This window comes from Serratia ureilytica (genome assembly GCF_017309605.1).
GTDB lineage: Bacteria > Pseudomonadota > Gammaproteobacteria > Enterobacterales > Enterobacteriaceae > Serratia > Serratia ureilytica.
Genome location: NZ_CP071320.1, coordinates 457,179 through 916,340 on the forward strand (window position 1 = coordinate 457,179; position 459,162 = coordinate 916,340).

Consider the following 459,162-nt stretch of genomic DNA (forward strand, 5'->3'; position numbering starts at 1 on the left):
ACGTTTGGCTGGAGGCGTTGCCGCTGACCGGCAACGGCAAATTGGACAAGCGCGCCCTGCCGGTGCCGCAGGTCGACGCCTGTGCGCGCGAGGCCTATGCGCCGCCGCAGGGCGAGGCAGAAAATCTGTTGGCGGCTATCTGGCATGAGCTGTTGGGCGTAGAACGGATTGGCCGTTACGACCACTTCTTCGAACTGGGCGGGCATTCGCTGATGGCGGTGCGCCTGGCGAACCGCGTGCAACAGGCCGGATGGCAGCTGCCGTTGCAGGCGCTGTTCGCCAGTCCGGTGTTGCACGTGTTGGCCCAGGCGCTGCAGGTTGCGCCGACGCAGGAATCGATCCCGATGCTGCCGGTGGCGCGCGATGGGGAATTGCCGCTGTCGTTTGCTCAGCAGCGTCTGTGGTTCCTGACCCAGTTGGAGGGGATGAGCGAAACCTACCATATCCCGCTGGCGTTGCGGCTGCGCGGTCGGTTGGACCGGCAGGCGTTGCAACAGGGGCTGGACGCGCTCTATGCGCGCCACGAATCGCTGCGCAGCCGGTTCATCACCCGGGAAGATCGGCCACAGGTACAGATTTTGCCGGCAAACGGGTTACCGCTTGCGTTCCACGATCTGCGACGTCACCCCGCGCAGGCTGAAACGCTGTGTCGTCAGGCGGCCACTCAATCGTTCGATTTGACGCAGGGGCCGCTGGTGCGCGCCGCGCTGCTCCGCCTGGCGGATGAGGAGCATCTGTTCCTGCTCACCTGCCATCACATCGTCTCCGACGGCTGGTCTACCGGCATACTGCTGCGCGAATTGGGCGCGCTGTACGGCGCTTTCCGTCGAGGCGAGGCCGATCCGCTGCCGCCGCCGACCTTGCAATACCCGGATTACGCAGCCTGGCAGCGTCGCTACCTGACGCCGGAACGGCTGGCGGCGCAGGCGCAATACTGGCGTGAAACGCTGAGCGATGCGCCGGCGCTGCTGACGTTGCCGACCGACCGGCCGCGTCCGACGGTACAGTCTTTCAGCGGCGCAGAAGTGCCGATCGCGATCGACGCCGAGCTGACGCAGGCGCTGCGTCAATTCAGCCGACAGCATGGCGGTACGCTGTTTATGACGGTGCTGGCGGCCTGGAGCCTGGTGCTGGCGCGCATGGCCGGACAGCAGGAGCTGGTGATCGGCACGCCGGAGGCCAACCGCGGCCGGCTGGAAACCGAATCGCTGGTCGGTTTCTTCGTCAGCACGCTGGCGCTGCGCATCGATCTTCGCGACGATCCGGATCTGCCGACGCTGCTCGAACGGGTCCGCCACACGGTGCTGGCGGCGCAGGAAAACCGCGATCTGCCGTTCGAGCAGGTGGTGGAGCTGGTCAACCCGCCGCGCCATCTGGGCTATACCCCGCTGTTCCAGGTGATGCTGGCCTGGCAGGACGGCTCGGTGCGCGATATTCCGCTGCCTGGGCTGCAGGCCGAATTGGCCGGGCTGGAATACAGCGCGGCGAAGTTCGATCTGACGCTCGATCTGGCCGATACCGGCGAAGGCATCAGCGGCACGCTGAATTTCGCCACGGCGTTGTTCGATCGCGCCACCGCCGAGCGTTACGGCGTTTACCTGGTACAGGCGCTGCGGGCGATGACGCTGAATAACCCGCGATCGGTATCCCATATCGATTTGCTGCCGCTCGCCGAACGGGAGCATCTGCTGCATGGCTGGAACCGCACCGAGCGTGATTACCCGCTGGATCAGACGCTGGCGGCGCTGTTCGAGCGGCAGGTGCGCCGCACGCCGGATGCCATCGCGCTGGTGAGCGGGGCGGAAAGCCTGAGCTACGCCCGGTTGAACGCCCGCGCCAACCGGCTGGCACACGCGCTGATAGCGCGCGGCGTCGGCCCGGACAGCCGGGTGGCGGTGTGCGCCGAACGCGGCCTGAACATGGTGACGGCGCTGTTCGGCATCCTCAAGGCCGGCGGCGCCTATGTGCCGTTGGATCCGGCCTATCCGGGCGAGCGCCTGCAGTACATCCTGCAGGACGCCGACCCGGTGCTGCTGCTGGCGGACGCCGCCGGCCGGGCGGCGCTGGGCGAACCCGCGACGCCGCAGCTGGCGCTGGAGGCCGCGTTGCCGGAGACGCTGAGTGCCGAGAACCCGGCGCCGCGCGCGCAGGCGTCGCACCTGGCGTACGTGATTTACACCTCGGGCTCGACCGGTAAACCGAAGGGCGCGATGAACGAACACTGCGGGGTGGTCAACCGGCTGGTGTGGATGCAGGAGGCCTACGGCCTGACGGCGGCGGACACGGTGCTGCAAAAAACGCCGTTCGGCTTCGACGTCTCGGTGTGGGAGTTCTTCTGGCCGCTGATGGTCGGCGCGCGCCTGGTGATGGCGAAGCCGGAAGGGCACAAGGATCCGGACTACCTGAGCCGCGCTATCGAAGAGTACGGCGTCACCACGCTGCACTTCGTGCCGTCGATGCTGCAAAGCTTCCTGGCAGATGAGCAGGCGGCGACGCGCTGTGGCAACGTGGTGCGGGTGATGTGCAGCGGGGAAGCGCTGCCGGCGGCGCTGGTGGCGGAGTTTTACCGCCGGCTGCCGCAGGCGGAGTTGCATAACCTGTATGGGCCGACGGAGGCGGCGGTGGACGTCACCGCCTGGCACTGTTCGCGGGAGGCGGACCGGGTGTCGGTGCCGATCGGTCGGCCGATCGCCAACACGCGCATCTATCTGCTGGACGAGCACGGGCAGCCGGTGCCGCTGGGGGCGGTGGGCGAGCTGTATATCGGCGGGGTGCAGGTGGCGCGGGGCTACCTGAATCGGCCCGACTTGACGGCGGAGCGTTTCCTGAGCGATCCGTTCGCGCCGGGCGGGCGCATGTACCGCACCGGCGACGTAGCGCGCTATCTGGCGAACGGTGACATCGAGTACCTGGGGCGCAATGACCAGCAGGTGAAAATCCGCGGCTTCCGCATCGAATGCGGCGAGATAGAAGCGACGCTGGCGACGCACCCGGCGGTGCGGGAAGCGGTGGTGGATGCGCGCGCGGTGGGCGACGACAAACGGCTGGTGGCGTGGGTGGTGCCGGCGGCGGACGTGGCGGAAGAGACGCTGGCGGGCGCGCTGCGGCAGCATGTGAGCGCGGCGCTGCCGGACTACATGGTGCCGTCGGCCTGGGTGGTGGTGGCGGCGTTGCCGCTGTCGCCGAACGGCAAGTTGGACCGGCGGGCGCTGCCGGAGCCGCAGGGGATGCAGAGCCAGGCGGCGTACGAAGCGCCGCAGGGTGAGCGCGAAACGCTGCTGGCGGAGATCTGGCGCGAGTTGCTGAACGTGGAGCGGGTTGGCCGCCACGATAACTTCTTCGAACTGGGCGGCCACTCGCTGCTGGCGGTGAAGTTGATGGCTCAACTGCGGCGTGCCGGTTTGGCGGCGAACGTGCAGACGCTGTTCTCAACGCCGACGCTGGCGGCGCTGGCGCAGGCGGTGAGCGCGCAAGGGGAAATCGACATACCGGAAAACCGCATCTTGCCGGGTTGCGCCGCCATTACGCCGGAGATGTTGCCGCTGGCGACGCTGAGCCAGCCGGAGATCGACGCGGTGGTGGCGCAGGTGCCGGGCGGCGTGGCTAACGTACAGGACATCTACGCTTTGTCGCCGCTGCAGGAGGGGATTTTGTTCCACCATCTGCTGGCGGAGCAGGGCGATCCGTACCAGCTGTCCGCGGTGTTGCGTTTCGACAGCCGCGCGCGCCTGGATGCCTGGCTGGCGGCGATGCAGCAGGTGATCGATCGCCATGACATTCTGCGCACCGCGTTCATCACGCAGGGCGTGTCTTCGCCGGTGCAGGTGGTGTGGCGCAAGGCCGAACTGGCACTGAGCGAGCGGCGTTTCGATCTGGCCGACGGCCCGGTTTGGCAACAGTTGGCGGCCGGTTTTGATCCGCTGCATCAGCGACAGGATCTGACCCGTGCGCCGCTGCTCAACTTTACCGTCGCGCAAGAGGAGGATGGCCGGTGGTGCGCCTTGCAGCAGTGGCACCATCTGATTGGCGATCACTCCACGCTGGCCTTTATGGAGCAAGAGGTCAGCGAAATCCTCGCCGGTCGCGGCGCACGGCTTGGCGCCGCCCAGCCGTTCCGCAATGCGGTGGCGCAGGCGCGCCTGACGCTCAGCGAAGCAGAGCATGAACGTTTCTTCCGCGACATGTTGGCGGATATCAGCGAGCCGGTCCTGCCGTTCGGTTTGAGTGATGTGCATGGCGAGGGACGGCAGATCGTCAGCCGCTACCAGGCGCTTTCTTCGGCCTTGAACCTGCGGCTGCGGCGGCAGGCGCGGCGGTTGGGCGTCAGCCTGGCCAGTTTGTGCCATCTGGCCTGGGCGCAGGTGCTGGCGCGCGTCAGCGGGCGAGACGCGGTCGTATTCGGCACCGTATTGCTGGGGCGCCTGCAGGGCGCTGAAGGCGCGGAACGGGCATTGGGGCTGTTTATCAACACGCTGCCGCTGCGCCTGGACATCGATCGGCGCGGCGCGGAGGCGGCGGCAAGGGAGGCGCATGTGCGGTTGAGCGGGCTGCTGGCTCATGAACATGCGCCACTGGCCTTGGCGCAGCGCTGCAGCGGCGTCAGCCCTGGAGCGCCGCTGTTCAGCGCCCTGCTCAACTATCGCCACAACAACGGCGAGGCCGTGGCGCTGCCCGAAGGCGTCAGCCTGCTGAGCGCCGAAGAGCGCACCAACTATCCGTTCGTCTTGTCGGTGGAGGACGGCGGCGATTCGCTGGGCATTACGGCGCAGGTAACCGAGGCGATCGATGCGCAGCGCGTATGTGACTATATGGTGCAGGCGCTGGACTCACTGGCGCAAGCACTGGAGCAGGCGCCGGATACGCCGGTGTGTTCACTGGCGGTGGTGCCGGAAGCGGAACGCGAGCTGCTGCTGCATGGCTGGAACCGCACCGAGCGTGACTACCCGCTGGATCAGACGCTGGCGGCGCTGTTCGAGCGGCAGGTGCGCCGCACGCCGGATGCCATCGCGCTGGTGAGCGGGGCGGAAAGCCTGAGCTACGCCCGGTTGAACGCCCGCGCCAACCGGCTGGCACACGCGCTGATTGCGCGCGGCGTGGGCCCGGACAGCCGGGTGGCGGTGTGCGCCGAACGCGGCCTGAACATGGTGACGGCGCTGTTCGGCATCCTCAAGGCCGGCGGCGCCTATGTGCCGTTGGATCCGGCCTATCCGGGCGAGCGCCTGCAGTACATCCTGCAGGATGCCGACCCGGTGCTGCTGCTGGCGGACGCCGCCGGCCGGGCGGCGCTGGGCGAACCCGCGACGCCGCAGCTGGCGCTGGAGGCCGCGTTGCCGGAGACGCTGAGTGCCGAGAACCCGGCGCCGCGCGCGCAGGCGTCGCACCTGGCGTACGTGATTTACACCTCGGGCTCGACCGGTAAACCGAAGGGCGCGATGAACGAACACCGCGGGGTGGTCAACCGGCTGGTGTGGATGCAGGAGGCCTACGGCCTGACGGCGGCGGACACGGTGCTGCAAAAAACGCCGTTCGGCTTCGACGTCTCGGTGTGGGAGTTCTTCTGGCCGCTGATGGTCGGCGCGCGCCTGGTGATGGCGAAGCCGGAAGGGCACAAGGATCCGGACTACCTGAGCCGCGCTATCGAACAGTACGGCGTCACCACGCTGCACTTCGTGCCGTCGATGTTGCAAAGCTTCCTGGCAGATGAGCAGGCGGCGACGCGCTGTGGCAACGTGGTGCGGGTGATGTGCAGCGGGGAAGCGCTGCCGGCGGCGCTGGTGGCGGAGTTTTACCGCCGGCTGCCGCAGGCGGAGTTGCATAACCTGTATGGGCCGACGGAGGCGGCGGTGGACGTCACCGCCTGGCACTGTTCGCGGGAGGCGGACCGGGTGTCGGTGCCGATCGGTCGGCCGATCGCCAACACGCGCATCTATCTGCTGGACGAGCACGGGCAGCCGGTGCCGCTGGGGGCGGTGGGCGAGCTGTATATCGGCGGGGTGCAGGTGGCGCGGGGCTACCTGAATCGGCCCGACTTGACGGCGGAGCGTTTCCTGAGCTATCCGTTCGCGCCGGGCGGGCGCATGTACCGCACCGGCGACGTAGCGCGCTATCTGGCGAACGGTGACATCGAGTACCTGGGGCGCAATGACCAGCAGGTGAAAATCCGCGGCTTCCGCATCGAATGCGGCGAGATAGAAGCGACGCTGGCGACGCACCCGGCGGTGCGGGAAGCGGTGGTGGATGCGCGCGCGGTGGGCGACGACAAACGGCTGGTGGCGTGGGTGGTGCCGGCGGTGGACGTGGCGGAAGAGACGCTGGCGGGCGCGCTGCGGCAGCATGTGAGCGCGGTGCTGCCGGACTACATGGTGCCGTCGGCCTGGGTGGTGGTGGCGGCGTTGCCGCTGTCGCCGAACGGCAAGTTGGACCGGCGGGCGCTGCCGGAGCCGCAGGGGATACAGAGCCAGGCGGCGTACGAAGCGCCGCAGGGTGAGCGCGAAACGCTGCTGGCGGAGATCTGGCGCGAGTTGCTGAACGTGGAGCAGGTTGGCCGCCACGACAACTTCTTCGAACTGGGCGGCCACTCGCTGATGGCGGTACGTCTGACCAACCGTCTGCAACAGATGGAATGGCAGCTGCCGTTGCAGACCCTGTTCGCCAATCCGACGCTGCACGTAGTGGCGCAGCAACTGCAAAGGACGAGTGAAGCGCTGCCGCCGATCGAAGCTCTGCCGCGCGACGCCGCATTGCCGCTGTCGTTTGCTCAGCAGCGCTTGTGGTTCCTGACCCAGTTGGAGGGAATGAGTGAAACTTACCATATCCCGCTGGCGCTGAGCCTGCGCGGCGAGCTGGATCTGCCTGCCTGGCGGCAGAGTCTGGATGCGCTCTATGCCCGTCACGAAGCGTTGCGCAGCCGGTTTATCACCGTCGAGGGGCAGCCGCAGACGCACATTCTGCCGGCAGACGCGCTGCCGTTGACAGTTCACGATCTGCGTGGGCAGCAGGATGCCCAAAGCCGAGCGCGGCAACTGGCGCAGCACCTGGCGGAGGCGCCTTTCGAGCTGAGTTCCGGTCCGCTGGTGCGCGCCGCGCTGCTCCGCCTGGCGGATGAGGAGCATCTGTTCCTGCTCACCTGCCATCACATCGTCTCCGACGGCTGGTCGACCGGCATACTGCTGCGCGAATTTGGCGTGCTGTACGGCGCTTTCCGTCGCGGCGAGGCCGATCCGCTGCCGCCGCCGACCTTGCAATACCCGGATTACGCCGCCTGGCAGCGTCGCTACCTGACGCCGGAACGGCTGGCGGCGCAGGCGCAATACTGGCGTGAAACGCTGAGCGATGCGCCGGCGCTGCTGACGTTGCCGACCGACCGGCCGCGCCCGACGGTGCAGTCTTTCAGCGGCGCAGAAGTGCCGATCGCGATCGACGCCGAGTTGACGCAGGCGCTGCGTCAATTCAGCCGACAGCATGGCGGCACGCTGTTTATGACGGTGCTGGCGGCCTGGAGCCTGGTGCTGGCGCGCATGGCCGGACAGCAGGAGCTGGTGATCGGCACGCCGGAGGCCAACCGCGGCCGGCTGGAAACCGAATCGCTGGTCGGTTTCTTCGTCAGCACGCTGGCGCTGCGCATCGATCTTCGCGACGATCCGGATCTGCCGACGCTGCTCGAACGGATCCGCCACACAGTGCTGGCGGCGCAGGAAAACCGCGATCTGCCGTTCGAGCAGGTGGTGGAGCTGGTTAACCCGCCGCGCCATCTGGGCTATACCCCCCTGTTCCAGGTGATGCTGGCCTGGCAGGACGGCTCGGTGCGCAATATTCCGCTGCCTGGACTGCAGGCCGAGAGCGCCGAGTTGGGCTACCGGATCGCCAAGTATGATTTGACGCTCGATCTGGCCGATAACGGCGAAGGCATCAGCGGCACGCTGAACTTCGCCACGGCGTTGTTCGATCGCGCCACCGCCGAGCGTTACGGCGCCTATCTGGTGCAGGTGCTGCGGGCGATGGCGACAAACGCTTCGCAGTCTGCTTCGCATATCGACCTGCTGCCGGCCGCTGAGCGCGAACTGCTGTTGTATGGCTGGAACCGAACCGCGGAAGCTTATCCGGCGCAGAACCCTGTTCACGCCCAGTTTGAACAGTGGGCGCGGCGTACGCCGGATGCCATCGCGTTGGTAAACGAGGCGGACAGCCTTAGCTACGCGCAATTGAACGCCCGCGCTAACCAACTGGCGCACCAACTTATCGGACAGGGCGTACGCCCCGGCGACCGCGTGGCCACGTCGCTCGAACGCAGTTTCTCTCTGGTCATTGCCCAGTTGGCGATCCTCAAGGCGGGCGCCGCTTATGTGCCGCTCGATCCGCACCTGCCTGTTGCGCGGCAGGCGTGGATCATCGGCGACAGCGGAACGACGTTGATCCTGTGCGATCGCGATCTCGATCGCGAGATAGCCGGCGAGATCGAATGTCTGCGTATCGATCGTCTGCGGCAGGATCCGACCCACGATCCGGCGGTGGCTCGCGCCGGCGACGCACCGGCTTACATCATGTATACCTCGGGCTCGACCGGCACGCCTAAAGGCGTGATGGTGACGCATCAAGGCATCCTCCGACTGGCGATTAACAATCGGTTTGCGGCGTTCGAACGCGGCGATCGCTTTGCTTTCGCCGCTAATCCGGCATTCGACGCCAGCACGTTGGAAATGTGGGGCGCGTTGCTCAATGGCGCCAGTCTGGCGATCATTGCGCCGGAGGTGTTGACGGATGCCGATGCGTTGGCGGCAGCGCTGGTGCGGCAAGAGATTAACGTCTTGTTCCTGACCACGTCGTTGTTTAACCAATATGTCCATAGCATCGCCGCGACGTTGGCGCAGCTGAAATATCTGATCAGCGGCGGTGAAGCCGCGGATCCGCACGCCTTTGCTCGTATGCTGAAAGAGGCGGGGCCGGTGCGTCTGGTCAATGCTTATGGGCCGACGGAAGGCACCGTTATCGCCACTGCGGCGATAGTTGAACAAGTGGGGCCATGGCAACGCCTGCCGATCGGCCGGCCGATCGGCAATACGCACATCTATCTGCTGGATGAGCATTTGCAGCCGGTGCCGCTCGGGGCCACCGGTGAGCTCTATATCGGCGGTGCCGGCGTGGCATTGGGTTATCTCAATCGCGCCGAACTGACGGCAGAACGGTTCCTGGCGGATCCCTTCAATCCCGGAGACCGGATCTATCGTACCGGCGACCTGGCGCGCTACCTGCCGGACGGCAATATCGACTACCAAGGCCGTAACGATCGGCAGGTGAAAATTCGAGGCTTCCGCATCGAATGCGGTGAAATCGAGGCGCGAGTGGCTGGTCATCCGGCGGTGCGCGAAGCGGTGGTGGATGTCCTCGGCGAAGCGAACAATAAACGGCTGGTGGCGTGGGTGGTGCCGGAGGCTGAAGCGGACCGTCAGACGTTGGCGGTGACGCTGCGGCAGTATCTGGCGGGCATGTTGCCGGAGTTTATGCTGCCGACGGCCTGGGTTGCGCTGGATACGCTGCCGCTGACGCCGAATGGCAAGTTGGATCGGCGCGCGCTGCCTGAGCCGCAAGAGGACGCCTACGTGCGTGAGGTTTACGCCGAACCGGAAGGCGAGCTGGAAACGCTGCTGGCGGGGATCTGGCGCGAGTTGCTGGGCATTGAGCGTGTAGGACGTCACGATAACTTCTTCGAACTGGGTGGCCATTCGTTGCTGGCGGTCAAACTGATGGCGCAGCTGCGCCGTGTGGGGTTGAGCGCCGGGGTACAAACGCTGTTCACCGCGCCGACGCTGTCGACGTTGGCGCAGACATTGGTCACGCAGCAAGAGGTGAGCGTGCCGGCCAACGGTATCCAACCGGGTTGCGCTTCCATTACGCCGGAGATGTTGCCGCTGGCGGCGCTGAGCCAGCCGGAGATCGACGCGGTGGTGGCGCAGGTGCCGGGCGGTGTGGCCAACGTACAGGACATCTACGCTTTGTCGCCGCTGCAGGAGGGGATTTTGTTCCACCATCTGCTGGCGGAGCAGGGCGATCCGTACCAGCTGTCCGCGGTGCTGCGTTTCGACAGCCGTGCGCGTCTGGATGCCTGGCTGGCGGCGATGCAGCAGGTGATCGACCGCCATGACATTCTGCGCACCGCGTTCATCACCCAGGGCGTGTCTTCGCCGGTGCAGGTGGTGTGGCGCAAGGCCGAGTTGTCGCTGCAAGAACTGCGGCTCGATCCGGCGCAGGGCGATATCGGTTCGCGGCTGACGGCGTTGTTTGATCCGCGCCGCGTACGGCCAGACCTGACGCGCGCGCCGTTACTGAGCTTTGTCGCTGCACGGGAAGAGGAGGGCAGTTGGTGTGTGCTCCAGCAGTGGCATCACCTGATCGGCGACCACTCGACCCTGGCGGTGATGCAGGAGGAAATCAATCTGATCCTGGCCGGACGCGGAGACGAATTGGCCAAGGCGCCGCCGTTCCGCAACGCGGTGGCGCAGGCGCGGCTCGGCGTCAGCAACGCTGAACACGAGCAGTTCTTCCGCACTCTGCTGGCGGATATCGATGAACCGTCGCTGCCGTTCGGCCTGAGCGATGTGCATGGCGAAGGGCGAGATATCTCGACGGCGCACCTGGCATTGCCGCATGCGCTCAATCAGCAGCTGCGGCGGCAGGCGCGACGGATGGGCGTCAGCCTGGCCAGTCTGTGCCATCTGGCCTGGGCGCAGGTGCTGGCGCGCGCCACCGGCCGCGATGAGGTGGTGTTCGGCACCGTGTTGCTGGGCCGCATGCAGGCCGGAGACGGGGCGGAACGGGCGCTCGGACTGTTTATCAACACCTTGCCGCTGCGGCTAGATGTCAATGAGGTTGGCGCAGAATCGGCGGCGTTGCAGGCGCATATCCGGCTGAGCGGACTGCTGGCCCATGAGCATGCGCCGCTGGCCTTGGCGCAGCGCTGCAGCGGCGTCGCCGCGGGCACGCCGCTGTTCAGCGCCCTACTGAACTATCGGCATAACAGCGGCGAGGAGACTGCCTTGCCGGCCGGCGTGACGCTGTTGGATAGCCAGGAACGCACCAACTATCCGTTCGTGTTGTCGGTCGAGGACGGCGGCGATTCGTTGGGCCTGACGGCGCAGGTCAGACAGCCGATTGAAGCGCAGCGCGTGTGCGGTTACATGGCGCAGGCGTTGAGCGCCTTGGCGCAGGCGCTGGAAGAGGCGCCGCAGACACCGATCTGCGAACTGGACGTGATGCCGGATGAGGAGTATGCGCTGCAGCTGTGCAGCTGGAATCATACGACGGAACCTTACCCGGCGGATACCTGCGTGCACGAACTGTTTGAACAACAGGCGCAGTTGACGCCACAGGCCGTCGCCGTGATCCAGGGGGCGCGGCAGCTCAGTTACGCGCAGTTGAATGCGCGCGCTAACCGGTTGGCGCACCGGCTGATTGAGCGCGGCGTACAACCGGGCGATCGGGTCGCGGTGCGGCTGACGCGCAGCATCGAACTGGTTTGCGCCCAACTGGCGATCGTCAAGGCCGGTGCGGCGTATGTGCCCCTCGATCCGCAACTGCCGACCGCGCGTCAGGCGTGGATCGTCAATGACAGCGGCGCGTGTCTGATGCTGGCAGAGACCGCCGGCAATGAGGGCATTCCGCAGCTGCCGGTCGAGGATTGCGAAGGCAATGACGGTAATCCGGCGTTGCGATTGTCGAGCGGCACGACGGCCTACATCATGTATACCTCCGGTTCGACCGGTACGCCGAAAGGGGTCATGACGCCGCACCAGGGCATTACTCGTTTGGTGCGCAACAATCGCTACGCCGCCTTTGACGCTGAAGACCGCGTTGCCTTTGCCGCCAACCCGGCGTTTGACGCCAGCACGATGGAGGTGTGGGCGGCCCTGCTGAACGGCGGTGCGCTGGTGGTGATAGCGCCGGAGGTCATGATGGAAGCCGAACGTCTGGCGGCCGAACTGCAGCGTCATCGCATCACCACGCTGTTCTTGACCACCGCGTTGTTCAATCAGTATGTGCACAGCATCAGCGGCGCGCTGGCGCAGCTGAAATATCTGATCAGCGGGGGGGAGAAAGAGGATCCGGGCGCTTATGCGCGGTTGCTGCAAGAACAAGGGCCGGTGCAACTGATCCATGCCTATGGGCCGACGGAGACCACGACCTTTGCGACCACGGCGCGTATCGAGCGGGCCGAAGGGGAGGCGCGTTTGCCGATTGGTAAACCGATCGGCAATACCCGCGCGTACTTGTTGGACGCCCGTGGGCGCCCGGTGCCGATGGGGGCGATAGGAGAACTGCACATCGGCGGCGTGGGGGTGGCGTTGGGATACCTGAACCGGCCGGAACTGACGGCGCAGCGTTTCCTGAGCGATCCGTTCAACCCGGTCGGCGGCGGCCGCATGTATCGTACCGGCGATCTGGCGCGTTATCTGCCGGACGGCTGTCTTGAATACCAAGGGCGGTGCGACCAGCAGGTCAAGTTGCGCGGGTTCCGCATCGAACCGGGCGAGATCGAGGTGCAGCTGGCAGCGAGCCCGTGGGTGCGGGAAGCGGTGGTGCAGGTTTGTTCGACGGAGCACCACCCGCGTCTGGTCGCCTGGATCGTACCGGCGGCCGAGGGGGAACGCAGCGCGCTGCAAGGGCAGTTGCGGGCCTATTTGAGCGAACGGTTGCCGGAGTACATGGTGCCGTCGGCTTATGTCTGGCTGGATGCGCTGCCGTTGACCGCCAACGGTAAGTTGGATCGGCGCGCCTTGCCGGAGCCGGAGTGTGCGGCAGTCGGCGCTCGGGAGTATGCGGCGCCTCAGGGTGAGACCGAAACGACGCTGGCGCGGGCATGGTGCGAGCTGCTCGAGATTGGCCAGATAGGACGCCACGACAATTTCTTCGAGCTCGGCGGCCATTCACTGCTGGCGGTGCGTCTCTCCAGCCAACTGCGTCAGCAAGGCATCACCTTGCCGGTACAGGCGATCTTCAACCATCCGATCTTGGCCGAATTGGCCGAACGGATCGATCGTCGCACCGCCGAGGCTCCGCTGTGCAAAGCGGTGCCGGCTCGCAGCAGCGGCAGCCGACCGCCGCTGTTCTTCGTCCCGACCGGCTTTGGCGATCACTCTTATGTATTTGAATTGGCCAAGGAGATCGATGAAAGCTTCCCGGTCTACGCTGTGCCGTGGCCGGCGGTGGAGGAGAAGCCGGCGACCATGAGCGACATGGCCGCCAGCGCCGTGGCGTTGATTCGCGAAGTGCAGCCGCAGGGGCCCTACCATCTGGCGGGGTACTCTTCCGGCGGGGTGTTGGCCTATGCCATCGCCGAGCAACTGCAATCGAGCGGGGAAGCGGTCGCTTTCCTGGGGCTGATTGACACGTTGCGGCCGGTGGAGGCGATGCACAGCCCGGTCCAGCTGTTGCTGAACTGGGTGGAATCCACGCAGGAGAGGCCGGATCCGCAGTTCTGTCAGCAGTTGGCCGAGCTGCCGCTACCGGAGGCGATAGCGGCCGTGCAACGCGCCGGGATCAAGACTCAGCGTGCGGAAGTGGCCGACGAGGCGGCCCTCTGGCAACAGCGACACCATTACGCCAAGCTGGTGGAGGCGACTCAGGTGCAGCCTGCATCGCTCAAGATCCATCTGTTCAAGGCGAAGCAGGAGCAGGTTTCCGCCAATTCGCAGAACGAGCAGTTCCAGGTGTACTGGCAGAAGATCAAGCAGGCGGGATATTGCCGCGAAGACGCTTCCGCGCTGGGATGGGATAGGCTGTTGCCGCCGGCGACCGTCCGCGTCAGCCAGGTCAACGGCGACCATGTGTCGATGATGGAGCATCCGGTTCACCGGCGTGAGCTGGGCCAGCACTTCAATCTGGCGTTGCGCGATCTCGGACAGGCGTAAGTCGGCGGGATAGACGATCAGAAAGCCCTCGCAAGAGGGCTTTTTTTATCCGGTGACAACGCCCCGATGGCGCCGATGAACCTTTGTTTACCCGTTGGCGGCTTTGACGAGTTCCACCACCAACGGTGAAAGCTCGCCGCGCAGCGCGGCGCGTTCCGACTGGAACAGCGTGGCGGCGTAAAAACGCCGGCCCGGCAGTTCGATGGCGCGTACGTCGCCTTTGGTGTCGTGGCCGCTGATGATCAGCGGGAAACGCTGCAGATCGGCGACGAAGTCCGGATTCACGCCGAAGTTGCAGTGGTAGCCTTCATGGGCGTTCAGGCTGCCGTAGGCCTGCGCGACGCGGGTGTCAGGCTGAAAAACGATGTCGCCGGTTTTTTCCACCAGCGAGCAGCTCAATGGGGCGATCACCAGCCGGCCACCGCTGTCGGTTTCCGCATGACCGGCGTCGTGCCAGCCCATCACATTGCGGGCGTATTCGACGATGGCGTATTGAAAACCGCCGCAGGAGCCGAGGAACGGCACGTCGTTTTCCCGCGCATGACGGATCGCCATAAAGGCGCCGTCGTCGTGACGATACGGGCTGCCCGGCACCACCCAGATGGCGTCGAAATCTTGCAGCGCGTCGGGGGAGGTCAGGGTTTCGGTCGGGAGCCACTGGGGCTGAACGTCGATGTCGAGGTGGGCGGCGGTGAGCTGGAGTGCCACGGGGATAGCCTGGTGGGCCACGGCTTGCGGGTTGTAATCACCGACCAGAGCAATGCGGACTTGAGCTTTCATCATTTCCTTTCCTGTGCGGGTAAAAAAGGAGATTACAGGAAAGCGGGAGCCCGAGCCGCAGATTTTTTAAACGCGGCGCACAAAAAAGCCCGGCGTTGGCCGGGCTGGAAATAAGGGGGTCAGTACAGCGAGGGCGCGCCAGCCGGTCGGGTTTTGAAACGGCGGTGCAGCCACATGTATTGCTCCGGCGCCCGCATGATCTCTTTCTCGATCACTTTGTTCATGTAAGCCGCGGCCGCCTGTTCGTCGCTGAGCGGATAGTCTTCCAGAGCCGGTTGGATCAGCAGGTCGTAGCCGCGGCCGCCCTCGCGGCGGATCAGCACCACCGGCACCAGCGCCGGGTTGGCCATGCGCGCCAGCATGAAGGTGCCGCTGGTGGTGGCAGCCTTATCGACGGCGAACAGCGGCGCGAATACGCTGCCGCGCGGGCCGTAGTCCTGATCCGGCGCGAACCACACCGCCTCGCCGCGCTTGAGCGCATGCACCATGCCGCGCAAATCCTTGCGATCGATCATCGCCTTGTTGGAACGCATGCGGCCTTTGGTCTGCGCCCATTCCATCGCCTTGTTGTTATGCGGACGGTACATCGCCATCATCGGCTGACACAGGCCCATCGCCCGGCCGCCCAGCTCCAGCGACATAAAATGCACGCCGATCACCAGCACGCCGCGATCGTCGCGCTGCGCCATTTTGAGGTGGTTGATGCCGGAGACGTTGAACCAGCGCTTGACGCGTTTATCTGACCAGAACCAGGCCATGCCGGTTTCCAGCAGGCCCATGCCGAGGGATTCGAAATTGCCCACCACTTTGCGCTCGCGCTGCGCTTCGTCCATCTCGGGGAAGCACAGCTCGAGGTTGCGACGGGTGATAGTGACGCGGCGCTTGAGAAAACGCATCGAGGTGCGTCCCATCCACACCCCCAGACGGTAGAGCAGCGGATAGGGGAGCTGTACCAGCAGGAACAGCAGAGCGAGGCCGAACCAGGTTAGCCAGTAGCGCGGGTGCAGCAAGGCCAGTTGAAATGCTTTGGCTGATTTCATAGAAACTCGTTTTATACGTTAAAAGGGGCAGCAAGCTGTAACGCATAAAGGTTCCACTCGATAGCGATACGACTGCTCAGACACCCGGGTACGGCCAGGGTTTAGTCGGAATTCCATAATTGACTAAACATTTACATTCGAAGGGCGGTTTGCGCTGCTATCAGGCTTCGGAGGGATAGCTGTTGGCCAGCGGAGGCGGCTCTAGGAATGCTTATGCTAACACAGGGTACGGGGTGTGGCGGAAGAGGGGCATGCGAATATTCTCATTCGCGTTGCCCCTGAGTTGAGGATTGGCGCGTTTTACAGGCTGGGAATGATAATCGCGGCGAAGATCGCGGCGATCACCAGCCATTTCAGCAGGTAGTAACCGCGGCGGTTGCGCGCTTTCAGGCGTTGGCCGGCATCGCGCACCGCGTTGACGTATTTGAAGATGCGGTTGATGCCGCCGGTGCGGTCCTGATCGTCGTTCGGCGAACTGGCCGCCGACATCAGCGTAGCGCCGACCCAGTGGTTGACTGCCTGCGCCCAGCGCCATTTCATCGGCCGCTCGACGTCGCAAAACAGAATGATGCGCGTCTGATCGGTGGCGTTCTGCGCCCAGTGCACGTAGGTCTCGTCGAAGATCACCGCCTCGCCGTCGCGCCAGCTGTGCTGCTCGCCGTCTACTTCGATGAAGCAGCGATCGTCGTTGGGCGTCATCAGCCCCAGGTGATAGCGCACCGAGCCGGCGTAAGGATCGCGGTGTTTACCCAGGTGGCTGCCGGGCGGCAGCTCGGCGAACATCGCCGCCTTGACCGACGGGATGCGGTTGAGCAGCTCGACGGTTTTTGGACACAGCGTCTGCGCCGAAGGGTGACTGTCGCTGTACCATTTCAGATAGAAACGTTTCCAGCCGCGTTTGAAGAAGGTGTTGAAGCCGGCATCGTTATGCGACTGCGCCTTTTTGATATGATCCTGCAGGCGCACCGCTTCTTCGCGGATCGTCTGCCAGTTGTCGGTCAGCGTCTGCAGCTCCGGGAAGCCTTTTTCGTCGAAATAGGGCTGTTTGGCGGGCAAACGGGAGAAACCGGTCATAAACATGTTGATCGGCCCCATAAACGTGGAGTGATCGAACAGCTGACGGGTAAGCTTTTGTTTCTCTTTGCCGCGGGAGTGTGCGTAGAGGAAGCTGATGATAAAAATGCCGATAATGATCGCGGCAACCATAGAATCCATCCCTGTTAGTGCTTGTTAAAAATTCGTACAAATTATAGTTTTGTGACAGGAAAAATTTAACTTTTTCGTGCGCTTTCCCCGCTCATGCTGCTTAGTGGCATAAAAAATCAATAAAACTGTTTGTAATAAAATTTTATATCGATTTTTTTGGTTTTAGTCCTATTCTTAAATCGTTCAAGGGGCGTTTCATGCCATCTTGTTTCATGACGAATGGCACGTATCTGAGAAAAGAGGGACTTATGAAGAAATCAATCATTGCCTTGTCTGCACTGCTGCTCGCTTCCCCGGTGTTCGCTGCTGAAACCGCGACCAACACCGCCGCTCACGCCAGCAACGAGGTTGTCGCTGAGGCGCATAAAGGGGCGGATACCGCCAAAGAAAAGCTGCACCAGTCTCAGGACAAGGGTGAAGAGCTGAAGCTGAAAGCCAAGCACGCCGCCGAAGGCAAGAGCGATAGCGTTGGCAGTAAAGTGAGCGAAGGCTCGCAAAAAGCCTGGCACTCCACCAAACAGGGTACGGAGAAGGCTTGGGACAAGACCAAGCAAGGGGCGGAAAGCCTCAAAAACAAAGCGACCGAGTAAGGTCTCCGCTTTTTACCCCAAGGGCCGCGTTGCGGCCTTTTTTATTGCCTGCAAACCGGGCGTGCCCCAAAGAAAAAGGCGCTTATCAAATGAGATAAAGCGCCTTTTCAACACGTTAACTGACTAGTATCAGTTCATGCCGTATTTTTTCAGCTTCTTGCGCAGCGTGCCGCGGTTGATGCCCATCATCAGGGCTGCGCGGGTTTGGTTGCCACGGGTGTATTGCATCACCATGTCCAACAGTGGCTGTTCAACTTCAGCCAGTACCAGCTCATACAGGTCATTTACGTCTTGACCGTTCAGTTGAGCAAAATAGTTCTTCAGTGCTTGTTTAACCGAGTCACGCAGAGGCTTTTGAGTCACCTGATCTTGTGAGTTAACGGTAGAAACGGTCAGTACGTCAGAATTTACGCGTTGTTCGAACATAGTTCTGTCAGCTCTTTTTTTACGCTAAGATTTTCGAAATATGCCTCCAACGCCTCCAGCTGTTCGCTGGCATCCTCTATGGCGTTGAATGTGCGCCGAAACTGGTCATTCGGAGCGTGTTCCTGGAGATACCAGGACACGTGCTTACGAGCAATCCGGAATCCCTTGCCTTGGCCATAGAAGCCGTGCAATTCCCGAATGTGCCCAATCAACAAGCGCTTCACCTCGCCAAGCGGCATCGGCGGCAGCAACTCCCCAGTGTCCAGATAATGCTGGATTTCCCGGAAGATCCAGGGTCTCCCCTGAGCAGCGCGGCCTATCATCAGGGCATCGGCCCCGGTGTAGTCGAGCACTGCTCTGGCTTTATGCGGGTCAGTAATATCCCCATTCGCGATAATCGGAATGGAAACACTCTGCTTAACTGCCCGAATGCTGTCGTATTCCGCGTTGCCGTTAAACAGACAGGCGCGGGTTCGGCCGTGAATCGTCAGGGCCTGAATACCACAGTCTTCGGCCAGTTGGGCAATCTCTACACAGTTACGGTGCTCTGGCGCCCAGCCGGTGCGAATCTTCAGCGTTACCGGCACATCCACCGCGTCGACCACCGCGTGGAGGATCCGTTTAACCAGATCCGGGTACTGCAACAAAGCGGACCCGGCAAGCTTCCGGTTCACTTTTTTGGCCGGGCATCCCATGTTGATGTCGATGATCTGCGCGCCGCTGGCCACGTTGATACGCGCGGCGGCGGCCATATCATCAGGATCGCATCCGGCAATTTGCACGGAGCGGATCCCAGGTTCATCGCTATGCACCATACGCAGACGCGACTTATCCGTCCGCCACACCTCCGGGTTGGAGGAGAGCATTTCGGATACAGCCATCCCAGCACCCATTGCATGACAGAGGGTTCTGAACGGGCGATCTGTAATACCGGCCATCGGGGCCGCAATCAGGCAATTAGTAAGCTGGTGGTGTCCAATGCGCATAGACAAAGAGTGACCATACTGTGTCCGCAAGGGCGCGTATATTACGCATTTTTGCGTCGAGATGAAAGGCCAAACTTTAACCAATTGGCCCGATATTAGGACGGAAAATACGCTACGCGGCGATTCATAAAAATATTATATATATTTTACAATAAGTTGACGAAAAGTGCTTATTTTGTGTGCGGCAAAATATTCGCCTTTGCGCAGGATATTATCTGCATTCGCCCGCTATTTTTGCCGGGATAGCCTGCCTGGAAGGCGCATTCTCAGGGCGATCCGTCGTTGAGCGGCGAAAAATTGCATAAAATTTTGTGCCGCCCGAAGGCCGATCGCCGGACAAAAAAAATCCACCGGCGCAGGGCCGGTGGACGAGAGGGGCACTATACCGTGACGCTTACTTGCGGCGGCCGGTAATGCGGCACCACTCTTCGCGCTCGGCGACCGGGTCGAGCGTGAACTTCTCTGCGTAGGCTTCCGCTACGCTGCTCGCCTGGCTGGCCAGCACGCCGGACAGCCCCAGATGGCCACCGGCCTTCGGCAGACAGCCGATCAGCGGCGCCAGCTCGCGCAGCGGGCCGGCGAGGATGTTGGCGACCACCACGTCCGCCAGCAGGTCGGCAGGCTGGTCTTTCGGCAGATACAGCTCCAGACGCTCTGAAACGCCGTTACGCTGCGCGTTGTCGCGGCTGGCCTGAATGGCCTGGGGATCGATGTCGATGCCGATAGCGCGCGCCGCACCCAGCTTCAGCGCGGCGATCGCCAGGATGCCGGAGCCGCAACCGAAGTCGATAACGGTTTTGCCGGCCAGATCGAGGCCGTCCAGCCACTGCAGGCACAGCGCGGTGGTCGGGTGGGTGCCGGTGCCGAACGCCAGGCCCGGATCGAGCATCACGTTGACCGCGTCGGGATCGGGCACGTCACGCCAGCTCGGGCAGATCCACAAGCGCTCGCCGAAGCGCATCGGGTGGAAGTTGTCCATCCACTCGCGCTCCCAGTCCTTGTCTTCCAGCTGTTCTATCTTGTGGCGGAAACCGGCGCCCAGCAGCGGGTGCTGTTCCAGCATCGCCACCACCTCGGCCATATCGGTTTCGGCGTCGTACAGGCCGATCACATCGGTGTCGCCCCACAGCAGGGTTTCACCCGGCAAGGGTTCGAACACCGGATTGTCGTGGGTGTCCTGGAAGGTCACCGACACGGCGCCGCTTTCCACCAGCGCGTCGCTCAGGTCTTCCGCCTGGCTGCCGGTGGTGTTCAGTTTGAGTTGGATCCAAGGCATAGCAATTCTCTTCAAGAGGGTAATGATGACGCCGCCCGGCGCTTTTCGCCGACGACGTTACCGAGATAAAACGCCAACAGGCTGAGCAACAGCGAAGGCACGATAGGGTGCAGCCCCGCCGGTTGCAGGTTGAAGCTGGCCAATAGCGTATAGCATACCGCACCCGACACCATTGAGCTAAGCGCTCCCTGTGCATTGGCGCGTTCCCAATACAGGCCCAGCACCAGCGGCCACAGGAAGACCGCCTCCAGCCCGCCGAAAGCCAGCAGATTGAGCCAGATGATCATCTCAGGCGGCCGCCAGGCCGCCAGCAGCACCAGCAGACCGAGGATCAGCGTGGTCAGGCTGGAGAAGCGCTTGATCAATCGCTCGTTGTGGATCTGCTGCGGCCGCACGCCCAGGTAGAGATCCTTGATGATGGTGGCGGAGGATTGCAGCAGTTGGGCGTTGATGGTCGACATGATCGCCGCCATCGGCGCCGCCAAAAAGATCCCGGCGGCGTACGGCGGCAGCACGGTGATCATCAGCGTTGGGATCACCTGATCGGGGATCTTGAGATCGGGCAATACCGCGCGGCCGAGCGCGCCGGCCAGGTGCATGCCGAACATCAGCACCGCCACCACTACGGTGCCGAGCAGAATGCCGCGATGCACCGCCTTGCTGTCCTTGTAGGAGATGCAGCGCACGGCGGTGTGGGGCAGGCCGATCACCCCAAAGCACACCAGGATCCAGAATGACGCCATAAACGGCAGGCTGAGGATCTGATCGCCGCCCTGCGGCGACACCAGCGCCGGATCGATCTGCTGCAGTTTGCTTACTGCGCTGTCCAGTCCGCCGGCGGCATGGATCACTGCCACCAGCAGCAGCACGGTGCCAAGCAGCATCACCAGCCCCTGCATGGCGTCGTTCAACACGCTGGCGCGGAAGCCGCCGAAGGCAGTGTACAGCGCGATGCTGATGCCGAAGATCAGCAGGCCGGTGTCATAAGGAATGCCGGCGGCGGTCTCCAACAGGCGGGCGCCGCCGATGAACTGCACCGTCATGGCGCCGAGGAACGCCACCAGCAGGCTGAGGCTGGCCAGCCACACCAACAGGCGGCTTTGGTAGCGGCCATACAGCATGTCATTGAGGGTAATGGCGTTGTAGCGCCGCGCCAGGATGGCGAATTTCTTGCCCAGCACGCCGAGCGACAGCCACACCGCCGGCAGTTGGATCATCGCCAGCAGTACCCAGCCCAGGCCGTATTTGTAGGCGGCGCCGGGCCCGCCGATAAACGAACTGGCGCTGATGTAGGTGGCGGTCAGGGTCATCGCCAGCACAAAGCCGCCCATCGAGCGGTTGCCGAGGAAGTATTCGCTGAGGAAATTTCCGTTCTGACGGCGGCGATAGGCATACACCGACAGGCCGAACACCAGCAACAGGTAGGCGACCAGCGGCAGGATCACTTCAGTTTGCATCGCTGTCCTCCAGCGAAATGTCGCGGAACACCGTGCGCACCATCAGCCAGCACAGGCCGATGAACAGCAGCGGCACCAGCAGGCAGGCCATTTCGAACCAGTGCGGCAGACCGGTGACGCCGATGGCGCTGTCCGGCAGGTAGGCCGCCAGCCCCCAGGCCAGCAGGTAGAGCAGCGTCAGCCCCAGCGCCCAGCGCGCTTCGCGGTGCGCCTGAATAAAGCGTTTGTCCATCCGTGTCTCCCATAGGTTTACGGTGATGGATTCATCAAAGGTAGGGAATTTTACGGCATGACGGCGTTTTGCCAAGCCGTTACTGGCGTCAGCGCCAAAGAAAAAGGCCGGTGATTAACCGGCCTTTCGTCAGACGATGCTGCGTGCCTGCTTAGGTTTCCTGCAGACCCAGCTTCTTCTCCAGATAGTGGATGTTGGTGCCACCGTGCTGGAAGTTTTCGTCGTTCATGATCTTCTGCTGCAGCTCAACGTTGGTTTTGATGCCGTCGATGATCAGTTCAGCCAGGGCGTTTTTCATGCGGGCAATCGCCACGTCACGGTTTTCGCCGTAGGTGATCAGTTTGCCGATCATGGAGTCATAGTACGGCGGTACGGTATAACCGGCGTAGATATGAGATTCCCAACGCACGCCGAAACCGCCTGGCGCGTGGAAGCGGGTGATCTTGCCCGGGCTCGGCAGGAAGGTGTTCGGATCTTCGGCGTTGATACGGCATTCTACCGCATGGCCGTGGATCTTCACTTCTTCCTGTTTGATCGACAGCGGCTGACCAGCAGCGATGCGCAGCTGCTCTTTGATCAGGTCCACGCCGGTGATCATTTCGGTAACCGGGTGCTCTACCTGAATACGGGTGTTCATTTCGATGAAATAGAACTCGCCGTTTTCATACAGGAACTCGAAGGTGCCCGCACCGCGATAGCCGATTTCCACACAGGCTTTCGAGCAGCGCTCGCCGATATAGCGGCGCATTTCGCTGGTGATGCCCGGCGCCGGCGCTTCTTCGACCACTTTCTGGTGGCGACGCTGCATGGAGCAGTCGCGCTCGGCCAGATAGATGGCGTTGCCCTGGCCGTCGGCCAATACCTGAATCTCGATGTGACGCGGATTCTCCAGGTATTTTTCCATGTACACCATGTCGTTGTTGAAAGCCGCTTTGGCTTCCGCTTTCGTCATGTTGATGGACTGCTCAAGGTCTTTGTCGCTGCGCACGACGCGCATGCCGCGGCCGCCGCCGCCGCCGGAGGCCTTGATGATCACCGGATAACCGATGCGCTTGGCGAAGGCACGGTTTTTATCCATGTCATCGGTCAGCGGGCCGTCGGAGCCCGGTACGCAGGGCACGCCGGCTTTTTTCATGGCGTTGATCGCGGAAACCTTGTCGCCCATCAGGCGGATGGTTTCGGCTTTCGGGCCGATAAAGATGAAACCGGAGCGTTCAACCTGCTCGGCGAAGTCGGCGTTCTCGGACAGGAAGCCGTAGCCCGGGTGGATCGCCACTGCGCCGGTGATTTCCGCCGCCGAGATGATGGCCGGGATGTTCAGATAGCTTTTTACCGATGGCGCAGGACCGATGCAGACGGTCTCGTCGGCCAGCAGAACGTGTTTCAGATCGCGGTCGGCCGCGGAGTGAACCGCAACGGTCTTGATGCCCAGTTCTTTACAGGCACGCAGGATGCGAAGCGCGATCTCGCCGCGGTTGGCGATAACAATTTTATCAAGCATGGGGGCGCCTCGTTATTCGATGACGACCAGCGGCTCGTCATATTCGACCGGCTGGCCGTTTTCCACCAGGATGGCTTTCACGACGCCGGACTTGTCCGCTTCGATCTGGTTCATCATTTTCATGGCTTCAACGATGCACAGGGTATCGCCGGCGTTCACTTTCTGGCCCACTTCCACGAAGGCTTTCGCGTCCGGGCTTGGGGTGCGGTAGAAGGTGCCTACCATTGGGGAACGAACGACGTGGCCACTCACGGCCGCCGGTGCTGCAGGGGTTTCTGCCGCAGGCGCGGTGGCAACGGCGTTAGCCAGGGCTGGCTGCTGCTGTGCCGGCATCGCGTAGGCCTGCTGCATGACGGGATAAGCCTGCGCCGGTGCGGCACGGCTGATGCGAACCGATTCTTCGCCTTCAGAGATTTCCAGTTCAGAAATGCCTGATTCTTCAACCAGTTCGATCAGTTTCTTGATTTTACGAATATCCATGAGTGTGATTCCGTACTCTTTTTGTGGAGCAATTAGTGGGTTTTCGACAGACGGTTAACCGCTGCCTGTAAAGCGAAAGCGTAGCCATCCGCGCCGAGGCCGCAAATCACGCCTACCGCTACGTCTGAGAGATAAGAGTGATGGCGGAAAGGTTCGCGGGCGTGCACGTTGGACAGGTGGATCTCGATGAACGGGATCTGCACCGCCAGCAACGCATCGCGCAGCGCCACGCTGGTATGCGTGAACGCCGCCGGATTTATCAGAATGAAATCGGTATTGCCGCGCGCCTGATGGATGCGATCGATCAGCTGATGCTCGGCGTTGGACTGCAGATGGCTCAGGGTAATATCCAATGCGGATGCCTGGTTTTCCAATCCGTTAACAATCTCTGTCAGCGTCGTGCTGCCGTACTTCTCCGGCTCACGCGTCCCCAGCAGATTGAGATTGGGGCCGTTCAGAAGCAAAATGTGAAACTTATCCGCCATTGTGCTGGTATCTCCGGCAATAAAACCATCATCGTAGAAAATAACCCGATGTTACCGATTTGTCACCTGTTAAGGGGCAAATTCACCCTGAGAACAGAAACAAGGTCGGGCATTATAACGATATCGTAGCAATTCGCAGCTAAATACTGGTCTTATCAGCGAAGATATTCAACCCCAAATCGACGAACTCGGGGAGCCGTGACAGGAATATGAGCGCTGGAACACAAAAAAAGTTCCCGCCGGCGGCGCGCGTTTTTCAGCGGCAATCCCACGCGCCGCCGCGCGATTCAGCGCCACCAGGCGCGGAATTTCTTGTAACGCAGGCCTAACAGCGCCACCGCCAACAGCGCGTAAATGAACGGCTGGGGTGAAAACGTTTTGACCGACCACAGATAGTGGATGGGCGCGAGGATCGCCGCCAGATAGACGAAGTTGTGCAACGTTTGCCATTTGGCGCCCAGTTTGCGCATCGCCCACAGCGTCGAGGTGGCCGCCAGCGCCAGCAGGATCAACCAGGTGAGGATGCCGAGCGTCAGATACGGGCGGTTCACCAGCTCGCTGCCCAGCAGGCCGAGATTGCTCAGCCCCAGTTCCAGCGTAGAGTAGCTTATCAGGTGCAACGTGCCCCAGGCAAAGCACCACAGCCCGACCAGGCGGCGGCAGCGGATTAGCAGCGGCTGCCGGGCGTAGCGCGCCAGCGGGGCGATAGCCAGCGTGGCCAGCAGCAGTTTCAGCGTCATTCTGCCGGTAAAATGCTGAATGTCCTTGGACGGATCGGCGCTGAACCAGCCCTGATCCACCGCCAACACCAGCCAGAGAAAGGGCAAAAACGCCACCAGATGCAGGGCGGCTTTCAGCCATTTGATATGAACAGGCGTCAGGCGCACTTAGAAATTCTCCCGCAGGTCCATGCCGTGATACAGCGACGCCACCTGATCGGCATAGCCGTTAAACAGCAGAGTCGGTTGGCGTTTGACGTCGAGTATGCCGCCGGCGCCGATGAAACGCTCGGTGGCCTGCGACCAGCGCGGATGATCGACGTGCGGATTCACGTTGGCGTAAAAACCGTACTCGTTCGGCGCAGATTGGTTCCAGGTGGTCGGCGGCTGATCGCGCACCAAACGGATATGCACGATCGACTTGATGCCTTTGAAGCCGTATTTCCACGGCGTAATCAACCGCAGCGGCGCGCCGTTTTGCGGCGGCAGGGTTTTGCCGTACACGCCGACGGTCAGCAGCGCCAGCGGATGCATCGCCTCGTCCAGCCGCAGCCCTTCGACGTAGGGATATTTCAGGCCGCCGCCGATAAAGCGATCTTTCTGGCCGGGCATCTGTTCCGGATCGTACAGCGTCTGGAAGGCCACGTAGCGCGCGTTGCCGTTCGGCTCGGCCAGCTTGAGAAGCTTGCCCAGCTCGAAACCGATCCACGGCACCACCATCGACCAGGCCTCGACGCAGCGCATGCGATAAATGCGCTGCTCCAGCGGGAAACGCTTCATCAGATCGTCGATATCCAGCGTTATCGGCTTCGCCACTTCGCCGTCGATGCGCACTTTCCAGCCTTCGGTCTTCAGCCCGCCGGCGTTGGCGGCCGGATCGGCCTTGTCGAGGCCGAACTCATAGAAGTTGTTGTAGCCGGTGACCTTGTCTTCCGGCGTCATCGCCAGCTGCGCCTGCCAGGCGGCCGGTTTGCTGAATTCCAGCGCTTTGCCCGGCGGCGCCTTGGGACGATCGTTGCCTTTGAACCACGACAGCAGGTCCGCCTGTGCGCCGGTAGGCAGCGCCAGCGTGGCGGCGGTGATGCCGAGCGCCTGCAGCACTTTGCGCCGCTGGTGGAATACGCTCTCCGGCGTGACGTCGGCCTCGGTCAATTTGGGGTGTTTGTTCATGCTTATGTTCTCTGCGACTGATGCCCGCCGCCCGCGAGCGGTTAACGGGGCTCCATGAAATAAGCATGGCGCTAAAGCCGGCCGGAAGCGAGGGGACGCGGGAAAATATGAAATTTCGCAGACGCCGGTGAGCCCCCCGTCGCCGGGGGGAGTCCGTCAGCGGATTTTCACCAGAGTGCGGCCGGTGATTTGGTTGTTCAGCAGCGCGGCGGCGGTGGCCGGCGCCTGTTCGAGGGTGATTTCGTGCGTGGCCTGCTGATAGAAACTGTCCGGCAGGATGCCGGCCAGCCGTTCCCAGGCGGTTTGGCGGCGATGCAGCGGCGTATGCACCGAATCCACCCCTTGCAGGCGCACATTGCGCAGAATGAACGGCATCACGGTGGTCGGCAACTGATAACCGCCGGCCAGGCCGCAGGCGGCGACGGTGCCGTTATAGTTCATCTGCGCCAGCACCCGGGCCAGCAGTTTGTCGCCGACGGTGTCCACCGCGCCGGCCCACAGCTGTTTCTCCAGCGGACGCGGCGTGTCGATATAGCCATCGCGCGACATCACCTCTTTGGCGCCGAGCGCTTTCAGGTAGTCGGTATTGCTGTCGCGGCCGCTGATGGCGGTCACCCGGTACCCCAGCGCCGCCAGCAGGGCGATGGCGGTGCTGCCCACGCCGCCGCTGGCGCCGGTAACCAGGATATCGCCGTCGTCCGGGTGTACCCCGCCTTCCTCCAGCGCCATCACGCACAGCATGGCGGTAAAGCCGGCGGTGCCGATGATCATCGCCTTGCGCTCATCCAGGCCGTTCGGCAGCGGCACCAGCCACTCGCCGGAGACGCGAGCCTGCTCGGCCAGGCCGCCCCAGTGGTGTTCACCCACGCCCCAGCCGGTGAGCACCACGCTTTGCCCCTCTTTAAAGCGAGCGTCACCGCTGTGGCGCACGGTGCCGGCGAAGTCGATGCCCGGCACCATCGGGAAATGACGCACGATCTTGCCTTTCCCGGTGATCGCCAGCGCATCCTTGTAGTTCAGGCTGGACCAGTTGATGTCGACGGTAACATCGCCTTCCGGCAACCGATCGCTGCCGATATCTTTGATATGAGCCAGAGTTTGGTCGTCTTGTTGTTCCAATAACAGTGCACGCATGTCACTCTTCCTCTCGTTTACACTTTTCTATCAATGGCTGAATCACATTTATTTGACTATATGCATAATAAGCGGCCCAAGTCCTGATAAAGGACAAAAACGGCGCTTGCAGGTTTAATTCCTCAGCAAGGCTTGTTAGGGTTGGACGGCCCCTTTTAGCTAAAGGGTGAACACTCACTTAACCATAGCGGACAAGGCACAGGGATGCGATTTACCACCAAACTCTCTGCATTGATCACTCTGTTGGTCGCGCTGGCGATGTTTTTGATGCTGATGGGATGCTCATACAGCTTCTTTTACGTTACCCAGGATCGCCAGGAGCGTCGCTTTGATTCGCTGGTCACGTCTCTCGATCAAGCCATGTTGCGCGAGTCGCCGCGCGATCAGGAGAAATGGTTGCCGATTGTCATGCGCCCGCTCGGCATTGTGTCGATCCGCGTAGAGGCCGGCGCCAGCAAGCTCCTCGACTATAAATTGCCGACGGCGAAAAAAGAGCCCTGGGATGCGCTGAACGGCTATCGTCAGGTCTCGCGCCCGCTGTTGCAGCACCCGGGCAGTACGCTGCAAATCACCTACCTCGATCCCTTCGCCAGCGATGTGCGCACGTTGCAATCCACGGCCGCCGTCACGCTGTCGATCGTCGTTATGGTGGTGATTTTGCTGTTCAGCCTGCGCTGGCTGCGTGAACAGGCCGACGGCGAGGATCGTCTGGAGCGCCGCGCGCGGCGCATTCTGAACGGCGAGCGCGAAAACGTCATGCAGGGCGACGTGCGCGAATGGCCGGCCAACGTCAGCGGGGCGCTCGACCGCCTGCTGGCCGATCTGGCGGAAGCCCGGGAGGAGCGCAGCCGGGTCGATACGCTGATCCGCGCCTTCGCCGCGCAGGACGCCAAAACCGGGCTGAACAATCGCCTGTTCTTCGATAACCAATTGACCACTCAGCTGGAAGAGGAAGGCTCGCACGGCATCGTGATGATGGTGCGGCTGCCCGATTTCGAGACCCTGCGCGACACGCACGGCAGCGTAGCGGTGCAGGAGCTGATGTATTCGCTGGTCAATCTGCTGTCTACCTTCGTGATGCGCTATCCGTCGGCGCTGCTGGCGCGCTATTTTCACAGCGATTTTACCGTCTTGCTGCCGCATCGCACGCTGAAGGAGGCCGACGGCATCGCCTCACAGCTGGTCAACGCCATCGATGCCTTGCCTTCCACGGCGATGATCGACCGTGAGGCTTTCCTGCACATCGGCATCGTGGCGTACCGCAGCGGCCAGACCACGGAGCAGGTGATCGATTACGCGGAGCAGGCGACGCGGCACGCTACGCTGCAGGGCGAAAACGGTTGGTACGTGTACGACAGCCAGGTGCCGGAAAAGGGGCGCGGCAGCGTCAAGTGGCGCACGCTGCTGGAACAGGTGCTGGCGCGCGGCGGCCCGCGGCTGTATCAGAAACCGGCGGTGACCGTGGAAGGCGAGGTGCACCACCGTGAGATCATGAGCCGAATTTATGACGGCGCCCAGGAATTGCTGCCGGCGGAATATATGCCGCTGGTGGAGCAATTGGGGTTGGCGGAGAGTTACGATCGCCAACAGGTGAGCCGCATCATCCCGTTGCTGGCGCAGTGGCCTGAAGAAACGCTGGCGTTCCCGCTGTGCGTGGACTCGATTTTGCAGCGCTCTTTCCAACGCTGGCTGCGGGATACGCTGTTGCAGTGCGAAAAAAGTCAGCGTCGACGAATTCTGATTGAACTTGCGGAGGCAGATGTGTGTCAACATATCGACCGTTTGCGTCCGGTGCTGAGGTTGCTGTCAGGGCTGGGTTGCCGCCTGGCGGTGTCCAAAGCGGGGTTAACCGTGGTCAGCACGTCCTATATCAAGTCGTTGCAGGTGGAGATCGTCAAGCTCCACCCGGGGTTGGTGCGGAGTATCGATAAGCGGGACGAAAACCAACTGTTCGTGCAGAGTCTGACCGGCGCCTGCGCGGGCACGCGCGCTCAGGTGTTCGCTGCCAGCGTACGTACGCGCAACGAATGGCAGACGCTGAAAGAGCGTGGGATCCATGGCGGGCAGGGCGACTTTTTCGCGTCGCCGGAACCGATCGACATGGGGCGTAAAAAATATTCACGTCGTTATCGTGTTTAAGCTGATTGACGGACAAAAATTGACGTAGAATGAGGACCGGATCCATCTGGGCCTCGTTACCGTCTTTTTGGGGTTTTTTCCAAACTGCCTGCGACAACAACGCCTATTTGAGATAGGCTCTTGTCTGCCTTTATCTGGTTGACGTTGGTAGGTGCTTACCACCGGCGGCAATCAGGGAATATGTTAGATTTTATGAGCTGTGTTACGCCGTTTCGTGCGTTGACAGGGTGGTAAACTGAGCCTTTGTTCAGGGAATTCAGGCCTCATCCAATTTCCGTGCATTCGAGCAGAAACAATACAGACTATTTTTCACCGAAGTAGAACGTTTTTGCGCCTTGTCGCTGCTTCGTGTGGTTGGTAAAGTAGGCGGATTTTATTTTCCGCCCCCAGCTTGCAGGATTATCCTTTCGTTATGTTTAAGAAATTTCGTGGCATGTTTTCCAACGACTTGTCCATCGACTTGGGTACCGCCAATACCCTGATTTATGTTAAAGGGCAAGGCATCGTACTGAATGAACCTTCGGTGGTTGCCATTCGCCAGGATCGTGCCGGCTCCCCAAAGAGCGTAGCGGCCGTCGGTCATGACGCCAAACAGATGCTGGGCCGCACCCCCGGCAACATCGCGGCTATTCGCCCGATGAAAGACGGCGTGATCGCCGACTTCTTCGTGACCGAAAAAATGCTGCAGCACTTTATCAAACAGGTTCACAGCAACAGCTTTATGCGCCCAAGCCCGCGCGTGCTGGTCTGTGTGCCGGTCGGCGCAACCCAGGTTGAACGCCGCGCTATCCGCGAGTCTGCCCAAGGGGCCGGCGCGCGTGAAGTGTTCCTGATTGAAGAGCCGATGGCGGCGGCGATCGGTGCAGGCTTGCCGGTTTCCGAAGCGACCGGCTCCATGGTGGTGGATATCGGTGGTGGTACCACTGAAGTGGCGGTGATCTCGCTGAACGGCGTGGTGTACTCCTCTTCCGTGCGCATCGGCGGTGACCGTTTCGATGAAGCCATCATCAATTATGTGCGCCGCAACTATGGCTCGCTGATCGGCGAAGCCACCGCAGAGCGCATCAAGCACGAAATCGGTTCTGCCTATCCGGGCGACGAAGTGCGCGAAATCGAAGTGCGCGGCCGTAACCTGGCTGAAGGCGTACCGCGCGGCTTTACCCTGAACTCCAATGAAATCCTCGAAGCCCTGCAAGAGCCGCTGACCGGCATCGTCAGCGCGGTGATGGTTGCGCTGGAGCAGTGCCCGCCAGAATTGGCCTCCGACATTTCCGAACGCGGCATGGTCTTGACCGGCGGCGGCGCGTTGCTGCGCAACCTCGATCGCCTGCTGATGGAAGAAACCGGCATCCCGGTCGTGGTGGCGGAAGATCCGCTGACCTGCGTGGCGCGCGGCGGCGGCAAGGCGTTGGAAATGATCGACATGCACGGCGGCGATTTGTTCAGCGAAGAATAGTCAGCCCCTGGAAGGAGGAATCGTATCGGATGAATGCGCACAGCGAAAATCGGGTACGGTTCCTCTTTCTGTTGTCGAGGAACTCGCATAATTTATGAAGCCGATTTTTAGCAGGGGGCCTTCCCTGCAACTGCGACTTTTTTTGGCGGTGATCGCGGCCATTGGCCTGATCGTTGCCGACAGCCGGCTCGGCACGTTCGTGAAGATACGTAACTACATGGACACCGCAGTCAGCCCTTTCTATTTTCTGGCCAACGGGCCGCGTAAAGTTTTGGACAGCGTGTCGGAAACGCTGGCCACCCGCCAACAGCTGGAGCTGGAAAACCGAGCTCTGCGGCAGGAACTGCTGCTGAAAAACAGCGATATTCTTCTTCTTGGCCAATTCAAGCAGGAAAACGCCCGCTTGCGCGAGCTGCTGGGTTCCCCGCTGCGCCAGGACGAACACAAGATGGTCACCCAGGTGATCTCCACCGGTTCCGATCCGTACAGCGACCAGGTCGTTATCGACAAAGGGTCGGACAACGGCGTCTATGAAGGCCAGCCGGTGATCAGTGACAAGGGCGTAGTTGGCCAGGTCGTGGCGGTGGCGAAGGTGACCAGCCGCGTGCTGCTGATCTGCGATGCCTCGCACGCGTTGCCGATTCAGGTGCTGCGCAACGATATTCGGGTGATCGCCGCAGGCAGCGGCTGCGCCGACGATCTGCAGCTGGAACACCTGCCGAACAATACCGATATCCGCGTTGGCGACGTGCTGGTGACCTCCGGCCTCGGCGGCCGTTTCCCGGAAGGGTATCCGGTGGCGGTAGTCTCTTCGGTCAAGGTCGACAATCAACGCGCTTACACTGTGATTCAGGCACGGCCGACCGCCGGTCTGCAGCGCTTGCGCTACCTGCTGCTGCTGTGGGGCGCCGATCGCAACGGCGACATGCCGTTGCCGCCGGACGAAGTTCACCGCGTGGCCAATGAGCGCCTGATGCAGATGATGCCGCAGGTGTTGCCGCCTGCCGGTTCGGTCGGGCCGCAGCTGCCGGCGCCGGCCACCGGCGTGGCGCCGCAAACCGTCGCTCCGGCGTCTGCCCAGCCTCCAGCCCAGCCTGCCGCGGCGGGAGTGGTGCAATGAACAGTTACCGCAGCCACGGGCGCTGGATCATCTGGCTGTCGTTCCTGGTGGCGTTGGTGCTGCAAATCATGCCGTGGCCGGAACAGATCTACATGTTCCGGCCTTCGTGGCTGGTGCTGATCCTCATTTACTGGGTGATGGCCTTGCCGCACCGCGTCAACGTCGGCACCGGTTTCGTGCTGGGGTTGATCATGGATCTGATCCTCGGCTCCACGCTGGGCGTGCGCGCGCTGGCGCTGGGCATCATCGCCTACCTGGTGGCGTTCAAATTCCAACTGTTCCGCAATATGGCGCTGTGGCAACAGGCGCTGATCGTCGTGCTGCTGTCGCTGTCGATGGACGTGGTGGTGTTCTGGGTTGAGTTTTTAGTGATCAACGTCTCTTTCCGCCCAGAGGTGTTCTGGAGTAGTGTGGTAAACGGCATTTTGTGGCCGTGGTTATTCCTGTTGATGCGCAAAATCCGCCGTCAGTTCGCCGTACAGTAAGGGTATCTCAATGACTTCGCTTTATCTGGCCTCCGGCTCCCCACGTCGACGTGAACTGCTGACCCTGCTGGGCGTATCGTTCGACATCCTGTTGACGCATACCGAAGAGCAGCGCCGGGAAGGCGAAGCCGCAGAAGCCTATGTGCGCCGCCTGGCGCAGGACAAGGCCAAAGCGGGCGTGGCGCTGGCGCAGGAAGATCGGCCGGTGCTGGGCGCCGACACCATCGTGGTGCTCAACGGCCGGGTGCTGGAGAAGCCGCGCGACGAAGCCCATGCGGCACAGATGCTGGCGGCCCTGTCGGGCAAACAGCATCAGGTGATGACGGCGGTGGCGATCGCCGATCGCCAAGACGTGCGTTGCCAGCTGGTGGTGACCGACGTGACGTTCCGCAGCCTGTCGCAACAGGATATCCGCGACTATATTGCTACGGGCGAACCGATGGATAAAGCGGGCGCCTACGGCATTCAAGGAAAGGGTGGTTGTTTCGTCAGAACGATAACCGGGAGTTATCACGCGGTGGTCGGTCTGCCACTGGTCGAAACACATGAGCTGCTCAGTAATTTTGTCGCATTACGTGATGTAAGAACCGGTTGATGGGCGCTGCCATTATCGACCGGCTCTGAGGAGAAGGCATGACAGCTGAGCTACTGGTTAATATCACACCGTCTGAAACGCGGGTCGCCTATATCGATGGCGGCATTCTGCAAGAGATTCATATCGAACGCGAATCCAAACGCGGCATCGTCGGCAATATCTATAAAGGGCGCGTCAGCCGCGTCCTGCCGGGGATGCAGGCGGCGTTCGTCGACATCGGCCTGGACAAGGCCGCCTTCCTGCACGCCTCCGACATCATGCCGCATACCGAATGCGTCGCCGGCGACGAGCGGAAAAACTTCCACGTGCGCGACATCGCCGAGCTGGTGCGCCAGGGGCAAGACCTGATGGTGCAGGTGGTGAAAGATCCGCTCGGCACCAAGGGTGCGCGTCTGACTACCGACATTACGCTGCCTTCGCGCTATCTGGTCTTCATGCCGGGCGCGGCGCACGTCGGCGTGTCGCAGCGCATTGAAAGCGAAGCCGAGCGCGAACGCCTGAAGTCCATCGTTGCGCCGCACTGCGACGAGCTGGGCGGTTTTATCATCCGCACCGCGGCGGAGGGCATCGGCGAGGAGGAGCTGGCGCAGGACGCTGCGTTCCTCAAACGCCTGTGGACCAAGGTGATGGAGCGCAAGAAGCGCAACCAGACCAAATACAAGCTGTACGGCGAGCTGGCGCTGGCGCAGCGCATCCTGCGCGACTTCGCCGGCGCGGCGCTGGATCGCATTCGCGTCGATTCGCGGTTGACGCACGATCTGCTGGTGGAGTTTACCGGCGAGTATATCCCGGACATCACCCGCAAGCTGGAGCTGTATACCGGCAGCCAACCGATTTTCGATCTGTACGATGTGGAAAACGAGATCCAGCGCGCGCTGGAGCGCAAGGTGGAGCTGAAGTCCGGCGGTTATCTGATCATCGATCAGACCGAGGCGATGACCACCGTCGACATCAACACCGGCGCCTTCGTCGGCCACCGCAACCTCGATGAAACCATCTTCAATACCAACATCGAGGCGACGCAAGCCATTGCCCGCCAGCTGCGGCTGCGCAACCTGGGCGGCATCATCATTATCGACTTCATCGATATGAACAACGAAGAGCATCGCCGCCGGGTGCTGCACTCGCTGGAGCAGGCGTTGAGTAAAGATCGGGTAAAAACCACGATCAACGGCTTCTCTCAGCTAGGCTTAGTTGAAATGACGCGTAAACGAACGCGTGAAAGCATTGAACATGTGCTCTGTCACGATTGTCCTACTTGCAATGGGCGCGGCACCGTGAAAACGGTGGAAACCGTGTGCTACGAGATCCTGCGCGAAATTGTGCGCGTGCATCACGCCTACGATTCCGATCGCTTCCTGGTGTACGCCTCCGCGGCGGTCGGCGAAGCGCTGAAGAGCGAAGAGTCGCACGCGCTGGCCGAAGTGGAGATTTTCGTCGGCAAACAGGTGAAGGTGCAGATCGAACCGTTGTACAGCCAGGAGCAGTTCGACGTCGTCATGATGTAGCCCGCCCGACATCGGTAGGGGCCCGGCACGCCGGGCCCGTCAGTGCATAGATATTCCCGTTGCCAGGCAGCGGAGCAAGGAGAACTGCGTGAGGCGACTGCCTGGGATTCTGTTAGCAACAGGCGCCACCCTAATTGTGATTGTGGCGCTGCTGATCAGCTGGCTGCGCCTGATGCTGCCGAAGCTGAACGACTACCGCCCGCAACTGCTGGCGCAGGTGGAGAAGCTGTCCGGCGTGCCCGTGCGGATGGATTTCGTGCAGGGCAGCTGGGAAACGTTCGGCCCGCAGCTTGAAATGCGCAACCTGAGCGCTACGCTGCCCAAAAGCGATGTGCATATCGAGCGCGTGACGCTGGCGTTGGACGTGTGGCAGTCGCTGCTGCACTGGCGCTGGCAGTTCCGCGATCTGACCTTCTACCAATTCCGCCTCGACTTGAACGCCACGCTGGGCGGCGACCAGCAGGGCGAAGGCCTTGAGCCGGGCAAGATCAGCGATCTGATGCTGCGCCAGCTCGATCATTTCGATTTGCGCGACAGCCGTATCTCGTTCCTGACGCCCGCCGGCGCGCGCGCCGAATTTGACATTCCCCAGCTGACCTGGCTCAACGGCCGCGATCGCCACCGCGCCGAGGGGCAGATCAGTCTGTCTACGCTGAACGGCCAACACGGCGTGGTGCAGCTGCGCATGGACCTGCGCGATAATCAGGGCCTGCTGGATACCGGCACGGTCTACCTGCAGGCCGATAACATCGACATGAAACCCTGGTTTACCCGCTGGCTGCGCGCCAACACCGGGCTGGAAAGCGCCGACTTCAGCCTGGCGGCCTGGCTGCAGGTGCAGAACGGCCAGATCGCCGGCGGCAATGCGTTGCTCAAGCAGGGGGCGGCCAACTGGGACACCGGCGCCGCGCAGCACCGGCTGGACGTGGATAATCTGGCGCTGTCGCTGCGCCGCCAGGGCACCGGTTGGCAGCTCGACGTGCCGCAACTGCGTTTGAGCACCGACGGCCAGGCCTGGCCGCAGGGCGGGCTTTCCGCGCTGTGGCTGCCGGAAAACACCGAATTCATGGGGCCGGCGCAGAATGAAGAACTGCGTGTGCGCGCGACTGATATTCAGCTGGAGCGTCTGTCGGCGCTGTTGCCGACCTTCTCGTTCCTCAGCCCGGACGTGCTCGACCGCTGGAACGATCTGCAGCCGCAGGGGCAATTGGAAGCGCTGGCGCTGGACATTCCGCTCAAGCAGCCGGAAAAGAGCCGTTTCCAGGCGCTGTGGCGCGATGTCAGCTGGCAGCGTTGGGAACTGCTGCCGGGCGTTAACCACTTCTCCGGGGCGTTGAGCGGCGGGGTGGAGAACGGCCGCCTGACGCTGGGGCTTACCGACAGCACCCTGCCTTACGGCGACATGTTCCGAGCGCCGCTTGAAGTCAGCCGCGCGCGTGGCGCGCTGACCTGGCGTTACAACGATCAGGGCTGGGAACTGGCGAGCCAGGGGCTGGACGTCAAGGCGAAGTCGCTGTGGGTCAACGGCGATTTCCGTTATCAGCAGCCGGCCAAGGGCGATCCGTGGCTGAACATCCTGGCGGGCATCCGCCTGTATGACGGCGCCGACGCCTGGCGCTATTTCCCGGAACCGTTGATGGGCAAGCATCTGGTGGACTACCTGAGCGGCGCCATTCAGGGCGGCCAGGTGGATAACGCCACGCTGATTTATTCCGGCGATCCGCAGCACTTCCCGTATCGCAAAAACGAAGGGCAGTTCGAAGTCTTCGTACCGCTGCGCCATGCCACCTTCCAGTTCCAACCGGGCTGGCCGGCGCTGACCGATTTGGCGATCGATCTCGATTTCGCCAACGAGGGGCTGTGGATGCATGCGCCGCAAACCCGGTTGGGCAAGGTGGCGGGTAAAAATATCAGCGCGGTGATCCCGGATTACCTGAAAGAGCGATTGCTGATCGACGCCGAAGTCGCAGGCGCGGGCAGCGATGTGCATGACTACTTTATGCAGACGCCGTTGCACGATTCGCTGGGGGCGGCACTGGAGCAGCTGCAAATTGGCGGCGATGTCAGTGGGCGCTTACATCTGGATATCCCGCTGGACGGCGAGCAGGTCAAAGCCACCGGTGAAGTGGCGCTGAACAATAATTCGTTGCTGATAAAACCGCTGGAAAGCGAGCTGCAGAAGCTCAGCGGCAAATTCCGTTTCAACAACGGCAATCTGGAGAGCGACACCCTGTCGGCCAACTGGTTCGGGCAACCGGTGGCGGTCAACTTCACTACGCAGGAAGGCGAGCGTGACTACAAGGTCAACGTTGGTCTGAAAGGAGACTGGCAGCCGGGCAAGTTCCCCGGCCTGCCGAAAGAGGCCGCCGATGCGCTCAGCGGCAGCGCGCCCTGGCAGAGCCAGGTGGCCATCACGCTGCCGCACCAAGGTTCGGCCAGCTACGATATCGGTCTCGACGCGGATTTGAAGAAAGTGAGCAGTCACTTACCTTCGCCGCTGGACAAGGCGCCAGGAGAGGCGCTGCCGGTGAACGTCAAGGTCAAAGGCGGTTTGAACGGCTTCATGTTGACCGGTAGCGCGGGCAAACAGAACCGTTTCAACAGTGAATGGAACTTCGATAAAAAACAGGTGAATCTGGCGCGCGCCGCCTGGCAAACCAACGGGGGCGGCACGCCGCCGCTGCCGGCCGGCAAGTCGATGACGCTGAATCTGCCGGCGTTGGACGGTGAGCAGTGGCTGGCGCTGCTCGCGCCGGCGCTGAAACAGGGCGGCGGCAGCGGCCAGGTGGGCGGTTTCAGCTTCCCCACCACCGTGGCGCTGACCACGCCGCAGTTGCTGTTGGGCGGCCAGGCCTGGCATAAGCTGACGCTGTCGGCCGAGAAACAGCTTGGCGCTACCCTCGTGAGCGCCAAGAGCGACGAAGTGGACGGCAGCCTGCGGGTGGCCGATCGCGGGCCGTGGCGCGCCGATATCAATTATCTGTATTACAACCCGCAGTTCGCAGAGACGAAAAGCGCGGCGGGCACGCCGCCGCCGTCGACCGAAAAAGTTTCCTTCCGCGACTGGCCTTCGCTGATGTTGCGCTGCAAGTCGTGCTGGGTACTGGGGCAGAACCTCGGCAAGGTCGAGGCGGATCTGACTAATCGGGGCGATACTCTGACGCTGGATCACGGCCTGGTCGATACCGGCCAAGGGCGCATGACCGCCACCGGCCTGTGGAAACAAAACGCGCAGGAAGAGCGCAGCTCGCTGAAAGGCAAGCTGCTCGGCGGCAAGATTGATGAAACCGCCGCCTTCTTTGGCATCACCATTCCGCTCAAGGGAGCGCCTTACGACGTGGATTTCGATCTGTACTGGCATGGCACGCCGTGGCAGCCGCGGGTCGATACGCTGAGCGGCGCGTTGCAGGTCAAAATGGGCAAGGGCGAGATCGACAGCATGGGCGGCGGCCGCGCCGGTCAGCTGCTGCGGCTGGTCAGCTTCGACGCTTTGCTGCGCAAGCTGCAGTTCGACTTCAGCGATACCTTCGGCAAAGGCTTCTACTTTGATTCCATCCGCAGTACCGCCTGGCTGAAAGATGGCATAATGCATACTGATAATCTATTGATCGATGGCTTGGCGGCGGATATTGCTATGAGCGGCCAGATCGATTTGGCGCGCCGCCGCATCGATATGGAAGCGGTGGTGGCGCCGGCGATTTCAGCGACCGTCGGCGTGGCCACGGCGTTTGTCGTTAACCCGATCGTCGGCGCGGCGGTGTTCGCCGCCTCGCAGGTGCTGGGGCCGCTGTGGAGCAAGATTTCGCTGATTCGCTACCATATCGGCGGCGATCTCGACCAGCCGAAGATCAATGAGGTACAGCGTAAGTCAAAGGAGGATAAGGCGTCATGAGGAATGCTAACGTTGCGTTGTTGCAGTTGTGCAGTGGCGATCAGGTGCGCGATAACCTGGCCCAGATTGAACAGCAGATTAAGCAGCTCAATGCCGGGGTAAAACTGGTCATGACGCCGGAGAACGCGCTGCTGTTCGCCAACTCCGCAGCCTACCGCCAACAGGCGGAAAAACAGGGCGATGGCCCGCTGCAGAATGCGGTGCGCGAACTGGCGCGCCGCTATGGCGTGTGGTTGCTGGTGGGCTCGATGCCGCTCGTCAGCCGTGAGAACCCGGAGCTTATCACCACCAGCAGCCTGTTGTTCGACGAGCAGGGCGAGATCCGCGCCCGCTACGACAAGCTGCACATGTTCGATGTGGACATCAACGACGCGCACGGCCATTACCGCGAGTCGGATACCTACCAGCATGGGCAGCACCTGACGGTGGTGGATACGCCGGTCGGGCGTTTGGGCATGACCATATGCTACGATCTGCGCTTCCCCGCGCTGTTCCAGGCGCTGCGGGCGCAGGGCGCCGAACTGATTTCGGTGCCGGCGGCCTTTACGCGGGTAACCGGCGAGGCGCATTGGGAAATCCTGCTGCGCGCCCGAGCGATCGAGAACCAGTGCATGATCCTGGCGCCGGCGCAGGTGGGGCGCCACGGGCCGACCCGTCGCACCTGGGGCCACACGCTGGCCGTCGACGGCTGGGGCAAGGTACTGGCCGAGAACCCGGACGCCGTGGCGGCACTGAAGGTGCGCGTGGACGCCGCAAGCCTGAAAAATATTCGTGCGCAGATGCCGGTGCTGCAGCACAACCGATTCCAGACGTCGCTGACGGCGCCGTCTGACAAGTTATCCTCCAATCAAGAGTGAAACCATTATGAGTCTGACGTTTGTCAGTGAGCAGTTACTCGCTACCAACAAGCTGAGTCATCAAGACCTGTACTCGGTACTGGGTCAACTGGCAGAACGCCGTATCGACTACGCCGATCTCTATTTTCAGTCCAGCTATCACGAAGCCTGGGTGATCGAGGACGGCATCATCAAGGATGGCTCTTACAATATCGACCAGGGCGTCGGCGTGCGCGCCGTCAGCGGTGAGAAGACCGGGTTCGCCTATGCCGATCAGATCACTCTGAATGCGCTGCAGCAGAGCGCCCAGGCGGCGCGCAGCATCGTGCGCGAGCAGGGCGACGGGCGGGCGCATACCCTGGGCGAAATCGGTTATCGAGCGCTGTACCCGCTGCTCGATCCGCTGCAAAGCCTGCCGCGCGAAGAGAAAATCGCCCTGTTGCACCGCGTCGACAAGGTGGCGCGCGCCGCCGATGCGCGGGTGCAGGAAGTGAACGCCAGCATCACCGGCGTTTACGAGCAGGTGTTGGTGGCCGCCACCGACGGCACGCTGGCGGCGGACGTTCGTCCGCTGGTGCGCCTTTCCGTCAGCGTGCTGGTGGAGCAGGACGGCAAGCGTGAGCGCGGCTCCAGCGGCGGCGGCGGCCGTTTCGGCTATGACTACTTCCTGGAAACCGTCGACGGCGACGTGCGCGCCGACGCTTACGCTAAAGAAGCGGTGCGCATGGCGCTGGTCAACCTCGGCGCGGTAGCGGCGCCGGCCGGCAATATGCCGGTGGTGTTGGGTGCCGGCTGGCCGGGCGTGCTGCTGCACGAAGCGGTGGGCCATGGCCTGGAAGGCGACTTCAACCGGCGCGGCACCTCGGTGTTCAGCGGCCATATGGGCGAGCGGGTGGCGTCTGAGCTGTGTACCGTGGTGGACGACGGCACCCTGCAAGGGCGCCGCGGTTCGCTGGCGATCGACGACGAAGGCGTGCCGGGCCAGTACAACGTGCTGATCGAAAACGGCGTGCTGAAAGGCTACATGCAGGACAAGCTCAACGCGCGCCTGATGGGCGTCGCGCCGACCGGCAACGGCCGCCGCGAGTCCTACGCGCATCTGCCGATGCCGCGCATGACCAATACCTACATGCTGGCGGGTAAATCGACGCCGGAAGAGATCATCGCCAGCGTTGAGTACGGCCTGTACGCGCCGAACTTTGGCGGCGGCCAGGTGGATATCACCTCCGGCAAGTTCGTGTTCTCCACCACCGAAGCCTATCTGATCGAGAAGGGCCGCATCACTAAACCGGTGAAGGGGGCGACGCTGATCGGCTCCGGCATCGAGGCTATGCAGCAGATCTCGATGGTCGGCAACGATCTGGCGCTCGATAAAGGCGTGGGCGTGTGCGGCAAAGAAGGCCAGAGCGTGCCGGTGGGCGTCGGCCAACCGACGCTGAAACTGGACACGCTCACCGTCGGCGGCACGGCGTAATTTTTCCTCCAGGGGCCACGCGTTGGCCCCTCAATCATGCTCCATTTTGCGGCCTTTCTCGCATTCGTAACGCTAAGCGCGGCAGGACGCCGTAGCCTGCACGATATAATGGAATAAAATTGACGTGGCGAAAAAACAGAGCAATACGATGATGACGCGTCTGGCTATACCCGCCCGGCGTTGGCTGCTGGCGCTGGGCGTCCTGTCCCTGACGGGCTGCGCCCGCTCCGATGCGCTGTGGGGCGTGGTCGATAAGCTTTGCATGGCCAATTATCAGCAAAAGCGCGATCCGGCGCCCTGTGAGCAGATTTATATGCCGCAGGGGAAGGCCCAGGGCTTTAGCGTGCTGCAAAATCCGCGTTACCCCTATCATTTTATTCTGGTTCCGACGGCGCCGCTCTCCGGCATCGAAAGCCCGCAGCTGTTGGCCGGGGAACGGACGGACTATTTTGGCTATGCCTGGCTGATGCGTTATCGGCTGGCCGCCGAATATGGCGGGCCGGTGCCGGATGATATGTTGGGCATGGCGATCAACTCCGCATACGGCCGCAGCCAAAACCAATTGCATATTCACCTGACCTGTCTGCGTGAGGACGTGCGGCGTCAATTGCAGGCGGAACGTCCCTACATACAGGAACAATGGCGGCCCTTGCCGGATAAGCTGTTGCGCCACACCTACTACGCGCGCCGCGTGATGCAGCCAACCGCGATGGGCGTTTACCCGATTAAGGATCTGGCGGATTATTTCCATCTGTCGCCGCCGCAGATGGCGGAATATGGCGTGGCGTTAGTGCCCACTACGTTTGGCGGCCAACGGGGGTTTATTTTGCTGGCCTCGAAGCGCGGCTGGGACGTCGGCAACCGCGCTTCGGTAGAATCGCTGCTGGATAAAGAGTGCGCGATTTTGCCGCGTTAATTTTGCGACATAAAATGACGCAGGTGGGAGCGGCGAAGCATCGCTCTCACCTCGTTGTCCCTACCTGAACCGCGCATCCCGCGCAAACAGAAAAGCGGCTTCCCGCTGGCGAGCATCGGCTTGTGCCTGATCCCCCTGATAGCGCAAGATCATGATCAGCGTGGCGTAGACGTTGGCGTCGATGCGGTGCTGCAGATAGGCATTGGCCCACTGCCGATAGCCGGTCAACAGGGCATCATCGCGCGTTTGGTTATAGACCAGCAGCGCGTGAGATTGCTCGTCGAAGGTTTTGCGCTCCCGGTAGATCCAGGCGGCCGGCGGCGGCATCTGCTCGATGCTGTCGATGTTGGCCAGCATAGTGCGCTCCGACTGAGTGAGCGCCATGCGCCCTTGCCAGGCGAAGGCCGCCATCACCAGCACGCCGAGCGCCGCAAGCGCCACCGGCAGGCTCAGGGCTTTGGCGAACGGCAGCGGGCGGGGCTCGCCGGTTTGGCCGTCCAGCAGCGCCAGCAGCAGCAGAAACGCCAGCCAGTGCGGCGCAGACAGATAGAAAGGGTATTCCAGCTGAGTGTGTATCAGCATCGGCAGCAGCACCAGGAACAGGCCGACGCGCGCACCGTTCTGCTGTTCTCGATCCCGTTGCCAGGCGCTTTTCAGCAGCCGTACGCCGGCGGCAAGGACGATAGCGATACCCGCCAGCGCCGTCAGGCCGCCCTCGACCCACCACAGCAGGATTTCATTGTGCGGATGCCCGGCGACTTCCAGCACTTCTCTCCAGGGCATTGTCTGCAGGCGGAAGTGCGCGAAGCTGTATTCAAAGCCGCCGTAGCCCCAGCCCAGCAGCGGCTTGGCCAGGATCATGGCGCCGACGTCGTGCAGCATGGTCAGGCGCGCGCTGTTGGAAAGCTCCCGTCCGATCAGGCCAGCGCGGCCATCCAGACCAAAACCGGTGAACAGCACCGTCAGACCGATCGCGGCGCCCAGCAGCAGCGCGCCGCCGGCCCAGCGGCTTGCGGCCGGGCGTTGGCGGGCAAAGCGCCACAGCAGCAGCGCCGCCGCCAATGCGGCCCCCAACCAGGCGGCGCGCGACTGGATCAGCACCAGCAGGGCGGAGAAAGCGGCCAGCAGCGCGAGCAGCGGGATTTGCCGCCGTGTCGGCGCAGAGAAGGGAGCCAGCAGCAGCCAGAGCGCCAAAGCCAGCCCGGTGGCGATAAAGCTGCCCAGCACGTTCGGCTGCTGAAAGACGCCGTAGACCCGGCCGCCGTTAGGGGATACCCAGGCCAGCGCGGGGGCGAACAGCTGTAAAGCCGCCAACAACGCCTGAATGCCGACGGCAAACAACAGGCCGAACAGCAGCAGCTCGCGCTGCCGTGCGGTGACGCGCAGCTGCAGGCAGGCGACATAGAACAACCAACCGCCGAGCAAACCGGCGCAGCGCCACAGGGCGTCTTCGCGCCATTCGGGGCGGGTATACAGCAACGGCAGCGCCAGCACGGCGATGCCGAGCAGCAACAGGCGCGCGGTGGGCGTGAGCGAAAGGTGGATGCGACCCAGGCAAACGGTAAACGTCACGATCAGCGTAGTGAGCGCCATGACGCCCCAGGCCAGAATGTTTTGCGGCAGCGCCAGACCGTCGCCGCCCATGTTGGGATGATAGACCGGCAGGACCGCCGCCATCCAGATCAGCAGCAGGGGCAGCACGGCGATGGTCGCTGCGTTAGCGGGAGATTTATCGGCCATGGTTAACCTGCCAAGGCCTGATAGCGTTTATTAAATGCATGCTTTGATTATTCCCTATCCTTTATCCTGGTGTTGAAATGCGTGTAATGTTGAAATCGAAAATGTCTCACGGGAAATTTAAACCGTCTTTATGGTAAAGCGATAAATAATGTTTGCCCTGAGAATGCGCGAGGCTGTTTGCCCAAAGAAAGGTTAAGTCGTATTTTTCACTCGCAAAAGGCATTTTTGTTGTTTGCAAAAACAGACGCGCTATTTTCTCAAATCTATTGTGATTCAGTCAATTTTTAATCTTAATGTTGTTTTTATTAATTAAAATCAATTGGTTGTTTGTGGTTCTTGCGTGTGTGGATATCGTGGGGTATCCCGGCAACGGCCTAGATTGGCAGGCAGTGTGAAGAATAAAAGAGGTATCTGCTTGTTTAATTGATGCCGTCAATGGCGGCGTGAGGGCGGAGATTTACTTCATCGTTTTCCATTGCTGATTTTTAAATTCAATGTGATTTTCATGGTTTTAATTTTATTAAGATTCTTCCTGCCTTTATCTGTTTTTTTAAATTTTCATGAAATAATTTATTATTAGGATTGTTCTGCTGCATTGGAAATAAAAGCGGTTATGACTTGAGCCTCCCCGTTGCCGCGGCAGAATACAGACTAACGCGCCTGCCCAAGCGCGTTAATCTCGTCTCTTGTGCGCTTACTCCACGTCGCCGATCCGCTCCAGCGCATCCACCACCAGATCCCAGAATTTATCCTGATCCAGTTTGACCGCGACCTGGGTGTGGCAGTCCGGCGGCGGCGGCGCGCGGAAGTCCGCGACCGTCATGCCCAACGTCAGGGTGCCGGTCAGCTCGATATCCACCGGCACTTTGCGCACCGACATAACGCTCGGATCGATCACATAGGCCACTGCGCAAGGATCGTGCACCGGCGGGGCGCTGAAGCCCTGCGCCTGCTGATACATATGGCCAAAGAATGCCAGCAGTTCGCCGACGAAGGCGGCCGGCCGGGTGCCGAGGGCGGCGATGCGTTCGCAGACTGCCGGCGTGGCCAGCGCCTGGTGGGTGAGATCCAGCCCGACCATGGTCAGCGGCCATTTTTCATTGAACACGATGTGCGCCGCCTCGGGATCGATTTTGATATTGAACTCCGCCACCGCGCTCCAGTTGCCCACATGATAGCCGCCGCCCATCAGCACCACTTCCTTGACCCGCTCGGCAATGCGCGGCTCTTTACGCACCGCCATGGCGATATTGGTCAGGCCGCCGGTCGGCACCAGCGTCACGCTGCCGGGCGGGTGGGCCATCACGGTATCGATGATCAGATCCACCGCGTGGCGCGAGTCCAGCTGCAGGTGAGGCTCCGGCAGCACCGGGCCATCGAGGCCGGAGTCGCCGTGAATGTCGGGTGCCACTTCGATATTGCGCACCAGCGGGCGCGGGCAGCCGGCGGCGAAGGGCACGCCGGTGATATTGGCGATGCGCGCCACCGCGAGGGCGTTGCGCGTCACTTTGTCCAGCGTTTGGTTACCCACCACGGTGGTGACCGCCAGCAGGTCGATCTGCGGATTGCCCCAGGCCAGCAGCAGGGCGATGGCGTCGTCATGCCCCGGGTCACAGTCCAGTATGATTTTTTTCATGGTTATTCCTGATGCAGGGAGAGGTGCCCGCAGCATAACGCAGCGCAGCGGCGTGGGATAATGCCGATGATGCTTTTGTTAACGGCATCAAAGCCTTGCCATTATTACGATGTAATGAAACGTAAATCCTCATCGCCGGGCTTTACCCTGGAGTTTACTCCAGGGTTTACAGTGAGCTTCAGCGTGAATGCACAGAGGAGAGGCGGGATGAGCTTACTGAAAAGGTTGTTGGGGCAAGGCGGTATTAACGGCGGTCATCGGCGCGCGGGCCACGGCGGTGGCCACCATGGCAACCGCTATAGCCAGCATGGCGAACAGGGGCCGCAGTGCCCGGAATGCCGGGCCGTGAATAAGCCGGGCGCGCGTTATTGTCACCGCTGCGGCCAGCCGTTTGCTGCGGTGAGCGCCACCTGCGGACAGTGCGCCGCGCCGTTGCCGCCGGGCAGCCGCTTTTGTCCGCAGTGCGGCGGCGGTGTGCCGTGAATCGGGGCGGCTGGACGGTCGCGCTGCTGCTCGGCGCCATGGCGCTGTGGACGTTGCTGGCCTGGGGCGTATCCGGCCTGCTGACCTGGCTGCCGACGTTGGCGGAGGCGGCCGGAAACGCAACGTTGCCGGTGAACGGTGCGCTGAGCCTGGTGCCGCAGACGGTGTTGGACACTTGGCTGCCGTGGCTGAAACAGCTGGGCAGCGGGCTGGCGAGCTATTTTCCTCTGCTGCTGGCCTGGGCGGGCTACGCCGTCTGGCTGCTGTGGGGCATCGGCATGTTGGCGCTGATGCTGCTGGCCGCGCTGGCGCGCCGCTATTTAAGCGCTGCTCAGCGATAACCCTGATAGACCGCCGCTACGCGTTCGAAATAGTCGGTTAAATAGTTGATGCACACCTGTACCTTCAGCGGCAGTTTGTCCTTCTCGGTATAGAGCGCGTAGATCGGCCGCGGATCCGAATGGTAGCTTTTGAACAGGATCTCGATCTCGCCGCGTTTGATCTCTTCGATCACCCACATCAGCGGGGCGTAGGCGATGCCGGCGCCGTTTTTCAGCCAACGGATCATGGTGGAGGAGTCGTTGGTGACGAAGCGCCCCTGCGGGGAAATGCGCGTGGTGATGCCTTCCGGCGACATCAGTTCGAATTCGCTGTCGGGCCGCACGCTGTACTCCAGCCAGGAAAAGTTGACCATGTCGCTCGGCTTCTGCGGCGTGCCGTGCTGGCTCAGGTAGCTTTTGGCGGCGCACACCACCATCGGCATCTGCCCCAGGCGGCGCGAGAACAGACTCGAGTCTTGCAGCGCGCCGGTGCGGATCACCAGATCCAGACCGTCGGTGATCAGATCCGGCGCCGGTATACCGGTCACCAGGTTGACCGTCAGACCCGGGTACTCTTTCATCATCTCGGCGGTCATGTTCGCCAGCACGTTTTGCGCCATGGTGGACGAGCTGCCGATGCGCAGCGTGCCGGCGGGCGTATTGTTAAACGCGTACAGCTGCTCATGCACTTCGCTGACTTCCTGCAGCATGCGTCGGCAGCCCTGATAGTAAATCTTGCCGGCCTCGGTCAGGCCGATGCTGCGCGTGCTGCGGTTCAACAGCTTGACCTGCAGCTCATTTTCCAGTTTCGAGACGGTTTGGCTGATCGATGAAACGCTCATGTCGAGTTGGCGCGCGGCCGCGGTAAACGACCCGAACTCAACCACTTTGGCGAATACCGACATGCGTTTTAATCTTTCCATTATTCACTCTGGCTTAAAAGTGATTTAGATCACAGATTGTTGATGCCTTGATAGTAAGCAGGCTAATATAACGTGGTCGGGTGAATAGACCTCACCAACGTGCGAGAGCGAGCGGCGACGTCATCCTGCCGCTCCTCCGGCACCCTCGCAATCCCTGTCGTGGATGTCTGCCCCAAAGTTTAACCTTTTTTCGGGTTCGTGACCTGGACAAGCTGCCTGGTCAAGATTTGTGGCGCGCGCACGCTAAAATGTAAAGAGAATGTGAATGGCGAGACCTGTCTTTCCCCGGCGCAGTGAACAATAAGGAAAAAGTGATGAGTTTGCTTCCGGTTATGGTCATCTTCGGACTGTCGTTTCCGCCGGTGTTTTTCGAGCTGCTGGTGTCGCTGGCGCTGTTTTTTCTCTTGCGCCGCCTGCTGCAGCCGACGGGGATTTACGATTTTGTCTGGCATCCGGCGCTGTTTAATACCGCGCTGTATTGCTGCTTGTTTTATCTGATTTCGTGTCTTTTTGTTTGAGGTCGCTGTGAAAAATTTTTCGATAAAAATAACCCGAATCGCGATCACTTTGATTCTTGTGCTGCTGGGCATTGCCGCGGTATTCAAGGCCTGGGTGTTCTACACCGAGTCGCCGTGGACGCGTGACGCCAAGTTCACCGCCGACGTGGTGGCGATCGCGCCGGACGTCAGCGGCCTGCTGACCGACGTGCCGGTAGTGGACAACCAACTGGTCAAGAAAGGCCAGGTGCTGTTCGTGGTCGATCGGCCGCGTTATGAGCAGGCCTTGGCGGAAGCCGGCGCCGACGTCGCCTACTATCAGACGCTGGCGGCGGAAAAACGGCGTGAGGCCGGCCGCCGCGTGAAGTTGGGCGTGCAGGCGATGTCGCAGGAAGAGATTGACCAGTCGAACAACTCGCTGCAGACCGTGCAGCACCAGCTGGCGAAGGCCATTGCGGCTCGCGAGCTGGCGCAGTTGGATCTGGAGCGCACCACGGTACGCGCCCCGGCCGATGGCTGGATCACCAACCTCAACGTACACGCCGGTGAATACATCACCCGCGGGTCGGTCGCGGTGGCGCTGGTGAAGAAAGATTCCTTCTACATCCTGGCGTACCTGGAAGAGACCAAGCTGAACGGCCTGAATAAGGGCGATCGCGCGGAGATTACCCCGCTCGGCAGCAACCGCATCATGCATGGCACCGTCGATAGCGTGGCGGCGGCGGTGAACAACAGCAGCAGCACGGTGAACAACAAAGGGTTGGCCTCGATCGACAGCAACCTGGAGTGGGTGCGCCTGGCGCAGCGCGTGCCGGTGAAGATCCTGCTGGACGCCAAGGACCAACAGCATCCGTACCCGGCCGGCACCACCGCCACCGTGGTGATCGTCGGCAAGAACGATCGCAATGCCGACAGCGGCTCGCCTTTCGTGCGCCTGATGCACCGGCTGCGTGAGTTCGGCTAATGAGCAGCCCAACCTTTATCCGGCTGAGATTTGCCTTCAAACTCAGCTTCGCGATTGTGTTTGCGCTGTTCGTCGGCTTCCATCTCAATCTGGAAACCCCGCGCTGGTCGGCGATGACCGCCGCCATCGTCGCCGCCGGCCCGGCCTTTGCCGCCGGCGGTGAACCCTTCTCCGGCGCCATTCGCCATCGCGGCTGGCTGCGCATCATCGGCACCTTTATCGGCTGCTTCGTCGGCCTGCTCATCATCATCACCACCGCCCGCGCGCCGGTAGTGATGCTGATGCTGTGCTGCATGTGGGCTGGTTTCTGCACCTGGCTCTCTTCGCTTATCAAGGTGGAGAACTCCTACGCCTGGGGGCTGGCCGGCTATACCGCGCTGATCATCATCGTGACGGTCGCCACCAGCGAGGCCCACCTGCTGGAAGCGCCGCAGTTCGCCATCGAGCGTTGCAGCGAGATCGTGCTGGGGATCGTCAGCGCCGTGTTGGCCGATCTGCTGTTTTCGCCGCGTTCGATCAAGCAGGACATCGATCGAGCGGTGGATAAGCTGCTGGTGGATCAATACCGCCTGATGCAGATGTGCATCAGCCATGCCGATAAAGAGGACATCGACCGCGCCTGGAGCAATCTGGTGAAGAGCACCACGGCGCTGGACGGCATGCGCAACAACCTGATGATGGAATCCTCGCGCTGGCAGAAGGTCAACCGACGGGTGAAAGCGCTGCATACCCTGTCGCTGACGCTGATCACCCAGGCCTGTGAAACCTATCTGATCTTGTTGAATCACCCGCAGGCGCTGAAAGAAAGTTTGCGGGAACAGCTGATGGTTCCGGCGGAGACCCCGCAGGAGATCCACAAACGCATGAAGCTGTTGCGTCAGGTGCTGACCACGCATCGCTCCGAGGAAACGCTGCCGACCATCACCGGCTGGGTCGGCGCGGCGACGCGCTACCTGCTGCTGTCGAAAGGCGTGCACACCAACTGCAGCATCAGCGCGGTGGAAGAGGGCGTATTGAGCAATGAAACCGTGGTCAAGCCGACCTCGGCGGAAGGGCATCACGCGATGATCAACGGCCTGCGCACCTTTGTGGCGACGGCCTTCGGCTGCCTGCTGTGGCTGTGGACCGGCTGGACGTCCGGCAGCGGTTTTATGGTGATCATTGCGGTGATCACCTCGCTGGCGATGCGCACCCCGGCGCCGCGCATGGTGGCGATGGATTTCGTGCTGGGCATGCTGGCGGCAATCCCGGTCGGTTCTCTGTTCTTCATGGTGATCCTGCCGGCGACCCAGCAGAGCATTTTGCTGCTGTGTCTCAGCCTCGGCCTGCTGGCGTTTTTCATCGGCATCGAGGTGCAGAAGCGGCGGCTCGGTTCGCTGGGGCTGTTGGCGGGGACCATCAACATTCTGGTGCTGAGCAACCCGATGGAGTTCAACGTGACCCAGTTTCTTGACGGGGCGCTGGGCCAGTTCCTCGGCAGCTGCGTCGGGCTGATGGTGCTGCTGCTGATCCGCGATAATTCGCGCGAACGCACCGGCCGCACGTTGCTCAACCAGTTCGTCAGCAGCGCGGTGTCGGCGCTGACCACCAAGGCGGCGCGCCGTCGGCAAAACCACCTGCCCGCGCTGTATCAGCAGCTTAATCAGCTGCTGATGATGTTCCCGAACGACATCGCCAAGTATCGTCTGGCGCTGAACCTGATCATCGCCCACCAGCGCATGCAGCGAGCGGAAATTCCGGCCAGCGAAGAGCTGTCGGCCTTCCACCGCCAGATCCGCAGCACCGCCGATCGGGTGGTCTCCGCCAAGAACGACGTCAAGCGCGCCTACTACTACGATCGCTTGCTGGGCGAAATGAACGAGTACCAACAGAAGCTGGTCGACAATCAGGCGCCGCTCAGCGTCACCGGGCCGGTGAAACGCCTGGCCGACATGCTGCACCGCTATCGCCACGCCTTGATCGATTGATGCGTTCCCTCCTGTTGCGCCGCGCTGTGCGGCGCCTTCCCTGACTATACTGTAAGCAGTCGTTGTTCGGCGGGCCGTCTCAGAGCAGGCGGCTCGTTTTCAGAGAGACTCCGAGTGCCAGAACGGCTGGAAAGTGGCATCATTGACATGAATGGATGAAACCCTCACCGCCGCGAAAACGCAACGTGTCGGTCATCTTAGTTTCATCCAGCTCGACTATATACCTAACTAGCCTGGGGGAGCTGCGGCGCCTCCGGCGGCATAATTTCAGGGAATGTCATGAACAAGCGGATTCTGTTGGCGATTGTCATCGCCGTGGTCATCGCCGTCTTCAGCGCGTTGCGCGGCAACGAGCACCGTGCGATCGGCGGCAATGCGGCGGTGGTGCAAGCGCCTGCGGGGCAGCAACAGAGCATCGATCGGCTCACGCAGCAGCAAACGGTGGTGAGTTACCTACAGCAGCATCAGCGGCTGCCGGATTATTACATCACCAAGAAGCAGGCGCGCGAGCAGGGCTGGGACCCGCGTTCAGGCAACCTCTGTTCGGTATTGCCGGGCAAGGCGATTGGCGGCGATCGATTTTCTAACCGTGAAGGGCAACTGCCGAGCGCCGGCGGCCGGGTCTGGCGTGAAGCGGACATCAATTACCAGTGTGGCCGGCGCGGCGCCGATCGCCTGCTGTATTCGAGCGACGGTCTGATCTTCGTCTCGCGTGACCATTACAAAAACTTCATTCGTGTGGAGTGAGTTTGATGGCAAAAGTAGAGTTTGATTTTGAGCAGATCCAGGATGTGCCGGCCTTCTACCGCGATTTCGCGCATAAGTTTGCGCTGGACGAGGGGTTTGGCGCCAACCTCGACGCGCTGTGGGACGTGGTGACCGGCGATATCGGTCTGCCGGTGGAAATCGAGTTCACCCACCTCAATGCCCGCAGTAAACGTCGTTTTGGCGCGATCATTCTGCTGTTTGAAGAAGCGGAAGAAGAGCTGGAAGGCAGCCTGCGTTTCAATATCCGCGAAAGCAGCGGCGAACCGGCGCATCACCGGGGATGAAACGGGTTCATCCCGGGATGGCGGCGGCGCTTAGTCAGCCGCTTCGGCCAGCTCGCGCAGGTATTGGAAGATCTGGCGGTAAGCCTTAGGCGGCTTGTTGGCGGCCTTCTCTTTCTGCGCATTGCGCACCAGTGAACGCAGCTGTTGACGATCGGCGGCCGGATACAGATCCAGAATCGACGGAATGACGTCATCGCCTTCTTCCACCAGGCGGTCGCGCAGCGCTTCCAGCTTATGGAACAGCGAAACCTGTTGGTTGTGGCGGTTTTTCAGCTTGTCGAGCGCGGTCTGGATCGGCTCGATATCGCGGGCGCGCAGCATCTTGCCGATCAGCTGCAGCTGACGGCGACGGCCTTCTTTCTTGATCTTCTGCGCCAGCTCGATGGCGGCGCGCAAATCTTCGTCCAACGGAATGCGATCCAGCGCGTTTTTGCCCAGATCGACCATTTCGGCCCCCAGGTCTTTCAGCGCTTCGGCATCACGTTTAATTTCACTTTTACTGACCCAGATAATCTCGTCATCGTCCTCGTTTTCATTCTCCGGGACATCGTCGAGCCAGTCTTCAGGCTGTTTGTTCATGGTAGGCTCCGTTAAAAAGAGGCTAATCCTAACAGGTTGCCGGCTTTATGCGAAATTCAACGCGGTTCCTGTTAGACTCAACGGCAGAGATCTCAGGATTTTTGCGCGCCGCCCCGCGTGCACAACTACGCCGCTCCGGCACTTTTCTCAACGATTTTCTGATTAATTATGGCAGATTGATGAAAGTAGTCACTCAAGTTGCAGAACAGCGCAAGGCGCTGGAACAGGCCGTTTCTCAGGCTCTGGAGCTGGCACGCGCCGGTTCCGACGCGGCGGAAGTCGCGGTCACCAAATCGACCGGCATCAGCGTCAGCACCCGCTTCGGCGAGGTGGAAAACGTCGAGTTCAACAGCGATGGCGCGCTGGGCATCACCGTGTATCACCGTCAGCGTAAAGGCAGCGCCTCTTCCACCGATCTCAGCCCGGATGCCATCGCCCGCACCGTACAGGCGGCGCTGGACATCGCGCGTTACACCTCTGAAGATCCCTGCGCCGGCCCGGCGGAGAAAGATTTGTTGGCGTTTGAGGCGCCGGATCTCGATCTGTTCCACCCGACCGAGCTGGACGCCGAGCGCGGCATCGAGCTGGCGGCGCGCGCCGAGCAGGCTTCGCTGGCGGCGGACAAACGCATTACCAACACCGAAGGCGGCAGCTTCAACAGCCACTACGGCATCAAGGTGTTCGGCAACAGCCACGGCATGCTGCAAAGCTACTGTTCCAGCCGTCACTCGCTGTCCAGCTGCGTCATTGCGGAGCAGGACGGTGACATGGAGCGGGATTACGCTTACACCATCGGCCGTGCGATGGGCGATCTGCACAGCCCCGAGTGGGTGGGGCAGGAGTGCGCCCGCCGCACGCTGGCGCGTCTCGCGCCGCGTAAACTGTCGACCATGAAGGCGCCGGTGCTGTTCGCCTCCGAAGTGGCCACCGGGCTGTTCGGCCATCTGGTGGGGGCCATCAGCGGCAGCAGCGTCTACCGCAAATCCACTTTCCTGCTGGACGCGCTCGGCAAGCAGATCCTGCCGTCGTGGCTGACCGTCGAGGAACACCCGCATCTGCTGAAAGGGCTGGCGTCAACGCCGTTCGACAGCGAGGGCGTGCGCACCCAACGGCGCGATATCGTCAAGGATGGCGTGCTGCAAACCTGGCTGATGACCAGCTACTCGGCGCGCAAGCTGGGCCTGCACAGCACCGGCCATGCCGGCGGCATCCATAACTGGCGCATTGCCGGGCAGGGCGCAGACTTCGCCGGCATGCTGAAACAGCTTGGCACCGGCCTGGTGGTCACCGAATTGATGGGCCAGGGCGTCAGCGGCGTCACCGGCGATTATTCTCGCGGCGCCGCCGGTTTTTGGGTGGAAAATGGCGAGATCCAGTACCCGGTCAGCGAGATCACCATCGCCGGCAACCTGAAAGACATGCTGCGCAACATCGTCAGCGTCGGCAGCGATATCGAAACCCGCAGCAATATCCAGTGCGGTTCGGTGCTGCTGCCGGAAATGAAGATCGCCGGCCAGTGATCCTCTGTGCGGTCGGCGCCCGCCGGCCGCGCGTTATCCCGTCTCAACCTTGCTTACAAATCTCCGGTTTCGATTTTGCCCGGCCTTGCCTATGGTAGCGGTGGGTTAACTAAAACAATAACTGGAAGGTGAGCAAACATGCAGAATACCCTGAAAGCGCTGGCGGCGTTGACGCTGCTGGCGGCCAGTTCGCTGGCGGCCGCCGCCGATCTGGGCGACGATATGGACACCCTGGCGGAAAACTACAAAACGGTGCTGAATACCGACTCCGCCGCCACCCTCAAACAGAGCCTGCAGAACATGCGCGCCGCCGCGCAGGATGCCAAGCAGGGTACTCCGCCGAAACTGGAGAGCAAAGCCGCCGACAGCCCGGAGATGAAAGATTTCCGCAGCGGGTTGGATACCCTGATCGGCCAGATCGATCAGGCGCTGGCGCTGGCCAATCAGGGCAAAGTCGCCGAAGCCAAGCAGCTGGCGCAGGGCTTCAAGCAAACCCGCGACGCCAACCACAAGAAATTCCGCTAACCCGTCAACCGTCGCGCCCGTCTTCCGTCAGATAGGAGGAGGGCGCCTGCCCCAGCACGCGGCGAAACATGGTTGAAAACGCCGCGCTGCTGTCATATCCCATCTCCATGGCCACCTGCGTCACGCTGCGCCCTTCGGCCAGCAGCGCCAACGCCAGCACCACGCAGGCGCGCTGACGCCATTGCGAAAAAGGCAGGCCGGTCTGCGCGCGAAAGAAGCGGCTGAAGGTGCGAATGCTCATGTACAGACGAGGGGCCCATTGCTGCGCGGAGTCGTGGGCGTCGGGGTGCTGCAAAAAGGCGCGGCACAGCTCGCCCAGCCGAGGATCGGCGGGCAGCGGGATGTGCAACGGCAAGGGTTGCAGCCGGGCCAGCTCGTGCAGCAGCAGCGTCGCCAGCGCCCCGTCGCGTCCCTCCCGCTCATACTCCAGCGGCATGTCCACCGCCGCCATCAACAGTTGGCGCATCAGCGGGGTGACGCTAACCACCTGGCAAACCTGAGGCTGTTCGGCGGGCAACGCGCCCGGTTCGAGGTACAGACTGCGGGTAGTGACGCCGACCATTCTCACCGCGTGCGGCATCTGCGGCGGCAGCCACACCGCGTGCTGCGGCGGGACGATCCAATTGCCTTGCTGCGTGAAAACGTGCATGACGCCGGTGGCGCCGTACAGCAACTGCGCGCGCCGGTGGCTGTGCATCGGCAGCAAATGCCCCGGCGGATAATCGGTGCCGATGGCGATTACCGCGCGCGCTACGTGGTCGATGTCATCAATGCGGACGTTGCGCATGTGTCCTCTTTGGCGGCAGGTTGGCCGAAACGCAATGATAGTTGGCCTTTCATATAAAGCAAGCCAGCGGCGGTCGCCCTACTATCGGGGCAGAAAAATAACGCTTGTCCGGGGCGCCGTTATTTTATCGGCCATAAAGCCCGCGCAAGTTTTCACACCGGGGTGAGAAGAAGGTTTTCGTTCTCGCAATACAAGAAGTTAATAAGGAATAAATCGTCATTTTATTCCAACACCTGAAGCAATAGTTCTTAGCGCAGTTCAATGACTATAAGGTGATATTTCATGTATAAGTTCGGTGTGATTGGCGGCGGAGCCGCCGGCATCTCTTTTGCGTATAACTTTATAAAAAATAAGTCGGTTAATCATTGCAAAAGGCCGCTTTCCCTGACGGTGTTCGACAAGCAGGGCTTCAAGGGCGGTATGGCATACAGCAGCGATTTTGACAGCCATATATTAAATATGACGCCAGAAAATATGTCGGCGGATATTTTCGACGACGCGCACTTCGTTGATTGGATCGCCATGCATTTCCCGCAGTTTTGCCAGGATCGTTATCCGCCGCGTTGGCTGTATCGGGAATATCTCGATTTTATTCGCGACATGACGATGTATATGGCGGCGGACAGCAACGTGGCGCTGAATTTCGTGACCGCCGAAGTGAATGCCATTGCGCCGCACGAGGCAGGCTATCGGCTGACCACCGCCTGCGGCTCCGCCGAACAGATGAACGCGCTGGTGTTGTGTTCGGGGCATAACCCGCCGGAATGTCTCTATCCGGTGGACGGGGTGATCGCTTATCAGGCCCACCGGGATCTGCCGCCGATCAACCCTTACTCAACCATCGGCGTGATCGGCTGCAGCCTGACGGCGATCGACGCCATCGTTGAACTGATGGAGCGCCTGGGGGCCACCGATATCTGCGCCCTGTCGCGTTCGGGCCTGTTCCCCAGCGTGCAACCGGCGTTGATGCGTCCGCCGCCGGAGGCGTTTGTTGAGGGGCTGCGGCGCTTTGTCGCCGGTAACGATTTTATTGATGCGCATCAGCTGGTGCATGCGGTCAACGCCGCGCTGGCGCGTCACTATCCGGGGCCGGAACGATTGACGGTGCTCTCGGCGCTGGGGGAAAGGCGCGATTGCTACCGCGATCTGGCGGACAGCCTCGACCGGGCGCGCTTTGCCCGTGAGCACATCTGCAGCTACCTGGCGGCGATCCATCCGACGGTGTGCGCCGCCTGGGTCAAAATGGATGCCAACAACCGGCAGATCTTCATGCGCTTTTACAACTCCTCCTGGATGCGCAATCGGCACGCCATGCCGATCAAGAACGCCTACAAGATCGTGGCGGCGTTGGAGAGCCAACGCCTGCGCGCCTGCGGTGGCCTGGCGGATATCAGCAAGGGGGCGGACGGATTTATCCTTCGTTGCCATGAGACGCGGGTGCATGCGCAGTATCTGTTCAACTGCACCACGCCTTCTTATCAACTGCCGCCCAACCGCCTGAGCCATCAACTGCTGCAAGACGGGGTGGTGCAGGAGAACCTGTTCGGCGGCGTGAAGTGCAACCCGCACACGCTGAAAATCGCCGATCGCCGCGGCCGCGAGCAGCATCTCTACTCGCTCGGCGCGCCCGCCAAGGGCGACCTTTTTTACACCTCGGCGATGGAATCCATCACGCGAGATATCAGCAAAATCGTGTTTAACAACCCTATTTTCAACGCAAAGAAGGCTGAAGCATGAAAAACGTAGCGCTCTTTGTCGGCAACGACATTTTCTCCTGGCTGGTATGTCAGGATCTGATCGCCGCCCTGAAAGGCGAGTGTGCTTTTACGGTGTATTTCCCCCTGGCGAAAAGCGGCGGCCGCGCCCAGGAGCCGGCGGTTCGCCGCCTGGGGCTGTATGAGCGCGAGGTGCTGAACGATTTCGTGTTCCCGTTCGTTGGCCGCAACGCCGCCGCCTGTGAGGGCGCCTATCAGCCGCCGGCACTGTTCCTGGCCGCCGCCGGGGTCAAAGCGCATCGCGTTCTCGACATCAATGACGCCGCGTTTATCAGCAGCCTGGGTCATATGGACGGGGTGATTTCTTTGCGCTGTTATCAGAAATTTTCCGCCGACTATGTGCGCGCCTTCAGCCGGCGCGGCAAGCTGCTGTGGAACCTGCATCCGGGTGACTTGCCGCGCTATCGCGGGGTGATGACGCTGTTCCGCGCGATGATGAACGGTGACAAGGACTGTGCGGTGACGCTGCATGAAATGGACGAACATTGGGATGCCGGCCCGGTGCTCGCCCGCCTGCCCGCCGAGCTGCGCCACGACCTGTCGTTCCTGGAAAACATGATGTTGCTGGGCGTGCAGAGCGGCACCTTCCTGGCGCGCCAGCTGATGCGGGCGGAACGGAGCGAAGCGATAGCGGCGGAAAAGCAGGGCGATTCGCGCTATTGGGGCTTCCCGGATGCGCAGACGCTGGCGCAGGCGGAACAGGCGGGCATTGAGCTGGTGGATCACGACGCCGTGCGCGAGCAGTATCTGGGGCTGTTTGTCGGCGATCGTTTCCACCCGCTGGCGGGGCAGTTCTGCGCCGGGTTCGACGACTTCGTGCGGGCGCACGGCCATGATTGAAATGTTAATCGTTCTGGGTGCCGGTTTTCTGACCGGCATCACCACCATTCTGTTCGGCTTCGGCGGCGGCTTTGTGGTGGTGCCTTTCGTTTACCATTTGATCTCCGCCTCAGGCGAGCAGCCCGGCCAGGCGATGCATATTGCGGTGGCGACCTCGACGGCGGTGATGATCCTCAACGCAGGGTACGCCACCCTGACCAACTGGCGCAGCGGCAACCTGCTGCGGGAAACCATCGTGCCGCTGATCTTTTTCATCGGCATCGGCGCGGCGCTGGGCGCGTTTGCCTCCTCGCTGCTGGCGGACGGCGTGATCCGCGTGTTGTTCGTGGCCTATATGGCGGTGACCATCGCCGACTGTCTGTTCCGCCGGGGGTTCCTGACCAAACCGGCGCGCGCTGAACTTTCCCCTGCCACGCTGTGGGGCGGCGGGCCGCTGATCGGCGGCATCGCCACACTGCTGGGGGTGGGCGGCAGCGTGATGACCGTGCCGCTGCTGCGCCGCCATGGCTATGACATGAAGTATTGCGTCAGCGCCGCCAACCCGCTGTCGATCCCGGTGGCGGTGATCGGGGCGCTGATGTATATCGTGTTGGGGTGGCGCGAGATGAGCGGGCCGCAGTATCTGGGCTACGTCAATCTGAACATTCTGGGGCTGCTGGTGGTGGCGGGGATTGCGGGGATCGTGTTTGCCAGGCGCTGTTTGCCGAAGGTGAGCGATGCGCTGCATGCCAAAATCTATGTGCTGCTGCTGATCGCCGTGCTGATCGCTATCTGCCTCTGAAACAGAAAGGGCGGCCGGATGCCGCCCTGAGAACCGCTTAACGGTGGTATTCGCCCGCCGCTTCCGGCTGGTACAGCAATTCCAGCACTTCAATCCGCGCTTCTTCACCGTTCGGCAATTGCCAGGAGATCTGCTTGCCGACGTGCATGCCGAGCAGCGCTGCGCCCAGCGGCGCCATCACCGACAGCTGATCGTGGCTGTCTTTCAGCGAGGCCGGGTAAACCAGCGTGCGCACGTGCTCTTCATCGGTGTGCAGATCGCGAAAACGCACGCGGCTGTTCATGGTCACCACGTTGGCCGGCATTTTCTCCGGTGGCAGGATTTCCGCGCGATCCAACTCGTCGTTCAGCGCGGCGGCGACGTCGGTGTTGGCAAAGGCCGGTTGTTCCAATAGCGCATCCAGGCGTTCCGCATCCAGCTCATTAATAGTAATGATGGGTTTGGTCATTCCACTCTCCAGTCAAATCAAAGGGCGCCAGTCTGTGCACCCATAAATTCGGAAAAACAACACAAAGCAACACCCCCGCGCCAGAGGAGCGGGGGTGTGGGTAATGTCGATTTGTCCCATTGATAGTAGGCGGTTGGGGCGAGAAAAGAAAGAGATCCCGATCACGAAGGCTTTTATCGTCAATCGAGGCAAAAAAAACCGTTAGCCGGGTTATGTAATTGTTATCTCATTTACTTTTTCGCCTTAACGCCGTTTTGCGAAATGGATCTCCGCGCGTCATTCGATTTCCACTTCGAACTGGAAAAAACCGGTCTCCACAGAAAATCTTACCGGGGGTAGGGTAAAGACATCACAGAAAGCGGGTTATTCAGGTGATGCGCTTTACGGCTTACTGATTAATGTGGGATCTAGGGGTACTGAAAAGTGAATGATGGATCTGCTTCGATAAAAGAAATTGAACAATCCGATATCAGCGAAGCCGGTGAGATCACCGCTCGGGTGCTGGCGGATATTACCGCGATGCTGAATGCTGAGAATATTTATACCAATGCGGTGCAGCAACAGATGCTGGAATCGCATATTCGCGCCATGGTGCTGCGCTCAATAACCGGTGAGCCGTTGCCGGAGGTGGATAAATCACTGTTCGACGAAATTTCCGCCGAGTCCATGCAAATGGCGGAGCGCGTGGTGGATCAGTTTGGCACATTGCCTATCGAAGAAGCCTATTTGCTTTCAGTGCACTTCGAAGTGGCGAAAGATAATAACGCATAGCGGTTAACGCATCGATTTCAATCAGGAGAATATACCATGGGTCAAATTACCGTAGTGATCGGCGATCGTTTGGGAAAAGGGCAAAAAGTCGGCCAGGGCGTTGAAAACGCAGGCGGAAAAGCGGTGGTTATCCCCGGCGTGGCGGCGGATATGAAGCTGGGCGACGTCATGAAAGCGGAAAACGCGCAGCTGGGCATCTCTTTTTGCGGCAGCGGCGGTGCCGGCGCGATTACCGCGCAAACCAAATACGGCTACAAAGCCAAATACGGCATGCGTTCGGTGGAAGAGGGCGTGACGGCAATTAACGAAGGCTGCAACGTGCTGGGGTTCGGCTTTATGGATAAAGAAGAGCTGGGCCAGAAACTGGTGGAAGCCTACGTCAAAAAACATGGCAACCCATAATGAAAGAGCAATATACCACATCGGTAAAGGTGGAGGGTAAAGGCGACAGCAAAGCGAAAGCTTTTGCTTCCGCCTTGGCTAATGTGCAGGGCGCGGTATTAAAGTCCACCAACAATATTCTGCTGCGCATCGAGCCGCAGGACGTCAGCGTGGTGAAAGCGGAAGAGAAAATAACAAAAGAGAAATTTCTTTTCTTCTTTTTGCCGCGTGAAAGAAAGAGCTATGCCGTTTCTCTGGAAATAACCGTGAACGTAACCATTATCAATACCGAGAAGGTTGTCTTCGTCACGAAATAAAAACGTTAGCATAAATGAAAGGGTATACTGATGTTTTTAATCATCTTATTTAAATCGATTATTATCGGTGGGCTGGTGGGGGTCGGCGTAGGGGCCGGCGCCGCACGCATGTTCCACGCGCCGACAACACAGGGCATGGGGGCGTTTCGCACCCTGGGCGAGCTGAACTCCTGCGAGGGCGATCCGGCTTCCCACTTCTCATTCGGTCTGGGCTTCTTCTTCAACGCCTGGGCGTCTTCCGTGGCGGCGGGCTCCTTCACGCAGGACGTCGATCACCGCATCATCCCGCACTGGGGCGCGGCGGCCCTGATGGTCAAGAACCGCAATCTGGCGCAAACGCTGCACGATCCGAAAAAAATGGCCATCGCCTGCGGCATCATCGGCATGCTGGTGGTGGCTTTCCTCAATACCACCGCTTCCGCCGTGCCTGCCGCGCTGCAGGTCACCGCGATCAAGGTGCTGGTGCCGGCGGCCAACCTGCTGGTGAACACCGTGATGCCGGTGATCTTCTGGCTGGCGGCGATCGACGCCGGGCGCCGTTCCGGCTTCTGGGGCACCATTTTCGGCGGCCTGGCGCAGCTGATCATGGGCAACGCCGTACCGGGCCTGGTGCTGGGCATTCTGATCGGCAAAGGCGTGGAAGAGAGCGGCTGGAACAAAATCACCAAGATCATGATGGCGGTGATCGTGCTGCTGTTCGTGCTGAGCGGCTTCTTCCGCGGCTTCGACATGAAAGTTCTCGAGTCCTTCAGCCTCGGCGTGCCGGGCTGGCTGGAGGCCATTCACAACACCCTGAGCGGTAAATAAGGAGCGGGATGATGGAAGAGCAAACCCAAAAAGGCTTCTGGTACGCCGACTGGTCATTCCCGATTTTTGTTGGCCTGCTGTCCTCCGGCGTGTTCGCCGGGACGCACATGTACTACCTGTACGGCATCGGCGCCTTTAACGAAGTGGCCTTCGTCTCCATGCTGCGGGCGGGGATGGATACCGGCGTGTACGGCGCGGTGGCGGCGTTCGGCGCCAGCTTCCTGTTCGCGCGCATCATCGAAGGTTCGCTGGTGGGCATCCTCGACATCGGCGGCGCGATCCAGACCGGCGTCGGGCTGGGCGTACCGGCGCTGCTTTTGGGGGCCGGCATCGTGTTCCCGGTCGCCAACTTCGCCGCTTCGCTGGCCACCGGCCTGATCATCGGCCTGGCGATCGGTTATGTGATCATTCTGGCGCGCAAATTCACCATCAATCAGAGCAACTCCACCTACGGGGCTGACGTGATGATGGGCGCGGGCAACTCCTCGGGCCGCTTCCTCGGGCCGTTGATCATCCTGTCGGCGATGACCGCCTCGATCCCGATCGGCATCGGTTCGCTGCTCGGCGCGCTGCTGTTCTATATCTGGGGCAAACCGATCACCGGCGGAGCGATCCTCGGCGCGATGATCCTGGGGGCGATCTTCCCGGTAGCCATTTCTTAAGAGGCCTGCGCCGGGCGCCGCCCGAGGCTGCGGCGGCGCCCGGGCTAACAGGAGCAATGCGGTATGTATGACTTAGTAATCAGAGGCGCCAGACTGGCGGACGATACGCTGATCGATCTGGCGGTGAAAGACGGCAAAATAGCCTCGGTGGGGCGATTGGCGGCGGACGTCAGCGCCGTTCGCCAGCTGGATCTGGCGGGCAACTGCCGCCTGAGCGCCGGTTGGATCGATGCGCACGTGCACTGCTATCCCGAATCGCCGATCTACCATGACGAGCCGGATCGGGTCGGCGTCGCCAGCGGCGTCACCAGCGTGGTCGATGCCGGCAGCGCCGGTGCCGACGATATCGACGCCTTTTATCAGCTGACGCGCAGCGCCAAAACCAACGTTTTCGCCTTCCTCAATATCTCGCGCATCGGCCTGCTGCGGCAGAACGAGCTGGCGGAGTTGACGGACATCGACAAGCGCGAGGCCGGCCAGGCCATCGCCAACCACCCCGGCTTTATCATCGGCATCAAGGCGCGCATGAGCAGCAGCGTGGTGGGCAAGAACGGCACCCGGCCGCTGGTGTTGGCCAAAGAGATCCAGCAGGAAAACCGCCAGTTGCCGCTGATGGTGCATATCGGCAACAACCCGCCGGATCTGGACGACATCGCCGATCTGCTGACCCGTGGCGACATCATCACCCACTGCTACAACGGCAAACCGAACCGCATTCTGACGCCGGCGGGCACACTGCGCGAGTCTATCCAGCGCGCGCTGCGGCGCGGCGTATTGCTCGACGTAGGGCACGGCACCGCCAGCTTCAGCTTCGAGGTGGCGCGCCAGGCGATCAAACTGGGCATTTTGCCGCACACCATCAGCTCCGATATTTACTGCCGCAACCGCATGAACGGGCCGGTGCACAGCCTGGCGACGGTGATGTCCAAATTCTTCAGCGTCGGCCTGACGCTGCCGCAGGTGATCGCCTGCGTGACGGAGAACGCCGCGTCGGCGCTGCAGCTGAGCGGCAAAGGGCGGCTGGAGCCGGGCTATGACGCCGATTTCACGCTGTTTGAGCTGCGCCGCGAACCGCAGGTCTTCGCCGACGCCGAAGGGCAAACCGCCGAGGGCGAACGGCTGCTGGTGCCGCTGGCTGCGGTGGTGGCCGGGGAAATCCTATTAACCGAACAAGGGGAGGCAAGCCATGTCTTCGATTTATGAAAAATACGGTTTGAAGCAGGTGATCAACACCTCCGGCCGCATGACCATTCTCGGCGTTTCCACGCCGCGCCAGGATGTGATCGACGCCGTTGATTACGGCCTGAACCACTATTTCGAAATCAAGGATCTGGTCAACAAGACCGGCGCCTACATCGCCGATCTGCTCAACGTGGAGGATGCGGTGATCGTCTCCTGCGCCTCGGCGGGCATCGCCCAGTCGGTGGCGGCGGTGATCGTTAAAGATAACGCCAATCTGCTGGTGAACCTGCATTCGGCGCCGATCGCCGTGCCGCGCGAGATCGTGCTGCCGCGCGGTCACAACGTCAACTTCGGCGCGCCGGTGGACACCATGGTGGCGCTGGGCGGCGGCAAGGTGGTGGAGGCGGGGTACGCCAACGAATGTTCGCCGGAGCAGATTGAAGCCTGCATCACGCCGCAGACTGCGGCGATCCTGTACGTCAAATCGCACCACTGCGTGCAGAAAAGCATCCTGTCCGTCGAACAGGCAGCGGTGGTGGCGCGCAAGCATAACCTGCCGCTGATCGTCGACGCCGCGGCGGAAGAAGATTTGATGTGTTACTACCAGATGGGGGCCGATCTGGTGATTTACAGCGGCGCCAAAGCCATCGAGGGGCCGACCAGCGGTCTCGTGATCGGCAAGAAACAGTACGTCGAGTGGGTGAAGTTGCAATCCGGCGGCATCGGCCGGGCGATGAAGGTCGGCAAAGAGGGCATCCTCGGCCTGACCCAGGCGATTGAAAGCTATCTGACGCTTGAGAAAACCACCGGGCAACAGATGGTGGAGCGGATGACGCCGTTCCTCGACAGCCTCAACACCCTGACCGGCGTCAGCGCCAGGACCGTCTGGGACAGCGCCGGCCGCGATATCGCCCGCGCCGAGATCGCCTTTGACGAAGCGGTGCTGGGGCGGTCGACTTATGACATCGTCCAGGCGCTGAAAACCGGCGATATCGCCATCTACTTCCGCGGCTACAAGGCCAACGAGGGCAAGATTGAGGTCGACGTGCGCAGCGTCGACGAGCGGCAACTGATGACCGTCTTTACCTGTATCAAAAATCTGTTTACGGAGAAACAAGCATGAAGCTGCAGCCTAACTACTATCGCGACCGCGTCTGCCTGAACGTGCTGGCCGGCTCCAAAGCCAACGCGCAGGACATCTACGCCGCGGCGGAAGGCCATGTGCTGGTGGGCGTGCTCTCCAAGAACTACCCGGACGTCGACAGCGCGGTGACCGACATGCTGCGCTATGCGCGCCTGATCGAAAACGCGCTCTCGGTCGGCCTGGGCGCCGGCGATCCGAAGCAGTCGGCGATGGTCAGCCTGATCGCTCAGCAGGTGCAGCCGCAGCACGTTAACCAGGTGTTCACCGGCGTCGGCGCCAGCCGCGCGCTGCTGGGCCAGAACGACAGCGTGGTCAACGGCCTGGTGTCGCCGACCGGCCGCGTCGGTTGGGTGAAGATCTCTACCGGCCCATTGAGCGCCGCGGCGCCGGATGGCATCGTGCCGGTGGAAACCGCCATCGCCCTGCTGAAAGACATGGGCGGCAGCTCCATCAAGTATTTCCCGATGGGCGGCCTGAAGTGCAAGGACGAGTACCAGTACGTAGCCAAGGCCTGCGCCGAGCATGACTTCATGCTGGAGCCGACCGGCGGTATCGATCTGGAGAACTTTGAGCCGATCGTCGAGATCGCGCTGGCGGCCGGCGTGAAACGCGTGATCCCGCATATCTACAGCTCGATCATCGACGCCGCCAGCGGCGATACGCGTCCGCAGGACGTGGAAGCCCTGCTGGCGATGACCAAAAAGCTGGTGGGCTGAACGCACAATGGGATGAGGTAAACGCTGGGAGGCGAAGGTTTTCCCGTGGCGCGGCATGCCGCGCCGTTACCTATATTGAGGACTACTATGCGAAACTGGCAGGCTCCAACCCGACGCACCGCGTTGTTTATAGCGCTGCTGGCCGTGACCGGCCCGGCGCTGCATGCTGAGGATGCAATGAACTCCACGTCATCTCATTTTGCCTATATCGGCACCTACAATCCCAACGGCGAAGGCGTTTACCGAGTGCGGGTCGATCCGGCCAGCGGCGCGTTGAGCCAGGTTACGCTGGTCAGCAACGTGCCGAATCCGGCGCAGCTGACGCTGGGCGTCGGCGGCAAGACGCTGTATGTCGCCAGCGAAGTGGCCGATTTCAACGGCGGCAAGCACGGCGGCATCACCGCCTACCGGATCAATCCGGCCGATGGCGCACTGACGCAGCTCAACCAGGTGGATTCGCAGGGGGCGGGGCCGGTGTATCTCACCTCGACGCCGGACGGGCGGCATCTGCTGGTGGCGAACTACGTCAGCGGCAGCGTGGCGGTCTTCCCGATTGAAGCGGACGGCAGTCTGGGCGCCGCCAGCTCGGTGCAGCAGCAACAGGGCCCGGCGGGCGCGGCCAAACCGGCGGCGGCGGTGAACGGCAGCTTCGCCATCAGCGATCACAACGGCCCGCATGCCCATATGATCGCCAGCGATCCGAGCGGCAAGTTCGTGTTCTCCACCGATCTGGGGTTGGATCGCATCTACCAATGGCGCTTTGACGCCGCGAGCGGCCGGCTGATGCCGAACGATCCGCCGTGGATCGCCGCCTCTTCCGCCGGCGCGGGGCCGCGTCACTTTGTGTTCCATCCGGACGGCGAAACCGTGCTGCTGGTGAACGAAGAGGCCTCGACGTTGACCAGCTACCGTTTTGATCGCCAAAAAGGTACTCTGAAACAACTGCATGCGGTTTCCGCGCTGCCCGCCGACTATCAGGGCACCAGCTTCGCTTCGGGGCTGGCGCTCAGCAAGAACGGCGACACGCTGTACGTCGCCAACCGGCTGCATAACAGCATTGCCCAGTTCAGCGTGGGCGCTGGCGGTGAGTTGAAACCGGTAGCGGAAACCTGGACGCGCGGCGATTATCCGCGTTCGCTGGCGCTGAGCCCGGATGGCCGCTATCTGTATGCGTTGAACCAGCGCAGCGATAACGTCACCCGCTTCAGCGTCAACCCGACGGACGGCAAACTCAGCTTTGTGGGCGGCTATCTGCCGATCGGCAGCCCCTCGCAAATGGCGTTCCTGCCGCCGCCGAAGTAACCCGTGGCCCGCCCGGTTCACCGGGCGGGCCGCCTGATTGACGGACACAGAATGGTGCGATTTCCTTATCCGCGTTTGGCTTACTTGTTCGATGCTTTGCAAACCGAGACTTTGCCGCAGGATGAGCTGGCGAAGCGTTTCGCCGTGTCTACCCGCACGGTGCGGGCGGATATCACCGCGCTGAACGAGATCCTGGACAAATACGGCGCGCGCTTCGTGCATAGCCGCGGGGCCGGCTATCGTTTGCAGGTCGATAATGCTGCGCTGTTCAGCGCCCTGCAGCATCAGGAGCGCCGCAAACACGCCACCCCGCGCAGCGCGCAGGAGCGGGTGCATTATCTGCTGGTGCGTTTTTTGACCTCAGCCTTCTCCCTCAAACTGGAAGATCTGGCTGACGAGTGGTTCGTCAGCCGCGGCACGCTGCAAAACGACATGGCTGAGGTGAGAGAGCGTCTGGCGCACTATCAATTGACGATCGAAACCAAGCCGCGTTACGGCATGAAGCTGTTCGGCGCGGAGATGGCGATCCGCGCCTGCCTGACCGACCTGCTGTTCCAGCTGCAGCTGGCCGACGCCGAGAACCCGCTGCTCAACAACGAGATCCTGCTGCAGCCGCAGGTGGCGGCGTTCGCCGGCTTGCTGCACCCGCTGCTGTCGCAATATGCCATTCGTCTGACCGACGAGGGCGAGCAGTACCTGATTTTCTACTGCGCGGTGGCGCTGCGGCGCATCAACGATGGCTATCCGCTGTCGGACTTCGAGGTGGAGGACGGCGACGAGGCGGTGCGCCAGGTGTCGACCCGCCTGGCGGCGGAGCTGCGTGCGGCCTCCGGCAAAGAGATCTCGATGGCCGAAGAGGCCTATCTGCGGGTCAATATCGCCGCGCGCCGCGTGCAAGACGTGCAGCCGACCGAAATCAACGCCGACGATGAAGAAGCGCTGGTGGACTACATCCTGTCCTACATCAACGCACACTATAACTACAACCTGCAGGGCGACGAGCAGCTGCGGGCCGATCTGCTTACCCATATCAAGACCATGATTACGCGGGTGAAATACCAGATCAACATCCCCAATCCGCTGTTGGCCAACATCAAGCAGCACTATCCGATGGCTTACGACGTGACGCTGGCGGCGGTCTCCAGCTGGGGCAAGTACACGCCTTATACGCTGAGCGAGAACGAAATCGGTTATCTGGTGCTGCACATCGGCGTGGGGCTGGAGCGACATTACAACATCGGTTATGAACGCCACCCGCAGGTGATGCTGGTGTGCGACACCGGCAACTCGACGGTGCGGATGATCCAGGCGCAGATTGCGCGCAAGTATCCGCAGCTGGTGATGACGCGCATCGTCTCGCTGCGCGATTACGAGATGCTCGCGCACATCGACGAAGACTTCGTGATTTCCAACGCCCGCATCGGCGAAAAGAACAAGCCGGTAGTGGTGATGTCGCCGTTCCCGACCGATTATCAGCTGGAGCAACTGGGCAAACTGGTGCTGGTGGATCGCACCCGACCGTACATGCTGGAGAAGTTCTTCGACGCCGAGCATTTCATGGTGCTCAACGAGCCGCTGACGCAGGCGGAACTGTTCAGCCGGGTGTGCGGCCAGCTGGAGCGGGAAGGGTACGTCGGCGCGGACTTTTATCCGTCGGTGGTCGAACGCGAGGCGATCGTCTCCACGCTGCTGGGCGAAGGCATCGCGCTGCCGCACTCGCTGGGGCTGCTGGCGAAAAAGACCGTGGTGGTGACGCTGCTGGCGCCGCAGGGCGTCGCCTGGGGCGAGGGCGAGGTCGCGCACGTGATTTTCCTGCTGGCGATCAGCAAGAGCGACTATGAAGAGGCGATGGCGATCTATGAGCTGTTCGTCACCTTCGTGCGTGAACGCTCAATGAGCCGCCTGCTGGGCAGCGACAGCTTCGACAGTTTTAAGGCGGTGGCGCTGGACTGCCTGAGCCGGAGTTGAGGGGGATTAATCCGCTTCCGGCAGGAACAGGGCTGGAGGCAGATTGAAGCGTTTGGCCAGCGCCATAATGTGCGGAATGGTCAGCGATCTTTTGCCGTTCAGGATTTGGTTGACCAACGACTTTTTGCCGATCTCATGTTCAAAATCACTTTGGCTGAGTTGGTGCTGTTCCATCAATACGCGAAGCGCGGCCACCCCCTGCGGGAGTTGGGCGATACGCTGGTTGAATGCGGTAAATTCGGCGCTGTTGTCTTCATATTCGGCGATTTTTTTTGCCAACATGTCAATCAGCGGATGGCGTTCATCGTTTTCCAGCAGATATTCCACCAATTCGAGCGCTTCTCGGTAGTCTTGCTGAGCGTGGCTGCCCTGCAATAAGGGTACGGCGCGCAGTAGCGCATCGGCCGCCTTAATGGCATCTGTAATCATGACGAACTCCTTCGATAGTGCTGCATCAGCTTGTCGTATTCGGCGTGGCTAACGATATGCTTTATGAAGACTTTCTGTGTCTCGAAGCTGGCAAAGAACAAGATCCGCAGGTGGTTGCCGCCGACGTCAATGACCCACCATTTCTCTTTGTACTTCATACGATCGAGCGAAGGAAAAAGCGCTTTTAACTCGTCCGGCGTGCGGAACTCGCCCCGTCGCAACGCTTTATAAATGGCCTCGAGAGCAGTGGCTTCATTGGGATATTGCTTCGTTGCGTTATTGAACGGTTCCCTGGAAATGATATGCATCGTTCCTTCGATTCCTACCCGGTGAACATTATAGCGACTGCCGGTGAAGTTCACAAATTGTAAACTTTCTGTTGTCCCGCAAGCAAAGCGTGGGGAAACATCCGCCTGTTGTCTGTTTTTGCGTTACACACTATTGCGATTACCGTGGTGGGGGTAAATCCATGACGTGAATTTACAGGCGGTTACGGCTGATTCTGGAAGCGGATTCGCAAAATGAGAAACGGGAGGGCTACACTATGGGAGGGGCGGAGGCAACACATGCGCCGAGGCGACGCATGGGAAGAGTCTCAGCGACTAATCTTCATCAAACCCGGAGTTGAACAGCTCGACCACCGCCGCCAGCGCGTTGACTTCATCGGGGCCGGTCGCTTCGACTTCGATGTGCCGACCCTGGGCGGAGTCCAGCATCAGCAGCGCGATGACGCTGCTGGCTTCGGCTTCGGTGCCGCTTTCGTTGCGCAGCATCACTTCGGCGTCGAAGCTTTGCACCAGTTCGAACAGTTTCATCGCCGGGCGCGCGTGCATGCCCAGCTTGTTTTTGATTTCAACCGTCTGTTTGACCGTCATTGTTTACGCTTTTCCAGCGTGCGATGGCGCGACTGCACGTTCTTGCCGCGCGAGCGGAAGTAATCGGCCAGCTGTTCCGCCACGTACACCGAGCGGTGTTTACCGCCGGTACAGCCGATGGCGACCGTCAGGTAGCTGCGGTTGTTGGTTTCCAGCATCGGCAGCCATTGTTCCAGGTAGCTGCGGGTCTGGTAGATGAAGTTGTGCACTTCGGTATGGCGATCGAGGAACGACGCGACCGGCTTGTCCAAACCGGTCATCGGCCGCAGCTTCGGATCCCAGTGCGGGTTCGGCAGGAAGCGCACGTCGAACACGTAGTCGGCGTCGATCGGAATGCCGTGCTTGAAGCCGAAGGATTCGAACACCATGGTCAGCTCACGCTCACGCTTGCCCAGCAGGCGGGTGCGCAGCATTTCGGCCAGTTCGTGCACCGACATTTCCGAGGTATCGATAATCAGGTCAGCCCGCGAGCGCAGCGGTTCGAGCAGATCGCTCTCTTCGTCGATGGCGCTTTCCAGCGACAGGTTTTTGCTGGAGAGCGGGTGCAGGCGGCGGGTGTCGCTGTAACGGCGGATCAGCGTGTTGCGATCGGCGTCGAGGAACAGCAACTGCGGCGAGAAGCTGTCCGGCAGCTGAGTCATCGCGTATTCGAACACTTCCGGCGATTCCGGCATGTTGCGCACGTCGATGCTGACCGCCGCGGAGATATTGCGTTCCGCCAGCGTATTGGCGAGCTGCGGCAGCAGAACCACCGGCAGGTTGTCAACGCAGTAAAAACCCATGTCTTCCAGCGCCCGCAAGGCGACGGATTTTCCGGAACCGGAACGGCCGCTGACAATCATCAGCACCATGTTGCAACTCCCCTGGCATCGCGGCGGCGTTCATCGCCACCGTTAAACTTTGTTATTCCGGCCGTAGCCGGATCCATCATCGTAAAACAGTATCGTTATCCGGGCTGGAAGTCACGCCGGCCGGGCATCACTCGGTGATGATTTGGTAAAGTTCTTCGTCGCTCTGCGCGGCGCGCAGGCGGCGGCATACGGTTTTGTCTGCCAGGCGTTTGGCGACCAGCGACAGCGTATGCAAATGGGTTTTGCACTGATCGGCAGGCACCAGCAGCGCAAACAGCAGATCGACCGGCTGATTGTCGATAGCGTCGAAAGCGATGGGTTGGTCGAGACGGATAAACACGCCAACGGCCCGCAGTGTGTCCTCTTCCAGTTTGCCGTGGGGAATGGCGATACCGTTGCCGATACCGGTGCTGCCCATGCGCTCCCGGGTGAGAACCGCGTCAAACACCACCTGCGAAGGCAGATTGAGCTGTTTGGCGGCCAGTTCGCTGATAATTTCCAAAGCCCGCTTCTTGCTGGTGCAGTGTACCGAGCTTTTGGTGCACTCGATGTTTAACACCGAGCTTAATTGCATATATTCGTTGTTCATCTCATCTTCACTTAAAACCGCGCCGCCGGGCGAACCCGGCAAGGCGGTTTTTCGTCGGTTTTGACCCTGATTACCGTTCGGCGCGTCACCCATGCGGGTCACGCGCCGAAGGGAGAGGCGGCGACGGATGCCGCCTCACGGAATGGGTCAGGGTGTCAGTGTTGCTTCAATTTGTCTTTATGTTTGTTCAATTGACGTGCCAATTTGTCGATCAGCGTATCAATTGCGGCATACATATTCTCGTCTTCCGAGGTGGCGTGCAACTCGCCTCCATTCACGTGCACCGTTGCTTCCGCAATTTGCTGCACTTTTTCCACACTTAATACAACATACACCTGATTGATGCGATCAAAATACTGTTCGAGTTTGGCGAACTTGTTGTTCACGAACTCGCGCAACGGATCGGTGATTTCGATGTGGTGTCCGGTAATGTTGAGCTGCATAGTGTCTTCCTTCTCAATAGAGGTCAAACCAACTGTTTGCGCTGGTTCGACGGCGGGATGGACAAAGACTCTCGGTACTTGGCGACGGTGCGCCGGGCCACGATGATCCCCTGATCGGCGAGCAGGGTGGCCAGCTTGCTGTCGCTGAGTGGTTTGGCGGGGTTTTCCGCCGCAATCAATTTCTTCACCAACGCGCGGATCGCCGTCGAGGAGGCTTCGCCGCCGCTGTCGGTATTCACGTGGCTGGAGAAGAAATATTTCAATTCGAAAATGCCGCGCGGGCTGTGCAGAAACTTCTGCGTGGTGACGCGCGAGATCGTCGATTCATGCATCTCCACGGCCTGGGCGATATCCGCCAGCACCATGGGTTTCATAAACTCTTCGCCTTGCTCGAAGAACGCCTGCTGCTGGCTGACGATGCAGCGGGTGACCTTCAGCAACGTCTCGTTGCGGCTCTCCAGGCTTTTAATCAGCCACTTGGCTTCCTGCAGGTTGCTGCGGATGAACTGGCCGTCGGCTTCGCTGCGGGCGCTGTTGCCCAGCGCGGCGTACTGCTGATTGATCTTCAAACGCGGCACGCTGTCGCCGTTGAGCTCGACCGTCCATTTGTTCTGCGTTTTGCGCACCAGCACGTCCGGAATGACGTATTCCGATTCGCCGGTATTGATCGACTGCCCTGGGCGCGGATCGAGCGACTGAATCAGCAGCATCGCTTCTTTCAGTGTATCTTCTTTTAGCCGGGTTGATCGCATCAGGCTGCGAAAGTCGTGGTTGGCCAACAGATCCAGATGCTCGCTGATGATCAGCCGCGCTTCGGCCAGATAAGGCGTATCTTTGGCGTATTGGGAGAGCTGCACCAGCAGGCAATCGCGCAGATCGCGCGCGGCGACGCCGATCGGATCAAAACGCTGCACGCGCTTCAGCACCGCCTCGACTTCCTCGAGGGTCACGTTCTCGTCGCCCAGGCTTTCCAGAATGTCTTCCAGCGGGACGGTGAGATAGCCGGTGTCGTCCACCGCGTCGACGATGGAAGTGGCGATGGCGGCGTCGGTATCGGAAAACGGCGTCAGATCCACCTGCCACATCAGATAATCCTGCAGCGTTTGGGTGGTCTCGCCCTGATAGACCGGCAGCTCGTCGTCGCTGTAGTCGGTGCCGGTGCCGGACGGCGTGCCCGCGGTATAGATTTCATCCCAGGTGGCGTCCAGAGGCAGCTCTTCCGGCATGTCTTTCTGCTCCAAGGCCTCGCGGGTATCGAGCCCCTCGGTCTCCTGGGTTTCTTTGGCGTCGATTTCGTCGTGCAGATCGGTCTGTTCAAGCAGCGGATTGCTCTCCAGCGCCAGCTGGATCTCTTGCTGAAGCTCAAGCGTGGACAACTGCAGCAGGCGGATCGCCTGCTGGAGCTGAGGTGTCATGGCCAGCTGTTGGCTGAGCCTGAGTTGCAAACCTTGCTTCATAGTTTTCTGTCTACTTCCGTTAACGGTGTCGTCCCGCAGGACGCGCCGGCGCTTAGAGGCGGAACTCTTCGCCCAGATAAACGCGTTTAACCTGCTCGTCGGCCAGAATAGCATCCGGCGTGCCGTGGGCAATCAGTTTGCCCTGGCTGACGATGTAGGCGCGTTCACACACGTCCAGCGTCTCGCGCACGTTGTGGTCGGTGATCAGCACGCCCAGGCCGCTGTCACGCAGGTGCTCGATGATTTTCTTGATATCGATAACGGAAATCGGATCCACCCCGGCGAAGGGTTCGTCCAGCAGAATGAATTTCGGGTTGGCCGCCAGCGCGCGGGCGATTTCGACGCGGCGGCGTTCACCGCCGGACAGCGCCTGGCCGAGGCTGTCGCGCAGATGGGAGATATGGAACTCTTCCATCAGCTCTTTGGCGCGGTCTTCGCGCTGTTCGCTGGTGAGATCGGGACGGATCTCCAACACCGCCATCAGGTTGTCGTACACGCTCAGGCGGCGGAAGATCGACGCTTCCTGCGGCAGGTAACCGATGCCGCGGCGCGCACGGGCGTGCAGCGGCAACAGGCTGATGTCTTCCTCGTCGATCACGATGCGCCCGGCGTCGCGCGGCACGATGCCGACCACCATGTAGAAGGTGGTGGTTTTACCGGCGCCGTTCGGGCCGAGCAGGCCGACGATCTCGCCGGATTTCACTTTCAGGCTGACGTCTTCGACAACTTTACGGCCCTTGTAGGCTTTCGCCAGGTTTTCTGCGATGAGTGTTGCCATAAGTGATTAGTTACTCTTTTTTTGCCCGTTTTTGTCTTGCAACTGCGACGGTACCAGAACCGTTGTCACGCGTTTGCCTTTGTCGCTAAACGCCTGCATTTGCTGCTGTTGCACCAGATAGGTGATGCGATCGCCTTTCACGTTGCTGTCGAGCTGCTCCAGATAGGCGTTGCCCGTCAGGGTCACCAGCTGGGTCGCCACGTCGTAACGCACTTTCTGCGCGTGGCCTTTGACCGGCTTGCCGCTGTCCTGCATCTGGTAGAAGGTTACCGGGTTGCCGAACGCTTCAATATAGGTCTTATTCTGATCTCCGCCCGGACGGGTGACCACCACCTTGTCAGCGCGGATATCGATGGTGCCCTGTTTGATCACCACGTTGTCAGTAAAGGTGCTGACGTTGCTTTGCATATCCAACGACTGCTTGAGCGAGTCGATGCTGACCGGCTGGCTGGAGTCGGATTTCAGCGCCAGAGCAGGGGCGCTGGCGGCCAAAACTAAGCTGCCGATCAACAGATTACGGAGTTGGTTTTTGGTTCTGGATTTCATAGTTGGTCTTAACCTTATCAATCAGCTCAGCGGTTTTGGTCCGCAGGTTCCCACGCATTTTCATGCCGTTAGAGGTAAAATTGGTCCCGTAAAGCGTGACTTCGTCATCGGAGGTGACGTCCTGGGTGACCAGGTTTACCTGAGCGTTGTCCGTCTTAATTTTTTCCAGCTGCGAGGTGGTGGTCAGGCTGTTTACCTCGACGTGGCCATACAGATACAGCATCCGGTCCTTCGTCAGTTTGGCGCGATCGGCGCGAACTGACCAGGTGGCCACCGCATTCTCGTCGAACAGCGTCATCACCGGCTGGGTGAACCAGCTCAGCTCGCCGGCGGTGTAATACTTCGCGTCTTCCGCCACCAGCTTATAATTCAGTTTACCGGCCGGATTGTACACCACGGTGACCGTGTGCTGGCTCTGGTAGGTCGGATCCTGATCGTTAGCCGGGCCAGGAGCCGTATCGTCGCTGAAGTCCGTCATGTTCCAGCCGATCAGCGCCAGAACGATCACCGTCAACAGGATGGTGATCCAAAGTTTGGTTTTACTCATATCGACAGCCCTTTGGCGTCCTCCAGCTTATTTTGAGCCAAAAGAATGATGTCGCACAGTTCGCGCACCGCGCCGCGGCCGCCGGCAATGCGGGTGACGTAGTGGGCTCGCGGCGTCAGCAGCGGATGAGCGTCTGCGACCGCGACCGCCAGGCCCACCTGCGCCATCACCGGCCAGTCGATCAGGTCATCGCCGATATAGGCGACCTGATCCGCCGTTAACGACAGTTTATCCAACAGTTCGCGGAAGGCCAAAAGCTTATCGGATTGCCCCTGATACAGATGGGTGATGCCGAGCGTTTGCGCGCGGTCTTCCAGCAGCTTGGCGGAGCGACCGGTAATGATCGCCACCTCGATGTCGGAGGTTTTCAGACAGCGGATGCCGTAACCGTCGCGCACGTTGAACGCCTTCAATTCTTCACCGTTGTTGCCCATGAAGATCAGGCCGTCCGACAGTACGCCGTCAACATCGCAAATCAACAGGCGGATGTTCCCGGCACGCGCCATAACCTCTTGTTCTACCGGCCCGTAGCAGGTTTCTACCATACCCATTCCGTTCTATTCCTTAATTAAACGACGCCGGCGCGCAGCATGTCATGCATATGTACCACACCCAGCAACTGGTCGCCATCGGCAACCAGCAGCGCGGTGATGTGGCGTTGCTGCATCAGATTCAGCGCATCGACCGCCAGGAGGTTGGGACGCACCCGCACGCCGCCCGGCGTCATGACATCGGCGATCTTGGCTTCGTGCAGGTTGATGCCCATATCGAACACCCGGCGCAGGTCGCCATCGGTAAAGATGCCGGCGATTTTCATCAGATCGTCGCAGATCACCGTCAGACCCAGATTTTTGCGGGTGATTTCCAGCAGCGCGTCGCGCAATGAGGCGTCGGCGCTGACGTGGGGCATTTCGTCGCCGCTGTGCATGATATCGCTAACCCGCAGCAGCAGCTTGCGGCCGAGTGCGCCGCCCGGATGCGACAGCGCGAAATCTTCCGGCGTGAAACCGCGCGCCTTCAGCAGCGCGACGGCCAGCGCATCGCCCATCACCAGCGTGGCGGTGGTGCTGGTGGTCGGTGCCAGCCCCAGCGGGCAGGCCTCCTGCGGCACCTTGATGCACAGGTGGATGTCCGCCGCCTTGCCCATCGAACTTTCCGGATTGTTGGTCATGCAGATGAGGGTGATCCGCTGCCGTTTCAACACCGGGATCAGCGCCAGGATCTCGCTGGACTCACCGGAGTTGGAGATGGCGAGTACGATATCCTGCGGAGTGACCATGCCCAAATCGCCATGGCTGGCTTCCGCCGGGTGCACGAAGAATGAGGGGGTGCCGGTGCTGGCGAAGGTCGCGGCGATCTTGCAGCCGATATGGCCGGATTTGCCCATGCCCATCACCACCACTTTGCCGCCGCAGGCGGCGATCGTTTCGCAGGCGCGGGTGAAGTCTGCGTTGATGTAGCTGTCGAGCTGAGCCAGCCCGTCACGCTCTATCTGAAGCACTTCTTTGCCGGCCTGTTGAAAATCGAAGCCCGGTTGCAACTCAATGTTCGACATACTCATTCCCGTCGGTTTAGCCGAAAGTACTGAAAGGGTTAAAGAACAGCACCGCAAGATACGCAATAAAGCCGCATAATAACAGCGCGCCGGCCAGGTGGCCGATGCGGTGTTTGCGGCCGATGCACAGCACGCTCAGCAGCACGCTGGCCGCCAGCATCACCCAGTAATCGCGCTGGAAGGCGGCGGCGTCCACGCTGCCCGGCGACAGCAGGGCGGGGACGCCCAGCACGATCACCGTGTTGAAAATATTGGAGCCGATGATATTGCCAATCGCCATATCATCTTCGCCCTTTAATGCTCCGGCGATGGACGTGGCCAGCTCGGGCAGGCTGGTGCCGATGGCGATAATGGTCAAGCCGACCACCAGTTCGCTCAGGCCGAAATAGTGCGCGATCACCGTCGCGTTATCGACCACCATTCTGGAAGAGAGCGGCAGAATGATAAACGCCAGCACCAGCCACAGCACCGCTACGGTATTACTGCTGTCCTGCGGCAGTTCGGCGATCTGCTCCATGGTCAGGCTGTCGCTGCCCTCGCGCTGCGCCAGCCGGGCGATTTTCAGCATCAGCAGGATGAAACCGGCGGCGGCGGTCAGCAGCAGCACGCCGTCCAGCCTGCTTAGGGTGCCGTCCATCAACACGAAACCGCACAATACTGTGACCGCTAACATCAGCGGCAGTTCGCGCCGCAGTATTTCCGATCGTGCAGCCAGCGGGTGAATCAGCGCTGCGACGCCCAGGATCAATAAAATGTTGGTGATGTTGGAACCTAATACGTTGCCAACGGCCATATCTATCTGCCCGTTCAGCGCGGCGGTGGTGGACACGATCAGCTCCGGCAGTGAAGTGCCGATGCCGACGATGGTCATGCCGATGATCAACGGCGGCACGCCAAGCGAACGGGAAATCACGGCAGCACCATAAACTAAGCGGTCTGCACCATACACCAGTAGAAATAAACCAACGATTAATAATGCTATTGCGAGAAACATGCAGGGTCCTTTGTCGGGTATTATCCCGGTTCGTTGGTTAAAGCCGTCAATGCGGCGGTATTGCTTGCCCTCCGGTGCGTGCGCTTGAACGCAGCACCGGTTTTTCCCGGCTAATTGTTGAACACTTTCGTTTTTTTTCGTTATGGCGCCAATTTTGACCGGGTGGCGCGGAAAAGTAAAACCAATGGCATCATTGGTTGCGAAATGGCAGTAAGTTTTTGTAAAGATGAGACGGATTGCGCCCATTGCTTTAACATCACGGGTAGATTCTGCAAAAGATGAGTCGTAAAGGGTCCATTAACATGCTCCAAAAGGCAGATAATTTGGTCGAAGTGCGCGACATGAGCTTCTCGCGCGGCGACCGGCGGATATTTGAAGACATCAACCTGACGGTGCCTCGCGGTAAGATCACGGCGATCATGGGGCCGTCGGGCATCGGCAAAACCACGCTGCTGCGTCTGATCGGCGGTCAGCTGACGCCGGACCGCGGGGAGATTTGGTTTGACGGCGACAACATTCCCGCATTGTCCCGCCGTCAGTTGTACGACGCACGCAAAAAGATGAGCATGCTGTTCCAGTCGGGCGCGCTGTTCACCGATTTGACCGTATTCGAAAACGTGGCCTACCCGTTGCGTGAGCACAGCAACCTACCTGAGCCCCTGCTGCGCAGCACGGTGCTGATGAAGCTGGAAGCGGTCGGGCTGCGCGGTGCGGCGCAGCTGATGCCCAATGAACTCTCCGGCGGCATGGCGCGCCGGGCGGCGTTGGCGCGCGCGATCGCGCTGGACCCGGAGATGATCATGTTCGACGAACCTTTCGTCGGCCAGGATCCGATCACCATGGGGGTGCTGGTCAAGCTGATCGACGAGCTGAACCATGCGCTGGGCATTACCTGCATCGTGGTGTCGCACGACGTGCCGGAGGTGCTGAGCATCGCCGACTACGCCTATATCGTGGCCGATCACCGGGTGATTGCCGAAGGCACCACGCAGCAATTGCAGAACAATCCTGATGCGCGCGTGCGCCAGTTCCTGGATGGTATAGCGGATGGACCGGTGCCGTTCCGCTATCCGGCCGGGGATTATCAGACTGAACTGCTAGGCTTAGGGAGTAAATAAGCTCATGTTATTAAGAGCGTTAGCGTCTCTGGGGCGCAGTGGCATCAACACCAGCGCCAGCTTCGGCCGCGCCGGGTTGATGCTGTTCAACGCATTGATTGGCCGGCCGGAACCCGGCAAGCAGTGGCCGCTGTTGTTGAAACAGCTTTACAGCGTCGGCGTGCAGTCGCTGCTGATCATCATGGTTTCCGGGCTGTTTATCGGCATGGTGCTGGGCCTGCAGGGGTATATCGTGCTTACCACCTACAGCGCTGAAGCCAGCCTCGGCATGATGGTGGCGCTGTCGCTGCTGCGCGAGCTGGGGCCGGTGGTGACGGCGCTGCTGTTCGCCGGCCGCGCCGGTTCCGCGCTCACGGCGGAAATCGGCCTGATGAAGGCGACGGAACAGATCTCCAGCCTGGAAATGATGGCGGTCGATCCGCTGCGGCGCATCGTGGCGCCGCGTTTCTGGGCGGGGATGATCAGCATGCCGCTGCTGACCATCATCTTCGTGGCGATCGGCATTTGGGGCGGCTCGGTGGTCGGCGTGGATTGGAAAGGCATCGACAGCGGCTTCTTCTGGTCGGCGATGCAAGGCGCCGTAGAGTGGAAAAAAGATCTGCTCAACTGCCTGATCAAGAGCGTGGTGTTCGCCATTACCGTAACCTGGATTGCCATTTTCAACGGGTATGACGCCGTGCCTACCTCTGAAGGGATTAGCCGGGCGACGACGCGTACCGTGGTGCATTCGTCACTGGCGGTGTTGGGATTGGATTTCGTGCTGACCGCACTGATGTTTGGGAATTGATTCGATGCAAACGAAGAAGAGTGAAATCTGGGTTGGGGCATTCATGCTGATCGCGCTGTGCGCCATCGTGTTTATCTGCCTGCAGGTGGCGAACCTTAAATCGATCGGCAGCGAGCCGACCTACCGCGTTTACGCGACGTTCGACAATATCGGCGGCCTGAAACCGCGTTCGCCGGTGAAGATCGGCGGCGTGGTGATCGGCCGCGTGGCCGACATCGAACTCGATCCGAAAACCTACACGCCGCGCGTGGCGCTCGATATCCAGAAAAAGTACGACGAAATCCCGGATACCAGTTCGCTGGCGATCCGCACCTCCGGCCTGCTGGGCGAGCAATATCTGGCGCTTAACGTGGGCTTCGAAGATCCTGATATGGGCACCACCATTCTGAAAGACGGCGGCACCATTCAGGACACTAAATCAGCCATGGTTCTGGAAGATCTGATCGGCCAGTTCCTGTATAAAAGCGGCGGTCAGGACAGCGCCAAACCGGGAGACGCGGCCGCTGAGCCCGCTGCCGGCGCTGCACCGCAACCCGCTGTTCCAAATCATTAAGAGAGGATACCTGCATGTTTAAACGTTTACTGATGGTGGCTCTGCTGGTGGTTGCGCCGCTGGCGAGCGCAGCCGACCAAACCAATCCTTACAGCATGATGCAAGACGCGGCGCAGAAGACCTTCAGCCGTTTGAAGAACGAACAGCCGAAGATCAAGCAGGACCCGAACTACCTGCGCTCCATCGTGCATCAGGAACTGATGCCGTTCGTGCAGGTGAAATACGCCGGCGCGCTGGTGCTGGGCCGTTACTACAAAGATGCGACGCCTGCGCAGCGCGAAGCTTACTTCACCGCTTTCCAGGCTTACCTGGAGCAGGCTTACGGCCAGGCGCTGGCGATGTACCACGGCCAGACTTACCAGATCGCGCCTGAACAGCCGCTGGGCAACGCCGACATCGTGGCCATTCGCGTCACCATCATCGACAACGGCGGCCGCCCGCCGGTGCGTCTGGATTTCCAATGGCGCAAGAACAGCAAAACCGGCTACTGGCAGGCGTATGACATGATCGCCGAAGGCGTCAGCATGATCACCACCAAGCAAAACGAGTGGGCGTCTACGCTGCGTACTCAGGGCATCGACGGCCTGACCAAACAGCTGCAGGCCGCTGCCGCGCAGCCCATCTCGCTGGACAAGAAAAACTGATGTCGGCAGCGCTCAGCTTCGAATCAGAGCAGCAGACGCTGATCCTGCGCGGTGAACTGGACCGTGAAACGCTGCTGCCGTTGTGGCGGCAGCGCGACGCGCTGATGGCGGATAAAACCGCGATCGACGTGGCGCAACTGCAGCGCGTGGACTCCTCCGGGCTGGCGCTGTTGCTGCATCTGCAGGAAGAGCAGCGCCAACGTGGCGTCGCGCTAAAAATTTTCGGCGTCACCGAGCGTCTGAAAACGCTGATCGCGCTCTATAACCTGCAGGCGATAATGCCTGTCGATACCGCCGGTTAGCGGCGTTTTACACCGCCTTTGCGTGGTTAAACGATACAAAGCCCCTGTTATGCAGGGGCTTTTTCTTTAGTTTAAGAAAACATCGTATTCCACTAAGATACTAGGCTGTTTATGATCCTTTAGCGGCAGAACTGGATACTATGGAAACCAACGAGATTAAAGACGTGCTGATGCAGGCATTGGCACTGGATGAAGCGCACGTGACGGGCGACGGCAGCCATTTTCAAGCGATCGTGGTCGGCGAACTGTTCGCCGGCATGAGCCGCGTCAAAAAACAGCAGACGGTTTACGCACCGCTGATGGAATACATTGCGGACAACCGCATTCATGCCTTGTCTATCAAGGCGTACACCCCTGAAGAGTGGCAGCGAGACCGCAAACTCAACGGATTTTAAGGCTGTTTGCCCTGCCGGGCGGGCAGCTTCAGATTAGATAACAGAGAGTAGTCAGATGGATAAATTTCGTGTGCAGGGTCGGACCCGCCTGAGCGGTGAAGTGTCTATTTCCGGGGCCAAAAACGCCGCCCTGCCGATCCTGTTCGCCGCCCTGTTGGCGGAAGAGCCGGTCGAGCTGCAGAATGTCCCCAAGCTGAAGGACATCGACACCACCATTAAACTGCTCAGCCAGTTGGGCACCAAGATTGAGCGCAACGGTTCGGTCTTCGTGGACGCCAGCGGCGTGAACGAGTTTTGCGCGCCTTACGATCTGGTGAAAACCATGCGCGCTTCCATCTGGGCGCTGGGGCCGCTGGTGGCACGTTTCGGCCGCGGCCAGGTTTCCCTGCCGGGCGGCTGCGCGATCGGCGCGCGTCCGGTCGATCTGCACATCACCGGCCTGGAGCAGTTGGGGGCCGAGATCAAGCTGGAAGAAGGTTACGTCAAGGCGTCCGTCGATGGCCGTCTGAAAGGCGCGCACATCGTGATGGACAAGGTGAGCGTGGGCGCGACCGTGACCATCATGAGCGCCGCGACCCTGGCGACCGGCACGACCGTTATCGAGAACGCCGCGCGTGAGCCGGAAATTGTCGATACCGCCAACTTCCTCAATACGCTGGGCGCGAAGATCAGCGGCGCAGGCAGCGACAAGATCACCATCGAGGGCGTCGAGCGTCTGGGCGGCGGCGTGTATCGCGTGCTGCCTGACCGTATCGAGACCGGTACCTTCCTGATCGCCGCCGCGGTTTCCGGCGGCAAAGTGATGTGCCGCAACACCCGTCCGGATACGCTGGATGCGGTGCTGGCCAAACTGCGTGAAGCCGGTGCCGATATCGAAGTGGGCGAAGACTGGATCAGCCTGGACATGCACGGCAAGCGCCCGAAAGCGGTCACCGTGCGCACCGCGCCGCACCCGGGCTTCCCGACCGACATGCAGGCCCAGTTCAGCCTGTTGAACCTGGTGGCGGAAGGCACCGGCGTTATCACCGAGACCATCTTCGAAAACCGCTTCATGCACGTGCCGGAATTGATCCGCATGGGGGCGCACGCGGAAATCGAGAGCAACACCGTGATCTGCCATGGCGTTGAACAGCTGTCCGGCGCTCAGGTGATGGCGACCGATCTGCGCGCTTCCGCCAGCCTGGTGATCGCCGGCTGCATCGCCGACGGCGTGACCGTCGTCGATCGCATCTACCATATTGATCGCGGCTATGAGCGTATTGAAGACAAGCTGCGCGCGCTGGGTGCGAACATCGAGCGCGTGAAAGGCGAGTAAGGCATTAGCGCCGGCGCGGCTGCGTCGGCAGGATGAAAATCAAAGGGCCGGCTATCAATGCCGGCCCTTTTTTAATTGCTGTCTTCCGGGAATTCACCCACCGTCATTTTCAACGTAATGCGCTTGCCGTCACGCAGCACGATAACCGGTATCTCGGTGCCCGGTCTGATCTCCGCCACCTGATCCATGGTCTCCAGCACGGACACCGCCGGTTTGTTATCCACGTTGATGATGATGTCGTTGATCTGGAAGCCGGCGTTGCTCGCCGGGCCGTTTGGCGTAATCTCGGTCACGATGATGCCTTGAAGGCGATCGATGCCGGAATTGGACGAGCGCAGCGGAATGATCTCTTTGCCCTGAATGCCGAAATAGCCGCGGATGACGCGGCCGTCGCGGATCAGCTTGTCCATGATTTTGGTGGCCAGTTCGATCGGAATGGCGAAGCCGAGGCCCTCCGGCGTTTCGCCGTCGGTAATTTTGTCATAGGTCAGGGTGTTGATGCCGATCAGCTCGCCCAGCGAGTTGACCAGCGCGCCGCCGGAGTTGCCGCGGTTGATGGAGGCGTCGGTCTGCAGGAACGTCTGTCGGCCGGTGGTGCTCATACTGATGCGGCCGGTGGCGCTGAGGATGCCCTGTGTGACGGTCTGCCCCAGGTTATAGGGGTTGCCGATCGCCAGCACCACGTCGCCGACGTGGGCAACGCGATTTTTATTGGTCGGGATCACCGGCAAATTGCCGGGATCGATCTTCAGCACCGCCAAATCGGTCAGGCCGTCCGAGCCGACCAACAGCGCTTCGTAGCGGCGGCCATCCTGCAACACCACGGTGATCTGCTGAGCGTCTTTGATCACGTGGCGGTTGGTGATGATATAGCCGCGTTCATTCATGATCACGCCGGAACCGAGCGACAGCACGTTGGCGGCGCCGTTCAGGTTGCGGTTGTAAATGTTCACCACGGCGGGCGCGGCGCGGCGCACCGCTTTGTTGTAGCTCACTGGCGTTTCGTCGCTGGTGCTCTCAGGTTTGTCTGCAAACAGGCCGTTGGAAGAACGCAGCATGGGCAGTGCGGCCAACAGCAGGCCGGCAACGATGAGACCGATAACGACAGAACGCAAGAGCTTAGCAAACATGGAGTTTTCGTGGTGTGATGAACGATGTTCGGAGGATAGCATGAGTTAACCGGGCGCAGTATGTCACCGAGCCCGGTTTTTGCACAAATTAACGCAGCAGCAGATAAATGGTTTCGTTGCCGCGCACGATATTGAGCGCCATCACCGGTGGCTTGGCCTCCAACACTTTACGCAGCGTGGTGATGTTGTCCACGCGCTGACGGTTGACGCCGATGATCACGTCGCCTTTCTGCAGGCCGATCTGCGCCGCCGTTGACCCTTTATCCACGTTCTCCACCTTCACGCCCTTGTCGCCGCTCGGCAACGCGCCATTGCTGAGGGAAACACCCTGCAGCGCCGGCGACAGCGTTTCGGCGTTGGTCGAGGCGCTCTCGCTGTTGTCCAGCGTGACCGAGACTTCCTGCGGTTTGCCATCGCGCAGCAGGCCCACCTTGAGGGTTTTGCCCGGCGCGGTGGTGCCGACTTTGGCGCGCAGTTCGGCGAAGCTGCTCACCGGTTTACCGTCGACGGAGACCAGGATATCCCCGGCCTTGATGCCCGCCTTGGCGGCGGCGGATTTCGGCAGCACTTCGCTGACGAAGGCGCCGCGCTGCGCGTCGGTGTTGAAGGCTTTGGCCATATCCGGGGTCATTTCGCTGCCTTTGATGCCCAGCAGGCCGCGTTTCACTTCGCCGAATTCAATCAGCTGCTGGCTCAGGTTCTGCGCCATATTGCTCGGAATGGCGAAACCGATGCCGACGTTGCCGCCGCTCGGCGCCAGAATGGCGGTATTGATGCCGATCAGCTCGCCGTTCAGGTTAACCAGCGCGCCGCCGGAGTTGCCGCGGTTGATGGAGGCGTCGGTCTGAATGAAGTTTTCCAGCCCTTCCAGATTCAGGCCGGAGCGGCCCAGCGCCGAGATAATGCCGGAAGTGGCGGTTTGGCCCAGGCCAAACGGGTTGCCGACCGCGACGGCAAAGTCGCCGACGCGCAGCTGATCGGAGTCGGCCATCTTGATGGCGGTCAGGTTTTTGGTGTCGCTGAGCTGCAGCAGGGCGATGTCGGATTGCTCATCGCGGCCGACCAGCTTGGCGTCCAGCTCGCGACCGTCGTTCAACTGCACGCGGATTTTATCGGCGTTGTTGATGACGTGGTTGTTGGTCAGCACATAGCCTTTGGCGGCGTCGATGATCACGCCGGAACCCAGCCCTTCAAACGGACGGGAGCTTTGCTGCTGGCCGGGGAAGTTAGGGCCGAAGAAGCGTCTGAACTCTTCCGGCAGTTGTTGACGCTGCACCTGAGTGCCGGCGACATGCACGCTCACTACGGCGGGCAAGACTTTTTCCAGCATCGGCGCCAGGCTCGGCAGCGGCTGCCCCTGAACGGCGACGGGCAGGGCCGCGTTGGCCACCGGTACGGAGCTGAGCGTCAGGCCGAGGCTCATTGCCAATGCACTAAGAATTAACGACTTTTTCTTCATTGATGATAACTCTCTCAATACCTGCCGATGAAAATTTGATGATAAGGCAATCACCTTGTCATAGTGAAGGGTAAGACCGTGAATTTGCGTGCAAAGTTCAGTAAAGGTAATACGAGGGAAGGTCAAGACGGTAAACGGAGGAAGCCCGCGGGTGGCCCCGCGGGCGAAGGGGGTCAGTCGCGGCGCGCGCTTTGCCCGCGCAGCAGGCCGGAGGCGCCTTCCGAATAGTCGCGCGGCATTTCCACCGGCGCTTGATCGTTGTCTGCTTCCGCTTCGGTCAGGCGATAGCGGAACGGATTTTCCTGCATCGGCAGATCCGGCAGCAGGTTGTTCGAGCTTTTCGCCATGTGCTGATACAGCTGACGATAATCGCGCGCCATGTTGTCCAGCAGCTCGGCGCTGCGGGCAAAGTGGCCGACCAGCTCCTGACGGTACTCTTCCAGCTCGGTTTTGCTCTTGTCCAGCTCGTTCTGCAGGACTTGTTGTTGACGTAATTTACGGTTGCCAAAACGCATCGCCACCGCACCAATCACGATACCGACGACCAAACCAATCAGCGCATACTCCCAGGTCATGATGACTCCTATTTTGACTTCGTTGTTCCGCAGGGATTTTTCACTTAATAATATCCACTATAACCGTTAACCTTGTCCGAGTGGAATCCTGATGCGCTTCCACCTAATTTTTACAGGGTTTTCAGCGGCGCCCGCAGCGGGCATTTGTGGCGATAACGGTGCGAATCGGCATCAACTTGCCGCCAACGTTGGCTAAATAATTTCTAAGCGTTCTTAGGGAACATCGAACAGATGCAGGCACTATCACCGTTATCTCGCTACCAGCAGGCGCTGGATGCGGGGGAATATCAGGCCGATGAGGTTCAACGCCGGGCCGTCACTCAACTGGATCGCATTTATCAGGCTCTGTTGCAAAAGCCGGCGGCGAGCGCGCCTGCCGGCGGGCTGCGCGGTAAGCTCAGCCGCTTGCTGGGCAAGGGCGGCGACACGGCGCCGCAGCGCCCGGTGCAGGGGCTGTATATGTGGGGCGGCGTCGGGCGCGGCAAAACCTGGTTGATGGATATGTTCTTCCACAGTTTGCCGGGCGATCGCAAAATGCGTCTGCACTTTCACCGCTTCATGCTGCGGGTGCATGAAGAACTGACCGAGTTGCAGGGGCGGGAAAACCCGCTGGAAATCGTCGCCGACGGCTTTAAGGCCGAGACCGACGTGCTGTGTTTCGACGAATTCTTCGTGTCCGACATCACCGACGCCATGCTGCTGGCCACGCTGCTGCAGGCGCTGTTCGCGCGCGGCATTACGCTGGTGGCCACGTCGAACATCCCGCCGGACGATCTGTACCGCAACGGTCTGCAGCGGGCGCGTTTCCTGCCGGCCATCGATCTGATCAACGAGTACTGCGACGTGATGAACGTCGACGCCGGCATCGACTATCGTCTGCGTACCCTGACCCAGGCGCACCTCTACCTGACGCCGCTGAGCGACCAGACGCGCGAGACGCTGGATCGGATGTTCGTCAAGCTGGCGGGCAAGGCGGGGGAGGACGCGCCGGTGCTGCAGATCAACCATCGGCCGCTGCAGGCTATCCGTTCGGTGGACGGCGTGCTGGCGGTGGATTTCCACACGCTGTGCGAAGAGGCGCGCAGCCAACTGGACTACATCGCACTGTCGCGGCTGTATCACAGCGTGATCCTGTATAATGTGCGGGTGATGGGGCCGCTGAAAGAGAATACCGCGCGCCGTTTCCTGGCGTTGGTGGACGAATTCTACGAGCGGCACATCAAGCTGGTGATCGGCGCCGAAGCGTCGATGTTCGAGATCTATCAGGGGGTGCAGCTGAAATTTGAATTCCAGCGCTGCCTGTCGCGCCTGCAGGAAATGCAGAGCGAAGAGTACCTCAAGCTGCCGCATTTGCCCTGAGTCTGCCGGGCTTGCCGCCGCCGTATCGCCGGTTGTCCGCCGCCGGCGATAAATTTATTTTCCATTCAAAAACCGTTCGATCTTTGTGAGCGACTTCTCTATAATCTTGCGACCCCACGTTACAACAAAGTTTTTTTTCCCAAAAACTTTATAGTGCCGGCAATGGCTATTCGAAGGGGTAGGTTTGCTGGACTTGTATGGTCGTGTGAGCCTCAACTGTTTTCGAGCGTTTGGGTGTTCACCAACGTGTAACTAATTATTGGGTAAGCTTTCTAATGAAAACTTTTACAGCTAAACCAGAAACCGTAAAACGCGACTGGTACGTTGTTGATGCAGATGGTAAAACTTTAGGCCGTCTCGCTACTGAACTGGCTCGTCGCCTGCGCGGCAAGCATAAAGCGGAATACACCCCGCACGTGGATACCGGTGATTACATCATCGTTCTGAACGCTGACAAAGTTGCTGTAACCGGCAACAAGCGTACAGACAAAGTGTACTACCACCACACCGGCCACATCGGTGGTATCAAGCAAGCGACCTTTGAAGAGATGATTGCCCGCCGTCCTGAGCGCGTGATTGAAATCGCGGTTAAAGGCATGCTGCCAAAGGGCCCGCTGGGTCGTGCTATGTTCCGTAAACTGAAAGTTTACGCGGGCACCGAGCACAATCACGCGGCACAGCAACCGCAAGTTCTGGACATTTAATCGGGATTAATGGCAATGGCTGAAAATCAATACTACGGCACTGGTCGCCGCAAAAGCTCCGCCGCTCGCGTCTTCATCAAGCCGGGCAACGGTAACATCGTTATCAACCAGCGCAGCCTGGAACAGTACTTCGGTCGCGAAACTGCCCGCATGGTAGTTCGTCAGCCGCTGGAACTGGTCGACATGGTTGGCAAACTGGATCTGTACATCACCGTTAAAGGTGGTGGTATCTCCGGTCAAGCTGGCGCCATCCGTCACGGTATCACCCGTGCACTGATGGAGTACGATGAGACTCTGCGTTCTGAACTGCGTAAAGCTGGCTTCGTCACCCGTGACGCTCGTCAGGTTGAACGTAAGAAAGTCGGTCTGCGTAAAGCACGTCGTCGTCCGCAGTTCTCCAAGCGTTAATTTCCGCTGCTTCGGCAGTGCGATTTACGCAAAAAACCCGGTGCTTCACCGGGTTTTTTTATGCCTGAAATCCGCCGTCCCCGACTAAAATCTGTGGTATATCAGACAATTCAACATGAATTCGCCGCAGCGCCCCCACAAAACAAGCAAAATCTGGTAAACTATCACCCACTTTTGCGCCTGTTCGCCGTGCAGTTGACCTCCTGGGCCGGTTTTTTATGGGTTCGGGTCGCGCTGCGTGCTGCCGGCCTGCGGCAAGATTATTCAGGATAGCAGCCTGTCAGTTGGCTATTCGCAGTATTTTCTAGATAACTTGGAGGTTTTCATGGCTGTCGCTGCCAACAAACGTTCGGTAATGACGCTGTTCTCTGGCCCGACCGACATTTTTAGCCATCAAGTACGCATCGTACTGGCGGAGAAAGGTGTCAGCGTCGAGATCGAGCAGGTCGAAATGGATAACCTGCCGCAAGATCTGATTGACCTCAACCCTTACCAGACGGTGCCTACGCTGGTCGATCGCGAACTGACCCTGTATGAATCCCGCATCATCATGGAATACCTGGATGAGCGCTTCCCGCACCCGCCGTTGATGCCGGTTTACCCGGTTGCCCGTGGTGAGAGCCGTCTGATGATGCTGCGCATCGAGAAGAACTGGTACTCGCTGATGGACAAGATCGAGAAGAGCAGCGGTCAGGAAGCAGAATCCGCCCGCCGCCAACTGCGTGAAGAGCTGCTGGCGATCGCGCCTATTTTCGGCCAGGCGCCGTATTTCATGAGCGAAGAGTTCAGCCTGGTGGATTGCTACCTGGCACCGCTGTTGTGGCGTCTGCCGCAGCTGGGCATCGAGTTGAGCGGCGCCGGCTCCAAAGAGCTGAAAGGCTACATGACCCGCGTCTTCGAACGCGACGCTTTCCTGGCTTCCCTGACCGAAGCCGAGCGTGAAATGCGCCTGCAAACCCGGGGCTAAGCGCGATGGACATGTCTCAGATGACGCCGCGTCGCCCGTATCTGCTGCGGGCGTTCTATGACTGGCTGCTGGATAACCAGCTGACGCCGCACCTGGTGGTCGACGTGACTCGCCCTGATGTTCAGGTGCCGATGGAGTTCGCGCGCGATGGCCAGATCGTGTTGAATATCGCGCCGCGCGCGGTAGGCAACCTGGCGTTGGGCAACGAAGACGTGCAGTTCAACGCGCGCTTCGGCGGCGTGCCGCGCCAGGTTTCGGTGCCGATGGCCGCCGTGCTGGCGATTTATGCGCGTGAGAACGGCGCCGGCACGATGTTTGAACCGGAAGCCGCCTACGACGAAAGCGAAGGCGTGTTCGAAGGTTTGGACAATGAGACGATCCCTTCGGAAACGTTGATGTCGGTGATCGACGGCGATCGCCCGGATACCGCGGAAGATGACGGCTCGGACGACGAACCGCCGCAGCCGCCGCGCGGTGGCCGCCCGGCGCTGCGCGTGGTAAAATAAGCCCGCGTGAACAAACGAAAAAGCACCCCGTGGGGTGCTTTTTTTTGCCCGGACGAAGCGGATCAGCCTTTCAAGGCGGCAATGCAGGCATCGCGCGGCGCGCTGAGATCGCCTACGCGCACGGTGGACAGCGCGCGGGCCGCGCGCTCACGGAAGCTGGTGATGGCGGTGTCGCCTTGCACTTCCGGCGGCGCGGTGCAGATGTCATTGAGCGGCAGATCGTTGCCTTTGTTGAGCGCCTGCAATACCGCCGCCGGGTTGTAGATCAGGGCGGCGGAGAGGGCAGATTTAATGCCGGCGGTAAATCCGGCATTGCCGCCGCCGGCCAGCTTGGGTGCCAGGGCAATCCAGTTGTCGTCCCCCAACCGGATACTGTTTTCCACGGCGCTGAACTGCCCGGCCTTGCCCAACTGCGCCACGACCGGCCGTGCGCCGCGCGCTTCGATATTGTAACCGACCTCCTGCGAATCCAGCGCCAGGGCTGAGGCGCTGAAACTGACGGCCAGCAGTGCGCCGGCCAACAGGGAAATGGAGCATTTCATGTTCGCTATCCTTATCTCGGTGTCAGGCGCAGCCGCGCCCTGCAATGGTGCTAACTCAATACTATAGCGCGTTGAGGCAGTGAGTAGGGGGGAGGTTGTTACAAAGCGTGGCCGGTTAAAACAAAGGCCCGGCAATGTGCCGGGCCTTTGGCGGTACGGAAGGTTTACACTTCCAGGTAGTTCATGATGCCGTCTGCCGCTTTGCGGCCTTCGGCGATCGCCGTCACCACCAGGTCGGAGCCGCGGACCGCGTCGCCACCGGCGAAGATTTTCGGGTTGCTGGTCTGGAATGCGTTGTCGCTGCCTTCCGGCGCCACGATGCGGCCCTGTTTATCGAGCTGCACGTCGTGCGCCGCCAGCCAGTCCATGCGGTGTGGGCGGAAGCCGAACGCCATCACCACCGCGTCGGCGTCGATCACGTGCTCGGAACCCGGCACCTGCTCCGCCGCCTGGCGGCCGTTGGCATCCGGCGCACCCAACTGAGTGCGCACCATTTTCACCCCGGCCACGCGGCCGGCGCTGTTCAGTTCGATGCTCAGCGGCTGCAGGTTGAACTGGAAGTCCACCCCTTCTTCCCGGGCGTTCTTCACTTCGCGCTTGGAGCCCGGCATGTTGGCCTCGTCGCGGCGGTAGGCGCAGGTGACCTGCGTCGCGCCCTGACGCACCGAGGTGCGCACGCAGTCCATGGCGGTATCGCCGCCGCCCAGCACCACCACCCGTTTGCCTTCCATGCTGACATAAGGCTCGTGCTGCTCGGTTTCATACCCCATCAGCTGCTTGGTGTTGGCGATCAGGAACGGCAGCGCGTCGTACACGCCCTGCGCATCCTCATTCTCCAGCCCGCCACGCATCGATTGATAGGTGCCGACGCCGAGGAACACCGCATCGTACTCGCTCAGCAAAGTCTCCATGCTGACGTCTTTGCCCACTTCGGTATTCAGCTGGAACTCGATGCCCATCTCGCTGAAGATGCCGCGGCGTTTGACCATCACTTCCTTTTCCAGCTTGAAGGCCGGGATGCCGAAGGTCAGCAGACCGCCGATCTCAGGATGACGATCATACACCACCGCTTTGACGCCGTTGCGGGTCAGCACGTCAGCGCAGGCCAACCCGGCGGGGCCGGCACCGACGATCGCCACGCGCTTGCCGGTCGGCTGCACGTGCGACATGTCCGGCTTCCAGCCCATTTCGATGGCCTTATCGCTGATGTAACGCTCGATATTGCCGATGGTGACTGCGCCGAACTCGTCGTTCAGGGTGCAAGACCCTTCGCACAGGCGATCCTGCGGGCATACGCGGCCGCACACCTCCGGCAGGCTGTTGGTCTGATGCGCCAGGTCCGCCGCTTCCATGATGCGGCCTTCGTTGGCCAGCTTCAGCCAGTTCGGGATGTAGTTGTGCACCGGGCACTTCCACTCGCAATACGGGTTGCCGCAGGACAGACAGCGGTCCGCCTGGGCTTTGGCCTGGGTTTCCGAAAACGGTTCGTAGATCTCGACGAACTCGATTTTGCGGATCTTCAGCGGTTTCTTAGGCGGATCAACACGCTGCAGGTCGATAAATTGATAAACGTTCTGGCTCATTAATGACCTACCTCTTACTGCGCCTGCACCCGCAGCTCGGCTGCGGAACGGCTACGGTGACCCAACAGCGCTTTGACATCGCTGGACTTCGGTTTGACCAGGGCGAACTTCGGCGCCCACTCCGGCCAGTTGGCCAGGATCTCTTCCGCGCGGGAAGAGCCGGTCGCCTGCACGTGTTCGGTGATCAGGCCGCGCAGATGCTCCTCATGGATCGCCAACTGATCGACATCCAGCACTTCCACCAGCTCCGGGTTCACGCGCTTGCGGAACTCGCCGTCTTCGTCCAGCACGTAGGCGAAGCCGCCGGTCATGCCGGCGCCGAAGTTGATGCCGGTTTTACCCAGCACGCAGACGATGCCGCCGGTCATGTATTCGCAGCCGTTGTCGCCGATGCCTTCCACCACGGTGATGGCGCCGGAGTTGCGCACCGCGAAACGCTCGCCCGCGCGGCCGGCGGCGAACAGCTTGCCGCCGGTGGCGCCGTACAGGCAGGTGTTGCCGACGATGCTGGCTTCATGGCTGCGGAAGGCGGAGCCGATCGGCGGACGCACCGCGATGCTGCCGCCGGCCATGCCTTTGCCGACATAGTCGTTGGCGTCGCCGGTCAGGGTCAGCTCGACGCCGCCGGCGTTCCAGACGCCGAAGCTCTGCCCGGCGGTGCCGGAGAAGTGCGCCTTGATCGGATCGGCCGCCATGCCCTGATCGCCGTGCACGTTGGCGATAGCGCCGGACAGCATGGCGCCCACGGAGCGGTCGGTGTTGCGAATGTCGAAGTAGAAGGTTTTACCCTGTTTCGCTTCGATATGCGGCTGCGCCTGCGCCAGCAGCTCTTTGTTCAGCAGGCCCTTGTCGAACGCCGGGTTGCTGCTTTCGGTGCAGTACACCGCTTTGCCCGGATGCGGCGTGGCGGTTTTCAGCAGCGGCGACAGATCCAGCTTGTTCTGCTTGGCGGAGATGCCGTCCAGCTCGGTCAGGAACTCGGTGCGGCCGATCAGATCCACCAACTGGCTCACGCCCAGTTGCGCCATGATCTCGCGGGTTTCACGCGCGATAAACTGGAAGTAATTCGTCACGCGTTCCGGCAGGCCGTGGTAGTGATCGCGGCGCAGCTTGTCGTCCTGAGTCGCGACGCCGGTCGCGCAGTTGTTGAGGTGGCAGATGCGCAGGTATTTGCAGCCCAGCGCCACCATTGGCCCGGTGCCGAAGCCGAAGCTTTCCGCGCCCAGGATCGCCGCTTTGACGATGTCCACGCCGGTTTTCAGGCCGCCGTCCACCTGCAGGCGGATCTTGTGGCGCAGACCGTTGGCCACCAGCGCCTGCTGGGTTTCCACCAGGCCCAGTTCCCATGGGCAGCCGGCATATTTCACCGAGGACAGCGGGCTGGCGCCGGTGCCGCCGTCGTAACCGGCGATGGTGATCAGATCGGCATAGGCTTTCGCCACGCCGGTGGCGATGGTGCCGACGCCCGGCTCGGACACCAGTTTCACCGAGATCACCGCCTTCGGGTTGACCTGCTTCAGATCGAAGATCAGCTGCGCCAGATCTTCGATCGAGTAGATGTCGTGGTGTGGCGGCGGGGAGATCAGCGTCACGCCCGGCACCGAGTAACGCAGTCTGGCGATGTACGGGGTGACTTTGTCGCCCGGCAGCTGGCCGCCTTCGCCCGGCTTGGCGCCTTGCGCCACCTTAATCTGGATCACGTCGGCGTTCACCAGGTAGGCCGGTGTTACGCCGAAGCGGCCGGAGGCCACCTGTTTGATGCGCGACACCTTGTTGGTGCGGTAGCGCGCCGGATCTTCGCCGCCTTCGCCGGAGTTGGAGAAGCCGCCGAGGCCGTTCATGGCGATCGCCAGTGATTCGTGCGCTTCCGGGCTCAGCGCGCCGATCGACATCGCCGCCGTGTCGAAGCGTTTGAACAGCGATTCCGCCGGTTCGACCTGATCGACCGGGATCGGTTCGCCTTTCGGCGTGATGGCCAGCAGATCGCGTAGCATGGCGACCGGCCGCTCGTTCACCAGCTTGGCGTAAGCCTGATAGTCGCTGTACTCGCCGCTGTGTACCGCTTTTTGCAGCGAGTTCACCACGTCCGGGTTGTAGGCGTGGTATTCGCCGCCGTGCACGAATTTCAGCAGGCCGCCTTGCTCCAGCGGTTTGCGTTTCAGCCAGGCGCGCTTGGAAAGGTTCTGCAGATCCTGCTGGAAATCGCTGAAGCTGGCGCCGCCAATGCGGCTGACCACGCCCTGGAAGCACAGATCCGCCAGATCGCGGTGCAGGCCGACCGCTTCGAACAGCTTGGAGCAGCGGTAAGAGGCGATGGTCGAAATGCCCATCTTGGACATGATCTTGTACAGGCCTTTGTTGATGCCGTTGCGGTAGTTCAGCATCACGTCGCGGTATTTCTTGTCGATCGCCTGGCTGTCCACCAGCTTGGCCAGGGTTTCATAGGCCAGATACGGATAGATGGCGGTCGCGCCGAAGCCGAGCAGTACGGCGAAGTGGTGCGGATCGCGGGCGCTGGCGGTTTCAACGATCAGGTTGGCGTCGCAGCGCAGGCTTTTTTCCACCAGGCGGGTTTGCACGGCGCCGACTGCCATCGGAGCAGGCACCGGCAGGCGGCCGGGCGCGATGGCGCGGTCGGACAGCACCAACAGCACCGCACCTTCACGCACCTTGCGTTCCGCTTCGTCGCACAGGGCGCGAATGGTCTGCTCCAGATCCTGCTGCTGCGGATCGAAGGTCAGATCGAGCGTCTCGGCGCGATAGTATTCGCCTTCCAGCGTGGTGAGCTGTTTGAAATCGGAGTACAGCAGGATCGGCGATTTGAAGCTCAGGCGGTGCGCCTGGCCTTCGGCTTCGCAGAACACGTTCATTTCGCGGCCGATGCTGGTGGCCAGCGACATGACGTGCGCTTCACGCAGCGGATCGATCGGCGGATTGGTGACCTGCGCGAACTGCTGGCGGAAATAGTCGTAAACGATGCGCGGCCGGCTGGAGAGCACGGCGAACGGGGTATCGTCGCCCATCGAACCGGTGGCCTCCTGGCCAATTTCGCCCAGCACGCGGATCACCTGATCCAGCTCTTCACTGCTGTAGCCGAACTGTTTCTGATAGGTTTCGAGCTGCGCGTCGTCGAGCTCGCGGCTGCCGACCTGATCGTCCGGCAGATCTTCGAACGGCACCAGGCGTTTGACGTTTTTCTCCATCCACTCTTTATACGGGTGGCGGCTTTTCAGATCGTTGTCGGTTTCCGCCGAGTGCAGGATGCGGCCGCTGCGGGTGTCGATCACCATCAGCTCGCCGGGGCCGACGCGGCCTTTTTCCACCACTTCATCCGGCTGGTAATCCCAGATGCCGACTTCGGAGGCGCAGGTGATCAGCTTGTCTTTGGTGATCACGTAGCGCGCCGGGCGCAGGCCGTTGCGATCGAGGTTACAGGCGGCGTAGCGGCCGTCGGACATCACGATGCCGGCCGGGCCGTCCCACGGCTCCATGTGCATCGAGTTGAAGTCGAAGAAGGCGCGCAGATCGCCGTCCATGTCCGGGTTGTTCTGCCAGGCCGGCGGCACCAGCAGGCGCATGGCGCGGATGAGATCCATCCCGCCCGCCAGCAGCAGCTCCAGCATGTTGTCCAGCGAACTGGAGTCGGAGCCGGTTTCGTTGACGAACGGCGCGGCGGCCTGGAGATCCGGGATCAGCGGCGTTTGGAATTTATAGGTACGGGCGCGTGCCCACTGGCGGTTGCCGGTGATGGTGTTGATTTCGCCGTTGTGCGCCAGGTAGCGGAACGGCTGCGCCAGCGGCCAGCGCGGCACGGTGTTGGTGGAGAAGCGCTGGTGGAACAGGCAAATGGCCGACTCCAGGCGCAGGTCCGCCAGATCGAGATAGAAGCGCGGCAGATCCGCAGGCATGCACAGGCCTTTATAGATCGTCACCAGGTTAGAGAAGCTGCAGACGTAGAAACTGTCGTCCTGCACGCGTTTCTCTATGCGGCGACGCGCCACGAACAGGCGGCGTTCCATATCACGCGGGCGCCAGCCGGCCGGGGCGTTAACGAAGATTTGCTCGATGCGCGGCAGGGAGGAGAGGGCGATTTCACCCAGCACGTCCGGGTTGGTCGGCACTTCGCGCCAGCCGACGATCGACAGCGTTTCGTTTTGCAGCTCTTCTTCCACGATGCGGCGGCTGAGGCGCGCTTCCTCTTCATTCTGGCTGAGGAACATCATGCCGACGGCGTAGTTCTTGGCCAAACGCCAGCCGCGCTCTTCCGCCACCATGCGGAAGAAACGATCGGGTTTTTGCAGCAACAGGCCGCAGCCGTCGCCGGTCTTGCCGTCGGCGAGGATCGCGCCGCGGTGCTGCATGCGGGCCAGCGCGTGAATGGCGGTGCGCACCACCTTGTGGCTAGGTTCGCCTTCTATGTGGGCGATCAGGCCGAAACCACAGTTGTCCCTCTCTTGGGATTTATCGTACAACATATCGTGAACCTCCCCAGGCTCTGCGTGACTCTCACAACCTACTGCGAGGGGGCTTCCCAATTTCAGGCAGAAGTCCAATCAGCAAGTTAACCCCGCCAATCTGCTTTTCCGCCCTCCATCAATGGCCTCTCGTGACGGTCTCACAAGTGGTATAGGACTTGTTTTAAGAGGGAGTCTTCAATTACTGCATAAATATGACGAGACGTTTGCCCGTCCAGAAAGCTTCCAGCGGACTTCCAACTTAGCGAGAAAGAATTCGCAGGTCAAATGTGGGCTTAAGATAGATTCTTATCGAATTACTGATGTTTATTTATTTGATAAATAAGTAATTTAATGCATTTTTGCACTATCGTGGGGCAACGCCGATCCCTGCAGAAGTGTGAGCTGTCTCACTATAGTGCAACCTCTTAATCTCTGCACCATGCTAGTGCGGGGGGTAATGCCAGAATTTTATTCTATAAGATATTGCTTAGCTGATGTTTATGACTATTTTTCACCGTGTTGTCATATTGCCGTTAACGGTTGCGTGACGATTAGAATAATTCATCAGAATTAGAGTGAATTGATTTGCGTTTATGATGAATAGTTATGCCTGATGGCGCCTTGCGGGGAAAGCGTTGATCTCTGTCATCGCGGGAAAAACCGTTTCTTATTAGCATCGCGGCTTTGAACACAGAGAACCACCAAGATTATGCAGTTGCCGCAATTAGTCAATATGTTTGGCGCGGATCTCCAGCGCCGCTATGGCGAAAAGATCCATAAACTCACGCTGCACGGCGGATTCAGCTGCCCTAACCGCGACGGCACGTTGGGGCGCGGCGGCTGTACGTTCTGCAATGTCGCCTCGTTCGCCGATGAAGCGATGCAGCGGCAGAGCATTGCCGAACAGCTGGCGCAGCAGGCCGCGCGGGCCGATCGGGCGCGGCGCTATCTGGCCTATTTCCAGGCCTATACCAGCACCTATGCGGAGGTTGAACGGCTGGAGACGATGTATCGGCAGGCGTTGGCGCAGAGCGCCATGGTCGGCCTGTGCGTCGGCACCCGGCCGGACTGCGTGCCGACCGCCGCGCTGGATCTGCTGACGGGATACCGCGAGCAAGGCTATGAAGTGTGGCTGGAGCTGGGGTTGCAGACGGCGCACGATAAAACGCTGAAGCGTATTAACCGCGGCCATGATTTTCGCTGTTATCAGCAGACTGCGCGACTGGCCCGGCAGCGCGGGCTGAAGGTGTGCTGCCATCTGATCGTCGGGCTGCCGGGGGAAACTCAGCGCGATCATCTGCTCACGCTGCAGCGGGTGACGGAGACCGGCGTGGATGGCATCAAACTGCATCCGCTGCACGTCGTCACCGACAGTACCCTGGCGCGGGCGTGGCATGCCGGGCGGTTGCCCGAACTGGCGTTGGAGGACTACGCCGCCAACGCCGGGGAGATGATCCGCCATACGCCGGGCGGGGTGGTGTACCACCGTCTTTCCGCCAGCGCCCGTCGGCCGACGCTGCTGGCGCCGCTGTGGTGCGAAAACCGCTGGAGCGGCATGCAGGCGGTCGGTGCTTATCTGCAGCAATACGGCGGGCAGGGCAGCGCGCTGGATGAAAAGCGGCGCTACCGCCCTGGAATGCCGCTCTGAAGTGCAATCTTTGCCACACTTCGGCGTTTGCCGCCTTATCTCATCGCGGTTTTACGGTATGATTCAAAAGATTGTGTCTGATGGGAGCCGCTATGAAGCAAATCCGGGTGTTGGCCCAGTACTACGTTGATTTAATGGTGAAACTGGGGTTGGTGCGCTTCTCGCTGCTGCTGGCCTCGGCGCTGGTGGTGCTGGCGATGGTGGTGCAGATGGCGGTGACCATGCTGCTGCGCGGCGAAGTGGAAAGCATCGACGTGGTGCGTTCAATCTTCTTCGGTCTGTTGATCACCCCGTGGGCGGTCTACTTTCTCTCGGTGGTAGTGGAACAGCTGGAAGAGTCGCGCCAACGGCTGGCGCGGCTGGTGGACAAGCTGGAAGAGATGCGCCACCGCGATCTGGAGCTTAATCAGCAGCTCAAAGACAATATCAGCCAGCTGAATCAGGAGATCGCCGACCGTATCAAAGCGGAAGAAGAGCGCCTGCAGGTAATGGAAAAGCTGACGGAAGAGATGGAGCAGCGCGAGCAGGCGCAGATTGAGCTGGGCCAGCAATCGGCGCTGCTGCGTTCTTTCCTCGATGCCTCGCCGGATTTGGTCTACTACCGCAACGAAGACAAAGAGTTTTCCGGCTGTAACCGCGCGATGGAACTGCTGACCGGCAAGAGCGAGAAACAGCTGATCGGCCTGACGCCGTTCGACGTCTACGGCCAGGAGATCGCCGAAAAGGTCATTGAGACCGACGAGAAGGTGTTCCGCCACAACGTTTCGCTGACCTACGAACAGTGGCTGGTGTATCCCGACGGCCGCAAGGCCTGTTTCGAGCTGCGCAAGGTCCCGTTTTACGACCGGGTGGGCAAACGCCACGGGCTGATGGGCTTCGGCCGCGATATTACCGAGCGTAAGCGCTACCAGGACGCGCTGGAGAACGCCAGCAGGGAGAAGACCACCTTTATCTCCACGATCAGCCACGAGCTGCGTACGCCGCTTAACGGCATCGTCGGCCTGAGCCGCATTTTGCTTGATACCGAGCTGAACGACGAGCAGCTGAAATACCTGAAGACCATTCACGTCAGCGCCATCACCCTCGGCAATATCTTCAACGACATTATCGAAATGGACAAGCTCGAGCGGCGCAAGGTGCAGCTCGACAACCAGCCGGTGGACTTCACCGGATTCCTGGCGGATCTGGAGAATCTCTCGGGCCTGCTGGCGCAGCCGAAAGGGCTGCAGTTCATCATGGAGCCGCAGACGCCGCTGCCGCAGCAGATCGTGACCGACGGCACGCGCCTGCGGCAGATCTTGTGGAACCTGATCGGCAACGCGGTGAAATTTACCCAGCAGGGGCAAATTGTGGTGCGCGTGCGGCGCGAGGCGCAGGAGAAGCTGGTGTTCGAAGTGGAAGACTCGGGCATGGGCATCCCGCAGGACGAGCAGGACAAGATCTTCGCCATGTATTATCAGGTGAAAGATCAGCGCGGCGGCCGTCCGGCCACCGGCACCGGCATCGGGCTGGCGGTCTCCAAACGGCTGGCGCAGAGCATGGGCGGCGACATTACCGTGCGCAGCGAACAAGGGCACGGTTCTTGCTTCACTTTGACCATCAAGGCGCCGGCGGTGCAGGAAGCCGTCAGCGCGGCGCCGGAGGAAGAGGAGCTGCCGTTGCCGGCGCTGCACATCCTGCTGGTGGAAGATATCGAACTGAACGTGATCGTGGCGCGCTCGGTGCTGGAGAAGCTGGGCAACAGCGTCGAGGTGGCGATGAACGGCCACGACGCGCTGGCGATGTTCGATCCGGACGAGTTCGATCTGGTGCTGCTGGACATCCAACTGCCGGACATGACCGGGTTGGATATCGCCCGGGCGCTGCGCGAGCGTTACGCCGGACAGGCGCTGCCGCCGTTGGTGGCCCTGACCGCCAACGTGCTGAAAGACAAAAAAGAGTATCTCGAGGCGGGCATGGACGATGTGCTGAGCAAGCCGCTGTCGGTGCCGGCGCTGACCAAGGTCATCAAACACTATTGGGATCATCAACCTTCTCACACTTCTAAGAAAACGGAGCACAAGGCGATGCAGATTAATGAGTCGTTACTCGATACCGCGATGCTGGAGCAGTACATGGACCTGGTTGGCCCGCAGTTGATCCATCAAAGTCTGGAGATGTTCGAACAGATGATGCCGGGTTATCTGGCGGTGCTGGATTCCAATATGACGGCGCGCGATCAGAAAGGCATCACCGAGGAAGGGCACAAGATCAAGGGCGCCGCCGGTTCGGTCGGCCTGCGTCACCTGCAGCAGTTGGCGCAACAGATTCAAACGCCGACGCTGCCGGCCTGGTGGGATAACGTGCAGGACTGGGTAGATGAGCTGAAGCAAGAGTGGCGCAACGACGTGCAGGTACTGCGGGCTTGGGTAGAGAACGCTGAAAAAAAATGACCCCGACGTGAGCCGGGGTGCGCGAATATTGCGCCAACACCAGGGAAATTGTGAACCTGCGTATTGGTTTCAGTGTTCTGGTCGAGCAGGTTGTAGCGAATTCCTAAACATCATACAGCCAACAACATAGCAAATGTAAGCGCTCTTGTTAGAAGATTCATTAAAATGTGTGATGTAGATTAGTGTTTGTCAACTCCGAGCACGAACCAGTTGACAGCAGCGACAGGAGGAAGAGTGATGAAAAAGGTGGGTGTAGTCCTCAGCGGCAGCGGCGTTTATGACGGTACGGAGATCCACGAAGCGGTGCTGACGCTGCTGGCGCTGGACCGTGCCGGCGCGCAGGCGGTGTGTTTTGCGCCTGATAAACCGCAACGCCATGTTATTAATCACTTATCTGGTGAGGAGATGGCGGAATCGCGCAACGTCCTGATTGAATCGGCGCGCATTGCCCGCGGCGCAGTGCAGCCGTTGGCGCTGGCCGAGGCCGCGCAGCTGGATGCGCTGATTGTGCCCGGCGGCTTTGGCGCCGCCAAGAATCTCAGCAATTTCGCCGAGGCCGGCGCGGAATGTTGGGTCGATGAAACGTTGGCGCGTCTGACGCGCGAGATGCATAAGGCCAACAAACCAATTGGCCTGATGTGCATCGCACCGGCGCTGTTGCCGAAGCTGCTCGATCAACAAGCGCGGCTGACCATTGGCAACGATCCCGACCTGGGAGAAGTGATTGACGCCATGGGCGGCGAGCCGGTGATTTGCCCGGTGGACGACATCGTGGTGGACAGCGAGCACAAGATCGTGACCACGCCAGCCTATATGCTGGCGCCGTCGATCGCGCAGGCGGCCGTCGGCATCGATAAACTGGTGGCGCGGGTGCTGGAACTGGCTGAATGAGCAAATCGGTCGGCGGATGGCGGCGGCTGCGTCCGTGGTATTGGCTGAAACGCGGCGTCATCGCGATTATCGGCCTGTGGGTGTTGGGCATTGTGGCCTTCGCCTTCCTGCCGGTGCCGTTTTCCGCCGTGATGGTGGAGCGGCAGATCAGCGCCTGGCTGAGCGGCGACTTCGGCTACGTCGCTCATTCGGACTGGGTGTCGATGGACGACATTTCGCCGCAGATGGCGCTGGCGGTGATGGCGGCGGAAGATCAGAAGTTTCCAGACCATTGGGGCTTCGATGTGGCGGCCATTGAAAAGGCGCTCAGTCACAACGAGAAGCGCCCGACGCGCATTCGCGGCGCGTCCACGCTGTCGCAGCAGACCGCCAAGAACCTGTTTCTTTGGGATGGCCGCAGCTGGCTGCGCAAAGGGTTGGAGGCCGGGCTGACGTCGGGCATCGAGCTGGTGTGGACCAAGCGGCGTATTCTGACGGTGTATCTGAACATCGTGGAGTTCGGCGACGGGGTGTTCGGCGTGGAAGAGGCTTCACAGCGCTTTTTCCATAAGCCGGCCAAGCGCCTGACCGCGGCCGAAGCGGCGCTGCTGGCGGCGGTATTGCCGAATCCGCACCGCTTCAGGGCCGATGCGCCGTCCGGTTATGTGGCGCAGCGACAGCAGTGGATTATGCGCCAGATGCGCCAGTTGGGTGGGGAAGGTTTCCTGAAAGAGAACAAGCTGGATTAACCAAGCGATACCCTGCTTTCGGGCAAGGTATCCCTCTCTTCGGTGGCTAATGCCGCATCAGGGCTTTTCGCTGATAAATGCAGTTAAATCCGCGTGCATCTTTTTAAGCGATAGTTCATCCACGTACGGCATATGCCCGGTGTCATACCAATAGAAACGGATATTGTCGCGTAATTTGGGCGACACGGGCAGATGGCTCATCTCATATTTGGCGACGAAGTAAGGGGTGGCCAGGTCGTAAACCCCGCCAATCACCATCACTCTCATTGTCGGAGTCATTTTCATCACTCGCGACAGGTTCGGCAACACGTTAAATGATCTGTCCCGGCTGTTGCTGGACATGTTCCAGTCATAGACCTCATTGGAAAATGCGCGATAGTTTTGGTCGGCGCTAAAATGCAGCGTTTTGCCAAGATAATCGTGGAATTGCGCGACGTAGGCGGAAGTAATTGCACTGACGTTGGGATCGTAGTTGGACGTTTCAGCGATATTATCCAGCGACGACCCACGATAGCGGGTATCGATTCTGCCAATGGTCTCGTCTTGGCTGCGCAACAGTTGCTTGGCGAAGACCGGTCCACTCAGGCGCAAATTGGCATTGAGCCAATAATCGGCCGGAATGCCGGTAAATTGGTAAAGCTGCTCGGCGAGCGTTTGGCGATCTTTTTCAGGCAGATTGGCACCTTGCAGTAAGGCTGGGGCATAAGTCCCCAGCGCAAACTGCTCGGCCTGGTCTAACAGGGTTTTCAGGCTCTGGTGTTTGCCCGGCAGCCGCTGGTGGTACCATGCGCTGGCTGCGTAGGTTGGGAGCGCCAGATAGTAAGGTTGATCGACGCCGGGGTTTTGATTGGGATCGTCGACGTTATTGTCGTAGTTCAGAAACTGCGACATCAGGATAATACCGTTAAGATCGATATTCTGATTTTTTAGCGTCTCGGCCAATACCACCGAGCGGGTAGTGCCGTAGCTTTCACCCAATAAATATTTAGGTGAGTTCCAGCGTTGGTAATGCGTTAAAAACTGAACGATAAATTGAGAAAAAGCCTGAGCATCACCGTTGACGCCATAGACGTTGCTGGCACTCTGTGCTTTTTGCTGCGCTCTCTCCGGCTGGCTGGCGGCACTGCTGGAAAAGCGGCTGTAACCCGTTCCGGGGGCATCGATAAACACCAGATCGCTGACGTTGAGCAGACTGTATTGGTTATCGGTGAGTTGGTAAGGCGCCAGCTGTGTTTTCTCTGGCTGAGTAGCGATAACCCGTTTAGGCCCCAGCGCCCCCATATGCAGCCACAGCGAGGCGGAGCCCGGCCCGCCGTTGTAGATAAAGGTAATCGGCCTGCTTTCGTTCTTATTCTCATTCTTTTTGAAATACGCAACATAGAACATGCCGGTCACGGGATCTTCCGGATCCTCTTTACTCAATTCCAGCACCCCGGTTTGCGCCTGATAATTGATTTTTACCTGGTCGACCGTGATCGCGCCTTGAGTAGCAACGGTTTGACCGGTCATCGGGGGCGGGGCATGTTCGGCGCGGGGCGTATCCTGAGTGGGATTGGCGGCGGAAACTCCGGCGGTGAATAAAGAAACGGCAGTGAGAAAACCGATTAAAATTCTGTCCATTTGAATTTTATCCGTAATGAAGTGAGAGATTACTTTAAACGCGGCTCATTAAACCAGGGTAAAACAGCGGGAAGCGTACAGAAAATCGGCAAGGGGAAGCCCCCTTGCCTGAAGGATCATTTCACATAGGTAAAGGCGGTGGTGACGTGCTTCACGCCGCTGACCTGGCTGGCGATCTGCGCCGCCGACTGTCCTTCCTGCTGAGTGACCAGGCCCAGCAAGAACACTTCGCCGTTTTCGGTGGTGACTTTCACGTTGGACGATTTCACCGTATCGCTGGTCAACAGCTGCGAACGCACTTTGGTGGTGATCCAGGTGTCGGAGGACGCGGTGCTCAGGCTGACAGGCGTGCCCTGGCGAATTTCGTTATACACTTCGGTCGTGCCTTCCACGCCCATGGCGATCTGCTTGGCGCGCGCGGTGAGATCGGCGTTAGGCGACTGGCCGGTCAACAGCACCTTGCCCTGATAGGCGGTGGCGACCACCCGGGCCTCTTTCTTCAACTGCTGGTCTTTGCTCAGGGCGCTTTCTACCCTGGCTTCCAGCGTGCCGTCATCCACCTGGGTCCCTACGCTGCGCGGGTCGGTGGCGGTTTTGGTGGCGACGGCCGCACTGCCGACGACGACGCCGGCGATACAGCCTTGCAACAGCAGGGCGCTGGACAGCACTGCAAATGTGGCTTTTAGCTTCATCTCAGTTCCTTAATCGTCCTGGTGGGGGAATAACGTATTGTCTATCAGGTCGCACAGGCAGTTTACGGTCAGCATATGCATTTCCTGAATGCGCGAACTGCGGTGCGACGGGATGCGGATCTCGACATCCTGTTGGCCGAGCAACCCGGCCAGCTCGCCGCCGTCGTAGCCGGTGAGCGCGACGATGGTCATATCGCGCGTGACGGCCGCTTCGACCGCTTTCACAATATCACGGCTGTTGCCGCGGGTGGAAATCGCCAGCAGCACGTCGCCGGTGTGCCCGAGCGCGCGCACCTGCTTGGCGTACACTTCGTCGTGCAGGCGATCGTTGCTGATCGCGGTCAGCACCACGTTGTCGGCGTTGAGGGCGATGGCCGGCAGGCTGGGGCGCTCGGTTTCAAAACGGTTGATCATGCTGGCGGCGAAGTGCTGTGCGTTGGCCGCCGAGGTGCCGTTGCCGCAGCACAGGATTTTGTTGCCGTTGAGTAAGGATTGAACCAGCGTCATCGCAGCGCGGGAAATGGCGTCAGGCAACGCTTCCGCCGCCGCGATCTGGGTTTGGATGCTTTCGGTAAAACAGACTTTAATTCTATCCAGCACGTTGTATTAATCCACTAAGTCAAAGGGCCGGTCTGCGCCGCAAAACCCCAATTAATCCGCATTGAAGGCGTTGGGTATCCATTCTAACTGGCTACCGGTAATGGCCAAAACATCAAAACGGCAAGATGATGTGTCAAAACTGGCGCCGCGCCCCGCCAGCCAGACGGCGGCGGCGTGCAGCAACCGCTGTTGTTTGCGAGAGGTAACGCTGGCGGCCGCGCCGCCGAAGGCGTCGTTGCGGCGGTAGCGCACTTCGACGAACACCCAGGTGGCGCCGTCGCGCATGATGAGGTCGAGCTCACCGCCGCGCACCGCGACGTTGGCGGCGCAGAAGGTGAGCCCGGCGCGTTCCAGATGACGGCGGGCCAGTAACTCATAGCCCGCCCCGGCGGCGCGTGGGTTCAAGAGACCGGCACGACCGTACCCTGACGATATTGCAGCCAAGGCAGCTTGCGGTTGATCACGCAGTTCGGCGACGCGCTCAGCGTGCCGGTGGTGCCGGAAACCTGGAAGCCCGGCAGCTGGCGCATTTCAGCAAAGTGGTTGGCCAATGTCCAGGCATCCATCCCCATCGCATACAGGCGCACCAGCGAGTAATCGTTGCGGAAACGCGCGCTGGCCTGCTGCAACAGCTGAGGGTTTGAGCCCGCCAGCAGAGGAATATCGCTGAACTGCAGACCTTCCATTTCCAGACGGAAGTCCGGGCCGGCGCCGGCCTGGTAGCTGCGCGAGCTGGCGTACATCGCCGGTTTGCCGCGCGAGCTGGTGGCCATGTCGATCATCGGTTTGATCAGCGTCAGCTGGGACTGGGTAGCGACGATATACACCGCGTCGACGCTGCCGCCGGTAGCGGCGGGCACGTCGCTCGGCGGCGCCGGAATGGTCAGCCCGGCGATGGTCACGCTCTGCGGCGCCGGGGCGCTCGACATCGGCGTGCCGGTCATGCGGATGCCGCCGCTGTTCACCATCTGGCGCAGTTCACCGGCGGAGCCGATGTCCTGACGCAGCACGGTTTGTCCACCTTGCTTCTGCCATTCCTGGTTAAAGGCCTTGGCGACGCGATCGCCGAAGGCGCCGCGCGGCACCAGCAGCAGCGGTTGATGCTTCTGTTGTTCCCAGATGTGGCGGGCGGCGTCGCGCGCTTCATCTTCCGGCGACAGGGCGAAGTAACAGATGTTCAGATTGTCCTTCGGCGTTTCGGGCTGGTTGAGCGCCAGCACGTTCAGCGTGGTGGTGCTGGCGGACAGCTGATCGACGTTCTCTTTCAGCAGCGGCCCGACCACCAGAGTGGCGCCATCCTGCTGCGCCTGGCTCAGCAAGGCGGCCAGCGGCTGGCTGGTGGTGTCGTACACTTTGACCTGCGCATTAGCGGCCTGCAGCGGCGTTATCGGCGCGCTGGACGGCGTAGCGGGTTGCGCGGCGGTCACGGCCGGCTGGCTCTCTTGCGCCGAAGGGCTGACCGCGCCGTTGGCGTTGATGTCACCGGCAGCGGCCTGATCGGCCGGCGCCGTTTGGGCCGGCGCGCCGACCGGTTGCGCGGCTTGAGGCTGCGGCGCCGGCAGGGAACCGCCGTTTTTCGCCGCTTCGAACCCTTGCTGGATGGCGTCGGCGAACACTTTCGCCTGGCCGTTCAACGGCAGCAGCAGGGCGATTTTCGAGGTGGAGGCCTGGGTGAAGTTCAGCACCTGATTCAGGCGAGCCGGCAGCGTTTTGGCCGCCGGGTTCTTCGGATAACGGTTCTGCCAGTCTTTGATGCCGGCCTTCAGCAGATCGGGATCCTGCTTGTTGTCCTGATAGACGCGCAGCAGATCCAGCCAGCCTTGCAGCACGTTCTCGTCGGCGTTGATCACCAGGCTGTTCATCTCCTGCGGCGTCAGCTGCAGCAGGGCCTGCCAGGTTTGATCCAGATTGTCCTGGTGCGCCTTGCCGGTCAGCAACGGCTCCTGAGCGATATAGGCGCGGATCAGCGGCAGCGATGCTTTGCCCTGGTTGGCGGCGATCTGCGCCTGGTAGTAACGCACCTTCTGATTCGGCGACAGCGTACCGCTGTCCAGGTGGCCCAGCGTACTGCGGGCGCTGACGTAGCTCTTGTTGGCGATCTGCAGTTCGGCGGTCAGCAACTGGCGTTCGGTCTGCTGTGCGCCGCTGAGGTTTTTCGGCAGCTGATTCAACTGGTCGCCGGCCTGCGGCAGTTTTCCTTCACGCAGCAAGGCGCGAATAGCAAGTAATTGCCAGTCAGCCTTGTTATCATCGCTGCTTTGCTGCAACTGCTGCAGGTAGTAATCGGAGCTGGCGCTTGCTTCGTCCTGTATATTGGCGGGCGGCGTTTGCGGGGCCCGACTCGGACAGCCTGCCAGGAAAAGGGCGGCCGCGATGACTGCGGTAAGTCGGACAGGCTTGGAACGCCCTGCTTTGGTACGAACGAATGTTGAGGAAAGCATACTGTATCCAGTGATGTTTTTTTCAAGATGCTCAATATTAAATCGGCAACCCGGATGAAACAATGAATCAACACCAACAATCAGTCATTTCTGCATCAACGCTGTATGTGGTACCCACCCCAATCGGCAATCTGGGCGATATTACCCACCGCGCGTTAGAGGTACTGAAAAGCGTTGATCTGATCGCGGCGGAAGACACGCGCCATACCGGATTGCTGCTGCAACACTTCGCGATCAACGCGCGTCTGTTCGCGCTGCACGACCACAACGAACAGCAAAAGGCCGATCAGCTGCTGGCGAAACTGCAGGAAGGCCAGAGCATCGCGCTGGTTTCCGACGCCGGCACGCCGCTGATCAACGATCCCGGTTATCACCTGGTGCGCCGCTGCCGCGAGGCCGGCATTCGCGTGGTGCCGCTGCCGGGCGCCTGCGCCGCCACTACCGCGCTGTGCGCCGCGGGCGTCGCTTCCGACCGTTTCTGCTACGAAGGTTTTCTGCCGGCGAAAACCAAGGGGCGCAAGGATACGCTGATGGCGCTGGCGGAGGAACCGCGCACGCTGATTTTCTACGAATCCACTCACCGCCTGTTGGAAAGTCTGCAGGACATGGTCACCGTTTGGGGCCCGCAGCGTTATGTCGTGCTGGCGCGTGAGCTGACCAAAACCTGGGAATCCATCCACGGCGCGCCGGTGGGTGAGCTGCTGGCGTGGGTGCAGGAAGATGAAGTGCGCCGCCGCGGCGAAATGGTGCTGATCGTCGAAGGCCACAAGACGCAGGAGGATGCGCTGCCGCTTGAGGCGCTGCGCACGCTGGCGCTGCTGCAAAAAGAGTTGCCGTTGAAAAAGGCGGCGGCGCTGGCGGCGGAAATCCACGGCGTGAAGAAAAATGCGCTGTATAAGTACGCGCTGGAGCAACAACAGCCGTAAAGCGGTTGACCTGCCGCCGCCGCGACGCTACTATCCGCGCCGGAGTTGACCAGACAGTCGCCGCTTCATTGCCGTCCTCTTCGGGGAGACAGATGGAGGGGAGGAAAGTCCGGGCTCCATAGGGCAGGGTGCCAGGTAACGCCTGGGAGGCGCAAGCCTACGACTAGTGCAACAGAGAGCAAACCGCCGATGGCCCGCGCAAGCGGGATCAGGTAAGGGTGAAAGGGTGCGGTAAGAGCGCACCGCGCGGCTGGCAACAGTTCGTGGCACGGTAAACTCCACCCGGAGCAAGGCCAAATAGGGGTTCACATGGTACGGCCCGTACTGAACCCGGGTAGGCTGCTTGAGCCAGTGAGCGATTGCTGGCCTAGAGGAATGACTGTCCACGACAGAACCCGGCTTACCGGTCAACTCCCTCGACAAAAGAAAACCCCGCGCAACGTCAGTTGCGCGGGGTTTTTCGTTTTCCGGCCGGCTTACACCGGCAGATCAATCAGCAGCGCGCGCAGCGGCGTCTCGGCGCGGATCGTCAGGCGATTCTCCTCGCGCACGAAGGCGCCGTCGCCGCAGGTCAGGCGTTGTTCCTCGTGGCGCTCGCCGGTGGCGGCGATGGTGCCGTGTATCGACTGCAGATAAGCGCGCGGCCCGTTAATCGTCAGCGTTTGTTCTTCGCCCGGCTGCAGATCGAGATGATGGATCCAGACCTGTTGACGCAGCTGCAGGCTGCCCTGCGCGCCGTCCGGCGAAGCCAACAGCAGGCTGCCCGCCGCCGGCAGCGCCAGGCGCTGCACCCGTTCGTTGCTGCGTTCCGGGCAGGCGTCCAGCCACAGCTGCAGGCGGGTGAGCGGCGTATCACTGCTGACGTTCTGCTCGCTGTAGCTCAGGCCCGGGTGGGTGGCCAACAGCAACGCTTCGCCGGCTTTAACGCGCGTGGTGTTGCCGTCGCTGTCGCGGTATTCCGCCTCGCCCTGCAGGATCAGGTTCAGGATATCCACGTTGGGATAGGTGCGCGGCTGGAACGACGCGCCCGGCGCCAGCACCTCCTGATTCAGCACCCGCAGCGACGCGTAGCCCATCAGTTTGGGATCGAAGTAGTGACCAAAGGAAAAGGTGTAGCGAGCCTGCAGCCAACCAAAGTCAGCTTGCCCGCATTGTTGTGCTGTTCTGCATGTAATCATGGCAATCGGCTCTCTAAATTCATTATCCAAATGGTAAGCATCTGGACGTCGGATTGTTAGCCAGTTAATCTGGTCGGCATATTCAAATTTCCTGACAGAGGGATGCGATGGCCAGAGATCGGGCGCTCACGCTTGAGGCACTAAGGGTGATGGATGCAATCGACCGGCGCGGCAGCTTCGCCGCGGCCGCCGACGAATTGGGCCGGGTGCCGTCGGCACTCAGCTACACCATGCAAAAATTGGAAGAAGAATTGGACGTGGTGCTGTTCGACCGTTCGGGCCACCGCACCAAGTTCACCAACGTGGGGCGCATGTTGCTGGAACGCGGTCGGGTGCTGCTGGAGGCGGCCGATAAGCTGACCACCGACGCCGAAGCGTTGGCGCGCGGTTGGGAAACTCACCTGACTATCGTCAGTGAAGCGCTGTCGCCGCCGAGTCTGCTGTTCCCGCTGGTCGACAAGCTGGCGCTGAAGGCCAACACCCAGGTGTCCATTTTCACCGAGGTGCTGGCGGGCGCCTGGGAGCGGCTGGAGCAGGGGCGCGCTGACATCGTGATCGCGCCGGACATGCATTTCCGCGCGTCGTCGGAGATCAACACCCGCAAACTGTATAAGGTGATGAGCGTTTATGTCGCCGCGCCGGATCACCCGATCCACCTGGAGCCGGAGCCGCTTTCCGAAGTGACCCGCGTGAAGTACCGCGGCATTGCGGTGGCCGACACCGCCCGTGAGCGCCCGGTATTGACCGTACAGCTGCTGGACAAGCAACAGCGCCTGACGGTGAGCACCATTGAAGACAAACGCCTGGCGCTGCTGGCCGGGTTGGGGGTGGCGACCATGCCGTACCCGATGGTGGAGAAAGATATCGAAGCCGGGCGGCTGCGCGTGGTCGGGCCGGAATACAGCCGCGAAGCCGACATCATCATGGCCTGGCGGCGCGACAGCATGGGGGAGGCGAAAGCCTGGTTCCTGCGTGAGATTCCGCGCCTGTTCGCGCAGCGTTAACGTCGGTTGGATGAGATCCCCTTGCCGGGCGGCAAGGGGATTTTTTTCGCCTTAACCGAAGCGCTGGTCGCGGCCGTGTGGCTCGTCCAGATCCTGCGCCGGCCCGATGGAAATGATGCCGTGCGGGTTGATGGTGGCGTGGCTGCGATAGTAGTGGTTGCGAATGTGCGGCAGGCTGACCGTCTCGGCGATGCCCGGCATCTGGTAGATGTCGCGCAGGAAGCCGTACAGATTGAGGTAGTCGCTGATGCGGTGTTTGTCGCACTTGAAGTGGGTGACGTACACCGGATCGAAACGCACCAGCGTGGTCCACAGACGCAGGTCGGCTTCGGTCAGCCGATCGCCGGTCAGGTAACGATGCTGCCCCAGGATCTGCTCCAGGCGTTCCAGCGCGTTGAATACCCCGTTGACCGCTTCGTCATAGGCTTCCTGGCTGGTGGCAAAACCGGCCTTGTACACGCCGTTGTTCACTTGATCGTAAATCCAACCGTTAAGCTCATCGATCTTGCCGCGCAGCGCGGTCGGGTAGTAGTCGCCTGCCCGAGCGCCGACGCCGTCAAACGCGCTGTTGAACATGCGGATGATGTCGGCGGACTCGTTGCTGACGATGGTTTGCCGCTGTTTATCCCACAGCACCGGTACGGTCACGCGCCCGCTGTAGTGCGGATCGGCCCGCAGGTAGATCTGGTACAGGAAGTCGGCGTGATACAGCGGATCGCCGGTGGTTTCAGGAAAATCCTGGCCGAAGGTCCAGCCGTTTTCCAGCATCAGCGGGTGCACCACCGAGACCGGAATGATCTGCTCCAGCCCTTTCAGTTTGCGCATCAGCAGCGTGCGATGCGCCCAGGGGCAGGCGAGAGAAACATAAAGGTGATAACGGCCCGCTTCGGCCTGGAAGCCGCCCACGCCGTGTTCGCCCGGCTGACCGTCGGCGGTCACCCAATTGCGAAACTGAGCGGTTGAACGTTTGAAACGGCCGCCGGTAGATTTGGTGTCATACCAGATGTCTTGCCAAACGCCATCGACGAGTTGTCCCATGGGAATCTCCTTGGTGTCCGAGTTAAAAAACGACAAGGCCCGGCATGCCGGGCCCTGAATGACAGTTTAGATTACCATTTCTTGTTCAGAAGACGGTCGATGCTGAAGCCGCCCGGGCCTGCGACCGCCAACACGATGAAGCCGCCGGCGATGGTCAGGTTTTTCATGAACATCAGCTGGTTTACTTCGTTCGCAAAATCAGTGTGGAACAGCAGCGCGGTCAGGATGGTGAAACCGGCGGTGAACAGCGCCACGGTGCGGGTCAGGAAACCGAACAGGATCGCCAGACCGCCGCCAAATTCCAGCAGGATGGTCAGCGGCAGCAAGAAGCCAGGCACGCCCATCGATTGCATGTACTGTTGGGTACCGGCGTAGGCGTCACCCATTTTGCCGTAGCCTGCCACGATAAACAGGATTGGCATCAGAATACGAGCAACCAACAAACCTGTATCTTCTAATTTTTTCATCATCTACTCCAAAGTGTTTTTGTATGCCTGTTCGGCGGAAGCCATGTCAACGAGCGGTATATCAGGACATTCGCCCTGTCCGGCTCGTATCGTATTGATGGAGTGAATGTTAAGCGGGAAGTGCTCAGGTTGTTAGCAAGTAAAACTGTCGTAATTTTTCAAAAAATCTGAATCTTTAGCGTGCTAATAAAATGCCGCCGATCAGCAGGTTGCCCGGCCCCGGGGTTGGACGCGTTGTATCAAGGGAGAAAATGCGGGCAGAGCAACAGGAGGTTTGAAGGAAAGACCAAGCGGCTTACTTGGCGGAAAACGTCTTTTTAAACAGACGGATAGCGCTCCAGGCGCCGAAAGCGCGACGCGACCAGCGGATCATCTTGCTGGGATGGCGGATGCCGTACAGCGCCATGACGCTGGAACCGAGCACCAGATAGCGGCGCAGGCCAAACACCGTTTGCCAGCCGCGGTCGATGCGTTCGGTCTTTTCCAGCCACAGGGACTTGTTTTCGGCCAGATCCAGACGCTGTTGCTGGATCTGCCGAATCAGCCTCTCTTTTTTCCATTCCAGATAGCGGCGGCGGCTCATGGCTCTCGCTCCAGTTCGGCGCGATCGAGCTCCAGTTGCTTGCGCGTGGCGCCCAGCAGCGTGGTGCGACGGGCCTTGACCAGCGTCCAGATGGTGCCGACTACGGCGAGGAACAGCAGCACGCCGGTTGTCGCGCCCAGCGCCACCAGCCGATAGACCGGATCGATGGCCCAGAAGATCAGGATCAGCAGGCTCATCAAACCGAAGGCGGTGAACAGCAGCGTCATGCCGGCCATGATCAGCAGCTGAATGAGGTTGGCTTTCTCCTCTTCCAGCTCGACTACCGCCAGCCGGACACGGGTTTCCACCATGCCGACCAGGATCGTGATGATGCGCTGACCGATATCCAGGACCCCTTTAGCGGGGCCCTGCGCGCGCACTTGCGGTTGTTCAGCCATGATTAACGACGCGCGAGCAGCACGCCCAACACCACGCCGACCGCCGCGCCGATACCGATGCCGGTCCACGGGTTGTCGCGCACATAGTCGTCGGCCTGGCCGGCGATCTGTTTGGTTTGCGAAGCCAGCTTGTCACCGGCGTCGCTCAGGCGAGCGCGAGTCTCTTTCAGCGCGCCTTCCGCCTTCGATCGCAGCTTCTCCAGCTCGGCTTTCGGCTTGTCGGTGGAGGAGTTCAGCACTTCCTCCAGCGTATCGGCTAAGGACTTCAGTTCAGCGCGTAAGTTTTCTGCATTTGAATCATGTGCCATGTGATTATTCCTTAACGTTTATTTCGACAGACTTTTAACATAGCGGATTTTTTCGCCGGAGCAAAGGGGTGATGACCAGCAGATAACACCAGACATCAATTCCATATGCTTAAGAAATCCCGTGTGATGGGGCTTCTCATCGATAAATCCGCTGGTGTAAAAAAATTATTCCGCCTGGGCGCGTTTCAATTCAGCCTGCGCTTCGGCCAGCTTTTGCTGCTTCTTGGCGACCTTGTCCAGCTTGCCGGTTTGTTGCGCTTCTTTCAGCTCTTCCCGGCGCTCGTCCACCTTGCGCTGTTTCTCTGCGATATTTTTCTGGCGTTCGGCCTGCAGGCCGGCTTCGGTGCAGTGGGTCTGCACTTCGCTCAGCGCTTTTTTCAGCCCATCCACGCGGTGGGTGTTGCCGTGCTGAGTCGCGTAGTCGATTTGCTGCTGGATATTTTGCGCTTTGGCGGCGCAGCCGCCCTCAGCGGCCGAGGACAGCGTCGGCAGCGCGCAGAGTGGCAGCAGCAGTAACAGTGAGTGGCGAAATTTCATTTCTCAGTTCCTTTTCATGGGATGCCTGAACAGGCATCCGCTTTCCTGACTGCCGGAGGCGGCAGCGCGAGAGGAGGGCGTTCATCGCCGGCTGAAGTTATCCTTCAGCATAGCCATGAAACCGGCGCGCCCCCAAAGAATCAGCCGAAATTCGGCGCGACTGATTGTTTTTTGAGCTAAATGATGCGAATGAAAATGAAGATAACGGCAATGAAAGGAATCCCCTTCATTTGAAGGGGATTATCCCAGATTGAGTGGGGAGCGCGCAAATTCGCGCACCCAGTGCGTTGGCACGGGAGATTCGCTCAGCGCGATGTGGTAACCGGGAGGCAGGATGGTTTGCAGCGCTTCACGCGCCAGCAACTGCTGCTCCGGCGAATCCAGACGAATAACCAAGCCATCGCCTTCCGGCGTGATGCTTTTGATGCGGATACCGCGCTCATCCAGGCGCTGGTAGACATAAAAACCGTCGGGCAGCGACAGCCCTTGCTGGCTGGCGCGAATGCGCAGCTCGCTCTCGGTGCGCACCATGCAGGGCACCAACAGCGTCGCCAGCGCCAGCAGGGCGAGCGCGATCATCAGGACGTATTGCCAGCGCGGGCGCTTTGCTGTCACGCCCCTTTCCCCGGGTTCTGGCCGCTGGCGCGTTTCTTGCGCCACAGCACGATCAGCGAGCCGACCAGGCCGACCACCAGCAACACCAGCGGCAACATCATCAGGCAGAACATCAGCTGGTCTTCATACTTGCGGAATACCGGGGTTTTTCCGAGGGCGAAGCCCAGCGTCGTCAGGATCAAGACCCACAGCAGGCCGCTCATCCAGTTGAAGAACTGGAAGCGTGCGTTGCTCAGGCCGGACAGGCCGGCGATGGTTGGCAGCAGGGTGCGCACGAAGGCCAGGAAGCGGCCGACCAACAGGGCGGAAAGGCCGTGGCGGTGGAACAGGTTATGCGCACGCTGATGGTAGTGGGCCGGCAGATGCGAAAGCCAGCCTTGCACCGTTCGCGTATTGCCGAGCCATCGGCCCTGTATGTAACTGACCCAGCACCCCAGGCTGGCGGCGACGGTCAGGATAACGATGGTCAATGGGAAGCCCATGGTGCCTTTGGCGATCAGCACGCCGACCAGGATCAGCAGGCTGTCGCCCGGCAGAAAAGCGGCCGGCAGCAGGCCGTTTTCCAAAAACAGGATCATGAACAGCAGGATGTAGAGGGTCCACACCAACGAAGGGTTCGCCAGCGTCTCAAAATCCTGCTGCCATAAGGCATGTATCAGTTCTTTAATGATGTCCATCCGGTGTTCCTAAAACGTCATTGTTTATTTTTATCTCAGCGGCGGAGCGGGCGTGGGCTGAAAGCGCGCGGCGATCCTGAATGCTGATAACGATGAAACGGCGTTGCTTTAAGGTTTCTAAGCGGTGCGACACCGGTCATAGGTGGTAAGTCAGCGTGCCACGGTACTGCATGTTGCTTTCTTTCCAGCCGGCCTGCCGACTTTGTTGCCTGGAGGCGTCCAGCATCCAGTCGACCTGGGCAAGCCGGTTGGGGGCCGGGGTGTCCTGGCGGGGGAAACGAATTCGGTAGCCCGGCTCTGCGGCCAGGGTATAGACCGGCGCCGGCAGGGAGGACGCGAGCAGCGAACCGGGGAAAGAGTACGCTCTGGGCAGCAGCAGCGGCAACTTGCCGGGCGCTTTGCGGCGCGCTTCGGCCGGCGCCCGATACACATGATCATAGGGGGAAAGCGCCGGCTCCGCCAGCAGCGGCAGGCTGCTCAGCGCGCTGGGGGTGGGCTTGGATGACGCCACGCATAGCTGTTGGCCGGAGACCGAACCGGTCCAGCAGAAAAGAGCAATCAGCATGGCAAACAACCAGCGCATTTATTCGCGTCCCGCCCCCGCAGCAATGGGTAAAAAAGTGGGCTAACTCTACCAAAATAGCACGATTGGCAACAGGGAAATCTACGTTGCCGACGGTGAAATAGTACACGGCAAACGGCGGTTCCGGCATCGATTCAGCGGATTTTACATTACCTGACATAAGCCGACGGTTTTTGACCGCCGTGGCTATTTCGGCTCGTGGCTCACGCCGTCCAAGTGCACCACCGGGTTCTCGGCGAACAGATAGCGGTCGGCGTTGTATTCGAAGTCGTCGCTGGTGGCGTTGAACAGCATCTGCTTGGTGTTCTCCAGGTGCTGCCACATCGCCAGTTTGGCGGCGTAAGGATCTTTGCGCATCAGCGCCTTGAGGATCTGATCGTGATCGTCGCACCAGCTGGCGATCGAGCGTTCGTCGATATGCTCGTGCAGTTTCTTCCAGTAAGGGTTGTTGACCCGCTGCACCCACATTTTTTCCACGATGGTGGCCATGGCGGTGTTCTGGGTGGCCAGCGCCACCTGCACGTGGAACTTCAGATCCCACTGCGAGTCGCGGAAACGGTCTTCTTTGCGGGCGTGCTCCTGGATCTCCATCAGTTGCACGATATCCTGCTTGGTCACCTGGGTGGCGGCGAATTCGGCGATGTTGCTTTCTATCAGCTGGCGCGCCTGCAGCAGCTCAAACGGGCCGGCGGTGGCGAACTCGATGCTGTCGCCCGGCACCACCAGGTGCTTTTGCTGGTTGGACACCACGTGGATCCCGGATCCCTTGCGCACGTCCACATAGCCTTCCACTTCCAGCATGATGATCGCCTCGCGCACCACGGTGCGGCTGACATTCATCTCTTCGGCGATGTATCGCTCGGCCGGCAGCTTGTCGCCTACCGGGTAACGGCCGCTTTCGATGCGTTGCTTCAGCTCGGCGGCCAGTTGCTGATACAGGCGTCTGGTTTCAGTGAATTCCATAGTGAATGCTCTATACGGTGCGGTGGGAAGGGGCGCGTGGCCATCGGACTTGTTATACCACTTATTCGGCACCGCTGCCAGAGGAGCAAGGGGCCCGGCGCAGCGGCCGGGCGGGGGATCAGCTGCGCGCCGGGGTGGGCTGCAGCGCGGCCGGCTGCGGTTCGGCGGCCGGGCGGTTTTGCAGCACCGTCCAGATGACGATGGCGCCGAGAATGTCGAAGACTGACAGCGCGGCGAACAGCGGGCTGAAGCCGAGGGTGTCTGCCAGGGCGCCGACCACCAGGGCGAACAGCGTGCTGGCGGTCCAGGCCGCCATGCCGGTCAGCCCGTTGGCGGTCGCCACCTCATTGCGGCCGAACACGTCGGAAGAGAGGGTGATCAACGCGCCGGACAGCGCCTGATGGGCGAAGCCGCCGACGCACAGCAGTGCGATAGCCGCGTAAGGGCTGGTGAACAGGCCGATCATGCCGGGGCCGATCATCAACACCGCACCCATCGTCACCACCAGCTTGCGCGAGACGATCAGGTTGACCTTGAAATACTTCTGGAACAGCGGCGGCAGATAACCGCCGACGATGCAGCCGAGATCGGCGAACAGCATCGGCATCCAGGCGAACATGGCGATCTCTTTCAGGTTAAAACCGTAGGCCTTGAACATGAACAGCGGAATCCAGGCGTTGAAGGTGCCCCACGCCGGCTCCGCCAGAAAGCGCGGCAGCGCGATGCCCCAGAACTGGCGGTTGCGCACGATCTGCCAGGCGGACATCTTTTTGGCGTTAGAGGTCTGGTGCTGCGCTTCCTGGCCTTCGAGGATGTAACGGCGTTCTTCCTGGCTCAGTTTCTTCTGATCTTTCGGGTGTTTGTAGAACAGCAGCCAGCAGATAGCCCAGATCAGGCTCAGCACGCCGGTGATGATGAACGCCATCTCCCAGCTGTGCGCGACGATGGCCCATACCACCAGCGGCGGGGCGATCATGCCGCCGATCGACGAGCCCACGTTGAAATAGCCGACGGCGATCGAACGCTCTTTGGCCGGAAACCATTCGCTGCTGGCCTTCAGCCCGGCGGGGATCATCGCCGCTTCCGCCATGCCGACCGCGCCGCGCGCCAACGCCAGCCCGCCCCAACTGTTGGCCAACGCGGTGCCCATGCAGAACAGTGCCCACAGAATGGCGAACATGGCGTAGCCGACCTTGGTGCCCAGCACGTCCAGCACGTAGCCCGCCACCGGTTGCATCACGGTGTAGCACGCGGAGTAGGCGGCGACGATATAGGAATACTGTTGGGTGGTGATGTGCAGCGTATCTTCCAGCGTCGGCGCCGCCACGGCGATGGCGTTGCGGGTCAGATAACCCAGCACGGTGCCGATGGTCACCAGTCCGATCATGTACCAGCGTAACCCTTTAATTTTACGCATCCGAAGTGTCTCCCCGTTTGAAGGTGTGGCCGTCGATGCGGCTGGCGAGACAATAACTTGTCATACAGGTTTAAAAGTTGAGTGATATCACAAAAGGAATTATTCGCCTGAGTGATACTGTGGCCGGTGAAACAGGGCATTTTTGCCGGTAAATTGAGCGAAAAAGGGCGTGGAGAGAGGATGAACGGCAGACATCGGGAAAAATTTGCTGGACGCTAGTAAAAATTGGTGTGATAACTTTTGTGATTCGAACCCCGTGCCGCACGGCAAGTAAGGAGCCCGAGATGGCGACGTTTTTGAGCGAAGATTTCCTGCTGGACAGCGAATTTGCCCGGCGCTTGTATCACGACTACGCGGCGCAGCAGCCGATTTTCGATTACCACTGCCATTTGCCGCCGCAGCAGATCGCGGAGAATACCCGCTTCAGCAACCTGTACGATATCTGGCTGCGGGGCGATCACTACAAATGGCGGGCGATGCGCACCAACGGCGTGGCGGAGCGGTTATGCACCGGCGATGCGGGCGATCGCGAGAAATTCGACGCCTGGGCCGCCACGGTGCCGCACACCATCGGCAACCCGCTCTATCACTGGACGCATCTGGAGCTGCGCCGCCCGTTCGGCATCACGGATATGCTGTTGTCGCCGGCCACGGCGGATGAAATCTGGCAGCGCGGCAATGCGCTGTTGGCGCAGGATGCGTTTCGCGCGCGCGGCATCATGCAGCAAATGAACGTGAAAATGGTCGGCACCACCGACGATCCGATCGACGATCTGCGTCATCATCGGGCGATCGCCGACGATCGCAGTTTCGCTATCAAAGTGCTGCCGAGCTGGCGGCCGGACAAGGCTTTCACCATCGATGCGCCCGGCTTCAACGACTATCTGCGGCAGTTGGAGGCGGCGGCGGACACCGCTATCGGCCGCTTTAGCGCGCTGTGCGACGCCCTGTACAAGCGCATGGATCACTTTGCCGCCCACGGCTGCAAGGTGGCCGATCATGCGCTGGACGTGGTGGTGTTCGGCGAGGCCGATGAAGCGGCGCTGGATGCGATCCTGCTGCGCCGCCTGAACGGCGAGCTGCCGACGCCGGAACAGAGCGCCCAGTTCAAAAGCGCGGTGCTGCTGTTTTTGGCCGGCGAATACCGGCGTCGCGGCTGGGTGCAGCAGTATCACATCGGCGCGCTGCGCAATAACAACAGCCGCATGTTGGCCGCCGTCGGGCCGGATATCGGCTTCGACTCGATCAACGACCGGCCGCTGGCGGAACCGCTGTCGCGGCTGCTGGATGCTCAGGCGCGGCAGGGCGGTCTGCCGAAAACCATTCTCTATTGCCTCAATCCGCGCGATAACGAAGTGATCGGCACCATGATCGGCAATTTTCAGGGGGAAGGCACGCCGGGCAAGATGCAGTTCGGCTCCGGCTGGTGGTTCAACGATCAGAAGGACGGCATGCAGCGCCAAATGACGCAGCTGGCCCAGCTCGGGCTGCTGAGCCGCTTCGTCGGCATGCTGACCGACAGCCGCAGCTTCTTGTCTTATACGCGCCATGAATACTTCCGCCGCATCCTTTGCCAGATGCTCGGCCGCTGGGTGGCGGACGGCGAAGCGCCGGCGGATATCGCGCTGCTGGGCGAGATGGTGAAAAACATCTGTTTCGACAACGCCAAAAACTATTTCGCCATTGAACTGGCGTAGCCGTTATCCGGGACCGGTTTATGCAAAGTACGATAAAGATTCACGAGCAGGATAACGTGGCGGTGGCGCTGCGCGATCTGGCTGCCGGAGAGCGCGTTGAGCTGGAAGGCGCGGTCGTCAAACTGGCGCAGCCGGTGGCGCGCGGGCACAAGTTTGCACTCGGCCCGATCGCCGAGGGTGAAGACATCATCAAATATGGCCAGCCGATCGGCCATGCGCTCGCGGCCATTGCGCCTGGGGAGCATATTCATTCGCAAAACGTCAAAACCAACCTGAGCGATCTGGACAGCTACCGTTACCAGCCGCAGTTCCCGACGCTGCCGCCGCAGGCGGCGGATCGCGAGGTGCAGCTGTACCGCCGGGCCAACGGCGAAGTGGGGATCCGCAACGAGCTGTGGATCGTGCCGACCGTCGGCTGCGTCAACGGTATCGCTCGCCAGATCCAGCAGCGCTTTTTGCAGCAAACACAGGCGGACGGGATCGACGGCGTGCATCTGTTCAGCCACCCGTTCGGCTGCTCGCAGCTGGGGCAGGATCATGCCAACACCCGCATCATGCTGCAGAACATGGCGCGCCATCCCAACGCCGGCGCGGTGCTGGTGATCGGGCTGGGGTGCGAGAACAATCAGGTGGATGCCTTTCGCGCCACGCTGGGGATAGGGGACGAGCGGCGGTTGCGCTTTATGGTGTGCCAACAGCAGGACGATGAAGTGGAGGCCGGGCTGGCGCTGTTGCACGAGCTGTATCGGGAGATGCGCCACGATCGCCGCGAGCCGGGCCGCCTGAGCGAGCTGAAGTTCGGCCTGGAATGCGGCGGTTCGGACGGGCTGTCGGGCATTACCGCCAACCCGCTGCTGGGGCGCTTTTCCGACTATGCGATCGCCAACGGCGGCACCACGGTGCTGACCGAAGTGCCGGAGATGTTCGGCGCCGAGCGCATTCTGATGAGCCGCTGCCGCGATGGAGAAACCTTCGACAAAACCGTCGACATGATCAACGATTTCAAACGCTATTTCATCGCCCATCAGCAGCCGATTTATGAGAATCCGTCGCCGGGCAACAAGGCCGGCGGCATCACCACGCTGGAGGAGAAGTCGCTTGGCTGCACCCAAAAGGCGGGGCTAAGCCAGGTAGTGGACGTGCTGAAATACGGCGAGCGGCTGCGCGTGCCGGGGCTGAATCTGCTCAGCGCGCCGGGCAACGACGCGGTGGCGACCAGCGCGCTGGCCGGCGCCGGCTGTCATATGGTGCTGTTCAGCACCGGGCGCGGTACGCCGTACGGCGGCTTTGTGCCGACGGTGAAGCTGGCGACCAACAGCGAGCTGGCGGCGAAGAAACCGCACTGGATCGATTTTGACGCCGGCAGCCTGGTTCACGGCGTGGCGATGGAGACGCTGCTCAGCCGCTTCATCGATCTGATTGTCGAGATTGCCAACGGGCGTCCGGCGCGTAATGAAACCAACGACTTTCGCGAGCTGGCGATCTTTAAAAGCGGGGTGACGCTGTAAAGCTGACAAAAAAGGCGCTCGAGGGAGCGCCTTTTTATGAAGCAACGCGCGATTAACGCACCTTCAGCGGGTCTTCGTTCGCCAGCCGCTGGTCTTCCGCCTGGCAGGCGGCGGCGGTGAACAGCACGTCGGTGGAGGAGTTGAGGGCGGTTTCCGCCGAATCCTGCAGTACGCCGATGATAAAGCCGACCGCCACCACCTGCATCGCCACGTCATTCGGAATGCCGAACATGTTGCACGCCAGCGGGATCAGCAGCAGCGAGCCGCCGGCCACGCCGGAGGCGCCGCAGGCGCACAGGGCGGCCACCACGCTCAGCAGCAGGGCGGTCGGGACGTCCACCGCGATGCCCAGCGTGTTTACCGCCGCCAGCGTCAGCACGGTGATGGTGATCGCCGCGCCGGCCATGTTGATGGTGGCGCCCAGCGGGATGGAAACCGAGTAGGTGTCCTCATTCAGGTTCAGCTTTTTGCACAGCTCCATGTTCACCGGGATGTTGGCGGCGGAGCTGCGGGTGAAGAAGGCGGTCACGCCGCTCTCGCGCAGGCAGGCGAACACCAGCGGATACGGGTTGCGGCGGATCTTCCAGTACACGATCAGCGGGTTGAGCACCAGCGCTACCAGCAGCATGCAGCCGATTAACACCATCAGCAGTTGCGCATAGCCCCACAGCGCGCCGAAGCCGGTTTCCGCCAGCGTGGAGGCCACCAGGCCGAAGATGCCGAGCGGCGCACAGCGGATCACCGCGCGCACCACCAGCGTGACCGCATGGGACATGTCGTTGATCAGCCCCTTGGTGGTTTCGGAAGCGTGGCGCAGCGCCAGCCCCAGCCCGACGGCCCACGCCAGAATGCCGATGTAGTTGGCGTTAATCAGCGCATGGAACGGGTTGGCCACCACGCTCATCAACAGGCCCTTCATCACGTCCACGATGCCGCCTGGCGGGGTGATGTCGGTTGCGCCGGTGGTCAGCGCCAGCGTGGAAGGGAAGATAAAGCTGACGACGACCGCCACCAGCGCCGCAGCGAAGGTGCCCAGCAGGTAGAGGAACAGGATGGGGCGAATGTTGGTTTTCTGCCCCTGTTTATGGTTGGCGATCGAGGCCATCACCAGTATCAGCACCAGCAGTGGCGCTACCGCCTTCAGCGCGCCGACGAACAGGGTGCCGAGCAGGCCGACGGCCGCCGCGGCCGCCGGCGAAACCAGCGCCACCAGAATGCCGGCCACCAGGCCGACCATGATTTGTTTAACCAGGCTGCCCTGAGTCATCCTTTGTAGTAGTTTTTGCATAGTGCTTCTCTTCCTGATGTTATCTGGCCGCCGCGGCGGGAACGACGCCGGGCAGCTTTATATGATTCTGTAACTAAGTGTGTTTGCCGAATCAGTATTCAGTAATCGAATGATGTTGGAAAGAGGCGAGGGTGAAATTCTGAGCGCGGATCAACACTTGATAACATACTGGTTACATTTGTGTGATCGTAATAACGTTTGGCGTTTTGGGGGAATTGCCAAACAATCGCGGGGCGACTAGCGCCCCGGATAACAGATTATGGTTATTTCTTCGCCAGGCGATCGTTGCGGCGATTGACCCAGGCGTTGATCAGCAAGGTGAGCGTCAGGATGCCCGCCACCACGCCGAGCGAGATACCGATCGGGATGTGGAAGAAGTCGATTATCAGCATCTTGATACCGATAAACACCAGGATCACCGACAGGCCGTATTTCAGCATCGAGAAACGTTCCGCCACGTTGGCCAGCAGGAAGTACATGGCGCGCAGGCCCATGATGGCGAACAGGTTAGAGGTCAGCACGATGAACGGGTCGGTGGTCACGGCGAAAATCGCCGGGATGCTGTCCACCGCGAAAATCACGTCGCTCAGTTCCACCAGGATCAGCACCAGCACCAGCGGGGTGGCGAACAGGATGCCGTTGCGGCGCACGAAGAAACGCTCGCCTTCCAGGCTGTCGGTCATGCGCAGGCGGCTGCGCAGCCATTTCACCAGCGGCTTGTCGCCGATTGCCGAGTCGTCTTCCTTCGCCAACGCCATCTTGATACCGGTGAACAGCAGGAAAGCGCCGAACAGGTACAGCAGCCACTGGAACTGGCTGACCAGCCAACTGCCGGCGAAGATCATGATGGTACGCAGCACGATCGCCCCCAACACGCCGTAGATCAGCACCCGCCGCTGCAGGTTGGCCGGCACGGCGAAGTAGCTGAACAGCATCAGCCAGACGAACACGTTATCCACCGCCAGCGCTTTTTCGATCAGGTAGCCGGTCAGGAAGGCCAGCGCCTGGGTATCGGCGACGGCGCGCCCGGCGGTTTCATTCAGGTAGTACCAGAAACCGAAATTAAACAGCAGAGAGAGGCTGACCCACACCAGCGACCAACTGGCGGCCTGCTTCATAGTCATGGTGTGCGCGCCTTTACGGCCCTGCAACAGGAGATCGATTGCGAGCATCACGACTATGACGGCGGCGAAGCTGCCCCACAACCACGGTGTGCCAACGGAATTCATCATCAGAGGTATCCTTCAAAAACAAAAACGGCCAACGTCGGAAGACGCCAGCCGCTCTGTGAACGCTGCAAGCAAACCTCGCCTTCCGGCAAGGTCTCACTTACAACGTTGATGAAGGTGGTTACACCTTTGACATCAGGTTGCCCGGTAACCGGATGCTTGCGCATCGTAATGACGATTAACCGGCAATGAAGTTACTCCCCTTTGCAGAGCAGAAAGTAATGCAAAATGTGTCGGCGGTCAACGTGAATCGCGTTAGCCGGCCAACGCTTTTTGCGCGCCCAGGCTGACGACGAATCCCTGCAGCAGCAGGCGGCTGAACGGCGTGTCGCTAACCTGTTGTTGTTGTTGCTGATAGCGGGCCTGCTGCTCGGGATGCAGCTCGCCGAGCCACTGCAGATACTGGCTCATCACCGCGCCGTTGAATTCCGGGTGGAACTGGGTGGTCAGGGCATGATCGCCATAGCGCAGGATCTGGTGCGCGTCCTGCTGCGAACGCGCCAGCGTCTGCGCGCCGGCGGGCGGCGTCAGCACGCTCTGCGAGTGGATCAGGTTGGCTTTGAAGCGCGGCGGCAGCAGGGTGAGCCGCCGGTCTTCGGCCGCGGCGGGCAGCAGTTCGATCTCCAGCGTGCCCACCTCCATGCCCTGCGGGTGGTAACCCACTTCGCCACCGAGCGCGTAGGCCAACAGCTGGTGGCCGTAGCAGACGCCGAACAGCGGCAGTTTGATCGCCATCGCCTGGCGCAGCCACTCGGCCGCCGCCTCGCTCCACGGCAGCTGTTCGGTCACCATCGCCGGCGAGCCGGTGATGACCACGCCGCAATAGGCGGCCGGCGGCAACGGCCGCTTGCCGGCAGGCAAGTGTACGATGTGCGCGCGTTCGGCGTCGATATTGCCCTGTTGCAGGAACATGCCATCAAAGTTGGCCAATTCCTGACGAATGGCCTGCGGCGCGTCGCCGGTTTGCATCACGAGCAGCGGTTTCATCTCATTCTCCGTCGGCGGGGAAGACGACGCCGGTCTGGCGGCGGATATCGGTCAGCAGGCGGGCGACGATCAGCGAATTCTCCAGCCCCGGATATTCCACCCGGTGATTTTCCACCAGCTCGGCGAAGGCCAGCGCTTCATACAACATGGTGTTGATGTGCTGCGGCTGGCTCAGATCCTGGCGGTTGCCGCCGCGCGGCGTCAGCGCCACGCCCTGGCACTCGGAAATCTTGTCGATAATCAGCGTGCCTTCCTCTCCCTGGATCTCGCTGGGGATCTCCGAGTCGCTGACCTTGGAATGGGAAAGCGTGACGTCGAAATCGCCGTAGTTCAGGCAGACGGTGCCGTGTGCGTCCACGCCGGTCTCCAGCAGCGTGGCGCTGGCGAGCACCGACTGCGGCGCGCCGAACAGCGCCACCGCGCTGGCCAGGCAGTAGTAGCCGATATCCATGATGGAGCCGTTGGAGAACTGCGGGTTAAACGTGTTGGGGTTCTCGCCGGCCAGGTAGCGCGGGTAGCGCGAAGAGTATTGGCAGTAGTTGATGAAGGCTTTGCGCAGCCGGCCGACTTTCGGCAATGCCTGCTGCAGCGCCAGAAAATTCGGCAGATAGGCGCTTTTGAACGCTTCGAACAGCACCACCTGATTTTCCCGCGCGCAGGCCGCCAGCTGTTCCGCTTCGCGCTGGTTGGAGGCCAGCGGTTTTTCGCAGATCACGTGCTTTTTATGGCGCAGGAACAGCAGCGATTGCGGGCAGTGCAGGGAATTGGGGCTGGCGATATACACCGCGTCTATGGCGTCGGACTGGGCCATCGCCTCGAGAGAGTCGAAAAACTGCGTGACCTGATAGTTGGCGCCAAACGCCTGCGCCTGTTCCAGCGAGCGTGAATACACGGCGCTCAGCTTGAGTTTGCCGCTTTCATGGGCGGCATCAATAAAACGTTCCGTAATCCAGTTGGTGCCGACGACGGCAAAGCGAATCATGGCGAGCTCCGGTCCAAGCTTAAAACCGCAGATTATCACGCCCTCATTCGCTATGCATACAGCTCGCCGAACAGCGAAAGGTGCGTCAGATACAGCCGGGTATCGAACTCCAACTGGTGGTAATCCGGTTCCATATGGCAACACAGGCTGTAGAACGCCTTGTTGTGATCTTTCTCTTTCAGGTGAGCCAGCTCATGCACCACGATCATGCGCAGGAACGGTTCGGGCGCGACCTTGAACACCGTCGCCACGCGAATTTCCGCCTTGGCTTTCAGCTTTCCGCCCTGCACGCGGGAGATGGCGGTGTGCAGGCCCAGCGCGTGCTTCATGACGTGGATCTTGCTGTCGTAGGCCACCTTGCTCAGCGGCTGGGCGTTGCGCAGATACTGGTTTTTCAGATCGACGGTAAACTGATACAGCGACTTGTCGGTGGTGCAGTCGTGTACCTGCGGATAGCGCTGCAGCAGCACGTCTCCCAGCCTGTTCTGGTGGATCAGTTGCTGCACCTGGCTTTGCAGATGCGTTGGGTAGCCTTGCAGGTAGGTCAATTCAGACATTCTTGTTCCGTATCAACGGCCATTCAGCCGGTCATTCTATGCTGTTTTTTCGCTCAAATCCTGACATACGCAATTTATCCGAAAAAACATTTTACTGACGGGCGTTTTTAGGGGATAAACAGCCCAAATTTTATCAGTCAGGAGGGGCAATGAGCCAACTCGATCTGGGAACACAGCAACTTGAGCTGGAGCGTTATCCCCAACAGGAAGAATCCACCCAACTGCAGGCGTGGGAAGCGGCGGACGAATATCTGCTGCAACAGCTTGAAAACGTAGATATCGGTGGCCGCCCGGTGCTGATTTTCAACGATAACTTCGGCACCCTGGCCTGTGCGCTGCACGCGCATCGTCCTTACAGCGTCAGCGACTCGTACATGAGCCAGCTGGCGACGCGTCACAACCTCAAGCTCAACGGTCTGGATCCTGAGCAGGTCACACTGTTGGACAGCCTGGCCGAGCTGCCGGCGGCGCCGGCGGTGGTGCTGATTCGCGTGCCGAAAGCGCTGGCGCTGCTGGAACAGCAGCTGCGCGCGCTGCGCCACGTCGTGACCGAAGACACGCTGATCGTCGCCGGTGCCAAAGCGCGCGACGTGCACACCTCGACGATGCAGCTGTTTGAAAAAGTGCTGGGCCCAACGCGCACCAGCCTGGCGTGGAAGAAGGCGCGCCTGATCTTCTGCCAGGCGGCGGACATCGTCCCGCCGGCGGCGGCGGAAACCACCAACTGGACGCTGGACGGCACCGATTGGCTGATCCACAACCACGCCAACGTCTTCTCGCGCGGCAGCCTGGATATTGGCGCGCGCCTGTTCCTGGAGCATCTGCCGCGCGGCCTGAACGGCCATATCGTCGATCTGGGCTGCGGCAACGGCGTGATTGGCCTGACGGCGCTGGCGCAGAATCCGGACGCGCAGGTGACTTTCGTCGATGAATCCTACATGGCGGTGGCCTCCAGCGAGCTGAACGTGGAGCACAACCTGCCACAAGAGTTGGACCGCTGCCAGTTTGAGGTGAACAACGCGCTGGCGGGCATCGAGCGCGAAAGCGTGCAGGCGGTGCTGTGCAACCCGCCGTTCCACCAGCAACACGCCATTACCGATCACACCGCCTGGCAGATGTTCTGCGACGCCAAGCGCTGCCTGCAAGTGGGCGGCGAACTGCGCATCGTCGGCAACCGTCACCTCGACTACCATCAGAAGCTCAAACGTCTGTTCGGCAACTGCACGCTGGTGGCCTCGAACAAGAAGTTCGTGATCTTGAGAGCGGTGAAATCCGGCGCGCGTCGCTGAGCGTGAATAACAAGGGGCGCGATACGCCCCTCAGGCTGTAGACAAAGGGGGGAAAAAGCGTGGTTTTTCCCCCTTTGTGGTTATCAGCGGAAAATCAATAAATTGATTTTCCTTGTTTTCTATTCGCTGCTCTCTGCCACCCCGGCATAGGGATGAGGTTTGTCATCAATATCAGGGGCGCGATGCGCCCCTTTTTTACAGCGCCATCGCCAGCCGCGTGCCCTGATCGATCGCGCGGCGGGCGTCCAGCTCGGCGGCCACGTCGGCGCCGCCGATCAGATGCACGGTTTTCCCCATCGCCAGCAGCGGCTGCTGCAGTTCGCGGCGCGGTTCCTGCCCGGCGCAAATGACCACCGTGTCCACCGGCAGGCAGCTGTCTTGCTCGGCGCGGGTGATGTGCAGCCCTTCGTCGTCGATCAGCCGATAGCTGACGCTATTGAGCATCTTCACGCCGCGCATCGCCAGGCTGGCGCGGTGGATCCAACCGGTGGTTTTCCCCAGGCCTTCGCCCACCTTGCTGGTTTTGCGCTGCAACAGGTAGATCTGCCGGGCGGCGCGTGGTGCCTGCGGGCCTTGCGCCGCCAGCCCGCCGCGCTGTTCAAGGCGGCCGTCGATGCCCCATTCGCGGTTGAATTCCGCCTGATCCAGGCTGCTGGAGACGCCGTGCTGGCTAAGGTACTCGGCGGTGTCGAAGCCGATGCCGCCGGCGCCGATGATCGCCACCCGCTGGCCGACCGGTTTTTTATCGCGCAGCACATCCAGATAGCTCAGCACCTTGGCGTGCCCGATGCCGGGAATATCCGGGGTGCGCGGCACGATGCCGCAGGCGAGGATCACCTCATCGAATTCGCTTAAATCCGCCGCCTCGACTTTGGCGCCCAGTTTGACCGTCACTTCACGCAGCGCCAGCTGACGGCGGAAGTAACGCAGGGTTTCATGGAATTCTTCCTTGCCGGGGATTTGCTTGGCGATGTTGAACTGGCCGCCGATCTGCTCGGCGGCGTCGAACAGCGTTACCTGATGACCACGGCTGGCGGCGGTGGTGGCAAACGCCAGCCCGGCGGGGCCGGCACCGACCACCGCCAGTTTTTTCGGCTTTTCCGCCATCGTCAGCGGCATTTCGGTTTCACGGCAGGCGCGCGGGTTGACCAGACAGGAAGTCAGCTTGCCTTCAAAGATCTGGTCGAGGCAGGCCTGGTTGCAACCGATGCAGGTATTGATCTCGTCGGCGCGCCCCTCGGCGGCTTTCTGCACAAAGGCGGCGTCGGCGAGGAACGGACGCGCCATCGACACCATGTCGGCGCAGCCGTCCGCCAGCACCTGCTCGGCCACCGCCGGATCGTTGATGCGGTTGGTGGTGATCAGCGGGATGCTGACCTTGCCCATCAGCTTGCGGGTCACCCAGCTGAATCCGGCGCGCGGTACCATGGTGGCGATGGTCGGGATGCGCGCTTCGTGCCAGCCGATGCCGGTATTGATGATCGTGGCGCCTGCCTGTTCGACCGCCAGCGCCAGCTGCTCGATCTCCTGCCAGCTGGAGCCGTCTTCCACCAGATCGAGCATCGACAGCCGGTAGATCAGAATGAATTCCGGGCCCACGGCCTGGCGTACTGCCCTGACGGTTTCGACGGCGAAGCGCATGCGGTTGGTGAAGCTGCCGCCCCATTGGTCGTCGCGCTGATTGGTGCGCGTCGTCAAGAATTGGTTGATCAGATAACCCTCGGATCCCATCACCTCAACGCCGTCATAGCCGGCCTGCTGCGCCAGCGCCGCGCAGCGGGCGAAGTCGGCGATAGTCTGCTCGATCTCCGCTGCGCTGAGCGCGCTCGGCGTAAACGGGTTGATCGGCGCCTGCAGCGCGGAAGGGGCCACCAGCTTGGGTTGATAGCTGTAGCGGCCGGTGTGCAGGATCTGCAGCGCAATTTTGCCGCCCGCCCGGTGGACGGCTTCAGTCACCGGGCGGTGGTGAGGCAATTGCTCCTCGCTGTTGAGGATCGAACCGCCGCGAAACACCACGCCCTGTTCGTTCGGGGCAATACCGCCGGTGACGATCAGCGCCACGCCAGCGGCGGCGCGCTCGGCATAGAACGCGGCCAGGCGCTGCGGGCCGTCGGGCAGCTCTTCCAGGCCGGTATGCATCGATCCCATCAGCACCCGGTTTTTCAGGGTGGTGAAGCCGAGATCCAGCGGCGCCAGCAGGTGAGGGTAATTGCTCATTGCACTCTCCATCGTTCATCCCCCGCCTCTTTCAACCTGCAGCGTTGTTGCCTGCGTTCGCTCGCCCCAGTCACTTACTTGAGTAAGCTCCTGGGAACGCCCGAACTTGCCGCCTAGCTGCAGGTTGAAAGCGATTGGGGATGAGCATCTGTTATTATTATGTGAATACAAGTGGTCGGATGAGATAAATCTAGCCGTTGTCGCGCCGCTTGGGAATCTGCGTTGCGCCGAATGTGATAGATGTCATGAATCTCAGACTCTGTTTGCATAACGAACAAAAGATCGGTTAGCCTTTACGCGTTGTAAATTCCTTCTCTCTGCGGAGCCATTACCGAAAATGAACACCCACACCTGTTGATATCGTGTCCCACGCTGTGCGCTCTCGCGCCCTGTGGGGATGTTTTGATCTCATTCAGGAGTGCTTATGGCTCATTCAGCGCAGTCCCCTTATTTCGTTTTACATCAACTGACCTGCCAATTTGCTGACGGCGAAACGCTGTTCGGCCCGCTGGATCTTGCTTTCGACCGGCAGCGCTGCGGCCTGGTAGGGCGCAACGGCGTCGGCAAAACCCAGCTGCTGCGCCTGATCGCCGGGCTGGATCAACCGGGCAACGGGCACGTCGAATCTCATGCCGCAGTAGCTTACGTTGCACAGCAACCGGAGATCGCCGCGGACACCACGCTGGCCCAGCTGTTGGGCTATGGCGAGGCGTTCGCCGCGCTGGCGCGTCTCGAGCAGGGGCGGCCGCTGGCGGACGATATCGATCGTCTGGAAGGGCGATGGGATCTCCACGATCGCCTGCAAAACGCCTTCGCCGCTGCCGGGCTGCCGGCCTTCGATCCGTTGCGATCCGCCGGTTCGCTGAGCGGTGGCGAGCGGATGCGCGCGGCGCTGTGCGGCGCCTTGCTCGGCGAGGCGGATTTTCTGCTGCTGGACGAACCGACCAACCACCTCGACAGCGTCGGGCGCGCCTGGCTGTATCAGCAGCTGGATCAGTGGCGGGGCGGGTTGCTGATCGCCAGCCATGACCGGCAGCTGCTGGCGCGCATGGAGCGCATCGTCGAACTGACGCCCGGCGCGCTGCGCAGCTACGGCGGCAACTATGATGACTACCGGCGCCAGCGCGATACAGAGCAGCAGGCGGCGCGCGCCGATCTGGAGCATGCGCGCGAGGAGCGCCGCCGCACCCGCGCCCGCCAACAGAAAGAGCACGACATGAGCCAGCGGCGCTCGGCGCAAACGCTGCGCGTCGTCGATACGCTGAATATCGCCTCTTTCGAGCGGGTGGCCTACAAGTCGGCGGCGAAAGAGAGCCTCGGCACGCTGCGCAAACAGCATCAGGATCGGCGCGACAGCCTCGATGCGGCGGTGCGCGAAGCCTACCAGCGGGTGGAAGAGGAACAGCCGGTGTTGCTGGCGCTGCCGGGCAGCGAAGTGAACGCGAACAAGCAGGTGCTGGTGCTCGAGCGGCTGCAGCTGCCGTTCGTCAGCGCGCCGCCGCTGGATCTGCGTATCGACGGCCCGATGCGCGTGGCGTTGACCGGCCCCAACGGCTGCGGCAAATCCACTTTGCTGAAGACTATTCTCGGCCGGCTGGCGGCGCTTTCCGGCCATTGTCATTGTCCGCTGTCGACCGCCTACCTCGATCAAACCCTGTCGCAGCTCGACCCGGGCCTGTCGGTGATGGAGCATCTGGGGCTACAGGATTCGCCGTTGGCGGAAGGCGCGTTGCGCACCCGGCTGGCGCAGCTGCAGCTTGGCGCGGATCGCATCGCGTTGCCGCTGGGCTCGCTGAGCGGCGGTGAAAGGCTCAAGGCGGCGTTGGCCTGCGCGCTGTGGCGGCGACAACCTGCGCAGCTGCTGTTGCTCGACGAGCCGACCAACCACCTGGATCTGGCGTCGTCGTTGGCGATCGAAACCGCGCTGGCGGATTTCCCCGGCGCGATGATGGTGGTGTCGCACGACGAAGACTTCCTGCAGGCGCTGCGGCCGACGCACCGCCTGCACCGACAGGCGGATGGATGGCGGCTTCAGGCCTGGTAATGCGCGAAGGCGGCCCTAGGGGGCCGCCTTTTTCATCTCGGGCGTGTTGATGCAGGCCAGCAGCTGGGTGAAGGCGGCGGCCATCTGCTCTTCCGGCACGCAGGCAAAACCCATCAGCAGGCCGCGCCGCCGATTGGGCAGCATGTAGTAGCGCGACAGCGGCCGCACCAGCACCCCTTGCGCGCCGGCGGCGGCGGCGATCGCCACGTCGTCGGCCTCGTCCGGCAGGTTGAGGATCAGGTGCAATCCGGCGTTGCTGTTGAACTCGCTGAGCGCCTGTTTGCCGAGGTGCCGTTCGATCAAGCCGGTCAGGAAGGCGCGCCGCCGGGCGTACAGCAGCCGCATGCGGCGGATATGCGCGGTGTAGTGCCCCGCCTGGATGAACTCCGCCAGCGCGCTCTGGATCAGCAGGTGCCCGCCGCGGTACAGCTCGGCGTGGGCGGTTTTCAGCGCCTGCACCAGTGGCGGCGGCAACACCACATAGCCGAGGCGCAGCGCCGGGTAGAGTGTTTTGCTGAAGGTGCCGATGTAAATCACCGGCGCGTCGGCTTCCAGCCCTTGCAGCGCCGGGATCGGTTGGCCGGAAAAGCGGAATTCGCTGTCGTAGTCGTCCTCGACGATCCAACCGCCGGCGTTGCGCGTCAGCGCCAGCAGCCGTTGGCGGCGCGCCAGGCTCATCACCGAGCCGAGCGGATACTGGTGCGACGGGGTGACGAAGATCAGCCGCGGCGGGTTGGTCGGCTGCTCCGGCGGCACCAGCCCGGCTTCGTCCACCGCCAGCGGGCAGATGTTCAGCGCATTGATGCGCAGGATATTGCGGATCCCCCAATAGCCCGGCTCTTCGATCCAGGCGTCATCCCCCGGATTGCACAACATGCGCGTCACCAGATCGATCGCCTGATGGATGCCCTCGGTGATCAGGATCTGTTCCGGCGAACAGCGCACCGAGCGCGCCACCCGTAAATACTCCACCAACGCATGCTGCAGCTCCGGGCTGCCGCCCTGATTGCTGTAGGTCAGCCGCTGCGGCGTCGGGCGGCGGCTGAGGCGCGCCTGGATCTTGCTGAACAGCTGATGGGGAAAGGCGTTGACGTCAGGCACGCCGGGAATGAACGCCCCCCACTGTTTGGGGCTGGCGCTGGCGTGGTGCAGCAGCGTGGCGCCGCGCTCCGACAGTTCGACGCGCCGCGGTTGCCCGCTGCCGTCCGCCGGGGCGCCGCCGGTGGAGAGGCAGCTGTCCGGCACCGTGTCGGCGACGAAGGTGCCGCTGCCGGCGCGCGCCGACACGTAGCCTTCCGCCAGCAGTTGTTCATAAACGGTTAACACGGTGTTGCGGGACAGGCTGAGCTCCTGCGCCAGATCGCGTGAGGCGGGCAGGCGGCTGGAGGGCGGCAGGCTGCCGTCGAGAATGCTGGTGCGGATCGCGTTGTAAAGCCGCTTGTGCAGCTTGTCATCGGGCTGTTCGCCGAGGCGCTGCAGCAACAGATCACCACTCAATGAGCGCAATTGGATCCCTCAATTATTCGTAACTGGCACTCGATTATAGGGCCACATCCTGTGTAAATAAACGGCATTGTTTCACGAATGTGAACGAAACGTGTAACTGGCACCGACCGGAGAGAACAGCATGAAAAACGCAGAATTGAACCAACGCCGTCAGGACGCCACCCCGCGCGGAGTGGGCGTGATGTGTGGTTTTTACGCCGAGCGCGCAGAGAACGCCACGCTGTGGGATGTGGAAGGCAAAGAAGTGATCGACTTTGCTTCGGGGATCGCCGTGCTGAACACCGGGCACCGTCACCCGAAGGTGATCGCCGCAATTGAAAAGCAGCTGCAGGCCTTCACCCACACCGCCTATCAGATCGTTCCTTACGAAAGCTATGTTTCTTTGGCGGAGCGCATCAACCAGCGCGCGCCGATCGCCGGTCCGTGTAAAACCGCTTTCTTCACCACCGGCGCGGAAGCGGTGGAAAACGCGGTGAAGATCGCCCGCGCTTACACCGGCCGTCCGGGCTTGATCACCTTCGGCGGCGGCTTCCACGGCCGCACCTATATGACCATGGCGCTGACCGGCAAAGTGGCGCCTTACAAACTGGGCTTTGGCCCATTCCCCGGCTCGGTGTTCCACGGCCAGTACCCGAACGCGCTGTACGGCGTGACCACCGAAGACGCGATGAACAGCCTGGATCGCCTGTTTAAAGCGGATATCGATCCCAAGCAGGTGGCGGCCATTGTGCTGGAGCCGGTGCAGGGCGAGGGCGGTTTCAACGTGGCGCCGGCCGATTTCATGCAGGCGCTGCGCGCGCTGTGCGACCAGCACGGCATCCTGCTGATCGCCGACGAAGTGCAGACCGGCTTCGCCCGTACCGGCAAGCTGTTCGCCATGGAGCACTACAGCGTTAAGCCCGATTTGATCACTATGGCGAAAAGCCTGGCGGGCGGCATGCCGCTGTCGGCGGTGGCGGGCCGCACCGAGGTGATGGACGCGCCGGCGCCGGGCGGGCTGGGCGGCACCTATGCCGGTAACCCGCTGGCGGTGGCCGCCGCGCACGCGGTGCTGGACGTGATCGACGAAGAGCAGCTGTGCCAGCGCGCTCAGCGCTTGGGGCAGCATCTGGTGGAAGTGCTCCAGCAGGCGCGCAAAACCAGCCCGGCGATCGCCGATGTGCGCGCGCAGGGATCGATGGTGGCGGTGGAGTTCAACGATCCGGTTACCGGCAAGCCTTCGGCGGAGATCACCCGTCAGGTGCAGCAGAAGGCGATGGAGGAAGGGCTGCTGCTGCTGAGCTGCGGCGTGAACGGCAACGTGATCCGCTTCCTCTACCCGCTGACCATCCCGGACGATCAGTTCACCAAGGCGATGGGCATTCTGTCCCGCGCGCTGGCCCACTAAGGAGCGATCGGCATGAAATTGAATAATCCCGAGCTGTTGCGCAGCCAGTGTCTGATCAACGGCGAGTGGTGCGATGCCCTGAGCGGCAAACGTGAAGCAGTGATCAACCCGGCCACCGGCGTCGAACTGGCCAGCATTCCGCTGGTCAGCGAAGAGGAAACCCAGCAGGCGATCGCGGCGGCGCAGCGGGCGCAAAACGACTGGAAACAGCTGACCGCCAAGCAGCGTTCCGCGCTGCTGTTGGCCTGGGCCGACAAAGTGTTGGCCGCGCAGGAAGATCTGGCGCAGCTGATGACCGCCGAGCAGGGCAAATCGCTGGCGGAAGCGCGCGGCGAAGTAGCCTACGCCGCGTCGTTCATCACCTGGTTCGCCGAAGAGGCCAAGCGGGTGGACGGCGCGGTATTGCAGGCGCCGCAGGCTTCGCAGCGCCTGGTGGTGGTGAAGCAGCCGATCGGCGTGTGCGCGGCCATCACCCCGTGGAATTTCCCGGCGGCGATGATCACCCGCAAGGTGGCGCCGGCGCTGGCGGCCGGTTGCGCCATCATCGTCAAACCGGCCGAGCAAACGCCGCTGACCGCGCTGGCGCTGGCCAAGCTGGCACAGGACGCTGGCATTCCCGCCGGCGTGTTGCAAGTGGTGACCGGCGAAGCGGCGCAGGTGGGCAAGGTGCTGTGCGACAGCCCGGTGGTGCGCAAACTGAGCTTTACCGGCTCGACCGAGGTCGGCCGCATCCTGATGGCGCAGTGCGCGCCGAGCATCAAGAAACTGTCGCTGGAGCTGGGCGGTAACGCGCCGGTCATCGTGTTTGACGACGCCAATCTGGACGCGGCGGTGGCGGGCATCATGGCCTCCAAATTCCGCAACAGCGGCCAGACCTGCGTGTGCGCCAACCGTATCTACGTGCAGGACGGCATCTACGAGCGGCTGGCGGAGAAACTGGTGGCGGCGGTCGAGCAGTTGAAAGTGGGAGACGGCAGCCACGAAGGCACCACCCAGGGGCCGTTGATCGACAGCGATGCGGTAGCGAAGGTGCAGAGCCATATCGACGACGCGCTGATCAAAGGGGCGCAGATCGCCACCGGCGGCCAGCCGCACGCGCTCGGCGGCACCTTCTTCCAGCCGACGGTGGTGACCGGCGTGACGCAGAAGATGCGCTTCGCCAAAGAAGAGACCTTCGGGCCGGTGGCGCCGCTGTTCCGCTTCCATGACGAGGCGGAAGCCATCGCCATGGCCAACGACACCGAATTCGGCCTGGCCGCCTACCTGTTCACGCAGAACGCCGCGCGCCAGTGGCGCGTGCCGGAAGCGCTGGAGTACGGCATGGTCGGCATCAACACCGGGCTGATTTCCAACGAAGTGGCGCCGTTCGGCGGCGTGAAACAGTCAGGGCTCGGGCGTGAAGGATCGCGCTACGGGATAGAAGAATATCTGGAGCTGAAATACCTGTGTATCGATGTGAGCCGTTGAGCGTCAGGACGTTAACCCATCCCGGCGGCCAGCGTCGCCGGGCGATAAAGGATGATGCATGTCTGATAATATCTCTGTTTCTCCGGCGCTTGCCGCCGGGGTGCGAGCACCTGCACCCGCCAAATCGTTAAGTTTCCTCGAAGGGGTGGCGATGATCGTCGGCACCAACATCGGCGCCGGGGTGCTCTCCATCGCCTACGCCTCCAGCAAGGCCGGCTTTCTGCCGCTGCTGTTCTGGCTGGTGCTGGTGGGAAGCCTGACCACCATCACCATGCTGTACGTTGCCGAATCCACGCTGCGCACCCGCGCGCATCTGCAGCTGAGCGGGCTGGCGAAGCGCTACGTCGGCGGCCTGGGCGCCTGGCTGATGTTCGCTTCGGTGTGCGTCAACAGCGTTGGGGCGCTCACCGCCTATATGACCGGCAGCGGCAAGCTGCTGCAATCGCTGTTCGGCATCTCGCCGGCGCTGGGCAGCCTGCTGTTCTTCGTGCCCGCCGCCGGCGTGCTGTACCTCGGTTTGAAAGCGATTGGCCGTGGCGAGAAGTTCATCAGCATCGGCATGGTGGTAATGTTGACCGCGCTGGTGGCGGCGACGCTGCTGAAAGACACCACCCAGATGCGCAACCTGCTGGACGGCGACTGGCGCTATATGGTGCCGGTGTTCAACGTGGTGGTGTTCTGCTTCTCGGCGCAGTACATCGTGCCGGAAATGGCGCGCGGCTTTGCCGACAAACCGGAGCAACTGCCGAAGGCGATCATCGTCGGCATGGTGGTGACGTTCATTTTGCTGGCGGCGGTGCCGATGTCGGTGATTGCGCTCAGCGGGCTGAATGATATCTCCGACGTGGCCACCATTTCCTGGGGCCAGGCGCTGGGGCAGTGGGCGTTCTTCTCCGCCAACATCTTTGCGCTGTGCGCGATGCTGACCTCGTACTGGGGATTGGGCGGCAGCTTCCTGACCAATATTTTCGACAAGTTCCGGCTGGGCAACGACGAGCTGCCGCTGCGCCGCTTCGGCGTGCTGCTGCTGGTGGTGGTGCCGCCGTTCGCGCTGGCCTACAGCGGGCTGGTGTCGTTCGTCAACGCGCTCTACTTCGCCGGGGTGTTCAGCGGGGTGATCCTGTCGATCATGCCGATGCTGATCCTGCGCGGCGCGCGCAAACACGGCGACCAAACCCCGCGCTGGCAGTGCAACTGGATCACGCATCCGCTGCTGCAGATCAGCATTGTGTTGCTGTACCTGGCCAGCGCGGTGTACGCCATCGCTTCATTGTTAGGCTATCTGCCCTCTGGATGGTGATTTGCCTTCCCTCAAGCAGTGATGTTGTTTCTCGGCATTGAGAACGGCGGCGTCGTGGCCGCCGATTTTTTTCTCACGCGCGCCGCTTTTCCGACAACGCCAGCCAGGCCTGCACCGACGGGCGCTGCCACTGCTTGTGCGCATAGTGGCGCACGCGCTCCGGCACCGGATCGCCGTGCATCACCAGCCGGTTGAGCATCAGCGCCAGATCGGTGTCGGCGATGCACCACTCCCTGAACAGATTGTCCTGCCCGTGGCTCAGCAGCTTTTCCACGGCGGCGATCAGCTTGCGCGCGGCCTCCTGCGCGGCTTCGGACAGCGGCGGGAACTTGCCGTTGTTGAACACCACCTCGGTCGAGCGCTCGGCGCGGATCGGCAGCAGATCGCTGCGCAGCCAGGCCTGGATCTCGCGCGCCTTGGCGCGCAGCTTCACGTCGCGCGGGTATACGGCGTGGGCCGGGTGGATGTCTTCCAGGTATTCGGCGATCGCCGAAGACTCCGAGAGCTGGAACTCGCCGATCGCCAGCGTCGGCACCCGGCGGGTGAGCGACAGCGCCGCGTAGGCCGCCTCTTTGTTCTCTTCTTTCGCCAGGTCCACCGGCTTCACGGTGAACGGAATGCCTTTTTCCGTCAGCACGACAAAGGCGGACATGGCGTACGGGCTGAAAAATTCACTGTCGGTGTAAAGTTCGATGATCGGTTGAGACATCGGCGGTTCCTCGGGGTTAAGGGGGGAACATTCATCATTGTTGAGGGGAGGCTAAAAATCAATCTGTTAGCCTAAAAGTTCTTTTATGACGCGGCGGACGGCGGCGCTGGCGCGACGTGATATATTTGTTGCCAACACGTGAATTGAGCCGTATCGGGTAACATGAAGACGCAGTGGATAGAACGGGTAAGAGTGGGAGTTGCGCGCCTGTGGCCGCACCCGCTGGCGGTGGGCAAGCGAGAGATGCTGATTTCCAGCGTTGGCGCCGGTTTGGGGCTGATGCTCGCCGGCTGGATCAGCCACTTTATTTTGGGCGAGGTGAACCTGTGGTTTATCGCGCCGATGGGCGCTTCGGCGGTGCTGCTGTTCGGCGTGCCGAACAGCCCGCTGGCGCAGCCTTGGTCGATCGTCGGCGGCAATGCGCTGGCGGCGACGGTGGGCGTGAGCGCCGGTCTGCTGATCCCCGATCCGGGCCTGGCCTGCGGCGTTGCGGCGGCGGTGGCCATCGGCCTGATGTTCAAGCTGCGCTGCCTGCACCCACCCGGCGGCGCGGTGGCGCTGACCGCCATCCTCGGCGGCCCCGGCATTCATCAGATGGGCTACCACTTCGTGTTGTACCCGGTGCTGCTGAACTCGGTGCTGCTGGCGGCGCTGGCCATTCTGTTCAATAACCTGGCCGGGCGGCGCTACCCGCACGCGCTGGCGCCGGCGGAGGCCAAGCCGACCAATCTGCCGATCGATGCCGTTGCCATCACCCGCGCCGATCTGCACGAGGCGCTGATGGAGGGAGATCTGTTCGATATCAACGAGGACGATCTGCAGGAGATCCTGCTGCGCGCCGAGCAGCTGGCGCATCAGCGGCAAAGCAAGGCCGCCTGATCAGCCCAGCGTTTTGCGGTAAAACACCACCCGTTCCGTTTCGGCAAAGCCCAGCGCCGCATGCAGGCGTTGGGAGTCCAGATTGGCGATGTCGGTATCCGACGCCAGCTCGCTGCACCCCTGTTGCTTGGCCCACTCCTGCACCTGCGCGATCAGGCGTGCGGCCCAGCCATGGCGGCGGGCGCGCTCGACGGTATAAATCCCTTCCAAAAATGCCACCGGCGACGATTCGCAGCCGTTGACGTAATCGTAGCGCAGCGCGACCTCGGCAAAGCCAACGAAAGCGCCGTCCAGCCCCCGCGCCATAAACGCGGTGTGGTGCGGCGAAGCCAATATTTCGCGCATCTCCGCGCGGTGATCTTCAGGCGAGCTGGACGGCCACAGCGCCGAGCGCAGCGCCAGCCAGGCGTCGAGGTTGTCGTGGTCGCAGATGACGATCATGCCGGGTCCTTATGAGTCGGAATAAATCAGGAATGCCGAGAGGAAAGTGTGGCACGGCAGCGGGAAACAAAAAAGCCATTATGCCGAGGGGCGCCCTTCATTAGGATGAAAGGGGTGTTGATATTTTAAGCGAAGTTAGTATAGGGTACGGCCAGGGCGCTGATAAGGGATTGTTATGGATGCGAAAGCCGTAGCTCAAGGAATTCTTGAGGGAATAGAGTCTTTACCAAGGGGCATTGCCTATAGTGCTCGTAGGACATGGCAGGGAGCAGGGCTCGGCGGTCGAGAGCTTAAGCGCCGCAATGAAATCGAAACGGAACGGTTCATCAAGGTCGTTCGTGCCGGCTATGGTATCGAAGCCCCGCTACGTGAGCTGATAGCGGTGATTATCCGTGACTGCTATCAGCGGATGGATCTGCAAACACAAACCGTGCTAAGCCAAAAATTAAACCATGTAGAGGGTTATCTTACAGGACGTATGGGGACGCAGTTCATTCTGGTTCAGCAAATCACACACCATATTTTGAAAAAGGTTATCGGCAGCATACTTTTCAAATGGGTATTCAAAGGTGTCACCATTGCTGGGCTAAACATCATTCTTTTACAAGGAATTATTGAACAGGCCTCCGTTTCTTCGCGTCGTTTGCGGGAACAATATCCCTCAACGTACCATAAGCTCACGCCACGAAATTTGGACATGATCTACTTTCTGGCGGAGGAGTATCTTGAACCCTTTGTTGCCTATACCAGCAAATCGAAAATGTTCTGTGAAGGTGTGAATCATGAGCTATCTAAAGTCTTGGGGCAGTAAGCTCGGTAAAGGATTGTCGCACCTTGTGGAAGCGATTTTGGGCGGGATATTTTCTGTCGCTGCGTTTGGCTCACTGTTCTGGTTCGACGAATGGTGGCAACGAATTCTGAGCGCGGCAATATTCCTGTTGCTGGTGTTTGTCACTATTGCTTTGTGTAGCCTTGTGAGAGGCGAGCGATAGCGGATAGATCAATCAAAAGCCAGCGGTTGGATTTTAACTAATGGTTAAGTGATGATGACTTCCTATCGTTAAGTAATAAAATCAATGAACTGGCTAAAATCCTTTCTTGTGAAGTTCGTTAAATTTGTTGGCCGACAAACTGCTGACTTGGCTGAGTCCATAGTCATTGGCCTGTTCTCTATAGCGGCATTTGTTGCCTTGTTCTGGTTTGATGAGTGGTGGAAATCTATCGCTGCGGCTGTCGCGATCTTCTTTGCCGGCTTCCTGGTAAGTCTGTCTATAGGCTGGTTAAGAGGGGAAAGATAGCTGAGAGTGTTGGCATACTGCCGCCATTTTGCCGCCACTGTGAGCAAGAAATAAAAAAGCCACTTCAAGAAAAGTGGCTTTTTTATATGATTTTAAAGCTAAAATTTGGTGGCCCCTGTTGGGTTTGAACCAACGACCAAGCGATTATGAGTCGCCTGCTCTAACCACTGAGCTAAGGGGCCAAGCCGCGAGATTATAGGGAATCCTTAAGCGGCGGTCTACTGTTACCCGCCCGTATGTTGCTTTTCTGCACAGTTCTAGCCTGTTGTAATTGCTGGCGGATTTTGCGATAACCGCAGTAAATCCCTGCAATGGACTCACGATACTCATGGAACTTCTGGCGCCTGGCCTGCGGGTGGTGTTTTGCGGCATCAACCCCGGCCTTTCTTCCGCCCATCAGGGCTACCCTTTCGCCAACGGCAGCAACCGCTTCTGGAAGGTGATCCATCAGGCCGGCTTTACCGAGAGCCAGTTGGCGCCGGAGCAGTGGCAGCAGCTGAAGGATAACGGCTGCGGCATTACCGCGCTGGTGGCGCGCCCGACGGTGGCGGCCAGCGAGCTGTCGCGTGACGAGTTGCGCAGCGGCGGTGAGGCGCTGCAAGAGAAGATCCTGCGCTACCAGCCGCGCGCGCTGGCGATTTTAGGCAAGCAGGCGTTCACCACCGCCTTCGGGGTGAAAAACGCGCCCTGGGGCAAGCAGGCGATGATGCTGGGGCAAACCGAGGTGTGGGTATTGCCCAACCCCAGCGGATTGAACCGCGCCACGCTGGAGCAGCTTACCGCCAGCTATCGCGAGCTGTTCCTGGCGCTGCAATGACATAAGGGAGTATGCGATGACATCGATAATGAAAGGCTGTGTGATGGCGCTGTTATTGGTGACCGGCGCTGCACAGGCGGGGCATTCGCCACAGGAAGCGCGCAACAAGCAGAACGTGCTGGAGTTTTATCGGCAGGGGCTGAACAACAAGGATTTTGCGGCGGCGCGGCCGTTTTTGGGGGAACAGTACAAGCAGCATAACCCCAACGCCAAAGACGGCGTGGCGGGTTTTCGTCAATTTGTCGAGCTGCTGAAAACGCGTTACCCCAACTCGCACAGTGAGGTAAAACAGGCGTTCGTCGACGGTGACTATGTGATTTTGCATGTGGAAGTCAGCGGGCGCGAGGCCGGCAAGACAGCGGCGATCGTCGATATCTTCCGTCTCGACGGCGCCGGAAAAATCGTTGAGCACTGGGACGTGACGCAGCCGGTGCCGGAGAAGACCGCCAGCGGCAACAGCATGTTCTGAGGCATAAAAAAACCCCGGCAGGCCGGGGTTTTTGTTTTGAGTGCAACCGCCGGACTTAGTCGTCCAGGAAGCTGCGCAGCACTTCGGAGCGGCTTGGGTGACGCAGCTTGCGCAGCGCCTTGGCTTCGATCTGACGAATACGCTCACGGGTAACGTCAAACTGCTTGCCAACCTCTTCCAGCGTGTGGTCGGTGTTCATGTCGATGCCGAAACGCATGCGCAGCACTTTCGCTTCGCGCGCGGTCAGGCCGGCCAGCACGTCGTGGGTGGCGGAACGCAGGCTTTCCGAGGTCGCGGAATCCAGCGGCAGCTCGAGGGTGGTATCCTCGATGAAGTCGCCCAGATGCGAATCTTCGTCGTCGCCGATCGGCGTTTCCATCGAGATTGGCTCTTTGGCGATCTTCAGCACTTTGCGGATCTTGTCTTCCGGCATCAGCATGCGCTCGGCCAGCTCTTCCGGCGTCGGCTCGCGGCCCATCTCTTGCAGCATCTGGCGCGAAATACGGTTGAGCTTGTTGATGGTCTCAATCATATGCACCGGGATACGGATGGTGCGCGCCTGGTCGGCGATGGAGCGGGTGATAGCCTGACGGATCCACCAGGTGGCGTACGTCGAGAACTTGTAGCCGCGGCGGTATTCGAACTTGTCTACCGCTTTCATCAGGCCGATGTTGCCTTCCTGGATCAGATCCAGGAACTGCAGGCCGCGGTTGGTGTATTTCTTGGCGATGGAAATAACCAGACGCAGGTTGGCCTCAACCATCTCTTTCTTCGCGCGGCGAGCTTTCGCTTCACCGATCGACATGCGACGGTTGATGTCTTTGACCTGCTCGATGGTCAGGCCGGTTTCTTCTTCGATCTGACGCAGTTTCTGCAGGCTGCGCTGCACGTCTTCAGCCACGTCTTTCAGCTTTTCCGACCATGGCTTGGCCATCGCCAGTGCGGCTTCGAACCAGGAGTCGCTGGTTTCGTTGCCGGCGAACAGGGTGACGAAGTTTTTCTTCGGCATTTTGCACTGTTCAACGCACAGCTTCATGATGATGCGTTCCTGGGTGCGAACGCGATCCATCATGGTGCGCATGCTGTTGACCAGGAAGTCGAACTGTTTCGGCACCAGGCGGAACTGCTTGAACACTTCAGACAGCTTCAGGATCTCGTCCGCGGCGCTGGCGTGGCTGCGGCCGTTCTTTTTGATCACCAGACGCGTCGCTTCATACTGATCGCGCAGTTCGGCGAACTTCTGACGCGCCAGCTCAGGATCGATGCTGTTGTCGTCTTCGGTGTCGTCGTCTTCGGCATCCTCATCTTCTTCGTCGTCGTCTTGCTCTTCGCTCGACAGTTCGGAACCGATGTGGGTCGCGGTTGGGGCGATGTCCTCTTCCGCGTTAGGATCGACGAAGCCGGTGATCAGATCGGACAGGCGCGCTTCGCCCGCTTCGACGCGATCGTACTGCTCAAGCAGATAGGTAATGGCTTCCGGGTATTCGGCAACCGAGCACTGCACCTGGTTGATGCCGTCTTCGATGCGCTTGGCGATGTCGATTTCGCCTTCGCGCGTCAGCAGTTCGACGGTACCCATTTCGCGCATGTACATGCGCACCGGGTCGGTGGTGCGGCCGATTTCGGATTCCACGCTGGACAGAACCTGTGCGGCGGCTTCTTCCGCATCTTCGTCCGTGCTGTTCGAGTTTTCGGCGAGCAGCAGGTCATCGGCGTCCGGTGCTTCTTCCATCACCTGGATGCCCATGTCGTTAATCATCTGGATGATGTCTTCGATCTGATCGGAGTCGACGATATCTTCCGGCAGATGGTCATTGACCTCAGCATAGGTCAGATAGCCTTGCTCCTTACCACGGGTGACAAGTAGCTTCAGCTGTGACTGCGGGTTTTGCTCCATAAGACGGTATCCACACTTCAGAGTATTTAGGTTGGTGTCGGTCGGCGAAACCGCCAACAATAGCATTTGGGGCGTTTTCGTTATCGCCGCGGCCCACTATGGCGGCACTGTGCAGGGCTCTGCCCTCGCAATTATCGGCACTTAAGCCGTTTGGTATTCAGTTTTTCTTCGCTAAAACCTGGTTGAGGGAACGGACTTCTTCACGTTCCTCCGGGCTCAGGCCGCGCGTTCTGGCCTGCGCGATCAGCGTTTCCAGCCGTTGCTCGAGCACCGAGTCGTACAGGCTGGCCAACGTATCCAAAAAGGTCTGTTCGACCATGTCCTCAACGATCATATGGTTCCAGGTCGCCAAGGTTTCAAGCTGCTGGCTGAATTTGTTGTCGCGATACAGCTCCAGCAATTGCCCGGTTGTCAGGCCCGGCTGCGCCAAACAGGTCTGCACCAGTTCGACGAACAGCGGCAATCCCGCCTGTTTGGTCTGCTCCAACCCTTCCAGCGAAGGGATAAGTGTAGCCAACTGCGGATTTTGCACCAGTAACCCTATCAGTATACGCATGGTTGTGCGTTTTAGCTGGGGCGCCTGATAAGGATTCGCATTTTCAGCCTGCTTGGGCATCAGCTTGTCGAGCTGGCTGTCGTCCAGCAGCCCCAGCTTGTTGCCGAGCTCCTGACGCAGGTACAAGCGCAACGTTTCGCCCGGCACCTGAGTAATCAGCGGCAGCGCCAGCGTGCTCAGCTTGGCGCGCCCGTCCGGGCTGCTCAAATCCACCTGCGGCAGCAGGCTTTCGAACAGGAAAGTGGACAGCGGCTGCGCCTGCTCCATTCGCTGCTCGAAGGCTTCTTTGCCTTCCTTGCGCACCAGGGTGTCCGGGTCTTCGCCATCGGGCAAAAACATGAACCGCAGCTGGCGCCCGTCGTTCAGGTACGGCAGCGCGGTTTCCAGCGCCCGCCAGGCCGCTTCGCGGCCGGCGCGGTCGCCGTCGTAACAGCAGACGACGTTGTCGGTGGCGCGGAACAGCAGCTGAATGTGTTCAGCCGTCGTCGAGGTTCCGAGCGAGGCGACGGCATAATCGATGCCGAATTGCGCCAACGCCACCACGTCCATATACCCTTCCACCACCAGCAGCCGCTGCAGGGTAGGGTGATTCTGCTGTGCTTCATACAGGCCGTACAGCTGGCGGCCCTTATGGAAAACTTCGGTTTCCGGCGAGTTCAGGTACTTGGGCATGCCGTCGCCCAGCACGCGGCCGCCGAAGGCGATGACGCGCCCGCGCTTGTCGCGGATGGGGAACATCACCCGTTCGCGGAAACGGTCGTACGAACGCCCCTGATCGTTAGTCACCAGCATGCCGGCATCGTTCAATGCGCGGCGCGAGTCGGCGTCGCGGCCGAAACGCTTCAGGGCGTTGTCCCATCCCGCCGGCGCGAAGCCGATGGCGAAATGGCGAATAACGTCGTCACTTAATCCGCGCTGCTGCAAATAGCTGCGCGCCGGCGCCCCGGAGGACTGCTGCAGTGACTGTTGATAGAACGCGCTGAGCTGTTCCATCAGTTGGTATAGGCTCTGGCGCTGATGGCGTTCGATCTGGGTCGGCCCGGTGCCCGCTTCGTAAGGCACTTCCAACCCGTGCATGGTCGCCAGCTCTTCGATGGTTTCGACAAACTCGAGTCGGTCGTAATTCATCAAAAAGTCGACGGCGTTGCCGTGCGCACCACATCCAAAACAGTGATAAAACTGCTTTTCGCCATTAACGGTAAATGAAGGCGTCTTTTCGTGGTGGAACGGACAGCACGCGTGGTAGTTCTTGCCTTGCTTCTTGAGCTTCACGCGGGCGTCGATCAAATCGACGATGTCGGTGCGAGCCAGCAAGTCATTGATAAATACGCGCGGAATTCGTCCAGCCATAAGCCCTTACTTCATTAGCCTATAAACGAGAACAAGCCGCGCATTCCTTTCGGAAAGCACGGCCTTCGTATGCAACTACTCGGTCTGCGCGATTTTGAAAATCAGAAATTCACGCGGTGGGGTTGCCCCCGAAGAATTAATACAGACGAGTGCGGCGTGCGTTTTCGCGAGCCAGTTTCTTCGCGTGACGTTTCACAGCAGAAGCTTTAGCGCGTTTACGTTCGGTAGTTGGTTTTTCATAAAACTCACGACGACGAACTTCAGCTAAAACACCTGCTTTTTCGCAAGAGCGTTTGAAACGACGCAGAGCAACGTCAAATGGCTCGTTTTCACGTACTTTAATTACCGGCATGTGCCTCTCACCTCAATAAAATTCGGTTTGTTGCTGGCCAAGCGCCAGCCTTTTCAAAATGGTGCGGAATTTTACTCCAATGGATGCTGCTTTGTAAAGCATCACCGCAAATTGAAACCCGCGTCGCTCTGCCGCAACGTGCGCAATTTTGCACCGGGCGCTGATTATAGACTAATCAGAAAAAAATGCTCGTGTTTAATCGCTCGGGCATTTTCTGGATGAATCATCGACATAGGCGCAAGCCGGTGACAAGATGCGCCGCATCGGCGGTAAATGCGGCGGAATGTGGTAGACTGGCGGCCGCACGTGAATGATGGGAAATGTAATGCGAGTACTGGGTATAGAAACGTCCTGCGATGAAACCGGAATTGCAGTGTATGACGATCAAACCGGTTTGTTGGCCAACCAATTATACAGCCAGGTGAAGCTGCACGCCGACTACGGCGGCGTGGTGCCGGAACTGGCCTCCCGCGATCACGTGCGCAAAACCGTGCCGCTGATTCAGGCGGCGCTGAAAGAGGCCAACCTGACCCCGGCCGATATCGACGGCGTGGCTTATACCGCCGGGCCGGGCCTGGTAGGCGCGCTGCTGGTCGGCGCTACCGTCGGGCGCGCGCTGGCGTTCGCCTGGAACGTGCCGGCGGTGCCGGTGCACCACATGGAAGGCCACCTGCTGGCGCCGATGCTGGAAGATAACCCGCCGGCGTTCCCGTTCGTCGCGCTGCTGGTCTCCGGCGGCCACACTCAGCTGATCAGCGTCACCGGCATCGGTGAATATGAACTGCTGGGCGAGTCGATCGACGATGCCGCCGGCGAAGCGTTCGACAAAACCGCCAAGCTGCTCGGCCTGGATTATCCCGGCGGGCCGATGCTGTCGAAGATGGCGCAGCAGGGTACGGCGGGGCGTTTCACCTTCCCGCGGCCGATGACCGATCGTCCGGGGCTGGACTTTAGCTTCTCCGGCCTGAAAACCTTCGCCGCCAACACCATCCGCTCCAACGGCAACGACGATCAGACGCGTGCCGACATCGCCCGCGCCTTCGAGGATGCGGTGGTGGATACGCTGGCGATCAAATGCAAACGCGCGCTGGAGCAAACCGGCTTCAAACGCCTGGTGATGGCCGGCGGCGTGAGCGCTAACCGTACGCTGCGCGCCAAACTGGCGGAGATGATGCAGAAACGCGGCGGGGAAGTGTTCTATGCCCGCCCGGAATTTTGCACCGACAACGGCGCGATGATCGCCTATGCCGGCATGGTGCGGCTGAAGAGCGGCGCCAACCCGGAGCTGAGCGTGTCGGTGCGGCCGCGCTGGCCGCTGGCGGAACTGCCTGCGGTATAAAACAAAGGGCCGGATTATCCGGCCCTTACGTTATTCGTCTTTCGGCTGGTCGCCGTTATCCTCATCCGCGTCGTTTTTCTTCTTGCGGAACTTGCCCCAAATCTTGCCTTCCTGGCCGCGCCACAGGCGCTGAATATTGTCGTGATGCCGCATCAGGATCAGGCAGGAGAGCATCGCCACCGGGAAGGTGAACTGCGGTTTGAACCACCAGACGTAGAACGGGGCGATCAGCGCGCTGACGATGGCGCCGAGCGAAGAGTAGCCGCTGAGCAACACCGTCAGCAGCCAGGTGCCGGTCATCAGGCCGGTCAGATCCCAGCCGATAGGCGCGATGGCGCCAAACGCCGTCGCCACGCCTTTACCGCCGCGGAAGTGGAAGAACACCGGATAGATGTGCCCAAGACAGGCGGCGATCGCCGTCAGGCCCAGATACAGCGGCGGCACATTGAGTTTGTAGGCCAGCCAGACCGGCAACATCCCTTTCAGAATATCGAACACCAGCACCGCCGCCGCCGCCAGCCGGCCGCCGATGCGCAGGACGTTGGTCGCCCCGGGGTTTCCTGAGCCATGTTCACGCGGGTCCGGCAGCCTGGCGATCCGGCAAACCAGGATCGCGCTCGAAATCGAGCCGCACAGATACGCGAAGATAATCATGCCAAGCGCGGTAGCACTCATAACGCGGTTCCGTTTAATAATGGTCGTTTTACTCGCAACATCTATGGATAATACGCACATTCCGCTGGAAGTGGTATCCGGCAAGGCCAAAAACAGAGAATGACGTGATGGATATCGTATTTATTGAAGAGCTTACCGTAATTACCACCATTGGCGTTTATGAGTGGGAACAGGGCATTCGTCAGAAGCTGGTGTTCGATATCGAAATGGGCTGGGATAACCGGCCGGCCGCCGCCAGCGACGACGTAAATGACTGTCTGAGCTATGCCGACGTCAGCGATGCCGTGATCCAACACGTGGAGTCGAACCGGTTCGCGCTGGTGGAGCGCGTGGCGGAGGAAATATCTGAAATTTTGCTCCAGCGCTTCAATTCCCCCTGGGTCCGTATTAAGGTCAGCAAACCGGGCGCTGTAGCACATGCCAATCGGGTCGGCGTGATCATTGAGCGCGGCACCCGTCCCGCATGATTTTATGTCATCTGCTTGCAACGAAAGACCGTTAACCTGGTCTTAATCCTGAGAATTGTTTTAGCGGCATTGTCTTTAAGCATTGCCGCTTTTTTATGTGATAGCCGTTATTTTATGGGGTGAGCGAAGCACATGGCAGACATGCATTCACTGTTTATTGCGTTTGTTCTTGGGGTTGTCGAGGGATTAACCGAATTTTTGCCGGTGTCTTCCACCGGGCATATGATCATCGTCGGCGAGTGGCTGGGCTTTACCGGCGACAAAGCCAAAACCTTTGAAGTCATTATCCAGCTGGGGTCGATCCTGGCCGTCGTCGTGATGTTCTGGCGCCGGTTGTTCGGTCTGATCGGCATCCATTTCGGCGGCAAGCCGGTGGAGCACGAAGGCAAAACCAGCGGCCAGCTGAAGCTGGGGCACATCCTGCTGGCGATGATCCCGGCGGTGGTGCTGGGGCTGGCCTTCCATGATTTCATCAAGTCGCTGTTTGCGCCGAAAAACGTGATGTACGCGTTGGTGGTCGGCGGCCTGCTGCTGCTGGCGGCGGAATGGCTGAAGCCGAAGAAGCCTAGCGCGGAAGGGTTGGATGACATCACTTACCGTCAGGCGTTCATGATCGGTTGCTTCCAGTGTCTGGCGCTGTGGCCGGGCTTCTCCCGTTCGGGTTCCACTATCGCCGGCGGCATGCTGGTGGGCGTGAACCGCTATGCGGCGTCCGAGTTCTCCTTCATTCTGGCTGTGCCGATGATGATTGGCGCCAGCGGCCTGGATCTGTATAAGAGCCTGCACTTCCTGACCTGGGGCGACCTGCCGATGTTCGCCGTCGGTTTCGTCACCGCCTTCGTGGTGGCGCTGGTTGCGATCAAGACCTTCCTGTCGCTGATCAAACGCATCTCGTTCGTGCCGTTCGCTATCTACCGCTTTATCGTGGCGGCCGTGGTTTACATGGTGTTCCTGTAAGCCTTCACGCCAAGAAAAAACCCCGCTCCGCGGGGTTTTTTTATGCCTGATCGTTGATGATGGTTTGGGTGAGCTTCCACTCGGCCAGCGCCTGCTGGCGGCGGCGTTTGAGCTCGTCGCGGATCGCGGTGCCCTGCAGCCCGCTGGCCACCACCTCTTTAATCGATACCGCGTTCGCCACCTGATACGCCTGGCGCAGATAGTCGCCCTGTGGATAGGGATTCTCCTCAAAGCCGGTACGGCCGCGCGCGTCCGCCTCGCTGGTCAGGATCATCTGCTCCAGCCGGTGCGGCTTGCGCCAGACGTCGATGGCGTCGAACAGCTTCAATAGGGTCTCCGGCCGCAGCTTGTTCACGGTGTGGATCAGATCATGGTACTCGGCCACCAGCTTGCTCAGATCGCGCACCGGGTTGGGCACCCGCAGCCGCTGGCACAGCGCCTCAACCAGCCGCACACCGGCCGGGCCGTGGCCGTGGTGATGCGGCCAGAACTCTTTTGGCGTCAATCCCTTGCCGAGGTCATGGCACAGGGTGGCGAAGCGCACGTCCACCTCCGGCGTGAGGCGGGCGGCGATCGCTAACGCCATCAGCGTGTGCACGCCGGTGTCGATCTCCGGGTGCCACTTGGCGGGAGCCGGCACGCCGAACAGCGCGTCGATTTCCGGGAACAGCACCGCCAGCGCATCGCAGTCGCGCAGCACCTGAAAATAGACCTGCGGGCTCTGGCTTTGCAGCGCCTTTTCCGTTTCTTTCCAGACGCGTTCGGCGGTCAGCGCGGCCAGTTCACCGCTGTGCGCCATCCGGCGCATCAGGCCGAGCGTTTCGTCGGCGATGCGAAAACCCAGGTGGGCGAAGCGGGCGGTGAAGCGCGCCACGCGCAGTACGCGCAGCGGATCTTCGCCGAAGGCGTCGGAAACGTGGCGCAGCACGCGCGCCTGCAGATCGGCCACGCCGCCGTAAGGATCAATCAGCTCCCCCTCGGCGGAACGGGCGATGGCGTTGATGGTCAGATCGCGCCGCAGCAGATCCTCCTCCAGCGTGACGTCCGGCGCGGCATAGCAGGTAAAACCGGTGTATCCCTGGCCGGATTTGCGCTCGGTGCGCGCCAGCGCGTACTCCTCGTGGGTGTCGGGATTGAGGAATACCGGAAAGTCTTTGCCGACCTGCTGGTAGCCCAATGCCAGCAGCTCGGCCGGCGTGGCGCCCACCACCACCCAATCATGATCGACCACCGGAATGTCGAGCAGGCTGTCGCGAACGGCGCCGCCGACCAGATAAATCTGCACTGTTGACTCCTGAATATCGTGTAAGGCTCTGTCTATCAGATTACATGAATTGGCCGCGGGATGTCGGCGCCAATGAAAAGGGCGCCCGCAGGCGCCCATACTCAAACTGAACGATACTGAGATCAGTTCATCCAGCGATTGTTGTTCTTGCGGCGCGGGATCAGGTGCGGCAACAGCAGGCCCAGCAGCAAGCCGACGCCGGCGACGCCGCCGCCGTACATGAACCACTGCAGAATAATGGTGCGCTGTTTGTCGTCGAGCTGCAGGTTAACGGCGTTAACCTTCTTCTGCGCGACCACCAGCTGGTTTTTCAGATCCTGGTTTTCCTTCTGCAGGCTGCTGATGGTGCTGTCGCTGCCCGCGACTTTTTCCTGCATTTCCGCCGTGCGCTGGTTCCAGGTGTTATCGATGTTGGCCAGCTTGTCGGTCAGGGTTTTCACCTGCTGTTCCAGCTCGGGCACGCGGGTGCGCAGGCTCGGCGTCTGGCTGAGCTGATCGAGTGGGATCCAGGTGGTGCGGCCTTTCGGATCGCGGATCTGGCCGTAGTTGGTGCTGTCGTTGACGCTCAGCAGGGTGACTTCTTCACCGGCGTTCAGAGTGCCGACAATACGGTACTGATTACCTGGGCCGCTATGGACGTAAGTGCTTAACTCATCGGAGATATAGCGTTTATCTTCGGCATGTGCGCCCCAAGTGATGCTGAAGCTCAGCGCGGCAAGGCAAATCAGGCGTAATTTCTGCATTAGTTCATCGTTTCTTGGTGAATTTATGGAACGATAGTAGAGCGTTCAGTCTGACGACGCAACGCCAAAACCGGAATGAGAACTATCTTACTGTGGCTGATTCTGTGAGTTGCGCGGCGTTTTATAACGTAACAGGTTTTTTCTACAGTTAGCAGGGTTAAGGCGCCGGGAATCGCGGTAAGATAACGGCAACTGTGCGTCATTGGGCAGTATGCGGCGGCCGAACGCGCCGCGCTGAAACAGACGTGAATGCATAACTTATTGGTGTTAAAGAATTATGACCGTTGAAATTGAACTGAAATTCATCGCCGCGCCGCAAGCGGTGGCCGCTCTGCCGCAATGGCTTGCCGCCTGGCCGCATCAGCATTCCGCGCCGCAAAAACTGACCAACATTTACTTCGAAACGGCCGATAACTTCCTGCGCAATCACGACATGGGGCTGCGCATTCGCGGTTTCGACGATCGTTATGAGATGACCATCAAAACCGCCGGTAAAGTGGTGGCCGGCCTGCACCAACGTCCGGAATACAACGTCGCTATCGCCGAGCCGCAGCTGGCGCTGGCGCAGTTTCCTGCCGACATCTGGCCACAGGATTGTGATATCGCGGCGCTGCAGCAGGCGTTGCAGCCGCTGTTCCGTACCGACTTTGCGCGTGAAAAGTGGGTGGTCACTTACGGCCAAAGCGAGATCGAGATTGGTTTGGATCAGGGAGAGGTGCGCGCCGGTGACCTCAGCGAAGCCCTCAGCGAGATCGAACTGGAGCTGCTGAAAGGCAACACCGCCGATCTGCTGGCATTGGCCGGCGAGCTGGCGGCCCATGGCGGGCTGCGTCAGGGCAGCCTGAGCAAGGCGGCGCGCGGCTACCACCTGGCGCAGGGCAATCCGCCGCGCGAGGTGCGCCCGCTGCGGGTGCTGAAGCCGGCGGCGAAGGCGACCGTGGAGCAGGGGATGATCGCCGCCTTCGAGCTGGCGCTCAACCATTGGCAGTACCATGAGGAGCTGTGGCTGCGCGGCGATGCGCAGGCGCGCGGGGCGGTCCTCGAAGCGGTCGGCACCATCCGCCAGGCGCTGGTGATCTTCGGCGGCCTGGTGCCGCGCAAGGCCAGCGCCGATCTGCGCGCCCGCCTGACCGAGCTCGAACCGCTGTTGGCGGACAAAGCCGCGCAACCGGAAAGCCTGTGCTACAGCGCGGCCTATCTGCAATGTAAGTTGGCGCTCACATCATGGCTGGTGCGCGGCGCCTGGCGGCCGTTTATCGACGCCAAAGGGCAGGCCAAACTGGACGGTTCTTTCAAACGCTTCAGCGACATCATGCTGGGGCGCAGCGGCGCGGAGCTGAAAGAAGCCTTCAGCCGTACGCTGAACGAAGATGAATATCAGGAACAATTGCCGCGCCTGACGCGTCAGATTTCGGCGCTGGTCCTGCTGTCGGGTGCTTACCCCGACGAGCAGACCGGGCCTTATATCGACGCCTGGCGCGAGCTGCAGGCGGCGCTGAGCGAGCGCCGCCAGGGCTGGTATGAAGCCAGCCGCAAACAGGCCTTATCGCATGCGCCATTCTGGTTAAACGGCGCGCTTCGTTAATCCAGCCGGCCCGCCAGCCGTGGGCCGCAGAACGGGTCATACACTATGTCGCCACTTTCAGCCGCGTTACAGGCTCAGGCACAGCAGGTTGTGCAGCGTTTTCAGGAAGTTCACGGCGCGGACTGCGCCTTTAGCGAGCAAGAGCAGTGGGTGCTGGCGTCGAGCGACTTCGTCAGCGACGCGCTGCTCGCCCAGCCGGCCTGGCTGGCGACGCTGCGCGAACAGCCGCCGGCGCCTGGCGAGTGGCAACACTACGCCGCCTGGTTGCAGGACGAGCTGGAAGAGGTGCGCGACGAAGCGCAACTGATGCGCACGCTGCGTCTGTTTCGCCGCGAAACGCTGGTGCGCATCGCCTGGGCGCAGGCGCAGGGGCTGTGTTCGACCGAAGAAACGTTGCTGCAGCTGAGCGGGCTGGCGGAGACGCTGATCGTCAGCGCGCGCGACTGGCTGTACCAAACCTGTTGCCGCGAGTGGGGCACGCCGTGCAATGCCGACGGCGAACCGCAGCCGCTGCTGGTCCTCGGCATGGGCAAGCTGGGCGGCGGCGAACTGAACTTCTCGTCGGACATCGATCTGATCTTCGCTTACCCGGAAAATGGTCAAACCCAGGGCGGGCGGCGCGAGCTGGATAACGCCCAGTTCTTCACCCGTCTCGGCCAGCGGCTGATCAAGGCGCTGGATCAACAGACCATCGATGGCTTCGTCTATCGCGTGGACATGCGGCTGCGGCCGTTCGGCGACAGCGGCCCGTTGGTGATGAGCTTTGCGGCGCTGGAGGATTACTACCAGGAACAGGGGCGCGACTGGGAGCGCTATGCGATGGTGAAGGCGCGCCTGATGGGCGGGGCGGAAGACGCCTACAGCCAGGAGCTGCGTAAAACGCTGCGGCCGTTCGTGTTCCGTCGTTACATTGATTTCAGCGTCATTCAGTCTCTGCGCAACATGAAGGGCATGATCGCCCGTGAAGTGCGGCGGCGCGGCCTGAAGGACAACATCAAGCTGGGCGCCGGCGGCATTCGCGAAATCGAATTCATCACCCAGGTATTCCAGCTGATCCGCGGCGGCCGTGAACCGGCGCTGCAGGGGCGTTCGCTGCTGCCGACGCTGCAGGCGGTGGGCGAGCTGGGGCTGCTGGAAAGCAAGCAGGTGCGGGCGCTGAGCGCCGCCTACCTGTTCCTGCGGCGGCTGGAGAACCTGCTGCAGGCGATCGGCGATCAGCAAACCCAGACGCTGCCGCAGGAGGCGCTCGATCAGGCGCGGTTGGCCTACGGCATGGGATTGGCGGATTGGCCGGCGCTGATGGCGGCGCTGGACGTGCACATGCAGGCGGTGCGCGCGGTGTTCGACGACCTGATCGGTGACGATAGCCCGGATGTCGGCGAAGATCCCGATTACCAGCACTATCACAGTCTGTGGCAGGACGCGCTGGAGGAGAACGAGCTGGCGCCGCTGACGCCGCACCTGGACGAAGAGGCGCGTCGACAGATGCTGCGCACCATCGCCGATTTTCGTCACGACGTCGACAAGCGCACCATCGGCCCGCGCGGCCGCGACGTGCTCGATCAGCTGATGCCGCGCCTGCTGGCGGAGGTATGCCCGCGCCAGGACGCACCGACCGCGCTGGTGCGGCTGGCGCAGCTGCTGCTGAGCATCGTCACCCGCACTACCTATCTCGAGTTGCTGGTGGAGTACCATGCGGCGCTCAGCCATCTGATCCGCCTGTGCGCCGCGTCGCCGATGGTCGCCAACCAGCTGTCGCGTTACCCGCTGCTGCTGGACGAGCTGCTGGATCCGGCCACGCTGTATCAGCCGGTGGCGCTGGACGCCTACCGCAGCGAGCTGCGGCAGTATCTGCTGCGGGTGCCGGAAGACGACGAAGAGCAAAAGCTGGAGGCGCTGCGTCAGTTCAAACAGGCTCAGCAGCTGCGCATCGCCGCTGCGGATATCGCCGGCGCGCTGCCGGTGATGAAAGTGAGCGATCACCTGACTTATCTGGCTGAGGCGATCATCGACGCGGTGGTGCAACAGGCCTGGAGCGACATGGTGGCGCGCTATGGCCAGCCCACCCATTTGCAGGAGCGGGAGGGGCGCGGCTTTGCGGTGATCGGCTATGGCAAACTGGGCGGCTGGGAGCTGGGGTACAGTTCCGATCTCGATCTGGTGTTCCTGTTGGATTGCCCGCCGGAGGTGATGACCGACGGCGATCGCTGCATCGACGGCCGCCAGTTCTACCTGCGGCTGGCGCAGCGGGTGATGCATCTGTTCAGCACCCGCACGTCCTCGGGCATTCTGTATGAGGTGGACGCGCGCCTGCGGCCTTCCGGCGCCGCGGGGATGCTGGTCAGCACCGTCGAGGCGTTCGCCGACTACCAGCAAAACGAAGCCTGGACCTGGGAGCATCAGGCTCTGGTGCGCGCGCGCATCGTGCACGGCGATCCGGCGCTGCATCAGCAGTTCGACGCGATCCGGCGCGAGATCCTGTGCAAAACGCGCGATGCGCAGACCCTGAAGCGCGAAGTGCGCGAGATGCGCGAAAAGATGCGCAACCATCTCGGCAACAAGCAGCGCGATCTGTTTGATATCAAGGCCGATGAGGGCGGCATTACCGACATCGAATTTATCGCCCAATATCTGGTCTTACGCTATGCGCCGGGTGAACCGCGCCTGACGCGTTGGTCGGACAACGTGCGCATCTTCGAGCTGATGGCCAATTACGACATTATGCCGGAAGAGGAGGCGCGCGCGCTGACCCAGGCCTATGTCACCATGCGCGACGAGATCCACCACCTGGCGCTGCAGGAACATTCCGGCAAGGTCGGCAGCGGGCTGTTTGCCGCCGAGCGCGAGCAGGTGCGCGCCAGCTGGGTCAAATGGCTGGATTAATACCTTTTTGCGGGTATTCCGGCGGTCTGTGGTAATATCTGCGCCACTAAAATTTTGTTCTTTTTTGGAGTTATCGGATGAAAGTTACGCTGCCTGATTTTCGCCGCGCCGGTGTGCTGGTGGTCGGTGACGTCATGTTGGATCGCTATTGGTATGGGCCGACCAGCCGCATTTCACCGGAAGCCCCGGTGCCGGTGGTCAAGGTCGATACCATCGAAGAGCGTCCCGGCGGCGCGGCTAACGTGGCGATGAACATCGCTTCGCTGGGCGCCACTTCCCGTCTGGTGGGCCTGACCGGCATCGACGATGCGGCGCGGGCGCTGAGCGCCAAGCTGAATGAAGTCAACGTGCGCTGCGACTTCGTCTCGGTGCCGACCCATCCGACCATTACCAAGCTGCGCGTGCTGTCGCGCAACCAGCAACTGATCCGTCTCGACTTCGAAGAAGGCTTCTCCAACGTTGATCCGCAGCCGATGCTGGAGCGCATTCAGCAGGCGCTGCCGCAGATCGGCGCGCTGGTGCTGTCCGATTACGCCAAGGGCGCGCTCAGCCAGGTGCAGGGCATGATCCAACTGGCGCGCGCCGCCAAGGTGCCGGTGCTGATCGATCCGAAAGGATCCGATTTCGAGCGCTATCGCGGCGCGACGCTGCTGACGCCGAACCTGTCCGAGTTCGAAGCGGTGGTGGGCCACTGTAAGGATGAAGCGGAACTGGTGGAACGCGGCATGAAGCTGGTAGCGGATTTCGAGCTGTCGGCGCTGCTGGTTACCCGTTCCGAACACGGCATGACGCTGCTACAGCCGGGCGTTGAGCCGCTGCACTTGCCGACCCAGGCGCAGGAAGTGTTCGATGTGACCGGCGCCGGCGACACCGTGATCGGCGTGCTGGCCGCCTCGCTGGCCGCCGGCAACTCGCTGGAAGAGTCCTGTTTCCTGGCCAATGCCGCCGCCGGCGTGGTGGTGGGCAAGCTCGGTACCTCCACCGTGTCGCCGATCGAACTGGAGAACGCGGTGCGCGGCCGCGCCGAGACCGGTTTTGGCGTGATGACCGAAGCGCAGTTGAAACAGGCCGTCGCGCAGGCGCGTCAGCGCGGCGAAAAAGTGGTGATGACCAACGGCATCTTCGACATTCTGCATGCCGGCCACGTCTCTTATCTGGCCAATGCTCGCAAGCTGGGCGATCGCCTGATCGTGGCGGTGAACAGCGATGCGTCGACCAAACGCCTGAAAGGGGAAAAACGCCCGGTCAACGCGCTGGAGAACCGCATGATTGTGCTGGGCGCGCTGGAAGCGGTGGATTGGGTGGTGCCGTTCGAGGAGGACACGCCGCAGCGCTTGATCGCCGACATCTTGCCGGATCTGCTGGTGAAAGGCGGCGATTACAAGCCGGAAGAGATTGCCGGCAGTGCGGAAGTGTGGGCCAACGGCGGCGATGTCAAAGTGCTGAACTTTGAAGACGGCCTGTCGACCACCAACATCATCAAAGCGATCAAAGACGGGCGCGGCTAACGCCGGGCGACGTAAAGAACAAGGGCGCGCGGTGCGCGCCCTTGGCGGGAATTATTCGTCTTCCTGTTTGGCGGCCGGCGCCGCGCTCAGCTTGCTTTCCAGCTCGGCCATGCGCTGTTCCAACAGCGCCAGCTTTTCGCGGGTGCGCAACAGCACCTGAGTCTGCACGTCGAACTCTTCGCGGTTAACCAAATCCAGGCGGGTCAACTGCGACTGCAGCACCTGACGGATTTTTTTCTCAACGTCTTCCCCGAATTCACGAACGCCTTTAGGCATGGACTCATGAACCTGGCGTGCGATTTGTTCGATTTTTTTCGGGTCAATCATGGCGTATCCCTTTCAGAGTTTAATAGCTGCCGCTTAGTGTAATGCGAGTTGCCCGCCGGATAAACACCATTAAGCGCATTCGCCGCGCGTGGCCGAATTGTGCTTTTGCCAATTGCCCTGTCTATCCATTAGCGTTATAGTCATCTTGCTTATTCTCAGGGCGGGGTGAAAGTCCCCACCGGCGGTAAATCACCTTCTACGGTGAAAGCCCGCGAGCGCTCAGCCAGCCTGTAAAGGCCGGTTAGAGGTCAGCAGATCCGGTGTAATTCCGGGGCCGACGGTTATAGTCCGGATGGGAGAGAGTAACGGTATCTGCCGGGCATGCGCCCGCTTGCGTTATTTTTTTAGCTATTGCTAGCTACTCCTCAAGATCGCCCTGGTTCTGGTAATCCATAATTTTTAATGAGGTTTTTTACCATGAATCAGACGCTACTTTCAGACTTCGGCACGCCGACAGAACGCGTTGAACGCGCGATCGACGCACTGCGCAACGGGCGCGGCGTGATGGTGCTCGATGATGAAAACCGTGAAAACGAAGGTGACATGATCTTCGCCGCGGAGACCATGACCGTTGAGCAGATGGCGCTGACCATTCGCCACGGCAGCGGCATTGTGTGCCTGTGCATCACCGAAGAACGCCGTCAGCAGCTTGAGCTGCCGATGATGGTGACCAACAACTCCAGCCAGTTCCAGACCGCCTTCACCGTGACCATCGAAGCGGCGCAGGGCGTAACCACCGGGGTTTCCGCTTCCGATCGCCTGACCACCATCCGTGCGGCGGTGGCAGACAGCGCCAAGCCGAGCGACCTGAACCGTCCGGGCCACGTGTTCCCGCTGCGCGCGCAGCCGGGCGGCGTGCTGAGCCGTCGCGGCCACACCGAAGCGACCATCGATCTGGTCTCCATGGCCGGTTTCAAACCTGCCGGCGTGCTGTGTGAACTGACCAACGACGATGGCAGCATGGCGCATGCGCCGGAAGTGATCGCCTTCGCCAAACAGCACGACATGGTGGTGCTGACCATCGAAGATCTGGTGGCCTACCGCCAGGCGCACGAGAAAAAAGCCAGCTGATAGCCGGCCGCTTTCAACGATAAAAAAGCCGCGTAATGCGGCTTTTTTGTATCTACCGTTCTGACAGGCGTTCGCTGATGCGGCTGGCGTAATTCATCACGTGGAAGGTGTAGTTCTCCTCAACCGTACCCTGGAACAGATGTGCCCAGGGGCCGATGGCGTAGATGCCGAGATCTTCCCCGCCGTGCGTCTCGCTTTTCAGCGGCACCAGCGCCGGCTGAATAAAGTCGGGCGCGGTGGTTTGCTCCATGGTCAATGCCGGGCGCTCGGTCAGCGGGATCGCGCCGCCGGGGCCGTTGGCGAAACCGAGGGTGGTGTAGGGCTTGCCGTCGCTGCCCAGCCGAGGTTTACCGTCGACGCCGACGGAAATGCCGAGGATAGGATTGCCGCGCTTGGCATAGCCGGCGATGGTCAGCGTGTGGCTGTGATCGCCGGTCACGATCACCAGCGTTTCGTCCAGGTTGACCTTGCCGACAATGGTTTTCACCGCCTCGTTCAGGGCGACCGCGTCGCTTAGCGTGCGGTAGGCGTTGCCGTTATGGCTGCCGTGATCGACGCGCCCGCCTTCCACCAGCAACAGATAGCCTTCGGGATTCCTGGCCAAAATATCGATGGCCTTGCCGGTCATTTCCGCCAGCGAAGGCTCTCCCGCCGCGTCTTGCCGCCGGTCATGCTCGAAGTTCATGTGCGACGGCTCGAACAGGGCCAGCAAATGGTCGACGTTGCCCGGTTCGATTTTGTCGAACTGGGCCTGATTCCAGACGTATTGTCCGCGCTCGCCGTAGCGTTGCAGCCAGGCCTGCGTCAGGTCACGGCCGTCCCTTCTGGCGCCTTTCTTGCCGGGATATTCAGGATCGCTCACGCTGTCGGGCAGGAAGTTGGCGCGCCCGCCGCCCATCGCCACGTTCAGGCCGTTGCCGTATTTCATTTCCACCAGCTGGCGCGCGATGTCGCGGCAGCCTGCGGTCAGGGCATCCGCCGGCATTTTGGCGTCAGACTCCCAGTCGCGGTTGGCGATATGGGCATAGGTGGCGCCCGGCGTGGCGTGGGTAATGGTCGCGGTCGTCACGGCGCCGGTGGACATGCCGAGCGTTGCGGCCATCTCCCACAGCGTGGTGACGGCCTTGGTTTGCTGATCCTCGCAGTTGTTGAGGGCGGCCGTATGGTTGAGACCCATCAGATCGTTGATGGTTTTGACGCCGGTGGTCATCGCCACCGCGCTGGGCGCGGAGTCGGTGATTTGGGCGTCGGCGGAATAGGTTTTGGCTGCCGCCAGATAGGGGAAGGCTTCCCAGGCCAGCACGTTGGATTCGCCGTCCACGCCGCGCTGCTGTCCTTCAAAAATACGGGCGGCGGTCACGGTGGAAAACCCCATGCCGTCACCGACCACCAGAATGACGTTTTTAGCGCGGTTGGTGTTTGGGGTCTGTTTCAGTCGCTGTTGCAGCTGAGCTTGCGCCTGAAGGAAGTAAGGGTCTTCGCGCTGCGTCAGCGGCGCGTTGTCCGTCGCTTTGGCGGCTGCCGCCCCGGTGGCTAACAAGGACATGGAAAGCGCCAGGCGGGTTGCCAGTGTGAGTCTGAACATGAATTCCTCCTTGGTGAGACGTGATTCCCGTAGCGCCGACGGGCTGCCAACACCCTGTCGACGGCAGGAGGAGTGTATCGATTGTGTTAACAAAAAATACATAAATTGTTCACAATTTAGATCTGTGTGGCAGTAATGCCATGGTATTCATGATTTTTATTAATCATTTGAAAATCATTCATTTTTTAACTTTTTGTTTGCCGGTGCATTTTTGCGATTTTTAATTCAAATTTATTGAATATCTTCATCACGGTTATCCGGCTGTGTTGCTGCGGCAAAGCGCGTAATGTAACGCCATAGCACAATTTGAACTAAGGATCGCTCTATGAACACCTCTCGTATGCCGGCACTGTTTCTTGGCCACGGTAGCCCGATGAACGTGCTGGAAGACAACCGCTACACCCAGGCATGGCGTGCGTTGGGTGAGTCATTGCCGCGTCCGAAGGCGATCGTGGCGGTTTCTGCGCATTGGTATACCCGCGGCACTGCGGTCACCGCGATGGAAAAACCCAAAACCATTCACGACTTCGGCGGGTTCCCGCAGGCGCTGTTTGATACCCGCTACCCTGCGCCGGGTTCCCCCGCGCTGGCTGCGCAGCTGCAGCACATTCTGGCGCCGGTGCCGGTAACGGCGGATCTCGGCGAGTGGGGGTTGGATCACGGCACCTGGGGCGTATTGATCAAGATGTATCCCAATGCCGATATCCCGGTGGTGCAGCTCAGCGTCGACGGCACTCAGCCGGCGGCTTACCACTATGAGCTGGGCCGCAAACTCGCGGCGCTGCGGGATGAGGGCGTGATGATCGTCGCCAGCGGCAACGTGGTACACAACCTGCGCATGGTGAAATGGCAGGGCGATACCAGCGCCTATCCGTGGGCGGAGTCTTTCAATAACTTTGTCCGGGATAACCTGCGTTATCGGGGCGATAACCACCCGCTGGTGGATTTCATGCGCCATGAGGGCGCGGCGCTGTCGAACCCGACGCCGGAACACTATCTGCCATTGCTGTATGTGCTCGGCGGCTGGGATGGAAAAGAGGCCATCAGCGTGCCGATCGACGGTATCGAAATGGGAGCGCTGAGCATGCTGTCGGTGCAGGTGGGCTAAAGAAAAACGCCAGTCAGAGACTGGCGTTTTTGCCTTCAGCGGGGCGATCAGCCGAGGATTGTGTGCGGATAGAAGCGCGACAGATCCTGCGTGATCAGTTCGCGATCTTCGCGCAGGCCGATGCCGCAGGGTTGATCGTTCACCAGCCAGCTGCCGATCAGCGTGTAGCTGTCTTCGAACTTCGGCAGCGGATGGAACTGCTGCACGATCATGCCTTCTTCACCGTACGGCCCATCGACGCGCGCCACTTCCTGACCGTTTTCGACGATCTGGATATTGGCGCCTTCGCGTGAGAACAGCGGTTTGGTGACGTAATGATCCATCGGCGGATGATCGTCTTGCGCGAAATAAGCCGGCAGCAGGTTAGGGTGATTCGGGAACATTTCCCACAGCAGCGGCAGCAGCGCCTTGTTGGAGATGATGCTTTTCCAGGCCGGCTCCAGCCAGCGCACGCCGGCGTCTTCCAGCTTGGTGGAGAACATCTCGCGCAGCATGAATTCCCACGGATAGAGCTTGAACAGGTTGCCGATCACCTGATCCTGCAGATCGGTGAACTGGCCTTTCTCGCCGAGGCCGATCTCTTCCATGAACAGGAACTCGGTCGGCAGACCGGCTTCCTGCGCGCAGTCCTGCAGGTATTGCACCGTGCCGCGATCTTCTTCGCTGTCCTGGCAGCAGGCCAGGTGCAACAGGCCGAAGCCGTGATGCGCTTTCAGCTCGGCGAAACGCTCGATCAGTTTCTCCTGCAGGCTGTTGTACTGATCCGATTCCGGATCCAGCTTGCCGGCGTTGATCTGGTCTTCCAGCCACAGCCATTGGAAGAAGGCCGCTTCATACAGTGAGGTGGGCGTATCGGCGTTGTTCTCCAGCAGCTTCGGCGGATTGACGCCGTCGTAGGCCAGATCGAGACGCGAATACAGCGACGGCTGGTTGGTGCGCCAGGAGCTGCGCACGAATTCCCAGGTGTGTTTCGGGATGCAGAACTTGGCCATCAGCTCGTCGCTGGCGACCACTTTCTCCACCACCTGCAGGCACATCTGATGCAGCTCGGCGGTGGCATTTTCGATCTCTTCAATCTGCGCCAGCGTGAACTGGTAATAGGCGTCTTCACACCAGTACGGCTCGCCGTACATGGTGTGGAAACGGAAGCCGAACTCGGTCGCTTTTTCGCGCCAGTCCGGGCGCTCGGTAATGGCAATACGTTTCATGCATCAACTGCCCATGCTGCGAGAGCCGGAGTTGGAGGTGGCGCTGCTGCGCTGCATGCTGGTCTGCTTGGCCACGGTCTCGCCGAAACCGCCGCGGGTCACGGTGTTGGTGACCGCAGGCTTCGGCGCCATGGCGGTTTTCGGCACCGTCATGGTGCGACCGCCGGCGGTGGCCGGGCCGTAGCTCTTGCCGCTGGCGTCGACAAACTTGCCGTTCGCCGGGCTGGCGGCGTTCTTGGAGGTGAACAGCGGCTGCTGCGCGAAACCGGAACCGCCCATCAGGCGGCCCATCATGTAGCCCGCCATCAGCGGCATCCAGAAGCTGCCGCTGCTTTGCGATTCCGCCGCCATGCCGGCCTGCGCCGGAGCCGGCGCCTGGGTGCACTGCGCTTCGCCGAACTCGGCGACGCAGTCTTCGCGGGTGGCGTATTTCGGCGCGGTTTTCGCCGCTTCTTTCAGGGCGTTGTTGTAGGCGGTGGTGCACTGCTCGCTCATCGAAGGGTTGGCGCGCGAACAGTCATCGGCATTCTGATACAGGGAGACCGTTTCATCGCTCTTCTCGCAGCCGGCCAGCATAAAGACGGCGCTGATCGCCAAGGCCACGGGCGCGACACGGTAGCTGCGCCAGGATTTGCGGAACGTCTCTTGGTTGATGTTTTTTGTCCGTTTCATCGTTATCAATCCCATCATGCGGGCTGTTTTCGCCCTTTCCCAGTAGTGGCGCTAAGGATAGGGGAAACATGGTCAAAATTAAAGCTGAAACGCCCGCAGAATCCACTCTTTACGCAGTTATACGTTGGGGTGTGCGCCAGTTCGCTTTCGCGGCGAAAAAACGCGCATTGGCGTTTCATCATGAAACGTTATCGCTATGATGATGTTCCATAATGGAACAAAAATCGCGTGGCTCGCCAGGCGGGCGGCAGGCGCTCATAGTCGAAGCACAACAACAAGCCGGCGGCGAAGTCGGCGCGTCATCACCTGATATCTGAACGTTACCATCGCCAACTCCCTACAAGGATCCGGTTATGTTGAGAATCATCCAGTCACCAGGCAAATACATTCAGGGCGCCAATGCGCTGGCCGCCGTCGGCGAATACGCCAAATCCCTCGCCGACCATTATTTCGTGATCGCCGACGACTTCGTGATGCAGTTGGCGGGCGACACCCTGATGGGCAGCCTGCAGCAGCACGGCGTGAAACATCATGCGGCCCGCTTCAACGGCGAGTGCTGCCGTAAAGAGATAGACCGGCTTGGCCGCGAGCTGCAGACCCACGGCTGCCGCGGGGTGATCGGCGTCGGCGGCGGCAAGACGCTCGACACCGCCAAGGCCGTCGCCCACTACCAACGGCTGCCGGTGGTGCTCATTCCCACCATCGCCTCCACCGATGCGCCGACCAGCGCGCTGTCGGTTATCTACACCGAACAGGGCGAATTCGCCGAATACCTGATCTACCCGCGCAACCCGGACATGGTAGTGATGGACAGCGCCATCATCGCCAAAGCGCCGGTACGCCTGCTGGTAGCCGGCATGGGCGACGCGCTCTCCACCTATTTCGAAGCGCAGGCCTGCTTCGACGCTCAGGCCACCAGCATGGCCGGCGGCAAATCGACGCTGGCGGCGCTCAGTCTGGCGCGGCTGTGTTACGACACGCTGCTGGCCGAAGGGGTGAAGGCCAAGCTGGCGGTCGAGGCCGGCGTGGTGACGGAAGCGGTGGAACGCATCATTGAGGCCAATACGTATCTGAGCGGCATCGGCTTCGAGAGCAGCGGGCTGGCGGCGGCGCACGCCATTCACAACGGTTTCACCGTGCTGGAGGAGTGTCACCACCTCTATCACGGCGAAAAAGTGGCGTTCGGCACCCTGGCGCAGCTGGTGCTGCAGAACAGCCCGATGGCGCAGATTGAAACCGTGCTGGCGTTTTGTCATGGCATCGGCCTGCCGATCACGCTGGCGCAGATGGGCGTTACCGGCGACGCGGCGACGAAGACGATGGCGGTGGCCGAGGCCAGCTGCGCCGCCGGCGAAACCATTCACAACATGCCGTTCAAGGTCACCCCTGCTGGCGTGCAGGCGGCGATCCTGACGGCGGATCGGCTCGGCGCCGCCTGGCTGCTGCGTCATTGATACCGTTGGGGCGCGGTGCGCCGCGCCCCTGGCTTACAGAGGAAACCATCGTGAAAAAACTGATTAATCAGGTCGAGTCGGTGTTGGAAGAGCAGTTGCAGGGGCTGGCAGAGGCTCATCCCGAGTTGCTGGTGCATGCGGATCCGGCGTTCGTCACCCGCGCCGACGCGCCGGTAGCGGGCAAAGTGGCAATTCTGTCCGGCGGCGGCAGCGGCCACGAGCCGATGCACTGCGGTTTCGTCGGTGAAGGGATGCTCGACGGCGCCTGTCCGGGCGAGATTTTCACCTCGCCGACGCCGGATAAAATGTACGAGTGCGGTCAGGCGATCGACGGCGGCGCCGGGGTGCTGCTGCTGATCAAGAACTACACCGGCGACGTGCTCAACTTCGAAACCGCCACCGAGCTGCTGCACGACAGCGGCGTCGCGGTGGCGACGGTGCTGGTGGATGACGACGTGGCGGTCAAGGACAGCCTGTTCACCGCCGGGCGGCGCGGGGTGGCCAACACCGTGCTGATGGAGAAATTGCTGGGCGCCGCCGCGGCGCGCGGTGACGATCTGGACAGCGTGGTGACGCTGGGGCATCGCATCAACAACCACGGGCATTCGATCGGTATCGCGCTGGGCGCCTGTACCGTCCCCGCCGCCGGCAAACCCTCGTTCACCCTGGCGGAGAACGAGATGGAGTTCGGCGTCGGCATTCACGGCGAGCCGGGCATTGCGCGCCGTCCGTTCACCACGCTCAACGCGGCGGTGGATGACATGTTCCATACGCTGATCGACCACGGCCACTATCAGCGCACGATCCGCGTCTGGGATCGCCAACAGGGTGAGTGGCGCGACGAGATGCAGACCAAGCAGCCGCTGACGCGCGGCGATCGGGTGATCGCGTTGGTCAACAACCTGGGCGCCACGCCGCTGTCCGAGCTGTACGGCGTGTACCATCGGCTGGCGGAGCGCTGCGCCGAGGCGGGCATCATCATCGAACGCAACCTGGTGGGCGCGTATTGCACTTCGCTCGATATGCAGGGCGTGTCCATCACGTTGTTGAACGTGGACGACGAACTGTTGTCCTTGTGGGATGCGCCGGTGAAAACGCCTGCGCTGCGTTGGGGTTGCTGAGGAGGAATTATGGCGTTGACCAAACCACAGGTCGTCGATTGGCTGATGCGTTGCGGCGAAGTGTTCAGCCGAGAGCGCGATTTTCTTACCCAACTGGACACCGAGATCGGCGATGCCGACCACGGCCTGAACATGAATCGCGGTTTCAATAAGGTGGTGGAAAAGCTGCCGTCGGTGGCGGACAAGGATATCGGCTTTATCCTGAAAAACACCGGCATGACGCTGCTGTCGAGCGTAGGCGGCGCCAGCGGTCCGCTGTTCGGCACCTTCTTCATCCGCGCGGCGCAGGCGGCGAACGCCAAGCAAAGCCTGGATCTGGCGGAGCTGCATCAAATGATGCAGGAAGGGGTGGAAGGCGTGGTGATGCGCGGCAAGGCGGAGCCGGGCGACAAGACCATGTGCGATGCCTGGTGGCCGGTGGTGGAAAGCCTCGGCCAGTCCGCGCAGCAGAACCTGAGCGTGGCGGAGGCGCTGCAGCGCGCCGCCGACAGCGCCGAGCGGGCGGTGGAGAGCACCATCACCATGCAGGCGCGCAAGGGGCGGGCCAGTTACCTGGGCGAGCGCAGCATCGGCCACCAGGATCCCGGCGCCACTTCGGTGATGCTGATGATGAAAACGCTGGCCGAGGTCGCCGGCAGTTAGCAGGAGGCGAGATGATTAATATCGTGGTGGTGTCGCACAGCGCGTTGCTGGCGCGCGGCGTTGAGCAACTGGCGCGGCAGATGATGCGCGGCGACGGCTGCAAGTTGGCGCTGGCGGCGGGCGTGGATGACGAGGAGCACCCGATCGGTACCGACGCGGTCAACGTCATGGAGGCGATCGAAGCGGTCGCCGACGGCGATGGCATTCTGGTGCTGATGGATCTGGGCAGCGCGCTGCTCAGTGCCGAAACCGCGCTCGATCTGCTGGATCCGGAGTTGGCCGCCAAGGTGCGGCTGTGCGCCGCGCCGCTGATCGAAGGCACGCTGGCGGCGGTGGTGGCCGCCAACTCCGGCGCTTCGCTGGAGCAGGTGGTGGCGGAGGCGCAGGGGGCGCTGCAGGCCAAGCAGGCGCAGCTGAGCGAGGCTTCACCTACGGCGAAGCGCGCGGCCTTGCCGCTGGCGCAGGGCAAAAGCGCAACCTGGACGGTGCAGAACCCGCACGGACTGCACGCGCGCCCGGCGGCGCGGCTGGTCGAAGCGCTGGCGCCGTTCAAGGCCGAGCTGGTGCTGGAAAAACAGGGGCAGTGCGTCGATCCGCGCAGCCTCAATCAGCTGGCGCTGCTGCAGGTGCGCCACGGCGACACCATCCGTTTGATCGCCGACGGCGCGCAGGCGGACGAGGCGCTGGCGGCGTTCAAAACGCTGGCGGAGCAGCATTTTGGCGAGACGGTCTCCGAGCGGCAGCAGCCCTCGCTGCACGGCATTCCGGTGGCGGAAAGCGTCACCAGCGGGCCGGTGTTCCAGGCCCGCAGTGTCTGGCCGTCAGCCGCCGAGCGCCGGATCGGCGCGGACGAGGTGTTGGGCGAACAGCAACGCCTGCGGGAGGCGCTGCAGCACACGTTGAGCGATCTCAACCGGCTGGCGGAGCGCACCGGCACGCTGATCGGCAAGCCGCAGGCGGCTATCTTCGGCGCCCACAGCATGCTGCTGGACGATCCGGATCTGCAGCAGGCGGCTTACACCCGCATTGCGCAGCAGTTGTGCAGCGCCGAGCAGGCCTGGCGGCAGGTGCTGGAGGCGATCGCCGAAGAGTACCGCGAGTTGGATGACGACTACATGCGGGCGCGCGAACTGGACGTGCGCGACATGCTGCGCCGCACGCTGTGCCACCTGCAGGGGCAGCCGCTGCCGACCATTGCGCTCGCAGAGCCGTCAATACTGGTGATGGATGAGCTGATGCCCTCAGAGGTAGTGATGCTGGATCGCCGACTGGTGCTCGGCATCTGCCTGAGCGGCGGCAATGCCCTCTCGCACAGCGCCATTCTGGCGAAGGCGATGGGCATTCCGATGGTGGTCGGCATGCAGGATTGCCTGAGCAAAACCCGCAGCGGCCAGAAGGCGATGCTGGACGCCGCGCGTGGGGTGTTGCAGCTCAGCCACTAGGCGCGCAGCTTGAACTGGCGGATGTCGATCCCGTGTTGTTTGATCTTCCGCCACAGCGTGGTGCGGCCGATGCCCAGCAACTGCGCCATTTCCGTCAGTTGGCCGCGGCTGACGGTCGCCGCCCGCAGGATCGCCTGGCGCTCCATGTCCGTCAGCGTCAACAGCGGCGCGCCGGGCTGCGGATCGCTTTCCAGCAGCGACGGTTGGCCGAGCAGGTGCGCCGGCAGGTCCGCCAGCTGGATGTGGTGGCCGTGGCAAATCATTGCCGCGCGCTCCACCACCCCTTTCAGTTCCAAATCGTTGCCCGGCCACAGATAGAGCGCCAGCTGAGCCATCACCTCGTCATCCACCCGGAAGCGACACTGAAAATGTTGCTCCAGCGTGCGCAGATGGTGTTTGACCAGCAGCGGAATATCGCTCAGCCGCTGACGCAGCGGCGGGATTTGGATCTCGAACGCCTGCAGGCTGTAAAACAGCTGGCGGCGGAAGCGGTTTTGCTGCACCAGCAGCGGCAGGTCGGCGGCGCTGCCGGCGATCACCCGCACATCGACCGGGATCACCCGGCTGGAATTGAGGCGGATCACCACGCCGGTTTTCAGCACCTGCAGCAGCGCCGACTGCATCTCCGCCGGCAGGTATTCGATCTGTTCCAGGTACAGCGTGCCGCCGTTAGCCAATTCGAATTTACTGAGCTGGCCCGCCTCTTCTTCGCTGGCGTCGCTGCCCAGCAGCTCACGCAGCCCCTGCGCCTGCGGCAGCAGTTGGCAGTTGAGGGCGATATACGGCCCGGCGGCGCGTTCGCCGGCGTTGTGGATAGCCTGGCTGAGCAGCTCTTTGCCGACGCCTTCTTCTCCGCGCAACAGGATCGGATGCTGGCCTTTGGCCGCCTGCTGCCCGTAACGGATCAGTCGCCGCATTTCCAGCGAGGCGGAAGGCATCTGTTCGAAGCTGTGGCTGACGCGCCCCAGCTGGCTGCTGACATACTGGCGCAGCCGTTCGAGCGGGTGCAGCAGGGCGATGAAACTGCAGCGATCGCCGTCGAAAATCGGCTTGAGCGTCAGCAAGGCGGCGATAAACTGCCGCTGGCTTTCGAAGGTGACTTCGACGTGTTGCAGCGGTTGGCGATCGGCGATGGCGCGCTTGAGCAGCGCGGGCAGCGTCAACAGCTGCGCCAACGGCTTGCCCTGGCTCTGCTGTTCGTCCAGCTTCAACAGGCCGGCGGCGCGCTGGTTGATGTATTGCAGGTAGCCGCGGTGATCCCAGGCCATGACGCCGTCGTCCACGCCGTCCAGCAGGCCGTAAAGCTGATTCAGATGGCGGTTGGATTCCGCCAGCAGGCCGTCGGCGTTCAGCGAGTTGCCGATTTCGCGGGCGATGGCCAGCGTCAGCGACAGATCGCCGGCGGCGCAGTCGGCCAGCAGACAGCCCAGCGCGATCGAGCCGCGCTGGCGGCCGCTGTTGTCGTAGACCGGCGTGGCGCAGAACGACCAGCCGTGCAGCGCTCGGCGCACGTGTTCTTCACCGCTCACCCGCACCGGGTGGCCTTCCGCCGCCGCCAGCGCCGGGGCATTGGTGCCTATCAGCCCTTCGGCCCAGTAAGCGCCGGGGGCGAACCCCAGTTGCTGCAGATGTTCCCAGGTTTGGGCGTCGCCGCAGCGCCACAGCATGCAGCCGCTCTCGTCGAGGATCATCAGCAGGCAACGCCGCGGCTCCATGTATTCACAGGCGTCTTCCAGCGCCGCCTGGCCGAGCGTCAGCAGATCGTTCTTGCGGCGGCAAATCGATTCGAAGGTGGCGCCCTGCGCACGGTGCGGCGCTTGCCAGACATCGGGCTGCATCAGGCTGCGGCAACGCAGCCAGGAGGCGTACACCGCCGGCGTCGGGCGCAGCGGCGGCGGCAGTTCGCCGTCGTTAATCAGTTGCTGCCAACGTGAATCGTTGTCCATCGAACCTCATCCAACTGCGAAAACGAGAGTGACGATGATATCACCTGGCGCAGCGGCGGCTGTGAGGCGGCGGGCAGAAGCGGGGAAAATCGGGACAAAAAAAACGGGGCGCGGCGCAGGCCGGACCCCGTGTTTGTCAGCGTGCGGACATCAGTTGCGGAATGGGTTGCCGCTGTGGCGAGCCGGTTGGCTGGTGGTAACGGCCGGCGCGGATGCGCGAGTGGCCGCCGGTGCCGGCGCCGCAGTCTGTTGCATCGGCGCATTGTCCTGATAACCGTCCGCATAGGCGTCCTGCGCGCGGTTTTGCGGTGCGACGGCGTCAGGCGCGGTCGATACCGGCTTGCCCAACGCGCCGTTCAGCAGCAGCAGATCGTTCTGGTTCAGCGTGCCGAGCGCCGACTTGATGTTCAGCTGGTTGATCAAATAGGTATAACGCGCGTCGGACAGCTGACGTTTGGCGTTATACAGCGTGGTGGTGGCGTCCAGCACATCGACGATGGTGCGGGTACCGACCTGATAACCGGCTTCCATCGCGTCCAGGGAGCTCTGTGCGGAGATCACCGCCTGTTTGTAGGCGTTGATGCTGCTGATCGAAGCGTTAACGTTGTTGAACGATGAACGCACGGTCTGCACCACGCTGCGGTGAGCGCTTTCCAGCTGCTCGCTGGCGCCGACGAAGCCGTACTGCGCTTGTTTAACCTGCGAGTTGGTCGCGCCGCCGCTGTACAGCGGCAGGTTGAAGCTGATGCCCACTTTATTTTGGCCCGCATCGGAGTCGCTGTAGCGTGCGGCATTCGCGCCGCCGGTGTTTGAGCCGTTATATTTGGTATTGCTGATGCCGGTTGACGCGCTGACGTCAATCGTCGGCATATAGCCGGTTTGGGCTGCGCGGATCTGTTCGCGCGCCAGATCCTGGCTCAGGCGGGCGGACAGCAGGCTCAGGTTGCGCGCTTCAGCTTCTTTCAGCAGGTTGTTCACCGCTTCCGGGCGCTGGGTGCTGAAGCGATCGGTATTCAGCGAGGCCAGCTCAGGGTAGAAGCTGCCGGTGACCTGACGCAGCGTTTCCAGCGCGTTGTCCAGATCGTTGCGGGCGGAGACTTCCGCCGCCAGCACGGTGTCATAGTTCGAGCGGGCGTTCTGCACGTCGGTGATCGCCACCAGGCCCACGTTGAAGCGCTGAGTGGTTTGATCCAGCGTGCGGTACACCGCGTCTTTCTGCGCCTGGGTGTACGACAGCGTGTCGATCGCCTTCAGCACGTTAAAGTAGGCGGTGGCGGTGTTGAGAATCAGCGACTGCTCTGCGGTCTGGAAGGTGACGTCGGAGATGCCGGCGCTCTTTTCCTGCAGCGTCAGCTGGCGCCATTTCGACATGTCGAAGAGGGTCTGCGTCAACGCCAGCGAACCGCTGGTGACGTTGCTGTTAACGCCATTGCTGTCACGATAACCGTTGGTGTAATCGTAACCTGCGGTTAAACCGAGCTGCGGCAGCAGCGGGCTGCGCGCTTCATTGATCTTTTCGAATGCGGCGTCGCGGTCAGCAGCACTTTTGCGCAGATCCGGGTTACTTTCCCTGGCCTGTTTGTAGACCTGCAGCAGGTTCTCTGCCTGGCTCATTGCACTGAAGCCGCCCAGGCTCAGTCCGATAAGAAGGGGGAGCAGTTTCTTCATTTGCATTCCTTGTTGTGCAGCAATATTGCTATGTTAGCGCTGACGATAGACGAAATAGTTGCCGATTCTAGCAGAGTCTGCGGTACGCATCAGGTGGCTGAATGTGCCATCTCACGTAACTTTTACCTTTCAGACCGCCCATTTACCTTGGCGTACTGCCCGGGCCGACTGCAGCTGATATTATGGCTGACAATCAGGATTGTTTCCCGCTATTACCCGCGAGCGCACAAACGCGCCGCGTCCGGCGGCGAAAAACAGCCTAACATAAAGCGGCGGCGGTGAGACCCGCTGTTTCTGTCATCAAAACCGTTTATTTTATCGGCATACTCACGCAGGAGAATTCGCGCATGAACCGTTCGCAGCCGTCACCCGTCACCTTCGATAAAAAAGATGTAGAAATTATTGCACGCGAGACGCTGTACCGTGGTTTTTTTTCACTCAATTTATACCGGTTTCGCCATCGCTTGTTCAATGGCGAAATGAGTCCTGAAATCACGCGTGAAATTTTCGAGCGCGGCCATGCGGCGGTGCTGCTGCCCTACGACCCGGTGCGCGATGAAGTGGTGCTGATTGAACAACTGCGCATCGCCGCGGTCGATACCAGTAATTCGCCCTGGCTGCTGGAAATGGTGGCGGGTATGATCGAAACCGGCGAAAGCGTCGAAGACGTGTGCCGCCGCGAAGCGCAGGAAGAAGCCGGCGTGGTGGTCGGGCGCTGCAAGCCGGTGCTGAGCTATCTGGCCAGCCCCGGCGGCACCAGCGAACGCTTGTCGATCATGGTCGGCGAGGTGGATGCCGGCACCGCCGAAGGCATCCACGGCCTGGCGGAAGAGCATGAAGATATTCGCGTCCATGTGGTCAGCCGTGAGCAGGCTTACCGCTGGGTGGAAGAAGGCGCGATCGATAACGCCGCATCAGTGATTGCATTGCAATGGCTGGCGTTGCACCATGAATCGTTGAGAAAAGAGTGGGCCAACTAATGAAACAGCGCTATACCCCTGATTTCCCCGAAATGATGAGATTGTGCGAAACCAACTTCGCGCAATTGCGCCGCTTGCTGCCGCGCAACGACGAAGCGGGCGAAACGGTGACTTATCAGGTGAACGGCGCTAGCTATCGTTTGACCATTGTTGAGTCCACGCGTTACACGTCGCTGGTGGAGATCGAGCAGATCTTTCCGGCGGTCAGCTACTGGAGCCTGCCCGCGATGACGGTGCGGTTATACCATGACGCCATGGTTGCGGAAGTGTGTTCCAGTCAGCAGATCTACCGCTTTAAAGCGCGTTATGATTATCCTAATAAAAAGTTGCATCAACGCGACGAAAAGCATCAAATTAACCAGTTTCTTGCTGATTGGCTGCGCTACTGTTTGGCGCATGGAGCGATGGCGGTTCCGGTTTGTTAGACAGACTGAAATAACAAAGGACACCATTTGGAAAGCCTGTTTAAACTGCCCGTGGCGAGTGGGGCCGCGGTCAGGATTCTACAAATAACAGATACCCACCTTTTTGCCGGCGAACACGAGACGTTGCTCGGCATCAATACCTATCGCAGCTATCACGCGGTGCTGAACGCCATTCAGGCGCAGCGCCGCGATGTCGATTTGATCGTCGCCACGGGAGATTTGGCGCAGGATCATTCGCAGGAGGCGTACCGCCACTTCGCCGCCGGAATCGCGCAACTGCCGGCCCCGTGCGTGTGGCTGCCGGGCAACCACGATTTCCAACCGGCGATGGTCGACGCGTTGGCCGCCGCCGGCATCGCCCCTTCCAAGCAGGTGCTGCTGGGCGATAACTGGCAGGTGCTGATGTTGGACAGTCAGGTGTTCGGCGTACCGCACGGCGAGCTGAGCGAATACCAGCTCGAGTGGATGGAGCGCTGCCTGCAGGCGCACCCCGAGCGTTACACGCTGTTGCTGCTGCACCACCATCCGCTGCCTTCCGGCTGCACCTGGCTCGATCAGCACAGCCTGCGCAACCCGCATATGCTGGGCGCGATCCTGTTGCGCTACCCGAAGGTGAATACCGTGGTGTGCGGTCATATTCACCAGGATCTGGATCTGGAATGGCAGGGCCGGCGTCTGTTGGCGACGCCGTCCACCTGCGTGCAATTCAAGCCGCACTGCACTAACTTTACCATCGACGACGTCTCCCCCGGCTGGCGTTACCTCGATCTGCTGCCGGACGGCCGCGTCGAGACGCAGGTGTTCCGCCTGGAAAACGACGATTTCCGCCCCGATATGGACTCGGATGGATACTGATGCCTTCGACACTGCTCTACCTGCACGGTTTCAACAGCTCGCCGCAGTCGGCCAAGGCGGTGGCCTTCAAGGCCTGGCTGGCCGAACACCATCCCGCTATCGAGATGCTGGTGCCGCAGCTGCCGGCCTTTCCGGCGGAGGCCGCCGAAATGCTGGAAAATCTGGTGCTGGAACGCGCCGGACAAACGCTCGGATTGGTGGGGTCCTCGCTGGGCGGCTATTACGCCACCTGGCTGTCGCAGTGTTTTTCGCTGCCGGCGGTGGTGGTCAACCCGGCGGTCAAGCCGTTTGAGCTGCTGGTCGACTATCTCGGCGCCAACGAGAACCCCTACACCGGCCAGCAATATGTGTTAGAGTCTCGTCACGTTTACGATCTGAAAGTGATGCAGATCGATCCTTTGGAGTCGCCGGATTTAATCTGGCTGCTGCAGCAAACGGGCGATGAAATTCTCGATTACGGCCAGGCAGTGGCGTATTACACCGCGTGTCGGCAAACGGTGGAGTCGGGTGGAAACCACGCCTTCGTCGGTTTCGAGCACTACTTCCCCCAGATTGTGGATTTTTTAGGGCTAAACGCGGTCTGACGGACCGTTCCGGCACCTCCCTTTAACCACGAAAAAATAATCAACGATGACTCAATCCAGCTATAACGCTGATGCCATTGAAGTACTCAGCGGTCTAGAACCAGTGCGCCGTCGTCCCGGCATGTATACCGACACGACGCGCCCAAACCACCTCGGCCAAGAGGTGATCGATAACAGCGTCGACGAAGCGTTGGCCGGACACGCCAAGCGTATCGACGTGATCCTGCACGCCGATCAGTCGCTGGAAGTGATCGACGACGGCCGCGGCATGCCGGTGGACATCCACCCGGAAGAGGGCGTGCCGGCGGTTGAGTTGATCCTGTGCCGACTGCACGCCGGCGGTAAATTCTCGAATAAAAACTACCAGTTCTCCGGCGGCCTGCACGGCGTGGGGATCTCGGTGGTCAACGCCCTGTCGAAGCGGGTAGAAGTCAACGTGCGCCGCGACGGCAACGTCTACGGCATCGCCTTCGAAAACGGCGACAAAGTGCAAGATCTGACGGTGACCGGCACCTGCGGCAAACGCAACACCGGCACCAGCGTGCACTTCTGGCCGGACGAACAGTTCTTCGACAGCCCGCGTTTCTCGGTATCGCGCCTCACTCACCTGCTGAAAGCCAAAGCGGTGCTGTGCCCCGGCGTTGAGATCTATTTCATCGACAAGGTGAACAACACCGAGCAGCGCTGGTGCTACCAGGACGGCCTGACCGACTATCTGATGGAAGCGGTTAACGGCCTGATCACCCTGCCGGAAGCGCCGTTCGTCGGCAATTTCGCCGGTGATACCGAAGCGGTGGACTGGGCGCTGCTGTGGCTGCCGGAAGGCGGCGAGCTGCTGACCGAAAGCTACGTCAACCTGATCCCGACCATGCAGGGTGGCACCCATGTCAACGGCCTGCGTCAGGGGCTGCTGGACGCGATGCGCGAGTTCTGCGAATTCCGCAACATCCTGCCGCGCGGCGTGAAGCTGTCGGCGGAGGATATTTGGGATCGCTGCGCTTACGTGCTGTCGGTGAAGATGCAGGATCCGCAGTTCGCCGGGCAGACCAAAGAGCGTCTCTCTTCGCGTCAGTGCGCGGCCTTCGTTTCCGGCGTGGTGAAAGATGCCTTCAGCCTGTGGCTGAACCAGAACGTTCAGGCGGCGGAACAGCTGGCCGAGCTGGCGATTTCCAGCGCCCAACGCCGTCTGCGTGCCGCCAAGAAAGTGGTGCGCAAGAAGCTGACCAGCGGGCCGGCGCTGCCGGGCAAGCTGGCGGACTGCACCTCGCAGGATCTGGCCATGACCGAACTGTTCCTGGTGGAAGGGGACTCGGCGGGCGGATCGGCCAAGCAGGCGCGCGATCGCGAATATCAGGCGATCATGCCGCTGAAGGGCAAGATCCTGAATACCTGGGAAGTCTCCTCGGACGAAGTGCTGGCCTCGCAGGAAGTGCATGACATTTCCGTGGCGATCGGCATCGATCCGGACAGCGAAGATCTCAGCCAGTTGCGCTACGGCAAAATCTGCATCCTGGCGGATGCGGACTCCGACGGCCTGCACATCGCTACGCTGCTGTGCGCGCTGTTCGTGCGCCACTTCCGTTCGCTGGTGAAAGGCGGGCACGTTTATGTGGCCATGCCGCCGCTGTACCGCATCGATCTCGGTAAAGAAGTGTTCTACGCGCTGGATGAAGAAGAGAAGGCCGGCGTGCTGGAACAGCTGAAGCGCAAGAAAGGCAAGCCGAACGTCCAGCGCTTTAAAGGGCTGGGCGAGATGAACCCGCTGCAGCTGCGCGAAACCACCCTCGATCCGAACACCCGCCGTCTGGTGCAATTGACGGTCGCGGAAGATGATGTCGATCAGACGCTGGCGGTGATGGACATGCTGTTGGCCAAGAAGCGTTCGGAAGATCGCCGCAACTGGCTGCAAGACAAGGGCGACATGGCCGAATTGGCGGTCTGAGCCTGACCCTGGCCCGGTGAAACGCCGGGCCGGCTTTCCCGCAGGGCGTTCATGCGGCGCCCGATAACCTGGGCCGGAATGCATGAAGATCACGCTCGAAGAATTGCTGGCGTTCACTTCGGTGGTCGACAGCGGTTCCATCACCGCCGCCGCCGATCGGCTCGGCCAGACGACTTCCGGCATCAGCCGCGCGCTCAGCCGCCTGGAGAATAAGCTCGATACCACCCTGATGCGCCGCACTACGCGTCGCCTGGAGCTGACCGAAGAGGGGCAAAGCTTCCTGAGCCATGCGCGTACGATCATCAACTCGGTGGAAAATGCCGAAGAACAAATGGCGGTGCGCCGGCAGATGCCGGCCGGGCGACTGCGGATCAATGCGGCTGCGCCTTTTATGGAGCACGTCATCGTGCCGCTGGTGGCGGGGTTCAGGGAACGTTATCCGCAAATTTCGCTCGAGCTGAACACCGACAATCTGATTATCGATCTGCTGGAAAAACGCACGGATATCGCCATTCGCATCGGCGCGTTGCGCGATTCGACCATTCATGCGCGCGCGCTGGGCGCCAGCCGGTTGCGCATCCTCGCCAGCCCGGCTTATCTGCAGCAGCACGGCACGCCGCAGAGCGTGGAGGCGTTGCACCGGCATTGTCTGCTCGGTTTTACCCAGCCGGAATCGCTGAACCAGTGGCCGTTGCGCTATCGCCAGGCGCCGCATTTCACCATCACGCCGACGATCTCGGCGTCCAGCGGTGAAACGCTGCGGCAATTGGCGCTGCGGGGCGAGGGGATCGTACAGCTGGCAGACTTTATGACCCGACGCGATCGGGAAGCGGGCAGGTTGGTGACGTTGCTGGAGCAGGAGACGCTGGACGTGCGCCAGCCGATTAATGCGGTGTATTACCGCAATACGCAATTGGCGGCGCGCATCACCTGTTTTCTTGACTACGTCAGCGCGCACATCGACGCGCAAACGTTATAAGGCGGAGCTTACAGGGCGTTTTCCAGGATGTAGATCTCGGTGTCCAGCACGCTGTCTTTGAGGGTGTCGCGGTGTTTGAGCATATGCTCAATGGCCAGATGTTTTTCCAGATGCGCCATGCTTTCCCATTTCTCCAGCATGAACACCGAATCCGGCGACCGCTTCTGCCACGGCGCCTGGGTATTGCTGTCGACCATCGGCGTGTATTCGCCGCAACCCTCTTCCGCCAGCACCAGCGGCACCAGCTTTTCAATGGCTTGCAGTACGGTGGCGCGGTGGCCGGGTTTCACTTTGATTTCTGCGATTACGGTGATCATGCTTACCTCGTTGATGAGTATGTTCTGCGTCAGTTAAGCAAAAATTTTCGCCAGATGCTCGCGATAACGTGCGATGTCCGCTTCGATATCCGGTTGTTTTATCACGTCATTGCAGATAAAGGTCGGCAGCGCTTCCATTCCCAGGAACTGGTTGGCCTTGTGGAAGTGCAGGTAAACGCCGTCGACGCCGACGCCGTGGAAGAACTGATCGGGATCGGTGAAGGCCTCCAGCGGGGCGTTCCAGGTCAGGCTCAGCAGGTATTTTTTGCCCTGGATCAGGCCGCCGGAGCCATATTTTTTGCTTTCGTCAGAACGAGAGCGGCCGTCGCTGGCATACAGGCTGCCGTGACCGGCGGTGAACACTTCATCGATGTATTTTTTCAGGATCCAGGGTTCGCCCATCCACCAGCCCGGCATCTGGTAGATGACCGCGTCGGCCCACAGGTATTTCTTTACCTCTGCTTCGATGTCATAACCGTCGTCGACCACGGTGACCTGCACATCGTGCTGCAGATCGCGCAGGAAGCTTTCCGCCACGTCGCTCAGGGTTTGGTTGAGTTCGCCGTTGGAATGGCCGAATTGTTTTTTAGCGTTGATAATCAGGATATTGCTCATCTTTCGCGGCTCCCGTCAGAGTTAAGATATGGCATGCTTCCCGCCGAAAAGGCGGAAACCAGCTCGCTGGCGACGAGTGTAATCGTTAGGCGGGCAAGTAAAAATGCGATCCAGCGCACAACAGTGTTGACTGCCAGTCAATAAACGGGCCGCCAGGCAGCGAAATTTTGCATAAACCGCATCGCGCAACCGGCCGCCGCCGGCGATCCTTGCGCCAACTGTGACAGCCACCCTGCAGATGGGTTACTATCGCGGGCAGAATCGACAAGCGATGCCTTTTGTCGTCCAAGGGATTGCCAAGCCACGGTCTGAGGATAATTGAGTAATGAGTGATCTGACTCATGACGGTGTAGAGCGTTTACCGCTGCACACATTCACTGAAAACGCCTATCTGAACTATTCCATGTACGTCATCATGGATCGGGCGTTGCCGTACATTGGCGACGGTTTGAAGCCGGTACAACGCCGCATCATCTACGCCATGTCTGAACTGGGGCTGACCAACAGCGCCAAATTCAAGAAGTCCGCCCGCACCGTGGGCGACGTGTTGGGTAAATATCACCCGCACGGCGACAGCGCGTGTTATGAAGCCATGGTGCTGATGGCGCAGCCGTTCTCGTATCGCTATCCGCTGGTGGACGGCCAGGGGAACTGGGGTGCGCCGGACGATCCCAAGTCGTTCGCGGCGATGCGTTATACCGAATCGCGCCTGTCCAAATACGCCGAGGTCTTGCTGGCCGAGCTGGGCCAGGGCACGGTCGACTGGATCCCGAACTTTGACGGCACGCTGCAAGAGCCGAAGATGCTGCCGGCGCGCCTGCCGAACATCCTGCTGAACGGCACCACCGGCATCGCGGTCGGCATGGCGACCGACATTCCGCCGCACAACGTGCGCGAAGTCGCCGCCGCCGCGGTGGCGCTGCTCGACAAGCCGGGCGCCTCGCTCGATGACCTGCTCGAGTTCGTACAGGGGCCGGACTTCCCGACCGAAGCCGAGATCATCACCCCGCGCGATGAAATTCGCAAAATTTACCAGAGCGGCCGCGGCTCGGTGCGCATGCGCGCCGTGTGGAAGAAAGAGGATGGCAGCGCGGTGATCACCGCCTTGCCGCATCAGGTTTCCGGCGCCAAGGTGCTGGAGCAGATAGCCAGCCAGATGCGCGCCAAGAAGCTGCCGATGGTCGAAGACCTGCGCGACGAATCCGATCACGAGAACCCGACGCGTCTGGTGATCGTGCCACGTTCCAACCGCATCGATCTGGAGCAGGTGATGAATCACCTGTTCGCCACCACCGATCTGGAGCGCAGCTACCGCATCAACATGAACATGATCGGTCTGGACAACCGCCCGCAGGTGAAAGGGCTGGTGGAGATCCTCACCGAATGGCTGGCCTACCGTCGCGATACGGTGCGTCGCCGCCTGAACTACCGCCTCGAGAAGGTGCTCAAGCGCCTGCATATCCTCGAAGGCTTGCTGGTGGCGTTCCTCAACATCGACGAGGTGATCCACATCATCCGCAGCGAGGATGAGCCGAAGCCGGTGCTGATGCAGCGTTTCGGCATCTCCGATACTCAGGCGGAAGCGATCCTCGAGCTGAAACTGCGTCACCTGGCCAAGCTGGAAGAGGTCAAGATCCGCGGCGAGCAGGACGAACTGGCGAAAGAGCGCGATCAGCTGCAGGCGCTGCTGGCGTCCGAACGCAAGCTGAATACGCTGATTAAGAAAGAGATCCAGGCCGATGCGCAGACCTACGGCGACGATCGCCGTTCGCCGCTGACCGAGCGCGCGGAAGCCAAGGCGATGAGCGAGCACGACTTCGTGCCGTCCGAACCGGTGACCATCGTGCTGTCGGAAATGGGCTGGGTGCGCAGCGCCAAGGGCCATGACATCGATCCGACCGGGTTGAGCTACAAGGCTGGCGACAGCTTCCGCGGCGCGGCGCGCGGCAAGAGCAATCAGCCGGTGGTGTTTATCGACTCTACCGGGCGCAGCTATGCGCTCGATCCGATGACGCTGCCTTCGGCGCGCGGGCAGGGCGAGCCGCTGACCGGCAAGCTGACGCCGCCGCCGGGCGCCACCATCGAGCAGGTGCTGATGGCGGCCGACGATCAGAAGCTGCTGATGGCGTCTGACGCCGGTTACGGTTTCGTCTGCACCTTTAACGATCTGGTGGCGCGCAACCGCGCCGGCAAGGTGATGATCACGCTGCCGGACAACGCCAGAGCGCTGCCGCCGATGGAAATTCACGGCGCAGACGATATGCTGCTGTCGATCACCGCCGCCGGGCGCATGCTGATGTTCCCGGTCGCCGATCTGCCGCAGCTGTCGAAGGGCAAGGGCAACAAGATCGTCTCCATTCCGGCGGCGCAGGCCGCCGCCGGTGAAGACAAGCTGGCCTGGCTGTTCGTGCTGCCGCCGCAGGCGTCCGTCACGCTGCACGTCGGCAAACGCAAGCTGACGCTGCGCCCGGAAGATCTGCAGAAGTTCCGTGCGGAACGCGGCCGCAAGGGCACCCAACTGCCGCGCGGCCTGCAGCGCATCGATCGCGTCGAAGTGGATGCGCCGGTGCGGGCGTCGGGTGGCGACAGCGAAGAGTAAGCGTTGGCACCAGCGTTAACGGGCGGTCGCAGCATGCTGTGGCCGCCTTATTTATTTTTGCTGGCGTTTATTTTCCAAATAGTTAACATTTCTGCGCATAAAATTATTGTGCGTACTGCCGCCTGGCGGGAAAATAGCGAGAAATGCAGGCGACATAGGCGTGCTTTCCGCCTGGTCGGCAAATAATGAGTAAAGGAATCTGCGCAGCGAAGTAAACTGCGTTGGCAGTGTGCTAATGAGGTTGTTATGTTATTGATTTTGCGTGCCGTTCTCGCCACTCTTTTCTGTATTCTGGTGTGTATTTTCGGTTCGGTTTATTGCTTGTTCAGTCCGCGTAATCCTCGCCATGTGGCGACCTTCGGCCATCTTTTCGGCCGTCTGTCGACGCTGTTCGGCATCAAGGTTGAAACCCGCGTGCCGGCCGATGCGGCCAACAACGGCAACTGCATCTATATCGCCAACCACCAAAATAACTACGACATGGTGACGGCCTCTAATATCGTGCAGCCGCGCACCGTGACGGTCGGTAAAAAAAGTCTGGTGTGGATCCCGTTTTTCGGCCCGCTGTATTGGCTGACCGGTAATCTGCTGATAGATCGTGATAATCGCGCCAAGGCGCACGGTACCATCGCCCAAGTGGCGGAGCAGTTCAAGAAGAAAGACATTTCGATCTGGATGTTCCCGGAAGGGACCCGCAGCCGCGGCCGTGGGCTGATGCCGTTTAAAACCGGCGCGTTCCACGCGGCCATCGCCGCCGGCGTGCCGATTGTGCCTATCTGCGTATCCACCACCAGCGGTAATATAAATCTTAATCGCTGGAATAACGGCCATGTGATCGTCGAGATGTTGGCGCCGGTGGATACCAGCAAATACGGCAAAGAAAACGTGCGCGAGCTGGCGGCCCATTGCCGCGAGCTGATGGAGGCGAAAATCGCCGAATTGGACGCCGAAGTCGCCCAGCGCAACGCCGCCAAAAAATAAGAGTCTACCGGCTTCAAAGAAGAGTTCTTTAATTGGCGTTCAGCGCCGTTAACGCCTGAGCGCCTGCTAATCTTGATTGGCGGGCGTTTGGGTTTTGCACACGGTTTAGTTATTGCTTTTCATGGAGAAAATATGTCACTCAGTCGACGTCAGTTTTTACAGGCATCGGGCCTGGCGCTGTGCGCGGGCGCCGTGCCGCTGAGGGCTGAGGCGAGCGGAACGCAGACCCCATTACCCATTCCCCCGCTGCTGGAGTCTCGCCGCGGTCAGCCGCTGTTCCTGACCTTGCAGCGCGCCCACTGGGCGTTTATGGATAACCGCAAAGCGGCGGTGTGGGGCATCAACGGCATGTACCTGGGGCCGACGGTGCGGGTTTACAGCGGCGACGACGTCAAACTGATCTACAGCAACCGCCTGCAGGAGCCGGTGGCGATGACCATCAGCGGTCTGCAGGTGCCGGGCACGCTGATGGGCGGCGCGCCGCGCATGATGTCGCCCAACGTCGACTGGTCGCCGGTGCTGCCCATTCGTCAGGCGGCGGCTACCTGCTGGTACCACGCCAACACGCCAAACCGCATGGCGCCGCATGTGTATAACGGGCTGGCCGGATTGTGGCTGGTGGAGGATGCCGTCAGCAAAGCGCTGCCGCTGCCCAACCACTACGGCGTCGACGATTTCCCGCTGATCATTCAGGACAAACGCTTCGATAACTTCGGCACGCCGCAATACGATGCGCCGTCGCAGGGCGGCTTCGTCGGCGATACGCTGTTGGTCAACGGCGTGCAAAACCCGTATGTCGACGTGTCGCGCGGCTGGGTGCGTTTGCGTTTGCTCAACGCCTCCAACGCGCGGCGTTATACCCTGCAGCTCAGCGACGGGCGGCCGTTCAACGTGATCGCCAGCGATCAGGGCTTCCTGCCTGCGCCGGTTGCGGTGCAGCAGCTGTCGTTGGCGCCGGGCGAGCGCCGGGAAGTGCTGATCGACATGTCGAAGGGCGACGAGGTGACCATCACCGCCGGTGAAGCGGCGGGCATCATGGATCGCCTGCGCGGCCTGTTCGAGCCGTCGAGCATTCTGGTGTCCACCCAGGTGCTGACGCTGCGCCCGACCGGCCTGCTGCCGCTGGTGACCGACAACCTGCCGATGCGCCTGCTGGCGGATCAGCTGTTGGACGGCAGCGCCAGCCGCACCCGCGATTTCCGCCTGGGCGACGGCGGCGTCGGCATCAACGGCGCAATTTGGGACATGAACCGCATCGACGTACAGGCGCAGCAAGGCACCTGGGAACGCTGGAACATTCATGCGGATACGCCGCAGTCGTTCCATATTCAGGGCGTGCAGTTCCTGATTAAACGCGTCAACGGCGCGCAGCCGATGGCGGAAGATCGCGGCTGGAAGGATACCGTCTGGGTCGATGGCGACGTCGAGCTGCTGGTGTATTTCAACCAATCCACCTCCGAACACTTCCCGTTCCTGTATTACAGCCAGACGCTGGAGATGGCCGATCGCGGCACCGCCGGCCAGCTGATGGTGCAGCCGACGATGTAACCCGCTCTGCGGGCCGCTTAGGGCGCCCGCAGCATCGCCAAAAAAGCCTGCACCACCGGCGTGACGCTGTCGGTACGGTATACCGCATACAGATCCGCCGGGGGCGCCTGCTGCAGCGAGCAAAACCGCACGCCGGGCCACGGGATGCGGCCGTAGCTGTCCGGCAGCAGCGTAATGCCGCAGCCTTCCGCCACCAGCGCCAGCAGGGTTTGCGGTTCATTGACCTGATAAGCGACGTCCGGCAAAAATCCCTGCTGCAGACACAGATTGTGCAGATACAGCCCCAGGCTGGCCTCATGCGGCGGCAGCACGATGAAGCTGTTGTTTTGCAGCGCCGCCAGCGGGATATTCTCCTGCTGCGCCAGCGGATGATCGAGCGGCAGCACCACGGCGATGCTTTCGCGCGCCAACCGTTGGCAGGTCAACCCCGGCAGCGTCTGTTGCTGCGCCTCTCGCCAGACCCCGATATCGATATGCCGCTTTTGCAGCGCGGTGATTTGCTGGCTGGGCGTCAGCTCATTCAACGACCAGGTAGCGCCGACGCTCTGCTCGCTGAATCGCCGCAGCGCCGCGATCAGCCCGCCCCAGGCCGAGGTGCCGACCATGCCGACCACCATGTGGCCGCCTTCGCCGCGCCCCATTTGTTGCACCTGATGCAGCGCGCTGTCGGCCTGATCCAGCAGCCGCTCGACGTTGCGCAGCAGCGTGCGGCCAGCCGGCGTCAGCGTCATGGAGCGGGTGGTGCGTTTGAACAGTACCACGCCGAGCTGGCTCTCCAGTTCCTTGATGTGCTTGCTGAGCGGCGGCTGTGACATATTCAACCGCCGCGCCGCCTGAGTGAAATTCATCTCTTCCGCCACCACGCGGAAATAGTGCAGTAGGCGGAAGTTAATCCGACCGGGATCGGGCAGGGCATGGGGCGGGTTCATCCGGGGTATCGCCTCCTGTGACGCAGCTCAACTTATAGATAAATGGAATAAATCGGCCGCCAAGAATGTATTGGTCTCGGCCGCGCCTCGCTCTCTACTATGGGGCTTATTGTCCCCCGCTTAAAGAGAGAATACGATGTTTAATCAAGAAGATGCTTTTATCTGCGCCGATGTTGTCCGCGCACGTCTGCCGGGTTTTCAGCCGAAAGCGGCCTTGATTCTCGGCTCTGGGCTCGGCGCTCTGGCGGAGGTGATGACTGAAACCGTCACCCTCGATTACGCGGCGCTGCCGGGCTTCCCGGTGAGCGGCGTCGCCGGCCACGCCGGGCAACTGGTCGCCGGCAAGCTGGAGGGCGTGCCGGTCGTGTGCATGAAAGGGCGCGGCCACTTCTATGAAGGGCGCGGCATGCAGGTGATGACCACCGCAGTGCGCACCTTCAAACTGCTGGGCTGCGAATTCCTGTTGGCGACCAACGCCGCCGGTTCGCTGCGCCGCTCGGTAGCGCCGGGCAGCCTGGTGGCCATTACCGATCATATCAATTTCATGCCGGAATCGCCGCTGGTCGGTGCCAACGACGAGCGCTTCGGGCCGCGCTTCTTCAGCCTGGCGAACGCCTACGATCGCGATCTGCGCGCCCAACTGGCGGCGGTGGCCGAAAGCGCGGGCATCCCGCTGGCGGAAGGGGTGTTCGCCGCTTACACCGGGCCGAACTTCGAAACGCCGGCGGAGATCCGCATGATGCAGACCCTTGGCTGCGACGTCGTGGGCATGTCGATCGTGCCGGAAGTCCTGACGGCGCGCCACTGCGGCCTCAAGGTGCTGGTGGTGTCCGCGATGACCAACTACGCCGAAGGGCTGTCGGATACGCCTCTTTCTCACGAACAAACGCTCAGCTGCGCGGCGCTGGCGGCGGACGATTTCATGCGTCTGATCCGCGAGCTGTTCAAAACGCTGTGACACCGTAAGCAAACCGGCGGCGGGCTGCTGGGGGCCCGCCGCACCAATCATCGTTGAAAGCATAATAACAAGGTGATGGCGATGGCGATAAAAACACGATTGAAGGTGATGATTTTCCTGCAGTTCTTTATCTGGGGTGCCTGGCTGGTGACGCTGGGCTCCTATATGATCAACACGCTGCATTTCAGCGGCATGCAGGTGGGAATGGTTTACAGCGCCAAGGGGATCGCGGCGCTGATCATGCCGGGCCTGGCGGGCATCATCGCCGACCGTTGGATGAGGGCCAACTACCTGTATGCGCTTTGCCACCTGCTCGGGGCGTTGGCGCTGTACTGTGCGGCGCAGGTTGAGCAACCGATGCTGATGTTCTGGGTGATGCTGTTCAACGCCATGGTCTATATGCCGACCATCGCGCTCTCCAACGCCATTTCCTATTTTTGCCTGGAGAAGCACGGCTTTGACACGGTAAAGGACTTTCCGCCGGTGCGGGTGTACGGCACCGTGGGATTCATTCTGGCAATGTGGCTGGTCGGTTTCAGCCAAATCGAGCTCAGTAATCTGCAGCTGTATCTGGCTTCTGCGGCGTCGCTGCTGCTGTCCGCCTATTCGCTGACGCTGCCGCGCTGCCCGACCAACCGCGCGGCCGAGTCGAAGCGCTGGGTGAGCGTGCTGGGGCTGGATGCGCTGGTGCTGTTTCGCCAGCGGCGCATGGCGCTGTTTTTCCTGTTCGCCATGTTGCTCGGCGCGGCGCTGCAGATAACCAACACATTCGGCAACCCGTTCCTGCACGATCTGTCGCTCAATCCGCTATATCAGGACAGCCTCAGCGTCCGGTATCCGGCGGTGCTGCTGTCGCTTTCGCAGATCTCTGAAGTGTTCTTTATCCTCACCATTCCCTTTTTCCTGCGCCGTTACGGCATCAAGCAGGTGATGCTGATCAGCATGGCGGCCTGGACGCTGCGTTTTCTGTTCCTGGCCTACGGCACGCCGGTCGGTTTTGGTTTCGTGCTGCTGCTGTTGTCGATGATCGTTTACGGTTGCGCGTTCGACTTCTTTAATATTTCCGGCGCCATTTTCGTCGAGAAGGAGGCCGATCACCGCATCCGCGCCAGCGCGCAGGGGCTGTTCATGACCATGGTCAACGGTCTGGGCGCCTATGTGGGGGCACTCGCCAGCGGCGAAGTGGTGGATTTCTTCAGCCGTGACGGCGTGAAAGACTGGCAGAGCATCTGGCTGGTGTTTGCGCTGTATACGCTGGTGCTGGGGATTGTGTTCGCGTTGAGCTTCAACTATCGCCACTCGCCGCAGGAGAGTGCGGCGGCGGCGCAGTAAGGCTGAGGGCGCTGGATGGCGGCGCCCTGAAACGTCAGGCCTGCGGGAAGCGTTGTTGCAGTTGATGCCGGTCCGGCGGATTGGCGGCGCCGAGGCTGGCCACCACGCAGGCGGCGACCCGGTTGGCCAGATCGACCGCCCGCGGCAGCGGCCAGCCGGCGGACAGCCCCGCCAGCAAACCGGCGCAGTGGGCATCGCCCGCGCCGATGGTATCGATGACGTCCACCGGATAGGCGGGAACGTGCAGCGGCGGCGTGCGGCCGTCACAGATCCAGGCGCCGTCGCGATCCAGGCGGCAGATCAGCGTCAGGTTACGGGCGGCGGCATAGCGCTGCGCGGCATCCACGGCGTCGCCGGCGCCGCACAGCGCGGCCACTTCGTCGCGGTTGAGCGTCAGCAGGGTGTGGCTGTCGCTGAGCATGGCGAAGAAATCTTCGCTGAGCTGGGCGATGCGCGGGCCGGGATCGATCAGACGCGGTTGGTCGAACGGCATGCGCGTCAGCCACTCGCGCAGCGCTTCGCCGTTTTCGCCCGCCAGCTCGTAGCCGCTGGCGTAGATCAGGGTGTGTTCCGTCAGCGGCAGCGTGGCCAGCTGCGCTTTATTCCATTGGCTTTCGCAACCGGAAACCGTGATGAAGGTGCGTTCGCCGTTCGGCTCCACCAGCGCCAGGCACCAGCCATTGTCCATCTGGCCGTGGCGCAACAGCACCTCCAGCCCCAGTTCGCCCATGGCGGCTTCGATCGCCGCGCCCCATTCGCCGTTGCCGACCGGCATACCGTTGATCACCGGCACTTCAAGGCGCGTCAGCGCGCGCGCCACGTTGAACGCGCAACCGCCGATTTGCCGCGCCTGCGGCTGGGCTTCGATATCTTCGCCGCTGGTCGGCAGGCGCGGCAGCGTCATCACCAGATCGCCGACCGCGCCCCCTATCACCAGGACAGGCGTTACAGCTTCCCATTCATTCATTGATGTTCTCTGCGTTGGGTCAGGTACAGACCGTAAGCGATCAGACTAACCGCAAACGACACAAACAGCCCCAGACTGGAGTCGGCAAACAAGCCTTTAGCCAGCGGGCCGTCGATAAAACCGGTTTTGGTGACCAGCAGGCCGCACAGGGCGCCGAGGAACCAGCAGAACAGCGGGGCTTTGCGCACGCCGCGGTTCTGGCCATGCAGGCCGTACAAAGCGTTGCCATCATACCCGTGGTGGCGGCGCAGGCACAGGTAATCGAGCAGGAAAATCGCCTCCCAGGCCGCCAGGAACACCCCGCAGAACACCAGGAAGGAGATGAACGGCCCCATAAAATCGCCGGAGATGAACAGCACATACAGGGCGATACCCAGCACCACCACGGCGTCGATCGATACCGCCAACCACTGTTTGACCTGCACGCCGATGGTCAGCAGGTTAAGGCTGGCGGAATACAGGCTGAGCACCGCGATGGTGACGATGCCGGCGGTGGCGGCCAGCAGATAAGGGATCGCCATCCAGGCGGGCAGCACTGAGCCTATCAGCGCGATGGGATTGGCGGCGTTGGCCAGATCGGGCAGCTGCACGGAAAGCAGAATGCCGGCCAGCATCAGCAGCATCAGCGGCAAACAGGCGCCGCCCATCACCGCGGCGAAAATGCTTTTGCTCGACGAATTCGGGCTTTGATAGCGGCTGTAATCGGCGCCGGCGATCGCCCAACTGATGCCGGTACCGGCGGCGATCACCGAGACCGCCGGCAGGAAGCCGGTCAGCCAGCTGCCGGAAGGCAGCGCCAGCACCTGGCTCCACTCGGTGTTGAACAGGATATAGAGCACCACGATCAGCGTCATGGTGCCGAAGATGCGGCTGAACCAGCTTTGCATCCAGACTACGGTATTCTGCCCCAGCAGGCTGACGACGATAGTGAGCCCGGCGAACAGCAACAGGCTGAGCGCGGTCAGCAGATGGCTGGCCCCCAGCCCGAAGGCCTCGAACAGCGCCGCCAGCGTCAGGGTGCCGGTGATCACGTTGACCGCTTCCCAGCCCATCAGATTGATCCAACTGAACAGGGTAGGCGCCACGTTGCCCTTCAGCCCGAAAATCACTCGCGACAGCGTCAGCGTAGAGGTGCGCCCGCGCTTGCCGGCGAAGCTGGTGAGGCCAACCAGCACGAAGCTGGCGACGCCGAACAAGGCGGCGAGCACCGATTGCAGGAAGGATAAGCCGAAGCCGACGATGATGGCGCCATACACCACGCCGAGAATGCCGATATTGGCTGCCGACCAGATCCAAAACAGCTCGATGGGCCGCCCGGTCTGTTCCGCATCCGGCACCCGGTCGATACCGGTGCTCTCTACCTTCCATGCTTCATTGCGATTGATATCGGTCATAGCAATTGTTCCCTGTTGCGCAGGGCCTTGAGGGCCGCCGCAGTTAACTGAAAAGCGATTTTGTTGGCGCTGCGGCCGCCGCCTCGGATGAGGCTTGCCGACCGCACGGCGCCAATGAGTGTAGACAAAGAGTGGGTCTGCAGCGGAGTTTGGAAGAGAGAGAACGTTTTTATTTGCAGGCATCAGTCCGTTTCACCCGGCGCAAGGGGGATCGCGCGAGGGGATGATGAGCCGTGAGCAAGCTATCCATTAGCACCGTTGCTTATTATTTGTCATTTGTAGTGGCGTCTTGGGCAACGTGACCCATCGGGTACGGCGAGAAGCAGGCAATTCATCCCAAAGGGTCGCCCATCCGCTTCAGCGAACGGGATGCGGACAGTGTATGCCCGCTGCCTGACCATCAGGTGCGTCCTGTCTGGTCGGCAGCGGATTTTTAGTTGTTTTAAAGGTGGATCCCTAGTGTTGGTGCTATTGATGTTTCAACATCAATAAGCACAGATTACGCGCGATCTAGATCCAATGAAAGTCCATTGAATAAAAATTGTGATGTCCCTCTGAAAACATTAGCAATATTTTAGTTATGGTGAGAGGCTTTATCGCCGGATCGGCGATAGGAGAAAGCGAAGTTTGGGCATAGGGCGGAACAAGAGGGCGGGCGAATGACGGATTTTATGGCCTGGCTGCGTGAACATCTGGCGCAGGGGGCGGCGGCGCCGCGCTATATTCAGCTGGCGACGGCGATAGAAACCGCGATCAGGCAGCAGGTGCTGGCGGCGGAGGCATTTCTGCCGCCGGAGCGACACATGGCGGAAGGTTTGGCGCTGTCGCGCGTCACCGTCAGCAAGGCGATGAAACTGCTGGAGGAGAAGGGGCTGATTTCGCGGCAGCAGGGCGTTGGCACCCGCGTGGCGATGCGTATCGGCTATTCCCTCGATAAGGACAGCGGTTTTACCGCTCAGGCGCTGCGTCACGGCAGCAGCGTCAGCAACCGATGGCTGCTGCGCGCACGGGTCGGCGCGCCGGCCAAGGCCGCGGCGGCGCTGGGGATCGCGGAAGGGGATGAGGTGGTCAAACTGCGGCGTTTACGCTTGCTGAACGGCAGCCCGGTCTCGCTGGAAACCACCTATATTCCGCTGCGCTTCCTGCCTGAACCGGCGCAGCTGGAGCATTCGCTGTATGCGTTATGGCAATCGCGCGGCATCGTGCCTGAAGATAAACACTTTTTGTTGAAGGCGGTGTCCTGCAGCGGCGAGGTCGCCGAGCTGCTCAACGTACCGTGCGGCGCGCCGTTGTTGCACATCATCCAAACCAGCCGCAACGCCCGGGGCGAGGCGCTGGAGTTCAGCGATATCTTGTGCCGCAGCGACGTTTATGAATTCGAGGTGAATGGTTAGCGAAATAACCATGCTCTTTTTGCCACTAGTGCGTATAATCGCCGCCCGGCGATTAATTAACCTGTAAAAAGAGCAGCAGAATGAGCACCACCAGCCTGATCCAACCCGATCGTGAACTGTTTTCTTATAAGCCTTATTGGGCGGAATGTTATGGCACCGCGCCGTTTTTACCGATGTCGCGAGCAGAGATGGATCAACTGGGCTGGGACAGCTGCGACGTGATCATCATCAGCGGCGACGCCTATGTCGATCACCCGAGCTTCGGCATGGCGATCATCGGCCGCATGCTGGAAGCGCAGGGCTTCCGCGTCGGCATCATCGCGCAGCCGGATTGGAGCAACAAAGAAGACTTCATGCGGTTGGGGAAACCGAATCTGTTCTTCGGCATCACCGCCGGCAACATGGATTCGATGATCAACCGCTATACCGCCGATCGCAAACTGCGCCACGACGACGCCTACACCGCCGGCAACGTCGGTGGCAAGCGCCCGGATCGCGCCACCCTGGTTTACAGCCAGCGCTGCAAAGAAGCCTATAAAGACGTGCCGATCGTGCTGGGCGGCATTGAAGCCAGCCTGCGTCGCATCGCCCACTACGACTATTGGTCGGATACCGTGCGCCGCTCGGTGCTGGTGGACTCCAAAGCCGACATGCTGATCTACGGCAACGGCGAACGCCCGCTGGTGGAAGTGGCGCACCGTCTGGCCGCCGGCGAGAAGATCGGCGATATCCACGATATTCGCAATACCGCGGTGATGCGTAAAGAAGCGCTGCCGGGCTGGAGCGGCGTGGATTCCACCCGCCTCGACAAGCCGGGCCGCATCGAACCTATCCCGAACCCGTACGGCGAGGATCTGCTGTGCGCCGACGGCGCCAAACCGAAGGAGCCGGAAGCCAAGCCTGTCACGGTGCGCGCCGCCAAACCGAAGCCGTGGGAGAAGACCTACGTGCTGCTGCCGTCCTTCGAGAAAGTGAAGGGCGACAAGGTGCTGTATGCGCACACCTCGCGCATTTTGCACCATGAAACCAACCCCGGCTGCGCCCGCGCGCTGATGCAAAAACACGGCGATCGCTACGTGTGGATCAACCCGCCGGCGATCCCGCTGACCACGCCGGAGATGGACAGCGTCTTCGCCCTGCCTTACCAGCGCGTGCCGCACCCGTCCTACGGTCAGGAACGCATTCCTGCCTACGACATGATCCGCTTCTCGGTGAACATCATGCGCGGTTGCTACGGCGGCTGTTCGTTCTGTTCGATCACCGAGCACGAAGGGCGCATCATCCAGAGCCGTTCGGAAGATTCGATCGTTCGCGAAATCGAAGAGATCCGCGACAAAGTGCCGGGCTTTACCGGCGTGATCTCCGATCTGGGTGGCCCGACCGCCAACATGTACATGCTGCGCTGCACCAACCCGCGCGCCGAGCAGACCTGCCGCCGCGCCTCGTGCGTGTATCCGGAGATCTGCACTTATATGGATACCAACCACGAGCCGACCATCAAGCTTTACCGCCGCGCGCGTTCGCTGGAGGGCATCAAGAAGATCCTGATCGCCTCCGGGGTACGTTACGATCTGGCGGTGGAAGATCCGCGCTATATCAAGGAACTGGCGACCCACCACGTCGGCGGCTACCTGAAGATCGCGCCGGAGCACACCGAAGAAGGCCCGCTGTCGAAAATGATGAAACCGGGCATGGGCAGCTACGATCGCTTCAAACAGCTGTTTGATCACTATTCGAAGCAGGCGGGCAAAGAGCAGTACCTGATCCCGTACTTCATCTCTTCGCACCCGGGCACCCGCGATGAAGATATGGTGAACCTGGCGCTGTGGCTGAAGAAGAACCGTTTCCGCCTCGATCAGGTGCAGAACTTCTATCCTTCGCCGATGGCCAACTCCACCACCATGTATTACAGCGGCAAAAACCCGCTGAGCAAGGTGGGGTACAAGAGTGAAGACGTGGTGGTGCCGCGCGGCGAGCGCCAGCGTCGCCTGCATAAGGCGCTGCTGCGTTACCACGATCCGGCCAACTGGGCGCTGATCCGCACCGCGCTGGAAGAGATGGGGCTGAAGCACCTGATCGGCAGCCGCCGCGAGTGTCTGGTACCGGCGCCGAGCATCGACGAGCAGCGCGAAGCGAAACGGCTGCAGCGCCACACCCGACCGGCGTTGACCAAGCATACCGACATCAATCGGCAGCGCACGCCGTCCAACCGGCCGCCGCGCAAACCGATTCGCAAGGCCAAGCCGTAACGACGAGGCCCGCGCGCAAACAAAAAGGAGAACCCTCGGGTTCTCCTTTTTACTTTGGCTAATTACAACCGTTCGTAAGCGGCTTCCACTTTCATCAAATGGCGCGGCGCCTGCGGGGCGGGATGGTATTTGCGCACGTGCCAGTTAAAGGCTTCCGGCGACAGGTTGTTAATCATCGCGATCGCCTGCTGGCGGTTGCTGGAGAAGGTGCGCAGCAGCGCCCCGGTACCGTTGACGTAGGCGATGATGGTGGCGTAGCGCAGCGTGACGGGATTGGCGATCCCTTTAAGCTGTTGTTTTTGCAAGGTGGCCAGATAGGCGGCGCCGAGATCGATATTGGTGTCGGGATCCCGCAGGTCATCGTCGTCCGGGCAGCCGCGTTTGCCTTTGTAGCGGTAGGCGTCGCAGCCGGCGGTATCGGCTTTCAGCTGCATCAGACCGATCGCATTGGATCTGCTCACTGCGGAAGGGTTGAAGCCGGACTCCACCTGGATCATGGCGGTGATCAGCTTGGCGTCCACGCCGTATTCGCTGGCGGCGTCTTGAATGGCGCTATCGAAGGCGTGGCGATCGTAGCTGACGCGCTGTTTCTTGCCGGCGCAACCCGCCAGCACCAGCATGATGCAAAGCATGCCCAGCCGTGACCCGTGTGAGAAAGAGAATTTCATGGTGCTCCGTGCTTGTCTGTTTTTTTAACGGCGTTAACCGGTGGCCGGAGCCTCCGGCGTCGTCATCATAACGTCAGGCGGCGCAAAGGAGCAATGTGCGGGAAGGAAAAGCCCCCTCCGGCGGGAGAGGGCTTGAGGGGGTTACAGGGTATCCGGATCCGGCCCCAGGCGGTTGCCGACGTCCAGCTTGGCGATCTCGCCCAGTTCGTCCTTATCGAGTTTGAAATCAAACACCTCGAAGTTTTCGCGGATGCGCGACGGCGTGACCGATTTCGGGATCACGATAAGGCCGCTGTCCAGGTGCCAGCGCACCACGATCTGCGCCGGAGTCTTCTCGTATTTCTCGGCCAGCGCCTTGATCAGCGGCTGGTCGAATACCCCTTCACCACCCTGCGCCAGCGGGCTCCAGGATTCGGTGGCGATATGGTGCGTGGCGTTCCAGGCGCGCAGCTGGCGCTGTTGCAGCAACGGGTGCAGCTCGATCTGGTTGACGACCGGCGCCACGTTGGTTTCATCCAACAGACGCTGCAGGTGCGGCGTATGGAAGTTGCACACGCCGATGCTTTTCACCAGACCTTGTTCGCGCAGTTTGATCAGTTCGCGCCAGGCGGAGACGTATTGATCCTGCTGCGGGCGCGGCCAGTGGATCAGATACAGATCCACGTAGTCCAGCTTGAGCTTTTCCAGACTGGTTTCCAGCGCCGCCAGCGGATCGCCCTGATCGTCGTTCCACAGTTTGGTGGTGATGAACAGGTCGCTGCGCGGCAGCGCGCTGGACTGCAGCGCGGCGCCGACGCCTTCCTCGTTCTTGTAGATCGCGGCGGTGTCGATGGAGCGGTAACCGATCTCCAGCGCTTTGCTGACCGCGTGGGTGGTCTCTTCAATACTCGCCTGCCAAACGCCGAGACCCAACTGCGGCATCAGATTACCATCGTGGAGTTTGATGATGGGTTGTTGCGTTGTCATGCGCATCTCCTTGTGTACGGATTGCGGCGCCTGCGGCACCGAAACGGCTATAGATAAATTCTAGTTGGCAAAATGGGCGGTTGCCGGGTTTGCCAGCCTAATTTCAGCGGTGGCGGGAGGGCGATTTTCTCCCCGCTCTCCCTGCGAATGAGCGGTAAGACGAAGGGTACGAAACGAGCGGCGGCGCGCTGAGGCGCCCGACTGCGCCCGGCGATCGGCCGGGCGCAGGATGCGGCGAAAAATGGCTGGCGGAGACTAAAGCCTAGCAAAAAATCGCCGTTTTGCGATTAACGCGCCGCTTCATAAATGCGGCGGCTGACGTCCAGGGTGATGTCCTGATGCTCGCCCAGGGCGGTCATGCCGTGCTGCTGCAGCTTGTCGAGCAGCGCGGGAATGCTGCTGCCGTCGAGCTGATAATCCGCCATGCGGGTCGGCACGCCCATCTGCTCGAAGAAGGCGCGGGTGGCGGCGATCGCGTCGTCGATTCGGCTGTCTTCGCTGCCTTCGCGCAGGCCCCAGACGCGTTCAGCGTACTGCAGCAGCTTTTCGCGTTTCTGCGCTTTCTTCTCGTGCAGCAGCGCCGGCAGCACGATGGCCAGCGTTTGCGCGTGGTCGAGGTCGTGCATGGCGGTCAGCTCATGACCCAGCATGTGGGTCGCCCAGTCCTGCGGCACGCCGGCGCCGATCAGGCCGTTCAGCGCCATGGTGGCGCTCCACATCACGTTGGCGCGCACCGCATAGTTCTCCGGCTCGGCCAGCGCGCGCGGGCCGTCTTCCAGCAGGGTCAACAGCAGGCCTTCGGCGAAGCGATCCTGCACCTTGGCGTCGACCGGGTAGGTCAGATACTGTTCCAGGGTGTGTACGAAGGCGTCGACCACGCCGTTGGCTACCTGGCGCGGCGGCAGCGAGTAGGTCACCACCGGATCCAGCACGGCGAAGCGCGGCTGCACCAGCGGTGAGAAGAAGTGCTGCTTGTCGCCGCTGCTCTTCCGGGTGATCACCGCGCCGCTGTTGGATTCTGAACCGGTGGCCGGCAGCGTCAGCACGCAGCCCATCGGCACCGCGTCAGTGATGTGGCTGCCGACGGTCTGCAGAATATGCCAGGCATCGCTGTCGGCCGTATAACGGGCCGCGGCGGCGATGAACTTGGTGCCGTCAACCACCGAACCGCCGCCGACCGCCAGCAGGAAATCGATGTTTTCCGCTTTCACCACCTCGACCGCTTTTATCAGGGTTTCGTAGGTCGGGTTAGGTTCGATGCCGGAGAATTCCCGCACGTCGCGGCCGGCCAGCGCGCTATACACCTGGTCGAGCACGCCGTTTTTCTTCACGCTGCCGCCACCGTAGGTGATCAGAATGCGCGCGTCCGCCGGGATCTGGCCGGCCATTTCGGCGATTTGCTGCTTGCCGAACAGGATTTTGGTTGGGGTATGCAGAATGAAGTTTTGCATGGTTGATTTCTCTCTTTCTGTCAGGCGGGCGCCAAAGCGGCGCAAAGGTTTCTGGCCCGTATTGTCAGCAACCTGGCGGTAACGCACAATGCACATTCCTGTTTGGTTCTTGCCTATTTCTACAGCTGACTGTAGAAATAGAGAGTTTTAAATTATGATTTATGCCGAATCGTTCTGACTGTAAGAGGGTGTTTCCGTGATTGAAATCGATGCGCTGCGCAGCCGCATGGCGCGCCAGGCGATGGCTATCGCCACCGGCAACGGCTATACGCCGTCACCGGTGCCGCGGGTGAAGATCCTGTATGTCGATCGCCACTGCCCGCGCCAGCCGGTGATGTACGAACCGGGGATCGTCATCATCTTTCAGGGGCACAAGGTCGGCTATTGCGGCAACAAGGTGTTCCAGTACGATCCGCGCAACTACCTGCTGATGACGGTGCCGCTGCCGTTCGAGTGCGAAACCTTCGCCAGCCCGGAGCTGCCGCTGGTTGGATTGGCGGTCAATATCGATACCCAAATGCTGCAGGACTTGCTGATCGACATCGGCGACGACGACTACCTGATGCAGCCGCGCGCGGAGAGCAACGGCGTAAACCTGGCCGAGCTGACGGAAGAGCTGTTGTGCGCCACCGAACGCCTGCTGGACGTGATGGCCAAGCCGCTCGACGCTCGGGTGTTGGGGCCGCAGATTGTGCGCGAGATCCTCTACTACGTGCTGCGCGGCGCCTGCGGCGCGTCGCTGCAGGAGCTGGTCAACCGTCATACCCATTTCAGTCAGATCGCCAAGGCGCTGCGGCGCATAGAAAATCAGTATGCCGAGAGTCTCAACGTCGAGCAGTTGGCCGGTGAGGTCAACATGAGCGTGTCGGCGTTTCACCATAACTTCAAGGCGGTGACCAACACCTCGCCGCTGCAGTACGTGAAGTCGTACCGGCTGCACAAGGCGCGTTTGCTGATGGTGCATGACGGCCTGAAGGCCAGTACCGCGGCGATCCGCGTTGGCTACGAGAGCGCGTCGCAGTTCAGCCGTGAATTCAAACGCCTGTTTGGCGTCACGCCGGGGGATGAAGTCGCCCGGCTGCGCGACGCCAATCCGCTGATGCTGGAGGGGTGAGCCGCCGCCGGGCGGCGGGCTATGGGGTTAGCACGATCTTGCCGAACGGGCCGCGATCGAGGTGATCCAACGCCTGCGGCAGTTGATCGAGCCGGTATACCTGGTCGATCACCGGCTGCAGATTGACGGCGTCCACGGCGCGCACCAGATCTTCCAGCGCGCGGCGGTGGCCGACGCCGATGCCCTGGATCTCCGCCGATTTCAGCAGCAGCAGGCCGGCGGGGGCGGAGATCTCGGCGCCCGCCAGCACGCCGATCACTGAGATGCGGCCGCCCACCGCCACAGCGTGCACCGAGTTGCCCAAATTCGGGCCGCCGACGGTATCGATCACATGGTCGATGCCGCGATCCTGCGTCAGCGCATAAATCGCCTCCACCCAATCGCCGTCCAGCCGGTTGATGCCATGATTGGCGCCCAATGCCAGGGCTCGCGCCAGCTTTTCATCGCTGCCGGAGGTGACATAGACCTCCGCGCCGTGGGCTTTGGCGATCTGCAGCGCGAACAGCGCCACGCCGCCGGTGCCTTGCACCAGCACCGTCTCGCCGGCATGCAGTTTGCCCTGTTCCACCAGCGCGAACCAGGCGGTCAGCCCGGCGCAAGGCAGGGTGCTGGCCTGCACGTCGTCCAGCGACGCCGGCGCCGCCACCAACCAGTCTTCATGCAAAATCACGTATTCCGCCAGCACGCCCTGATAGAAGCCGCCAAGGGTGTGGTAAGGCACCTGGCGCGCATTGCCGTACGGTTTTTGCCGGCCGTCGATCCAGCCGGGGCTGAAGGTAGAAATGACCCGGGCGCCGGGTTGGAAACGGCTGACGCCGGGCCCGACGGCGTCGACCTCGCCGGCCATGTCCGAGGCGGGGGTGAACGACTGCGGCAGCGTCAGCCCCATGCCGCTTTCAATCATCATTTTGTCGCGGTAGTTGAGCGCTACCGCCTTCACTTTCACTCTGATCTCGCGCGGCCCCGGCTGCGGGATCGCGTCGGTGGTCAGCTGCAGGTGTTCACGCCCCAGGGCGTCCATCGTCCAGCGTTGCATCGTGTCGGTCATGATGTTCTCCAAAGTCTGCGATTAACGACCTGTCGATAATATCGTTGATGAAGGTTCGCCAGTGGCGATAAGATTTCCGCAGATTGTTTCTTTTAGAGCGACAAACCATGAGCGATCGATTGAGCGGTATTTCGGTATTCGTCACCGCCGTGGAGGCGGGCAGTTTTGCGTTGGCGGCCAGTCGGCTGCACCTGTCGCGCTCGGCGGTGGGGAAAACGATCGCCCGGCTGGAACAGCGGCTGGGCGTGCGGCTGTTTCATCGCACCACCCGCAGCCAGAGCCTGACCGACGACGGCGCGTTGTTCTATGAGCGTTGCCTGCGGGCGCTGGAGGAGATCCGCGGCGCGGAAACGCTGCTGGAGTCGGGCAAGCGGCAGGTCAGTGGCCGGCTGCGGGTATCGATGCCGGTGTTGTTTGGCCGCATGTGCATCGCGCCGCTGCTGACCGGGCTGACGCGTGAGCATCCCGGCCTGGAGCTGGAGCTGTCGTTCAGCGATCGGGTGGTGGATCTGATTGAGGACGGTTTCGATATGGCGATCCGCAACGGCACGCTGGCCAACAGCAATGGGCTGGTGGCGCGGCGCATCGGCGATCACCGCATGACGCTGTGCGCCTCGCCGGCCTATCTGCAGCGGTGCGGCGAACCGCACAGCATTGAGCAACTGGCTCAGCACGAGGCGGTGACCTATATGCGCGCCGGCGCGCGGCGCAGCTGGCGGGTGCTGGACGAGAACGGCGAGCCGCAGGAAGTGATGCCGAATAACCGATTGCAGATGGACGATTTGCAGGCGATTGCGGATGCGGCGACGGCCGGGTTCGGCATCGCCTGGCTGCCGTGTTGGCTGGTGCGTGAGCAGCTGTTGAGCGGGGCGCTGGTGCGCCTGCTGCGCGATCGGCCCGGCGCCGCCTTTGAAGCGCATGCGGTGTGGCCGCACACGCCTCACCTGCCGCTGAAGGTGCGGCTGGCGGTGGATACGCTGGTGAGCAAGTTGCCGCCTCGCCTGGCGTTGGTCGAGAAAGCGCTGTAGCGCGCCGGGATCAGGAAGAGGAGGCGCGTTTTTTACGCCAGACCACCAGCATGGCGCCGAGCAGGCCGACGAACAGCAGCAGCAGCGGCAGCAGCATCAGGCCGGTCATCACCTGGCTTTCGTGGCGTTTCACCAGCGGAATTTGGCTGAAAGCGTAGCCGAGGCCGACCAGCGCGCAGACCCAGATCGCTGCGCTCAGCCAGTTGAAAACCTGGAAGCGCGAGCTGTTGAGCCCGGAAATGCCGGCCATGGTCGGCAGCAGCGTGCGCACGAAGCCGAGGAAGCGGCCGATCAGCAGCGCCGTCAGCCCGTGGCGGTTGAACAGGTTATGCGCGCGCTGATGGTATTGCGCCGGCAGTTGCAGCAGCCAGCCTTTCACCAGGCTGGTGTGGCCCAGCCAGCGGCCCTGGATATAGCTCAGCCAGCAGCCGAGACCGGCGGCGGCGGTCAGAATCAACAGGGTGGGGGCAAAGCCCATCACGCCTTTGGCGATCAGCGCGCCCGACAGCAACAGCAGGCTATCACCGGGGAGGAAGGAGGCGGGCAGCAGTCCGTTTTCCAAAAACAAGGTGGTGAAAAGTACGGCGTAAACCACCCAAATCACGCTGGGATCGGCGAGGGCGATGAAGTCCTGCTGCCAAAGCGCATGAATAATCTCTCGTAATACATCCATTTTATGTCCTGTTGCATGCCGGTTGCGCCCGGGGTCACGTTCTCCAGGATGCGGCGGTTACCGTATCTGACAGTTACCCGGTTAGTGTACCGCTAATAGCTTAAGCCGACATTAAACGAGACGAAGAAAATTACCGGAATCCGCCTTAGCGCACGCCGTTGAGGCGATCGAAGCCGGCCGCCAGATCGGCGATCAGGTCTTCGACGTTCTCCAGACCGATATGCAACCGCACCAGCGTGCCGGAAAAATCGACGCCGCCCGCCGGGCGGATCGCTTCCAGTTCTTCCGGCTGATTGGCCAGGATCAGCGACTCGAAGCCGCCCCAGGAGTAGGCCATGCTGAAGTGGCTGAAGTTGTCCAGGTAAGCGGCCAGCTGCGCCTCATCCAGCCGCTCTTTCAGCACGAAGGAGAACAGCCCGTTGCAGCCGCTGAAGTCGCGGCGATAGAACGCGTGGCCTTTGCAACTGGGCAGGGCCGGGTGATTGACCGTCGCCACCTCCGGCCGTTCGGCCAGCCAGTTGGCGACCTCAATGCTGCTGCGTTCGTGCTGCTTCAGGCGCACGCTCAGGGTACGCAGGCCGCGGCTCGCCATGTAGGCGGTGTCGGCATCCACCATCTGCCCCATCAGATAGGAGTACTCGCGCAGTTGATCCCAACAGCGCGCGTTGGCGACGGCGGTGCCGAGCATGTAATCGGAATGGCCGATCAGGTATTTGGTGCCGGCCTGAATGGAGATATCGATGTCGAAATCCAACGCCTTGAACAGCACGCCCGCCGCCCAGGTATTGTCGATCATGATCACCACCTCCGGCGCCACGGCGCGAATGGCCTGCACCATCGCCGGAATGTCCTGCACTTCCAGGGTGATGGAGCCGGGGGATTCCAGGAACACCACGCGGGTGTTGGGTTGGATCAACGTGGCGATATCGGCGCCGATCAGCGGATCGAAATAAGTGGTGCTGACGTTCATGCGGCCGAGGATATGGGTGCAGAAATCCTGGGTCGGTTCGTACGCCGAACCAGTGACAAGCAAGTGATCGCCGGCGCCGACGAACGACAGGATCGCATTGGCCACCGCCGCCGCGCCGCAGGGGTACAGCACGCAGCCGGCGCCGCCCTCCAGCTCCACCATCGCATCCTGCAGGGCGAAGTGGGTCAGGGTGCCGCGTCGGCCGTAAAACAGCTCGCCGTGGGCGCGTTGCGCGGTGGCGTGTTTTTTGGCAGCGACGGAGTCGAAGACCAAAGAAGAGGCGCGTTGCGTGACGGGATTGACGGAGCCCTGGGTGTAACGCTGGCTGCGGCCGGCGCCGATCAGCGTGGTTTCGATATGTTTTGACGTCATGGTACCTGGCTCACCTCTGGTTGCTCTGCACGTGCCCGTTTGCGATAGCCCTTACGTTAACATGAGTTAATATAGCCATCCAGACGTTTTAACTTCCAGATATAGAAACGGCTATAATTGTCTGTCGGGCGCGCATTTCTCGCCTCATCCTTCTGCCGTGGTGCGAGAGAGAAGCCCATTCATCGGTCAAGACGCCGTTCGGCAGCGCGGCGTTGTTGCGTCGTTGTGGGAGAAAAGTAACGAAATAACCCTATAAAAGGGGCAGTTGGCGGTGAACGGACGCAGATTGGCGCTTTATGCCGGGGCTGGCTAAAATTTTCTCGTTTATTTGGTAAATAATAATGAGAACTACTATCAATCCCCGGTTGGTTTGATATGATCGCACGCTGAATTATTCCTTAATTTTGATCGGTAATGGGTGGAGGCACAGCGTGAAAACGGCTGGCAAGAATTTAAATCAAGGATCGTTCGGCCAGGGCCGGGCGCAGTGGGGCAAGGCCTTCGGCCGCAGCCTGATGGCTTCTATGGTGCTGGTCGTGGGGCTGGCCGGCAGCGCGCAGGCCGCGCCGGCGAGCAATCCGGCCGTTGCCGAAAGCGTTGCGCCGACCACCGCGCCTGCACCTGCGGCAGCCGCCGCGCCGGAGAGCATCACGCCGGTGAATCCGGCGCCAACGATCCAGCCACCGGAAACCCGCGGCATGGACCTGTCCGTTTGGGGCATGTACCAGCACGCCGACGCGGTGGTGAAAGCGGTAATGATCGGCCTGGTGCTGGCCTCGATCGTGACCTGGACCATTCTGTTCTCCAAAGGCAGCGAACTGCTGCGCGCCAAGCGCCGTCTGCGCCGCGAGCAGTTGGCGCTGGCCGAAGCGCGCTCGCTGGATGAAGCCTCCGAGCTGGCGCAAAACTTCGCCCCGGAGAGCGTCAGCGCGGTATTGCTGAACGATGCGCAAAACGAGCTGGAGCTGTCTGCGGAATCCAACGACAACAATGGCATCAAAGAGCGCACCGGCTTCCGCCTCGAGCGCCGCGTGGCGGCCTACAGCCGCAACATGGGCCGCGGCAACGGCTTCCTCGCCACCATCGGCGCCATCTCGCCGTTCGTCGGCCTGTTCGGCACCGTGTGGGGCATCATGAACAGCTTCATCGGCATTGCCCATTCGCAGACCACCAACCTGGCGGTTGTGGCGCCGGGCATCGCGGAAGCGCTGCTGGCGACCGCGCTGGGCCTGGTGGCGGCGATCCCTGCCGTCGTTATCTACAACATCTTCGCCCGCGTCATCAGCGGCCATCGCGCCCAGGTGGGCGACGTGGCGGCGCAGGTCATGCTGCTGCAGGGCCGCGATCTGGATCTGGCCGCGACGGCGGAAGCCAAGCGCTCACAGCACGCGCACCAACTGCGGGCGGGGTGAGTTATGGCGATGCGCTTAAATGAAGATCTGGACGACAGCGGCGAACTGCATGAAATCAACGTGACGCCGTTTATCGACGTCATGTTGGTGCTGTTGATCATCTTTATGGTGGCCGCGCCGCTGGCAACGGTAGATATCCGCGTCGATCTGCCGGCTTCTTCCGCCAAGCCGCAGCCGCGGCCGGAAAAACCGGTGTTCCTGTCGGTGAAGGCCGACAAGCAGCTCTACGTCGGCGATCAGCCGGTGAATGCCGATCAGCTGACTTCGGTGCTGGATCAACGTACCCAGGCTAACAAAGAAACCACCATCTTCTTCCAGGCGGACAAGAGCGTGGACTATGAAACGCTGATGAGCGTGATGGACACCCTGCGTAAAGCCGGCTACCTGAAAGTGGGGCTGGTGGGCATGGAGGGCGCCGCCAAGTAGCGGCAGCAAAACGATAAAGGGCGCTCAGGCGCCCTTTTTTATTGATTCTGAGATATCACTCCCCGGCTAACAAAGCCCGGGAACCGGCATGACGCCAGTGGATACGGCCCGGCAGATAAAGCGCGCTCTGTTCCAGCGGCCGTTCGTCGATAAGCGAGGTGACTTGGTCGAAGCTATGTTGCGCCAGTGCCAGGCAGTCTTGCGCGACCGTGTCTATCTTCAGCGTCATGCAGTCGAACAGGTAGTGATCGTCGAAGCTGCACAGGTGAATATCGCTCTCCATCAGCTGATGCTGAGTCAGATAACGCAATACGCCTTCCAGCAGGCCGCAGGCGGCGGTAAACAGCGCTTTAGGCGGACGCCCCAGCTGTGCGCACAGCTGAGCAAACATCTCGTAACCTGAGCTGGGGTGATAGTTGCCGTTGATGATCCATTCCGGTTTGCATGTGATGCCGGCGCGCTCCAGGCCAAGCTGGAAGCCGGCGAGGCGATCGCGGGTCGGCGAAATGCGCGGTTGCCCGCCGAGAAAATAGATCTCATCCGGATGTTGGCGCGCGACCTTTTCCACCAGGTCGGCAGTCGAATTGACCGAATCGGTGATCACCAGCGGCAGTTCGGAGCCGGCGATCAGACGGTCCATCTGCACCACCGGCAGCCCGGCGTTGATCTTCTGGTATTCCGCGTCGTTCAACTGGCTGGAGGCGACGATCAAGCCATCCACCTGCCGCTGCACCAGACTGTTCACCGCCATCATCTCCTGCGCCGGGTTTTCATCGGTGCAGGCGATCAGCAGCTGCAGACCGGCTTCGCGGCACAGCGTTTCCAGCTCGCGCGAAATCACCGCAAAGCCGTAGTTGGTCATCTCCGGCACCACCAGCCCCAGCGTGTGGCTGCGGTTGGAGCGCAAAGAGCGGGCGTGGATGCTGGGCTGATAATGGTGTTCGTGCGCCAGCGCCAGAACGCGATCGCGGGTGTCGTCGGACACCCGATATTCCTTGCTGCGGCCGTTCAGCACCAGGCTGGCGGTCGATTTCGACACCCCGGCCAGCGTGGCGATGTCACTGATGGTAATGCGTTTATTTTTTTTCACTGACGCCATCTGAAGTCATCGGAGGATGCGTCATTCTAGCATGCATGGCGTCAGCGGCCAGTATTCCAACGCCAGCGGCGCGCTCCCGCACAGCCGCAGTTGCGGCTCACCAGCCGGGAAGTAGCGCGCGCTCATCACCGCCTCGCCGCGGTTGATGAAAATTTCCACGCTGGAACGATCGAACAGCAGTTGCAGATGCGTGACCGAGCCGCGCCAGTAACGGTGCTCCGGCCGGCCGTCGGTCAGGGAAGTGCGCGTCAGCTGCAGCCTTTCGCCGTCCCAGTTCAGCGTCATCGCGTCGCCAAAGGTTGCGCTGAACGCGCCCTGCGGCGTCATTTGCAACTCCGCGGCCCCCAGCGCATAGGCGGGGGCGTCATCGGCGCGGCCTTGCCAGCCTGCTCGCTCACCGCGCAGCTGTTGCAGCTCGCGCGCCGGGCGCTGGTGGAGGCGGCCATGCCGCAGCGACAGCTCGCGCGGGCAGGTCATGGTGTGGATCCAGCCGTAACGGCGCGTCGGATGGGCTTCTTCATCTTGATCGGGCACGCCCATCCAGCCGAACAGCAGGCGGCGGCCATCTTCCGCCAGCGTCGTCTGCGGCGCGTAGAACTCGAAGCCGGCGTCCAGCTCGCGGAATTCGCCGTGGCTGAAGGCCGCCTGCCGGTAATCCAGCTTGCCGAGCAGATAGCCGGCCTGATAACGGTTGAGATAGCGTTCCGGCTGCGGCGCCAGCCCCTGCGGGCAGCAGATCAACACATCGGCGCCGTCCAGCGTGAACAGATCCGGGCACTCCCACATGTAGCCGAATTCCTCTAAGCCGTTCAGACCGGAACCGGCGATCTCGCCCAGCGATTGCCAGTCACGCAGATTGCTGGAACGAAACAGCAGCACCTTACCGCGATCCTGCAAGTCACGCGCGCCGAGCACCATGTACCAGTCATTTTGATGACGCCACACTTTCGGATCGCGTACGTGACCGCTGTAGCCCTCCGGCAGCGGCAGCACCGGCCCGAGCTTGCGGTATTCGCCCCGTTCGCTTTCCTGAGCCAGGCATTGGTAAGCGGTGCGTGAGCCGTCTGGGAATTTCACGTTGCCGGTGTAGATCAGCGTGATTTTGTCTTCCGCCGCCACCGCCGAGCCGGAGTAACAGCCGTGGCTGTCGTAACAGGCGCTGGGCGCCAGGGCGATTGGCTGGTGCTCCCAACGCAGCAAATCGGCCGACTGCCAGTGTCCCCAGCATTTGTTGCGATGATCGCAACCCAGCGGATTCCACTGATAAAACAGATGATAAACGCCGTTGTGCTGGATAAAGCCGTTGGGATCGTTCAGCAGGCCAACGCTGGGCGCCAGATGCCAGGCCGGGCGGTGCGGATCGCGCAGCGCGAGCGGCTGGCCGTTCATGACCGCCCGCATTGCCTGTTTGATTAAGCTGAGTTCTTCCATCATTGCGCGTCCGTTTTGTATTTCAGCAGCAGAGAGAGGACAAAGGCGCTGCCAAACGCGATCGCCAGACCGATGATATAGCTGACCAGAGAACTGGCCTGCACGATCGCCATGCCGGGGATCGCCGTCAGCCCGACCGCGTTCATGCCGACATGGTTGGCCACCACCCAGGCCCCGCCGAGCGCGCCGCCCGCCAGCGCCGCCAGAAACGGTTTCACGAAGCGCAGATTGATGCCGAACAGCGCCGCCTCGGTGATGCCGAGCATGGCGGAAAAGGCCGAAGGCACCGCAATGGCTTTGATTTTGGCGTCGCGGGTTTTGAAATAGACCGCCAGGCAGGCGCCGCCCTGAGCGATGTTGGCCATCGACCAGATCGGCAGCAGGAAGTTGACGCCGATAGTGGGGTTGCCGAGCAGCCCGGCCTCTACCGCGTGGAAACTGTGGTGGATGCCGGTGATGACGATAGCGGAATAGAGGCCGCCGAACAGCAGCCCGGCGAACCACCCCGCATGAGCGATCAGCGTGCTGAGCACGAAGGAGATGCCGTCGCCCAGCGCACGGCCGGCGGGGCCGATAAACAGCAGGGCGACAAAGCCTGAGATCACCACCGTCAGGAACGGCGTCAGGATCAGATCGAGCGCGTTGGGGATCACCTTACGCAGACGTTTTTCCAACAGGCTCATGAACCACACCGTCAGCAGCACCGGAAATACCGTGCCCTGGTAGCCGATCATGGCGATGTCCAGACCGAAGAAATTCATGGTGTGGAACCCGCCGGCGACGCCCCAGGCATTGGTCAGCGCCGGATGCGTCAAAATGCCGCCGAGCGTGGCGCCCAGATAGGGATTGCCGCCGAATTCGCGTGCGGCGGTGAAACCGATCAGAATCGGCAGGATAATGAACGCCGCCGAGCTGAACATATCCAGCATGATGAACAGCGCGCTGTTGGCATCGGCCCAGCCGTAGGTTTTCACCATGCCGAGCAGCCCCATCAACAGGCCGGAAGCGACGATCGCCGGGATGATTGGCACGAAGATGTTCGACAGCAGGCGCGCGATGCGCTGCAGCGGGTTGAGCTTTTTCGCCGCGATATCGGCGGCTTCGGCCTTGCTGGATTCGCTGACGCCCGCCGCCTTGATGAATTCCGCATGCACCTTGTTGACCAGTCCGGTGCCGAAGATCACCTGGATCTGACCGGCGTTGCTGAAGCAGCCTTTAACGCCGTCCAGTTTGCCGATGGCCTCTTTGTCCACCTTGCTGTCGTCCACCAGCACCAGGCGCAGGCGCGTGGCGCAGTGGGCGGCGCTGGCGATGTTCTCTTTACCGCCGAGCAGCGGCAACAGCGCGTTGGCGGTTGCGGTAATGTCCATGTTGTCCCCTTGCTAAATAAAAATACCGCCGCGCAGTTTGCGGCGCAGCGCCGTGAATCGATGTCAGAAGAAATACTTGAATCTGGCGCGCATGCCGTAACGCTGGTCGTTGTCGCCGTTGGCGATCTTGTTGTCGGCGTTGGCTTCCAGCAGCGACACATAGGCGCCTAAATACAGGTTGAAATTCTTCATATTCATAATGTTAGGTATCTGATACGACGCGTGAACGGTGTGGATGTCGTAGTTGCCCGGTTCGCTGAGCGGGTTGTGGATATCGGCGGCGATCCCGGCGGTATTGAACTCTTTGATATTGTTATGGGCATAGATATAACCCAGTTCGAAGCGTCGCCACAGCACGTTGACGCCGGCGGTGAAGTCTTGCTCGCCTGAGGCATCCAGATAGGCGGTGCTCAGGTTGGCCACCACGCCGTTATCCGGGTTGGCGGCGCTGTTGTTCCAACTCATCGTCATGCCGTAGCCGTTGCGCTTGGATTGGTCGACGAAGCGGCCCTGGCTGTCCTGATAGCCGTAAGCGTTATTCACCACGTTGCTTTCCATCGCCGCCGCGATGCTGAGGGCGTCTTTCTTCCAGGCGATCACCGGGCGCAAATAGGCGACGTTTTTCTTATTTTCCAGCGCATTGCCGTGGTAGCTGTTGTCCTGGAACAGCGAGGTGCCGTCTTCCACCAGCGTGTTCAGTTCGAAATAGACATCCCCGGCGTATTTGCTCAGCATCAGGTTGCCGCCGCTGCTGCTGCGACCGCGGCCTTCTTTCATCATGTAGATATAGCCGAAGCCGTCGGCGTACAGGTCGTTGGCGGTATTGCCGGAGTATTGAATGAAGGTGTCCTGATTCAGCGGGAACATGTCGTAGGCTTCGAAGCGGCCGATTTTGGTTTGCCAGTTCTTTTCATTGCCGAAGAAGAAAGCGGCGTCGTCCAGGTTCATTTTGCCGCTCATGTCCGCCAGCGGCTGGACGCTGAAGCCGGAGAAGTTGCCGTCCGGATTGCGGCGGTAGCCGTCCAGCCCGACCAGAATGCGGCCATTGATGTCCCAGCGCTCTTTGTTGCCGGGTTTCCAGTCCTTGTGGTCGCTGCCTTTCAGCGACGTCAGCTGGCCGCTGCGGCTGGCGCCGTCCAGATTGAACTCCACGTCGCCGTACAGTTTCAGATCGTTGAAACCGTTCAGTTTCAGCGCGCTGGTCGGAGAGGATTGCGTTTCAAGCGCGGCGGCGCGCTGCACGACCTGCGCGGTTTGCCTTTCGGTGCTGGCGGTGCGCTGTTCCAGCTGTTGCGCCCGGCGTTCCGCCGCCGTGGCGCGGGTTTCAGCCTGAGCGGCGCGCTGTTCCGCCTGCGCCAGACGTTGTTCCAGCGCGTTAAGACGCGCCTCGATACTGCCGTCGCCGGAGGCTGCAGCGGCAGAAGTGGAGAGGAAAAGCCCTGTTGTTATCGCCAAATAGCTGAGTTTTTTCGTCATCGTCTATCATCCGGGAAGGGTTGTTATTATTTTTTGCTAAATTGCTAAACCGGTTTTTCATGGCGAAAGATAACGATCGAGAAGCGGACTGGCAATCAAGTTTGCTAACCCGATTCAGCTATTGTGATCGAGTGCGCAAATCGTGGGGTTAAAAGACCACGGCGCCCAGGGGATCGCCGTGGATGCAGGGGATCAGCGCAGAAAAGCGGCGAGCTCTTCGGCGCGCGGCAGGGCGGTCATGGCGCCTTTGGCGGTGGTGGCCAGCGCGCCGCAGGCCTGAGCCTGAGCGATAATCGCCGGCCATTGCGCTTCTTGCGGCAAAGCGTGAAGGCGCGCCAGGGCCGCTAACAGCCCGGCGACAAACGCGTCGCCGGCGCCGGTGGTATCGACCGGCACGACAGGCGCCGCGCGGAAATGACGCAGCCGTTGGCCGTCATGCACGTAGACGCCGTCGCCGCCCAGCGTGACCAGCAACAGGCGCAACGGGTAGGTTTGCATCATCCAGCGGATGCCGTTCTCCACATCGTCAAGATGGCTGATGAAAACCAGCTCTTCGCGCGACAGTTTCACCACGTCCGCCAGCAGCAACGCCTTTTGCAGGCAGGGGCGCAGCGCTTCCGGTTGGCGCCAGATCTCTTCGCGGATATTGGGATCGAAACTGACCCGCCCGCCGGCCGCCCGAATGTTTTCCATTGCCGTAAAGGCCGCGCTGCGGCTGGGCTCCTGCGACAGCGCGATGGAGCAGAGATGCAGCCACTCGCCGCGTTGGAAGGCCGGCAGATCGTCAGGCTGTAAAAACAGATCGGCACTGGGCTGTACCATGAACGTGAATGAGCGTTCACCGTGCTGATCGAGATCCACCACTACCGTGGAGGTGTGGTGTTCGGGATCCGAAAGCATATGGTCAATATCCACCCCTTCTTCGCTCAGCACCTGCTGCAGAAAGGCGCCGAAGCTGTCTTGCCCCACTCGGCCGATAAAGGCGCTGTCGCCGCCCAAGCGGGCGACGCCCACCGCCACGTTAGCCGGCGCGCCGCCGGGGCATTTAAGATAACTGTTTGAATTTTCTGGCACCAAATCGACCACTGCGTCGCCCAGCACCCATACGCGATTCGCCATGCTTAATCCCTGTTTCTACCGATGTCTGATGGGTTGCTAAAATAGAAGAACCGGTTTAGCAAAGCAATGAAATAATGCGTCAGGCGTTTGGGGAGTGAGGAAGATCAAAAAATAGGGCGGGTCAGGCGCAGGAAATACCGCCCGCGATGCGAGCGGGCGGTATGGATGAGCGAAGCGCCTGTAGTGGGCGCTGGGGGTCAGAATGCGACGGAACCCTGCACGAAGAAGGTGCGCGGTTCACCGACGTACTTGCCGAAGTTATTGTCGTTGGAGCGGGTAAAGTAGCGCTGATCGAACAGGTTTTTCACTCCGGCCCCCAGCGTCAGGTTCGATAGCTGCGGCCCGAAATTATATTCCCCGCGCATGTTCCACACCATGTAACCGGCGATATTGCCGAACTGACCATCGGCGCTTTCCTGCGTGACGTACTCCGGCCCGGTGCCCGGCGAATGCTGTTTGGACTGCGCGTAACCGTCCAGATTCCATACCCAGCTGCCGGTGGCGTAACGCGTACCGACGGTATAGACCTGGCGCGAGTAGAACGGCAGATCTTTACCGGCGAAGTCGCCCTTGTCGGTGCTGGCCTTGGTGTAGGTATAGCTGGTGTAGACGCTGGCGCCGTCGAGCGCGCGGTTCAGCTCGCTGAGATCGTAGCTGAGCGCCAACTCGATGCCTTTGTGCTTGGTGGCGCCCATGTTGGTCCAGCCCACATCGTTGCTGATGTATTGCAGCTGATTATCGAAGTCGATATAGAACAGCGTGGCTTCGGCCTTGACCACGGTGTCGTCGTAGCGGGTGCCGAACTCATAGGTATGCGCTTTTTCCGCCGTCAGCCCCGGCGCCGGCTGGTTGCCGTTGCCGCCTTTGGTCAGTTGGAAATACTGCATGCTGCCGAACGAGGTGTTGGCGTTGGCGAACAGTTTCCAGGCGTCAGACAGGTGGTACATCACGTTCAATGACGGCAGCGGCTCGCTGTAGCTTTTCTCGCGGCTGATGTTGTTGAACGAATCGTCCACGTGGGTGCGAATGCTTTCATAACGCAGGCCCGGCGTGACCGTCCAGTTGCCGACGTTAATGGTGTCGTCGATATAGAACGCGTTGGCTGCGGTGCCGCCAGAGGTGTGCTGGTAATAGTCCGGGGTCTCCGGCGTCGAGCCGATATTCGCCGGGTTATACCAGGCCGAACGCGACGCCTTTTCATCCATGGTTTCATTCAGGTAGCGGTAACCGAGGGTGATCTCGTGCGCCATATCCCAGAAACGGAAGACCTGCGAGTAACTTGGTTCGATCGCCCAGGTTGAATAGTGGCGCGGATAGGAGACCATGCGCCGCTGGCCCGCGTTTTTGCCGGTGCCTTCCGATTCGATGTTGCTGCCGCGGTAGCTGTCGGTGAAGTAGGTCAACACTTCGAACTGTTTGTCGTCTTCCTGATGTTTGTACTTGAACGACATATCCTTGCGGCGGCCTTCGAACTGGTCCCACGGCCGCGTGGACTGGAACGGGTTCTGCGCGTATTGCGCGCTGCTCAGCCCGCCCGGCATGCCGGCTTTGGCGTCGTAGTAGTGGAAATTGGCCAACAGTTCGTCGCGATCGGTAAACGCATAACGCGTTTTCAGCATGAAATCGTCGATGTCGGTGTTGTCGTTGTTGTCGCGGTAGCCCTGGCCGTGCAGGCCGGAATAGAGCAGTTCGGCGCCGAGACCGTTGTCTGCGGTGCCGCCCACGGAGGCGCTGGTCAGGGTCTTCAGGCCGCCGTGGCTGGCGCCCTGGGTTTGTACGCTGGCGGTGCCGCCAAACGTTTTGGGAATGTCTCGGGTAACGAAGTTGATCACGCCGCCGACGTTCTGCGGCCCGTAGCGCACCGCGCCGCCGCCGCGCACCACGTCAACCGATTGCAGGTTGCCGATCGACAGCGGCGCCATCGACAGCTGTGGCTGGCCGTAAGGCGCGACGGCCAACGGAACGCCGTCCATCAGAATGGTGGATCGCGGAGAAAGGCGTGAGGTCAGGCCGCGCACGCCGACGTTGAGCGAAATGTCGCTGCCGCCGGTGCCGTTGCTGTCGCGCACCTGCACGCCGGGCACACCGCGCAGGCTGTCGGCGATGGTTTGGTCGCCTTGCTCATGCATCTGCTGCTGAGTGACGATGGATCGCGCGCCCGGATGGTTGAGCAGCACCGAACTGGTATCAGGGTTGTCCAGCCAGTTGCCGACGACGGTTACCGTATCGGCATCGTTTTGAGATGAGTTATCAGCAGCAAGGATGGGGAAAGCAACGGCGATAGAGGTCGCCAGCAGGGAGAGGCGAAAAAGAATTGACATAATAATGCCTTAGAAGTTTCAGACCCGGATGTGTTTTTTTAGAAACGACAATCTTAATGATAATTATTGGCAAGTAAATAGAATTGTTATGGAATAGTTAAGCGGGTAACTACATGAAGGATGCCGGTAGCAGGGCCCGGTTGGCGGGCCCTGGCGGGGATTATTGCGGCGTAAGCCAGAAGACCCCGCTGTAATCCAGCGCGGTGAATTTCTGGTGCACGCTTTCGATATCCGCTTGCGGATCAATATCTTTAAACAGCGCCGGGTGCAGGAATTTGGCGATCGCCTCGACCGCGATAAAGTTGAGCGGCGTGTCGTAAAATTGATGATAAATCGCCATCACGCGTTTTTCTTTCACCGCTTTCAACACGTTAATGCCGGTGCGATCCAGCAGATGCGCCAGTTTCTTTTGGCTGGTGGCCATATCGGTGGTGTAGCCCAGCGGCACGGCCAGCGTACCGCGATGGCCACGGCTCCAGTCGGCGCCGGTCAGCAGATAGAAATCCGGATTGCTGGCGATCACCTGTTCGACGTTCACTTCACCGCCCATGTCTGAAAACAGTTTGCTGCCGATATTGTCGCCGCCGGCGGTATCGATAAACTGCCCGAAGCTGCCTTTGCCGAAGGTATTGCAGCACTGCTCGCCTTTGATGCCGGCGCTGCGTTCGATGAAGACGCTGGGGCGCTGCTCCGGTTTCAGCGTGGCGACGCGCTGGCGCACCAGCTCGAGGCGTTGCTGATAGAAACGGATAAAGGCGTCGGCGTTGGGCTGCTCGTCAAACACTTTGCCCAACAGCGCCATGCTGGCGACGGTGTTGGTCAGCGGCTGCTGGCGGAAATCGATGATCAGCACCGGGATGCCGACTTTTTCCAGCTGGGTCAGTACGCCGCTGTCCTTCAATTTGCTCAGCAGACCGATGTCGAAAATGATCAGGTCCGGTTGGCGCACCACCGCGCTCTCCACGCTGAAGTCACTGGTGTAGGGGTTGTCGAAGGTGGGGATTTGCATGACCTGCGGGAATTTTTTCGCATAGGCCTCAACCAGATCCGGCGCTTTGACCTTCAGCGAGTTGTCCCAGGCGATGATGTTTTTCAGCGGCTCCTGCGGATGCAGAATATTCAGCGCCAACAGCGCGCGGGCGTCGGCCAGGATAACGCGCTTGGCCGGTTGCGGCAGCGTAACCTGACGGCCGGCGACATCGGTAACGACGATCGGCGCGGCTTGAGCGGCGCCGGCCAACAGCAAAACGCAGGCGGCCAGCCAGCGGCCGGCTTTGGCGATAAGAACAGCGGACATGGAGATCCTTGAGTAATCGGCTAGGAACGAGAACGCAATGATAAGCGATATCCTTTCGCTTTTTGAACCTCTTCGCTGTCGATAGGCTACTCCTGGCCCATCAGCGGGTCGCTGACGCTGTGTTCGCCATCCTCCAGTCGGCCCGCCAGGCGGCGCCGCCAGCCTCCGGCGCTGTGCAGCGCAAGATCATACCAACCGCCGCTAGCGCGGGCGTCAAACGTTTGGCGGTGGCTGCCGCCCGCAGGCAGCGTGATGGGCCACGGGCCTTGTTGCGAGTAAGGGCAGCGGTCGAGAGTGACCGTCACCGTTTCGGCACCTGGGTTATCCAACTGCAGCAGCAGGCTGCGGCCCGTCGGGCGCAAACGCACTTCCGGCTGCGGCCGGCTCAGCGCGCCGCGCATTTCACGATGAAAACCGTTGGGGCCGAGCAGCCACAGATGGTACTCGTCCTCCGTCTGCCAGTCGTCGCTGACCGCCTTGCCGGCCTCGACGGTATAGCGGCGCGGGATATGCGTCAGATCTCGCCGGTCGTAGACGTGAAACACCGCTCCCTGCTCGCCGGTGTTGAACAGGTTCAGCGTCACGCGGCGCTGCTCGGTCGCGACGCTGGCCTCGACGTGCAGCTGGTAGGGCAGAGCGCGGGAAGGGCGCGCCAGGCGGCGTTGGTGGGGTAAACGCTGGTGGGCGGGCGGCGGCAGCGGCACCTGCGGCAGCTGTTCCTGACGCTGGCGCAGGCCGTCGGCGGCGTGGCGGCTGGTGGCGGGCAGGCTCGGCAATGCTTCGCCGTTAGGATCGACAAAGTTGAACGCCGAAGTGAGATCGCCGCACACCGCGCGGCGCCAGGCGCTGATGTTGGGTTCATGCACCTGAAAGCGCTTTTCCAAAAATTGCAGCACCGAGGTGTGATCGAAAATCTGTGAATTGACCCAGCCGCCGCGGCTCCAGGGCGACAGCACCAGCATCGGGACCCGCGGGCCGGGGCCGTAGATGCGGCCGTCCGGCGGCGGTTGATCCTGCGAGCCGGGCGGCGCCACGTGCTGGAAGATCTCGGTGTCGAACGGTACGGTCGATTTACCGGCGAAGCTGCCGTCTTCGCGCAGCGACGGCGCGGAAGGCGAAGGCATATGGTCAAAAAAGCCGTCGTTTTCGTCGTAGTTGACCAGCAGGACGGTTTTACTCCACACCTCCGGGTTGTCGGTCAGCGCGTTGAGGATCTCTTGGGTGAACCAGCCGCCCTGCACCGGGCTGGAGGGATCGGGATGTTCCGAATAGGCCGCCGGCGCGATGATCCAACTGACCTGCGGCAGTTTGCCCTGCTGCACGTCGGCGCGGAATCCGGCCAGCATGGCGTCCAGGTCGTTGCCGTCGGCGGCCGGCAGGGTGTTGCCGTTGCCTTTGTAGAGCGGTGCGGCCTCGTTGAGCGCATCGCTATAAGGCACGAAAGCGTTGAAGTCTTTCGACGGCCGCGCCGGGTTGCCCACTTGAATGCTGGCGGCGCGGTATTGGCGAAAACCCGCCAGCGGGTTGTCGGTAAAGTTGTCCGGCAGGAATTGGTACACCTTCCAACTGACGCCGCTCGCCTCCAGCCGTTCCGGATAGGTGGTCCACCGGTAGCCGATCTCTGCCGGGCCGGGGCTGTCCCATTCGTTGACCACTACCGCCACGTCGGCGGCGGACGGGCCGTTGGTGCCGGTCCAGTGGAACAGCCGATTGGTGTTGGTGCCGGCGTGGATGGAGCAGTGATAGGCATCGCACAGGGTGAAGGCGTTGGCCAGCGCGAACTGGAACGGCAGCTCCTGCTGGCGGTAGTAGCCCATCGAGGCCGGCGTTTTGTAGGTGGGCCAGGCGCTCATACGGCCGTGATCCCAGGCGGCTTGCTCATCCACCCACGAGTGCGGCGTGCCGGTGACGCGCTGGGCGTTGCCGCGTTTGCTGTCCAGATGGTAGGGCAGCACCAGCCGTTCGGCGCCTTGTTGCTGCCAGACCAGGCGATCGCCGGGCAGTGGAATGGTAAATCGATCGCTGAAGCCGCGCACGCCCGGCAAGGTGCCGAAGTAGTGATCGAAAGAGCGGTTCTCCTGCATCAGGATCACCACGTGTTCGACGTCGCGCAGGGTGCCGGTGCGGTTATTGGCGGGAATGGCCAGCGCTTTGCGAATCGAGGCGGGCAACAGCGAGAACGCCGATCCGATGGCGGCAGCCCGCAGGATGTCTCTGCGAGAAAGGTCAGGCATGCGTCGTTAATCTCCGTCAGTGTGCTTTGAAGATAGCCGCTGACGACGATAATGGCGAAAAATAACAGGGAGATGAAAGCGAGAGAAACAATGCTCCCTGGCGGGAGCATTGGGGGATGAGGCTTACTGTCTGATCAGGCGGCCGAGCGTCGGCGCCGTTTCGAAATCGCTGCGGAAGGGGTTGATGTCCAGGCCGCCGCGGCGGGTGTAACGCGCGAACACGCTGAGTTTTTCCGGGCGGCAGCTCTGCTTGATGTCGTTGAAAATGCGCTCGACGCACTGCTCGTGGAATTCGTTGTGCTGGCGGAAGGAGATCAGGTAGCGCAGCAGGCTTTCGCGATCGATTTTGCGGCCTTCATAGTGGATCACCACGCTGCCCCAGTCCGGCTGGTTGGTGACCAGGCAGTTGGATTTCAGCAGATTGGAAGACAGCGTCTCCGCTACGTGCTCCCCTTGATCGGCCGCGCCGCTCAGGTATTCCGGTTTGAAGGCGAAGTCGTCGACCGCGATATCCAGATCGTCGATGTTGATGCCCGGCAGACGATCGATCTGCGCCGGATAACCTTCCAGACCCGGATAGAGCTTGACGGTGACCTGGCCATTGGCCGCCTGCGACAGATCCTTCTGCATGGCGGCGCTCACCTGTTCCACGCTGTCGAAGCGCGTTTGGTTGAAGCTGTTGAGATACAGCTTGAACGATTTGGATTCGATCAGGTTGGAAGAGGAGTGCGGGAAGGTAAATTCGCCGATGCCCACCACCGGTTTGCCCTTGCCGTTGAGCCACGACAACTCGAAGGCGGTCCACAGATCAAAGCCGCTGAACGGCAGCTGCCGTTCGTCCACGCCGATCAGATCGCGGCCGCGTGCGCGCGGCAAGGCTTCGAGCAATGCGGGAGCATATTGGTCCGGATAATCGGAGTTCGCGCCAAGATGGGTGATCTTATCTTGCTTTTGGATATGCATATTCATTGCCCTTTGCTTGTTCGGTATTGATGTAGCGGTTAAACAGACTGCGGGTGGCGTAAATCGGCCCGACGCCCAGCAGGGCGTAAACCACCTTGATCAGGAACTGAGACAGGATCATGGTTTTGATGATGTCCCAGCTCAGCACGTTGTAGAACGCCAGCGTACAGAACACCACGCTGTCGATGGCCGATGCGATTACGGTGCTGGTGATCACGCGCACGAACAGGTAGCGGGAGTTGGTCAACTCTTTGATCTTGCAAAGCAGATAGGAGTTGACGTTCTCGGAGATCAGATAGGCCGCCGAAGAGGCCACCAGCACCGCCATGATGCTGTGCACGATGCCGTTGTAGGTCTCGCTGTACTCCCACTGTGGAATGCTCGGCACCAGCGTCGTCACCCAGACGCCGAGAACGAAGGTCAGGTTGGCGATGAACGAGATGATGATGGTGCGTCTGGCCAGCCGCAACCCATAGAACTCGTTGAGAATGTCCACCAGAATGAACGTGAGCGGATAGATGAAGATCGCCGGCGGCGTGATGAGATTCAGCACCGGAATTTGGATCGGCTTGACGCCGCACAGCGTCGAGAAGATATAAATCACGCTGAGCGCCACGGTAATAATCAGGTAGGCGTACCAGGAACGTTCATGGCGATCGCTGAGCTCATAGGCGGTTTTTTGTTGATTGTCGCCGTAGAGTTTACGGTACAGCGCCTGCAGCTCGTGCCGGCTCAGATCTTCCGATATTTCGCTGTCGGCCAGCTCATTGAGCCCCATGGTAATGGTTTTGCCGGTGGCCAATACCATGACATTGGCCGCGATGGTGCCATGTCGGGTGAAGCCCAACAGCTTGAACTTCTGATTCGGTTCCATTTATAACCTTTCTCCAACGATATAACCCAGGAATTGCACCGTCTCCTGAAGGCGTTTGTCCATGCTTTCGCTGTCTTTGTCGTCAACCACAAAGAAGCCGCTTTTTCCCGAGTGATACAGCAAAGGTGAATCGCAAATCAGTACCGGCGGACGTTTGATGATAATGACTTCGCCCGGAATGAATGACCCTTTAATTTCGGTCTCTATTTTCATTGCCAACATGTTCGACTCATCGCCGAAGAAATAAGTCAAAGGAAACTCGGTGACCAGCTGCCCGATCTTGCGCTGCGAGACGGCCAGATAGCGCGACTGCGGGATCACCGGAATGGCGGAAGGGTTCTTGTTGCCTTCGGTGGACAACGTTTCGTTGAGCAGCTCCAGTTTTTCCAGATCGTAGTCTTCGATCTCTTCACAGGAGACACCGAAAAAATCTGAAATCCGATTAACGGTGGATTGCTGAACGTTGTTCACTCTTCCATCAAGAATTTTGTATAGGGTAGTGCGCGTCAGGCCGCTGCGGTTGGAAAAGGAAGCCTTGGTTTCACCGCGGGTACGCATTAGATATTCAATATTTTTAATGATGTTGATTTTGCGCTGTGCGTTGGGGGTTTTCATAGGCTGTCCTTACAAACATTACGCTGGCTTCACTATATCTTACGCGTTGGCGTTGTCCAGATAAAAAGGCGCAGGGAATAGGATAACAGACTGATTATTTTCGTTAATTATTGCTTTCTGTCAGCGGCTTGGCGAGGGGTGGGCGACGTGGATGCGGAAGGCGGGTTGGGGAAATGATAAAGCTGTGCAAATCAATTGATTAGCTTTTGCTTATGGAAAAGTGAACACAAAAGCCAATTTTATGTTCACTTTTATGTTGACCAAAGGCGATTTCATGGGCTACTGTTCATGCAAGCTGAAGTTTTTCTTTACGATCAAAACACTGAAGCTAACGACTTTTATAATAAAAAGCTCAGAGGGGGATGTTCCCGCACTCTGAGCATAATGGATAGCTTGCTACCGACACCAGGGACCCTCATCACCACGGCCGTTTGTCTGCGCGATCGGCCTATTCCTTTGCGCTGAACTCCGCACTTTGCGAGCAATAAAACACTCCCCCGTCATCGGAGGAGTGCGTTAACGCCTGTGCGAAAATCAGAGCGACTTCTGCGAGGCCAGGGGTTTTTGCGCCCGACTGAAGGCCAGCTTGAGCACCCAATACAGCAGGCTGGCGGCCACCAGTGAGTTGATGGTCGGTACGCCCCATTCGGTCGCCAGGCCAACGGCGCCGCCGGCGATGCTGGCGACGATCGCCGCCCAGCCGATGGTTGGGGTTTCGTTCGGCAACTGGCCCGTACGGCGGCTCTCGTCCAGGATTTTGCGGTGGCTGCGCAGCAGGTAATAGTCCACCAGCATGATGCCGATAATGGGCGGGAAGACCACGCCAAGCACCGTCAGGAAGTCGACGAAGCGGTCGAGAATACCCAGCACCGACAGCGTGGTGCCCAGAATACCGATCGCCAACGTGGTGTAGGTGTACTTCAGCTTTTTGCCGGTGATGCCTTCCACCGCGTTGACGATGCCCAGCGAAGAGGAGTACAGGTTGAGATCGTTGACGCGCAGGGTGGAAAACACCACCACCAGCAAACCGGCGCCGCCGGCCGCTTGCGACATGATGGTGACCACATCCGCGGTGCCCAGGGTTTTGGCGATCAGGATAGCCAGGCCATTAACCACGAACTCGCCGGCGACGATGGTGAAGATCGTAACGCCGAGCACGTGTTTGCCGTTTTTGGAGTAACGGGTCAGATCGGGCGTCATCAGGCTGGCCACGATGGCGCCGCCGACGACGATGGTGATGCCGGCGCTGATGGTCAATGGTTCACCCGGCGGCGCCAGCTGGATGATCTCCTGCAGGTTATGGCCGGAAAGCGCGGTCACTGAAATATAGGCCACCAGCATAATGAACATCGGCACCGCGATACGGGCGGCGATGCGCAACGCCTTGAAGCCGAATGCCACCAGGATGGTCAACAGCGTGCCCGAGAGCCCGGCGGCCAGGCCAAAGCCCAGCTTATTGCCGAGCGCGAAATCGAGCGACTTGGCGAAAATGGCGTTTTGAATGCCGAACCAACCCAGCAGGCTGACGGCCACGACCACGCCGATCAGCACCGAGCCCAGGCGGCCAAAGCCGCACCAGCGCGCCAGCAGGCTGCCGGAAATCCCTTCGCGCATGCCCGCCATCCCAAGCCCATAGGTCACCACGCCGAAGATCAGGCTGCCGACGAAAATGGCGGTGAAGGCGTCAATCAGCGTCATGGAGTTGCCGAGCACGGCGCCGAGCATGAACTGGTCCAACGCGGTCAGCATGCCCATATGCACGATGGCCACGCTTAAAAACGAGACTCTTTTATCCTGCGGCACCCGGGTGAGCGGATAATCTTCGATCTTTATCACGGTGAGATCTTCCTTGCGGTTCAAATAAACTGAATGCCCTTGGTTATCAGGCGATCGGGAATGTAGTTATCCAGGTTGGCGTATTTGCAATACTCCTCAAACTGTTGCTGAGTATGCACGTTGGCCTTCTGGTAAATATTATAAATGCGGTTTTCGATGGTCTTATTGCTGACGTTATAGATTTTGGCGATCTCTTTCACCGTAAATCGCTGCAGCATAAGGAAAATGACATCGAGCTCGGCGCGGGTGAACAGCTCGTTGTTAACTTCGGTGGTCAAGATGCTGGGTTTTTGCTGATTGATGTATTTCAGCGGCGACAGGCTGTTCATCGGCTTGGCGTTCCAGATCACGCCGATCACCTGTTTGTCATCGTTGTAGACCGGCAGCTTTTCGCTGATAAACGGCGTCAGGCTGTCTTTGCCATACCAGTAGTGCGTCTCGATGACCGTGACCCGATCGCGCGCCGCTTCGGTCATCTTGTCATGCTCGATAAAGTCGGCGGCGGAATCGGCCCAGTCGGCGGGGAATTCGTGGTCATATTTTCCCGCGACGTCGAAATTCAGCGGCGTATTGGTATAGAGATAAGCGGCGCGGTTCATATAGAGGTGGCGGGACAGCTGGTCTTTGATGCCCCAGGGCTCGCTCAGGTGCTCCATCATGGTAATGAGGCCCTTGAAATAAGATTCATTATTTTTATGCGATGAACCCATACCCACCTCTGCGCCGCTCAGGCCGCGTTACAGGCTTTTAGCCAGGTAATGGCGGGTATGGCGATGCGCATAGTCACCCAGCTCGCCATAGACTCGGTAGCCCAGTTTTTCGTAGAAGCCTCTGGCCTGGAAATCGAAGGTATCGACGTAGGCCATATGGCAACCGCGCTTGCGGGCTTCTTCTTCGGCTAGCTGCATCAGTTGGCGACCGTAACCGCTTTTGCGGCATTGATCGCCGACCCAAAGATACTGTACTTCCAGGCCGCCCCACCAGGTACGTGCGACCAGACCGCCGACGATCTGCTGGTTGTCGTCGGTGACGGTCAGGAACAGCGGGTGAATGTCTACGGGCTGGGTTTTATGGTTGTGCGCCCAGAGGCTGTCGATAACGAACTCTTCATCCTGCGGGTTGGGTTTGTCGGTGATATTAATATTCATTTTTAATATAATTCCCTGATTTAATTATTCAAATCTGAACTAGACGCTTTCGCCCCAACCGCTTCTATTATCACTTTTATTAATGTATTTCAAGGGTGGTTTTCACCCTTTTCCGCCGTGCAGGCGGGCGCTTATAGTAAGCATCACAGGGTGAAGAAAATAGCGAAACAGGCAGTATTAAAACGCTGAAATGCCCTGCCAACACCATCTTTTCCTACTTGCGCCTCACCAGGGCCCCACCGGGAAAACTGCAGTACTGTACGGCTCCACCGGATAGAGCAAGCTAACTTGCCGACGGGGGAGCCACTTTGTTTTTGCGCATCCGTTCCGCGATGACTGCGCGCTGTCTCAGATATTAAACGCTCTTCTTATCAGAAGATATGAGCCGCCGATGAAAATGCGGTCGATACCCTCCTTTAGTCTTCATATGCCACGCTGCTCAGTGCCGGCTCGATGGCGGCACCCAGCATGGCGCCGTGTCCCAAGCCGGGCCACTCCCGATAGCCGACGGTAAGACCGTCGAGCTTTGCCAGGCGTTCCGCCAGCATTTGCGCCGCGTTCGCCGGCAGTGCAGGGCTCTTCACGCCGGGCGGGGCCGCGCGCTCGCGCTCCGCCAGACCCACCCACAACTGCAGCCTTGCCGCCGGCGTCGGATGCCGTTCTGCCCACTGCTGCGCCTCTTGCAGGATCATGCCGTTGCCCCACCACAGCGAGGGTTCCACGGCGATATAATGCTGGAAGGCGGCGGGATGGGCGAATAACGTATGCAGAACGAAGAGCCCGCCGTAGGAATGGCCCCATAGCGTTTGCCGCTGCTGATCGACCGCCAGTTTGGCGGCGATCGCCGGTTTGATCCGCGTTTCAATCAATTGCAGGAAGGCCTCCGCGCCCCCGCCCGCCTGCGGCGGTTTCTTCATGCCCGTCGGCAGAGGCAGCGTATAGTCGTAGGCGCGGCCGGCGGCATCGATGCGCAGATCGTTGTCATAGCCGATCATCACCAGCACCGGTGGCCGCTTCGCCGTCGCCAATCTGGCCAGTAAGCTGGCGTTCAGCTCCATCAGCACCGCATTGCCGTCGAGGAAATAAATCGTCGGATAGCCGTCAGGCGCAGGCGCCCGACGCGGCTGGGCGATACGGACGCGGTAACGCCGTTGACCATCGGCGGAGGTGAAGCGCAGATCGCTGAAGCGGTAATCCGCAGAGTCGCTATCGGCGACGGTCACGCCGATCCTGCGTTCCAGATCGGGCCTGGCCTGCACGGCCCCCGGCAACCAAAAGCCGATGGCGAGCGCCAGAAGCGTGCAGATAAAATGCCGGTGAGACAATAACATGCGGGTCAGCGTCCTCGAAAAAAGCCGATATTAGCATCGGTACGCGCCCAGTAAAAACCTCTCCTTCGGGCGGGTATTTCAGTGGCGAAGTGCGGCCGGGGTCAGGCGGTGGCTGCCTGATGCTTCGCAGGGTTAATAGCAACTCATTGTTATTATTGGCAAGTCAGGAATAAGAAGGGTTACGATTAATTAGAAATGATTATGTTTTTTTGAGGGGGTAATCTGCTGATGGGTGCAAGAACACTCAATCATCAATGGGTGTTAGCGAAAAAAAAGCCCTATAAAATAGGGCAAAGACACACAACAACACCAGGGAAACTTTCCGGTATCTTATATTATAGCTTCCTATACATATAGAACATTTTATTATAAATATGTAAACGATTCTTATTAATGTTCTAATGCCATTGTTTTTCAAGGGGTTATGTCGCCCAAGGGGGAACGTTCCCGATGGCGGTGCAAGCCACTCCGCAGTGGATAAAGCGCAGGTGGCGGGGCGGTGCCGGCCCGCCGCCCCACAGTGAGATGCCGGCGGGCGGCCTGCGAAAACGCCGGCCGGTATCTCCTGTTTGATGGATGCGCAGGGGAATTGCGCCGCCTTTTGTTGATGATAATCAGTGCTGTTGCAGCGTCAGCATCTTGCCAAGCAAAACATCGGTCGGTGGCAGAATATCCGTATCCAGCCCGGCCGAGGGGGTAAAGGTCAGCTCACCGAAAATGATTTGGCCCTGAGAGATGTAGAAATCAACGCGCACGAACTCGAAGGGTGCTGACAAACGAGCGGCATACTCAAACAGCTCATCGTATCCCTCCGGTTTCACGAAGGCGTCTATCTCCTCCTGGCTCAACGCCAGGCAGTCCTCGCTATAGCAAAGGAACTTGAAATCTTTGTCGAAGAAGTAATATTTCGGCGTCCCGGTATCCCTGCCGACGCACAGCAAGGTGCAGTAAGGCACGCCGCGAAAACAATAAATTTTGTAGTCTTCAGGCCCGTGACCATTGGCCGATTCGATATACTTTTCTCCAATGATCTTTTTTTGTATCCCTTTGTAGTTGAGTTCTACATAGGTTTTCCAGTAATCGTCTTTCATCCAGCCATCGATCAGCTGGGAGGCGCTTTTAATGTTCAACGATTGTTTATTCTGGCAAATTAAATTATATCCTGAGCCGTGATTTCCCTTGATGACAAATTTCTCAGGCAGCGTTTCCCATGGGATCTCCTGTACCGAATCACAGGCAAAGTACAGCTCATTAAGGATCTCTTCACATCCTTTTGCCTTGATGTACTCTCTAACCGCATATTTATCTGCGCATTGAGTGACTAAGGCATTTTTACTGTAGTCATTCAACTTAAGGTGATTGATTTTTTCATTCCAGGTCGATGGCGCCTGCAAGTTCAGCGGTTTGCCAAATGCTCTTTTGTAGATCAATCTGGCCTTGAATTCGGGGGCCAATACGGCCAACTGATTCATAATGAACTTGTTTATTTGTCTTTTCATATCCGTAATTCCATCAAAGCATAGTGACAATGATTAAGACGTTCTTGTATTTAAAACGCGGGTGGCGCACCTTCACTGCGCCATTGAATGGCTGTCGGCGTTGTTCCCAAATCAAATGGCTGGTGGTCTAACGCCCGATTAAGAATGCGGGCCGAACGCCACGCCATCAGGCTCAGCTGAGGATCGGCAATGCCGTGATTATGCATACTGGCGTTCATCGCAAATAAGCAGTTCTCCGCCGGGCCTTCCCACTCAAAGGTAAAGTCCGGGGCTATGCGGTACTCGCCGTCCGCCGTGGTCAACAGTCGGTGGGCCAGAGGCGCAAGGAACTCAGGCGTCGCCGATTGATAACCGGTAGCAAAGATCACCACGTCCGCCTTGAAGGTTTCCTCGCCGTGATCGAGATGATGACGCGTTTCGAGTTGGTAGGCGTTATCCAGCGTGTGTTTTACGGCCGTCAGCGAACGGCTGGGCAGCAGGCGCACCCATAATTTCTCGCGCAGTACGTCGAAGCGGTGGTACATGGCGCGATAGATGGCCAGCAGCGACTCGCTGGTGATGCCGTCTGAGGTCATCTTTTGTTCGGCCAGCATATGCCGCTTGGCCGCGCTGTCCAGTGAGTAGAAACTCTCGACGTAATCTGGCGTGAAATATTCATTGGCAAAGGCCGCCTCATCAAGCGCGTTGTAATTGTTGCGTCGCGATATCCAGTCGAGTTGTTCCGGCTGGCCCCATTCCCCTTTAAAAATATTCAGGAACAGATCGGCGCCGCTCTGGCCGCCGCCGACGATCGCCACGCGTTTGCCTGCCAGATTAGGGTTGCGCAGCATCATTTCGCTGGCGTGGAAACAGCGATCGTTTTGCGCCGTCACGCAATCCGGTAACTTTATTTTCTTGCCAATACCGATGCTTACGTGTCTGGCGTGGAAGACCTCCCGTGAGGTGGTCACCACGAACTGGCGTTGCCGATCGTCAAACTCGACTCGCTGAACGTCTTGACTGAACGCCAACGATCCCATCCCGCTTGCGGCCCAGGTGAGGTAATCGGCGAACTCTTCACGCGATGCGGTACGCTGTTCGGTCGTCAGGAAACGGTAGAATTTTCGGTTTTTTACCAGATAGTTGAGAAAGCTGTAGGGATTGGTTGGGGCAACCGCGCTCACCAAATCCTTTAAAAAGTTGGTTTGCATGTTGCAGTCAGCCAAAATCATGCCCGGGTGCCAGGAGAAATGAGGTTTGCGCTCAAGGAATTGCCCCGTAAATCCCTCGATTTCGCTCCCTAAGGCCGCCAGGCTAAGATTCGACGGGCCAAGGCCAATACCGATGATATCGAAACGCTGATTCATTAATAAGCTCCAGTATAATGAGAATAATACCCAGAAATACGGCTGCAAAGGGGTTGGCTTATAGCAACCAGGCTGCCTTTTTCTTATAAGTAAACGACATGAATTAAAAATAATTAAAAGATATGCGGGTTAAAAATGCGTCATTTTTAAATACCCGTTTAGAATTCGGTAGCACATCAGGTAAAGGCTACGGGTGTATTTCTTTCCATGAAAGTCCCTGCGAAAGCTTGCGTATGTGTTTAATTAATATTCTTAAGCAATAATCTTAGAAACCGCGTTCATCATTCCATGTAAACGACACTCCGCAAAGAGGATAAGCCGCATGGGATTGGCATCGACTATTGACTGTTAACGTGTATACGCCGTTCTGCGTTCGGCTTGTGTTTCTTGAATCAGGTATTCGCTGCTTAGAATAGCGTTAAAAGGGATTCTGGGAAGGTGAAATAACATGATATTAGGCGTTGAGCGCTTTTTGAAAAGATGAAATTAAAGTGAAATTATGAAATCAGGCCGTTTTGATGGTATTTTTATCATTATATTCAATGTGTTATTATCTTTTGGATGCGAGAGCTATTGCGTCTGGGCGGCATGGGGTATCCGCTTTCACATCGGCCAATGCGCCCAGTTTTGTTGTTTGCGGGCCTGTGCAGCGGGAAATTATCCCTATATGCATTAATTTCAATGAGTGAATGTTCATGTTATATACAGAGGCGCCTGTTGACGTTGGAAAAGCGCCAATTAAAAACCGATTGGCCGACAGTTGGACGTTTAGGTTCGTTTAGGTTCAGCGACGGCGTGACGTGCAAGGATATCCGTGTGCCGCCGGAACTTACCTGAATGTAGCCGCCATGATATCAACCCGGTTTGAATTGTTTTGGCGTTTCTCTTTTATAATTCCTTTGCCGCTGATGATGATTCTCATTACCTGAGCGTTCACGTTATCGACACGTTAAACGCCATGGGAATGGGGTAAAGTATGGCGCTCGTGTGGGCAAGAGAATCGATGTTGGCGCTGCGACAAACGGATTGCCGCAGCAATAATTTACTCGTGGATAAATTTAACGTCAGTTGGCGTACCTATCTGGACGCTTACGCCGTTGCCATATAATTCGCCGGTATCCAGATCGCGTTGTAATACGGTAACGTTATTACTAAACACATTGGCGACTAGCAAAAACTTTCCGCTTTTATCGAAGGCGAAAGCGCGCGGTTCGATTCCGCCGGAAAGCGTGCGGCCAATCAGCGTGAGTTTGCCATTCTTCGGGTTAATTTTATAACCCACGATTTCGTTGGTTTTTTGGCGATTGCTCGCATAGAGGTATTTTCCGTCAGGGGAAAACGCCAGCCCGCCGCCGCCCTTTGCATCCGCGCGGGCGCTTTCCGTCAGCGCTAATGTCTGGATGTTCTCCAACCGATCGTTATTAATCTGGTAGGCAAAAATATTCGCCGACATTTCGCTGATCACGTAGGCGAATCTGCCATTTGCGGAAAAGATCATATGTCGCGGGCCGGTGCCCGGCGGAAACGACAAATCGTAATCCGGCGCGAGCCTGAACGGCGCGGCCTTATTTGCCGCGTCGTAGAAGAAGGCATGAATGATGTCGCCGCCTAAATCGGCGGCGTACATCATGCGCCCGTCGGGGGTGAAGTTGACGGAGTGAATATGGGCGCTGGCTTGCCGCTCGGCAACGGCCTCTGAGCCCTTGGTGAAGGGAAAGCGCTGCAGCACCTCGCCGAGTTCACCGTTCTGGAGAATGGGGGCCACGATGACGCTGGCATGCCCGGGGGCGTTGGAGTAATTGGCGGCCAATAAGTAGCGCCCGTCTGGACTGATGGCGGCATGCGTCGGCTCTTGTCCCTGCGAGTCGATGCCGCTGATGCGTTGCGGGTCGCCGCCTTTGCCGAGCCTGAGCGTGCTGATTTGGCCTTGCTGAGTTTCATTGGTGGTATAGGCAAATTGGCGATTTTTGCTCAGAACTATCCAGGAAGGGCTGTCCATTTTTATGCGATTCAATGGCAGCAGGCTGCCGTCTTCGTTGAGCGCCAACCGATACATCCCCTGGCTGGGATAAACGGGCGGCTGAACCCGATCGCCGTCTCTTTCCCCTGTCCAGGTGCCAATCAAAACGATTTGCGCGGTGCTGCCCGGCTGCGGCTGCGGGGGAGCGGCCTGGGTGATCCAGGCCGGCAATAATAAAGACAGAAAGGAAAACTTGGCGATGCTGGGGAACGTTGCGTTTTTCATGGTCGGGCTCCTGGCGTGATTGACTGTGTTTTGTGACCGAGGCGAACGGTGTACAGGGTTTATCGTCGTAGCGAGGCACCGCCCAGAATGAACAGGCAGACATAACCAAAATAGTGCAAAACGCCGGCGGGGCCTATTTTTAGCACATCATTGGCGTATGGCATCAGAGCCTTGCGCGCCGGCAGACAAGCTCCCTGCGGCCGCCAGCGTAGGGAGCTTTAATTGGCATGAATCACGCGCCGCGGCGTTTGCGCACCCGCCACGCGATGGCGGCCAGTAGCGCCAGCGCGCCGCCGCCCAACCCCGGTGCCATATAGGGCTGCATCTCGGCCAGCAACGGCGCCGGGCCCCCTCGTCTGAGGATCGCAACGTCTTCGGCGGTGACGTGCGCCGCGGGGTTGCCGTAATGTTGCAAGACATAGTTGCCGATCGCCGCAATCTGTTGGTCGTTCAAGGGATTGACATAGGATTGCGGGCCGAAATTCGGCATCAGGATATGTTGATCCCCGACGCGGCGCTCGACGCCGAACAAAATGGCCGAGATCAGATTGGAGGGATTGCGCGAGCCCGTCGCCGTGTTGTTGAACAGCGATGGATAGGCCTGGTTTTGACTGCCGCTGCCGTCGGGTTGGTGGCAGCTGGCGCAGTTGCCGCTGAACAAGGCGGCGCCGTCAATCACCGTCTCGTTGGCGGTCGGCGGATGCGCGCCGCGCAGCTCGGGTTCAACGTTGAACGGCTTGCCAAAGCTGTCTGCCGGCCGCGTATCGCGTCGATCTCTGATCGGCGGACTGTTTTTCAGGTAAGCGGCAATCGCGGCCAGATCGTCGTCCGACAAATATTGCAGGCTGTTTTCTATCGCTTCCGCCATGCCCCCCGCCGCCTGGTTTTTTCCCGCCGCGCGCCCGGTTTTCAAATACTGGATTAGCTCAACCTGGCTCCATCCGCCAATGCCGCTGATCGGGTCGGAAGTAATATTGGGCGCATACCAACTGCCGACCATGGCGCCGGAAAGCGGTTGCCCGCTGTATTCAGCCAGTAACACGTTGCGCGGCGTATGGCAGGTATCGCAGTGTCCAGGGCCGTTGACCAGGTAGGCGCCGCGGTTCCATTGCGCATCTTCGCTGCTGTCGGCGCTGAAATGCCCCTCTTCCAGAAACAAACTGTTCCAGGCCGGCATGATAAAGCGCAGGTTAAAGGGGAAGGGCAGTTCGGTTCGCCTGTTGTGCTGAACGACGGGGGCGACGCCGTTCATAAAGTAGGCGTACAGCGCGTGAATGTCCTCGTCGTTCAATTTGACGTATGACGTATAAGGCATTGCCGGGTACAGCGGGGTGCCGTCCGCGCGAATGCCTTCACGCACGGCGCGGGCGAATTGCGCTTCGCTGTAGCGGCCAATGCCGGTTTCCTTGTCGGGGGTGATGTTGGTGGTGTAAATCACGCCTACCGGCGTGGCGATGCTGTAACCGCCGGCAAATCGCTCGCCGCCTCCCGTTTGGGTGTGGCAGGCCTGGCAGTCCGCCGCCACCGCGAGCCGCTCGCCTTTTTCAATCAGCTCGGCGCTGAAATACGGTCCTTCGTCGGCGGCGAACGCCGAGCCGCCGCCCGCCGCGAGGAGCAGCGCCAGCCAGGCTATCCTTGCAGGTTTTCTCATGATTTCACCGCCAGTTTGCGGGCAATGTCGTCCGCCGCTTTAAGGCCCAGGGCCGCCATCGTCAGCGTGCTGTTCACCACGCTGGCTGAAGGGATGGCGCCACCGCCGGGCAGCCACAGGTTCGGATGATCGTGCGCACGGCAATCGCCGTTCACCACGGAATTTTTCTCATCGTTGCCCATGATGGTGCCGCCCATAATGTGATTATTGGCATTCAGGCTGGTGGTGATGCTGAATTCATCGGCATCAAACAATTGGCCAATATGCTTGAGCTGCCGGTGCGCCGCTTCAGCCCCTTTTCGCACATAGTCCCCCACGTCATAGTAAATGTCGGGGCAAGGCAAACCGTGGGCGTCTTTGCGCGTTGCGCTCAACGTCAGACGGTTATTGGGATCGGGCAGCGGTTCCAGACTGATGGACAAATCGACGCCGTACGCCGCGCGGCGGCGGATCTCGTCATCCAGCGCTTTCCCCACCAGGCCCTGCGCCAGGGCCTGACGCGTAGCCGGCAAAACGCGGTTGATGTTATTGAGGATCATCTTGTTGGCTGAGTAATGCTTGCGGAAATCCCCATCGCGCGGGCCGACCAAACAGCTGCTCTGCGCCGGGCCGCGTCCTGGCCACAGCGGCTCTTTCGCCAGGAAGGTGCAGTGAAAGCCGGAGTGATCCATCATATTGCGGCCAACCTGATCGGAGCTGTTGGCGATCCCATTCGGGTTTTGCGCATTGGCGGCCATCAACAGCAGGCGCGGGGTTTCGATGCCATTGCATGCCAGGACGAACGCGCTGGCTCTGGCTTTGTGCGACCGCTTTTGGTTGTCCAGCCAATGCACGGCGGTAACCTGATTTTGTCCATCGGTATCGATTTTGTACGCCACCGCTTCCGCCAGCACGAGCGCTCCTTTCATTTCGGCGCGTTCGATGTGATGGATGCCGTTATACATGGCGCCAATCGGGCAGATAGGTTGGCAGTTATTGTTGCCGCAGCAGGTGGGCCGCCCCTGCCATGGTCGCGTGCTGCGCCCTTGGGGGATCGGTACGGAGCGGTAACCGTGCAGGTTGACCACTTCGGCGAAGCGCGTATCTCCGTGGGCCCAGGGCACCATATCCATGGGATAAGGCTTGCTGCGCGCTGAAGGCGATTGTTTGGCCGGATCGTTTGGGCCGGCGACGCCAATCGCCTCCTCCGCGCGGCAGTAGTAGGGCTCGAGATCGTCATAGGCGATGGGCCAGTCGCGGCCAACCCCGTACAGCGTTTTCATTTTGAAATCGTTTGGCAGATGGCGCCAGCAGGAGGCCGCCCAGTGCCAGGTTGTGCCGCCCACGGTGCGTAAATAGCCCTGCTTAAAGCTGTCCGCGCTTGGGCCACTTAACGCGACATAATCGTTTGGCGGAAAATAGAGCGGCGCGGTGGCGTAGGCTGATTGCGGGTACAAGCCTTGAAAATCGGAGCCCGCACGGTTATCAAACGGCATATTGCGCCAGTTTTCGACGGCCTGCGCGCGATCGATACGCAGGCCCGCCTCCAATACCAGCACGGAATAGCCTTGGCCGGCCAACTGGTCCGCCATCATGCCGCCGACGATCCCCGAGCCGACGATGACAATATCGGCCGAGGCATCGCCATCAGCCGTGAATACCGGTTTTTTCATGATTCAGCTCTCAGAGGGCAGTAAGGCGTTAACCTCAGGTGGGGCGACGGTCCACCAAAGCGGGCCGTTGCCGCAATAGGTGGGCACAATCAAGGCGTCTTTAACCGGGCGATACATCAGGGCATCTTTATAAGCGATGAGACTGGCGTTTGCCCCCTGGCCCACGGTACCGGTATACCAGGCGGTGACGATGGCCGAGACCAATGCCGAGAGCCCCAGTTGGCCGGCGATTTGCTGAAGTTGCCGGGCGCTTTGTCCGGCCTTCACGCGTGCGCTTAATCGCTCAACCTGTGATGAGAATTGCGGGTTTGCGAGGCTCAACGCAGTGAAAATACGAGCCGAAAGGCCAGGGTCAATATCCTGACGTTCTGTCAATTGCAGGGAGAGCGCGAAGAAACGGGCAAAAAGCAGGGGGTTTTGCGCGGCGGTATGCTGTTCCGCCAGCGTGAGGAATGGGGCGCCGGCCAATGCGGTGGCGACAAGCGTTGACGCCAGGCCGAGCAAGACATTTCTGCGGCTGACGCCCTTGCCATGTTGATCCGGCTGTTCGCCATTGTCTGATAAACCATATTCCATATGTTTTTTCTCAACGGGTGTTTAATGCCAGAGCCAAAAAAGGCCAAAATATCAGTGGGTGAGCAGGCTAAATTAAGCGTTCTATTACGGTGATATGACGATCTTCACCGATGTGATGTTTTAAGAACGCCTGTCGGTAAATTAGCAGCGGCAACGGACGGTATTTATCAAAAAATCACAAGGTGAGTGCCGACCGCATTTTTGGTTTATTTTTAATAACGGCAGGGGATTATGTGATGGGGCTCTGTTTAATTGATTGTTATTTAATGTTTTTATCGGTTTGTGGCTGTGGGTTTTTATCAGGCGCAGAATGAAAACATTAATGGTATCCCGTGTTTGCGTATTAATTCAAATGACGGCGAAAATAAGGAGGGTTGGGTTATGGCGCAAATGGAAATAATACAGTGCCGTAAACACAGGGCAGGGGGCGAGCATCAATTAAGACTGCGAATATAAAGGCCGAGATTTAGGTTAAAGAGATAGGAACAGGAGCACTTCTGCTCGGTATTCAAGGTCTCAGCGCTGGCGCCGCGTTGAACAGCGCTTTAGAGCTGGCCCGTAGGGTGAGGCCCTTGGCCGAATAATCGAACGCAGTTCGATGGAGAGTCCGTACCCCAGAAAGCGAAAAACCCAGCCATAGGCTGGGTTCTCTAAATATGGTGCCAGGACTCGGACAACCGGCGCTGGCGCCGCGTTGAACAGCGCTTTAGCGCTGGCCCGTAGGGTGAGGCCCTTGGCCGAATAATCGAACGCAGTTCGATGGAGAGTCCTGTCCCTGCAAAGCAAAAACCCAGCCATAGGCTGGGTTCTCTGAATAGGGCGACCGGACTCGGACAACCGGCGCTGGCGCCGCGTTGAACAGCGCTTTAGCGCTGGCCCGCAGGGTGAGGCCTTTGGCCGAATAATCGAACGCAGTTCGATGGAGAGTCCGTATCTCAGAAAGCGAAAAACCCGCCATAGGCGGGTTCTTCTAAATATGGTGCCCGGACTCGGAATCGAACCAAGGACACGGGGATTTTCAATCCCCTGCTCTACCGACTGAGCTATCCGGGCAACGGGGCGCATTAAACCGTATTGGCCGGATGGCGTCAATCGCTTTCTGTCACAAAGCCGATCGGTTGCTCTATTTTCAGGCAGCGAACCCGAGGCGCTAGAGCCTGTGGCGATATCGGCACCCAATAAATATGCATAAAAAACGTGTATTTATACCACTTTATCAATGTTGTTTTTCATGTTTATTGTTAAGTAACAATAAGTTATGCTTGCGTTAACGCAAGCTCAACCCAGATGATTCTCGCTTGAACCTCGTAACGAATCATGCAATCATTGCGCAAATTTTAGCACTCTCCGTTCCCTGACGGTGTTCCCGCTTCTTATAAGTCAGAGGGTTATTGGCATGACTGGTTTTGTCGCTCAAGCGCTGTCGCGCACCAGACCTCTGACGCCGCCACCGTTCCGTCTTTGCTTGCTCCGAACGCCATCCGTCCGAATACGCCTGCCGATCATGCGGTAAGGCCGCCTGATGCTCGCTGTTAGGCATGCGTAAAGCCAGCGCTGCGGCCCTGATTTTACTGATGCCTGTCGGACGCTGCCAAGACCAGTTCCCCCGATAGCTGCCTGATGGTCCCCGATCATGAGGCGGTCACGCACGCCGCTTATGCTGCCGTGCCCGGGTATCGCTTTTACCGGGATAACCGCGTTATCTCATTACCGTGCCGGTGGCACACCCTCATCCTTCACCGTTTGAGAGTCAGCATGATGAAAGAATTGAAAATCGCAACCAGCGCCAGCCTGGTCGCCACCATTGAGACGCTGCGCCAGATCGTGCGCGTAGAGCAGACGGACTACACCGACGTGGCGGCAGTGGTGGTGTCGGTCGCCGACGTGGATGCCGGCATTCTGGCGCGCTTGCAGGCGACGGGGTTCGATATTCCGACCTTCGTGGCGGTGGAAGGGGACGAGCATCTTTCCCCGGATTATCTGCCGTTTGTCAGCGGGGTCTTTGCGCTGCTGGCCGGCGCCAGCAAGCCATTCTACATGGCGCAGCTGGAGGCCGCTGCCGACGCCTACGAGCAGGCGCTGCTGCCGCCGTTCTTCAAAACGCTGAAGACCTACGTCGAGATGGAGAATTCGACCTTTGCGTGTCCAGGACATCAGGGCGGCGAGTTCTTCCGCAAGCACCCGGCCGGCCGGCAGTTTTTCGATTTCTACGGTGAAACCCTTTTCCGTTCCGACATGTGCAACGCCGACGTTAAGCTGGGCGATCTGCTGATCCACGAAGGCTCGGCCAAGGATGCGCAAAAGCATGCGGCGCGGGTGTTCAACGCTGATAAAACCTACTTCGTGCTCAACGGCACCTCGGCGGCCAACAAGGTGGTGACCAACGCGCTGCTGACCCGTGGCGATCTGGTGCTGTTCGATCGCAACAACCACAAATCCAATCACCACGGGGCGCTGATCCAGGCCGGCGCCACGCCGGTGTATCTGGAAACCGCCCGCAACCCGTTCGGCTTTATCGGCGGCATCGATGCGCGCTGCTTCGATGAGCGCTACCTGCGCGAGCAGATCCGCGAGGTGGCGCCGGAGAAGGCCACGGCGGCGCGGCCGTTCCGGCTGGCGATCATTCAGCTTGGCACCTACGACGGCACGATTTACAACGCTCGCCAGGTGATCGACACCATCGGCCACCTGTGCGATTACATCCTGTTCGACTCCGCCTGGGTGGGCTACGAAGGTTTTATCCCGATGCTGAAAGAGTGTTCGCCGTTGCTGCTGGAGCTGGACGAACACGATCCGGGCATTTTCGTCACCCAGTCGGTGCATAAACAGCAGGCGGGGTTCTCGCAGACGTCGCAGATCCATAAGAAAGACGACCATATCAAAGGGCAAAAGCGCCACTGCAACCATAAGCATCTGAACAACGCATTCATGCTGCATGCGTCGACCAGCCCGTTCTATCCGCTGTTCGCCGCGCTGGACGTCAACGCCAAGATGCACGCCGGCCCCGCCGGGCGCCGCATGTGGATGGACTGCGTCAAGCTGGGCATCGAGACGCGCAAACAGCTGCTCACGCGCTGCTCGCAGCTGAAGCCGTTTATTCCGCTGCAGGTGGCGGGCAAGGACTGGCAGGATTACGATACCGATCTGATCGCCAACGACGCGCGCTTCTTCACCTTCGTACCGGGGGAGACGTGGCACGGCTTCGAAGGTTACGCCCAGGATCAGTATTTGGTCGATCCGTGCAAGCTGCTGCTGACCACGCCGGGGATTGACGCCGCGACCGGCCAATACACCGAGTTCGGCGTGCCGGCCACCATTCTGGCCAACTTCCTGCGCGAGAACGGCATCGTGCCGGAGAAGTGCGATCTCAACTCGATCCTGTTCCTGCTGACCCCGGCGGAGAACCCGGCCAAGATGGAACAGCTGGTGGAGATGCTGGCGCAGTTCGAACGCTATGTCGAAGAGGATGCGCCGCTGAGCGTGGTGCTGCCGACGGTGTACCGCAAGAACGAGCAGCGTTACCGCGGCTACAGCATTCGCCGGCTGTGCCAGGAGATGCACGATCTGTACGTCAGCTTTGACGTTAAGCAGCTGCAAAAGGAGATGTTCCGTCAGGATCATTTCCCGCCGGTGGTGATGAACCCGCAGGACGCCAACGTGGAGTTTATCCGCGACAACGTCGAGCTGGTGCCGATCGGCCAGGCGGAAGGGCGCATCGCGGCGGAAGGGGCCCTGCCGTATCCGCCGGGCGTGCTGTGCGTGGTGCCGGGCGAAGTGTGGGGCGGCGCGGTGCAGCGCTACTTCCTGGCGCTCGAGGAGGGCATCAACCGCCTGCCGGGCTTCTCGCCGGAGCTGCAGGGGGTCTACATCGAGAAAAAAGATCACGGCTGGAAGCGCATCTTCGGCTATATGATCAAGCCATGAAAAAAGGGCCGGTTCGCACCGGCCCTTCTTCTATCCACGCGGGAAGCGCTACTTTCTGCGGTAGCTCTTCTGCGCGGTATTCACTTTCACCAGATAGCGGCGCGACTCGGCTGCCGGGTGCTTGGTGGTCAGCGTTTGGTACACGTCGCCCGGCTGCATGCCGTTGATGATGCCCACCGCGCGCGTTCTGTCGCTGGAGAACACCCGCAGCACGCTGCCGGCGCCGCCGTTGTAAGCGGTGATCACCGCATAGCGGCGCGAGGTCGGGTTCTGAATGCCGCCCAGGTAGTTGTTCTGCAGGATCGCCAGGTAGGCGGTGCCGGTATCGATGTTGTTCTCCGGATCGAACAGGTAGCTGCGGCTCGGGGTGCCCCATTTACCGCGCATCTGGAACACATCCTTACCGGCGGTGTGCTGCACCACCTGCATCAGGCCCAGCGCGTCCGAACCGCTCACCGCATACGGGTTGAAGCTCGATTCGGTCTGCATGATAGCCAGGATCAGCGACTCGTCCACGCCATATTTTTCCGACGCCTTGCGCACCATCGGCAGATATTTATGCGCACGTTTGTCCAGGTGGTTCGGCACCAGTTGGATGGTGACCGAGTAGATGACGTGCAGGCCGGAGGTGCGTTTTTGCAGCTTGGTCTGCAGCAGGTAATCGGCGAAGTGCGCCGCGCGCCATTCCCAGCGGATCGGCGCCCCTTTGTTATCCAGCACCTGGCCGTACAGGAACGGCTCTTTGCTGATCTGGATATCGTTGGCGTCGGAATAGAGGTCGATCGAACCCGGATCGTCACCCATCAGCAGCGTGCTGATGATCGCCTGGCGCAGGTGCGCGGCCGGATCGGTGGTGGCGATGGTCTCGACGGTGATGGCGCCGGTGTCGAAGTTGATGTGGCTGCGGGTTTGGTATTGGTCGGTGTACTTGACGTAGTCTTTCGGCCCGGCGATCAGAACTTCGTTCAGACCCCAGATGTTCTCGATGTTGTGGGCGAATTGGCCCATCAGAATGTCGAAGCCGTTGGTGTCTTTGATCCAGGCTTCGTTGATTTCTTCACTTTTTTTGCCGGAACAGGAGATCAGCAAAGGCGCTATTACGAGCAAAGCTAAAATTTTCTTCATCTTAAAGCCGTTTGGAAGAAGTATAAGAGGATTGAAGCGGGCCAGCGCCTGGCCCCAACAGCGTTATTCGCTCGGCGGCGTATAGCCTTCGATGTGCACGTCGTGCCCTTCGAACAGGAATTTGATCATTTCCTCTTCCAGCAGTTTGCGGTCATCCACGTTCATCATGTTCAGCTTCTTCTCGTTGATCAGCATGGTCTGCTTCTTCATCCACTCGCCCCAGGCTTCCTTGGAGATCTCGTTGTAGATGCGTTTGCCGACGTCGCCGGGATAAAGCTGGAAGTCCTGGCCTTCGGCGTCGCGTTGAAGGAAAGTACAAAAAATGGTGCGGCTCATGCTAATTCCTCATCGATGGCGCTATCGCCATATAAGTTTTGTTGGATCGGGGGCTGCTTCGCCAGCTGTTGCAACAGGCGGTCCACCGGCGCTGCCAGCCCGACCGACGGCGGCTGCGCTAAGTTATACCAGAGACCCGCGCCCTCATCCATGCCGCTGCCCGCCGCGTCGAGCGACAGCCACATCGGCACGATATCGAGATGGAAATGGCTGAACGTGTGGCGAAACGCGGTCAGCTGTTCCAGGCGCTTGCCTTTCAGACCGCGCTGCTGCAGCCAGAGTTCCAAATCCACGCGCGCGCTGAACTGCGGGAAGCAGAACAGGCCGCCCCACAGGCCTACCGCCGGGCGCTGCTCCAGCCACACGCGGTCGCCGTGTTGCAGCAATAAGAAGTAGGCGGTTTTTTCCGGCAGGGTCTGCTTGGGCTTCTTGCCGGGGTAGTTGGCCCAGCTGTGGTTGGCGTAAGACAGGCAGCCGACGTTGAGCGGGCAGAGCTCACACTTGGGCTTGGAGCGGGTGCAGACCATGGCGCCCAGATCCATCATCGCCTGGTTGAACTGGCCGACGCCCTGGGCCGGGGTGACTTCTTCGCTGATTTTCCACAGCCGGTTTTCGACCTCTTTTTTGCCCGGCCAGCCTTCCACCGCGTAGCAGCGAGCCAGCACGCGCTTCACGTTGCCGTCGAGGATCGGATAGTGTTGGCCCAGCGCCAACGACAGCACCGCGCCGGCGGTGGAACGGCCGACGCCCGGTAAATCGGCGATTTCTGCGAAGGTTGTCGGGAACTCGCCGCCGTGCTGTGCGACAATGGTCTGCGCCGCTTTGTGCAGGTTACGGGCGCGGGCGTAATAGCCGAGGCCGGTCCACAGATGCAGCACTTCGTCCAGCGGGGCCTCCGCCAGCGCGCGCACGTTGGGAAAACGGGCCATAAAGCGCTGAAAATAAGGAATGACGGTGGCAACCTGGGTCTGTTGCAACATCACTTCGGAGAGCCATACTTGATAGGCGGTTTTCTCCAGCTGCCATGGCAGGGTTTTGCGGCCGTAGCGCTGGTACCAGTCAAGCACCACCTGTGCGAATTGTTGTGCTTGCATCATGAAGAGTCGTTATCCGGCAGAAAATGAAGCGAGATTGCAGCATAGAGTCATGATGCTGTAAACCGGAACTTTCCGACGCCGCACGGCGGGTACAGAAGATGAACACTTGCTAAACCAATGTATCTTTGCATAATGCGCGTTTCCCTAATTGGCAGCCAAACAGACAGAAAGCACTATGATTAATGACGTCATCTCCCCGGAATTTGATGAGAACGGCCGCGCGATGCGCCGTATCCGCAGTTTTGTCCGCCGCCAGGGGCGGCTGACCAAAGGCCAGCAGCACGCGCTGGAGAACTATTGGCCGGTGATGGGCGTGGAGTATCAGGCTGACGCTGTCGATCTCGCCGCGCTGTTCGGCCGCGAAGCGCCGACGGTGCTGGAGATCGGTTTTGGCATGGGCGCCTCGCTGGTGACCATGGCGGGCAACAACCCGCAGCAGAACTTTTTAGGGATCGAAGTACACTCGCCGGGTGTGGGCGCCTGCCTGGCCGACGCCCATGAGGCGAAGCTGAGCAACCTGCGCGTAATGTGCCACGATGCGGTTGAAGTGCTGGAAAACATGATCCCGGACGGCTCGCTGGACATGGTGCAGCTGTTCTTCCCCGATCCGTGGCACAAGGCGCGCCACAACAAGCGCCGCATCGTGCAAACGCCGTTTGTCGAACTGGTGCTGCGCAAGCTGAAGACCGGCGGCGTCTTCCACATGGCCACCGATTGGCAACCTTATGCGGAACATATGTTAGAGGTTATGAACGGGGTCGCAGGCTACCGTAATCTTTCCAGCGATAATGATTATGTGCCGCGTCCGGATTCGCGCCCACTGACGAAATTTGAATTACGCGGCCAGCGCCTGGGACATGGCGTTTGGGACTTGATGTTTGAGAGGAAAGAATAATGGCTAAGAACCGCAGTCGTCGTTTACGTAAAAAGTTGCACATTGAAGAATTTCAGGAGTTGGGTTTCTCCGTAGCCTGGCGCTTCGCCGAAGGCACGTCGGTGGAAGATATCGACAGCACGCTGGATACCTTCATCGATGAAGTGATCGAGCCGAACGGTCTGGCGTTTGACGGCAGCGGCTACCTGCAGTGGGAAGGTCTGATCTGCCTGCAGAAGATCGGCCACTGCACCGACGAGCAGCGCGAGCTGGTGAAAAACTGGCTGGAAGCGCGCAAACTGACCGACGTTAAGGTCAGCGATCTGTTCGATATCTGGTGGGATTGATCGCGCTTGCCCGATGAGCGCGGCTTCGCGCCGCGCCGTTTTATTGATCTAAGGTGCCTTAACGGCGCCTTTGTTTTGCCCGGAGTGTGACCGAGGTGGTAACAACATTGGATAACGCGTTGCTGGAAGAGATCCTGCAACAGGTGCGCCCGCTGATTGGCCAGGGAAAAGTGGCCGACTACATCCCGGCGTTGGCGGAAGTGCCCGCCGATCGGCTGGCGATCGCCGTGTGTACGGTGGATGGCGAACTGTTCCAGGCCGGCGACGCCGCGGAGCGCTTCTCCATCCAGTCGATCTCCAAAGTGCTGAGCCTGACGCTGGCGCTGACGCGCTATCAGGAGCATGAGATCTGGCGGCGCGTCGGCAAAGAGCCTTCCGGCCTGCCGTTCAATTCGCTGCTGCAGCTGGAGATGGAGCAGGGCAAACCGCGCAATCCGTTTATCAACCCCGGCGCGCTGGTGGTGTGCGACATGCTGCAAACCCGGCTCAGCGCCCCCAAACAGCGCATGCTGGAGGTAGTGCGTCAGTTGGCCGGTGAAGACGACCTGGCCTATGATCTGCGGGTGGCGCGCTCCGAGTTCGAACACTCCGATCGCAATGCGGCCATCGCCTATCTGATGAAATCGTTCGGCAACTTCGAAAACGACGTCATCACCGTGCTGCAAACCTATTTCCACTATTGCGCGCTGCGTATGAGCTGCGTGGAACTGGCGCGCAGCTTCGTCTATCTGGCCAATCACGGCCGCGATCTCAGCGGCGAGGCGGTGATCAGCCCGCTGCAGGCGCGGCAGATCAACGCCCTGATGATGACCAGCGGCATGTACGACGGCGCCGGCGAATTCGCCTATCGGGTGGGGATGCCGGGCAAGTCCGGCGTGGGCGGCGGCATCGTGGCCATTGTGCCGGGCGAGCTGTCGATCGTCGTCTGGTCGCCGGAGCTGGATGCTTCCGGCAACTCGCTGGCGGGAACTGCGGCGCTGGAACTGTTGTCTCAACGTATCGGTCGTTCGATTTTTTAATCCCAATCTGGATGGGAGTCAGGAGAAGCTATGTTGAAGAAAACCGGGTTAGCCTTACTGCTGCTGGCGGCGACTGCCGCGCAGGCCCACGCCGAGTACCAATGCAGCGTTAAACCCCAGGACGATGTGATCATCAGCCCGCAGAGCGTGCAGGTGAAAGGCGCCAGCGGCGACCTGCAAATTTCGCCGGATGGTGACGTGATCCGCAACGGTCAGGCGCTGAGCCTGAGCGACAGCCAGCGGCAGAAAGCCTTCAGTTACCAGAGCGCGCTGCGCAAGCAGCTGCCGTGGATCGACGACGGCGCGCAGAAACACCTGGAGAAAGCCCGCGCAGCGCTGGATAAAGTGATCGTTAAAGAGCTGGGCAGCAACAGTAACGTGCGCAACCGGCTGACCACCCTGAATGGCCAACTGAAACAGCAGATGAACCGCATCATCGAGCACCGCAGCGACGGCCTGACCTTCCACCACAAGGCGATCGACCAGGTGGAGCAGGACGGCCGCAACATCGTGCAGCAGAGCATGGGCGGCGTGCTGCAGGACAGCCTGAACGAGATGGGCGTCAAACAGGCCGCCAACAGCGGCGGCAACCCGCTGCAGGCGATCATGGGCAATTTGGGCGGCTTGCAGAAGGCGATCCAGAACGAATGGAACAACCAGGAACAGGACTTCCAGAACTTCGGTCATGACGTGTGCAACCGCGTCACCGCACTGGAAACCCAGCGCAAGGATCTGCTTAACGCGTTGAAGTGATTTAAGAATCTTCTTGGTAGACCGTTTTTTGACCTTCTGAAGCTTATCTGACAGACTGATCAAACTACGTACAGATTTATGGATGTTTACGGAGGACGCTATGAGCCATACACGTTACGAAACCGATGTTGTTGCCTGGGCAAATGAACAGGCCGCTCTTTTGCGCTCCGGAAAATTGTCTGAGATCGATATTGAAAAGATCGCCGAGGAGATTGAGGACGTGGGGAAGAGCGAGCAAAGGGAACTTGCTAGCCGGATGACGGTGCTGATTGCACATTTGCTTAAATGGAAATATCAGCCGGCCAGGCGCGGAACCAGCTGGGAAAGAACGATTAAAGCGCAGCGCAAAGAGGTGCTTTACAGCTTGAAAGAGTCGCCCAGCCTAAAAGGTAAACTGAGCGATGCCGATTGGCTGGATGTCGTCTGGTCGAAGGCCGTTGCGCTCGCCACGGCCGAAACCGGGCTGGATGTGTATCCGGAAAACGGCATCTGGGAAACTCAGCAGATTCTGTCTCAGACGTTTTACCCGGATTAACACCAATAAAAAAGCGCTGATCATTCAGCGCTTTTTTTTTACTCGTCGTCCGCCAGGAACAGTTCCAGCAGCGAGTTGAGGAACAGTTTGCCCTTCTCGGTGATCTGCCAGTGCTCCGCGGTTTCTTCCAGATAGCCTTTGGCCAGCGCTTCGTCCAGCTGCGGGCGAATGATGCTTTCTGCCAGCCCGGTGTAGTTGGCGAAGTCGGCGCGCGGCGCGGCTTCCAGCAAGCGGAAGCGGTTCATGAAGAATTCGAACGGCCGATCCGCCGCCACCACCTCATGCTGCTTGTCCATGTAGTCGCCGCGCATAAAGCCGCGCGGGTGCTTGGTCTTGGCGGTACGCAGGATGCGTCCGTCGCTGAAGGTCACCTTGCCGTGCGCGCCGCAGCCGATCCCCAGATAGTCGCCGAAGCGCCAGTAGTTGAGATTGTGCTGGCATTGGTAGCCCGGCTTGGCGTAGGCCGAGGTTTCATACTGCTGATAGCCGGCGGCGCTCAGCAACTGGTGGCCGCGCTCGAAGATGTCCCACAGCGCATCGTCGTCCGGCAAAACCGGCGGGCGCGAGCTGAACAGGGTGTTCGGCTCGATGGTCAGCTGATACCACGACAGGTGCGGCGGATTGAGGGCGATAGCCTGGCGCAGATCGTCCAGCGCCTCTTCCAGCGACTGATCCGGGAGGCCGTGCATCAGATCGAGGTTGAAGCTGCGCAGGCCGAGGCCGGTCGCCAGCGTCGCCGCGCGTTTGGCTTCTTCCGGGCCGTGGATGCGCCCCAGACGGTTCAGCTTCTCGGCGCTGAAGCTTTGCACCCCGATGGAGATGCGGTTGACGCCGGCGCGCTGGTAGCCGCTGAAGCGATCGGCCTCCACGGTGCCGGGATTGGCTTCCATGGTGATTTCGGCGTCGTCGGCGACGCGAATGCGCGCCCGCACGCCGTCCAGCAAGGCTTGCATCGCCTCGGCGCTCAGCAGGCTGGGGGTGCCGCCGCCGATAAAGATAGTGCTGATTTCCCGGCCGCCGGCCAGCGGCAGGTCGGCATCCAGATCCGCCAACAGATGATCGACATACTCCTGATGCGGCACGTCACCCTTCAGCGCATGGGAGTTGAAGTCGCAGTACGGGCATTTCTGCACGCACCACGGGATGTGGATGTAGAGACTCAGCGGGGGCAGCTTAAGCATTGCGCATGGCTTCCAACATCAGCTTCAGCGCCTTGCCGCGGTGCGAAATCGCCCGCTTCTCGTCGCGGCTCAGCTCGGCGGCGGTGCGGCCCAGCTCCGGCACGTAAAAGATAGGATCGTAACCGAAACCGCCTTCACCGGCGGCCTGTTCGGTGATTTCACCGGCCCAGCTGCCGTGAAACACCAGCGGCGTCGGATCTTGCGCATGGCGCAGATAGACCAGCACGCAGTGAAATTGCGCGCCGCGCCGGCCCGGCGCCACGTCTTTCATCGCCGCCAGCAGCTTGTCGAGGTTCTGCCGATCGTCGGCGTCTTCACCGGCGTAGCGCGCGGAGTAGATGCCCGGCGCGCCGCCCAGCGCATCTACCGCCAGACCGGAGTCGTCGGCGATCGCCGGCAGGCCGGTAACCTGTGCCGCATGGCGCGCTTTCAGAATGGCGTTTTCGATAAACGTCAGGCCGGTCTCTTCGGCGGACTCCACGCCCAGATCGGTTTGCGCGACCACGTCCAGGCCGAAATCGGCCAACAGGTCGGCGAGTTCGCGCACTTTGCCCGGGTTACCGGTGGCAAGAACGACTTTTTGCATAATGACTACCTTGAAAATTATTCGATGAGCGCCGCGACCACGGCGGGGATCTGTTGCGGATTCACGATGCGTAACTGTTTATGCCGCCCCAGTTCGCCTTTCTCGATGGTGACGTTGCTTTTCGCCACTTTGAACTGCTTGGCGATAAACTTGATCAAATGGGCGTTGGCTTGGCCGTCGACCGGCGGGGCGGTGATGGCGACTTTCAGCTCGTCGCCATGCAAGCCGATAATTTGGTCGCGGCTGGCTTTCGGCTGAATATATAGCCTGATCGCCAGCCCGTCCAGCACGGGAGTGACTGCACTCACAGCAGGAACCAGATCTCGCCGAACACATCCATGCCCAGGTAGTTGATCAGATAGAGGATCAGGATCACTACCATGGCGGAAAAATCGATGCCGCCCATCGCCGGGATGATGCGACGGATCGGCGCCATCAACGGTTCGGTCAGTTGGTACATCACGTAGTCGATCGGGCTGCGGCCCTGGCTTACCCAGCTCATCAGCGCACGAATGATCATCACCCAGAAGATCAGGTAGCCGGCGGACTTGACCAGCGAGATCAGGCCGAACAGCAGGTTATACGGGCTGAGCGACAGCGCGTGGCTTTGTATCAGCAGCAGCAGCGGGTACTTGATGGTCATCAGCAGGAACGCCAGCAGCAGCGAAGCGCTGTCGATAGGCCCAAGCGCAGGGATGATGCGGCGCAGCGGGCCGACCACCGGTTGGGTGATCTTCACCACAAACTGCGAGAACGGATTGTAAAAATCGGTGCGCGTCCATTGCATCCAAATGCGCAGCAACAGCACCATCACGTATAGATCAATAACGGTCTTGACCAGGAAAGTCAGCGTTAGCATGAAGTGGTCCTTCTCCTTAACTCGGGGTTATTTAAAATAATTTTTCCATTTCTTGCGCACGGGAAACGGCGGCCTGCATCGCTTGCGCCACGGTTTCCGGCAGTTGGCGTTCGTTGAACACCCGCAGCGCTTCGGCGGTGGTGCCGCCTTTGGAGGTCACCTGCTCGCGCAGCGTGCCCAGCGGCGTATCCGGGTTGGCTTCAACCAGCGCGGCGGCACCGGAAGCGGCCTGCTGCACCAGATCGCGCGCGGTCTGGCTGTCGAAGCCCATGCGTTCGGCTTCTTTTTGCATCGCTTCCATAAACAGGAAGAAATAAGCCGGAGCGCTGCCCGCGGCGGCGATCACGCCGTTGATGCCATTTTCGTCATCTACCCAGCAAACTTTACCGACCGAGGCCATTAAATCGCCGGTGTAGTCGCGATCCTGTTGGCTGACCTGCGCCGGCGCGTACAGCCCGCTCATGCCCTTGCCGACCAGCGACGGGGTGTTGGGCATGATGCGCACGATGTCCAGTTGGTCGCCGAGCAACTGATAGAAACGGCTGACCTGAATGCCGGCGGCGATCGACAGCACCAGTTTGCCGCCGAAATCGACCTGTTCGTGCAGCGGCTGACACACGTCGGCCATCATTTGCGGTTTGACCGCCAGCACCACGACGTCGGCTTCACGCGCGCAGGCGACGTTGTCGCCGCTGCTGACGATGCCGTAGTCCGCCGCCAACGCGTCACGGTTTTTCGGCGACGGGGCGCAGACGCTGATGGATTTGGCCGGATAGCCGCCCGCGACCAGGCCGGCGATGATTGCACGCGCCATGTTGCCGGCGCCGATAAAGGTAATCTTGCGATGTTGCATCAAATCCCTCGTCTGTTTGTCAGGCCTGCGAGTAGTCGCGGGCGCCAAAAATTGCGGTGCCGATGCGCACCAGGGTGCTGCCTGCGGCGATCGCCGCCGCCATGTCGTCCGTCATGCCCATCGACAGCGTATCGGCCTGCGGATAACGCTGACGCAGGGCGAGAAATGCGTCGTTCATCCGGCTGAATACCGCCAACTGCCGCTGATAATCCGTTACCGGCGCCGGGATGGCCATCAGGCCGCGCAGCGCCAGATTCGGCAGCGCCGCGATCGCGTCGGCCAACGCCGGCAGTTCGTTCAACGCGATGCCGGATTTGCTCTGCTCATCGCTGATGTTGATTTGAATCAGCACGTTGAGCGGCGGCAGGTCGGCCGGGCGCTGATCGCTCAGACGCTGGGCGATGCGCAGCCGATCCACGGTATGACACCAGGCGAAATGTTCCGCCACCAGCCGACTCTTATTGGATTGCAGCGGGCCGATAAAGTGCCACACCAACTCACCGCCCTGCGGCGACTCGGCGAAATGCCGGATCTTGTCTACCCCTTCCTGCACGTAGTTCTCGCCGAAGGCGCGCTGGCCGGCGGCGATGGCTTCTTCGATCGCCGCCACAGGTTTGGTTTTGCTGACTGCAAGCAGAGCAACGTCTTCCGGCGCCCGTGCGCAGTTTTGCGCGGCGGCCGCGATGCGGTTTCTGACATCCTGCAGGTTCTGTTGGATAGTGCTCATTATTGACCCGGGAGAGTGATATGGATATCGATGAATTCGTGGCCCTTAGTGTAAAGCATAATGCTTCCGATCTGCACCTTTGTGCCGGTCATCCGCCGATGTTGCGCATCGACGGTGAACTGCAGCCGCTGGCGGCGGCGCCAACGCTGACGGCGCAAGGCGCGCAGGCCCTCTGCGATGGATTGCTGAATGCGCAGCAGCGCGAGAGCCTGCGGCGGCTGGGGCAGGTCGATCTGGCGTTGCACAGGCCGAGCGGGGAGCGGTTGCGCGCCAACGTTTTTCAACAAAGCGCGGGGATTTCTCTCGCGTTGCGGCGTATCGCCGGGCAATCGCCTTCGCTTGCCGAGCTGGCGGCGCCGGCCATCGTCCCGGCGCTGCTGCGGCGCGCCGACGGATTGATCCTGGTCACCGGCGCCACCGGCAGCGGCAAGTCCACCACGCTGGCGGCGATGATCGACGAGATCAACCGGCACCAGCAGCGGCATATTTTGACGCTGGAAGATCCGATCGAGTTCCTGCATTGCAGCCGGCGATCGCTGATCCAGCAGCGGGAGATCGGCCGCGACAGCCACAGCTTCGATGCGGCGTTGCGCGCCGCGCTGCGCGAAGATCCGGATGTGATCCTGCTGGGCGAGCTGCGCGATACCGCCACCATCCGGCTGGCGCTCACTGCGGCGGAGACCGGCCACCTGGTGCTGGCGACGCTGCATACCCGCAGCGCGCCGCAGGCGGTAGAACGGCTGGTGGACGTGTTTCCGGCGGAAGAGAAACCCTACGTGCGCGCCCAGCTGGCGGGCAGCCTGCAAGCGGTGATCGCGCAAAAGCTGATGAGGCGCCCCGGCGGCGGACGAGTGGCGATCTTTGAAGTGCTGACGGCGACGGCGGCGGTCAGCAACCTGATCCGTGAAGGGAAAACGCATCAGTTGGCGAGCGTGTTGCAAACCGGCGCGCAGTCCGGCATGCAAACCTTTGAGCAAGGTTTGCAGCAGCGGATCGACGCCGGTGTGTTGGGGGACTGCGCGGGGGAGGGAACGGGCGTTTAGCCCAGCTGCCGTTCGAACCAGCTTTCGAGGATAACCACCGCGGAGGCGGAATCCACGCTGCCTTTATCAAGCGCGCGGAAGCCGCCGCGATCGAACAGGTTGGCGCGCGCCTCCACGGTGCTCAGACGCTCGTCATGCAGATCGATCTGGATGCCGAAGCGGCCGTGCAGGCGGTTGGCGAACTTGCGCGCCTGGGCGGTAACGGGCTGTTCGGTGCCGTCCATGTTCAGCGGCAGGCCGACCACCACCAAATCCGGCTGCCACTCCTTCAGCAGTTTTTCGATTTTCAGCCAGTCCGGCGAACCGTCCTGCGCTTTGAAAGCCGGCAGGGCGCGGGCGCTGCCGGTCAACTCCTGGCCGACGGCCGCGCCGATGCTTTTGGTGCCAAAGTCGAAGGCGATAATGGTGCGGTTACTCATCAGGCGTGTCCTGCGTGGTTGGCGATGCTGCGAATGTCGATACCCAAAAGGTTCCCCGCCTCGCGCCAGCGGCTGGCGATCGGCGTGCGGAACAAAATGTCGGTGTTGGCTTCGATGGTCAGCCAGGCGTTTTCCAATACTTCCTGCTCCAACTGGCCCTTTTCCCAACCCGCATAACCCAGCGCCACCAGCACGTCGTCCGGTTGCTCCGGCGTGCCGAGCGTTTCCAGCACGTCTTTCGAGGTGGTGATCATGGTGTTGGGGGAAATTTGAATGCTGGCGCCAAAGCCGTGGCGCGGCGTATGCAGGATAAATCCGCGATCGTCCGCCAGGGGGCCGCCGGCGAACACCGGCTTGTCCAGGCTGATGGCCGGATCGCGCGCAGGCGGCATGATCTTCAGCTTGCTCAGCACCGTGGCTACCGTGAACTGCTCCACCGGTTTATTGATCACCAAACCCATGGCGCCTTCTTCATTGTGCTCGCAAATGTAAATCACCGAGCGCTTGAAGCGAGGATCCTGCAGCGTTGGCATGGCGATCAGAAAATGGTGCTGTAAATTCATGGCGTTAGTATAAGGTAATCAATGGGTGAGAAAATAAACAGCCGCCAGTATGCGGCTATACCCGCCGCCTTTCAAGCCGCGTTCAAAGGCGTGCTTTGGCGGGCGCGATGCAGGATAGCGGGCGGCAGGCCGCCCGCATGACGCATTACTTCGCCGCCAGGCGCTTTTCAATCGCGTCCATCAGCATGCCGGTAATCGAGATCGGGAATGCCGCCTCAATTTCGCGCGCGCAGGTTGGGCTGGTCACGTTGATTTCGGTCAGGCGATCGCCGATCACGTCCAGGCCGACGAAGATCAGCCCTTTCTCTTTCAGCGTCGGCGCGACAGCGCGGGCGATTTTCCAGTCGCTCTCGCTCAGCGGACGCGCTTCGCCGCGGCCGCCGGCCGCCAGGTTGCCACGGGTCTCGCCCTGCGCCGGAATGCGCGCCAGGCAGTAAGGCACCGGCTCGCCGTCGACGACCAGAATGCGTTTGTCGCCGTCCTTGATCGCCGGCAGGAAGTTCTGCGCCATGCAGAAACGGCTGCCGTGTTCGGTCAGGGTTTCGATGATCACCGACAGGTTAGGATCGTCCTGCTTCACGCGGAAGATAGACGCGCCGCCCATGCCATCCAGCGGCTTCAGGATGACGTCGCCGTGCTGCTGGTGGAATTTGCGGATGTGCGCGGCGCTGCGGCTGACCAGCGTATCCGGCGTCAGTTCCGAGAACCAGGCGGTGAACAGCTTCTCGTTGCAGTCACGCAGGCTTTGCGGCTTGTTGACCACCAGCGTGCCTTTGACTTCGGCGCGTTCCAGAATGTAGGTCGCGTAGATGTATTCGGTATCGAACGGCGGATCCTTGCGCATCAGGATCACGTCCAGATCGTGCAGCGCCAGATCCTGCTCGGCGCCGAAGCTGAACCAGCTCTCCTTGTCTTCCTTCACGCTCAGCAGGCGGGTGCGGGCGCGCCCGTCACCGGCGTGCAGATAGAGATCGTTCATCTCCATGTAGTGCAATTCGTAACCGCGGCGCTGCGCTTCGAGCAGCATAGCGAAGCTGGTGTCTTTCTTGATGTTGATGGAATCGATAGGATCCATCACGATGCCGAGCTTAATCATCTTTTCTCCTTTAACCCAGGTCGCCGAAGCGGACCTGCAGAGCGGTAATGGCGGTGAGCGCTGTGGTTTCGGTACGCAGAACGCGTGGTCCCAGCAGAATATCAGTAAATCCGTGGTCGGTGGTCATGGCGATTTCGTCGGCGGACAAACCGCCTTCCGGGCCGATCAGCAGGCGAACGCGGTCTACCGGCTGCGGCAGCGTGTTGATGCTGTGGCTGGCGCGCGGGTGCAGGTTGAGTTTCAGGCTGCCGTCCTGCTCGGCGCACCAGGCCTCCAGCGACATCGCCTCGCGGATTTCGGGAATGCGGTTGCGTCCGCACTGTTCGCAGGCGGCGATGGCGATCTTCTGCCATTGTTGGATTTTCTTCGCCAGACGCTCGCCGTCCAACTTGACGCCGCAGCGCTCGGAAAACAGCGGGGTGATGACGTTGACGCCCAGCTCGATGGATTTCTGGATGGTGAACTCCATCTTCTCGCCGCGCGAGATCACCTGGCCCAGATGCAGGTTGAGCGGCGATTCGATGTCCTCCACGCGGGCGTCGCCAAGGCGCACCAGCACGCTCTTTTTGTCCACCCGGACTATCTCGGCGTCGAACACCTGGTTGCTGCCGTCGAACAGCTGCAGCGCCTGGCCGGCGCTCATGCGCAGCACGCGCCCGACGTGGTTGGCGGCGTCCTCGCTGAGGGCGATCTCCGCCCGGTCGGTCAACGGCTGCGGATGGTAAATGCGGGGTATGCGCATGGGTAGTCTGATCCTGACGAAACGGCGCCGCGGGTTGGCGGCGCCATGAAAGATAAAGGCTATAGTAGGTTAGCTTTTCCGCTGCTGACAAGCCTGTTGAATATAGGGGTTGTGGTTGCCCTGCACCTTGGCGATACGTGCTTCACGCTGACATTCCCATTGGCTCACCGGATATTGCCGGTTCCACACCTCGAACAGTTGGGTTTGCTGGCGTGACAGCCGCAGCTGGTAGCGATCGCGCATGTAGAAGTAGGTGCGGGCAATGGCGCCGCGGGCGCGGGCGGGCGGCTCCGCCTGTTTATTCTTGAAGTCCACCTTCATTGGGCACTGCCCGTATTGGCCTGCGCCGCCGTTCCATTGGCTGTACATGAAGTTGTTGCGGTCGCCGTTCACTTCGCCGATCGCCGGCTGCAGGTTGTGCAGATCGGTTTCTATCTGGCGATAGGTGGCGTCCTTATTGCAGTTTTTGCGTCCGCCGTCTTGCCAGCACTGCAGTTGGTGGCCGAACTGCCAGGCCGGCACCACGTGTTCCCACTCGATGCGCTGCGCGCGCTGGGCGTTTTTACGCACCTGATAGCCGCAGCCGGCGAGATCCGGGATGCCCTTCTTGCCTTGCCAGTCGATGCGGCAGCCGCAGTAAAAGCTGCCCGGCGCATCCCGGTTAATCTTGGCCGCCGCCGCTTTGGCCTGAGAGAAGTTATTGATGCCGTGCGCCTGTACGGCGCCTGCGGCGAAAACCGCCATAAACAAAATTCTGCGAAGCATATTCCAAAACAGCTCAAAATTGGAAAAGCAGGCAGGGTAACGGAACTTGCCGGTAGTGGCAAATGGCGATATTTGCTTGTTTTAACGTATAAATCGTTTAACTAAAGGTTCTCGCTAGCAAGAAATTTCAGTTTTTCGCCGCACCGGCGGCAGCGGTATTCGCTTTCGCCGCGCAGCACGCGGTTATGGCGGCGAATGGTGAGCTGGTGCTGCCCACAGGCGCAGCGGTAGGGGAAGGTCTTGCTTTGCACCGAGGCGGTTTCGAAACGGTGAGTGCGGCTGGCGGGCGTCAGCAGCACGCTTTCCATCATCCAGCGCCATTCGCGGCCGTGCGGCGCCACCCGGCCGAATTGGCGAAACACCAGCAGGTGCGCCAGTTCGTGCGGCACCACTTCATCGATAAACGGCTGTTGGTTTTCCAGCAGCAGCACCGGGTTCAGGCGGATTTCCCAGCTTTGCAGCCAGGCGGTGCCCGCGCTGGTGCCGCGTTGCTGGTAGACGATGCTGGGTTCGGGGAACTCGACGGCAAAATGCCGGCGGGCCAACTGCAGCTTTTCTCGCAGGCAGCGCATCACCGCTTGTTGCAGCGCGATGGGGATTCTCGGTTTGTTCATTGCGGCTAGCTTAAGCAATGGCGCGGCGGCTGACAATACGCACCGGCGCAAATCGCATCCGGCGCTTTTTCGCCACATTGATAAAGCGATCGCCACCGATGGATTGTAATCAATGTGTTAACTGCGGGATAATAAAGCGTGCATGATGAGCCTGTACCCGCAGTTCTCACCGAGCAAGGTTGAAACGCCGCCTGTGGCAATCCCTTACGCAAAGAGCGGTTATTTTGCGATTTGGCGCAATAACTGACTGATTAAAAATACGTAAGGTGAAGGCAGTTTTTTGACAAGGCGCCGCCTCGCGCGCCGCAAGTGTGAATTTAACGCAGCTGATGTTGCAAGTGAGAGATCAATGTCGAATAAACCGTTCCACTATCAAGATCCGTTCCCGCTGAAGAAAGACGATACCGAATATTACCTGCTGAGCCGCGACCACGTTTCCGTGAGCGAGTTTGAAGGCCAGGAAATACTGAAAGTTGCCCCTGAAGCGTTAACCCTGCTTGCCCAGCATGCGTTCCACGACGCGTCGTTCATGCTGCGCCCGGCACACCAACAGCAGGTGGCCGATATCCTCAAAGATCCGGACGCCAGCGAAAACGACAAGTACGTTGCGCTGCAATTTCTGCGTAACTCAGAAATCGCCGCCAAGGGTATTTTACCGACCTGCCAGGACACCGGCACGGCGATCATCGTCGGCAAAAAGGGCCAGCGCGTCTGGACCGGTGGCGGCGATGAAGAAGCGTTGTCGCGTGGGGTGTACAACACCTACATCGAAGAGAACCTGCGCTATTCGCAGAACGCCGCGCTGGATATGTACAAAGAGGTCAATACCGGCAGCAACCTGCCGGCGCAGATCGATCTCTACAGCGTTGACGGCGAAGAATACAAGTTCTTGTGCATCGCCAAGGGCGGCGGTTCAGCCAACAAAACCTATCTGTATCAGGAAACCAAGGCGCTGCTGTCGCCGGGCAAGCTGAAAAACTACCTGGTCGACAAGATGCGCACGCTGGGCACTGCGGCCTGCCCGCCGTACCACGTGGCGTTCGTCATCGGCGGCACCTCGGCGGAAGCGACGCTGAAAACCGTCAAACTGGCCTCGACCAAGTATTACGATGGCCTGCCGACCGAAGGCAACGAGCATGGTCAGGCGTTCCGCGATCTGGAACTCGAAGCTGAACTGCTGCAAGAAGCGCAGAACCTGGGGCTGGGCGCGCAGTTCGGCGGCAAATACTTCGCGCACGATATCCGCGTCGTGCGTCTGCCGCGCCACGGCGCCTCCTGCCCGGTCGGCATGGGCGTTTCCTGCTCGGCGGACCGCAACATCAAAGGCAAGATTAACCGCGACGGCATCTGGCTGGAAAAACTGGAGCACAATCCGGGTAAATTCATTCCTCAGGAGCTGCGCCAGGCCGGGGAAGGCGAGGCGATCAAGGTCGATCTCAACCGTCCGATGGCCGAGATCCTCAAACAGCTGTCGCAGTACCCGGTTTCCACCCGCCTGTCGCTGAGCGGCACCATCATCGTTGGCCGCGATATCGCGCACGCCAAGCTGAAAGAGCGCCTGGATCGCGGTGAGGGCCTGCCGCAGTACGTCAAGGATCACCCGATCTACTACGCCGGCCCGGCTAAAACGCCGGAAGGCTATGCGTCCGGTTCCTTGGGGCCGACTACCGCCGGGCGTATGGATTCCTACGTCGATCTGCTGCAATCTCACGGCGGCAGCATGATCATGCTGGCGAAAGGCAACCGCAGCCAGCAGGTGACGGATGCCTGCCACAAGCACGGCGGCTTCTACCTCGGCAGCATCGGCGGCCCGGCGGCGGTGCTGGCGCAGCAGAGCATCAAGAGCCTGGAGTGCGTGGAGTACCCTGAATTGGGCATGGAAGCGATCTGGAAAATCGAAGTGGAAGATTTCCCGGCGTTTATCCTGGTGGATGACAAAGGCAATGACTTCTTCCAGAAGATCCAGGCCGGCCAATGCGGCAGCTGCCTGAAATAAGCGTTGCCCCCTTCGCCGCTCGCGGGCGGTGAAGGGGGACTGTGTAAAGTCCTGTAGCTTGCTGGACGGCGAGTTTTAACCTGTATACCCTACGCGGATAGCACTAAAATTCGACTAATGGAATATCGGTAACATAAGGTTCGGCAAGCACATGGGTACGCAGGAAAGTCACATCAGGGAATTGCTGGTCTGGATTGAAGACAACCTGACCAATCCGCTGTCGTTGGATATCGTTTCCGCCAAGTCAGGCTATACGAAATGGTACCTGCAGCGCATGTTCAAGAAGCAGACCGGATTGTCGTTAGCCTCCTACATCCGCGCTCGTCGCCTCTACCTCGCCGCCTTCGCCTTGCGCTTCACGCAGAAGAGCATTCTGGACATTTCGGTTGAATATCAATTCGATAATCAGCAGACGTTCTCGCGCTGTTTCAAGAAACACTTCGCCGAGTCGCCCAGCGTTTATCGTCATGCCCGCAAACAGGACTTCAGCAATCTGGTGCGTTCACTCGCGGCCAGCCAGCCCGGCGATATTGAGGTTGAACGCGTCAGCATCGCCAGAGGGCAATACGCTTTTCACGGCAAGCAGTACGCTTACCACCTGGACATAGAGAGGTTGGATAAGTCGCATCTGCCGCAGCGCAGCGCGCTGCGGGCGCAGTTTTACACCTTGTTGGGCGAGCGCCCGGCACAAACCTATTCGTTTACCCAACTGGTGCCGGACGGCGAGCGGGTCAGGGTCGACTATACCCTGGGCGTGACGACGGACTACCCGTTGCGTGAAGGCGTGGCGCTGGAGCCGCTGCCGGAGATCCACGGCGAGTTTTGCCGTTTTCGCTATTCCGGCAAGCCGGTGGCGCTCAATGATCACATCATTAAAATTTACACGCAGGTGCTGCCCGAAATGGGGCTGGCCCGCGGTGACGGGCCGGACATGACGGTGTTCAGCTATTCGCTGAGCGGGAAAGAGGAGCTGCATCTGGAGCTGCAGCATCTGGTGCCGGTGGTGCCGCTGCACTGATCCCGTCGGCGGCCGGCCGCCGGTTTTTCTGCTGCACGATCGCCGCCATCACCGCCAGGGCGATCTCCGCCGGCGTTTTGCTGCCCAGCGGCAGGCCGATCGGCGCATGGATGCGTTCCAACTCCTGCGGCGTGAATTCGGCAATCTGCTGCAACCGCTGGCGCCGCCGCGCGCTGTTTCTCAGCGATCCCATGGCGCCGATGTAAAACGCCGGAGTGTGGATCGCTTCCATCAGCGTTAGATCGTCCATACGCGGATCGTGGGTCAGCGCCACGACGGCGGTATTGGCGTGGCAACCGCCGTCCTCAATGAACTTGGCCGGAAACTGGCGCAGCAGCGTCACGCCCGGTTTTAACTCGGCGGCGAAGTTATCCAGCGCCTCCGGGCGGTTCTCGCACACCAGCACCTCAAACCCCAGCGCTACGGCGAAATCGGCGCAGTACAGCGCCACGCTGGACAGCCCGGCGATCAGCAGGCGCGGCGCGGCCGCGATATGCAGGGTAATCTGTTCGAGCCGGCGTTCAACCTGAGTGGCGCTGGTGAAATGGCTCTGCTCAAGGCTATGGCAGGCGTTGGGCAACGTCAGGCGTTTGAGCAACGCATGATGCCCTTCCAGCGCGCCGGCGATGCGCCGCAGGTAAGCGACGCTGGCTTCTCCCGCCGGCAGATACTCGATCAGCACGTCCAGCACGCCGCCGCACGGCAGCGCCACATTGGGCGTCATGCCGCCTTCGCCGTAGCGGATCACTTGGCTGGCCGCCTGATACTCCCCGGCGGCCACGCGCCGCAGAAAGTCCTCCTCCACGCACCCGCCCGACAATGAGCCGCTGTAGCGGCCGTCGCGGGTCGCGGCCATCAACGCGCCCGGCGACCGCGGCGAAGAGCCATAGGTGCTGAGCACGGTGCATAACCAGACCGGCTGTTGTTGCAGCCAGCTTATCGCCTGGCTGACCACGGTGACATCAAGATGTTGCATAGGTGAATTTACTCGCTGGCCGGGAGTTGCGATGGAAGATCAATATCCCGCACGACGCCGGGGTGTTCAAGCGGCAGCAGGTGCACCGCTGCGCCTTGCAGCAGCCCACGGGCGCCATTATCGCCGCGCAGTTGGCAAAGTTGTTTGCGCAATAGGGCGGAAAAGCCGACCGGGTGACCGGGCTGTTGCGCATAGCTGGGGCGTACGATCGCGTGTTGCCGTAAGGCGCTCGCCACCTGCCGGAAGACATCGGCGCCGACGAACGGCATATCGGCCAGATGAATCAGCCAGCCTTGCCAGTGCGGCGTGGCCGCAACGCCTGCGGCGATCGAGTCGCCGAGGCCCGCGCTGGCGAGCAGGGTAACCGGCACCTGATTGGCGGCGCAGGCTGCCAGCACCGGCAGATTATCCGGACGGGTCACCACCTGCACCGGCAGCTCGGAAGCCAGCGCCTGGCGCAGGGTGTGTTCGAACAGCGAACGCCGCTCGCCCGCCGCATCGGCAAACCCGGCGTTCAGTTTGTTGCCCTGGCCGCCGGCCCGAATAAAGCGCTCCCCGCGTCCGGCGGCGGTAATAATGATGCCCGTGATCATGGTTCAAGCCCGCGTTTGCGCAAATTATTTATTAGCGTACAAACCTTATGTGTTTTGCAAATGTTTTTTTGTTGAAAACAGCCTGTTAATCATCACATAATTTTAGTTATAAGCATATGCTTATGACGTCTACGGCAAGGTCGTCAGCGTTTGCGCAACAACACCGCGAACAAAAACCAATTACAAGAAAGACGTGAAGGACTTATTTATGAGCAATTTCAACCCGTCGCGGCGTCGCTTTATCAAAAGCGCCGTGATTGCGGGGGTATCCGTGTACCTCGCGCCCCTGTACAGCCGCGCCTACGCCGCGCTGTTCGAGCAAAAAATCCTCCAGTCGCCCAATTGGGATCCGCAGGCCAAGCGCGTGCGTTTCCGTATCGACGGCCGCGCCAAGGTCATGGGGCAGAAGGTGTTCGCGCGCGATATCCGCGCGGTGGACATGCCGCACTGGCCGCAGAAACAGGCGCACGCCTTCATTCTGCGCGTGACCAAGGCCGACCGGTTGTTCGAAGGGGTCGATCTGTCGCTGTTGGGGGACGATCTGCAGCCGGATCGCCTGGTGACGGCGGAAGATCTGGCGCGCGACGGCCTGGCCTTTCCGGCGTTCTACGGTGACGACATGCTGCTGCCGAGCGGCAAAACCCCGGCCTACCTCGGCCAGGCGGTGGCGATCCTGATCTATCACGACTTCGCCCGTTTCCGCTTCGCCAAGGACAAGCTGAAATTCCGCGAAGAAACCATCAAATACGGCGCGGTGACCGGCCCGCTCGAGCGCGATCCCTGGGGCAGCTTCCGCTATGTGCGGGTGGGGGGAGAACAACCGTTCGACGACGATCGCTTCTCCAGCCTGAAGGACACGCCGATCTTCCCGGTGTCGATGAAAAAACACCTGCCGGTGTGGCCGGAAGGGCGCGAGGGCGGCAAGCTGGATCAGGAGGGCATGCGCTATGCAGGGATGATCGCCGACGAGTTGGCGAATCCGCCGGCCGACTGGCTGGTAATGTCGCGCCGCTACACCACGCAGTCGATCGACACCTCGGCGCTGGAGCCGGACAACGCCAACGGCTGGTTCGACGCCGAGACGCAAACCCTGCATCTGGTGGTGCCGACGCAGTCGCCGCAGGAAGTGGCCGACGAGATGCCGCGCATGCTGGCCAAGCGCAATCCGCCGGTGAAACAGCTGATCCTGCACCCGTGCTACACCGTGGGCTACGGCTCGAAAGACCACTACAACTTCCCGTATTACGGCGCGGTGGCGGCGATGTATGGCGACGGCCACCCGGTGCGTCTGGCCAACGATCGCTTCGAACAGTTCCAGACGGCGTTGAAGCGCCACGCGTTCGACATGAACTACCGCATCGCGGTGAATAAGCAGACCGGCGTCATGCAGTCGTTCCTCGGTGACATGACCGCGGACGGCGGCGGCCGCAGCAACTTTACCCCTTCGGTGGTGATGGTCGGCGCAACCGCCGCCCAGTCGATTTACTACTTCCCGAAAAGCGATCTGTCGTCGGTCGGGCTGGCTTCACGCGCTATCGACGCCGGTTCGGCGCGCGGTTACGGCACGCTGCAGAGCATGGCCGCCACCGAGATGATGGTGGATGAGTTGGCTGCCGAGCTGAAGATTGACCCGATCGAGTTCCGCCTGCGCAACGTGCTGAAATCCGGCATGAAAAACACCCAGGGGGCGATCCCGGCCGGTGCGATCCGCGCCGATGAAGTACTGGAAAAGGCGGCGAAGCATGAGATATGGCTTAAGCGCGCCGAACGCAAGGCCGAGTTTGAGAGCCGCCATCCCGGCAAGCGCTATGGCGTCGGCTTCGGCTGCGTGCAGAAAGACTTCGGCACCGGGGCGGAAACCTCGTTCGCCCGGGTGGAGCTGAGCGAAGACGGCCGCATCACCCTGCATCACAGTGGCGCGGAGATGGGCACCGGCATGTCGACCTCGCAGTCGGTATTGTGCGCGCAGTGGCTGGGTAAACCGGCCGACGAAGCGCACTTCTCGGTCACCGACTGGTCGGTATTGCCGATGGTCACCAGCGGCGATCCTTACCTGATGTCGCAGGAAGAGCAGGATAAGCTGCAAACCAACCCCAACTGGACGCCGAGCTACTGTTCGCCGTCGAGCGCCAGCAACTCGGCCTATTACTTCTCGCACAGCACCCGCGAAGCGGCGCGCCTGATCTTCGATCACGGCCTGTGGCCGGCGGCGATGGCGCTGTGGCAGGCCGGTATCGGCGGCGGCCAGGCGGCGCCGCTGGTGGTGCGGCGCGAAGATGCGCGTTGGGTCGAAGGCGGCCTGACGGCGGCGGGCATGTCGGTGCTGAGCCTCGAGCTGCTGGCCAAGACGGCTTATCAGATGGGCGGCGTCACCGGCGCGGCGGTGCATGTGTTCAACCGCTGGCAGTGGGCGGAGGCCGATTTCACGTTGAACGGCAAAAGCGAACGCCTGCCGATCGACGGCATGGCGCTGCGCAACGCCGGCGGCGAATTCAAACCGCTGGCGCGCGGGCAGGTCTACTACCCGCCGACCCAGCGCAACAATGCGGCGGTGACCTACTACAGCGCCGTCGGCACGCTGGCGGAAGTGGCGGTGGATATCGCCACCGGCCAGGTGGAGTTGCTGAATCACCACTCAATCATGGAGTGTGGCAACCTGATCGTGCCGGAACTGGTTTCCGGCCAACTGCAGGGCGGGCTGGCGATGGGCATCGGCCATGCGCTGCACGAATATTTACCGCTGTACGAAGACGGCCCGGGCAACGGCACCTGGAACTTCAACCGTTACCACCTGCCGCGCGCCAGCGACGTGGCGGTATGGAAACAGAGCGGCGACATCCTGCCGGCGCTGTCGGAAACCGATCCGCCGAAAGGCATGGCGGAAGTGGTGATGATCCCGATCGTGGCCGCACTGGTCAACGCCATTGCCGACGCCACCGGCCACCGTTTCCGTGATTTGCCCGTTCGTGCAGAAAATATTCGTGAGGTATTACAATGAGCATTAAAACCCAGCCGATTTCCCTGACCATCAACGAGAAACAGTACGGCCCGATCGAGGTGCCGGAAGGCTTGATGATGATCGATTTCCTGCACGAGTATCTCGATTTGACCGGTTCGCGCCTCGGCTGCGGGCAGGGCATTTGCCACGCCTGCGTGGCTATTGTCGATCACCCGAGCGGCACCAGCGAAGAGGTGCGCACCTGCATCACCGGCGCGCATTTCTTCAACGGCAAGAAAGTGCGCACCGTCGAAGGCCACGCCAGGGTGGACGAACAGGGGGAGGTGGTTGAGCTGTCGCCGATCCAGCAGGCGTTTCTGGAGCACTACAGCTTCCAGTGCGGCTACTGCACGCCGGGCTTCGTCAACGCCGCCACCATCTTCGTGGAAAAGCTCAAGCGTGAACCGATCGCCCGCGATCAGCTGGAGAACGCCATCGAGCAGGCGCTGGACAGCCACATCTGCCGCTGCACCGGCTACGTGCGCTACTACGAAGCGGTGCGCGACGTGGTGCTGAAAACGCCGGGCCTGCTGAAGGAGACGGCGCAATGAAAAAACGTCTCGCAATGTTGATTGTGCTGGTGGCGATCGTGGTGATTGCGCTGTTGTGGTGGCGGGAAAACCGCCGTTACGACGGCCCGGTGCAGCAGGTGACCGCCAGCGCCGAACAGATCGCGCGCGGCCGCTATCTGGCGCAGGCCGCCGACTGCGCCGCCTGCCATACCGCCAGCGACGGGGCGCCGTTGGCCGGCGGCTATCCGCTGGACACGCCGTTCGGCACGATTTACGGCAGCAACCTGACGCCGTCGGCCGACCACGGCATCGGGCGCTGGAGCAAGGACGACTTCTTCCTGGCGCTGACGCAGGGCGTGGCGCCGGGCGGACGGCACCTGTACCCGGCGATGCCTTACACCTCGTACAAGGGCATTTCGCGTCAGGACGCCGATGACATCTACGCTTACCTGATGACGCGCCCGGCGGTGGACGTGGCCATTCCGGCCAACGAGATGCCGTTCCCGTTCAACCAGCGCATGGCGCTGATCGGCTGGAATCTGCTGTTCCGCAGCCAGGATCCGCTGCCGGCCAGTTCGCCGGGCAGCTCGCCGCAATGGCAGCGCGGCCGCTATCTGGCCGACGTGCTGGGCCACTGTGGCGAATGCCACACGCCGCGCGGCGCGCTGGGACAGATGGATCTCGGCAAGCCGATGCAGGGCGGCGATCTCGGCCGCTTCATGGCGCCGGACATTACGCCGCACGGCTTGGCGCAGCGCGGCTGGACGCCGCAGGACGTCAGCCGCTTCCTCGGCACTGGCCTCGCGCCGCAGGGTTCGGCCTTCAGTGAGATGCATATGGTGGTGGATCTCAGCACCCGTCATTTGACGCCGGAAGATCATCAGGCGCTGGCGCTGTATCTGATGGGCGAGCAGCCGCCGGCGGCGGTGCCGGTGAAAATGGGCCAGGGCAGCGATGCCGGGCGCATGACCTATCTGGATCAGTGCGCCGGTTGCCATGCGCGCGAAGGTGAGGGCAAACCGCATGTGGCACCGGCGATGCGCGATAACGCCACGCTGCGCCAGGCGGACGGCAAGAACCTGATCGTGTCGGTGCTGGACGGCCTGCCGGCCCAGCAGTTCCCGAACGGTGAAAGCATGCAGAGTATGCCGGGCTTCGGCGAGCGTCTGAGCGATGCTGAAGTGGCGGAACTGGTGAATTACCTGCGGGTGACCTGGGGCGGTTTGCCGGCGGACGTCACCGCCGAGCAGGTGAAAGCGCTGCGCAAGTAAGCGGCGTTCAGACGAAAAAAATGGCCCGCATCTGCGGGCCATTTTATTGCGCGGTCACGGGATTCAACGGCTGGTGACGCCGTCGACACGTTGGCTGCGCTGTTTGATGGCGTAACCGACGGCCAGGATCGCCACCCATACCGGGATCAGCAGCACCGAGATTTGAATGCCCGGCGTCAGGTACATGATCACCAGGATGCCGGCCATGAACAGCAGGCACAGGTAGTTGCTGAACGGGTACCAGAACGCTTTGAACTTCGGCACCACGCCTTCGCGGTTTTTGGCGGCGCGGAATTTCAGGTGCGCCAGGCTGATCATCGCCCAGTTGATCACCAGCGCCGATACCACTAACGCCATCAGCAGTTCGAAGGCGCGGCCCGGGATCAGGTAGTTAATCAGCACGCACAGCGCGGTGGCGAGGGCGGAAATGCCGATGGCCACCACCGGCACGCCGCGGCCGTCGACCTTCAGCAGGCTTTTCGGGCCGTTGCCCTGCTGCGCCAAGCCGTACAGCATGCGGCTGTTGCAGTAGACGCAGCTGTTGTAGACCGACAGCGCGGCGGTGAGCACCACGATGTTCAGCACGGTCGCCACCAGGTTGCTGTTCAGCGCGTGGAAGATCAGCACGAACGGGCTGCCGCCTTCAACCACTTTGCCCCACGGGTACAGCGACAGCAGAATGGCCAGTGAACCGATATAGAAGATCAGGATGCGGTAGATCACCTGATTGGTGGCTTTTGGAATGCTTTTTTGCGGGTTGTCGGCTTCGGCGGCGGTGATGCCGACCAGCTCGAGGCCGCCGAAGGAGAACATGATCACCGCCATCGCCATCACCAGGCCCATGACGCCGTTCGGGAAGAACCCGCCCTGCGCCCACAGGTTGGTGACGGTGGCTTCCGGGCCGCCCATGCCGCTGAACAGCAGGTAGGCGCCGAACACGATCATGCCGATAATCGCCACCACTTTGATGATGGCGAACCAGAACTCCATCTCGCCGTAAACTTTCACGTTGGCCAGGTTGATGGCGTTGATCGCCAGGAAGAATACCGCGGCGGAAACCCAGGTGGGGATCTCCGGCCACCAGTACTGTACGTAGATGCCGACCGCGGTCAGCTCCGCCATCGCCACCAGGACATACAGCACCCAGTAGTTCCAGCCGGAGGCGAAGCCGGCGAAGTTGCCCCAGTATTTGTAGGCGAAGTGGCTGAAGGAGCCGGCGACCGGCTCTTCCACCACCATTTCCCCCAGCTGGCGCATGATCAGAAACGCGATGAAGCCGCCGATGGCGTAGCCGAGGAGCACTGACGGGCCGGCCATTTTTATTGTTTGAGCGATACCGAGAAATAACCCGGTGCCGATTGCGCCACCTAAGGCGATGAGCTGAATATGGCGGTTTTTCAGGCCGCGCTTCAGCTGGTCACCATGCTGTTGACCATCCATCAATCTAACCCTCTGTCGTTGTGAATGCCCACCTGCCTGTAAAGCAGTGGTTACGATGTGTGTTTTGTTTTATTTACGGCGTTATAGCTATTAATTCCACGGCGCCGCTACCGTTTGGCAGAGAATAATGTTATGCGCGTCGGTTTGCACCTGCTTTGTCGTGTGAGTGATTAAGATTGCAGCAGTTTAGGAAACAAAATGCGGGTTGTGTGACGGCAGGGGGGATTCAGTGCATGAAATAAGCAACAAATCACATAATGCGCAAAAATAACGTAGATCTGAACGGTAGGCCGCGTTCAAATAATGAACGAACCGCCGTTGCGCTGCTCGCCAAATAGCCATTCATTAAAGCGTAATAACCATGCAATAAAACTCGGGCAAAAAGTTTGCACTCTGCCTTGCGTAAGGTTTGGTAAAAGTTAAATCCCCAACCCGCCGCGTAAATGGTAATACCATCACGGCGTTACCGGTTTGCAGCGGGGTTTTCAGCGGGGTGTTAAAATGTGCGGGTAACCTGATTTCGATCAAGGCCCGTATGGACAGGAGGTGAATACTTTGTTACTTTACCGTCACGTTTTTGAAATTGGTATTACCAATTGACTCCGCGCCATTCGCAGAGAAGAATTCACTCATGGCCTACAGCAAAATCCGCCAACCCAAGTTGTCAGATGTTATCGAGCAACAGCTCGAATACCTGATCCTCGAGGGGACACTGCGCCCAGGCGAAAAACTGCCTCCGGAGCGCGAGCTGGCGAAACAATTTGATGTCTCCCGTCCTTCTCTGAGAGAGGCCATTCAGCGCCTTGAAGCGAAAGGGCTGCTCCTGCGCCGTCAGGGCGGCGGCACCTTCGTGCAAACTAATCTGTGGCAGAGCTTCAGCGATCCGCTGGCCGAGCTGCTGGCCGACCATCCCGAATCACAGTTCGATCTGCTGGAAACCCGTCACGCGCTGGAAGGCATTGCCGCCTATTACGCGGCGCTGCGCGGCACCGATGAAGATCTGGCGCGCATCCGCGATTGCCACATCGTGATTCAACAGGCTCAAGACAGCGGCGATCTCGACGCCGAAGCCGATGCGGTCATGCAGTATCAAATCGCCGTGACTGAAGCCGCTCACAACGTTGTGTTACTTCACCTGCTACGCTGCATGGGGCCGATGCTGGAACAGAACGTGCGTCAGAACTTTGAATTGCTCTACTCGCGCCGTGAGATGTTGGCAAAAGTGAGCAGCCACCGCGCCGGAATTTTTGAGGCGATTGTGGCACGCGAGCCGGAAAAGGCCCGTGAAGCCTCGCATCGCCACTTGGCGTTTATCGAGGAAATCTTGCTGGATCTCAGCCGGGAGCATACTCGGCGCGAGAGATCGCTGCGGCGTCTCCAGCAACGCAAGGATTAAGAGCTGTCCTCTTCAGGGTACACCAGCCTGCGGGGGTTAAGTTCGAGGTACTTAGTTAAGTACTTAAGCGGCAACTAAACTGATGGGCCTGTCTTCGTGTGTTTTTTCACAGAGCACAGGAAGACAGGCTCCAAACAAACCATTAGACAGATAAGGAATACCACCATGTCAGAACGTTTAAACAATGACGTGGATCCGATCGAAACCCGCGACTGGCTGCAGGCGATCGAATCGGTCATCCGTGAAGAGGGTGTTGAGCGAGCTCAGTTTCTGATTGATCAGGTATTGGGAGAAGCCCGCAAAGGCGGCGTTAACGTTGCGGCCGGTGCTGCAGCGCACAACTACGTCAACACCATCGCGGTAGAAGACGAACCGGCTTACCCAGGCAACCTGGATCTGGAACGCCGCATTCGCTCTGCGATCCGTTGGAACGCGATCATGACCGTTCTGCGCGCATCCAAGAAAGACCTGGAGCTGGGCGGCCACATGGCTTCCTTCCAGTCTTCCGCGACCTTCTATGAAGTCTGCTTTAACCACTTCTTCCGCGCACGCAACGAGAAAGACGGCGGCGACCTGGTCTACTTCCAGGGCCACATCTCTCCGGGCGTTTACGCGCGCGCCTTCCTTGAAGGCCGCCTGACCGAAGAACAGATGAACAACTTCCGTCAGGAAGTGCACGGCAACGGCCTGTCCTCTTACCCGCATCCTAAGTTGATGCCGGAATTCTGGCAGTTCCCGACCGTATCCATGGGCCTGGGCCCAATCAGCGCCATCTATCAGGCGAAGTTCCTGAAATACCTGGAACACCGCGGCCTGAAAGACACCTCTGAGCAGACCGTTTACGCCTTCCTGGGCGACGGTGAGATGGATGAGCCGGAATCCAAAGGCGCCATCACCATCGCCACCCGCGAGAAGCTGGACAACCTGGTGTTCGTCATCAACTGCAACCTGCAGCGCCTGGACGGCCCGGTCACCGGTAACGGCAAGATCATCAACGAACTGGAAGGCATCTTCTCCGGCGCAGGCTGGCAGGTGCTGAAAGTGATCTGGGGCGGCCGTTGGGACGAGCTGCTGCGCAAAGACACCAGCGGTAAACTGGTTCAGCTGATGAACGAGACTCTGGATGGCGACTACCAGACCTTCAAATCCAAAGACGGCGCTTACGTGCGCGAGCACTTCTTCGGCCGTTACCCGGAAACCGCGGCGCTGGTCAAAGACATGACCGACGACGAAATCTGGGCGCTGAACCGTGGTGGTCACGATCCGAAGAAAATCTTCGCTGCACTGAAAAAAGCGCAAGACACCAAAGGCAAACCGACCGTTATCCTGGCCCACACCATCAAAGGTTACGGCATGGGTGAAACCGCGGAAGGTAAAAACATCGCTCACCAGGTGAAGAAAATGAACATGGAAGGGGTTCACCACTTCCGCGATCGTTTCAACGTGCCGGTTGCCGATGCTGACATCGAAAAACTGCCGTACATTACCTTCGAGAAAGATTCCGAAGAGTACAAATACCTGCACGAACGTCGCCAGGCGCTGAAAGGCTACGTGCCTACCCGTCTGCCGGAGTTCACCCAGAAGCTGGAAATGCCAGCGCTGGAAGATTTCAGCTCGCTGCTGGAAGAGCAGAACAAAGAGATCTCCACCACTATCGCTTTCGTGCGTGCCCTGAACGTGATGCTGAAGAACAAGTCGATCAAAGATCGCCTGGTGCCAATCATCGCCGACGAAGCGCGTACCTTCGGTATGGAAGGTCTGTTCCGTCAGATCGGTATCTACAGCCCGAACGGCCAGCAGTACACCCCGCAGGACCGTGAGCAGGTTGCTTACTACAAAGAAGACGAGAAAGGCCAAATCCTGCAGGAAGGCATCAACGAACTGGGCGCAGCCTCTTCCTGGCTGGCCGCAGCGACCTCCTACAGCACCAACGATCTGCCGATGATTCCGTTCTACATCTACTACTCGATGTTCGGTTTCCAACGTATCGGCGACCTGTGCTGGGCAGCGGGCGACCAACAGGCGCGCGGCTTCCTGATCGGCGGGACCTCGGGCCGTACTACCCTGAACGGCGAAGGTCTGCAGCACGAAGATGGCCACAGCCACATTCAGTCTCTGACCATCCCTAACTGCATCTCTTACGATCCGGCTTACGCGTACGAAGTGGCGGTGATCATGCACGACGGTCTGGTGCGCATGTATGGCGACAACCCGGAAAACGTGTACTACTACCTGACCACGCTGAACGAAAACTACCACATGCCTGCGATGCCGCAGGGTGCGGAAGAAGGTATCCGCAAGGGTATCTACAAGCTGGAAACGCTGGAAGGCAGCAAAGGCAAGGTGCAGCTGCTGGGCTCCGGCGCCATCCTGCGCCACGTGCGCGAAGCTGCGCAGATCCTGGCGAAGGACTACGGCGTGGGTTCCGACACCTACAGCGTGACCTCGTTCACCGAACTGGCGCGCGACGGCCAGGATTGCGAGCGTTGGAACATGCTGCACCCAACCGAAGCGCCACGCGTGCCTTACATCGCTCAGGTGATGAACGACGCGCCGGCGGTAGCCTCTACCGACTACATGAAACTGTTCGCCGAACAGGTTCGTACTTATGTGCCGGCCAGCGATTATCGCGTACTGGGCACCGACGGCTTCGGTCGTTCGGACAGCCGCGAAAACCTGCGTCACCACTTCGAAGTCGATGCGTCCTACGTGGTGGTTGCTGCTCTGGGTGAACTGGCTAAACGCGGTGAGATCGAAGCTTCTGTGGTTGCTGATGCAATCAAGAAATTCGACATCAACCCGGAAAAAGTTAACCCGCGTCTGGCCTAAGAGGTACTGAATAATGTCTATCGAAATCAACGTACCGGACATCGGTGCAGATGAAGTCGAAATCACCGAGATTCTGGTGAAGGTCGGCGATAAAGTTGAAGCGGAACAATCGCTGATCACCGTGGAAGGCGACAAGGCTTCCATGGAAGTGCCCTCCCCGCAGGCGGGCGTGGTGAAAGAGATTAAAGTGGCGGTCGGCGATAAAACCGAAACCGGCAAACTGATCATGATCTTCGAAGCGGCAGGCGCAGCGGAAGCTGCACCGGCGGCGAAAGCGGAAGAAAAACCGGCGGCAGCAGCTGCCCCGGCTGCCGCTGCGGCCAAAGACGTTGCCGTGCCGGATATCGGCGCTGACGAAGTCGAAGTGACCGAGATCCTGGTGAAAGTGGGCGACAAGGTGGAAGCCGAGCAGTCCCTGATCACTGTGGAAGGCGACAAGGCTTCCATGGAAGTCCCTGCGCCGTTCGCGGGCACCGTGAAAGAGATCAAGATCGCGACCGGCGACAAAGTGAAAACCGGTTCCCTGATCATGGTGTTCGAAGTGGCCGGCGCCGCTTCCGCTGCGGCCCCGGCTGCGGCGCAAGCACCGGCTGCCGCTGCAGCGCCTGCGGCCTCTGCGGCCAAAGACGTCGCCGTGCCGGATATCGGCGGTGACGAAGTCGAAGTGACCGAGGTGATGGTCAAGGTGGGCGACAAGGTTGCCGCCGAGCAGTCTCTGATCACCGTGGAAGGCGACAAGGCCTCCATGGAAGTGCCTGCACCGTTCGCGGGCACCGTGAAAGAGATCAAGATCGCGACCGGCGACAAAGTGAAAACCGGCTCCCTGATCATGGTGTTCGAAGTGGAAGGCGCTGCGCCTGCCGCTGCCGCCGCTCCAGCCGCTAAAGCGGACGCTGCGCCGGCGCCGGCCGCCGCTAAAGCCGCCGCTCCGGCTGCGAAAGCTGAAGACAAAGGCGAGTTCGCCGAGAACGCGGCCTACGTGCACGCGACTCCGGTCATTCGTCGTCTGGCGCGTGAATTCGGCGTTAACCTGGCGAAAGTGAAAGGCACCGGTCGTAAAGGCCGCATCCTGCGCGAAGACGTTCAGGCTTACGTGAAAGACGCGGTGAAACGCGCTGAAGCGTCCCCGGCTGCTGCCGGCGGCGGTCTGCCAGGCATGCTGCCATGGCCGAAAGTGGACTTCAGCAAGTTCGGCGAGATCGAAGAAGTCGAAATGGGCCGCATCCAGAAGATCTCTGGCGCGAACCTGAGCCGCAACTGGGTGATGATCCCGCACGTGACTCACTTCGACAAAACCGACATCACCGATCTGGAAGCGTTCCGCAAGCAGCAGAACGAAGAAGCGGCCAAGCGCAAGCTGGACGTGAAGTTCACGCCTGTCGTGTTCATCATGAAAGCCGTCGCTGCCGCTCTGGAGCAGATGCCGCGCTTCAACAGCTCGCTGTCCGAAGACGGTCAGAAGCTGACGCTGAAGAAATACATCAATATCGGCGTGGCGGTAGATACCCCGAACGGCCTGGTGGTTCCGGTGTTCAAGGACGTGAACAAGAAGAGCATCACCGAGCTGTCTCGCGAGCTGATGACCATCTCCAAGAAAGCGCGCGACGGCAAGCTGACCGCGGGCGAGATGCAGGGCGGCTGCTTCACCATCTCCAGCCTGGGCGGCATCGGGACAACTCACTTCGCGCCGATCGTCAACGCGCCGGAAGTGGCTATCCTGGGCGTCTCCAAGTCTGCGATGGAGCCGGTCTGGAACGGTAAAGAGTTCATGCCGCGCCTGATGATGCCGATGTCGCTGTCCTTCGACCACCGCGTTATCGACGGTGCCGATGGTGCGCGCTTCATCACCATCATCAACAACATGTTGTCCGACATTCGCCGTCTGGTGATGTAATGCAAAAGGGGCGCAGCATGCTGCGCCCCTGACGATTCTGTAGCAGTTTTGTCGGATTTTGCATAACTCGACAAAATTGTTGAGACACGGGTCACTCGAACACGCTTTGCAGATTATTAACAATTCTGTAAACTGCTCGCGGTGTAAGCGTCCCGGTGGATGAAGGGCGTTATGAGATCGATTAGCAATAAAAATGACGTCTGACCCGCCGGACAATCAATTAAGAGGTCATGATGAGTACTGAAATTAAAACTCAGGTCGTGGTACTTGGGGCGGGCCCGGCAGGTTACTCTGCAGCCTTTCGTTGCGCTGACTTAGGTCTTGAAACCGTTCTGGTTGAACGTTATTCCACTCTGGGCGGGGTTTGCCTGAACGTGGGATGTATCCCTTCCAAAGCACTGCTGCACGTTGCCAAAGTGATCGAAGAAGCCAAAGCGTTGGCCGAACACGGCATCGTTTTCGGCGAGCCGAAAACCGACATCGACAAAGTGCGCGTCTGGAAAGAAAAAGTCATCACTCAGCTGACCGGCGGTCTGGCTGGCATGGCGAAAGGCCGTAAAGTGAAAGTGGTCAACGGCCTGGGCAAGTTCACCGGCGCTAACACCCTGGTTGTTGAAGGCGAAAACGGCCCAACCACCATCAACTTCGACAACGCCATCATCGCTGCAGGTTCTCGTCCGATCCAACTGCCATTCATTCCTCATGAAGATCCACGCGTGTGGGATTCTACCGATGCGCTGGCGCTGAAAACCGTCCCAGAGCGTCTGCTGGTTATGGGCGGCGGCATCATCGGCCTGGAAATGGGCACCGTATACCATGCGCTGGGTTCACAGATCGACGTCGTTGAAATGTTCGATCAGGTTATCCCGGCGGCAGATAAAGACGTGGTGAAAGTCTTCACCAAACGTATCAGCAAGCAGTTCAACCTGATGCTGGAAACCAAAGTGACCGCGGTAGAAGCCAAAGAAGACGGCATCTACGTCACGATGGAAGGTAAAAAAGCGCCGGCAGAGCCACAGCGTTACGACGCGGTGCTGGTGGCGATCGGCCGCGTGCCGAACGGCAAACTGCTGGATGCCGGCAAAGCCGGTGTTGAAGTTGACGAGCGTGGCTTCATCAACGTCGACAAACAGCTGCGCACCAACGTGCCGCACATCTTCGCCATCGGCGACATCGTCGGCCAGCCGATGCTGGCGCACAAAGGCGTGCACGAAGGCCACGTCGCCGCAGAAGTTATCGCCGGCATGAAGCACTACTTCGATCCGAAAGTGATCCCATCCATCGCTTACACCGAGCCGGAAGTGGCGTGGGTGGGTCTGACCGAGAAAGAAGCGAAAGAGAAAGGCATCAGCTACGAAACCTCCACCTTCCCGTGGGCGGCTTCCGGCCGTGCGATCGCTTCCGACTGTGCAGACGGCATGACCAAATTGATCTTCGACAAAGAAACTCACCGCATCATCGGTGGCGCGATTGTCGGCACCAACGGCGGCGAGCTGCTGGGTGAAATCGGTCTGGCTATCGAGATGGGCTGCGACGCGGAAGACATCGCGCTGACCATCCACGCTCACCCGACCCTGCACGAATCCGTGGGCCTGGCGGCGGAAATCTACGAAGGCAGCATCACCGACCTGCCTAACCCGAAAGCCAAGAAGAAGTAATTCTGCTGGTTTGACCGGTTAACAAGCGGCTCCTGAGAAGGGGCCGTTTTTTTTTGCTCAGATGCAGAACGCGGTTTTTTGTGGCCGCTGCGCCAAATTCCGATCCTAATGCTTATATCCATTTTAATTATGTGGATATAATGCCCTGTTTGTCCGGCAGCCGATTACGCTGCGCTCAACGATTCAGCAAAGATTTAATGTTGCTTTTATGTGAACGAATTAACAACCGTTTCAAATCCTGATATGCTGGCTGAGCGGAACCGGGCACTGTACCTTACAGTCCAGGACATCGACAGCAGTGCCCCGTCAGGATAGATGGCATCAATATCGCCGTGCGCTCTACCCATCAGTCTTTCATGCTGTAACGCTGTTTGACCGTGCTTGTTTGCCCCAATCACCGTTTCGGGGCCTTTACGGGCCGATCGCCTAGCCACAGAGTGAAACCCAAAGGGTATAAACCCGGTTTGCATATACGCCAGGCACAATAAATGACAATGAGAGCGAGGAGAACGTCGTGCTAGAAGAATACCGTAAGCACGTAGCCGAGCGTGCTGCTGAGGGCATCGCCCCTAAGCCGCTAGACGCCACCCAAATGGCCGCGCTGGTCGAACTACTGAAGAATCCGCCAAAAGGCGAAGAAGAATTCCTGTTAGACCTGCTGATTAACCGTGTTCCACCGGGCGTCGACGAAGCCGCCTACGTCAAAGCAGGTTTCCTGGCGGCCATCGCCAAAGGTGAAGCGACATCCCCCCTGGTTACCCCCGAGAAAGCCATTGAACTGTTAGGCACCATGCAGGGCGGCTATAACATTCATCCGCTGATCGAAGCCCTGGACAACGAAAAGCTGGCGCCGATCGCCGCCAAAGCGCTGTCCCACACGCTGCTGATGTTCGACAACTTCTACGATGTGGAAGAGAAGGCGAAAGCCGGCAACGCGCACGCCAAGCAGATCATGCAGTCCTGGGCCGATGCCGAATGGTACCTGTCGCGCCCGGAGCTGGCGGAAAAGATCACCGTCACCGTGTTCAAAGTGACCGGCGAAACCAACACCGATGACCTGTCTCCGGCGCCGGACGCCTGGTCGCGCCCGGATATCCCGCTGCACGCGCTGGCGATGCTGAAAAACGAACGTGAAGGCATCGTGCCGGATCAGCCGGGCAGCGTCGGCCCGATCAAACAGATCGAGCTGCTGAACAAGAAAGGCTTCCCGCTGGCCTACGTCGGCGACGTGGTCGGCACCGGTTCCTCCCGTAAATCCGCCACCAACTCGGTGCTGTGGTTCATGGGCGACGACATCCCGCACGTGCCGAACAAGCGCGGCGGTGGCGTGGTGCTGGGCGGCAAGATTGCGCCTATCTTCTTCAACACCATGGAAGATGCCGGCGCCTTGCCGATCGAAGTGGACGTGTCCGAGCTGAACATGGGCGACGTGATCGACGTTTACCCGTACAAAGGTGAAGTGCGCAACCACGAAACCGGCGCGCTGATCGCCAACTTCGAGCTGAAAACCGACGTGCTGCTGGATGAAGTGCGCGCCGGCGGCCGTATCCCGCTGATCATCGGCCGTGGCCTGACCACCAAGGCGCGTGAAGCGCTGGGTCTGCCGCACAGCGACGTGTTCCGCATCGCCAAACCGGTAGCCGCCAGCAACAAAGGCTTCTCGCTGGCGCAGAAAATGGTCGGCCGCGCCTGCGGCGTCGCCGGCATTCGCCCTGGCGAATACTGCGAGCCGAAGATGACCTCCGTCGGCTCTCAGGACACCACCGGCCCGATGACCCGCGATGAGCTGAAAGACCTGGCCTGCCTCGGCTTCTCCGCCGATCTGGTCATGCAGTCGTTCTGCCACACCGCCGCGTACCCGAAACCGGTCGACGTGACCACGCACCACACGCTGCCTGACTTCATCATGAACCGCGGCGGCGTCTCGCTGCGCCCGGGCGACGGCGTGATCCACTCCTGGCTGAACCGCATGCTGCTGCCTGACACCGTCGGCACCGGCGGCGATTCCCACACCCGCTTCCCGATCGGCATCTCCTTCCCGGCCGGTTCCGGCCTGGTGGCGTTTGCCGCCGCGACCGGCGTGATGCCGCTGGATATGCCTGAGTCGGTGCTGGTGCGCTTCAAAGGCAAAATGCAGCCGGGCATCACCCTGCGCGATCTGGTGCACGCCATCCCTTACTACGCGATCCAGCAAGGGCTGCTGACCGTCGAGAAGAAGGGCAAGAAAAACATCTTCTCCGGCCGCATTCTGGAGATCGAAGGCCTGCCGGATCTGAAGGTCGAGCAGGCGTTTGAGCTGACCGATGCGTCCGCCGAACGTTCCGCCGCCGGTTGTACCATCAAGCTGGACAAGGCGCCGATTGAAGAGTACCTGAACTCCAACATCGTGCTGCTGAAGTGGATGATCTCCGAAGGCTACGGCGATCGCCGTACGCTGGAGCGCCGTATTCAGGGCATGGAAAAATGGCTGGCGGATCCGCAACTGCTGGAAGGCGATGCGGATGCGGAATACGCAGCGGTGATCGACATCGATCTGAACGAGATCAAAGAGCCGATCCTGTGTGCGCCGAACGATCCTGACGATGCGCGCCTGCTGTCTGACGTGGCCAACAGCAAAATCGATGAAGTGTTCATCGGTTCTTGCATGACCAACATCGGCCACTTCCGCGCGGCGGGCAAGCTGCTGGATCAGCACAAGGGCCAGCTGCCGACCCGTCTGTGGGTGGCGCCGCCAACCAAGATGGATGCGGCTCAGCTGACTGAAGAAGGCTACTACAGCGTCTTCGGCAAGAGCGGCGCGCGTATCGAGATCCCGGGCTGCTCGCTGTGCATGGGCAACCAGGCGCGCGTGGCGGACGGCGCGACGGTGGTTTCCACCTCAACCCGTAACTTCCCGAACCGTCTGGGCACCGGCGCCAACGTCTATCTGGCGTCTGCCGAACTGGCCGCGGTAGCGTCCCTGCTGGGCCGCCTGCCGACGCCGGACGAGTACCAGACCTATATGGCGCAGGTCGATAAGACGGCGGCGGATACCTACCGCTACCTGAACTTTGACCAGCTGGGCCAGTACACCGAAAAAGCCGACGGCGTGATCTTCCAAACCGCCGTGTAAGCCGCTATATTGCGCAACTGTTTAACGGGAGGCCTTGGCCTCCCGTTTTATTTTGCTCAGTTGCCAACTTTGCGAGCGCTCACTGAGTTAGTCCGCCATTTATGTTTACACTAAGAAAAAGGGCTCAGGAGGGCATGCTATGGATTACGAATTTCTGCGTGACGTCACCGGTCAGGTGATCGTCAGATTTTCGATGGGGCATGAAGCGATTGGCCACTGGATCAATGAAGAAGTCAAAGGCGATTTCAACCTGCTGGACCGCATTGAAGCCGGCGCGGCCGAGGTCAAAGGCAGCGAGCGCCAATGGCAGCTGGAAGGCCATGAATATACGCTGCTGATGGATGGTGAAGAAGTGATGATCCGCGCCAATCAGCTGGAGTTCGAGGGCGACGAAATGGAAGAGGGGATGAACTACTACGACGAAGAAAGCCTCTCATTCTGCGGCGTTGAGGATTTCCTGCTGGTGTTGAAGGCCTATCGTTCTTTCATGCTGAAGTACTAAGCATCAGGGCGCGGCGCGCCGCGCCCTTTCCATCACAGATGCGGAATATTGCGGCCGTAATAGATTTCCTGCATCTCTTTCCATAACAGATCGGTGATCTGCTTGCGTTCGGCTGCGCTCAACGCCTCCGGCTCCGCGTTAAACAGGTAGTGCTTCAGATCGAAATCCTTCAGCAACATCTTGGTATGGAAGATATTTTCCTGGTAAACGTTCACGTCCATCATGTGGTACAGCGCCTTGATGTCTTCCGACATAAAGTTCTGGATCGAATTGATCTCATGATCGATGTAATGTTTCACGCCGTTCACGTCGCGGGTAAAACCGCGCACGCGATAGTCCATGGTGACGATGTCGGATTCCAGCTGGTGAATTAAGTAGTTCAGCGCCTTGAGGGGCGAAATGACGCCGCAGGTCGAGACCTCGATATCGGCGCGGAAGGTGCACAGCCCGCCTTCCGGATGGCTTTCCGGGTAGGTGTGCACGCAGATATGGCTCTTGTCCAGGTGCGCGACGACCGTATTCGGTAGCGGACCGGGGTGTTCCGACGTATCGACGTCTTTCGGATCGATCGGCTCTTCGCTGACCAGGATGGTGACGCTGGCGCCCTGCGGCTCGTAGTCCTGACGCGCGATGTTCAGAATATTGGCGCCGATGATCGAGCAGGTTTCGCTCAGGATCTCGGTCAGCCGGTTGGCGTTATATTGTTCGTCTATGTAGGCGATATAGCCATCGCGATCGTCCGCGGTTTTGGCGTAACAAATATCGTAAATACAAAAACTCAGGCTCTTGGTCAGGTTGTTGAAGCCGTGCAGTTTTAGCTTATGCAATTTGGGCCACCTCCTTTATCTTCTCGCTTAACGTGTTACGTTCAGGGCATTGAGCAAATATTGCGGCAGGGCAAAGCTGCCGACGTGAATTGCCGGGTTGTAATAACGGCAGTGTAGGCCGCTTTGGTTAAAGCGCTGTTGCAGGGTTGGCAGATCGCGCTGGCGCAGCGCCGGGTTCTGGCTCGCCCAGGCGAAGGTCATGATGCCGCCGTAATAGGTCGGGATCGCCGCCTGATAGAAGCTGACGTCGCTAAAGTAGCGGCTCAGTTTGGCGTGGCTGTTGACCGCCTCGTCCTGCTGCAGGAAACAGACGCCGTTTTGCGCGACGAAAATGCCGCCCTCATTCAGGCAGCGGGCGCAGCCTTCATAAAACGCCGAGGTGAACAGGCTTTCGCCGGGGCCGATCGGATCGGTGCAGTCGGAGATGATCACATCGAACGTTTCGTCGGTTTGATTCACGAAGTTGACGCCGTCGTCAATCACCAGCTTGAAGCGCGGATCGTCATAGGCGCCGGCGCTGTGGTTGGGTAGGTACTGGCGGCAGAACTCGACGACGCCGGCGTCGATTTCGACCATGGTGATCTGCTCAACGCCAGGATGCCGGCTGACTTCGCGCAGCATACCGCCGTCGCCGCCGCCGATGATCAGCACTTTCTTCGCCTGGCCGTGCGCCAACAGCGGCACGTGGGTCAGCATTTCGTGATAGATGAACTCGTCACGCTCGGTGGTTTGCACCACGCCGTCGAGCGCCATCACGCGCCCCAGCACCGGGTTCTCGAAGATCACCAGATCCTGATGATCGGTCTTCTCGCGGTATAGCACCTTCTCTACCGAAAAGTACTGGCCGAAGCCCGTATGCAGCGTTTCGTACCAAATTTCTTTCTGGGTCATGTGCGGGAAACTCCGTAATAACAGCCATGAAAAATCGGCGCAACATCATAGCTAACTCTGCCTGGCGATGCACGGTTGAATTTCAGACAGAGAGAGCGGAGGGCGGACGGGCGAGGGGGAAGATTAATTGGCGTAGGCCAGCAGGCTCAGGGAGTCGCGCGCCAGCGATTTGCACTTCTTGGGCGTTGGAATGGCGATGCCGCTCAGATCGCGATAGCTGTCTTCGCCCAGCGCCTTCATGTTAAAGCTGTTGTAGTTGCTCAAATCCCAGCGGTTTTGTTGCGCGAAATAGACGATGGCGCGCTTGATTTGCGCATTTGGCAAATCGTTGTAGCCGCAATCATTTTTCAAATAAATAAATACCGCCGTCAGATCGGCCAGATCTTCCGCCTCGGATTCATTCAGCGCCAGACTGGCGTTGGAGAAGCCCAGCATCGCCAGCAACAGCATCGTTAACGTTGTTTTTTTCATCATGAAATAGGCCTGTTTGTCGTCTGCAGACGTTACCACACTTGCCTGTAAAGGCACCAAATTTTATTGCTGACGGGCGCTGCCATAGCGCTCACCCACGGCGCGCTCTTGATTGTGAGGCATAGCTTAAAATACCGCCAGAAAAGGCTTGACCTTCCGCCTGGGGGAAGGTTTAGGCTGGCCGCGTTGAGTTATGTCACTGAGAAAAGGGAGTCAGCGATGTTACGCCGTGATTTTATTAAATTGACCGCTGCATTGGGCGCCGCGAGCGCATTGCCGTTATGGAGCCGGGCCGCCTTAGCGGCCGAGCGGCCGGCCCTGCCGGTGCCCCCGTTGTTAACGCCCGACGCGCAGGGAAAGATTGCGCTGGCGCTGCAGGCGGGGGAAACCCGCTGGTTGCCCGGCGCCGCCACCAAAACCTGGGGATTCAACGGCGCGCTGCTCGGGCCGGCGGTGAAGCTGCAGCGGGGTCAGCCGGTGACGGTCGATATCAAAAACCGCCTGGCGGAAGCCAGTACCGTCCACTGGCACGGTCTGGAAATCCCCGGCGACGTCGATGGCGGCCCGCAGGCGTTGATCCATCCCGGCGCAACGCGCACGGTGAATTTCACCGTCGATCAACCGGCGGCCACCTGCTGGTTCCACCCGCATACCCACGGTAAAACCGGCAGCCAGGTGATGATGGGGCTGGCGGGGCTGGTGCTGCTGGAAGACGATGAAAGCGCCAAACTGCCGCTGCCGAAAACCTGGGGGCAGGATGACATTCCGGTGATCCTGCAGGATAAGCGCTTGGGCAAAGATGCCCAGATCGAATATCGCCTGGACGTGATGAGCGCGGCGGTGGGTTGGTTTGGCGATCGCATGTTTACCAACGGCGCGCAGTACCCGCAACATCTGGCGCCGCGCGGTTGGCTGCGTTTGCGTTTCCTCAACGGTTGCAACGCCCGCTCGCTGAATCTGGCGGCCAGTGACAACCGTCCGCTGTACGTCATCGCCAGCGACGGCGGTTTCCTGGCGGAACCGGTGAAGCTGACCGAGCTGCCGATGCTGATGGGCGAGCGCTTTGAAGTGCTGGTCGATGCCTCCGACGGGAAAGCGTTCGACATCGTGACGTTGCCGGTGAAACAGATGGGCATGACGCTGGCGCCGTTCGATCGGCCGCTGCCGGTGTTGCGCATTCAGCCGTCGTTGGCGCAGGGCATCAAAACCATGCCGGATAGCCTGGTGAAGCTGCCGACATTGCCTGCCACCACCGGCATCCAGGAGCGTTGGCTGCAGCTGATGATGGATCCGCAGCTGGATATGCTCGGCATGCAGGCGCTGATGGATCGTTATGGTCACCAGGCGATGGCCGGCATGAGCATGAATCATGGCGCGACGGGCGCTGGAGACATGAAAGGTATGGACCACGGTAACATGAAGGGCATGGAGAAGGGCGGCATGCAGGGCATGGACCACGGCGACATGAGCAGCATGAAAGGCATGAAAGGCATGGATCATGGCAAGATGGCCGGGATGGATCATGGCGGCGCGCAGGGCAACGCTAAACCGTTCGACTTCAGCCACGGCAACATGATCAACGGCAAGGCCTTCGACATGAACAAACCGATGTTTGCCGCCAAACGGGGCCAGTATGAAAAATGGACCATTTCCGGCGAGGGCGACATGATGCTGCACCCGTTCCACATTCACGGCACCCAGTTCCGTATCCTGTCGGAAAACGGCAAACCGCCGGCGGCGCATCGCAGCGGCTGGAAGGACACGGTGCGCGTCGAAGGTTGGCGCAGCGAAGTGCTGGTGCGTTTCGATCATCCGGCAAGCAGCGAACATGCGTATATGGCCCACTGCCACCTGTTGGAACACGAAGATACCGGCATGATGATGGGCTTTACCGTCGCCGATTGATCGCGGCCTATCGCTCAGGTGGCGGTGCGCTCGCGTCGCCACCGGCGAAAGGCTATGCTAAACTCTGCGCCTTTCTTCCGGCAACTGACCTGAATACTATGAAACACACTGTAGACGTAATGATTTCCGAGCAGGAAGTTAAGACCCGTATCGCCGAACTTGGCCGCCAGATCACCGAACATTACCGCGACAGCGGCAGCGACATGGTGCTGGTTGGGCTGCTGCGCGGCTCCTTCATGTTCATGGCCGATCTGTGCCGCGCGATTGACGTGCCGCATGAAGTCGACTTCATGACGGCTTCCAGCTACGGCAGCGGCATGTCCACCACTCGCGACGTGAAGATCCTCAAGGATCTGGACGAAGACATTCGCGGCAAAGACGTGCTGATCGTGGAAGACATCATCGATTCCGGCAACACGCTGAACAAAGTGCGCGAGATTTTGGCGCTGCGTGGGCCGAAATCGCTGGCGATTTGCACCTTGCTGGACAAGCCTGAGCGCCGTGAAGTGCAGGTGCCGGTCGAATACGTCGGCTTCTCGATCCCGGATGAGTTCGTGGTGGGGTATGGCATCGACTACGCCCAGCGCTACCGTCACCTGCCGTACGTCGGCAAAGTGGTGCTGCTGGACGAGTAATTGATGTGGGGCGCGGCCTGCCGCGCCTGCGGCGGGATTATACGCCTTTATCCTGCTTCAGTTTGGCTATCGCTTTGCGGTAGCCCATCTCCAGGCTCTCGCGGCTGGTCGCCAGCACTTCCATATCGCGCAGACGGCCGTCCTGAATGCCGTACACCCAGCCGTGGATCATCACCTTCTGGCCGCGTTTCCAGGCCGATTGCATGATGGTGGAGTGGCCCAGGTTGTATACCTGCTCAATGACGTTGATCTCGCACAGCATGTCGAAACGCTGTTCCGGTGGCAGCTCGCCCAGCAGCGAACTGTGCTTGTACCACAGATCGCGAATGTGCAGCAGCCAGTTGTCGATCAGCCCCAGCTCCGGGTTTTCCACCGCGGCCTGCACGCCGCCGCAGCCCAGGTGGCCGCAGATGATGATGTGTTCGACCTCCAGCACATCTACCGCATACTGCACCACCGACAGGCAGTTAAGATCGGTGTGGATAACGAGGTTCGCCACGTTGCGATGGACGAACAGTTCACCCGGCTCGAGGCCGGTCAGGCGTTCTGCGGGAACGCGGCTGTCAGAGCAACCAATCCATAAGAAGCGGGGCTTTTGCGCCTGGGCTAAACGTTCAAAAAAATCCGGGTCTTCCTGACTGATATTGGCCGACCAGGCCTGGTTGTTGGCGATAAGCTCTTCGATTTCTTTCATGGAGGTGATTGACCCGTAACGAACAGATTGCGTTGGGGTAATATAGGGTAAGCGTCACAATTTGGAAATCGGAACAGTGGTGCAACCTCATTTACCGCACGGATTCGACGCAGTGAAAACGCCGTCGATGCTAGGATTATTGTTATTGTTTCAAGCCTCGCAAACAGGGGGCGCGGCGGCATACTCATCGTTATAAGGTACTATTTTACATATGAATTATGCACTGGAATTAGCGCAGCTGACCAAGACTTACGCCGGTGGCGTCAAGGCGCTGCGCGGCATCGACCTGAGCGTCGAGGCGGGGGATTTTTATGCCCTGCTGGGGCCAAACGGCGCCGGAAAGTCCACCACCATCGGCATCATCAGCTCGCTGGTGAATAAAACCGCCGGCAGCGTGCGGGTGTTCGGTTACGACATCGATAAAGACATCGTCAACGCCAAGCGCCAGCTTGGCCTGGTGCCGCAGGAGTTCAACTTCAACCCGTTTGAGACCGTATTGCAGATCGTGGTGAACCAGGCGGGTTACTATGGCGTCACGCGGCGTGAAGCGATGGCGCGCGCCGAAAAGTACCTCAATCAGCTGGACTTGTGGGGCAAGCGCAACGAGCGTGCTCGCATGCTGTCCGGCGGCATGAAGCGCCGTCTGATGATCGCCCGCGCGTTGATGCACCAGCCGAAGCTGCTGATCCTCGATGAACCGACCGCCGGGGTGGATATCGAGCTGCGCCGCTCGATGTGGGGCTTCCTGAAAGAGCTGAACGCCCAGGGCACCACCATCATCCTCACCACCCACTATTTGGAAGAGGCGGAGATGCTGTGCCGCAACATCGGCATCATCCAGAACGGGGAGCTGGTGGAAAACACCTCGATGAAGGGGCTGCTGGCCAAGCTCAAGTCGGAAACCTTTATCCTCGATCTGGCGGCGAAAAGCCCGCTGCCGAAGCTGGACGGTTACCGCAGCCGCCTGACGGATACCTCGACGCTGGAAGTGGAGGTGATGCGTGAACAGGGGCTGAACGGCCTGTTCGCCCAGCTGAGCGCGCAGGGCGTGCAGGTGCTGAGCATGCGCAACAAGGCGAACCGCCTGGAAGAGCTGTTTGTCACCCTGGTTAACGGCAATGGAGAGAAAGCATGACGCGTTTGTATTGGGTGGCCTTACAGAGCATCTGGGCCAAAGAGGTGAACCGCTTCGCGCGCATCTGGATCCAGACCCTGGTGCCGCCGGTGATCACCATGACGCTGTACTTCATCATCTTCGGCAACCTGATCGGGTCACGCATCGGCGATATGCACGGCTTCAGCTACATGCAGTTCATCGTGCCCGGCCTTATCATGATGGCGGTGATCACCAACTCCTACGCCAACGTCGCGTCGTCGTTCTTCAGCGCCAAATTCCAGCGCAACATTGAGGAACTGCTGGTGGCGCCGGTGCCGACCCACGTGGTGATCGCCGGTTATGTCGGCGGCGGCGTGGCGCGCGGTATCTGCGTCGGCGTGCTGGTGACCATCATCTCGCTGTTCTTCGTGCCGCTGCAGGTGCACGCCTGGTGGGTGATTGCGCTGACGCTGTTGCTGACGGCGATCCTGTTCTCGCTGGCGGGGCTGATCAACGCGGTGTTCGCCACCACTTTCGACGACATCAGCCTGATCCCGACCTTCGTGTTGACGCCGCTCACCTACCTGGGCGGGGTGTTCTACTCGCTGTCGCTGCTGCCGCCGTTCTGGCAGGCGGTGTCAAAGCTGAACCCGATCGTCTATATGATCAGCGGTTTCCGCTACGGTTTCCTCGGCATCAACGACGTGCCGCTGGCGTTCACCATGGCGGTGCTGGTGGCGTTTATCACGGTGTTCTACCTGCTGTCCTGGTACCTGATCGAACGCGGCCGCGGCCTGCGCAGCTGATCCTGATGCGCCCTCGTTTTCCCGGCGGGGGCGCTTTTCCCGATTTGGCGCAGGCGGCGCGTAAATCAATAGAATCGCTCAAATAACCGCTAGTTCCCCGCTGTTCAAATCGTGCTATGCTGGCGCTCCACATTTCCTTCATTTTTGTCATTACGCACTCGTAAGCAGAACATCATCATGCGGCCTCAATACAAGTTGGCGACTGGGTTACTCGGCATTCTGATGTCGTTGGTTTCCCCTGTGAGCCTGGCGAATCTGCTGTCGGAAGACGGCGCGGTTAAATCTGAATACATGGAAGCGCAGCGCGACAGCGAAGTCTATTCGCTGGTGGGCGAGCATGTGATCCCGGTAGGGGAAGTGAAGCGCGGGCAGCTGATCCAGGTGTTCCCGGCGGATGCGGAATACTACGAATTCAAATTCGGGCACGGCACCGGCTTTATCGATAAAGACGACGTGCGCGAGCTGAAGAAGTCGCGCAAGGTGCAAGACGATCTGGGCGAGCTGAACAAGCCGCTGACCAACCAGAATCTGATCACCCAAAAGGCGATCGACGTATACACCGCGGCGGACAAGGACAGCGAGGTCTTCGGCACGCTGGAAGGCAATCTGCGTTATCCGATCATCGGCAAGCTGAAGGATCGGCTGAACAATACCTGGTACGAGGTCAACATCGGCGATCGGCTGGGGTTCGTCAATGAGCTGGACTGCGAGATCGATAACGGCATACCGGTGCTGACTTACCATCACCTGCTGAAAAACGAAGAGAACAAGCGCTTCCGCCATACTTCGACCACCACCTCAGACGTGGCGTTCAGCAACCAGATGACCTACCTCAAGCAGGCGGGCTACGACACCATTTCGCTGTATCAGCTGGAAGCCTACCTGAAGAATCAGATCAACCTGCCGGGCAAGGCGATCGTGCTGACCTTCGACGACGGGCTGAAATCGGTTTATCGCTACGCTTACCCGGTATTGAAGGATTACGGTTTCCGCGCGACGGCGTTCATCATCTCTTCGCGCATCAAGCGTCATCCGCAGAAATGGAACCCGGACTCGCTGCAGTTTATGAGCGTCTCGGAGCTCAAGCAGATTCAGGACGTGTTCGACGTGCAGTCGCACACCCACTTCCTGCATCGCACCGACGGCAATCGCCAGCCGATTTTGCTGAGCCGTTCGCTGCACAATATCGAGTTCGATTTTGAGCGTTCGCGCCGCGCGCTGTCGCAGTTCAACCCGCACGTGCTGTATCTGTCCTACCCGTTCGGCGGCTATAACCAGCGGGCTATCCAGGCGGCGCAGGACGCCGGTTTCCATCTGGCGGTGACCACGGTGCAGGGCAAGGTGAAGCCGGGGGATAATCCCTATACGCTGAAGCGGCTGTATATTCTGCGCACCGACTCGATCCAGACCATGGCGGATCGGATAGCCAACAAGCCGGGTACGGTGGTGCAGTAAGGAAAAGAACGGGCGCGCGAGGCGCCCGTTTTACCGTCAGGCGACCTGAACCGGCACGGCTTTCGCCTTGCGCTGCAGGTTGTTGTCACCCTCGAAATAGGCGACCTTCGGGTGATGTTGGCGGGCGTCAGCGTCGGTCATTTGCACATAGGAGCAGATGATCAGTTTGTCACCCACGCAGGCGCAGCGCGCGGCGGCGCCGTTGACCGAAATGATGCGCGAACCGCGCTCGGCGGCGATGGCGTAGGTGGAGAAGCGCTGGCCGTTATCCACGTTGTAGATATCGATCGCTTCATATTCCAGAATGCCGGCCGCTTCCAGGAAATCCTGATCGATGGCGCAGGATCCTTCATAGTGCAAGTCAGCCTGAGTGACTTTGACGCGATGCAGCTTGCCTTGCAGCATAGTACGTATCATAGCTTTACCTAACTGAATATCGGCCTTCACAGGCGTTGGGGTTGAACATCTCTCCTGCATCCCTGCAATCTCTATCGTCACCGATCGTCCCGCCATTGTCTACCTATGGTCATGGCGGCAGGGTGACGACAGTATAAAAAATGACTTACAGCGTCAGGTCAACCTGCTGGTTGTCGATAAGCCGCGCTTTGCCCAGCCAGGCGGCCATCAGCACCACCGCCCGTTGGCTGTCCACCGTCAGCGGCTGCAGGCTGTCGGCATCGCGAATAAACAGCTCATCCGGCGTAAAGCCGGCGGCGCGTAGTTGCTCGGCGGTCTGTTCCAACAGCGTTTCGACATGGCGCTCGCCATTGGCCAGCTGCTGCGCCAGCGCGTTCATGATTTTGCTCAGCTGCGGCGCAACCTTGCGCTCTTCGGCGGTCAGGTAACCGTTGCGTGAACTGAGGGCCAGGCCGTCTTTGGCGCGCACGGTCGGCACGCCGACGATGTCGATGTCGTAACCCATGTCCGCCACCATTTTGCGGATCAGCGCCAATTGCTGGTAGTCCTTCTCGCCGAAACAGGCCAAATCAGGCTGCACCAGGTTGAACAGCTTGCTGACGATGGTGGAAACGCCGCGGAAGTGGCCCGGCCGGCTTGCGCCTTCCAGAATGGTGGAGATGCCCGGCACGTCGACGTAGGTTTGCTGCTCCAGCCCCTGCGGATAGACCGCGGCCGGGGCCGGCGCGAACACCAGATCGACGCCGCGGCGGGTCAGCTTCTCGCTGTCTTCCTGCAGCGTGCGCGGGTAGCGCGCCAGATCGTCCGGGCGATCGAACTGCATCGGGTTGACGAAGACGCTCACCACCACCACGTCGGCGCGGGCGCGCGCTTCATCGACCAGCGTCATATGGCCGTCGTGCAGGTTGCCCATGGTCGGCACCAGTGCGATGCGCTTGCCTTCCTGGCGCCAGCGGCGGATCTGCTGACGCAGCAGCGGCAGGGTTTCGATAATAATCATTGGGTGACTCCTGGAACCATCGCTTAGTTAAAAGAGTGTTCAGCCGCCGGATAGAGGCCTTGCTCCACTTCCTGAATGTAGTGTTGCACCGCCGTGCGGATATCGCCGCTTTGCGCCAGGAAGTTCTTGGCGAATTTCGGCGTGTGGCCGCCGGTGATGCCGAAGGCGTCGTGCATCACCAGGATTTGGCCGTCGGTGCCGTTGCCGGCGCCGATGCCGATGACCGGAATGGAGAGCGCTTCGGTGATCTGGCGTGCCAGCTCGGTCGGCACGCACTCCAGCACCAGCAGCTGAATGCCGGCCAGCTCCAGATTCTGCGCGTCCTGCAGCAGCTGTTTGGCGGCCAGTTCGTCGCGCCCTTGCACCTTATAACCGCCGAACACGTTGACCGACTGCGGCGTCAGCCCCAGGTGGCCGCATACCGGCACCGCGCGTTCGGCGAGCATTTTCACCGTGTCGCACAGCCAGCTGCCGCCTTCCAGTTTCACCATGTTGGCGCCGGCGCGCATCAGCTCGGCGGCGTTGGCGAAGGTCTGTTCCGGGGTGGCGTAACTCATGAACGGCAAATCGGCCAGCAACAGGCAGGCCGGCGCGCCGCGGCGCACGGCGCGCGTGTGATAGGCGACGTCGGCGACGGTGACCGGCAGCGTGGAGTCGTGGCCCTGCAGCGTCATGCCCAGCGAATCGCCCACCAACAGGACTTTAATGCCTTGCTCTTCAAACAGCTTGGCAAAGCTGGCATCGTAGGCGGTAAGGGTAGCAAACTTGCGTTGCTCCTGTTTCCACTGGCGCAAATGGGTCACGGTGGTGGGTTTCATCACAACGTCTCCTGAAACGGGCCGTGCGGCTTACGCAGGCCCAGGCTGCAAAAAAGTGCAGCCATTCTACTGTAACCCGATCGGGGTGGGTAGCGCGGATCGCCATGCTTAAGCGGTTCTTAAGAACCTTGTGGTGCAATGGCGTCATGACTCAAAAGGGATACTCATGCGAATTCTGCTGATCGAAGATGACAAACTGATCGGGGACGGCATCAAGGCCGGGCTGACCAAACTCGGCTTCAATCTGGACTGGTTCACCGACGGCGCGGTTGGTAAAAACGCCCTGGGCAGCGCGCCGTATGACGCGGTGATCCTCGATCTCAGCCTGCCGGGCCTCGATGGACTGGATCTCCTGCGCCAGTGGCGCCAGGCCGGGCAGGATGTGCCGGTGCTGATCCTTACCGCCCGCGATGCGTTGGAGCAACGGGTCAGCGGGTTGCAAAGCGGCGCCGACGACTATCTGTGCAAACCGTTCGCGCTGGCCGAAGTGGCGGCGCGCCTGCAGGCGCTGATCCGCCGTCGTCACGGCCAACTGATGCCACAGCTGACGCACGGCAACGTGGTGTTCGACAGCGCCACCCGCAGCGTGAGTTGCAACGGCGAACCGGTGACGCTGACGCCGCGCGAATTGGCGGTGCTGGAGCTGTTTCTGCACAACAAAGGGCGCGTGTTGGCGCGGCCGTTGATCCAGGAGAAGCTGTACAACTGGGACGACGAGGTGAGCAGCAACGCGGTGGAGGTGCATATTCACCACCTGCGGCGCAAGCTGGGCAACGGCTTCATTCGTACTATCCACGGTGTGGGCTATACGCTGGGGGATGCCCCGTGAAGCGCCTCAGCCTGCGGCTGCGTCTGATCCTGATTTTCAGCCTGTTGGCGCTGCTGACCTGGTGCACTGCCAGCGTGGTGGCCTGGGTGATGTCGCGCAATACCATCAACGAAGTGTTCGACACCCAGCAGATGCTGTTCGCCAAGCGGCTGGCGACCGCCAACCTCGGCGATCTGCTGGCCGATGAAAGCGCGCGCAGCCTGCCGAAAACCAAGAAGCTGGTGCATCATGGCAAACGGGGCGAGCAAGATGATGACGCGCTGGCGTTCGCCATCTTCGATCGCCAAGGCAAGATGCTGCTCAACGACGGCGAGAACGGTGCCGACTTCCTGTTTGACGGGGCGCGTGAAGGTTTTACCGACGGCGAACGCAAAGGCGATGACGACAGTTGGCGCCTGGTATGGTTGACCAGCCCGGACGGGCGCTACCGCATCGTGGTCGGCCAGGAGTGGGATTACCGGCGCGATATGGCGCTGGGCATGGTGACTGGCCAATTGGTGCCCTGGCTGGCGACGCTGCCGGTGCTGATGCTGCTGATTGCGCTGATGGTCGGGCGCGAGCTGCGGCCGCTGCGTGCGGTGGCCGCCGGTTTGCGTCGGCGCGCACCCGATGACGCCACGCCGCTGGATGCGCGCCAGGTGCCAACCGAGGTGCGCCCGCTGGTGGATGCGCTCAACGCGCTGTTCGCCCGCATCAATGCGTTGCTGGTGCGGGAGCGGCGTTTCACCTCCGATGCCGCGCACGAATTGCGCAGCCCGCTGGCGGCATTGCGGGTGCAGACCGAAGTGGTACAGTTGGCGGGGGAGGATGCGCCGATGCGCGAGCACGCGCTGGACAATCTGACGGTCGGCATCGATCGCGCCACCCGGCTGGTGGATCAGCTGTTGACGTTGTCGCGGCTGGATTCGCTGTCGGATCTGGCCGAGCTGGCGCCCATTGACTGGAACGAACTGGTGATGATGACCCTGGCGGAACAGGATCGGCTGGCTCATGCGGCGGGCGTGACGCTGCGTTATGAACAGCAGGGAACGCCGCCGGTGCGTCAGGGGCAGACTCTGCTGCTGTCACTGTTATTGCGCAACTTGCTGGACAACGCGGTGCGTTACACCCCGCAGGGCGGCGCGGTCACCGTGACGTTGAGCGAGCGCTCGCTGACGGTAGAGGATGAGGGGCCGGGGGTGACGACAGAGCATCTGGCGCGGTTGGGGGAACGCTTCTATCGCCCGCCGGGACAGGAGCAAACCGGCAGCGGGCTGGGGTTATCGATCGTGCAGCGTATCGCCGGCTTGCATGGTTTACAGGTCAGTTTCGCCAATCGCCCGACAGGCGGGTTCGGCGCGCGGCTGGCGCTGTAGGCGGGTCAGGATTTCGGTTTTGACGAGTGCCACAGCGCCATGCCGTTTTCCGGCACGCGCTTGAGGCAGCTGGCGAGCGGTTCGCCATCGGGGAAAATCAGATCGGGGGCGATTTCCGCCAGCGGGTAGAGCATGAATTCGCGCTCTTTCAGGCCGTAATGCGGTACGGTCAGGCGATCGGTATGGATCACCTTGTCACCGTACAGCATGATGTCTAAATCGAGCGTGCGCGGCCCCCAACGTTCATCCTTGCGCACGCGCCCCTGATTGCGTTCTATCGCCTGGGTATGGTCGAGCAGCTGTTCGGGCGGCAACAGGGTATCCAGCGCCACCACCGCGTTGAGAAAGTCCGGCTGGTTTTGCGGCCCCAGCGGCTTGGTGCGGTAAAACGAAGAACAGGTGACCAGCCGGGTGCGCGGGAGATGCTCCAGCGCCTCCAGCGCGGCGTTAACCTGTTGCAGCGGTTGCGCCAGGTTGCTGCCCAGCGCGATATAAACGCGGATCATTATGCCCCTTCTTTACGCGGTGCCCGGCGACGAGGACGGCGTTGACGCGCGCGACGCGGCGCCGGATCGTCACCCAGGGTGCTCAGCATGGCTTTCTGCCGTGCCGGCGTGGCGTCCTGGAACTCACCCCACCACTCGGCCAGACGCAGCATCTCCTGATTGTCTTCCACTTCCGCACGCAGCGCCAGCAAATCATAGGCGGCACGGAATTTCGGATGTTCCATCAGTTTGTGCGCGCGTTTGCCCTGACGACGAGACAGGCGCAGCTGAAGCTGCCAGATATCGCGCACCAGCGTGGTAATGCGTTTCGGGATCGCCAGCGAGCGGCACTGCTCGTCGAGCACATCGTTCATCGCCAGCGCGAAGGCGTCGTAGTACGCCAGGCCGCTTTCCTGCGCCAGTTTCTGCGCGTGCTCCAGCAGCGGGTACCACAGCATGGCGGCAAACAGGAAGGCCGGATTGACGCGCATGTCGTTCTGCAGGCGATGATCGGTGTTCTTCAGCACCTGCACCAGAATGCGCTCCATCGGCGTATCGTGGTTCGGCGTGAAGTTGCGGGCGATCAGCGGGAATAGCGGTTGGAACAGCTGATATTCGCATAGCTTCAGGTAGGTCTGGAAACCGTAACCCGCCTGCAGCAGCTTGAGGGATTCTTCGAACAGACGCGCCGGTGGGATCTCATGCAGCAGCGAAGCCAGGCGCGGGATCGGCTCGGCGGTCTCTTCACTGATGCGCATATCCAGCTTGGCGGCGAAGCGCACCGCGCGCAGCATGCGCACCGGATCTTCGCGGTAACGGGTTTCCGGATCGCCGATCAGGCGGATCACGCCTTGTTTCAGATCGTTCAGGCCGCCGACGTAATCGCGCAGGGTGAAATCCGCCACGCCGTAGTACAGGCTGTTGATGGTGAAATCACGGCGCTGGGCATCTTCCTCGATCGAGCCGAAGATGTTGTCGCGCAGCAGCATGCCGTTTTGCGCCTGCTGGGACGAGTTCTTGTCGGATTCCTGATTCTGTTCGTGGTGGCCGCGGAAAGTGGCCACTTCGATGATCTCCGGCCCGAACATCACGTGCGCCAAGCGGAAGCGGCGGCCGACCAGGCGGCAGTTGCGGAACAGCTTGCGCACTTGCTCCGGCGTAGCGTTGGTGGTGATGTCGAAGTCTTTCGGCTTTTTGCCGAGCAACAGATCGCGCACGCCGCCGCCGACCAGATAGGCTTCGTAGCCGGACTTGTTCAGGCGGTAAAGCACTTTCAGCGCATTTTCGCTGATGTCTTTGCGGGAGATCGAGTGCTGTTCGCGCGGGATCACGGTCATCGAGTCGTTGCTCTCGGCGATAGGAAAAGGCGGACGCTTGCGCGGCGTTGAGCGGCGGGCAGGGGCGTTGCTGCCGTTATCGGCGGCGCGCGGCTGCGGCGCAGGGCGGCTTGGCGCCGCGGCACGCTCTTCGCGGACTACGTTTTTATCGCCGGCCGCCGCGTCGTCGCGGGGCAGCTTGTCATCGCGGGTCAGTACCTTACGACAGAAGTTGGCTACTCGGGTAAAAATGGTACACCTCGATAGTGACTGATAAAAATGGAGCTAACAAAAAATAGCGGCTAATCATAGCTCACCATGGCTCCTTTGAGAATGCCGGCGTGTTTTCATCCAGAGGGATAGCCTCCTGACGCGGCACGTTTTCCAACCGCCAGTGTTCGATCGCCCAGCTCAATAATAATGGCAGGTCAAGATCTTGCCAGCTTTCCGGCAGCGGTTGGCGCAGAAATTTCAGCGCGGCGATCAGCACCGGTCGCGGATCGCCAGCGGGCAACGCCGGCGCATGGTTTTGCTTCGACAGTTTGATGCCGTTGGCACCCAGCGCCAGCGGCAGATGCACATAGGCGGGCACCGGCGCCTGCAGCTGGCGGTAAAGGGCAATTTGGCGCACCGTCGGTTCGATCAGATCGGCGCCGCGGACAATCTCGGTCACGCCCTGAAAATGGTCGTCGATCACCACCGCCAGGTTGTAAGCGAACAGCCCGTCGCGGCGGCGAATGATAAAGTCTTCTCCCGCCAGCGCCGGATCGGCGTGCAATTCTCCCTGCAGGCGATCGTGGAACCGGTAAACGGGGGCGGTCTGACGCAAGCGGATGGCGGCGCCCTGCGGGCCGAGCTGCAAATCGCGGCAGTGGCCGTCGTACAATCCGCCGATTTGCTGGATGCGGCTGCGGGTGCAGGTGCAGTAATAGCTGAGCCCCTGGCGCTGCAACAGATCCAGCGCGGCGCGATAGGCGTCGTGACGTTGCGATTGATAGATGACCTGGCCGTCCCAGTGGAGACCATAATGTTCCAGCGCGGACAGGATGCGAGCGGCGGCGCCGGGGACTTCGCGCGGCGGGTCGATATCTTCGATGCGAACCAGCCACTGCCCGCGTTGGGCGCGAGCTTGAAGGTAGCTTCCCAGAGCGGCAATCAGCGAGCCGAAATGCAGATCCCCGGAAGGCGATGGGGCAAAGCGCCCCACATAATGACTTTCTTGCATATCAGAGGGGAGGGGTTCCCTTTTCTCTGTGCGGCGCACGCGGATGCGCACGCCGCAGCGGTAACATACTCGTTATGCTTGAAACTGCATCTGTGTTAGCTGCGCCTGCTTACCCGAATCACTTACTTGAGTAAGCTCATCGGGATGCGCATTCTTGCCGCCTTGATGCAGCTCCAATCATGTAGAGTAGCGGTATTAGCCGGCCATCTGCTTTTCGCGGATCTCAGCCAGCGTCTTGCAGTCGATGCACAGATCGGCGGTCGGACGCGCTTCGAGGCGACGAATACCGATCTCCACGCCACAAGATTCGCAGTAGCCGAAATCATCGTCTTCCACTTTCTTCAGCGTTTTCTCGATCTTTTTGATCAGTTTGCGTTCACGGTCACGGTTACGCAGTTCAAGGCTGAACTCTTCTTCCTGAGTAGCGCGGTCGGCCGGATCAGGGAAGTTGGCTGCCTCTTCTTGCATATGCGATACAGTACGGTCCACTTCGTCCCTGAGCTGGTTGCGCCACGCTTCAAGAATGCGCTTGAAATGCGACAACTGGGCGTCGTTCATGTACTCTTCGCCCGGCTTCTCTTGGTACGGCTCCACCCCAGCGATGGCGAGAATGCTCAAGGACGAGGTTTTACGGTTTTGCCCTTCTTGCATGTTGCTTCTCCTACATACACACGCACTATCGAATCCCCAATGCGGGGGAAAAACAGGCCGCTATAAATAACAGAAGGAAGGTAGGTTGGCAATTATTCCTGTCGCCCGCTTGACAATCGTGTGAAGGAAGGCGTATTTGGCGATCGTGCTGGCCGGTTGTCTATTTATAGGGACCCGGCAGCGCTAATCGATAAAAAACGGCAGCTTATCGCAGAGATAAATACCGTCAGGTGATAATTTTGCCCCATAGCAAACCACTTCCACTCCCAACTGCCGGACCTGTGCCAACAGCGCCGCATAGCGCTCATCTATATGATGTGCCGGTGCGACCTGCTCAATACCGCTGTGTAACACGGCAAAGAACAATACCGCCCGTTGCCCGTTTTCAACCACGCTGAGCAACTCACGCAGGTGCTTTTGCCCTCTGAGCGTTACCGCATCAGGAAAGTAACCACGTTGTTGTTGCAGTAATGTGACTGACTTAACTTCAATATAGCAGTTAACCCGATTTTCTGCCTGTAATAACAAATCGATACGGCTGTTTTCACCGCCGTATTTCACTTCGCCGCTAATTTTACTGTAACCGGATAATTCATTGATTAAATTGTGTTCAATTGCCTCGCGCACCAGCGCGTTGGCGCGCAGGGTGTTGACGCAGATCCAGTGTCCCTGTTGGGTATGGGTCAGCTCCCAGCTGTGGGCGTATTTGCGTTTGGGGTTGTCCGAGGTGGAGTACCACACGGTGTCGCCGGGCGTGGCGCAGCCGGTCATGGCGCCGGTATTGGCGCAGTGCAGCGTAAAGGTTTCCCCTTCCGGGGTGATCACGTCAGCCAGAAAGCGTTTGTAACGTTTGATCAGCGTGGCGGAGCGCAGCGGTGGAGAAAAAATCATGGGGATGCCTGCTTGGCCAGCGGCCACTGTTCAAGGTGTTGGTAACGGGTGCGGCCGTTTTCGAACACCGACTCATACAAGGAAAAGGCGTCGGCGCTGAACGCCCAGCCCGGCGTCGCCGGCGGGATCGCCACCGGCTGGGTGGCGGCGCGCAGCAGCGTGATGTGCGGATGGAACGGCAGCGCGCTTTGATGGCAGCCGCTGCGCGCCGCCTGCGAACGCAGCAGCTCGGCCAACTGCAGCAACCCGCGCGGCGCGCGGCGGGTGCCGAGCCAGACCACGCCGGGGCGCGGCCAATGGCCGAGATCGTCGAGCCGCATGCTAAAGCCGGGTTGGGCGATGCGGCCGGCCAACTTACGCAGCGCCAGTTCTTTCTGTGCGCTGACTTCACCGAGAAACGCCAGCGTCAGGTGCAAATTGGCCGCCGCCACCGGCCGACCGGCCTCAGGTGCAAACGCCTCGGCGCGCCAGCGGACCACCTGCTGTTGCAGGGCGTCAGGCAAGGACAGGGCGAAAAACAGGCGGCGCGAATTGGACATAAGGGCTCGGCAAATGCATGACAATACGGTCGGGAACAGCGGTAAACGTTACTGGCAGCGGCCCCGCGAGGGGCGCGGTGCACGAATGAGCTCCGTACTATAGCTAACGCCGCAACAGTTTGAAAGGTTACGGGGATAAAGCTAATGCTACACTGTACGCCGTTTAACGTTAACCACCACGGAGAGTTCAGTGTCTTCATTGCCCGTCAGCGCGGTGCTTGATGAGTTGCTGGCTGCGTTGCAGTCCGCTCCTCAGGTGCTGTTGCACGCCCCGACCGGCGCCGGTAAATCCACCTGGCTGCCGCTGCAGATCCTGGCTAAGGCCGGGTTGCCGGGGCGCATTATCATGCTGGAGCCGCGGCGGCTGGCGGCGAAAAACGTCGCCTATCGCCTGGCGCAGCAACTGGGGGAGGAGCCCGGCCAGACCGTGGGCTACCGCATGCGCGCCGAAAGTAAAAGCGGGCCGCAAACCCGGCTGGAAGTGGTGACGGAAGGCATTCTCACCCGCATGCTGCAGCAGGACGCCGAACTGCAGGGCGTGTCGTTGGTGATCCTCGACGAATTCCACGAACGCAGCCTGCAGGCCGATCTGGCGCTGGCGTTGCTGCTCGATGTGCAGCAAGGGCTGCGCGACGATCTGAAACTGCTGATCATGTCGGCCACGCTGGATAACGCTCGTATGACGCAGCTGCTGCCGCAGGCACCGGTGGTGGTGTCCGAGGGGCGCAGTTTCCCGGTTGAACGCCTGTATCAGCCGTTGGCCAGTCATCAGCGGCTGGAGGATGGCATAGCGGCGGCGGTGAAGCGCATGCTGGCCGAACAGCCGGGGTCTTTGCTGCTGTTCCTGCCGGGCGTAGCGGAGATCAACCGGGTGCTGGAGCGTTTGAGCGGCGAAATGGCGAGTGATACCGATCTTTGCCCGCTGTATGGCGCTCTGCCTCTGGCGCAACAGCAAAAAGCGATTCAGCCGGCGGCGCCGGGCCGCCGCAAAGTGGTGTTGGCGACCAACATCGCCGAGACCAGCCTGACGATCGAGGGCATTCGGCTGGTGGTTGACAGCGGCCTGGAACGCGTAGCGCGCTACGACGTGCGCAACGGTCTGACGCGGCTGGCGACACAGCGCATCAGTCAGGCCTCGATGGTGCAGCGCGCCGGGCGCGCCGGGCGTCTGGAACCGGGCATTTGCTGGCATCTGTTCGCCAAAGAGCAGGCGGAGCGCGCGGTGGAACATGCTGAGCCGGAAATTTTACAGAGCGATCTCACCGGCTTCTGGCTCGAGCTGCTGCAGTGGGGGTGCCATGATCCGGCGCAGCTGACCTGGCTTGACGCGCCTCCGGCAGCGGCATTGGCGGCGGCCAGGGCGTTGCTGCACCGGCTGGGAGCAACGGATGACGGCGACAAACTCACCGCGCCGGGGCGCCAAATGGCCGCTCTGGGATGTGAACCGCGGCTGGCGGCGATGCTGGTCGCCGGCGCGGCGCTGAGCGCCGACGACCTGGCGACGGCCGCGTTGCTGGCGGCATTGCTGGAAGAACCGCCGCGCGGCGGGCAGATGGATATCGGTTATTGGCTGAGCCGCCCGCAGCCGAACTGGCGGCAGCGCGCCGCGCAGTTGACCAAACGCCTGCCGCAACGTGCGGGGCAAGTCGACGTCGATCTGGCGCCGCGCCTGTTGGCGCAGGCATTTACCGATCGCATCGCCCAGCGCCGAGGCCAGGACGGCCGTTACCTGCTGGCCAACGGTCTGGGGGCGGCAATGAACCAGGACGAGGCGCTGTCGCGCGCGTCCTGGCTCATCGTTCCCAGCCTGTTGCAGGGCCACAACAGCCCCGATGCGCGCATCCTGCTGGCGTTGCCGGTGGACATCGAAGCGCTGGCGGCGCAGCTGCCGGCGATTGTCATGCAGCGCACGGCGGTGGAATGGGATGAAGAGAAGGGCACGTTGCGCGCCTGGAAGCGCCAGCAGATCGGTCGTCTGACGCTGCGCGCGCAGCCGCTGGCCAAACCGGCGGACGAAGAGCTGCAGCAGGCGCTGCTCGACTGGGTGCGTGCGCAGGGGCTGGCGGTGCTCAACTGGGAGGGCGCCGCCGAACAATTGCGGGTGCGCCTGCAGTGCGCGCAAGCCTGGCTGCCGGAAGCGGAGTGGCCGGCGATGGATGAAGAGCCGCTGCTGGCGGCGCTGGAGCAGTGGCTGCTGCCGTCGCTGAACGGCGTGCGCGATCTGCGCGGCTTGAAGCAGGTCAACATCGCCGAAGCGCTGTCCCGTCTGCTGGACTGGCAGCAAAAGCAGCGGCTGGATAATGCGCTACCCACTCATTACACTGTGCCGACCGGCAGCCGCCTGCCGATCCGTTATGAGGCCGGCAAACCGCCGGCGCTGGCGGTGCGTTTGCAGGAGGTGTTCGGCGAGCAGCGCAGCCCGATGTTGGCGGAGGGTCGCATCCCGGTGGTGCTTGAGTTACTCTCACCGGCGCACCGGCCGTTGCAAATCACCGGCGATCTGGCGGCCTTCTGGCAAGGCGCCTATCGCGAGGTGCAAAAAGAGATGAAGGGCCGCTACCCGAAACACGTTTGGCCGGACGATCCGGCCACGGCGGTACCGACGCGCCGAACGAAGAAATATCAGTAGGCCGCGATCGTTTAAGGTTTGGAATTCAGATGTTTCTTCTGGTCAGCGCTGCGGCGTAGGCACAGATTAAGCGACTCATTATGGCCGGCAGTGTCGGCAAGCTCGGAGAACAACAGCCATGGCTGGGGATGACCGCGAGCCCATCGGGCGCAAAGGAAAACAACCAAAAAGCACCGCGTCGCGCAAGCCGCCGCGCCGTCGCCGAGACGACGATTATGACGATTACGAAGAAGACGAGTATGACGATGACGAGTATGAAGAGGAGGAGGAACGCATGCCGCGTAAGGTGAAAGCGACTCCGCCGCGTAAAAAACGCCGCTGGCTCGGCCTGTTTATCAAACTGATCCTGGTGCTCGCCGTCCTGTTGGCGATCTATGGCGTCTACCTGGACTCGCAGATCCGCAGCCGCATCGACGGCAAAGTCTGGCAGCTGCCGGCGGCGGTGTACGGCCGCATGGTCAACCTGGAACCGGGCATGCCGTACAGCAAGAAGGAGATGGTTAACCTGCTGGAAGGCATGCAGTACCGCCAGGTCAGCCGCATGACGCGTCCGGGCGAGTTTACCGTGCAGGCCAACAGCATCGAGATGCTGCGCCGCCCGTTCGACTTCCCGGATGGTAAAGAAGGGCAGATCCGCGCCCGCCTCGATTTCCAGAATAACCGCCTGGCGAAGATCGAAAACCTGGACAGCGGCCGCAGCTTCGGCTTCTTCCGCCTCGATCCGCGTCTGATCACCATGCTGCAGTCGCCGAACGGCGAACAGCGGCTGTTCGTGCCGCGCTCCGGTTTCCCGGATCTGTTGGTGGATACGTTGATCGCCACGGAAGACCGCCACTTCTATGAGCATGACGGCATCAGCCCGTACTCCATCGGCCGCGCGGTGCTGGCCAACCTGACCGCCGGCCGCGCGGTGCAGGGCGGCAGCACCCTGACGCAGCAGTTGGTGAAGAACCTGTTCCTGACCAACGAACGTTCGCTGTGGCGTAAGGCCAACGAAGCCTATATGGCGCTGTTGGTGGATTACCGTTACAGCAAAGACCGCATCCTGGAGCTGTATCTGAACGAGGTATACCTCGGCCAGAGCGGCAGCGACCAGATCCGCGGCTTCCCGCTGGCCAGCCTGTATTACTTCGGCCGCCCGGTGGATGAGCTGAGCCTCGATCAGCAGGCGTTGCTGGTCGGCATGGTCAAGGGCGCGTCGCTGTATAACCCGTGGCGTAACCCGAAACTGGCGTTGGAACGCCGCAATCTGGTTCTCAAACTGCTGCAGAACCAGGGCGTGATCGACGGCGAGCTGTATGACATGCTGAGCGCGCGTCCGCTGGGCGTGCAGCCGAAAGGCGGCGTCATTACGCCGCAGCCAGCGTTTATGCAGATGGTGCGTCAGGAACTGCAGACCAAGCTGGGCGATAAGGTGAATGACCTGTCCGGCGTGAAGATCTTCACCACGCTGGATCCGGTGTCGCAAGACGCGGCGGAAAAAGCGGTCGAAGACGGCATCCCGGCGCTGCGCGCTGCGCGTCACCTGCAGGATCTGGAAGCGGCGATGGTGATCGTCGATCGCTTCAGCGGTGAAGTACGCGCCATGGTCGGCGGCGCCAACCCGCAGTTCGCCGGTTTCAACCGCGCCATGCAGGCGCGACGCCTGGTCGGCTCGCTGGCCAAACCGCCAACGTACCTGACCGCGCTGTCCGAGCCGGACAAATACCGCCTCAACACCTGGCTGGCGGATGCGCCGCTGTCGCTGAAACAGCCGAACGGCGCCGTCTGGCAGCCGAACAACTACGATCGCAAATTCCGCGGTCAGGTGATGCTGGTGGATGCGTTGGCCAACTCGCTGAACGTGCCGACGGTGAACCTCGGCCTGTCGGTCGGGCTGGATCAGATCAGCGCCACGCTGCAACGCCTGGGGATCCCGAAAGCGGAGATCAATCCGGTGCCTTCGATGCTGCTGGGGGCGATCGGCCTGACGCCGATGGAAGTGGCGCAGGAATACCAGACCATCGCCAGCGGCGGTAACCGTGCGCCGCTGTCGGCGGTGCGTTCGGTGATCGCCGAAGACGGCACGGTGCTGTACCAGAGCTTCCCGCAGGCGGAGCGCATGGTGCCGGCGCAGGCCGCTTACCTGACGCTGTACGCGATGCAGCAGGGCGTGGCGCGCGGGACCTCCCGCTCGCTGTCGGTGAAGTTCCCGAACTACAACCTGGCGGCGAAAACCGGTACCACCAACGATCTGCGCGACAGCTGGTTCGCCGGCATCGACGGCAAGGAAGTGGCGATCGCCTGGGTCGGGCGCGATAACAACGGCCCGGCCAAGCTGACCGGCGCCAACGGCGCGTTGACCCTGTATCGCCGCTATCTGGAAAATCAGACGCCGCTGCCGCTGATGCTGCAGCCGCCGGAAGGTATTAACCAGATGAGCATCGACTCCGCCGGCAACTTTATCTGCGGCGGCGGCAGCTGGCGCACCATCCCGGTCTGGACCGACAATCCGCAGGGACTGTGTCAGGCCAGCCAGGCGGCGGTGCAGCAACAGCAGCAACCGGCGGCGGGTGAGCAAAAAGATGGCGATGGCGTCGCCGGCTGGATCAAGGATATGTTCGGTCAGTAATCGCTGCCGGGGCGTCGGCCCCGGCGAAAATTTTTGCTTTGTTATTAAGCCCGTAACCTTGGTTGCGGGCTTTTTTATTTTTCCGCTCGTTTTATTTCCCTGTTAACCGCAAGGCTAAGCGCCTAATCCTTAACCTATTTGCCCTATGAATTCGGCTTGCAGTTTAATTTGGCTTCTGCATAAAATGCGACGCTTATAATAATTATTATCGTTTACATTCGTCATTTAATAATTCATCAGAGAAATAAATCATGCTGACCAAGCGTCTTTCATCATCCGCGGCCAAGCAGGGCCGTCTCCCCGTCAGCGCGTTAGCGATCACCGTCGCTGCGGCGTTGGGTACGCTGGCGATGCCGGCTTTTTCCGCCGACGCCAAGCCGGCCGCCAAGGAAGACACGATTACCGTTGTGGGCAGCAGCAACACCGCCCAGCAGGAAAGCGCCTGGGGGCCGGTCGGCACCTATGTCGCCAAGCGCAGCGCCACCGGCACCAAAACCGATACGCCGATCGAGAAGAACCCGCAGTCCGTTTCCGTGGTAACGCGTGAAGAGATGGACATGCGCCAGCCGGATACGGTGAAAGGCGCGCTGGCCTATGCGCCGGGCGTATTCGCCAGCCGCGGCAGCTCCACGACCTATGACGCGGTGGCGATCCGCGGCTTCCCGGCCACCAACACCACCCAGTATCTGGATGGCCTGCGGCTGCTGGGCGACAACTACAGCGAAGCGTCCATCGATCCTTATTTCCTCGAGCGCGCCGAGCTGCTGCGCGGCCCGGTCTCGGTGCTGTACGGCAAAAGCAACCCCGGCGGCCTGGTCGCCCTGGTCAGCAAGCGGCCAACCACCGAGCCGCTGCGCGAAATCCAGTTCAAGATGGGCACCGATAACCTGTTCCAAACCGGTTTCGATTTCAGCGACGCGCTGGACGATCAGGGCATCTATTCCTATCGCCTGACCGGCCTGGCGAAAGACAGCGATACGCAGCAGAACATGAGCAAAGAGAAGCGCTATGCGATCGCGCCGTCCTTTAGCTGGCGCCCGGATGACAAAACCAACTTCACGCTGCTGGCCAACATTCAAAACGATCCCTATACCGGTTACTACGGCTGGTTGCCGAAGCAGGGCACGCTGATCCCGTTGCCGAACGGCGGTAAGCTGCCGACCGATTTCAACGAAGGCGAAGCCAGCAACTATACCTCCCGCAAACAGCGGATGATCGGGTACAGCTTCGAACACGCCTTCAACGATACCTGGGCGGTGCGCCAGAACCTGCGCTATCTGCAGCTGGACACCGACATGAAGAGTATTTATGGCAGTGGCGTTTCTGCTGCGACGCCGACGACGATTAACCGCGCCTATGTTCAGTCGAAAGAGCACCTGAACAATTTCTCGGTGGATACCCAGGCGCAGGCGAAGGTGAAAACCGGCGATATCGACCACACGCTGTTGTTCGGCGTGGACTACATGCGCATGCGTAACGATATCAATGCCGCATTTGGCACAGCGGACGGGCTGAGCATGACCCATCCGCAATACGGGAATGACGCGGTCAACATCAACTTCCCCTACCATTATCTGAACCGTCAGGAGCAAACCGGCCTGTATGTGCAGGAGCAAGGGGAGTGGAATCAGTGGCTGTTGACGCTGGGCGGGCGCTATGACTGGGCGAAGACCTCCGCTTACAACCGTGATGCGAGTTCGACGAGCCAGCAGACCGACCGGCAGTTCACCTGGCGCGGCGGCCTGAACTATCTGTTCGACAACGGCGTGACGCCGTATTTCAGCTACAGCGAGTCGTTTGAGCCGAATTTGGGCACGACGCAAGGGGGCAGTACGTTCAAACCTTCGATCGGCAAGCAGTATGAAGCCGGCGTGAAATACGTGCCGAAGGATCGCCCAATCGTGCTGACCGGCGCCCTGTATCAGCTGACCAAGAACAACAACCTGACGCCGGATCCGGATAACGCGCAGTTCAGCGTGCAGAGCGGCGAGATCCGTTCGCGCGGCGTGGAGCTGGAAGCCAAGGCGGCGTTGAATGCCAACGTCAACCTGATCGCCTCCTATACCTACACCGATGCGAAGTACACCAAGGACAACACCTATCAGGGCAAACCGACCGTCGAAGTGCCGAAACACATGGCGTCGCTGTGGGCGGATTATACCTTCCACGAAACGGCGGTGAGCGGTTTGACGCTGGGTTCCGGCGTGCGTTACGTTGGCTCCAGCTCGAGCTTCAACAGCGATAACACCACCTTCAAGGTGCCGGACTACACGCTAGTGGACGCCACCATTAAATACGATCTGGCGCGCTTTGGCCTGCCGGGCTCGTCCGTGGGCGTCAACATCAACAACCTGTTCGACAAGACTTACGTATCGAGCTGCTACCGCGACTACGCCTGCTACTGGGGCGCAGAACGCCAGGTGGTCGCCACCGCAACCTTCCGTTTCTAACCGGATAGCCGGGGCGGCGGCGCGTCGCCCCGGAAAAAGCAGGATCTATGCAGGACAAACTTCTTAATCCCGGCGCGACGTTCGCACTGGATAACGCCAGCTTCGCCGTTCCCGGCCGGGTGCTGTTGCAACCGCTGTCGCTCCGTTTTCCTCAGGGCAAAGTCTGCGGCCTGATCGGCCATAACGGTTCCGGTAAATCCACCCTGTTGAAACTGCTCGGGCGGCACCATGCGCCCAGCGGCGGTCAGGTCTTGCTCAATCGGCAGCCGTTGGCGCAGTGGGACAGCAAATCCTTCGCCCGCCAGGTGGCCTACCTGCCGCAGCAGTTGCCGGCGGCGGAAGGCATGACGGTGCGCGAGCTGGTGGCCGTCGGCCGCTATCCGTGGCATGGCGCGCTGGGGCGTTTTGGCGCCAACGATCGCCAACAGGTGGAAGAGGCCATCGCGCTGGTGGGGCTGAAGCCGTTCGCCCACCGCCTGGTGGACAGCCTTTCCGGCGGCGAGCGCCAACGCGCCTGGCTGGCGATGATGGTGGCGCAGGATAGCCGCTGCCTGTTGCTCGACGAGCCGACGTCGGCGCTGGACATCGCGCACCAGGTCGAGGTGCTGGCGCTGATCCAGCGCCTGAGCCGCGAACGCGATCTCACGGTGATCGCCGTACTGCACGACATCAATATGGCGGCGCGCTACTGCGACCATTTGGTTGCGCTGCGCGGCGGTGACATGATCGCTCAGGGCGGCCCGCTGGAACTGATGCAGGGGCCGGTGCTGGAGCAAATTTACGGTATTCCTATGGGCACGTTGCCGCACCCGAGCGGCGGCGCGCCGGTGAGTTTTGTCTACTGATGTCCTCTGCATTCACTTCTTCTCACGATCCGCTGCGCCGCCGCCTGTTGATGGCGCTGGCGCTGTCGCCCCTGTTGGGATCGTTGCCCGGGCGAGCGGCGGATGCGCCGCCGGATATCGCGCGCGTTGCGGCGCTGGAATGGCTGCCGATCGAGCTGCTGTTGGCATTGGGCGTGACGCCGCTGGCGGTGGCCGATGTCCATAACTACAACCTGTGGGTGGCGGAACCGAAGCTGCCGGCGACGGTCGTCGACGTCGGGCAGCGCACTGAACCGAATCTCGAACTGCTGCAGCAGCTCCAGCCTTCGCTGGTGTTGCTGTCGCAAGGCTATGGCCCGACGCCGCGAAAAATCAAACCCATCGCGCCAACCATGAGCTTCGGCTTCAACGACGGCAGCGGCAAACCGCTGACCGTCGCCCGCCAGTCGCTGCTGGCGCTGGGGCAACGATTAGGCATAGAAAGCCGGGCGATAAACCACCTGGCGCAGTTCGACAACTTTATGCAGGATGCGCGCCAGCGCCTGCAAAGCTACACCCGGCAACCGTTGCTGCTGTTTTCCCTGATCGACACCCGCCATGCGTTGATCATCGGCCAGAAAAGCCTGTTCCAGGAAGCGATGGACCAACTGGGCATCCGCAATGCCTGGCAGGAGCCAACCGACTTTTGGGGCACGGCGGTGGTGGGGATTGAACGGTTGGCCACGGTGCGTAACGCCCGAGTCATTTATCTCGATCACGGCAATCAGGCGATGATGGACAAGGTCAGCGCGACGCCGCTGTGGCAGTCATTGCCCTTCGTGCGGCAAAACCAGCTGCGGCAGGTGCCGGCGGTGTGGTTCTACGGTGCCACGCTGTCGACGATGCGGTTTTGCCGCCTGTTGGCGCAGGCTCAGGAGAGTGCGGCATGAATGCGGGCATTCGGAAATTGCCGCTGACGCTGATCCTGCTGTTGCTGGCGGCGGCAGGCGGTTTGACGATATACAACCTGACGCAGCAACTGCCGCCGGCGCAATGGGCGCGGGCGCTGAGCGCGCCGGACATCGACGACGTGCGGCAAATGCTGTTCCATTACAGCCTGCTGCCGCGGTTGACGGTGTCGCTGTTGGCCGGGGCCGGTCTGGGATTGGTCGGCGTATTGTTCCAGCAGGTGTTGCGCAATCCGTTGGCGGAACCGTCGACGCTCGGCGTGGCCGCCGGCGCGCAGCTCGGCCTGACCATCGCCACGCTGTGGGTGCTGCCGGGGGGCGAGTTCACTCGTCAGCTGGCCGCTATGGTGGGGGCGATCGCGGTGGGCGGGCTGGTGTTCGGCGTCGCCTGGGGCAAGCGGATGTCGCCGGTGACGCTGATTCTGGCCGGGCTGGTGCTGGGGCTTTACTGCGGCGCAGTCAACAGCCTGTTGGCGCTGTTTAATTACGATCAGCTGCAGGGCATGTTCCTGTGGGGCACTGGCGCGTTGAACCAACAGGACTGGAGCGCGGTGCAGTTTATCCTGCCGCGTTTGCTGGTGGCCGGTGCGCTGGCGGCGCTATTGCTGCGCCCGCTGACGCTGCTGGGGCTGGACGACGGCGTGGCGCGCAACCTGGGGTTGGGGCTGTCGATGGCGCGCTTCTGCGCCCTGGGGCTGGCCATCATTTTCAGCGCCATGTTGGTGAGCGCGGTGGGCGTTATCGGCTTTATCGGCCTGTTTGCGCCGCTGATGGCGAAGATGCTGGGCGCTCGCCGCCTGGCGCATCGCATGATGTTGGCGCCGTTGCTGGGGGCGTTGCTGCTGTGGCTGACCGATCAGGTGATGATTGGGGTGGCGCAGGTGTGGCGTGAGATCCCGACCGGGGCGGCCACCGCGCTGTTCGGCGCGCCGCTGCTGCTGTGGTTGCTGCCGCGTTTGCGCAGCGCCGCCACGCCGCCACCGATGAACCTTGGCGACAAGGTGCCTGCCGAGCGCGGGAATCTGCCTGGCTGGGCAGCGCTGGCCGGCGTCGTGCTGTTGATCGGCCTGACGTTGGCGCTGATGCTGGGCAAAAACGCCGGCGGCTGGCACTGGAGCCTGGGCGAGGAGCTGGACGCCTTGCTGCCGTGGCGCTGGCCGCGGGTGCTGTCGGCGTTGGCTGCGGGCATGATGCTGGCGGTCGCCGGCACGCTGATCCAGAAGCTGACCGGCAACCCGATGGCCAGCCCGGAAGTGCTGGGCATCAGCTCCGGCGCCGCTTTTGGCGTCGTGATGATGCTGTTTATGGTGCCGGGCGACGCCTTCGTTTGGCTGTTGCCCGCCGGCAGTCTGGGGGCGGCCGTTACGCTGCTGATCATCATGATTGCCGCCGGCCGCGGCGGTTTCTCGACCGAACGCATGTTGCTCGCCGGCATCGCGCTCAGCACCGCCTTTACCACCGTCATCTTCCTGCTGCTGGCCAGCGGCGATCCGCGTATGGGGGGCTTGCTGACCTGGCTTTCCGGTTCAACCTATTCGGTGGAGCCGGCGCAGGCGCTGCGCACCGCGCTGATCGCCGGCGGATTGATGATATTGGCGCCGCTGTGCCGTCGCTGGCTGACCATTCTGCCGCTCGGCGGGGCCACCGCCCGTTCGGTGGGGATTGCGTTGACGCCTGCGCGATTGACCATCCTGTTGTTGGCCGCCACGCTGACCGCCATGGCGACCCTGACCGTGGGGCCGCTGAGCTTTGTCGGGCTGATGGCGCCGCACATGGCGCGCATGTTGGGCTTCCGCCGCGCGCTGCCGCAAATGGTGATCGCCGCGCTGTTGGGCGGTTTGCTGATGGTATTTGCCGACTGGTGCGGGCGGATGCTGCTGTTTCCGTATCAGATCCCCGCGGGGTTACTGGCGACCTTTATCGGCGCGCCGTACTTCGTTTATCTGTTGCGTAAGCAGACGTCGTAAGCTTCACCCCTACTTTGCCTTCTCCTCCATCAAGGGCCCAGCGCTGCTGGGCCTTTTTTCAACGCCTTGCAAGGCGTTGCGTGTCGCTGCGCAAGAAAGACATTTAACGTGAAAAGGAACGCGGGAAGAGAGGGGGAGGTGAATATACTGCGTGCGGGTGCTCTGGATCTTTGTCTCTGGAGCCTGCGTGAAAGATACAAAGAGAAAAGCCCCGAGTCGATATCCATCAACCCGAGGCCTACTCTAACGCATCACAACGCTAAGTTAGCCTCTTACCCGCCGCGAGGCAAGGAGAAGAAGGCATGATGCCGAACAAACGGAGCCTGTTAAAATTGGTGGTTATTTGTGCCACGGTGATATCACTGGCATGGATAACCCGCAGCACGCTGTGTGAGCTGCGTATCCGATCGGGCACTACGGAGGTTGCGGCCATTTTGGCTTACGAATCCGAACGGTAAGGCAACCCGGCGGCGGGGGCTTTGCCTCCGCCGGCCGGCAGTCGATGCGTTGATCCATGAGCACCCATCCGTTCAAAAAAAACGGCGAGCCTTGGCTCGCCGTTTTTCATGTTGATGTCGGGGCTTATTTCAGGCCGGCGGCATCGCGCAGCTGCGCAGCTTTGTCGGTCGCTTCCCATGGGAAGTGTTCGCGGCCGAAGTGGCCGTAGGCGGCGGTTTCGCGGTAGATCGGCTGCAGCAGATCCATCATCTGGATCAGGCCGTATGGGCGCAGATCGAAGAATTCGCGCACCAGCAGCGTCAGTTGTTCGGTTGGCACTTTCTCGGTACCGAAGGTTTCCACCATGATGGAGGTCGGTTCCGCTACGCCGATAGCGTAAGACACCTGGATCTCGCAGCGATCGGCCAGGCCGGCGGCGACGATGTTTTTCGCCACGTAGCGCGCCGCGTATGCCGCGGAACGGTCAACCTTGGACGGGTCCTTACCGGAGAAGGCACCGCCGCCGTGGCGAGCCATGCCGCCGTAGGTGTCGACGATGATCTTACGGCCGGTCAGGCCGCAGTCGCCCATCGGGCCGCCGATAACGAAACGGCCGGTCGGGTTGATGTGGTATTTGGTGCCCGCCGTCAGCCATTCCGCCGGCAGTACCGGCTTGATGATCTCTTCCATCACCGCTTCTTGCAGATCTTTCAGCGAAATGTCTTCTGAGTGCTGGGTGGACAGAACGACGGCGTCGATGCCGACGATTTTGCCGTCGTCGTATTGGAAGGTCACCTGGCTCTTCGCGTCCGGGCGCAGCCACGGCAGGGTGCCGTTTTTACGCACTTCGGATTGGCGCTGCACCAGACGGTGCGCGTAGGTGACAGGCGCAGGCATCAGCACGTCGGTTTCATTGGTGGCGTAGCCAAACATCAAGCCCTGATCGCCGGCGCCCTGCTCGAGAGGATCGGTACGGTCAACGCCCTGATTGATATCCGGAGATTGCTTGCCGATGGCGCTCAACACTGCGCAGGAGTTGGCGTCAAAGCCCATGTCCGAATGAACGTAGCCGATCTCGCGCACGGTCTTGCGGGTGATCTCTTCGATATCGACCCAGGCGCTGGTGGTGATTTCACCGCCGACCAGCACCATACCGGTTTTCACGTAAGTTTCGCAGGCGACGCGCGCTTTCGGATCTTGTTCCAGGATGGCGTCGAGGACGGCATCGGAGATCTGGTCGGCGATTTTATCTGGATGTCCTTCGGAGACGGATTCGGACGTGAAGAGGTGTTTAGCCATTGTGTTCTTTACCTTGCATAAGACGGGTTAGAAATTACTGCACAGCGCTGGAGATCCGGCATCGAAGCGAAGGGTCTTCCGCTGATGGCGCGAGATGCATCCTGCAACGCCCCTCAGGCAAAGCCGTTAAGCAGTTTATCAGTTAACCAGTATAGATGGATTAACATCTGGACGTCTATTTTAGGTCAGGGTTTAGCCAGATTGCCAGTAATTTTTTGCGCTTTCGCTCTTTTGCGCAAACGGGTTGGCGCCATTTTCATCGCTTGAAACAGTTTTCGGCGAATTTTCATTTTGCTTTTTCACCTGCTTACCGGTATAAACTGCGCGCGCGGTTCATTTGCTGCACAGTACGGCGGTCTGGCGTGGGGGAAGGTACGGTAAACTTCCGCTTTGCATTCGTCGGCATTGCGCTATTATCCGTCGCGGGCGTTCGCCGTGGCGCCGCCGCTTCATCGAACGGTCACGTTCTTACACTATTTTAGAGGCTGGGTCGTTCACTCCGAACGGCGCGCGTGGAGGTGGTTGGATTAATGATCCGTTGTCTACCGGTTGTTGGTTCTCAACAGCAGTGCCGTTCTGGCGCACATTCTTCTGCTATTTCCCGTCTTGTCTCTCTGTCACTTACCAGGTGCGATAAACACTTGGCCGCTACTCAGGATTCTCGGGCCGGCTAACGGTCGTCTGAAGAACTGAACAAGGGTAGCCTGCAGCCTTCCTGTGGGATGTTTCTTGGCCCGATTCACGAGGTTTGAACAGGGTGTCTTACAATTATATGAGTGATAAACCGATCGCTGACCGCGAACGGCAGTTCTCTTCGCTGCCGCCGGCGCGGCTTGTTGGGTTGTTCTCGCGGGTTGTAGCTGCGATAGTGGCTGACGGTTTCGTCAGTACGGAATGTGAGGCGAACCATGTCTGATGATCTGTTGATTCACCGTCCGCCGGTTGCGGGCGAGTCTTTATCTTTGCGCTCCATGCAGGAGGTTGCCATGAATGATCGTAATGCCAGCAAGATGCTGCGTACTTATAACGTCGCCTACTGGGGCAACAATTACTATGACGTCAACGAGCTGGGCCATATCAGCGTGTGCCCGGATCCGGATGTCCCGCAGGCGCGCGTCGATCTGGCAGAACTGGTGAAAACGCGCCAGAAAGACGGCCAACGTCTGCCGGCACTGTTCTGCTTCCCGCAGATCCTTCAGCATCGCCTGCGCTCTATCAACGCCGCGTTCAAACGCGCGCGTGAGTCCTTCGGTTACCAGGGCGGCTATTTCCTGGTGTATCCGATCAAGGTGAACCAACATCGCCGCGTGATTGAATCGCTGGTGAACTCCGGCGAACCGCTGGGGCTGGAAGCCGGCTCAAAGGCCGAACTGATGGCGGTGCTGGCGCATGCCGGCATGACCCGCTCGGTGATCGTCTGTAATGGTTATAAAGATCGTGAATATATTCGTCTGGCGCTGATCGGGGAAAAGCTGGGGCACAAGGTGTACCTGGTGATCGAGAAGATGTCCGAGATCAATCTGGTGCTGGAAGAAGCCGAGCGGCTGAACGTCATACCGCGCCTGGGCGTGCGTGCGCGTCTGGCATCGCAAGGCTCCGGCAAATGGCAGTCGAGCGGCGGCGAAAAATCCAAGTTCGGTCTGGCGGCGGTGCAGGTGCTGAAGCTGGTGGAAACCCTGCGTGAAGCGGGCCGCCTCGACAGCCTGCAGCTGCTGCACTTCCATTTGGGTTCGCAGCTGGCCAATATTCGCGACATCGCCACCGGCGTGCGCGAATCGGCGCGCTTCTACGTTGAGCTGCACAAGCTGGGCGTCAACATTCAGTGCTTCGACGTGGGCGGCGGCTTGGGCGTCGACTACGAAGGCACCCGTTCGCAGTCCGATTGCTCGGTCAACTACGGCCTGAACGAATATGCCAACAACGTGATTTGGGGCATCGGCGACGCCTGTAACGAACACGGCCTGCCGCACCCGACGGTGATCACCGAGTCCGGTCGCGCCGTGACCGCGCACCACACGGTGCTGGTCTCCAACGTGATCGGCGTAGAGCGCAACGAGTTCAGCGAACCGCAGCCGCCGGAAGCCGATGCGCCGCGCGCGCTGGAAAGCATGTGGGAAACCTGGCTGGAAATGAACGAGCCGGAAAACCGCCGCTCGCTGCGCGAATGGCTGCACGACAGCCAGATGGATCTGCACGACGTGCATACCCAATACGCGCACGGCATGCTGGACCTGACCAAGCGCGCCTGGGCCGAGCAGCTGTATCTGAACATCTGCAACAAGATCCAGCAGCAGCTCGATCCGAGCAACCGCGCGCACCGTCCTATCATCGACGAACTGCAAGAGCGCATGGCGGACAAGTTCTACGTCAACTTCTCGCTGTTCCAGTCGATGCCGGATGCCTGGGGCATCGATCAGCTGTTCCCGGTGCTGCCGCTGGAAGGGTTGGATAAGCCGCCGGAAGGCCGTGCGGTGCTGCTCGACATCACCTGCGATTCCGACGGCACCATCGACCATTACGTCGACGGCGACGGCGTGGCGACCACCATGCCGATGCCGCCATACGATCCGGAGAACCCGCCGGCGTTGGGCTTCTTCATGGTCGGTGCGTACCAGGAGATCCTCGGCAACATGCACAACCTGTTCGGCGACACCGCTTCGGTTGACGTGTACGTGTTCCCGGACGGCAGCGTCGAGACCGAGCTGTCCGACGAGGGCGATACCGTGGCGGACATGCTGGAGTACGTGCAGCTCGATCCGAGCGCGCTGCTGTCCAAGTTCCGCGATCAGGTCAAAGAAACCGATCTGGACAGCGAGCTGCAGGCGCAGTTCCTGGAAGAGTTTGAAGCTGGCTTGTACGGCTACACGTATCTGGAAGACGAGTAACCGCCTTCTTCAGGGGGGCGATATCGGCCCCCTTGAAGCATGAACAAAATGCGGCCATAATCTGCCGTATCGGTAGCACCGAAACACACATCGAATAAATCCCTTTCTCGTCGGGCTAACGACGCGGGAGGGATTTTTTTTTGTCACGGCCCGGCGTCTGCGCCCGGCAACTTGTTGAACTACGAGGGTTTACTATGAGCACCTTAGGCCATCAGTCCGATAATTCATTAGTGTCCAACGCCTTTGGTTTCCTGCGCTTTCCGCTGAACTTCATGCCTTACGACAGCGATGCAGAGTGGGTCATCACCGGCATTCCGTTTGACATGGCGACCTCCGGTCGCGCCGGCGGCCGTCATGGCCCGGCGGCCATCCGCCAGGTGTCCACCAACCTGGCCTGGGAAGGCAACCGTTGGCCGTGGAGCTTCGATCTGCGCGATCGCCTGAACGTGGTTGACTGCGGCGACATCGTGTTCAACTTCGGCGATGCGCAGGACATGAGCGACAAGCTGCAGGCGCACGCGGAGAAACTGCTGAAGGCCGGTAAGCGCATGCTCTCGTTCGGTGGCGACCACTTCGTCACCCTGCCGCTGCTGCGTGCGCACGCCAAGCATTTCGGCAAGCTGGCGCTGGTGCACTTTGACGCCCATACCGATACCTATGCCAACGGCAGCAAGTTCGACCACGGCACCATGTTCTATCATGCGCCGAACGAAGGCCTGATCGACCCGCATCACTCGGTGCAGATCGGCATTCGCACCGAGTTCGATCACGACAATGGCTTTACCGTACTGGACGCCGCGCAGGTGAACGATCGCAGCGTGGACGACCTGCTGACCCAGATCAAAGGCATCGTCGGCGATATGCCGGTGTACCTGACCTTCGACATCGACTGCCTGGATCCGGCGTTCGCACCGGGCACCGGCACGCCGGTGATCGGCGGCCTGACTTCCGATCGCGCGCTGAAACTGGTGCGCGGCATGCAGTCGCTGAACATCGTCGGCATGGACGTAGTGGAAGTGGCGCCGGCCTATGACCAGTCCGAGATCACCGCGCTGGCCGCGGCGACGTTGGGTCTGGAGATGCTGTACCTGCAGGCGGCCAAGAAACACGCCTGACGCCAGGCCACGCCTCGCTGAAAAAGCGGCTCCCATCGTATGGGGGCCGCTTTTTTTATTTCATTTGTCGCCATCCGTGCGGCGATTTTCAGTCTGTTGCAACGCCTTTGCGCAATTTTGCGCAGAAATGAAACTGAGTCGGAGAAAAGGAACCGGGACAATGGAGAGGATGAATATACTGCGGGCGGGTGCTCTGGATCTTTGTATCTGGAGCCTGCGTGAAAGGTACAAAGAGAAAAGCCCCGAGTCGATATTCATCAACCCGAGGCCTACTCTAACGCCAGCAACGTTAAGTTAGCCTCTTACCCGCCGCGAGGCAAGGAGAAGAAGGCATGATGCCGAACAAACGGAGCCTGTTAAAACTGGTGGTTATTTGTGCCACGGTAATATCACTGGCATGGATAACCCGTAGCACGCTGTGCGAGCTGCGGATCCGATCGGGCACTACGGAGGTTGCGGCCATTTTGGCTTACGAATCCGAACGGTAAGGCAACCCGGCGACGGGGGATGTCCCCCGTCTGCTGGTTGTTGGCGTCCAGATCCATGAGCACCCTCTCAAGGCCATTGGCTTTCTCTGCCGCAACGGTGCGGGAACAGGCTATGCCCGCTTCACCTGGCGCGCCAGCAACATGCGGCCAAACAGTGCGCCGCCCGCCAGCAGCGTCAGCAGCTGCGAGGCGATCAGTACCGCAAAGCCCGAGGATACCTTGCCCTGGCTGGCCATCACCATGCCCATCGCCATCGGCACGAACGCCGAGAACAGATTGCCGATGCCGTTGATCAGCCCATAGGCGCTGCCGACCGCCTCCGGCCGCGCATAATGCTGCAGCAGCGTGGGGATCGCCGCGCCTTGCGCGCCCCAACAGGCGTTGGCCGCCAGCAGGAAGAACGCGATCCAGCCAAGCTGATGGCTGTTCATTACGCCATAGATGCACAGCGCGGTCGCCGCGCCGCCAAAGACGAAGATCAGCGGCGCCTGATAGGGGCGGGTACGATCGAGCAGCACGCCGCCGAGGTATTTTGAGGCGATGCTGACGATGAAAGGCAGTGCGGCCATCCATCCCATCTGCTTGATGGAGAATCCTTTTTCATCGGTCAGGTAGGCCGGCAACCAGGCGCTGGACCCCCACAGATAGCTGAGCGTGGCGATCTCGATCAGCAGGATCCAACCGAGCATCGGCGTGCGCCAGGCCAGCGCGAAGGTATGCCAGACGCGGCTCAACACCGGCTGAGGATCGGCGGGGCGTGAAGATGAGGGTAAGGCGAGCGGATGAACGAACAGCCGCACCAGCGCCAGGCCCAACAGCAGGTTGAGCAGCGCCAGCAGGTGAAACGACATCGCCCACCCGAAGTGCGCCATCAGAAAACTCACCAGCGGAAAGCCGATCACCAGCCCCAACGAGACGCCCAGCGCGCTGACCGCGTTGGGTTTGCCGCGCTCGTCGGCGGCGAAATGATCGCTGATGTACATGGTCTTGAGCGAGAACAGCGGTCCTTCGCTGACGCCAAGCAGCGCGCGCACTGCGCACAGCAACAGCAGCGATCCCGCCAGCGGCGACGCGGCGGTGAGCAGCGCCCACAGCACGACGCTCAGCGTCAGCGCGCGGCGGTAACCCATCAGCGTTTCCAGAAACGGCGTCAGCAACATGGCGGACAGGCCGTAACCGAGTAAAAACACCGTCATCAGCGTGCCCTGATGGGCGCGGTCACCGCCGAGTTGAAAGTATTGCAGGAAGTCGGGATTGACCAACATCACGGCGATATTAACCCGATCCGCATAGGCGATAACGATCAGAAACAGCAGGGCGATCACCCCAAACCAGCGTTGACGTTGTTGCACGGCGCGTTCCTCAGTGCGAGCGGTTGACGAATTCAGGCAGCAGTAAACTCACCTGCGGATGCCATTACGTGCAAACGCGGGGATGAGGCCGATTTATGTAAATTTATTGTTATAAAATTGGGTGTAAAAGACAGCGAGAGAACTCTTTTACGCGCAATGCGCCGGCAGGATCAACGCATTTTTTGCCATAAATTAGCTGAAGAGCGCACAACTGACATAGGTTTTTCATATCGGTGCATTATTTCGTGATCCCTCCCGCATTTGTCATTTTTAAACAACCTTTCATTAACATTTGCCGTTCCGCTAGCTTGACGAAAGTTTCGCCAGACTTATAGTGGCTGTATTAAATAAGAAACTGAGTTTCATATATGAAACAATCAGATAGAGGATAAAAGCAATGAGCTGGAAGAATGTGTGCGAAGTGTCTCAGGTGAAAGAAGATTTTCCTTTCTCCGGCAAAGTGGAAGGAAAAGAGATCGGGGTGTACCTGCTCGACGGTAACTACTACGCGCTGGAAGACGTCTGCCCGCATGCTTATGCCTTGCTCAGCCAGGGGTTTGTAGACGACGGCAAGGTTGAGTGCCCGCTGCACGAAGCGCTGTTTGACGTGCGCACCGGCCAGTGCCTGCGCGAGCCAGGCGGCCGCGATCTGCAAACCTATCCCACCCGGGTGGTCGACAACCAAATCCAGATCACCTTTATCGCGGAGGAGTAATCATGCAGCACATCACCGATTTCAATCCCTGGCTGCCGGACACCCAACAGGTGACGCCGGCCCGCGAAGGCGGCAACGGCCAAATCCATCAGCCGGGCCAGTTCCGCAACGTTGTGTGGCAAAACCGCGCCCGGGTGCCGGACGGTTTCGAAACCGCGCTGGTGGCGGCGCTGGAAACGATTTTCGATCAGGGCGCGGAAGAGCTGGAACAGATCGTCAGCGCGTTGAATCAGCGCCGCCTGTTCGATCGCAGCGGCCAGCCGTGGAATGAAGCGACGTTCCGCGAATTCCTTCACGTTAACGGTTTCTGATCGACACCCGGGAGAAGACAATGACAGCAAACACAACATCCTCCGAACAGAGCTTGCAGGACTATCTTGACCAGGGGCTGCGCGGCATGTGGTATCCGGTGCTGGCCAGTTGGGAAGTGGGCAACAATCCGGTCGGCATCACCCGCCTTGAGCAACAAATCGTGGTGTGGCGCGACGGTGAAGGCCAGATCCACGCGTTGGAAGATCGCTGCCCGCACCGCGGCGCGCGGCTTTCCATGGGGTGGAACCTCGGCGATCGCATCGCCTGCTGGTATCACGGGGTGGAAGTCGGCGGCGACGGGACGGTGAAAGACGTGCCGGCGGTGGATCGCTGCCCGCTGGTGGGGCAAAAATGCCTGCGCGCTTACCCGGCCAAAGAAGCCTACGGCGCGGTGTTCCTCTATTTTGGCGTGACGGCGGATGAAGCGCCGGCGGAGCTGACTTTCCCGCAAGAGCTGGCGGACGAAGCGTCGTACAGCCACTTCTTGTGTACCGCCAGCTGGAACTGCAACTACCAATACGCCCTGGAAAACGTGATGGATCCGATGCACGGCACCTACCTGCACTCTTCCTCGCACTCGATGGCGGAAGGGGATCGCAAGGCGGACATGGGGCTGGAGCCGACCGACAGCGGGTTTATCTTCAAGAAAAACGGCCAGATCGGCGTCAACTTCGACTGGGTGGAGTTCGGCAACAGCGGCGCGTATTGGATGCGTCTGTCGATCCCGTACAAGAAACGTTTCGGGCCGGGCGGCCACTTCTGGATCATCGGTATGGTGGTGCCGGAAGACAAGGATCACTGCCGGGTATTCTTCTGGCGCATCCGTAAGGTCCAAGACTGGCAGCGCGACATGTGGCGCTTCATGTATCGCAATCGCCTGGAATCATTGCATTGGGACGTCCTCGAGCAGGATCGCATCGTGCTTGAAAACATGGCGCCTAACGCCCGTCGCCGCGAATACCTGTACCAGCACGACGTCGGTCTGTCGCGCCTGCGCCGCCTGATGCAGAAAGAGGCGCAGAAACAGCTGGCGACGCTGCGCGAGCGGGAGGCGGCGCAGTGAACGGCCTGCTGAACGGCAAGCGCATCGTGGTCACCGGCGCGGCGCGCGGTCTGGGCTACAGCTTCGCCGCCGCCATTGCCGCTGCCGGCGCGCAGGTGGTGATGTGCGACATTTTGGCGGATGAGCTGGCGGCGAGCGGCGCCGCGCTGCGCGAGCAGGGCGCTCAGGTAGAAACGCAAATCATCGATCTGGCCTCACCGGATTCGATCCGTTCGGCGTTCGAGAAGATCGCCACAGGCGGCGGGATCGACGGGCTGGTGAACAACGCGGCGCTGGCGACCGGCGTCGGCGGTAAAACCATGATGGAATACGACATCGATCTGTGGGATCGGGTAATGCAGGTCAACGTGCGCGGTACCTGGTTGGTGAGCCAGGCGGCAGTGCCGCTGCTGGCGCGCAACCCGCACGCCAAGATCGTCAACGTGGCGTCGGACACCGCGCTGTGGGGCGCGCCGCGCCTGATGGCCTATGTCGCCAGCAAAGGCGCGGTGATCGCGATGACGAGATCGATGGCGCGCGAGCTGGGCCCGCAGGGCATCTGCGTCAACGCTATTGCGCCGGGCCTGACGCGGGTGGAAGCCACCGAGTATGTGCCCGCCGAGCGCCATCAGCTGTATGAGCAGGGGCGCGCGCTGGCCGGGGCGCAGCATCCGGACGATGTGAACGGCACGGTGCTTTATCTGCTGTCGCCGTTGGCGGATTTCGTCACCGGCCAACTGCTGCCGGTCAACGGCGGCTTCGTATTCAACTGACGGCCCGCAGGGCAGGCGCACAGCGCAGGAGCGAGAGATGGCGGACGAGCAAGCATGTAAGTATCTGATCCCGGGACTGGATCGCGGATTGCAGTTGCTGCTGGCGTTTGGCGAGCAGCATAAGGAAATGACCTTTGCCGAGTTGCATCGCCTGGTTGATATGCCGAAGGCCACCGCCTACCGCGTGGTGCAGACGCTCGAGCACCTGGGCTTTCTGGAGCGCAATCCGCGCACCAATACCTTCGCGCTGGGCATCAAGGTGCTGCGTCTCGGCTTCGAATACATCGCGTCGCTGGACGTCGCGCAGGCCGGCCAGCCGGTGATCGAACAGCTGCGCGATCGCAGCCAGTGCAGCAGCCATCTGGCGATCCGCGACGGGCGCGACGTGATCTATATCGCCCGCGTCAGCGCCGCCGGTTCTCAGATCAATCAGGTCAGCGTCGGCACCCGTTTGCCGGTGCACCAAACCTCGCTCGGCCGCATGTTGTTGACCAGCGCCACCCGCAGCGAGTTCGAACAACTCTATCCGGACGAGCAGCTGCCGGGCAACGCGCCGGGCACCCCGGCGGATCGCGAAACGCTGTGGCAGATGGTGCAGCAAGACAAGGCGCGCGGCTATGTGATCGGCGAATCATTCTTCCGCCACGGCATCTCCTCGATCGTCTACCCGATCTTCAACCGTGAGCAGCGGGTCGAGGCGGTGGTCAGCATCATGGTGCCGTCCGATGAGATCCCGAAAGCGGATCGCGAGCGGCTGCGCATGGAAGTGCGCGATGCGGCGGAGAAAATTTCCGGCTTCCTCGGCGCGCCGCCGCAGGCCAACGTCGGCTAACCGACAGGACCGACTCTTTCACTCAGGCAGGGATAAGGCCCACAGCAAACAGGGGCCGGGGTTCAGTCATGCCTGAAAACCGTATACAGCGAGAACGTGAGGCTGAGCAATGAGCGTAATCGGAATCGAAAAACTGGAGTTTGGCGTCGAAGATCTGCCAACCTGCGAAAAATTCATGCATGACTTTGGCCTGCAGCCCGCCACGCAACATTGGGGCGAACCGCAGCGCGAATTCACTACCCTGAGCGGGGCGCGGGTCGTTCTGCACCCGTTGCAAAGCGCGGCGCTGCCTGCGGCGTTTGAAGGCGGTTCCACCCTGCGCCGCATGACCTGGGGCGTGGCATCGCCCGCGGATCTGGCGCGTCTGCAGCCGCGTTTGGCGTTGATGCCCGGCTTTCGTCAGGTGGGGGAAGAGCTGGAATGCCGCGATCCCAACGGCATGACGCTGCGCTTCGTCGTCAGCCGCCAGCAGGCGGTCGAAGTGCCGGTCACGCCGATCAACCAATGGGGCGACGTGCGCCGCATCGATCAACCCAGCCCGGTCTACTCGCAGGCGCAGCCGATCAATATCGGCCACGTGGTGTTCTTCGTTGACGATCTGGCGGCGACCGAGCGTTTCTACCGCGAGCTGTTGGATTTCCAGGTTTCCGATCGCTATATCGATCGCGCCGTCTTCCTGCGCACCCAGGCGCGCGGCGGCCACCATAATCTGTTCCTGCTGAAGCTGCCTAACCGCCCACGCGGCCTGAACCATGTGGCGTTCACCGTGCGCGATATCCATGAAGTGATCGGCGGCGGCATCGCCATGAACAAAGAGCAGTGGAGCACCTTCATCGGCCCTGGCCGCCACCCGATTTCCTCGGCGTATTTCTGGTACGTCAACAGCCCGACCGGCGGCGCGTTCGAGTACTACACCAACGACGATTATCTGACGGAAAACTGGCAGCCGCGCGAGCTGGAACATTCGCTGGTCTCCTTCACCGAATGGGCGGTAGAAGGCGGCATCGATCACGATACTCGCCGCCAGCATAAAAAGGCGGAGGCGTTATGAACCGGCCGGAACAGGCGGGTATTGTCATCGTCGGCGGCGGCCAGGCCGGCGGTTGGGCGGCCAAGACGCTGCGTGACCGGGGATACAGCGGCCGGCTGACGGTGATAAGCGACGAACCCTACGATTTTTACGAGCGGCCGCCGCTGTCGAAAGCGGCGCTGCTGGATACCGTGGCTCCCCTCAGTCGGCTGTTCAGCGAACAGGCGGTGGCGGAGCTGAACATCGACTGGCGTCGCCCGCTGCGCGCCGAGTCTATCGATGCCGAACAGCAAATCGTCACGCTCAGCGACGGGCAACGGCTGCAGTTCGAGCAATTGCTGATCGCCACCGGCGGGCGGCCGCGTTTGCCGGGCGCCGCCTGGGCGCAGCACCCGCGCGTGATGACGCTGCGTTCCTGGGATGATGCGGCCCGGTTGCGGCAGGGCCTGCAGAGTTGCCGTCGCCTGGCGATCGTCGGCGGCGGTTGGATCGGGCTGGAGATCGCCGCTTCTGCGCGCCGTCTCGGCGTCGAGGTGACGGTGTTTGAGCGCCAGCCTGCGCTGTGCATGCGCAGCGTCGGCGCCGATGTCTCACAGGCGTTGCTCGAACTGCATCGCCGGCAGGGCGTGACGGTGTTGTGCGGCTGCGGCGAGATCTCGCTGGAAGATCGCGACGGCGTCGCCTGGATCGGCAGCGAAGTCAGCGATCCGCAGGCCTTCGATCTGGTGGTGGTGGGGATCGGCGTCGAGCTGAATCTCGAACTGGCGCGCAGCGCCGGGCTGGCTATCGAGTCCGGCATCGTGGTCGACGGCCAGGGGCGCACCAGCCATCCGGCGATCTTCGCCGCCGGCGATGTGGCGCGCCACCCGACGCTCGGCCTGTGCCTGCAGTCCTGGGCCTACGCGCAAAATCAGGCCATCAGCACCGCCTGCGCAATGCTCGACGCCTTCGCCGCTCCGTATGACGACGTGGCCTGGCTTTGGTCGGATCAATACGACGTCAATATCCAGATCCTCGGCGTGCCGAGCGGCGGCGTGCACCATGTGGTGCGCCGCACGCCGCAGTCGCAGGTGTTCTTCACGCTGAACGCCGATCGGCAACTGGTGCAGATGGTGGCGTTCAACGACGCGCGCACCATCAAACTCGGCAAGCGTTGGCTGGCGAGCGGCCGGGTGCTGGATCCGCAGCAGCTGGCGGATGCGGAGTTTTCTTTGATGGCGTTGAAATAACGCCCGAACCTCGGGAGCGTTTTATGACTACGCAAGACATTGACGCCCGCGCTGGACGGGCGGGGGAAACCGTTGCCGAAAATCCGCAGCAGCGGGTGCGCTGGTCGGTACCGATCGCGCTGTTCGCCTGCGTGCTGCTGGCGTTTTTCGACAAAATCAGCATCGCGGCGCTGTTTTCCGACGCCGAGTTTCAGCAGGCGCTGGGCATCGGTTTTGACCCGGCGCGGCTGGGGTTGCTGATGAGCGCGTTTCTGTTCTCCTACGGCATCTCCTCGATGCTGCTCAGCGGCATCGGCGATCGGCTTAATCCGGTCAAAGTATTGATTGGCATGATGGTGGTGTGGGGCGTGCTGATGGTGTTGATGGGGCTGGTGCGCTCCTATCACGCCATGATGACGCTGCGCATTCTGCTCGGCATCGCCGAAGGGCCGCTGCTGCCGATGGCCTACGCCATTATTCGTCAGGCCTTCCCGCCGCAGCTGCAGGCGCGCGCCACCATGCTGTGGCTGCTCGGCACGCCGCTCGGGGCCGCGCTCGGCTTCCCGGTCACCCTGTACATCCTCAATACCTTCGACTGGCAGGCCACCTTCTTCTTTATGGCGTTTCTGACACTGCCGGTGATGTTGCTGGTGCTGTTCGGCATGCGCCACCTGAACGTCGCGCGTCCGGCGGCGGCGGCCAAGCCGGCGGTGTCCGAACGCCAACAGCATCGCCGCGAGCTGTTGCGCAGCCCGCATTTCTGGATGATTTGCCTGTTCAATATCGCCTTCCTGACCTACCTGTGGGGCATGAACGGCTGGTTGCCGAGCTATCTGATCAAGGGCAAAGGCATTCATCTGGAACATGCCGGTTACCTCTCTTCGCTGCCGTTCATCGCCATGCTGCTCGGTGAAGTGCTGGGCGCCTGGCTGTCGGACAAGCTGGATCGGCGCGCGCTGGCCTGCTTCCTGTCGCTGTGCGGCGCCGGCCTTGGCCTGGCGGTGGTGCTGCACCTGCAGGGCACTTACAGCGTGATCGCCGCCATGGCTTTCAGCACCTTTATGTGGGGCGCCGGCGCGCCGAATATTTTCGCGCTGTTGGCGAAGGCGACCAGCAGCAAGGTCAGCGCCACCGCCGGTGGCATTTTCAACGGACTGGGCAATTTTGCCGGCGCGCTGGCGCCGGTGCTGATGGGGGCGTTGATCGCCGCCACCGGCAATATGGATAACGGCCTGCTGTTCCTGGTGGTGATGGCGTTCGTCGGCTGCCTCATTCTGCTGCCGTTGCTGAGAAAGTACTGATTAATCAATCATTTCAACAGAGGAGTGACAACATGTCTCAGGTTGAGAACAAAGCCGGCGTCAAGCCGCAGGATCTGTCGATGGAAAACTGGGTGGAGTCGCGCATCGCTCGTTTCGAAGGCCGCAAATACGACTGGAACGCGCTGAAATTCCAGGCCGATTTCGACCCGAAATACCGCCGTGCGCAGATGCGCTACATCGGCACCGGCGCCACCGGCGTGGCCAGCGACGCCAACACCATTCCGGCGGGCAATTTCACCTTCTCCACCATGGTGTTGCCGTCGAAGTGCGAGGGCCCGTTGCACCTGCACGACGACGTGGAAGAAGTGTTTTTCATGCTGAAAGGCAGCATCACGCTGATGATCCAGGATGGCGAAGAGTATTACGAAACCAGGCTGAAAGAGCGCGATTTGATCTCGGTGCCGGCGGGCGTGTATCGCGGCCTGTTCAATCACGGCGAGGAAGAGGCGCTGATGTGCGTGATGCTGGGCACCGCCAAGCCGGAGATCCCGACTTATCCGGCGGACCACCCGCTGTCTAAAGTGAAGCGTAACTGATGAATGGTTTGGCGCAACGCCAACGGGCGCGCTGCGGGGCGTATACCCTGAGCTGGCGCGAGGCCGGGCAGGGGCGGCCGGTGGTGTTGCTGCACGGCATCAGTTCCGGATCCGCCTCGTGGATCAAGCAGTTTAACGACAGCGGCCTGACGGACGGCCATCGTCTGTTGGCGTGGGACGCGCCGGGCTACGGCGGCAGCCTGCCGTTGGCGGATCCGCAGGCTGACGCCGCCGGTTATGCGGCGGCGTTGGCGGCGCTGATTGATGAACTGCAGCTGGCGCAGCCGCTGATCGTCGGCCATTCGCTGGGAGCGCTGATCGGCAGCGCCTACGCCGCCGGCTATCCGGACGGGCTATGTGGGCTGGTGTTGGCGGATCCGGCGCAGGGCTATGCCGCGGCGCCGGAGGAAAAACGCCGACAGGTGTACGGCCAGCGCCAACAGATGATGGAGACGCTGGGGCCGGTGGGCTACGGCGAGCAGCGGGCGGCGGCCTTGCTGCGCGAAGGTGCGGATCCGCAGGATATCGCCTGGGTGCGTAACGGCATGCAGCAGCTCGATCCCGACGGTTTTCTGAGTGCCGCCTGGATGCTGGCCAACGATGATATTGGCCGCTATCTGGCGCGCTATCGCGGCCCGCTGGAAGTGTGGTGCGGTGAACAGGATCGCATTACGCCGCCGGAGAAGGCGGCCGAGCTGGCGCGTGAGCAAGACGCGACGCTGCGCCTGATTGCCGCCGCCGGTCACGCCAGCTATCTCGATGCGCCGGCGTGTTTCAACCGCTATCTGCGGGATTTTACGGGAGCAATCCAACGATGAATTTTCAGCTTGAGGATCGGGTGGCGGTGGTGACCGGCGGCTCATCGGGCATCGGTTTCGAAACCCTGAAACTGCTGCTGGCCGAAGGGGCGAAGGTGGCGTTCTGCGGCCGCGATCCGGACAAACTGGCCGGCGCGGAGGCCAGCCTGCGCGCGGACTTCCCGCAGGCGGAGATCCTGGCGCTGCGCTGCGACGTGCTGGATGCGCAGCAGGTGGCGCAGTTCGCCGCTCAGGTGACGGCGCGTTTCGGCGGCGTGGATCTGCTGATCAACAACGCCGGTCAGGGCTTCGTCGCCCACTTTGACCAGACGCCGCGCGAAGCCTGGCTGCATGAGGCAGAGCTGAAGCTGTTCGGCGTGATCAACCCGGTGCAGGCGTTTTTACCGGCGCTGGAACGATCGGATATCGCGTCTATCACCTGCGTGAACTCGCTGCTGGCGCTGCAGCCGGAAGAACACATGATCGCCACCTCGGCGGCGCGCGCCGCGCTGCTCAATATGACGTTGACGCTGTCGAAAGAGCTGGTGGGCAAAGGCATTCGGGTTAACTCGATCTTGCTGGGGATGGTGGAGTCGGGCCAATGGCGCCGCCGTTTCGACGATCGCAGCGATAAAGATCAAAGCTGGGAGCAGTGGACGGCGGCGATCGCCGAACGCCGCGGCATCCCGATGAAGCGCCTCGGCAAGCCGCAGGAACCGGCGCAGGCGCTGCTGTTCCTCGCTTCGCCGCTGGCTTCCTTTACCACCGGCGCGGCGCTGGACGTTTCCGGCGGCTTTAACCGCCATGTGTAACAGGGGCCGAAAAAGATGAAGAAGATCATGATGATTGGCTATGGCGCGATGGCGAAGGAAGTGATCGCCCGTTTGCCTGAAGGCGTGGAGGTCGGCTGGATCCTGGCGCGCGCAGCTCATCATGCGGCGATCGATGAGGCTTTTGCTGGGCGCGTGCAGGCACTGACCCATCCGGAGCAGTGTTCGCAGCGGCCGGATCTGGTGCTGGAGTGCGCCAGCCAGCAGGCGGTGGCGGAGTTTGGCGAAGCGGTGCTGCAGCGCGGCTGGCCGCTGGCGCTGATCTCGACCGGCGCGCTGGCGGACGCCGCATTGCAACAGCGGTTGCAGCAGGCCTGCCGCAGCCATCACGGGCAACTGATCGTGCTGTCCGGCGCGGTGGCGGGCATGGACGGGCTGGCGTCGGCGCGCGAAGGCGGGCTGGAGAGCGTGACCTATCAGGCCAGCAAAAGTCCGGCCAGCTGGCGCGGCAGCCCGGCGGAACAGTTGATAGATCTCGATGCGGTGAGCGAAGCGCAGGTATTTTTTGAAGGGTCGGCGCGTGAAGCGGCGCGTTTATTCCCGGCCAACGCCAACGTGGCGGCCACCATTGCTCTCAACGGCCTGGGGATGGACGCCACTCGGGTACGCCTGCAGGTCGATCCCGCCACCCGACGCAATACCCATCGCCTGCAGGTGTGCGGCGACTTTGGCGAGTTTCACATCGAGCTGAGCGGCACCCCGCTGGCGAGCAATCCCAAAACATCAACCCTGGCGGCGCTGAGCGCGGTACAAGCCTGCCGCCGTCTGGTGGACGGCGGTTTTATTGCCTGAACGGCAGGAGCGGAGCATGGAACGATTGAATATTTTTGTCGCCGGGCGCTGGCGTGAAGGGCGCGGCGAAGAGATGGCTTCGGTATTCCCGGCCGACGGCAGCGTCAACGCGCGGCTGCGCGCCGCTAACGTCGAGGATGTCAACGAGGCGGTTGAGGCGGCGGAAAAGGCCTGGCGCGCGCCGGAATGGCGTGGGCTGGTGCCGCACCAACGCGCCTCAATTCTCTACCGCGTGAGCAACCTGATCCTGGCGCAGCAGGAACAGCTGGCTGAGCTGCAGACGCGCGACAACGGCAAGCCGCTGGCGGAGACCCGCGGGCTGGTGGCCAGCGCGGCGGCGACCGCGCGTTACTTCGCCGCCACTTGCGAAGTGCTGGAGGGCGAGCTGCCGACCCCGCGCAGCGCCGAAGTGATGACGCTCAGCCAATATCAACCGATGGGGGTGATCGCCGCCATTACGCCGTGGAACTCACCGATCGCCAGCGAAATGCAGAAGGTGGCGCCGGCGCTGGCGGCGGGCAACGCGGTGGTGCTCAAACCGGCCGAAGCCACGCCGCTGATGGCGCTGAAGCTGGCCGAGCTGTTCGAACAGGCGGGGCTTCCTGCCGGGCTGCTCAGCGTGCTGCCGGGCAAAGGTTCGGTGATCGGCGAGGCGTTGGCACGCCATCCGTTGGTGAAAAAGATCGCCTTTACCGGCGGAACCAGCACCGGGCGCCATTTGGCGCACATCGCCGCCGACAAGCTGATCCCCACCTCGCTGGAGCTGGGCGGTAAATCGCCGACCATCGTGCTGGAGGACGCCGATCTGGAGCAGGCGGCGCGCGGCATCTGCTACGGCATTTTCAGCTCCGCCGGCCAGGCGTGCATCGCCGGTTCGCGGCTGTTCGTGCATCGTTCGCTGTATCAGCCGCTGCTGGCACGCTTGACCGAACTGACGGCGGGGCTGCGCATCGGCAACCCGCTGGTGCCGGGCGTGCATCTCGGCCCGCTGATCAGCGCCAAACACCGGCAAAGCGTGGCGGACTACGTGGCGCTGGCGCGGCAGGAGGGCGGCCGGGTGGTCATCGGCGGTGAAGCGCCGGCCGATCCGCAACTGGCGAGCGGCAGCTATTACCTGCCGACCATTATTGAAGGTTTAAACAACGACGCCCGCGTCTGCCAGGAGGAGATCTTCGGGCCGGTGCTGGTGGCGCTGCCGTTCGACGACGAGCGACAGCTGATCGAACAGGCCAACGACTCGGTGTACGGCCTGGCGGCCGGCATCTGGAGCCGCGATTTCCCACGGGCGATGGCGCTGGCGGAGCGGCTGGAAACCGGCACCGTCTGGGTCAACACCTACAAAACGTTCTCGATTTCCACGCCGTTCGGCGGTTTCAAGGAAAGCGGGCTGGGCCGCGAAAAGGGCCTGAACGGCATCAAGGCCTACATGCAGCAGAAAAGCGTGTATCTGGCGCTGAGCCATCAGGTGAACCGCTGGAGCGACTAGGCCGACACCTCTACGCATAACCCTAATAACGACTACCCTAAGAAGGCAGATGATGAGCGATAAAATCACGGTTGGCGAGGCGATAGCCCGGACTCTGGAACAGTACGCGGTGTCGGCGATGTACGGCATCATTTCGATTCATAATCTGCCGATCGCCGATGCGGTGGGGCAGCGCGATAAAATTCGTTTCGTGCCGGCGCGCGGCGAAGCGGGCGCGGTCACCATGGCCGATGCGCATGGGCGCTTCTCCGGCCTGGGCGTGGCGTTGACCAGCACCGGCGCCGGCGCGGGCAACGCGGTGGGGGCGATGATTGAAGCGCTTAACGCCAACACGCCGCTGTTGCATATCACCGGCCAGGTAGAAAAAGCCTATCTGGACGCCGACGCCGGGTTTATTCATGAAACCCGGGATCAGCTCGGTTTTCTGCGCGCCTGCTCCAAGCGCGCCTACCGGGTCAATTCGCCGGAACAGGCGGTGGCGGTGATCCAGCGAGCGATCCTGGATGCGCAAACCGTGCCCTGCGGCCCGGTGGCGGTCGAGATCCCGATCGATATCCAAAGCAGCCTGGTTTCCCGCTCGGTGCTGACCGAAGCGTTGGCGCCGGCGCCGCTGCCGAAGGCGGACGATGCGGCGGTGGAGCGGCTGCATCAGCGGCTGAAACAGGCCAAGCGCCCGTTGCTGTGGCTGGGCGGCGGCGCGTTGGCCTGCGGCGATGCGGTGCGCAAGCTGGCGGACGCCGGCGTGGCGGTGATCTCCAGCACCCACGGGCGTGGCATTCTGCCGGACAGCCATCCGCGCAGCCTGCGGGCGTTCCACAACTCGCCGAGCATCGAGGCTATCCTGACGCAGTGCGACCTGACGCTGGTGGCCGGTTCACGGCTGCGCAGTAATGAGACCCGCACCTGGACGCTGCCGCTGCCGCGCCCGCTGGTGCAGATTGATATCGATCCGGCGGCGGCCAACCGCAACTACCTGGCCGATGAGCAGATCAATGGCGACTGTGCGGCGCTGCTGGCCGCGCTGGCGGCGCGGCTGAGCCCCGGCGAGAAGGTCAACGCCGAGTGGGATGTCGAGATCGCGGGGGCGGTGCAGCAGGCGGAGAGCGCGTTGCGTCAGCAGTCCGGTGAATACGCCAAACTCAACGACGCCATCGACGCCGCGCTGCCGCAGGACGGATTGCTGGTGCGCGATATCACCGTATCCGGCAGCGTCTGGGGCAGCCGTTTGTTCCGCGCGATCTCGCCGCTGTGCAACATTCACTCGCTGGCCGGTGCTATCGGCATGGGGCTGCCGATGGCGATCGGCACCGCGATCGCCAACCCGCAGCGCAAGGTGGTGGGGCTGGTGGGCGATGGCGGTTTGGCGCTGGGCCTGGGGGAACTGGCGACCATGGCGCAGGAACAGGTGAACATCACCCTGCTGATCATGAACGACGGCGGCTATGGCGTGATGCGCGGCATTCAGGACAAGTATTTCGCCGGGCGCCAGTATTACAACGAGCTGCATACGCCGGCCTTTACTCAAATAGCCGAAGCGATGGGGCTGAAAGCCTGGAAGGTCGAGGCGGCGGCGCAGTTCAACGGCGTGCTGGCCGAAGCGATCAACTACCCGGGGCCGTCGGTGGTTGAGGTGGACATGAAGCAGGTCGGGCCGCTGACCTTCGCCGGGCCGCCGCAGAAAACCCTGTATTGATACGATAAAAAACGCCCGGCGGTTGCCGGGCGTTCTCGTTGTTACTTCTCTGCCGCGATGCGATCGCGAATGTGCTGCGCGCGCGCTTGGGAAGACGGGTGATCGTCGAACATGCTGCTCTGACGGCCGGCTTCCATTTGGGCCAGTTTTTCGAAGCTGGTGGCCAGGCCGTTCGGATCGATGCCGCGCTTTTTCAGCAGATCGAACGAGTAATCATCCGCTTCGCTTTCCTGCTTCTGCGAGAACTGGGCGCTGACCAGCTTCTCGCCGATGTCCGCCAGCTGCGACTGCGACAGCGAGCCGATAACGCCGCCGGCGGAGGACGCCGCGGTGCGCAGCGCCACGGTGCCGTAAGCCACCTGCATCGCTTTACGGGTGTGGCCCAGCGCCACGTGGCCCATTTCGTGGCCCAGCACGCCTTCCACTTCGTTGTCGTTCATCATGTCCATCAGCCCGCTGTAGACGCGGATACAGCCGTTGGCCATCGCCCAGGCGTTGACGTCTTTGGTCACGTAGACCTTATAGTTGGCCGGGGTGCCGTTGATGTTGTCGCCCAGCGCCGCAGCGATTTTGTTGAGACGCTTGGCATAGGTGCTGTCGGCCGGCGCGATTTGTGCCTTGCTGTCCATCTCGGCGCAGGATTTATCACTCAGGGCCTTAACGTCGTTGTTGCTCAGGGTCGCCGCCTGGAACGCCTGCGCGCCGGACTGCATCAAGGTTTCGGTATTCAGGTTTTGACAGCCGGTTGCCAAGGTAGCAATGCCCAACGCAATCAAAGAGGTACGGATCTTCATAACGCCATCTTCCTGTGAAGGTAACAAGGTAAAAGAGTCATTTTGCTTGGAGGAAATCTTGTCGCAAGAGCCTAGTGTACGCCAGCCAAGGCGAGAATAGTGTTATTCCGAAAAAGCGTCCAATCGTGCTAATAAGTGGTGAACTCGCTCTCATTTGGCATTAGGGATTGCCGTTGTGATGTGGAGTCTGAGAAAATAGGGAACTTGACTGCTTTTTTTATCCGACCTGGAGTAAAACATGTCCTCTCGTAAAGAGCTTGCCAACGCCATCCGCGCACTCAGCATGGACGCCGTACAAAAAGCAAATTCCGGCCACCCGGGGGCCCCTATGGGCATGGCGGACATCGCCGAAGTCCTGTGGCGTGACTACCTCAACCACAACCCGACTAACCCGCACTGGGCTGACCGCGACCGTTTCGTGCTCTCCAACGGCCACGGCTCCATGTTGATTTACAGCCTCCTGCACCTCACCGGCTACGACCTGCCGATGCGCGAGCTGGAAAACTTCCGTCAGCTCCATTCCAAAACCCCGGGCCACCCGGAGTACGGCTACACCCCGGGCGTTGAAACCACCACCGGTCCGCTGGGCCAGGGCATCGCCAACGCCGTCGGCTTCGCCATCGCCGAACGCACCCTGGCGGCGCAGTTCAACCGCCCGGGCCACGACATCGTCGACCACCACACCTACGCCTTCATGGGCGACGGCTGCATGATGGAAGGCATCTCGCACGAAGTCTGCTCCCTGGCCGGCACCCTCAAGCTCGGCAAGCTGACCGCCTTCTACGATGACAACGGCATCTCCATCGACGGTCACGTCGACGGCTGGTTCACCGACGACACCGCCCTGCGTTTCGAAGCCTACGGCTGGCACGTGGTGCGCAACGTCGACGGCCACAACCCGGACGCCATCAAGGCCGCGATTGAAGCAGCCCGCAAGGTGACCGACAAGCCGTCGCTGCTGATGTGCAAGACCGTTATCGGCTTCGGTTCGCCGAACAAGGCCGGCACCCACGACGTGCACGGCGCTGCGCTGGGCGCCGCCGAAGTGGCCGCCACCCGCGAAGCGCTGGGCTGGAAATACGCCGCCTTTGAAATCCCGCAGGACATCTACGCCCAGTGGGACGCCAAAGAAGCCGGTCAGGCTAAAGAAGCGGCCTGGAACGACAAGTTCGCCGCCTACGCCAAAGCTTTCCCGGAGCAGGCTGCCGAGTTCAAGCGCCGCATGAACGGCGAGCTGCCGGCTGACTGGAAAGCCGACGCCAAAGCGTTCGTGGAAAAACTGCAGGCCAACCCGGCCAACATCGCCAGCCGCAAGGCGTCGCAGAACGCGCTGGAAGCGTTCGGCAAGGTGCTGCCGGAGTTCCTGGGCGGCTCCGCCGACCTGGCGCCGAGCAACCTGACGATGTGGTCCGGCTCGAAAGCGCTGAACGTTGACCCGGCGGGCAACTACATTCATTACGGCGTGCGCGAGTTCGGCATGACCGCCATCACCAACGGCATCGCGCTGCACGGCGGCTTCCTGCCGTACTCGGCGACCTTCCTGATGTTCGTGGAATACGCCCGCAACGCGGTGCGCATGGCGGCGCTGATGAAGCTGCGCAACGTGTTCGTCTACACCCACGACTCCATCGGTCTGGGCGAAGACGGCCCGACCCACCAGCCGGTGGAGCAGCTGGCGAGCCTGCGCGTGACCCCGAACATGAGCACCTGGCGCCCGTGTGACCAGGTGGAATCGGCGGTGGCGTGGCAGTACGGCATCGAGCGCAACGACGGCCCGACCACCCTGGTGTTCTCGCGCCAGAACCTGACCCAGCAGCCGCGCACCGCAGAGCAGCTGGCGAACGTGTACCGCGGCGGCTACGTGCTGAAAGACTGCGCGGGCACGCCGGACGTCATCCTGATTGCCACCGGCTCCGAAGTGGGTATCACGGTGGAGGCGGCGGACAAACTGACCGCGGCGGGCCGCAAGGTGCGCGTGGTGTCGATGCCGTCGACCGACGCGTTCGACAAGCAGGATGCGGCGTACCGCGAGTCGGTGCTGCCGGCGGCGGTAACGGCGCGCGTGGCGGTGGAAGCGGGTATCGCGGACTACTGGTACAAGTACGTGGGCCTGAACGGCGCTATCGTGGGCATGACCACCTTCGGTGAGTCGGCGCCGGCGGAGCAGCTGTTCGCCGAGTTCGGCTTCACCGTGGACAACGTGGTGGCCAAGGCGCAGGCGCTGCTGAAGTAAGCCGCCGGGTGCAAGCCGATAAAAAAGCCGGTCATCATGACCGGCTTTTTTTATGGGCGGAAATCGCGATTACGACGCGGCCTTGACGCTTTCGGCGCTGCGCAACCGGTCGTAAGCCGCCGCCAGCAACAGCACCAACAGCGTAGGCTGCAGCCAGACCAGACCCTGCTCGGCCAGCGGCAGCTTATCGAACCAGGCGGGCAGCAGGCCGCTGAAGCTTGAAGCCTTCAGGCCATCGGCCAGGCCGAACACCAGGCTGGTAGCGATCACCGGCGCGAAGACGCGTCTGGCGCTGCGCCAGCGGTTCTGGCTGAAGCTGAGCAACACCAGCGCGATGCAAGGCGGGTAGATCGCCGTCAGTACAGGCAGTGAGACGCGGATCAGATTGGCCAGCCCCATGTTGGAAACCAGCATGGCGAAGAGGGCGAGGATGACCACCAGCGCGCGATAAGAGAGCGGCAGGTAGCGGGAGAAGAAGTCCGCGCAGGCGCAGGTCATGCCGACCGCCGTCACCAGGCAAGCGATGAACATCAGCACCGCCATAAAGACGCTGCCCAGATCGCCGAAGGTGTGCTGCACATAGGCGTGCAGGATCGCTGCGCCATCCTGAGCACCGCTGCCGATCAGGCTGCCGCTGCCGGCGCCGAGCTTGAACATGCAGATATAGACCAGCGTCAGGCCGACGCCGGCGATCAGGCTGGCCCACAGGGTGTAGCGCAGCAGCAGGCCGCTGTCGCTGACGCCGCGTGAGCGGGCGGCGGTGACGATAATCGAGCCGAACATCAGCGCCGACAGCGTGTCCATGGTTTGATAACCCTGCACGAAGCCGGTGGAAAACGCCGCGGCCTGATAGCTGCCGACGGCGGAGACCGGCGCACCGGCGGGCCACACCAGGGCGGCGATGCCGAGCGCGGCCAGCGCCAGAATTTTCAGCGGCGCCAGAATATGGCCGACGTTATCGAGCAAGCGGCCGGGATACAGCGACACAACCATCGCCAGGGTAAAGAACAGCAGGCTGTAGATGAACTGCGGCAGGGCGCCGTTGCCGGTGAAGGGCGCGATGCCGAGGGCGAAAGAAACATTGGCGGTTCGCGGGGTGGCGAACAGCGGGCCGAGCGCCAGATAGCAGACGGTCGCCAACAGCAGGCCGGCGGTGCGGCCGATGGGGCCGGTCAGCAGGCTGATGCTGCCGCCGACGCGCGCCAGCGCGATCACGGCGATCACCGGCAGAGCGACGGCGGTCACCATAAACCCGAGTGCGGCCGGCCACAGATGTTCACCGGACTGCAGCCCCACCAGCGGGGGGAAAATGATGTTGCCGGCGCCGACAAACAGGGCGAAGGTCATAAAGCCCAGGGCGATAATGTCTTTCGGGGATAAACTCTTGGTCATAACGGTATGGCACTGCCTGTATTCATGAAATAAACGGCCTGGCTGCGAAATGAAGCGCTGCAGAAGGAGGCGCGTGGGGCTGCGTACGCCCGCAAAAATTTTCGTCCGGCAGGATATAATAATTCGGCGACAAAAACCTGATTAATACAGCGCTGTTTATCCTGGCGTGAACCGGCTGCACAGAGGGATCATGGCGGCCGACCCGGCAGCGCGTTAGCGCGCCACCCTGTCTATCGACAGCGGAATTTCGATGTGCGGCTTGAAAGAGACGTGGCCGTCTTCGACCGGTTTACGGGGGAAAAAGATCGGCATATCGCGGGTCGAATGCCGGCTTTGTTCTGACGTTGCAGGGTCGCCATCGTACAGCGAATTCGCCTGCTGCGGCGTTCTCGCCTGGCCGAATAGTTTGCGACAGGAAGCGCCGTAAAGCCCGCGCCGCCGGGCGTGGGTATTGACTGAAAAACGTCCAACCTCACAAAACCGAAAGATAACAAGCAACGCCGTTGCCTCGTCGCAATTATTAACTGTATGTTAATTTTTGGTTTATTAAATGTGATCTGGGGATGGATGATGATGAAAAAAATCAGCGCTACCGTGGCTGCAATCACCTTACTGGGCTCCGTTTCCGCCTATGCGGCCTTCCCGGCGGGCTACCCCGCCGACTACCAGAAACTGGTCGACGGCGCGAAGAAAGAAGGCAAGGTGGTGATTTACTCGACCACCGACACCAAGGCGGCGGCGCCGCTGATCCAGGGGTTCGAGGCGTTGTATCCGGGCATCAAGGTCGAATACAACGACATGAACAGCACCGAACTGTATAACCGCTTTATCAGCGAGCAGGCGGCCGGCGGCACCAGCGGCGACGTGGTGTGGAGTTCGTCGATGGACACCATTTTGAAACTGGCGGGCGATTACGCGCAGGAATACGCCTCTCCCGAGCAGGCTCAACTGCCGAAATGGGCGGTATGGCAAGATAAGGTGTATGGCACCACCTATGAGCCGGTGGTGTTTATCTATAACAAACGCCTGATCCCGCAAGGCGATGTGCCGGATTCGCATGCGGCGCTGGCCAAGCTGATCGCCGGCCAGACGGACAAATTCAAGAAGAAAGTCACCACTTACGACATCGAAAAATCCGGCGTCGGCTTCATGCTGTCGGTGCAGGACTTCAAGGCCGATCCCAACTACTTCAAAACGCTGGCCGACGTGGCCAAGGGTGGCCTGGCGGTGCAATCCTCCACCGGCACCATGATGGAACGCGTTTCCTCCGGTGAAAACCTGATCGGCTTCAATATCCTCGGTTCATACGCCGAGGCCCGCGCCAAGAGCGATCCGTCGCTCGGCATCGTCTATCCGAAAGACTATACCCTGGTGCTGTCGCGCGTGAGCTTCATCGGCAAAGAGGCCGGCAACCCTAACGCCGCCAAGCTGTGGTTTGACTATGTGCTGTCGGAGAAAGGGCAAAATATTCTCGCCAATCAGGCGGATATCCCCTCGATCCGCAACGACATCGAAGGCAAGAACGACATCGATGGCATGACCAAGCTGTTGGGTAACGCGCTCAAACCGATCCCGGTCGATGACAGCCTGCTGGAATATCTGCAGCCGGCCAAGCGTCTCGACTACATCAAACAATGGCGCGCCGCCGCGGCGAAATAACAGGGACTGCATTCGGACGCGCGCCTGACGTACAGGCGCGCGCCCTTTGGTCGTCGTTTACAACCATAGGGAGCATTTATGCAAGCATGGCGCAGAAAGTGGCAGAGCCTGCCGCGCGGCCTGGTGGTGTTGATAACCGCGCTGGTTATCTATGTCCCCCTGTCGTTTATCATCATTCAAAGCTTCCTCTCGGCTCCGTTTTTCTCTCCCTCCAAGGTCTTCAGCCTGGAGGCCTTCGAGTTCATCTTTACCGATCCGGATTTCTACAAGGCGCTGAGAAGCGGCTTTATTCTGGCATTCGGCCTGGTGATCATCGCTATCCCGCTCGGCGGCATTTTGGCCTTCCTGATGGTGCGCACCGATCTGCCGGGGCGGCGGCTCATCGAACCGCTGATTTTGGTGCCGATCTTCGTGTCGCCGATGGTGCTGGGCTTCGGTTACGTGGTGGCGGCGGGGCCGGTGGGCTTCTTCTCGCTGTGGGCGGAGGCGCTGCTGGGCTTCGTGCCGTGGAACATCTATTCGATGGCCAGCATCGTGGTTATCGCCGGGTTGACGCACGTGCCCCACGCCTACCTGTACATCTCCTCGGCGCTGCGCAGCGTGGGCTCCGACGTTGAAGAAGCGGCGCGCACCGCCGGCGCTACGCCGCTGCAGGTGATGACCGCCGTCAGCCTGCCGATGGTGCGGCCGTCTATCCTGTACGCCGGGGTGCTGCTGTTCTTCCTCGGGCTGGAGGTGTTCGGCCTGATGCTGGTGTTGGGCGATCCGGAAGGCAACCTGGTGCTGGCGACCTACCTGTATCAGTTGACCAACAAGCTGGGCACGCCGTCTTACCACCTGATGGCGGCGGTAGCGGTGGTGCTGATCTGCATCACCATTCCGTTGGTGATGCTGCAGCGCAGGCTGATGCGTACCGCCAACCGTTTCGTCACCGTCAAGGGCAAAGCCTCGCAGGCGCGCGCGTTGCCGCTGGGCAAATGGCGCTGGGTGGCCGGCGCGGTGGTGATGTTCTGGCTGACCGTGACCATCGGCGTGCCGCTGATCGGCGTGGTGCTGCGCGCCTTTATCTCCAACTGGGGCGTGGGCGTTTCCGTCTGGGACGAACTGTCGATCAACACCTTCCGCACCATCTGGGCGCAGCCCAACCTGCTGCGCGCCATCGTCAACTCGATGGCGATCGGGGTGATCGGCGGGGCGCTGGCGGTCGCGTGCTATCTGTTTATCGGCATCGCGATGCACCGCAAGCCGGACGGCGCCACGCGCTTCCTCGACTACAGCGTGCTGGTGCCGCGCGCGGTGCCGGGGCTGCTGGCCGGTTTGGCGTTCCTGTGGGTGTTCCTGTTCCTGCCGATGTGGCTGGATAAATCGCTCAAGGAAGGCTGGCTGTCCGTGCTGCCGATGGCCGAATGGCTGCGCGAGAACGTGATCGTCTGGCTGCGTTCGCTGCGCAGCACCATCTTCAGCGTCTGGCTGGCCTACACCGTGGTGTGGATGGCCTATGGCCTGCGGCTGATCTCTTCCACGCTGCTGCAGGTAGGGCCGGAACTGGAGGAAGCCGCGCGCAGCGCCGGCGCCAGCCGCGGCCAGATCACCCGACACGTTACCATTCCGCTGTCGCGCTACGGCCTGATCGGCTCCTGGCTGCTGATGTTCCTGATCTTTGAACGCGAATATTCCACCGGGGTGTATCTGCTGTCTCCGGGCACGGAAACCATCGGCTCGATGCTGGTTTCCCTGTGGGCCGCGGGCGCCATCGATATCGTCGCCGCGCTGTCGTTCATCAATATCCTGCTGGTGGTGCTGGGGCTGGGGATCGCTTTGCGCTTTGGAGTGAAATTACATGATTGAACTTTCGGTAGAGAACCTGCATTTGACCTATGGCGACAACCCGGTGCTGAAAGGGGTGTCGATGGATCTGAAACGGGGCGAAGTGGTCTCACTGCTGGGCCCGTCGGGCAGCGGCAAAACCACGTTGCTGCGGGCGGTGGCCGGGCTGGAGAAGCCGAGCCAGGGGCGAATCGTCATCGGCGACAGCGCGGTTTACAACGGCAGCGCGCGCAGCGAAATTCCCGCCGAAGAGCGCAACCTGGGGCTGGTGTTTCAGTCCTACGCCCTGTGGCCGCACAAAACGGTGTTTGAGAACGTCGCTTATCCGCTGAAGCTGCGTAAGACCGCCTCGGCGGAAATAGCCCAACGGGTACAGGCGGTGCTGGATCAGCTCGGGCTGGGGCATTTGGCCAAGCGCCATCCGCACCAGCTCTCCGGCGGCCAGCAGCAGCGGGTGGCGATCGGCCGTGCGCTGGTCTACAACCCGCCGGTGATCCTGCTGGATGAGCCGCTGTCCAACCTCGACGCCAAGCTGCGCGAAGAAGCGCGGGTATTTCTGCGCGAGCTGATCATCAAGCTCGGTCTGTCGGCGCTGATGGTGACCCACGATCAGAACGAGGCGATGGCCATTTCCGATCGCATCCTGCTGCTCAATAACGGCAAAATCGAACAGCAGGGCACGCCGCAGGAGATGTACGGTTCGCCCGCCACGCTGTTCACCGCCGAATTCATGGGCAGCAACAACCGGTTGCCGGGCAAGATCGTGGCGCTGGAAGACGGCCGGGCGCGCATCGAAGGTAAGGATTGGGCGCTGTGGGGCAAAGCGGGCGAAGGCGTGCAGGTCGGACAGGAGGGCACGGCGGTGATCCGCGTGGAGCGCGTGCGGTTGGGTGAAGATCCACAGGGTAATCAGCTTGAGCTGCCGTTGCTGACCAGCATGTATCTCGGCGATCGCTGGGAATACCTGTTCCGCACCGTGGCCGAAGATTTCGTGGTACGCGCCTATGGCCACGAGGCGCGCGATCGGGCGCTGTGCCGGCTCTCCCTGCCGGCCGAGCATCTGTGGATATTCCCGAAAGCTTAACCAGGACGCCCGCCGTTGCGGGCGCTCCTTTTACAAATCCAGCACCAGCCGGCTGCCTTTGGCGCGCGAGCAGCAGATCAACAGGGTCTGCTGCGCCGCGCGTTCTTCCTCGCTGAGATACTGATCGCGGTGATCGGCTTCCCCTTCGACGATGCGGGTTTCGCAGGTGCCGCAAATGCCTTCGCGGCACAGGCACTCGACCTTGGCCGCCTTGCTGTTTTCCAGCGCCTGCAGGATGGTCATGTCTTCCGCCACTTCAAGCTCAATACCTGAGCGGGCCAGCACCAGCGTAAAGGCACCGCCCGCCGTGTCTTCGGCGGCGAAGGCTTCGCTGTGCAAGCGACCGGGGGCGATGCCCAGTTCGGCGGCGATCCGGTAAACCGCTTCGTTCAGCGCCGCCGGGCCGCAGACGTAGATATGGGCACCGGGTTCCACATCGGCCAGCGTGCGCGCCAGATCCAACCGGCCGCCAAGGCTGGAGACATGGCAACTGACGTTGTCTGCGAACGGCGCTTGCATCAGCTGCTGCTGGAAGGCGTTGTGCTCTTCACTGTGGAAGCAGTAGTGCAGATGGTAGCGTTGGCCGCTGCGTTGCAGCTCATGCAGATGGGCCATAAACGGCGTGATGCCTATGCCGCCGGCGATCAGCACGTGATGTTGCGCTTCCGGCGCCAGCGCGAACAGGTTATTCGGGGTGCTGATGGTCAGCGTATCGCCGACCGCCAACCGGTCATGCATGAAGTCGGAACCGCCTTTGGAAGGAGACTCGCGCCGAACGGCGATCTGGTAATGCTCGAGTTCAAACGGTGAGCTGAGCAGCGAATAGGCGTTGCTGTAGCGCTGCTCGCCGTCCTGCATTTGCACGATGATGTGGCTGCCGCCGCTGAAGGCGGGCAGCGGCCGGCCTTGCGGATCCGCCAGGGTAAAGCGCTTGACCCGTGCGGTGACGGTTTCGATGTCGACGACGCGGACATCAAGCATCTGATAGCTGGTCATTCATTGGCTCCAAAGCGCGGGCGTCCCCGCGCATGAAAAAGTTATACCGCCTGGCACAGGTATTTGAGCTCCAGATAGTCTTCGATGCCGTATTCGGAGCCTTCACGCCCCAGCCCCGACTGTTTCACCCCGCCGAACGGCGCCACCTCGTTGGAGATAAGCCCGGTATTGATGCCGACCATGCCGTACTCCAGCCGTTCCGAAACGCGCCAGATGCGCGCCGCATCACGGGTGTAGAAGTAAGCGGCCAAGCCGTAAATGGTGTCGTTGGCCTGGCGGATCGCCTCGGCTTCGTCATCGAATATCACCAGCGGCGCGACCGGGCCGAAGATCTCTTCTTCCAGCAGCAGCGAGCCGGGCTGCACGTCGCCCAGCACCGTCGGGGTGAAGAAATTGCCGCCCAGCGCGTGCGGCGTGGCGCCGGTCAGCACCTGAGCGCCTTTGCTCAGTGCGTCATCGAGCAGCTCCAACACCTTATCGCGCGCCTTGCGATTGATCAGAGGGCCAATCTGTACGCCGGCTTCGAAGCCGTTGCCGACCTGCAGTGCCGCCACGCGGGCGACAAACTTCTCGGCGAACTGCGGGTAAACGCCGCGCTGAACGTAGAACCGGTGACGCAGACGCAGGTCTGCCCGGCGTTGCGATACTTGGCGATCAGCGCGCCTTCCACCGCGGCATCGATGTCCGCATCGTCAAATACGATGAACGGCGCGTTGCCGCCCAGCTCCAGCGACACTTTCTTGATGGTGTCCGCGCTCTGGCGCATCAGCAGCCTGCCCACCGGTGTGGAGCCGGTAAAGCTGAGTTTGCGCACCTGCGGGTGGCGAGTCAGCTCGGCGCCGATCGCCTGCGAATTGCCGGTCACCACGTTGAACACCCCGGCGGGAATGCCGGCGCGTTCTGCCAGCTCGGCCATCGCCAGCGCCGAATAAGGGGTTTCGTTGGCGGGTTTGACCACCAGCGTACAGCCGGCCGCCAGCGCCGGCGCAGCCTTGCGGGTGATCATCGCCGCCGGGAAGTTCCAGGGCGTGATCGCCGCGCACACGCCGATGCCCTGTTTCAGCACCATCAGGCGTTTATCGCTGCTCGGCGAAGGAATGATGTCGCCGTTGGCGCGCTTGGCCTGTTCGGCGAACCATTCGATAAAGGAGGCGGCGTAGCGGATCTCACCCAGCGATTCCGCCAGCGGTTTGCCTTGCTCCAGCGTCATCAGGTTGGCCAGATCCTGCTGGTGTTCCAGCATCAGTTCAAACCAGCGCCGCAGCAGCTGCGCGCGCTGTTGCGCCGGCAGCGCGCGCCAGCCTTCCAGCGCCTGCTGGGCGGCGTCGATCGCCCGTTGGGTTTCGGCCGTCGCCATGTTGGGCACGCTGCCGATGAGTTGGCCGGTGGCGGGATCGCTCACCGGCAGGGTTTCCTGGTTGTCGGCGTCGCGCCATTGGCCGTTGATATATGCCTGTTGGCGGAATAGCGCCCGATCGGAAATTTTCACAAGAACCTCACAAGTCAGGGGAAAGGGGCCCGCGGGCCCCGTCGCATCAAGGTTGATAAACCTGCGCCAGCAGGTTGTGGAAGTGGGCGATGCCGTGTTCGCTGACGCCGCTGCCGGCGCCGTCGGCCATGATGCGCCCCTGGCCGCGATAGCCGCGCGACTTCAGGCCTTTTTGCACGCTTTCCACCAGCCGCAAATCTTCCGGGCGGAACACGTCGCGGTACCAGTCGATCAGTTTGAGCTGTTCGTCGCTCAAATCGGTGTTGGTGAAGTAGATGTCGTAGTGCTGCAGGGTGGTTTCCGCATCGACCGGGAACTCATAGATCACCGTCATCATGCCTTCCAGCGGCGGCATGTTGAACATGGTGCACGGCCACAGCCAGATGCCGTGGAAGCTGGATTCTTTGCCCTCTTCAAACTTGAACGACTGCTCGGAAGGGCGGGCGTAGCCGAACTGCAGCGTCCAGTTGCCGTGCAGGGTGTGCCAGTAGCGATCGACCTGCACCGAGTCGGCGAAACCGGGATGCGCCGGGCCGCAGTGGTAGCACTCGAGGTAGTTGTCGACGATGTTCTTCCAGTTGGCCGGGGTGCGGGTGACGAAACGCGCCGCCAGCTTGAGATCGTCGACCTGCGGGCAGGCTTCGCGCACTTTGGCGCCGAGGCCCGGCAGTTGGTCTTCCACCGTGCCGGCCTGCGAGTCCAGATTGACGTAAATAAACCCGGCGTACTCTTCGACCCGCACCGGCACCAGGTGCGAGTTTTCTTTATCGAAGTTCTGCACGTTTTCACAGTTGCGCGCGTGCGCCAGCTCGCCGTCCAGCTTGAACGCCCAGGCGTGATAAGGGCAGGTGATGACGTTTTTCGCCCGGCCGTCGCCCGCCAGCAGTTGGTGGCCGCGGTGCGGGCAGACGTTGTAAAAGGCGCGCAGCACGTTATCGCGGCCGCGCACCACCAGAATGTTTTCACCGATGATCTCGCGGGTGATGTAGTCGTTCGGTTGGGCAAGCTCGCTGCGGTGCGCCACGCAGATCCAACTGGTGGCGAACACCTGCTCTTTTTCGTGCTCGAACGCCGCCTGGTGGGTGTAGAACCGGGCCGGTATGGTGTAGGCCTCGCGTGCGTCGGCGCAGAAATCTTTCGGTAAGGTAAATTCAGGGATCAGAGTGCTCATAAGTTAACCTTCCTCTTTTCTTATTGTCATTTCGCCATAGGGCGCGGTTGATACGACGATGGAGCGGAGAGTTCGCCGGCCGGCGGCGCTTCGGGCAGCGTTGGCGGGCTGCTTTCGATCAGGTGCGCCGGGATGGCCGCGTAGTCCTGCTTCAGCCAGCGGGCGAAACCGTAGGTTTTCACCAGCAGCACCAGCAGGAACGGCAGTGCGGTCAGGATCACCGTGGTTTTCATGGTGTCCAGCGAGGCGCCGGTAAACAGGATCGACAGCGGGATCAGGGTGATCACCACGCACCAGAACAGGCGCAGCATCGGGCTGGGATCTTGCCCCTCCTGCAGGTTGCGGGTGCTGGTGGCGGCCATGGTGTAGGCCACGGCGTCCATGTGCGAGGCCAGGAAAATGATCATGATGAACAGATAGGCGGCGAGGAACAGCTTGCCGAGCGGCAGCGCCGTCAGCAGCATCTGCACGGCGGTTTCGCCGCCCTGGGTGCTGAGGATCTCCGGCACGTTGAGCTGCCCGCTGATGAACTGGTGCATGGCGTAGCTTTCCAGCGAGCCGAAGAAGAACCAGCAGCCGAGGGTGCTGCCGAGCAACAGCGCCCAGATCACCTCTTTAATCTTGCGGCCGCGCGAGACGCGGGTGACGAACATCGCCACGCCCGGAGTATAGGAGATCCACCACAGCCAGTAGAACACCGTCCAGCTGCGGCTGAAGCTGCCGTCGCCCATCGGATCGGTGAACAGACTCATCTGCAGGAAATTTTGCGCCGTCAGGCCGATGGCGTTGATGGTGTTGTTGATGGTGAACTCGGTGGGGCCGACCAGCAGCACCAACCCGGCGAAAGCGAATGCGCCCCAGCCGACCATTTTGCTCAGGCGCTGCATGCCACCGTCGATGCCGATGTAGGAGCTGAGGCAGAAAATCACCGCCGCCAGCAGGATCACCGTCGCCTGCACCGCGAAGTTGTCCGGGATGCCGGTCAGCGCCGTCAGCCCGCGGGTAAAGGTGGAGGCGGTCAGCACCAGCGAAATGGTGAGGGCGCCGACGGTGGCGACCAGGAAAATCAGGTCCACCATCCGCCCGATCGGGCCGTTGGCGCGCACGCCGGTGATGGCGGAAATGATCCCCGACAGGCTGAGCCCTTTGTTCTTACGCACGTGGAAGTGGTAGGCCATGATCAGCGAGGCGAGGGCATAGGTTGCCCAAGCGCTCAGGCCCCAGTGGAAGAAGGAGTAGCTGATGCTGTATTCCAGCGCCTTCGGGGTGCGCGGCGCGATGTTCAGCCCCGGCGTCTGGTAGTAATACGCCCACTCCATTACCCCCCAATACAGGGTGGACGAGCCGAGGCCGGCGCAGATGAACATGAACAGCCAGGCCAGCGTGGAGTATTGCGGTTTGCCTTCGCCGAGGCGGATGTTGCCGTATTTGCTCAACGCCAGATACAGCACCACCAGCAGGGCGATCAGCACCAGGATTTGAATGGTTGAACCGAACAGCCGGGTGACGCCGTTGAAAATGGTGTTGGCGATAAGCGCGGATTGAGCCGGAAAGAGCATCAGGCAAATGGCGATCAGCGCAATACTGCACAGGCTGATGGCGATGAGCGTGACATCCTTTTTGGGATTGCTCTGCATGGGAGTGAACTCCTGTTATCGGTGGTGGGCCGGTGCGCAAAGCGTAGGGTGCGCCCGGGCCTTATTGGCTTGAACCATTTGTTTTGTTACACCGCGAGGAGCAAACCGCCCGGTGGGTCGCTACCGGGAATATTCACTCTTCATTAACATTTTCGAGTGTGCACAAATTACAGGAGGGCCACAATTGGGGCATCTGTAAAAGGATAAAACACAGTATGTAAACAATTTGTTGTGATCTTGACCGGGGTATTGGCGTGCCTTCTGCGGTGGTTTTCAACGGATTTGCGGCAGCGATCGAAGCGGAAAAACGGACGTGGCAAAGCAGGGCGCGGAAGGGCGCCCTGCGCGGGAAAATCTGCGGCGTTCAGCGTTGCAGCAGGGCGGCGATCGCCTGGCCGACTTGCTGGGTGGAGGCGTCGCCGCGCATGTCCGGCGTGCGCGGCCCGTCGGCGATAATGCGCTCAATCGCCTGCAGGATGCCGTCGTGCGCCTGGCGGTAGCGGGCATCGCCGTCGCCGAGGAAGTCCAGCATCATCGCGCCGCTCCAGATCATGGCGATCGGGTTGGCGATGTTTTTGCCGAAAATGTCCGGCGCCGAGCCGTGCACCGGCTCGAACAGCGACGGGAAGTTGCGCTCCGGGTTCAGGTTGGCCGAGGGGGCGATGCCGATGGTGCCGGTGCAGGCCGGGCCGAGATCCGACAAAATATCGCCGAACAGGTTGGAGGCGACCACCACGTCGAAGCGTTCGGGGTTCAGCACGAAACGCGCGCACAGAATATCGATGTGCTGTTTGTCCCAGGCGATATCAGGGTATTGGCGCGCCATCTCCGCCACGCGCTCATCCCAGTACGGCATGCTGATGGCCATGCCGTTGGACTTGGTGGCGGCGGTCAGGCGTTTGCGCGGGCGCTGTTGCGCCAGCTCAAAGGCGTACTTCAGGATGCGATCCACGCCCTGACGGGTGAAGACCGATTCCTGGATCACCATCTCGCGTTCGGTGCCTTCGAACATCCGTCCGCCGAGCGAGGAGTATTCCCCTTCGGTATTTTCGCGCACCACGTAGAAATCGATATCGCCCGGCTGCTTGTTCGCCAGCGGGCAGGGCACACCGGGAAACAGCCGCACCGGACGCAGGTTGACGTACTGTTCGAAGTCGCGCCGGAATTTCAGCAGAGAACCCCACAGCGAGATATGATCGGGCACCGTGTCCGGCCAACCGACGGCGCCGAAATAGATGGCGTCGAAGCCTTTCAGTTGCTCGAACCAGTCGTCCGGCATCATCTGGCCGTGGTGCTGGTAGTAGTCGCAGCTGGCCCACTCGAAGGTGGCGAATTCCAGCGACAGATCCCAGCGCGCCGCCGCCGCCTGCAATACTCGTATGCCTTCCGGCAACACTTCCCGCCCGATCCCGTCCCCGGGGATGGCGGCAATCTTGTAAGTTTTGCTCATACAGAGGTCTCATTTGTAGGTAGGGGAGATTGACAACACTGTTATCCTATAATTGACTAACTGTTAATCAATCCTGAAAACGGTGAAACATAAAACACGAATCATGAACAATATGCCGATCCTGAGTGACCTGCGGGTGTTCGTGCTGGTGGCGCGCCGCGCCGGGTTTGCCGCCGCCGCCGAAGAGTTGGGCGTTTCGCCGGCCTTTATCAGCAAGCGCATCGCGCTGTTGGAGAAGACGCTGGACGTGTCGTTGCTGCACCGCACCACGCGGCGGGTGGCGATCACCGAAGACGGCGAGCGCATCTACGAATGGGCGCAGCGCATTCTCAACGATGTCGATCAGATGATGGACGAGCTGTCCGAAGTGCGCCAGGCGCCGCAGGGCATGCTGCGAGTGGTCAGCAGCTTCGGCTTTGGCCGGCGTTTCGTCGCGCCGGCGCTGTCGGCGCTGGCGCGGCAGTATCCGCAGCTGGAACTGCGGCTCGACGTTTCCGATCGGCTGGTGGATCTGGTCAGCGAAGGTTTCGATCTGGATATCCGCATCGGCGACGATATCGCCCCCAATCTTATTGCGCGCAAGCTGGCGGACAACCAGCGCATACTGTGCGCTTCGCCGGCGTACCTGCAGCGCCACGGGGCGCCGAAAAACCCGGCGGAACTGGCGGGCCGTTCCTGTCTGGTGATCAAAGAACGCGATCATCCGTTCGGGCTGTGGCGGCTGCAGGGGCCGAGCGGTGAAGAAACGGTAAAGGTGACGGGCGCGCTGGCGTCGAACCACGGCGAAATCGTGCATCAGTGGTGCCTGGACGGGCAGGGCGTCGCGCTGCGTTCCGCCTGGGACGTGAAAGAGAACATCGACAGCGGCCGACTGGTGCACATCCTGCCGGAGTATTATCAGCCGGCCAATATCTGGGCGGTGTACGTTTCCCGGCTGGCAACGTCGGCGAAAGTGCGGGTGACCGTCGAATTTCTGCGCGACTATTTTTGTGAGCACTACGGCGAAACGGTGCCGGCGAGTGAAAATCCGTCGCGGTCTTAAGGCCAAAAATGTGCGCCAGATCATCTTATGCTCGTAAAATTCCCATCCGTTACCTGAGGAACTGTCGCACGTGTTCCTTTTGCCAAAACTTTGGTTTATGCTCAGCTGAAGCGTTTCAGTTGAAGCACTCTTCGACAGAAATGCCGATGTGACGGCGGTGAAAAACCGCTGAAGCGCGGGAATAATGCAAACTCGGCGATTCACAGCGGGCGGTACGATCCACTACTCTATGCGGGTTAGTGAGACAACCAGTCAGCGCCGGGCGGCGCCGGTGAGTCAACCCGGCGTGGACGGCCCTTTTTTCAGGAGCAGCATGACCATCCGCATAGCGATAAACGGCTTTGGCCGCATCGGCCGCAGCGTATTGCGCGCACTGTACGAATCGGGCCGACGGGCGGAAATCTCCGTGGTGGCGATCAATGAGCTGGCGAACGCCGAAGGCATGGCCCATCTGCTGAAGTACGACTCCAGCCATGGCCGCTTCGCCTGGGATGTGCGGCAAGAGTGCGACACGCTGAGCGTCGGAGACGACGCGATTCGCCTGTTGCACCAACCGGCGGTGGAGCAGTTGCCCTGGGGCGAACTGGGCGTCGACGTGGTGCTGGACTGCAGCGGCGTGTACGGCAGCCGGGCGGATGGCGAGGCCCATCTGGCGGCGGGGGCGAAGAAAGTGCTGTTCGCCCATCCGGGCGGCAACGATCTGGACGCCACCATCGTGTTCGGCGTCAACCATCAGACGCTGCTGGCGGAACATCGCATCGTGTCCAACGCCTCGTGCACCACCAACTGCATTATTCCGGTGATCAAGCTGCTGGACGACGCCTACAGCATCGAGTCCGGCACCGTGACCACCATTCACTCGGCGATGAACGATCAGCCGGTGATCGACGCGTATCACGCGGATTTGCGGCGCACCCGCGCGGCGAGCCAGTCGATCATTCCGGTCGATACCAAGCTGGCCGCGGGCATCACCCGCATCTTCCCGCAGTTTTGCGATCGCTTCGAGGCTATCTCGGTGCGCGTGCCGACCATCAACGTGACGGCTATCGATCTTAGCGTCAGCGTGAGCGCCGCAGTGAAGGTGGCGGAGGTCAACCAGCTGTTGCAAAAGGCCGCACGGGAATCATTTCGTGGTATAGTTGACTACACGGAATTACCATTGGTCTCGATCGATTTTAACCATGACCCGCACAGCGCTATCGTCGACGGTACGCAGACCCGGGTCAGCGGGCAGCACCTGATAAAGACCTTGGTCTGGTGCGACAATGAATGGGGCTTTGCCAATCGGATGTTGGATACAACACGGGCAATGGCCGCCAGCGGTTTCTAGTACGGCGGCGCCGGCGTGATTGGCGCGCTGCTCAGGCAATTTTATAGAGATTCAATAAAGAGGGTTCACCATGTCTGTAATTAAGATGACCGATCTGGATCTGGCGGGTAAACGCGTACTGATCCGCTCCGATCTGAACGTGCCGGTAAAAGACGGTAAAGTGACTTCCGACGCGCGTATCCGCGCTTCCCTGCCGACTATCGAAGCTGCGCTGAAGCAAGGCGCCCGCGTGATGGTAACCTCCCACCTGGGTCGTCCTACCGAAGGCGAGTACAACGAAGAATTCTCCCTGCTGCCTGTGGTCAACTACCTGAAAGATCAACTGAAATCCCCAGTGCGTCTGGCGAAGGATTATCTGGATGGCGTCGACGTCGCCGAAGGTGAACTGGTGGTGCTGGAAAACGTCCGTTTCAACAAGGGCGAGAAGAAAGACGACGAAACCCTGTCCAAGAAATACGCGGCGCTGTGCGACGTGTACGTGATGGACGCGTTCGGCACCGCGCACCGCGCGCAGGCTTCCACCCACGGCGTGGGCAAGTTCGCGCCTGTCGCCTGTGCCGGCCCGCTGCTGTCCGCCGAGCTGGAAGCGCTGGGCAAAGCCCTGGGTAACCCGGCCCGTCCGATGGTCGCCATCGTGGGCGGTTCTAAAGTCTCCACCAAACTGACCGTGCTGGATTCCCTGTCCAAAATCGCCGATCAGCTGATCGTCGGCGGCGGCATTGCCAACACCTTCGTGGCGGCGCAGGGCAACAACGTGGGCCAGTCCCTGTACGAACCGGATCTGATCCCGAACGCGCAGAAACTGCTGGAAACCTGCGACATTCCGGTGCCGACCGACGTGCGCGTGGCGACCGAGTTCTCTGAGACCGCGACCGCGACCGTGAAGCAGGCCAACGAGATCCAGGACAACGAGCAAATTCTGGATATGGGCGACGTCTCTGCCGAGCGTCTGGCCGTTATCCTGAAGAACGCCAAAACCATTCTGTGGAATGGCCCGGTTGGCGTATTCGAGTTCCCTAACTTCCGTAAGGGCACCGAAATTGTCGCCCGCGCGATCGCCGATAGCGACGCTTTCTCTATCGCTGGCGGCGGCGACACTCTGGCAGCCATCGATCTGTTCGGTATCGCTGACAAAATCTCCTACATCTCCACCGGCGGTGGCGCATTCCTGGAATTCGTTGAAGGGAAACCGCTGCCTGCAGTCGTGATGCTGGAAGAGCGCGCTAAGCAGTAATTCAGACAACGGGAGGCGAAAGCCGCCCGTTTGTTTTATACCGCGCGGCAAATGCTGCGCGGCGTGAAAACATCGATTTACATCCATCTACGGCCGACGAAACAGGACAAAGTAACATGTCTAAAATTTTTGATTTCGTAAAACCGGGTGTCATCACGGGTGATGACGTTCAGAAAGTCTTCGCAGTTGCTAAAGAGAACAACTTTGCGCTGCCAGCGGTAAACTGCGTGGGTACCGACTCCATCAACGCAGTGCTGGAAGCCGCGGCTAAAGTGCGCGCGCCGGTCATCGTTCAGTTCTCCAACGGCGGCGCCGCATTCATCGCCGGCAAAGGCGTGAAGACCGATGTGCCTCAGGGCGCAGCGATTCTGGGCGCTATCTCCGGCGCACACCACGTTCACCAGATGGCTGAACACTACGGCGTGCCGGTGATCCTGCACACCGACCACTGCGCGAAGAAACTGCTGCCATGGCTGGACGGCCTGCTGGACGCCGGCGAGAAACACTTCGCCGCTACCGGCAAACCGCTGTTCTCTTCCCACATGATCGATCTGTCTGAAGAGTCTCTGGAAGAAAACATCGAGATCTGCAGCGCCTACCTGAAGCGCATGGCCAAAATCGGCATGACGCTGGAAATCGAACTGGGCTGCACCGGCGGTGAAGAAGATGGCGTGGACAACAGCCATATGGACGCTTCCGCTCTGTACACCCAGCCGGAAGACGTGGCTTACGCGTACGAAAAACTGAACGCCATCAGCCCGCGCTTCACCATCGCTGCATCGTTCGGTAACGTGCACGGCGTGTACAAGCCAGGCAACGTTAAGCTGACTCCAACCATCCTGCGCGATTCTCAGGATTACGTGTCCAAGAAATTCAACCTGCCGCACAACAGCCTGAACTTCGTGTTCCACGGCGGTTCCGGTTCTACCGATGCAGAGATCAAAGAGTCTGTGGGTTACGGTGTGATCAAGATGAACATCGACACCGACACCCAATGGGCGACCTGGGACGGCATCCTGCAGTACTACAAAGCGAACGAAGCTTACCTGCAGGGCCAGCTGGGCAACCCGAAAGGCGCCGATCAGCCTAACAAGAAATACTACGATCCACGCGTATGGCTGCGCGCAGCGCAAACCAGCATGGTGACGCGTCTGGAGCAGGCCTTCAAAGATCTGAACGCGGTAGACGTTCTGTAATCTTCGGCACCTGTTGCATGATGTACAAGGCTCCCTGCGGGGAGCCTTTTTGTTTATGGCAAGCCTGATGCGTGGCTTGGCTTGCCGTAGGCAAAATATAAAAAATAAGGAAAATCAATTTATTGATTTTCGACTGATGATCACAAAGGAGGAAAAACCACGTTTTTTCCTCCTTTGTTTGCAATTTAAAGGCTCCCTGCGGGGAGCCTTTTTCGTTTTCAGCCCAACAGGCCGGCGCCGACGTTGATGGACAGGCCCAGGATCAGCATGTTGAACGCGAAGGAGATCACCGACTGCAGAAGGGTGATCTTGCGCACCTCTGCCGCGCCGACCGCCACATCGGCGGTTTGCGACGCGACCGCGATGGTGAAGGAGAAGTAGGCGAAATCCAGATAGGTGGGATCGGCGAGATTGCCGGGGAACAGCAGCGGCAAAGGATCCTGCTGTGCGCCCTGGCGATAAAACTGATGAGCATAGTGCATGGTGAAGGCGGTCGGCAGAAGCAGCCAGGAGACCGCCAGCGTGGCGCCGGTCAGGAGCAAATGCAGCGTTTTCAGAGAGCCGACCACCTGTTTGGCGCTGCTCAATTCAAACAGGATCGCCAGTAAGCTGACCAGGCAGCCGAGGCTGACTAACGCCAGCACCATGCTGGCGCTTTCGTCCTGCCGCCGGGCGATTTGGCGAATGTGCTGCGGCGTGCTGACCAGCATCAGCCGCCAGAGAAACAGCAGGTAGAGCCAGGCCAGCGTATTCCAGCCGATCATCAAGCGTTGCAGCAGCGAGAGCTGGGCGGGCAGCAGCAGAAAGCACAGCAGCCCGGCGCCGACGGAAAACAGCAGCCTGGGCCGCACTTGCCAATAGTGTTTGAGCGAAGAGCGAATGTGCATGAAGAACGGATCCCTTGTCGTGAAATGGCCAACGCGCTGTTCTCAGCATAGAAGAAGCGGCGGGCAGTTTCGGCTATTTTTAATGCTGATGGTTGGCATGAGCCTTTAATGTTGGTTACCCTTAGGCGTGGTTTCCTACTGGCCGCCGAGGCCAGTGTATTTTTGCGAGTTTCTCCCGTTAGGGACTGAGTTAGGACGACACGAATGAAAGATTTGAATGTAGTAGACGGCATCAACGGTGCCGGCGACTGGTTGGTGAAGAATCAGGATCTGTTGATCCAGTACGCGGTGAATATCGTCGCCGCCATCGTTATCCTGATCATCGGTTCGATCGTGGCCCGCGTGGTCGGCAATGCGCTGAACCGCGTGATGAAGCTGCGCGGCATCGACGCCACGGTGGCCGACTTCCTGTCGGCGATCGTGCGTTACGGCGTGCTGGCGTTCACCTTCATCGCCGTGCTGGGGCGCGTCGGCGTGCAGACAACCTCGGTGATCGCGGTGCTGGGTGCCGCCGGTTTGGCCGTCGGCCTGGCGCTGCAAGGCTCGCTGTCCAACTTCGCCGCCGGCGTGCTGCTGGTGATCTTCCGTCCGCTGCGCGTGGGTGAATATGTCGATCTGGGCGGCGTGGCCGGTACCGTCGATCAGGTGCAGATTTTCTCCACCACCCTGCGCACCGCCGACAACAAAACCATCGTGGTGCCGAACGGTAAAATCATCGCCGGCAACATCATCAACTACTCCCGCGAACCGAACCGCCGCGTGGATATCGTGGTGGGCGTGGCCTACAACGCCGATATCGACGTGGTGAAGAAGGTGCTGGGCGACGTGATCGCCGCCGACAAACGCATCATGCACGCCAAAGGCGTGACCGTGCGTCTGAACGAGATGGCGCCGTCCTCGCTGAACTTCGTGACCCGTTCCTGGACCACCAATGCGGAATACTGGAACGTGTACTTCGATCTGATGGAAAACTTCAAGCGCGCGCTGGATGCCCACAACATCGGCATTCCGTTCCCGCAGATGGATGTGCACCTGTATCGCACCGAAGACGCTTCCGCCAAGGCGGAATAACAGAGAAGGGGGCCTTGCCCCCTTTTTTATTGCTATTTTCCCCGTATTAGCCAGGCAGCCATTCAATCTGTCTCCGCTGTATCGATATTGGCGCCAAGCCGATATGCGCCTTCGGAAATTGCGGCCTATGACAAGTAGATGCGGGCGTAATAACGAGAAGCTCAATAAGTCGCGGTAAAAACGACTTTTCGTTGTTACTGTTTCCTTCTCTGATACCATAGCTTTCTTGTGGATTGTCGATAGGAAAGGGATGAAATGAAAAGGGCTGTTATTGCCGCATTATTGAGCGTCTTGATCTCTGGATGTGGGCCAAAAGCATTGTCGCCTGAACAAATACAGCAAGTAGACGATTTAAAGTCAGAGCTGGTGAGTACGGATGCCGAGATTGAAAACGCAGCTAAACAGCAGGACACGTTAAACGGCGGCTTGATTAAATCTCTGGTGATGGCGCGACTGGAAATTCTGAAAACGAACAAGGCGCTTATTCAGCAACGAATCAATGCGATCGAGTCTGGATCAAAGGTTGAGATTGTCACGAACCAGACCGCGCCGGATCTGAAGCTGGCGGAAAAGCTCACCGCCGAATTGGCAATGCTGACTCGGGAAATATCGACCGCTAAACAAGAGGCTGCACAATACGATGGTGGTCTGATGGGGTCGATAAAAAAGGCAACGATAGCCACTCAAGAGCAAAGTCTGGCGATGTTGCAGCAAAAATTGCTGTCGGCGAAATATGGCCTGGCCGTTCCGACGATAGCCCATCATGCAACATCAACCGCTTCAAAATCCAATCAGCGGGAAGAACCGGTGGCGAAAGACGCGTTGCTTCCGCCCGGCATTGGGCCGTTTGGACTGCAAATGGGGTTGACGAAAAAGAACGTCGAGGACATGACAGGCGTTACCTTAACGGCAATACCGAATCGTCTTAATATTTATACTACGGAGGTCGTCCCCAAAACGTATTACGCCTTTGAAACCTACATTTTGCTCATCTCTCCCAAGGTTGGTTTATGCCGAATTCGCGCGCTTAGCGGTGATATCAATACAGACAGTTATGGGGTGGAGTTAAAGTCCAGGGTGAAGGACATTGCTAAATCATTGACCGCTAATTATGGCAAAGGAAATGCTACTGATTTGCTGTTGCCGGGGTCGTTATGGAAAGAACCTGGTGATTGGATGATGGGGCTGCTTAAAAAAGAACGCTATTTCGGTATTGACTGGGAAGAGAAAAAAGATAAACCGTTCAAGAACGATTTGCAGGGGATTATGCTTGAAGCGACCGCCGTCAATAGTGGGATTGGGAGCGTTTATCTGCAATATGATTTTAAAAATGTCGATGAGTGCATAAAGGAAGCCAATGACAAGGAAAACAGTGCACTATAGCGGCACGCGCTTTTGAAAAATAACCGATAGGTTAAGGGTTTCTCATGAGAGGCCGAGATGCTACCGATGGCGTCTCGGCCTTTTATTTTCCGCGAGGTCAGATGCCCGCAGCCGGTTCCGTGAGCGGCGTGCGGCGGCGCAGGCTGAGGCGATAGAGCAGGAAGATGGCGGCGGCGCCCAGCAGCGCCGGCAGCGCCAGCCAGAGGAAGAACACTTCCGTCGAGCCGGCGGCGGCCATCATCCAGGCGCCGAGCATCGAGCCGACAATTGAGCCGAAGCGGCCATTGGCCATGGCCCAGCTGACGCCGGTGACGCGGGCTGCGGTCGGATAAAGGGTGGCGGAGACCAGGTTCAGGCCGTTTTGCGCGCCGGCCACGCCGAAGCCGATAAGGAACACGACGGCGGCCAGCGTGTAGACGTCGCCCATCAGATACCCGGTCGCGCCAATTACCAGTGCGGCGCCCAGGTAGGAGACGGCCAGTACGCGGTATGGCCCGATCCGATCCATCAGCAGCGCCATCAGGATGGCGCCCAGGGTGCCGCCGAGCGGCACCATCGCGCCGATGCGCGAGGCGTGGGCGATATCGTAACCGGCGTCTTTGAGCAGGGTCGGCAGCCAGCTGGTGAGCAGGTAGAACACGAACAGCGAACAGAAGAACGCCACCCACAGCAGCAGGGTGCGTACGGCGCGGCCTTCGATAAACAGGTGTGATATCGGCGACCTGGCCTGCGCCGGGCGCTCGTCATCGACGATGGTTATCCCCGTCCAACGCTGGCCGGTGATGCGTTCGACCACCCGGCGCAGCCGATCGGCATGTTTGGCGCTGGCGGCCATAAAGCGTACTGATTCGGGCATCTGCCAGGCCAACAACGGCAGCAGCGCCAACGGCGCGATGCCACCGACCAGCAGCAGGCCGCGCCAGCCGAACGCCGGGATGATCTGCCCGGCCAGCAGGCCGCCCAGGGCCAACCCGGCGGTAAAGCCGCTCCAGCTCAAGGTGACCATCAGCATGCGGCGGCGCGCCGGCGAGTACTCCGAGCTGAGGGTGATGCAGGTCGGTATCGCGCCTCCGAGGCCAATGCCGGTGATGAAGCGCAGCAGGGTCAGGGATTCGATCGAATGCGTATAGGCCGAAGCCAGAGTACAGCCGCCAAACACCAGCACCGCGACGAGCAGCACGCGTTTGCGGCCAATGGCGTCGGCGATCGGCCCGAACAGCAGGCTGCCGATCAGCAGGCCGAACAGCCCCGCGCCGAAGGCGGGGGAGAGCTGAGCGGGCAGCAGATCCCACTCTTCGCGCAGCGCCGGCGCGATATAGCCGATGATGGCGGTATCGAAACCGTCCAGAAGGGCAATGAGGAAACACAGGGTCAGGATCAGGATTTGGTAGGGGGAGATCCTGGCGCGATCGATGATTTCGCTGATGCGAGCGGTATTTGGGCTCATGGTTATTCCACTGTTATTCGGCTTGTGTGGGCTGGCTGAGGGCTGTTCAGGCCAGGCCTGAACCAAAACCGCTGTGGCTGGCATCGCGTAGAAATCCGAGTATACACCAGAGCGGGGGCGTTGCGGGGAGGGGGAATTGCTGATAATCGCCCGCCGCAGGAGGTGTCTGTGGCGGGCGCAGGCAAGGTTATTTGGCTTACAGCTCTCGGCGCACGATCTCGGCGCCTGCGCTTAACGCATTCAGCTTGCCGCGGGCGACCTGACGGGGCAGGGGGGCCATGCCGCAGTTGGTCGACGGATAGAGTTTGTCGGCATCGACAAACTGCAGCGCTTTGCGCAGCGTGTCGGCCACTTCCTCCGGCGTCTCAACGGCATGATTCGCTACGTCGATGGCGCCGACCATCACCTTTTTGCCGCGGATCAGTTCAAGCAGATCCATGGGCACATGCGAGTTATGGCACTCCAGCGAGATGATATCGATGTTGGACGTTTGCAGTTTCGGAAACGCCTCTTCATATTGTCGCCATTCCGAGCCCAGCGTCTTTTTCCAGTCGGTATTGGCTTTAATCCCATATCCATAGCAGATATGTACGGCGGTTTCACACTTAAGCCCTTCAATGGCTCTTTCCAGGGCGGCGATGCCCCAGTCATTCACCTCGTCAAAGAACACGTTAAATGCGGGCTCATCAAACTGAATAATGTCGACGCCTGCGGCCTCGAGCTCTTTGGCTTCCTGATTGAGGATCTTCGCGAACTCCCAGGCTAATTTCTCGCGGCTTTTATAGTGGTTGTCATAGAGTGTGTCGATCATGGTCATCGGCCCCGGCAGGGCCCATTTAATCGGCTGTGTGGTCAGCTGGCGTAAAAATTTGGCGTCTTCAACGAAAACGGGTTTTTGACGCGAGACCGCCCCCACGACCGTCGGCACGCTCGCCTCATAGCGATTGCGGATTTTAACCACTTCGCGTTTTTCGAAATCGACGCCGCTGAGATGCTCGATAAACGTCGTGACGAAGTGCTGACGGGTTTGTTCGCCATCGCTGACGATATCGATGCCGGCCTGTTGTTGCTCTGCCAGTGACAAACGCAGAGCGTCCTGTTTCCCTTCGATGAGTTCTTCATTCTGCAATTTCCAGGGCGACCACAGGGTTTCCGGTTGGGCCAGCCAGACCGGTTTGGGCAAGCTGCCGGCGGTCGATGTGGGGAGCAATATTTTCATGATAGGTGACCTGTATTTAAGTGAATCAAAGCGCGTAGTGAGCAGACCATTGCTCAAGAATAGGCTTGTAGGGTTTGATAAATTGCTCTTCCGTAAATTTCCCCTGCTCAATCGCTAACTGGCTACGCTCTTCGCGATCGTAAACAATCTTGGTTAATGAATGATCCTGGTTATTCAGGCTTGGCTGATAGCATTGCCCCGCCGCCGAATTGGCATTGTAAATTTCAGGCCGATAGATTTTCTGGAAGGTCTCCATCGTGCTGATGGTGCCGATCAGTTCCAGATCGGTGTAATCGCTCAGCAAATCCCCAGGGAAATAAAACGCCAGGGGCGCAACGCTATTTTTCGGCATGAAATAGCGCACCTGCAGGCCCATTTTTTTAAAATACCGGTCGGTCAATGAAGCGCCGTCTTGCCGATACTCGTCGCCCAAGACCGGGTGTTGATTGCCCGTCCGATGGTAGGTGTCTTTGCTGGATACGCTGAGGCAGATCACCGGCGGTTTGCTGAAATTTTCATGGTATTCGTTTGAATTGACGAAGTGCTTAAAGATATTGCCGTGCAAATCGCCGAAATCATCCGGAATGGTAAATTCCGCCGCGTTTTTATTGTGCGCCGGCAGCAAGACGCTAAAGTCGTAATCGCGCACGTAAGACGAGAAATTGTTCCCGACGATGCCCTCGATACGCTTTTGCGTTTTTTTATCGATGATGTTGGTTTTCAGGATTTCGATAACTGGAAAGCTGGCGCCCTGATCTTCGATGCGCATCTCAACCGAGATGATTTCCAGCTCGACGGAGTAGCGATCGGCCTTGGGGTTATCCCAATAGGCTAATGCATTAAAGCGATTGTCGATCATCACCAACGTGTTGCGCAGGTTCTCCCGGCGGTTTTTCCCTCTGGCCAAATTGGCAAAGTTGGTGGTGATACGCGTATTTTCAGAAGGGTTATAATCTTCGTCGAAAGAACTGCTCTTAATCGTAAAGGTAAAGTCTGTATTCATCGTCTTATAGCATCCTGTTATATGATATGAAGGCTGGATTTATCCATTTCTTTCAATGGCTTGTTTTTCTATTTTTTTATTCAGCCGATTTCATATTGTCTGTCGTTAATGAGGTCTATTTTTGCCAGAGTCCCGGAGGGAGTGAAAGAGACTTAATTTCATTACCACATGAGCGGTATTCATGATCGGGCGTTCGGGCCGTTTTACCGCCGTTGCTCTGCGGCGCAAACCGCCGATGGGTTGGGCCGGCAACCTGGTGCAGCCTGAAAAATTACGGGTATAATCCCTCCATGATCCCACGGCTTCAGACACGAACATGACAAAACTCACCTTACAAGAGCAGATGCTCAAAGCGGGCTTGGTAACCAGCAAGAAAATGGCCAAAGTCCAAAGAACGGCTAAAAAATCACGCGTTCAGGCCCGCGAGGCCAGAGAGGCGGTGGAAGAGAATAAAAAGGCGCAGCTTGAGCGCGATAAGCAGTTGAACGAGCAGCAAAAGCAAGCCGCGCTGTCCAAAGAATACAAGGCGCAGGTGAAGCAACTGATCGAGATGAATCGCATCGTGCTGGCGAAAGGCGATATCGGTTTTAACTTTACCGACGGTAACCTGATCAAAAAAATCCTGGTGGATAAGGCGACGCAGACCCAACTGATCAATGGCCGCCTCGCCATTGCGCGTTTGCTGATCGAGAACCGGGAAGAGTGTGAATACGCGATTATCCCCGCGAGCGTCGCCGATAAAATCGCGCAGCGCGATGCGGGCAGCATTGTGTTGCACAGCGCGCTGAGTCAGGAAGAGCAGGATGAAGACGATCCGTACGCCGACTTTAAAGTGCCTGACGATTTGATGTGGTAAGCCGCGTTCAGAACGGCGCGGCGTGACGAGCGGTTATCCGCTCTCCGCGGATGGGGTGCACAAAGTCCAGTTCGCTGGCGTGCAGCATCAGCCGCGGCGTCTGCTCGGTACCCGGCAGCAGGCGCCCGCCATACAGATCGCAGCCTAAAATAGGATGGCCCAATTGCCGGCTGTGAATACGCAGCTGGTGGGTGCGCCCAGTCTCTGGGGTAAGCTGCACCCGCGTCAGCGGCAGCGAGATCCCGCCTTCCGTTTCACGATAAAAACGCTCGACGACCCGATAGCGGGAGCGAGCGGGCTTGCCGTGAAGGGCGCAAATCGACATCAGCGGGAACAGCGCCGGATCTTTGGCGATCGCCGCGTCTATCACCCCTTCGTCATCCGCCACATGGCCGCAGAGCAGCGCGCTGTAGACTTTACCGACGGTGCGCTCGCTGAACTGCCGGCAGAGCGCGGCATTGACGGCCTTATTGCGGGCCACCACCATCAACCCGGACGTGCCGAAATCCAGGCGGTGCGCCAGCGTGCAGCCGGGGAAGATCTGCACCAGCCGGTGGTGTACCGAATCGAGATTTTGCGGATTTTTGCCCGAAAGGCTGAGCAACCCGGCGGGTTTATTGATCAGCGCCAGATGATCGTCCTGATAGAGGATCTCTATCTGGTCATGACAGGGCGGGGCGATGAAGGTATCGGTAATCGTAGACATCGGTCGGCCGGCTGGAGTGGAGAGGGGCGGATGATAGCGAATTTTTCGCCGATGGGCGAATCTGGCGGCGCTGGCCTGGCGCCCACAGGGTATTAGCATCTCTGATACTTGATTAGAAACATCAATTTCACCTAATGATCGCTTCCTCGTATGATGCGCGTGTTGACCGATACGCGCCCACGTCCGGCGCCTTTTATCATTCGAGGAATTTCCCATGCTAGCCGTCTTCCTGCAGGGCTTTGCCCTGAGCGCCGCCATGATCCTGCCGCTGGGCCCGCAGAACGTATTCGTGATGAATCAGGGCATTCGCCGTCAGTATCATCTGATGATCGCCTCATTGTGCGCGCTGAGCGATATCGTGCTGATCTGCGCCGGTATTTTCGGCGGCAGCGCGTTGCTGACCCGCTCGCCGCTGCTGCTGGCGTTGGTGACCTGGGGCGGGGTGGCGTTTCTGCTGTGGTACGGCTGGGGCGCGTTCCGTTCCGCCTTCAGCCCGCAACCGGCTCAGGCCGCGGCGCAGGAGCTGGCGCAGAGCCGCTGGCGCATCGTGGTCACCATGCTGGCGGTCACCTGGCTGAATCCGCACGTCTATCTGGATACCTTCGTGGTGCTCGGCAGCCTGGGCGGACAGCTGACGGCGGACGTGCGTTCCTGGTTCGCGCTTGGCGCGGTCAGCGCGTCGGCGGTGTGGTTCTTTGGTCTGGCGCTGCTGGCCTCCTGGCTGGCGCCGTGGCTGAACACCCAGCGGGCGCAGCGCATCATCAATGCGCTGGTCGGTCTGGTGATGTGGGGCATCGCGCTGCAGCTGGCCTGGCAGGGGGCAAATTTATAAGAATTTGTCACTAATCCGAATTCAAAACGCCGTGCGATATGCTACGTTTGATGCCAGGAAACCGGCGGTTCTCGCAGGGAAAAGCCGGCGATCAGAGACAGCCTGTCATTAAGGAGACACTGTGAAGCTAAAAGCATTGGCTATGGCCGCAATGGTCGGATTAGGGACGCTACCGATGGCGCTGCAGGCGGCTGAATTGCCTGAAGGGCCGCACGTCGTCACCTCCGGCACCGCCAGCGTGGACGCCACGCCGGATATCGCCACTCTGGCGATCGAAGTGAGCGTTTCCTCCAAAGACGCCGCCCAGGCGAAGAAGCAGGTGGACGAGCGCGTGGCGCAGTACTTTGATTTCCTGCAGAAAAACAACATCGAGAAGAAAGACATCAGCGCCGCCAACCTGCGCACCCAGCCGGAATACGATTACCTGAAAACCGGCGAGTCGGTGCTGAAGGGCTACCGGGCGGTGCGTCAGGTGCAGGTTACCCTGCGCCAGTTGGACAAGCTGAACGAGCTGCTGGACGGCGCGCTGAAATCCGGCCTGAACGAGATCCGCGCGGTGGAGCTGGGCGTCGCCAAGCCGGATGTGTATCGCGAGCAGGCGCGGCAAAAAGCGATCGAGAACGCGACTCAGCAGGCCGAATCCCTGGCCAAGGGCTTCCACGCCAAGCTGGGGCCGGTGTACAGCATTCGCTACCGGGTCGCCAACTACCAGCCGATGCCGGTGGCGCGGATGTATAAGGCGGCCGGCGCGGCGGCGGAAAACGACGCGGCGCAAACCTATGAACAGCAAAGCATTCACTTCGACGATCAGGTGGATGTGGTGTTCGAGCTGCAGCGCAACGCCGCGCAGTAAGGGTGTTGTCATGAAGAAAAGGTTCGCTGCGGCGAACCTTTTTTCGTTTTAATCCTGGCGCAGCACCTGGTGACCGTGCTCCAGCAACGCGTCGGTCACTTTACGCATCATGCGGCTCTCCGGCGCGAAGCGGTGCCAGTACAGCATGCGGCGCTGGTACAGCCCCGGCGTCAGATCGATCAGTTCGCCGGATGCCAGCTCTTTTTCGATCTGCAGATGCGGGATCATACAGCAGGTGGTGCCCTGACGGGCCAGCTGCACGAAGGCTTCCGATGAGTTCACGATGTGGCAGGGCACGCTGCCCGGCGACAGATCGAAGTTCTGCTGCAGAAATGCCTGGTGCATGTCGTCGAGATGATCGAAGGCCACCGCCGGCGCTTTCAACAGCGCGGAGCGGGTGACGCCGTTCGGGAAATAGCGCTCGGCGAAGCCGCTGGAGGCCACGAACAGGTAGTCCAGCGCCCCCAGCCGATCCACCAGGCAGCTCGGCAGCGGCTGCGGCTGAATACTCACCGCGCCCACCACCTCACCACGGCGCAGCCGCTCCTGGGTGCGGGTTTCATCTTCCACCTGCAGATTCAGACGAATGGGGGAGTCCGCCAGCACCGGCTTCAGCGCCGGCAGCAGCCAGGTCGCCAGACTGTCGGCGTTGACCGCCAGCGACAGCAGCAGCGGCGTATCGACGCCGGTGTCGTTGCCCAGCCACTCTTCTTCCAGCAGCTCCACCTGATGCAGCAGCGCCAGCAGCTTTTGCCCCTGTTCGGTCGGGCGCGGCGGCACGGTGCGGACCAGCAGCGGTTGGCCGAACAGGTTTTCCAGCTGTTTGATGCGTTGGGATACCGCCGATTGCGTGATGCAGAGTTTTTGCGCGGCGCGCTCGAAGCCGCGCTCACGGATCACCGCGTCCAGCGCTTGCAGCGTACGATAGTCTGGGCGTTTCATCGGAAAGATATCCCTTAAATTAGAATGATACCGGCACTATGCCACATTTTGCGTGCGGCGCAGGTGGAAAAATCACGCCCCCAGCTCGCCGCCAAGCGGGTAAAAATGCGGGCTGCGGTAAATAAGTGTGATCCTGCCGGCGTGAAAAACAGCGTTTTACCCTATAATACGCACACGTTTTCGTACAGAGGCAAGGGACATATTATGACGCAGGATGAACTGAAAAAAGCGGTGGGCTGGGCGGCGCTGGAATACGTGACGCCGGGCACCATCGTCGGGGTGGGCACCGGCTCTACCGCCGCCCACTTTATTGACGCGCTGGGCTCCATCAAGCACCAGATTGAAGGCGCGGTGTCCAGCTCAGACGCCTCCACCGCCAAGCTGAAAAGCCTCGGCATCCATGTGTTCGACAGCAACGAAGTGGACTCGCTCGATATCTACGTGGACGGCGCGGACGAAATCAACGGCCACATGCAGATGATCAAAGGCGGCGGCGCGGCGCTGACGCGCGAGAAGATCATCGCCGCCATCGCCAAGAAATTCATCTGCATCGTTGACGCCAGCAAGCAGGTGGACGTGCTGGGCAAATTCCCGCTGCCGGTGGAAGTGATCCCGATGGCCCGCTCCTATGTGGCGCGCGAGCTGGTGAAACTGGGCGGCCTGCCGGAGTATCGCCAGAACGTAGTGACCGACAACGGCAACGTGATCCTCGATGTGCATAACCTGAGCATCACTGATGCCATCGCGCTGGAGAACAAGATCAACGGCATCGCCGGCGTGGTGACCGTGGGGCTGTTCGCCAACCGCGGCGCGGACGTGGCGCTGGTCGGCACCCCGGAAGGCGTGAAAGTGGTCAAATAAGCCTCTGCGGCCTGTGGCCCGGCAGTGCCGGGCCGCATATTTCTTCGGTTAAAACATCTTTTCTAAAAAGCGGCAAATTTGGTGACTTATGTCACATTGTGAAAACTGACTCCCCAAAGCTTCTGCCGAAAACTTTCCCTATGGCATTTTCTGCCGTAAACCGCCATCAACGCTGCGCCTTGTCCTGCCGGGCAGGCAATCGTTTGTATTGCCGCCCGCGTTATTTTTGTTATGTTGGATGGGAGCTGTGTCGTCACAGCCGCTTCTGAAGTCTGAACATAGGGTCGGGTAAATGGCAAAAGTATCATTGGAGAAAGACAGGATTAAATTCCTGTTGGTGGAAGGGGTTCATCAGAGCACGGTCGATAATTTGCGTGCCGCCGGTTATACCAACATCGAATACCACAAGGGTGCGTTAGACACCGAATCGCTGAAGGCCTCCATCCGCGATGCGCACTTCGTCGGCATCCGATCGCGCACGCATCTGACCGAAGAGGTGTTCGCCGCCGCAGAAAAACTGGTGGCGGTGGGCTGCTTCTGCATCGGCACCAACCAGGTTGACCTGAAAGCGGCGACCAAACGCGGCATTCCGGTCTTCAACGCCCCGTTCTCCAATACCCGATCCGTGGCCGAAATGGTGCTGGGCGAGCTGCTGTTGATGCTGCGCGGCATTCCGGCCGCCAACGCCAAGGCGCACCGCGGCGTGTGGCACAAACTGGCCGTGGGCTCCTATGAAGCGCGCGGCAAAAAACTGGGCATCATCGGCTACGGCCATATCGGCACCCAGTTGGGCATTCTGGCCGAAGGGCTGGGCATGAAGGTGTTCTTCTACGATATCGAGAACAAGCTGCCGTTGGGCAACGCGCAACAGGTGCGTCATCTGTCCGATCTGCTCAATATGAGCGACGTGGTGACGCTGCACGTGCCGGAAACGCTGGCGACCAAGAACATGATGGGAGCGGAAGAGCTGGCGCTGATGAAACCGGGCGCTATTCTGATCAACGCCTCGCGCGGCACCGTGGTGGATATCCCCGCGCTGTGCGACGCGCTGGCCAGCAATCACCTGGCGGGGGCGGCGATCGACGTCTTCCCGGAAGAACCGGCGACCAACAGCGATCCGTTCAACTCGCCGCTGTGTGAGTTCGATAACGTGCTGCTGACGCCGCACATCGGCGGTTCCACTCAGGAAGCGCAGGAAAACATCGGCGACGAAGTGGCCGGCAAGCTGGCGAAATATTCCGATAACGGTTCGACCCTGTCGGCGGTCAACTTCCCGGAAGTGTCGTTGCCGGCGCATGGCCCGAACGCCAGCCGTCTGCTGCACATCCATGAAAACCGTCCGGGCGTGCTGACGCAGATTAACCAGATCTTCGCCGAAGAGGGGGTTAACATCGCCGCGCAGTATCTGCAAACCGGGCCGGAAATTGGCTATGTGGTGATCGACATCGAAGCGGAAACCGCGCGCGCCGACGCCGCGCTGCAGCGTATGAAGGCCATCGACGGCACCATTCGCGCCCGTCTGCTGTTCTGATTCGGCGGCTCGCCGCAACGAAAAAGGCCGGAGCGATCCGGCCTTTTGCTATTTGGGTTCGTGCCACGCCCAGCTGCAGAGCGGGGTGAGGATTTCCGGCAGCGGGATATCCCAGTGTTCGGTCGGCAGGCGCTCCACCTGCTGGCAATCATGGGCCAGGCCGATGGGATAGGGGCCGCCGCTGCGCCAGTTTTGCAGGGTGCGATCGTAAAAGCCGCCGCCCATGCCCAGACGCTGTCCGGTATGATCGAATGCTACCAGCGGCGTCAGCACCACCTCCAGTTCACCCAGCGGCAACACCTGGCGCACATCGAGACGCGGCTCGAGAATATTGAAGCGATTGCGTACCAGCGGCGTTTCCGGCGCATAGCGCAGGAACAGCAGGTGACCCGGGCTGAACGGGTGCAGCACCGGCAGGTAAACCCGTTTGCCGAGCGTCCACAGTTGCTCGATCAGCGGCCCGGTATCGAGTTCGCCGTCAAACGACAAAAATACCGCGATGCTGTGCGCCGCCTGAATGCGTGCATGTGCGGCAAGGCGCTCGGTTATCTTGTCTGCGGCAAAGCGTTGCTGATCCGGCGTAAGTTCGCGTCGGCGTTGGCGAATGAGTTGGCGAATGGCTTGGCGCTGCTGCGCGAATTGGGGTTGAAAAGACATCGTATCAGGCTTGCTCAGTGTGGCGTTCAGCACACATAAACCGCTGAGAAGGGGAATCTCCGAGATGCCGTCGCAGGCTGTAACCCTTGAACCCATGGTTCAAGGTGAACGTGCCGTCGCAATCTTAAGGCTTCTCGGCGCACCGAGCGTGCTCACCGATCGCGGAGCAACACATTCTGTTTGTACTAAATATCGGCTCAGGGGACTGGCCCGCTGGCGAACATCTCAGAGAAATTTTGTACTCGTTGCCGAAAACTTGGCTTTCAACAACTTAAGTTATTCGAATTGTGCATCCTGACGTTCAGAGATGCGACCTTGTTCAAGCAGCGCTTGTTCAATGGTTTGCTGCAGCATCCGTATGCGTTGTTCCATATTGGACGCATAGTCACGGGTTTTCAACCGTTCTTGAGCAAGTTCGTGACAGACGTTCAATGCCGCGATGAAAACCAGTTGCTCAGTATTGGAGACTCTAGTGCGAACTTTAAGATCTTGCAACCGTTGGTTAAGATCGTCCGCCGCCATATTCAACGCATCTTGTTGTTCTGGCGGGCAATTGACTCTTAACGAGCGGCCAAAAATTTGAATATCTACCGGTTGTGCAGACATGCCACCTTCCTGCCTAAATTTCGCGCCAGCCTTGTCCGCCCGGGCCGGGCCGTCAAAGCGGGCGCCACTATATATACCTCGGTACCAAGATACAACCCCTTTTTCAGTACCTGGTTGTAATCTACTGTGGCGGACATTGCCAGTCAAAAAAGGGTTTCAAAATGCGTATTTACCGCACTTTCGTCACCCGCCGGCGCAGTGTGAAACCTGCCACATCGCGATTATAACTAGCCACTGAGGTGTCGCGCTTATCTGGTATAGCGACGGACCTTGGTGGTAGCATAACACGAACTTATCCTGCCAACGATGACGAATGCGCATGTCTATACAGAATACATTTCCAAGTTACCAATCTTTGACCGTGGCCCTCAACCAGCAGTCGGTGGCGCTGACCGCGGCAGAAATGCACGGCCTGATCAGCGGCCTGCTGTGCGGCGGCAGCCGTGACGCCGGCTGGCAGGCGCTGGTGCACGATCTGACCAACGAAGGCGTCGCCTTCCCGCAGGCGCTCAGCCAACCGTTGCAGCAGCTGTATGAAGCGACGCGTGACACGCTGGAAGATGACGAATTCCTGTTCCAACTGATGCTGCCTGAAGGGGAGATCGTCAGCGTGTTCGATCGCGCCGACGCGCTGGCCGGTTGGGTCAACCACTTCCTGCTCGGTCTGGGCATGATGCAGCCGAAGCTGGCTCAGGTGAAAGACGAAGTCGGTGAAGCGATCGACGATCTGCGCAATATCGCGCAGCTGGGCTACGACGAAGACGAAGATCAGGAAGAATTGGAACAGTCGTTGGAAGAAGTGGCGGAGTATGTGCGGGGCGCCGCCATCATGTGCCACGGCGAATTCACCCGTCACAAACCGACGGCGCCGGAAAATATCAAACCGACGCTGCACTAAACGTTCTATCGCCTCTCCGCCGGCGGTGCGGATGGCATGATTTCAGGAGAAGGTAATGACTCAGCAGGAATTCAACAACCGCCGCCAGGCGCTGTTGGCGAAAATGGCGCCGGCCAGCGCGGCGGTTATTTTCTCTGCGCCGGAAACGACGCGCAGTGCAGATTCAGACTATCCCTACCGGCAGAACAGCGATTTTTGGTACCTGACCGGCTTCAATGAGCCGGAAGCGGTGCTGGTGCTGATTAAAAGCGATGAAACGCACAACCACAGCGTGTTGTTCAACCGGGTGCGCGATTTGACGGCGGAAATCTGGTTTGGCCGCCGCCTGGGGCAAGACGCCGCACCGGCAAAGCTGGGCGTGGATCGCGCGCTGCCGTTCGATGAAATCAATGACCAACTGCACCTGCTGCTCAACGGTCTGGACGTGGTCTACCACGCGCAGGGCGAATACGCCTATGCCGATCAGATCCTGTTCAGCGCGCTGGACAAGCTGCGCAAGGGGTTCCGCCAGAACCTGCAGGCGCCGGCCACCGTTACCGACTGGCGGCCGTGGCTGCACGACATGCGGCTGTTCAAGTCGCCGGAAGAGCTGGCGGTGATGCGCCGCGCCGGTGAGATCAGCGCGCTGGCGCACACCCGCGCGATGGAAAAATGCCGTCCGGGCATGTTCGAATACCAGCTGGAAGCGGAAATTCATCATGAGTTCACCCGCCTCGGCGCCCGTTACCCGTCTTACAACACCATCGTCGGCAGCGGCGAAAACGGCTGTATCCTGCACTACACCGAGAACGAGAGCCAGATGCGCGACGGCGATCTGGTGTTGATCGACGCGGGCTGCGAGTACCAGGGATACGCCGGCGACATCACCCGCACCTTCCCGGTCAACGGCAAGTTCAGCCGGCCGCAGCGCGCGGTGTACGACATTGTGCTGGCGTCGCTGCAGCGCGCTTTGGAACTGTTCAAACCCGGCACCAGCATTCGCGAAGTCAATGACGAAGTGGTGCGCATCATGGTGGTCGGGCTGGTGGAGCTGGGCGTATTGAAAGGTGAAGTCGACCTGCTGATCGCCGAGCAGGCGCACCGTCAGTTCTTCATGCACGGGCTGAGCCACTGGCTGGGTCTCGACGTGCACGACGTTGGCCACTACGGCACGCCGAGCCGCGATCGGCTGCTGGAGCCGGGCATGGTGCTGACCGTGGAGCCGGGGCTGTACATCGCGCCGGATGCGGACGTGCCGGCGGAGTACCGCGGCATCGGCATCCGCATCGAGGACGATATCGTGATCACCGCCGACGGCAATGAAAACCTGACCGCCACCGTGGTGAAAGACGCCGATGCCATCGAGGCTTTGATGGCGGCGGCAAGGTCGTAGCATGAGCGTTATTATCGTTGGCGGGGGTATGGCGGGCGCGACGTTGGCGCTGGCCATTTCGTCGCTCACTCAGGGAAGAATGGCGGTGGATCTGGTCGAGGCGACCCGGCCGGACGACCGCAGCCATCCGGGCTTTGACGCCCGCGCCATCGCACTGGCGCAGGGCACCTGCCAACAGCTGGCGCGCATCGGCGTTTGGCCGGCGCTGCGCGATTGCGCTACGCCGATCACTCAGGTGCACGTCAGCGATCGCGGGCACGCCGGGTTTGTGAATCTGCAGGCGCAAGATTATCAGGTCGATGCGCTCGGCCAGGTGATCGAACTGCACGACGCCGGGCAGCGGTTGTTCGCGCTGCTGGCCAAGGCCCCCGGCGTTACGCTGCACTGCCCGGCGCGGGTGGTGGACGTGATTCGCACCGCAGAGCGGGCGGAAGTGCTGCTGGACAACGGCCAGCGTCTGCGCGGGCAATTGCTGGTGGCGGCCGACGGCTCGCGCTCTGCGCTGGCGCAAGCCTGCAATATGCAGTGGCGGCAGGAGGACTATCCGCAGTTCGCCACCATTGCCAACGTCACCACGGCGGAAGATCCGCAGGGGCGCGCCTTTGAGCGCTTTACTCGCTATGGGCCGCTGGCGCTGTTGCCGATGTCGCAGGGGCGCAGTTCACTGGTATGGTGCCATGCGCGCGAAGATCGCGCCCAGGTGGATGCCTGGGACGACGAGCGGTTTATCGCCGAGCTGCAACAGGCCTTCGGCTGGCGGCTGGGGCGTATCCTCAAAGCCGGTAAACGGCACAGTTACCCACTCGGTCTGCTGACCGCCGATCGCCATGTCAGCCACCGGCTGGCGCTGGTGGGCAACGCGGCGCAAACGCTGCATCCTATCGCCGGGCAGGGGTTCAACCTTGGCCTGCGCGACGTGATGTCGCTGGCGGAAACGCTGGCGGAAGCGGCAGACAGCGGCGAAGACGCCGGCGGTTACGCACTGCTGAGCCGTTATCAGCAGCGGCGGCAAAACGATCAGCGGGCGACGATCGGCGTGACCGACGGGTTGATTCATCTGTTCGCCAACCGTTATGGCCCGCTGGTGATCGGCCGCAATCTGGGGCTGATGGCGATGGAACGTTTGCCGGCGATACGCGATGCCTTCGCCAAGCGTACGCTGGGCTGGGTGGAACGTTAGAGACATGGTCGGGCGCTTTAACGCGCCCAAAGCGCGGCGCGGCAAGGCGTCGCGCGTTATTTAAGGAAATCGAGCAGCATGCAATCATTTGACGTGATTATCGCCGGTGGCGGTATGGTGGGGCTGGCGTTGGCCTGCGGCCTGCAGGGCAGCGGGCTGCGCGTGGCGGTGCTGGAGCAGCGCCAGCCGGAGATGGCGCCGCCGTCGGAACAGCCGGCCCTGCGCGTCTCCGCCATCAATGCCGCCAGCGAGCGGTTGCTGCAGCACATCGGCGTGTGGGACGACATTCTCCAGCTGCGCGCCAGCGCCTATAACGCGATGGAAGTGTGGGATCGCGACAGCTTCGGCAAAATCGCCTTCTGCGGCGACGAGTGCGGCTTCAGCCATCTCGGCCACATCATCGAAAACACGGTGATCCAGCAGGCGCTGTGGAAGCGCGCCGAAAGCCTGTCGGACATTACGCTGATTACCCCGGCCGCGCTCAAGCAGGTGGCGTGGGGCGAGAACGACGCCTTCGTCACGCTGGAGGACGGCCGCATGCTGAGCGCCCGGTTGGTGATTGGCGCCGACGGCGCCCAGTCGTGGCTGCGCCAGCATGCCGATATCCCGCTCACCTTCTGGGATTACCGCCACCACGCGCTGGTGGCCACAGTTCGCACCGAAGAACCGCATCAGGCGACGGCGCGGCAAATTTTCCACGGCGACGGCATTCTGGCGTTCCTGCCATTCAGCGATCCGTATTTGAGCTCTATCGTCTGGTCGGTGACGCCGGAAGAAGCCGAAAGGCTCAAACGGCTGGAACCGGCGCAGTTCAACCGCGAACTGGCGATGACCTTCGACATGCGCCTGGGGGCTTGCAGCCTGGAAAGCGAACGGCTGGCGTTCCCGTTGACCGGCCGCTATGCGCGCAGCTTCGCAGCGCACCGCCTGGCGCTGGTGGGCGATGCGGCGCATACCGTGCATCCGTTGGCCGGCCAGGGCGTTAACCTGGGCTTCATGGACGCCGCCGAGCTGATTTCCGAACTGCGCCGCCTGCAGCGGCAGGGCAAGGATATCGGCCAGCACCTCTATTTGCGCCGTTATGAGCGCCGCCGCAAACATGGCGCGGCGGTAATGCTGGCCAGCATGCAGGGTTTCCGCGAACTGTTCGACGGCAATCACCCGGCCAAAAAGCTGTTGCGCGACGTGGGCCTGCGGCTGGCAGACAGCCTGCCGGGCGTCAAACCGAAGCTGGTGCGTCAGGCGATGGGCCTGAACGATCTGCCCGAGTGGCTTGCCTGATCCCTTCCTTCTGCGGGCCCGCACCGGGCTCGCGCTTCCCGCCTTATTCCATCGCTTTTCCTTATATAACCCTTCATTTGAAATAATCTAATTTCAGCCGCTTTTTATCATTACTTTTTCTAATTCCATGTTCGGTTATCAAAAGTCCGGATCCCATGTGAGGCCATAGGTTTGTTATATAAGTTCGGTGTTTTGCCGCTTTAATTGTTAATTTTGTGCCTTAAGGCGCATTTTTCCAGTGAAAAACTCTGCACACTAGCCCGGCGTTTTACCGCCCCGGAACGGCGATGAGCCTATTTTAACTTATGGTTAATGTGGTCGTTCGGTGATAAGTTCGAGGGAAAGGTATCGTTTGCGTCACGGCGGTTGCACGCAGTTTCCGCCCGTCCCGGCGCAGCATTTGTGTTGAGCAGTCAGTGCGCCATGGCGATCGGGCCGCGAGCCAGGCTCCGCCGCATTGCGTGGCAGCACCCTAACTTCTAGCGACGAGTGGAAAGAGGGAAAAGATGGCAAAGCAAACCCCACTGTACGACCAGCATGTGGCGTGCGGTGCGCGCATGGTAGACTTTCACGGCTGGATGATGCCGCTGCACTACGGCTCGCAGCTCGATGAGCACCACGCGGTGCGTCAGGATGCCGGCATGTTCGACGTGTCTCACATGACCATTGTGGATCTGCACGGCGCCCGCACCCGCGAGTTCCTGCGCTACCTGCTGGCGAACGACGTCGCCAAACTGACCCAACCCGGCAAAGCGCTGTACACCGGCATGCTGAATGCCTCCGGCGGCGTGATCGACGACCTGATCGTTTATTTCCTCACTGAAGACTATTTCCGCCTGGTGGTGAACTCCGCCACCCGCGACAAAGACCTGGCCTGGATCGAAGAGCACGCCGCACCGTATGGCGTCGCGCTGACGGTGCGCGACGATCTGGCGCTGATCGCGGTGCAGGGCCCGCAGGCCAAAGAGCGCGCCGGCACCCTGTTCACCCCGGAGCAAAAAAGCGCGGTCGAAGGCATGAAGCCATTCTTCGGCGTGCAGGCCGGCGAACTGTTCATCGCCACCACCGGTTACACCGGCGAGGCCGGCTATGAGATCGCGCTGCCGAAAGAGCAGGCGGCGGATTTCTGGCAAAAATTGCTGGCCGCGGGCGTCAAGCCGGCCGGTCTGGGCGCACGCGACACCCTGCGCCTGGAAGCGGGCATGAACCTCTATGGGCAAGAGATGGATGAAGGCGTTTCGCCGCTGGCCGCCAACATGGGCTGGACCATCGCCTGGCAGCCGGAAGATCGCCGTTTCATCGGCCGCGAAGCGCTGGAACAACAGCGCGAGCAGGGCACCGAGCAACTGGTCGGCTTGATCATGACGGAAAAAGGCGTATTACGTAATGAGCTGCCGGTGCGTTTCACCGACGCGGCGGGGCAAACCCACGAAGGCGTGATCACCAGCGGCTCGTTCTCTCCGACGCTGGGCTTCAGCATCGCGCTGGCACGCGTGCCGGCAGGCATCGGCGAGCAGGCTATCGTGCAGATCCGCAACCGTGAAATGCCGGTCAAAGTGACCAAGCCCGGTTTCGTTCGCGCCGGCAAGCCGCTGACAAATTGATTTTTTATTGATTGATTCTTTTATTTCTTCGAAGGAGTAACCGGCGATGAGCAATGTGCCAACAGAATTGAAATACGCATCTTCCCACGAGTGGGTTCGTGCAGAAGGTAACGGCGTTTACACCGTAGGCATCACCGAACATGCGCAGGAACTGCTGGGCGATATGGTGTTTGTCGATCTGCCGGAAGTGGGCCGCAGCGTCGCCGCCGGTGAAGATTGCGCCGTGGCGGAATCCGTCAAGGCGGCATCGGACATTTACGCGCCAATCAGCGGCGAAATCGTGGCGGTGAACGGCGAGCTGGAAAGCTCTCCGGAACTGGTGAACAGCGAACCTTACGGTGACGGCTTCCTGTTCCAGATTAAAGCCTCCGACGAAGGCGAGCTGGCGAACCTGCTGGACGCCGCAGCTTATCAGGCCTCGATCGACGAGTAATCGTGACCACGCCCCAGGCCTTTCGGCCGGGGCGTTTTAGTTACCGTTCAAGCTATATCCCGTATCACGCAAGCATTCAGGAATTTGTAGCAATGACTCAGACACTCAGCCAACTCGAACACAGCGAAGCGTTCATTGAACGCCACATCGGCTCTTCTGCGGAACAACGCCAGGAGTTGCTGGCAGCGGTGGGCGCTCGCTCGCTCAGCGCGCTGATCCAACAGATTGTGCCGGCGGACATTCAGCTGCCGGGGCCGCCGCCGGTCGGCGACGCGGCGACCGAACATCAGGCGTTGGCTGAGCTGAAGGCGATCGCCTCGCAGAATCAGCGCTACAAATCCTATATCGGCATGGGCTACAGCGCCGTGCTGACGCCGCCGGTGATCCTGCGCAACATGCTGGAAAACCCGGGCTGGTACACCGCTTACACCCCCTATCAGCCGGAAGTGTCGCAGGGCCGTCTGGAAGCGCTGCTGAACTTCCAGACCGTGACCCTCGATCTGACCGGTCTGGATCTGGCCTCCGCTTCGCTGCTGGATGAAGCGACCGCCGCCGCCGAGGCGATGGCGTTGGCCAAACGCGCCAGCAAGCTGAAAGACGCCAACCGTTTCTTCGTGGCTGACGACGTGCATCCGCAAACGCTGGACGTGGTGCGCACCCGCGCCGAAACCTTCGGCTTCGACGTCATCGTCGATAAAGCGGAAAAAGTGCTGGAGCTGGACGGCGTGTTCGGCGTGCTGCTGCAGCAGGTGGGCACCACCGGTGAACTGCACGACTACAGCGCGCTGCTGGCCGAACTGAAATCGCGCAAAATCATCACCAGCGTGGCTGCCGACATCATGGCCCTGGTGCTGCTGACCGCGCCGGGCAAGCAGGGCGCCGACGTGGTGTTCGGCTCCGCGCAGCGCTTTGGCGTGCCGATGGGCTATGGCGGCCCGCACGCCGCCTTCTTCGCCTGCCGCGACGAGTTCAAGCGTTCGATGCCGGGCCGCATTATCGGCGTTTCCCGCGATGCCGCCGGCAACACCGCGCTGCGCATGGCGATGCAGACTCGCGAACAACATATCCGCCGCGAGAAAGCCAACTCGAATATCTGTACCTCGCAGGTGCTGCTGGCCAACATCGCCAGCCTGTACGCGGTGTATCACGGCCCGCAAGGCCTGCAGCGCATCGCCGGGCGCATCCATCGCCTGACCGACATTCTGGCCGCCGGGCTGCAGAAGGCCGGCCTGACGCTGCGTCACCACACCTGGTTCGACACCCTGACCGTCGAAGTGAAGGACAAGGCCGCCGTGCTGGAGCGCGCGCTGAGCTTCGGCATCAACCTGCGTACCGACATTCACGGCGCCGTCGGCATCACGCTGGATGAAGCCACCTCGCGTGAAGACGTGCAAACGCTGTTCGCACTGTTGGCCGGCGACAATCACGGTCTGGACATCGACGCGTTGGACGCGGCGGTGAGCAAAAACAGCCAATCGATCCCGGCCGCCATGCTGCGCCAGGATCCGATCCTGACCCACCCGGTATTCAACCGCTATCACAGCGAAACCGAGATGATGCGCTACATGCATCGCTTGGAGCGCAAGGATCTGGCGCTGAACCAGGCGATGATCCCGCTGGGTTCCTGCACCATGAAATTGAACGCCGCGGCGGAAATGATCCCGATCACCTGGCCTGAATTCTCAGAGTTGCATCCGTTCTGCCCGCCAGAGCAGGCGGCCGGTTACCAGCAGATGATCGGCCAACTGTCCCAGTGGCTGGTGCAGCTGACCGGCTATGACGCGGTGTGCATGCAGCCGAACTCCGGCGCGCAGGGCGAATACGCCGGCCTGCTGGCGATCCGCCGCTACCACGAAAGCCGCAACGAAGCGGGCCGCCACGTCTGTCTGATCCCGAGCTCGGCACACGGCACCAACCCGGCCTCCGCCCAGATGGCGGGTATGAGCGTGGTGGTGGTGGCCTGCGACAAGAACGGCAACATCGATCTGCACGATCTGCGCGTCAAGGCGGAGCAGGCAGGCGAAGAACTCTCTTGCATCATGGTGACCTACCCGTCGACCCACGGCGTGTATGAAGAAACCATCCGTGAAGTGTGCCAGATCGTGCATCAGTTCGGCGGTCAGGTGTATCTGGACGGCGCCAACATGAACGCCCAGGTGGGCATCACCACGCCGGGCTACATCGGCGCGGATGTTTCGCACCTCAACCTGCATAAGACCTTCTGCATCCCGCACGGCGGCGGCGGCCCGGGCATGGGTCCGATCGGCGTGAAAGCGCACCTAGCGCCGTTCGTACCGGGCCACAGCGTTGTGCAGATCGACGGCGTAACCACCCAGCAGGGCGCGGTCTCCGCGGCGCCGTTCGGCAGCGCCTCCATCCTGCCTATCAGTTGGATGTACATCCGCATGATGGGCGCGGAGGGCCTGAAGCAGGCCAGCCAGATGGCGATCCTGAACGCCAACTACATCGCCACCCGTTTGAAAGACGCGTACCCGATTCTGTATACCGGCCGCGATCACCGCGTGGCGCACGAATGTATCCTCGATATTCGTCCGCTGAAGGAAGAGACCGGCATCAGCGAAATGGACATCGCCAAGCGCCTGATCGACTTCGGTTTCCACGCCCCGACCATGTCGTTCCCGGTGGCGGGCACGCTGATGGTCGAGCCGACCGAGTCGGAAAGCAAGGTGGAGCTGGATCGCTTTATCGATGCGATGCTGGCGATCCGCAGCGAAATCGACCGCGTCGCCAAGGGCGAATGGCCGCTGGAAGACAACCCGCTGGTGAATGCGCCGCACGTGCAGGCGGAGCTGGTCAACGACTGGCAGCATCCGTACAGCCGCGAACTGGCGGTGTTCCCGGTGGCCGGCGTACGCGAGAACAAGTACTGGCCGAGCGTTAAGCGTCTGGACGACGTGTACGGCGACCGTAACCTGTTCTGCTCTTGCGTGCCGATGAGCGATTACGAATAACACGTTCGGCAAAGTTTGTGTTCGGGGGACACCGCATCATGCGGTGTCCCTTTTTATTTTATAGCGGCCTATTCTTTCCTTTACGTTCCCACGATTTGAGGAGTCACCATGCAAGCGGCAATCGTAACAGCGCTGGGGCAACCCCCGGTTTTCGGCACCTTTGAGGAGCCTCAGGCGCAGGCGAATGAAGTGCCGATCGACGTTCTGGCGGCCGGCATCAAACAGCTGGATCGCGCCACCGTCGCCGGGACCCACTATTCCAGCCCGAAGCAATTGCCGATCGTGCCCGGCACCGATGGCGTGGGCCGTACGGCGGACGGGCAACGGGTGTACTTCGCCTCTTTCCGTCGCCCTTACGGCGCGATGGCAGAGCGCAGCGTCGCGTCCTGGACGGTGCCGGTGCCGGCGACGGTGGACGACGCCACGGCGGCCGCGCTGATCAATCCGGCCTTCGCCGCCTGGCTGCCGCTGCGCTGGCGGGCGGATCTGCAGCCCGGTGAAACGGTGCTGATCATCGGCGCCACCGGCACCTCAGGCAAGCTGGCGGTCGCGGCGGCGCGTCAGGCGGGGGCCGGACGCATTGTTGCTGCCGGCCGTCGACTGAGCGTGCTGGAAGCGTTGGGCGTGGATGCCACGGTGGATCTGAGCCTGCAGGGCGAGGCGCTGACGCAGGCCTTCGCGGCGGCGGCGGGGCCGGGCGGTTATCAGGTGATCGTCGATTACATCTGGGGCCCGGCGACGGAAGCGCTGCTGGCGACGCTCAATAATCACGATCTCTCGTCTTACGCCGGCGGACGCGGCATTCGCTTGGTCAACGTCGGTTCGATGGCCGCGCCGGACATCCGGCTGCCGGCGGCGGTGTTGCGCAGCAACCAGCTGCAGATCCTCGGCAGCGGCACCGGCAACTTCCCGCCGATCCCGGAGATGCAGCGCTACGCGACCGAGATTTTGGCGCTGGCGGCGACCGGAGCGCTCACTATCGAGACGCAGGAGCACGCGTTGGCGGAGATCGCCGAGGTGTGGGATCTGAACAAGAAAAGCGACGTGCGTTCGGTGATGCGCATCGCCCGTTAACCCCGGCCGCTAGCGGCAAGGGCAGACCAGGTGAATGTCTTCCGGCTCACGGGCGAACAATTCGGTATCCGGCTGTTCGATGAGCCGGCAGCCCTGCGCCAGATAGAAGTCTACGGTGCTTTTATTGGGGATGGAGGAGACATACAGCCCGGCGGCGCCGTCTTGCGCCGCCTGACGCAGGCAGAGCTGGAACAGCTGCCTGCCTAACCCCTGGCCGCGTTTGTGCGCGCTGACGTAAAAGAACAGCAGCTGGCGCAGATCCCGCTGTGGGCCGCGCGGCTCGGTGTCCAGCGCCGCCGCCGCCACGATCTCCTCGCCTTCGAACAGCGCGAAGAACGCGCCGCCGCGATCGAAGCACGCTGCGTGGATTGGCGTATAGGTTTCCCGATCGTGCGGATCCCAGCCGCGCACGTCGTAGTACTCCGCATAGGATTGCAACTTGCCGTCCTGCAGGCGATACAGAGTGTCGATAACTTCGCTGCGGTCGATATCCCATAGCCGGTCGAGTTGCTGCCGTTGCAGCAGAACAGGGGCAATCATGGTCGTTGTTCACTCTCAGTCTGTGGCCGATAACTTTCCGGCAAATCGATGATGAAGCCGATGCCGCGATCGTCAAGGCCTTCGGTGACGCGCAGCTGCGCGCCGATTTTGTCGGCCAGGTTTCGGGCGATGGCCAATCCGAGCCCGCTGCCGGTTTGCTGCGTGCCGGGCACGCGGTAAAAGCGTTCAAACAGGCGGGAATGGTGTTCTTCGCTCACCCCCGGGCCGTTATCGCGCAACGTAATATAGCAGCCGAGCGGCGCCAGCGAGCGGATATTAGCCTCGATGCGGCTGCCGGGCGGCGCGTACTTGAGCGCGTTATCCAGCAGGTTGGTGAAGATGGCGATCAGCGCATGGCGGTCGGTACTCACCACCACATCCTCGCTGCCGTCGAGCGACAGTTCGACATCTTTCTCCAGCGCATAGGGGACGTGCTGTGCGATGCATTTGCCGATCTCCGCATAGATATCCACCGCCTCAATCTTCAGCGGAAAATCTTCTGCCTCCAGCTTGGCCAAGTTGATCAGCTGGCGTGACAGCGACGCCGCGCGATCCAGCCCTTGCTGCATGTCGCCGATGATTTCCCGGCGCTCCTGCTGCTCGCTGACCTGGGTCAGCAAATGTAGCTGCGCCAGCACGGCGGCGATCGGCGTGCGCAGCTCGTGCGCGGCGTCGGCCATAAAGCGTTTCTCGCGCTGATTGGCCGCGTCGATGCGCGCCATCAGTTTGTTGACCTCCATCACCACCGGCCGGATTTCCTGATACTGCTCACTGACGTTGAGCGGCGACAGGTTGCCAGGCTGGCGATCGGAAATGGTGCGGGCGATCTGGCGCAATGGCCGCAGGCTGAAGTAGGCGGTAAACAGCAAGGTAATGATGATCGCCGCCAGAATGCCCAACAGCGGTACGGCGGTGCTTTCCGCCGGGTTGCCGAACAGCGTGGTGCGATCGTTGAAAGACTCGCCGACGATCACCCGGTACTGGCGCTTTTCGCTCCAGCTGCCGGCAAGGTGCCAGTTGGCGCCGGCGTAATTGACGGAGCCGGACAGCACCGAAGGCGGCAGACGCAGCGGTTCTCCCTGCGTTTGCGAACTGTAAAGCACCCGGCTGTCCCGATCGTAAACCACAAACAGCGGGTGATAGTCGATTTCATCCTGCATGCCGTTATTGATGGAATCAATGTACATGCCTTCAATGGTTTTGATGATGCCGCGGTAATCGATATTATCGGTGCCGGTTTCATCGAGAATATTGGCGATGCCTGCGGCGACGATGCGTTGCTGGTTATCGAAATATTTCTCCATGTCGGGGTAATACCAGTACTTCACCCAGGCGACGAGGATCCCCCACAATAATAAAATGGCCAGGACCTGGAAAATAATGGTGCGCATAAAGAAGGATTTGAAACCGATCATCCCGCTACTCTTTCTTCAGCAAATAGCCAATGCCGCGTACGGTAATGATTCTTTCTTTACCAATCTTGCGGCGTAAATTATGCATGTGTACTTCCAGCGAGTTGCTTTCCACGCTATCGCCGTGGCCGAACAGCCGCTGTTCCAACACCGCTTTGCGCACCACGGTGCCGGCGCAGCGCATCAGTTCGTGCAGCAGGTGATACTCTTTTTTCGACAGCATCAGCAGTTCGTTATCCAGCATGACCTGATGGTTGACCGGATCGAGATACAGCGCGCCGAGGCTCCAGGTTTGAGACGCGAAGCCCGCCATGCGCCGGTTGACCGCTTTGACGCGCGAGATGAGTTCGGGCAGCGCGAAAGGTTTGGCCAGAAAGTCGTCCGCGCCGGAGTCGAGGCTGTTCACCAGGCTCTCGATGCGATCGCGGGCGGTCAGGATGATGATCGGGATATTCTGTCCGGCGGCGCGCCAGGCGACCAGCTTCTGCAAACCGTCGCCGTCCGGCAGCGTGAGATCCAACAGCATCAAATCGAACCCGCCGGGTGAAAGTTTATTTTCCGCGTCGGTGAGCAGGCGCACCCAGCACAAATTAAAGCCGGCCAGCTCCAATGCTCGGCACAGCGCCTTGCCTAATTGCAGGTCGTCTTCCACCAACAGTATGTTCACGTTATTTCCGCTGAGAGCCTTGAGTCGCGATTATCTAACTATAACGCTGGCGGGAAGACAACGAGGAAAACCGCTCTGCCTGCGCGTTCTTAAGCAAACCTTAATCTGGCTTTAATCTCGCGTTAAGGGAGCGGGGGGGAATTTCAGTTATTTTGCTGCCATTCGAAATCATGGCTGAGGGAGCGAAACATGCAGACTGAAGGTTTCCCGAACGCGGGCGCCTCGCGACGGCTGATGTATTCAGGCGTGGCGATGCTGCTCGTTCTGTTGATGCTGTCTTTTCGCGGTGATGCGCAGAGCCATAGCCACGGCGGCCATCATGCTTCCGCTTTGCAGCGGGTGCATCAGGCGGCGGCGACGGACGCTTACGGCTGCGCCAAGTCGCGCATTAAAAAGCAGCTGCGCCGCCTGGCTCAGCTTTGAAGCGTTTTTTAGGGCGCCGCTCTATACTCTGACGGGCAAACGGAAGGCCTGTGCGCAGGCCGTTGTCGACATCGCCAACCAGAGAAAAAATACGATGATGAAAGTGGCATTGGTGACCGGCGCAAGCCGGGGAGTTGGCCGCGCGACCGCTTTGCTGCTGGCCCGGCAGGGCTATGCGGTGGGCGTGAATTACCTGCGCGACGAAAGTGCGGCGCGGCAGGTGGTGGCGGAGATTGAGGCGCAGGGCGGCAAGGCGCTGGCGCTGCAGGCCGACGTGGCCGATGAAGCGCAGGTGATGGCAATGTTCAGCGCGCTGGATGCCGGGCTGGGCACGCTCAGCGCGCTGGTCAACAACGCCGGCATTCTGTTCCGGCAGGCGAACATTGAACAGTTGACCGCCGAGCGCATCAATAAGGTGCTCGGCACCAACGTCACCGGGTATTTCTTGTGTTGCCGCGAGGCGGTGAAGCGCATGGCGCGGCGCCATGGCGGGCAGGGCGGCGCTATCGTCAACGTTTCCTCCGCGGCGTCCCGGTTGGGGGCCGCGGGGGAATACGTCGATTACGCCGCCTCGAAAGGCGCCGTCGATACCCTGACCATCGGGTTATCGCGCGAGGTGGCGGCGCAGGGCATCCGCGTCAACGGCGTGCGGCCCGGATTCATCTATACCGAGATGCACGCCAGCGGCGGCGAACCCGGCCGGGTGGATCGCGTGAAGAGCAGTTTGCCGATGCAGCGCGGCGGCCAGCCGCAGGAAGTGGCGGAGGCGATCGCCTGGTTGCTGTCTGACGCCGCGTCTTACGTGACCGGCACCTTTATCGAGGCCGCAGGCGGGCGTTGAACGCATCCGGAGAATTTTGACATCCCTTCGGAGGTGATGTATTTTGATTAAATAACAACCAAAATGTAGTTACAAAAATGTATTTTTATTTTGAATGGAATCAGGATAAAAATCACAGTAACCAGCGCAAACACCGTGTCAGTTTTGAGATAGCGCAACGGGTTTTTCTGGATCCCAACCATTTGGCTGTGCTGGAAAGGATCGAGGATGGAGAAGAACGTTGGCAAACGATCGGTATGGTCGGATCCTGTTTGCTGTTGCTGGTGGCACATACGACGATCGAAACGGATGCCAAAGAGAGGGGAAGATATGAAGCGCAAAAATTCCGCCAAAAATCTGGCCCATAGCGTACTCCCGCCGTTGACGGAGGAGCAGAAAGCGCAAATTGCTTCACTGAGTGCGTTGCCGGACGAGGGAATCGATTATGCCGATGCGCCGGCGCTGGGGGAAGAAACGTGGCAGACTGCGGTTCAGGGGCGTTTTTATAAGCCGATGAAAGTATCAAAAACCATCCGAATCGATGCGGATGTGTTGGCTTGGCTTCAGCGACCAGGCAAAGGCTATCAGAAACGCCTGAACGCCGTGTTGCGTGAGGCAATGTTGAAAGAGCATGAGCACGAGGAATAATGTGTGTCAGGCGGCTAACGATCCGGTGAGATTCTCACCGGATTTTTTTTGCTGTTTTTTCAGGTAATGCGTTATCAACGCCGGCTGTCTCCTTGCGGCGCTCGGTCAAAACCACACAAACGGTCATTAACGGTCATGCCGCGGAACGTGGAATTGTGACCGTTTACCGTTTCTCTCCTGTCTGTCTCAGGCGGTCGCGCATCATAACTGTCTGTTACTCCACACTTTCGTAATTATTCATTTCATTTCCTTCCCGATTTTTTTGACAACTATCACAGCGCGATCGTTGACCGATCGCGGGGCGATGCGCTTTGCGTCTGCGCGCAAAACGCGGCGCGGCAAATCGATATCGTAATCATCGTCGTGGAGGAGAAAAGAAACATGCTGCCTGTAGAACGTCATCGCTTTATTACCGAAGTCTTGAGCCAGCGCGGCCGCGTGATGGTGCAGGAGGTGGCGCAGCTGTGCCACATCTCTATCGAGACGGCGCGGCGTGATCTGGCCCTGCTGGAACGGCGCGGCCTGCTGCTGCGCAGCCACGGCGGCGCGGTCTTCGTCGAGCCGCCGGCGGTGGAAAAAACCTATGTGCCCGCCGAGATAGATCAGGGGGAGTCCTTCCGCCAGCGCAGCAATGAGTCGCCGGAGCAGAAGACGCGCATCGCCAAACGCGCGCTGGAGTTTATCGCGCCCGGGGATTGCCTGCTGCTGGACAGCAGCTCCACCAGCTGGTTTTTGGCGCGCCAGCTGCCGGATATCTCGCTGGTGGTGCTGACCAACTCGCTGCACATCATCCAGACGCTGGCCTGCAAGGCCAACGTGCGCACCATCGGGCTGGGGGGCGAGTATTCCGCCAAGTACGAGGATTTTATCGGCGTGCTGGCGGAGCAGATGCTGAAAGAGTTCGTGATCAACAAGCTGTTTTTCTCCTGCCACGGCATTTGCCAGGACGGCGGCATCCGCGAGAGCAATGAGCACCATGCGCGGCTGAAGCAACAGATGCTGCTGGCCTCGGAGCGCAAGTTCCTGCTGGTGGACAGCAACAAGTTCGGCCGCCGCTCGTTCGCCCGCATTTGCCATTACCGGGAAATAGATACGCTGATCACCGACAGGCTTGGCGATGACGAGTTTCGTCAGGAATTGGCCTGGAACAACGTCGATGTGATTGAAGTTTCACCCGCCGCGAAAAGGGCGGCGCGATAACAACAACGAAAACCTTTTATTACAGCCAACACTTGTGGAGAGAGAACAATGAAAAAATCCGTACTGGTCGGTCTGTTTGCCTCGCTGCTGCTGTCGGTCTCCGCGCAGGCGGCGGACAAGCTGAAAATGGGCGTGGTGGTGAAGATCGGCGGCATTCCCTGGTTCAACGCCATGGAGGCCGGCATCAAAAGCGAGAGCGCCAAACGCGGCATCGACGCCTGGATGGTCGGGCCGACGGCGGCGGATCCTGCGCTGCAGGTGCGCGCCATCGAGGATCTGATCGCGCAGAAGGTGGACATCATCGGCGTGGTGCCGAACGACGCCCGGGTGCTGGAGCCGGTGCTCAAGCGCGCGCAGGAGGCGGGCATCAAGGTGATCGTGCACGAGTCCCCCGGCCAGAAGTACGCCGACTGGGATTTTGAGCTGGTGGACGCCTCGCAGCACGGGGTCAACCACATGAAAGCGCTGGCCGCCTGCATGAAAGAGCAGGGCAAGTACGCGGTATACGTCGGCAGCCTGACGGTGCCGCTGCACATCACCTGGTCGGACTCGGCCATCAATTACCAGAAGCAGCACTACCCGAACATGCAGCTGGTGGGCGACAAGTTCGGCGTGGGGGAATCGCTGGATGACAGCGTGCGCACCACCAACGATCTGATGGCCAAATATCCCGATCTGAAAGGCGTGCTGGCGTTCGGTTCGCAGGGGCCGATCGGCGCCGGGCGCGCGGTGCTCAACCGCGGCAAAAGCAACGATATCTGCGTCATCGGGCCGTTCAGCCCAGGGCAGGGCGCTTCGCTGGTCAATCGCGGCGCCATCAAGGGCGGTTATATCTGGAACCCGATGGTGGCGGGCGAAGTGTTCGTGCGCATCGCCGACATGATGCACAAGGGCGAAAAAATCACCGATGGCATGACCATCGAAGGCATGGGCAAGGTGCAGGTGGATGCGCAGCAGCACACCATTCTCGGCAATGCCACCGAAAGCCTGGATAAGCAAAACCTGCCGAAGCTGGTGAAGATGGGGCTGTAATCATGGCGATTTCCGGCAATACGGCAACGAGGGGCGCGCCGCTTATCGAACTGCAACAGCTGTCGATGACCTTCGGCGGGCAGCGCGCGCTGAACGATATTTCATTGGCGCTGATGCCGGGGGAGGTGCACTGCCTGGCCGGCACCAATGGCTGCGGCAAGAGTACGTTGATCAAGGCGATCGCCGGCGTGTATCAACCGGATGACGGCAGCCGCATTACCTTCGATGGGCAAACCTTCGGCCGGCTATCGCCGGATCAGGCGCGCGCCTTCGGCATTCAGGTGATCTATCAGGATCTGTCGCTGTTTCCCAACCTGACGGTGGCGGAAAACATCGCCTTTGAGCACAACCTGCACGGGCTATTGGGATGGCACCGCCCGGCGAGGCTGCGGCGCACCGCCGAGCGCCTGCTGCAGGAGCTGAATTTCAATCTCGATCTCGACAAACCGGTAGCGGAACTGCCGATCGCCCAGCGCCAGCAGGTGGCGATTTGCCGCGCGCTGGTGGCGCAGGCACGGCTGGTGATCATGGATGAACCGACCGCCTCGCTGACCCGCACCGAGGTCAATCAGCTGCTGCGCACGGTGGATTATTTGAAAGCGCAGGGCATCTGCGTGGTGTTCGTCAGCCACCGGCTGGACGAGGTGCTGGAGATCTCCGATCGCGTCACGGTGATCCGCGACGGCAACAAGATCGGCACCTGGCCGGCGGCGGAGATCACCGGCGATCGCCTGACCGAATTGATGACCGGCCTGACGCTGGACTATCGCCTGAAGTCACCGAGCATGAATAAGGATCGGGTGATGCTGGAGGCGGATCGTCTCAGCCGCGCCGGGCAGTATCACGATGTCAGCTTCCGCCTGCATCAGGGCGAGGTGCTCGGGCTGTGCGGACTGCTCGGCTCCGGGCGCACCGAGCTGGCGCTGAGCCTGTTCGGCATGACCCGGCCGGACAGCGGCAAGCTTTACCTTGACAGCAAACCGGTGCGCTTTCGCGGCCATGAGGACGCGATCAGGGCCGGCATCGGTTATGTCTCGGAGGATCGCCTGACGCTGGGGCTGGTGCAGCAACAGTCGGTGGCGGACAACGCGGTGCTGACCATTCTCGATAAGCTGCGCGGGCGTTTTCGCCTGATCGACGATTACCGCAAGAATCGCATCGTCGCGGAGTGGATCGCCAAACTCGGCGTGCGGGTGGCGGATCCGGATCAGGCGGTTTCGACGCTGTCCGGCGGTAATCAGCAAAAGATCGTGCTGGCCAAGTGGGTGCTGACCCAACCGCGGATCCTGATCCTCGACTCGCCGACCGTCGGTGTCGACGTCGGCGCCAAGGCCAGCATCTACCAACTGATCCATCTGCTGGCGCAGGAGGGGATCGCGATTCTGCTGATCTCCGACGAGGTGCCCGAGGTGTATTACAACTGCGATCGGGTGCTGCACTTCAGCGGCGGCAGCGTGATCGGCGAGTACCTGCCGGAGCAGGTGAGCCAGCAGCAGCTGGCGGAGGCGGTTAATGCGTAGATTCAGTCTGAAACCGCGCGGCAACGAAGGCTACCTGGCCTGGGTGCTGCTGCTGACGGTCATCGTCTTTTCGCTGCTCAGCGATCAGTTTTTGACGGTGCAAAACCTGCTCGATCTCAGCGAAAGCTACGCGGTGAGCGGCATATTCGCTCTCGGCCTGTTCGTGGTGCTGGTGACCGGCGGCATCGACATTTCCTTCGCCGCAGTCGCCTCGGTGGTGCAGTACCTGATCGCCACGCTGGCGACGCATTACGGCCTGGCCAGCCCGACGGGCAGTATTTTGCTGGCGTTGGCGATCGGCGCCGCGCTCGGCATGGTCAACGCGCTGTTGATCTACTGCCTGCGCATCGTCTCGATCATCGTCACCATCAGCATGCAGGCGTTGTTGTTCGGCATGCTGATGTGGCTGACCAACGGCCGCAGCCTGTACGCATTGCCGGACTGGTGGACGCTGCCGCGCAGCGTGCTGCCGTTCCAACTGGGTGAGCAGAGCTATCAGCTCGGTTTGCCGACGCTGGTGATGCTGGCGGTGGCGCTGCTGACCTGGCTGCTGCTGAACAAAACGCACCTCGGGCGCCAGCTGTTTGCCGTGGGCGGGGATGCGGAGTCGGCGCGGCGCATCGGCATCCGCGTCGGTCTGCTGCATCTGTTCGCCTATGGCTATCTGGGCGCGATGGCGGCGATCGGCGGCCTGGTGCAGGTGTATCGCATGGGGGAAGTGGTGCCCAACGCGCTGGTGGGCGGCGAGCTCGACGTGCTGGCGGCGGCGGTGCTGGGTGGCGCCAGCCTGAACGGCGGCAAGGGCAGCGTTGTCGGTACGCTGATGGGCGTGTTCCTGATCGGCGTGCTGAAAAACGGCCTTAACCTGATCGGCGTGTCCAGCTACTTCATGAACGTGGTGATCGGTCTGGTGATCGTCGCGGCGATCACCGTCACTCACTACAAGAAACGCAAAGAAACCGACGTTGGTTTCGCCTGAGGAGCGCTTGATGGGCAACAACCTGAAATTTCGTCCGGACGGGGCCGCCGTCGGTTTGCTGGCCTTGCTGCTGGCGGTGGTGCTCGCCTTCAGCCTGCTGATGCCGGGGCGCTTCTTCAGCGGCGCCACCTTCACCAGCGTGGCCTTCCAGCTGCCGGAGCTGGGCCTGCTGACGCTGGCGATGTTCATTCCGATCCTCAGCGGCGGCCTGAACCTGTGCATTATCGCCAGCGCCAACCTGACCAGCCTGCTGATGGCCTGGCTGTTCATCAGCTACCTGCCGGCGGACGCCGGGCTGGGCTTGCAGGCGCTGTGGCTGGCCTTGGCGCTGGCGGCGGCGATGCTGCTGGCCGGGCTTATCGGCGCGGCGACCGGCGCACTGGTGGCCTACGTCGGCGCGCACCCGATTTTGGTGACGCTGGCCACCATGACCACGGTCAACGGCATCGGCATCTACCTGACGCGCGGCGCAGCCCTGAGCGGCATGCCGGAGATCGTGCGGTTTATCGGCGCCGAGAGCGTGCTGGGCGTGCCGGTGCCACTGTGGATCTTCCTGGCGGTCGCCGCCTTGCTGGCGCTGTTCCTGCAGAAAACCCGGCTCGGCAAATGCATCTACATGAGCGGCAGCAACATCAACGCCACCCACTTCAGCGGCGTGAATACCCATCGGGTGCTGATCGCCATTTACACCCTCTCCAGCCTGCTGTGCGTCATTGCCGGGCTGGTGATGATGGCGCGCTTCAACTCGGCGCGCATGGGCTACGGCGACTCTTACCTGCTGCTCACGGTGCTGGCGATCATTCTGGGCGGCACCGATCCGTTCGGCGGTTTTGGCCGGGTCAGCGGCGTGGTGCTGGCGCTGATCGTGCTACAGGTGATCGCGACCGGTTTGAATCTGATGAACGTCAGCCCGCATTTCAGTCTGGCGATGTGGGGCGCCGTGCTGATCGCGGTGCTGGCGCTGAAGTTTTTCCGGCATCGCTATCGGCAGCGGCGGGCGATGCGCCGCAGCGCGGCCCAGGCCAGAACCGCGGCGGGCCACTGATCCTTTTCCCTTTTGCGCAGGATAACGCTAATGAAATACCAGATTTCGCCTTCACTGATGTGCATGAACCTGATGGATATCCGCCAGCAATTGGCGGTGCTGAACCGCCGCGCCGATATGCTGCATATCGACATCATGGACGGGCATTACGTTAAAAACATCACGCTGTCGCCGTTCTTTATCGAACAGATCCGCCCGCACACTTCGTTGTTGCTGGATGTGCATCTGATGGTGGAGAACCCGACCGACTTTATCGAGCCAATCGCCCGCGCCGGCGCGGACTTTATCTGCCCGCACGCTGAAACCATCAACCGCGACGCGTTTCGGGTGATCAATCAAATCCGCGCGCTGGGCAAAAAAGTGGGGGTGGTGCTGAACCCGGCCACGCCGGTGGAGTTTATTCGCCACTACCTTCACCTGCTGGACAAGGTCACCGTCATGACCGTCGATCCGGGCTATGCCGGGCAGCCGTTCATTCCCGAGATGCTGGAAAAGATCCGCCAATTGCGCGATCTGAAAAGCCAACAAAATCTGCGCTATCTGATCGAGATCGACGGATCCTGCAACCAGCGCACTTACCGCGATCTGATGGGTGCCGGTGCAGAAGTGTTGATCGTCGGCAGCTCCGGGCTGTTCAATCTCGATCCGGATCTGGAGACGGCATGGGAAAAAATGCTGGATCAGATGCGGCAGGCGGCCTGAGGCGGGGGACATGATGCGGTATTTTCTTGGCGTTGACGTCGGCGGCACCAATACCCGCCTGCTGTTGATGGATGATGAAGGTGAATTCAGCGGTTACCGCAAGATAGCGACCGCCGACTGGGCGCGGCAGGCCGATCCGCTGGCGGCGTTGGGCCGGCTGATCGCCGGGCATTGCCAAGATCGTCAGGTGGCGCAGGTGATGCTGGGGCTGCCGGGGATCCTCAGCCGCGATCGCTCGCGGGTGCTGTCGCTGCCGTTTATCCCGGCGCTGGACACTCAGCCGGTGGCGGCGCTGTTGGCCGATTTGCTGGCGCTGCCGGTGCGAATGGACAAGGACGTCAATCATCTGCTGTGGTGGGATCTGCAGCAGCTGCCGGCGTTGCCGCAGGTGGCGGTCGGGCTGTATCTGGGCACCGGCATGGGCAACAGCCTGTGGCTGAACGGCGATTTTTACCACGGCGCGCACGGCGCCGCCGGCGAGCTGGGGCACATTCCCTGGCCGGGCCATCAGGGCGAATGCCCGTGCGGTAAACGGGGCTGCGTCGAGAGTCTGACGTCCGGTCACTGGCTAACTGGCTGGGCGCGCGCCAACGCGGCGCAAACGCCGTTCGACCGGTTGTTCGAACGCCACGGCGATCATCCTGATCTGCAGCGCTTCGTCGAGCGATTGGCGCAGACCATCGCCGTCGAAATGAACGTGATCGACCCCCAGCGCCTGATCCTGGGCGGCGGCGTGATCGCCATGCGCGGTTTTCCGCTGGCGCGGCTGGAGCAAGAGATCCGCCGTCATCTGCGCGCGCCGCAGCCGGCGCAGGGGCTGACGATCTCCGTCAGCCGCCTCAGCGATGAAACCGGCAGCAAAGGCGCCTGTCTGGCCGCCCGGCGCCACCTCCAATTGAGCAGGGAGTACCAGCAATGAAAGGCAAAGTCTGCGTGTTCGGTTCGTTCAACCTGGATATCGTCGCCGGCATGGCGCGCTTTCCGCAGCCCGGCGAATCGCTGATCGCCCGTAACAGCATGATGGGCGCGGGCGGCAAGGGCGCCAACCAGGCGACCGCCGCGCTGCGCGCCGGAGCGCGGGTGCATTATATCGGCAAGGTGGGGCGCGACGACTTCGGCACGTTCGCCCGGCGCCACCTCGCCGCCGCCGGTTTCGATGCGGTGACGCTGTTCTCTACCGGCGATTGCCCCACCGGCAATGCGCTTATCTACGTTGCCGGCGAGGATGCGGAAAACATGATCGCCGTCGATCCCGGCGCCAACCTGACGGTCAGCGAAGACGAGGTGCGTCAGTGCCGGCCGGCGATCGCCGCGGCGGATATTCTGCTGACTCAATTGGAGAACAACCTGCCGGCGATCGAGCAGGTGATCGCCATTGCCCGCGAAGCGCAAACGTTCATCATACTCAACCCGGCGCCGTTTCAGCCGGTGCCGGACAGCCTGTTGGCGCAGGTCGATCTGCTGACGCCCAACGCCACCGAGTGCACGTTGCTGACCGGCGTGCCGGTGCGCGATGTGGCTTCGGCGCGCCAGGCAGCGCAGGTGTTGCACGCCAAGGGCATTCGTTTGCTGATCGTGACGTTGGGCACGCAGGGGGCGTTGTTCTCGGACGGGGAAAACAGCGAGCTGATCCCGGCGTTTCCGGCACAGCCGAAAGACACCACCGGCGCGGGCGATGCGTTTAACGGCGCCTTGGCGGCGCAACTGGCGAATCAGGTGCCGTTAGCCGAGGCGGTGCGCTTTGCCGCCGCCTATGCGGCGGTCTGCGTGGAGCGCGCCGGTGCGGCGGGGTCGATGCCGAGCTATGAGGAGGCGTTGGAACGCCAACGGACGTTCGCGTGACGATAACGGGCTGCGGCGCGGAGGCGGCAGCCCGGTTCCCTTATTTCAACCAGCCTTTGCGCTGCGCGTCCCGCAGATGTTGCTCCAGGTGGCGCCACAGCTCGGGGTGCACGTCGGCGATCGCCGCATTGCGCGACAGTACCTGTTCCAGGCTGATGCCGTTTTCCACCCAGCTCTGGCCTTCGTTGTGCAGGTTCATCAGCATCGGCATGGTGCGATCCAGCAGCAAGGCGAAGCGGGCATCGGCGCTTTCGCCATCTTCATACTCCTGCCATAAAGCGGTGAAATACTCGCGCTGTGTCTGCGGCAGCATGCCGAACAGACGACGTGCCGCCGCCACTTCCTGATCGTGGATCGCCGCGCGGGCGGCCAGATCGTAGACCAGTACGTCACCGGCGTCGATTTCCACGATGTCATGCAGCAGCGCCATCTGGATCACGCGCTGAATGTCTACGTCATCACCGGCGTACGGGGCCAGGCTCATGGCGGCGATGGCGAAGTGCCAACTGTGTTCGGCGGAGTTTTCCTGGCGCTGGGTGCCCAGCACTTTGGTGCGGCGTTGCACGCCTTTCAACTTATCGATTTCCATCAGGAACTGGATGGCCTGGGTCATTGAACCGAAATCTAACGCGGGTACAGCGGATGACATGGTGTAAACCTCAAGGTGGGTGGGTTGAAGCCTGACGATTGTAGACCACCGGGCAGGGGATTTCGATGGTTACACGCGTTCACATTTTTATTTTAGCGTACACGTGTACACTGGAATTATTCTCAGTTAAGCTGCTTTGCGTTAATTTCGAACAAAGCAGGGCATTTTGAGGGGTTGCGCGTTATGGGGAAAACGGACGTAGTGAAAGCCGGGACCAATAAGATTGTCGCCGCGGCTTATCCGTGGGCGGAAGAGATCGCCAACAGCATCAGCCACGGCATCGGGCTGGTGTTCGGCATCGTCGGCCTGGTGTTGCTGTTGGTGCAGGCGGTGAATACCGGCGCCGATGCGACGGCCATCACCAGTTACAGCCTGTACGGCGGCAGTATGATTCTGCTGTTTCTCGCTTCCACGCTGTACCATGCGATTCCGCACCAGAAGGCCAAGCATTGGCTGAAAAAGTTCGATCACTGCGCCATTTATCTCCTGATTGCCGGCACTTACACACCGTTTTTGCTGGTGGGGCTGGATTCGCCGCTGGCGAAGGGATTGATGGCGGTAATCTGGGGGTTGGCGCTGCTCGGCGTGCTGTTCAAACTGGCCTTCGCCCACCGTTTTGAAGCCCTGTCGTTGGTGACCTACCTGACGATGGGCTGGCTGTCGCTGATCGTGATTTATCAGTTGGTCACGCGGCTGGAGGCCGGCGGCGTCACGCTGCTGGCGATCGGCGGGGTGGTCTATACCCTGGGCGTGATTTTCTACGCTTCCAAGCGCATTCGCTTTGGCCACGCCATCTGGCACGGCTTCGTGCTCGGCGGCAGCGCCTGCCATTTCATGGCGATCTACCTGTACGTCTAAGCGTTGCCGCTACGTCTGAATGCGTATTGAACTGGCGCCTCTTTTGTTTTAAAAAAGAGGCGCTTGCTTCTTTCGGGTATCCAGCAAGCCCGTTCCTTCATTTCTGAGCCCGCATACCGTTTCTTTAACCTCTGTTCAGGACTCACCAAGATGATCGTTCGCTTATCCAAAGCGCTGCTGGTCTGCGCTATCGCTTTGTTCGCTTCGCTGGTCGCCTTCGGCAACATCACCGACTACGGCTCCAACTTCGCCTTCGTGCGCCATGTCTTTATGATGGACACGATTTTCCCCGACGCCACCATCGGCTATCGCTCGATACAGACACCGTGGCTGCATCACGCCGGTTATATTTTCATCATCGCGCTGGAAAGCCTGACCGCGCTGCTGTGCTGGATCGGCGGCCTGCGACTGTTGGGCGGCCTGAAACTGCCCGCCAGGGCCTTTAACGGCCGCAAAAAGCTGGCGGTGGTCGGCCTGACGCTGGGCTTCCTCACCTGGCAGGTCGGTTTCATGTCGATAGGCGGCGAGTGGTTCGGCATGTGGATGTCGAAGCAATGGAACGGCGTTCCCGATGCCTTTCGTTTCTTCATTACCATCATTTTGGTGCTGATTTATCTGGTGCAGCGCGACGGGGAGTTGGACGAGTAACGAAGATGGCCGCAGGCAGGGCGCCTGCGGCCGACGGATTATTTCTCTTCGGCCAGCGAGTAGGGCAAGGGTTTGATCGCCAACTGGCTGGCGGCATCGTCGCGCACCCGCAGCTTGCTGTCGGCGTCCAAATCGTTGTTCATCACCACCTGCACCCACAGCGTGCCGTCGGCCAATTGGCTCGACGCCAGTACAGTGCCGGTGCGGCGCCAGTTTTCACCCAGCTGCAGCTCCAGATCTTCCGCCGCCTGCGGGGCGCGAGCGGCTTTACCTTCCAGCCAGTAGAGCGCGCGTTTGTTTGCGCCGCGGAATTTGGCGCGCGCCACCATCTCCTGGCCGGTATAGCAGCCCTTGCTGAAGCTGATGCCTTCCAGCGCCTGCAGGTTGGTGGCCTGCGGGATCAGCTGCGCGCTGTTGGCGGCGTCGATAATCGGATAACCGGCTTCGATCTCCAGCGCCAGCCACTGGCTGCTGTCATTCAGTTCCGCCTGATCATGCAGTTTGCCGATCAGCTGTTCGGCCACGGCGGGGCGGGTCACCAGCAGAAAACGTTCCGCCGGCGCAGCGAAGTGCAGCAGCGTGGTTTCGCCTTCCTGCACCACCGGGTGCTCGGCACTCGGCAGCGTGGCGAACAGGCCCGCCAGCGCGGCGCGCGCCTGGAAACCGGCGACCCCCAGCAATACCGCGTCATTATCGGCGGCGATGGTGACTTTGGAAAACACCGCATATTTTTTGATTTCAGCCAGTTGGCTGTCCAGCACGCTGCGGCGCTCCAGATAGGCGAAGCCTTCGCCACGGTGGAACAGACGCAGGTTGCTCCACATTTTGCCCTTGGCGTCGCAGTGGGCGCACAGCACGTGTTGATCGGCCGCCAGCGCGTCGATGTCCGCCGTCACCTGGCCCTGGAGATATTTCACCGCGTCCGGCCCGTTCAGCGTCACCAGCGCCCAATCTTCCAGCGAGATCAGCGTCAGGGGCAGATGGGTGGAAGCGGAGGGCTGACGGGGTGGGAATGGAATGTTATGCGCCATAGTAAGTTCCTGCTCAACGTTTAGCTTACCTGAAGGGTATTGAACCCATGGTAAAAGAGGCGGCGGGCTTTGCAAACTGTTATTCGCGCCGTGGGGCCGGGGTGCGCTTTTTTTGGCATTTTGCGCTTTATTACGTTTTCCGCAGCAAAGCGCCTTCCCGGCGTGTATGTCAAATTGTTACTCTATAGGCTTGCGGCCTGGGTACCCTTGCAGACAGATCCCCGGTTGATGGAATTATATTGCGACGGCGTTGCCATACAGTGTGTCATTTGAACCCTGCGCTGGCGCTGCCGCGCTGAAAAGAGGTGAGTCATAACAACATGGATATTAACAACAAAGCACGTATTCACTGGGCTTGCCGTCGTGGCATGCGCGAGCTGGACATCTCCATCATGCCGTTCTTCGAATACGAATACGACAGCCTGAATGACGCGGACAAGGCGCTGTTCATCCGTCTGCTCGAGTGCGACGATCCCGATTTGTTCAACTGGCTGATGAATCATGGCGCGCCGCAGGACAGCGAGCTGCAAAGAATGGTGACCCTGATCCAAACGCGAAATAAAGATCGTGGCCCAGTGGCGATGTGATATCCGCATTTCCTGGCGCACCCAGCTGTTCTCTCTGTTGACCCACGGCGTCCTGATCCTGCTGATCCTGATTTCGCCCTGGCCGGAAGGCTTTGGTCCGCTCTGGCTGGTGTTGCTGACGCTGGTGGTGTTTCAGTGCATTCGCAGCCAGAAGCGCATCGCTGCGGTGCAGGGTGAACTGCGGCTGCTGGCGGACAGGCGTTTCAGCTGGCACGGCCGAGAATGGCAGCTGGCGAAAAAGCCCTGGATGCCGGGCTACGGCCTGCTGCTGACGCTGCAGCCGACGGAGGGCAAAAAGCGCCGCCGGCTGTGGCTGGCTTCCGACTGCATGAGCAAAGAGGAGTGGCGCCACCTGCGGCAGCTGTTGCTGTATCCGCCGGCGGGTGACGGCGAGGAGGCCTGATGAAACCCGTACTCTGGTTGGTGGAGGATGAACCCAGCATTGCCGATACGCTGGTTTACACGCTGGAGAGCGAAGGCTTCGAAGTACGCTGGTTCGAACGTGCGGAACCGGCGTTGCAGGCGCTGGCGCAAGGCGCGCCCGTGCTCGCTATCCTCGATGTCGGTTTGCCGGATATCAACGGCTTTGAATTGTGTCGCCGCCTACTGGCTCAGGCGGCTGACCTGCCGATTCTGTTTCTTACCGCCCGCAGTGATGAAGTGGATCGCCTGATCGGGCTGGAGATCGGCGCCGACGACTATGTCGCCAAGCCGTTCTCCCCTCGTGAGGTCAGCGCCCGGGTGCGCACCATTTTGCGCCGCCTGCATAAGCAGCAGCGTCTGCAACAGAGTGCGCGCTACCATTTCGGTGCTTTCACGCTCGATGAAGACGCGGCCACCATCTCCTACCATCAGCGGCCGCTGCCGCTGACCCGTTACGAATACCTGCTGCTGAAGACGCTGCTGTTGGCGCCGGGACGGGTGTTCTCGCGGCAGCAACTGATGGAAAGCGTTTGGGCGCAGGCGGAAGAAAGCCTGGATCGCACCGTCGATACCCACATTAAAACGCTGCGCGCCAAGCTGCGTGCGGTTGAGCCCGGTGAGCCGCCGATCCACACCCACCGCGGATTGGGCTACAGCGTGAGCCGCCAGCCATGAAAATTGGCCTGCGCCTGCTGCTGGGATATTTTCTGATCGTGGCGGTGGCCGGGTACTTCGTGCTGAGCATTTTCGTCCAGGAAGTGAAGCCCGGCGTGCGGCGCGCTACCGAAGGCACGCTGGTGGACACCGCCAACCTGCTGGCGCAGATCGCCCGTCAGGACATGCAGCGCGGCGATGCGGCGCATGGCCAACTGGCGCAGGCGTTCACGCAGCTGAACCAGCGGCCGATCGGCGCCAATATCTCCGGCATCCGCAAGGATCGCAGCGAATACCACGTCTATCTTACCGATGCCCAGGGGCGGGTTATCTTCGATTCTGCCGGCCGCGCGCAGGGGCAGGACTATTCGCGCTGGAATGACGTTTATCGGACGCTACGCGGTGAGTACGGCGCTCGCAGTACCCGCAGCGATCCAGAAGATGAAAACAGTTCGGTGATGTATGTGGCCGCGCCGGTGATAGAACAAGGGCGTATTATCGGCGTGCTCACCGTGGGCAAACCCAACAGCACCATGGCGCCGGTGATCAAACGCAGCGAACGGCGCATTCTGTGGGCCGGCGCGTTGCTGCTGGGGATTGCGCTGCTGATCGGCGCGGTATTCGTCTGGTGGATCAACCGTTCGATAGGCCGGCTGGTGCGTTATGCCGACGGGGTGGCGCAAGGGGAAATCGCGCCGCTGCCCAAAGTGGGCGGCCGGGAATTGACGCAGCTGGCGCAGGCGTTGGAGAGCATGCGGCTGAAGCTGGAAGGCAAAGCTTATATCGAACAGTATGCACATACCCTGACGCATGAGCTGAAAAGCCCGCTGGCGGCGATCAGGGGCGCGGCGGAGCTGTTGCAGGAACTGCCGCCGCCGGAGACCGCCCGGCGTTTTCTCACCAACATCGAGCAGCAAAGCGCACGCATCCAGCAACTGGTGGACAAACTGCTGGTGCAGGCGCGGCTGGAGAGTCGGCCAGACATGGAGACCGCGCCCATCGCGATCGCGGCGCTGGTCAGCCAGACGATGGCGGGCAAAGAGGCGCAGGCGACGCAGCGCGGCGTCAGATTGCAACTGGAGGCGTTGGCGGAGGTGACGCTGAACGGCGATGCGTTGCTGATCAGCCAGGCGCTGACCAACCTGCTGGACAATGCGATCGACTTTACTCCGCCGGGCGGTTGCGTCAGCGTGCGAGGCGAACGGCGGGAACAGCATTACTGCATCAGCGTTTGCGATGACGGCAGCGGCATTCCGGACTATGCGCTCGATAAGGTGTTCGAGCGTTTTTATTCGCTGCCGCGCGCCGAACGGCCGAAAAGCAGCGGGCTGGGGCTGAACTTCGTGCAGGAGGTCGCCCGTCTGCATCATGGCGGCATTCACCTGTGCAACCGCCGGCCGCACGGGGTGGAAGCGACTTTCATGTTATCGCTGTAACTTCACCTTCCCTTCACATAACCACATTCTGATTTCACCTGCGGATTTTATCGTGGCCTCATAACCTACGAGGAGCGAGCATGATGAAATCGGTACTTTTCTGGAAAATAACCACGCTGCTGGGATTGATGGTGGTGATGTTGATCCCCATCGCCCAACTGATGAGCGTGATCGACGAGCGCAGCGGCTATCGGCAAAGCGTGGTCGGGCAGGTGAGCGAAAGCACCAGCGGGGCGCAGCGCGTGCTTGGCCCGTTGATTGTCATTCCCTATGTCGAACGCGAAGAGAAGAAAGACGAGAAAGGGCAAACGGTAGTGCAGCGGGTGCAGCATTACCGCTATTTGCTGCCTGAGTCGCTTCAGGTGCAGGGGGCGCCGAAAGTAGAGGTGCGCAAACTGGGTATTTATCAAACGCAGGTTTACCAGGGGCCGCTGAGTTTCAAGGTGCGTTTCGGCCAGCCGGAGCTGACGGATTTGCAACGCGCCAACGTGACCGTCGGCCAGCCGTTCCTGCTGGTGGCGCTGAGTGACTCTCGCGGCATCAAGAGCATTTCCCCGCTGGTAATGCCGCAGCCGGTGGCGTTTGAGCCGGGCACCGGCGTGGGAGCGTTGCGCCAGGGGATCCACGCCCCGCTGACGCTGGCGATGCTGCAACAAAAAGAGGGGCTGAACGCCGACTTCACCCTGACGTTGGCGGGCACCAGCAGCCTGTCGCTGGTGCCGCTGGGGCGCAGCAGCGAGCTGCAGCTGCAAAGCAACTGGCCGCATCCGAATTTCCTCGGCAACTTTCTGCCGGACGAACGCAAGGTGACGGAGCAGGGGTTTAGCGCTCGCTGGCGCAGCACCTGGTTTGCCAACAACATCAACAGTGCGTTCTATTACGACGATGGCATTATCGACGAGGACAAGCTGCCGGCCTTCAGCGCCAGCCTGGTCGAACCGGTCGATCATTATCAGCTGACCGAGCGCGCGGTCAAATACGCGCTGCTGTTTATCGGGCTGACGTTTATGGCATTTTTCCTGTTCGAAACCCTGACCGGGCTGCGGGTGCACCCGATTCAATATCTGTTGGTCGGCGCGGCGCTGGTATTGTTCTACCTGATTCTGCTGGCCTTCTCCGAACACCTGGGATTCGCTCTCGCTTACCTAGCTGCCAGCATCGCCTGCAGCGGACTGATCGGCTTTTATCTGAGCGCCGTACTGCGCGGCAAGCTGCGCGGTGCGCTGTTCGCCGCGAGCCTATTGCTGTTGTACGGCGTGCTCTATTTGCTGTTGCAGTCGGAGGACAATGCGTTGGTGCTGGGAGCAGGGCTGCTGTTCGCCATTCTGGCGGGCATTATGCTGTTGACGCGCAAACTGGACTGGTATCAGGTGGCTGATCCGGCGCGTTTGACCAAGGAAACGCCAGCTGCGGAAGACGAGCCACGCTTCCGTCTGTGGAAATAAGCGAGGGGGATCGGGCGCGCTACGCGCCCGATAGCGGCTACAGCAGCGGCTCCATTTCCAACAGGATCTGTTCGCACCATTGCTGCAGGCGCTCTTCGCTCAGATCGTATTGGTTGACCTCATCGAGCGCCAGGCCGACGAAGTGTTTGCCGTCGGCGCTCAGCGGTTTGGGGCTGGTGAACTCGAAGCCCTCAGTTGGCCAGAAGCCGATGAACTGCACGCCCAGCGGCGCGATGTGATCGTGCAGCATACCCAGCGCGTCGAGGAACCACTCGCCGTAACCGAGCTGATCGCCCATGCCGTACATGGCGACGATTTTGCCTTTCAGATCCAGCGCCGGCAGCTGCGGCCAGATCGCTTCCCAGTCTTCCTGCAGTTCGCCGAAATCCCAGGTCGGGATGCCGAGGATGAGAATGGAATAGTCCTCCATCAGCTTGGGCGAGACGTCTTTCAGGTTGTGCAGGTCGACCAGGTCTTCACCCAGAATCTCACGGATTTTTTCTGCCGCCATCTCGGTGTAGCAGGTGCTGGAGCCGTAAAACAGACCAATCTTCATGTGTAAACCGTTACGTTGCTGTTTAGAGAATTGCAGCGAGTATACCTGATTTGCGTCGGCTTAAGGCATAATGGCGCGGGTGGAAATGCAACGAAGAGAGGACCGCGTGCAACAGCAAGACAATGCGCTGATTGAACAATTCCTGGATGCGCTGTGGCTTGAGCGCAATCTGGCGGAAAATACGCTGGCCTCCTACCGGCTGGATTTGCAGGCCCTGAGCGCCTGGCTTGGCCAGCAAAACACCGACTTGCTGCAGGCGCAGGCCTTGGATCTGCAGGCGTTTCTCGCCGAGCGGGTGGACGGCGGCTACAAGGCCACCAGCTCCGCGCGTTTGTTGAGTGCCATGAGGCGCCTGTTTCAATATCTGTACCGCGAGAAGCTGCGCGCCGACGATCCCACCGCGCAGCTGGCGTCTCCCAAGTTGCCGCAGCGTTTGCCGAAAGATCTGAGCGAGGCGCAGGTCGATGCGCTGCTGCAGGCGCCCTGCGTCGATCAGCCGCTGGAGCTGCGCGACAAGGCGATGCTCGAGGTGTTGTACGCGACCGGGCTGCGGGTCTCTGAGCTGGTGGGGTTGAACATCAGCGACGTCAGCCTGCGTCAGGGCGTGGTGCGGGTGATCGGCAAGGGCAACAAGGAGCGGCTGGTGCCGCTGGGCGAAGAAGCGGTCTACTGGATCGAAAATTATCTGGAGCACGGGCGCCCGTGGCTGGTCAACGGCCAGACGCTGGATGTGCTGTTCCCCAGCAACCGGTGTCAGCAAATGACCCGACAGACGTTCTGGCATCGCATCAAACACTATGCCATCCTTGCGGGCATCGACAGCGAGCGTCTGTCGCCGCACGTGTTGCGGCACGCGTTCGCCACCCATTTGCTGAACCATGGGGCCGATCTCCGTGTCGTACAGATGTTGTTAGGCCACAGCGATCTCTCGACCACGCAAATTTATACTCATGTAGCGACCGAACGACTGAAACAGCTACATCAACAGCATCACCCGCGCGCCTGAGCGGCGGGTTCGAAAGGATTGGAACAATGAAAAAAGGTTTAATGCTGCTCTCTCTGCTGGTGGCTTCGGTGGCCGGCGCCGCCCATGCCGATGACGCGGCGATCAAAAAAGCGCTCGCCAGCCTGGGCATTCAGCAGGCGGACGTGCAGCCTTCGCCGGTCAACGGCCTGAAAACCGTGCTGACCGACAGCGGCGTGCTGTACGCCTCCGAAGACGGCAAGCACATCCTGCAGGGCCCGCTATTCGACGTCAGCGGCAAAGAGCCGGTCAACGTGACCAACCAACTGCTGAGCACCAAGATGGAAGCGCTGAAAGATCAGATGATCGTTTACAAAGCGCCGAAAGAGAAACACGTGATCACCGTGTTCACCGATATCACCTGCGGTTACTGTCACAAACTGCATCAGCAGATGAAAGAGTACAACGATCTGGGCATTACCGTGCGTTACCTGGCGTTCCCGCGCCAGGGGCTGGCTTCCCAGGCTGAAAAAGACATGCAGTCGATCTGGTGCACCGCCGACAAGGCCAAGGCGTTCGACGCCGCCATGAAGGGCGACGCCGTTTCTCCGGCGACCTGCAAAACCGACATCAGCAAGCATTACGAGCTGGGCGTGCAGTTCGGCATTCAGGGCACGCCGGCCATCATCCTGGAAAACGGCATGATGATCCCGGGCTATCAGGGGCCGAAAGAGATGGCCGCCATGCTGGACGCGCATCAGGCCGCTACCAAAGCCGGTGGTTAATCGCCGGTGAGTATCAAAACGCAACTACGCCGCCGCCCGGCGGCGGACGACACGCATCTGCCCGCCAGTTTGCCGCCGCTTCTGCGCCGGCTTTACGCCCTGCGCGGCGTGCAGGCTGAGCAAGAGCTGGAGCGCGGCGTCAAAGGCATGCTGCCCTGGCAACAGCTGGACGGCATCGACGACGCCGTCAGCCTGTTGCAGCAAGCGCTGGCCGACGGTCGCCGCATCATGGTGGTGGGCGATTTCGACGCCGACGGCGCCACCAGCACCGCGCTGACGGTGCTGGCGCTGCGCAGCATGGGCGGCGCAGCCGTCGATTATCTGGTGCCTAACCGTTTCGAAGACGGTTACGGCCTGAGCCCCGAAGTGGTGGAGCAGGCGGCGGCGCGCGGTGCAGAACTCATTGTTACCGTCGATAACGGCATCTCCTCCCACGCCGGCGTCGACGTGGCGCACGCCAAAGGCATGCAGGTGCTGGTGACCGATCACCACCTGCCGGGCGAGACCCTGCCGGCGGCTGAAGCGATCGTTAACCCCAACCTGCGCGGCTGCGCCTTCCCGTCCAAATCGCTGGCGGGGGTAGGCGTGGCGTTCTACCTGATGCTGGCGCTGCGCGCCCGGCTGCGGGACAGCGGCTGGTTCGAGCAGCGCGCGCTGGCGATGCCGAATCTGGCGGAACTGCTGGATCTGGTGGCGCTCGGCACCGTGGCCGACGTGGTGCCGCTGGACGCCAACAACCGCATTCTGGTGTATCAGGGATTAAACCGCATCCGTGCCGGCAAATGCCGACCGGGCATCCGCGCGCTGCTCGAAGTGGCCAACCGCGACGCCCGCCAACTGGCGGCCAACGATCTCGGTTTCGCCCTCGGCCCGCGGCTCAACGCCGCCGGCAGGCTGGACGACATGTCGATCGGTGTGGCGCTGCTGCTGAGCGACGACATCGCGCAGGCGCGCATGCTGGCCAACGATCTCGATGCGCTGAACCAGACGCGACGCGAGATAGAGCAGGGCATGCAGGTGGAAGCCCTGCAGCTGTGCGATCAGCTGGAGCGCACCAGCACCGAGCTGCCTTACGGGCTGGCGATGTATCATCCGGAATGGCATCAGGGCGTGGTGGGCATCCTCGCTTCGCGCATCAAAGAGCGTTTCCACCGTCCGGTGATCGCTTTCGCGCCGGCGGGCGACGGCATCCTGAAAGGCTCCGGCCGTTCGGTGCCCGGCTTGCACATGCGCGACGCGCTGGAGCGGCTGGATATGCTGAACCCCGGGCTGATGATGAAGTTCGGCGGCCACGCGATGGCGGCCGGGCTGTCGCTGGAAGAGGCCAAATTCGACGAGTTCCGCCAGCGTTTCGGCGAGCTGGTGGGCGAATGGCTCGATCCGGCGATGTTGGAAGGGGTGATCTGGTCCGATGGCGAACTGGCGATGCAGGAGCTGTCGTTGACGACGGCGGAGCTGCTGCGCGAGGGCGGCCCGTGGGGCCAGGCGTTCCCGGAACCGACCTTCGACGGCAAGTTCCGCATCCTGCAGCAGCGGCTGGTGGGTGAGAAACACCTGAAGCTGATGGTGGAACCGCTTGGCGGCGGCCCGTTGCTCGACGGCATCGCGTTCAACGTGGACACCACGCTGTGGCCGGACAGCAGCGTGCGCGAAGTGGAACTGGCCTACAAACTCGACGTCAACGAGTTTCGCGGCAACCGCAATGTGCAACTGCTGATCCAGCACCTTTGGCCGCGCTGAGGCGAAATTGAACACAACTCGGGGATTGGGCTCTCCAATCCCCGGCATCCTTCCCGATCGCCACAAAAACTGACCAACTCGCTATAAACTGCCGCCCGGATCCGTTAGAATTAGCGGTTCCAATGGCATTCCGCCATCGACGACATCAACGTAAAAGAACGCAAAACCATGTTTGAAATTAACCCGGTAAAAAACCGAATTCAGGACCTGTCCGAGCGGACTGCGGTTCTTAGGGGGTATCTTTGACTATGATGCCAAGAAGGAACGCCTAGAAGAAGTCAACGCCGAGCTGGAGCAGCCGGACGTTTGGAACGAACCGGAGCGCGCACAGGCGCTCGGCAAAGAGCGCGCCGCGCTGGAAGCCATCGTTGAAACCATCGATCACCTGCAGCAGGGCAGCGAAGACGTCAGCGGTCTGCTGGAGCTGGCGGTGGAAGCAGACGATGAAGAGACCTTCAACGAAGCGGTCGCCGAACTCGATCAACTGATCGCCAAGCTCGAGCAGCTGGAATTCCGCCGCATGTTCTCCGGCGAATACGACAGCGCCGACTGCTATCTGGACATTCAGGCCGGCTCCGGCGGCACCGAAGCGCAAGACTGGGCCAGCATGCTGCTGCGCATGTACCTGCGCTGGGCCGAAGCCAAGGGCTTCAAGACCGAAGTGATCGAAGAGTCCGACGGCGACGTCGCGGGCCTGAAATCGGCCACCATCAAGATCATCGGCGACTACGCGTTCGGCTGGTTGCGCACTGAAACCGGCGTTCACCGCCTGGTGCGCAAGAGCCCGTTCGACTCCGGCGGCCGTCGCCACACCTCGTTCAGCTCGGTGTTCATCTACCCGGAAGTGGACGACGATATCGACATCGATATCAACCCGGCGGATCTGCGCATCGACGTGTACCGCGCCTCCGGTGCGGGCGGTCAGCACGTCAACAAAACCGAATCCGCCGTACGTATTACTCACCTGCCAACCAACATCGTGGTGCAGTGCCAGAACGATCGTTCTCAGCATAAGAACAAGGATCAAGCGTTTAAACAGCTGCGAGCCAAGCTGTACGAGTTTGAGATGCAAAAGAAAAATGCTGATAAACAGGCGATGGAAGACAACAAGTCCGACATCGGCTGGGGCAGCCAAATCCGTTCTTACGTGCTGGATGACTCCCGCATCAAGGATTTGCGCACCAACGTCGAAACGCGTAACACGCAGGCCGTACTGGATGGCGACCTGGATAAATTCATTGAGGCAAGTTTGAAAGCCGGGTTATGAGGAATAGAAATGTCTGAACAACAAGTACAGGGCGCCGATCAGGCGCTGGATCTCAATAACGAGCTGCAGTCCCGCCGCGAGAAACTGGCCGGCCTGCGTGAGAACGGCATTGCGTTCCCGAACGACTTCCGTCGCGACTCCACCTCCGACAAACTGCACGCCGCGTACGGCGATAAAGACAACGAAGAGCTGGAAGCGCTGGGCGTAGAAGTGACCGTCGCCGGCCGCATGATGACCCGCCGCATTATGGGCAAGGCATCCTTCGTTACGCTGCAGGACGTGGGCGGCCGCATTCAGCTGTACGTCGCGCGCGACGATCTGGCTGAAGGCGTGTACAACGAGCAGTTCAAGAAGTGGGACCTGGGCGATATCCTCGGCGCGCGCGGCAAGCTGTTCAAAACCAAGACCGGCGAACTGTCGATCCACTGCACCGAACTGCGTCTTCTGACCAAAGCGCTGCGTCCGCTGCCGGACAAATTCCACGGCCTGTCGGATCAGGAAACCCGTTACCGCCAGCGTTACCTGGATCTGATCGCCAACGAAGAATCGCGCAACACCTTCAAGGTGCGTTCTCAGGTGATGTCGGCTATCCGTAACTTCATGGTAGAACGCGGCTTCATGGAAGTCGAAACCCCGATGATGCAGGTGATCCCGGGCGGCGCGTCGGCGCGTCCGTTCATCACCCACCACAATGCGCTGGATATCGACATGTACCTGCGCATCGCGCCGGAACTGTATCTGAAGCGTCTGGTGGTCGGCGGCTTTGAGCGCGTGTTTGAAATCAACCGCAACTTCCGCAACGAAGGCGTTTCTCCGCGTCACAACCCAGAGTTCACCATGATGGAACTCTATATGGCTTACGCGGATTACAAAGACCTGATCGAGCTGACCGAGACGCTGTTCCGCACCCTGACCGAGAAAGTGCTGGGCACCTCTCAGGTGCAGTACGGCGACGAAGTGTTCGACTTCGGCAAGCCGTTCGAGAAGCTGACCATGACCGAGGCGATCAAGAAATACCGTCCGGAAACCGATCTGGCTGACCTGGCCGACATGGGCAAAGCGGTGGCCATCGCGGAATCCATCGGCATCAAGGTTGAGAAGAGCTGGGGCCTGGGCCGCGTCGTGACCGAGATCTTCGAAGAAGTGGCGGAAAGCCATCTGATTCAGCCGACCTTCATCACCGAGTACCCGGCTGAAGTGTCGCCGCTGGCGCGCCGCAACGACGTGAACCCGGAAATCACCGACCGCTTCGAGTTCTTCATCGGCGGCCGTGAAATCGGCAACGGCTTCTCCGAGCTGAACGACGCCGAAGACCAGGCGCAGCGCTTCGCCGATCAGGTGAACGCCAAAGACGCCGGCGACGACGAAGCGATGTTCTACGACGAAGACTACGTCACCGCGCTGGAGCACGGCCTGCCGCCGACCGCCGGTCTGGGCATCGGCATCGACCGCATGGTGATGCTGTTCACCAACAGCCACACCATCCGCGACGTGATTCTGTTCCCGGCGATGCGCCCGCAGAAATAATCGCGTTTAGCGTGCAACAACCGGTGCGGGCAACTGCGCCGGTTTTTTTTCGTCTGCAGGACTTAACCGCTTAAAACATCGACAGTTACGCGCCATCTCCGCTTGCCCGCCGCCGATAACCGGTTATAATGCCTGTCGCACACCAATGCGGGTGTAGTTCAATGGTAGAACGGCAGCTTCCCAAGCTGCATACGAGGGTTCGATTCCCTTCACCCGCTCCAGTACCCCCTCATAAAAGCATCCTGATTCTCCAAAACGTTACCCCAACCCAATCCTTTGCACATGTAAGCATTATTTCTGGTCGCCCGCCATCCCACCCGCATCATCAGCGCCGCAGGGAGGAAGGCAGGGCAAAAAAATGCCGCCCCTCGGGACGGCATGTCGGCCTTTAGCGCACCAGATGCAAGAAATGCAGATGCTTTTCGTACTGGTCGAGAATATCGTTGATCAACTGCTCCTGATTCCAGCCCATGACATCGTAGTTCTGGCCGCCTTCTTTCAGGTAGATCTCCGCGCGATAATATTTGTGCTGCTCGGCTTGCTGTTCATCATTATCCAGCCCGGCCAGGGCGAAGGTCGGCGAGCTGTAGCCGCGCAGTCTGACTTCATAGATAAAGTTAAGCTCATCGCCTAAATCAACCTCGAAACGAATGCGATCTTCCGCGCCGGTGTTGATGCTGCTGAGCGTGCCTTGCTTACTCAGCTCCTCCTGCACCAGCGTCATGGCCGACTGGATGACTTCGTCCATAAAGCGCTTAACCAGCGAGCGCTTTGGCAGATAAGCGATATTACGCAGCCTGCGCTGCCAGGGGATAGGATTGCGGGCGGCGGTAGGGGCGATGGTGGCCATATTCTGGCTGTCGCGCTTGGTCAGATCGCGACGCAGCGCCTTAAGCAAACCGTAAATGGATATCAGCAAGATGGCCGAGAAAGGCAGCGCGCTGGCGATGGTGACGGTTTGCAGCGCGCTGAGCCCCCCGGCGATCAGCAAGGCGATGGCGACGATGCCCATCAGCGACGCCCAGAAAATGCGTTGCCATACCGGCGTGTTGCTGGAGCCGCCCGAAGCCAGCGTATCCACGACCATGGCGCCGGAGTCGGCGGACGTGACAAAAAAGACGATAACCATCGCCATGGCGATAAACGAAAGCACGCTGGAGAATGGGAAATGCTCCAGGAAGTTAAACAACGCCAAGGCCACGTCTTGTTGTACCGTAGTGGCGAGATCTGTCGCGCCCTTTTCCATGATGAGGTAAATGGCGCTGTTGCCGAACACGGTCATCCACATGAGGGTGAAGCCGGCCGGGACGAACAGCACGCCCGTGACAAATTCGCGGATGGTTCGGCCGCGGGAAACCCGTGCGATGAACATCCCGACGAAAGGCGACCAGGAGAGCCACCACCCCCAGTAGAGCAGCGTCCATCCGCCTAGCCAGTTGCTGGATTTGGGTTCATAGGCATACAGGTTGAAGGTTTTGCTGACCAGCTCGGACAGATAGCCGCCGGTATTTTCCACAAAGGATTTCAACAGCAAAACGGTTGGCCCCAACAGCAAGACCAAGGCCAGGAGCAACAGCGCCAGGCTGAGGTTCAGCTCCGACAGAAAGCGTATGCCCTTCTCCAGCCCGGAAACCACGGAAATGGTGGCCAGCCCGGTAATCACCACGATTAATATCACCTGAACGGTTTCGTTGATTGGCACGCCAAACAGGTGGTTAAGCCCGGCGTTGACCTGCAATACGCCATAACCCAGCGAGGTCGCGACCCCGAATACGGTGCCGATGACGGCGAAGATATCGACGGCGTGGCCGATAGGGCCATAAATGCGATCGCCGATGATCGGATAAAGCGCGGAGCGCAGGGTCAACGGCAGGCCATGCCGATAGCTGAAGAAGGCCAGAATCAACGCCACGATGGCGTAGATCGCCCAGGCATGCAGCCCCCAGTGGAAAAAGGTCAGGCGCATGGCCTGTTTGGCCGCCTCGATGCTCTCGGGCGTGCCGACCGGCGGCGAGAGATAGTGCATAACCGGTTCTGCCACGCCGAAGAACATCAGACCAATGCCCATCCCCGCCGAAAACAGCATGGCAAACCAGGAGTGATAGCGAAAATCGGGTTGCGCATGATCGGGGCCAAGTTTGATGTCGCCGTAACGAGAAAGCCCCAGAAACGTCACGCTGAGCAATATGAGCGCCACGGCCAAAATATAAAACCAGCTGGCGTTGGTGAAGATTTGTTGCTGCAGAAGCTTGAAGTTTTTGTCAGCGACGTCGGGGAAAAAGGCGGCGAAGGCGACCAGAAGAAAAATGAGGACTGCAGAGGTGAAGAATACCGCTTTGTTGATATGGCTTTGCGGCTTATTTAAGGAGGTGTCTTTCTCACTCATAAATTGATTTATTCCATTTGTTTGATTATCGCCCTGAATGGAGGAAAGGTGGTGACTGTAATATCGTAGCAAAATAGTCGGGCTGGCGCAGGAGGCCGACGCCGCTCTATAGAGCGGAATTACCGCTGTCTCTACGCGGTAATTCCGAATAATTCACGTTGCCGTTAGTTAAATAAAAAGGCCAATAACCCCGTCACCTTATTCTTATTTTCCCATCCCTCCAATTTCATGCAGGCATTAACGTGTTCTTTTCTGCGCATTTCATTGCGGTCCGAAGGAAAAACGACGCCGTGAGTATTGGGGATATCCGCGCCGTTGATATTCATGGAGGAGAATACAGGCGAGCGGGTGTCTAAAGACAGGCTCACGGGATAGCGTTGTTCGGCTTCTTGTCGGCAGCTTGCTCTGGCGGCTTCAAGGGGTGTCGGAGCCGCCGTTTGCGCTTCCCACTTTTCCGGCGTGGCGCAGGAAGACATCATCAACGCGGCGGTGATAACGGCATATTTTCTCAACGTTAAAATCCCTTTTCAAAAAAATCCCGCCTATTCTACCCAACCCCTCAAACAGGGGGAGCGTTATTCACGTTTAACGCCTCCGGCGACACGCACGGCTATTTATGCGGTGTGGCCCGCCGGAAAACCGGGCGGGCCGTTATGGCGCATTAACCGAGGGTCTCCTTGGCGAGTATTTCAAACAGCGTATCGATCTCATCAAGGGTGTTGTAGTGCATCATGCCGATGCGCAGCACGCCGCCGTCCTGCAGCCCCAGTTGCTGAATCAGGCCCAGCGCATAGAAATGTCCGCTACCGGCGCAGATGTTGTGGTGCCCCAGCCGTCGGGCGATCGCGTCGGGCGCCTGGCCGCTGAAGGTCAGGGCGAAGGTCGGCGTGCGGCGTGCGCTGTCCGCCTGCGGATTGCCGTAGAGCCGCACGCCGTCGAGTTGCTGCAGCCGTTGCAAAAAGTGGCGGCACAGCGCCTCTTCATGCCGGTGGTAGGCGGCGAAGCTCTCCTGCAAGCGCTGCCTTAACGGCGCGTCGGGCGTGCCCCACTGCGCCAAATACTCGATAGCGGCCGCGACGCCGGCCAGCGCTTCGAAGCTCTGCGTGCCGGTCTCGAAACGGCCGGGGCCGACGTCAGTGGCCGGCTCGACTTTGTACGGCCGCAGGCGCTGCAGCCACTGCGGTGCGATGTAGGCCATGCCGACGTGCGGGCCAAAGAATTTGTAGGCGGAGCACACCAGGAAGTCACATCCCAACGCCTGCACGTCGATCAGGTTATGCGGCGCGTAATGAACGGCGTCAACATACACCTGCGCGCCCACCCGATGCGCGGCTTCAACGATGGTTTTGATATCGACGATGCTGCCGGTGACGTTGGACGCGTAGCTGACCGCCACCAGACGCGTGTTGGCGTTGATGCGCGCGCACACTTTTGCCGCGTCGAGAGAACAATCGGCGCTCTCCAGCGCTATCTGATGCACCACGGCGCCTTTGTCGGCGGCGGCCTGCTGCCAGCTGGAGACGTTGGCGTAGTGATCCAGCGCGGTGACGATGACCTCATCGCCGTCCCGCCAATCGCGACTGATGATGCGGCTGAGATGAAAGGTCAGCGTGGTCATGTTCATGCCGAAGACGATGTTGTCGGGCGACGGCGCATTTAACAAGGCGCGCACCGATTCGCGCGCCTGACTCATCACCTCGCCGGTAACCCGGCTGGAGAAATAGTGCCCGCCCAGGTTGGCGTTGTACTTCCCCAGGTAGTCGGTCATTTTTTCCAGCACGCCCCGGGAAACTTGCGCACCGCCGGGGCCGTCGAAAAAGATCGCCGGTTTGCCGTCGATCTGCCGGGACAGGGCGCTGAACTGGCGTCGGGCGAGCTCGGGGGTAAAGGTCATGCTTTCTCTCCCCGAGCGGTGAGGACGAAGAGATCCAGATAGCCTTCTTCATTCGGGCTTACGGTATTGATCGGCGTGGCGTTGTGCCACAGTTTACTGTCCGCCAACAGCACGGCTTCACCGTCGGCCAGCGCTTTTTTGAAGAAAGGATCGTGGCGGCTGTCGTCGTACAGCATGATTTCGCCGCCGACGATATTGTGGCGGTGAATGGCGATCATCGCGATATGGTCGAAACCGTCCTGGTGAATGCCTTCCGGCGCCACCAGCGTATCTTTTTGGATGGCGACCACGCGCATCTGGTGGATCTCTATCTCGGCGCCTTCCGGCAGTTCGTTATTTTCGGCAAACAGGTTACACATCTCCGCCATGCCGGCGCTCTGCAGCACGGCGCTGTCGATAGGCTCGAAGCGGCGCACCACGTTGCCCTGGAAATGGTTGATCTGATCCGACTGCATGAAGGTGCGCGGCCCCACTTCGGCGATGTTGGGGTTGAGGTATTTCACGACGGAATAACGGCGCAGGCGATATTTGCCGTCGGCATGTTGCGTGTGGGGCAAGGAAGAAAATGAGGGCATCAGCTCTTGGGTGGCTTGCGGGCTTAGTACAGTCATACTTATTACGTTTTCGTGTTTCTGTAACATAATCACCTCTAATAATAATAATTTCTGATGTTGTAGGGGGTAATTCGATTGAATTGTAGACGACTCTATAACCAACGCAATGTGGGGTTGGCGAGGTGTGATGGCGGTCGTAAAGTGGGGTGAACGCGAAGAGATAACGTGGCGAAAAGTCGGCTGGTGCGGCGGTGAAACGGTGCGGCATCTTGCCCGCACCGGCAGGTATCAAGCGATGGGCGCGCGGCCCTCGTGTTCAGAATGTCTCGAAATAAAGCTCGCGCAACAGCCAGGAGATTTCGTTATTGGTGCGGTTCAGGACGTCTATTCTGTGAACCCCTATCGCTTCTGCGCGCAGGTCGAGCAGCAGGTTGCGAATCTGCCGGAATAACGGGGTTTGCGGGTTGGGTTTGGCCAACTGCTGTCCACACAGTTTGATACCGGCGTCGCAGCCGGTGGCGATGTCCGTCAGGCAGCACGGGCAAGCGGTTTTTTGGCGCGCCATATTGCGGCATTGTTGCCCGATTACCTGGTTGAAGTGGCGTAATTGCAGGCAGACTTCCCGCGAGTTCAACGGTTTGGAATGGGTTGTCATCGGTTTCAGCTCCCTTGTCTTCGCCTATATTGGCACTTACCGATGAAGATAACCACGGACAAGCTGAGGGGGTATCGCCTTGTTTTGTTTGCAAATGGGGAGGGGATGGCGGCCCGCCGTCGGCGGGCCGTTACGATCAGGCGCGTTTAAACAGATTCGCCGCCTGGAACAGGGCAAAGGAACTGACCAGCATCTCGATGCCGACGATCGCCGTCACCAGCGTCACCGATGCCGCAGGGCCTGAGCCGATCAGCATCCAGGCGATGATCAAATCGAGCACGCCGATGACGAACTGCAGCCAGTTGCCCGGCAGGCCTCGGCGCATATAGCCTGCCGCCAGGCGCGCGATGCCGCCGAGCGCAAACAGCACGGCGAGGTAGACCGCCAGCGCCAGAATGCCCGCCAGCGGGCTGGTGATGAACACATAGCCGATAATCAGGTAGGCCACGCCCAGCAGAATGCCGCCGATCATCGGCCAGGTATTCTGCGCCCGGTTGGCTATCATGGCGATAATCAGCCCGGCGCCGCTCAACAGCAGCAGGATGCCCACTACGATGCTCAGCGCTGCGCCGGAGGCGAAAGGATTCACCAGGCACAGTATGCCGCCCGCCAGCAGCAGGAAGGCGATGATCAGCAGGGTGGTGCGTTGCTTTTTGAGCAGCTCTTCGCTCAGGAGGGGCAGATTATTGCGGTCGAGGTTCAACATGACAGTACTCCATTTCGTCGTTGGGTAATTAATCAGTCATCCTTACCTGTTTAGCATAGACCGTCTGGGGGTTTTTGACTGACCCGGCGCAAATGTTACACTGTGCGGCTGACGCGTATCAGAACCGAAAAGACGATTGGGGACAGGATTTGAGCACAGGAAGCAAGCTGGCAAGGTGGCGCCGCATCGCGGTGTGTCTGACATTGGGGCTGCTGTTGGCCGGGTGTTCGGGTAAAAACACCTACAACCGCGACTACGACAAACTGCCGAAGGGCAGCTACACCGGCAAGTCCTACACCGTCAAACGGGGCGATACGCTGTACTACATCGCCTGGATCACCGACAGCGAAGTCGGCGATCTGGCCAGAATCAACAAGATACGCCCGCCCTATAATCTGGAAGTGGGGCAAAAACTGCGGCTGAGCGGCGGCGCGCCGACCAAAACCGCCGCTACGCGCCGTAAAACATCCTCGTCTTCCGCCGCGATCGCCAAGCAAACGCCGCCGCCGGGCGCCGCACGTTGCTGGCGCTGGCCGACCAGCGGCCGGATCGTGCAGGCGTACTCCAATGCCGATGGCGGTAACAAGGGCATCGACATCGCCGGTAAACGCGGCCAGCCGATTTACGCTTCCGCCAAGGGCAAAGTGGTGTACGTCGGCAACCAGCTGCGCGGCTACGGTAACCTGATCATGATTAAGCACGGCGAAGATTTTATTACCGCCTATGCGCACAACGACACTACTCTGGTGCGCAACGGTCAGGATGTGAAAGCGGGGCAGAAGATCGGCACCATGGGCAGCACCGGCACCGATTCGGTGTTCCTGCACTTCCAGATCCGCTATCGCGCTACCGCACTCGATCCGCAGCGTTATCTGCCGCCGCAAGGTTCGTCGCCGTCCTGTTAACGTCAATCTGGCTCCTTGCGGAGCCAGATGTCAGCTATTTCAGCGGCAGGTAAAGATCGGTCACCAGTTCATATTCCGCCACCTCGTGCACGAAGTTGTGGTAGTGGAAATAGAGCGGAAAATCGCGCAGCTCCTCGCCGCTGGCCGGCAACCACTCGCGGTACAGATAGTGGGCACTTTCCGAGAGCCCATCCAGCGAGCCGTGATGGCGCAGCACCGCGCAGCGCCCGGCCGGCAGCGTGCCGTTCACCACGCCAAAGGCGTTGTCCTCCGGGATCGGCGCAGTGACCTCGCCGCAAATGAAGAAGTGGAAGTCCTGCGCTTCGGTGATGGCCGGATCGTGCGGTGCGATGCCGTAAGTGCGGCTGCTTCTGACCGGCGACAGGCCGCTGGTTTTGCGCCACTCGATAAAGCGCGCGGCGGTTTCGTTGACCAGCGCGGGCGGGCCGCTATGTTCGAGCATCGCCACCGGCGTGGCAGGGAAATCGACAATGTCTACCTTCATGGGGTGTTTCCTTTTGTGTTTTGGTTCGGGAAAGCGCTGCTGCCAATCGATCCAGGCCGGCTGTTTGCGAAACTGGCTCGGCGTTTGGCTGAACGCCTGTTTGAAGGCGCGGCTGAAGGACTCCGGGTTTTGAAAGCCGGCGTCCAGCGCGATGTCAATCACCGGCTCCAGCGGGTTATACGCCAGGCGGTAAGAGGCGCGTTTAAGCCTCATCCACTGGATATAACGCCACACCGAGATGCCGCAATACGCGCTAAACTGGCGTTGAAAGTGGAAGCGCGAAAAATGGGCCACTTCGCTCAGCTTGTCGACGGTAAGCGCCTCGTCCAGGTGGCGGTCGATATAGTCAAAGACCTGCGCAAAGCGCTTTGCATACGTCTGGGTCATGTGATTGTCTCCTCCATGCCTGAACTTTGCCCGAGTCGCCGCCGCTTCTCCTGACGGATGATGCTGAGTTGCCATCGCAGGAAAACGGAATGGCTGCGGCGTTCGCCGCCGGCCAGGCCAAACTCATAACCCCCGCGCGGCCATGCGCCGCGAGCCCGACCGAGAAGATGAATATTACATGATGGATCGTTCCCGCTTGCTGAAATTCCTGCTGCCCTATCTGTGGCCGAAAGACAACCCGCGGCTGCGGGGGTATCTGGTGGTGGCCTTCGTGTTTATGGTGGCGGCCAAGGTCAGCACCACGCTGGTGCCGCTGGCCTACAAAGCGATGGTCGATGCGCTGAGCGGCGAGACGGCGAAAATGCTGGCGGTGCCGCTGGGGCTGATCGTCGCCTACGGCGTGGCGCGGGTGGGCGGCGCGCTGTTTGAGGAACTGCGCAACGTGATGTTTATCCACGTCAGCCAGAACGCCACGCGCCTGTTGGGCGTGCGGGTGTTTCGCCAGCTGCATGCGCTGAGCCTGCGCTTTCATCTGGAGCGCCAGACCGGCGGGCTGTCGCTGTCTATCGAGCGCGGCACCCAGGCGGTGTCCACGGTGCTGTCGCGATTGTTGTTCTCCATCGTGCCGATCCTGTTCGAGCTGACGCTGGTCACGGCGATCATGTGGCATATGCTGAACGGCTGGTTCGCGTTGGCGATCCTGACCACGGTCGGCTGCTACATTCTGTTCACCGTGCTGGCGGTGAGCTGGCGCACCCGCTTTCGCCGCGAGCTCAACAAGGCCAACGCCGACGCCAACAGCAAATCCATCGACAGCCTGCTGAACTATGAGACCGTGAAGTACTTCGGCAATGAAGCGTTCGAGGCTGAGCGCTTCGATCTGTCGCGCCGGCTGTACGAATACGCCGCCATCAAGAACCAATTCAGTTTTACCGCGATCAACCTGGGGCAAACCGCCATTATCTCGATCGGGCTGATCGTCATGATGGCCATGGCGGCGCAGGGTATTACGCAAGGGACGATGACGGTCGGCGACTTCGTGCTGGTCAACGCCTACCTGCTGCAGCTGTACCAGCCGCTGAACTTCTTCGGCTTTATCTACTCGGAGGTGCGCCAGGCGCTGATCGACATGGAGAACATGTTCGATCTGCTGCAGGAAAAGCGTGAGATCGTCGATAGCCCGGATGCGCAGCCGCTGCGCCTCGAGCGCGGCGAAGTGCGGTTCGACGCGGTCAGCTTCGGTTACGACACGCGTCGGCCGATCCTCAAGCAGGTGAGCTTTACCATTCCGGCGGGCCACACGGTGGCGGTGGTCGGCGCCTCCGGCGCGGGCAAGTCCACGCTGTCGCGCCTGCTGTTTCGCTTTTACGACGTGCAGGGCGGCGCCATTACCCTCGACGGCCAGGACATTCGCCAACTGACCCAGGCCAGTCTGCGGCAGGCGATCGGCATCGTGCCGCAGGATACGGTGCTGTTCAACGATACGCTGCGCTACAACATCGGCTATGGCAAAACCGGCTCCAGCGATGAAGAAATCGAGCGTGCGGCGCGGCTGGCGCATATCCATGATTTTATCGTCGGTCTGCCCGACGGTTACGACACCCGGGTGGGCGAGCGCGGGCTGAAGCTGTCGGGCGGTGAAAAGCAGCGAGTGGCGATCGCGCGCACCATCCTGAAAAATCCGGCCATCCTGGTGTTCGACGAGGCGACCAGCGCGCTGGATACCCAGACCGAGCGCGAAATCCAGGGGCACCTGCGCGAGGTGAGCCGCAACCACACCACGCTGGTGATAGCCCATCGGCTCTCCACCGTGGTGGACGCCGATGAGATCATCGTGCTGGAGGCGGGGGAAATCGTCGAGCGCGGGGGGCATGAGTCGCTGTTGGCGGCGAACGGCCGCTACGCCGCCATGTGGCAAACCCAGTACAGCGAAGAGCAGGAGCCGCGCTGACGCTGCCGTTCACACCATCGATGGCGCGGCCTTGAGCCGTTGTATCACGTACTCGCAGGCGATGCGGTAATCCTGCTGCAGATCGGTGTCATCCCCGGCCAGGCTGCCGCGCAGCCAGAGCCCATCGATCATCGCCGCCAGCCCGCGCGCCGCTTCGCGCGCCTGCTGCAGCGGCAGCTCGCGGCGGAACTGGCTGCATATATTGGAATAGAGCCGCCGATCGTTGGCGCGCTGCAGGCGGCGCAGCACCGGCTGGTGCATGCTGGCGGCCCAGAAGTCGAGCCAGGCGCGCATGGAAATGGCGTTGGTTTGACTGGGGTGGAAGTTGCCCTGAATGATGGCGCACAGCTGCGACTGGCTGTCGCTCGCTGCCTGAGCGCGGCACTCGGCCACCGCGTCGCGCAGATCGCGCAGGATCTTGCGCATGGTCGCGCTCAACAACCCTTCTTTATCGCCGAAATAGTGGCTGACGATGCCGGTCGACAGCCCGGCCTCTTTCGCCACCTGCGACAGGGTGACGCCAGCCAGCCCCACAACGTTGATGGTCTCGAAGGCGGCGTTAATCAGCTGCTCCTTGCGCTGCTCAGGAATGTCTCTGCGGTACATATTTTCCTCAACTGATAGGCAAATCACACTTTGAATTTGATTGATTGAACGGTCAATCAATACTCTATATGCTGCGAAAATGTCAAATAAATGACGACAGGATGTTAACCAAAAGTTGCATTTAAATCGTCTGTCTTTCGCATCATGGAAGCCTGCCAATGACAATGAAAACTCCCCCATCGCTTGACGAAGAACCTGTCAGATTGAATGTCCCGGTATTTTTCGGCTCGGCCGCGGTGATCTTGCTGCTGGGGGCGCTGATTGTGCTGTTTCCCGCCGCCAGCAAACAGTGGCTGAATGTCGCGCAAAGTTGGGTGGCCGACGTGTTCGGCTGGTATTACATGCTGTTGATGGTCGCCTGTATGGTGTTCGTGTTCTGGCTGGCGCTGTCGCGCTTTGGCCATATTCGCCTCAGCCAGGATGATGAGCCGCCGCAGTTTAGCTATCCCTCCTGGGTGGCGATGCTGTTCTCGTCGGGCATCGGCATTGCGCTGGTGTATTACGGCGCCTATGAGCCGTTGGATCACTTCCTGTCGCCACCGGAAGGCGACGGCGGCAGCGTACAGGCGGCGCGGCAGGCGATGGCGCTGACCTTTTTACACTGGGGGCTGCACGGTTGGGCGCTGTATGCGTTGATCGCCACCGCGCTCGCCTATTTCGCCTATTGTCGCGGTTTGCCGCTGGCGCTGCGTTCCGCGCTGTACCCGATCTTCGGCGAGCGCATCCACGGCGGCGTCGGCCATCTGGTGGACAGCTTCGGCATTCTGGTGACGGTTATCTCGATGGTGACCAACCTGGGGATCGGCGCGCTGTTGGTGAACTCGGGGCTGTTCTACCTGTTCGATATCCCGCAAAGCACCGGCGTGCTGCTGGCGCTGATCGTGGTGATGATGGTGGTGGCCACGCTGGCGGCGGTCACCGGCGTCGAGAAGGGCATCGCCATGCTGTCGAACATCAACGTCGGCTTCCTGTGCCTGCTGTTGCTGTTCGTGTTTCTGGCCGGCCCGACGCTGAACCTGCTCAACGGCATGTTGCAGAACATTGGGGATTATCTGACCTCGCTCGTCAGTCGCAGCTTCGATATGTATCTGTACGGCAAGGCGCGCCAGTGGCAGGGCGCCTGGACACTGTTCTATTGGGCCTGGTGGGTGGCGTGGGCGCCGTTTGTCGGGCTGTTTATCGCGCGTATTTCCAAAGGCCGTACCATCCGCGAACTGATCTTCGGCGTGTTGCTGATCCCGCTGGGGTTCACGCTGGCGTGGCTGTCGATCTTCGGCAATACCGCCATCAGTCTGGTGCTGGAGGGCGGGCAAGCGATTCTGGGGCAGGTGGCGCAAAGCGATCCGCCGATGGCGGTGTTCAAGCTGTTCGAATACCTGCCCTATACCCAGCTGACCGCCGGTTTTGTGGTGGTGATAAGCTTCGTGCTGTTCCTGACGCCGGTCGATTCCGGCACGCTGATGATAGCGAATCTGTCCTGCCAGGGCGGTTCCGCCCACGATGACGCGCCGGCCTGGCTCCGGGTGTTCTGGGCGGCGGTCACCACGCTGGTGTGCGCCGGGCTGCTGTACGCCGGCAGTTTCAGCGCGATGCAGACTGCCGTGGTGCTGTGCGGCTTGCCTTTCTCGGCGGTGATCGTGCTGTACATGCTCAGCCTGCGCAAGGATCTGCGCGGCTACGCCATGAAGCCGGCGCTCCCCTGAGGCGGCTTATTCGTCCGCGCGCAGCCGATGATGCACGTATTCGATAATCGTGCCATCCGGCAGGCGCGCATTGAAACAGGCGCCGGTGGGCACTTCCACCGGGCCAAAGAAGATATCGGCGCCGGCGGCCTGTAGCCGCTGGTGGTAGGGATAAATGTCATCGACCAGCAACGTGCCGACGGTGCTGCGAAAAGGACGCAGGTTTTCTTCCGAGCCTTCCAGGATCAGAAATGGCCCCACCGCCGCCAACACCAGCCGATGCTCGGGGAAGTCGAAACGCATATCCGCTTCCACGCCGTGCAGCTGCTCGTAAAACGCGATGGCGCGGTCAATCTCGCCTTCGTTGACGTAGACCCGGATCAGCACGCGCGGCTCGCGCAGCGATGAAGAGTCGGCGGTTTTGCGCCAAAAGCCTGCTTCTGTCAGTTTTGCCGTCATTGCTCATTCCTCATGGTGGCTCGTTTCCTTGTCATCATGCCGCCGTTTGACGGCAGGGATTAGACCGAGTTGTTATGAACCAGCAGCGGCGGAAATAAAAAAGCCCCGGTAACGGGGCAAAGACCCGCTCAGGTCGGAATAGCGGGCTAAAGCGGGCGTCAGGCGCGATGGAATTCCGGTAACACCAGTTGGCCGATCTCCTGCATCGTCTCTTCCAGCGGCCGCTGGTTGCGGCGAAAATGCAGGCCGATGTGGTTGACCCCGGCGTCACGCATGGCGCTCAGTTCCTGAATCAATCCATTGCGGCCGCTCTTGATGCCGAAGCGATGGCGCTGAATCGGCGCGTCGGCGTTATCGGTGAGGTCGAGATGAATAAAGCTGACGTAGGGCTTGTCACCGGCTACGTTGCGCCAGAGTTTGACCCGCGAAACGTGGTCCGCAGGCGTGCCGGGATACGACAGCCAGCCATCCATATTTTTCCCCACCCACTCGGGCGTTTGTTGCGCCAGCCCGGCGACCAGCAGCGGCGGCGGCGGCGTGGCCGGCAGCAGGCGCAGTCCCGGTTGCAGCGCGCTGTCGGCTTCCCCTTTGAGAATGCCGACGCTGGCGCGGAAGCTTTCACCGCGCGCGGCGTAATCGGCGCCGAACAGCGGGTACTCCACGGGGCGATCGCCGCTGGCGACGCCGAGCAACAGACGATCGCCGCTCAGCGTTTGCAGCGTGGAAGCCGCTTTGCGCACCAGCCACGGCTGCCGCAGCGGCAGCACCACGGCCGCGGTACCGAGCAGAATATTGCGCGTCAGGCTGGACAGGTAGCCGAGGTAGGTAAAGGTCTCAAACACCTGCGCGGCGTCGCCGAAGTCCGGATCATACAGCGGCACGTCGCGAACCCAGGCGGCGCGAAAGCCGAGCTCATCGGCCAGCTTGATGCGCGCAGCGTGTTCGCTCATGTCCGGCACGCCGAACGGCCGCCCGTCCTGCTGGCGTTTCAGCTGCCCGCTGGTGGACCAATCGTTGTCCAGCGGCAACTCGATGCCGATGGAAAGCGGCTCCCGGGTTAATTTTTCGATGCTCATGTGTCACTCCGTCTCAGGCCTTGCGGCGCGGTGTCGAACGATGGCACGAAGTGTTGCATGGCGCTTAATTGAGATAAACAGCCCTAATCGCAATAGATAATTGCTGTTGCGAGCATAATTGCTTTGCAGGATACGGCATATTTGTCGTGATTTACGTCACGCTCTGCGCTTTTGTTATTGTCCAGACGGGGTTATATAACCCCGCCGTTGGCCTTTCCCTCGTAAGAGTTAGTTTTTTCTGCGGCCTTAAAATAAAACGAGATGATTCAATAGATAAAAATGGCTCTGAAGCGCGTGCGGGGATCATTCAATGCCGATAAAAAATTAATAAGCCTGAAGCGTCATCGATGGGATTATTCGCAAATAACGTGCAAACAGGCTTTTTTTAATCGCAAGAAAGTACCGGACATTATTTTATATTTATCAATAACAGAAGGATAAATAACCTGAAGGTGATAATGCGATATTGAAATAGTACCCGTTCAGAATTTCATTTGTCTCTCGAAGAGCGCCGGTTGACAGACCGCCGGCTTGCGATAATTTTATATCATTAACATGTTAATGAGTTGTTGTCGTGACGGAGGGCCAATTTCTCTCTTGGCCGAGCGCTTAACACACTTATGCCATGGCGGGTCGCCATTCATAAGTTAACTTATGGACAAATGACGCTATGAATACATCGCCAGCGGCACGCAGAGCATTAAGTGAAGAGAACCGGTTGCTGATTATTTTGTTTTTCGTGTTCGGCTGCGTGTTCGTCGATCGTCTGACCATCTCGTTTCTGTTTCCGATGATTGCCGCCGACCTCAAGCTCAGCAACGTGCATCTCGGCACGCTGTCGGCGGTGTTGGCGCTAACCTGGGCACTGTCCGGCGCCGGGTTGGGGGCGATAGCCGATCGTTTTAATATCCGTAAACCGATGCTGATCCTGTCGATCCTGGTGTTTTCGCTGTTCTCCGCACTGTCGGGGCTGGTCAGCGGGTTTGCCATGCTCTTGATCTTCCGGGCGCTGATGGGGATTGCTGAGGGGCCGGTATTGCCGATCGCGCAATCGTTGATGGTGGAAAGATCGCAGCCGCAGCGCCGCGGTTTCAACATGGGATTGATCCAGGGCGCGGCGCCAGGGCTGTTGGGCGGCATCATCGCGCCGCCGCTGATCATCTATCTGGCGCAGAAGTGGGGATGGAGCATGGCGTTTCACCTGACCGCCGTGCCGGGCATCATTCTGGCGTGGCTGATCTATCGCTATGTGAACGGCAAAAAGGATCCCGCTTTCAGCGCCGCGCCGGCGGCCGGTAAGCCGGCGGGCAAGGCCGCTTACGGCGAGCTGTTCAAAATCAAGAACGTGGCGCTGTGCATTCTGATCTCCTGCGTGTTCGTCACCTGGTTCATGATCATCATAACCTTCACCCCTAACTTTTTGGTGACCGACCGTGGCTTCGGTGAAGGCACGATGGGCGGCATCATGAGCGCCATCGGCGCCGCCTGGGTGTTCTGGGGCGTGGCGGTACCGGCGATCTCCGATCGCCTCGGGCGCAAACCGACGCTGATTTTCTTTTCGCTGCTGGCGGTGTGCTGCCCGCTGTTCCTGAGCTACGTCGCCAATCCGTGGCTGCTGGGCGTGCTGGTGTTCCTGTCTTATACCGGCCTTGGCTGTTTCACGCTGTTTATGGCCACCATCCCGTCGGAAACGGTGTCGCCGGCGCGCATCGCCACCGCGTTGGGGCTGGTGATGGGGATCGGCGAGGTGATTGGCGGCTGCCTGGCGCCGTTTATCGCCGGGCTGATCGCCGATCGCTACGGCCTGGTCAGCGTAATGTGGCTGGCGGCCGCCGGTGCCGTGTGCGCCGGGGTACTGAGTTGTTTTCTCGATGAAACCGCCCCTGCCGTGGTGAACCGCCGAGCGGTGAAGCCGGCGGGCGTCGCCGACGTTTGAGACGATTTTTATCCCATTCAATTAAGGAGAGCGAAGATGTCAGCAGAATCATCCGTACTGAATCAAAATGCCGAGCCGGACTGGAAGAATTACGACGATTTCGCGCGCGGCATCGATACCAACCGGTTGCCGGGCTCTCAGGACTGGCGCGGCAAAACGCTGCAGATCGCCTTTGAAGACGGCGGGGACATCACGCTGCGTTTCAGCGCCGACCGGCAACGGGTGTTGTGGGCCTGGGGAGGGGAGAGCGGTGAGGACGCTTACGAAGAGGTGCAAACCTCCGCCGCGCGCTATTTCTTCAATATTCCGCTGCAGTCGCCGGGCAACGAATGCCTGACGCTGGTGCTCAACCGCGACAGCGGCCGGGCGCTGCTGGTGCGCAGCACGCTGTTGCCCGAACAAACGGTGGAAAAGGGATCCCGCCTCAAGCAAAGCTTCCACGTTGGGCTGATTGCCGGCGTCACGCCGGGCGGCATCGCGCCGCATCTGACCCGCGAGCTGATCGGTTATCGCACGCTGAACGTTTACAGCCCCAACCATTACTACGAGCACTTCTACGTCAACACCGAGCGTTATGCCTGGCAAAACCTGCGCGGCGAGCAGTTCGGGCACGGCGACATGGATTACGCCACTTACTACAAGTTTGAGGACGAGATGTTCCTGTTCACCTTCCGGGAAAAGATTATCCCGGTGTGCTCGGTGTTCTTCTTCGACTTTATCTCCGGGCGCTGCACCGGCACCTTCCTCGGGTTGGACGCCGCCGGCCGGGTTCTGGTGTCACCGGCCGGGGCCTTCATCAGCAAGATGAGCTACAACGTCTACCCGGAGGGCGTGCAGCCGCTGTGAGTCAGGCGTTTCTGACCAGCGATCCGGCGTTGATCTCCGCAATGGTTTTCGCGCCGGTGAGCGTCATGGCGACGCGCATCTCTTTGTCGATCAGATCCAGCAAGTTAGCCACCCCGGCTTCGCCGGCCGCCGCCAGCGCATAGACGAAGGCGCGCCCCAGCAGCACGCTGTCGGCGCCCAGCGCGATCATGCGCACCACGTCCAGGCCGCTGCGGATGCCGGAATCGGCCAGTAAGGTAATGTCGCCTTTCACCGCGTCGGCGATCGCCGGCATGGCGCGCGCGGTCGACAGCACGCCGTCCAGCTGGCGGCCGCCGTGGTTGGAGACGATGATGCCGTCGGCGCCGAAGCGCACTGCGTCTTTGGCGTCTTCCGGATCCAGAATGCCTTTGATGATCATCGGGCCGTCCCAGAATTCGCGGATCCACTCCAGATCTTTCCAGGAAATCGACGGATCGAAGTTGGCGCCCAGCCAGCCGATGTAGTCTTCCAGGCTGGTCGGTTTGCCGCGGTAGGCCGAGACGTTGCCCAGATCGTGCGGCTTGCCGAACAGGCCGACATCCCAGGCCCACTGCGGATGGGTAAACGCCTGCAGCACGCGGCGCAGGGCGGCGTTGGGGCCGCTCATCCCCGAGTGGGCGTCGCGGTAACGGGCGCCGGGCACCGGCATGTCGACGGTGAACACCAGAGTTTTCACGCCGGCGGCTTTGGCGCGCTCCAGCGCGTTGCGCATAAAGCCGCGGTCTTTCAACACGTAGAGCTGGAACCACATCGGCCGATCGATCGCCGGGGCCACCTCTTCGATGGGGCAGACCGACACGGTGGACAGCGTGAACGGAATGCCTTTTTTGGCCGCGGCGCGCGCGGCCTGCACTTCGCCGCGGCGGGCGTACATGCCGGTCAGCCCCACCGGCCCCAGCGCCACCGGCATCGCCAACTGCTCGCCGAACAGCGTGGTCTCCAGGCTGAGTTCGGACATATTGCGCAGCACGCGCTGGCGCAAGGCAATATCGGCCAGATCTGCGGTATTGCGCTTCAGCGTATGCTCCGCGTAGGCCCCGCCGTCGATGTAGTGAAACAGAAACGGCGGCAGTTTGGCCTGGGCGGCGGCCCGGTAGTCGGTTGACGCGGAGATGATCATAGTGTTTACCTTCTTGTCTTCTTGCAAATAACGGGTTGTCAGTCAGAGCGAGAGGATCGCCGCCATAGCGGCCGCGATCCCACCGTACGCCAGCATCGGCAGCGCGGTCTTTCTGATGATTTTGCCTTCGGCGTTGCCGATCCCCAGGATCGAACAGACCGCGATAATGTTGTTCAGGCATACCATGTTGCCCATGGCGCCGCCGACGGACTGCAAGGCCAGCGTCAGATTGACGTCGAGGCCGCTGCTCTGGGCGATCGATTGCTGAATGCCGCCGAACGTCAGGTTCGAAACGGTGTTGGAACCGGAGAAGAACGAGCCCAGCGCGCCGAGGAACGAAGAGAACAGCAGCCAGCTGTCGCCGGTCAGCGCCGCCAACGCTTTCCCGATCAGGATCACCGGCGCGTTGTCGCCGCCCAGCATCATCAGATTGACCATGACCAGCGCGCCGAACAGGGCGATAAAGGGGCGCGTGATGCGCCCGCCGGTTTCGCTGAACATTTGCCGCACCTGGCCGCCATTCAGACGGAACAGCGGAATGCACAACACCACCACCAGCAGAAACGGGATCAGCGCCGGGACATACAGCGTTTTGTAGCCGGCCGCGGCGGAGGTGCCCAGCACCTGCCGCAGTTCGACGATCAGCGCTTGGCTGATGCGCAGCTCCCCGAGCCAGCCGAGGTTTTCCTGCCACAGCAGCGTGGTGGTGTTGAGCAGCGCCTTGAGGCCCAACTGGTGAATGCGCGTCACTATCAGGATAGCAATCAGCAGCAGGGTCGGCGTCATCGCCTTGACCACCTGCATGAACGGCACCGCCTGCGCGGCGCTCTGCGGTTTTTCCGCGCGGGCGAGGCCAATGCCGCCGCGCGCCAGCAGCACCGACAGCGCCAGGCCGAGAGCGCCGCCGACCAGCGCCGGGAATTCATAGTTCACCTGGGCCAGCAGCAGATAGGGGACGGTGCAGCTCAGCACGCTGAGCAAGATAAACGGCAGGTTGCGGCGAATATCCTGCCAGGAAACGATAAAGCGCAGCGCCAGCAGAGGAATGACGAAGCCGGCGACAACGTGGATCAGCGCGGTTTGCCGGCCGATCTCCAGCAGGCTGGCGTCCGACAGGCCGAGGTTGGCGAAGCCGAACCAGGTGGGGGTGCCCACGGCGCCGAAGGAGACCGGTACCGAGTTCATCACCAGCGTCAGCAGGGCGACGCGCAGCGGGTTGAAGCCCAGCCCGACCAGAATCGGCGCGGCGATGGCGGCCGGGGTGCCGAAGCCGCTGGCGCCCTCGATCATAAAGGCGAACGCCCAGCCGATAATCATCAGTTGGGCCACCGGGTTGGGGCTAACGGTTTCCAACCAGCGGCGCACCACGTTTTCCGCACCGCTTACCTGCATCAGTTTGTTGAGCAGGATGGCGCCGGCAATGATGGTGATCGGCGTCAGCGTCGAGACCAGAGCAGTGATGATATTGGCATGCAGCAGCCGCAGTGAGGCATCGAACCACCAGAGCTGCAGGACATATACCACGGCGGCCGTCAACGGCAGGGCCAGATAAGAGGGCACGCCATTCCTTTTGGTCATCATCCATATCAGCAGGACGATGGGCGCAATACTGAAAAGCAGGGGCATAAGATCCTCAGGGTTATTATTTTTATGGGCAGAGATATGTAACTGAAAGGTTAATTACCGCAACATTTTCATTCTAATCACAACGTTGGCGATGATGCCACGCGATAATTTTTTAACGTCGGCGAATGGTGCCGGCGGCGGGAAAAATGTCGGCTGTTGAGGCTGAATTAAATTGATTTAAAATCAATTGGATGGGTTTTTATGTTGTGTAATGAATGCGCTGGATCACATTAATTAGGCGTTAATGTTCACGAGTTCATGTCCAAAAATGCGGTAATCCACGCGGTACTTTACGACGCGTGGAAATAATCAGGAGTGGAAACTTAAAAGTAGTGGCTGATATTTTGATAGGAACCGATGATATGTTCGATCAGCAGGCGAGTTTTTAACGGCAGATTGCGGGTATAAGGGTAGACGGCGTAAATACCCAATACCTTGCCGCAGTGGCCGGCCAGGATCTCCGTCAGTTTGCCTTCCTGCAAATCTTCGTACACCATGCAGCGCGGCACCATGGCGATGCCATGGCCGCCGATCACCGCTTTGCGGATCGCCCGCGCATTATTGGCCGACAGGTTGCCGTCAACCTGCAGCTCGTAGATTTCGTTGCGCCCTGGCCGCTTCATCAGCCAGTTGGCGGTGCCGCTCTCTTGATAGGTATAGGTCAGGCAGTTGTGGCTAAGCAGATCGTCGGGATTGCGCGGCTCCGGGTGGTTCTCCAGATAGCCCGGCGAGCAGACGATCACCCAGCGGGAATCGAAGATCGGCCGCGCAATCAGGCTGGAGTCCGGCATGGTGCCGGTACGGATCGCCAGATCGATGCCTTCTTCCACCAGATCGACGAAGCGGTTTTCCAGCCGCATCTCGACCTTCAGGCTGGGGTGCTGAGCGCAAAACTCCGCCACGCTTTCACTCAGCAGCAGCTCACCCGAAATGGTCGGCACCGACATGCGAATGGTGCCGGTCAGCTCTTCGCTCTTTTCGCTGACGGCGTACAGCGCTTCCTGCACTTTGGCGCCGATCTCCTTGGCCTGCTGGTAGAGCGCCTGGCCGCTTTCGGTCAGCGTCAGGCTGCGGGTGGTGCGGTACATCAGCCGGGCGCCGAGCGATTTTTCCAACCGCCCGATGCGTTTGCTGACCACCGAACTGGTAATGCCGGCGCTCTCCGCCGCCTTGCTGAACGAGCCGCAGTCGACAATCAGGGCAAACAGAATCAAGTCATTGGCGTATTCGTGAGTCGCGAGCATGGGCATCCTAAGAGTGAGAGTCCTGTTGCCCAGTGTAAGTCCGGCGCGGCAGGAAGCAATCTTTTCAGCCTGTTTCCAGCACCGGTTAACTGGTCGGATCTGAAATTTTCTTGGTTAATTACCTCTTAAACTGAGAATTATCCTTCAAATAAATCGTGGCTATTCCGGGGGTGAAATTAACTTCCATGTTTTTATAAGCAATTAAATTAGAATAATCCTTATATCAAACGTTACTTATTCCACTAAGCCTGCGGTGCAGTGTAAATAATTGTATTGATCTGCTTGTGTGAGAGGGCTATTCTTTTTCCCGCAGCGCTCTCATTGTTATCAATTAAATGTTTTTCAATGTATTGAAGAATTACTCTGTCTTGCAGGCAGAGTGATGGGTAGTGTGTTTATATTTTAATATATATAAGGATATTGTAATGAAGAAAATCAACCTGTCTGAAGCGGAAAACATCGTCGGCGGTACTTTTGTGTGTACCAAGGAATTTGCCTGGGTGGGCGGTGGCAATAACCGCACTTGCCAACTGGTGACCACCTGTGCCGATAAGTTTGGCGGCGTGAAAAAAACCTATCATCCGGCGCCGGTGGCGAGCTGCCCTTCCACGCCGACAATCCCGAGCTGATGCGAGCTGAACGCTTGCAGTTAGGTTAGTGATGGACAGGCGGGGCGCTTGCGCACACCGCCTGATAACGGAGATGAATTCCTTTTTTATCGCTGAACCGTCAATCTCCCTTTCTGATTTATAACGCTCATGCTCAAGTGAGCATTTATTTATGCGCAGGATGCGTCTGCTATGTATAAACGTCCTTTGCTGTTTTTTAGTTACACGCTAGTCATTATTTTCGCCTCTTCTTTTTTGACCGCGCTTTATTTCCAGCATTACGTTATGGCCTCGCCGGCGGCGGAAAGCCTGAGTTTTATCTCTCCGGAAAAAATAGAGCAAAGCCCATTGCAAGATGATAACGCCATTGTCGAAGTCTTCTCTTACGCCTGCCACTATTGTGAAGTTAACGAAAGCGGCGTGGCCGAGCTGGAAAAACGCTTACCGGCGGGAGCCAAATTGGTGCGCCTGCATCTCAGCGACGACGATCACGCCGGCATGGCGGCCTTTGCGCCCCTCTTCGCCACCCTGACGGTCATGGGGATCGAGGCGCAGCATCGTCCCGCCGCTTACCGCGCCATTATCAAAGAAAACCTCAATCTGGCGGATGAAAAGCAGCTCAGCGCCTGGTTGGTGGCCAACGGCATCGACGAGGCCGCCTATCAGCGGACCAGAGATTCAGAGCGGGTCAAGGAACTGTTGGCGTATATGACGGCGGTAAGCCGCTATTACCAGGTCAACGCGACCCCCAGCTTTATCGTCAATCGCAAATGGCTGGCGTTGCAAGACCGTGAGTTTTCCGCTTTCAGCCAGCAACTGCTGTCGCTGTTGCAGCACGATAAGCCGCTGGCCCCCTGATGCGCCTGCTCGCGGTTCGGGGCTTTCTGGCCTGGCGTAACGGCCTGGACGCCGTGGCGCGTCTCTCGGCTGTCCGCACCGGGGTGAGCCGGAGTCTGACGTGCGCTCTGCTGCGGCGCGTGGATTATCGCCTGTGGCTAAAGATGCAGAGGCGGTTGAGGTGGGGTCTGCAGCAACGCCGTTTTCGCCACCGGCAAGCGGTCGCTGAGGCGAATCGCCAAAGCCTGTTGGGCGACGGCAGGCTGGACTTCGCCTGGCTGATGCAGCGGCGGCAATGGCTGGATTTGGCGGCGATCCAGGCCCGCAACGCCGTGTTGATGGAGCATTTGGCGCAGTGCACTTTACAGCTCAATCAGGTGGTGGAGCCGCTGCATCGCGCCGGGGTGCCGGTGTTGTTGGCGCCGATGCACACGGTTTCCGATGTGTTGGCGACGCTGGTCGGCGCGGGCGTTTATCCCGGGCGGGCAACGGTGATCGTTTCCGGCGACGCACAGACGTTAGCGCGGCGAGCGCCTGAGGGGGAATGGCGGCAGCGGCTCGACTATTGCTCGATTCACGACGATCCCCGGCATATTGCCGGCACCTTATCGCAGGCGCTGCTGGAGGCGACGGAGCATCGGCGCAACATCATCCTCTTCCCGGACATCACGCCGGATTACACCTTGAACAGCACCCGGGACGCCTCGGCCAAACTGGCTTGCCGTTTGTTCAACCGGCCAGCGCATTTGCATAGCGGCATCGTTCGGTTATCTCGAGCGATGCGGGCTCGAGTGGTGTGCTATTCGCTTTATTACGAGCGCGGCGTTCGCATTCACATAGAAGAACCAATTGCCACAGAACAGGTCGGCCGCGCCGTGCCGGCGATCGTCGAGCGCACCCTGCGGCGACATGCGGATGATTGGCTGCTGTGGCATTCGCACTCTTTATTTTTTATCAACGAATAAGCCAGGGATATCACTACGCATGGAAAACACCCTCCCTACGCCGGTCTTGCAGAGCGAAATCAATGAGTGCGGGCTGGCCTGCATCGCCATGCTGGCGGAAACGCAGGGCGTTCGCGCGCCATTGGCGGAACTGCGTGAGCGTTACCCCGCTTCGCAACACGGCACTTCGCTGGCGACGCTGTGCGCCATTTTAGGGGAGCTGGCGTTGCCGGCTTATCCGGTGGCGTTCGAGCACCAGGATCTGGCGGCGCTGCCTTTACCGGCGATTCTGCATTACGGCGCGGGCCACTATGTACTGCTGGCATATCGTCAGGGCGGTTACGTGTGCGTAATGAATCCGGCGTTGGGGCAACAGCTGCTGCCGTACGCCGCCCTGAAGGCGGAAATCAGCGGCTACGCATTGGTGCTCGATCGCGATGATTTACCGTCCACCGCCCCCGCCGTGCGGAGCCGCCGACGCGGTGCTTTCGCCAGTTTAAGCCTGAAGGATACCGCCGGCATCGCCGGCATTTATCGCCTGGCGGCGATGACGTTTCTTATCTCGCTGACGCTGTTCATCATGCCGATGATGGTCGCCAGCGCGATCAATCAGGTGTTCGCCATGGCCGGTGAGGTCGCGTTCCCTTACGCCTACTATCTGCTGGCGTTTGTGGCATCCACGGCGCTGGCCTTGATGGCGCGCATCATCACCGAGCGTTTTATCAAAAACTTCGTGTTGCTGCACGGCGCCGCCGGGTTTTCCCGCCTGCTGGAAAATTCGCTGAATTTCTTCAGCAAGCGCGCGCCCGGCGAGATTTTCAGCCGTTTCACCAGCTGGCAGATGGCCGCCGGCCAGAAAATCGAGCTGGATAACGGCCTGCGCACCGACTGGATCATCGCTGCTATCGCGCTGGCGGTGATGGGCTATTTGAGCCCGATGTTGGCGCTGGTGCCAATTGCCGGCGTACTGCTGATGGGGGCGATCAGCGTTTGGGCCATTTATCGCGATCGCCACTTCACCCAGCAGCTGCAGGTGAGAGGGGCGGCGCAGAATGATTTTATTCTGGAAACCATTCAGGGGTTTTCGACCATCAAGTCCGCCGGGCTCGCCGGCCAGCGGCAAGAGGGCTTTGCCGAGCATGCCCGTTCGCTGTTCAACTGCCTGCAGCGGCAAAAAGTCTATGAGCAGGTCAAGGGCAGCATTTATCAACTGATTGGCAGCCTGGAAATGGTGGTGTTCATGCTGCTGGCGCTGCCGCTGCTAAAGGGGGGCGAACTCAGTCTGGGGGCATTCTTCGCCTACAGCTTTCTGCGCGAAATTTTTACCTCTTACACCAGCAAGATCTTTTTTGCCGTCCTGCAGAAAAACCAACTGCACGTGATCGATGAGCGTGCGCGGGATCTGTTTCCTGCCGTATCTCTGCGTACCGGGTCTGGCGACGAAAGCGTGAACCATTTTGATGTGCAGTTGGCGTATCGGGGAGTGAGCTTTGCGTACGACGCCGGCCAACCGGTTTTGCGCGACCTGTCGCTGACGCTGGAACGGGGCGAGTGTATCGCCATCTGCGGCGGTTCCGGCGCGGGCAAGAGCACCTTGCTGAAGGTGCTCGCCTGTCTGTTGACGCCGCAGCGGGGGGAACTGACGCTGGATGGCCGCGTGCTGGCTAACGCCGCCGCGCAGCGGCTGTTCTTCCTGCAAAGCCAGGAGGACATTCTGTTCAATGCTTCGGTGTTGCAAAACGTCACGCTGTTCGCCCCGTCGGCGCCGGGCCAGCAGAGGCAAGTGGAACAGGCGCTATGCAGTTTGGGGCTGGCGGATGCGGTGGCGCAACTGCCCGGAGGCGTAAACGCTCTGGTGAGAGAGAGCCATGCCGGGCTGTCGCTGGGGCAACGGCAGCGTCTGTTGCTGGCGCGTGCCATGTACAGCCGTTGTCCGGTGTTGGTGCTGGATGAACCGACGGCGAATCTGGATGAAAAAACCGCTGCGGCGGTGATGTCGGCTCTGGTAGCGCATTGCCGTGAGAAGGGTAAAACCCTGGTGACCGTGACGCATAACCCGCGGCTGCTGCCGTTGTTTGATCGGGTGCTGCACTTGTCGCAGGGCCGGTTGTTGGCCGCCGTCGACACCAGGATGAATGACTGTGCTGAGGTGGAGTGACGTGCCCGGAAAGAAACGCTGGCGGCGTGTGGCGCTGGTGGCGATCGTGTTGGGGGGGCTGGCCGGCGGGCTGTTAGGGTTGAATCGGGCGCCTGACGTATCACCGCCGCAGACGGCGCGCGTCGATCGCGGCGACATCGAAAAAAGCGTATTGGCTACCGGCATTTTGAAACCGGCCCGGCAGGTGAACGTTGGCGCGCAGGTCAACGGCCAACTGAAAAAACTGTATGTCAAACCGGGGGACAGAGTGGCTCAGGGCCAGCTGTTGGCCGAGATAGATCCGACGTTGCAACTTAACGAACTGCGCAAGTCGCAGGCCGAATTACGCAGCGCGCAGGCGCAGAAATTGGCGAGTCAGGCGCAGCTCAAGCAGTACCAACTGGAGTTGACGCGGCAAAGGGCGTTGGCGCGAGATCGTGCCGGCGTGGCCAGCGATTTGGAAAAAGCGCAGGCGCAGCACGACGCGCAACTGGCGCAGTTGAAAGTGAACGAGTCGCAGATCGTTCAGGCCGAAGTCGCGCAGGAAACGGCGAGAGCCAACCTGGCTTTTACCCGTATTACCGCGCCTATCGACGGCGAAGTGCTGGGTATCGTCACTCAGGAAGGGCAAACCATCGTCTCATCGCAAAGCGCACCGACCATTTTGGTGATGGCAGACGTGGATACGATGATGGTGCATACCCGCATATCGGAAAATGACATCTTGCAGGTGAGGGCGGGGCAGCCGCTGTGGTTTTATGTCGCCGCCGATCCCCGCCGCCGATATGAAGGGGTCATGGGTGCGATACAGCAAGCGCCGGCAGAAGCGCTGGAAGCCGATCCGCTGGGCAGAAATTCAAGCCAGCAAACGGCGGCGGTGTATTACAACGGCGTATTTGCCGTCGCCAACGGCGAACGTCGATTACGCACCGCGATGACGGCGCAGGTATTCATCATTACCGAACGCGCCACGGGGGTGGTGCGGCTGCCGATGGCGGCATTGGGAGAGGCACTGGATGGCGAGCGCTATCAGATCAGAGTGTTGGAAGGCCAGCGGGTTGTCGCGCGCAGCGTGCGCATCGGGAAGCGCGATCGCCGCTATGCGGAAGTGTTGGAAGGCGTGAGAGTGGGTGAGCAAGTGCTGCTGGAACACCAGCCAGATACGGAGGGTGAGCATGTCAGCTAGCACGGATCCCATTATCGTTTTGGAGAACGTTTCGCGCGAGTTTCAAGCCGGAGAGCAGAAAATCACGGTCCTCAAACGCGTTTCCCTGAGCATTCAGCGGGGAGAAATGGTCGCTATCGTCGGCGCCTCCGGCTCCGGAAAATCGACGTTGATGAATATTATCGGTTGTCTGGACAAGCCTTCTCAGGGGGATGTGTACATCAACGGGGTGGCGATTGGGCAAGCCGACGGCAATCGCCTGGCGCGGCTCCGCAGTCGGCATATCGGCTTTATTTTCCAGCGCTATCATCTGATGCCCTATCTGACGGCCGGTGAGAACGTGGCGATCCCTGCATTGTATACCGCCATGCCGGCCGCCGAGCGCCGCTTGCGGGCCGCGCATTTGTTGGCTCGCCTCGGGTTGGCGCAGCGCGGTGGTCATCGTCCGGCGCAGCTTTCCGGTGGGCAGCAACAGCGGGTCAGTATTGCCCGAGCTCTTATGAACGGCGCGGAAATCATTTTGGCCGATGAGCCTACCGGCGCGTTGGATAGCGCCAGCGGTCAGGCGCTGATGGCCATTTTGCATGAGCTGAACGCTGTCGGACACACCGTGGTCATCGTGACGCACGATCGGCGGATCGCCGAGCAGGCGCAGCGGATCATTGAGATCGGCGACGGCGAGATCGTGGCGGATCGTCGCCACGATGCCGCCCGACAGCGTTTTGCGTTCGAGAGGCCGCTGGCGTTGGCTGCGCCGCTGAAACGCATGAGCCCTTGGGCGGCGCTGCGAGAGGCGCTCGGCATGGCTTGGCGGGCATTATTAGGGCATCGGGTCCGGGCATTATTATCGATGCTCGGCATCATCATCGGCATTGCGGCGGTCGTTTCCGCCATCGCCATCGGTGAAGGCACGCGCCAAAGCATCCTCAGGGAAATCAGCCAGCTCGGCTCCAGCACGTTGGACATTCGTCCCGGATTGGGATGGGAAAAAACGCGTCCCGATTTTGCGCGTTCGCTGAGTGCGCGGGATGCAGCGCTGCTGGCGGCCTTGCCTTATGTCGACAGCGTTTCGCCGGTTATCAGCACTCAACTGTCGGCCGTGCGCGAAGGCAAGCAGGTGCCGCTCGCCGTGATGGGCGTCGGCGAAGGGTATTTCCGCACGCAGGGCATTCGGCTGCTTTCCGGTGGCTTGTTTACTGCGCAGGATCTGAGTGACCGCGCTCCGGTGGCAGTGATCGATCCCTTGCTGCAACAGGCCCTGTTTTCTTCCCGGCAAGATCCGGTGGACGCGGTTTTGCTGATCGCGGGTGTGCCTTATCGGGTGATCGGCGTCGCGCAGCGCCGCGGCGCCCAATACGCCGGTTCTCAACCGCTTGCCTGGCTGCCCCATACCTCCCTGACTGGCCGCATCGCCGGCGATATGCCGCTGGAATCGATTGTGATGCGAGTGAATGAAAAATTGACGTTGGAAGCGGCAAGGCGGGATGTGACCCGGCGTTTGACCGTAGAACATGGCCGGCGGGATTTTTTCACGCTGACCGACGATCAGCTGACGCAATCCATTCAGCGTGCCTCCGACTCCATGCGATTGCTGATTACCGCGATTGCCGCCATCTCGCTGCTGGTCGGTGGGGTGGGGGTGATGAACATCATGTTGGTTTCGGTGACGGAACGAACCCATGAGATCGGCATTCGATTGGCGGTGGGGGCCGCTGAGAAAGACATTATGCGGCAATTTTTGATTGAGGCGGTGGTGATCTGCAGCCTGGGGGGCGTGTTGGGGATCGCCTGCGCCGCGCTGGTTAAAGGGATTCTGAGCGGCTTGGCGCCGCAGGTGACGATGATCTTTACCTGGCCGCCATTGCTGCTGGCCTGCGGGTTCTCGGCGTTGATCGGCGTTGGGTTCGGCTTCTTTCCAGCCCGTGCCGCCGCGCGCCTGCAGCCGGTGGAGGCGTTGGCGCGAGAATGAACCGACTTTTGATTTATGGACTGGTCATGCTGTCTTTGAGCGCTTGCGGAGGGCGGCCGATCGACGCCACGGCGCCACCGTCGTTGCCGCAGCAGTGGCGCGTGGTCGATGAACGTTCCGGTTCATTGCGGGCAGGCGTCGCCTGGTGGGAAAACTTCAATGATCCGCAGCTTTCCTCGCTGATCGATGGTGTGCTCATCGCGAATCAGGATCTGGCGCTGGCTGGATTGCAGTGGCGTGAGGCGATGTTGGAGGCCGGGTTGGTAGCCGGCAATGCGACCCCCGACCTGGCCGCCAGCCTGAGTGGCCGCAATACCAAGGCATTGCGCGGCGCGGCGCGGCCGCAAGAAAGTTACCGCGCAGGGCTGTCACTGAGTTATGAACTGGATTTATGGGGCAAGCTGGCGCGTATTCGCGAGCAGGCTCAGTGGCTGGCCGTCGCTTCGGAGTTGGATCGGCGCAATACCGCGTTGACTTTGATCGGCGCTACCGCTCGCGGGTATTGGCAGATCGCCGATTTGAATCAGCAAGTCACCCATCAGCAACAGGCGGTGGCGTTCGCGCGCGAGACTGTACGGCTGGTGGCGGCACGTCATACCGCCGGCGACGTCGGCCGATTCGAGTTATTGCAGGCGGAGCAAAACCTATTGGCGCGGGAGAATCAACGGGATGAACTGGCACGGCAGCGGGAAGACGCTCGCAACTCGCTGGCGCTGTTGTTCGGCCGTTCACCCTTGCTGCGATACAGCGAAAGGCGAGCGCTACCGATCAACGAGGTGCCCATTGCGCCACGTCTGCCGGCGGCGGTGATGGCGCGACGGCCGGATGTGCAGGCGGCGGAGCGGCGCCTGCGGGCGGCGCTGGCCGGTGCGGAGGCCGCTACATTGCGTTTTTATCCGGCGCTGAGTCTGGATGCCGCACTGGATGCCGGCAGCGGGCTTTTCCGCCAATGGTTCAGTGAACCTTCGCGCTCGCTGGGCGCGACGTTGACGCTGCCGTTCATCGAGTGGCGCAAGATGCGCTTGTCCAGCGACAAAGCGGCGTTGCAGGCGCAGCGCGCGGAGATTCAATTTCGCGATGCGGTTTACCGCGCGCTGGCTGAGGTAGACAGCGCCATGCGGGAACGTCTGGAAGCGCAGCGGCAAATCGGCAATCAGCAGCGGTATCTGGCGATGGGGCGACAAGCCGTGGCATTGGCCCGCCATCAATATCAGGCCGGTTCCGTCGCGCTGCAAACGTTGCTGGACGCGCAAGAGGCGGTGTTAGCCAGCGAGAATTCACTGTCGGCACTGCAATATCGCTACCTGAACGCCACGATGCAGCTCTGGCTGGCGCTGGGCGGCAACGAGGCTTTCGCATCCGGGCAAGGGGAGTAAGCATGGACAAAGAACGGAATACAAGACGCGTGGTGGTCACCGGTTACGGCGCCGTCACCGCGCTGGGTGGCAACGCGCAGCAAAACTGGCAGGCGATCATGGCCAACCGTTTGGCCTATCGCTATCACGATAAATCGGCGGCGGGGATCCACGCGCGCTTTTTTGCTTTGCTGGAGGCCGAACCGGCGTTGGAAGACGTTGCCGCGCGGGTAAGCCGCCGGCTGCCCAGATTCGCCAGGCTGGCGCTGGCCGCCGCCTCGGAGGCGATCGACATGGCGTTTTCATCTGGCCACGTGAGGCCCGGGCATTTTTATTCGTCGTTGGACTGCGGGGTGATTATCGGCAGCGGCTGGGGCGGCCAGGATGAGATCATGCAAAACAATGCGGACTATCTGCAATCCGGCATGGGGCAGCTGTTTGGCTGTTTTCACGCAATGCCCAATATTGCGACCGCCATATGCGGCCAACATTGGCAGTTACGGGGCTATCAAAGTTCGCCGGCGGCGGCCTGTGCGACCGGCGGCATCGCGATTGGCGATGCGTTTGAGGTGATCCGCAGCGGCCGCGCTTCAATGATGTTGGCCGGCGCGTCGGAATCACTGAGCGGCAATGGCGCGATATGGAACATCGACGCGCTGCGTTTGCTGAGTCGGGAGCAAAAGGATATCACCAAGGCCAGTTGCCCGTTCAGCCGGGAGCGCAGTGGCTTCGTGTTGGCGGAAGGGGCCGCCGTGTTGTGTCTTGAGGAGCGAGAGGCGGCTTTAGCGCGCGGCGCGACAATACTGGGGGAGGTCAAGGGATACGGCAACTTTTCAGACGCTTTTGACCTCACCGCACCGGCGGAGGATCCGCAGGCCAAGGTGAAAACCATTCGATGGGCTCTGGAACAGGCGGGGCTAGGCAATCATGAAATCGACTATATCAATGCGCATGGCACGTCGACGGCGCAAAGCGATGTGAACGAAACCGCTGCGATCAAGGCGGCTTTGGGGCGCGATGCTTACCGTACACCCATTTCCAGCACGAAATCCTATACCGGGCACTTGCTCGCCGCATCCGGCAGCTTTGAGGCGATCGTCTGCCTACAGGCGTTGCAGCAGCAAATGATGCCGGCAACCTGCCATTTGCACGAGAGCGATCCCGAATGCGATCTCGATTATATCCGCGAGGGGCATCGTCGCGGTCGTTTGCGCAATGTCATGAGTCTCAACTTCGGTTTCGGCGGTGCTAATGCAGCGCTGGTATTCGGCAATCACAATGGATAATGGTAGGGCATATGGAAAAGTATCATCGATTGTATGAGGCGATTTGCGGCCTGTTGTATGAAGCCAAAGGATTGGACAGAACGCTGCTATCGGCCGATATGCCGCTGCAACAGTTGGGGTTGGACAGCCTAGATTATATGGAGTTGATGCTGCTGGTTAGGCGTGAGTTCGGCATTACGCTCAATGCGGAAATGTTTATCGAACGGCCTGATCTGACCCTTGGCGAGCTGTGTCACGTTATGACCAGTCAATAATTCTCCCCCCAGGCGGCCGTGTGATGCGGTCAGGCCTGGGTTATTCCCCATCGTGACTTTATTTCCTCCTGCCCTGATTTTTCCTCTTATCGGTTCACATAAAGATTAAAACTTATCGGTTTGCTTAAGATACGTTCGCGCCGGCGGATTTATTTCGTTTTTTTACGAGCCGTATAACGCTTTGAAACCCATGGCGCCTCGCGATTTTATTAGGATTTTTCTTTGTTTTGTCGGTTTGTTTGCCAATTTCAGCGCATGTGTGAAATGGAAGTATTAACGCAAACTAAAGTGAATCGGGAAGTATGCCGTCCTTATTATTTCTGATGGTGGCAGTTGAGCTGCGGTTTCCATTAATGAGGAGGCCTCAAGGGGGGCGCTGAAGGGGGGATTAATCCCTGTACACTGTTCGCGTTTGGCAAATCCGTTATACTCCGCGCTGGATGCAGGAACCTATCCATAGCCAGGGGAAACCCTGAGTGTCCATTGTGGTGATGTAAAAGGAAAATGACAGCCACATTTTTCCGATCAAAGTAATAGAGGTTGTATGTCTAATCGTAAACATCTGACGCCTTCTGAAGTGGAGAGACTGCTTGAGGTCACGCTGCATGGAAAGAATCCAGAACGCGATTATTGTCTGATTTATATGTGTTTTATTCATGGTTGCCGCGCCAGTGAAATTGGGGGATGGCGTTTGTCGGACATCGATCTGGAAGGCGGCAACATTTATGTTCATCGCTTGAAGAATGGTTTTTCCACGGTGCATCCGCTTTATCTGCGAGAAAGGCAATGTTTGCGGCATTGGCTGGATAAACGCCGGCAACACCGCTGGGCCGATCAGGAATGGTTATTTCTTTCCAATCGGGGCGGGCGTTTGTCGCGCCAACGTATTTACGGCCTGCTTCGTCATTACAGTAAGGTGGCGAAACTGGAGATTAACGCCCATCCGCATATGCTGCGGCATGGTTGCGGATTTGCGTTGGCGGACCGAGGTATCGATACCCGATTAATTCAGGATTACCTCGGGCACCGAAATATTCAGAATACGGTGATTTATACCGCCAGTAATGCACAGCGCTTTAAAGAAATTTGGTAAGCGCGATTTAATAGAGTAACGGCAAGGAGTCACTTTGAACTAAACTGAAACATACTGTAAGGACGCGTAAAAACAATGTCAATATTCCTACGCTTACTTTCCCTGACAAAGGAAAATCTTATTTAAAAACATAGTGTTGTGTTCATGCTTCATTTCTTTCGCACTCCAGCCATCTAAGCAAAATCCTAATCAAAGAAAAGTCAGTTTAAATCAATCGGCCAATTCCTTGGTTTTTTGGTCTGATTTGAGGTTATTTTGTTTTCTATTTGGATTTAAATTCTGTCTTTTATTTGCTTTTTGGTTTTAAAAACCAAAGGAGTCACTTTAGTTCAAAATGAATCGTTTGGGTGAATAAGCCTTAGGCCATCAATAAGTTTGGTCAAGGGTATTTGCTCTTCGTGGAACTAAATAAAAGGGAATGACATTAAGGATATGTCGGAAATAAAACCATGCATATTTTGCATAATTTTAAGGAAAGTAGAATGAAAAAGAATCTGCTGGCTGTAGCTGTTTTGACCGCGTCTGCATTTACCACCTCCGTATTTGCCGCTGATGGCAAGCTGAATATCACCGGTAGCATCACCGATCAGTCGTGCACCGTCGATCCGGACTCCCAAAACAAGCAGGTCGCTCTGGGTAAGATCGCCAAAGATGCGTTTATTCAATCTAATACTGCAGGTGCCAAGGCATTCAACCTGGTGTTAAAAAACTGCCCGGCGACTGTCACCGGCGCCACCGTGCGTTTTGACGGCACTCAAGTTCAGGGCCAGTCCGGGCTGTTGAAGCTGACTGACGCCGCCGATGTTGCTGGTGGCGTTGGCGTACAGTTGCTGGATGATGCCAGCAATGTGCTCAATATCGGCAACGATTCCCGCGTATATACGCTGGCAGAGAACAAAGACAACGTTCTGGGCTTTGTGGCGCGTTATTACGCTTACGATACCGTTTCCGTCGGTAGCGCGAACGCCACCGCCAACTTCACTATCGCCTATCAGTAAATTCACGCCGTTATATCGGCGTGAGCGTTAGAAAAATGGGCCAGAGGCTGTGTCTCTGGCTCTTTATTCATCGGGGAAGATAACAAAATGAAAGCGGGATATTTTGCGCTGACGGCAGCGTTATTGATGGCGCTTTGGGCTCCGGCTCAGGCCGGCGTGATCGTGGGCGGGACACGGCTGATATACGACGGAGGTAAAAAAGAGTCCGCTCTGAATATCAATAATCCGGATGCGGTGCCTTATTTGATCCAGTCCTGGGTCGATGCTCAAGAGGGGGAAAGCGCTAAAGCGCCGTTTATCATCACCCCACCGTTGTTTCGCTTGGACGGCGGCCAAAATAACCTGCTGCGCGTAGTGCGTGCGGGCGGCAATTTGCCGACGGACAGAGAATCGCTGTATTGGCTGAATGTGAAGTCTATTCCTTCGGTAGAAAAGAAAGAAAACACGCTGCAAATTGCGATCAAGACCCGCATCAAGCTGATTTATCGTCCCCAGGGACTGGCCGGCAATCCGGAAGAAGCGGCCGGCAAAGTAACGTGGCGGCGCAGCGGCGATCGGCTGCAGGTGACCAACCCTTCACCCTATTACCTCACCTTTTTTAATTTGAAGCTGAACGGCAGTGCCATTACCGGCAACACCATGGTTGCGCCGCAAGCTACCGCCAGTTTTCCGTTACCGACGGCGCAGGGTGGGGGAGGCAGCCTGAGCTGGCAAATCATCAACGACTATGGCGGAACCGGCCAGACCTATACCGGCACGTTATAGCCGGGCCGCGATGCGTGTTTTTTGGCCCCGGAGTAACGCTGGGGCCGGCGTTCGGCTTACCTGAATTTTAGGCGGCTGAGCCAATCGGGACAGGGAGTTAAAAGGATGAATAACCCGAATAGCATTGGTTTACCAGGGACACGATCGATTTTGGCCGGTTTGATGTCTTGCCAGGTGGCGCTGCTTTATCCAATCGGTGCAGCGCATGCACGTGATTACTTCAACCCGGCGCTGTTGGAGATTGACAACCCGGCGCTGCGCGGCGCCGATCTCTCCGTATTTGAGGAAAACAACAGCCAGGCGCCCGGCACTTATCGGGTCGATCTTTACCTTAACGGCGAACAGGTTGACAGTCTCGACGTCGAGTTCCGGCTTATGCCGACGGCTGGCGGAAAGCAAGCGCTGCAGCCTTGTTTCAGCGCGGAAAAATTGGCCGAATTGGGGGTGAGAGTCTCCATGTTCCCGGCGATCGCGGCGGAGGAGCGCTGCGTCAATCTGGCGCAGGCCATTCCTCAGGCTTCGACGGTGTTCCAGTTTAATCAGCTGAGATTGAATCTGAGCATTCCGCAAGCGGCATTGAACTTAAATGCGCGCGATTATGTTTCTCCGGATAAATGGGACTCCGGCATACCGGCGTTGTTGGTCAATTACAACTTCAGCGGCGCCAATAGCCAAACACGCGGCAGCGAACGGCAGAACAACAATAACTATTACCTCAATTTGCGCTCGGGCATCAACTGGGGCGCCTGGCGTTTGCGTAACTATTCCATCTGGAATCACTACACCGGCGGCGCTTCATCCTGGCGTTCAATCAATACCTATCTGCAGCGCGATATTGTTGCGTTGCAAAGCCGCCTGACTCTGGGCGACAGCACAACGTCCAGCGAGGTGTTCGACAGCGTACAGTTCCGCGGCGGGCAATTGGCTTCTGAAGATGACATTCTGCCGGACAGTATGAAGGGCTACTCGCCGGTGGTGCGCGGGATTGCGCGCACTAACGCGCAAATCGTGATCCGGCAAAACGGCTACGTGATTTATCAAAGTTATGTGCCGCCGGGTGCGTTTGAAATTACCGATCTGTACCCCACGGGCGGCAGCGGCGATCTGAACGTCAGCGTGCGCGAGGCTGACGGGCAGGAGCAACATTTCGTGGTGCCTTATGCCGTGGTGCCGGTATTGCAGCGTGAAGGGCGTTTCAAATACAGCCTGACCAGCGGGAAATACCGTTCATACAGCGGCGGCGTTGATGAACGTCCGTTCAGCCAGGCCACCGGCATCTACGGTTTGCCGTGGGGGGCCACGTTGTATGGCGGCGTGCAAGCCGCCAGTAAGTACCAGTCTCTGGCGCTGGGGTGGGGGCAGAACATGGGGGCGCTGGGGGCGCTGTCCGCTGATGTCACTCAGGCATGGACCAAGCAGGAAACTCGGCCGAAAGAGCAAGGGCAATCATGGCGCCTGCGTTACGGCAAAAACTTCATTGAAACCGGCACTAACTTCAGCTTGGCCAGCTACCGCTATTCCACGCGCGGTTTTTATAACCTGCAAGAGGCGCTGGAGAGCTACGGCGGCAACAGCGCGATCTATAACGATCACAAAAAGAGCCGTGCCGAGTTGACGATGAGTCAGAGCCTGTGGGATCTGGGGGGAACGCTGTCGCTCAGCCTGTTTAACGAAGACTACTGGAATGACAATCGTCGTTCGCAGTCGGTCAGCCTCAGCTACAACAACAGTTGGGAAGCTGTCAGCTATGGACTGAATTACACCTTCAGCCAGAACGGGTATGACAACAACGGCAACCGCAGCAATATTCGCGACCATATCGTGGCCTTCAACGTCAGCGTGCCGCTCAGCAAATGGCTGCCTGGCAGCTACGCCACCTACAACATGAACGCCAGCCGCAACGGCGCCACCAGCAACAATCTTGGGTTGAGCGGCACCGCTTTGCCGGGCAACAACCTGAACTACAGCATCAGCCAGGGCTACACCGGCAGGGGCGTGGGGGCGAACGGTAATATTCAGGCGGACTACAAAGGCGCCCTCGCCGAGTGGAACCTGGGGTATGGCTACGATCGCCATCGCCAACAGGTGAGCTACGGCGTGCAGGGCGGTGTTCTGGTGCACCAAAACGGCGTCACGCTGTCGCAGCCGCTGGGCGATACGGTGGCATTAGTGCAGGCGCCCGGCGCTTCAGGGGTGGATGTTTTGAACCAGACCGGGGTCAGCACCGACTGGCGCGGCTATGCGGTTGTGCCTTACCTGACGCCTTATCGGCGCAATATCGTCGGCCTGGACGGCGAGTCTTTCGCCGAGGATGTCGATATGACCTTGAGCAGCCAAACGGTGATCCCAACCCGTGGCGCCGTGGTGCGTGCCAGCTTCAACCCGGATGTCGGTGCCCGCGTGTTGCTGACATTACTGACGCGCAGTGGCAATCCGGTGCCGTTCGGCGCCACCGTCAGCAATCTCAATAGCCCCTCTGATAATGCCGGCATTGTCGGTGACGGCGGGCAGGTTTATTTGGCCGGCATGGCGGAGAGTGGCCGGCTGCAGGTTAAGTGGGGCAATGACGCGGCTCAGCAGTGTCAGGCTAACTATCAATTGGCTAATCAGCCAGAGAGCGGCGGAATACGTCTCGTTAACGGACAGTGTTTATAAGGTGCAGACAATGGCGACAGGAATATCGATTCAACGCAGGGCGATCGCCGGTGGGCTGCTGGCGTGCGCAATACTGGCTGTACAGCAGGCGCAGGCGGCGCCAGGGCAGTGTACGCCGATATCAGGAACGCACGGCTTTTCATTTTCCTTTTCCCCAAGCTTAAGCGACCCATCGCAAAACGTGACGGGGCGGATTATCAAGAACGCGGATAAGAACGCATGGAACTTGCCCGGTTCGTATTATGTGAAATGCGAATGTACCGCTCGCACGGCTTCTTACATCACCGCCAAAATGCTGTTGACCAACCCGGTATTTCAGGAGGGCGGATTGACGTATTACGCGTTGAACGAATATCTGGGCGTCGCCAGCGAGGTCTTCGTGGCGGGGCAGCGCAATGAATACCTTGCTGCACCCTTTACCAATGAGACTAACCGTAAGACCAGCATGGATGGCGATGATGAATCCTGCGCCCGTTCGCCCTACAACAGCGGCGCGCGTGGGCGCATTCACCTGTATTTCCGTCGGCCCTTCGTTGGCGTGACGGCGATCCCGAATACCCGACTGGTGGAAACGTATGTATCGGTAGTGAGTGGCGTGAAAAGCGATACGCCGGTTTCCACCATCTCTATGAGCGGTACCGTCACCGTGCCGCAGAGTTGCGAGATCAGTCCCCAGACGGTGGTGATCGACTTTGGCGATATCGTCAGCACCCATTTCCAAACGAAAGGCGCGATGCCACCTCGTTTCACACCGGAAGAGAGAACGCTGACGCTGTCTTGTCGCAATATTTCCGAGGGCGTCAAAGTCAGTCTGTCATTTCGCGGCGAGGCCGACGGCAACATGCCGGAGGCGCTGAAGACCAGCAACCGCGACATCGGCGTGATGATTAAGGATATGCAGGGCAATGTGATTCGGCCGCAGAGCGGGCGCTTGCCCATCGATGACTTCAACTATCCCGACCAAAGCGGCAGTTCGCGGATCAGCGTATATCCGATCAATACCACCGGGCAAGCCCCTTCAGTGGGGCAGTTTAATGCCACGGCAACCATTCAGGCCGAAATCCAATAAACGGATATTTCAACGGCAGCGGGCTGACGGGCCCCTGCGTTTAACGACAAGGAGCAGATTATGGTGAAAATGTGTAATCGTTTTGGCTGCAACCTGGCGCTGACCGGCGCGTTGCTTTTGACCGTACCGGCGGCGCTCGCGGTATCGAAAATAGTGATTAGCGGCAACATTAAAGCCGCCCCCTGCGAAATCGACGGTGCGAACGGCACTGTGTCCGTCAATTTGGGAGACGATATTTCCGCTGCTACCCTGGCGACGTCCGGGGCTTTCAGCCCCTGGATAGAGTTTCCTCTGACGTTAAAAAACTGCCCAAGCACCACCACCTCTGTCGTCGCGACCTTCAGCGGGACGCCCGCCGAGGAAAGCGCCAGCTTGTACAAGAGCAACGGCGGCTCTCGTCGGGTGCAAATTGAGTTGCAGAATAGCCAAGGGGCCAACCTGGGCAATGGCAAGAGCATGACGCAACTGGTGGATCGCGCGACGAATAATGCCAGATTCGATTTACGTGCGCGGGCATACAGCACCCATGGCGGATCGACGCCAGGTTCAATAGACGGCGCTCTGCAGGTCACTTTTGTCTATCAGTAGGCAATGGGACAAAAGGACCGGCGTGGGCGGAAGGTTAACGACAGAGTTAAGGTGATGATATGAAAATCAATTATCCCAATGGAATGGCCTTGGCGGCGGGCAATGAAGCGGCGGGTGCCGTGGCTGTCATGGAACCCTGCGCCATGACGGCTCTGGGGATGAGAAACCGGTTGATTGAATCCTGTGGTCTCCAACCTGGCAACATTCGGCAGGTGGCAAATCTGGTGGAACTGAGAGCCTTATTGACTGAGCATCCGCATCGTTTATTGGTGATGGAGCTGTGTGGTCAATCAGAGTCGGTATTGGAGGGATTCAAGCTGATCGCTGAGGTGCGGGAAAACTCGCCGGACACCGCGATTGTCATCTGTACGGCATTGGATGAACCGAGGCTGTTGCGGCAGCTCATCGCTTCCGGCATTCGCGGCCTGATGCTGAAGCAGGAACCGGCTATTGCATTGACCCACTGTGTTCAGCAAGTCCTGACAGGCAGTTGCAGCTTCAGCCACCGGGTACGCCAACGTCAATTGCATGAGGCTGGCGCCGATAAACCGCTGACGGCGAAGGAACTGGATGTGTTGACCCAACTGTTTTCCGGTAAGAGCGTGACCAGCGTGGCGCTGACCATGTGCCGTGATATCCGCACCGTCAGCACCCATAAACGCAATGCGATGTTGAAGCTGGGGTTTCACAGCGATGGGGAACTGTATCTTCAGGGGAAATGGATGGCTGCGCAAGGTTCATCCTTGGTTCGCTAGGCAAGCGCACGAGGTCTCGTGGGCAAGCAAGCATAGGAGCAGATTATGCATTTATGGCGTCAGCAACCGCTGAACATAGCATTAATGGACAGATGTCCATTGACGCTGGAAGGGTTGGCCAGTTTTTTAAAAACGCTGCCAACCCAGGTAAAAGTCGTCGTAAAGGAAACCAGCGTACGTGCGGTGGTGGATAGCGTGGTCTATCAGCAGGCCGACGTGCTGATTACCGAACTGGACGGTGAAGATGAGACGCCCGCTAAGGGCAGGGAAGCGTTGCTGGCCCTGTGCACGCAACTGCCCGAATTACGGGTGATTGCCTATACCCGTTGCCGTAATGCAGAAGAGTTAGGGCGATTGTTGCCTCAGCCCAATGTCAGCATCGTCGCCAGAGATGACGCTTTACCGCTGGTGGCGGAGTTTTTTAATCGGGTCTTGCTTGGGGAGCGAGTGTTGAGCCCACAGATAGGGACTTTTCTGGCCCCCTCGGTTAGCGCAGATGAGGTGGCCACTCGGAAGCTGACTCGCTGCGAGACTGATGTGTTGGCCTTTTTGTTCAACGGCATGAGCCTGCGGCAAATTGCCGAATTGCAACGCCGCAGCATCAAGACGATCAGCGCGCATAAATGCAGCGCCATGCGCAAACTGCAGGTGAAGAATGACAGCGAACTATTTTCATTGCACGGCAATATTACGCGACAATTTGGCGGGAAGTGGTCAAAGGGGACTTAATCGTTAATGGCAGGGTATAAGCCGGTAGCATAGGCGTTGAAAAAACAATCAAACAAGTGTTCCCCTGGGCGGGTGGATGAAAGCAGCTCGGCGTTGGAATAGTGCTGAATTAGACCGTTGTTGACGTGCCGGGCTGCATTTTCCCATCCGATATTTTTTACCTTACTCGATGCGCATGTTAAAAGAAGATGAGCGCCTGCACCGTTATTTCCATCGTAAGATTAAATGCTGATCGTGCGGAATCGCTCTACATTGGTTGCGGTGTAGATCACCGTATTCTGGATATTTTTGTGCCCTAAATAATCCTGAATCAAGCGCGTATCGACCCCGTTATCTGCAAGCGCGTAGCCGCAGGAGTGTCGCAGCATGTGAGGATGAACTTGAACGCTAATACCGGCCATTTCACCGTACATTCTCATTAGGCGATACAGTTGCTGACGTGAAATTTGCCCGCCGTGGCGCGACAGAAATAACCATGGGGAATTGGCGTCAGGATAGTTCGCCCGCTGGGCCAGCCAGTTTAACAACGCCTGTCGTTCTCGCGGCTGAATGGGGTGTTGAACGGAAAAACCGTTCTTTAGCCGAGATATATGGATCCGATGGGAGGTAAGATCAATATCTTGCAGGCGTAATGATCGCAGTTCGCTCACCCGCAAGCCGTGAATGAAGCACATTAATAGTAAACAACGATCTCGAATGCTATTTTTACCCTCATGCACGGCGGCAATCAGTTGTTCAATTTCAATCTGGCTAAGGAATTTCCTTTTTTTCATTTTCCTTTCCTGCGTATCTGGTACTGGCGATTTCCATCATGAAGTTTTATTAAAGCATTGGAACATAATAGGCGGCAAAGGAAATAAATAATTTTATTTGCTAATGCATGGGTTTATTTTATCTTTTTCTTTTTGTTATTTTTTTAGTGAATGAATTTTGATTTTATAGATCTATTTTTTTAGCGGCTTATTTAATTGGCGAATATTTAGCGCCCAGAGTGAACCATGCTGCGAATTGGCCGCCGGCAGGCGGCAACGCCTCTCCCCCGACCAGTGCTTGATAAGCTGTGATGAGAATTCGTCTTGATCTCATTCTCGCGCCGCTTACAATGCCTGCCAGATCGCGATTTCAGAGGTTTGTTCATGGAACTGCTACGGGTGGTTTATCGGCAGTATCGTTGGCCATTTCTGGCGGTTATGGCATTGACCATGGCCAGCGCCGGTTTAGGCATCGGTATCATTGCTTTTATCAATCAATATCTGATGGACGCCAGCGGCAACCCATTGGCCGTGTTGCCGATGTTTCTCGCCCTGCTGGCATTGTTGATAGCGGTCACGTTGGGTTCGCAACTGGCGCTGACCACATTGGGCCATTACTTCGTCTATCGATTGCGTGGGCAACTGGTGAAGCGCATTCTGGATACCGAGATCGAGCGCCTCGAACAGTTAGGCGGCGCCTCATTGCTGGCCAGTCTGTCCAGTGACATCCGCAATATCACCATCGCCTTCGTGCGCTTGCCCGAATTGGTGCAAGGGGTGATTTTGACCCTGGGGGCAGCGGCCTATCTGGGGTGGTTATCGCCGAAAATGCTGGCGGTCACGGCGGTTTGGGTGGCGGTGACCGTGGTGGGTAGCGGCTGCCTGGTGTCACGGGTTTATCGCCATATGGCCAGTTTGCGCGAGTCAGAAGAGCGTCTCTATCATCATTATGAATCGGTGATTGACGGCCGTAAGGAACTGACGTTGAACCGCAAACGGGCGCAGGCGTTATACGAGCAGGCCTATCAGCCCGACGCGCAAGCCTATCGCTACCATATCATTCGCGCCGATACCTTCCATTTGAGTGCGCTCAACTGGTCAAACATCATGATGTTAGGGGCGATCGGGCTGGTGTTCTTTATGGCCAACAGTTTGGGATGGGCGGACTCGACGGTGGCCGCGACCTACTCGCTGACGCTGCTGTTCTTGCGCACGCCCTTACTGCAGGCCGTGGGGGCGTTTCCGACGCTGGTCGGCGCCGAAGTGGCCTTCAACAAGCTGAAAGCGCTGCGTCTGGCCGAGTATCAGCCGGGGTTTCCAGCCGCCGTTGGCCGTTCCTGGCAGACGCTGGAGCTGCGCGACGTGGTTTTTCACTATGCAGATGCGGAACAACAGCCCGGTTTTACCGTCGGGCCGCTTAATCTGACGCTGCGGCGCGGTGAGCTGGTGTTTCTTATCGGCGGCAACGGCAGCGGCAAGTCAACGCTGGCGATGCTGTTGACCGGATTGTATCGGCCGGTAAGCGGGCACATCGTTCTGGATGGTGTCGCACAGACCGCGGCGGATATGCCGGACTATCGCCGGCTGTTTTCAGCGATTTTCACCGATTTTCATCAGTTCGATCGTTTACAAGGACCGGAAGGCGGCGAACCTGATACGGCGCTGGTCGCGCATTGGCTTGAACGGTTGAATATGAAAAGCAAATTGCAGTTCGACGGCGCCAGAGTGACCAACCCGCAACTGTCGCAGGGGCAGCGCAAACGTCTGGCCCTGTTGCTGGCGGTGGCGGAACAACGCGATATTTTGCTGTTGGATGAATGGGCCGCTGATCAGGATCCGCAGTTCCGGTGCATTTTCTATCGCGAACTGTTGCCGGCGCTGCGCGCGTTAGGCAAAACGGTGTTCGCCATCAGCCATGACGATCACTATTTCGAACACGCCGATCGGTTGCTGGAGATGCGCTCAGGCCATTTACGCGAGTTGACCGGCAGCGAGCGTGAACACGCCAGCCGGGATTCCGTCAGCAGAATCGGTTAACTTACGCCGGCCCGTGCCAGACCAAAACGGGCCGGCGCTTCTCCCGCGCATTATTTCAGTGCGTCGCTTCATTTTCTCTCGCTCCTCCAATGCTGTCTGCTGCCGATTTGGCTTACGACCAGTCAAATAATTGATGTTTGAATTATTTACCGGTGGTTTAATTTTGACCTTTAAAGGTGTGGCACACTGCGCATTCGTTCGCCTATCAAAACACGTTCTCGCCTGCCGATAACAGTGATATCCACGGTGCCGTTGTGGCTGATTCGGCAATGCAGACCTATGGGTAGCAGCATTTTTTTAAATTTCCATAGGAAAAAACGACTTTATTGATCGTTAAAATAGATCAATAATTTTATTTTGAGTGGTTTAATCTATTGGTTAGGGGCGCTGTGGTGAGCAAGGATGGATCAAATATCAAACGTAAAGCATGGCTGTGTGTGTTTATCGGTAGCGGGCTGTTCTGGCTGCTAACCGCTGCCGTGATTTACTGGTTACTGAGTTAGCAGGTTAAGCAGGAAGACGATTCGTGAACAAGAAGCAGGCTAAAAACCGTGAGGGCGTTCAGCGTCGCGCACAGTCAAAAATTCCGCCTTCATGGGGGCTGAGCGATGAGCAGCGCGCCTTTATTGAAGATTTATGGCAGGATACCGCTCCCGAAGCGGCGCGGCCCATCGTTCAGCGACGTTAGCCGATCACGCGGCTGCGGCCGGCCAGCGCGCCGAACAGCATTTGCAAGACGGTCAGGCATAGCAGAGCGATCAACGGCCAGCGCCAGCCTTCCGTCAGATCGTGCAACAGGCCGAATAAGGTGGGTCCCAGCGCGGCCAACAGATAACCGACGGATTGCGCCATGCCCGACAGCAGCGTCGCCTGATGATGATGCTGACTGCGCAATCCAAAGAACGACAGCGCCAGCACCAGCGAACTCCCCGCTCCCAACCCGGCAAACGTCAGCCACACCAGTGAACTGGCGGGTTGCACCAATAATCCCCCGACGCCGATAAAGATCAGCAGAGAACTGCCCAGCGCTATCGCCCGCTGATCGCGCGCCCGCGGCAAAATCACCACCATGACAAAGTTGGCGACGATCGCCACCACCTGATAAACGAACAGCTCGAAGCCCGCCTGCTGGGCTGAGGCGCCGTGGCTGACGGCAAAGGCGCTGAACCAGCCGATAATGGTGTAGAAGGCGATCGATTGCAGCCCCATGAACATCGCCACTTGCCAGCCCAGCGCGCTGCCCCAGGGAGAGCGATAGCGTTGCGGCTCTGCCGATTGTGGCTCTTTGGCTGCGGGTATGGCTGTGCGCCGCAGCTGCGGCAACCAGATCAACAGCGCCAACAGCGCAGGTAATCCCCAGCACAGCAAGGAGAAGCGCCAGCCGAGATCGGCCAGGGAAGCCAGCGGTACCGCCAGACCGGAGGCGATGGCGGCGACCAGTGACATCACCGCTGCATAGGCCGCTATCATCGCGGCGGCGCGATGAGGAAAATCTCTTTTCACCAGCGTTGGCAGCACCACATTGGCGAAGGCGATGGCGGCGCCGATCAGAACGCTTCCCAGCCACAGCATGGCGTCTTGCGGCAGGGAACGCAGCGCGATGCCGCAAACCAGCAGTGCGAGGGCGGAGCCCAGGGTGCGTTCGATTCCGAAGCGTTTCGCCAGCGCCGGGGTGAGTGGCGAGAGGACGGCGAACAGGATCAGCGGCAGCGAGTTGATCAGGCCGGCGGCGGTGGCGGACAACGCCAGCTGTTGCTGAATCTGTTCCAGCAGCGGGCCGACGCTGGTGAGGGCGGCGCGCAGGTTAGCCGCGATCAGCATGATGCCAACGATCAGCAAAACAGGGCGATGCAAACGGCGACGCGGGGTCGCGATGGATGATGAAGATGAAGCGGGTTGCGGCATGAGTTCCTCGCACCATGGCATGCAGACAATCAGCGCTGCATGGCGTGATGCGTTGATTGACGTTAACGCTTACGTACCGACAAGAGGCCGATATCTGATCGCAAGTGTAGGGAAGATGGCTCGTGCTGACAAGGGGATGGCCCGGCGGGATGGAGAGGGCTGCCCCCCGCCGGCCGCGGGATAATTACCATTATGTGATCCTGGTCACTTAGCGAACTAAAAGTCATGGGGCAGGACGGGGTCTGCGACGCTTTCACTTCTGCCGCCGCCGGTGCGGCTGCTCTCCGGCGCTCATGCTCGTCATGGCATTTCATTTTTCTCCCATTCCATTTTTGGGCTTTTCGATTCATTTCGATTCGAAAGGTTTTTTGGCGGTTTTTTTGCTAAAACGGGGCTGTAAGCCCGATCACAATTTCATTGCTTTCGCTTTGCTGTAATGCCAGCGCAGTAGAGCGAAAGCCATCTTCTCCCCGGCGATACCGGAAACCTGAGGACCGCAGCTCATGCCAGTGAATACCGCAAAGCGACGTGAACACATCATCGATCTGTTATGCGAGCACGGCAGCGTGCGTGTGGAACAGCTCAGCAAACAGTTTGCAGTATCCACGGTGACGATCCGCAACGATCTGCGCTTTCTGGAACGAAAAGGGTGTGCGCTGCGCGCTTACGGCGGCGCAATGCTCAATCAGCAATTCGCTTTCGATCGGCCGCTGCGGGACAAAGGGCGATTGAATCGCGATGTCAAAACGCTGATCGCCAACGCGGCGGCCGGCTATGTGCGCGACGGCGAGGCGCTGATCCTCGATTCCGGTTCAACCACCGCGCAGATTGTGCCGTTCCTGAAGGGGCGGCGCGATCTGGTGGTGATGACCAACGCGCTGAACATTGCCTATGAGCTTTCGGGAAACGACGGGGTGGAAGTCATGGTGCTGGGGGGCAGCGTGCGCCGCAACTCTTACTCGCTCTACGGTCCGGCTGCCGAGCAGCAATTGCGTCAGTACCGCTTCGACAAGCTGTTTTTGGGCGTCGACGGGTTCGATCTGAGCGCCGGCATCACCACGCCTCACCCCGGTGAAGCGCACCTCAATCGCGTGATGTGCGAGGTGGCGCGCGAGATTATCGCGGTGGCGGATGCCAGCAAATTCGGTCGCAAGAGCTTTTGCATGATTCGCGAAGCCGGACAAATCCATCGGCTGATCACTGACAGCCGTCTTCCGGACGATTACGAGCGGGCGTTAACCGAGCTGGGCGTGGAGGTCATCATCGCCGATCGGTAGCACGGCGCCTGCATGGGGGCTTCATGCAGCAGTTGTTACAGCTTGTCGAGCAGCACAAGGCCGGTATGCCGGTCGGGATTTTTTCCGTCTGTTCCGCCCATCCCTGGGTTCTGAAGGCCGCGCTGCGGCAGGCTAAAAGCCGCGGCACGCCGGTGTTGGTGGAAGCGACCTCCAACCAGGTCAATCAGTTCGGCGGCTATACCGGCCAAACGGCGGCCCAGTTCCGCGATGCGCTTTGGCGTCTGGCGGATGAGGTTGGCCTGGCGCGCGAGCGCGTGTGGCTGGGCGGCGATCATCTGGGGCCGAACGCCTGGCAGGATCGCCCGGCTCAGGAAGCGATGGCGCTGGCGGAAACGTTGATCGACGATTACGTTCGCGCCGGATTTCGCAAAATTCATCTCGATTGTTCCATGTCGTGCGCCGGCGATCCCTCGCCCCTGGGAGATGCGGCGGTCGCCGAGCGTGCGGCGCGCCTGTGCGCGGTGGCGGAACGCGCCTGGGCGCAGAGCGGCGGCGAAGCGCCGGTCTATGTGATCGGCACCGAGGTGCCGGTGCCGGGCGGCGCGCAGGAGGCGTTGGCGGGCCTGCAGGTCACCACGCCGCAGGCGGTGGCGCAAACGCTGGAAATGCACCGTATCGCCTGGCAAAAAGCCGAGCTGAACGATGCCTGGCAGCGAACCATTGCGCTGGTAGTGCAGCCGGGCGTCGAGTTCGATCACCACAGCGTCGAACGTTATCAGCCGCAGCGCGCCGACGCATTGAGCCATTTCATCGAACGGCAGCCGGGTATGGTCTATGAAGCGCACTCTACGGATTACCAACCGCCGCAGGCCTATCGCCAGTTGGTGCGCGATCACTTCGCCATCCTGAAGGTGGGGCCGGCGCTGACCTTTGCGCTGCGAGAAGCGCTGTTCGCCCTCGATCGCATCGAGCGTGAATGGCTGGGGGAACGCCAGTCGTCGCAGCTGTGCGCCACGCTGGAACAGGTGATGCGCGAGCAGCCGCAGCAGTGGAGCCGCTATTACCACGGCACGCCGCACCAACAGTATCTCGATCGCCACTACAGCCTGAGCGATCGGGTGCGTTACTACTGGCCGCAGCCGCAGGTGCAGCAGGCGGTCGACGGCTTGCTGGATAACCTGCGCCGCAACCCGGCGCCGTTGGCGCTGCTCAGCCAGTACCTGCCGGATCAGGCGCGGGCGCTGAACGCCGGCGAATTGAGCGCCGATCCGCAGGAATGGGTGCTGCATAAAGTGACGCAGGTACTCGACGATTACCACGCCGCCTGTTACCCGGAGAGCCGCTAGCATGCCGAACATTTTAATGACCCGCATCGACAATCGCCTGGTGCACGGCCAGGTAGGCGTGACCTGGACCAATACCCTCGGCGCCAACCTGGTGGTGGTGGCCAACGACGAGGCCGCCGCCGATCCGGTGCAGCAGAACCTGATGGACATGGTGGTGGCGGAAGGGGTGCAGACCCGTTATTTCACGCTGCAGAAAACCATTGACGTGATCCACAAGGCGGCGGATCGGCAGAAGATCTTTCTGGTGTGCAAAACGCCGCAGGACGTGTTGACGCTGGTGCGCGGCGGGGTGCCGATCCGTTTCGTCAACGTCGGCAATATGCACTTCGCCGAGGGGAAGCGGCAGGTGCACAAAACGGTGTCGCTGGACGACGGCGACGTGGCCGCGTTCCGCGCGCTGGCGGAACTGGGCGTGGAGTGCGAAGTGCGACGGGTGCCGGATGAAGCGGGTGAGGCGATCGGCAAACTGCTCTTTTGAGCCAGGGGGAAAGCATGTTGACGGATGCGTTATTGATTGCGCTGTTGGCCGGGCTGGCGGGGGTTGACCTGTTCGACGGTCTGACCCACTTCCACCGGCCGGTAGTGATGGGGCCGCTGGTGGGGCTGATTTTGGGCGATGTCTATACCGGGTTGCTGGTGGGTGGCACGCTGGAGCTGGTGTGGATGGGGATGGTGCCGTTGGCGGGAGCCCAACCGCCTAACGTGGTGATCGGCGGGGTGATCGGCACCGCATTCGCCATTCTGACCAAAGCCGATCCTAAAGTGGCGATCGGCGTGGCGGTGCCGTTCTCGATCGCGGTGCAGGGCTGCATCACGCTGCTGTTTACGTTGTTCTCACCGATGATGCACCGCTGCGATCGCATGGTGAAAGCGCTGAACTGGCGCGGCATTGAACGGGTGAACTATCTCGGCATCGGCATTCTGTTCATCTTCTATTTCGTGGTGGCATTCCTGCCGATTTACTTCGGCGCCGATGCAGCCAGCGCCATGGTGCAGAAAGCGCCGGGCTGGCTGCTGGACGGGCTGGCGGTGGCGGGGGGCATGATGCCGGCGATCGGTTTCTCGCTGCTGATGAAGGTGATGATGAAAAAAACCTACGTGGCCTATTTTATCCTCGGTTTCATCTCGGTCACGTTTCTCAAGCTGCCGATCCTGGCGGTGGCGCTGGGCGCCCTGGCGATCGCTTTGATTGATTTCTTCAACACGCAACGCGGCGCGGCAGAGGCGACGGCCCGGCCCGCTCCGCAGGAGGACGCCGAAGATGGCATTTAACGATTCCGACGATCTGCTGGCGCAAAAGGCCGAGCAGCGTATGGCGCAGGCGCTGGCCACCAGCCAGGTGGAGCAGGACGACTATCTGGACAGCCGGCCCGCCGAAGCGCTGACGCGCGGCGACATCAATCGCATGGCCTGGCGTTCGCTGCTGCTGCAGGCGTCGTTCAACTACGAGCGCATGCAGGCGGGCGGCTGGCTGTATCAGCTGATCCCCGCGCTGCGCAAGATCCACCGTAACCCGCAGGATCTGGCCAACTCGATGAAGATGCACATGGAATTTATCAACGTGCACCCGTTCGACGTCACCTTCCTGTCCGGCCTGGTGCTGGCGATGGAGCAGAACAAGGAAAAGATCTCCACCATTCGCGCGGTGAAAGTGGCGCTGATGGGGCCGCTCGGCGGTATCGGCGACGCGCTGTTTTGGCTGACGCTGTTGCCAATCTGCGCCGGCATAGGCGCTTCGCTGGCATTGGAGGGCAGCCTGTTCGGGCCGATCGTCTTCCTGCTGCTGTTCAACCTGTTCCACTTCGGCCTGCGTTTTGGGCTGGCGCACTACGGCTATCAGGCCGGCACCAGCGCGCTGGCGCTGCTGAAGACCCATACGCGGCGCATTTCTCACGCCGCTTCCATTGTCGGCATGACGGTGATCGGCGCGCTGGTGGCCTCGTACGTGCACCTGTCCACGCCGCTGGTGATGCATGCCGGCAAGGCCAGCGTGGCGCTGCAGACCGACGTGCTGGACAAGTTGATGCCCAACTTGCTGCCGCTGTGCTTCACGCTGCTCATTTTCTTCCTGATGAAGCGCGGATTCTCGCCGGTGAAGCTGATTGGCGTCACGGTAGCGATCGGCGTGGCGGGCAAATTTATCGGCATTTTATGAGGAGCGGGATATGCCAGGCATTGTGATTACCGGCCACGGCGGCTTTGCCTCCGGGCTGCTGCAGGCGGTGGAACAGGTGGTGGGGCCGCAGCGACATTGCGCGGCGGTCGATTTCCCCGAACAGATGAGCACCGCGCAGCTCAGGGATGCCTTACGCTCGGCGCTGGTCGCGGTGGCGCAGCCGGACGGCGTGGTGTTCCTGACCGACATGCTCGGCGGTTCGCCTTTTCGCAGCGCCTGTGAACTGGCGGATGCGCGGGGTGATTGCGAAGTGCTGACCGGCGTCAACATGCAGCTGGCGGCGGAAATGATGCTGGAACGTGACGGACTGAGCCTGGATGAATTTCGCGAGGTGGCGCTGGCGTGCGGTAAACGCGGCCTGACCAGCCTGTGGCATGAACGCCGCCGCGTGAAGTGCGAAGACGCGCAGGCCGACGGCATCTGAACGAAAACCGGGCGCGGGCGCGCCCGGCTCCGTGAGTTAGGCCGGCAACGGGCTCAGCGCCAGACGCGCCGGTTGGTCTTCGCCGCGGCTGAAGCGCCAGCAGGTCTGGTGGTATTTCGCCACGCTGTTGCGGTGCGCCACGCTGACCAGCGTCACGTCCGGCAGTTCATCCACCAGCAGGCAGTACATCAGTTGCTCGGTTTCGTCGTCCAGCGCGCTGGTGGCCTCGTCGAGGAACAGGATGCTCGGGCGAATCAACAGGGCGCGGGCGAAGGCTAGCCGCTGTTGCTCGCCCGGCGACAGGCGATGGCTCCAGTTGGCGGAGGTGTCCAGCCAGCGCTGCAGGTGCTTCAGGCGGCAGTTTTCCAGCACCCGCATCAGCTGCGCGTCGCTGTATTCCGACGCCAGGCTCGGGTAGCTCAGCGCTTCGCGCAGCGTGCCGATCGGAATGTAGCTGCGCTGCGGCAGGAACAGCATGTTGGCGTTGCCCTCTACCCCGATGGCGCCCGCGCCGTAAGGCCAGATACCGGCGATGGCGCGCAGCAGCGTCGACTTGCCGCAGCCGGAAGGCCCGACGATCAGCAGGCGATCGCCGCGTTGCAGCGTCATCTCGGCGCCGGCCAGCAGCGGTTGGCCGTCGGGCAAGTGCAGGCTGAGGTTGTCCAGCGTTAACGGATGGGCGGTCTCCTCCCGCAGTTGAATGCCGCGCGGCTGATGGTGAACCTGATCGACGGCGGCGTTGAAGCCGGCCAGACGGTTAACGCAGGCTTTCCAGGTCGCCAAATCGTTAAATGCGTCGATAAACCACGACAGCGCGCCCTGCACCTGGCCGAAGGCCGAGGCGATCTGCATCAGGCCGCCCATCTGGATGGCGCCGGAGAAGTAGCGCGGCGCCGCCACCAGCAGGGGAAACACGATGGCGAACTGGCCGTAGAAGTTGGTGGCGATGTTGAGCCGCCGGGTGATGCGCATGATCGCCCACCAGTTGCTGCGAATGGTGTCGAAACGGTCGCCCAACTGCTGCGCCTCGCGCGGTTCGCCGTGGTACAGCGCAATGGCGTCGTTGTTTTCGCGGATGCGGATCAGGCCGAAACGGAAGTTCGCCTCATACCGTTCCTGGTTGAAGCCCAGCATGACCAGCGGTTTGCCGACCCACCAGATCAGCAGCGATCCCAACACCGCATACAGCAGCGCGAACCACACCATATAGCCGGGCAAGGTGATGGCGTGTTGCCCGAGCGCGAAGGTCATCGGCCCGCTGACGTGCCATAAAATGTCGATAAAGGAAAACAGCGTCACCAGGCTGGAGAGCAGCCCGAGCGACAGCGACAGGGTATATTGGGTCAGCACGTTGAGATCTTCAGCGATACGCTGATCGGGGTTATCGACGATCTGCTGCTGCTCGGTGTGGTAATACGCCTGGTGCGCCAGCCATTTTCCCATGAACCTTTCCGTCATCCAGCGCCGCCAGCGCATCTGCAGCCCCTGAGTCAGGTAGATCTTATAGACCGCCAGCACGATGAAGATCAGCGCCAGATAGGTAAAGCGCCACAGCTGCGCCTTGAATACCGGGTAGTTTTTGTTCTGCAGCGCGTCGTAGAACACCTGGTTCCACTGGTTGATCTGCACGCTGATATAGACCAGGCCGAGCGACAGGACGACGATGGCGATCAGCATCATCCAGGCGCGCCATCGTTCCTCCGACACCCAAAAGGGTTTGATCAACTGCCAAATGGCGTGTTTCTGCAAGGGGGTTGCGTTCATAACGGCTCGATAATTGCGGTATTTTGTTCAGCATGGGCTGCGGGCCGGTAACAAACAAACCGCGACTGTAAGCAGTTTTGACTCCGCTAACCGTTTGAAATAAGGCGGCTGAATCGCCGTCGGCGCGCAGGTGAGCGCAATTGCGGCATACACTCCGGCGCCGGGCGGTTATACTGGCGCCGAATTTTTGCAGAAAGGATAAACGATGAAGGCTTGGTTTCCCCTGTTGCTGACCTGCGGCGTCTTCGCCAGCGCCCGGGCCTGGGCGCACATTGACGAGCCGGACATCGCCGCCGACTGCCAAAAGGTGGCGAGCTACGCCGAACTGGGAAAAAAGGCCTATCAGCGCCAGGATTACGCCAAAGCCGCCGACATCTTTCGCGATCAGGCGGCCTGGAGCGAGTTTTGCGGTCTGAGCGAGCAGGCTGTCGCCACGGCTTACAACAACGTGGCGCTGTCGCTGATGCACGCCGGTGAATTGCTCAAGGCGCAGGCCTATCTGGCGCTGGCGCCGCACGATGACAAATCGCAGCACAACATGAGTCTGTTGCGCCAACGCCTGGCGCAGCGGCCGCAGCCGCAGGGGCCGGGCGGCGTGTACTGGCAATACGCCGGGCGCGGGGTGTGGAGCGAAGTGGTGGTGAAGCCGCAGGGCGAGCGCTGGCTGATCGATTTTTCCGGCTACGCCATGCCGCAGATGGGGCTGTATTACGGCCCGAACATGGGCGACTTCACCGCCGAGCTGCCCATTGAGCACGGCAAGGCCGTCTACCATCAACATGACTCGGAAAGCGCGCAGGTCTGCGACGTGACGATGGCGTTTGGCGAGCAAGCGCTGGAGATGCATACGCGGGGGGATTGCGGGTTCGGCCACAATGTGCGGGCGGAAGGGCGGTTCGTGCGGGTCGAATGACCCGCCCCGGTGGCCGGGGCGAGAAGGGTTACGCCAGCGCGGCGGCGCCCAACAGATTCTTCCAGGCTTCCACATTGCCCAGATAATTGCCGGCCGGCAGCAGGTGCAGCTGGCCCTCGCTATCCTGCAGCGCAAAGGTCGGGAAGCCCTGGCCCTGCACTTTGGCCAGCAGCGCCCGGCTTTCCGCGATGTGTTGCGCGGTCGGCGCACCGCTGTTGAAGCGCATTTCGGCGATAAACGCCGCCGAAGGCAACCCCAGCTCTTTCGCCAACGCTTCCAGCACCGGCGTGTCGGCGATGCGTCGCCCTTCCTGATAGTGCGCCTGCTGAATGCGGTGCAGCATGTCCAGCCCGCGTCCCGCCAGTTTTTCCGCCGCCAGGATAGCCGTGATCGGTGGCTCGGAATCCATCACCGCCGTGGTGTCGCGCAGCAGGCCGTTGAAATAGGCTTCGCCGAAAGGCTGGCCCGTCATCTCGGCGATGCGCTTGTCGTGCGGAATAACGTAGTTGCGCCATTCGTCGGTAATCTGACGGCGGTTGTTGCCGGTCATCATGCCGCCGGCGTGCGGCACGACCTTCAGCCCGGGGAGGCTCTGAGCCGCTTTCACCAGCGGCGCGGCGCCGTAGCACCAACCGCACAGCGGATCGAAAATGTAATGCAGAGTGGTTTCGGTCATTTTTACTCCTCGCTTGGCGCGCGGCAAGCCGCCGCGGCGCCAGGGCTGGTTCAATCACGCACGGGCGCTTATTGCGGCCACTTCATCTCGCCTTTCAGCACTTTCGCGCTCAGTTCCAGGCTCGATTCGTCTTTCAGCGTCGGGTAGTGCTTTTTCATCGCTTCAATCAGCGCGGCGGAATCCTTGGCTTTCGGCAGTTCGGCTTCCAGCGTGGTCAGGTATTTTTGGGTAAAGTGCACTGATGCCAGCGTCTGTGCGGCACCCGGCAGGAAGTGGCCCGGCACGACGACCTGTGGCTTCAGCGCTTCGATGTTTTTCAGCGTCTGCTGCCAGTGCTGGCGCGATTCTACGCTCTGGTTATCGGCGATCCACGGATGGATATTGTCACCGGCGACCGCCACGCCGCCCACGACCGCTTTCAGCGCCGGGATCCACACGAAGGTGCGATCGGGAGTCGGGCCGTTCAGGCCTTTCACTTCCACTTTTTGACCGTCGATGGTGAAGCTGTCGCCCTGCAGCGGCTGCGGCACGATCACGGTTTTCGGCGCGTTGTCTTTCAGGATTGGGCCCCAGTAGGCGATTTTGCCGTCTTTGGTGGCGTTAATGTCCTTGATGGTGCCAGGCGAAGCGATGATTTTCGCCTCCGGGAAAGCGGCCTTAATCACGTCCAGACCGAAATAGAAATCCGGATCTGAGTGGCTGATGTAGACGGTGGTCAGTTTCTTGCCGGTCGCCTTGATCTTTTTCACCAGCTCTTCGGCATCGTTGCGCTGGAACTGTGCGTCGATCAGCGCCACTTCGTGTTTGCCGCTGATGATTTCGGAAGACACCGGGAACACGCTTTTCTCGCCCGGGTTATACACTTCCATGGTCAGGGTATCGGCAGCGGTGGCGTAGGTGCTCAGGGTGGCGACGCCGGTGAAGGCCAGAGTTAACAGTGATTTCTTAAACATGGGCAGAGGTCCTTAGGTATCGGTTAATGTTGTAATGATGTTAGGTTGCATAAAGCGATAGAAAAACCGGATAATAAGCAATTATTCGTTGCATAAATCGGACTAATCATGGATCGCATTACCGCCGCTGAGGTTTTTGTCACCATCGTCGATCGCGGCAGCATGATCGCCGCTGCGGAAACGCTGGAGATGTCGCGCGCGATGGTCACTCGCTACCTGGCCCAGATGGAGCAATGGGCCGGGGCGCGTTTACTGCACCGCACTACCCGTAAGCTTAGTCTGACCGACGCCGGTGAGCGTACTTTGGAGCGCTGCCGACAAATGTTGGCGCTGGCGGGGGAAATCGATCTGGTGGAGGAAGGGCAGAGCGACGAACTGCGCGGCCTGCTGCGCATCACCTGTTCGCAATCGCTCGGGCAAACGGCGCTGGTGGGGGCCGTCGCCCAGTATCTGAAGCGTCATCCGCAGGTGGCGGTCGATCTGCAGATGAACAACCGGGCGGTGAACCTGGTGGAAGAGCGCATCGATCTGGCGCTGCGCATCACCAATGAGCTGGATCCCAACCTGATCGCCCGGCCGCTGTCCACCTGCGCGTCGGTGGTGTGCGCCGCGCCGGCGTATCTGGCGGCGCACGGCACGCCGCGCCAGCCGCAGGATCTGGCGTTACACAACTGCCTGACTTATTCCTATTTCGGCAAAAGCCTGTGGCATTTCGACGCTCAGGGGGTGAAATCGGCGGTGGCGGTCAGCGGCAACCTGAGCGCCAACGAATCGGTGGTGCTGATGGCCGGTACGGTGCAGGGGGCGGGCATTTCCCTGCAGCCCTACTATTCGGCGGCGCCGCTGTTGGCCAGCGGCGAACTGGTGGAGCTGCTGCCGGGTTACCGGCCGCAATCGATGGGTATCTACGGCATCTACACCTCACGCCGACAAATGCCCGCCACCTTGCGCACCATGCTGGACTTTCTGGTGGAATGGTTCGCCAGCGATCCGCAGTGGCAGGCGACGCTGCGCTAAGGCCGCGGCAACATTCCCACGCCGTTTTCACCGTTTGACGGCGGCGGCCAGGCGGGCGGAGAACAGTGCCGCCTGTTGATGCAGATGGTCGATAAAGGCCGTCACCAGCGCCGATGAAGGGCGGTGCAGCGGCCGTATCAGGCTGACGGTGAACGGCACGTCGATGCTGAATGGCCGCACGTGCACGCCGCTGCCGGCATAGTCGAGCGCCGTCAGCGGGTTGACGATCGAGACCCCCACGCCGGCTCTCACCATGGCGCACACCGACGCCGCGCTGTGCGTTTCCATCACCATGCGGCGCTCGACGCCCTGCTCGGCGAACAGCGCATCGAGCAAGTGGCGATAGCTGTCGGTGTTCGACAGGCTGATAAAGTTCTGCCCGGTGAAGTCCTGTGGCGTCAGAAGGTCTTTTGCCAGCAGGGGGTGACCCGTCGGCAGCACGCAGACTTCATTCAACGTCATCAGCGTCACCCGCTCGGTGCCCGCCGGCGTCAGGGTGGTTTCCGTCAGCCCCAGATCGTGGCGCTGGGCCGACAGCCACTCTTCCAGCAGCGGCGATTCTTGCGGGATCACGCTGAAGCTGACTTCCGGGTAACGTTCGATAAAGGGCCGGCACACCGCCGGCAGCAGCGATTGGGAAAATACCGGCAGGCACACGATCGACAGCTGCGCCTGCTGAAACTGGCGAATGCCGGCGGCGGCGTTGACGATGCGATCGAGGCCATAATAGGAGCGTTGCACCTCTTCGAACAGCCGTAGGCCCTGCACCGTGGGGGACAAGCGCCCGCGAACCCGATCGAACAGCTGCAGCCGAATCAGCTTCTCAAAGCGCGCCAGCTCACGGCTGACGGTGGGTTGCGAGGTTTGCAGCAGGGCCGCCGCCTCGGTCAGGTTGCCGGTGGTCATCACCGCCCGAAAGATTTCTATCTGCCGCAAAGAGATGCTGTGCATGACGAGGCTGCTCGATTGTAGAGAAAGCTATATCATAAATGAATAGACTACGGCTAAATAGATATTTTCCACCCGATTCAGCGTGCGGCACTATGGGCTTATCTGCCGTCACTTTCGAATTGGGAATATCGCCATGCCACGCCCGTTGCACGACACCTCCACCGCGTTGAACGCCGCTAACCTGCTGGCCTTGCCGCAGCGCTTCGGTTGCCCGGTCTGGGCTTATGATGCCGACATCATCAGCCAGCGCATCGCTCAGCTGCGCCACTTCGACACTATCCGTTTCGCGCAGAAAGCCTGTTCGAACATTCATATTTTGCGCCTGATGCGCGAGCAGGGCGTGAAGGTGGATTCGGTGTCGCTCGGCGAAATCGAGCGGGCGCTGCAGGCCGGTTTTCAGCCGGGCGGCGAGCCGAGCGATATCGTGTTTACCGCGGACGTATTGGATCACGCGACGCTGGCGCGCGTCAGCGCATTGAAGATCCCGGTCAACGCCGGTTCCATCGATATGCTGGATCAGCTCGGCCAGGCTTCCGCGGGGCATCCGGTGTGGCTGCGCATTAATCCGGGGTTTGGCCATGGCCACAGCCAGAAAACCAACACCGGCGGCGAGAATAGCAAGCACGGCATCTGGTATGCCGACCTGCCGCAGGCGGTGGAGAAGATCCGCCGCTACGGCCTGAAGCTGATCGGCGTGCATATGCATATCGGCTCCGGCGTCGATTACCAGCATCTGGAGCGCGTCTGCGATGCGATGGTGCAGCAGGTGATCGATCTCGGTCATGACATCAGCGCCATTTCCGCCGGCGGCGGCCTGTCTATCCCGTATCAGTACGGCGAAGAGGCGATCGATACCGAACACTATTTCGGTTTGTGGAACCGGGCGCGTGAGCGCATCGCCGCGCATCTGGGGCACCCGGTGCAGTTGGAGATTGAACCCGGACGTTTCCTGATGGCGGAGGCGGGCGTATTGGTGGCCGAGGTGCGGGCGGTAAAAGACATGGGGAGCCGCCACTTTGTGCTGGTGGATGCCGGTTTTAACGATCTGATGCGCCCGGCGATGTACGGCAGCTATCACCATATTTCGCTGTTGCCGGCCGATGGGCGCGACACCTCGGAACAACCGCTGCGCGACACGGTGATCGCCGGGCCGCTGTGCGAATCCGGCGACGTCTTCACCCAGCAGGCGGGCGGCGGCGTGGAAACCCGCGAGCTGCCACCGGTGCAGATCGGCGATTATCTGGTGTTTCACGATACCGGCGCCTACGGCGCATCGATGTCCTCCAACTACAACAGCCGTCCGCTGTTGCCTGAAGTGCTGTTCGAAAACGGCGAGCCGCGTTTGATCCGCCGCCGCCAAACCATCGAAGAACTGATCGCGCTGGAACTTATCTGATAAGCGGGCGGGCGCCTTGCGCCCGCTTCACAGCGTCATGCGGCGGTGCTGGCCATTGGGCAATTGCACATCCAGCGACAGCGTGCCGCCCATCGCCTCGATATAGCGTTTGAGCGACGACAGCTTTATTTCGCTGCCGCGCTTTTCCAAATTGGCGACGGAGGGTTGGCTGATACCGAGCCGCTTCGCCAATTCAACCTGAGAGACCGCCAGCTCTTCCCTCAGCATTGCCAGCCGCAGTTCGAAAATTTCCTTGTCCGCTTTTTGCCTGGCTGCGGCAACGACGGCGGGATCGAGCTTGTCGATCAGTTGGGATAACGGTTTGGCCATCTGCACTACCTCCGGGTTGCCAGATAATGTGAAAATTCCATGGCAGCGATGGGCAACATGCGCTGGTAAAAGCGTTTGTCGCCGGTTTTATCGCCACCGCACAGCAATACTGCTTGCCGCTGTGGGTCAAAGGCGAAAAACACCCTGAAAGGGCGCCCGCGATGTTGAATGCGCAACTCCTTCAACTGCCGGGCCGCTTCGGAAAAATGCAGCGTATCGGCGTGCGGCCGCGCCAACTGCGGGCCGAACGTCTGTAATTTGAAGATCGCCGCCAGGATGCTTGTTTGCTGGGCGTTGTTCAGCGCCAAAAACCAGTCGTCGAATCGTTCGACGGTCACCACTTGCCACATGATGCGCTTCGAATATAGCGTTTATGCTATATAGCGTAAAGGTTATTGTGCCAACAATCTGCACGAACGCAGGGAGCGGAAAAAATCCAAAAGCGAGAAATGCGGCGGGCTGCGCAATCTGAGCGCATGGGTGACGGCTCACCCATGCGGCGGCATGATTACGGCTGTTCGTGCGCGTTGTTGAGGGTGGCGACCGAGTGGCGGCGCACCAGCGTTGGGCTGAACATGTTGGTGATTTCCGGCAGCGGTTGCCGGTTGGCCAGCGCCAGCGCCAGCTCCGCCGCCTGGGTGGCCATCGCCACGATAGGGTAGCGAATGGTGGTCAGGCGTGGGCGCAGGTAGCGCGAAATCAACACGTCGTCGAAACCGATCAGCGAAATTTCTCCCGGTACGTCGACGCTGTTATCGCTCAGCACCGACAGCGCGCCGGCGGCCATCGGATCGTTGTAGCAGGTAATGGCGGAGAACGAACGGCCGCGGCCGAGCAATTCGGTCATCGCCTGTTCGCCGCCGATCTCGTCCGGTTCGCCGTAGGCGATCAGCTTTTCATCCACCGCAATGCCGTGTTCCTGCAGCGCGTCGAGATAGCCTTGCAGACGATCGGTGGCGTCGGAAATCTGGTGGGTGGAGCAGATGATGGCGATGCGCTGGTGCCCTTGCTGGATCAGATGTCGGGTCGCCAGCCAGGCGCCGTAGCGATCGTCAAGCGCCACGCAGCGCGTTTCAAACCCCGGCAGCGTGCGATTGATGAGCACCATGCCCGGGATCTGTTGCATCCAGCCGCAAAGTTCCTGATCGCTCAGCCTTTTGGCGTGCACCACCAGCGCTTCGCAGCGGTGCCGCACCAGCTGTTCAATCGCCTGACGCTCTTTTTCGGCGTCGTGGTAACCGTTGCCAATCAGCAGAAAATTGTGGGTGGCGTAGGCCACCTGCTCGACCGCCTTGACCATCGCGCCGAAGAAGGGATCGGAAACGTCGGAGACGATCAGCCCCAGCGTCTCGGTGGATTGCTGCGCCAGCGCTCGTGCGTTGGCGTTAGGGTGATACTGCAGCTGTTCCATGGCGGCCTGCACCGCGGTGCGCGACCCTTCGCTGGCCTTGGGGGAATTGTTTATCACGCGGGATACCGTGGCCACGGAAACACCCGCCAGCCTGGCAACATCCTTTATCGTAGCCATATCAGTCAACACATCCTGGGTAATCGCTTACATCCCCCAGTTTTGCGGAAAAAAACCGGGGCTGCAAGCGGTCTCGTGCGCAACTTGTGGCGGCGGTTGCAGAATCTCTTCGAGTCTGTACGCATAACCGACTGCTACCGAACGATAGCGCAATTTGTACGTTGGCACTGGCGACGGGCTGAGGTAACGTCTGTGCATTCCGATTTGCGCCGAGAACGCCATGTCCATTAAACGCTATCCGCAGCTCGCCCATTGGGGCGCTTATACCGCCGTGGTTGAAGACGGCCGGCTTATCCGTTGTGAACCCTTCGTCGACGATCCTGACCCTTCGCCGCTGCTCGATTCCATCGTCCCGATGGTCTACTCCGACAAACGCATCCGCAAGCCGGCGGTGCGCCGCTCGTGGCTGCAAAAGCGCGAGGGCAGCGACCGTACGCTGCGCGGCAGGGAAGATTTCGTCGAGGTGGATTGGGAGTTAGCGCTCGATTTGGTGGCGCAGGAGAATCGCCGGGTGCGCGAGCGTTACGGCGCCTCCGGGCTGTTTACCGGTTCTTATGGCTGGTCGTCGGCCGGGCGGCTGCACCATGCCCGCTCGCTGGTGCGGCGGTTCTACTTCAGCGGCGGCGGCGGCGTCGATCAGCAGGGCAACTACAGCTGGGGCGCGGCGCAGTTCTTTCTGCCGTATGTGATCGGCACTTTCTCGCCCTTGACCGGGCGCGTCACCAGTTGGCCGAGCGTGGTGGAGCATTGCGAGCTGTTTGTGGCGTTTGGCGGATTGGCGCTGAAAAACGCTCAGGTCTCTTCCGGCGGCGCGGCGGAACATGCGCTCAAGCCCTGGCTGCAAAAGCTGGCGCGCAAGGGCACGCCGGTTATCAACATCAGCCCGATGCGCGATGATTGTCCCGAGTTTGTCAACGCGGAATGGATCCCGATCCGGCCGAATACCGACGTGGCGCTGATGCTGGCGCTGGCTTACGAAATCCAGCGGCTGGACGCGCAGGATGAAGCCTTCCTGCACAGCCACTGCGTGGGCTATCAACAACTGGCGGATTACCTGAACGGCACCGGTGACGGCGTGGCGAAAACCCCCGTTTGGGCCAGCGCCATTACCGGCATTCCGGCGGCGCGCATCGCGCTGCTGGCGCGGCAACTGATCGGCGTGCGCAGTTTCATCACCTGTTCCTACTCCGTGCAACGCGCGCATCGGGGGGAGCAACCGTATTGGATGATGATCGCGCTGTCGGCGATGCTGGGCCAGGTGGGGCTGCCGGGCGGCGGTTTCTCGTTCGGCCACGGTTCGATGAACGGCGTCGGCAATCCGCGCGTGGACACGCCTGCGCCGACCATGCCGGTAGGCGAAAATCCGGCCGGGCTGGCGATCCCGGTGGCGCGCATCTGCGACATGCTGTTGCACCCCGGTGAGGCCTATCAATTTTGCGGCGAGACGCGGCATTATCCGGATATCCATTTGGTGCACTGGGCCGGCGGCAACCCGTTCCATCATCATCAGCAGTTGAATCGGCTGGTGGAGGGCTGGCAGAAGCCGGACACGGTGATCGTCCAAGATATCTGGTGGACGGCGGCGGCCAAAATGGCAGACATCGTGCTGCCGGTCACCAGTTCGCTGGAGCGTAACGATATCGGCGGCTCGTCGCGCGATCGCTACGTGTTGGCGATGCATCAGGCCATTGCGCCGCAGCATCAGGCGCGCAACGATTTCGATATCTTCGCCGATCTGGCGGAGCGTCTCGGCTATCGTGAGCGCTTTACCGAGAATCGCGACGAGCGGGCCTGGATCGAAGCTATCTACCGGCAATGCGGCGCAGCGCAGCAGCGCGCCGGCGTCGCCTGGCCCGAGTTTGAGGCCTTCTGGCAACGGGGCTATGTCGAGCTGCCCGCGCCGGCTAAAGAGTTCGTATTTTTTGATGCATTCCGCGCCGATCCGCAGGCTAACCCGCTGCAAACGCCCAGCGGCAAGATAGAGCTGTTCAGCGAGCGGATCGCCGGCTATCGCTACGAAGATTTCGCTCCGCATCCGCAGTGGCGGCCGCCGGTGGAGTGGCTGGGCGCGCCGCAGGCCAAAAACTGGCCGCTGCACCTGATCTCCATTCAGCCGAGCGATCGCCTGCATAGCCAGATGGATCCGGCGCCGCTGGCGCAGGGCAACAAGACCGCCGGGCGAGAAACCTTGTACATGCATCCGGACGATGCGGCGCCGCGCGGCGTGGCGGACGGCGCCGAAGTGCTGGTCAGCAACGCGCGCGGCAGCTGTCTGGCGGGGGTATCGCTCACCGATGGCGTGACGCGCGGCGTGGTGCTGATGGCGACCGGTGCCTGGTTCGAGCCGGGTTTCGATGCGCAGCGCCGGCCGGTCGAGCAGGCGGGCAACCCGAACGTGCTGACGCTGGATATCGGCACCTCGCCGCTGACGCAGGGGCCGAACGCCATGAGCTGCCTGGTCGAGGTCAGCGCACGATGAGCGAAGATGTCACGTCTGGGTCACTGGCTCGTCGTTGTTATATTTATTTTCGTCGCTGCGGTAAGGTTTAAGTTTCATTGAGTTATTACAGCAGATCGTGGGAAATTTACAGCTGGTTGCATTTGGAGCAGAACTCTTGCGATTCGCCGGTAGTTTCCTGCACGCCATCTCTCTAGAGTAGGTGATCCCAGAGGTATTGATTGGTGAGAAATCAGCGTGCCTTGCATGCTGAAGCCATTTTCAATTGCACCAACCTACGCGGATGCGTAGGTTTTTTTTTGCCTGCCATATAGTATTCTTTTCCCTACAACGATTTACGCCTCCATGGCCAAGGGAGAAGGGCATGATCTTTTCACTGCTGCGCGCGCTGTTTCGCCTGTTGTTTCGGGTACGGGTCGAAGGGGACGTCCAGCACTTCGAACGGCAAAAATTACTGATTACGCCGAACCACGTCTCTTTCCTCGACGGCGTACTGCTGGCGCTGTTCCTGCCGATAAAACCGGTGTTTGCGGTCTATGCCAGTATCGGCGAGAGCTGGTTTATGCGCTGGCTGCGGCCTTACATCGATTTTGTCTCGCTCGATCCCACCAAGCCGATGGCCATCAAGCAACTGGTGCGCATGGTCGAGCAGGGACGGCCGATCGTGGTGTTCCCTGAAGGGCGCATCACCGTGACCGGTGCGCTGATGAAAATTTACGACGGAGCAGCGTTTATCGCCGCCAAATCGGGCGCGACCGTGGTGCCGGTGCGGATCGATGGCCCGGAGTTCAGCCCGTTTGGCCGCATGGCCGGGGTGTTCAAGATCCGCTGGTTCCCGCAAGTCAGCATCCGCATCTTGCCGCCGACCACGCTGCCGATGCCGGAAGCGCCGCGCGCGCGTGAACGCCGGGCGCTAGCGGGC

General features: G+C 60.5%; 410 protein-coding genes, 3 tRNA genes, 2 other RNA genes, 1 pseudogene and 1 riboswitch (2 of these 417 running past the window's edge). Of the genes and pseudogenes, 227 read left to right on the forward strand and 189 right to left on the reverse strand.

Annotated elements, in window-relative coordinates; genetic code table 11:
* On the forward strand, positions 1-13,901 hold the 3' portion of the coding sequence (locus tag J0X03_RS24240; protein WP_206975675.1) for a non-ribosomal peptide synthetase. 3,946 nt of this gene lie to the left of the window's left edge; 13,901 of the gene's 17,847 nt are visible here — the last part of the coding sequence; its start codon lies beyond the left edge, outside the window; its stop codon occupies positions 13,899-13,901.
* 87 nt (positions 13,902-13,988) lie between these two features.
* Here the strand turns inward: J0X03_RS24240 and J0X03_RS02155 are convergent, their stop codons facing one another.
* From J0X03_RS02155 to lpxO, 3 genes are all read right to left on the reverse strand, one after another.
* Positions 13,989-14,684, reverse strand: coding sequence for a CTP synthase C-terminal region-related (seleno)protein (locus J0X03_RS02155; RefSeq protein ID WP_423734679.1), 696 nt, complete (start codon positions 14,682-14,684; stop codon positions 13,989-13,991).
* Between the two features lie 116 nt (positions 14,685-14,800).
* On the reverse strand, positions 14,801-15,721 hold the full coding sequence (gene lpxP / locus J0X03_RS02160; protein ID WP_033651230.1) for a kdo(2)-lipid IV(A) palmitoleoyltransferase: 921 nt from the start codon (positions 15,719-15,721) through the stop codon (positions 14,801-14,803).
* A gap of 300 nt (positions 15,722-16,021) precedes the next feature.
* Positions 16,022-16,927, reverse strand: a complete 906-nt coding sequence (lpxO, locus tag J0X03_RS02165) for a lipid A hydroxylase LpxO (protein ID WP_033651231.1) — start codon at positions 16,925-16,927, stop codon at positions 16,022-16,024.
* Between the two features lie 248 nt (positions 16,928-17,175).
* Between lpxO and J0X03_RS02170 the strand changes: the two genes are divergently transcribed.
* Positions 17,176-17,517, forward strand: coding sequence for a hypothetical protein (locus J0X03_RS02170; RefSeq protein WP_033644442.1), 342 nt, complete (start codon positions 17,176-17,178; stop codon positions 17,515-17,517).
* Between the two features lie 129 nt (positions 17,518-17,646).
* Here J0X03_RS02170 and fis read toward each other — a convergent pair whose 3' ends face one another.
* The 11 genes from fis to acuI all read right to left on the reverse strand — a co-directional run bounded on the left by fis (position 17,647) and on the right by acuI (position 27,383).
* On the reverse strand, positions 17,647-17,943 hold the full coding sequence (gene fis / locus J0X03_RS02175; protein ID WP_000462905.1) for a DNA-binding transcriptional regulator Fis: 297 nt from the start codon (positions 17,941-17,943) through the stop codon (positions 17,647-17,649).
* Entirely contained in the window at positions 17,925-18,929 is a 1,005-nt protein-coding gene (gene dusB, locus J0X03_RS02180) for a tRNA dihydrouridine synthase DusB (protein WP_033644443.1), read from the reverse strand. The genes fis and dusB overlap by 19 nt, the downstream gene beginning before the upstream one ends.
* Before the next feature lie 394 nt (positions 18,930-19,323).
* Positions 19,324-20,205: a 50S ribosomal protein L11 methyltransferase gene (gene prmA, locus J0X03_RS02185; RefSeq protein WP_033644444.1), complete on the reverse strand. Its 882-nt coding sequence runs from the start codon at positions 20,203-20,205 to the stop codon at positions 19,324-19,326.
* A gap of 11 nt (positions 20,206-20,216) precedes the next feature.
* A complete protein-coding gene (gene panF / locus J0X03_RS02190; RefSeq protein WP_004936863.1) occupies positions 20,217-21,662 on the reverse strand; it encodes a sodium/pantothenate symporter in 1,446 nt (481 codons plus the stop codon).
* Positions 21,652-21,894 (reverse strand): YhdT family protein, encoded by a 243-nt coding sequence (locus J0X03_RS02195; RefSeq protein WP_033644445.1) that lies wholly within the window; start codon positions 21,892-21,894, stop codon positions 21,652-21,654. The genes panF and J0X03_RS02195 overlap by 11 nt, the downstream gene beginning before the upstream one ends.
* A 151-nt stretch (positions 21,895-22,045) precedes the next feature.
* Positions 22,046-23,395 (reverse strand): acetyl-CoA carboxylase biotin carboxylase subunit, encoded by a 1,350-nt coding sequence (accC, locus tag J0X03_RS02200; RefSeq protein WP_033651233.1) that lies wholly within the window; start codon positions 23,393-23,395, stop codon positions 22,046-22,048.
* A gap of 12 nt (positions 23,396-23,407) precedes the next feature.
* Positions 23,408-23,875 carry an acetyl-CoA carboxylase biotin carboxyl carrier protein gene (gene accB / locus J0X03_RS02205; protein WP_033636178.1) on the reverse strand — a complete coding sequence of 156 codons (468 nt, stop codon included), beginning with the start codon at positions 23,873-23,875 and terminating at the stop codon, positions 23,408-23,410.
* 32 nt (positions 23,876-23,907) lie between these two features.
* Entirely contained in the window at positions 23,908-24,360 is a 453-nt protein-coding gene (gene aroQ / locus J0X03_RS02210; RefSeq protein ID WP_004936891.1) for a type II 3-dehydroquinate dehydratase, read from the reverse strand.
* Positions 24,361-24,647: 287 nt separating this feature from the next.
* The gene (msrQ, locus tag J0X03_RS02215) at positions 24,648-25,247 is read right to left on the reverse strand and encodes a protein-methionine-sulfoxide reductase heme-binding subunit MsrQ (protein ID WP_089197499.1); all 600 of its coding nucleotides are present in this window, start codon (positions 25,245-25,247) and stop codon (positions 24,648-24,650) included.
* Positions 25,248-26,249: a protein-methionine-sulfoxide reductase catalytic subunit MsrP gene (msrP, locus tag J0X03_RS02220; protein WP_033651234.1), complete on the reverse strand. Its 1,002-nt coding sequence runs from the start codon at positions 26,247-26,249 to the stop codon at positions 25,248-25,250. It lies immediately after the preceding gene.
* Between the two features lie 156 nt (positions 26,250-26,405).
* Entirely contained in the window at positions 26,406-27,383 is a 978-nt protein-coding gene (acuI, locus tag J0X03_RS02225) for an acrylyl-CoA reductase (NADPH) (RefSeq protein ID WP_033644448.1), read from the reverse strand.
* Between the two features lie 204 nt (positions 27,384-27,587).
* On the opposite strand from acuI, the gene csrD reads away from it, so the two are divergent.
* The 10 genes from csrD (at position 27,588) to J0X03_RS02275 (ending at position 41,804) form a co-directional block, all read left to right on the forward strand.
* Positions 27,588-29,522, forward strand: a complete 1,935-nt coding sequence (gene csrD / locus J0X03_RS02230; protein WP_096242628.1) for an RNase E specificity factor CsrD — start codon at positions 27,588-27,590, stop codon at positions 29,520-29,522.
* A 412-nt stretch (positions 29,523-29,934) separates the two neighbouring features.
* Positions 29,935-30,978: a rod shape-determining protein MreB gene (gene mreB / locus J0X03_RS02235; RefSeq protein ID WP_003855260.1), complete on the forward strand. Its 1,044-nt coding sequence runs from the start codon at positions 29,935-29,937 to the stop codon at positions 30,976-30,978.
* A gap of 94 nt (positions 30,979-31,072) precedes the next feature.
* Positions 31,073-32,098, forward strand: coding sequence for a rod shape-determining protein MreC (mreC, locus tag J0X03_RS02240; protein WP_033644451.1), 1,026 nt, complete (start codon positions 31,073-31,075; stop codon positions 32,096-32,098).
* Complete coding sequence (gene mreD / locus J0X03_RS02245; RefSeq protein WP_160204651.1) at positions 32,095-32,583, forward strand: rod shape-determining protein MreD; 489 nt, start codon at positions 32,095-32,097, stop codon at positions 32,581-32,583. The genes mreC and mreD overlap by 4 nt, the downstream gene beginning before the upstream one ends.
* A 10-nt stretch (positions 32,584-32,593) precedes the next feature.
* Positions 32,594-33,178, forward strand: a complete 585-nt coding sequence (locus tag J0X03_RS02250; RefSeq protein WP_033644452.1) for a Maf family protein — start codon at positions 32,594-32,596, stop codon at positions 33,176-33,178.
* Positions 33,179-33,216: 38 nt separating this feature from the next.
* The gene (gene rng / locus J0X03_RS02255) at positions 33,217-34,686 is read left to right on the forward strand and encodes a ribonuclease G (protein WP_019453170.1); all 1,470 of its coding nucleotides are present in this window, start codon (positions 33,217-33,219) and stop codon (positions 34,684-34,686) included.
* Positions 34,687-34,774: 88 nt separating this feature from the next.
* Positions 34,775-38,578: an AsmA2 domain-containing protein YhdP gene (yhdP, locus tag J0X03_RS02260; RefSeq protein WP_160204650.1), complete on the forward strand. Its 3,804-nt coding sequence runs from the start codon at positions 34,775-34,777 to the stop codon at positions 38,576-38,578.
* The gene (nit1, locus tag J0X03_RS02265) at positions 38,575-39,435 is read left to right on the forward strand and encodes a deaminated glutathione amidase (protein ID WP_033644455.1); all 861 of its coding nucleotides are present in this window, start codon (positions 38,575-38,577) and stop codon (positions 39,433-39,435) included. The genes yhdP and nit1 overlap by 4 nt, the downstream gene beginning before the upstream one ends.
* A gap of 7 nt (positions 39,436-39,442) precedes the next feature.
* Positions 39,443-40,888 carry a metalloprotease TldD gene (gene tldD / locus J0X03_RS02270; RefSeq protein ID WP_033651236.1) on the forward strand — a complete coding sequence of 482 codons (1,446 nt, stop codon included), beginning with the start codon at positions 39,443-39,445 and terminating at the stop codon, positions 40,886-40,888.
* A gap of 151 nt (positions 40,889-41,039) precedes the next feature.
* Entirely contained in the window at positions 41,040-41,804 is a 765-nt protein-coding gene (locus J0X03_RS02275) for a CDP-diacylglycerol diphosphatase (RefSeq protein ID WP_033644908.1), read from the forward strand.
* Positions 41,805-41,864: 60 nt separating this feature from the next.
* Here the strand turns inward: J0X03_RS02275 and J0X03_RS02280 are convergent, their stop codons facing one another.
* Both J0X03_RS02280 and uriH read right to left on the reverse strand, forming a co-directional pair.
* On the reverse strand, positions 41,865-43,544 hold the full coding sequence (locus tag J0X03_RS02280; protein WP_046687886.1) for a PglL family O-oligosaccharyltransferase: 1,680 nt from the start codon (positions 43,542-43,544) through the stop codon (positions 41,865-41,867).
* Between the two features lie 694 nt (positions 43,545-44,238).
* Positions 44,239-45,180, reverse strand: coding sequence for a uridine-preferring nucleoside hydrolase UriH (gene uriH / locus J0X03_RS02285; protein WP_069100226.1), 942 nt, complete (start codon positions 45,178-45,180; stop codon positions 44,239-44,241).
* A gap of 207 nt (positions 45,181-45,387) precedes the next feature.
* Between uriH and J0X03_RS02290 the strand changes: the two genes are divergently transcribed.
* Both J0X03_RS02290 and J0X03_RS02295 read left to right on the forward strand, forming a co-directional pair.
* Positions 45,388-45,663, forward strand: coding sequence for a zinc ribbon domain-containing protein (locus tag J0X03_RS02290; protein WP_033644459.1), 276 nt, complete (start codon positions 45,388-45,390; stop codon positions 45,661-45,663).
* On the forward strand, positions 45,660-46,004 hold the full coding sequence (locus tag J0X03_RS02295; RefSeq protein ID WP_033644460.1) for a hypothetical protein: 345 nt from the start codon (positions 45,660-45,662) through the stop codon (positions 46,002-46,004). The genes J0X03_RS02290 and J0X03_RS02295 overlap by 4 nt, the downstream gene beginning before the upstream one ends.
* Here J0X03_RS02295 and aaeR read toward each other — a convergent pair.
* Positions 45,995-46,906, reverse strand: coding sequence for an HTH-type transcriptional activator AaeR (gene aaeR / locus J0X03_RS02300; RefSeq protein ID WP_004936950.1), 912 nt, complete (start codon positions 46,904-46,906; stop codon positions 45,995-45,997). The genes J0X03_RS02295 and aaeR overlap by 10 nt on opposite strands.
* Before the next feature lie 314 nt (positions 46,907-47,220).
* On the opposite strand from aaeR, the gene aaeX reads away from it, so the two are divergent.
* From aaeX to J0X03_RS02325, 5 genes are all read left to right on the forward strand, one after another.
* Positions 47,221-47,424, forward strand: a complete 204-nt coding sequence (aaeX, locus tag J0X03_RS02305; protein WP_004936952.1) for a p-hydroxybenzoic acid efflux pump operon protein AaeX — start codon at positions 47,221-47,223, stop codon at positions 47,422-47,424.
* A gap of 7 nt (positions 47,425-47,431) precedes the next feature.
* Positions 47,432-48,367: a p-hydroxybenzoic acid efflux pump subunit AaeA gene (gene aaeA / locus J0X03_RS02310; RefSeq protein WP_033644462.1), complete on the forward strand. Its 936-nt coding sequence runs from the start codon at positions 47,432-47,434 to the stop codon at positions 48,365-48,367.
* Positions 48,367-50,334: a p-hydroxybenzoic acid efflux pump subunit AaeB gene (gene aaeB, locus J0X03_RS02315; RefSeq protein WP_033644464.1), complete on the forward strand. Its 1,968-nt coding sequence runs from the start codon at positions 48,367-48,369 to the stop codon at positions 50,332-50,334. Before aaeA ends, aaeB begins: the two co-directional genes overlap by 1 nt.
* Before the next feature lie 279 nt (positions 50,335-50,613).
* Complete coding sequence (locus J0X03_RS02320) at positions 50,614-51,081, forward strand: ribonuclease (protein ID WP_033644465.1); 468 nt, start codon at positions 50,614-50,616, stop codon at positions 51,079-51,081.
* A 5-nt stretch (positions 51,082-51,086) separates the two neighbouring features.
* Complete coding sequence (locus J0X03_RS02325; protein ID WP_033644909.1) at positions 51,087-51,386, forward strand: barstar family protein; 300 nt, start codon at positions 51,087-51,089, stop codon at positions 51,384-51,386.
* 30 nt (positions 51,387-51,416) lie between these two features.
* Here the strand turns inward: J0X03_RS02325 and yjgA are convergent, their stop codons facing one another.
* Entirely contained in the window at positions 51,417-51,965 is a 549-nt protein-coding gene (yjgA, locus tag J0X03_RS02330; RefSeq protein WP_004936968.1) for a ribosome biogenesis factor YjgA, read from the reverse strand.
* A 179-nt stretch (positions 51,966-52,144) separates the two neighbouring features.
* On the opposite strand from yjgA, the gene pmbA reads away from it, so the two are divergent.
* On the forward strand, positions 52,145-53,485 hold the full coding sequence (gene pmbA, locus J0X03_RS02335; protein ID WP_042785444.1) for a metalloprotease PmbA: 1,341 nt from the start codon (positions 52,145-52,147) through the stop codon (positions 53,483-53,485).
* Positions 53,486-53,623: 138 nt separating this feature from the next.
* On the forward strand, positions 53,624-54,010 hold the full coding sequence (gene cybC, locus J0X03_RS02340) for a cytochrome b562 (RefSeq protein ID WP_033644470.1): 387 nt from the start codon (positions 53,624-53,626) through the stop codon (positions 54,008-54,010).
* Positions 54,011-54,014: 4 nt separating this feature from the next.
* Here cybC and J0X03_RS02345 read toward each other — a convergent pair whose 3' ends face one another.
* Complete coding sequence (locus tag J0X03_RS02345; protein WP_033644472.1) at positions 54,015-54,797, reverse strand: AraC family transcriptional regulator; 783 nt, start codon at positions 54,795-54,797, stop codon at positions 54,015-54,017.
* A gap of 282 nt (positions 54,798-55,079) precedes the next feature.
* Here J0X03_RS02345 and J0X03_RS02350 point away from each other — a divergent pair, with 282 nt between their 5' ends.
* From J0X03_RS02350 to J0X03_RS02360, 3 genes are read left to right on the forward strand one after another with little or no spacing between them, the layout of a single operon-like run.
* Positions 55,080-56,534: an FAD/NAD(P)-binding protein gene (locus J0X03_RS02350; protein WP_160204649.1), complete on the forward strand. Its 1,455-nt coding sequence runs from the start codon at positions 55,080-55,082 to the stop codon at positions 56,532-56,534.
* Entirely contained in the window at positions 56,531-57,412 is an 882-nt protein-coding gene (locus tag J0X03_RS02355) for a formyltransferase family protein (protein WP_033644476.1), read from the forward strand. Before J0X03_RS02350 ends, J0X03_RS02355 begins: the two co-directional genes overlap by 4 nt.
* A complete protein-coding gene (locus tag J0X03_RS02360) occupies positions 57,405-58,193 on the forward strand; it encodes a sulfite exporter TauE/SafE family protein (RefSeq protein ID WP_033644477.1) in 789 nt (262 codons plus the stop codon). Before J0X03_RS02355 ends, J0X03_RS02360 begins: the two co-directional genes overlap by 8 nt.
* Positions 58,194-58,230: 37 nt before the next feature.
* Here the strand turns inward: J0X03_RS02360 and rnk are convergent, their stop codons facing one another.
* Positions 58,231-58,641 carry a nucleoside diphosphate kinase regulator gene (rnk, locus tag J0X03_RS02365; RefSeq protein ID WP_004936993.1) on the reverse strand — a complete coding sequence of 137 codons (411 nt, stop codon included), beginning with the start codon at positions 58,639-58,641 and terminating at the stop codon, positions 58,231-58,233.
* Positions 58,642-59,085: 444 nt separating this feature from the next.
* On the opposite strand from rnk, the gene J0X03_RS02370 reads away from it, so the two are divergent.
* The 10 genes from J0X03_RS02370 to J0X03_RS02415 all read left to right on the forward strand — a co-directional run bounded on the left by J0X03_RS02370 (position 59,086) and on the right by J0X03_RS02415 (position 67,891).
* On the forward strand, positions 59,086-59,412 hold the full coding sequence (locus J0X03_RS02370) for a glycine dehydrogenase (RefSeq protein ID WP_089192640.1): 327 nt from the start codon (positions 59,086-59,088) through the stop codon (positions 59,410-59,412).
* Positions 59,413-59,448: 36 nt separating this feature from the next.
* On the forward strand, positions 59,449-59,814 hold the full coding sequence (locus tag J0X03_RS02375; RefSeq protein ID WP_004937000.1) for a glycine-rich SFCGS family protein: 366 nt from the start codon (positions 59,449-59,451) through the stop codon (positions 59,812-59,814).
* Positions 59,814-60,110 (forward strand): DUF4312 family protein, encoded by a 297-nt coding sequence (locus J0X03_RS02380; RefSeq protein WP_004937003.1) that lies wholly within the window; start codon positions 59,814-59,816, stop codon positions 60,108-60,110. Before J0X03_RS02375 ends, J0X03_RS02380 begins: the two co-directional genes overlap by 1 nt.
* 30 nt (positions 60,111-60,140) lie before the next feature.
* A complete protein-coding gene (locus tag J0X03_RS02385; RefSeq protein ID WP_160204648.1) occupies positions 60,141-60,917 on the forward strand; it encodes a DUF4311 domain-containing protein in 777 nt (258 codons plus the stop codon).
* Positions 60,918-60,928: 11 nt separating this feature from the next.
* On the forward strand, positions 60,929-61,579 hold the full coding sequence (locus tag J0X03_RS02390; RefSeq protein ID WP_004937013.1) for a DUF4310 family protein: 651 nt from the start codon (positions 60,929-60,931) through the stop codon (positions 61,577-61,579).
* A 63-nt stretch (positions 61,580-61,642) separates the two neighbouring features.
* Positions 61,643-62,782: an amidohydrolase/deacetylase family metallohydrolase gene (locus J0X03_RS02395; protein WP_033651247.1), complete on the forward strand. Its 1,140-nt coding sequence runs from the start codon at positions 61,643-61,645 to the stop codon at positions 62,780-62,782.
* Positions 62,766-63,884, forward strand: coding sequence for a DgaE family pyridoxal phosphate-dependent ammonia lyase (locus J0X03_RS02400; RefSeq protein WP_042785440.1), 1,119 nt, complete (start codon positions 62,766-62,768; stop codon positions 63,882-63,884). The genes J0X03_RS02395 and J0X03_RS02400 overlap by 17 nt, the downstream gene beginning before the upstream one ends.
* Positions 63,881-64,621: a 2-dehydro-3-deoxy-phosphogluconate aldolase gene (gene dagF / locus J0X03_RS02405; RefSeq protein ID WP_160204647.1), complete on the forward strand. Its 741-nt coding sequence runs from the start codon at positions 63,881-63,883 to the stop codon at positions 64,619-64,621. Before J0X03_RS02400 ends, dagF begins: the two co-directional genes overlap by 4 nt.
* 87 nt (positions 64,622-64,708) lie before the next feature.
* Complete coding sequence (locus J0X03_RS02410; RefSeq protein ID WP_160204646.1) at positions 64,709-65,923, forward strand: lactonase family protein; 1,215 nt, start codon at positions 64,709-64,711, stop codon at positions 65,921-65,923.
* Positions 65,924-65,974: 51 nt separating this feature from the next.
* A complete protein-coding gene (locus J0X03_RS02415; RefSeq protein WP_033644486.1) occupies positions 65,975-67,891 on the forward strand; it encodes a BglG family transcription antiterminator in 1,917 nt (638 codons plus the stop codon).
* 6 nt (positions 67,892-67,897) lie between these two features.
* Here the strand turns inward: J0X03_RS02415 and J0X03_RS02420 are convergent, their stop codons facing one another.
* The 13 genes from J0X03_RS02420 to J0X03_RS02480 form a co-directional block, all read right to left on the reverse strand.
* Complete coding sequence (locus J0X03_RS02420) at positions 67,898-68,320, reverse strand: helix-turn-helix domain-containing protein (RefSeq protein ID WP_033644489.1); 423 nt, start codon at positions 68,318-68,320, stop codon at positions 67,898-67,900.
* A complete protein-coding gene (locus tag J0X03_RS02425; protein ID WP_004937033.1) occupies positions 68,317-68,628 on the reverse strand; it encodes a type II toxin-antitoxin system HigB family toxin in 312 nt (103 codons plus the stop codon). Before J0X03_RS02425 ends, J0X03_RS02420 begins: the two co-directional genes overlap by 4 nt.
* Before the next feature lie 294 nt (positions 68,629-68,922).
* Positions 68,923-69,195, reverse strand: a complete 273-nt coding sequence (gene npr / locus J0X03_RS02430) for a PTS phosphocarrier protein NPr (protein ID WP_004937034.1) — start codon at positions 69,193-69,195, stop codon at positions 68,923-68,925.
* Positions 69,192-70,046, reverse strand: coding sequence for an RNase adapter RapZ (rapZ, locus tag J0X03_RS02435; protein ID WP_015379177.1), 855 nt, complete (start codon positions 70,044-70,046; stop codon positions 69,192-69,194). Before rapZ ends, npr begins: the two co-directional genes overlap by 4 nt.
* A gap of 127 nt (positions 70,047-70,173) precedes the next feature.
* Positions 70,174-70,635, reverse strand: coding sequence for a PTS IIA-like nitrogen regulatory protein PtsN (gene ptsN, locus J0X03_RS02440; protein ID WP_016930212.1), 462 nt, complete (start codon positions 70,633-70,635; stop codon positions 70,174-70,176).
* 155 nt (positions 70,636-70,790) lie between these two features.
* A complete protein-coding gene (gene hpf, locus J0X03_RS02445) occupies positions 70,791-71,078 on the reverse strand; it encodes a ribosome hibernation promoting factor (protein WP_004937038.1) in 288 nt (95 codons plus the stop codon).
* A gap of 23 nt (positions 71,079-71,101) precedes the next feature.
* On the reverse strand, positions 71,102-72,535 hold the full coding sequence (rpoN, locus tag J0X03_RS02450) for an RNA polymerase factor sigma-54 (protein WP_043141961.1): 1,434 nt from the start codon (positions 72,533-72,535) through the stop codon (positions 71,102-71,104).
* A gap of 52 nt (positions 72,536-72,587) precedes the next feature.
* Positions 72,588-73,313: an LPS export ABC transporter ATP-binding protein gene (gene lptB, locus J0X03_RS02455; RefSeq protein WP_004937040.1), complete on the reverse strand. Its 726-nt coding sequence runs from the start codon at positions 73,311-73,313 to the stop codon at positions 72,588-72,590.
* 6 nt (positions 73,314-73,319) lie between these two features.
* Positions 73,320-73,859, reverse strand: coding sequence for a lipopolysaccharide ABC transporter substrate-binding protein LptA (gene lptA / locus J0X03_RS02460; protein WP_025160121.1), 540 nt, complete (start codon positions 73,857-73,859; stop codon positions 73,320-73,322).
* Positions 73,828-74,406, reverse strand: a complete 579-nt coding sequence (gene lptC / locus J0X03_RS02465) for an LPS export ABC transporter periplasmic protein LptC (protein WP_033644491.1) — start codon at positions 74,404-74,406, stop codon at positions 73,828-73,830. The genes lptA and lptC overlap by 32 nt, the downstream gene beginning before the upstream one ends.
* Entirely contained in the window at positions 74,403-74,957 is a 555-nt protein-coding gene (kdsC, locus tag J0X03_RS02470) for a 3-deoxy-manno-octulosonate-8-phosphatase KdsC (RefSeq protein WP_021505108.1), read from the reverse strand. The genes lptC and kdsC overlap by 4 nt, the downstream gene beginning before the upstream one ends.
* A gap of 17 nt (positions 74,958-74,974) precedes the next feature.
* Positions 74,975-75,961: an arabinose-5-phosphate isomerase KdsD gene (kdsD, locus tag J0X03_RS02475; protein WP_033644492.1), complete on the reverse strand. Its 987-nt coding sequence runs from the start codon at positions 75,959-75,961 to the stop codon at positions 74,975-74,977.
* A 16-nt stretch (positions 75,962-75,977) separates the two neighbouring features.
* On the reverse strand, positions 75,978-76,955 hold the full coding sequence (locus J0X03_RS02480) for a calcium/sodium antiporter (RefSeq protein ID WP_033644493.1): 978 nt from the start codon (positions 76,953-76,955) through the stop codon (positions 75,978-75,980).
* Positions 76,956-77,257: 302 nt separating this feature from the next.
* Here J0X03_RS02480 and mlaF point away from each other — a divergent pair, with 302 nt between their 5' ends.
* The 7 genes from mlaF to murA all read left to right on the forward strand — a co-directional run bounded on the left by mlaF (position 77,258) and on the right by murA (position 82,069).
* A complete protein-coding gene (gene mlaF / locus J0X03_RS02485; protein WP_033644494.1) occupies positions 77,258-78,073 on the forward strand; it encodes a phospholipid ABC transporter ATP-binding protein MlaF in 816 nt (271 codons plus the stop codon).
* A gap of 4 nt (positions 78,074-78,077) precedes the next feature.
* Positions 78,078-78,860: a lipid asymmetry maintenance ABC transporter permease subunit MlaE gene (gene mlaE, locus J0X03_RS02490; protein ID WP_033644495.1), complete on the forward strand. Its 783-nt coding sequence runs from the start codon at positions 78,078-78,080 to the stop codon at positions 78,858-78,860.
* A gap of 4 nt (positions 78,861-78,864) precedes the next feature.
* On the forward strand, positions 78,865-79,413 hold the full coding sequence (gene mlaD / locus J0X03_RS02495; protein ID WP_033644497.1) for an outer membrane lipid asymmetry maintenance protein MlaD: 549 nt from the start codon (positions 78,865-78,867) through the stop codon (positions 79,411-79,413).
* Positions 79,414-79,427: 14 nt separating this feature from the next.
* On the forward strand, positions 79,428-80,057 hold the full coding sequence (gene mlaC, locus J0X03_RS02500; protein ID WP_033644498.1) for a phospholipid-binding protein MlaC: 630 nt from the start codon (positions 79,428-79,430) through the stop codon (positions 80,055-80,057).
* Positions 80,057-80,359, forward strand: a complete 303-nt coding sequence (gene mlaB / locus J0X03_RS02505; protein ID WP_033644499.1) for a lipid asymmetry maintenance protein MlaB — start codon at positions 80,057-80,059, stop codon at positions 80,357-80,359. The genes mlaC and mlaB overlap by 1 nt, the downstream gene beginning before the upstream one ends.
* 140 nt (positions 80,360-80,499) lie before the next feature.
* Entirely contained in the window at positions 80,500-80,754 is a 255-nt protein-coding gene (ibaG, locus tag J0X03_RS02510; RefSeq protein ID WP_025304370.1) for a BolA family iron metabolism protein IbaG, read from the forward strand.
* 55 nt (positions 80,755-80,809) lie between these two features.
* Positions 80,810-82,069 carry a UDP-N-acetylglucosamine 1-carboxyvinyltransferase gene (gene murA / locus J0X03_RS02515; protein ID WP_019453131.1) on the forward strand — a complete coding sequence of 420 codons (1,260 nt, stop codon included), beginning with the start codon at positions 80,810-80,812 and terminating at the stop codon, positions 82,067-82,069.
* A gap of 71 nt (positions 82,070-82,140) precedes the next feature.
* Here murA and degS read toward each other — a convergent pair whose 3' ends face one another.
* From degS to zapG, 3 genes are all read right to left on the reverse strand, one after another.
* The gene (degS, locus tag J0X03_RS02520) at positions 82,141-83,199 is read right to left on the reverse strand and encodes an outer membrane-stress sensor serine endopeptidase DegS (RefSeq protein WP_042785432.1); all 1,059 of its coding nucleotides are present in this window, start codon (positions 83,197-83,199) and stop codon (positions 82,141-82,143) included.
* A gap of 88 nt (positions 83,200-83,287) precedes the next feature.
* Entirely contained in the window at positions 83,288-84,658 is a 1,371-nt protein-coding gene (degQ, locus tag J0X03_RS02525) for a serine endoprotease DegQ (RefSeq protein WP_025304368.1), read from the reverse strand.
* Between the two features lie 173 nt (positions 84,659-84,831).
* Positions 84,832-85,233: a Z-ring associated protein ZapG gene (gene zapG / locus J0X03_RS02530; protein WP_004937074.1), complete on the reverse strand. Its 402-nt coding sequence runs from the start codon at positions 85,231-85,233 to the stop codon at positions 84,832-84,834.
* 231 nt (positions 85,234-85,464) lie between these two features.
* Between zapG and zapE the strand changes: the two genes are divergently transcribed.
* The 5 genes from zapE (at position 85,465) to sspB (ending at position 89,177) form a co-directional block, all read left to right on the forward strand.
* Positions 85,465-86,592, forward strand: a complete 1,128-nt coding sequence (gene zapE, locus J0X03_RS02535; protein WP_033644501.1) for a cell division protein ZapE — start codon at positions 85,465-85,467, stop codon at positions 86,590-86,592.
* Positions 86,593-86,867: 275 nt separating this feature from the next.
* Positions 86,868-87,296 carry a 50S ribosomal protein L13 gene (rplM, locus tag J0X03_RS02540; RefSeq protein ID WP_004937079.1) on the forward strand — a complete coding sequence of 143 codons (429 nt, stop codon included), beginning with the start codon at positions 86,868-86,870 and terminating at the stop codon, positions 87,294-87,296.
* 15 nt (positions 87,297-87,311) lie between these two features.
* Positions 87,312-87,704 carry a 30S ribosomal protein S9 gene (rpsI, locus tag J0X03_RS02545; RefSeq protein WP_004937080.1) on the forward strand — a complete coding sequence of 131 codons (393 nt, stop codon included), beginning with the start codon at positions 87,312-87,314 and terminating at the stop codon, positions 87,702-87,704.
* 325 nt (positions 87,705-88,029) lie between these two features.
* A complete protein-coding gene (sspA, locus tag J0X03_RS02550) occupies positions 88,030-88,671 on the forward strand; it encodes a stringent starvation protein SspA (protein ID WP_004937082.1) in 642 nt (213 codons plus the stop codon).
* A 5-nt stretch (positions 88,672-88,676) separates the two neighbouring features.
* Positions 88,677-89,177, forward strand: coding sequence for a ClpXP protease specificity-enhancing factor (sspB, locus tag J0X03_RS02555; protein ID WP_033644502.1), 501 nt, complete (start codon positions 88,677-88,679; stop codon positions 89,175-89,177).
* Positions 89,178-89,239: 62 nt separating this feature from the next.
* On the opposite strand, the gene J0X03_RS02560 is transcribed toward sspB, so the two are convergent.
* The 3 genes from J0X03_RS02560 to gltB all read right to left on the reverse strand — a co-directional run bounded on the left by J0X03_RS02560 (position 89,240) and on the right by gltB (position 95,777).
* Entirely contained in the window at positions 89,240-89,719 is a 480-nt protein-coding gene (locus tag J0X03_RS02560) for a hypothetical protein (protein WP_033644504.1), read from the reverse strand.
* Positions 89,720-89,883: 164 nt separating this feature from the next.
* Positions 89,884-91,302, reverse strand: a complete 1,419-nt coding sequence (locus J0X03_RS02565; protein WP_033644505.1) for a glutamate synthase small subunit — start codon at positions 91,300-91,302, stop codon at positions 89,884-89,886.
* A gap of 14 nt (positions 91,303-91,316) precedes the next feature.
* Entirely contained in the window at positions 91,317-95,777 is a 4,461-nt protein-coding gene (gene gltB / locus J0X03_RS02570) for a glutamate synthase large subunit (RefSeq protein WP_060660210.1), read from the reverse strand.
* 691 nt (positions 95,778-96,468) lie between these two features.
* Here gltB and mnmL point away from each other — a divergent pair.
* The 4 genes from mnmL to mtgA all read left to right on the forward strand — a co-directional run bounded on the left by mnmL (position 96,469) and on the right by mtgA (position 101,458).
* Positions 96,469-97,407 (forward strand): tRNA modification radical SAM protein MnmL/YtqA, encoded by a 939-nt coding sequence (gene mnmL, locus J0X03_RS02575; RefSeq protein ID WP_160204645.1) that lies wholly within the window; start codon positions 96,469-96,471, stop codon positions 97,405-97,407.
* A gap of 92 nt (positions 97,408-97,499) precedes the next feature.
* Positions 97,500-99,839: an aerobic respiration two-component sensor histidine kinase ArcB gene (gene arcB, locus J0X03_RS02580; RefSeq protein ID WP_033644509.1), complete on the forward strand. Its 2,340-nt coding sequence runs from the start codon at positions 97,500-97,502 to the stop codon at positions 99,837-99,839.
* Between the two features lie 237 nt (positions 99,840-100,076).
* Positions 100,077-100,730: an isoprenoid biosynthesis glyoxalase ElbB gene (elbB, locus tag J0X03_RS02585; RefSeq protein ID WP_089197491.1), complete on the forward strand. Its 654-nt coding sequence runs from the start codon at positions 100,077-100,079 to the stop codon at positions 100,728-100,730.
* The gene (mtgA, locus tag J0X03_RS02590; RefSeq protein WP_033651258.1) at positions 100,727-101,458 is read left to right on the forward strand and encodes a monofunctional biosynthetic peptidoglycan transglycosylase; all 732 of its coding nucleotides are present in this window, start codon (positions 100,727-100,729) and stop codon (positions 101,456-101,458) included. The genes elbB and mtgA overlap by 4 nt, the downstream gene beginning before the upstream one ends.
* 57 nt (positions 101,459-101,515) lie before the next feature.
* Here mtgA and J0X03_RS02595 read toward each other — a convergent pair whose 3' ends face one another.
* The 5 genes from J0X03_RS02595 to J0X03_RS02615 all read right to left on the reverse strand — a co-directional run bounded on the left by J0X03_RS02595 (position 101,516) and on the right by J0X03_RS02615 (position 106,811).
* Positions 101,516-103,078 (reverse strand): S10 family peptidase, encoded by a 1,563-nt coding sequence (locus J0X03_RS02595; RefSeq protein WP_160204644.1) that lies wholly within the window; start codon positions 103,076-103,078, stop codon positions 101,516-101,518.
* A 116-nt stretch (positions 103,079-103,194) separates the two neighbouring features.
* Positions 103,195-103,770 (reverse strand): division/outer membrane stress-associated lipid-binding lipoprotein, encoded by a 576-nt coding sequence (gene dolP, locus J0X03_RS02600; protein ID WP_021505102.1) that lies wholly within the window; start codon positions 103,768-103,770, stop codon positions 103,195-103,197.
* Positions 103,771-103,779: 9 nt separating this feature from the next.
* The gene (diaA, locus tag J0X03_RS02605) at positions 103,780-104,370 is read right to left on the reverse strand and encodes a DnaA initiator-associating protein DiaA (protein ID WP_004937103.1); all 591 of its coding nucleotides are present in this window, start codon (positions 104,368-104,370) and stop codon (positions 103,780-103,782) included.
* A 51-nt stretch (positions 104,371-104,421) separates the two neighbouring features.
* The gene (locus J0X03_RS02610; protein WP_089192279.1) at positions 104,422-104,775 is read right to left on the reverse strand and encodes a YraN family protein; all 354 of its coding nucleotides are present in this window, start codon (positions 104,773-104,775) and stop codon (positions 104,422-104,424) included.
* Positions 104,772-106,811 (reverse strand): penicillin-binding protein activator, encoded by a 2,040-nt coding sequence (locus J0X03_RS02615; RefSeq protein ID WP_160204643.1) that lies wholly within the window; start codon positions 106,809-106,811, stop codon positions 104,772-104,774. The genes J0X03_RS02610 and J0X03_RS02615 overlap by 4 nt, the downstream gene beginning before the upstream one ends.
* A gap of 62 nt (positions 106,812-106,873) precedes the next feature.
* Here J0X03_RS02615 and rsmI point away from each other — a divergent pair, with 62 nt between their 5' ends.
* Together rsmI and rnpB are read left to right on the forward strand one after the other, a co-directional pair.
* Positions 106,874-107,737: a 16S rRNA (cytidine(1402)-2'-O)-methyltransferase gene (gene rsmI / locus J0X03_RS02620; protein WP_160204642.1), complete on the forward strand. Its 864-nt coding sequence runs from the start codon at positions 106,874-106,876 to the stop codon at positions 107,735-107,737.
* Positions 107,738-107,778: 41 nt separating this feature from the next.
* Positions 107,779-108,156, forward strand: an RNA gene (gene rnpB, locus J0X03_RS02625) — RNase P RNA component class A.
* 57 nt (positions 108,157-108,213) lie between these two features.
* Here rnpB and J0X03_RS02630 read toward each other — a convergent pair.
* Complete coding sequence (locus J0X03_RS02630) at positions 108,214-108,915, reverse strand: pirin family protein (RefSeq protein ID WP_033651261.1); 702 nt, start codon at positions 108,913-108,915, stop codon at positions 108,214-108,216.
* 107 nt (positions 108,916-109,022) lie between these two features.
* On the opposite strand from J0X03_RS02630, the gene J0X03_RS02635 reads away from it, so the two are divergent.
* A complete protein-coding gene (locus J0X03_RS02635; protein WP_025304355.1) occupies positions 109,023-109,919 on the forward strand; it encodes a LysR family transcriptional regulator in 897 nt (298 codons plus the stop codon).
* Positions 109,920-109,970: 51 nt separating this feature from the next.
* Here J0X03_RS02635 and J0X03_RS02640 read toward each other — a convergent pair whose 3' ends face one another.
* From J0X03_RS02640 to J0X03_RS02690, 11 genes are all read right to left on the reverse strand, one after another.
* Positions 109,971-110,957 carry a glutathione S-transferase family protein gene (locus tag J0X03_RS02640; RefSeq protein ID WP_033651262.1) on the reverse strand — a complete coding sequence of 329 codons (987 nt, stop codon included), beginning with the start codon at positions 110,955-110,957 and terminating at the stop codon, positions 109,971-109,973.
* Between the two features lie 71 nt (positions 110,958-111,028).
* On the reverse strand, positions 111,029-111,424 hold the full coding sequence (locus tag J0X03_RS02645; RefSeq protein ID WP_033644519.1) for a DoxX family protein: 396 nt from the start codon (positions 111,422-111,424) through the stop codon (positions 111,029-111,031).
* Between the two features lie 295 nt (positions 111,425-111,719).
* Positions 111,720-112,007, reverse strand: a complete 288-nt coding sequence (locus tag J0X03_RS02650) for a YqjK-like family protein (RefSeq protein WP_033644520.1) — start codon at positions 112,005-112,007, stop codon at positions 111,720-111,722.
* Positions 112,004-112,405: a phage holin family protein gene (locus tag J0X03_RS02655; protein WP_015379160.1), complete on the reverse strand. Its 402-nt coding sequence runs from the start codon at positions 112,403-112,405 to the stop codon at positions 112,004-112,006. The genes J0X03_RS02650 and J0X03_RS02655 overlap by 4 nt, the downstream gene beginning before the upstream one ends.
* Before the next feature lie 2 nt (positions 112,406-112,407).
* Positions 112,408-112,713, reverse strand: coding sequence for an ElaB/YgaM/YqjD family protein (locus J0X03_RS02660; protein ID WP_004937125.1), 306 nt, complete (start codon positions 112,711-112,713; stop codon positions 112,408-112,410).
* A gap of 165 nt (positions 112,714-112,878) precedes the next feature.
* The gene (locus tag J0X03_RS02665; protein WP_033644521.1) at positions 112,879-113,250 is read right to left on the reverse strand and encodes a DUF1090 domain-containing protein; all 372 of its coding nucleotides are present in this window, start codon (positions 113,248-113,250) and stop codon (positions 112,879-112,881) included.
* Positions 113,251-113,490: 240 nt separating this feature from the next.
* Positions 113,491-113,829 carry an EnvZ/OmpR regulon moderator MzrA gene (gene mzrA / locus J0X03_RS02670; RefSeq protein ID WP_033644522.1) on the reverse strand — a complete coding sequence of 113 codons (339 nt, stop codon included), beginning with the start codon at positions 113,827-113,829 and terminating at the stop codon, positions 113,491-113,493.
* Between the two features lie 32 nt (positions 113,830-113,861).
* Positions 113,862-114,542, reverse strand: a complete 681-nt coding sequence (locus J0X03_RS02675) for a DedA family protein (protein ID WP_033644523.1) — start codon at positions 114,540-114,542, stop codon at positions 113,862-113,864.
* A 136-nt stretch (positions 114,543-114,678) separates the two neighbouring features.
* A complete protein-coding gene (locus tag J0X03_RS02680) occupies positions 114,679-115,125 on the reverse strand; it encodes a hypothetical protein (protein ID WP_033644524.1) in 447 nt (148 codons plus the stop codon).
* 186 nt (positions 115,126-115,311) lie between these two features.
* Positions 115,312-116,088: a transcriptional regulator ExuR gene (gene exuR / locus J0X03_RS02685; protein ID WP_033636102.1), complete on the reverse strand. Its 777-nt coding sequence runs from the start codon at positions 116,086-116,088 to the stop codon at positions 115,312-115,314.
* Positions 116,089-116,206: 118 nt separating this feature from the next.
* Entirely contained in the window at positions 116,207-117,505 is a 1,299-nt protein-coding gene (locus J0X03_RS02690; RefSeq protein WP_025304349.1) for an MFS transporter, read from the reverse strand.
* 284 nt (positions 117,506-117,789) lie between these two features.
* Between J0X03_RS02690 and uxaC the strand changes: the two genes are divergently transcribed.
* Both uxaC and J0X03_RS02700 read left to right on the forward strand, forming a co-directional pair.
* Positions 117,790-119,202 (forward strand): glucuronate isomerase, encoded by a 1,413-nt coding sequence (gene uxaC, locus J0X03_RS02695; RefSeq protein WP_046687866.1) that lies wholly within the window; start codon positions 117,790-117,792, stop codon positions 119,200-119,202.
* Positions 119,203-119,222: 20 nt separating this feature from the next.
* Positions 119,223-120,710: a UxaA family hydrolase gene (locus J0X03_RS02700; RefSeq protein WP_033644529.1), complete on the forward strand. Its 1,488-nt coding sequence runs from the start codon at positions 119,223-119,225 to the stop codon at positions 120,708-120,710.
* A gap of 52 nt (positions 120,711-120,762) precedes the next feature.
* Here the strand turns inward: J0X03_RS02700 and sstT are convergent, their stop codons facing one another.
* The 5 genes from sstT to J0X03_RS02725 form a co-directional block, all read right to left on the reverse strand.
* Positions 120,763-121,998 carry a serine/threonine transporter SstT gene (sstT, locus tag J0X03_RS02705; RefSeq protein ID WP_028128305.1) on the reverse strand — a complete coding sequence of 412 codons (1,236 nt, stop codon included), beginning with the start codon at positions 121,996-121,998 and terminating at the stop codon, positions 120,763-120,765.
* A 263-nt stretch (positions 121,999-122,261) separates the two neighbouring features.
* Entirely contained in the window at positions 122,262-123,230 is a 969-nt protein-coding gene (locus J0X03_RS02710; protein ID WP_016930179.1) for a TerC family protein, read from the reverse strand.
* 252 nt (positions 123,231-123,482) lie between these two features.
* Positions 123,483-124,214, reverse strand: a complete 732-nt coding sequence (locus tag J0X03_RS02715) for a glutamine amidotransferase (protein ID WP_033651270.1) — start codon at positions 124,212-124,214, stop codon at positions 123,483-123,485.
* Between the two features lies 1 nt (position 124,215).
* The gene (locus J0X03_RS02720) at positions 124,216-125,196 is read right to left on the reverse strand and encodes a Gfo/Idh/MocA family protein (RefSeq protein WP_160204641.1); all 981 of its coding nucleotides are present in this window, start codon (positions 125,194-125,196) and stop codon (positions 124,216-124,218) included.
* Positions 125,197-125,246: 50 nt separating this feature from the next.
* Positions 125,247-125,753, reverse strand: coding sequence for a M48 metallopeptidase family protein (locus tag J0X03_RS02725; RefSeq protein ID WP_004937154.1), 507 nt, complete (start codon positions 125,751-125,753; stop codon positions 125,247-125,249).
* 149 nt (positions 125,754-125,902) lie between these two features.
* On the opposite strand from J0X03_RS02725, the gene rlmG reads away from it, so the two are divergent.
* Positions 125,903-127,042, forward strand: coding sequence for a 23S rRNA (guanine(1835)-N(2))-methyltransferase RlmG (gene rlmG, locus J0X03_RS02730; RefSeq protein WP_033651272.1), 1,140 nt, complete (start codon positions 125,903-125,905; stop codon positions 127,040-127,042).
* 195 nt (positions 127,043-127,237) lie between these two features.
* Here rlmG and J0X03_RS02735 read toward each other — a convergent pair whose 3' ends face one another.
* Positions 127,238-129,259 (reverse strand): oxidoreductase, encoded by a 2,022-nt coding sequence (locus J0X03_RS02735; RefSeq protein WP_046687863.1) that lies wholly within the window; start codon positions 129,257-129,259, stop codon positions 127,238-127,240.
* A gap of 424 nt (positions 129,260-129,683) precedes the next feature.
* On the opposite strand from J0X03_RS02735, the gene J0X03_RS02740 reads away from it, so the two are divergent.
* The gene (locus tag J0X03_RS02740; protein ID WP_108682034.1) at positions 129,684-131,303 is read left to right on the forward strand and encodes an ABC-F family ATP-binding cassette domain-containing protein; all 1,620 of its coding nucleotides are present in this window, start codon (positions 129,684-129,686) and stop codon (positions 131,301-131,303) included.
* 15 nt (positions 131,304-131,318) lie between these two features.
* Here J0X03_RS02740 and pdxR read toward each other — a convergent pair whose 3' ends face one another.
* Positions 131,319-132,809: a MocR-like pyridoxine biosynthesis transcription factor PdxR gene (pdxR, locus tag J0X03_RS02745; RefSeq protein ID WP_160204640.1), complete on the reverse strand. Its 1,491-nt coding sequence runs from the start codon at positions 132,807-132,809 to the stop codon at positions 131,319-131,321.
* Positions 132,810-132,930: 121 nt separating this feature from the next.
* Here pdxR and J0X03_RS02750 point away from each other — a divergent pair, with 121 nt between their 5' ends.
* From J0X03_RS02750 to J0X03_RS02760, 3 genes are read left to right on the forward strand one after another with little or no spacing between them, the layout of a single operon-like run.
* Complete coding sequence (locus tag J0X03_RS02750; protein WP_160204639.1) at positions 132,931-134,196, forward strand: 4-aminobutyrate--2-oxoglutarate transaminase; 1,266 nt, start codon at positions 132,931-132,933, stop codon at positions 134,194-134,196.
* A 12-nt stretch (positions 134,197-134,208) separates the two neighbouring features.
* A complete protein-coding gene (locus tag J0X03_RS02755) occupies positions 134,209-135,663 on the forward strand; it encodes an NAD-dependent succinate-semialdehyde dehydrogenase (RefSeq protein ID WP_089195204.1) in 1,455 nt (484 codons plus the stop codon).
* Between the two features lie 58 nt (positions 135,664-135,721).
* Entirely contained in the window at positions 135,722-136,963 is a 1,242-nt protein-coding gene (locus J0X03_RS02760; protein WP_103101387.1) for an aromatic amino acid transport family protein, read from the forward strand.
* 73 nt (positions 136,964-137,036) lie between these two features.
* On the opposite strand, the gene yfcF is transcribed toward J0X03_RS02760, so the two are convergent.
* Complete coding sequence (gene yfcF, locus J0X03_RS02765; protein WP_033644542.1) at positions 137,037-137,672, reverse strand: glutathione transferase; 636 nt, start codon at positions 137,670-137,672, stop codon at positions 137,037-137,039.
* A 162-nt stretch (positions 137,673-137,834) separates the two neighbouring features.
* On the opposite strand from yfcF, the gene J0X03_RS02770 reads away from it, so the two are divergent.
* Positions 137,835-138,551, forward strand: coding sequence for an HPP family protein (locus tag J0X03_RS02770; protein WP_160204638.1), 717 nt, complete (start codon positions 137,835-137,837; stop codon positions 138,549-138,551).
* Here J0X03_RS02770 and aac(6') read toward each other — a convergent pair whose 3' ends face one another.
* Positions 138,552-138,992: an aminoglycoside 6'-N-acetyltransferase gene (gene aac(6') / locus J0X03_RS02775; protein ID WP_160204637.1), complete on the reverse strand. Its 441-nt coding sequence runs from the start codon at positions 138,990-138,992 to the stop codon at positions 138,552-138,554. It abuts the gene before it with no gap.
* 175 nt (positions 138,993-139,167) lie between these two features.
* On the opposite strand from aac(6'), the gene J0X03_RS02780 reads away from it, so the two are divergent.
* Positions 139,168-139,803 carry a hypothetical protein gene (locus J0X03_RS02780; RefSeq protein WP_160204636.1) on the forward strand — a complete coding sequence of 212 codons (636 nt, stop codon included), beginning with the start codon at positions 139,168-139,170 and terminating at the stop codon, positions 139,801-139,803.
* 593 nt (positions 139,804-140,396) lie between these two features.
* Here J0X03_RS02780 and J0X03_RS02785 read toward each other — a convergent pair.
* Positions 140,397-140,472 (reverse strand) — tRNA-Ile (locus J0X03_RS02785).
* Positions 140,473-140,618: 146 nt separating this feature from the next.
* Between J0X03_RS02785 and mug the strand changes: the two genes are divergently transcribed.
* Both mug and J0X03_RS02795 read left to right on the forward strand, forming a co-directional pair.
* A complete protein-coding gene (gene mug, locus J0X03_RS02790) occupies positions 140,619-141,107 on the forward strand; it encodes a G/U mismatch-specific DNA glycosylase (protein ID WP_033644588.1) in 489 nt (162 codons plus the stop codon).
* A gap of 16 nt (positions 141,108-141,123) precedes the next feature.
* A complete protein-coding gene (locus J0X03_RS02795; protein WP_069100211.1) occupies positions 141,124-141,576 on the forward strand; it encodes a nuclear transport factor 2 family protein in 453 nt (150 codons plus the stop codon).
* 55 nt (positions 141,577-141,631) lie between these two features.
* Here J0X03_RS02795 and rpoD read toward each other — a convergent pair whose 3' ends face one another.
* The 3 genes from rpoD to rpsU all read right to left on the reverse strand — a co-directional run bounded on the left by rpoD (position 141,632) and on the right by rpsU (position 145,731).
* Complete coding sequence (gene rpoD / locus J0X03_RS02800) at positions 141,632-143,473, reverse strand: RNA polymerase sigma factor RpoD (protein ID WP_025304326.1); 1,842 nt, start codon at positions 143,471-143,473, stop codon at positions 141,632-141,634.
* 157 nt (positions 143,474-143,630) lie between these two features.
* Complete coding sequence (dnaG, locus tag J0X03_RS02805; protein ID WP_025304325.1) at positions 143,631-145,379, reverse strand: DNA primase; 1,749 nt, start codon at positions 145,377-145,379, stop codon at positions 143,631-143,633.
* A 136-nt stretch (positions 145,380-145,515) separates the two neighbouring features.
* Positions 145,516-145,731 carry a 30S ribosomal protein S21 gene (gene rpsU, locus J0X03_RS02810; RefSeq protein WP_001144069.1) on the reverse strand — a complete coding sequence of 72 codons (216 nt, stop codon included), beginning with the start codon at positions 145,729-145,731 and terminating at the stop codon, positions 145,516-145,518.
* Positions 145,732-146,056: 325 nt separating this feature from the next.
* On the opposite strand from rpsU, the gene tsaD reads away from it, so the two are divergent.
* Positions 146,057-147,070, forward strand: coding sequence for a tRNA (adenosine(37)-N6)-threonylcarbamoyltransferase complex transferase subunit TsaD (tsaD, locus tag J0X03_RS02815; protein ID WP_004937199.1), 1,014 nt, complete (start codon positions 146,057-146,059; stop codon positions 147,068-147,070).
* 30 nt (positions 147,071-147,100) lie between these two features.
* On the opposite strand, the gene plsY is transcribed toward tsaD, so the two are convergent.
* Positions 147,101-147,745: a glycerol-3-phosphate 1-O-acyltransferase PlsY gene (plsY, locus tag J0X03_RS02820; protein WP_033644590.1), complete on the reverse strand. Its 645-nt coding sequence runs from the start codon at positions 147,743-147,745 to the stop codon at positions 147,101-147,103.
* A 107-nt stretch (positions 147,746-147,852) separates the two neighbouring features.
* On the opposite strand from plsY, the gene folB reads away from it, so the two are divergent.
* Both folB and bacA read left to right on the forward strand, forming a co-directional pair.
* Entirely contained in the window at positions 147,853-148,212 is a 360-nt protein-coding gene (gene folB, locus J0X03_RS02825) for a bifunctional dihydroneopterin aldolase/7,8-dihydroneopterin epimerase (protein WP_015379095.1), read from the forward strand.
* Positions 148,213-148,344: 132 nt separating this feature from the next.
* A complete protein-coding gene (gene bacA, locus J0X03_RS02830; protein ID WP_033644592.1) occupies positions 148,345-149,169 on the forward strand; it encodes an undecaprenyl-diphosphate phosphatase in 825 nt (274 codons plus the stop codon).
* Between the two features lie 40 nt (positions 149,170-149,209).
* Here bacA and J0X03_RS02835 read toward each other — a convergent pair whose 3' ends face one another.
* Both J0X03_RS02835 and J0X03_RS02840 read right to left on the reverse strand, forming a co-directional pair.
* The gene (locus tag J0X03_RS02835; RefSeq protein ID WP_089195200.1) at positions 149,210-150,454 is read right to left on the reverse strand and encodes a multifunctional CCA addition/repair protein; all 1,245 of its coding nucleotides are present in this window, start codon (positions 150,452-150,454) and stop codon (positions 149,210-149,212) included.
* A 122-nt stretch (positions 150,455-150,576) separates the two neighbouring features.
* Positions 150,577-151,197, reverse strand: a complete 621-nt coding sequence (locus tag J0X03_RS02840) for a TIGR04211 family SH3 domain-containing protein (protein ID WP_033644594.1) — start codon at positions 151,195-151,197, stop codon at positions 150,577-150,579.
* Positions 151,198-151,474: 277 nt separating this feature from the next.
* Here J0X03_RS02840 and J0X03_RS02845 point away from each other — a divergent pair, with 277 nt between their 5' ends.
* The 3 genes from J0X03_RS02845 (at position 151,475) to hldE (ending at position 157,173) form a co-directional block, all read left to right on the forward strand.
* Positions 151,475-152,782: a CYTH domain-containing protein gene (locus tag J0X03_RS02845; protein ID WP_047573618.1), complete on the forward strand. Its 1,308-nt coding sequence runs from the start codon at positions 151,475-151,477 to the stop codon at positions 152,780-152,782.
* A gap of 45 nt (positions 152,783-152,827) precedes the next feature.
* Positions 152,828-155,665, forward strand: coding sequence for a bifunctional [glutamate--ammonia ligase]-adenylyl-L-tyrosine phosphorylase/[glutamate--ammonia-ligase] adenylyltransferase (gene glnE / locus J0X03_RS02850; protein WP_123061978.1), 2,838 nt, complete (start codon positions 152,828-152,830; stop codon positions 155,663-155,665).
* Between the two features lie 77 nt (positions 155,666-155,742).
* A complete protein-coding gene (hldE, locus tag J0X03_RS02855; protein WP_033644597.1) occupies positions 155,743-157,173 on the forward strand; it encodes a bifunctional D-glycero-beta-D-manno-heptose-7-phosphate kinase/D-glycero-beta-D-manno-heptose 1-phosphate adenylyltransferase HldE in 1,431 nt (476 codons plus the stop codon).
* Positions 157,174-157,224: 51 nt separating this feature from the next.
* Here hldE and ubiK read toward each other — a convergent pair whose 3' ends face one another.
* A complete protein-coding gene (gene ubiK, locus J0X03_RS02860; protein WP_004937216.1) occupies positions 157,225-157,500 on the reverse strand; it encodes a ubiquinone biosynthesis accessory factor UbiK in 276 nt (91 codons plus the stop codon).
* Positions 157,501-157,647: 147 nt separating this feature from the next.
* Positions 157,648-157,808, forward strand: a riboswitch (FMN riboswitch).
* A gap of 109 nt (positions 157,809-157,917) precedes the next feature.
* Here ubiK and ribB point away from each other — a divergent pair.
* Positions 157,918-158,571, forward strand: a complete 654-nt coding sequence (ribB, locus tag J0X03_RS02865; protein WP_033636071.1) for a 3,4-dihydroxy-2-butanone-4-phosphate synthase — start codon at positions 157,918-157,920, stop codon at positions 158,569-158,571.
* A 52-nt stretch (positions 158,572-158,623) separates the two neighbouring features.
* Here the strand turns inward: ribB and J0X03_RS02870 are convergent, their stop codons facing one another.
* Positions 158,624-160,156, reverse strand: coding sequence for an alkaline phosphatase (locus J0X03_RS02870; RefSeq protein WP_047573624.1), 1,533 nt, complete (start codon positions 160,154-160,156; stop codon positions 158,624-158,626).
* A 325-nt stretch (positions 160,157-160,481) separates the two neighbouring features.
* Here J0X03_RS02870 and ygiD point away from each other — a divergent pair, with 325 nt between their 5' ends.
* A complete protein-coding gene (gene ygiD, locus J0X03_RS02875) occupies positions 160,482-161,264 on the forward strand; it encodes a 4,5-DOPA-extradiol-dioxygenase (protein ID WP_033644599.1) in 783 nt (260 codons plus the stop codon).
* A 47-nt stretch (positions 161,265-161,311) separates the two neighbouring features.
* On the opposite strand, the gene J0X03_RS02880 is transcribed toward ygiD, so the two are convergent.
* On the reverse strand, positions 161,312-162,472 hold the full coding sequence (locus tag J0X03_RS02880) for a glutathionylspermidine synthase family protein (protein WP_033644600.1): 1,161 nt from the start codon (positions 162,470-162,472) through the stop codon (positions 161,312-161,314).
* 3 nt (positions 162,473-162,475) lie between these two features.
* The gene (locus J0X03_RS02885; RefSeq protein ID WP_160204635.1) at positions 162,476-163,144 is read right to left on the reverse strand and encodes a DUF1190 family protein; all 669 of its coding nucleotides are present in this window, start codon (positions 163,142-163,144) and stop codon (positions 162,476-162,478) included.
* Positions 163,145-163,497: 353 nt separating this feature from the next.
* Between J0X03_RS02885 and J0X03_RS02890 the strand changes: the two genes are divergently transcribed.
* From J0X03_RS02890 to dhaM, 4 genes are read left to right on the forward strand one after another with little or no spacing between them, the layout of a single operon-like run.
* A complete protein-coding gene (locus tag J0X03_RS02890) occupies positions 163,498-164,598 on the forward strand; it encodes a glycerol dehydrogenase (RefSeq protein ID WP_046897283.1) in 1,101 nt (366 codons plus the stop codon).
* Positions 164,599-164,648: 50 nt separating this feature from the next.
* Positions 164,649-165,719: a dihydroxyacetone kinase subunit DhaK gene (gene dhaK, locus J0X03_RS02895; RefSeq protein ID WP_033644603.1), complete on the forward strand. Its 1,071-nt coding sequence runs from the start codon at positions 164,649-164,651 to the stop codon at positions 165,717-165,719.
* A 9-nt stretch (positions 165,720-165,728) separates the two neighbouring features.
* The gene (dhaL, locus tag J0X03_RS02900) at positions 165,729-166,361 is read left to right on the forward strand and encodes a dihydroxyacetone kinase subunit DhaL (RefSeq protein WP_033644604.1); all 633 of its coding nucleotides are present in this window, start codon (positions 165,729-165,731) and stop codon (positions 166,359-166,361) included.
* A gap of 11 nt (positions 166,362-166,372) precedes the next feature.
* Positions 166,373-167,803 carry a dihydroxyacetone kinase phosphoryl donor subunit DhaM gene (gene dhaM / locus J0X03_RS02905; RefSeq protein ID WP_096242603.1) on the forward strand — a complete coding sequence of 477 codons (1,431 nt, stop codon included), beginning with the start codon at positions 166,373-166,375 and terminating at the stop codon, positions 167,801-167,803.
* Here dhaM and dhaR read toward each other — a convergent pair.
* Positions 167,800-169,749, reverse strand: a complete 1,950-nt coding sequence (gene dhaR, locus J0X03_RS02910; protein WP_116286652.1) for a dihydroxyacetone kinase operon transcriptional regulator DhaR — start codon at positions 169,747-169,749, stop codon at positions 167,800-167,802. The two genes, dhaM and dhaR, sit on opposite strands and share 4 nt — an antisense overlap.
* 150 nt (positions 169,750-169,899) lie before the next feature.
* Positions 169,900-171,417 carry a multidrug efflux transporter outer membrane subunit HasF gene (gene hasF / locus J0X03_RS02915; RefSeq protein ID WP_033644608.1) on the reverse strand — a complete coding sequence of 506 codons (1,518 nt, stop codon included), beginning with the start codon at positions 171,415-171,417 and terminating at the stop codon, positions 169,900-169,902.
* Between the two features lie 347 nt (positions 171,418-171,764).
* Here hasF and nudF point away from each other — a divergent pair, with 347 nt between their 5' ends.
* The 6 genes from nudF (at position 171,765) to J0X03_RS02945 (ending at position 177,182) form a co-directional block, all read left to right on the forward strand.
* Complete coding sequence (nudF, locus tag J0X03_RS02920) at positions 171,765-172,397, forward strand: ADP-ribose diphosphatase (protein ID WP_004937242.1); 633 nt, start codon at positions 171,765-171,767, stop codon at positions 172,395-172,397.
* Entirely contained in the window at positions 172,397-172,822 is a 426-nt protein-coding gene (locus J0X03_RS02925; RefSeq protein WP_033651295.1) for a DUF1249 family protein, read from the forward strand. Before nudF ends, J0X03_RS02925 begins: the two co-directional genes overlap by 1 nt.
* A gap of 27 nt (positions 172,823-172,849) precedes the next feature.
* Entirely contained in the window at positions 172,850-173,677 is an 828-nt protein-coding gene (gene cpdA, locus J0X03_RS02930) for a 3',5'-cyclic-AMP phosphodiesterase (protein WP_142076077.1), read from the forward strand.
* Positions 173,677-174,261 (forward strand): esterase YqiA, encoded by a 585-nt coding sequence (yqiA, locus tag J0X03_RS02935; RefSeq protein ID WP_004937252.1) that lies wholly within the window; start codon positions 173,677-173,679, stop codon positions 174,259-174,261. Before cpdA ends, yqiA begins: the two co-directional genes overlap by 1 nt.
* Positions 174,262-174,307: 46 nt before the next feature.
* Positions 174,308-176,203 (forward strand): DNA topoisomerase IV subunit B, encoded by a 1,896-nt coding sequence (gene parE / locus J0X03_RS02940; protein ID WP_025304305.1) that lies wholly within the window; start codon positions 174,308-174,310, stop codon positions 176,201-176,203.
* An 82-nt stretch (positions 176,204-176,285) separates the two neighbouring features.
* A complete protein-coding gene (locus J0X03_RS02945; protein WP_103101378.1) occupies positions 176,286-177,182 on the forward strand; it encodes a LysR substrate-binding domain-containing protein in 897 nt (298 codons plus the stop codon).
* A gap of 8 nt (positions 177,183-177,190) precedes the next feature.
* Here J0X03_RS02945 and J0X03_RS02950 read toward each other — a convergent pair whose 3' ends face one another.
* Both J0X03_RS02950 and J0X03_RS02955 read right to left on the reverse strand, forming a co-directional pair.
* Positions 177,191-177,499, reverse strand: a complete 309-nt coding sequence (locus J0X03_RS02950) for a putative quinol monooxygenase (protein WP_033644613.1) — start codon at positions 177,497-177,499, stop codon at positions 177,191-177,193.
* 33 nt (positions 177,500-177,532) lie between these two features.
* A complete protein-coding gene (locus J0X03_RS02955) occupies positions 177,533-178,114 on the reverse strand; it encodes an NAD(P)H-dependent oxidoreductase (protein WP_042785391.1) in 582 nt (193 codons plus the stop codon).
* Between the two features lie 325 nt (positions 178,115-178,439).
* Here J0X03_RS02955 and parC point away from each other — a divergent pair, with 325 nt between their 5' ends.
* The 3 genes from parC (at position 178,440) to ftsP (ending at position 183,242) form a co-directional block, all read left to right on the forward strand.
* On the forward strand, positions 178,440-180,713 hold the full coding sequence (parC, locus tag J0X03_RS02960) for a DNA topoisomerase IV subunit A (protein ID WP_004937261.1): 2,274 nt from the start codon (positions 178,440-178,442) through the stop codon (positions 180,711-180,713).
* A 246-nt stretch (positions 180,714-180,959) separates the two neighbouring features.
* Entirely contained in the window at positions 180,960-181,694 is a 735-nt protein-coding gene (locus J0X03_RS02965; protein WP_004937266.1) for a 1-acylglycerol-3-phosphate O-acyltransferase, read from the forward strand.
* 132 nt (positions 181,695-181,826) lie between these two features.
* On the forward strand, positions 181,827-183,242 hold the full coding sequence (gene ftsP, locus J0X03_RS02970) for a cell division protein FtsP (RefSeq protein WP_033644615.1): 1,416 nt from the start codon (positions 181,827-181,829) through the stop codon (positions 183,240-183,242).
* Between the two features lie 17 nt (positions 183,243-183,259).
* Here the strand turns inward: ftsP and J0X03_RS02975 are convergent, their stop codons facing one another.
* Complete coding sequence (locus J0X03_RS02975; RefSeq protein WP_122016829.1) at positions 183,260-184,171, reverse strand: LysR family transcriptional regulator; 912 nt, start codon at positions 184,169-184,171, stop codon at positions 183,260-183,262.
* A 136-nt stretch (positions 184,172-184,307) separates the two neighbouring features.
* Between J0X03_RS02975 and xapA the strand changes: the two genes are divergently transcribed.
* Positions 184,308-185,129: a xanthosine phosphorylase gene (xapA, locus tag J0X03_RS02980; protein ID WP_042785389.1), complete on the forward strand. Its 822-nt coding sequence runs from the start codon at positions 184,308-184,310 to the stop codon at positions 185,127-185,129.
* An 81-nt stretch (positions 185,130-185,210) separates the two neighbouring features.
* Positions 185,211-186,461 carry a nucleoside permease gene (locus J0X03_RS02985; protein ID WP_089192639.1) on the forward strand — a complete coding sequence of 417 codons (1,251 nt, stop codon included), beginning with the start codon at positions 185,211-185,213 and terminating at the stop codon, positions 186,459-186,461.
* A gap of 34 nt (positions 186,462-186,495) precedes the next feature.
* Here J0X03_RS02985 and J0X03_RS02990 read toward each other — a convergent pair whose 3' ends face one another.
* On the reverse strand, positions 186,496-187,428 hold the full coding sequence (locus tag J0X03_RS02990) for a PfkB family carbohydrate kinase (protein ID WP_033644619.1): 933 nt from the start codon (positions 187,426-187,428) through the stop codon (positions 186,496-186,498).
* Entirely contained in the window at positions 187,425-188,822 is a 1,398-nt protein-coding gene (locus J0X03_RS02995; protein WP_060660237.1) for a purine-cytosine permease family protein, read from the reverse strand. The genes J0X03_RS02990 and J0X03_RS02995 overlap by 4 nt, the downstream gene beginning before the upstream one ends.
* A gap of 659 nt (positions 188,823-189,481) precedes the next feature.
* Here J0X03_RS02995 and J0X03_RS03000 point away from each other — a divergent pair.
* Together J0X03_RS03000 and J0X03_RS03005 are read left to right on the forward strand one after the other, a co-directional pair.
* Positions 189,482-190,216: a GntR family transcriptional regulator gene (locus J0X03_RS03000; protein ID WP_033644622.1), complete on the forward strand. Its 735-nt coding sequence runs from the start codon at positions 189,482-189,484 to the stop codon at positions 190,214-190,216.
* 80 nt (positions 190,217-190,296) lie between these two features.
* Positions 190,297-192,465, forward strand: a complete 2,169-nt coding sequence (locus J0X03_RS03005; RefSeq protein WP_206975677.1) for a YgiQ family radical SAM protein — start codon at positions 190,297-190,299, stop codon at positions 192,463-192,465.
* 62 nt (positions 192,466-192,527) lie between these two features.
* Here J0X03_RS03005 and J0X03_RS03010 read toward each other — a convergent pair whose 3' ends face one another.
* The 3 genes from J0X03_RS03010 to yqhD all read right to left on the reverse strand — a co-directional run bounded on the left by J0X03_RS03010 (position 192,528) and on the right by yqhD (position 195,550).
* On the reverse strand, positions 192,528-193,133 hold the full coding sequence (locus tag J0X03_RS03010; RefSeq protein WP_033644624.1) for a transglycosylase SLT domain-containing protein: 606 nt from the start codon (positions 193,131-193,133) through the stop codon (positions 192,528-192,530).
* A gap of 141 nt (positions 193,134-193,274) precedes the next feature.
* Positions 193,275-194,099 carry a 2,5-didehydrogluconate reductase DkgA gene (gene dkgA, locus J0X03_RS03015; RefSeq protein ID WP_046687817.1) on the reverse strand — a complete coding sequence of 275 codons (825 nt, stop codon included), beginning with the start codon at positions 194,097-194,099 and terminating at the stop codon, positions 193,275-193,277.
* A 287-nt stretch (positions 194,100-194,386) separates the two neighbouring features.
* A complete protein-coding gene (yqhD, locus tag J0X03_RS03020; protein WP_099784121.1) occupies positions 194,387-195,550 on the reverse strand; it encodes an alcohol dehydrogenase in 1,164 nt (387 codons plus the stop codon).
* A gap of 226 nt (positions 195,551-195,776) precedes the next feature.
* On the opposite strand from yqhD, the gene J0X03_RS03025 reads away from it, so the two are divergent.
* On the forward strand, positions 195,777-196,664 hold the full coding sequence (locus tag J0X03_RS03025) for an AraC family transcriptional regulator (RefSeq protein ID WP_202396379.1): 888 nt from the start codon (positions 195,777-195,779) through the stop codon (positions 196,662-196,664).
* A gap of 19 nt (positions 196,665-196,683) precedes the next feature.
* Here the strand turns inward: J0X03_RS03025 and J0X03_RS03030 are convergent, their stop codons facing one another.
* On the reverse strand, positions 196,684-197,712 hold the full coding sequence (locus J0X03_RS03030) for a zinc-dependent alcohol dehydrogenase family protein (RefSeq protein WP_122016826.1): 1,029 nt from the start codon (positions 197,710-197,712) through the stop codon (positions 196,684-196,686).
* Positions 197,713-197,819: 107 nt separating this feature from the next.
* On the opposite strand from J0X03_RS03030, the gene J0X03_RS03035 reads away from it, so the two are divergent.
* Positions 197,820-198,740 carry a LysR family transcriptional regulator gene (locus J0X03_RS03035; RefSeq protein WP_101453682.1) on the forward strand — a complete coding sequence of 307 codons (921 nt, stop codon included), beginning with the start codon at positions 197,820-197,822 and terminating at the stop codon, positions 198,738-198,740.
* A 10-nt stretch (positions 198,741-198,750) separates the two neighbouring features.
* Here J0X03_RS03035 and J0X03_RS03040 read toward each other — a convergent pair whose 3' ends face one another.
* Together J0X03_RS03040 and metC are read right to left on the reverse strand one after the other, a co-directional pair.
* Complete coding sequence (locus tag J0X03_RS03040) at positions 198,751-199,413, reverse strand: DedA family protein (protein WP_033644630.1); 663 nt, start codon at positions 199,411-199,413, stop codon at positions 198,751-198,753.
* A gap of 145 nt (positions 199,414-199,558) precedes the next feature.
* The gene (gene metC / locus J0X03_RS03045) at positions 199,559-200,755 is read right to left on the reverse strand and encodes a cystathionine beta-lyase (protein ID WP_016930124.1); all 1,197 of its coding nucleotides are present in this window, start codon (positions 200,753-200,755) and stop codon (positions 199,559-199,561) included.
* Between the two features lie 431 nt (positions 200,756-201,186).
* Here metC and exbB point away from each other — a divergent pair, with 431 nt between their 5' ends.
* Positions 201,187-202,167, forward strand: coding sequence for a tol-pal system-associated acyl-CoA thioesterase (gene exbB / locus J0X03_RS03050; RefSeq protein ID WP_072270933.1), 981 nt, complete (start codon positions 201,187-201,189; stop codon positions 202,165-202,167).
* 3 nt (positions 202,168-202,170) lie between these two features.
* On the forward strand, positions 202,171-202,593 hold the full coding sequence (gene exbD / locus J0X03_RS03055; RefSeq protein ID WP_004937307.1) for a TonB system transport protein ExbD: 423 nt from the start codon (positions 202,171-202,173) through the stop codon (positions 202,591-202,593).
* A 55-nt stretch (positions 202,594-202,648) separates the two neighbouring features.
* Here exbD and J0X03_RS03060 read toward each other — a convergent pair whose 3' ends face one another.
* The 22 genes from J0X03_RS03060 to J0X03_RS03165 all read right to left on the reverse strand — a co-directional run bounded on the left by J0X03_RS03060 (position 202,649) and on the right by J0X03_RS03165 (position 231,729).
* Positions 202,649-203,692 carry a LacI family DNA-binding transcriptional regulator gene (locus tag J0X03_RS03060; RefSeq protein ID WP_079451638.1) on the reverse strand — a complete coding sequence of 348 codons (1,044 nt, stop codon included), beginning with the start codon at positions 203,690-203,692 and terminating at the stop codon, positions 202,649-202,651.
* Between the two features lie 21 nt (positions 203,693-203,713).
* Entirely contained in the window at positions 203,714-205,123 is a 1,410-nt protein-coding gene (locus tag J0X03_RS03065) for a sucrose-6-phosphate hydrolase (RefSeq protein WP_160204745.1), read from the reverse strand.
* Positions 205,123-206,493: a sucrose-specific PTS transporter subunit IIBC gene (locus tag J0X03_RS03070; RefSeq protein ID WP_033639379.1), complete on the reverse strand. Its 1,371-nt coding sequence runs from the start codon at positions 206,491-206,493 to the stop codon at positions 205,123-205,125. Before J0X03_RS03070 ends, J0X03_RS03065 begins: the two co-directional genes overlap by 1 nt.
* A gap of 63 nt (positions 206,494-206,556) precedes the next feature.
* A complete protein-coding gene (locus J0X03_RS03075) occupies positions 206,557-207,969 on the reverse strand; it encodes a carbohydrate porin (RefSeq protein ID WP_160204634.1) in 1,413 nt (470 codons plus the stop codon).
* A 192-nt stretch (positions 207,970-208,161) separates the two neighbouring features.
* Positions 208,162-209,088 (reverse strand): aminoimidazole riboside kinase, encoded by a 927-nt coding sequence (locus J0X03_RS03080; protein WP_047573657.1) that lies wholly within the window; start codon positions 209,086-209,088, stop codon positions 208,162-208,164.
* Positions 209,089-209,285: 197 nt separating this feature from the next.
* Positions 209,286-211,409: a TonB-dependent receptor family protein gene (locus tag J0X03_RS03085; protein WP_160204633.1), complete on the reverse strand. Its 2,124-nt coding sequence runs from the start codon at positions 211,407-211,409 to the stop codon at positions 209,286-209,288.
* 160 nt (positions 211,410-211,569) lie between these two features.
* Positions 211,570-212,706 carry an ABC transporter substrate-binding protein gene (locus tag J0X03_RS03090; RefSeq protein WP_033644639.1) on the reverse strand — a complete coding sequence of 379 codons (1,137 nt, stop codon included), beginning with the start codon at positions 212,704-212,706 and terminating at the stop codon, positions 211,570-211,572.
* Positions 212,707-212,792: 86 nt separating this feature from the next.
* Positions 212,793-214,940, reverse strand: a complete 2,148-nt coding sequence (locus tag J0X03_RS03095) for a phosphocholine-specific phospholipase C (protein ID WP_160204632.1) — start codon at positions 214,938-214,940, stop codon at positions 212,793-212,795.
* 123 nt (positions 214,941-215,063) lie between these two features.
* A complete protein-coding gene (gene queF, locus J0X03_RS03100) occupies positions 215,064-215,903 on the reverse strand; it encodes an NADPH-dependent 7-cyano-7-deazaguanine reductase QueF (RefSeq protein ID WP_033644641.1) in 840 nt (279 codons plus the stop codon).
* A complete protein-coding gene (locus J0X03_RS03105) occupies positions 215,881-216,777 on the reverse strand; it encodes a queuosine precursor transporter (RefSeq protein WP_033644642.1) in 897 nt (298 codons plus the stop codon). Before J0X03_RS03105 ends, queF begins: the two co-directional genes overlap by 23 nt.
* Entirely contained in the window at positions 216,778-217,392 is a 615-nt protein-coding gene (locus J0X03_RS03110) for a helix-turn-helix domain-containing protein (RefSeq protein WP_033644644.1), read from the reverse strand.
* 534 nt (positions 217,393-217,926) lie between these two features.
* The gene (locus J0X03_RS03115) at positions 217,927-219,228 is read right to left on the reverse strand and encodes a cytosine permease (RefSeq protein ID WP_033644921.1); all 1,302 of its coding nucleotides are present in this window, start codon (positions 219,226-219,228) and stop codon (positions 217,927-217,929) included.
* 20 nt (positions 219,229-219,248) lie between these two features.
* Positions 219,249-219,938, reverse strand: coding sequence for a helix-turn-helix transcriptional regulator (locus tag J0X03_RS03120; protein ID WP_033644646.1), 690 nt, complete (start codon positions 219,936-219,938; stop codon positions 219,249-219,251).
* A gap of 27 nt (positions 219,939-219,965) precedes the next feature.
* Positions 219,966-220,376: a GNAT family N-acetyltransferase gene (locus tag J0X03_RS03125; RefSeq protein ID WP_019453029.1), complete on the reverse strand. Its 411-nt coding sequence runs from the start codon at positions 220,374-220,376 to the stop codon at positions 219,966-219,968.
* Between the two features lie 416 nt (positions 220,377-220,792).
* A complete protein-coding gene (locus J0X03_RS03130; protein WP_160204631.1) occupies positions 220,793-221,707 on the reverse strand; it encodes an alpha/beta hydrolase in 915 nt (304 codons plus the stop codon).
* A 614-nt stretch (positions 221,708-222,321) separates the two neighbouring features.
* Positions 222,322-223,206, reverse strand: coding sequence for an ATP-grasp fold amidoligase family protein (locus J0X03_RS03135; RefSeq protein WP_033651313.1), 885 nt, complete (start codon positions 223,204-223,206; stop codon positions 222,322-222,324).
* 50 nt (positions 223,207-223,256) lie between these two features.
* Positions 223,257-224,552, reverse strand: coding sequence for a lysine N(6)-hydroxylase/L-ornithine N(5)-oxygenase family protein (locus J0X03_RS03140; RefSeq protein WP_160204630.1), 1,296 nt, complete (start codon positions 224,550-224,552; stop codon positions 223,257-223,259).
* Positions 224,553-225,594: 1,042 nt separating this feature from the next.
* Positions 225,595-226,797, reverse strand: a complete 1,203-nt coding sequence (locus J0X03_RS03145) for a lactonase family protein (RefSeq protein ID WP_129993415.1) — start codon at positions 226,795-226,797, stop codon at positions 225,595-225,597.
* Between the two features lie 232 nt (positions 226,798-227,029).
* Positions 227,030-228,448, reverse strand: a complete 1,419-nt coding sequence (locus J0X03_RS03150; protein WP_046687810.1) for a cytochrome c — start codon at positions 228,446-228,448, stop codon at positions 227,030-227,032.
* Positions 228,445-230,100 (reverse strand): GMC family oxidoreductase, encoded by a 1,656-nt coding sequence (locus J0X03_RS03155; protein ID WP_206975679.1) that lies wholly within the window; start codon positions 230,098-230,100, stop codon positions 228,445-228,447. The genes J0X03_RS03150 and J0X03_RS03155 overlap by 4 nt, the downstream gene beginning before the upstream one ends.
* A gap of 3 nt (positions 230,101-230,103) precedes the next feature.
* Positions 230,104-230,676 (reverse strand): sorbitol dehydrogenase family protein, encoded by a 573-nt coding sequence (locus J0X03_RS03160; protein WP_033644660.1) that lies wholly within the window; start codon positions 230,674-230,676, stop codon positions 230,104-230,106.
* Positions 230,677-231,653: 977 nt separating this feature from the next.
* Positions 231,654-231,729, reverse strand: a tRNA-Phe gene (locus J0X03_RS03165).
* A gap of 705 nt (positions 231,730-232,434) precedes the next feature.
* Here J0X03_RS03165 and speF point away from each other — a divergent pair.
* Positions 232,435-234,600 carry an ornithine decarboxylase SpeF gene (gene speF / locus J0X03_RS03170; protein ID WP_033644924.1) on the forward strand — a complete coding sequence of 722 codons (2,166 nt, stop codon included), beginning with the start codon at positions 232,435-232,437 and terminating at the stop codon, positions 234,598-234,600.
* A gap of 48 nt (positions 234,601-234,648) precedes the next feature.
* On the opposite strand, the gene mltC is transcribed toward speF, so the two are convergent.
* The 3 genes from mltC to mutY form a co-directional block, all read right to left on the reverse strand.
* Entirely contained in the window at positions 234,649-235,725 is a 1,077-nt protein-coding gene (gene mltC / locus J0X03_RS03175) for a membrane-bound lytic murein transglycosylase MltC (RefSeq protein WP_033644661.1), read from the reverse strand.
* 63 nt (positions 235,726-235,788) lie between these two features.
* Positions 235,789-236,061, reverse strand: a complete 273-nt coding sequence (locus J0X03_RS03180; RefSeq protein ID WP_004937404.1) for an oxidative damage protection protein — start codon at positions 236,059-236,061, stop codon at positions 235,789-235,791.
* A complete protein-coding gene (mutY, locus tag J0X03_RS03185) occupies positions 236,058-237,158 on the reverse strand; it encodes an A/G-specific adenine glycosylase (protein WP_004937408.1) in 1,101 nt (366 codons plus the stop codon). Before mutY ends, J0X03_RS03180 begins: the two co-directional genes overlap by 4 nt.
* A gap of 175 nt (positions 237,159-237,333) precedes the next feature.
* On the opposite strand from mutY, the gene trmB reads away from it, so the two are divergent.
* The 5 genes from trmB (at position 237,334) to J0X03_RS03210 (ending at position 240,686) form a co-directional block, all read left to right on the forward strand.
* Positions 237,334-238,053: a tRNA (guanosine(46)-N7)-methyltransferase TrmB gene (gene trmB, locus J0X03_RS03190; RefSeq protein WP_004937410.1), complete on the forward strand. Its 720-nt coding sequence runs from the start codon at positions 237,334-237,336 to the stop codon at positions 238,051-238,053.
* Positions 238,053-238,379, forward strand: coding sequence for a YggL family protein (locus J0X03_RS03195; RefSeq protein WP_019456098.1), 327 nt, complete (start codon positions 238,053-238,055; stop codon positions 238,377-238,379). Before trmB ends, J0X03_RS03195 begins: the two co-directional genes overlap by 1 nt.
* 95 nt (positions 238,380-238,474) lie before the next feature.
* The gene (gene glsB / locus J0X03_RS03200) at positions 238,475-239,398 is read left to right on the forward strand and encodes a glutaminase B (RefSeq protein ID WP_047575480.1); all 924 of its coding nucleotides are present in this window, start codon (positions 238,475-238,477) and stop codon (positions 239,396-239,398) included.
* A gap of 30 nt (positions 239,399-239,428) precedes the next feature.
* Positions 239,429-240,151 (forward strand): YggN family protein, encoded by a 723-nt coding sequence (locus J0X03_RS03205; protein WP_046687803.1) that lies wholly within the window; start codon positions 239,429-239,431, stop codon positions 240,149-240,151.
* 100 nt (positions 240,152-240,251) lie between these two features.
* On the forward strand, positions 240,252-240,686 hold the full coding sequence (locus tag J0X03_RS03210) for a DUF29 domain-containing protein (RefSeq protein WP_016930094.1): 435 nt from the start codon (positions 240,252-240,254) through the stop codon (positions 240,684-240,686).
* A gap of 38 nt (positions 240,687-240,724) precedes the next feature.
* Here the strand turns inward: J0X03_RS03210 and hemW are convergent, their stop codons facing one another.
* Genes hemW through J0X03_RS03240 form a run of 6 tightly spaced genes read right to left on the reverse strand, consistent with a single transcriptional unit; the run spans position 240,725 to position 244,892 of the window.
* Positions 240,725-241,867, reverse strand: coding sequence for a radical SAM family heme chaperone HemW (gene hemW / locus J0X03_RS03215; RefSeq protein WP_160204569.1), 1,143 nt, complete (start codon positions 241,865-241,867; stop codon positions 240,725-240,727).
* The gene (locus J0X03_RS03220; protein WP_042785371.1) at positions 241,860-242,453 is read right to left on the reverse strand and encodes an XTP/dITP diphosphatase; all 594 of its coding nucleotides are present in this window, start codon (positions 242,451-242,453) and stop codon (positions 241,860-241,862) included. Before J0X03_RS03220 ends, hemW begins: the two co-directional genes overlap by 8 nt.
* A 17-nt stretch (positions 242,454-242,470) precedes the next feature.
* On the reverse strand, positions 242,471-242,761 hold the full coding sequence (yggU, locus tag J0X03_RS03225) for a DUF167 family protein YggU (RefSeq protein WP_004948014.1): 291 nt from the start codon (positions 242,759-242,761) through the stop codon (positions 242,471-242,473).
* On the reverse strand, positions 242,758-243,312 hold the full coding sequence (locus tag J0X03_RS03230; RefSeq protein ID WP_033644671.1) for a YggT family protein: 555 nt from the start codon (positions 243,310-243,312) through the stop codon (positions 242,758-242,760). The genes yggU and J0X03_RS03230 overlap by 4 nt, the downstream gene beginning before the upstream one ends.
* A 31-nt stretch (positions 243,313-243,343) precedes the next feature.
* The gene (proC, locus tag J0X03_RS03235; RefSeq protein WP_047573680.1) at positions 243,344-244,165 is read right to left on the reverse strand and encodes a pyrroline-5-carboxylate reductase; all 822 of its coding nucleotides are present in this window, start codon (positions 244,163-244,165) and stop codon (positions 243,344-243,346) included.
* 19 nt (positions 244,166-244,184) lie between these two features.
* On the reverse strand, positions 244,185-244,892 hold the full coding sequence (locus J0X03_RS03240; protein WP_160204568.1) for a YggS family pyridoxal phosphate-dependent enzyme: 708 nt from the start codon (positions 244,890-244,892) through the stop codon (positions 244,185-244,187).
* 20 nt (positions 244,893-244,912) lie between these two features.
* Here J0X03_RS03240 and J0X03_RS03245 point away from each other — a divergent pair, with 20 nt between their 5' ends.
* Positions 244,913-245,935: a type IV pilus twitching motility protein PilT gene (locus J0X03_RS03245; RefSeq protein WP_047573684.1), complete on the forward strand. Its 1,023-nt coding sequence runs from the start codon at positions 244,913-244,915 to the stop codon at positions 245,933-245,935.
* Here J0X03_RS03245 and ruvX read toward each other — a convergent pair.
* The 6 genes from ruvX to J0X03_RS03275 form a co-directional block, all read right to left on the reverse strand.
* Positions 245,932-246,354 (reverse strand): Holliday junction resolvase RuvX, encoded by a 423-nt coding sequence (gene ruvX, locus J0X03_RS03250; RefSeq protein WP_015379046.1) that lies wholly within the window; start codon positions 246,352-246,354, stop codon positions 245,932-245,934. The two genes, J0X03_RS03245 and ruvX, sit on opposite strands and share 4 nt — an antisense overlap.
* Positions 246,354-246,917: a YqgE/AlgH family protein gene (locus J0X03_RS03255; protein ID WP_004937452.1), complete on the reverse strand. Its 564-nt coding sequence runs from the start codon at positions 246,915-246,917 to the stop codon at positions 246,354-246,356. Before J0X03_RS03255 ends, ruvX begins: the two co-directional genes overlap by 1 nt.
* A gap of 145 nt (positions 246,918-247,062) precedes the next feature.
* Complete coding sequence (gene gshB, locus J0X03_RS03260; RefSeq protein WP_033644677.1) at positions 247,063-248,013, reverse strand: glutathione synthase; 951 nt, start codon at positions 248,011-248,013, stop codon at positions 247,063-247,065.
* Between the two features lie 10 nt (positions 248,014-248,023).
* On the reverse strand, positions 248,024-248,755 hold the full coding sequence (gene rsmE, locus J0X03_RS03265) for a 16S rRNA (uracil(1498)-N(3))-methyltransferase (protein ID WP_033644679.1): 732 nt from the start codon (positions 248,753-248,755) through the stop codon (positions 248,024-248,026).
* Between the two features lie 69 nt (positions 248,756-248,824).
* A complete protein-coding gene (endA, locus tag J0X03_RS03270) occupies positions 248,825-249,520 on the reverse strand; it encodes a deoxyribonuclease I (RefSeq protein WP_033644681.1) in 696 nt (231 codons plus the stop codon).
* A gap of 101 nt (positions 249,521-249,621) precedes the next feature.
* Positions 249,622-250,134 carry a SprT family zinc-dependent metalloprotease gene (locus tag J0X03_RS03275; protein WP_033644682.1) on the reverse strand — a complete coding sequence of 171 codons (513 nt, stop codon included), beginning with the start codon at positions 250,132-250,134 and terminating at the stop codon, positions 249,622-249,624.
* A 349-nt stretch (positions 250,135-250,483) separates the two neighbouring features.
* Here J0X03_RS03275 and fumA point away from each other — a divergent pair, with 349 nt between their 5' ends.
* Both fumA and J0X03_RS03285 read left to right on the forward strand, forming a co-directional pair.
* Entirely contained in the window at positions 250,484-252,130 is a 1,647-nt protein-coding gene (fumA, locus tag J0X03_RS03280; RefSeq protein WP_160204567.1) for a class I fumarate hydratase FumA, read from the forward strand.
* Between the two features lie 151 nt (positions 252,131-252,281).
* Positions 252,282-253,148, forward strand: coding sequence for a helix-turn-helix domain-containing protein (locus J0X03_RS03285; protein WP_160204566.1), 867 nt, complete (start codon positions 252,282-252,284; stop codon positions 253,146-253,148).
* Here the strand turns inward: J0X03_RS03285 and J0X03_RS03290 are convergent.
* Entirely contained in the window at positions 253,072-254,124 is a 1,053-nt protein-coding gene (locus tag J0X03_RS03290) for an XdhC family protein (protein WP_160204565.1), read from the reverse strand. The genes J0X03_RS03285 and J0X03_RS03290 overlap by 77 nt on opposite strands.
* A gap of 8 nt (positions 254,125-254,132) precedes the next feature.
* Positions 254,133-254,717 carry a nucleotidyltransferase family protein gene (locus J0X03_RS03295; RefSeq protein WP_103101302.1) on the reverse strand — a complete coding sequence of 195 codons (585 nt, stop codon included), beginning with the start codon at positions 254,715-254,717 and terminating at the stop codon, positions 254,133-254,135.
* A gap of 208 nt (positions 254,718-254,925) precedes the next feature.
* On the opposite strand from J0X03_RS03295, the gene J0X03_RS03300 reads away from it, so the two are divergent.
* Genes J0X03_RS03300 through J0X03_RS03310 form a run of 3 tightly spaced genes read left to right on the forward strand, consistent with a single transcriptional unit; the run spans position 254,926 to position 259,498 of the window.
* The gene (locus tag J0X03_RS03300; protein WP_160204564.1) at positions 254,926-257,715 is read left to right on the forward strand and encodes a xanthine dehydrogenase family protein molybdopterin-binding subunit; all 2,790 of its coding nucleotides are present in this window, start codon (positions 254,926-254,928) and stop codon (positions 257,713-257,715) included.
* Positions 257,712-258,266 carry a (2Fe-2S)-binding protein gene (locus J0X03_RS03305; protein ID WP_015379038.1) on the forward strand — a complete coding sequence of 185 codons (555 nt, stop codon included), beginning with the start codon at positions 257,712-257,714 and terminating at the stop codon, positions 258,264-258,266. The genes J0X03_RS03300 and J0X03_RS03305 overlap by 4 nt, the downstream gene beginning before the upstream one ends.
* On the forward strand, positions 258,263-259,498 hold the full coding sequence (locus J0X03_RS03310; RefSeq protein ID WP_160204563.1) for a cytochrome c: 1,236 nt from the start codon (positions 258,263-258,265) through the stop codon (positions 259,496-259,498). Before J0X03_RS03305 ends, J0X03_RS03310 begins: the two co-directional genes overlap by 4 nt.
* A 63-nt stretch (positions 259,499-259,561) precedes the next feature.
* Here the strand turns inward: J0X03_RS03310 and J0X03_RS03315 are convergent, their stop codons facing one another.
* Positions 259,562-260,938, reverse strand: a complete 1,377-nt coding sequence (locus J0X03_RS03315) for an amino acid permease (RefSeq protein ID WP_004937488.1) — start codon at positions 260,936-260,938, stop codon at positions 259,562-259,564.
* Between the two features lie 631 nt (positions 260,939-261,569).
* Between J0X03_RS03315 and pdhR the strand changes: the two genes are divergently transcribed.
* The 6 genes from pdhR (at position 261,570) to yacL (ending at position 272,329) form a co-directional block, all read left to right on the forward strand.
* The gene (gene pdhR / locus J0X03_RS03320; RefSeq protein ID WP_004937490.1) at positions 261,570-262,334 is read left to right on the forward strand and encodes a pyruvate dehydrogenase complex transcriptional repressor PdhR; all 765 of its coding nucleotides are present in this window, start codon (positions 261,570-261,572) and stop codon (positions 262,332-262,334) included.
* A 165-nt stretch (positions 262,335-262,499) separates the two neighbouring features.
* Positions 262,500-265,163, forward strand: coding sequence for a pyruvate dehydrogenase (acetyl-transferring), homodimeric type (gene aceE / locus J0X03_RS03325; protein WP_033632104.1), 2,664 nt, complete (start codon positions 262,500-262,502; stop codon positions 265,161-265,163).
* Between the two features lie 13 nt (positions 265,164-265,176).
* Positions 265,177-267,057, forward strand: coding sequence for a pyruvate dehydrogenase complex dihydrolipoyllysine-residue acetyltransferase (gene aceF / locus J0X03_RS03330; protein WP_160204562.1), 1,881 nt, complete (start codon positions 265,177-265,179; stop codon positions 267,055-267,057).
* 233 nt (positions 267,058-267,290) lie between these two features.
* Complete coding sequence (gene lpdA / locus J0X03_RS03335) at positions 267,291-268,715, forward strand: dihydrolipoyl dehydrogenase (RefSeq protein ID WP_033644926.1); 1,425 nt, start codon at positions 267,291-267,293, stop codon at positions 268,713-268,715.
* Positions 268,716-269,229: 514 nt separating this feature from the next.
* Positions 269,230-271,827, forward strand: coding sequence for a bifunctional aconitate hydratase 2/2-methylisocitrate dehydratase (gene acnB / locus J0X03_RS03340; RefSeq protein ID WP_033644692.1), 2,598 nt, complete (start codon positions 269,230-269,232; stop codon positions 271,825-271,827).
* Between the two features lie 139 nt (positions 271,828-271,966).
* Positions 271,967-272,329, forward strand: coding sequence for a protein YacL (gene yacL / locus J0X03_RS03345; RefSeq protein ID WP_004937507.1), 363 nt, complete (start codon positions 271,967-271,969; stop codon positions 272,327-272,329).
* 32 nt (positions 272,330-272,361) lie between these two features.
* Here yacL and speD read toward each other — a convergent pair whose 3' ends face one another.
* The 3 genes from speD to J0X03_RS03360 form a co-directional block, all read right to left on the reverse strand.
* The gene (speD, locus tag J0X03_RS03350) at positions 272,362-273,156 is read right to left on the reverse strand and encodes an adenosylmethionine decarboxylase (RefSeq protein ID WP_004937510.1); all 795 of its coding nucleotides are present in this window, start codon (positions 273,154-273,156) and stop codon (positions 272,362-272,364) included.
* Between the two features lie 27 nt (positions 273,157-273,183).
* Positions 273,184-274,047: a polyamine aminopropyltransferase gene (gene speE / locus J0X03_RS03355; protein ID WP_016930071.1), complete on the reverse strand. Its 864-nt coding sequence runs from the start codon at positions 274,045-274,047 to the stop codon at positions 273,184-273,186.
* A gap of 123 nt (positions 274,048-274,170) precedes the next feature.
* The gene (locus tag J0X03_RS03360) at positions 274,171-274,518 is read right to left on the reverse strand and encodes a YacC family pilotin-like protein (RefSeq protein WP_033644927.1); all 348 of its coding nucleotides are present in this window, start codon (positions 274,516-274,518) and stop codon (positions 274,171-274,173) included.
* A 219-nt stretch (positions 274,519-274,737) separates the two neighbouring features.
* Between J0X03_RS03360 and cueO the strand changes: the two genes are divergently transcribed.
* Positions 274,738-276,423, forward strand: a complete 1,686-nt coding sequence (gene cueO / locus J0X03_RS03365) for a multicopper oxidase CueO (RefSeq protein ID WP_069100243.1) — start codon at positions 274,738-274,740, stop codon at positions 276,421-276,423.
* 98 nt (positions 276,424-276,521) lie between these two features.
* Positions 276,522-277,058 carry a hypoxanthine phosphoribosyltransferase gene (gene hpt, locus J0X03_RS03370; RefSeq protein ID WP_048234659.1) on the forward strand — a complete coding sequence of 179 codons (537 nt, stop codon included), beginning with the start codon at positions 276,522-276,524 and terminating at the stop codon, positions 277,056-277,058.
* A 37-nt stretch (positions 277,059-277,095) separates the two neighbouring features.
* Here the strand turns inward: hpt and can are convergent, their stop codons facing one another.
* Positions 277,096-277,752: a carbonate dehydratase gene (gene can / locus J0X03_RS03375; protein ID WP_015379031.1), complete on the reverse strand. Its 657-nt coding sequence runs from the start codon at positions 277,750-277,752 to the stop codon at positions 277,096-277,098.
* 211 nt (positions 277,753-277,963) lie between these two features.
* Here can and J0X03_RS03380 point away from each other — a divergent pair, with 211 nt between their 5' ends.
* From J0X03_RS03380 to J0X03_RS03390, 3 genes are all read left to right on the forward strand, one after another.
* Positions 277,964-278,887: an ABC transporter ATP-binding protein gene (locus J0X03_RS03380; protein WP_033644695.1), complete on the forward strand. Its 924-nt coding sequence runs from the start codon at positions 277,964-277,966 to the stop codon at positions 278,885-278,887.
* Positions 278,884-279,654 carry an ABC transporter permease gene (locus J0X03_RS03385; protein ID WP_033644696.1) on the forward strand — a complete coding sequence of 257 codons (771 nt, stop codon included), beginning with the start codon at positions 278,884-278,886 and terminating at the stop codon, positions 279,652-279,654. The genes J0X03_RS03380 and J0X03_RS03385 overlap by 4 nt, the downstream gene beginning before the upstream one ends.
* A 177-nt stretch (positions 279,655-279,831) precedes the next feature.
* A complete protein-coding gene (locus J0X03_RS03390; protein ID WP_033644697.1) occupies positions 279,832-281,109 on the forward strand; it encodes a polysaccharide deacetylase family protein in 1,278 nt (425 codons plus the stop codon).
* Between the two features lie 36 nt (positions 281,110-281,145).
* Here J0X03_RS03390 and panD read toward each other — a convergent pair whose 3' ends face one another.
* From panD to panB, 3 genes are all read right to left on the reverse strand, one after another.
* A complete protein-coding gene (gene panD / locus J0X03_RS03395) occupies positions 281,146-281,526 on the reverse strand; it encodes an aspartate 1-decarboxylase (RefSeq protein ID WP_004937544.1) in 381 nt (126 codons plus the stop codon).
* A 145-nt stretch (positions 281,527-281,671) separates the two neighbouring features.
* The gene (gene panC / locus J0X03_RS03400; protein WP_033644699.1) at positions 281,672-282,526 is read right to left on the reverse strand and encodes a pantoate--beta-alanine ligase; all 855 of its coding nucleotides are present in this window, start codon (positions 282,524-282,526) and stop codon (positions 281,672-281,674) included.
* A 23-nt stretch (positions 282,527-282,549) separates the two neighbouring features.
* Complete coding sequence (panB, locus tag J0X03_RS03405; protein ID WP_004937548.1) at positions 282,550-283,344, reverse strand: 3-methyl-2-oxobutanoate hydroxymethyltransferase; 795 nt, start codon at positions 283,342-283,344, stop codon at positions 282,550-282,552.
* A 166-nt stretch (positions 283,345-283,510) separates the two neighbouring features.
* On the opposite strand from panB, the gene qseB reads away from it, so the two are divergent.
* The gene (gene qseB / locus J0X03_RS03410; RefSeq protein WP_033651337.1) at positions 283,511-284,173 is read left to right on the forward strand and encodes a quorum sensing response regulator transcription factor QseB; all 663 of its coding nucleotides are present in this window, start codon (positions 283,511-283,513) and stop codon (positions 284,171-284,173) included.
* Positions 284,170-285,528 carry a quorum sensing histidine kinase QseC gene (gene qseC, locus J0X03_RS03415; protein ID WP_160204561.1) on the forward strand — a complete coding sequence of 453 codons (1,359 nt, stop codon included), beginning with the start codon at positions 284,170-284,172 and terminating at the stop codon, positions 285,526-285,528. Before qseB ends, qseC begins: the two co-directional genes overlap by 4 nt.
* Positions 285,529-285,533: 5 nt before the next feature.
* On the opposite strand, the gene folK is transcribed toward qseC, so the two are convergent.
* The 6 genes from folK to thpR form a co-directional block, all read right to left on the reverse strand.
* Positions 285,534-286,034 carry a 2-amino-4-hydroxy-6-hydroxymethyldihydropteridine diphosphokinase gene (folK, locus tag J0X03_RS03420; protein ID WP_060660258.1) on the reverse strand — a complete coding sequence of 167 codons (501 nt, stop codon included), beginning with the start codon at positions 286,032-286,034 and terminating at the stop codon, positions 285,534-285,536.
* Complete coding sequence (gene pcnB, locus J0X03_RS03425) at positions 286,034-287,581, reverse strand: polynucleotide adenylyltransferase PcnB (RefSeq protein WP_071591451.1); 1,548 nt, start codon at positions 287,579-287,581, stop codon at positions 286,034-286,036. The genes folK and pcnB overlap by 1 nt, the downstream gene beginning before the upstream one ends.
* A gap of 61 nt (positions 287,582-287,642) precedes the next feature.
* A complete protein-coding gene (gene gluQRS / locus J0X03_RS03430; RefSeq protein ID WP_033644703.1) occupies positions 287,643-288,554 on the reverse strand; it encodes a tRNA glutamyl-Q(34) synthetase GluQRS in 912 nt (303 codons plus the stop codon).
* A gap of 195 nt (positions 288,555-288,749) precedes the next feature.
* Positions 288,750-289,205: an RNA polymerase-binding protein DksA gene (gene dksA / locus J0X03_RS03435; protein ID WP_004937569.1), complete on the reverse strand. Its 456-nt coding sequence runs from the start codon at positions 289,203-289,205 to the stop codon at positions 288,750-288,752.
* 183 nt (positions 289,206-289,388) lie between these two features.
* On the reverse strand, positions 289,389-290,096 hold the full coding sequence (gene sfsA / locus J0X03_RS03440; RefSeq protein WP_060660259.1) for a DNA/RNA nuclease SfsA: 708 nt from the start codon (positions 290,094-290,096) through the stop codon (positions 289,389-289,391).
* Positions 290,093-290,635 (reverse strand): RNA 2',3'-cyclic phosphodiesterase, encoded by a 543-nt coding sequence (thpR, locus tag J0X03_RS03445; protein ID WP_042785353.1) that lies wholly within the window; start codon positions 290,633-290,635, stop codon positions 290,093-290,095. The genes sfsA and thpR overlap by 4 nt, the downstream gene beginning before the upstream one ends.
* Positions 290,636-290,825: 190 nt before the next feature.
* Between thpR and hrpB the strand changes: the two genes are divergently transcribed.
* The 7 genes from hrpB to J0X03_RS03480 all read left to right on the forward strand — a co-directional run bounded on the left by hrpB (position 290,826) and on the right by J0X03_RS03480 (position 302,521).
* Entirely contained in the window at positions 290,826-293,264 is a 2,439-nt protein-coding gene (gene hrpB, locus J0X03_RS03450; RefSeq protein WP_197806259.1) for an ATP-dependent helicase HrpB, read from the forward strand.
* 118 nt (positions 293,265-293,382) lie between these two features.
* A complete protein-coding gene (gene mrcB / locus J0X03_RS03455) occupies positions 293,383-295,875 on the forward strand; it encodes a bifunctional glycosyl transferase/transpeptidase (RefSeq protein WP_033644705.1) in 2,493 nt (830 codons plus the stop codon).
* Positions 295,876-296,126: 251 nt separating this feature from the next.
* Positions 296,127-298,325 carry a ferrichrome porin FhuA gene (fhuA, locus tag J0X03_RS03460; protein ID WP_123061962.1) on the forward strand — a complete coding sequence of 733 codons (2,199 nt, stop codon included), beginning with the start codon at positions 296,127-296,129 and terminating at the stop codon, positions 298,323-298,325.
* Between the two features lie 47 nt (positions 298,326-298,372).
* A complete protein-coding gene (fhuC, locus tag J0X03_RS03465; RefSeq protein ID WP_033651341.1) occupies positions 298,373-299,170 on the forward strand; it encodes a Fe3+-hydroxamate ABC transporter ATP-binding protein FhuC in 798 nt (265 codons plus the stop codon).
* Positions 299,170-300,078, forward strand: a complete 909-nt coding sequence (fhuD, locus tag J0X03_RS03470) for a Fe(3+)-hydroxamate ABC transporter substrate-binding protein FhuD (RefSeq protein WP_103101298.1) — start codon at positions 299,170-299,172, stop codon at positions 300,076-300,078. The genes fhuC and fhuD overlap by 1 nt, the downstream gene beginning before the upstream one ends.
* On the forward strand, positions 300,075-302,063 hold the full coding sequence (fhuB, locus tag J0X03_RS03475) for a Fe(3+)-hydroxamate ABC transporter permease FhuB (protein WP_103101297.1): 1,989 nt from the start codon (positions 300,075-300,077) through the stop codon (positions 302,061-302,063). The genes fhuD and fhuB overlap by 4 nt, the downstream gene beginning before the upstream one ends.
* 305 nt (positions 302,064-302,368) lie before the next feature.
* Positions 302,369-302,521 (forward strand): Hok/Gef family protein, encoded by a 153-nt coding sequence (locus tag J0X03_RS03480; protein ID WP_004937610.1) that lies wholly within the window; start codon positions 302,369-302,371, stop codon positions 302,519-302,521.
* Positions 302,522-302,645: 124 nt separating this feature from the next.
* Here J0X03_RS03480 and metK read toward each other — a convergent pair whose 3' ends face one another.
* The gene (gene metK, locus J0X03_RS03485) at positions 302,646-303,800 is read right to left on the reverse strand and encodes a methionine adenosyltransferase (protein ID WP_033644710.1); all 1,155 of its coding nucleotides are present in this window, start codon (positions 303,798-303,800) and stop codon (positions 302,646-302,648) included.
* A 530-nt stretch (positions 303,801-304,330) separates the two neighbouring features.
* Between metK and J0X03_RS24355 the strand changes: the two genes are divergently transcribed.
* The 4 genes from J0X03_RS24355 to J0X03_RS03505 all read left to right on the forward strand — a co-directional run bounded on the left by J0X03_RS24355 (position 304,331) and on the right by J0X03_RS03505 (position 308,288).
* Positions 304,331-304,474 (forward strand): hypothetical protein, encoded by a 144-nt coding sequence (locus J0X03_RS24355; RefSeq protein WP_464017219.1) that lies wholly within the window; start codon positions 304,331-304,333, stop codon positions 304,472-304,474.
* 234 nt (positions 304,475-304,708) lie between these two features.
* The gene (gene speA / locus J0X03_RS03495) at positions 304,709-306,685 is read left to right on the forward strand and encodes a biosynthetic arginine decarboxylase (RefSeq protein ID WP_028127388.1); all 1,977 of its coding nucleotides are present in this window, start codon (positions 304,709-304,711) and stop codon (positions 306,683-306,685) included.
* Positions 306,686-306,879: 194 nt separating this feature from the next.
* Complete coding sequence (gene speB, locus J0X03_RS03500) at positions 306,880-307,800, forward strand: agmatinase (protein WP_004937606.1); 921 nt, start codon at positions 306,880-306,882, stop codon at positions 307,798-307,800.
* Positions 307,801-308,135: 335 nt separating this feature from the next.
* Positions 308,136-308,288, forward strand: a complete 153-nt coding sequence (locus tag J0X03_RS03505) for a Hok/Gef family protein (protein WP_004937610.1) — start codon at positions 308,136-308,138, stop codon at positions 308,286-308,288.
* A 110-nt stretch (positions 308,289-308,398) separates the two neighbouring features.
* On the opposite strand, the gene J0X03_RS03510 is transcribed toward J0X03_RS03505, so the two are convergent.
* On the reverse strand, positions 308,399-309,640 hold the full coding sequence (locus tag J0X03_RS03510) for an MFS transporter (RefSeq protein WP_160204560.1): 1,242 nt from the start codon (positions 309,638-309,640) through the stop codon (positions 308,399-308,401).
* A 397-nt stretch (positions 309,641-310,037) separates the two neighbouring features.
* Between J0X03_RS03510 and J0X03_RS03515 the strand changes: the two genes are divergently transcribed.
* The 14 genes from J0X03_RS03515 (at position 310,038) to J0X03_RS03580 (ending at position 323,008) form a co-directional block, all read left to right on the forward strand.
* A complete protein-coding gene (locus J0X03_RS03515; protein WP_004937614.1) occupies positions 310,038-310,355 on the forward strand; it encodes a non-heme iron oxygenase ferredoxin subunit in 318 nt (105 codons plus the stop codon).
* Between the two features lie 2 nt (positions 310,356-310,357).
* Positions 310,358-310,666 carry a recombinase-like helix-turn-helix domain-containing protein gene (locus tag J0X03_RS03520; RefSeq protein ID WP_019456046.1) on the forward strand — a complete coding sequence of 103 codons (309 nt, stop codon included), beginning with the start codon at positions 310,358-310,360 and terminating at the stop codon, positions 310,664-310,666.
* 20 nt (positions 310,667-310,686) lie between these two features.
* Positions 310,687-311,730, forward strand: a complete 1,044-nt coding sequence (locus J0X03_RS03525; RefSeq protein ID WP_160204559.1) for an aromatic ring-hydroxylating oxygenase subunit alpha — start codon at positions 310,687-310,689, stop codon at positions 311,728-311,730.
* Positions 311,727-312,482, forward strand: a complete 756-nt coding sequence (locus J0X03_RS03530; RefSeq protein ID WP_033644716.1) for an SDR family oxidoreductase — start codon at positions 311,727-311,729, stop codon at positions 312,480-312,482. Before J0X03_RS03525 ends, J0X03_RS03530 begins: the two co-directional genes overlap by 4 nt.
* A gap of 37 nt (positions 312,483-312,519) precedes the next feature.
* Positions 312,520-313,314, forward strand: a complete 795-nt coding sequence (locus J0X03_RS03535; protein ID WP_033639418.1) for an IclR family transcriptional regulator — start codon at positions 312,520-312,522, stop codon at positions 313,312-313,314.
* 109 nt (positions 313,315-313,423) lie between these two features.
* Positions 313,424-314,365: a VOC family protein gene (locus J0X03_RS03540; RefSeq protein ID WP_033644717.1), complete on the forward strand. Its 942-nt coding sequence runs from the start codon at positions 313,424-313,426 to the stop codon at positions 314,363-314,365.
* Positions 314,362-315,573, forward strand: coding sequence for an NAD(P)/FAD-dependent oxidoreductase (locus J0X03_RS03545; protein WP_160204558.1), 1,212 nt, complete (start codon positions 314,362-314,364; stop codon positions 315,571-315,573). The genes J0X03_RS03540 and J0X03_RS03545 overlap by 4 nt, the downstream gene beginning before the upstream one ends.
* Positions 315,574-315,596: 23 nt before the next feature.
* A complete protein-coding gene (locus J0X03_RS03550; protein WP_129993404.1) occupies positions 315,597-316,853 on the forward strand; it encodes an MFS transporter in 1,257 nt (418 codons plus the stop codon).
* Positions 316,854-316,885: 32 nt separating this feature from the next.
* Complete coding sequence (locus tag J0X03_RS03555; RefSeq protein ID WP_004937634.1) at positions 316,886-317,410, forward strand: cupin domain-containing protein; 525 nt, start codon at positions 316,886-316,888, stop codon at positions 317,408-317,410.
* Complete coding sequence (locus J0X03_RS03560; RefSeq protein ID WP_046687779.1) at positions 317,410-318,228, forward strand: alpha/beta fold hydrolase; 819 nt, start codon at positions 317,410-317,412, stop codon at positions 318,226-318,228. Before J0X03_RS03555 ends, J0X03_RS03560 begins: the two co-directional genes overlap by 1 nt.
* Positions 318,225-319,019: an SDR family oxidoreductase gene (locus tag J0X03_RS03565; RefSeq protein WP_033644722.1), complete on the forward strand. Its 795-nt coding sequence runs from the start codon at positions 318,225-318,227 to the stop codon at positions 319,017-319,019. The genes J0X03_RS03560 and J0X03_RS03565 overlap by 4 nt, the downstream gene beginning before the upstream one ends.
* Positions 319,020-319,034: 15 nt before the next feature.
* Entirely contained in the window at positions 319,035-319,829 is a 795-nt protein-coding gene (locus J0X03_RS03570; RefSeq protein ID WP_033644723.1) for an aspartate dehydrogenase, read from the forward strand.
* A gap of 16 nt (positions 319,830-319,845) precedes the next feature.
* Complete coding sequence (locus tag J0X03_RS03575) at positions 319,846-321,315, forward strand: aldehyde dehydrogenase (protein WP_123061958.1); 1,470 nt, start codon at positions 319,846-319,848, stop codon at positions 321,313-321,315.
* 52 nt (positions 321,316-321,367) lie between these two features.
* Positions 321,368-323,008, forward strand: coding sequence for a thiamine pyrophosphate-binding protein (locus J0X03_RS03580; protein ID WP_033644932.1), 1,641 nt, complete (start codon positions 321,368-321,370; stop codon positions 323,006-323,008).
* Positions 323,009-323,049: 41 nt separating this feature from the next.
* Here the strand turns inward: J0X03_RS03580 and loiP are convergent, their stop codons facing one another.
* Positions 323,050-323,802: a metalloprotease LoiP gene (gene loiP / locus J0X03_RS03585; protein WP_033654702.1), complete on the reverse strand. Its 753-nt coding sequence runs from the start codon at positions 323,800-323,802 to the stop codon at positions 323,050-323,052.
* A gap of 238 nt (positions 323,803-324,040) precedes the next feature.
* On the opposite strand from loiP, the gene tkt reads away from it, so the two are divergent.
* A complete protein-coding gene (tkt, locus tag J0X03_RS03590; protein WP_046687602.1) occupies positions 324,041-326,035 on the forward strand; it encodes a transketolase in 1,995 nt (664 codons plus the stop codon).
* A 69-nt stretch (positions 326,036-326,104) separates the two neighbouring features.
* Here tkt and brnQ read toward each other — a convergent pair whose 3' ends face one another.
* A complete protein-coding gene (gene brnQ / locus J0X03_RS03595; protein WP_033644726.1) occupies positions 326,105-327,427 on the reverse strand; it encodes a branched-chain amino acid transport system II carrier protein in 1,323 nt (440 codons plus the stop codon).
* A gap of 213 nt (positions 327,428-327,640) precedes the next feature.
* The gene (locus J0X03_RS03600; RefSeq protein WP_108681945.1) at positions 327,641-327,925 is read right to left on the reverse strand and encodes a hypothetical protein; all 285 of its coding nucleotides are present in this window, start codon (positions 327,923-327,925) and stop codon (positions 327,641-327,643) included.
* A 72-nt stretch (positions 327,926-327,997) separates the two neighbouring features.
* Between J0X03_RS03600 and J0X03_RS03605 the strand changes: the two genes are divergently transcribed.
* The 3 genes from J0X03_RS03605 (at position 327,998) to J0X03_RS03615 (ending at position 331,997) form a co-directional block, all read left to right on the forward strand.
* Positions 327,998-329,086, forward strand: a complete 1,089-nt coding sequence (locus J0X03_RS03605; protein ID WP_033641358.1) for an ABC transporter substrate-binding protein — start codon at positions 327,998-328,000, stop codon at positions 329,084-329,086.
* Positions 329,087-329,164: 78 nt separating this feature from the next.
* Entirely contained in the window at positions 329,165-330,934 is a 1,770-nt protein-coding gene (locus tag J0X03_RS03610) for an ABC transporter permease (protein WP_046687772.1), read from the forward strand.
* Positions 330,927-331,997 carry an ABC transporter ATP-binding protein gene (locus tag J0X03_RS03615; protein WP_033652192.1) on the forward strand — a complete coding sequence of 357 codons (1,071 nt, stop codon included), beginning with the start codon at positions 330,927-330,929 and terminating at the stop codon, positions 331,995-331,997. The genes J0X03_RS03610 and J0X03_RS03615 overlap by 8 nt, the downstream gene beginning before the upstream one ends.
* 30 nt (positions 331,998-332,027) lie before the next feature.
* Here the strand turns inward: J0X03_RS03615 and J0X03_RS03620 are convergent, their stop codons facing one another.
* The 5 genes and pseudogenes from J0X03_RS03620 to J0X03_RS03640 all read right to left on the reverse strand — a co-directional run bounded on the left by J0X03_RS03620 (position 332,028) and on the right by J0X03_RS03640 (position 338,740).
* Positions 332,028-332,993 (reverse strand): PDR/VanB family oxidoreductase, encoded by a 966-nt coding sequence (locus J0X03_RS03620; RefSeq protein ID WP_096242582.1) that lies wholly within the window; start codon positions 332,991-332,993, stop codon positions 332,028-332,030.
* A 41-nt stretch (positions 332,994-333,034) separates the two neighbouring features.
* Positions 333,035-334,482 (reverse strand): annotated as a pseudogene (locus tag J0X03_RS03625) (NAD-dependent succinate-semialdehyde dehydrogenase).
* 46 nt (positions 334,483-334,528) lie between these two features.
* Positions 334,529-335,653 (reverse strand): aromatic ring-hydroxylating oxygenase subunit alpha, encoded by a 1,125-nt coding sequence (locus J0X03_RS03630; RefSeq protein ID WP_033644732.1) that lies wholly within the window; start codon positions 335,651-335,653, stop codon positions 334,529-334,531.
* A gap of 26 nt (positions 335,654-335,679) precedes the next feature.
* Positions 335,680-337,290, reverse strand: coding sequence for a BCCT family transporter (locus J0X03_RS03635; protein ID WP_046687770.1), 1,611 nt, complete (start codon positions 337,288-337,290; stop codon positions 335,680-335,682).
* Between the two features lie 364 nt (positions 337,291-337,654).
* A complete protein-coding gene (locus J0X03_RS03640; protein WP_033652189.1) occupies positions 337,655-338,740 on the reverse strand; it encodes a tartrate dehydrogenase in 1,086 nt (361 codons plus the stop codon).
* An 82-nt stretch (positions 338,741-338,822) separates the two neighbouring features.
* On the opposite strand from J0X03_RS03640, the gene J0X03_RS03645 reads away from it, so the two are divergent.
* The 4 genes from J0X03_RS03645 to fbaA all read left to right on the forward strand — a co-directional run bounded on the left by J0X03_RS03645 (position 338,823) and on the right by fbaA (position 343,542).
* Complete coding sequence (locus J0X03_RS03645) at positions 338,823-339,782, forward strand: LysR family transcriptional regulator (protein ID WP_273866173.1); 960 nt, start codon at positions 338,823-338,825, stop codon at positions 339,780-339,782.
* Positions 339,783-340,095: 313 nt separating this feature from the next.
* Positions 340,096-341,112 (forward strand): erythrose-4-phosphate dehydrogenase, encoded by a 1,017-nt coding sequence (gene epd / locus J0X03_RS03650; RefSeq protein WP_004931582.1) that lies wholly within the window; start codon positions 340,096-340,098, stop codon positions 341,110-341,112.
* Positions 341,113-341,182: 70 nt separating this feature from the next.
* Positions 341,183-342,346: a phosphoglycerate kinase gene (gene pgk / locus J0X03_RS03655; protein ID WP_046687768.1), complete on the forward strand. Its 1,164-nt coding sequence runs from the start codon at positions 341,183-341,185 to the stop codon at positions 342,344-342,346.
* 116 nt (positions 342,347-342,462) lie between these two features.
* Complete coding sequence (gene fbaA, locus J0X03_RS03660; protein ID WP_025304179.1) at positions 342,463-343,542, forward strand: class II fructose-bisphosphate aldolase; 1,080 nt, start codon at positions 342,463-342,465, stop codon at positions 343,540-343,542.
* A gap of 218 nt (positions 343,543-343,760) precedes the next feature.
* On the opposite strand, the gene J0X03_RS03665 is transcribed toward fbaA, so the two are convergent.
* Complete coding sequence (locus J0X03_RS03665) at positions 343,761-344,429, reverse strand: DUF1345 domain-containing protein (RefSeq protein WP_046687767.1); 669 nt, start codon at positions 344,427-344,429, stop codon at positions 343,761-343,763.
* A 204-nt stretch (positions 344,430-344,633) separates the two neighbouring features.
* Here J0X03_RS03665 and mscS point away from each other — a divergent pair, with 204 nt between their 5' ends.
* Positions 344,634-345,500, forward strand: coding sequence for a small-conductance mechanosensitive channel MscS (gene mscS / locus J0X03_RS03670; protein ID WP_015378992.1), 867 nt, complete (start codon positions 344,634-344,636; stop codon positions 345,498-345,500).
* Between the two features lie 255 nt (positions 345,501-345,755).
* On the forward strand, positions 345,756-346,883 hold the full coding sequence (locus J0X03_RS03675; RefSeq protein ID WP_122017004.1) for a hypothetical protein: 1,128 nt from the start codon (positions 345,756-345,758) through the stop codon (positions 346,881-346,883).
* 97 nt (positions 346,884-346,980) lie between these two features.
* Here the strand turns inward: J0X03_RS03675 and J0X03_RS03680 are convergent, their stop codons facing one another.
* The 3 genes from J0X03_RS03680 to J0X03_RS03690 form a co-directional block, all read right to left on the reverse strand.
* Complete coding sequence (locus J0X03_RS03680) at positions 346,981-348,330, reverse strand: MFS transporter (protein ID WP_060660275.1); 1,350 nt, start codon at positions 348,328-348,330, stop codon at positions 346,981-346,983.
* 196 nt (positions 348,331-348,526) lie between these two features.
* Positions 348,527-349,549: a methionine synthase gene (locus J0X03_RS03685; RefSeq protein WP_160204557.1), complete on the reverse strand. Its 1,023-nt coding sequence runs from the start codon at positions 349,547-349,549 to the stop codon at positions 348,527-348,529.
* A gap of 25 nt (positions 349,550-349,574) precedes the next feature.
* Positions 349,575-350,552 carry a DUF1852 domain-containing protein gene (locus tag J0X03_RS03690; RefSeq protein ID WP_033652185.1) on the reverse strand — a complete coding sequence of 326 codons (978 nt, stop codon included), beginning with the start codon at positions 350,550-350,552 and terminating at the stop codon, positions 349,575-349,577.
* Positions 350,553-350,868: 316 nt separating this feature from the next.
* Between J0X03_RS03690 and J0X03_RS03695 the strand changes: the two genes are divergently transcribed.
* Positions 350,869-351,408 (forward strand): DUF2058 domain-containing protein, encoded by a 540-nt coding sequence (locus J0X03_RS03695; protein ID WP_033644743.1) that lies wholly within the window; start codon positions 350,869-350,871, stop codon positions 351,406-351,408.
* A 7-nt stretch (positions 351,409-351,415) separates the two neighbouring features.
* Here J0X03_RS03695 and J0X03_RS03700 read toward each other — a convergent pair whose 3' ends face one another.
* Positions 351,416-352,114, reverse strand: a complete 699-nt coding sequence (locus J0X03_RS03700; protein ID WP_160204556.1) for an RluA family pseudouridine synthase — start codon at positions 352,112-352,114, stop codon at positions 351,416-351,418.
* Between the two features lie 214 nt (positions 352,115-352,328).
* Between J0X03_RS03700 and argO the strand changes: the two genes are divergently transcribed.
* On the forward strand, positions 352,329-352,946 hold the full coding sequence (argO, locus tag J0X03_RS03705; protein ID WP_004931603.1) for an arginine exporter ArgO: 618 nt from the start codon (positions 352,329-352,331) through the stop codon (positions 352,944-352,946).
* A 121-nt stretch (positions 352,947-353,067) separates the two neighbouring features.
* Complete coding sequence (locus J0X03_RS03710) at positions 353,068-353,799, forward strand: oxidative stress defense protein (protein WP_031300626.1); 732 nt, start codon at positions 353,068-353,070, stop codon at positions 353,797-353,799.
* 48 nt (positions 353,800-353,847) lie between these two features.
* Here J0X03_RS03710 and J0X03_RS03715 read toward each other — a convergent pair whose 3' ends face one another.
* A complete protein-coding gene (locus tag J0X03_RS03715; RefSeq protein ID WP_004931613.1) occupies positions 353,848-354,741 on the reverse strand; it encodes a LysR family transcriptional regulator ArgP in 894 nt (297 codons plus the stop codon).
* A 204-nt stretch (positions 354,742-354,945) separates the two neighbouring features.
* Here J0X03_RS03715 and rpiA point away from each other — a divergent pair, with 204 nt between their 5' ends.
* Together rpiA and serA are read left to right on the forward strand one after the other, a co-directional pair.
* Positions 354,946-355,602, forward strand: coding sequence for a ribose-5-phosphate isomerase RpiA (gene rpiA / locus J0X03_RS03720; protein WP_025304157.1), 657 nt, complete (start codon positions 354,946-354,948; stop codon positions 355,600-355,602).
* Positions 355,603-355,894: 292 nt separating this feature from the next.
* A complete protein-coding gene (serA, locus tag J0X03_RS03725) occupies positions 355,895-357,133 on the forward strand; it encodes a phosphoglycerate dehydrogenase (protein WP_025304156.1) in 1,239 nt (412 codons plus the stop codon).
* Between the two features lie 48 nt (positions 357,134-357,181).
* On the opposite strand, the gene J0X03_RS03730 is transcribed toward serA, so the two are convergent.
* From J0X03_RS03730 to zapA, 3 genes are all read right to left on the reverse strand, one after another.
* Positions 357,182-357,790 carry a 5-formyltetrahydrofolate cyclo-ligase gene (locus J0X03_RS03730; RefSeq protein WP_129993617.1) on the reverse strand — a complete coding sequence of 203 codons (609 nt, stop codon included), beginning with the start codon at positions 357,788-357,790 and terminating at the stop codon, positions 357,182-357,184.
* Positions 357,791-357,842: 52 nt separating this feature from the next.
* Positions 357,843-358,025: non-coding RNA, 6S RNA (gene ssrS / locus J0X03_RS03735), on the reverse strand.
* A gap of 41 nt (positions 358,026-358,066) precedes the next feature.
* Positions 358,067-358,396, reverse strand: a complete 330-nt coding sequence (gene zapA / locus J0X03_RS03740) for a cell division protein ZapA (protein ID WP_004931621.1) — start codon at positions 358,394-358,396, stop codon at positions 358,067-358,069.
* Between the two features lie 319 nt (positions 358,397-358,715).
* Here zapA and J0X03_RS03745 point away from each other — a divergent pair, with 319 nt between their 5' ends.
* From J0X03_RS03745 to J0X03_RS03780, 8 genes are all read left to right on the forward strand, one after another.
* Entirely contained in the window at positions 358,716-359,294 is a 579-nt protein-coding gene (locus J0X03_RS03745; protein ID WP_206975681.1) for a YecA/YgfB family protein, read from the forward strand.
* Positions 359,295-359,349: 55 nt separating this feature from the next.
* Entirely contained in the window at positions 359,350-360,666 is a 1,317-nt protein-coding gene (pepP, locus tag J0X03_RS03750) for a Xaa-Pro aminopeptidase (RefSeq protein WP_033652182.1), read from the forward strand.
* Between the two features lies 1 nt (position 360,667).
* A complete protein-coding gene (ubiH, locus tag J0X03_RS03755; protein ID WP_047573764.1) occupies positions 360,668-361,846 on the forward strand; it encodes a 2-octaprenyl-6-methoxyphenyl hydroxylase in 1,179 nt (392 codons plus the stop codon).
* Between the two features lie 78 nt (positions 361,847-361,924).
* Positions 361,925-363,127, forward strand: coding sequence for an FAD-dependent 2-octaprenylphenol hydroxylase (ubiI, locus tag J0X03_RS03760; RefSeq protein WP_160204555.1), 1,203 nt, complete (start codon positions 361,925-361,927; stop codon positions 363,125-363,127).
* Between the two features lie 506 nt (positions 363,128-363,633).
* Positions 363,634-364,731, forward strand: coding sequence for a glycine cleavage system aminomethyltransferase GcvT (gene gcvT, locus J0X03_RS03765; protein ID WP_004931631.1), 1,098 nt, complete (start codon positions 363,634-363,636; stop codon positions 364,729-364,731).
* Positions 364,732-364,777: 46 nt separating this feature from the next.
* Complete coding sequence (gene gcvH / locus J0X03_RS03770; protein WP_025304150.1) at positions 364,778-365,164, forward strand: glycine cleavage system protein GcvH; 387 nt, start codon at positions 364,778-364,780, stop codon at positions 365,162-365,164.
* Positions 365,165-365,256: 92 nt separating this feature from the next.
* The gene (gcvP, locus tag J0X03_RS03775) at positions 365,257-368,136 is read left to right on the forward strand and encodes an aminomethyl-transferring glycine dehydrogenase (protein ID WP_015378983.1); all 2,880 of its coding nucleotides are present in this window, start codon (positions 365,257-365,259) and stop codon (positions 368,134-368,136) included.
* Between the two features lie 108 nt (positions 368,137-368,244).
* Complete coding sequence (locus J0X03_RS03780) at positions 368,245-369,210, forward strand: quinone oxidoreductase family protein (RefSeq protein WP_033652179.1); 966 nt, start codon at positions 368,245-368,247, stop codon at positions 369,208-369,210.
* A gap of 9 nt (positions 369,211-369,219) precedes the next feature.
* On the opposite strand, the gene J0X03_RS03785 is transcribed toward J0X03_RS03780, so the two are convergent.
* From J0X03_RS03785 to J0X03_RS03795, 3 genes are read right to left on the reverse strand one after another with little or no spacing between them, the layout of a single operon-like run.
* Positions 369,220-369,747: a GNAT family N-acetyltransferase gene (locus J0X03_RS03785; RefSeq protein ID WP_050594459.1), complete on the reverse strand. Its 528-nt coding sequence runs from the start codon at positions 369,745-369,747 to the stop codon at positions 369,220-369,222.
* Positions 369,747-371,165 (reverse strand): ATP-binding protein, encoded by a 1,419-nt coding sequence (locus J0X03_RS03790; RefSeq protein ID WP_033644755.1) that lies wholly within the window; start codon positions 371,163-371,165, stop codon positions 369,747-369,749. Before J0X03_RS03790 ends, J0X03_RS03785 begins: the two co-directional genes overlap by 1 nt.
* Before the next feature lie 4 nt (positions 371,166-371,169).
* Positions 371,170-371,829 (reverse strand): response regulator, encoded by a 660-nt coding sequence (locus tag J0X03_RS03795; RefSeq protein WP_033644757.1) that lies wholly within the window; start codon positions 371,827-371,829, stop codon positions 371,170-371,172.
* Positions 371,830-372,018: 189 nt separating this feature from the next.
* On the opposite strand from J0X03_RS03795, the gene J0X03_RS03800 reads away from it, so the two are divergent.
* The 12 genes from J0X03_RS03800 to rbsK all read left to right on the forward strand — a co-directional run bounded on the left by J0X03_RS03800 (position 372,019) and on the right by rbsK (position 382,040).
* On the forward strand, positions 372,019-372,252 hold the full coding sequence (locus J0X03_RS03800; protein WP_046687757.1) for a hypothetical protein: 234 nt from the start codon (positions 372,019-372,021) through the stop codon (positions 372,250-372,252).
* Positions 372,253-372,349: 97 nt separating this feature from the next.
* Positions 372,350-373,093: an SDR family oxidoreductase gene (locus tag J0X03_RS03805; RefSeq protein ID WP_201750850.1), complete on the forward strand. Its 744-nt coding sequence runs from the start codon at positions 372,350-372,352 to the stop codon at positions 373,091-373,093.
* 77 nt (positions 373,094-373,170) lie between these two features.
* A complete protein-coding gene (locus tag J0X03_RS03810) occupies positions 373,171-373,440 on the forward strand; it encodes a BrnT family toxin (protein WP_160204553.1) in 270 nt (89 codons plus the stop codon).
* Positions 373,403-373,720, forward strand: coding sequence for a BrnA antitoxin family protein (locus J0X03_RS03815; RefSeq protein ID WP_016929995.1), 318 nt, complete (start codon positions 373,403-373,405; stop codon positions 373,718-373,720). Before J0X03_RS03810 ends, J0X03_RS03815 begins: the two co-directional genes overlap by 38 nt.
* Before the next feature lie 381 nt (positions 373,721-374,101).
* Positions 374,102-374,920 (forward strand): DeoR/GlpR family DNA-binding transcription regulator, encoded by an 819-nt coding sequence (locus J0X03_RS03820; RefSeq protein WP_033644759.1) that lies wholly within the window; start codon positions 374,102-374,104, stop codon positions 374,918-374,920.
* Between the two features lie 48 nt (positions 374,921-374,968).
* Positions 374,969-375,952: a substrate-binding domain-containing protein gene (locus J0X03_RS03825; RefSeq protein WP_025304134.1), complete on the forward strand. Its 984-nt coding sequence runs from the start codon at positions 374,969-374,971 to the stop codon at positions 375,950-375,952.
* Between the two features lie 2 nt (positions 375,953-375,954).
* Entirely contained in the window at positions 375,955-377,472 is a 1,518-nt protein-coding gene (locus tag J0X03_RS03830; protein ID WP_033644760.1) for a sugar ABC transporter ATP-binding protein, read from the forward strand.
* A complete protein-coding gene (locus tag J0X03_RS03835) occupies positions 377,465-378,451 on the forward strand; it encodes an ABC transporter permease (protein WP_033652174.1) in 987 nt (328 codons plus the stop codon). The genes J0X03_RS03830 and J0X03_RS03835 overlap by 8 nt, the downstream gene beginning before the upstream one ends.
* Before the next feature lie 10 nt (positions 378,452-378,461).
* Complete coding sequence (locus J0X03_RS03840; RefSeq protein WP_033652172.1) at positions 378,462-379,496, forward strand: ABC transporter permease; 1,035 nt, start codon at positions 378,462-378,464, stop codon at positions 379,494-379,496.
* 30 nt (positions 379,497-379,526) lie between these two features.
* Positions 379,527-380,198 (forward strand): D-allulose 6-phosphate 3-epimerase, encoded by a 672-nt coding sequence (alsE, locus tag J0X03_RS03845; protein ID WP_033644765.1) that lies wholly within the window; start codon positions 379,527-379,529, stop codon positions 380,196-380,198.
* 10 nt (positions 380,199-380,208) lie between these two features.
* On the forward strand, positions 380,209-381,117 hold the full coding sequence (alsK, locus tag J0X03_RS03850) for an allose kinase (RefSeq protein ID WP_046687754.1): 909 nt from the start codon (positions 380,209-380,211) through the stop codon (positions 381,115-381,117).
* The gene (gene rbsK / locus J0X03_RS03855; protein WP_033644768.1) at positions 381,114-382,040 is read left to right on the forward strand and encodes a ribokinase; all 927 of its coding nucleotides are present in this window, start codon (positions 381,114-381,116) and stop codon (positions 382,038-382,040) included. The genes alsK and rbsK overlap by 4 nt, the downstream gene beginning before the upstream one ends.
* A 40-nt stretch (positions 382,041-382,080) precedes the next feature.
* Here rbsK and J0X03_RS03860 read toward each other — a convergent pair whose 3' ends face one another.
* Positions 382,081-382,689 carry an HD domain-containing protein gene (locus J0X03_RS03860; RefSeq protein ID WP_047573791.1) on the reverse strand — a complete coding sequence of 203 codons (609 nt, stop codon included), beginning with the start codon at positions 382,687-382,689 and terminating at the stop codon, positions 382,081-382,083.
* 183 nt (positions 382,690-382,872) lie between these two features.
* Here J0X03_RS03860 and trhA point away from each other — a divergent pair, with 183 nt between their 5' ends.
* Positions 382,873-383,547, forward strand: coding sequence for a PAQR family membrane homeostasis protein TrhA (trhA, locus tag J0X03_RS03865; RefSeq protein ID WP_033644772.1), 675 nt, complete (start codon positions 382,873-382,875; stop codon positions 383,545-383,547).
* A 150-nt stretch (positions 383,548-383,697) separates the two neighbouring features.
* Entirely contained in the window at positions 383,698-384,195 is a 498-nt protein-coding gene (locus J0X03_RS03870) for a DUF2165 family protein (protein ID WP_033644774.1), read from the forward strand.
* Positions 384,196-384,233: 38 nt separating this feature from the next.
* Here the strand turns inward: J0X03_RS03870 and ygfZ are convergent, their stop codons facing one another.
* Positions 384,234-385,226: a tRNA-modifying protein YgfZ gene (gene ygfZ / locus J0X03_RS03875; protein WP_047573794.1), complete on the reverse strand. Its 993-nt coding sequence runs from the start codon at positions 385,224-385,226 to the stop codon at positions 384,234-384,236.
* A 320-nt stretch (positions 385,227-385,546) separates the two neighbouring features.
* Here ygfZ and sdhE point away from each other — a divergent pair, with 320 nt between their 5' ends.
* The 5 genes from sdhE (at position 385,547) to creD (ending at position 389,771) form a co-directional block, all read left to right on the forward strand.
* Positions 385,547-385,813 (forward strand): FAD assembly factor SdhE, encoded by a 267-nt coding sequence (gene sdhE / locus J0X03_RS03880; protein WP_019455657.1) that lies wholly within the window; start codon positions 385,547-385,549, stop codon positions 385,811-385,813.
* Positions 385,794-386,216, forward strand: a complete 423-nt coding sequence (locus J0X03_RS03885) for a protein YgfX (RefSeq protein ID WP_160204552.1) — start codon at positions 385,794-385,796, stop codon at positions 386,214-386,216. The genes sdhE and J0X03_RS03885 overlap by 20 nt, the downstream gene beginning before the upstream one ends.
* Positions 386,216-386,911, forward strand: a complete 696-nt coding sequence (gene creB / locus J0X03_RS03890; RefSeq protein WP_047573795.1) for a two-component system response regulator CreB — start codon at positions 386,216-386,218, stop codon at positions 386,909-386,911. The genes J0X03_RS03885 and creB overlap by 1 nt, the downstream gene beginning before the upstream one ends.
* Positions 386,908-388,326 (forward strand): two-component system sensor histidine kinase CreC, encoded by a 1,419-nt coding sequence (creC, locus tag J0X03_RS03895; RefSeq protein ID WP_160204551.1) that lies wholly within the window; start codon positions 386,908-386,910, stop codon positions 388,324-388,326. Before creB ends, creC begins: the two co-directional genes overlap by 4 nt.
* A gap of 80 nt (positions 388,327-388,406) precedes the next feature.
* The gene (creD, locus tag J0X03_RS03900; protein ID WP_047573801.1) at positions 388,407-389,771 is read left to right on the forward strand and encodes a cell envelope integrity protein CreD; all 1,365 of its coding nucleotides are present in this window, start codon (positions 388,407-388,409) and stop codon (positions 389,769-389,771) included.
* 37 nt (positions 389,772-389,808) lie between these two features.
* Here creD and fldB read toward each other — a convergent pair whose 3' ends face one another.
* A complete protein-coding gene (gene fldB, locus J0X03_RS03905; protein WP_033635825.1) occupies positions 389,809-390,327 on the reverse strand; it encodes a flavodoxin FldB in 519 nt (172 codons plus the stop codon).
* 106 nt (positions 390,328-390,433) lie between these two features.
* Here fldB and xerD point away from each other — a divergent pair, with 106 nt between their 5' ends.
* From xerD to J0X03_RS03935, 6 genes are all read left to right on the forward strand, one after another.
* Positions 390,434-391,333 (forward strand): site-specific tyrosine recombinase XerD, encoded by a 900-nt coding sequence (gene xerD / locus J0X03_RS03910; RefSeq protein WP_160204740.1) that lies wholly within the window; start codon positions 390,434-390,436, stop codon positions 391,331-391,333.
* A 26-nt stretch (positions 391,334-391,359) separates the two neighbouring features.
* The gene (dsbC, locus tag J0X03_RS03915; protein WP_042785306.1) at positions 391,360-392,076 is read left to right on the forward strand and encodes a bifunctional protein-disulfide isomerase/oxidoreductase DsbC; all 717 of its coding nucleotides are present in this window, start codon (positions 391,360-391,362) and stop codon (positions 392,074-392,076) included.
* 6 nt (positions 392,077-392,082) lie between these two features.
* Positions 392,083-393,816 carry a single-stranded-DNA-specific exonuclease RecJ gene (gene recJ / locus J0X03_RS03920; RefSeq protein WP_033639478.1) on the forward strand — a complete coding sequence of 578 codons (1,734 nt, stop codon included), beginning with the start codon at positions 392,083-392,085 and terminating at the stop codon, positions 393,814-393,816.
* A gap of 168 nt (positions 393,817-393,984) precedes the next feature.
* A protein-coding gene (gene prfB / locus J0X03_RS03925; RefSeq protein WP_099783420.1) for a peptide chain release factor 2 occupies positions 393,985-395,083 on the forward strand; the annotation gives its coding sequence in 2 pieces (ribosomal slippage) (positions 393,985-394,059 and positions 394,061-395,083; 1,098 coding nt in all).
* 9 nt (positions 395,084-395,092) lie between these two features.
* Positions 395,093-396,610 carry a lysine--tRNA ligase gene (gene lysS / locus J0X03_RS03930; RefSeq protein ID WP_160204550.1) on the forward strand — a complete coding sequence of 506 codons (1,518 nt, stop codon included), beginning with the start codon at positions 395,093-395,095 and terminating at the stop codon, positions 396,608-396,610.
* A 147-nt stretch (positions 396,611-396,757) separates the two neighbouring features.
* Positions 396,758-396,831, forward strand: a tRNA-Gly gene (locus tag J0X03_RS03935).
* Between the two features lie 167 nt (positions 396,832-396,998).
* Here J0X03_RS03935 and J0X03_RS03940 read toward each other — a convergent pair.
* The 6 genes from J0X03_RS03940 to J0X03_RS03965 all read right to left on the reverse strand — a co-directional run bounded on the left by J0X03_RS03940 (position 396,999) and on the right by J0X03_RS03965 (position 402,805).
* Entirely contained in the window at positions 396,999-398,996 is a 1,998-nt protein-coding gene (locus tag J0X03_RS03940) for a BCCT family transporter (protein WP_096242570.1), read from the reverse strand.
* Positions 398,997-399,160: 164 nt separating this feature from the next.
* Positions 399,161-399,508: a hypothetical protein gene (locus tag J0X03_RS03945; protein ID WP_052752701.1), complete on the reverse strand. Its 348-nt coding sequence runs from the start codon at positions 399,506-399,508 to the stop codon at positions 399,161-399,163.
* A 149-nt stretch (positions 399,509-399,657) separates the two neighbouring features.
* Positions 399,658-400,890: a cysteine desulfurase-like protein gene (locus J0X03_RS03950; RefSeq protein ID WP_129993611.1), complete on the reverse strand. Its 1,233-nt coding sequence runs from the start codon at positions 400,888-400,890 to the stop codon at positions 399,658-399,660.
* On the reverse strand, positions 400,887-401,501 hold the full coding sequence (locus J0X03_RS03955; protein WP_223524591.1) for a 2OG-Fe dioxygenase family protein: 615 nt from the start codon (positions 401,499-401,501) through the stop codon (positions 400,887-400,889). Before J0X03_RS03955 ends, J0X03_RS03950 begins: the two co-directional genes overlap by 4 nt.
* 259 nt (positions 401,502-401,760) lie before the next feature.
* A complete protein-coding gene (locus tag J0X03_RS03960; protein WP_033644790.1) occupies positions 401,761-402,099 on the reverse strand; it encodes a hypothetical protein in 339 nt (112 codons plus the stop codon).
* Between the two features lie 136 nt (positions 402,100-402,235).
* Complete coding sequence (locus tag J0X03_RS03965) at positions 402,236-402,805, reverse strand: HdeD family acid-resistance protein (protein WP_033644791.1); 570 nt, start codon at positions 402,803-402,805, stop codon at positions 402,236-402,238.
* A 149-nt stretch (positions 402,806-402,954) separates the two neighbouring features.
* Here J0X03_RS03965 and actS point away from each other — a divergent pair, with 149 nt between their 5' ends.
* Positions 402,955-403,710: an amidase activator ActS gene (gene actS, locus J0X03_RS03970; protein WP_033644792.1), complete on the forward strand. Its 756-nt coding sequence runs from the start codon at positions 402,955-402,957 to the stop codon at positions 403,708-403,710.
* Between the two features lie 34 nt (positions 403,711-403,744).
* On the opposite strand, the gene J0X03_RS03975 is transcribed toward actS, so the two are convergent.
* Positions 403,745-404,602 carry an AraC family transcriptional regulator gene (locus tag J0X03_RS03975; protein ID WP_160204549.1) on the reverse strand — a complete coding sequence of 286 codons (858 nt, stop codon included), beginning with the start codon at positions 404,600-404,602 and terminating at the stop codon, positions 403,745-403,747.
* A 181-nt stretch (positions 404,603-404,783) separates the two neighbouring features.
* Here J0X03_RS03975 and J0X03_RS03980 point away from each other — a divergent pair, with 181 nt between their 5' ends.
* The gene (locus tag J0X03_RS03980) at positions 404,784-406,553 is read left to right on the forward strand and encodes an ABCB family ABC transporter ATP-binding protein/permease (protein ID WP_089195510.1); all 1,770 of its coding nucleotides are present in this window, start codon (positions 404,784-404,786) and stop codon (positions 406,551-406,553) included.
* Between the two features lie 9 nt (positions 406,554-406,562).
* Here J0X03_RS03980 and betI read toward each other — a convergent pair whose 3' ends face one another.
* Positions 406,563-407,159 (reverse strand): transcriptional regulator BetI, encoded by a 597-nt coding sequence (gene betI / locus J0X03_RS03985; protein WP_160204548.1) that lies wholly within the window; start codon positions 407,157-407,159, stop codon positions 406,563-406,565.
* Between the two features lie 158 nt (positions 407,160-407,317).
* On the opposite strand from betI, the gene J0X03_RS03990 reads away from it, so the two are divergent.
* Positions 407,318-408,862 carry a BCCT family transporter gene (locus tag J0X03_RS03990; RefSeq protein ID WP_129993609.1) on the forward strand — a complete coding sequence of 515 codons (1,545 nt, stop codon included), beginning with the start codon at positions 407,318-407,320 and terminating at the stop codon, positions 408,860-408,862.
* Between the two features lie 6 nt (positions 408,863-408,868).
* Here the strand turns inward: J0X03_RS03990 and J0X03_RS03995 are convergent, their stop codons facing one another.
* Complete coding sequence (locus tag J0X03_RS03995; protein ID WP_122004650.1) at positions 408,869-409,300, reverse strand: VOC family protein; 432 nt, start codon at positions 409,298-409,300, stop codon at positions 408,869-408,871.
* Between the two features lie 158 nt (positions 409,301-409,458).
* Complete coding sequence (locus tag J0X03_RS04000; protein WP_046687746.1) at positions 409,459-410,376, reverse strand: TIGR03571 family LLM class oxidoreductase; 918 nt, start codon at positions 410,374-410,376, stop codon at positions 409,459-409,461.
* Between the two features lie 670 nt (positions 410,377-411,046).
* Between J0X03_RS04000 and J0X03_RS04005 the strand changes: the two genes are divergently transcribed.
* The gene (locus J0X03_RS04005) at positions 411,047-412,312 is read left to right on the forward strand and encodes an MFS transporter (RefSeq protein ID WP_046687745.1); all 1,266 of its coding nucleotides are present in this window, start codon (positions 411,047-411,049) and stop codon (positions 412,310-412,312) included.
* 36 nt (positions 412,313-412,348) lie between these two features.
* Entirely contained in the window at positions 412,349-413,158 is an 810-nt protein-coding gene (locus tag J0X03_RS04010) for a MoaF C-terminal domain-containing protein (RefSeq protein WP_122004651.1), read from the forward strand.
* A gap of 1 nt (position 413,159) precedes the next feature.
* Here the strand turns inward: J0X03_RS04010 and lldD are convergent, their stop codons facing one another.
* The 3 genes from lldD to J0X03_RS04025 form a co-directional block, all read right to left on the reverse strand.
* Entirely contained in the window at positions 413,160-414,299 is a 1,140-nt protein-coding gene (gene lldD / locus J0X03_RS04015; RefSeq protein WP_033632193.1) for an FMN-dependent L-lactate dehydrogenase LldD, read from the reverse strand.
* 42 nt (positions 414,300-414,341) lie between these two features.
* The gene (locus J0X03_RS04020; RefSeq protein ID WP_160204546.1) at positions 414,342-415,925 is read right to left on the reverse strand and encodes an L-lactate permease; all 1,584 of its coding nucleotides are present in this window, start codon (positions 415,923-415,925) and stop codon (positions 414,342-414,344) included.
* A 323-nt stretch (positions 415,926-416,248) separates the two neighbouring features.
* Positions 416,249-417,169, reverse strand: a complete 921-nt coding sequence (locus tag J0X03_RS04025; protein WP_033644801.1) for a LysR family transcriptional regulator — start codon at positions 417,167-417,169, stop codon at positions 416,249-416,251.
* 425 nt (positions 417,170-417,594) lie between these two features.
* On the opposite strand from J0X03_RS04025, the gene J0X03_RS04030 reads away from it, so the two are divergent.
* The 17 genes from J0X03_RS04030 (at position 417,595) to J0X03_RS04110 (ending at position 436,376) form a co-directional block, all read left to right on the forward strand.
* Positions 417,595-417,798: a DUF4762 family protein gene (locus J0X03_RS04030; RefSeq protein ID WP_042785296.1), complete on the forward strand. Its 204-nt coding sequence runs from the start codon at positions 417,595-417,597 to the stop codon at positions 417,796-417,798.
* A gap of 171 nt (positions 417,799-417,969) precedes the next feature.
* Positions 417,970-418,635 carry a DsbA family protein gene (locus J0X03_RS04035; protein WP_047026629.1) on the forward strand — a complete coding sequence of 222 codons (666 nt, stop codon included), beginning with the start codon at positions 417,970-417,972 and terminating at the stop codon, positions 418,633-418,635.
* Positions 418,635-419,579 carry a lysophospholipid acyltransferase family protein gene (locus tag J0X03_RS04040; RefSeq protein ID WP_160204545.1) on the forward strand — a complete coding sequence of 315 codons (945 nt, stop codon included), beginning with the start codon at positions 418,635-418,637 and terminating at the stop codon, positions 419,577-419,579. Before J0X03_RS04035 ends, J0X03_RS04040 begins: the two co-directional genes overlap by 1 nt.
* Before the next feature lie 19 nt (positions 419,580-419,598).
* Positions 419,599-421,716: a peptidase domain-containing ABC transporter gene (locus J0X03_RS04045; RefSeq protein ID WP_160204544.1), complete on the forward strand. Its 2,118-nt coding sequence runs from the start codon at positions 419,599-419,601 to the stop codon at positions 421,714-421,716.
* Positions 421,703-422,881 carry an efflux RND transporter periplasmic adaptor subunit gene (locus J0X03_RS04050; RefSeq protein WP_456320550.1) on the forward strand — a complete coding sequence of 393 codons (1,179 nt, stop codon included), beginning with the start codon at positions 421,703-421,705 and terminating at the stop codon, positions 422,879-422,881. Before J0X03_RS04045 ends, J0X03_RS04050 begins: the two co-directional genes overlap by 14 nt.
* A complete protein-coding gene (locus J0X03_RS04055) occupies positions 422,871-424,829 on the forward strand; it encodes an ABC transporter permease (RefSeq protein ID WP_089195120.1) in 1,959 nt (652 codons plus the stop codon). Before J0X03_RS04050 ends, J0X03_RS04055 begins: the two co-directional genes overlap by 11 nt.
* 26 nt (positions 424,830-424,855) lie before the next feature.
* Complete coding sequence (locus J0X03_RS04060) at positions 424,856-426,205, forward strand: efflux transporter outer membrane subunit (protein WP_103101408.1); 1,350 nt, start codon at positions 424,856-424,858, stop codon at positions 426,203-426,205.
* A 2-nt stretch (positions 426,206-426,207) separates the two neighbouring features.
* Positions 426,208-427,470, forward strand: coding sequence for a beta-ketoacyl-[acyl-carrier-protein] synthase family protein (locus J0X03_RS04065; RefSeq protein WP_103101280.1), 1,263 nt, complete (start codon positions 426,208-426,210; stop codon positions 427,468-427,470).
* Between the two features lie 11 nt (positions 427,471-427,481).
* Positions 427,482-427,724 carry an acyl carrier protein gene (locus J0X03_RS04070; protein ID WP_033644937.1) on the forward strand — a complete coding sequence of 81 codons (243 nt, stop codon included), beginning with the start codon at positions 427,482-427,484 and terminating at the stop codon, positions 427,722-427,724.
* Positions 427,725-428,268: 544 nt separating this feature from the next.
* The gene (locus J0X03_RS04075; RefSeq protein WP_160204543.1) at positions 428,269-428,817 is read left to right on the forward strand and encodes a tyrosine-type DNA invertase; all 549 of its coding nucleotides are present in this window, start codon (positions 428,269-428,271) and stop codon (positions 428,815-428,817) included.
* A 482-nt stretch (positions 428,818-429,299) separates the two neighbouring features.
* Complete coding sequence (locus J0X03_RS04080; RefSeq protein WP_033652146.1) at positions 429,300-429,815, forward strand: fimbrial protein; 516 nt, start codon at positions 429,300-429,302, stop codon at positions 429,813-429,815.
* Positions 429,816-429,902: 87 nt separating this feature from the next.
* The gene (locus J0X03_RS04085; RefSeq protein ID WP_033644813.1) at positions 429,903-430,580 is read left to right on the forward strand and encodes a fimbrial biogenesis chaperone; all 678 of its coding nucleotides are present in this window, start codon (positions 429,903-429,905) and stop codon (positions 430,578-430,580) included.
* Between the two features lie 105 nt (positions 430,581-430,685).
* On the forward strand, positions 430,686-433,235 hold the full coding sequence (locus J0X03_RS04090) for a fimbria/pilus outer membrane usher protein (RefSeq protein ID WP_160204542.1): 2,550 nt from the start codon (positions 430,686-430,688) through the stop codon (positions 433,233-433,235).
* 10 nt (positions 433,236-433,245) lie between these two features.
* Positions 433,246-434,304 (forward strand): fimbrial protein, encoded by a 1,059-nt coding sequence (locus J0X03_RS04095; RefSeq protein WP_169539774.1) that lies wholly within the window; start codon positions 433,246-433,248, stop codon positions 434,302-434,304.
* Between the two features lie 60 nt (positions 434,305-434,364).
* Positions 434,365-434,892, forward strand: a complete 528-nt coding sequence (locus J0X03_RS04100) for a fimbrial protein (RefSeq protein ID WP_089197388.1) — start codon at positions 434,365-434,367, stop codon at positions 434,890-434,892.
* Positions 434,893-434,951: 59 nt separating this feature from the next.
* On the forward strand, positions 434,952-435,647 hold the full coding sequence (locus J0X03_RS04105; RefSeq protein WP_042785287.1) for a LuxR C-terminal-related transcriptional regulator: 696 nt from the start codon (positions 434,952-434,954) through the stop codon (positions 435,645-435,647).
* A gap of 45 nt (positions 435,648-435,692) precedes the next feature.
* Positions 435,693-436,376, forward strand: a complete 684-nt coding sequence (locus tag J0X03_RS04110) for a LuxR C-terminal-related transcriptional regulator (protein ID WP_033644816.1) — start codon at positions 435,693-435,695, stop codon at positions 436,374-436,376.
* 221 nt (positions 436,377-436,597) lie between these two features.
* On the opposite strand, the gene J0X03_RS04115 is transcribed toward J0X03_RS04110, so the two are convergent.
* Complete coding sequence (locus tag J0X03_RS04115) at positions 436,598-437,149, reverse strand: tyrosine-type DNA invertase (protein ID WP_033644817.1); 552 nt, start codon at positions 437,147-437,149, stop codon at positions 436,598-436,600.
* A 363-nt stretch (positions 437,150-437,512) separates the two neighbouring features.
* Between J0X03_RS04115 and J0X03_RS04120 the strand changes: the two genes are divergently transcribed.
* From J0X03_RS04120 to J0X03_RS04130, 3 genes are all read left to right on the forward strand, one after another.
* Entirely contained in the window at positions 437,513-439,165 is a 1,653-nt protein-coding gene (locus J0X03_RS04120; RefSeq protein WP_160204541.1) for a multidrug ABC transporter permease/ATP-binding protein, read from the forward strand.
* A 389-nt stretch (positions 439,166-439,554) separates the two neighbouring features.
* Positions 439,555-439,668: a YmiA family putative membrane protein gene (locus tag J0X03_RS04125; protein WP_071845171.1), complete on the forward strand. Its 114-nt coding sequence runs from the start codon at positions 439,555-439,557 to the stop codon at positions 439,666-439,668.
* A gap of 23 nt (positions 439,669-439,691) precedes the next feature.
* On the forward strand, positions 439,692-439,853 hold the full coding sequence (locus J0X03_RS04130) for a hypothetical protein (RefSeq protein WP_162997249.1): 162 nt from the start codon (positions 439,692-439,694) through the stop codon (positions 439,851-439,853).
* On the opposite strand, the gene J0X03_RS04135 is transcribed toward J0X03_RS04130, so the two are convergent.
* A complete protein-coding gene (locus tag J0X03_RS04135) occupies positions 439,850-441,070 on the reverse strand; it encodes a CynX/NimT family MFS transporter (protein WP_142002896.1) in 1,221 nt (406 codons plus the stop codon). The genes J0X03_RS04130 and J0X03_RS04135 overlap by 4 nt on opposite strands.
* 503 nt (positions 441,071-441,573) lie before the next feature.
* Here J0X03_RS04135 and agaR point away from each other — a divergent pair.
* The 6 genes from agaR to agaF are packed head-to-tail and all read left to right on the forward strand — an operon-like array spanning position 441,574 to position 446,254.
* Positions 441,574-442,347, forward strand: coding sequence for a transcriptional repressor AgaR (gene agaR / locus J0X03_RS04140; protein WP_033644822.1), 774 nt, complete (start codon positions 441,574-441,576; stop codon positions 442,345-442,347).
* A 23-nt stretch (positions 442,348-442,370) separates the two neighbouring features.
* Positions 442,371-443,654 (forward strand): D-tagatose-bisphosphate aldolase, class II, non-catalytic subunit, encoded by a 1,284-nt coding sequence (locus J0X03_RS04145; RefSeq protein ID WP_160204540.1) that lies wholly within the window; start codon positions 442,371-442,373, stop codon positions 443,652-443,654.
* Position 443,655: 1 nt separating this feature from the next.
* Positions 443,656-444,132, forward strand: coding sequence for a PTS N-acetylgalactosamine transporter subunit IIB (gene agaV, locus J0X03_RS04150; RefSeq protein WP_004931808.1), 477 nt, complete (start codon positions 443,656-443,658; stop codon positions 444,130-444,132).
* A 14-nt stretch (positions 444,133-444,146) separates the two neighbouring features.
* Positions 444,147-444,926 (forward strand): PTS N-acetylgalactosamine transporter subunit IIC, encoded by a 780-nt coding sequence (agaW, locus tag J0X03_RS04155; RefSeq protein ID WP_033644826.1) that lies wholly within the window; start codon positions 444,147-444,149, stop codon positions 444,924-444,926.
* A complete protein-coding gene (locus J0X03_RS04160; RefSeq protein ID WP_033644827.1) occupies positions 444,916-445,809 on the forward strand; it encodes a PTS system mannose/fructose/sorbose family transporter subunit IID in 894 nt (297 codons plus the stop codon). Before agaW ends, J0X03_RS04160 begins: the two co-directional genes overlap by 11 nt.
* Positions 445,810-445,819: 10 nt before the next feature.
* Positions 445,820-446,254 carry a PTS galactosamine/N-acetylgalactosamine transporter subunit IIA gene (agaF, locus tag J0X03_RS04165; protein ID WP_033644830.1) on the forward strand — a complete coding sequence of 145 codons (435 nt, stop codon included), beginning with the start codon at positions 445,820-445,822 and terminating at the stop codon, positions 446,252-446,254.
* 36 nt (positions 446,255-446,290) lie between these two features.
* Here agaF and J0X03_RS04170 read toward each other — a convergent pair whose 3' ends face one another.
* A complete protein-coding gene (locus tag J0X03_RS04170; RefSeq protein WP_160204539.1) occupies positions 446,291-448,018 on the reverse strand; it encodes an ABC transporter ATP-binding protein/permease in 1,728 nt (575 codons plus the stop codon).
* Between the two features lie 205 nt (positions 448,019-448,223).
* On the opposite strand from J0X03_RS04170, the gene J0X03_RS04175 reads away from it, so the two are divergent.
* Entirely contained in the window at positions 448,224-448,931 is a 708-nt protein-coding gene (locus J0X03_RS04175; protein WP_033644832.1) for a hypothetical protein, read from the forward strand.
* Positions 448,932-448,959: 28 nt separating this feature from the next.
* Here the strand turns inward: J0X03_RS04175 and J0X03_RS04180 are convergent, their stop codons facing one another.
* Positions 448,960-449,607: a DsbA family protein gene (locus J0X03_RS04180; protein WP_033644834.1), complete on the reverse strand. Its 648-nt coding sequence runs from the start codon at positions 449,605-449,607 to the stop codon at positions 448,960-448,962.
* A 68-nt stretch (positions 449,608-449,675) separates the two neighbouring features.
* Entirely contained in the window at positions 449,676-450,560 is an 885-nt protein-coding gene (locus J0X03_RS04185; RefSeq protein ID WP_046687735.1) for an MBL fold metallo-hydrolase, read from the reverse strand.
* 108 nt (positions 450,561-450,668) lie between these two features.
* Here J0X03_RS04185 and J0X03_RS04190 point away from each other — a divergent pair, with 108 nt between their 5' ends.
* On the forward strand, positions 450,669-451,577 hold the full coding sequence (locus J0X03_RS04190; protein ID WP_033644836.1) for a LysR family transcriptional regulator: 909 nt from the start codon (positions 450,669-450,671) through the stop codon (positions 451,575-451,577).
* Positions 451,578-451,604: 27 nt separating this feature from the next.
* On the opposite strand, the gene J0X03_RS04195 is transcribed toward J0X03_RS04190, so the two are convergent.
* Positions 451,605-452,528 (reverse strand): LysR family transcriptional regulator, encoded by a 924-nt coding sequence (locus J0X03_RS04195; protein ID WP_042785280.1) that lies wholly within the window; start codon positions 452,526-452,528, stop codon positions 451,605-451,607.
* 133 nt (positions 452,529-452,661) lie between these two features.
* On the opposite strand from J0X03_RS04195, the gene lysA reads away from it, so the two are divergent.
* Entirely contained in the window at positions 452,662-453,924 is a 1,263-nt protein-coding gene (gene lysA / locus J0X03_RS04200) for a diaminopimelate decarboxylase (protein ID WP_033644838.1), read from the forward strand.
* 27 nt (positions 453,925-453,951) lie between these two features.
* Here lysA and J0X03_RS04205 read toward each other — a convergent pair whose 3' ends face one another.
* The 3 genes from J0X03_RS04205 to galR form a co-directional block, all read right to left on the reverse strand.
* Complete coding sequence (locus J0X03_RS04205; RefSeq protein ID WP_025304078.1) at positions 453,952-454,254, reverse strand: helix-turn-helix domain-containing protein; 303 nt, start codon at positions 454,252-454,254, stop codon at positions 453,952-453,954.
* Positions 454,255-454,259: 5 nt separating this feature from the next.
* Positions 454,260-454,604 carry a type II toxin-antitoxin system RelE/ParE family toxin gene (locus tag J0X03_RS04210; RefSeq protein ID WP_160204538.1) on the reverse strand — a complete coding sequence of 115 codons (345 nt, stop codon included), beginning with the start codon at positions 454,602-454,604 and terminating at the stop codon, positions 454,260-454,262.
* Between the two features lie 158 nt (positions 454,605-454,762).
* Positions 454,763-455,782 (reverse strand): HTH-type transcriptional regulator GalR, encoded by a 1,020-nt coding sequence (galR, locus tag J0X03_RS04215; RefSeq protein ID WP_033652132.1) that lies wholly within the window; start codon positions 455,780-455,782, stop codon positions 454,763-454,765.
* Positions 455,783-456,002: 220 nt separating this feature from the next.
* On the opposite strand from galR, the gene J0X03_RS04220 reads away from it, so the two are divergent.
* Together J0X03_RS04220 and aas are read left to right on the forward strand one after the other, a co-directional pair.
* Entirely contained in the window at positions 456,003-458,261 is a 2,259-nt protein-coding gene (locus J0X03_RS04220) for a molybdopterin guanine dinucleotide-containing S/N-oxide reductase (protein ID WP_160204537.1), read from the forward strand.
* 343 nt (positions 458,262-458,604) lie between these two features.
* Positions 458,605-459,162, forward strand: partial view of a bifunctional acyl-ACP--phospholipid O-acyltransferase/long-chain-fatty-acid--ACP ligase gene (gene aas / locus J0X03_RS04225; RefSeq protein ID WP_160204536.1) — the start only. It continues 1,596 nt past the right edge of the window; the window shows 558 of its 2,154 coding nt (coding positions 1-558); it begins with the start codon at positions 458,605-458,607; its stop codon lies off the right edge, out of view.

Bases quoted from the DNA above. Each gene is read 5' to 3' on its own strand.
- J0X03_RS03255 (WP_004937452.1), bottom strand. From the start codon at position 246,917: ATGAATTTACAGCACCATTTTCTGATCGCCATGCCAACGCTGCAGGAT.
- agaW (WP_033644826.1), top strand. From the start codon at position 444,147: ATGTTGACGGATGCGTTATTGATTGCGCTGTTGGCCGGGCTGGCGGGG.
- uriH (WP_069100226.1), bottom strand. From the start codon at position 45,180: ATGAAAAAAATCATACTGGACTGTGACCCGGGGCATGACGACGCCATC.
- sstT (WP_028128305.1), bottom strand. From the start codon at position 121,998: ATGCAAAAACTACTACAAAGGATGACTCAGGGCAGCCTGGTTAAACAA.
- J0X03_RS03145 (WP_129993415.1), bottom strand. From the start codon at position 226,797: ATGAAAAACGCAACGTTCCCCAGCATCGCCAAGTTTTCCTTTCTGTCT.
- tkt (WP_046687602.1), top strand. From the start codon at position 324,041: ATGTCCTCTCGTAAAGAGCTTGCCAACGCCATCCGCGCACTCAGCATG.
- J0X03_RS02275 (WP_033644908.1), top strand. From the start codon at position 41,040: ATGACGCGTCTGGCTATACCCGCCCGGCGTTGGCTGCTGGCGCTGGGC.
- J0X03_RS03815 (WP_016929995.1), top strand. From the start codon at position 373,403: ATGAAGCGCAAAAATTCCGCCAAAAATCTGGCCCATAGCGTACTCCCG.
- nudF (WP_004937242.1), top strand. From the start codon at position 171,765: ATGAACCGTTCGCAGCCGTCACCCGTCACCTTCGATAAAAAAGATGTA.
- J0X03_RS03315 (WP_004937488.1), bottom strand. From the start codon at position 260,938: ATGGATGGTCAACAGCATGGTGACCAGCTGAAGCGCGGCCTGAAAAAC.
- mnmL (WP_160204645.1), top strand. From the start codon at position 96,469: ATGCAGTTGCCGCAATTAGTCAATATGTTTGGCGCGGATCTCCAGCGC.
- J0X03_RS03685 (WP_160204557.1), bottom strand. From the start codon at position 349,549: ATGAAAATATTGCTCCCCACATCGACCGCCGGCAGCTTGCCCAAACCG.
- J0X03_RS03545 (WP_160204558.1), top strand. From the start codon at position 314,362: ATGAACCGGCCGGAACAGGCGGGTATTGTCATCGTCGGCGGCGGCCAG.
- aceF (WP_160204562.1), top strand. From the start codon at position 265,177: ATGTCTATCGAAATCAACGTACCGGACATCGGTGCAGATGAAGTCGAA.
- J0X03_RS02420 (WP_033644489.1), bottom strand. From the start codon at position 68,320: ATGATTACAGATGCCATTAAGGCGGCCGATGCGCTACTGCGCGCCGTA.
- J0X03_RS03575 (WP_123061958.1), top strand. From the start codon at position 319,846: ATGGAACGATTGAATATTTTTGTCGCCGGGCGCTGGCGTGAAGGGCGC.
- J0X03_RS02840 (WP_033644594.1), bottom strand. From the start codon at position 151,197: ATGCAGAAATTACGCCTGATTTGCCTTGCCGCGCTGAGCTTCAGCATC.
- J0X03_RS03540 (WP_033644717.1), top strand. From the start codon at position 313,424: ATGAGCGTAATCGGAATCGAAAAACTGGAGTTTGGCGTCGAAGATCTG.
- J0X03_RS03285 (WP_160204566.1), top strand. From the start codon at position 252,282: ATGGGTACGCAGGAAAGTCACATCAGGGAATTGCTGGTCTGGATTGAA.
- J0X03_RS03230 (WP_033644671.1), bottom strand. From the start codon at position 243,312: ATGCTAACGCTGACTTTCCTGGTCAAGACCGTTATTGATCTATACGTG.
- mreB (WP_003855260.1), top strand. From the start codon at position 29,935: ATGTTTAAGAAATTTCGTGGCATGTTTTCCAACGACTTGTCCATCGAC.
- J0X03_RS04085 (WP_033644813.1), top strand. From the start codon at position 429,903: ATGAAAGCGGGATATTTTGCGCTGACGGCAGCGTTATTGATGGCGCTT.
- J0X03_RS03275 (WP_033644682.1), bottom strand. From the start codon at position 250,134: ATGAACAAACCGAGAATCCCCATCGCGCTGCAACAAGCGGTGATGCGC.
- bacA (WP_033644592.1), top strand. From the start codon at position 148,345: ATGGCAGACATGCATTCACTGTTTATTGCGTTTGTTCTTGGGGTTGTC.
- mlaB (WP_033644499.1), top strand. From the start codon at position 80,057: ATGTCGGCAGCGCTCAGCTTCGAATCAGAGCAGCAGACGCTGATCCTG.
- J0X03_RS04175 (WP_033644832.1), top strand. From the start codon at position 448,224: ATGAAGGCTTGGTTTCCCCTGTTGCTGACCTGCGGCGTCTTCGCCAGC.
- creB (WP_047573795.1), top strand. From the start codon at position 386,216: ATGAAACCCGTACTCTGGTTGGTGGAGGATGAACCCAGCATTGCCGAT.
- J0X03_RS02375 (WP_004937000.1), top strand. From the start codon at position 59,449: ATGGGTCAAATTACCGTAGTGATCGGCGATCGTTTGGGAAAAGGGCAA.
- J0X03_RS03975 (WP_160204549.1), bottom strand. From the start codon at position 404,602: ATGACCCAGACGTATGCAAAGCGCTTTGCGCAGGTCTTTGACTATATC.
- J0X03_RS03525 (WP_160204559.1), top strand. From the start codon at position 310,687: ATGACAGCAAACACAACATCCTCCGAACAGAGCTTGCAGGACTATCTT.
- panB (WP_004937548.1), bottom strand. From the start codon at position 283,344: ATGAAACCCACCACCGTGACCCATTTGCGCCAGTGGAAACAGGAGCAA.
- J0X03_RS03180 (WP_004937404.1), bottom strand. From the start codon at position 236,061: ATGAGCCGCACCATTTTTTGTACTTTCCTTCAACGCGACGCCGAAGGC.
- dkgA (WP_046687817.1), bottom strand. From the start codon at position 194,099: ATGACAACGCAACAACCCATCATCAAACTCCACGATGGTAATCTGATG.
- gshB (WP_033644677.1), bottom strand. From the start codon at position 248,013: ATGATTAAGCTCGGCATCGTGATGGATCCTATCGATTCCATCAACATC.
- rpoN (WP_043141961.1), bottom strand. From the start codon at position 72,535: ATGAAGCAAGGTTTGCAACTCAGGCTCAGCCAACAGCTGGCCATGACA.
- yacL (WP_004937507.1), top strand. From the start codon at position 271,967: ATGGATTACGAATTTCTGCGTGACGTCACCGGTCAGGTGATCGTCAGA.
- J0X03_RS03245 (WP_047573684.1), top strand. From the start codon at position 244,913: ATGGATATCGATGAATTCGTGGCCCTTAGTGTAAAGCATAATGCTTCC.
- cybC (WP_033644470.1), top strand. From the start codon at position 53,624: ATGCAGAATACCCTGAAAGCGCTGGCGGCGTTGACGCTGCTGGCGGCC.
- metC (WP_016930124.1), bottom strand. From the start codon at position 200,755: ATGACGTCAAAACATATCGAAACCACGCTGATCGGCGCCGGCCGCAGC.
- J0X03_RS03995 (WP_122004650.1), bottom strand. From the start codon at position 409,300: ATGACGGCAAAACTGACAGAAGCAGGCTTTTGGCGCAAAACCGCCGAC.
- J0X03_RS03005 (WP_206975677.1), top strand. From the start codon at position 190,297: ATGAGCACCACCAGCCTGATCCAACCCGATCGTGAACTGTTTTCTTAT.
- ftsP (WP_033644615.1), top strand. From the start codon at position 181,827: ATGTCACTCAGTCGACGTCAGTTTTTACAGGCATCGGGCCTGGCGCTG.
- J0X03_RS03555 (WP_004937634.1), top strand. From the start codon at position 316,886: ATGTCTCAGGTTGAGAACAAAGCCGGCGTCAAGCCGCAGGATCTGTCG.
- mlaF (WP_033644494.1), top strand. From the start codon at position 77,258: ATGCTCCAAAAGGCAGATAATTTGGTCGAAGTGCGCGACATGAGCTTC.
- J0X03_RS04035 (WP_047026629.1), top strand. From the start codon at position 417,970: ATGTATAAACGTCCTTTGCTGTTTTTTAGTTACACGCTAGTCATTATT.
- acuI (WP_033644448.1), bottom strand. From the start codon at position 27,383: ATGCGTGCACTGTTATTGGAACAACAAGACGACCAAACTCTGGCTCAT.
- J0X03_RS03010 (WP_033644624.1), bottom strand. From the start codon at position 193,133: ATGAAATTCTCTTTCTCACACGGGTCACGGCTGGGCATGCTTTGCATC.
- J0X03_RS02740 (WP_108682034.1), top strand. From the start codon at position 129,684: ATGGCTCATTCAGCGCAGTCCCCTTATTTCGTTTTACATCAACTGACC.
- J0X03_RS03520 (WP_019456046.1), top strand. From the start codon at position 310,358: ATGCAGCACATCACCGATTTCAATCCCTGGCTGCCGGACACCCAACAG.
- J0X03_RS03075 (WP_160204634.1), bottom strand. From the start codon at position 207,969: ATGACGAAAAAACTCAGCTATTTGGCGATAACAACAGGGCTTTTCCTC.
- endA (WP_033644681.1), bottom strand. From the start codon at position 249,520: ATGCTTCGCAGAATTTTGTTTATGGCGGTTTTCGCCGCAGGCGCCGTA.
- J0X03_RS04045 (WP_160204544.1), top strand. From the start codon at position 419,599: ATGGAAAACACCCTCCCTACGCCGGTCTTGCAGAGCGAAATCAATGAG.
- nit1 (WP_033644455.1), top strand. From the start codon at position 38,575: ATGAGGAATGCTAACGTTGCGTTGTTGCAGTTGTGCAGTGGCGATCAG.
- J0X03_RS03535 (WP_033639418.1), top strand. From the start codon at position 312,520: ATGGCGGACGAGCAAGCATGTAAGTATCTGATCCCGGGACTGGATCGC.
- agaF (WP_033644830.1), top strand. From the start codon at position 445,820: ATGCCAGGCATTGTGATTACCGGCCACGGCGGCTTTGCCTCCGGGCTG.
- J0X03_RS02985 (WP_089192639.1), top strand. From the start codon at position 185,211: ATGGCGATAAAAACACGATTGAAGGTGATGATTTTCCTGCAGTTCTTT.
- accC (WP_033651233.1), bottom strand. From the start codon at position 23,395: ATGCTTGATAAAATTGTTATCGCCAACCGCGGCGAGATCGCGCTTCGC.
- J0X03_RS04220 (WP_160204537.1), top strand. From the start codon at position 456,003: ATGTCCATTAAACGCTATCCGCAGCTCGCCCATTGGGGCGCTTATACC.
- J0X03_RS03120 (WP_033644646.1), bottom strand. From the start codon at position 219,938: ATGGGTTCATCGCATAAAAATAATGAATCTTATTTCAAGGGCCTCATT.
- ygfZ (WP_047573794.1), bottom strand. From the start codon at position 385,226: ATGGCGCATAACATTCCATTCCCACCCCGTCAGCCCTCCGCTTCCACC.
- galR (WP_033652132.1), bottom strand. From the start codon at position 455,782: ATGGCTACGATAAAGGATGTTGCCAGGCTGGCGGGTGTTTCCGTGGCC.
- aaeB (WP_033644464.1), top strand. From the start codon at position 48,367: ATGAGCAGCCCAACCTTTATCCGGCTGAGATTTGCCTTCAAACTCAGC.
- kdsC (WP_021505108.1), bottom strand. From the start codon at position 74,957: ATGGGTATGGTAGAAACCTGCTACGGGCCGGTAGAACAAGAGGTTATG.
- J0X03_RS03105 (WP_033644642.1), bottom strand. From the start codon at position 216,777: ATGGAACCGAATCAGAAGTTCAAGCTGTTGGGCTTCACCCGACATGGC.
- parC (WP_004937261.1), top strand. From the start codon at position 178,440: ATGAGTGATCTGACTCATGACGGTGTAGAGCGTTTACCGCTGCACACA.
- J0X03_RS03000 (WP_033644622.1), top strand. From the start codon at position 189,482: ATGACGGATTTTATGGCCTGGCTGCGTGAACATCTGGCGCAGGGGGCG.
- mltC (WP_033644661.1), bottom strand. From the start codon at position 235,725: ATGAAGAAAATTTTAGCTTTGCTCGTAATAGCGCCTTTGCTGATCTCC.
- J0X03_RS02975 (WP_122016829.1), bottom strand. From the start codon at position 184,171: ATGAACCCGCCCCATGCCCTGCCCGATCCCGGTCGGATTAACTTCCGC.
- yfcF (WP_033644542.1), bottom strand. From the start codon at position 137,672: ATGTCTCAACCGATCATCGAACTTTACACCGACAGTGAATTTTTCAGC.
- ruvX (WP_015379046.1), bottom strand. From the start codon at position 246,354: ATGAGTAACCGCACCATTATCGCCTTCGACTTTGGCACCAAAAGCATC.
- J0X03_RS04005 (WP_046687745.1), top strand. From the start codon at position 411,047: ATGAATACATCGCCAGCGGCACGCAGAGCATTAAGTGAAGAGAACCGG.
- J0X03_RS02280 (WP_046687886.1), bottom strand. From the start codon at position 43,544: ATGGCCGATAAATCTCCCGCTAACGCAGCGACCATCGCCGTGCTGCCC.
- gluQRS (WP_033644703.1), bottom strand. From the start codon at position 288,554: ATGCAAGAAAGTCATTATGTGGGGCGCTTTGCCCCATCGCCTTCCGGG.
- J0X03_RS03390 (WP_033644697.1), top strand. From the start codon at position 279,832: ATGCGGCCTCAATACAAGTTGGCGACTGGGTTACTCGGCATTCTGATG.
- J0X03_RS03300 (WP_160204564.1), top strand. From the start codon at position 254,926: ATGAGCAATTTCAACCCGTCGCGGCGTCGCTTTATCAAAAGCGCCGTG.
- J0X03_RS04090 (WP_160204542.1), top strand. From the start codon at position 430,686: ATGAATAACCCGAATAGCATTGGTTTACCAGGGACACGATCGATTTTG.
- J0X03_RS02595 (WP_160204644.1), bottom strand. From the start codon at position 103,078: ATGGACAGAATTTTAATCGGTTTTCTCACTGCCGTTTCTTTATTCACC.
- accB (WP_033636178.1), bottom strand. From the start codon at position 23,875: ATGGATATTCGTAAAATCAAGAAACTGATCGAACTGGTTGAAGAATCA.
- hldE (WP_033644597.1), top strand. From the start codon at position 155,743: ATGAAAGTTACGCTGCCTGATTTTCGCCGCGCCGGTGTGCTGGTGGTC.
- J0X03_RS03095 (WP_160204632.1), bottom strand. From the start codon at position 214,940: ATGCCTGACCTTTCTCGCAGAGACATCCTGCGGGCTGCCGCCATCGGA.
- loiP (WP_033654702.1), bottom strand. From the start codon at position 323,802: ATGAAGATCCGTACCTCTTTGATTGCGTTGGGCATTGCTACCTTGGCA.
- J0X03_RS04055 (WP_089195120.1), top strand. From the start codon at position 422,871: ATGTCAGCTAGCACGGATCCCATTATCGTTTTGGAGAACGTTTCGCGC.
- J0X03_RS02675 (WP_033644523.1), bottom strand. From the start codon at position 114,542: ATGGACATCATTAAAGAACTGATACATGCCTTATGGCAGCAGGATTTT.
- pdhR (WP_004937490.1), top strand. From the start codon at position 261,570: ATGGCCTACAGCAAAATCCGCCAACCCAAGTTGTCAGATGTTATCGAG.
- rpsI (WP_004937080.1), top strand. From the start codon at position 87,312: ATGGCTGAAAATCAATACTACGGCACTGGTCGCCGCAAAAGCTCCGCC.
- J0X03_RS04195 (WP_042785280.1), bottom strand. From the start codon at position 452,528: ATGCACAGCATCTCTTTGCGGCAGATAGAAATCTTTCGGGCGGTGATG.
- J0X03_RS03155 (WP_206975679.1), bottom strand. From the start codon at position 230,100: ATGAAAAAACCGGTATTCACGGCTGATGGCGATGCCTCGGCCGATATT.
- J0X03_RS02170 (WP_033644442.1), top strand. From the start codon at position 17,176: ATGAAGAAATCAATCATTGCCTTGTCTGCACTGCTGCTCGCTTCCCCG.
- J0X03_RS03715 (WP_004931613.1), bottom strand. From the start codon at position 354,741: ATGAAACGCCCAGACTATCGTACGCTGCAAGCGCTGGACGCGGTGATC.
- creC (WP_160204551.1), top strand. From the start codon at position 386,908: ATGAAAATTGGCCTGCGCCTGCTGCTGGGATATTTTCTGATCGTGGCG.
- dolP (WP_021505102.1), bottom strand. From the start codon at position 103,770: ATGAAGCTAAAAGCCACATTTGCAGTGCTGTCCAGCGCCCTGCTGTTG.
- pmbA (WP_042785444.1), top strand. From the start codon at position 52,145: ATGAAAGTAGTCACTCAAGTTGCAGAACAGCGCAAGGCGCTGGAACAG.
- dksA (WP_004937569.1), bottom strand. From the start codon at position 289,205: ATGCAAGAAGGGCAAAACCGTAAAACCTCGTCCTTGAGCATTCTCGCC.
- lptC (WP_033644491.1), bottom strand. From the start codon at position 74,406: ATGAGTAAAACCAAACTTTGGATCACCATCCTGTTGACGGTGATCGTT.
- J0X03_RS02760 (WP_103101387.1), top strand. From the start codon at position 135,722: ATGTCTGATAATATCTCTGTTTCTCCGGCGCTTGCCGCCGGGGTGCGA.
- J0X03_RS04075 (WP_160204543.1), top strand. From the start codon at position 428,269: ATGTCTAATCGTAAACATCTGACGCCTTCTGAAGTGGAGAGACTGCTT.
- J0X03_RS03950 (WP_129993611.1), bottom strand. From the start codon at position 400,890: ATGACCTTTACCCCCGAGCTCGCCCGACGCCAGTTCAGCGCCCTGTCC.
- fhuD (WP_103101298.1), top strand. From the start codon at position 299,170: ATGTCCTCTGCATTCACTTCTTCTCACGATCCGCTGCGCCGCCGCCTG.
- J0X03_RS03295 (WP_103101302.1), bottom strand. From the start codon at position 254,717: ATGATCACGGGCATCATTATTACCGCCGCCGGACGCGGGGAGCGCTTT.
- rng (WP_019453170.1), top strand. From the start codon at position 33,217: ATGACAGCTGAGCTACTGGTTAATATCACACCGTCTGAAACGCGGGTC.
- J0X03_RS03965 (WP_033644791.1), bottom strand. From the start codon at position 402,805: ATGTTGAACCTCGACCGCAATAATCTGCCCCTCCTGAGCGAAGAGCTG.
- ubiK (WP_004937216.1), bottom strand. From the start codon at position 157,500: ATGATTGACCCGAAAAAAATCGAACAAATCGCACGCCAGGTTCATGAG.
- pepP (WP_033652182.1), top strand. From the start codon at position 359,350: ATGACTCAGCAGGAATTCAACAACCGCCGCCAGGCGCTGTTGGCGAAA.
- J0X03_RS03110 (WP_033644644.1), bottom strand. From the start codon at position 217,392: ATGAAAACCCCCAACGCACAGCGCAAAATCAACATCATTAAAAATATT.
- J0X03_RS03310 (WP_160204563.1), top strand. From the start codon at position 258,263: ATGAAAAAACGTCTCGCAATGTTGATTGTGCTGGTGGCGATCGTGGTG.
- J0X03_RS03130 (WP_160204631.1), bottom strand. From the start codon at position 221,707: ATGTTATTGTCTCACCGGCATTTTATCTGCACGCTTCTGGCGCTCGCC.
- J0X03_RS03840 (WP_033652172.1), top strand. From the start codon at position 378,462: ATGGGCAACAACCTGAAATTTCGTCCGGACGGGGCCGCCGTCGGTTTG.
- J0X03_RS04145 (WP_160204540.1), top strand. From the start codon at position 442,371: ATGCAGCAGTTGTTACAGCTTGTCGAGCAGCACAAGGCCGGTATGCCG.
- aroQ (WP_004936891.1), bottom strand. From the start codon at position 24,360: ATGGCGGATAAGTTTCACATTTTGCTTCTGAACGGCCCCAATCTCAAT.
- J0X03_RS04135 (WP_142002896.1), bottom strand. From the start codon at position 441,070: ATGCCGCAACCCGCTTCATCTTCATCATCCATCGCGACCCCGCGTCGC.
- npr (WP_004937034.1), bottom strand. From the start codon at position 69,195: ATGACGGTCAAACAGACGGTTGAAATCAAAAACAAGCTGGGCATGCAC.
- dnaG (WP_025304325.1), bottom strand. From the start codon at position 145,379: ATGGCTGGACGAATTCCGCGCGTATTTATCAATGACTTGCTGGCTCGC.
- qseB (WP_033651337.1), top strand. From the start codon at position 283,511: ATGCGAATTCTGCTGATCGAAGATGACAAACTGATCGGGGACGGCATC.
- J0X03_RS02950 (WP_033644613.1), bottom strand. From the start codon at position 177,499: ATGATCACCGTAATCGCAGAAATCAAAGTGAAACCCGGCCACCGCGCC.
- J0X03_RS02385 (WP_160204648.1), top strand. From the start codon at position 60,141: ATGTTTTTAATCATCTTATTTAAATCGATTATTATCGGTGGGCTGGTG.
- agaV (WP_004931808.1), top strand. From the start codon at position 443,656: ATGCCGAACATTTTAATGACCCGCATCGACAATCGCCTGGTGCACGGC.
- fhuC (WP_033651341.1), top strand. From the start codon at position 298,373: ATGCAGGACAAACTTCTTAATCCCGGCGCGACGTTCGCACTGGATAAC.
- J0X03_RS03035 (WP_101453682.1), top strand. From the start codon at position 197,820: ATGAGCGATCGATTGAGCGGTATTTCGGTATTCGTCACCGCCGTGGAG.
- J0X03_RS02750 (WP_160204639.1), top strand. From the start codon at position 132,931: ATGAAAAACGCAGAATTGAACCAACGCCGTCAGGACGCCACCCCGCGC.
- aceE (WP_033632104.1), top strand. From the start codon at position 262,500: ATGTCAGAACGTTTAAACAATGACGTGGATCCGATCGAAACCCGCGAC.
- zapG (WP_004937074.1), bottom strand. From the start codon at position 85,233: ATGACCTGGGAGTATGCGCTGATTGGTTTGGTCGTCGGTATCGTGATT.
- ribB (WP_033636071.1), top strand. From the start codon at position 157,918: ATGAATCAGACGCTACTTTCAGACTTCGGCACGCCGACAGAACGCGTT.
- J0X03_RS03025 (WP_202396379.1), top strand. From the start codon at position 195,777: ATGGCGCGCCAGGCGATGGCTATCGCCACCGGCAACGGCTATACGCCG.
- J0X03_RS02615 (WP_160204643.1), bottom strand. From the start codon at position 106,811: ATGCTTTCCTCAACATTCGTTCGTACCAAAGCAGGGCGTTCCAAGCCT.
- zapA (WP_004931621.1), bottom strand. From the start codon at position 358,396: ATGTCTGCACAACCGGTAGATATTCAAATTTTTGGCCGCTCGTTAAGA.
- hasF (WP_033644608.1), bottom strand. From the start codon at position 171,417: ATGAAGAAACTGCTCCCCCTTCTTATCGGACTGAGCCTGGGCGGCTTC.
- argO (WP_004931603.1), top strand. From the start codon at position 352,329: ATGCTAGCCGTCTTCCTGCAGGGCTTTGCCCTGAGCGCCGCCATGATC.
- gcvT (WP_004931631.1), top strand. From the start codon at position 363,634: ATGGCAAAGCAAACCCCACTGTACGACCAGCATGTGGCGTGCGGTGCG.
- J0X03_RS02770 (WP_160204638.1), top strand. From the start codon at position 137,835: ATGAAGACGCAGTGGATAGAACGGGTAAGAGTGGGAGTTGCGCGCCTG.
- J0X03_RS02710 (WP_016930179.1), bottom strand. From the start codon at position 123,230: ATGATGAATTCCGTTGGCACACCGTGGTTGTGGGGCAGCTTCGCCGCC.
- J0X03_RS03305 (WP_015379038.1), top strand. From the start codon at position 257,712: ATGAGCATTAAAACCCAGCCGATTTCCCTGACCATCAACGAGAAACAG.
- lpxP (WP_033651230.1), bottom strand. From the start codon at position 15,721: ATGAAATCAGCCAAAGCATTTCAACTGGCCTTGCTGCACCCGCGCTAC.
- fhuB (WP_103101297.1), top strand. From the start codon at position 300,075: ATGAATGCGGGCATTCGGAAATTGCCGCTGACGCTGATCCTGCTGTTG.
- rsmE (WP_033644679.1), bottom strand. From the start codon at position 248,755: ATGCGCATACCCCGCATTTACCATCCGCAGCCGTTGACCGACCGGGCG.
- yqhD (WP_099784121.1), bottom strand. From the start codon at position 195,550: ATGCAAAACTTCATTCTGCATACCCCAACCAAAATCCTGTTCGGCAAG.
- J0X03_RS03240 (WP_160204568.1), bottom strand. From the start codon at position 244,892: ATGAGCACTATCCAACAGAACCTGCAGGATGTCAGAAACCGCATCGCG.
- J0X03_RS02645 (WP_033644519.1), bottom strand. From the start codon at position 111,424: ATGAAAAAATTAGAAGATACAGGTTTGTTGGTTGCTCGTATTCTGATG.
- J0X03_RS02630 (WP_033651261.1), bottom strand. From the start codon at position 108,915: ATGATTACATGCAGAACAGCACAACAATGCGGGCAAGCTGACTTTGGT.
- J0X03_RS04030 (WP_042785296.1), top strand. From the start codon at position 417,595: ATGAAGAAAATCAACCTGTCTGAAGCGGAAAACATCGTCGGCGGTACT.
- J0X03_RS02755 (WP_089195204.1), top strand. From the start codon at position 134,209: ATGAAATTGAATAATCCCGAGCTGTTGCGCAGCCAGTGTCTGATCAAC.
- J0X03_RS04065 (WP_103101280.1), top strand. From the start codon at position 426,208: ATGGACAAAGAACGGAATACAAGACGCGTGGTGGTCACCGGTTACGGC.
- J0X03_RS03810 (WP_160204553.1), top strand. From the start codon at position 373,171: ATGTATTTTTATTTTGAATGGAATCAGGATAAAAATCACAGTAACCAG.
- J0X03_RS03615 (WP_033652192.1), top strand. From the start codon at position 330,927: ATGATTGAACTTTCGGTAGAGAACCTGCATTTGACCTATGGCGACAAC.
- J0X03_RS03480 (WP_004937610.1), top strand. From the start codon at position 302,369: ATGCCGAACAAACGGAGCCTGTTAAAATTGGTGGTTATTTGTGCCACG.
- J0X03_RS03210 (WP_016930094.1), top strand. From the start codon at position 240,252: ATGAGCCATACACGTTACGAAACCGATGTTGTTGCCTGGGCAAATGAA.
- mutY (WP_004937408.1), bottom strand. From the start codon at position 237,158: ATGATGCAAGCACAACAATTCGCACAGGTGGTGCTTGACTGGTACCAG.
- J0X03_RS02640 (WP_033651262.1), bottom strand. From the start codon at position 110,957: ATGGGACAACTCGTCGATGGCGTTTGGCAAGACATCTGGTATGACACC.
- J0X03_RS02350 (WP_160204649.1), top strand. From the start codon at position 55,080: ATGTATAAGTTCGGTGTGATTGGCGGCGGAGCCGCCGGCATCTCTTTT.
- J0X03_RS04080 (WP_033652146.1), top strand. From the start codon at position 429,300: ATGAAAAAGAATCTGCTGGCTGTAGCTGTTTTGACCGCGTCTGCATTT.
- rlmG (WP_033651272.1), top strand. From the start codon at position 125,903: ATGAGCCAACTCGATCTGGGAACACAGCAACTTGAGCTGGAGCGTTAT.
- J0X03_RS04210 (WP_160204538.1), bottom strand. From the start codon at position 454,604: ATGTGGCAAGTGGTGACCGTCGAACGATTCGACGACTGGTTTTTGGCG.
- J0X03_RS02945 (WP_103101378.1), top strand. From the start codon at position 176,286: ATGAAGATCACGCTCGAAGAATTGCTGGCGTTCACTTCGGTGGTCGAC.
- panF (WP_004936863.1), bottom strand. From the start codon at position 21,662: ATGCAAACTGAAGTGATCCTGCCGCTGGTCGCCTACCTGTTGCTGGTG.
- J0X03_RS03060 (WP_079451638.1), bottom strand. From the start codon at position 203,692: ATGGCGTCAGTGAAAAAAAATAAACGCATTACCATCAGTGACATCGCC.
- J0X03_RS02965 (WP_004937266.1), top strand. From the start codon at position 180,960: ATGTTATTGATTTTGCGTGCCGTTCTCGCCACTCTTTTCTGTATTCTG.
- J0X03_RS02380 (WP_004937003.1), top strand. From the start codon at position 59,814: ATGAAAGAGCAATATACCACATCGGTAAAGGTGGAGGGTAAAGGCGAC.
- J0X03_RS03505 (WP_004937610.1), top strand. From the start codon at position 308,136: ATGCCGAACAAACGGAGCCTGTTAAAACTGGTGGTTATTTGTGCCACG.
- J0X03_RS04120 (WP_160204541.1), top strand. From the start codon at position 437,513: ATGGAACTGCTACGGGTGGTTTATCGGCAGTATCGTTGGCCATTTCTG.
- mlaD (WP_033644497.1), top strand. From the start codon at position 78,865: ATGCAAACGAAGAAGAGTGAAATCTGGGTTGGGGCATTCATGCTGATC.
- J0X03_RS02325 (WP_033644909.1), top strand. From the start codon at position 51,087: ATGGCAAAAGTAGAGTTTGATTTTGAGCAGATCCAGGATGTGCCGGCC.
- yqiA (WP_004937252.1), top strand. From the start codon at position 173,677: ATGCCTTCGACACTGCTCTACCTGCACGGTTTCAACAGCTCGCCGCAG.
- lptB (WP_004937040.1), bottom strand. From the start codon at position 73,313: ATGGCAACACTCATCGCAGAAAACCTGGCGAAAGCCTACAAGGGCCGT.
- uxaC (WP_046687866.1), top strand. From the start codon at position 117,790: ATGGCGACGTTTTTGAGCGAAGATTTCCTGCTGGACAGCGAATTTGCC.
- J0X03_RS02425 (WP_004937033.1), bottom strand. From the start codon at position 68,628: ATGCATATCATTTCCAGGGAACCGTTCAATAACGCAACGAAGCAATAT.
- yjgA (WP_004936968.1), bottom strand. From the start codon at position 51,965: ATGAACAAACAGCCTGAAGACTGGCTCGACGATGTCCCGGAGAATGAA.
- J0X03_RS03730 (WP_129993617.1), bottom strand. From the start codon at position 357,790: ATGTCTTTTCAACCCCAATTCGCGCAGCAGCGCCAAGCCATTCGCCAA.
- J0X03_RS03080 (WP_047573657.1), bottom strand. From the start codon at position 209,088: ATGGCGAATCGCGTATGGGTGCTGGGCGACGCAGTGGTCGATTTGGTG.
- trmB (WP_004937410.1), top strand. From the start codon at position 237,334: ATGATTAATGACGTCATCTCCCCGGAATTTGATGAGAACGGCCGCGCG.
- alsE (WP_033644765.1), top strand. From the start codon at position 379,527: ATGAAATACCAGATTTCGCCTTCACTGATGTGCATGAACCTGATGGAT.
- mug (WP_033644588.1), top strand. From the start codon at position 140,619: ATGGAACTTCTGGCGCCTGGCCTGCGGGTGGTGTTTTGCGGCATCAAC.
- J0X03_RS03550 (WP_129993404.1), top strand. From the start codon at position 315,597: ATGACTACGCAAGACATTGACGCCCGCGCTGGACGGGCGGGGGAAACC.
- rapZ (WP_015379177.1), bottom strand. From the start codon at position 70,046: ATGGTGCTGATGATTGTCAGCGGCCGTTCCGGTTCCGGAAAATCCGTC.
- exuR (WP_033636102.1), bottom strand. From the start codon at position 116,088: ATGGAATTCACTGAAACCAGACGCCTGTATCAGCAACTGGCCGCCGAG.
- J0X03_RS02845 (WP_047573618.1), top strand. From the start codon at position 151,475: ATGACCGTTGAAATTGAACTGAAATTCATCGCCGCGCCGCAAGCGGTG.
- J0X03_RS04020 (WP_160204546.1), bottom strand. From the start codon at position 415,925: ATGCCCCTGCTTTTCAGTATTGCGCCCATCGTCCTGCTGATATGGATG.
- J0X03_RS03125 (WP_019453029.1), bottom strand. From the start codon at position 220,376: ATGAATATTAATATCACCGACAAACCCAACCCGCAGGATGAAGAGTTC.
- J0X03_RS04040 (WP_160204545.1), top strand. From the start codon at position 418,635: ATGCGCCTGCTCGCGGTTCGGGGCTTTCTGGCCTGGCGTAACGGCCTG.
- J0X03_RS03835 (WP_033652174.1), top strand. From the start codon at position 377,465: ATGCGTAGATTCAGTCTGAAACCGCGCGGCAACGAAGGCTACCTGGCC.
- rpsU (WP_001144069.1), bottom strand. From the start codon at position 145,731: ATGCCGGTAATTAAAGTACGTGAAAACGAGCCATTTGACGTTGCTCTG.
- J0X03_RS03070 (WP_033639379.1), bottom strand. From the start codon at position 206,493: ATGGACATTACCGCAACCGCCAACGCGCTGTTGCCGCTGCTCGGCGGT.
- tsaD (WP_004937199.1), top strand. From the start codon at position 146,057: ATGCGAGTACTGGGTATAGAAACGTCCTGCGATGAAACCGGAATTGCA.
- mlaC (WP_033644498.1), top strand. From the start codon at position 79,428: ATGTTTAAACGTTTACTGATGGTGGCTCTGCTGGTGGTTGCGCCGCTG.
- arcB (WP_033644509.1), top strand. From the start codon at position 97,500: ATGAAGCAAATCCGGGTGTTGGCCCAGTACTACGTTGATTTAATGGTG.
- J0X03_RS03990 (WP_129993609.1), top strand. From the start codon at position 407,318: ATGACAATGAAAACTCCCCCATCGCTTGACGAAGAACCTGTCAGATTG.
- J0X03_RS02995 (WP_060660237.1), bottom strand. From the start codon at position 188,822: ATGACCGATATCAATCGCAATGAAGCATGGAAGGTAGAGAGCACCGGT.
- J0X03_RS03690 (WP_033652185.1), bottom strand. From the start codon at position 350,552: ATGAATACAGACTTTACCTTTACGATTAAGAGCAGTTCTTTCGACGAA.
- J0X03_RS03780 (WP_033652179.1), top strand. From the start codon at position 368,245: ATGCAAGCGGCAATCGTAACAGCGCTGGGGCAACCCCCGGTTTTCGGC.
- mlaE (WP_033644495.1), top strand. From the start codon at position 78,078: ATGTTATTAAGAGCGTTAGCGTCTCTGGGGCGCAGTGGCATCAACACC.
- J0X03_RS02725 (WP_004937154.1), bottom strand. From the start codon at position 125,753: ATGTCTGAATTGACCTACCTGCAAGGCTACCCAACGCATCTGCAAAGC.
- glnE (WP_123061978.1), top strand. From the start codon at position 152,828: ATGTCGCCACTTTCAGCCGCGTTACAGGCTCAGGCACAGCAGGTTGTG.
- J0X03_RS04115 (WP_033644817.1), bottom strand. From the start codon at position 437,149: ATGAAAAAAAGGAAATTCCTTAGCCAGATTGAAATTGAACAACTGATT.
- sfsA (WP_060660259.1), bottom strand. From the start codon at position 290,096: ATGATTTTTTCTCCACCGCTGCGCTCCGCCACGCTGATCAAACGTTAC.
- J0X03_RS02665 (WP_033644521.1), bottom strand. From the start codon at position 113,250: ATGAAATTTCGCCACTCACTGTTACTGCTGCTGCCACTCTGCGCGCTG.
- mreD (WP_160204651.1), top strand. From the start codon at position 32,095: ATGAACAGTTACCGCAGCCACGGGCGCTGGATCATCTGGCTGTCGTTC.
- J0X03_RS03140 (WP_160204630.1), bottom strand. From the start codon at position 224,552: ATGAATCAGCGTTTCGATATCATCGGTATTGGCCTTGGCCCGTCGAAT.
- J0X03_RS03560 (WP_046687779.1), top strand. From the start codon at position 317,410: ATGAATGGTTTGGCGCAACGCCAACGGGCGCGCTGCGGGGCGTATACC.
- lysS (WP_160204550.1), top strand. From the start codon at position 395,093: ATGTCTGAACAACAAGTACAGGGCGCCGATCAGGCGCTGGATCTCAAT.
- mrcB (WP_033644705.1), top strand. From the start codon at position 293,383: ATGGCTGGGGATGACCGCGAGCCCATCGGGCGCAAAGGAAAACAACCA.
- J0X03_RS03980 (WP_089195510.1), top strand. From the start codon at position 404,784: ATGGATCGTTCCCGCTTGCTGAAATTCCTGCTGCCCTATCTGTGGCCG.
- J0X03_RS02690 (WP_025304349.1), bottom strand. From the start codon at position 117,505: ATGCGTAAAATTAAAGGGTTACGCTGGTACATGATCGGACTGGTGACC.
- J0X03_RS02990 (WP_033644619.1), bottom strand. From the start codon at position 187,428: ATGAATGAATGGGAAGCTGTAACGCCTGTCCTGGTGATAGGGGGCGCG.
- queF (WP_033644641.1), bottom strand. From the start codon at position 215,903: ATGCATATCCAAAAGCAAGATAAGATCACCCATCTTGGCGCGAACTCC.
- thpR (WP_042785353.1), bottom strand. From the start codon at position 290,635: ATGTCCAATTCGCGCCGCCTGTTTTTCGCCCTGTCCTTGCCTGACGCC.
- J0X03_RS02415 (WP_033644486.1), top strand. From the start codon at position 65,975: ATGGTGCGATTTCCTTATCCGCGTTTGGCTTACTTGTTCGATGCTTTG.
- sdhE (WP_019455657.1), top strand. From the start codon at position 385,547: ATGGATATTAACAACAAAGCACGTATTCACTGGGCTTGCCGTCGTGGC.
- lysA (WP_033644838.1), top strand. From the start codon at position 452,662: ATGCCACGCCCGTTGCACGACACCTCCACCGCGTTGAACGCCGCTAAC.
- alsK (WP_046687754.1), top strand. From the start codon at position 380,209: ATGATGCGGTATTTTCTTGGCGTTGACGTCGGCGGCACCAATACCCGC.
- J0X03_RS04000 (WP_046687746.1), bottom strand. From the start codon at position 410,376: ATGAGCATCGAAAAATTAACCCGGGAGCCGCTTTCCATCGGCATCGAG.
- J0X03_RS02565 (WP_033644505.1), bottom strand. From the start codon at position 91,302: ATGAGCCAGAACGTTTATCAATTTATCGACCTGCAGCGTGTTGATCCG.
- hemW (WP_160204569.1), bottom strand. From the start codon at position 241,867: ATGCTTAAGCTGCCCCCGCTGAGTCTCTACATCCACATCCCGTGGTGC.
- J0X03_RS24355 (WP_464017219.1), top strand. From the start codon at position 304,331: ATGATCCGTTGTCTACCGGTTGTTGGTTCTCAACAGCAGTGCCGTTCT.
- rpoD (WP_025304326.1), bottom strand. From the start codon at position 143,473: ATGGAGCAAAACCCGCAGTCACAGCTGAAGCTACTTGTCACCCGTGGT.
- J0X03_RS02890 (WP_046897283.1), top strand. From the start codon at position 163,498: ATGTTGAGAATCATCCAGTCACCAGGCAAATACATTCAGGGCGCCAAT.
- plsY (WP_033644590.1), bottom strand. From the start codon at position 147,745: ATGAGTGCTACCGCGCTTGGCATGATTATCTTCGCGTATCTGTGCGGC.
- speB (WP_004937606.1), top strand. From the start codon at position 306,880: ATGAGCACCTTAGGCCATCAGTCCGATAATTCATTAGTGTCCAACGCC.
- dsbC (WP_042785306.1), top strand. From the start codon at position 391,360: ATGAAAAAAGGTTTAATGCTGCTCTCTCTGCTGGTGGCTTCGGTGGCC.
- agaR (WP_033644822.1), top strand. From the start codon at position 441,574: ATGCCAGTGAATACCGCAAAGCGACGTGAACACATCATCGATCTGTTA.
- dhaR (WP_116286652.1), bottom strand. From the start codon at position 169,749: ATGGACAACGATTCACGTTGGCAGCAACTGATTAACGACGGCGAACTG.
- degQ (WP_025304368.1), bottom strand. From the start codon at position 84,658: ATGAAGAAAAAGTCGTTAATTCTTAGTGCATTGGCAATGAGCCTCGGC.
- J0X03_RS04110 (WP_033644816.1), top strand. From the start codon at position 435,693: ATGCATTTATGGCGTCAGCAACCGCTGAACATAGCATTAATGGACAGA.
- J0X03_RS03800 (WP_046687757.1), top strand. From the start codon at position 372,019: ATGCAGACTGAAGGTTTCCCGAACGCGGGCGCCTCGCGACGGCTGATG.
- J0X03_RS04060 (WP_103101408.1), top strand. From the start codon at position 424,856: ATGCTGTCTTTGAGCGCTTGCGGAGGGCGGCCGATCGACGCCACGGCG.
- J0X03_RS03065 (WP_160204745.1), bottom strand. From the start codon at position 205,123: ATGGAAGAACTCAGCTTAATCAAACAGGCAATGCGGGCGGTCATGAAC.
- fbaA (WP_025304179.1), top strand. From the start codon at position 342,463: ATGTCTAAAATTTTTGATTTCGTAAAACCGGGTGTCATCACGGGTGAT.
- J0X03_RS03745 (WP_206975681.1), top strand. From the start codon at position 358,716: ATGTCTATACAGAATACATTTCCAAGTTACCAATCTTTGACCGTGGCC.
- J0X03_RS02680 (WP_033644524.1), bottom strand. From the start codon at position 115,125: ATGCGCTGGTTGTTTGCCATGCTGATTGCTCTTTTCTGCTGGACCGGT.
- J0X03_RS03805 (WP_201750850.1), top strand. From the start codon at position 372,350: ATGAAAGTGGCATTGGTGACCGGCGCAAGCCGGGGAGTTGGCCGCGCG.
- serA (WP_025304156.1), top strand. From the start codon at position 355,895: ATGGCAAAAGTATCATTGGAGAAAGACAGGATTAAATTCCTGTTGGTG.
- fis (WP_000462905.1), bottom strand. From the start codon at position 17,943: ATGTTCGAACAACGCGTAAATTCTGACGTACTGACCGTTTCTACCGTT.
- J0X03_RS03605 (WP_033641358.1), top strand. From the start codon at position 327,998: ATGATGAAAAAAATCAGCGCTACCGTGGCTGCAATCACCTTACTGGGC.
- J0X03_RS02715 (WP_033651270.1), bottom strand. From the start codon at position 124,214: ATGAAACCGCTGCTCGTGATGCAAACCGGCGACGCGCCGCAGGCCATT.
- J0X03_RS02720 (WP_160204641.1), bottom strand. From the start codon at position 125,196: ATGATTCGCTTTGCCGTCGTCGGCACCAACTGGATTACGGAACGTTTT.
- ubiH (WP_047573764.1), top strand. From the start codon at position 360,668: ATGAGCGTTATTATCGTTGGCGGGGGTATGGCGGGCGCGACGTTGGCG.
- J0X03_RS03790 (WP_033644755.1), bottom strand. From the start codon at position 371,165: ATGATCGGTTTCAAATCCTTCTTTATGCGCACCATTATTTTCCAGGTC.
- metK (WP_033644710.1), bottom strand. From the start codon at position 303,800: ATGGCTAAACACCTCTTCACGTCCGAATCCGTCTCCGAAGGACATCCA.
- lldD (WP_033632193.1), bottom strand. From the start codon at position 414,299: ATGATCATCTCCGCGTCAACCGACTACCGGGCCGCCGCCCAGGCCAAA.
- J0X03_RS02660 (WP_004937125.1), bottom strand. From the start codon at position 112,713: ATGGCACATGATTCAAATGCAGAAAACTTACGCGCTGAACTGAAGTCC.
- trhA (WP_033644772.1), top strand. From the start codon at position 382,873: ATGGGGAAAACGGACGTAGTGAAAGCCGGGACCAATAAGATTGTCGCC.
- hpf (WP_004937038.1), bottom strand. From the start codon at position 71,078: ATGCAGCTCAACATTACCGGACACCACATCGAAATCACCGATCCGTTG.
- mreC (WP_033644451.1), top strand. From the start codon at position 31,073: ATGAAGCCGATTTTTAGCAGGGGGCCTTCCCTGCAACTGCGACTTTTT.
- ptsN (WP_016930212.1), bottom strand. From the start codon at position 70,635: ATGAACAACGAATATATGCAATTAAGCTCGGTGTTAAACATCGAGTGC.
- J0X03_RS02795 (WP_069100211.1), top strand. From the start codon at position 141,124: ATGACATCGATAATGAAAGGCTGTGTGATGGCGCTGTTATTGGTGACC.
- J0X03_RS02650 (WP_033644520.1), bottom strand. From the start codon at position 112,007: ATGAGCCGCCGCCGCTATCTGGAATGGAAAAAAGAGAGGCTGATTCGG.
- pgk (WP_046687768.1), top strand. From the start codon at position 341,183: ATGTCTGTAATTAAGATGACCGATCTGGATCTGGCGGGTAAACGCGTA.
- betI (WP_160204548.1), bottom strand. From the start codon at position 407,159: ATGTACCGCAGAGACATTCCTGAGCAGCGCAAGGAGCAGCTGATTAAC.
- speE (WP_016930071.1), bottom strand. From the start codon at position 274,047: ATGACCCAGAAAGAAATTTGGTACGAAACGCTGCATACGGGCTTCGGC.
- J0X03_RS03290 (WP_160204565.1), bottom strand. From the start codon at position 254,124: ATGCAACATCTTGATGTCACCGTGGTCAGCCAGGCGATAAGCTGGCTG.
- J0X03_RS03630 (WP_033644732.1), bottom strand. From the start codon at position 335,653: ATGAGCACTCTGATCCCTGAATTTACCTTACCGAAAGATTTCTGCGCC.
- ubiI (WP_160204555.1), top strand. From the start codon at position 361,925: ATGCAATCATTTGACGTGATTATCGCCGGTGGCGGTATGGTGGGGCTG.
- J0X03_RS03565 (WP_033644722.1), top strand. From the start codon at position 318,225: ATGAATTTTCAGCTTGAGGATCGGGTGGCGGTGGTGACCGGCGGCTCA.
- parE (WP_025304305.1), top strand. From the start codon at position 174,308: ATGACTCAATCCAGCTATAACGCTGATGCCATTGAAGTACTCAGCGGT.
- J0X03_RS02655 (WP_015379160.1), bottom strand. From the start codon at position 112,405: ATGGCTGAACAACCGCAAGTGCGCGCGCAGGGCCCCGCTAAAGGGGTC.
- J0X03_RS03665 (WP_046687767.1), bottom strand. From the start codon at position 344,429: ATGCACATTCGCTCTTCGCTCAAACACTATTGGCAAGTGCGGCCCAGG.
- J0X03_RS03695 (WP_033644743.1), top strand. From the start codon at position 350,869: ATGACAAAACTCACCTTACAAGAGCAGATGCTCAAAGCGGGCTTGGTA.
- folK (WP_060660258.1), bottom strand. From the start codon at position 286,034: ATGATCCGCGTTTATATCGCGCTGGGCAGCAACCTGGCGCAACCGCTG.
- lptA (WP_025160121.1), bottom strand. From the start codon at position 73,859: ATGAAATCCAGAACCAAAAACCAACTCCGTAATCTGTTGATCGGCAGC.
- J0X03_RS02635 (WP_025304355.1), top strand. From the start codon at position 109,023: ATGGCCAGAGATCGGGCGCTCACGCTTGAGGCACTAAGGGTGATGGAT.
- mtgA (WP_033651258.1), top strand. From the start codon at position 100,727: ATGAGCAAATCGGTCGGCGGATGGCGGCGGCTGCGTCCGTGGTATTGG.
- J0X03_RS03385 (WP_033644696.1), top strand. From the start codon at position 278,884: ATGACGCGTTTGTATTGGGTGGCCTTACAGAGCATCTGGGCCAAAGAG.
- J0X03_RS03085 (WP_160204633.1), bottom strand. From the start codon at position 211,409: ATGTCAATTCTTTTTCGCCTCTCCCTGCTGGCGACCTCTATCGCCGTT.
- J0X03_RS03515 (WP_004937614.1), top strand. From the start codon at position 310,038: ATGAGCTGGAAGAATGTGTGCGAAGTGTCTCAGGTGAAAGAAGATTTT.
- J0X03_RS02780 (WP_160204636.1), top strand. From the start codon at position 139,168: ATGGATGCGAAAGCCGTAGCTCAAGGAATTCTTGAGGGAATAGAGTCT.
- proC (WP_047573680.1), bottom strand. From the start codon at position 244,165: ATGCAACATCGCAAGATTACCTTTATCGGCGCCGGCAACATGGCGCGT.
- hpt (WP_048234659.1), top strand. From the start codon at position 276,522: ATGAAACACACTGTAGACGTAATGATTTCCGAGCAGGAAGTTAAGACC.
- speA (WP_028127388.1), top strand. From the start codon at position 304,709: ATGTCTGATGATCTGTTGATTCACCGTCCGCCGGTTGCGGGCGAGTCT.
- sspB (WP_033644502.1), top strand. From the start codon at position 88,677: ATGGACATGTCTCAGATGACGCCGCGTCGCCCGTATCTGCTGCGGGCG.
- J0X03_RS04160 (WP_033644827.1), top strand. From the start codon at position 444,916: ATGGCATTTAACGATTCCGACGATCTGCTGGCGCAAAAGGCCGAGCAG.
- J0X03_RS04095 (WP_169539774.1), top strand. From the start codon at position 433,246: ATGGCGACAGGAATATCGATTCAACGCAGGGCGATCGCCGGTGGGCTG.
- dagF (WP_160204647.1), top strand. From the start codon at position 63,881: ATGAAGCTGCAGCCTAACTACTATCGCGACCGCGTCTGCCTGAACGTG.
- J0X03_RS03825 (WP_025304134.1), top strand. From the start codon at position 374,969: ATGAAAAAATCCGTACTGGTCGGTCTGTTTGCCTCGCTGCTGCTGTCG.
- mscS (WP_015378992.1), top strand. From the start codon at position 344,634: ATGAAAGATTTGAATGTAGTAGACGGCATCAACGGTGCCGGCGACTGG.
- J0X03_RS02360 (WP_033644477.1), top strand. From the start codon at position 57,405: ATGATTGAAATGTTAATCGTTCTGGGTGCCGGTTTTCTGACCGGCATC.
- J0X03_RS03940 (WP_096242570.1), bottom strand. From the start codon at position 398,996: ATGAGTGAGAAAGACACCTCCTTAAATAAGCCGCAAAGCCATATCAAC.
- can (WP_015379031.1), bottom strand. From the start codon at position 277,752: ATGAAAGAAATCGAAGAGCTTATCGCCAACAACCAGGCCTGGTCGGCC.
- mzrA (WP_033644522.1), bottom strand. From the start codon at position 113,829: ATGATCGCGCTCGCCCTGCTGGCGCTGGCGACGCTGTTGGTGCCCTGC.
- J0X03_RS03030 (WP_122016826.1), bottom strand. From the start codon at position 197,712: ATGACCGACACGATGCAACGCTGGACGATGGACGCCCTGGGGCGTGAA.
- J0X03_RS03870 (WP_033644774.1), top strand. From the start codon at position 383,698: ATGATCGTTCGCTTATCCAAAGCGCTGCTGGTCTGCGCTATCGCTTTG.
- fumA (WP_160204567.1), top strand. From the start codon at position 250,484: ATGTCGAATAAACCGTTCCACTATCAAGATCCGTTCCCGCTGAAGAAA.
- murA (WP_019453131.1), top strand. From the start codon at position 80,810: ATGGATAAATTTCGTGTGCAGGGTCGGACCCGCCTGAGCGGTGAAGTG.
- lpdA (WP_033644926.1), top strand. From the start codon at position 267,291: ATGAGTACTGAAATTAAAACTCAGGTCGTGGTACTTGGGGCGGGCCCG.
- J0X03_RS02195 (WP_033644445.1), bottom strand. From the start codon at position 21,894: ATGGACAAACGCTTTATTCAGGCGCACCGCGAAGCGCGCTGGGCGCTG.
- msrP (WP_033651234.1), bottom strand. From the start codon at position 26,249: ATGAACAAACACCCCAAATTGACCGAGGCCGACGTCACGCCGGAGAGC.
- speF (WP_033644924.1), top strand. From the start codon at position 232,435: ATGAAAGAATTGAAAATCGCAACCAGCGCCAGCCTGGTCGCCACCATT.
- J0X03_RS02880 (WP_033644600.1), bottom strand. From the start codon at position 162,472: ATGAAACGTATTGCCATTACCGAGCGCCCGGACTGGCGCGAAAAAGCG.
- J0X03_RS03955 (WP_223524591.1), bottom strand. From the start codon at position 401,501: ATGACTGTACTAAGCCCGCAAGCCACCCAAGAGCTGATGCCCTCATTT.
- J0X03_RS04100 (WP_089197388.1), top strand. From the start codon at position 434,365: ATGGTGAAAATGTGTAATCGTTTTGGCTGCAACCTGGCGCTGACCGGC.
- J0X03_RS03820 (WP_033644759.1), top strand. From the start codon at position 374,102: ATGCTGCCTGTAGAACGTCATCGCTTTATTACCGAAGTCTTGAGCCAG.
- J0X03_RS04205 (WP_025304078.1), bottom strand. From the start codon at position 454,254: ATGGCCAAACCGTTATCCCAACTGATCGACAAGCTCGATCCCGCCGTC.
- J0X03_RS02480 (WP_033644493.1), bottom strand. From the start codon at position 76,955: ATGTTTCTCGCAATAGCATTATTAATCGTTGGTTTATTTCTACTGGTG.
- exbD (WP_004937307.1), top strand. From the start codon at position 202,171: ATGGCGATGCGCTTAAATGAAGATCTGGACGACAGCGGCGAACTGCAT.
- lpxO (WP_033651231.1), bottom strand. From the start codon at position 16,927: ATGGTTGCCGCGATCATTATCGGCATTTTTATCATCAGCTTCCTCTAC.
- J0X03_RS04010 (WP_122004651.1), top strand. From the start codon at position 412,349: ATGTCAGCAGAATCATCCGTACTGAATCAAAATGCCGAGCCGGACTGG.
- cueO (WP_069100243.1), top strand. From the start codon at position 274,738: ATGTTACGCCGTGATTTTATTAAATTGACCGCTGCATTGGGCGCCGCG.
- J0X03_RS03090 (WP_033644639.1), bottom strand. From the start codon at position 212,706: ATGTCCGCTGTTCTTATCGCCAAAGCCGGCCGCTGGCTGGCCGCCTGC.
- aaeX (WP_004936952.1), top strand. From the start codon at position 47,221: ATGAGTTTGCTTCCGGTTATGGTCATCTTCGGACTGTCGTTTCCGCCG.
- rplM (WP_004937079.1), top strand. From the start codon at position 86,868: ATGAAAACTTTTACAGCTAAACCAGAAACCGTAAAACGCGACTGGTAC.
- kdsD (WP_033644492.1), bottom strand. From the start codon at position 75,961: ATGTCGAACATTGAGTTGCAACCGGGCTTCGATTTTCAACAGGCCGGC.
- J0X03_RS02355 (WP_033644476.1), top strand. From the start codon at position 56,531: ATGAAAAACGTAGCGCTCTTTGTCGGCAACGACATTTTCTCCTGGCTG.
- J0X03_RS03960 (WP_033644790.1), bottom strand. From the start codon at position 402,099: ATGACAACCCATTCCAAACCGTTGAACTCGCGGGAAGTCTGCCTGCAA.
- J0X03_RS03360 (WP_033644927.1), bottom strand. From the start codon at position 274,518: ATGAAAAAAACAACGTTAACGATGCTGTTGCTGGCGATGCTGGGCTTC.
- J0X03_RS04025 (WP_033644801.1), bottom strand. From the start codon at position 417,169: ATGCTCGCGACTCACGAATACGCCAATGACTTGATTCTGTTTGCCCTG.
- J0X03_RS03570 (WP_033644723.1), top strand. From the start codon at position 319,035: ATGAAGAAGATCATGATGATTGGCTATGGCGCGATGGCGAAGGAAGTG.
- J0X03_RS02885 (WP_160204635.1), bottom strand. From the start codon at position 163,144: ATGAAACGGACAAAAAACATCAACCAAGAGACGTTCCGCAAATCCTGG.
- J0X03_RS02320 (WP_033644465.1), top strand. From the start codon at position 50,614: ATGAACAAGCGGATTCTGTTGGCGATTGTCATCGCCGTGGTCATCGCC.
- xapA (WP_042785389.1), top strand. From the start codon at position 184,308: ATGTTTAATCAAGAAGATGCTTTTATCTGCGCCGATGTTGTCCGCGCA.
- gcvP (WP_015378983.1), top strand. From the start codon at position 365,257: ATGACTCAGACACTCAGCCAACTCGAACACAGCGAAGCGTTCATTGAA.
- fldB (WP_033635825.1), bottom strand. From the start codon at position 390,327: ATGAAGATTGGTCTGTTTTACGGCTCCAGCACCTGCTACACCGAGATG.
- J0X03_RS03195 (WP_019456098.1), top strand. From the start codon at position 238,053: ATGGCTAAGAACCGCAGTCGTCGTTTACGTAAAAAGTTGCACATTGAA.
- rpiA (WP_025304157.1), top strand. From the start codon at position 354,946: ATGACGCAGGATGAACTGAAAAAAGCGGTGGGCTGGGCGGCGCTGGAA.
- J0X03_RS03700 (WP_160204556.1), bottom strand. From the start codon at position 352,114: ATGTCTACGATTACCGATACCTTCATCGCCCCGCCCTGTCATGACCAG.
- J0X03_RS02400 (WP_042785440.1), top strand. From the start codon at position 62,766: ATGTCTTCGATTTATGAAAAATACGGTTTGAAGCAGGTGATCAACACC.
- sspA (WP_004937082.1), top strand. From the start codon at position 88,030: ATGGCTGTCGCTGCCAACAAACGTTCGGTAATGACGCTGTTCTCTGGC.
- rbsK (WP_033644768.1), top strand. From the start codon at position 381,114: ATGAAAGGCAAAGTCTGCGTGTTCGGTTCGTTCAACCTGGATATCGTC.
- dhaM (WP_096242603.1), top strand. From the start codon at position 166,373: ATGATTAATATCGTGGTGGTGTCGCACAGCGCGTTGCTGGCGCGCGGC.
- creD (WP_047573801.1), top strand. From the start codon at position 388,407: ATGATGAAATCGGTACTTTTCTGGAAAATAACCACGCTGCTGGGATTG.
- panD (WP_004937544.1), bottom strand. From the start codon at position 281,526: ATGATACGTACTATGCTGCAAGGCAAGCTGCATCGCGTCAAAGTCACT.
- J0X03_RS03150 (WP_046687810.1), bottom strand. From the start codon at position 228,448: ATGAGAAAACCTGCAAGGATAGCCTGGCTGGCGCTGCTCCTCGCGGCG.
- J0X03_RS03380 (WP_033644695.1), top strand. From the start codon at position 277,964: ATGAATTATGCACTGGAATTAGCGCAGCTGACCAAGACTTACGCCGGT.
- zapE (WP_033644501.1), top strand. From the start codon at position 85,465: ATGCAGGCACTATCACCGTTATCTCGCTACCAGCAGGCGCTGGATGCG.
- ibaG (WP_025304370.1), top strand. From the start codon at position 80,500: ATGGAAACCAACGAGATTAAAGACGTGCTGATGCAGGCATTGGCACTG.
- ygiD (WP_033644599.1), top strand. From the start codon at position 160,482: ATGAACACCTCTCGTATGCCGGCACTGTTTCTTGGCCACGGTAGCCCG.
- J0X03_RS04190 (WP_033644836.1), top strand. From the start codon at position 450,669: ATGGATCGCATTACCGCCGCTGAGGTTTTTGTCACCATCGTCGATCGC.
- prmA (WP_033644444.1), bottom strand. From the start codon at position 20,205: ATGCCTTGGATCCAACTCAAACTGAACACCACCGGCAGCCAGGCGGAA.
- J0X03_RS02410 (WP_160204646.1), top strand. From the start codon at position 64,709: ATGCGAAACTGGCAGGCTCCAACCCGACGCACCGCGTTGTTTATAGCG.
- rsmI (WP_160204642.1), top strand. From the start codon at position 106,874: ATGAATCAACACCAACAATCAGTCATTTCTGCATCAACGCTGTATGTG.
- aaeR (WP_004936950.1), bottom strand. From the start codon at position 46,906: ATGGAAAGATTAAAACGCATGTCGGTATTCGCCAAAGTGGTTGAGTTC.
- J0X03_RS03860 (WP_047573791.1), bottom strand. From the start codon at position 382,689: ATGTCATCCGCTGTACCCGCGTTAGATTTCGGTTCAATGACCCAGGCC.
- J0X03_RS04185 (WP_046687735.1), bottom strand. From the start codon at position 450,560: ATGTTTAAGAAATCACTGTTAACTCTGGCCTTCACCGGCGTCGCCACC.
- J0X03_RS02560 (WP_033644504.1), bottom strand. From the start codon at position 89,719: ATGAAATGCTCCATTTCCCTGTTGGCCGGCGCACTGCTGGCCGTCAGT.
- J0X03_RS03610 (WP_046687772.1), top strand. From the start codon at position 329,165: ATGCAAGCATGGCGCAGAAAGTGGCAGAGCCTGCCGCGCGGCCTGGTG.
- J0X03_RS04170 (WP_160204539.1), bottom strand. From the start codon at position 448,018: ATGAACGCAACCCCCTTGCAGAAACACGCCATTTGGCAGTTGATCAAA.
- J0X03_RS03640 (WP_033652189.1), bottom strand. From the start codon at position 338,740: ATGAGCAAAACTTACAAGATTGCCGCCATCCCCGGGGACGGGATCGGG.
- dusB (WP_033644443.1), bottom strand. From the start codon at position 18,929: ATGCGCATTGGACACCACCAGCTTACTAATTGCCTGATTGCGGCCCCG.
- J0X03_RS03580 (WP_033644932.1), top strand. From the start codon at position 321,368: ATGAGCGATAAAATCACGGTTGGCGAGGCGATAGCCCGGACTCTGGAA.
- brnQ (WP_033644726.1), bottom strand. From the start codon at position 327,427: ATGACCAAGAGTTTATCCCCGAAAGACATTATCGCCCTGGGCTTTATG.
- J0X03_RS03830 (WP_033644760.1), top strand. From the start codon at position 375,955: ATGGCGATTTCCGGCAATACGGCAACGAGGGGCGCGCCGCTTATCGAA.
- csrD (WP_096242628.1), top strand. From the start codon at position 27,588: ATGCGATTTACCACCAAACTCTCTGCATTGATCACTCTGTTGGTCGCG.
- epd (WP_004931582.1), top strand. From the start codon at position 340,096: ATGACCATCCGCATAGCGATAAACGGCTTTGGCCGCATCGGCCGCAGC.
- J0X03_RS03680 (WP_060660275.1), bottom strand. From the start codon at position 348,330: ATGAGCCCAAATACCGCTCGCATCAGCGAAATCATCGATCGCGCCAGG.
- J0X03_RS03675 (WP_122017004.1), top strand. From the start codon at position 345,756: ATGAAAAGGGCTGTTATTGCCGCATTATTGAGCGTCTTGATCTCTGGA.
- rnk (WP_004936993.1), bottom strand. From the start codon at position 58,641: ATGACCAAACCCATCATTACTATTAATGAGCTGGATGCGGAACGCCTG.
- J0X03_RS02390 (WP_004937013.1), top strand. From the start codon at position 60,929: ATGGAAGAGCAAACCCAAAAAGGCTTCTGGTACGCCGACTGGTCATTC.
- fhuA (WP_123061962.1), top strand. From the start codon at position 296,127: ATGCTGACCAAGCGTCTTTCATCATCCGCGGCCAAGCAGGGCCGTCTC.
- J0X03_RS04105 (WP_042785287.1), top strand. From the start codon at position 434,952: ATGAAAATCAATTATCCCAATGGAATGGCCTTGGCGGCGGGCAATGAA.
- J0X03_RS02395 (WP_033651247.1), top strand. From the start codon at position 61,643: ATGTATGACTTAGTAATCAGAGGCGCCAGACTGGCGGACGATACGCTG.
- J0X03_RS03040 (WP_033644630.1), bottom strand. From the start codon at position 199,413: ATGGATGTATTACGAGAGATTATTCATGCGCTTTGGCAGCAGGACTTC.
- J0X03_RS03160 (WP_033644660.1), bottom strand. From the start codon at position 230,676: ATGGAATATGGTTTATCAGACAATGGCGAACAGCCGGATCAACATGGC.
- J0X03_RS02925 (WP_033651295.1), top strand. From the start codon at position 172,397: ATGAAACAGCGCTATACCCCTGATTTCCCCGAAATGATGAGATTGTGC.
- elbB (WP_089197491.1), top strand. From the start codon at position 100,077: ATGAAAAAGGTGGGTGTAGTCCTCAGCGGCAGCGGCGTTTATGACGGT.
- J0X03_RS03220 (WP_042785371.1), bottom strand. From the start codon at position 242,453: ATGCAAAAAGTCGTTCTTGCCACCGGTAACCCGGGCAAAGTGCGCGAA.
- J0X03_RS02870 (WP_047573624.1), bottom strand. From the start codon at position 160,156: ATGTTCAGACTCACACTGGCAACCCGCCTGGCGCTTTCCATGTCCTTG.
- J0X03_RS02955 (WP_042785391.1), bottom strand. From the start codon at position 178,114: ATGAGCAATATCCTGATTATCAACGCTAAAAAACAATTCGGCCATTCC.
- J0X03_RS03620 (WP_096242582.1), bottom strand. From the start codon at position 332,993: ATGACCAGCTATCAGATGCTTGATGTCCGCGTCGTCGACATCGAAACC.
- J0X03_RS03205 (WP_046687803.1), top strand. From the start codon at position 239,429: ATGTTGAAGAAAACCGGGTTAGCCTTACTGCTGCTGGCGGCGACTGCC.
- J0X03_RS03635 (WP_046687770.1), bottom strand. From the start codon at position 337,290: ATGCAGAGCAATCCCAAAAAGGATGTCACGCTCATCGCCATCAGCCTG.
- panC (WP_033644699.1), bottom strand. From the start codon at position 282,526: ATGATTATTATCGAAACCCTGCCGCTGCTGCGTCAGCAGATCCGCCGC.
- J0X03_RS02700 (WP_033644529.1), top strand. From the start codon at position 119,223: ATGCAAAGTACGATAAAGATTCACGAGCAGGATAACGTGGCGGTGGCG.
- degS (WP_042785432.1), bottom strand. From the start codon at position 83,199: ATGTTTGCTAAGCTCTTGCGTTCTGTCGTTATCGGTCTCATCGTTGCC.
- gltB (WP_060660210.1), bottom strand. From the start codon at position 95,777: ATGTTGTACGATAAATCCCAAGAGAGGGACAACTGTGGTTTCGGCCTG.
- tldD (WP_033651236.1), top strand. From the start codon at position 39,443: ATGAGTCTGACGTTTGTCAGTGAGCAGTTACTCGCTACCAACAAGCTG.
- dhaL (WP_033644604.1), top strand. From the start codon at position 165,729: ATGGCGTTGACCAAACCACAGGTCGTCGATTGGCTGATGCGTTGCGGC.
- J0X03_RS02345 (WP_033644472.1), bottom strand. From the start codon at position 54,797: ATGCGCAACGTCCGCATTGATGACATCGACCACGTAGCGCGCGCGGTA.
- J0X03_RS02155 (WP_423734679.1), bottom strand. From the start codon at position 14,684: ATGATGAAAGCTCAAGTCCGCATTGCTCTGGTCGGTGATTACAACCCG.
- J0X03_RS04070 (WP_033644937.1), top strand. From the start codon at position 427,482: ATGGAAAAGTATCATCGATTGTATGAGGCGATTTGCGGCCTGTTGTAT.
- J0X03_RS04180 (WP_033644834.1), bottom strand. From the start codon at position 449,607: ATGACCGAAACCACTCTGCATTACATTTTCGATCCGCTGTGCGGTTGG.
- folB (WP_015379095.1), top strand. From the start codon at position 147,853: ATGGATATCGTATTTATTGAAGAGCTTACCGTAATTACCACCATTGGC.
- J0X03_RS02250 (WP_033644452.1), top strand. From the start codon at position 32,594: ATGACTTCGCTTTATCTGGCCTCCGGCTCCCCACGTCGACGTGAACTG.
- J0X03_RS02290 (WP_033644459.1), top strand. From the start codon at position 45,388: ATGAGCTTACTGAAAAGGTTGTTGGGGCAAGGCGGTATTAACGGCGGT.
- J0X03_RS02735 (WP_046687863.1), bottom strand. From the start codon at position 129,259: ATGAGCAATTACCCTCACCTGCTGGCGCCGCTGGATCTCGGCTTCACC.
- J0X03_RS03135 (WP_033651313.1), bottom strand. From the start codon at position 223,206: ATGAAAAGACAAATAAACAAGTTCATTATGAATCAGTTGGCCGTATTG.
- gcvH (WP_025304150.1), top strand. From the start codon at position 364,778: ATGAGCAATGTGCCAACAGAATTGAAATACGCATCTTCCCACGAGTGG.